We start from the raw sequence: 385,997 nt of genomic DNA, 5'->3' as shown, positions 1-385,997 counted from the left end.
GCCTATCTTCAAGCCCGTGGCGGGATTGGTGACGTCGATCGTCTCGCCGCCATCCGCTTGAACCCATTCGCCGTCAATCAGGTTGGCTTCGCGAAGGTAGGGACTCGCTTTCTGCAGCATGGGAATGTTCCTTTCGAAATGGCACGGCTGCACTTAGTGCAACGGCCGGCAGCCAACAACCACAAGCATTTGGATCAGCCGTAGATCATCTGCAGTGCGAAGAGCCATCCCGAGATCGAAATGATCGCGAAGCCTGTCGAGAAAGTCATGACATTCGAAGCCAACGCTTGGCCGGTCCCGAACTGCGTGGCGATGAGGTAGGAGTTGACGCCTGCCGGCAATGCGGCGCCCGCAACGATGACCTGCGCGGCAAGCGGTGACAGGCCCAGCCACAAAGAGGCTGCAAGCGCCACGCCGGGCATGACCACGAGCTTGACGGCTGTCGAAGCCAACGCAGGTCCGAGGTGCCCGGATATTCCATATTGCCGCAGACTGAGACCGACCGCGAACAGCGCCAATGGACTGGCGATCGAAGCGAGCGAGTCGATCAACCGCGTCGGAACGACTGGCATGGCGACACCCGTCGCGCGCCAGCAGAGCCCCAGCAAAATACCGACGATCAACGGATTGCGCGCCGTTCGAGTAAGAAACTGTCGGATGGCCTCGGCCGGCCTCAGCGTCCCGCCGCCGCCGAAGAGCTGAAACAGAATGATCGATGCCATTAGCATCGTCGGCAGATGGACCGCGAGCAGCAGGGAGAGTGTTTCGAAGCCCTTCTGGCCGAACACGCCCTGCGTGAAGGGAATGCCGATCAGAAGCAAATTCGAGAACGCGCTCGACACGCCGCCGACAACGCCTGCCGCACCATCCCGCCCGAAGATTCGCGTGACCAGCAGATGTCCCATCGTCCAGGCGACGATCACAGCTATGAAATAGGCACACCAGATGGCCCACGGCACGCCCTCGTGGAAATCCGCCGAGCCCATGGTCCGGAAAAGCAGCAGGGGTAACGCGACGCGCACGGCAAACTGCGCCAGCGCCTCTCCGACACTGATCGAAAGGTAGCCCGTGAGACCCGCGAGGTAGCCGAGCGCGATCAGGCCGAAGACGAAGAGCACCGTTTCGAGGAGAAGGCTCATATCTCCCGCTTAAAGTGCCCGCGGCGGAACGCGCAACGGTTTCAACTGGCTCAGTCCGGCTTATATACAGGCAGGGAGACCGAATGATCCGATACTTTTCAATCCTTGCCCTCGCGCTGATGCTGGCACAGCCCGTTCAGGCGACCGAAGCCGGTTGGGCGCTTCTGCGCGAAGGCGGTCATGCCGTTCTTCTTCGCAACGCCCGCACCGGCGGCGCTCCTGATCCCGCTAAAGTCGATCCCGAGGATTGCAGCACCCAGCGCGGCCTGAACGACCAGGGTCGGCAGCAGGCGCGCCGCATCGGCGCCCTGCTCGCCGCCCGCGCCGCACGCACAGACGAAGTGTTGTCGAGCCGCTACTGCCGCACGAGTGAAACCGCCGATCTTGCCTTCGAAGCCGAGCCCGAACCGTTCGCGGCACTCGATCCGCTGCCCACGAACCATACGCCGGAGCAGGCCGAAGCGCAGGCTCAGGCCATCGTCGCACGCATCGAAGCGTTTCAGGGCTCCGGCAACCTCGTGATGGTCTCGCACGCGGACGTCATCGCGGCCCTGACGGGCCAGTCGTCGCGCGAGGGTGAAGCACTGATCGTGCGGCCTGATGGCGCTACGCTTCACGTTTTGGGCCGAATCGTCTTCAATTAAAGGCAGTTGGACGCGACCAGCCGTTGGGACTTTCCCTGTTCGGCAAAACCGACTAGACACCCGCGCAACGCCGATTGGCCCTCGAAATCAAAGGATATCCTGTGTCGAGCACATTCGATAAGGTTGCCCAGATCATCGCCGACACCAGCGAGATCGACCGCGACAAGATCACGCCGGAAAGCCACACCATCGATGATCTGGGCATCGACAGCCTGGATTTCCTCGACATCGTATTTGCCATCGACAAAGAGTTCGGCATCAAGGTGCCGCTCGAGAAGTGGACGCAGGAAGTCAATGACGGCAAGGCTTCGACGGAAGAATACTTCGTCATGAAGAACCTCGTCGCCAAGATCGACGGTCTCGTGGCCGCCAAGGCGGCCGGTACGCCGGCCTGATCGTCGAAGAGCACCGTCATGAGCCCGCGCGACGTCGTCATCACAGGCATCGGCCTTCTTTCGACGCTGGGTGAAGGCACGGACGCGCACTGGAACGCGCTGGCGGCCGGGGTAACTGCTGCGACCGCCGACAGCACGCGCTTTGCGCCCTTCACCATCCATCCTGCTCCGGCGATCGAATGGGGCAATCAGATCCCCAAGCGCGGCGACCAGCGCCAGATGGAAACCTGGCAGCGCCTCGGCACCTATGCGGCCGGCCTTGCACTCGACGATGCTGGCTTTCAGGACCGCGAGACGTGGGGCGCGGATATGGATATGGTGATCGCGGCCGGTGGCGGCGAGCGTGATGTGGCCGTCGACGACACCATCCTCGACGCTGCGCGCACGCGCAACGACCGTGGCGTTCTGCTCAACGAAAAACTGACAACCGAGCTGCGCCCGACCCTCTTTCTCGCGCAACTGTCCAACCTGCTCGCCGGCAACATCTCCATCGTGCACAAAGTGACAGGCTCTTCGCGCACGTTCATGGGTGAGGAAGGTGCAGGAATTTCTGCCGTCGATACGGCTGCCGCACGCATCCGTTCAGGGCAATCGACTCGCGTGCTTGTCGGTGGGGCTTACAACGCCGAGCACCCTGATATGCTGATGGGGTACGAACTTGGTGGCTTCCTGCATCGCGGCGCGCTCAGGCCGCTCTGGCAGCGCGAGGGCGCGGAAGGTGGCGGCGTTGCCGTCGGCTCGGGTGCGGCCTTCCTCGTGCTCGAATCGCGCGACTCGGCGGAATCGCGGGGACGCACGCCCTATGCCATGCTCGGTCCCGTCGTCTCCGGCCGTGCCCGACGCTCACGCGGCGAACTTCCCTCCGCCCTTGCCGACCTCGCGGCCCGCACTGCTTCACCGGCAGAGGATTTGTTGGTCGTGTCCGGTGCATCTGGCGCGCATGAAGCGACCAAGGCCGAGAAAGACTTCTTGGGCAGCTTCCCTGGCAATGCCGTGCGCGGCTTCTCGGGAGTCACCGGACACCTCAAGGAAGCCCAGTTTCCCTTCGCGATCGGCTTGGCGGCGCTCGCCGTGAGCCGCAACGCCGCCTTTCCGCCGCTTGATGCCGAAAACGAACGCGAACTGACCGGCGTGCCATCGGCCGCCCTAGTGACCACGGTCGGCTATGCGCGTGGCGAAGGCATGGTGCTTGTCACCGAAGTCGATTGAGGCCTGACAATGCCTAACCTTCTCGATCACCTCGGCCGTCCTGTCGTCGCCGTCACCGGCATCGGCCTTGTCACCTCGCTCGGCAAGGGCAAGGAAGCAAACTGGGAGGCCCTGACCGCTGGCCGCTCGGGCATCCACGCGATCACGCGCTTTCCCGTCGATCACCTCGCCACGCGGATCTCGGGCATGGTCGATTTCCTGCCGTCCAGCGAACTCGGCGCAACGGCCCTGACCTATGAGCTGGCGGAGACCGCCGCCGGGGAAGCCATCACGGAGTCCGGTCTGCCGCTCGAAGACTTCGATGGTCCCCTTTTCCTTGCGGCCCCGCCCGTCGAACTCGACTGGTCGGCGCGTTTCTTTCTGAATACGCGCGGCGAAGGCGAGAAGGGCACGGAGCGTTTGCTCGATGCCGCCAACGCGACCGGTTCGGACGAACTCTTCGCGACCACCCAGTTCGGCACCGTGGCCGACCGCCTGTCCGACCGCTTCGGTGCCACCGGCCTGCCGATCACGCTCTCTACCGCCTGCGCATCGGGCGCCACCGCCATCCAACTCGGCGTCGAAGCTATCCGCCGTGGCGAAGCCAAGCGCGCGCTGGCGATTGGCGCAGACGGTTCGGCGACCGCCGAGGCCCTGATCCGCTTCTCCCTGCTTTCGGCGCTTTCCACCAACAACGACGTGCCGGAAAAGGCCTCCAAACCCTTTTCCAAAGACCGCGATGGCTTCGTGCTGGCTGAAGGCGGCGCTGCCCTCGTTCTCGAATCGCTCGAAAGCGCCTTAGAGCGCGGCGCGACGGTCATCGGCATCCTTCGCGGCTGCGGCGAAAAGGCCGACGATTTCCATCGCACCCGTTCCAAGCCCGACGGTTCGCCCGCCATCGCCGCCGTGCGCGCCGCCCTGCAGGATGCAGGCTTGGCGCCCCAGCAGATCAGCTACATCAACGCTCATGGCACCTCGACGCCCGAAAACGACAAGATGGAGCATCTCTCGCTCTCAACTGTCTTCGGCGAACATTTGCGCGGCATTCCGATTTCATCGAACAAGTCGATGATCGGCCACACGCTCTCTGCTGCCGGTGCCATCGAAGCCGCCGTGTCGCTTCTCACCATGCGCCACGGTGTCATCCCGCCGACGATCAACTACGATAATCCCGATCCGGCGATCGATCTGGACGTGGTTCCGAACAAGAGCCGCGAGGCAGAGGTGAAGACGGTACTCTCGAACTCGTTCGGCTTCGGTGGGCAGAACACCTGCCTCGTCATGGCGCGCGAACCAAGCTGACGGTTGATCGGCGGTTCCCCTCTCCACAAAAATCGTCTAAGCGCGCCGCTCTGAACGGAAAAGATTGATGCGCGCACTGCAACTGATCGAGGATCGGCGTCTCGAACTCGTGGACGTGGCTCCGCCTCCACCGCCAGGCGTGGGTGAAGTCACCGTCGCCATCTCCGCCGTGGCGCTCAATCACATCGACGTCTGGGGATGGCGCGGCATGGCTTTCGCCAAGCGCAAGATGCCGCTGACCATCGGCGCGGAAGCCTCCGGCACTGTGCAGGAGATCGGTCCCGGCGTCGTGAACCTCTTGCCCGGCCAGCTCGTGTCGATCTACGGTGCACGCACCTGCGGCCTGTGCCGCGCCTGCCGCGAGAAGCGCGATAATCTTTGCGAGAATGTCTCGGGCGTCCATGGCTTCCACTTGGACGGCTTCGCGCAGGAACGCGTCAACCTGCCTGCGCGCCTGCTCGTACCCACCCCTCCCGGCGTGACGGCTGTGGGTGCTGCCGTCTCCCCCGTCACATTCGGCACGGTCGAGCACATGCTGTTCGACAACGCCAAGCTCGAACCCGGCGAAACCATTCTGATCCAGGCCGGCGGCTCCGGCATCGGCACGGCGGCGATCCAGCTCGCCAAGAAAATCGGCTGCACGGTGATCACCACGGTCGGCTCGAACGACAAGATCGAGAAGGCCAAGGCGCTCGGTGCCGATCACGTCATCAATTACCGCGAAGACCGCTTCGAGGGTGCCGTGCGCAAAATCACCAAGAAGAAGGGCGTCGATGTGGTCTTCGAGCATGTCGGCGCCGACACCTGGGCAGGCTCGATGCTCTGTCTCAAGCGCGGCGGAAGGCTCGTCACCTGCGGCTCGACCTCCGGCGTTTCCACGCAGATGAACCTGATGCAGCTTTTCCAGCAGCAACTGCGGATCATCGGCTCTTTCGGCTGCCGCATGGAGAACATGGCGGATGCCATGCAGAAGATGGCACGCGGTATCGTCTCGCCGGTGATCGACACCGAGGTCGATTTTGACGGCATCGGCAAGGCGCTCGAGCGCATGGAAACCCGCGACGTGTTCGGCAAGATCGTTCTGCGCGTTTCCTGATGGCCCAAACGAAATCCGGCCGGCCGAGCGCTGGCCGCAAGCTCGCACTCAAGACCGGCCAACGGCTGGAAAAGACGCGCCATTGGCTGATCGGCCAAGCCGCGCGAGCAGCTCTCGTCACCTTGCGACGTTTGCCTGCCGACAAAGCTCTTGCTTTTGCCGACCGCACGGCGCGCCGCGTCGGACCATTGACCGGCCGCCACCGCGTCGCAGTCGAGAATCTGCGTCTTGCCTACCCGGAGAAGTCGAAGCCGGAGATCGAAGAAATCGCGCGCGGCATGTGGGGCCACATGGCCAGGCTGGCGGCAGAATACATCTTCCTCGACGAGCTGTTCGACTTCGACGCCAACCAGCCTGAAAAGCGAGGACGCATCGAGGTGGAGGGCGCGGAAACCTTCCTGCGTATCGCTGCCGAACAGCGGCCGCACATTATCTTCACCGCGCATCTGGGCAACTTCGAGATGCTGCCCGTGGCCGCGGCCTCGCTCGGCCTCGACGTGACTGCCCTCTTCCGTGCGCCGAACAATCCCTACATCGCCGATTATGTCTTCTCGACCCGCCGCGTGACGATGGGCGATCTTCTGGCTTCACGTGCCGGCGTATCCTTCGCCCTGTCTCGCATCCTCGACGAGGGCGGCAATATCGGCGTTCTGGTCGATCAGCGCTTCCGGGGCGGTGAGGAGACGACGTTCTTCGGCCGGCGCTGCCAGACCAATCCGCTCCTTGCCAAGCTCGCGAAATACCACGAGTGCGACGTTTATCCGGCGCGCTGCATCCGCCTGCCCGGCAATCGCTACCGGTTGCAGATCGAAGACCGGCTCGACCTGCCTCGCACCGAGAGCGGCACGGTCGATGTGAACGCGACGAGCCAGCTGCTGAACGACGTGGTGGAACGCTGGGTGCGCGAATATCCAGAGCAGTGGATGTGGTTCCACAAGCGCTGGGCCATCGCCAAGCGCCCCCGTCGCCGCAAGCTCAGCTGACCAGCCCTCGGGTAGGGTTCGCGACGTTTACGCTCGGCATGCACTGGCCGGCGCACGACACCTCGCAGCCTTGGTAGGCCTCAGAAGCGTTCGGTTACATGATGTATGCCTTGCGAGGAGCTGTGCGACCTTGCATCGGGAATTCGGCAAAAGGTGACAGGTAGGTCGGCCGACCGGCATGACGCAAAAAGGGTTTCCAAAATTGCGTTGAATGGAAAGACGGCAACCTTGCTCGAATGCGTAGCTGTGTGCTCAAACAACGCGCATTGTGCAGCGCGGCATAGCGGCTTGGAGGACACAGGATGCGGAAGTGGAAGCTCGGGCTCGGCGTCGCCATGCTTGCCCTTTCCGTGAGCATGCCCGCTTTCGCGGCACGCACCGATCTCGTTCTTGGCGTGATCCTCGAGCCACCGCACCTCGACCCCACGGCGGGCGCGGCAGCGGCAATCGACGAGATCGTTTACGCCAATGTCTTCGAAGGCCTGACCCGGATCGGCGAGAACGGAGACGTGCTCCCCGATCTTGCGGAAAGATGGACCATTTCGGATGACGGCAAAGTCTATACCTTCAAGCTCCGCACAGGCGTGAAATTCCACGACGGCACCAGTTTCGATGCCGATGACGTGAAGTTCAGCCTCGATCGCGCACGCGCACCGGACTCGACCAATGCTCAGAAAGGCCTGTTCGCGGAAATTGACACGGTGAATGTCGTCGACCCCGCTACCGTCAAAATCACGCTGAAAGAACCGCAGGGTGCATTTCTCTACAACCTCGGTTGGGGCGATGCGGTGATCGTGGCACCGGAGTCGGCAGCGACCAACAAGGAAAAGCCGATCGGCACTGGGCCTTTCCGTTTCGACAGCTGGGCGCGCGGCTCTTCCATCAAGCTCGTGAAATCGCCTGACTACTGGGGCGAGCCTGTCGCACTGGAGCGAGCCGAGTTCCGCATCGTGCCGGACGCCGCAGCTGCCGTTCCCGCCATCCTATCGGGTGACATTCAGGCCTATCCCTTTTTTCCCTCCGACGGTGTGAGCCAGATCGAAGGCGACTCGCGGTTCAAGGTTGTGGTGGGTTCAACGGAAGGCGAGACGATCCTCGCCATGAACAACAGGAAGCCCCCCTTCGATAAGCTGAAGGTGCGGCAGGCAATCGCCTACGCCATCGACCGGCAGTCTGTCATCGACGGCGCATCGTCTGGCTTGGGAACACCGATCGGCTCGCATTTCGCACCGCATAACCCCGCCTATCTCGACCTGACCGGCGTCTACCCGCACGATCCGGAAAAGGCGCGGGCGCTGATCAAGGAAGCCGGCGCGGAAGGGTTGAAGTTAACGATCAAGCTGCCGCCGACGCAATATGCCCGCCTCGGCGGCGAGATCATCGCGTCAGAGTTGCGCGAAGTCGGGTTGGACCCCGAATTGGTGCCAATCGAGTGGGCGGAATGGCTCTCACAGGTCTTCACCGACAAGAATTTCGACGCGACCATCGTTTCGCACACCGAACCGAACGACATCGATATCTACGCGCGCAAGGACTATTATTTCGGCTATGACAATCCGGCCTTCGACCAGATCATTGCCGATTTGAACACTGAAAACGACGAGGCGAAGCGCAAGGAACTTTACGGAGAGGCCCAGAAAATCCTCGCCCAGGACGTTCCGGCCGCCTACCTCTTCGAATTGCCGAAGGTCGGCGTCTGGGATGCGAAACTCGAAGGCCTGTGGCAGAACGCCCCGATCCAGGCCAACGATCTGACCAAGGTCCGCTGGACCGACTGAGCGCAACGGAGCAGGAGTGGGAGCCTTCCTCGCCAGACGCCTGCTCGTCGCCCTTCTCACGCTGCTTCTCGCTTCGCTCGTGGTCTTCGCGGTTCTGGAGGTCCTGCCGGGCGACCCCGCAAGGCTGATGCTCGGCATGAACGCGTCCCCGGAAGCACTTGCCGCGCTTCGCGAACAGATGGGTCTCGAGCAACCCCTGCTCACGCGTTATCTCGCTTGGACCAGCGGTTTGCTGAGCTTCGACCTTGGTCGCTCCTATACCTATTCCGTGCCGGTTTCAGCTCTCGTTCTCGAACGCCTTTCCGTCTCTCTGCCGTTGGCGCTCGCTTCGTTGACGCTTTCGACGCTGATCGCGATTCCGGTCGGGATCTTCGCGGCGTCGCGTCGGGGCGCAACCGGAGACACGTTGAGCATGGGACTGGCACAGGTCGGCGTCGCTATTCCGAACTTCTGGTTTGCCTTGCTGCTGGTCTATCTGTTCGCCGTCTGGCTGCGCTGGGTGCCTGCCGGCGGCTTCCCCGGCTGGGGCGCGGGTGTTTGGCCGGCAATGAAGGCACTCATCCTGCCGACGCTTGCGCTCGCCCTGCCTCAAGCCGCAATCCTTGCGCGCGTTACGCGGGCCGCGCTCATCGATGCGCTCGATCAGGACTACATCCGGACTGCTCGTGCCAAAGGCGTCTCTCGTTCCAGCGTGTTATGGCGCCATGCCTTGCGCAATGCGATGATCCCAGTCGCCACCATCATGGGCCTGCAGTTCGCGTTTCTTCTCGCCGGTACGGTAGTTGTAGAAAATGTCTTCTACCTGCCCGGTCTTGGGCGGCTCATCTTCCAGGCCATCACGCAACGCGACCTGATCGTTGTCGAAAGCGTCGTGATGCTGCTGGTGGCGAGCGTCATCCTCATCAACCTCTTGGTCGATCTTTCCTACGCACTGATCGACCCGCGACAGCGCGTGGCATGAGCGCTTCGGCCCTCGCTCGGCTAGAACTCAACCGCTCGCTCACGATCGGTTTCGCGATCACGTCGATCATGCTCGCGACCGCCCTGCTATCCTTCCTCTGGACACCCTACGACGTGACAAAGCTCGTCGTGGCCGACCGCACGCAAGCACCCTCTCTCGCCCACCTTTTCGGCACCGATCATCTCGGGCGTGATATCCTCTCCATGGTGATGGTCGGGGCACGCAACTCGATCGCGGTGGCGCTTGTCGCGGTCGGCATCGGTGCCGGGCTCGGCGTGCCGCTCGGCCTCTGGGCGGCTGCGAAAGGGGGATGGGTGGACGAGGTGATCGCGCGCGGAAGCGATCTCGTCTTCGCCTTTCCCGCTCTCCTTTCGGCCATCATGATCACGGCCATCTTAGGCCCCGGCGCGGTCAACGCCATCATCGCCATCGGCATCTTCAACATCCCCGTCTTCGCGCGTGTGGCGCGTGCCGGAGCTCTTTCGATCTGGCCGCGTGAGTTCATTCTCGCAGCACGCGCGGCGGGCAAAGGTTTGGCGCGCATCTCGCTTGAGCACGTGCTGCCCAACATCTTCAGCCTGATCCTCGTCCAGCTCTCGATCCAGTTCGCACTCGCGATCCTCGCCGAGGCAGCCCTTTCCTATCTGGGCCTCGGCGCGCAGCCGCCTTTGCCCTCATGGGGCCGGATGCTGTTCGACGCGCAAACGCGCATGGCGGTTGCGCCATGGATGGCGATCTTTCCCGGCACCGCCATCGCCCTCACGGTGCTTGGGCTCAATCTTCTCGGCGATGGTCTCAACGACGCGCTCGACCCGCGCCGGCGACGTGCATGAGTCTGCTCGCACTTCAGAACCTCTCGGTCACGATCGATGGCAAGCCGATCCTTCGCGGTATCGACCTGTCTGTTGAGTCCGGCCGGACGGTTGCGCTCGTCGGCGAGTCGGGCTCGGGCAAGTCGATGACCGCCCTTTCCGTGATGCGCCTCTTGCCGCGCAATGCCGCGGCAAGCGGCACGATCACGCTCAGCGGCATCGACCTGATGCATGCCACCGAGCGTCAGATGTGTACCTTGCGCGGCGGCAGGGTCGGCATGGTGTTTCAGGAGCCGATGACGGCGCTGAATCCGGTAAAGACGATTGGCGAGCAGATTGCCGAGGGCATTCGTATCCACCTTCGCAGTACCTTCCGCGAAGCACAGGACCGCGCCGCCGGAATGCTCGACCGCGTCGGTCTGCCCGGCATGCTTCACCGTTATCCGCACGAGCTTTCCGGTGGCCAACGCCAGCGCGTGGACATCGCTATCGCGTGCGCGGCCGAACCCGAGCTCCTGATCGCAGACGAGCCCACCAGCGCGCTCGATGTGGTGATCCAGAAGCAAATTCTCGATCTGCTGCAGAATTTGGCCTCGGAGCGCGGAATGGGCCTCCTCCTGATTTCCCATGACCTCGCCGTTGTCGCCGACCGTGCGGACGAAATCGTCGTCCTGAAAGACGGGGCCGTGGTCGAACATGGCAAAACGATCGACACGCTGAGAACACCGGCTCATCCCTACACGCTTGAACTCACACGAGCGTCGTCCCGCCTGCCAGCACGCCCCCGTCGGCATGAAGCCGCGCTCTCTCCGCTTCTCGAAACGCGAAATCTCACGCGCGATTACGTCGAACGGAGGACATCCTGGCTTACCCCGCGCCAGCCGTTTCGCGCGGTCGATTCGGCAAGCCTGTCCATCGAACCTGGCCAGTCCGTCGCGCTCGTCGGCCGCTCAGGCTGCGGCAAGTCCACGCTCGCGCGCATGATTCTCGGTCTCGACAGGCCGACAAGCGGCGAGATCCTCTTCGAGGGAAAACCTCTCCACCTTGAAGATAGGCAAGGTTTGAACGAAGCACGCCGGGCCATGCAGGTTGTGTTTCAGGACCCCTACGGCTCGTTCGACCCGCGCCAGACCGTCGAGAAGCTCGTTGCGGAGCCGCTCCACCTTCTTCCACAGCGACTTGGAAAAGCCGAACGTCACGAACGCGTCGCCGAGGCATTGGCGCAGGTCGGCTTGTCTGCCGAGAGCCTGTCGCGCTACCCGCACGAATTCTCCGGTGGCCAGCGCCAGCGATTGGCGATTGCACGTGCGATCATCCTGCGCCCCAAGCTGATCATCGCCGATGAGCCCGTATCAGCGCTCGATGTCTCGATTCGCGCCCGCATCCTCGAGCTCTTCGCCGACCTCAACGCACGGCTCGGCGTCGCCTATCTCTTCATCACACACGACCTGCAGGTCGCGCGTGCCGTCGCTGACGAGGTGCTCGTTATGGACAATGGCCACATCGTCGAGCGCGGCCCACCGAGCAATGTTTTCGACCGCCCGCAGACCGAACCGGCCAAGGCGCTTGTCGCGGCGACACCGGACTTGGGCAGGACTCTGGCGCAACACAGCGCGATATAGAAACCGGACCAGCACCCTCCGCTTGCGCTGCCGTCCAGAGCATGATGGAAGCCGGCTCGATCTCCGGAGCCTTCCATGTTCGATCCGTCCCTTGAGACAATCATCCTGCTTGCCATCGCCGCCCTTGGTGCGGGTTTCATCGATGCGGTGGCCGGCGGCGGGGGCTTGATCACGGTTCCCGCGCTGCTTGTCGCCGGTCTGCCGCCCGTCCAAGCGCTCGGCACCAACAAGCTCCAGGGCATCTTCGGCTCGGCCTCGGCCACTATCGCCTATGCCATGCGCGGTCAGGTGAAACCGCTCGAGCAATGGCCGTCCGCGCTTCTCGCCTGCGCCGGGAGCGTCGGTGGCGCGCTACTCGCAACGGTGCTTCCCGCTGATGTTCTGAAGGTCTTCCTGCCGGTCATGCTGGTCGCGATCGCCGTGTACTTCGTGCTCAAGCGCGATCTAAGTGACGTGGACCGCGTGCGCCGCCTTTCACCTGCGGCCTTCGCTCTGCTCATCGCAACCAGCATCGGCTTCTATGACGGCATGTTCGGCCCCGGCACCGGCTCCTTTTTCATGTTGGCCTTCGTTTCGCTCGCCGGCTTTGGCATGTTGAAGGCGACCGCACACACGAAGTTCCTCAACTTCGCATCGAATTTCGGCAGCCTCATCCTTTTCGCGGGCATGGGTCTGGTTTCCTGGAAAATCGGTCTGGCCATGGGCGTGGCACAATTTGTCGGTGCACAGCTCGGGGCTCATTTCGCTGTGCGCGGGGGTGCCAAGGTCATCCGTCCCCTGCTCGTCCTTGTCAGCCTCGCATTGGCAGCACGCACGCTGTTTGCGGCGGAGAGCCCGCTCTGGGAATGGATCGGCTCTTAAGCACCGAGCGACAAGAGCCTTACCTTGGGTAACCGAAAAATCTCGACTTTTATCTTTCGATAACCTCTCCGTAACCACGCGGTAAGGATAGCGCTGTAGAAGAAAACACAAGGCGGTCGTTCGCAGCCGCCTCTTGCTCCGGATCAGGTATTGCGTACCGGGGCCGTAATCTTCGCCGGTGGTTTCCCGCGTTGCGAAGGCCATGCGTATCAATGGCGAAAGCCGCTCTCGCACCACGTTGCGAGAGCGGCTCTTGCTGCGTGAAGTAAATTACTTCAGCAAATCTTGGGCGGCCTTGTCGAGCGCCGTCCTGATCATCTCCATCGCCGTATCGATCGTTTCGCGCGTCCAGATCAGCGGCGGAGACATGATCATCGTGTCACCCGTCGCACGCATCATCAGCCCGCTCACCACCGCATGGTCGCGCACGACGACCGCCGCGTGCCCCGAGGGTTCGAAACGCTGTCGCGATGCCTTATCGGCCACGATCTCGATGGCACCCATCAGGCCGAAGCTGCGTACTTCGCCGACCAGCGGGTGATCCCCCAGCGCCTCTTGCAGAACCTTTGCGAGATAAGGTCCGGTGTCCTCACGCACACGGTCGATCAGCCCTTCCTTCTCGATGATGTCGAGATTGGCGAGCGCCACAGCACAAGCCACGGGATGCCCTGAATAGGTGTAGCCATGATAGAATTCGCCACCCTTTTCGGTCAGCGTCTCGGCCACGCGGTCGCCGACCAGTAGCGCCGAAAGCGGCTGATAGCCTGAGGTCAGCGCCTTGGCGGTCGTGATCGTATCCGGCTCGATGCCATAGGCTTGGCTCGCGAACCACTCGCCGGTTCGGCCATAGCCGGTGATCACCTCGTCGATCATCAAGAGCACGTCATGCTTGCGACAGATGCGCTGGATTTCCGCCCAGTAGTTGCGAGGCGGGATCTTCACGCCGCCCGCCCCCATGATCGGCTCGCCGATAAAGGCGGCGACCTTGTCGGCCCCCGCTTCCAGGATGGCATCCTCGACGGCCTTTGCCGCGCGCAAGCCGAAGGCCTCCTCGCTTTCACCCGGTTCGGCATTCTCGAAGGCATAGGGCGCCATCACATGGACGATGTTGGGCACAGCACCGTGAAGCTGGTCGTGCATCCCGCTCATGCCGCCCAGCGATGTGCCGGCGATGGTCGAGCCGTGATAGGCCATCTTGCGCGAGATCACGCGATTCTTCTCGGGCTTACCTTCAAGCACCCAGAATTGGCGTATCAGGCGCAGGGCCGTATCATTGGCTTCAGAACCCGACGAGCCGTAGAAAACTTGGTTGACGCTTTTCGGCGCGATCTCGGCAAGCTTCTGCGCAAGCAGCACCGGCGTCGGCGTCGAGCAGCGGAAGAACGAATTGTAGTAAGGCAGCTCAAGCATCTGCTTGTAGGCGGCCTCGGCGAGTTCCTTGCGGCCATAGCCGACGTTCACGCACCACAAGCCAGCCATGGCGTCGAGAATGCGATGGCCCTCGCTGTCATAGACGTAAGGCCCATCGGCCCGCACGATCATGCGGGAGCCCGCGCCCCGAAGGTCCTTGTGGTCGGTAAAGGGATGTAGGTGATGCGCGGCATCGAGCGCCTGCAACTGCGCGAGCGAAAAATTCTGATAGGTCATGATGTTGAAAGGTCCTGTTGAATCGATCCGGCAGAATTGCGCCGGGGCGGATCAAAAGGGGTCTGGCGGCGAATAGCCGATACGGGCGCAAAGGCGCAGCATCTCCGCGTGCCGCGTCCGCCCGGATGGCGTCACGGCAAACGCGGAGTTGGCTGATGCTGCCTTTCTTCCCATCAGCAAAGCCTAGCCAGCCGATCGCAACGCCGCAAGCTGGGTTCAGCTTTCCGCTTTTCGCTGCAATGTACGGTAGGTCGCGAAGACGACGAGCGCTGCCGACAGCGTCGCGATCACAGCCGGCATGCCGTGTGGGCCGACCAGTTGGATCGCAAGTCCCGAACTTGGTGCGCCGACGATGCCGCCCAAACCCCACATCAGCGCGAAGGCGGCGTTGGCGGCCACCAGCATTGAGCCCGAGAAGCGTTCACCGAGTTCGACCAGCGCCATCGTATAAATGCCATAGCCGATGCCCCCGAGACTGACCAGCAGAACCCACACGAATGGCGTTTCGATGAAAACAGGCAGCAGGGCCGCGCTCGCTGCATTCACGCCTGCACAGGCGAGTAGCATCCGCCGCGCCCCGAAGCGCTCGGCAAGCAGCCCGAGCGGAATCTGCAGCAGCACATTGCCGATCGATAGCATCGCCACGAACCGCGCCAGCACCGTTTCACCGATGCCGAAGGCCGCGCCGTAAACGGGTAGAAGCGAATAAGCGCTCTGCTGGCAGGCCGCGGAAATGATAACGGCCAGGAGCAGTGCCGGGGCAAGCCGCCAGAACCGCCCGATGCCGCGCCCCTGTTCGACCGTTTCCTCTTCGAAGGCCGCGAGCTTTCCAGTCGTGAGAAACAGGATCAGCGCGCAAAGCACGAAGCCGGCAATACCCACGACAAAGGGTGGCCAGCCATCGCTGCCGACCATGGCGAGCGCCAGCGGGCCGGCGGCATACCCTGCCCCCGCGACCGCCGTGAAAATGCCCATGATCCGCCCACGCTGTGCCGCAGGCGCCAGCCCGAGCGCCCAGACCTCGCTCAAGATGTAGAGCGGATTGATTGCGAAGCCGACGAGGAAGCGTAAGCCGAACCATGCTAGCGGCGTCTGCAAGGCGCCAATGCCGATAAACAGAAGGGCGGCCATAAGTGCGCAGGCGACAGCCAAATTGCGCGCACCCAAAAGCCTTACGGCGGGCGGCACGAAGGCGGCCGAAACCACCAGCCCAAGCGGTGTCATTGCAGCTGACAGACCGATCAGCGCCGGCGGCATTCCCTGCTTCTGCATCAAAAGTGTGAAGAGCGGATAGCTTAGCCCCTGTGCCACGGCAAAAACCGAGATGCCGGCAGTCACGCCCGCCAGTCCCGAGAGATCGGCCTTGGGGCGGGCTGCTTCATGGGATGGGGACATGAGAATGGTGCTCGCCGGTTCGGTTCTGACGATCTGCAACAGGCTCGAAACGGAGGCGGTGAACAGGCGCAACATTTCTGCTACACTCGGCGCCGATATCGAGCCTGTCTCTGCAAACCATACGCCCCGCACGATGAGCGGCCGGCGTGAGGAGTTGAGTGATGAATCAGAGCGCGATGAACCCTGTTTCCCCTTCGATCGACAAGGTCCAGCCGGTGCTGGATTCTGGCCCAGCCCCAGCGTCAGCCCCAGCACCCGAGTCACGCGCGCTGTTGCGGCGGCTGGCGACGATCGCCTGGGCTTCCATCCTGGTCGGCATCGCCCTGCAGAGCCTGCTTCTCGTGACCAAGTTCGTCGGCGGGCTGGTGCCTTCTTCAGCCCAAGTGCTCGTCGACTTCGCCCAAGGCGTCACTTGGTCCTTTTTCGTTTGTGCGGGCATCGGCATCGGCACCGCGATCGGCAAGGCGCGCGAGGCGATCGGCGGTCTGATCGGCATGATCTCGGCCCCTCTGGCGCTTGGGCTCGCGCGAGGCGTGCAGAAAGCCGTAGCCGGTGCCGTCAGTGCGCCCGCGCAGACCGTGCTCGTATCGCTGACGGTCGTCGGCGCGGTGCGCGCCATCGAGTATGGCATTCTCGGCTGGCTGCTCGCCCGTCTCGCGGCGCGGTCCGAGAACCGTGCACGACGCTATCTCGGCAGCGGCGCGAGCGTCGGCATCCCGTTCGGCGCGGCCATGACCGGGGTCACATGGCTCATGGCGCAGCAGGCAGGCAAACCGGTGGCGGCCCCCGCCTTGGTCAGCACGGCGATGAATGAGATGTTCTTCCCCATCGCCTGTTCCTTCGTTGTCTATCTCGCGGCGCATATCGGCAGGCTCGTGACGGCTGTTCAAGAGCCAGCCAAGGCATGAACTGAGTGGCATCGCGCGATGTCGCTTACCTTGCCCTTCCAGTCGCCCAAGCCGCAATGAGACGGCTGCCCTGCGGTTCAAAATAGGCATTCAATCAAGAGTGCTGCGAGCCGCATGTCCGACCTTCTTCTCGATCAGCCGCCTGCGGGTGCTTCGGCCGAACGTTCCCGCCGCGGCGGGCGCGCGGGTAAGCGTGTTTCCGGCGGCGCGTCCTTCGACCAGCCGCCGTTTCGCCAACTGCATATTCCTTACGCCAACACGAGAATCGTGTCCGAAGACGAGCTCGAATCGATCCACCTCGCCTCGCTTCGCGTGCTCAACGAGATCGGCGTCGATGTACTGCACGACGAGGCGCGGCGCATCATGAAGGCACATGGCGCGGATGTGCAGGAAGGCTCGGAACGGGTTCGCTTCGACGGCGACATGTTGCTCGAACTCATTGCGCATGCGCCATCCGAGTTCACGGTCCATGCACGCAACCCGGCGCACAATCTGCGCTTCGGCGGCAACAACCTCATTTTCGCGCAAATGGGCTCGGCACCCAACTGCTCGGACCTCGATCGCGGGCGGCGCTCGGGCAATCAGCAGGACTTCCGCAACTTCGTGAAGCTCGCGCAGGTTCACAACATCATCCACGCGACCGGCGGCTATCCAGTGGAGCCAACGGACATCCATCCCTCGATCCGTCACCTCGAATGCATTCGCGATCTGGCGACGCTCACCGACAAGGTGTTCCATGCCTATTCGCTCGGGCGCGAGCGCAATGTGGATGCGATCGAGATCGCCCGCATCGCCCGCGGCATCTCGCGCGAGCAGCTGATGAACGAGCCATCGCTTTACTCGATCATCAACACCAATTCGCCACTCAAGCTCGATGTGCCGATGATGGAAGGCATCATCCAGATGTCGTCGATGGGTCAGGTGATCATCGTCACGCCGTTCACCTTGGCAGGCGCGATGGCACCGGTGACGATCGCCGGCGCAGTCGTCCAGCAAAATGCCGAAGCACTGGCCGGCATCGCCTTCACACAGATGGTTCGCAAGGGAGCGCCGGTGGGCTATGGCGGATTTACTTCGAACGTCGATATGAAAAGCGGCGCGCCTGCCTTTGGCACGCCGGAATATATAAAGGCGCAGCTGCTTGGCGGGCAACTGGCGCGTCGCTACAAGATCCCCTACCGCACCTCGAATGTCTGCGCCGCCAATCAGGTGGACGCGCAGGCGGCCTATGAAAGCGTCTTTTCGCTCTGGGGCGCGATCCAGGGCGGCGCGAACTTCATGCTGCATTCGGCCGGCTGGCTCGAAGGCGGTTTGCGCTGCTCCTATGAGAAGATGATGGTCGATATCGACCTTCTCCAGATGGTCGCCGAATTTCTCACTCCGATTGATTTAAGCGAAGACGCACTTGCCATCGATGCGATCCGTGATGTCGGCCCCGGCGGGCACTTCTTCGGCACACCACACACGCAGGCGCGCTACAAGACCGCGTTTTATTCGCCGATCATTTCGGACTGGCGCAACTTCGAGACTTGGGCCGAAGCCGGCTCGCCGACCGCTCTGGAGCGAGCGAACCGTCTTTGGAAAGAGCGCCTCGCGGCTTATGAGGAGCCGGCGATGGATCCTGCCATCCGCGAAGAACTCGACGCCTTCGTTGCCAAGCGCACTGCCGAAGGCGGCGCGCCGACAGACTTCTAATCTGTAGGTTCGACGTGACTCTTTTTCATAGCATCCGGAACTAATCGCATGAAATCCCACGCAAAAGCGGTCGTCATCGGAGGCGGTGTCGTTGGCTGCTCCGTTCTGTTCCACCTTGCCAAAGCGGGTTGGAAGGATGTGCTGCTGATCGAGCGCTCGGAGCTGACTTCGGGCTCGTCCTGGCATGCCGCAGGCGGCTTCCACACGCTCAACGGCGATCCGAACGTCGCCAAACTGCAAGCCTACACAGTCAGCCTCTACAAGGAGCTGGAGGAGCTTTCCGGTCAATCCTGCGGTCTGCATCTGACTGGCGGCGCGATGGTGGCAGATAGTCCCGAGCGGATGGATTTTCTCCGCCTTGCGCATGCCAAGGGTCGCTATCTCGGCATGGAAACAGAGCTGATCACGCCGTCCGAAGTGAAGGCGATGTTTCCGCTGATGGACGAGAAGAACTTCGTCGGGGCGATGTGGGATCCAGTGGAAGGTCACCTCGACCCTTCCGGCACCACGCATGCCTATGCAAAGGCCGCGCAGAAGCTTGGTGCGGAGATCGTGCTGCGCAACCGTGTGATCGAACTCACGCAGGAAACGGACGGCACGTGGAACGTCGTCACCGAGAAAGGCACGGTTAAGGCCGAGCACGTGGTGAATTGTGGCGGCCTCTGGGCGCGCGAGGTCGGGCGCATGGTCGGCGTCGAGCTGCCGCTGCTTGCGATGGAGCACATGTATCTGCTCACCGAGGACATTCCGGAGGTGATGGAATTCAATAAATCTACCGGCCGCGAAATGATCGGCGTGATGGATTTCAAGGGCGAGATCTACACTCGCCAAGAGCGCAACGGCGTTCTGCTCGGCACCTATGAAAAGGCTTGCAAGCCGTGGTCGCCGGTCAGTACGCCGTGGGATTTCGGCCACGAATTGCTGCAGCCAGATATCGACCGCATCGCGCCTTCCCTCGAAGTCGGCTTCCGCCACTTTCCCGGTATCGAGACCGCCGGCATCAAGCAGATCGTCAACGGTCCCTTTACCTTCGCGCCCGACGGCAACCCGCTGGTCGGCCCGGTTCAGGGCCTGACCAATTTCTGGGTCGCCTGTGCCGTGATGGCTGGATTCAGCCAAGGCGGCGGTGTTGGTCTCGCTTTGTCGCAATGGATGGTCAATGGCGATCCCGGTGCGGATGTCTGGGGCATGGATGTCGCGCGCTTTGGCGAATGGGCGACGCTTCGCTACACCAATGCGAAGGTGCGTGAGAACTACTCCCGCCGCTTCTCGATCCGTTTCCCGAATGAAGAGCTGCCCGCCGCACGCCCCGCGCAGACGACGCCGCTCTACGACTTGATGCTCAAGCAGAAAGCTGTGATGGGCGATAGCTGGGGTCTCGAAACGCCGCTCTGGTTCGCTCCGGAAGGCAGCGATCCGAAGGACGTCGTATCGTACCGGCGCTCCAACGATTTCGAGCATGTGGGCACGGAAGTTCGCGCGGTGCGTGAGCGGGTGGGCGTTACCGAGATCGCCAACTTCGCCAAATACGAGGTGACCGGCGCCGGTGCGGAAGACTTCCTTAACCGCCTGATGACCAACCGGATGCCCAAGACCGGCCGCATCGTGCTTTCGCCCATGCTGAACGAGTTCGGCAAGCTGATCGGTGATTTCACCATCGCCAAGGCCGGCGAAGACCGCTTCATGATCTGGGGCTCGTCGGCCGCGCAAAAGTATCACATGCGCTGGTTCGAGCAGCACCTGCCGAAGGACGGCTTTGTTCGCATCCATCGTTTCGACCAGACGCTGGTCGGACTGTCCATCGCCGGCCCCAGAGCACAGGCCTTGTTGCAGAAACTGGTGGATGTGGATGTTTCCACGTCCGCCTTCCGCTTCATGGATTTTCGCGAATTGGCCGTCGGCGGAGCGCCATGCATGGTCAACCGCGTGACCTATACGGGCGATCTCGGCTACGAAATCTGGATGGCTCCCGCTTATCAGCGGCTGGTCTACGATGCCATCAAGGAAGCAGGTGAGGAGTTCGGCATCGTCGTTTTCGGCATGCGCGCGCTTCTCTCCATGCGTTTGGAGAAAAATTTTCCAACTTGGTATCGCGAGCTCCGCCCGATCTATGGGCCTTTCGAAGGGGGCATGGACCGCTTCGTCAAACTCGAAAAGAATGACTTCATCGGTCGCGAAGCCGCCGCGCGCGAAAAGGCGGACGGTCCCAAGCTGCGCCGCGTCTCGATGGTCGTGGAAGCGACCGATGCCGATGTGATGGGTGACGAACCAATCTGGGCGCGGGTCAACGGCACGGCCTACGGCACCGTTTCCGAGCCTCATGGCTTCGGCGCACCGCGTTTCGATGGCACCGGCACCGAGATCCCCAAGGGTGGCACGTCGAATTCAGCGGAAACGAATGGCGATGCATCGGCCGTGCTGGGCATTCATGATGGTGAGTGGAGCGTGGTAGGCTGGGTCACCTCAGGCGGCTACGCGCACTATGTCGGCAAATCGCTCGCACAAGGCTATGTACCGGCAGCATTGGCCGATGACGAAACCGAGCACCTGTTCGAGATCGAAATTCTCGGCCAGCGCCGCCCGGCGCGCATCAATGTCGAGCCGCTGTTCGACCCGACGGGCGAGAGGATGCGCGGCTGAAACTAGGCCAAGCGTAAGGTCGATCGCGCGGCTGTGGTTCGGGCGACCGATGAGACCGCCTCGCGCACGGCCTGAATTGTCGCTTCTGGCAGATGGCGCGAGGCGATGAACGGCAGGCCTTTTCGCTTTGCCGTCCAGCCTACGACGGCCAATTCCTCCACCATGGGCTCGAAGCGCTCCGCAAGATCCCATGTGCGGCAGTCGACCGTGCAGATATCCGCGCGGCTTTCGGCCAGAGCGCGGATCGAGGCACGATGCGAGCCTGTCTCGATGCGCTCGGCGAACAGATCAGGGCCTTGCCCGAGCGACTGGAGGTCGCGCTCCAAGGCGATCAGGCCCGACATCGAGTCCAGCCCGTTGAAGGCGAAGCGTTTGCCACGCAGAGCGGGTATGAGGTCTTGGAGCTCAGATGTTTCCAGAGTGCGCACTTCCTCCCTTCGCATCATGATCGCGCTCGAATAGAATTGGCCCTCTCCGCCCTCGAATTGGGAATAGTCGGGCTGGCCGACCACGACGACCTCACGATCCAACCCCTGCTCCATCGGACCCCAGCAGGTTTGCGCGAAAAGCAGAGCCGGATGCCGCCACAGGGTCGGAAGGTCGAGGTCATCTCGCGGAAGCTCGGCCGGATCAGGCGCGATGAGACGGCCAGCCGTGTCATGGATGCCCTTCACGACAGCCGGCAGGTCGCCGTTGCAACGCACGAGTTCTTCTGGTGCATCGACGCCAAGTTCGCGGAGCACTTCGCGTAAGTTGGCCCAAAACGTGTCCGTTTCAGCACGAACTTCCGGCCAGTCATACATAGGAAGGGCGGCAATGAGCTCGGTCATGCCGCCCTTCTCTTCGCAAGCCCCCCGGCTTGCAATGAAAATCAGTCCTTTGGCGGTTGCGAGGGCACGACGATGGTACCGAGGCCATGCACGTTGTTGGCGCGCACGCGCGGCCGGAACACGCGTCCCGCTTCCGGCATACGGCGCAGGAAGGGATGCACCACCGGCTCCTTGGCCTTCAGCGCAAAGGTGCGGAAGAGCGACCAGTAATTCGGAAAGACATAGCCGTCATTCATCCTGATCCACTCAGCGCGCCGCTCACGAAAGAGCGTCGGCAAGCGATACCAAGCCACTGTCGGGTTCTTGTGATGCACGAGGTGCAGGTTGTTGTTGAGGAACAAGAAGGCAAAGGGCGAACGCTCCACGATCAGCGTGCGTCCATCCGGGCGTTCCGACCACTGGTGTTCCGCGAAGGTCCTCACCGAGATCAGCGATTGGCCGAGCCAGACTGGCCCGAGCACATAAAGCCATAGCGGCATTTCTGCGATCAGCGTCACGAAGGGCAGAACCACCAGAAGCCCGAACACATGGAGCGCCCAGGCTTTGCGCACGGCGCGATCACCCGAGCGAAGCAGGCGCCAGTCCTCGGAGATGAAGCCGGCCGTGCCGAGCCACGGCCCGATGATGAAGCGACCCAGCATCGTGTTGTTTGCGCGAAGAAGGGTCTGAAGCCAGCCGGGTAGTCTCTCATGCTGCCAGCGCGCCCGGTAATAGCTCTCGGGGTCCTCGAATGGATCGGTCAGCCGTTCGTCGGCATGATGGCGCAGGTGGAGTGTCTTGAAGCGTCGATAGGGATAGGCCAAGCCGATCGGCAGACCAACGAGCAATTCATTGAGCCAAGCCTTGCGGGTCGGGTGCCCATGCGACGCCTCGTGCATCAACGACGACTGCATTGCGAGCGTAACGCCAAGCACCAGCATCGCGATCACGGGGTAGCTCATCCACACCAGAAGCGTGCCGGCCCACAGTGCGTAGCATGACACGATAAGAAAGGCCGTTGGCCACTCGACCGCCTTGTGCGAAGCCCTTCGCGCTCCCATGAGTTACTTCCCGAATGCAAATCCGACTAACGATCGGAAAATTTCACGCTTTCATTGCAGAACCAACGAGAGAATGCGCACGAAGTGTTGACATTGGGCATCAATCAAATCACCTGATGACAACTCGCAACAATTGTTTCGTTTCAAGAACAGATTTTGATGGATAAGCGCGATCTATCGGGCACGTTTCGCGACCGGCTCAACGTTCTAGTGGCGCGCAGCGGCGGCAGTCGCTCAGCCTTCGCCCATGCAGTCGGGGTTGACCGCTCCGCGCTCTCTCAACTTCTTTCCGGCACAGTTACCCGGCTCCCACGCACGGAAACACTGGTTTCCATCGCCGAGGCGCACAAAGTTTCTCTCGATTGGCTTCTGGGACTCAGTCAGGACGAAGGTCTGACGGGCGAAATCAGGCCAAGCCTCGAACTCGAGCAGGCTCCCGACGAGGCGGACCGCGCGCTTCTCAGCAAATGGCACGCGGAAGCGGCTGGAACAAAAATTCGCTATGTGCCTGCCGGGATTCCCGACCTTCTCCGCAGTCCCGCACTCATCGATTACGAGTCCGCTATCTCATGTCGCAGTCCGACGGCGCAGAGCGACGATGCGCAAAGCAAGCTCTTGAGCTCGCGCCAGCCCGACACGGACATGGAAGTCTGCATGCCGCGCCACACGCTTGAAATTTTCGCGCGTGGCCTCGGCATCTGGACGGGCCTATCGCCGAGCGCCAGACGTGCCCAGCTCAATCATATGGCCGCGCTGCTCGATGAGCTTTATCCGTCGCTGCGCCTTTATCTGTATGATGGAAAGGCTCGCTTTTCTGCGCCCTACACGGTCTTCGGCTCGCAACGCGCGACACTTTACGTGGGCGACATGTACCTCGTGCTGAACGCAACGGAGAGTGTGCGGACCTTGACGCGCCATTTCGACAACCTCATCCGTGCAGCCGAGATCAATGCTCATGAAGTCGCCACCCATGCGAGGGGTCTGCGCATGCTGATCGCAGATTGACCACATATAAAGATTTGCTTATATCGTTATCAAAGCTATTGAGACAGGTGCCGCCATGGAAAATCCAATCGATGCGTTGATCGCCGAAAAGGGCGTGCTCCTTGCCGACGGCGCTACCGGCACGAATCTCTTCGCAGCAGGTCTCGAGGCTGGCGAGGCGCCGGAGCTGTGGAACGAAAGTGCGCCCGAGAAGATCACGGACCTCCATCAGAACTTCGTCGACGCAGGCGCCGATATCATCCTCACCAATTCATTCGGCGGCACGCGCCACCGCCTTAAGCTTCACCATGCGCAGGATCGCGTTTTCGAGCTGAATAAGCGCGCCGCTGAGATCGCGAGGGGCGTTGCCGACAAGGCGGATCGCAAGGTGATCGTCGCCGGCTCCGTTGGCCCCACTGGCGAGCTTTTGCAGCCGCTCGGCGCCCTCACCTATGATGAAGCCGTGGAAGCCTTTGCTGAACAGATCGAAGGCTTGAAGGCCGGCGGCGCGGAAGTCGCGTGGATCGAGACGATGTCCGCCCCCGAGGAAATCAAGGCAGCGGCCGAAGCTGCGATCAAGGTCGGCCTGCCCTACACCTATACCGGTTCCTTTGACACGGCCGGCCGCACCATGATGGGCCTTCTGCCGGCCGACATTCATGGCGTTGGTGAAAGCCTGTCGGAAAAACCGGTCGCTGTGGGTGCCAATTGCGGCGTCGGCGCCTCGGACATCCTCGCCTCTCTGCTCGATATGACAGCGGCCAGACCGGATGCCGCCGTGATCGTGAAGGGCAATTGCGGCATTCCCGAATTTCGCGGCACCGAAATCCATTATTCCGGGACGCCTGAACTGATGGCCGACTATGTGCGACTAGCGGTCGATGGCGGCGCCAAGATCGTCGGCGGATGCTGCGGCACGTCCTTTGTCCATCTGGCGGCCATGCGGCAGGCATTGGACGCACACCAGAAAGCCCAACGTCCGACCGTCGAGACGATCGTCGAACGCATCGGCCCGATGCGAAACAAGCTCGCTTCCAACGAGGAAGCATCTGAAGGTGGACGACGGGAACGCCGTCGCGCGCGCAGCTGACCATCCGTTCGCTGAGGGCATTCGTTCGCCTGAAAAGAAGTGGCCGGCAGGGAACCCCCGATCCCTGCCGGCCCACTTATTCGTCCCGATAGGCGCACCGCCTTGCCACCCCGCAAGCGGTTCGCCATTGCGCCACCAAGCATCTCCGTCTCTCGCGCCGGGACGTCGCGCCAAGAACGAGGAGCGGCCGGTTGAAAACCACAAACACCGGCGCTTGCTTTGTGACGTATTCGATGACTCCGATGGTTGGCTGAGTCGTGTAACCAGTTTGTGCCGAGCCCAGCAGCAGCGCTACTTCCGTTCGATCTAGACCATCCGGACGAACGGCGCTCTGGCCCTCCGACGTTCAGGTCTGACTAGTCGAAAGCAAAACGGCCTCCCCAAGGGGAGGCCGTTGAAGCGCGGAAGTGAATTTCGGCTTATTTGCCGTCTTCTTCTTCCTCGAACTGCTCAGCTGCCACATCGCCGTTCGCGGAAAGGCGCACCTTGTCGCCCTCAACGTCAGCCACCAAGCCCAGCGAGATGAAGTGGTGGTGACCCTCATGCGAACCTTCGCCGCTGTCTTTCTTCGTCAGCTTGATGCGGCCGTCCTGCACGCGGTCCACAGTACCAACGTGAACGCCGTCGGCGCCGATCACTTCCATATGTTCCTTGATTGCGCTGGCATCGGCCATGAGTCTTCTCCTTGTTGAATTCCGAAAGCCCGCCACAACGCGTGCAGGCCTGAATGGATGCACCTAAGCTGGCCCGCCGATGAGGCGGACTGTGGACAAATCTCGTGCGCCACGGAAGAAACGCAGGAGTGCCCCCTGAAAAAGCCCATCGTCGGGAGCGACGCTAGAAAAAAGCGTTAGGGACGAATGCAGCTTCAAGTCGTCCGGGCTGCCGAAAATATCATGCGCAGAGCGGCCCTGGTGCTGCAAAAGCGCCTCGACGGCCTCTCTATAGCGTGCGCCCAAGGTGCCATGTTCCAGATAAGCCGCCGCCTCACCCGTCGAGCGGATGGCGTATCGTCGTGACATCGGGCTTTGCCCGAGCCCGATGAATTGCGGAAAGATGAACCACATCCAGTGACTTCGCTTCTCACCTGCTCGCAGTTCTTCCATCACCTGCTCGAATACCTCGTCTTGAGCTGTGACGAAGCGATCGAGGTCAAAGATGTCGGGGCCGGTCATCCGCGTTTTCTCGCCTCCCTCAATTGACTGGACCGACGCCGCCTACGGGTTGAAGCTCGGAGGCAGTCGGAACGCCGGCTGCGCGATTGACCATCACCGTTACGATCCACAATACGACACCAATCGCCAGAAGCACGCCCGCGATCATGTACTGGACGGGGTCGCGGCCGGTCCACGGCCCTACCAGGAATGCGCAGGAAAGCGCGCCGACGACCGGTAGAAAGGTCGGCGTCTTGAAGTGTTGATGCTCGACCTTGTCGCGGCGAAGCACGAGCACGGCGATGTTGACGATCGTGAAGACGCAAAGCAGCAGCAAGGCGGTGGTGCCGCCGAGCGCCGGGACCGCGCCAACAAACGAGATCAAACCGAACGCAAGCAGGGTCGTGAAGATGATGGCGATGTATGGCGTGCGCCGGCTGGCATGAACCTGCCCGAGCACTCGCGGCAGCACGTGCTCGCGCGCCATGCCGTAAACCAGACGGCTCGCCATCAGCATGTTGATGAGCGCGCTGTTGGCGACGGCGAACATGGTGATGAAGGCAAAGATGCCGATCGGAAAGCCGGGCGCGCCGGCCTGCACCACTTTCAAAAGCGGCGTCTCGCCCTCCCCCAATTGATCGGGCGCCACCAGCGTCACAGCTGAAATCGAGACCAGCACATAGATGATGCCGGTAATGATCAGGCCGCCGAGTAGCACCTTCGGAAAAATGCGGGACGGCTCTTTGCACTCTTCGGCCATGTTCACCGAATCTTCGAAGCCGACCATGGCGAAAAAGGCGAGCGTGGTGGCTGCGATCACCGGCCAGAAGAAGCCACCGTCGCTCGTCGTTGGAAACTGCGTGATGCGCGACACATCGCCTTGTCCCGAACCGATCGCCCAGAAGCCGATGACGATGATGATGAGCAAACCCGTCAGCTCGACGCAGGTCAGCACGACATTCGCCTTCACGCTTTCGCCGACGCCTCGGAAGTTCACGATCGCGACGACAGCCATGAAGGCGAGGCCGAGCAGCGTGATGCCGATGCCGCCCTCCAGCCCAAGGCCGAATGCACTCGAGAAGTTCGCGGCGAAGGCACGGGATGCCGTCGAAGCGGACGTGATGCCGGAACTCATCACGGCGAAGGCCACGATAAAGGTGATGAAATGGATGCCGAAGGCTTTATGCGTATAGAGCGCGGCGCCCGCTGCACGCGGATATTTCGTGACGAGTTCGAGATAGCTGAACGCCGTGACCAGTGCGACGGCGAAGGCGACGAGGAAGGGTAACCAGACAACGCCGCCCACCTGCTTCGCCACCTGCCCTGTCAGTGCGTAGATGCCTGTGCCGAGGATGTCGCCCACGATGAAAAGTAGCAGCAACCAGGGGCCCATCACGCGATGCAGGCTTGGTTGCTCGGCCGGTCGCGCGGTTTGCGTTGCGATGTCGGCCATGAACTCAATCCTCCAATAATTCCCTCATCTAAAGATAGCTGCATGACGTGCAGCGGCAACATATGAGAGGGGCGGAGAACGAACGATGTTGTGCACTGTTCCCGCGCGCCTCAGCGCGCAAAGGCGGCCATCAGGAACGCCTGCATCGGGAGCGGATAGCGATATGCAAGGCCGTAAGGGCACGCGTTGCGGTCGAGGCACCCACCCCTCATGCAGTGATCGCTTGAGGACGAACGCAGGAAACCCAGACATTCATTATACCGGAATTTGGCTCCATCATGCGCGTGCACCGGGCAGGCCTTCCGACAGGGCTGCGTGACGCAGCTGTCGCACAGATGCTCAGTGGCCGGTGCTGCCGGAAGCCCGAGTGGATGGTCGAAAAGAAGCGCGCCACGATAAGCGTGCCATAATCCGAAATCGGGATGCATGAGAAGGCCGAGCGGCGAAGGCCGTAGCCCTTCAGCGCGCATCGCCCATTGCTGAAAGGGCAGAAAGGGCCGATCCGAAGGCGACACCGCGCGAACGCTGATCGCTTCCGCCACCGCACCGATCACCAGTCGCGACCACGTATCCAGTGGATCGGCAAGATTCGTGGGCTGTTCGGCTCGCCAAGCATCGAAATGCGGCCAAAACGCTCCGCCGCTGTTTCCGACCAGCAAGACCGCGCGGGCGGGTTTGCCTGAGAGAGCGGGAGGCGCGGTTTCGTGTCGATCGAAGTCGAAGCCGCCGCGCAGGAGCAGGCCCTGCACAGCGAGTTGGCGTTCGATCGCCGCCACGTCAGTCAACGCCCTCTGGATCTCCAAACCACCCGCCACGAACTATCGTACCGGCCTCCCCGGCGCCCTCCTAGCCTACCACCGGAATGTACGGTCAACGCGGCCCGGCGAAGGCAGTTCGCCAGACTTCCTTGTGGATGATGTCGGCCACTTTAGCCCGGCCTGAATCGGGCTCCTTTCAAGTGAAGGCGTCGGGCATCGACTCCTTTTTCTTGGCAATGAAGTCGTTGATGCCGTCTTCTATGCCCGGATCAAGTGGCGGTGCCTCATAGGTTTCAAGCCAGCGGCGGGCGAGCTCATTGGCGCGCTGGGGCGCGGTCTTGCGTCCCTCCGCTTCCCACTGCTCGAAGGAATTGTTGTCGGCAACGGTCGAGCGGTAGAAGGCGGTCTGGAAATTGGCCTGTGTGTGATCGCAGCCGAGGAAGTGACTTCCCGGTCCGACCTGCCGGATAGCGTCCATAGCCTGTCCGTTCTCGGACAGGTCCACGCCCTGCGCCAGCTTCTGCGCCATGCCGAGCTGGTCCACGTCCATCATGAATTTCTCGTAGCAGGACGCGAGACCACCTTCGAGCCAGCCCGCGGAATGCAGCACGAAGTTCGCGCCCGCGAGCAGCGTCGAGTTCAGCGTATTGGCGCTTTCATAGGCTGCCTGCGCGTCCGGTATCTTGGAAGCGCAAAGCGAACCACCCGTGCGGAACGGCAAGCCGAGACGCCGCGCGAGCTGGGCCGCGCCATAGGAAACGAGCGATGGTTCCGGCGTGCCAAAAGTGGGCGCGCCGGACTGCATGGAGATCGAGGAGGCGAATGTACCGAAAAGCACCGGCGCGCCTGGCCGCACGAGCTGAGTCAGTGCTGCTCCCGCGAGCACTTCGGCCAGAACCTGCGTCAGCGTACCGGCGACCGTCACCGGGCTCATGGCGCCTGCCAGAATGAACGGCGTGACGATGCAGGCCTGGTTGTTGCGCGCATAGACTTTCAGCGCACCGAGCATCGTGTCGTCGAAAACCATCGGCGAGTTGGCGTTGATCAGCGAAGTCAGCACCGTGTTGTTCTGGATGAACTCCTCACCGAAAAGGATTTTGCACATATCCACGGTGTCCTGCGCGCGTTCAGGCGCAGTCACCGAGCCCATGAAGGGCTTGTCGGAATACTTGATATGAGCATGCACCATGTCGAGGTGCCGCTTGTTCACTGGCACATCCACCGGCTCGCAGACCGTGCCGCCCGAATGGTGAATCGAAGGCGCCATATAGGCAAGCTTCACGAAATTGCGGAAATCCTCGATGGTCGCATAGCGCCGGTTGCCGTCGAGATCCCGCACGAAGGGCGGGCCGTAGACCGGCGCGAAAACGGTGGCGTTGCCGCCGATCTGCACCGAGCGCTCGGGGTTGCGCGCGTGTTGCATAAACTGGCTCGGCGCGGTCCTCAGAAGCGAGCGCGGCAAACCGCGCGGGAAGTGGACGCGGCTACCCTTTACATCGGCGCCAGCATTCTTCCAGAGTTCCAGGGCTTCCGGGTCGTCACGAAACTCGATGCCGACCTCTTCGAGAACGGTGTCGGCATTGTTCTCGATCAGCGCGAGGCCTTCCTCATCGAGAACCTCATAGACCTTGATCTGACGCTTGATGAATGTCTGTTGCGTTCCGGGTCCGCCTCCGGTGCGTGCAGCGCGGCGCGCCGCAGCGCCGCCGCCACGATCCGCACGTCCGCGACGGCCGCCACCGCTTGCCTCGCCTGCGATCGGTGCTGCATCATCCATGATACGTTTCCCTGCAACTGCTGCGCCTAGCCTGATCAATGGCCAAGCATCTCGAACGGACTCTAGTTCCGCTCTGAAACCGAAACGGCTTTGGAGCGCCAAGCCCTGTCGCAAAATCGACAAGCCAAGGACGCAACGTCCGGTCGCTTTCCTCGCGGGCCAAGTCGCAAATCGACTATGGATTTTTCGCTATGTCAGGGTAGGAAGGTGATCGTCAATCTGCACGGCGCCGAGACGTCCGTGCCCTATCGGAGCCGCACATCATGGCCGACGACGAGATCATCCTTTCCGAACTGCCGGATGACGAACTCGTGCAGCAGATGCACGACGACCTTTATGACGGTCTCAAGGAAGAGATCGAGGAAGGCACCAATATCCTGCTCGAGCGCGGCTGGGCCCCGTATGAGGTCCTGACCGAGGCTCTGGTGGAAGGCATGCGCATCGTAGGCGAGGATTTCCGCGACGGCATCCTGTTCGTGCCGGAAGTGCTTCTCTCTGCCAACGCGATGAAGGCTGGCATGTCGATCCTGCGCCCCCTCTTGGCCGCCACTGGCGCGCCCAAGCAGGGCAAGCTGGTGATCGGCACGGTCAAGGGCGACATCCACGACATCGGCAAGAACCTCGTCGGCATGATGATGGAAGGTGCCGGTTTCGACGTAGTCGATCTCGGCATCAACAACCCGGTCGAGAAATATCTCGATGCCATCGCCGAGCACGAGCCCGACATCATCGGCATGTCAGCCCTGCTGACGACGACGATGCCTTACATGAAGGTCGTGATCGACACGATGAAGGAAAAGGGCATCCGAGACGACTACGTCGTGCTGGTCGGCGGTGCGCCTTTGAACGAGGAGTTCGGCAAGGCGGTGGGCGCCGATGCCTATTGCCGCGACGCAGCGGTTGCCGTGGAAACGGCAAAGGATTTCATGAAGCGCAAACACAACAGCCGCGTCTCGGGTTGAGACGCGGCCGCTGACTGCTTAACTTCTGGCTCTGATTAGTTCGCGGCGGCGTTGCTCACGCGCTTGCCCGCGCCCTGCGTGGCGTTGACGGTGTTGGCCGTATCCTGGCCGACACCACGGATCGTGTTAGCGCAGCCGGTGGCGAGAATGGCCATCGCAACGACGGCAACCGGAGCAAGGACTTTGAGCTTCATAGACGGGGCTTCCCTCTCTTTGGAAAATTCCGTGCAAGGAACGGATGACGCTCGCACTCGTTCCATCAACTCCTCACTCGAACGTGATTTTCATGCGAAGGAGCGCCTGCTCGTCATCGCCTGCGGGATGATTGCCCGCGAAGTGCTCGCCGTGAAATCTCAGGCTGGGCTCGATCATCTCGACCTCACCTGTCTGCCCGCCGACTTTCATTTCCACCCCGATCGTATCGCGCCAGGGATAGAGGCCGCTGTCGCGAAGGCACGAGCGGACGGCTTCGAACGCATCCTCGTCGGTTATGGCGATTGTGGAACGGGCGGGGAATTGGATCGGGTCTGCGAGCGCCTCGGGGTCAGTCGCATACAGGGACCGCACTGCTTTGCCTTTTACCAGGGGCTCGGCCGTTTCGAAGCCTTGGGTGAGGACGATATGACGTCGTTCTATATGACCGACTTTCTGTGCCGACAGTTCGAAGCTTTCTTCATCAAGCCACTCGGTCTCGACCGCTATCCCGAACTGGCCAAGGACTATTTCGGCCATTACGAGAAGCTGGTCTATCTCGCTCAAACAGACGACCCAGCCTTAGACGCGGTAGCGGAACGGGCGGCGAAGCTGTTGAACTTGGCTTACGAACGCAGGGCGACGGGCTATGGCGATCTCACGAGCGCCTTGAAACATGCGGCAGATGAGGTGACGGCCCACGCATGATACGCAAGTTGGTCTGCGCTGCGCTGCTTTTGGTTGCGAGTGATCCTGCCTTCGCCGATGGCGTTGTTCAAAAACTCATCACGCCGCCCGATCAGGCGAGGCTCGGCAAATATGATGCGACACGCAGAACAGCCTTCGACGAGGTGCGGAAGACTGGCAATCCCGATCAACGTGCCCACCTCGACGCGCTTGCAACCCTGCCCAAGCGAAGCTTCGAAGGCTTCGACCTTTCCGGCAACTGGCAGTGCCGTGTCACCAAGGTTCCGAGCATCGCAGTGCTTGTCACCTATGACTGGTTCAGGTGCCGCGTCAGCGATGACGGCGCCGGCTGGAAGCTTGATAAGCTCAACGGCTCGCAGCGGGTGACGGGCCGTTTCTATGATGACGGCCCGATGCGCATGATCTTTCTCGGCAGCGGCTATATCGCTGGGGACAAGCCCAAGCCCTATGGCAGAGGCAGAGAAAGCGATCAGGTCGGATATGCCTTCCGCTCCGGGCCGCTGAGCTGGCGCATCGAGTTCCCTGCGCCTTTCTACGAATCGAAACTCGACATCATCGAATTTCGTCGCTGAACGAACTTCTTCCGTCATCAGGACTTAACTCGGTCCGATCACAATATTGCCGGGCTTGGGCTGCAAAGGGCTCACGGGTCTTGCGCAGCGAAGGGATCGGAATGCGAGGTGCTATGCCGGATAGTGAGGGTGGCGAGATCGGCGCTCCGCCGCGTCGGCGCGCACGCCGTCTGTCCGCGCTGTTCACGCAGATCGCCGAGAATGCGACCGGCAACGTGTCGGTCGCCACGATACGCGACGAATTAGGCGACCGATCTTTCGCAGCGCTGCTGGTGTTTTTCGCGGCCGTCAACATGCTGCCCTTGCCACCCGGCACCTCGGCGGTTCTTGGCCTGCCGCTGATGATCGTATCGGCTCAGATGCTTTGGGGCAGCAAGCGTCTCTGGTTGCCGCAGACGATCGCGAAGCGCGCGATCTCCGCGGACCAGTTCCGCACCATGATGGCAAAGGTCGTGCCATGGATGGAGCGCGTCGAGCGCCTCATCCGCCCGCGCTATTGGCCCTTCTGGCGCAAGCAGGGCGACCGCGTCATTGGCGCCGTTGCGCTCGTGATGGCGACGTCCGTTACGCTGCCCATCCCGCTCGGCAACTGGATGCCCGCTTTCTGCACCTTCCTGCTTGGCCTCGCCTTGTCTGAACGCGACGGAATTCTGTTGGCATTGGGTAGCGCCGTCGGCATCGCGGCGCTGTGCATCATCGCGGCAGTTGTCGGCACTGCGGGCTTCGTATCGCAGTTTTTCCTCGAATGGATGGGCTGGCTCGGCTAGCTCACGCTCTTTTGCCTTTTGCGACACGAACGGAGTCGTTTTTGAGAGCCCGCGCGTCGTGCCCCAACAAGCGGGCTACGCAGCGTTACGGCAATCCTCGTGCGCAACGAATGAGGAGCGAGGCATGGCCGATCTGGTCGTGGTGTACTGGCGGGATATCCCTGCACAGGTGATCGTGCGTAAGGGCCGACAGAACGCCAAACGCGAACTGCCGTTGCGCTTCACCGAAGCCATCGACATGGCCGCCATGCGCTCGGGCGCCGGCGACACCGACGCCTATCTCGCAGAATGGCGCAAGGCCGAACCGATCAGCGTCGGCGACGATCTCGAACAAGAAGCCGAAAAGGCCCTGACGGACATTGACGCAGCTTACAGCCGCGAGCGCCTGGTCGCGCTGGCAAAGGCTGGCGGGCGCGAAGCCGCGTGACACAAGAATCAAGGGGAATTTCAGTGAGCATTGCAGCCTCCATCGAAGTCGCGCCCAAACAGGCGATCGAATCCGCCGACCTGCCCGGTCTGTTCCCGTCCGGCACGCGCGTTTACATCACAGATATCGGGACCGACACGCTGGACGATTTGACGGCTGCGGCACGGCGCGTTTCCGACCTCGGCTATAAGCCCGTGCCGCACTTCGCTTCTCGTCGCCTGACGACGGCGGCGGTCCTTGAGGCCCGCGTGAAGCGCGCAACGCTGGAAGCCGGCGTCACGGACGTGTTGGTGATCGGCGGCGGGCTTGAGAAGCCGGCCGGTGACTTTGCGTCGACCATGGAAGTGCTTCAAACCGGCATCTTCGAGCGCCATGGCATCTCCCATATGGGTATCGCAGGCCATCCGGAGGGAAGCCCGGATTTCACGCCCCAGGTCGCAGTGGAAGCGCTCCGCGCCAAGCAGGAGTGGGCCAAGGCTTCCGGTGTGTCGCTTCGCATCGTCACTCAGTTCGGCTTCGACGCCGACAAGTTCATCGCATGGTCGGACGGGCTACGCGCCCAAGGCATCGAGCTTCCGGTTCATCTTGGCGTGGCAGGCCCTGCCAAGATCACGACGCTGATCAAATATGCGGCGCTCTGCGGCGTCGGCAATTCGATCCAGTTCCTCAAGAGGAACGCGCTGTCGCTGACAGCCTTGGCGACCAGCCACTCTCCGGAAGCAGTTGTCGGCCCGATCGAGACGCATGCGGCGCGCAACCCATCGAGCCCGATCGCGCAGATCCATGTCTTCCCGTTCGGCGGCCTCAAGAAATCTTCGGAGTGGCTTGTGGAACGCGGGACATGGGATATAAAGACATCTGCATATCCTTCTGCATTGCGCGCCTGATTCATCCCGTATCCGAGCACAGGGCCCGACCATTCCATGACCCGTACGATCGTCGCTTCCGCGACCAGAGAGATCATCATCGGCTTCGATCAACCCTTCTGCGTGATCGGCGAACGCATCAACCCGACAGGTCGCAAGAAGCTCGCAGCCGAAATGGTGGCAGGCAATTTCGAGACGGTGATCAAGGATGCGCTGGAACAAGCAGCGGCCGGTGCGACCATGCTTGATGTCAATGCGGGCGTGACTGCAGTCGATCCCAACGCGACAGAGCCCGCGCTTCTGGTGCAGACATTGGAGATTGTGCAGGGCCTCGTTGACCTGCCGCTTTCCATCGACTCGTCCGTGACGGCAGCCATTGAAGCCGCACTCAAGGTCGCCAAGGGCCGTCCCCTGGTGAATTCCGTAACGGGTGAGGAAGAAAAGCTCGAAGCCATTCTGCCGCTCGTCAAGAAATACGACGTGCCGGTGGTAGCGATCTCGAACGACGAGACCGGCATCTCGATGGATCCGGACGTGCGCTTCGCGGTGGCCAAGAAGATCGTGGAGCGCGCGGCCGACTACGGCATTCCGGCACATGACGTAGTGGTAGATCCGCTGGTCATGCCGATCGGAGCGCTGGGCGATGCCGGGCGTCAGGTCTTCGCGCTGCTGCGTCGCCTTCGTGAGGAGCTGAAGGTCAACACCACCTGCGGCCTGTCCAACATCTCCTTCGGCCTGCCGCACCGCCACGGCATCAACGCGGCCTTCATTCCGATGGTGATCGGCGCGGGCATGACCTCAGCCATCATGAATCCTTGCCGTCCGCAGGAGATGGAAGCCGTGCGCGGCGCCAACGTGCTTGCGGGAACCGACAAGGACTGCATGACCTGGATCAAGACCTACAAGGATTACAAGCCGGGCGAACATGCCGCGCCGGCACCGGTCGCTGTGACCGCGCCGGGTGCGGAAGGAGCGGCCCCGGCAGGGCGTCGCCGCGGTGGCCGCGAGGCACGGATGGCGCGCGGTTGAACTTCTCTTGCCCTTCTGATCTCAATTGATCAGAAGGGCCGCAGTCCCGGCAGAGTAGACTGAATTGAACGCGCCGATCAAAAATCCTGCCGACCCGCTGGTCCTCTTCATGCCATCGGGCAAGCGCGGCCGCTTTCCGGTTGGCACGCCGATCCTTGATGCGGCCCGCCAGCTCGGCGTTTATGTCGAATCCGTGTGCGGCGGGCGCGCCACTTGTGGACGCTGTCAGGTCGAGGTTCAGACCGGCCAGTTCGCTAAGCACGGCATCACGTCTACCCTCGACCACATCTCCCCGAAAGGCCCGAAGGAAGAGCGCTACGAGCGTGTGCGAGGCCTGCCCGAGGGCCGACGACTGTCTTGCTCGGCGACCGTGCAGGGCGATCTCGTGGTGGATGTGCCCCAGGATACGGTGATCAATGCGCAGGTCGTTCGCAAGGCGGCAACCGATCGTGTGATCGAGCGTAACAGTGCCGTCCAGCTCTGTTATGTCGAGGTGGACGAGCCCGACATGCACAAGCCGCTCGGTGATCTCGACAGGCTCAAGGTTGTCCTCGAAAAGGACTGGGGCTGGAAGGACTTGCTGGTCGCCCCTCACCTTGTCCCACAGGTCCAGTCGATCCTTCGCAAGGGCAATTGGGGCGTTACCGCCGCCATCCACCGCGACATGGATACCTCGCGGCCCTTCATTATCGCGCTCTACCCGGGGCTGAAGAACGAGGCTTACGGCATCGCCTGCGATATCGGCTCGACGACCATCGCCATGCATCTCGTCTCGTTGCTCTCAGGCCGCATCGTCGCCTCGTCAGGCACGTCGAACCCGCAGATCCGCTTCGGCGAGGATCTGATGAGCCGCGTCTCCTACGTGATGATGAATCCCGACGGGCGCGAGGCGATGACCAAGGCCGTGCGTGAAGCCGTGAATACGCTCATCGGCAAGGTTTGTGCGGAAGGCGAGGTCGCCCGCGAAGACATCTTCGACTGCGTCTTCGTAGGCAATCCGATCATGCACCACCTCTTTCTCGGCATCGATCCGACAGAGCTGGGCCAGGCACCCTTTGCGCTTGCCGTCTCAGGCGCCATGCAGTTCTGGGCGCATGAGATCGGCATCGAAGTCTCGAAAGGTGCGAGGCTTTACATGCTGCCTTGCATCGCAGGCCATGTCGGCGCGGATGCAGCCGGCGCGACGCTCTCGGAAGGCCCCTACAGGCAGGACCGCATGATGCTGCTGGTCGATGTCGGCACCAATGCAGAAATCGTCCTGGGCGACGCGAAACGCGTCGTTGCCGCGTCCTCACCCACGGGCCCGGCCTTCGAGGGCGCCGAGATCTCGTCGGGCCAGCGCGCCGCTCCTGGCGCCATCGAGCGCGTGCGCATCGACCCGGACACGCTGGAGCCCCGTTTTCGCGTAATCGGCGTGCAAAGCTGGTCGGACGAGCCGAACTTCGGCAAGGACGTGGAAGCAGTCGGCATCACCGGCATTTGCGGCTCGGCCATCATCGAGGTCGTCGCCGAGATGTACTTGGCCGGGATCATCTCGGAAGACGGCGTGGTTGACGGCACGCTTGCGACACGCAGTTCGCGCATCATCCCGAACGGACGCACTTTCTCCTATCTGCTGCATGACGGTGCCCCGCGGATCACCGTGACCCAGAACGATGTCCGCGCCATCCAGCTCGCCAAGGCGGCTCTCTATGCCGGTGTGAAGCTTTTGATGGAAAAGCAGGGCGTCGATCACGTGGATACTATCCGCTTCGCGGGTGCATTCGGCTCATTCATCGACCCGAAATATGCGATGGTGCTGGGGCTGATCCCGGATTGCGAATTGACTGAAGTGAAGGCCGTCGGCAATGCCGCCGGCACCGGCGCGCTGATGGCACTGCTCAATCGCGATCACCGTCGCGAGATCGAGCGCGAGGTTGGCCGCATCGAAAAAATCGAGACCGCACTCGAGCCCAACTTTCAGCAGCTTTTCGTTGATGCGATGGCGCTGCCCAACAAGGCCGATCCGTTTCCGAAACTCTCCGCCGAGGTCAACCTTCCGCCGCGCAAGGTTCTGGCCGAGGGCGGCGAAGGCGGTGGGCGCCGGCGAGGTCGCGAGGGTCGTCGCTCGCGGGAGTGATACCCCTTTGCGAAACGGCGCGCTTCGTGGAATAGGACCCGTCTTCGCATCAGGGAGATTGAAGCGTGAACGTCCTGTCCATCCAGTCCTGGGTTGCTTACGGTCATGTGGGCAACGCTTCCGCCGTGTTTCCGCTTCAACGCATGGGCGTCGAGGTGTGGGCGGTCAACACCGTGCAGTTCTCCAACCATACCGGCTACGGCCAGTGGCGCGGACAGGTCTACACCGGTGACAGTATTCGCGAACTGATCGGCGGCATCGACGAGCGTGGGGTATTGCCGACCTGTGACGGCGTTCTCTCGGGCTATATGGGCGACGCGGGTATAGGCGAGGCGATACTTGACGCTGTCGGACGCGTCCGCGCGGCCAACTCCAAAGCGATCTATTGCTGCGATCCCGTCATCGGCGATGTCGGCCGTGGTGTCTTCGTGCGCCCCGGCATTCCAGAATTCATGCGCGACCGCGCGGTGCCCGCCGCCAATGTGGTGACGCCCAATCTGTTCGAACTGCAATATCTCTCAGGCCGCGAGGTCAACAACCGCAGCGATCTGGCCGACGCCATCAACGCCGTCCACGCGCTAGGGCCGAAGATCGTGATGGTCACCAGCGTGCAGACGGACGAAACGCCGGGCGACAGCGCGGATGTCGTACTTTCGGACGGCGCGAACCTCCTGCGTATCCGCACCCCGCTTCTGCCCATCAACATCAATGGCGCAGGCGACGCTATCGCGGCGCTATTCCTTGGCAAGCTGTTGCAGGACGGCTCGCCGGAGGCGGCACTGGTCCATGCAGTGTCGGCGACATATGGCCTTCTCAAGCAGACCGCCGAGGCTGGCTCGCGTGAAATCCTGACGGTCGCCGCGCAGGACGAGTTCGTGCGGCCGACGAAATTGTTCACCGTCGAACACCTGAAGGCCTGGTGACGCCCGTTACACTCCCGTAACCGGGCAGTCGCTGACACGTCACCGGCTCGCAACGGAGTTCCTCTATTTCGCGGTTCAAGGCACGCCGCCATGAAGCTGTGCCGCAAGCCCGAGAGGAAACACCGATGTTCGATCAGTTGACCCGCATCGCGGCCGATTGGCGCCGTGCCCGCGCCCGTCGCCGTACGCGTCTCATTCTGTCACAGCTCCCGCCTGAACTGCAGCGCGATGTCGGCTATCCAGCGGACGACATCATGCCCACTTTGCGCGGCGCTCTGTAAAGGAGCCCGGGACGCGCCAGGCTCGGCTCGGATGAGCGAGTTTTAGCGACGATCGCGGGAAAGAGTGCGGTGGCTATATCGAGAACCGGTTTCCGTTTTCCGCGAACCCGGCAAAGGCCGCTCTGATATGGTCGGCCACCGCCCTCACCGGTGGGGGTGCATCAGGCGCGATCAGAAGCGCGAGCGAATAGGTGCCGATTTCCGGTAGTCCGTCTTTCGGCCCGAGCTCGACGAGATCGGCGCCCATAAAGGATTTCGGCAGCGGTGCGATAGCGAGATCCGATAGAATGGCGGCCCGCTGTCCGGCCGTGTGGGCGCTCATATAGGCGACCCGATAGTCCCGCCCCGCACGCCCCAGCGCGTCGAGCGCCCCGGCACGCCAGGCACAGCCTTCCTCCCACAGCGAAACCGGCAGCGGTTCACGCATATGCGCCGAGCCGCCGCGTGAGCCAGCCCAGACGATGGGATCGGTCAGCAAGATTTCTGCTCCTTCCGCCAAAGTCTTCGCACCGGCGGTGAGGATCGAGATGTCCAGCATCCGGTCATCCATGCGACGGCGCAGATTGCTGCTCTGGTCGATCGTGACATCGACCGCGATCGAGGGATGCGTCTGCGCGAAGCGCCTGAGTACCGGTGGAAGCACCTGCTCGCCGAAGTCGTCGGGCGAGCCGAGTCGAACGACGCCGACGATGTCGGGCATGATGAACTTCGCCACCGCCTCGCGATTGATCGCCAACAGCCGCCGCGCATAGCTGAGCAGCAGTTCGCCGTCACTGGTCAGCTTCACCGAACGCGCGTCGCGCAGGAAAACCGATCGGCCGAGTTGCTCTTCCAGCTTCTTGATCTGCATCGACACGGCGGACGGGGTCCGGAACACCATGTTGGCCGCTGTCGTGAAGCTGCCGGTCTCGGCGATGGCGACGAATGTGCGCAAAACGTCGAGTTCAAGCAGCGGCAAGGGATGATTGAGTGGCGCATTCATCGATCAGATTTCCTGAAAGCTAAGGCAAATGCATTTCATTTGATTGAACATGCCGCTGCGTTATTTGTCAAGCATGCGGGACAGAGGAGCCCGTCAATCGCTGGGAGAAGTGCCATGAGCCTCTATACCTCACTCCATACCATCGCATCCGAGTGGTGGGCTGCCCACCGGGCGTCGCGCACCGAGCGCTTGGTTGGCGGCCTTCCACTCGAAATCCAAAAGGATATCGGTTGGCCCGACAGCCTCGGTCGCACACGTTGGATTGTTAGCAAGCCGATCAGGCGCACTCATTGAGCGCCGATCATGATGTTGGAACATCGTCAATTTGGCCGGCCACGCCGCGTCACGCGGTGTGGTCGGCTGAGTGAGCGAAATAGGATGTCGCATCGCTGTCGCATTTCAGATGCCGGACTTCGCATTTCTGACTGAAAATCAGGCAATCGCCGCTTATATGAGCGCCATCAGAACGAGCTGCCCCACTCCGATTTGCGAAGGCACCCGTCCCGAGTTGATGGAGACCTTCAATGAACCTGTTCAATCGCCTGTTTAAGCGCAGTCGTCATTCCAACCTTTCCACCCGACTGGAACGCCAGCGGCTGAGCAAGACCATGCCTGGTCAGACCGGCGCGATCTCCGCTGCCCGCCTCGGCGGCTTGGTGATGTAAAGCACCCGAAATCGCTGCGGCGTCCAGCGCCGTCCGGCTTTGTCGGGCGGCGCTTTTTTGTTGGTTGACGAGACGGACGGCTTGATTGACTTGATGTCGCATCTATGCTGATCTTTGCCTGATCGCGACATAACGAGCAGCAAGGGGCTGCCACTTCCCGCGGGTGTTTGGAGGAGCACGTGGCGCCCAGCAGCAGGCAGTCCGTCAAGCGTTCGATCGTTTTTTTTCTTGTTCCCGAATTCACGATGGTCGCATTCGCGACAGCGCTCGACCCGTTGCGTATCGCGAACCGCATGTTGGGCTATGAGGCCTACAAATGGCGCCTCGCCAGCCATGACGGCAAGCCTGTGCATGCCTCGAATGGCGTCATCTGCGCCGTTGACGGTTCGCTCGACGAGGAGCGTCGCAAGATGGCCGGCCCTGAACGGCCCTCCATGGTCATCGTATGCTCCGGCGTGAACGTCGAAGCCTATTCCAGCAAGACGGCCTTCGCCTGGCTGCGCGAGGAATATAACCGCGGCGTCGCCATCGGTGGCCTTTGCACCGGCGCCTATGTGCTCGCCTCGGCCGGCCTGCTTTCCAACAAGCGTTGCGCCATCCATTGGGAGAACCTGCCCGGCTTCGCCGAGGCGTTCCCCAAGGCCAATGTCTTTGCCGACCTCTTCGAGGTCGATCAGAACATCTATACCTGCGCTGGCGGCACCGCCGCGCTCGACATGATGCTGAAGCTGATCGGCGACGACTTCGATGATGGCCTTGTCAATCGCATCTGCGAGCAGGTTCTGACGGATCGCGTGCGCAACCCGACTGACCGCCAGCGCCTGCCCTTGCGCGCGCGGCTCGGCGTGCAAAACTCGAAGGTGCTGACGATCATTGAGCTGATGGAAGCCAACCTCGCCGAGCCGCTGTCTTTAATCGAGATAGCCGATGACGTTGATCTTTCCCGTCGCCAGATCGAGCGCCTGTTCCGGCAGGAAATGGGCCGGTCTCCTGCCCGCTATTACCTCGAGATCAGGCTCGATCGCGCGCGGCATCTGCTGATCCAGTCATCCATGCCAGTGGTGGAAGTGGCCGTCGCTTGCGGGTTCGTGTCGGCCTCGCACTTCTCGAAATGCTATCGTGAACTCTATCAGCGTTCGCCGCAGCAGGAGCGGTCAGACCGCAAGCAATTGATCGCGGCCTAGGACCGGTTGGTCCTAGCGCATATCCGTTCCCCATCCGCGATTGCGCCACATCTTTTCCCCGATCATGCAGTCGGAGAGCGGCTCGGCGACCACGCGGACAATTGGCACCTCGGTTGGCTTTTCCGCCAATTCCAGCACCAGCTTGCGGCGGATCGCGTCGGGAAACTGCTCCCACTCATTGACCGGCACCATGAAGGCGCCTGGTCCGCCGATCACGCAATCCGAATAGTAGCGGTCGAGATTCTTCACATCGTAAAAGGACGAGTAGCCGCCACTCGTCATCAACGGCAGGCCGTTGATGGTGATGCCCTGCCCGATCAGCGTGTCACGTATCTCCTGAATCGGCGCGCCCTGATTGTTGGGCCCGTCGCCGGAAATATCCACGACCCGCTTCATGCCCTGAAAACTGCTTTCGGCGAAGAGATCATTGGCAAAGGACAGTGCGGCAGAGATCGAGGTGCGCCGTGCGCTGTTCGGAATGGCCGACGAAAGCTTCGCAGCGATGGCCTTGGCGTCTTCCGCAGTCGCCAGGATCGTCCATGGTACGACGACATGCTGGGACGATGTGCCCGCCCACTCGAAATAGGTGACGGCGATCCTGCCGTTTACGCCGTCCGCCACCGCTTTCAGCACCTGCGGGTCGGTAAGTGCCGCAGCATAGCCTTTGCGCTGGATCTCCAGTTCATCAGGCGACATGGACAGAGAAACATCGACCGCGAGCACAAGCTCGACATCCACCGGCTCGGCGGCGTTGGCCGAGGTGGTGATGAGACCCATAGCGAGTGCAGAGAGCAACGACGCGATCTGGTTCATCCGGCGAGAGTGACGCACTCCTTCCCTTATGGAAATCGCTGACTTTTCACCTTTGTGTCATTTTGCGGCGCCTCACGCGGCAACGTTCAATCCGGGTGGAGGACGCACGCTCTCGCTGTTCTCAAGTTGTCGGAGTTTTTCTTCCTCGTTCGCGATATAGTCGCGCGTCAGCGGAAGCGCATTTTTGGCATGCGCTAGCTGGAACTGGAACACCACGAGATCACCCCAGCGGAACGCAGCCTCGGAACCGGCAAGATAGAGGTTCCACATGCGAAAAAAGCGCTCATCAAGCAGCGCCACGACCTCTTCACGATGCGCGTTGAAGCGCTCGCGCCAAGCTTTTAACGTCTGCGCATAATGGAAGCGGAGGATTTCGACATCGGTGAGCACGAGTCCAGCGCGCTCTATGACCGGAAGCACTTCGGACATCGAGGGGATGTAGCCGCCAGGGAAAATATGCTTACGGATGAACGCGTCTGTCGCCGCCGGCGGTCCGGAGCGGCCGATCGTGTGCAGAAGCATCACACCGTCGTCCTTCAGGAGTTCCGCCACCTTCTCGAAGAAACTCGCGAAGTGGTTGATGCCAACATGCTCGAACATGCCGACCGACACGATGCGATCGAAGCGGGTGTCAAGAGAACGGTAATCGCGCAAGTCGAACCGCACGAGATCGTCGAGCCCCTCTCCCACTGCCCTCTCGCGCGCGACAGCCAACTGCTCGTCCGAAAGCGTGACGCCCTGAACGGATGCGCCTAGGTTGCGCGCGAGATAGAGCCCAAGGCCACCCCAGCCTGAGCCGATGTCCAACACACTCTGACCCGGCTGTACACGGAGCTTGGCCGCGATATGACGTTTTTTGGCGAGCTGTGCTTCATCCAGGCCTTGGCCGGGGTGCTCGAAATAGGCACATGAGTATTGCATGTCCGGGTCGAGGAAGAGCCGGTACATCTCGTTTGAGAGATCGTAGTGATGATGCACGTTGGCGCGCGAACGGCCAGCCGTGTTGATTTGCTGCAAACGGCGAAACAGGTAGGCGGCGCCCGATTTCAGCGCCGCGAGCGGCCCGGTGGCGTGTTCGTAATTGCCGTTGATGAATGCGAGTTGCAGAAGATCGAGAATGTCGCCTTCCTCGATCGATATCTCGCCGTTCATATAGTTTTCAGCGAAACCGAGTGAGGCGTCTGCCAACATTGTCCGCATTGCGTGAGCTGTTTCGATCCGCAGCACGACGCGCGGCCCGCTGCCATCGCCTAGTTCATATCGTGTGCCGTCCGGCAGTAGAACAACGAGATTACCCTTGGCCATGAAGCGCGAAAGCGCGCGTAGAAGCAGTCCACTCATCAATCAGCCCCGCCGTGTCGTTTCGGGAACCATCAAGTCAAACGGCGGGCATTATATGGGATGTGAAACGGGGCTCAAGGTGAGCCAGTTGGTCTGAAATCATTTATCCAAAGGCTGGCCGACAGAAATCAGCCAGCCGTCAGATCTTGATCAGGCGCGCAAGGCATTATTCTCTGGATCGAAGGGGCTTTCCGGAGTGACTGTCGCCTTGAACTTGTCTCCCAGGATTTTGATCTCAAGTTCCGTGCCTTCAGTCGCAAATTCCGGCTTGAGCATGGCCAGTGCCAAACTCTTGCCGACGCGCCAGCCATAACCACCGTTGGTTGCGCGTCCGACAAGTTCCCCGTTACTGTAGATCGCCTCGGATCCCCGTGCATCGACGTCCCTGACATCGTGCACTTCTAGCGTGACGAACGTCCACTTCGGTCCCTTCTCACGCAGCTCCACCAGCGCGTCGCGGCCGATGAAGTCGCCCTTGTTCGGATGCACGAACCGGTCAAGGCCGCTTTCCCAAGCCGAGTACTCGATCGAAAGCTCGCGCGGGATGAGACGATAGCTCTTCTCGATCGACATGGCGGACATCGCCCGGATGCCGAACGGCTTGATGCCGAACTCCGCACCAGCTTCCATGAGTTGATCGAAGATATAATTCTGCTGCTCGATCGGGTGGTGGAGTTCCCAGCCAAGCTCGCCGACGAAGTTGACGCGCAAGGCGTGGGCTGTGGCAGCACCCACCGAAATTTCCTTGCCGGACAGCCACGGGAAGTCGGCATTCTCCAAGCTCGTGCGTGTGAGCTTCTGCAGCACCTTGCGGCTGTTGGGGCCGGCCAGCACCAGAACGCCCCATTGCGTCGTGATCGGCTGGAAGCGCACCGAGCCGTCCGCCGGAAGCAGCTTGCGGAGATAGTCGTGATCATGCGCCTCGAAGGCACCGGCGGAGACAAGGTAGTAGCTCTGCGGTCCAGTCTTGTAGACGGTGAATTCAGAGCGCACGCCGCCATGCACGGTCAGAAGATGAGTCAGCGCGATGCGACCGATCCTCTTCGGGATACGGTTGGCAAGGATCGAATCCAGCCAAGCTTCCGCGCCCGGCCCGCTGACGATGGCCTTGGCGAAGGCCGACATATCCTGCAGGCCGACATTGGTCGTGACGTTCTTGATCTCGTTGCCCACATGCTCCCAATAATTGGAGCGGCGGAACGACCATTTCTCAACGATGCGCCCATCGTCCAGCGCCGGCGCGTGGTTCTCGGCGGTGAGCACATCCACTTCCATGCCGATTTCGGATTCCGGCAGCTCGTAGCCTTCCGGGGCAAACCAGTTCGGGCGTTCCCAGCCATAGACAGAGCCGAACACCGCGCCGAGCTTCTTCATGCGGTCGTAGCAGGGCGTGGTCTTGAGCGGACGCGCCGCCGCTCGCTCTTCGTCTGGATAGTGCATGGTGAAGACGTTGGCATAAGCCTCTTCGTTCTTCGCCACGAGATAGCCTTCGGTCGCGTAAGGGCCGAAGCGGCGCGGATCGACGCCCATCATGTCGATAGTCGGCTCGCCATCCACGATCCATTCCGCCAGCTGCCAGCCCGCACCGCCGGCTGCCGTGACGCCGAAGGAATGACCTTCGTTCAGCCAAAAATTCTTGAGCCCTGGCGCCGGGCCGATGATCGGCGAGCCGTCCGGCGTGTAGGCGATGGCACCGTTGTAGATTTTCTTGATCCCGACTTCGCCGAATGCCGGCACGCGCGCGATCGCAGTCTCCACATGCGGCATCAGGCGTTCGAGATCTTCCTGGAAAAGCTCGTATTCGCTGTCGTCCGAAGGCGCGTCGATGTAGCAAACGGGCGCACCTTTCTCGTAAGGGCCGAGCAGGAGCCCGCCATTCTCCTCGCGCATGTACCAAGCGCTGTCGCTTTCGCGCAGAACACCCATTTCGGGCAGGCCCTGCTTCTTTCGCTCAAGGATCGCCGGATGCGGCTCGGTCACGATATACTGGTGCTCGACCGGAATGACGGGCACGTTGAGCCCGACCATCGCCCCCGTCTTGCGCGCAAAATTACCCGAGGCCGAAATGACATGCTCGGCGCGGATATCGCCCTTGTCGGTCTTCACCAGCCACTCGCCGCCGTCGAGTTTCTCGATGCCGGTGACGGTCGTGTTGCGGTAGATGGTGGCCCCGCGATCCCGAGCGCCCTTGGCGAGCGCCTGGGTCAGATCGGCGGGCTGGATGTAACCGTCTTCCGGATGCTGAAGCGCGCCGATAATGCCGTCGGTTTCGCAAAGCGGCCAGACTTCCTTGAGCTCTTCCGGCGTCAGGAGCTTCACCGGCACGCCGATGGTCTCGGCGACGCCTGCATAATACATATACTCGTCCCAGCGGTCCTTGGTGCGCGCGAGACGGATATTGGTGACGTTGGAGAAGCCAGGGTTCAGACCCGTTTCCTTTTCCAGCTCGCGATAAAGGCGAACCGAGTATTTGTGGATCTGGCCGACCGAGTAGGACATGTTGAAGAGCGGAAGCAGGCCCGCAGCATGCCATGTCGAGCCCGAGGTCAGCTCCTTGCGCTCGATCAGAACGACATCCGACCAGCCCTTCTTGGCGAGGTGATAGAGCGTCGAAACGCCGACCACGCCGCCTCCGATGACGACGGCACGAGCCTCAGTCTTCATTCAAAAATTCTCCCACTCTCAAGGCTCGCCGGACCGGCTCGATTCTTCTGCGGTTCGAGCGTTCGGCACGGACAATATTCCGCGGAGCTGCGACGCTCGCCGCCTGTTTGCGACATACCCGCTCGCCCGCGCGACGCAACTTCGCCACAAGCGAAGGGGAAGTCCAGCGCCACGATTCTCAAACTTCACGGAGCCCGCTTGACCGACCTTGCCGCCTATCTCGGCCTGCTGCTTTCAGCCTTCACCTCGGCCACCATTCTGCCCGGCTCGTCCGAAATGGTGATGACCGGCCTGATCGTCAAAGGCGGATATTCGGTCGGGTTGTTGCTGCTCGTTGCCACCATCGGCAACCTGCTCGGTGCGCTTCTCAACTGGGTGATCGGCCGCAGCGTCGAGCGCTTCCGCGATCGCAAGTGGTTTCCAGTCTCGGGTGAAAAGCTGGAAACGGCCAAAGGATGGTACCACCGCTGGGGTCGCTGGTCGCTGCTGCTCAGCTGGATCCCGCTGTTCGGTGACGCGCTGACGGTGGCGGCCGGCGTGATGCGCGAGCCGCTCTGGAGTTTCCTGACGCTGGTCGGCATTGCCAAAGGCGCGCGTTATGCGCTCGTCGCAGCCGGCGCACTTGCGGTGGTGTAAGCGCTCTCGCGGTCGAAACGGGGCCGCAAAGCGACGAGAACGAGCACGAGCAGGCCTGACGTGAAGCCGAAATAGAATCGGTCGTCGGGTAACGGGAAGCTTGCGAATTTGCCGAGCGCGCCGATAGCAAGCGCGAAGATAAGCGCATTCGTTCGGAGACCCCTCCGATGCTTCGGCTTCGCCACGAGCGTCCAACCTGCAAGCGATAGGATGAGGAGCCAGGGCCAGTCGTTTTCGCTTAGCGAGAATAGAATCCCACGGGCGTAGCCGCGCAGGAACTGCGTTGTGGAGAAGGCAGGGTGGAAATCTGACATTGATGCTTGTGCCTCGACTGTCGAGAACACGAAGTGCGGCCACCAGCCCGGATGCCCGGAGAAACGGCCGATTAGCACGGCAGCAATAAGCGCAAGAACGAAGGTCGCCAAAATCGGTCGCCACCGCCAGCCATAAAGCACCGCTGCGATAAGGATAGCGAAAACGAGGATCACACTGTCGGGCCGAACGAAAGCCGAAAGCAGCAGAAACGCGCAGCCGAGCAAGTCGCGGCCCTTCCACAGGGCGTAGAGCGCAGCGATGGATACGAGGCTCACCAGCATATCGGGCGTCGAAGCGCTCACCATGCTGCGGAAGTCGGCGACCATGAGGGCGGGCGCGAGCACGAGGCCAGCTTGCAATGCGTCCGCCGCGCGGAGCCACCATAGGATAAGCGCGCCGAAAGCGAGCGCAGGCAGGATGCCCAAAAGTATAGCCGCATTGACGGCGCCGAACAGTGGCGTGAGCCAACGGATGAGTTCGACGTAGAGCACCTTCACCCGATACATGCCGAGCTGGGACTGAAATTTCTCGGGGCTTTGCCACTGAGCTAGCCGATAAGCATCGCCCTCGCGGAGCTCGCGAAGTTTATCCGGCGTGACCCTTACCCCGACGGCTTCGTATGTCGCGCGATGCAGGCTTGCGGGATCGGCGTGCTGCGGCTCGAGTGCCGCTGCGACATAGGCAACGAGGTCCCAGTTGTAGTCCGGCCTGAACCAGCCATAGGCCGACACGCCTAGTACGGTGAGCGCGAGCACCGCCGCGCCAAGCCGGTCGAGAAAGCGCTTCCCGGTTAAAGCATGGATGAGGTTCTCAACCGATGGCGTATCGAGCACTCGTCCAATCAGCGAAGCAGTCACGCGGTCAGCCCATCTGGCTTTTCACGAAATCCTTCACGATGGCGACGATGCCGCGTCCGAGAAGGTCATCGAGACTATCCACGAAATGGTCCACATGGACGCGCTCGGCGATTAGTGGCGGTTCGAGGCGGATGACGTTGCGGTTGTATTCCGTGAAGGCCACGAGCGTGTCGTAATCACGAAGAAGCAGCGCGCCAACAAAGCCGGACAGCGAGCCCTTGAGCTTGTCATCCAGTACGGAGACGACCGGGCGCAACACCATCGGCAAGGTCTGGCTGAAATCGTGGAATTCGAGCCCCACCATCAGCCCGAGCCCGCGCACATCCTTGATGATCTTCGGATATTTCGCCTGCAGCACCTTCAGCCGGTCGAGCAGGTAGGTGCCCATCTCGGCCGAGTTGTCGATCAGATGTTCATCGTAGAGCACGTTGACCGCTTCGATGGCCGTGACGGACGCCTCGCCGATGCCGCCGAAGGTCGCCATGGCGTGGATCATCGCAGTCTTCGGCGTGCCGTAAGCCTTCATATAGACATCGCGCTTGGCGATCATCGCACCGACCGCAGCTTTACCGCCGCCCAGCGACTTCGCGAGTGCGGTGATGTCGGGCACCACGCCGTAATGCTCGAAAGCATAGAAGCGCCCGGTGCGGCCAAAGCCGCACTGCACCTCGTCGGCAACCCACAACACGCCGTGGCGGTCACAAAGCGCACGGAGCTTCTGCCAATACTCGGCCGGGGCCTGTATGATGCCGCCGCCGCCCTGCACCGTTTCGAGCACGATGGCGCCGATGGAGGGGTCGGCACGGAACAGGCGATCGACCGCATCGATATCGCCGAATGGCACGCGCAGCGCGTTGTCCACCAGCTTGAACTCGCCGCGGTAGAGCTGGCCATCGGTGACCGAGAGCACGCCCTTGGTTTTGCCGTGGAACGAGTTTTCGGCATAGACGATCTTGGGCTTTCTCGGACCAGCCGCACGTTCGGCGAGCTTGATGGCCGATTCCATCGCTTCCGAGCCCGATGAGCCCAGAAACACCATGTCGAGTTCGCCCGGGGAGCATTGCGCAAGATTGTAGGCAAGTGCCGAGGCATATTGCGACATGAAGGCCATGCCGATCTCATGCCGCTTCTCGTCCTGGAAGCGCTGGCGCGCGGCCAAAATGCGCGGATGGTTGTGACCGAAAGCGAGCGAGCCGAAACCGCCAAAGAAGTCGAGGATTTTCCGGCCGTTCTGATCGATGTAATGCATACCCTCGGCACGCTCGATCTTCACCTTATGGAAGCCGAGCAGCTTCATGAAGTGGAACTGGCCGGGGTTGAGATGCGCCTTGAAAAGGTCGGTCAGGCGCGGAATGTCGAGGGCCTTGGCCTCTTCGACCGAGAGCAGTTGCGGCTTGGGCAGCGCATTGGCGCGCAGCACGGGCGCAACGATCGGTTCGGCAAGAATTTCGTCGGCACGGGTCATGGCGTTCATCGACTGGCTCATTCGGCGGCAATTGTTTTGGATGCAGTGAGAATGCCGGCCTTCTTCTCGCGATACTCGCTATAGGCAGCGATCAGCATGTCCTCGTCGCGATATTGCGGGACCCAGCCGAGCTGGTCGCGGCCCTTGGAGACGTCGAGCACGCATTCCTCGTCGGCGATCAGATACTGTTCGGGGTCCATCAGCGGCATGTTGAGCGCGTCGAGCAGGTCGAGCGTGCGCTTCACGGCCCAGCCGGGCGTCGGCAGCAGAATTGACTTCGAGCCGGCGTGGCGGATGAGATCGCCCAAAAGTTTGCGCACCGGCGGCGGGTTCAAAGAACCGAGATTGTAGGCCTCGTTCGGCACCCCCGCCTGAAACGCCGCGCGGGCGGCTTCCGCGCAGTCGAAGACGGAGATGAACTGATACGGATTCTTGCCCGATCCGATCATCGGCACCGGCAGGTTTGCATCGATCAGCTTGAAGAGTTTTTCCAGGATTCCAAGCCGACCTGGACCGATGATGAGACGCGGACGGAACAGCGTGATCCGCATCCCCTTCTCCCGCCAGCCGACCGCGAGTTCCTCCGTCTTGAGCTTGGACAGTCCATACTCGCCGAGCGGCGCCACGGGGTGCTCCTCGGTCATAGGGTAGGTGACCGTGTGGCCATAGATCATGTCGGTGGTGAAGTGCACGAGCCGCGAGGCGCCCACACGCTCCATGGCTTCCACGATGTTCTCGGTGCCGTGCACATTCACCGGCCAGAAAAAGTCGTGACGTTTGGCGCGGGTCTGGATCGGCGACAGCATCTTGGCCGACAGATTATAGACCATGTCTTCGGCCTTCAGCCCAAGGCTCGCGACCGACGCCTTGTTCGTCACATCGCAATAGGCATAACGCGCCCGACCGTAATGCGGCAGGGAGCTCTTCACCACATCGGCCACCACGACTTCATGACCATCGGCCAGAAGCTTGGGTGCGAGGTGGCGGCCAACGAAGCCGTCGCCGCCGAAAATCACATGTCTCATCGGGAAACGACCTCGTGGGTTGAAGAAGCGGAAGCCTCATGTGGCTCGCGTCCGCTCTGGGCGATCAGCACCGTGCCGACGCAGATGAAGGCGATGCCTGAGATGCGCCAGGCATTGAGGTCCTCGCGAAACACGAAATAAGCGAAGACCGCGACGGCAACGTAAGCCAAGCTGAGAAAGGGATAAGCAAAGGACAACTCGACCTTGGACAGCACGAACAGGTGTGAAGCCATGGAGATCACGAAAGTGCAGAGGCCGAGGAATATCCAAGGGCTGAACACGATCTGCAGCACTTTCACCAAAGGGTTCACGCCGGCGAAGGACAGCGGCCCCATCACCGTCATGCCCTGCTTGAGCATGAGCTGCGCGGCGGCATTGGTCAGAACTGTGAAAAGGATGAAGCCGATATATTTCATGGCCCTGCTCTTGCTTTCCCTTCCCTTACGCGAAGTCCGCTGCGGTTTGGTGCAGGCGATCGATCAAATGCGAGCAATCAGCCATTTCAGATCGAACCCAGCTGCATCGCAGTGCGTCGCCAGAAGCTCGACATGAAGGCGGGGTCGCGGATTGTCTCGAGTTCGCGCCAGTTCGGGAAAGAGGCAGCAAAGGTTTCAGGACTCATGCGTGCGTCCTTGTAGGGATTTACTGCCCCGCCCGCCGCAACCGTGATCCTGTCGAGCCGGTCGAGCAGCTTGCGTGTCATCTCACCCCGGTTCGGGAAATCGAGCGTCAGCGTGTAGCCAGCGCGCGGAAACGATATCAGACCCGGCGAACGCTGTGCGCCGAAGCGCTTGAGCACGGTGAGAAACGAGCCCTGCCCCGCCTCATGCGTGGCATCGAGAAGTTCCGGCAACGCCTCTCGCGCCGCTTCGAATGGAACGACGCCTTGATGCTGAAAAAGTCCACGCGGCCCATAAAGCCGGTTCCAGTCGCGCACCGCATCGAGCGGGAAGAAGAAGGATTGGCAGGGCGCCGTGCGCAGCGCTTTGCGCCCCCGCCCGGTTCGATAGGCGAAATTGAAAGCGCGAAGCGCCAGCCGGTTGAGAACGGTCAGCGGCGGTTGGAACGGCACTGCGAGCCGGCGTGACGGACGATGCGCAGCACGTGTTTCCGCGTGGTTGCCAGCCAGAAGCAGCCCACGGCCCTTCGCGCGACCCGTTGCCAGTTGGTCGAGCCATGCCACGGCATACTCGTTTGCGGCATCGGCCGCTTCGGCGCGGTCAAGATAGTGTTCGAGACTTGCGAACGGGGTCGCAGTCTCAGCGATATCCGGCGACGGCACGCGCATCAGCCGAAGTTTTGCCGAGAGAATTATGCCGGTCAGCCCCATCCCACCGATCGTGGCACGGAAGAACTCTGTGTTCTCGCTCATTGAGCAGCGCAGCGACTGGCCGTCCGAGCGGAGAAGCGTCAGCGCTTCGACATGGCATCCGAACGTCCCGCGCCGATGATGGTTCTTGCCATGAATGTCGTTGGCGATGGCCCCGCCGAGCGTCACGAACTGCGTGCCTGGCACGACCGGCGGAAACAAGCCATGCGGCGCTGCGTGCGCGATGACGTCTGAAAGAAGGATGCCCGCTTCGGCTTCGATCACACCGGTTGCGGGGTCGAGGCCGATAAGCTTCGAGCGGGCGCGCATATCAACCACGGCGCCCTCACCGTTCTGGCAGCTGTCACCGTAGGAACGGCCGTTGCCGTAGGCGATCAGACTGTTCGCCTTGGCTTGGCCTACACGAAAAGCGGGCTCCACCTCGTCGAGCACCGTCACACGAATGGCCGGCGGTGTGGCACGACCGAAAGAGGGGAAGCGTGCAGTCAAGGCAGGAAGGCCGCACCGAACAGGAGCAGCCCGCCGAAGGCAGCAACCACTTGGCTGCGCCAGTCGGTGATGATGAAGACCACCGGGTCGTCATGCATTTCGTCACGCCGGCCAAGGATCCAGACGCGCATGGTGAGGTAAAGCACGATGGGCGCAAGCGGCCAGATCATCCAGGGGTGAGCGTAGAGCTCGCGAACCTCGTCAGACTGGATATAGAGCGCCAGCACGAGCGCGGCTGAAAACGAGGCCGCCATGCCGGCCTGTGCGATGATCTCCTGATCCTCCGCGCGATAACCGCGTCCAGCGATGCGCTTGCCGACTTCGAGGCTCGACTGGCGCAACTCCACATATCGCTTCACCAGCGCGAGGCTGAGAAAGAAGAAGATCGCAAAGGCTAGCAGCCAGAATGAGACGCCGACACCGGTCGCGGTCGCACCTGCGAGAAGCCGCAACGTGTAGAGCCCGGCAAGAGCGAGCACGTCGAGCAGGAGCATCCGCTTGATGGCGAAGGAGTAGGCAGAGGTCGAAACGAGATAGGCCAAAAGCACCGCCTGAAACTGCCAGCCGAGCGGCAGCGCAATCGCCAGAGCCACCAGCAGCAGAGCGCCCATGGCCGCAAATCCAAAGGGTATGGAGAGCGTCCCGTTTGCAAAGGGGCGGTTGCGCTTGGTCGGATGCCTGCGGTCGAGTGCCAAGTCGAAGAAGTCGTTCAGGATGTAGATCGCGGAGGCGGCCGCACTGAAAGCAGCGAAGGCGAGAACGCATTGCACGAGCATCAGCGGATTGAAGTATTCGTGGCTCAGCACCATCGGCACGGCCACCAGCACGTTCTTCAACCACTGATGCGCGCGCAGCATCTTGCGCAACGTCTGAAGCGTCGGCCTCGGCGTTGCCACCAGCTGCGCCGTGTTGCGCCGCTGCCAGCGCGACGCCGCATGATCGGGCGCAACCACGATGGCTTGGCGTGCAGCGTCGAAAAGAACGAGGTCGTGGCGACTATTTCCGATGTAGTCGAAGCCCCCCTCGCCATAGGCCGCTTCCAGCGCGCGGCACTTGTTGCGCGAAGTCAGGTTCTCGCCATCACCGGTCGAGAGCACGGCGTCGAAGAGGCCGAGGTGTAGGGCGATAGCTTCGGCGAATTTCCGCGGTGTACCTGTGGCAAGGACGACCTGTCGCCCCTCTTCCCGCGCTGCGGCGATCAATGCGAGCACTTCCGGTCGATAAGGCAATGCCGAAGGATCGAGCTCGACGCGCTCGGCGATAGCCCGTTTGAGGCCTGCAGGTCCACCTTTGCCGAGCCAGACAGGCACGAGAATGAGATAAAGCGGGTTCACGCGCAGCAGCATGAGAAGCCCTTCCCAGAGCAGATCGGACGCGATCAGCGTGCCGTCGAGATCGACAGCAAGCGGGATCGTCCGATTGTCCGAGCGAGCATCCATGTTCCGCACCAGGTGATGGGACCCGTTCGATCCCACCATTCGCCTAGCGCCGGTGATATCTCTGTCTAGTTAAAGACGCGACGCCTTCTTGACGCAAGGTTAAGGGCAAGTGACCGCCCTCACTTGATACGCGCGGAACCGCCGGAGATTTCGAGAACTTCGCCACCCGACAGCGCCTCGCGGTCACCATTGGGGAGCGTGATGAAACACCCGTTCGTGCAGAACTCGACCGTTTCCCCGCCACGCAACGAGACCTCACTCGTCACGCCGCCTTCGGTCACGGTCAGCGAATGCGTTTCGCCATCCAGATTGACAGCGCTTGCGCCATGGCCCGGCGCCGTGATCGCGAGGATCGCTGCGATGCCGAGAAAGGTGCGCATCATGGTCTTGCCGGTGTTCCCCACCGCTCCCAAGAGAAGAGCGAGACAAGCTCCCGCTCTCACAAGCAAAACCTATAAAGAGATGCGGCTGAACGCCATCTGAATACAGCGTTTTCCAGACGTTTATGTGGCTCTAGCTGCGATACTTGCGGCGACGTGAGACCGGCTCTTCTATCGGCGTCGCTGCCACAGGGGCAGGCTCCGGCGCGGGTTCGGCAATCAGCGCTTCTTCCTCGGGATCCACCGTCCCCTTCTTTTCGACCACCGCACGTGGGTTCGATGCCATCTCCAGGCCCTCGCGATCGAAGGCCTCCATGATGGCGAAGCGCAGATCGTTCTGCACCGAATTCTGGTTCAGAACGTCCGCCAAAAACACGCGCATCTCCATCTCGAGGGCTGCCGCGCCGAAATTGAGGAAGACGACCTGTGGTTCGGGGTTTCGCAACACGAGCGGGTGTGCGCGGGCGATATTCATCATGACCACATGTGCGCGTCGCGCATCCATTCCGTAGGCGAGATTCACCTTGATATCGAGACGTCCGAGCTTGTTGCGGTGGGTCCAGTTCGCGACCGCACTGTTGATCAGCTCGGAATTCGGCATGATCACGGTTTGGCGCTGGAAGGTCTCGATCTCGGTCGCGCGAACGCTGACTTTCTTGACTGTTCCCTGAACCGCTCCGGCCACCACCCAGTCGCCGACCTTGAACGGTCGCTCGGCGAGCAGGATCAGGCCGGACACGAAGTTGTTGACGATGTTCTGGAGACCAAAACCGATACCGACGGAAAGCGCACCGGCGACGATCGCAAGGCTCGACAGATTGATGCCGGCGGCCGAGACCGCAATCAATGCCGCGAGCGCATAGCCGGCATAACCGACCATCATGCGGATCGAGTTGCGCACCCCGACATCGACCTTGCCCCGGGCCATTACCGTGCCGTCGAGCCATCCCTGGAACCAGCGCGTCACGAAATAGCCGAGCGCGAAGATCAGGAGCCCGATGGCGAGTCCGATCGGCGAGAAGCGGATCGAGCCGACCATGAAACCTTCGGCAAGCCTGCCGATGCCCATCCAGATATCGGCTGGCTGGAACCCCCACTGCAGTAGGATCAGCGGAATGCCCCCGAAGATCACGAGCAGGTAGATGGCCACGCTCATTGCCAACGAAAGCTGGTCAAGAGTGGTCTCGTCGAGGTTCAGGCGCCGCCGCAGTCCTCGTCCGAAGCGCGTGGCGACGAGCGCATTCTCTTCGGCGACCGCGCGTGCAGAAAGGAGACCGATGCCGAGCAGTGCCAATGTCGCGCCGGTGACCACGACCTGCCGCGAAACGAAGCGCGCAAAGCCGATATAACCCATCAGCGCAGGCACGATGATGAGCGCGCCGAGCAGGAAGATGATGGCCTTGGCCCAGCGCGGCCATGGACGAGGCTTGCCGTTCTCGTCGGCGAAGGGCCGGATGAAGCCGATCAGGACGACCAGCAATCCGGTCAGAATCGTCGATAAGAGGCTTTCGCCGACCGTCAGGCTGAGCGGCGAACTACGCAACTGATAGACGGACGACAAAAAGTAATCGAGCCCGGTGATGAGCGCCATCGTCGAAGAAAGCGCCACGAGAAGCGAGGCCGCGCGCGAAACGACCGGTATCAATCGCCATGACGGCAGGCGCGGCGAAAGTATCGCCAAGCCCAGTCGGTGCACGAAATAGACGATCGAGATCACCTGGAAGAGTGACCACATCATCTCGCCGATATCGCCGCGCAGCACCTGGAAATAGTCGAAGAAGAGCCACGTCACGCCGAGGAAGAGCGAAACCGTCGCGCTTTTCAGAAGCGTCGACCAGAACGCAACGGAAAGTTTGCCGAGCACCGTTGGATTGGTGATGGCGGCGTTGGGCTCATAGAGCCGTCCGAGCAGTCGCTGGCCGCCGATCAGGAGAACGGCTGCGGCCCCGAGCGCGAAGAAGCACGCGGCGAGCACCGACTCCAGCTTGTACTGCATCACGAATGTGAGCCAGGACGCCACCGTCCGCCAGACTGCCGCGCCTTCGGATTGAAACGCATCGGCAACTTCGCCGAAAAGCGCGTAATCGATCGTGTAGCGGCGCGTCAGCATATGAGCGAAGAGGTCACGCCGTAGTGTCGCGATCTCGTTCACCGCGTTGTTGACGCCAATCGAAAGCTGCTCAGCACGCCCGATCACGGCGTTGATCTCAGCCTTCTCGGCAGTCAACGCCTGCCTTTCCTTGGCGACCACCTCCGGCTCGGCCGGCTCACCTTCGGCCGGCGGGTTTCCAATCTGCGTCAGGCGGTCGTTGATCTGCGTAAGGCGCGGACGAAACGCAACGCCGCTGTCGATCACTGCGCGCGAGAGATTGTCGAGTTCTGATCGGACATCGACAAGCTTGGCATCGTCGTCGGACGCGTCCTTGACCCGCGCCTGCAGGGCCTGCAGCTGGTTGGTCAGCTTGTCGAGACTGGCGTTCTGCTGCTGGATGATGCTGGGAGGCTGGTTCGGCTGCTGGGTTTGATCCTGAGCAACCGTACCGCTCGCGAGCGAGAGCAGCAGGAAGAGGCTAGCAAGGCTTCGCCAGAGGGCCGAGCGAGCGGCGGAAAGGCTTCGGGATCGAATCAAGACAGGCGGTCCGCTATCGTCATGCGACCCGGAAAGCCAAAAGCCATGGCGCAAAGATGACCTTCGGCAGTTTTCCGACCTCTGTGACCGAATTGGTAGGTCGGGAGGCCCGGTCATACCGGAACGTCCGGGAACATCGCCGAGGGCTATCAATTGTTAGGCTGACTCATCTTCAAGGAGCCAGTTTCATGCCATTGGTCCAATCCTCGGGAAACACCGACCTTTTCTATAATGACTGGGGGTCCGGCAAGCCTGTGGTACTGATCCACGGCTGGCCGCTCGATGCGGATATGTGGGAGCACCAGTCGGTCTTTCTCGCCAGGAACGGCTATCGCGTGATCGCCTATGATCGCCGCGGTTTCGGCCGTTCGTCACAGCCTTGGAACGGCTACGACTACGACACCTTCGCCGACGATCTGAAGGCCGTCTTGGACGGCCTCGATATTCAGGGCGCAACACTGGTGGGCTTCTCGATGGGCGGCGGTGAAGTCGCACGCTACCTTTCGAAATATGGCAGCCAGCGCGTCTCGAAGGCTGTGTTGATCTCGGCAGTCACCCCATTCCTGCTGGAGACGGCAGATAACCCCGACGGCGTGCCAAAAAGCACGTTCGACCAGATGGTGGACGGGCTCGAAAAGGACCGACCGAACTTCCTGGCCACGTTCAACAAGCAGTTCTTCGGCGCGGGTCTTCTGAACTTCTCGGTCAGCAACGAGATCATGGAATGGTCGCGGCAGGTCGCCATGCTCGCTTCGCCCAAGGCGACGGTGGACTGCGTGCGCGCCTTCTCGGAAACCGACTTCCGGGCCGACCTGGCCAAGATCGACGTGCCGACACTCGTGATCCATGGTGACGACGACCAGACCGTGCCGATCGACAAATCAGGCGCGTTGGCTGCGAAGCTCATCCCGAACGCCGAGTACAAGGTTTACAAGGGCGAGCCGCATGGCCTGTTCCACACAGCCAAGGACCGGTTGAACGAGGATCTGAAGGCTTTCATCGGCTGATCGAACGAGTGGACTGCCTTCATTCAATCGAGGAAGGTGGTCCACTCCTCGACGGGCGCACGATCCGTCGCGAAATTGTTTTCCGGCTTGGCCGTGTCCTCGTAGCCGAGGGCCATGCCGCAGACGACCACTTCCTCGTCGCTCAAATTCAGGATCGGCCTGATCTGCCGGTGAAACGGGGCGAATGCTGCCTGTGTGCAGGTGTGCAAGCCGCGCGCTCGTGCAGCGATCATGATGTTCTGCAGGAACATGCCGAAATCGACCCAGGAACCTTTGTTCAAACGGCGGTCGATGGTGAAGATCATGCCCACCGGCGCGTCGAAGAACAGAAAGTTGCGGTCATGCTGCGCCTGTAACCGCGCAACCTCACGGCGACCGATGCCCAAGGCCGCGTAAAGTCCAAAGCCCACCGTGCGCCGGCGTGTGAGGTAAGGCTCGAAGAACTGGTCGGGATAATATTTGTAATCGTCCCATTCCATTTTCTCGGCACGTTGGCCGGAGTCGAGAATGGCGTTCGACACGGCCTGCTTTGTCCCGTTGGTCAGCACATAAGCTTTCCAAGGCTGCATGTTCGCGCCTGATGGCGCGCGCGATGCGATCTCGAGGATATCCCTGATGACAAGAGGCTCGACCTGATCGGGCAGAAACGCGCGCACGGAGCGGCGTGACAGGATCGCCTCCTCCACGCTCATCAGTTCTTCCATCTGAATGGGCTTCCGGTCGGGTGCCAGCATTGTCTTGAAGCCTGCCTCTCAGCTCGATTCTGCGGCGAGAATAGTTTCCAAAGCATGGCCTATTACGACAGCGCAAGAAAAAGCGCGCCGGCTCGCTGTCATAAAGAATTTCGGATCGTGTCATCGCGTGACTGAGGCAGCGACTTCGATGCGGATCGTCGGCGAGGCGAGTGCATGAAGAAGCGCTTTGGCGCTACCGTTCCGCCGAGCGGTCCGTTATGTGACTGGCGAGCCAGCAGCCGTTCGCCGATCCGAGTTTTCCTATGCCCAAGCCTTCCTCCCGCATCGCTTCCATCGTGTCTTCCGGCAAAGACGGATGGGAAGTCCATTCGGAGGCCATGGCTCGCCGTGATGCCGGCCAGCCGATCATCTTTCTTTCAATCGGTGATCACGACTTCGATACGCCGACCGAAAGCGTCGAGGCCTGCGTCCGTGCCCTGCGTGCTGGATATCACCACTACACCAACCTGCCCGGCATTCCCCGGCTCCGCCAAGCACTGGCGGCCGCGTCGACGCGGGCGTCCGGCATCGAAACAGCGCCGCAAGAGGTGATCGCCACGCCAGGCGGACAATCCGCACTGTTTGCCGCCGTGCAGGCCGCGCTCAATCCGGGCGACCACGCGGTGGTCGTCGCACCCTACTATGCCACCTACCCATATACGTTCCGGGGCGCGGAGGCCGAGTTCACGGTGGTCGAAAGCCGCGCCGAAGACGGTTTCCAGCCTCGAGCGGAAGCCATCGAGGCGGCCATCCGCCCGAACACCCGCGCGATCCTCGTCAACACGCCCAACAACCCGACAGGCGCCATCTACTCCCGCGCTTCGCTCGAAGGCATCGCTGACATCTGCCGGAAACACGATCTCTGGCTGATCTCCGACGAGGTGTACTGGACGCTCGTCGACCAGCATCTTTCACCCCGCTCCCTGCCCGGCATGGCAGAACGCACCATCGTGGTGAACAGCATGTCGAAAAGCCACGGGATGACCGGCTGGCGCATTGGCTGGATCACCGCTCCCGCTGAGCTGGTAACGCTTCTCACCGATCTCAATCTCGTCTCTACCTACGGCCTCAATGACTTCATCTCGCATGCCGCCGCCGAAGCGCTGGAAGAAGGCTACGGCGTCCGCGACATCGCCGAACGCTACTCCGCGCGGCGCCACGTGATGCTGGATGCGATGCGCGGTTTGAACCGTGTCACCATTCGCGGCTCGGAAGGCGGCATGTATGTAATGCTCGACGTGCGCGAGATCGAAACGGACGACGAAGCCTTCGCCTTCCGCCTGCTCGACAGCGAGAACATCGCCGTCATGCCGGGCTCGAGTTTCGGCGAAGCGGCAGCGGGCCACATCCGCATTAGTCTGTGCCAGCCCGACGAGGTGTTGCGCGAGGCGGCGCAACGCATTCGCCGCTTCTGCGAAAGCCAGCCGTGACTCGGCTTGCCGATCATCACCTGAGCGCATAGCGTCCGCCTCATGCAAAATCCCTCGCCTCCTAACCGGCCAAGCCCGCAAAAGCTCTGGTGGGGCGAATTCACGACCGCCGACTTCAAGACTATCGATCCCGAGCAAGTCATTGCGCTCGTTCCTCTCGCCGCCATCGAGCAGCACGGCCCGCATCTTCCGCTCTCGACGGATACGGTGATTATGCAAGGCATGATCGGCACGCTCGCCGGGCTCCTGCCTGGCGACATCGATCTCCGCATTCTGCCGGTTCAAGCTGTCGGCAAGTCGAACGAACACATCCGCTTTCCCGGGACGCTGACGCTTTCCGCAACGACGCTGATCGAAGCCTGGACCGAGCTTGGCGCATCCGTGGCCCGAACCGGCATCCGCAAGATCGTCTTTCTCACCAGTCATGGCGGCAACGAGGAGGTGATGGCAATCGTTTCCCGCGAACTGCGCGAGCGCTTCGACATGCTCGCCGTCAAATCCAGTTGGGGACGCTTCGGCCGACCGGACGGCCTGTTCAGCGAGAACGAAACCCGCACTGGCATTCATGGAGGTGATTACGAAACCTCTCTGATGCTCCACTTCCGACCCGACCTCGTCGATATGAGCCAAGCCCGCAACTTCACTTCGCAAGTGACACAAGCCGAACAGGACTTCGCCCTTCTGCGTCAAACGGGTCCGCATGCGTTTGCGTGGCTGGCCTCCGACCTACACGCCGAGGGCGTCGTTGGCGAAGCTCATCTCGCCACAGCGGAAAAGGGCAAGTTGGCAGCCGAGCATCAAACGCAGGGCTTCGTGGCATTGCTGCAGGATATCCGTAAATTGCGGCTCGCCGACTATCTTTCCGGTAATGGGCCGAACCGATGAAATCCCTTGCCTTCAATTGGCAGTTCTGGGCGCTTGCTTCGGCGGCCTTCGCCGCACTTACAGCCATCTTCGCAAAGGTTGGTGTAGCGAACATCAATTCCGACTTCGCAACACTGATCCGAACCGTCGTTATCCTGTGCGTCCTTCTCGCGCTGGTCACGGCGACGCGCCAGTGGCAACCGCTGGGTGAGGTGAACAACCGCAGCCTTGTCTTCCTCGTTCTGTCCGGCCTTGCCACCGGCGCATCATGGCTTTGCTACTTCCGCGCGCTCAAGCTGGGCGATGCGGCGCGCGTGGCACCTCTCGACAAGCTGAGCGTAGTCCTCGTTGCGGTGTTCGGTGTCGCTTTTCTCGGCGAGCGCCTGTCGCTGGTGAACTGGACCGGCATCGCCATGATCGCGGGCGGCGTCATCCTGCTGACACTGCGTACCTAGTTCTCACTTTTCCCAGGTTTGATCGCGGCCCAAAGCCCGCGCGCCGTGTTCTTTAGAACGCTTCCGGTTTCCGGCTCGCCCCCAGCCAGCGCCAGAGTGAAATGGCGCGCCTGTTCGAGCGTGATATGCGGCGGCAGCGGCGGCACGTTCGGATCGGTGAGGATATCGAGCACGTAGGGGCGATCGGCATTGAGCGCGTCTTCCCATGCTGGGCCGACATCTTCCGGACGCTCGACCCGCTTTCCCTTCAGCCCGATCAGCTTGGCGAATTCCGCATAGGGCACATCGGGCAATTGCTGGCTCGCTTCCCATTTGGGATCGCCCGACTGGATGCGCTCTTCCCAGCTGACATAAGCGAGATCGCGATTGTTCAGCACCATCACGACCAATCGCGGGTCCTTCCAGCGCTGCCAGTATTTGCTGATCGTGATCAGCTCAGCCATGCCCGTCATCTGCATCGCGCCGTCGCCGACCAGCGCGATGGCGGGACGCTCGGGATGGGCGAATTTGGCCGCGATGGCATAAGGCACCGCGCAACCCATGGTCGCCAGCGTGCCGGAAACCGAACCGAGATTGTTGGCGCGAAAGCGAAGGTTGCGTGCGTACCAGACCGATGTCGTCCCGCTGTCCGCCACGACCACGGCATTTTCCGGCAGGCGCTCGGAAAGCTCGTAGGCCACGCGCTGCGGGTTGATGGGGTCGGCCTCAGCCATGGCGAGGTTCTTGGCCTCGTCCCATGCCGCCTGCACATTCTCGCGGATCGTCTTGCGCCAGGCTTCGGCTGGCTTATGCCGCAGCAGCGGGCGCAGCGCAGCGAGTGTCGCTTTGGCATCACCCAGGAGATTGACCTCGTTGGGATAGCGCAAACCCAACATGCCCGCATCGCGGTCGATCTGCACGCCGCGCGCTTTGCCGACCTTGGGAAGGAACTCGGTATAAGGGAAACCCGTACCAACCATCAAAAGCGTGTCGCATTCCTGCATGAGGTCCCAGCTGGCCCTTGTGCCGAGCAGACCGATGGAACCCGTGCAAAAAGCGTAGCTATCGTCCAGTGCTGCCTTGCCGAGCAGTGCCTTGGCTACGCCCGCACCAAGCAATTCCGCCACTGCAGCGATCTCCTCGCTCGCCCCGATGGCACCAGCCCCGACCAGCATCGCGACGCGCTCACCGGCGTTCAGCACCGCCGCGGCCTTCTGCAGGCTCGACCCGTCCGGCACGACCGGTGCGAGTTCGATGCCGGTACCCGAATGGGTCATGCCATGCGCTTCGCTCGGCTGCTCCATCCTCTCCATCTGGAGATCGTTGGGCAGGATCACGCAGGTGACGCGGCGCTCAGCCTTGGCGATACGATAGGCGCGATCGATCAAATGGGGCACTTGGGCCGCCGTCGAGGCCGTCTCGATATAGGCACCCGCCACGTCCTTGAAGAGCGATTGCAGGTCCACATCCTGCTGGTAGTGCGAGCCGATGGCCGTCCGCGCCTGCTGGCCCACAAGCGCCATCGCCGGCTGGTGATCGCCTTTGGCATCATAAAGGCCGTTGAGCAGATGGATCGCGCCAGGCCCGGATGTCGCGATGCAGAAGCCGACTTCGCCGGTGAACTTAGCAGTGGCAGTCGCCATCAGGCCCGCCTGCTCTTCATTACGCACTTGAACGAAGTCGATCGCACCCTCGGTCCGCGCGAGCGCGCCGATCAATCCGCCGATGCCGTCGCCGGGATAACCGAACACGCGACGCACGCCCCATTCATGCAGACGCTTCCAGATGAAATCGGCAACGGTGTTCGACATCGGAGCGGGGTCCACTTCGGCTTTTCGGATCGCCCCGCTAACGGGTGCGCCAAACAGGTGTTCCCTGCAGGGAAGGGAGGCAGCGGGCCGGCGCTTGTCGCGATACAGTCGCATTTCCCGACTTTTCGAACTCCAAAATGAGCACGGGAGTTGGATGCCCGTTCTCGCCTCCGGCCTTTTGTTGCCCGTCCAGCCGCGCCGTTCGGTCGATTACTATCACAAATGGCGCTCTGGCATTTCGTTCAGCCCCTTGAACATCCCGCGAAACTAACATCTAGTTGCAAATGATTTGCATTTGCGTTTAGCAGAAAGCCCTCCTGTGCTCGACAGACCAAACACAAGCCTCTCCGACGACGGCTGGCGCAAAGAACGCGGCGAAGCCTCGCTTTCCGATGTGCACCGCTCAATTCGCGTTTCCCCGCATGCCTCGACCTTTCGCCGCGCGGCCGCTTTCCTCGGGCCTGGCTACCTCGTTGCCGTCGGCTACATGGACCCTGGCAACTGGGCGACATCGCTCGCGGGCGGCTCGCGCTTCGGCTATACGCTGCTGGTCGTCGCACTCGTTTCGAACATCATGGCGATCGTGTTGCAGTCGCTCTGCGCGCGCCTCGCCATCGCGTCCGGCCGCGATCTCGCGCAGGCCTGCCGCGACGCCTATCCCCGTCCCGTCGCCTTCGTGCTCTGGATGCTGGCGGAAACGGCGATCATCGCGACCGACATCGCCGAAGTGATCGGCACGGCCATCGGCCTCAATCTCATCTTCGGCCTGCCACTGGAAATCGGCGTGGTGCTCACCGCGCTCGACGTCTTTCTCATCCTGTATTTGCAGAAGCTGGGCTTTCGCTGGGTCGAAGCCTTCGTTGTCACCCTGCTCGGCGTGATCGCAGTCTGCTTCTTCGTTCAGATCATGATGGCCGATCCGAACTGGGGCGACGTGATCCGCGGCTTCGCGCCGACCACAGAAATCGTTTCGAACCCCGAAATGCTCTACCTTGCTCTGGGCATTCTGGGTGCGACGGTGATGCCTCACAATCTCTATCTGCATTCAGGGCTGGTGCAGACGCGCGACTACGGTCATACGCTGCCGGAAAAGCGTGAGGCGGTGAAATTCGCCACCATCGACTCGACCGTGGCGCTCTGCTTCGCGCTTCTCATCAACGCCTCGATCCTGATCCTTGCAGCCGCCACCTTCCATTCCAGCGGTCAGACCGGCGTTGCCGAACTCGGCGAGGCGCACTCCCTGCTCGCTCCGCTGCTCGGGCTGGCCATTGCGCCGACCCTGTTCGGTATCGCCCTCCTGTGCTGCGGCCTGAATTCGACGGTCACAGCCACCATCGCGGGGCAAATCGTGATGGAGGGCTTCCTGCACATCAAGCTCGCGCCCTGGCTGCGCCGCCTGATCACGCGCGCCATCGCCATCGTTCCGGCGGCCGGCGTGACGATCTGGTATGGCGATGCGGGCACGGCCGAGCTGTTGATCCTGACCCAGGTCGTGCTCAGCCTCCAGCTGTCCTTCGCCGTCTTTCCGCTGGTGCGATTCACGACGGACAGGACGAAAATGGGTGAGCTCGTCGCCCCACTCTGGTTGGGCGCGTTCGCGTGGGCGATCGCATTTCTGATCGCAGGGCTGAATGTGAAGCTGTTGTTTGATTTCGTGGGCGGGAGCTAAACGTCACGCTCACCCATTGGTTGGAGATGGTGCGTACCGATCGCGTCGCCTCCGACAGCAGTATCGCAAACAACCGTTCTAACGCTCTAGAACCCGCCAAAGGTCAGCTGAGGCGCTGGTTTCGGCGATCTCTTCCGCGGCGGCGCCTTCTCGCCCGCCGATGTCGCAGGCTTGCGGGAACGATCCGCTCGGATCCTCGCCACCGCCTTGTCACGGGCTTTCGCCTCCTCGGACAACGGATCGTCCGTCAGCCATTTGCCATGCTTGATGACCTCGTTGACCCGGCCTTGATTGACCCCGAGCTTGAAGGCGATTTCCTGCTGGGTCATCTTGGTCGTCTCGTGCATCTCGACCACGAGCCGTGCCAGGTCTGGCGTCATCTTCTTGCCGACGACACGCCGTGCGGGCGCGGTCTTGCGCTTGGCCTTGTCACGCTCGCGCAGCTTGTCGAGCACGGCGAGCGCCTGACGCATGCCCTGCTCGCGCAGGGCTTCCTCGAATTCCTTCAGGGTCGCCACTTCGACGCTCCTCCTCGTTGCGTTACGCTGAAAGGCAACGTTTCAGGAACAGAATGTGGACGAAACGAGCCGCAAGGCAAGCGCGAATGGCGCCACGCCTGCCTTAGGCGCTTAAAAAGTTCGGGAAAACGCTACCCCATGCTGGCTCTCAGTCAAAGAATCGGCGTGCCGCCCGTCACCGCGTACCGACCACCGCTCATATAGCTCGCTTGATCGGATGCCAGCAGCACGTAGATGCCTGCGAGTTCGCTCGGCTGGCCGGCACGTTTCATCGGCACCTGGTTGCCGAACGAGGCGACGTCTTCCGGTGGCATGGTCGATGGAATGAGCGGCGTCCAGATGGGGCCGGGCGCAACCGAATTCACGCGAATGCCCTTCTCGGCCACAAGCTGCGCAAGGCCCGCGGTGAAGTTCGCAATCGCGCCCTTGGTCGTTGCATAGGCCAGGAGGCCGGGGCTCGGCTTGTCGGAATTGATCGACGTCGTGTTGATGATCGAAGCTCCTTCCTTCAGATGCGGGATGGCCGCCTTGCAAAGGAAGAACATGGCCGAGATGTTGACCGCGAAAGTGTGGTTCCACTCCTCGTCCGAAATCTCGTCGATGCTGTCATGCTTCATCTGATAGGCGGCATTGTTCACGAGCACGTCGAGCTTGCCGAACTCCTTTACCGCGCGATCGATGATCGAACGACAGTGCTCGGCCTTGGCGATATCGCCGTCCACCAGTACGCATTTCCGCCCGGCCTCCTCCACCAGCTTGGCCGTGTCCTTGGCATCTTCATGTTCATCCAGATAGGAGATCAGCACATCGGCGCCCTCACGGGCATAGGCAATGGCCACTGCACGGCCGATGCCGCTATCGCCGCCCGTGATGATCGCGACCTTGCCCTCGAGCTTGCCGGAACCCTTGTAGCTTTTCTCGCCATGGTCGGGCAGCGGGTCCATCTTTCCCGTCACGCCGGGAGGGGTTTGTTGCTGGGGTGGCTGGTTAGGCATGGCTGTTCTCCTTCAGGGATCAGCCGGGCAAACTCTGCCTCACCGGGATCGTTCCGGGCATAGACGGCTGACTGCCCGCCGATCTTGCGGAATGGCAGCCATGAAGCGCTTGCCGAAGCCGCATCGATCATCGAAAAGGGGTAGCGACGCCGAGCAGGGAGGAATGGTTGGCAGCAGAGTTTTCCGGCAAGGTTGCCCTTGTCACGGGCACGACCGGCATAGCCTGCTCTACCGCCCTGCGATTGTCTTCGGCGGGCGCTCAGGTGGTGGCGCTCGGCATTGACGAGGCTGGCAACCGGGCATTGGCGGAGGCTGATCCAACCATCGTGGTGAGGCACGCCGACGTGTCCGCTTCACTCGAAGTCGAGGCCGCCCTTGCCGACCTCCGCTCGCGCTTCGGCCGGCTCGACGTGATCGTCAATTCCGCGGCGATCCACCCTTACGGCGACGCGGTCGGCACCGACCCCGATACATTCCTGCGCTGCCTCGCGGTCAATGTCGGCTCGATCCACCTGACGGCTCATTGGGGCGTACCGTTGATGCGGGCCTCGGGCAGCGGCGCCATCGTCAACGTGTCGAGCGTGCAGGGTCACGCCTGCCAGCCGGGCGTGGCCGCCTATGTCGCGTCCAAGGGTGCGATCCATGCTCTGACGCGTGCGATGGCGCTCGATTTTGCAGCCGACAAGATCCGCGTGGTCTCGGTCAGCCCCGGATCCGTGCGCACACCGATCCTGGCGCTCGCGGCGCGCACCTTCGACGGCGACGATGCCGACCTCGATGCCGTCTTCGCCCGCTTCGGCGCATCGCACCCCATCGGGCGTATCGGCGAACCTGAAGAGGTCGCCGATTTCATCGCCTATCTCGCCTCCGACAAGGCCGGCTTCATCACCGGCTCCGACCATATCATCGATGGCGGTCTCACCGCCGGCATCGGCGTTCGCTGAAAGGATCACTCGATGCTGCAAAGCTGGCGCTGGTTCGGACCGAACGACCCCGTGATGCTCGACCATGTGAAGCAGGCAGGCGCATCCGGCGTCGTCTCGGCGCTTCACCACATCTATGACGGCCGCGCCTGGACGCCTGAGGACATTGCCGAACGCAAGGCAATGATCGAGGCAACCGGTTTGCAATGGGCGGTCTGCGAGTCGATCCCCGTGCAGGATTCGATCAAGCTGCGCTCAGGGAGCTATCGCCAGTATATCGACAACTGGAAAACCAGCCTCGCCAATCTCGGCCGAGGCGGCGTGCCGATGGTCTGCTACAACTTCATGCCGGTGGTGGACTGGACGCGCACCGACCTGCTCTACCGAATGCCGACCACCGGCTACGCGCTGCGCTTCGATATGGCCGAATTCGTCGCCTACGACGTGCTGGTCTTGAAGCGGCCGAATGCCGAAAAGGACTATCCGGCAGAACTCCTCCACTCAGCCAAAGCGCGGCTCTCGGCGATGAGCGAAAGCGAGATTGCCACACTCGAAAAGAACATCATCGCAGGCCTGCCAGGCGGCGAGGATTCCTACGATCGCGCCGGCATCGCGCGACGTATCGCCGAATTCGATGAACTCGGCGCCGACGATATGCGCGCGAATTTGCAGGAGTTCATTCGCGAAATCGCGCCGGTCGCGGAAGATGTGAACGTTAAGCTCGGCATCCATCCCGACGATCCGCCCTTCTCCCTCTTCGGCCTGCCGCGCGTCGTCTCGACGGCCGATGACCTCCGCTCGGTGCTCGACGCCTACAAGGCGGATGCCAACGGCCTCACCTTCTGCACAGGCTCGCTCGGCTCGCGGCGCGACAACGCGGTGGTGGCGATAGCCGAGGAATTTGCCTCGCGTATCAACTTTGTCCACTTGCGCAACGTCAGTGTCGAGGACGACAAATCATTCAACGAAAGCGAGCATTTGGGCGGCGATGTGAACATGGTGGACGTGATCCACACGCTTCGAAAGGAAGAGCACCGCCGCGAAGCTGCGGGCCGCACGGATTCAACCATCCCCATGCGCCCCGACCATGGCCACCTGCTGGCCGACGACATCACCAAAAAGACCAATCCCGGCTATTCGCTGATCGGCCGCCTCAAGGGCCTGGCCGAATTACGCGGCATCATCACGGCCGTCGACCAGCTGGCGCCGAGCTGAAAGGACCAAGCATGACCACTTCGCAAAGCGCGCCCGCATGGATCGGCACGCTCGGACCGCGTTTCGTTGAGCGCCCCCACCACCGCCGCTGGCTCGTTTCCGAAGCACAGCGTCTGCTTGATTTCTACGCGGTCGAATTGATCAATCCGAAAGGAGGCTTCTTCTCGATCGGCGATGACGGCAAGCCCGTCCCCACGATTGCAGGACAGTCGAGCCCGGAACGTCCGATCCATGAAACGACGCGGCAGGTCCATTGCTACGCCGTCGCGCATCTGATGGGGGTGCCCGGTGCCGACCGGATCGTCGACCACGGCATGAGATTTCTGTGGGAACGCCACCGCGATCCGACCCATGGCGGCTACCATTGGGGCGTGGACGACCACAAGCCAACCAACCCCACCAAGCAAGCCTACGGCCATGCCTTCGTGCTTCTCGCGGCTTCCTCGGCCAAGATCGTCGGCCATCCGAATGCAGACCGGCTCCTCGCCGACATTTCCGAAGTTCTCCTGTCCCGCTTCTGGGAAAAAGAGCCCGGCGCCACCAGCGAGGAATACAATGCCGACTGGTCGCCGCTCGGCGATTATCGTGGCCAGAATTCAAACATGCACTTGACCGAAGCGCTGATGGCGGCCTTCGAGGCAACGGGCGACTCCAACTATCTTTCAATGGCCGAAAGCATCGCCTCGCTTATCATCGGCAAGCATGCTCGCTCGGAAGACTGGCGCGTTGCCGAGCATTTCAGGAGCGACTGGCAGGTGGACCGCGACTATGCGGGTGACCCGATGTTCCGCCCCGCCGGCACGACGCCCGGCCATGCGCTCGAATGGAGCAGGCTTCTCGTGCAGCTTTGGGAACTGGGCAGCCGTCGGCACGCATGGATGCTGGAAGCGGCCAAGGGCCTGTTCCTCAAAACCGTCTCGATCGGCTGGGACAACGCCACCGGCGGCTTCTATTACACGCTTGACTGGAACGACCGCCCCGACCGCGCCGACCGCTTCTGGTGGCCGTGCGCCGAGGGCATCGCGGCAGCGGCCGTGCTCGGTTCGGTCGATCCCGATCCGCGCTTCGAGGAATGGTATCGCCGCATCTGGGACTTCACCACGAACCACCTGATCGACCACGTGCGCGGCGGCTGGTTCCACGAGATCGGCCCGGACCTGAAGCCACTCAGCCGGGTCTTTGTCGGCAAGCCGGACCTTTATCACGCCCTTCAGGCTTCGCTGATTCCGCTTCTGCCATCCAACGGCAGCATCACGCGCGGTCTACGCGACGGCGGAATGCGGCTGTGACCTCAAGGTCATGGACTGAGAGCCGCAGGCTGCCCCTGCGGCTTTCGCAATGGATGGATTCCTAGAAGGAAAACGACGATTCCCGAGCTCCTCATCGGACGCGCGGCGCTTCGGTGCGGCTACAAAACCGCAACGGTCCTCCTCTCCGTTTGATGTGGCGACCGCGCAACAATAGTGGGTAATGGCCTAGGCGCGCAGTGCGGGCCATTGTATTTCTCATAAACTTGAGAAATGTAGTCACGTTTTTTGATCGCCACCAAGGCCACCCATGACTTCCTCTCCGACGAGCCGCTCCCCCGCGTTGACTGCTCGGGCCACCCTGCTCGGCTCCGCGGCCACCGTCCTTCTTATCGGCTTCTCCAGCGCCTACGCGCAGGAAACGATCGAGCTCGAAACAGTCACGGTGGAGGGCGAAGGCACCGCCGATGGTCAGGGCACGGGCGTCGGTCAGACCAATGAGCAGAAAGGCTTCGTCGCCAAGCGCTCGGGTGGCGCGACCAAAACCAACACGCCATTGATCGAGACGCCGCAATCGGTTTCGGTTGTTACGAGCGAGCAGATCAAGAAGCAGGAAGTCCAAACCATTCGCGCGGCGACCCGCTACACAGCGGGCGTGACGCCGGAAACGACAGGTGGCGCGGATACCCGCTGCGGAGGCTTCAACATTCGCGGCTTCGATTCCACAGCGAACTCGACTTTCGTGGACGGTCTTCGCCTCCCCTCGACATCCGTCATCAACTTCCTTTGCCTCGACGCATACGGTGCGGAGCGCGTTGAAATCCTGAAAGGACCTTCGTCGGTCCTTTACGGCCAGAACGGTCCCGGTGGGTTGATCAACTACGTCACCAAAAAGCCGACCGATGCGCCGTTCCGCGAAGTGGAAATCGTTGGTGGTAGCTTTGGCCATATCGAAGGGCGCTACGACCTTTCGGGACCACTCGGCGAGAACAGCCCGTTCGGCTTTCGTCTGACCGGCACCGCTCGCAGTTCGGAAAACCAAGTCGACTACGTCAAGGACGATCGCTTTTTCATCGCGCCTGTTCTGACCTGGGAGCCCGACGCACAAACGAACCTCACGATTTCGGGCAATTTCCAACGTGATCGCGCAGGCTGGGGTCTGCAGTTCCTGCCTGCGTCGGGGACGGTTTACAGCAATAACGGCCGACGCATCCCGAACAACCGTTTCCTCGGTGAGCCCGAATTCGACTATTATGACACCGATATGGGGACGGTCGGCTATCAGTTCAGCCACGAGTTCAACGACACGTTCACGTTCCGCCAAAACCTCCGCTACGCTGGACTCAGCCACGAGGAAGCCAGCATTTATGGCGGCGGTTACATCGACGAAGCCTCAGGCCTTCTCGCGCGCAACGGTGGTACGGGCGACGTGTCCTTGGGAACGTTCGCGGTCGACAACCAGGTTCAGGCCGATTTCGAGACTGGCATACTGAACCACACGGTTCTCGCTGGCATCGATTTCCGCCACACGCGTTACACGGATCTGATCACCTTGGCGGGTGCTGACCCGATCAACGTCTTCGACCCAGTCTATGGTAGCCCGATCACGGATTTTGGGACCTACTACGACAACAAGGTCACGCAGAGACAGACCGGCATTTATCTGCAGGATCAGATCAAGCTCGACAAACTTTCCCTTCTCCTGAGCGGCCGTTACGATTGGGCGACAACCGAACTGTCGCGTCCAGCCAGTCCATACCTGACCGCAGTCGATACAGAGAAAGACTCGGGCTCGTTCACGGGACGCGTCGGGTTGATTTACAACTTCGACAACGGAATCGCGCCTTATGTCTCCTATTCAGAGTCGTTCCTGCCGCCGTTGGATGTCGGCGCAAATGGTGGATTGTTCGAGCCCGAAGAAGGCCGGCAGTACGAGATTGGCGTGAAGTATGAACCTGTTGGCTGGAACACTGTTCTCACCGCTTCTTGGTTCGACATCACGCGCGACAACGTCATCCGCTACGATGCCGTTGGTGGCACGTTCCAGCCACGCCAGACGGGTCAGATACAATCGCAGGGCATTGAGCTGGAGGCGGTTTCGAGCCTCACGGAAAGCCTGAACCTGCGTCTCGCATACACCCATCTCGACGCGGAAATCACCGAAGACCCCGATGGTGGTAACGAAGGCCGGGTGCCGGTAACCGTTCCTGAGCACAGTGCCTCGGCCTGGATCGACTATACGATCCACAACGACTCGATCTTCGACGGCGTCGGCGCAGGGTTCGGAGTGCGCTACATCGGCGAAAGCTATGGCAACGACGCAAACACCTTCAAGGTGCCGAGCGCGACCGTATTCGACGCGTCGCTGAGCTACGAAAAGGACAACTACAAGCTCTCGGTCAACGCTTCGAACCTGTTCGACAAAGAGTATGTGGCATCCTGCGGCAACGACACCTTCTACTGTTTCTATGGCGAAGGTCGTCGCGTTACCGGCAAGGCTACCTTCAACTGGTGATCGTCATATTTACGGTGGCATATCCATCATGACTCTCGCCACCCTCTTTTCGGCCGCCCGTTTGATCCGGGCGGCTCGGTCGTCTTGGAAGCGATAGTTTGTCCGATCGTCCCTTGAACACGAAGCCGATGCAAAGGAATGGGCACGCCGTCCTGCCTCACCGCCGTGCGGTGCTCGGCGGGCTGCTTGCAGCGCCCTTCGTCATGCGTTCGGGGCCCGCACTGGCGCGGCCAAGCCGTATCGCCTCGCTCGATTATGCCCTGGCGCAACATATGCTCGTGCTCGGTTCACCGCCGATGGCGCTGGCCGATGCGCATGAGTGGGACAAATGGGTCGCCGAGCCGCCTTTGCCGGCAGATATCATCGATCTCGGCACCAGCCTTTCGCCTAACATCGAACTGCTTGCAGCCCTTCGCCCCGATCTGGTGCTGACGACCGACTTTGTCGGCATGGCCGAGCCTCAGATCAGCCGCATGGCGCCCGTCGAGCGACTGACGATCTACTCCGATGGCGGCACACCGCTCCCCAAGGCCTTCGAGACGGTGCGTCGGTTGGGCACCATTTTGGGGCTCGAAGAGCGTGCGGAGGCCTATCTCGCCGAGACCGAGAGTTTTTTCGCGGCCTGCGCGGAGCGCGCACGCCCCTTCCGCGAAAAGCCGATCCTGCTTCTATCGTTTCTCGATCCACGCCATGCCCGCGTCTATGCGAGGCCGGGCATGCAGCAGGACGTTCTGGACCGCCTGGGCCTCCAGAATGCCTGGACAGGCGAAGGTTTCTACTGGGGCTTTGCAACCGTCGGGCTCGAGGAACTGGCGAAGGCGGGCGACGCCGTCGCAATGGCCGACTATATGCCACCCGATATCAAGGCTACCTTGGAGCAGAGCCCGCTTTGGCTCTCGCTGCCGTTCCGGCGCAACCGCGGCCCCATCCCGGTTTTGCCGACGGTCGCAGCCTTCGGCGGCGTTCCGGCCGCGCGGCGTTGGGCAACCCTCATCCTGGATGCGCTGGAAAGGCAGGCGGCGTGACGTCCGTGGATGGAAGGCCGATGCCTCGCGGTGCGGGGCGGCTCGTGCTGGTGATGGGTCTTCTGGCCCTGGCGCTCGGCGCATACTTCTTGGCACCTCGACTGCCGCTTCTCATGCAGCCGCCCACGGAAGGTTATGACCCGGCCCGAATGGTGCTGGTTTATGCGACGCTGCCCCGCTTGGTGATGGCCGTCCTCTGCGGCGCGGCCTTGGGTGCTTCCGGGGCGCTCTTGCAACAGGCTTTACGCAACCCTCTCGCCTCTCCCACCACGCTGGGCATCGATGCCGGGGCTCGGTTGGCGCTCGGCGCTGTCACGCTGTTTTATCCGGCGCTCTTCGGCTGGGGGCGCGACGTGGTTGCATTGGCCGGCTCAGGCGTTGCTGCCGCCCTCGTCTTCGGATTGAGCCGCCGACAGGATTTTTCGCCTGTCGCTTTGATCCTGTCGGGTCTGCTCGTCAGCCTTTATTGCGGCGCGCTGGCAGCGGCTCTTACGCTCGTCGAAAGCCGTTATCTCGCGAGCTTGTTCGTCTGGGGTTCGGGCTCGCTCAGCCAGCAGAGCTGGACGCCCACATTTGATCTGGCGATACGCCTCGCCGTTCTTGTCGTGCCCATAGCGCTTCTCGCACGGCCCCTGAGCCTGCTCGACCTCGGTGAAGACGCCGCGCGTGGGCTCGGCCTCAATGTCGCCTATCTCCGGCTCGGGGCCGTAGCACTAGCCGTCCTTCTGGCGGCCTTCACCGCCAGTTCCGTCGGCGTGATCGGCTTTGTCGGCCTCGTTGCGCCGATCCTCGTGCGGCTTGCCGGCGCGCGCAGCTTCGGGCGAAGCTTGGCTGCCGCAACAGCCGTTGGCGCGCTGCTGCTGCTTCTGACCGATCTGCTTGTGCAGATGGCCGCCGGTCTCTCAGCCGATTTTCTGCCCACCGGTGCGGTGACCGCACTCCTCGGCTCACCGATCCTGCTTTGGCTTCTGCCACGCGTGACCGTGCGCCTGCGCAAGGAAGCGGCTGCCATGCCGGCCATGCGATCCTATGCACTTGCGATGCGACGAGGCGTGCTGCCAGTCTTCATCATTGGCGCTCTTCTGATTGTCTTGACGCTTATCGCTTTGGCCGTCGAACGCGCCCCGAACGCAGAGTGGCAGCTCCTTTCAGCAGCTGACGTGTCTCACATCCTACCCTTCCGCTGGCCACGCGTGCTGGCGGCAGTCGGCGCAGGACTGCTTCTCGGCTCAGCGGGCTTCCTGCTCCAGCGCCTGACCGGCAACGAGATGGCAAGCCCGGAAATTCTCGGCGTGAGTTCAGGTGCGACATTCGCGATGGCCGTAGCCCTGTTCGTCAGCGGCGTACCCTCGCTCGCCACCGTCACCGCATCGGCGGCGCTGGGCGCCGCGTTGGTGCTCGGGCTCATTCTTTTCCTGTCGCGCCGCTCCGGCTTTCAGCCCGAGCGCATGCTTCTGGCCGGTATCGCATTATCCGCACTGCTCGATGCGGTGATCGGCGTGCTCTCGGCTGCCGGAGATCCTCGCGCACTGCAGCTTCTGTCCTGGCTCACCGGCGCGGGCTTCGCGGCCGAACCCATGTCGACCCTCGTCTCGCTGGCACTCGTGGCCCTTGGCATAATCGCGGCACTCTGCCTCGTGCGCTGGCTCGACATCTTCCAGCTCGGCGCAGTGACGGCGCAGGAACTCGGCGTACCGCTCGGGCTCGCCCGCGTGCTCCTCTTGGCGCTCGTTGCGGGCACGACCGCGGTGGCGACGCCGCTGGTCGGCCCGCTCACCTTTGTCGGATTCATCGCACCGAACCTCGTACGGCTGCTCGGGCTTCGCCATTCTGGCACAGCGCTTCTTTCGAGTGCGCTGACAGGCGCGGCCATCCTCGTGACGGCTGACTGGGTCGCGCGCACGGTCGCGTTTCCGTTTCAGCTGCCGACCGGACTGGTCGCCTCGCTGGTGGGTGCACCACTTCTACTCTGGCTTCTGCAAAGGCGACCCGCATGACCGCTCAAGCAGCAACTCCCGACCGTGCTTCCGCCGAAAAAGGCTTCGTCCTCGAAGACGTGCGGTTCGCCGTGGACGGCGCGACCATCCTCCACCCGCTATCGGCACGCATCGGTGGCGGACAGGTTCTGGGTCTCGTCGGGGCGAACGGCTCGGGGAAATCGACGCTCCTGCGCATTCTCGCCCGCCAGACCGCCCCGAGCAGCGGACGCGTCAGCTTCGGAGGGCGGGCCTTGGCCGACTGGGGTGCGCGCGATCTGGCTCGTGAGATCGCCTATCTGCCACAATATCCGCAAACCGGCATCGGACTGACGGCGCGCGAGGTGGTGGCACTCGGCCGCTACCCCTGGCACGGCCCATTCGGCCGTTTCACCGCCAATGATGCCGCCCGCACCGACGAAGCGCTGCGGGTGACGGAAACCACCGACTTCGCGGACCGCACGCTCGACACGCTGTCAGGCGGCGAGCGACAGCGCGTGTGGCTCGCCATGTTGGTGGCACAGGATGCCGGATGCCTGCTGTTGGATGAGCCGACATCTGCGCTCGACATCAGTCACCAGATCGAGGTGCTTTCACTGATACGCCGCCTGGCACATGAGAGCGGTCGATGCATCGTGATCGTGCTGCACGACGTCAACATGGCCTCCCGCTTCTGCGACCGCGTGATGGGCCTGCGCGGCGGGCGGCTGGTGGTCAGCGAAGGGATTCACGACTTCATGACGCCGCAGAGCCTTCGCACGGTTTATGGGCTCGATATGCAGATCCTGCCTCACGCCACCCATCCGGCCGGCGTCGCAATTCCCAACTGACGAATGCAGTTCTTAGAGGAGACAGCGGAATGCTGAGAGCCCAGTGCGATCTGCCGATGCCCGAGCCTGAGAAGCTTCTGGCGCTGTTTTGCGAGCACTACATCGAGCATGGCTCCGTTCGCCGCCGCGATCGCGCAGGCCGGGTTGCCATGAGCTTCGGCTCATTTGCACTTCATGCCAACGGCGAGACTTTGTCGGTCAGAGCGAAGGCACCGAACGAGGATGGACTGACTTACGTCAAATGGGGGGTGGTCCATCACCTCAATGAGTTCATGAGCGAGGCGGCCCCTGCCGTGCGCTGGCAGGGCCATGCGAAGACCGGCGCGGTGCCCTCGTTCTGGCGCGAGATGCGCGTGGTGGATGCGTTCGACATCACGCCATGTATGCGACGGGTGATACTCAGTGGACGCAACCTTGCGGCGATGGCCGAGGGCGGCCTGCATGTGCGCTTGTTCTTCCCGCCAGCAGGACGCCCGCTCAAAGGACCTGTGCTGGGAGAGGATGGCTGTCCGATCTGGCCGGACGGTGAGGACAAGCTGACGACCCGCGTCTACACGATCCGCGAGGTCGATCTCGCACGCGGTCAGGTTTCCATCGATATTCTGCGGCATGACGGCGATACGACGCCCGGTTCGACCTTTGCCGTCGGTGCACGTCCCGGCGACGTGGTCGGCATGTCGGGCCCAGTGGGCGACGATGGTGCATCCACCAAGCGCCGCCTGTTCCTCTTTGGCGACGAGACCGCGATCCCCGCCATCGACCGCATCCTGCGTCGCCTGCCGCAAAATGCAGAAGCGCATGCGGTGATCGAGGTGGCAAACCGCGACGAGGAACAACCGCTTCGCTCCGCCGCCTCACTCAAGATCGAATGGCTTCATCGCGATGCAGGGGGAATGAGTTTGAGAGCGGCGGCGGAAGCCATCACGCCGGATGTTCTCGGCGCGGATGGCTATATCTGGGCCGGCTGTGAATTCGCCGACTTTCAGGGTATCCGCCGCCACTGCCGTGAAGTGCTCGGGCTCAAGCCCGACCGCCACCATGTCGTTGCCTACTGGCGCAAGGGCGTCGTGAGCGAGTAGCAGCCCATCGTATCGATGGATCAAGCAATCAGATCAGCGCCAGCGGTCTGACGCTGGACCACACACGCCGATCGCCGGCAAAGATGATCAGAAGCAGGTTAGAGACCGTCCTTGGCGCTCGGCATCCGGTTCCAGCCACAATGGCTGGAACCGATAAATCTTCGATTATCTTGGAAATTTTGGTGGGTGCGACAGGGATCGAACCTGTGACCCGCTGATTAAGAGTCAGCTGCTCTACCAACTGAGCTACGCACCCACTCGCGTTGCAGCGAGTGGCGCGGGATATAGCCAGCACTTGCCCGCCTGTCTAGGGCGCGAAGGGAGAAACTTGGGCTTTCAGAAAAACAAATTGCCTTCCGCAACGGCGACCGCGAAGCCGCCAATGAAGGCGCGGATAACGCGGCCATTTTCGACGACTATGCGTACGCGGATATCGGACGGACGACCCATCTCAACCCCCTGCGCGATTCGGAATGCGTGCTCGCCGGAGGTGAGTCCCTCGGCAGCTGCGATAGCTCCCGTGAACGCGGCGGCGGCTGAACCCGTGGCCGGGTCTTCCACGAGACCGAGATGCGCCGCAAACATACGTGCCTGGAAGTCGGCACCGCTTCGCCCGCGCGAATAGACATACGCGGCAGAGATGCGCTCGTTGTTCTGATCGTTGAAGAGACGCGTCCAGAGCTGCGGATCGAGCCTGGCACGCCCCAGCGCATTGAGGCTTGCAACAGGCACAGCGACGTAGCCGACGCCGGCGCTCCAGTGCGACAGCAGGTGATCGTCGAACGCGATGTCTTCCGGCTGCAGCCCAAGGGCTTGCGCAGCGTCCTCCGCCCTAAACTTCAGAGGCAGCGGCTCCGAAAGTCGTGTCAGCTCGAACTCCGCAAACCCAGCGCCATCCACCTCGGATACGGTGCACGCAACCGGTCCGATCTTCTCACCGAGAACAAACGGGCGCGGCTCGACCATGCCCTCGCCGTAGGCCAGAGCCACTGCGCTTCCCACGGTGGGATGCCCTGCAAACGGCATTTCGAAATGCGGCGTGAAGATGCGGATCGCCGCGTCGCTGCCATCCGCTACTCGCTCCGTCACGAACACCGTTTCGGACAGGTTGAACTCGTTGGCGATCTTCTGCATCGCCGCGGTGTCGAGGCCGTGGCTGTCGAGCACCACGGCCAGCGGATTGCCCGCGAGCTTTTCGTGCGTGAACACGTCGAGCACGACATAGGGACGTTTTGCCATCACAGAGTTCCACTATTCGCAAAGTGCCATTCCACCAGTGGTCGCATATGCGGCATGGTTCCGACAGGAAGATCGTCAGCCGAACGGATCACGACCGGCCCCTCGATCTCGGGTTCCAACTCTGCTGCCACAAAACGGCGGATACTTTCCGCCATGGCATCGGCAGTTTCGGTGAAGCGATAGCGCCGGAAGATCACGGTGCCACCCTCGCCGCTCCAGCAATGGAAGGCGGGCTCGGCCGCTGCCCGATCAAGCAACAGGCCAGTTTCCTCTCCGACTTCACGCGCCATATTGAAATGAGGATCAACGCGTCTGTCGCGGAAATCCTCCGGCTCGAACGAGCCGGCGGCGAAATAAACACGTCCCGCATTGGCCGTATGAGCGCCCATTCGCGCTGCGATCAGCGCGTTGTCGGCACCGACCGGTATTGCATGAGCGAAGCAATGCTCCGCGCTGGCGACAGGTCGAATGCGACGCCAGAGCATGAAGGTCGAGTACTTCACGACATGGCAGGTGCCGACCAGCCGCTCGTCGTGCCACGCAAGCGAGGCGAGCAACGCCATGTTGCCATCGAACAGCGATGGATTGTGCGAAACTTCTTCCTCCCAGTTTTCCCTGATCTCCTTCTCACGCCCCGCGGCGAAGGGGTGCGGACCATCTTCCAACCTCACATCGACCTCCCGAACGGGCAGGACGCGGTTACGCGGCAGGTCGAAGCTCATGCAGGCAGGTCCAAGGAAACGGCAACGGGACAGTGATCGGACGCTTTGGGCCGATCCCAGCCGATGCGCGGGAAGCGCTGCACCTCTTGCCCCGCCGGAAACGGCGTGCGCCAAGGTTGTCCGTTGCGGATGATCGCAGGAACTGCATCCGGGTTGGCCGCGGCGAGCGCGGGCGACGCTAGGATGTAATCAAGTTGGCACAGATGGCGCTCTCGTGGTCCGCGTGAATGGAACAGCGTCCAGCGGTCGAGCACAGGTCTTCGCTCGACAAGGTTCACCGCGAAACCGTCGGTCAGCAAAACATCGAGTGCGGAAGTCTCCTCGTGGACCGGCGTGAAGACATCGCCGCGTAACTCGTCGCCGGACACGACAAGTCGCTCCGTGTAGTCGTTGAAGTCGCCGCAAATAGCCCAGGCCGCGTGTGCGGCGCCGTCCCGACCGAACCGCGTCTCGATCAGGTGGCGCACGGCAAGAGCCTCTGCGCGCCTGAGCGGCATGGACGCCTCCCGGCCCGTCAACCCATTGCGGTTACCCGTCATGGATTTCAAATGCACGACGAAGAGCGTGAGCGGTTTTCCGCCGACGCGCAGGTCCACCTGAAAGCAGTCGCGGCGAAAAATGCGATCGCGAGGGTGGAAATTGAGATCTTCCAGTTCGCTTGTCAGCAGTCCTAATTCCTCGAATGTCACACGAGAAAAGCTTTCGCTCGAGACGAGTTCAATGATTTCGCCGGCCGCCGTCTGCTCACGCATCATCACCGCCACATCGATGCCGCGCATGTCGTTGCCCGTGCTCACGAATTTGTGTCGGTAGCCCTCGCCGATCATGCGAAAGAGGTAATTGCGCTCGAACGCCTGCAACGCTTCGAGATCGTCCACTTCCTGGAGGCAAACGATGTCGGCCCGCGTCGCAGCGATTGCGAGGGCTGTCAGCTGGCGGGTATCGTCCGTCGCCGCAATCGCGCGGGCCTGCTCCAGCTCTTGGAATTGCGCTTCGCTCTCGATCTGAAAGAGCGAGAGGACACGGTCCTCGTTGAACTCATTCTTGAAGCCGGAGAAATCGAAGCGCCGAAGAAGGTTTTCGACATTGAAAGTGGCAAGGCGGAAAGGCATCGAACGGGTTTGAGCGTGCTCCGAGCACTTTGACAAGTCCTTGATCAGAGGAACATTTTCATTCAGGGGCCGTTCATAGGCGAACCCCGATGCTCCGCCCTATCGTTCGGCGGTTCATGCGTCGGACACCACATAATCGGGAGTTACACGATGAAGAGCTTATTCGTCTCGGCTCGTAAGGCGGTGGTTGCCCTCGGATTGTCCGCAACCATGGCTTTGCCTGCTATCACCGTTCCAGCGGTTTCCGCACCACTGGCCCCCATCGCCCAGCCTGCTGCGCCTCAGGCTTCGGGTCAGGTCGTTGATGTGCAGTATCGCGACTGGCGTCGCGACCGCGGCTGGCGCGACCGTCGGGATTATCGCGACTGGCGCCGTGACCGCTGGCGCGATCGCGGTGATTATCGCCGCTGGGATCGCCGCCGTGACCGGAATACGGCCATCGCGTTGGGCCTCGGCATCGGCTTGCCGCTCGCAGCACTTGCTGTTCGCCCGGCATACGATCCCTATTACGCGCCGCGTCCGGTTTATCGCGAATACGCCCCGCGTCGGGTTTACCGTGGCGGTGGCTCGGCACATGTTGACTGGTGCTACAACCGTTATCGGTCGTATCGCGCCTATGACAACTCGTTCCAGCCGTATAATGGACCCCGTCAGCAGTGCTACTCGCCCTATAGCTGATCGGATCCAAAACGATGGAAAAAAGCCCGGGATCATCTTCCCGGGCTTTTTCTTATCAGCTCTTAGTTCTTGGCCTTGTCGACCAGCTTGTTCTTGGCAATCCAAGGCATCATGCCGCGCAGCTTCTCGCCGACCTGCTCGATCTGGTGGCTGTCGTTGACGCGACGGATACCCTTGAAGCGGGCTGCACCCGACCGGTACTCCTGCATCCAGTCCGAGGTGAATTTGCCGGTCTGGATGTCCTTCAGGACGCGCTTCATCTCGGCCTTGGTTTCATCCGTGATGATGCGCGGGCCGGTAACGTATTCGCCCCACTCGGCCGTGTTCGAGATCGAGTAGTTCATGTTGGCGATGCCGCCTTCGTAGATCAGGTCCACGATCAGCTTCACTTCGTGCAAGCACTCGAAATAGGCCATTTCAGGCGCATAGCCTGCTTCGACCAGCGTCTCGAAACCGGCGCGGATCAGCTCGACCAAGCCGCCGCAAAGCACGACCTGCTCGCCGAACAGGTCGGTTTCACACTCTTCCTTGAAATTCGTCTCGATGATGCCCGAGCGGCCGCCGCCGACGCCGCAGGCGTAGGAGAGCGCGAGATCGAGCGCATTGCCCGAAGCGTCCTGATGGACGGCCACGAGGCAAGGCACACCGCCGCCCTTCTGGTACTCACCGCGCACCGTGTGGCCCGGTCCCTTCGGCGCGATCATCACGACATCGACGGACTTCTTCGGCTCGATGAGGCCGAAATGCACGTTGAGGCCGTGCGCGAAGGCAATGGCCGCACCGTCACGGATATTCGGCGCGATCTCGTCACGATAGATGTCGGCCTGCAACTCGTCCGGGGTGGCCATCATCATCAGATCGGCCCACTTGGCGGCCTCGGCCACGGTGAGAACCTTGAGCCCATCGGTCTCGACCTTGGCGGCAGTGGCGGAACCCTGCTTGAGGCCGATCGCGATCTCGGCTGCGCCAGAATCCTTCAAGTTCAGCGCATGAGCGCGGCCCTGGCTACCATAGCCGATGATCGCGACTTTCTTGCCCTTGATCAGGTTCAGATCGGCATCCCGATCGTAATAAACGCGCATGATGTTTCCTCTGTTGGTTTATGTGTGGGTCCGGCATCACGCCGGGGTCTCGCCCGCGCGGTGAAGCGCGAGAAACTGTTGCGTAGCGCGCTGAGCGTCGCGCTGAATGTCGGCCTCGCTCAGCTTGAGCTTATCGCCGAGCAGAAGTCTGATCTGAACGTCGCGCCCGATGAGCCCAAAAAATGTACGGAAGGCGTTCTCCGCATCGTCGAACGCGATCAGTCCGGCTGCTGCCGCACTTTCGAGCAGCGGCTTGAGGCGCTCGCCCAGAGCGAACCGCCCGTTCTGAAGTACGATCGAACCAAGGTCGCTGTCCGCCGTGGCAGCGCTGCCGATGGCAATCCGGTTCAATGCGATGGACGTGTCGCTGGCGATCACGCGCAACCAGTTGGCGGCAAAGGTCTCGAGGCTGGCTTTCAGCGCGCCTACATCGAGATGCTGGCTGTCATACTCGCTCGCGCGAACCTGCGAGGCCTGCCATTGAACGGTGGCAGCCAGCAATCCGCTACGGTCGCCATACCATTTATAAAGCGTTTCCTTGGAGCAGCTCGCCCGGTTGGCGACGGCCGTCATCGTCAGGCCATCGGCACCCTTCTCGACCATGAGTGCGAGCACAGCGTCGAGCACGTCGCGCTGGCGCGCGGATGGCTCTCCCTGTGCTGCGACTGCTTGGCTCATCGTCAGTACCGTACGTTACGGTTCGGCATTTAGCCGATGAATGGCAAAGGCGCAAGGGGTCTCGATGAGCGGCCAATAGAGCAATGATCTGCGGAGTAGTCGAAGCGGGTGAGAAGACGGCCAAGACAAGCTGTGGAGCCCGAACGGCGAGAAGACCCAGAGAGCTTGCATAGGTGATGGAAATGAGAGCGGCCGGACGTTATCGGCCGCCCACGAGGAAAACGCCCTGCCCTCAGATTGCCACCTGCGTACCGATCTCCACGACGCGACCGGTCGGAATCTGGAAATACTCGGTGGCATCCGCCGCCGAGCGCGCGAGGCCGATGAAAAGCTTGTCCTGCCAGATCGGCATACCGGATGTGGACGACGCCTTGAATGAGCGGCGCGACAGGAAGAAAGAGGTCGTCATGATGTCGAATTTCCAGCCCTGCTTGCGGCAGATGGCAAGCGCGCGCGGAATGTTGGGCTGTTCCATATAGCCGAACTTCAACGTCACCCGCATGAAGAGTTCGTTGACCGGCTCCATTTTCACCCGCTCGCTTTCGGGCACTTTCGGCTCCTGCGCGGTGGTCACCGACAGGATGACGTTCTGCTGATGCAACACCTTATAGTGCTTCAGGCTGTGCATCAGCGCGGTGGGTGCGCTCGCGGGGTCCGAGGTCAGAAATACAGCCGTGCCCTGCACCAGATGCGGCGGTTTGCGCGACAGGTTTTCCACCAGCACATCGAACGGGATTTCGCTCTTCCGCGTCTTGTCGAACAGATAGCGCGTGCCTTTCACCCACGTCCACATGATGAGACCGACACCGCCGGCAACCAGGATGGACACCCAGCCTCCCTCGTGGATCTTGACCACGTTCGACAGAAGAAACCCGCCATCAAGGATGCCGAAAAGCACGCAGAGCGTGACGGCTATCCCGGCGCGCCATTTCCAGCCATGCACCATGACGATGCAAAGCAAGACGGTTGTCATCAGCATCACGCCGGTCACTGAGATACCGTAGGCAGAGGCCAGAGCGCTCGACTCGCCAAAGCCGACCACGAGCAGGATCACGCCCAAGGCCAGGAGCAGGTTGATCCGCGGCATGTAGATCTGCCCCGACACGCTTTCAGACGTATGCTGCACCTCGAAACGCGGCAGGATGTTGAGTTGCACGGCCTGTCGCGCCAGCGAATAGGCACCGGTGATCACCGCTTGGCTGGCAATCACGGTGGCCAGCATCGTAATCAGCACGCCCGGGATCAGGAACCATGACGGCATGATCTCGTAGAACGGATTGGTCGGCACGCCGTCATTGGCAAGCACGAAGGCGCCCTGCCCGAAATAGTTCAGAAGCAGTGCCGGGAAGACATAGAAGAGCCAGCTCGTGACGATCGGTTTGCGACCGAAATGGCCGAGATCCACGTAAAGCGCTTCGGCACCTGTCACAGCCAAAAACACGGCACCGATCGTGATGAACGACAATTCCGGCTGAGCGATGAGGTAGTGGATCGCATAATAGGGGTTCAGCGCGAGAAACACCTCCGGCGCATCCGCGATGTGATAAAGGCCGAGCCCACCGAGCATCAGGAACCACAGCGCCATCACTGGGCCGAACACCTTCGCCACCGATGCCGTACCGAGCCGCTGCACGGCAAACAGCACGGCAAGGATCACGAGCGCGATGATCTCGATATAGGGGTCGAAGGCAGGCGTCACGAGCTTGAGGCCTTCCACGGCCGAAAGCACGGAGATCGCCGGCGTGATGATGGCATCGCCGAAGAACAGCGCGGACGAAATGATGCCGACGATCAGGATGATGCCTGCGCCCTTCGGATAGTTCGCGCGTGCGAGCGCCATCAGCGAAAGCGATCCGCCCTCGCCATTGTTGTCGGCGCGCATGACGAAGACCACGTATTTGATCGTCACGATCAGCGTGAGCGCCCAGACGATCATCGACAGCACGCCGAGAATGTCGCCGCGCGTCACTGCACCATCGCTGCCCGCAGCATGGAGTGCCTCGCGGAAAGCATAGATGGGGCTCGTTCCGATATCGCCGAAGACGACGCCGAGGGCACCGAGCATCAAGGCCGGTGTCGAATGAGACGCGTGGGTAGATGTTTCGGAGTGCACCGGGCGAGCCGCGCCCTCTGTATCGGCCATTGCCATGGAGACTGGGGTCCCTTGAGAAGCGCGCGGTGTCTAGGCCTTCTCAAACGCGTTGGCAAATCCCGCGTTGCATCGGGTTGCCACAAAGAGGCCCAATTGGTGAATCCTGGGGACGGATTCAACCGGCACCCAACTTTCGCGTTTCAGCGCACGATCGTGAGCTTCTTCGCCGCTCGCGTGATCGCGGTATAAAGCCATCGGGCACGCGTATCCTTGAACGCCCAGCTTTCGTCGAAGAGCATCACATCGTCCCACTGGGAGCCCTGGGCCTTGTGGACGGTGAGCGCATAACCATAGTCGAAATCGTCGTAGCGCTTGCGGTTCGACCACGCGATCTCGGCGTCCGGATTGTCGAACAGTTCCTTGAGGAGCTTGATCTTGGCCACGCCGCGGTCTGGATCGTCTTCTTCCGGCGAAACCAGCAGGTTGATACCGGGCTTCACCGTTTCGCGCGAAGAGGTCATCACCTTCCACAGCGAGCCGTTGAGCAGACCCTTGGCCGGATCATTGCGCAGACAGACAAGCTTGTCGCCGGCTTGCGGAAAGGCGGCGGAAAAGCCTTTCAACTCGCGCAGGCGCGTATTGTAACGCCGGCGCGTGCGGTTGGTGCCGACCAGCACTTGGTCAGCGCCCAGGACCTTGTCGCGATCGACCTCATCCTTGCCGATCACCTGCGCTTCGCCATAGTCGCCGCGCATGAACTCGCGTCCCTCGCGAACATCGAGCGCGAGCCGGATGATCGCATTGTCGCGTGCCTGCCGGTGGATCTCGGTCAGGAGAAAATCAGGTTCGGCCTCAGTGAAGAAGCCGCCACCCGTCACGGGAGGCAGCTGGCCCGGGTCGCCCAGCACCAGAACCGGTGTGCCGAATGAAAGCAGGTCGCGGCCCAGAGCTTCATCCACCATCGAGCATTCATCAATCACCACGAGCGCAGCCTTGGCGATCGGGCTCTGCCGGTTCAGCGCGAAGGTCGGTGAAACTGAGGTCTTGCCGGTGGTCTCATCCTCGACACTCTCCTCCCCTCGGGGCCGATAGATCAGCGAATGGATCGTACGGGCATTGCTGGCGCCTTTGGAACGCAACACCTGCGCGGCCTTGCCGGTGAAGGCCGCGAACTGCACGCCGCCATCCACCCCTTCCGCGAAGTGCCGCGCCAGCGTCGTCTTGCCGGTGCCGGCATAGCCGAACAACCGGAAAACCTGCGGCCGGCCATTCTTCAGCCAGCGGCCGACCGCTTGCAACGCCTCGTCCTGTTGGGGAGAGAATTCCATCTCCTCCGTGGACAGGATTCGTGCAAAACCTGCAAGCAGAAGAACGCGCTGACGAATCGTTAATCTTTGGCGTGTGTTGCTCTATATGACGCGGCGTAATCGCCGCTCCGGACCCCTTGGAATGTCGTCGTTCCTTGAACTGCCAGTCACTGACGAAGTCGAGCAGCCATTGTTCGAAATTCTTCACGAGCTCGATCCGGAGAGGGACCTTGCGCTCGTGCGGGCACTCCTCGATGCGCTGAACATCGCCGATATCGGAATATGTCTTTGCGATGCGCGAGACCACGTCCGCTACGCCAATTCGCTCTGGCGCCAGACCTTCTTCCATCCTGAAGAGACAGGCCCCACCGATTTCATGGCCGCTATCGCGAGGGCAGTTGCAGCAGGGAGCGGCATCAAGCTCGAGACACTGAGCCTCGAGGAATTCGTACCTTTTTACCGCAAGCGGCGTCAGGAGGGACCTGACCGCAGGGGGTTCTACACCGATATGGCTGACGGTTCATGGTGGTGGGTTCGCGACCATCGCTTCGCCAACGGCTGGTTCCTTGTCCTGGCGTCCGATATTTCCAGCGTGAAACAGGAGGAAATGCGCCTGCGCGATGCGCACGCGCGTGCCTTGCGCGAGAGCCAGACCGACTTTCTCACCGGCCTGCCCAACCGGCGGCGCGGCATGGCGGATGCATCCGCTGCGCTCGAACAGTTCAGTCAGGACAATCTCCCGCTGACGCTCGGCTTGCTCGACCTCGATCTGTTCAAAAGCATCAACGACGCCTTCGGTCACGACACCGGTGACGCCGTGTTGGTCGATTTCGCGAACATGCTGACCCACCAGTTGAGCTCACGAAACCATGTGAGCCGCATCGGTGGCGAAGAATTCATGGTGGTGATGCCGGAAACGCCCATTGAACGCGCGCATAAGCGGGTCGAGCGTTTACTCCGGAACATGAAGCCATTGCCGCGCGGCGAAGAATTGCGACCGCTCTTCTATTCTTTCAGCGCCGGCCTTGCTCAAGCACGACCTGGCGAGCATCTGCGATCCGTCCTCACGCGTGCCGACGCGAACCTCTACAAGGCCAAGATCGGCGGGCGGCGTCGCGTCGAGATCAACCAGGGCGCGGCCTAGCGCAGCATCGGAACGAGGCTCGCCACGAGCAGCAGCCCCATGCTGATGTTGAACCATTTCAGCCGCAACGGATCGGCGAGAAACCCACGCAGCGCGATGCCGAATCCTGCCCAGGACGATACGCAGGGCAAGTTTACGATGGCAAAGGCCAAAGCGATCAGCCACACGGAAAGAAAAGGCGAGGCAGGATCGGTGTAAACGGCCATCGCAGACAGAGCCATCACCCATGCCTTCGGGTTCACCCACTGGAACGCAGCCGCCTCGATGAAGCGCATCGGTCGCGCCTTATCCTCCGCCCCCTTCCCCAAGGTCCGCGCGCTCGCAATACGCCAGGCAAGATAGAGCAGGTAAGCGCCACCCACGACCTTGAGCGCGTTATGCAGCACGGGAAAAGCCGAAAGCAGCGCGCCAAGGCCGAGGCCTACACCCAGCAGCAGCGAGAAGAAGCCCACGCCGATGCCCAGCATGTGCGGGATCGTCCGGGTGAACCCGAAATTCACACCGGACGCCAGCAGCATGAAGTTGTTCGGTCCCGGCGTGATGGACGTCACGAAGGCATAGGCGAGCAGCGCCAGAAACGTCTCATGGGACATGACAAATGATCCATGCTTCCGATCAGAACTTGCCCGGCCCCATGCCCTGTGCGCCGCGGTTCATCGCAGCCACGCCGGTCCGGCAAACTTCGACGAGCCCCAGCGGCCCCATAATGGCGATGAACTGCTCGATCTTGGAGACCGCACCGGTGATCTCGAAGATGAAGTGGCCGGTATTCGCATCGATCACCTTGGCGCGGAAGGCATCAGCCAGACGCAGCGCCTCGACCCGTTGATCGCCTTCGCCGGCTACTTTCACCAGCGCCAATTCGCGCGCTATGGGCTTGTCGTGACCGAGTTCCACGGCGCGAAGCGTCAGGTCGACGACCTCGTGAACCGGCACGATGCGCTCGAGCTGGTTCTTGATCTGCTCGATGATATGCGGTGTTCCACGTGTGACCACCGTGATCCGCGACAGATGCTTCTGGTGCTCGGTCTCCGAAACCGTCAGGCTCTCGATATTGTAGCCGCGCCCTGAAAAGAGCCCGATCACCCGCGCCAACACGCCCGGCTCATTGTCCACCAGCACCGACAAGGTACGCGGCTCGGGCAACTCCTTCTCGCTTGGAATGAAGTAGGCCGAACCGGTGGCTTGAAGCTGGGCGTTCATGGGAATGCTCGTTTCGAATTTGGAAGAAGAGGATCGGGGAAACAGGAATGGGCCGCCGAAGCGGCCCATCACATCAAATCAAACCAGCGCCCTACCCTTGGCATCGATGGCCGTCGCGACCGCTTCATCGGTCGCCTCATCGGGTAGGAGCATCTCATTATGCGCCTTGCCGGATGGGATCATCGGGAAGCAGTTGGCGAGGTTGGCGACGCGGCAGTCGAAAATGACCGGCTTCCTGACGTCGATCATCTCCTGGATGGCGTCGTCCAGATCGCCCGGCTTCTCGCAACGGATGCCATGGCCGCCATAGGCCTCGGCGAGCTTCACGAAATCCGGCATCGCTTCCGTATAGGAGTGCGACAGGCGATTGCCGTGAAGCAGCTGCTGCCATTGGCGCACCATGCCCATATACTGGTTGTTCAGCACGAAGATCTTGATCGGCGCCTCGTACTGAACGGCCGTCGACATTTCCTGCATCGTCATCTGCACGGATGCATCGCCGGCAATGTCGATGACGAGTGCGTCCGGATGCGCGATCTGCACACCGAGCGCTGCCGGCAGGCCGTAGCCCATGGTACCCAGACCACCGGAGGTCATCCAGCGGTTGGGCTTGTCGAAGCCGTAATATTGCGCTGCCCACATCTGGTGCTGACCGACCTCGGTCGTGATGTAGGTGTCACGGTTCTTGGTCAGCTCATAAAGCCGCTGGATCGCATATTGCGGCATGATCACATCGTCGCTCGGACGATAGTTGAGCGAACCGCGCTTGCGCCAGCGCTCGATCTCCTCCCACCACGGGTCGAGCTTCTTCGCGTCCTGCTTTGGCGCCGCGCGCCACAGGCGAACCATGTCTTCCAACACATGGCCGACATCACCCAGAACCGGCACATCGACGCGCACGTTCTTGTTGATCGAGGACGGATCGATGTCGATGTGGATCTTGCGCGAATGCGGCGAGAACGCGTTGAGACGGCCTGTGATACGGTCATCGAAGCGTGCGCCGACGCAGATCAGCACGTCGCAATCATGCATCACCATGTTGGCTTCGTAGGTGCCATGCATGCCGAGCATGCCGAGCCAGTTCTTGCCCGAAGCCGGATAGGCGCCGAGACCCATCAAGGTCGAGGTGATCGGGAAGTTCGTCAGCTGCACCAGTTCGCGCAATGCAGCGCTCGCTGCATCGCCCGAATTGATCACGCCGCCACCGGTGTAGAGCGCCGGACGTTTTGCGGTGAGCATCAGCTCGACCGCTTCCCTGATGCGTGCCGGATCGGCCTCGACGCGCGGGCGATAGGCGGTGCGTGGCGAGGTCTGCGGCGGCTCATAGATGCCGCGCGCGAACTGCACGTCCTTCGGGATATCGACAACGACGGGACCGGGACGACCGGTGGTCGCCACATGGAATGCCTCGTGCAAAACGGCGCTCAGCTCATTCACGTCGCGCACCAGCCAGTTGTGCTTGGTGCAGGGCCGCGTGATGCCGACCGTGTCGCATTCCTGGAAAGCGTCCGAGCCGATGAGTGAAGTCGGCACCTGACCCGTGATGCAGACCAGCGGGATCGAGTCCATCAATGCGTCCTGCAAGGGTGTCACCGCATTGGTGGCGCCAGGCCCCGACGTGACGAGCATCACGCCGCACTTGCCGGTCGAGCGCGCATAGCCTTCCGCCGCATGGCCTGCGCCCTGCTCGTGGCGGACGAGGATATGCTTGACGTCTTCCTGCTGGAAAAGCTCGTCATAGATTGGAAGCACCGCGCCGCCGGGATAGCCGAAGATGTGTTCGACGCCGTTGTCCTTGAACGCCTGGACCACCATCTCGGCGCCCGTCATTTCGCGCCGTCCACTCTCGCTGCCTGTCATGATCTCGTTCCGTCTGGCTGTCTTGGACTTGGGTCCCGATGCGGACCGCTTGGAGAATTGAAAATTCGCAACAAAAAAGGCCCCTTTCGGGACCTCGGACTTTCGCGCATGGGAGGCTATCGCCAGGCGGTCACACCGCCTTGCCCACGCGCGCTCCTACGATAAGAACTGCCTTGTACGTCATAGTGGAAGACTTATCCACGCGTCGGCAGCCTGTCAATCGGGCTCGGGCTTTTCCACGCAACATTCATTCTTCTGCAACCACGCAAGCAAAGCACGCTTTAATTTACGTCTCGTAGGTTGATCCGGAGAGTTCGTGGGGACGACTTCGGCATGTATGTCGATCCAAACTTGAATCGCGGCGAAAGCACGTCGCAGGAGCGGCGTGACGAGACGCAGCGGGACCGCCGTATTCTCGGTCACGTGGTGCAGTGCGACGGCGCGCGCGCGGTCATCAGCGCCATCGCCGACACGCGGGAAAATGGCGGCACGGACCATTGGACTGTCGGCCGAATGATCTCGATCAATCTCGGTGCCGCACGCACCGTGGGCCTCGTCTACGAGATCGCCCGCCCCGAACTCTCCTGGACCGAAGACCAGGAGAATATGATCGAGGTGAAGCTCGAACTGATCGGCGAAGTCCGCGACATCGGGACCGCCGCAGCCCCCGTCTTTGATCGAGGCATCACGATCTATCCCCATATCGGTGCCATCGCCCACCGCATCCGCGCGCGAGACCTTAAAGCCGTTTACGAGATCGGAGGCCGCCGTTCGATCAAGCTGGGCTCGCTGTCGCAGGACAACGACCTCGCCGCCAATATTGCGATCGACGATACGCTCGCACGGCATTTCGCAGTGGTCGGTACCACGGGCGTCGGCAAATCGACGGCTGTGTCGCTGTTTTTGCGAAAAGCGCTGGAAGCACGGCCCGAACTGCGTGTGCTGATCCTTGATCCGCACAACGAGTTCGCCGCCTCCCTTCCCGAGCATGCCTATCGCATCGGCACTCACAACCTCGACCTCCCCTTCTGGCTGTTTCGTCTGGAGGAGTTCTGCGAGGTTCTGTTCCGGGGCCGCGAGCCCGTTGCCGAAGAAGTGGACGTACTGCGAGACATTATCCCAGCCGCCCGCGCGCTTTACCGCGCCGGTTCGCAAGGGGTACAGCCGCGCCGTGGATCCGATGCGTTCACTGCAGACACACCTGTTCCCTACCGCATCGCAGACCTGCTGCGCTTGCTCGACGAGCGCATGGGTGCGCTCGATGGCAAGACCGACCGCCCACATTTGCGGGCTCTGCGTGGAAGGCTGTCTTCCGCCATATCAGATCCGAACTACCGCTTCATGTTCAACGCGCGGCTGATCGAGGATTCCATCCAAGAAACCATCGGCCAGATCTTCCGGATTCCGCATGATGGCCGCTCGATTACCTGTTTCGAGATGGCGGGCATGCCGTCCGAAGTGGTCAATTCGGTTTGCTCGGTGCTCGCTCGCCTCGCCTTCGACGTAGCGACATGGAGCGAAGGGCGGCTCAAGCTCCTGTTGCTGTGCGAAGAAGCACATCGCTACATGCCGGCGGATCCGCGCTTGGGCTTCGCGCCCACACGCCATGCCCTGTCGCGTATTGCCAAGGAGGGCCGCAAGTACGGGTGCTTCCTCGGTGTCGTGACACAGCGTCCGGGTGATCTCGACCCGACCGTGCTTTCGCAGTGCTCCACCGTCTTCGCCATGCGCCTCGCCAATGAAGCGGATCAGGCCATCATCCGCTCGGCCATCGCGGACTCCTCGGCTTCGAGCCTGTCCTTCCTCTCATCCATGGGCCAGCGCGAGGCCATCGCTTTCGGAGAAGGTGTCGCCGCAACCATGCGTCTACGCTTCGAAGAAGTGCCGATTTCACGCATTCCCGGCATGGCGCGAGCCGACTCGGCGCTGGATGTCGCCAGTGGTGAAATCGACCTCAGCCTTATCGTGGATCGCCTTCGCAACGTGGCACGCAGCATGGGAAGCGAAGCTCCGTCGGTGCCTTCTCAGGCGGGTGACACCTCCGCAAGGCCGACGGCGGGCTTAGCCGAACAACGCGCTTCGGTGCAGGTCTACGCTCCACCCGCTTATGCACCCACGGCACGATCCCGCGTCGATGACGATTACGGCGTTCTCAACCGCAGCGGCGGTTTCGGGGCTCGCACGAGAACCTGATGCCAGCTTGAACATGACGGAGCCCAGTTCTCAAGGCTCCGTTGAGCGCTCAGGCGCAAACCCGGTTACGACCCAGACGTTTGGCCTCGTAGAGCTGTTGATCGGCCCTGCGAACGAAGCTCTCGCCACCCTCCTGACCGTCCCAGACCGCGAGCCCCACACTCGTCGTCACGCGGAGACGGACATTGCCCGCACTGATGACAAGCCCTGCCACTGCACGGCGAATGCGGTCGGCGAGCTTCACCAAATGCTCCGCATCCATATTCGGCCCCAGCACCGCGAACTCCTCGCCGCCGAGCCGCGCTACGACATCGTGGTAGCGCGTCATATCCTTGAGACAGGCTGCGACAGCGCGCAACACTTCGTCTCCGACATCGTGGCCATGCGAGTCGTTGACCGATTTGAAGTGGTCGAGATCGAGCAGCATCAGTCCGACCGGCTTTTCGATCCGTCCGAACTCCTCGAGATATTGCTGCAAGGCGTCATCGAAGTAGCGGCGGTTGTGAACACCTGTCAGGCTGTCGGTCAGCGCTGCCTGCTCAAGGGTTTCAGACCGCGCCGAAAGCGAAGCCGTCATTTCGCGCAGCTTGGTTTCCTCGAGCGCCTGCGTACGGAGCAAGGGATAGATGAAGAAGACGCCGAACAGCACGGCGGCCGCAATCAGCACGCCCATGCCAAAAAGCAGCCGAGACAGATAGCTGGCGCGCTCTGCCCAGACCCCGATATCCGTCACATCCTTCGCGGACTCCACCACGCCATAGGCATGCAGCGTCACCATGCCGGCAGCCATGATGATGGAGACAAACACAAAGAATGCGAGTTCAGACTTGTGAAAGCTCATCCTTGTGCCGCCAATCAACTGTTTGGGTGCGTTATGGCAGATCGAACCTTACGGAGCGTAAACAACCTTAGGTTGCTTATTTCAATAACCACAGGTAGGCGATTTCCGTAGCACTTGGGTTGGCAGAATGGGCGGAGAGATAAGCCTAGAAAGCTTGCACACGCTGCCATTGGTCTCCGAACTGGGTACGGAACCACGTGGATTGCCGTTTGGCATATTGCCGTGTCGCCGCCTTGGCTTGCTCGACTGCTGTGCTCAACTCAAGCCGGCCCTGCTCCACCGCTATGAGTTCGCGCAGCCCGATCGCCTTCATCACCGGTAGTTTGGACGACAGGCTCATCGCTTGGATCGCACGCACCTCCTCCCGCGCGCCCTCGTCCATCATTCGGTCGAAACGCTCGTTGATTCGGGCATGCAGAACGGCACGCTCCGGCTCGATCACCAAGCAGCGTACGCTCGTCTGGTCGACAACGCCTGAAACCGGCTGACCCTGCCAATAGCGCAACGGCTTGCCAGTCGCTTCAAGAACCTCGAGAGCGCGGACGATGCGGTGGCCATCTGCAGCCCTGAGCGATGCCGCGCCCTCGGCATCCAACTCTGCGAGCCGGCGATGAAGGGGCAGGGCGCCACCGTCCAACAGTTCCTGACGCAGGTGTTCGCGGATTTCCGAAGGAATATCCGGCAGCACCGCAAGCCCCTGCAGCAGCGCTCGAAAATAGAGGCCAGTGCCGCCGACGAAGATAGGCATGCGATCCTCGAATGCGCCGTTCTGACTGAGCCTCTCCACATCCCGCAGCCACATGCCGACCGAGTAGGTTTCCGCAGGCGAAACATGGCCGTAGAGCTGGTGCGGCACACGTTCTATTTCGTCCAGCGAGGGTCGCGCCGTCAATACGCGAAGGACATCGTAGACCTGCATCGAATCTGCGTTGACGATGAGCCCATTTTCGACCTCGGCCAGACGAAAGGCCGCTGAAGACTTGCCGCTCGCGGTCGGCCCGGCTATCAGCACGGCATTCCTGATCAGCTTTGTCGTGCCTCCCATGCCGTTCGTCGCCACGCTCGTTTCTCATCCGGCCGGGCGCGGTATTGCCCCGGCCCTCGCCCGTAGCGCGCAACAGGCGCTTCGTGCAACCGAGCCGGATTGGCTCTCACCCGGCTTCGCCTGTGACCTCGCCCTGCCGGAAAGCATTGATGCAGCTGAGGCGACGGCACGCCTGCGCGAAACGCTCGCGGATGCAGAAGTCGATTGCGCCGTGCTCGACACCGCCAGCCGCCGCAAGCGCCTGCTGCTCGCCGATATGGACTCCACCATCATCGAGCAGGAGTGCATCGACGAACTCGCCGACGAAGTGGGCGTAAAGGATCGCGTCGCTTCGATCACCGAACGCGCCATGCGCGGCGAGATCGCCTTCGCACCCGCCCTGCGAGAGCGCGTAGCATTGCTGAAGGGCCTCGAAGTCGCCGTGATCGGTCGCGTTCTCGAAAGCCGCATCACGCTCGCTTCGGGCGCCAAAACCCTGATCGCTACCATGCGCAAGCATGGCGCATGGACCGCGCTCATCTCTGGCGGCTTCGAAGCCTTTACGGGCCCGATCGCCCAACGTGTCGGCTTCGACGAGCATCAGGCGAATCGGTTGATTGCCGATGGCGACCATCTCGCAGGTTTGGTCGAGGAGCCGATTCTCGGCCGTGAGGCCAAGGCGGATGCCTTGCAATCGATCTCGAAACGTATCGGGCTGGAATTGGCCGACACTCTTGCCGTGGGTGACGGCGCGAACGATCTCGGCATGATCGAGATCGCCGGCCTCGGCGTCGCGCTCCACGCCAAGCCGGCGGTGGCCGCAGCCGCACAAGTGAGAGTCGACCATGGCGACCTCACCGCCCTGCTCTTCCTGCAGGGTTATCGCCAAACCGAATTCGCTACCTGAAAGGCCAATCCGAACAAAATGCGTGGCGGGCTCTGGAGCCCGCCCGATGGGTCAATCGATCCGCACCGTGACGAAGCGCAACTCGCCGGTTTTCGAAGCCAGCATCAGGAGGGCGTTCTTGCGTCCCTGATTCTTCAGCGCCGTAATCCGGTCGTTGACCTGCTTGGGCGAGGTCACCGTTTCCTGGCCGATCTCGGTGATGACATCGCCCTTCTGGATACCGCGCTCGGCAGCGGGCGTGTCCGGCTTCACCTCGGTCACCACCACGCCGTTGACTTCCTTGGCGACGCCAAAGCTCTTGCGCGCTTCCTCGTTCAGTTCGCCGAGCGACATGCCGAGCACGCTGGACACTGCAGGTGACTGGGTCTTCGGCTCGGCGCCGTTGCTTTCATCATTTTCGGTATCGGTGTCATCGGCGGCCTGATCGTTATCCTCGAGCCGACCGAGCGTGACCTTCACGGTCTCTTCCTTGCCCTTGCGAACGATCAGCACATCGACGGCCTTGCCCACCGGGCTTTCCGCCACCACACGCGGCAGATCGCGCATGCTGGCGACATCCTTGCCGTCAAATTTCAGGATTACGTCGCCCGGCTGGATCGTGCCGTCATCGACCGGTCCGCCCTTGATGACACCAGCAACGAGCGCACCCTTGGTGCCCTTCATACCGAGGCTTTCGGAGATTTCCTCGGTAACCGGCTGGATGCGCACGCCAAGCCAGCCACGTCGCGTCTCGCCGAACTCGCGCAGCTGATCGACGACGCCCGATGCGAGCTTGGCGGGGATCGAAAAGCCGATGCCGATCGAGCCGCCGGATGGCGAGATGATCGCCGTGTTGATGCCGACGACTTCACCATACATGTTGAAGAGCGGCCCGCCCGAGTTACCGCGATTGATCGCGGCATCGGTCTGGATGAAATCGTCATAAGGTCCGGAATTGATGTCGCGGTTGCGCGCCGAGACGATACCGACCGTCACCGTCCCCCCCAGCCCGAACGGGTTGCCGATGGCCATCACCCAGTCGCCGATGCGCATCTTGTCAGAATCGCCGAACTGAACGGCTCTCAGCTGCTTTTGCTTCGGATCGACCTTGAGCACCGCGATGTCGGTCTTGGTGTCGGTACCGACCAGCTCGGCCTTCAGCGTGTCGCCGTCGGGGAAATTGACCTCAATCTCGTCGGCATCCGCGATGACGTGATTGTTGGTGACGATGGTGCCCTGCTCGGCATCGACCACGAAGCCCGAGCCCAGCGACTGCACCTTCTGGCCGCCCTGCCCGCCTTGGTTGCGATCCTTGAAAAAGTCGTCGAAAAAGTCCTGAAAGGGCGAGCCCTCGGGCAGCTGCGGCGGCGGCACGGCACCCTCGCCTTCCGTGCCCTCGGCTTTCTGCGTGGTCGAGATGTTGACCACCGAATCCTGCAAGCGCTCGGCCAAGTCGGCAACCGAAGCGGGCCCCGCAGCGGTCGGAGTCGGCACCTGTGGCGCTGACTGGGCCGGTGCGGCAGCTGGTGTCTGTGCGAGGGTCGGGCTTACGGCGGTTCCAGCGAGCAGCGCGGCGGTGAGCAGCGCGCTCAAACCTTTCGCGCCACGCGGGGACAGGAATAGCATCAAATCTTCCTCCGAAAGCTCGACGGCGCGCATCACATTCGGGGCGTCGTGGATCAGACGAGGATTTGCCCCAAACGAATCTGTCCAAAAACAATACGGCGCGCTTGCGACCTTCGCCACAAGCGCGCCGATAAATCCTCCGTCAATTGACGGAAGCGTTACGGGTTGGCACCCGCGCCTGCCGGCGCAGCCGGTGCTGTTGCAGTCGGTGCTGTTGCAGCGGGCGCGGCATTGGGTGCCTGAGCCGGTGGCGCTAGAGGCGCACCATTCGCCCCGTTCTGTGCGCCCTGGGGCGACAGGAAGTAGCGGAAGAATTGCGTCGTCGGGCTCAACACCATGGTCGTGCTGGAAGGCTTCAACGCTTCCGCATAGGCGGCCATCGAGCGATAGAACTCGAAGAAGCTCGGATCGCGCTGGAAGGCGTTGGCGAAGATGCCGTTGCGCTCGGCTTCACCCTGGCCCCGCAGGATCTCAGATTCACGCCGCGCGGCTGCAACGATCTCGACGACCTCGCGGTCTGCACGCGCCTGAATACGCTGTGCGGCTTCACGACCTCGCGCCCTTAGACGCTCCGCTTCCGCCAGACGCTCGGCACGCATGCGCTCATAAGTCTGCTGCGAGACTTCGGTGGTCAGGTCGGTGCGGCGAATGCGAACATCCTCGATCTCAAGGCCGAGCGAGGCGGCATCCGGCCTGATCTGATCGCGCACCTCGCGCATCATGGAACCGCGCTCTTCCGACAAGGCGGATTCAAAGCCGCGCAAACCATAGACCCGGCGTAACGCCGCATCGAGACGTGTTTGCAGGCGCTGTTCGGCCAGCTGGATCGAACCGGACACCGAAGCACGGAAGCGGCGGGGATCGGTAATGCGATAGGCCAAGAATGCGTCCACATCGTAGAAGCGGCCGCCCGACACCTGGACGCGAATATTGTCGAGGTCGAAGCGCAACACGCGGTCTTCGATCATCTGAACATTGTCCGCCTCGAAGAACGGGAACGGAAGCTTGAAGTAGACGCCGGGCTCGGTCTTCACATCCACGATCTCGCCGAAGCGCAGGACGATCGCCTGCTCGCGTTCGTTGACGATGAAAATGGAAGACCAGATCAGGAAGACGGCCACGAGGATGCCGATAACGGCAACGGCAAAGCGGTTGTCCAGCATCAGTTAGTCCCCTGCGAGCCGACGGTCGTGCCGGTGGTCGATCCTGGCGCATTGGTGATCGGCGCCGGTGTGCGGCCTTGCAGTTCGGGCAGCGGCAGATAGGGCACCACGCCCTGCGTACCGTTGCCTTCGGTGATCAGCTTATTGGAGTTACCCAGCACCTTCTCCATGGTTTCAAGATAAAGGCGTTCGCGCGTGACATCAGGCGCCTTCACATATTCGTCGTAGACCGAGATGAAGCGCTGGGCCTCACCCTGTGCTTCCTGAACAACGCGGTTCTTGAAGGCCGCAGCCTCTTCCTGGATCTGCGCCGCGTCACCACGTGCCTGACCGAGCTTCTGGTTGGAGTAGCGGTTGGCTTCCTCCACGAAGCGGTCTTCATCCTGTTCGGCGCGCTGCACTTCTTCGAAGGCGCTCGCCACATCGGCCGGTGGTGCCGCATCTTCGATCGAGATCGCGTTCACCTGAAGGCCGGCGCCGTATTCGTTGAGAGAGCTCTGCACGATCGTACGCACATTGTCCGCGATGCCCTGGCGATCGTCGCGGAAGATGTCCTGCGCAGGCCTGCGGCCTACCACCTCGCGCATGCCGCTTTCGGAAAGCTGGCGCACCATGCCGTCGGCATCGGACACGTTGAAGAGATAGGCGGTCGGATCATTGACCTGATAGGCCACCGAGAACTGCACATTGACGATGTTCTGGTCTCCCGAAAGCATCAGGCCCGAATTATCGCCCTGACGCCCGCGCGCGCCGATGCTGATCAGCTTTTCAGCGATGGATGTGCGTTCGACAGTCTCGATCGGCCACCAGTGAAAATGAAGGCCGGGCCCTGAAAGTTCGGTCTTGGGCTTGCCGAAGCGAAGCTCGACAGCTTGTTCGTCGGGCTGCACGGTGTAAACGGACTGAAACAGCCAGAAGGCGACCAGTGCCACGCCGGCCAGTCCCCAGAGCGCGCCACCACCCACGCCGGGACCACCTGAGCCGGCGCCACCGCCGCCGCCCGGCAGGGAACGCTTCAAGCGCTCCTGTCCGCGCCGAATGATGGATTCGAGATCAGGTGGATTGCCCTGAGGTCCGCCGGGGCCACGCGGCCCCTGTCCCCAGGGTCCGCCGTTATTGCCCCCGCCGCCATTATTTCCGCCGCCGCCCCATGGGCCGCCGCTCTGATTGTTCCAGGGCATGAATGTCCTTTTCGGCTATGCAGGAAACTGCCGGCGACCTTTCTCGCCGAAAAGCCGCCCTAGCCCTCTATAGGGATCGGCAGAGCGCCTTTCAACGAGGCGGCATTCCGTGAAAGATAGCGAAAAGGTCAACGACGTCGATAGATGGTAAACCGCGTGGCGAAATCATCCTTCTCGCCAGCTGGCACGTCCTCCGAACTGATCGCTTCCCAGACGGTTGGATCGATGGCGGGAAAGAACGTGTCGCCGTCGATCTCCGCCAGCACATGCGTGACATGCAGACGATCGGCACGCGGCAGAGCTTCATCGAAAATCTGACCGCCGCCGATCACACAGATCTCGCTTTCGCCCATGCAGCGCAAACGCGCCTCGCCGAAGGTCAGCGCGTCATCAAGGCTGTGGACGACCTCCGCGCCTTCCGCGCGCCACGCCTTGTCGCGCGTAATCACGATGTTGAGCCGCCCCGGTAGCGGCTTGCCCATGCTGTCGAACGTCTTGCGGCCCATAACGACCGGCTTGCCCAAGGTCTGCGCCTTGAAACGCTTGAGATCGGTCGAGAGCCGCCACGGCAAGCCACCCTCGCGGCCGATCACACCGTCCTCGGCCATCGCGACGTGGAGACTGATGATGGTCATCGTTCCTCTCAAACCGCGATCGGCGCGCGGATCGACGGATCGGCAACGTAATTCTCGAGCGTGAAATCCTCGAACCGGAACGCAAAGAGGTCTTTCACGTCCGGATTGAGCCGCATGGTCGGCAACGCCTTCGGCTCACGTGACAGTTGCTCGCGGGCCTGATCGAAATGGTTCGCGTAAAGATGCGCGTCACCGAGCGTGTGGACGAATTCACCCGGTTCCAGACCACTCACCTGTGCCACCATCATGGTCAGCAGCGCATAGGAAGCGATGTTGAAGGGCACGCCAAGAAAGATGTCGGCAGAGCGCTGATAGAGTTGGCAGGACAGCCTGCCGTCCGCGACATAAAACTGGAAAAGGCAGTGGCAGGGCGGCAGGGCCATCTCATCCACTTCCGCCGGGTTCCAGGCCGAAACGATGTGCCGGCGCGAGTTCGGCTTCGTGCGCAGGTCCCGCAAGAGGTTTGCGATCTGATCGATATGGCGGCCATCCGGCGTCGGCCATGAGCGCCACTGCGCGCCATAGACAGGTCCGAGATCGCCTTTCTCATCGGCCCATTCATCCCAGATCGTCACGCCATGCGCATGAAGATATCCGACATTGGTGTCGCCCGCGAGAAACCAGAGCAGCTCATGAATGATGGAGCGCAGATGCAGCTTCTTGGTGGTCGTCACCGGGAAGCCCTGCGACAGGTCGAACCGCATCTGATAGCCGAACACCGAGCGCGTGCCCGTTCCCGTGCGATCGCCACGGTCCGAGCCGTTTTCCAGCACATGTCGCAACAGGTCGAGATACTGTTTCACGGGCGGCGATCCGATCGGGTTGTGGGCCTCCAATGATGCCCGAGCAATGCTTGGCGCAGCATTAAACGGCCAGCTCAAACATCTGATCCGACTCCGTATTCAGCCTTCCAAGCTGAAGAGTCCAGTTCAAAGCGCGGCGTACGATTTTTGCCAACCGCTCTCTTCACGTGCGCGCTTCCATCACCTATATCAAACCCTGTCAGCTTGTCTGACTATGGCGATAAACGGCCGATGAAATAAGCCATTCGGACCCGGGGGCGGTACCCGGCGCCTCCACCATGAACCGCTCTTCGCGAGCGGCTCCTGATGGGGGCGAAATAGGATCGACGAGGGTGTAAAGATCGCGCTTTTGCCCGGCATTGTACCACCGTTATCGGGCTAAATCTGTAGTTGCCAACGACAACTATGCGGAAGCACGTCTCGCCGCTTAATGCGGTGCGATAGCTTCAAATCAAGCCCTAGAGGTTCGCACTTCTAGGCGGGGTTCGGAGGTACCTGGCAACAGAAACCTCCACTTCCCTCCTTCATGAAACCGACCTCTGCTCTGCCGTGGGTGGCTCGGCACGCTCTTCGAACTGCGGAAAGCAGGCATCGAAGCCTGCGGCTGCATTCATCCTGAACGAATCCGAGGTCATACAGTAGGCGCTTGCCGGTTGTGGGCGGGAACAAGCTCCTCTACAGAGAGGCGCAGGGACCAAATCCGGGAGAGCCGTGCCGTCATGGCCGACGATCATATCCGCTACGACATTCTCGCCCAGGAGGCTCTTCGCGGCGTCATGCGGAAGGTCCTCACAGAAGTGGCGCGCGCCGGCCTCCCCGGCAACCATCACTTCTTCATCACCTTCCTGACGGGTGCTCCCGGCGTGCGCATCTCGCCCCGCCTGCGCGAGCGCTACCCTGAGCAGATGACCATCGTGCTCCAGTTCCAGTATTGGGACCTGAAGGTGACCGATGCCGGCTTCGAGGTCGGCCTGTCCTTCTCGGACGTGCCCGAGCGGCTGGAAATCCCGTTCAACGCAGTGCGTGGTTTCTACGACCCTTCGGTGAACTTCGAGCTCGAATTCGACGTCAAACTCGACACGGATGAAGAGGGCGAGGAAGAAGAGGCCGAAATCGTTTCGCTCACGGCACCGCCTAAGCCCGCGCCGGCTGACGAAGCCCACAGCGACGCCGACGAGGCACCGAGCGAGCCCAAGCAGGGCGCGGCGGTCGTTTCGCTCGACGCCTTCCGCAAGAAATAAGCGGCATGACCGCCGAGGTCGTCAACCTGCGATCTCATCGCAAGCGCGTCGCGCGTGATGCGCGGGAAAAGGACGCCGAGGCCAGCCGCCTTTCTTTTGGCCGCACCAAAGCCGAGAAATCTCTCGCCAAGGCCGAAGCCCAATCGGCGATCCGCAAGCTCGATGCGCATAAGCGCGAGAAGCCTTGAGCACCGTCGAAAAGCACTCTGTTTCCATTCGCGGCCATCGCACGAGCTTCTCATTGGAAAAGCCGTTCATGGAGGAGTTGCGCTTGGTGGCCGAACGGCGGGGCATCGCGCTGGCCGCGTTGATTGCGGAGGTCGACGAAACGCGACCGAGAGATGCGAATTTGTCCTCGGCCTTGCGGCTATTTGTGTTGGGAAGCGTCAAGGGCAACGCTGACCATGCCGCCGCTACAAGCGACTGAAATTCTCAAAGCGGGTTCGTGAATTCCCGCAAATCTAGCGGTGGCAGGGCCGGTGTCGGCTGTGCCCTTGCTGGCGGCCTTGCCTCGCGCTGCTCTTGTGCGCGACGCTCGGCATCCTGCCTTTCGCGCTCCTCACGCTCCCGCTGCTCAGTCGCCTGTCGCTCCTTTTCGGCCTGCCCTTCGCGGGCCGCAGCCTCGATCGCCGCACGCTCCTCTGCTCGCAATCGCGCCGCTTCAGCCTCGCGTGCCTTCTCGGCCGCGGCGCGCTCGCGCTCCTGCTGTAGAGTCGTGTAGAGACGGACCTCACGACGCAGCCGCTGCTGTTCAAGAATGCCGGCCTGCATCGACTCGACCCGGGCCTGCTCACGCTCCAGCGCGCGTTGGGTAAGGAATTGCGCAAGTGGTCCCGCATCCCAGCGCAGGGTCGTGTCCGAAAGCGGACCACCGCGCGAGAAGTTGACTACGGGCTCGGAACCGACCAGCGCCTCATCGCCGGGGAGAAAAGCAAGCGTCCCATTGACCTGCATGTCGCCACGATTGAGATCGCCGCGCAGCTCGGCCGTCAGCGTGGCGCCCTGCCCATTGAGCGTCACGGTGGGGGCACGCAGGGTGCCGCCCGCGATCGTGAAGGCCAGATCGGCGCGAGGTGCGGTAAAGGTGCCGGCGCTCACCAGCTTGGGTGTGAATTGTGCGACGTTTTCAGCAGTCACGTCGCGCCCGATCTTGTCGGCAGCGGCGATCAGCGCGGGGAAGGCTGCCGGGTTGAAGCCGGCGATCTCGATATTCGCGACACTGGCCGTACCCGATCCGGAAAGGTTCGAAACCAAGCCACCAACCGTCTTGCCGCTTGAAGTGATAGAGGCTGAGGCATCTCCCTGTCCCGCGATGCCCGCATCGGGCAAGAGCAGTGAGGCGTCAGCGCCGGACACGCTCAGCTGCGCGGTCAGAAGCGCCGTTCCGCCATTGTTGCGCAGTTCCGCAGTTCCTTTCGCCGCCCCGCCCGCGACTTTGCCGGACAAGCCGTTCACCGCGGCATGCTCGCTGTTCAACTCAAGCGAGAAACTGGCATCCTCGACCTCTCCGAGTGCGCCGCCAGTCAGGCTTCCGACCGACATCTCAAGCGCCAACGAGAAAGGCAGCGCGGCACTCTGCGCGAAGGGGACCGAGGGAAGAAACTCGTTGCCCACATCGAACGCCGTGGGTCCAAGCATGAGGGCGGCCACACGCTGAAGCTCCAGAGCATCGAGTTCGAGCGCGCCCGAGATTTCCGGCACGCCGTCCTTCATCGCGACATTGACCTCTCCGCCCACGGCATTCTCATCGACGCTGCCGGATAATTCGGACAGGATCAGCAAACCCGAAGCAAAGTCGAGATTGGCGCCGATGCCGACCGGCGTGCCGAGCCCGAAGCCGGGCAGACCCATGCCGACCGTTTGTAGCCAGGGCTCGACATCCTCGGCGTCGACCCGCGCCGCACCTTTGAGGATCAAACCGGACTCCAGAGCCTCAGACGTACCTTCGAAGCTCGCCGAGAAGCCGTTGCCCGAAAGCGTCGCATCGGTCGCCAGCCCCTCGCGAGCGGTTCCTTTCAATGTGACAACCGCCTTCGTGTCGCCGAGCAGCCCGATGGGAAGGGCCGGAAGCCCTATCAGAGCCAAAACGCGCTCGCCGGAGCCATCGCGAAGATTGAGCGAGCCATCGAGCGGCGTGTCCAGAACTGATGAGAGCTCTCCGTTCGCCTTCCAGCTCGTGTTAACATCCGTGCCGCCGACATTGCCATTTGCCGAAAGCGAGGCGTTACCCCCCGCGCTCGCGTCAGAGCGTAGATCGAGCGCAAGCCGGCTGTCGGCCAGCAGACCGGGATAAGCTTTCGCCTGCTCGACCAATGTGGCGAGCGCGGGATGGGGAAAGCGGCTCGACAAGAACTCAGCGAGAGGCAGCAGATCACCAGCCTCGACATTGGCGGTGATCTGCCCGGTGGGACGCCCTGCCAACCCGGCGACCTCGCCTTTGAGCGCTATATCCGCATCCGCCAGACCTTGGACGTTCAGCCGCTCGATCGCGATGCGGTCACCACGCAGCTGGAGCGCGGCATCGACACGCTTCGCCTCGACGCTGGCAACCGCGACCGGCCCCGCCTTGATGCTGAGTGATAGGTCCCGGTCGGCGAAACGATTGCGACCCTCGCCGCTGAAAAAAATCGACGTGAAAGCGGCGGCTTGGTCAAGATCGAGAGCGCCGCCGTCGAGTGTCACGCTGGCCTGCGCGCGGCCATTGGCTGGTTGGAGGTTGGTGGCCGAGCCTTTGAATGTCGCGCCGCCAAGAACGAGTTCGAGATCCTGCAGGCGCTGCTCGTTGCGCGTGAGCGAAACTTTCGCATTGAAACCGCCGGACGGCAGACGGCGGATCGCCTCATCCACGTCGCGCGCGAGCCACGCGGCGAAACCGGAAGGTTGCCCGACTGCGAGCAGCAACTGTCCCTCGAAACCGAACTGCTCGCCTTCTCGCAACGTGCCCTGAGCTTCGAGCGTGGCACGCCCCGGCAGGGTCGCGGCAAGCGAACCGATGCGCCATCCCTGTTCCACCGGTTCAGCGGACAGGCGAACGTCACGTATCGTGGTATCACCAGCTACGATGGCGGGCAGATTGAGTTCGACTGTTCCGGGTATTGCCGATGTGGGGAGAGTATCGAGCCAGTCCTCAAATGCTGTCAGGCGCTGGTCTAGGGTGAGTGGCGCGGGTGGCGCCTCACCCTCCTCTGCCGGCTCATCGAGCCGCACCTGCGCACCGTCCGCTTCAACCTTAAAGCGTGGGTCGCGACCAAACATAATCTGCGCGGTGCCGTCCGCCGTGTAGGGCTGATCGAGCGGACCGGTCTCGAAGCGGAACTGATCGACGGCAAGCCTCTCATGATCGAGCGCGAACTGCCCGTTGAGCCTGAAGCTAGGTTGCGAAGGCGCGGCCTCGTCGTCAGGCTCGTCATCGCCGGCAACGGCCACGGCCACCGCGCGACCGAGACGAAATGTGCCTGAATATTCAGGCTTGCCTTCGGTAAGCTTGGCGTTTCCTTCCGCCGAGAGCGTCACGCCGAGCGGTGTCGGTGTGACGGACAGCTTCAAAGGCATCGCGCCCTCGCGCGCCGTACCGGTCGACAGCGTCAGTGCGGTCGGTATTCCATCGAGATCGAGTGTGCCATCGAACCGCCATGGTCCCGCCAGCGAACGCGCCGAGATTGCCGCATCGATGTCCGAGAGGCGGTGCGCCCGCCCGCCGCGCTGGTCGTGCAGCACGATTTCGCCATCCGTCACAGTCACCTTTTCGAGCTGCGTGCGCGCCGGATCGAAGGGCGACGAGGGGCGCAACGCCCAATCCAGCGTGCCATCCTCGGCCAGTTCGACATTGGCGCGTGGGCGCGAGATGCGCATATCGAAGATGCGGAATTCGCCGCTCATGAAGGGAGCAAGTTCGGCGTCCATGGAAAAACTGTCGACGGTCATCGCGGGCGCGCCATTCGTGCCGCCCGCCACGGATACGTCGGAAAACGTCACTGATGGAAACGGCAAAAGCCGCGCGGAGGCATCGCCCCGCACGGTCACTTGCCGGCCGAGAATGGCGGTCGCCTCGCGCTCGAAATCAGCGCGATAATTGTTCCAGGTGATGACGTGCGGCAGCACCAGCGCTGCAAGCAGCGCCAGGACGAAAAGTCCCCCAAAGAAAACGAACAAGCGCGCGAGCATCGGCTGCCGGGTTCAGAAAACGTTGCCGAGCTTCATCACAGGCTCAGCCTCATGTCGATCAAACCATTGATCAAAATGACGCTAAACGCCCCTAGGCAACAGGATTTTGCCCGGATTCATGATGTTGAGGGGATCGAGCGCGTGCTTCACCGCACGCATGACCGCCACGCCGTGGCCGAGTTCGGCTTCGAGAAACTTCATCTTGCCTTGTCCGATACCATGTTCACCGGTGCAGGTGCCGTCCATGCGTAGGGCACGTTCGTTGAGGCGCGCGACGAAGTTTTCCGCCTTGAGAATATCCGACGGATCGTCCGTATCGATGAGCACGAGCGTGTGAAAATTGCCGTCGCCCACATGACCTACGATCGGCGCGATCAATCCAGCCTGCTCGATATCCGCCTCGGTTTCCCTGATGCACTCGGCGAGCCTGGAAATCGGCACGCAGACATCTGTTGAAAGCCCCTTCGCACCTGGGCGCAAGGTGAGCGAAGCCCAGTAAGCGTCGTGCCGCGCCTTCCAGAGTTTGGCGCGCTCCTCCGCATCGACCGTCCAAAGAAAAGGTCCGCCGCCGAACTCTTCAGCAATCTCGCCGAAACGTTCGGCTTGCTCCGCGACGCTGGCGGGGCTGCCATGAAATTCCAGAAACAGGCAGGGCGTCTCAGGGTAATCGAGTTTCGAGTAGGTCTTGAGCGCTCGCATCTGAAGGGCATTGACCAATTCGATCCGTGCCACAGGGATGCCCGACTGGATCGTCAGGATCACCGCGTCACAAGCTGCTTCGACGCTTGGAAACGGACAGACGCCACCGGAGATGGCCTCGGGAATGCCCTGAAGTTTGAGGGTCAGGCCTGTGATGATGCCGAGCGTTCCCTCGGAGCCGATCAGGAGCCGCGTAAGGTCGTAGCCGGCAGAACTCTTGCGCGCGCGCTGCGCCGTCCGAACGACCTCGCCGTCCGCCATCACGGCTTCCAGCGCGATCACGTTCTCCCGCATCGTACCATAGCGCACGGCGTTGGTACCCGACGCGCGCGTTGCCGCCATGCCGCCCAGGCTCGCATTGGCGCCGGGGTCGATCGGAAAGAAGAGACCTGTATCACGCAGATAAGTGTTGAGCGCTTCGCGCGTGACACCGGGCTCGACCGTGCAGTCGAGATCCTGTGCATTCACAGCCAGCACGCGGTTCATGGAAGACGTATCGATGGAAATGCCGCCCGCCGGCGCGTTCACGTGCCCTTCAAGCGAGGAACCTGTACCGAAGGGTATGAGCGGCACGCGATGCGTCGCGCAAATGCGCACCGCTTCCTGCACGTCGGCAGTCGAACGGGCAAACAGGACGCCGTCGGGAATCTGGCTTGGAATATAAGTGGTCGTATGCGCATGCGTTTCGCGCATCGCGGCACTCGCGTGAAAGATATCGCCGAAGCGCTCTTTCAGGATCGGCAGGATGGCAGCGATCCCCGCTTCGTTGCGCGCAGCGCTGCCGAAATCACTGAGTGCCAAACCGACCTCCTCCTGGCCTTACGAACCCGCCTTGCAAGACGTTGCGAGCCGGTGTTCTGTGGCTGACCTAACCGACAGCGTCCCGAAATAGCGAGCTTTCATGAGCGATCCTTTGCCCCTCGTTTCACAACCCATCAAGGTGCAGAAGGACTGGATCGACTACAACGGCCACCTCAACATGGCCTATTACAACGTGATTTTCGATCGCGGCTCGGATCAGGCGCTGAACGATCTGGGCCTCGGTGCCGAATATGCGCGCACCAGGCAATTCACGATCTACACCGCCGAAATCCACGTCTGCTACGTGCGCGAGCTCCGTTTGGAAGACAGCGTGACGGTGAGCCTGCAGCTTCTCGATCATGACGCCAAGCGTCTGCACACCTATCAGGAAATCCGGCACACCGATGGCTGGCTCGCAGCCACCGCGGAGACGCTTTCACTGCATATCGATATGGCCGGGCCGAAGGTCGCGCCGTTTCCTGACGAGATCGCCGCTGAACTCCAGCGCATACAGGCTCTGCATTCGGCCCTGCCGAAACCCGACCGCGCGGGGCGCGCGATCGGGATCGTTCGCAAGAGCTAGCGCTCGATGTCGACGTTCTTGGTTTCGCTTCCAAGAAGCAAGGCGATCAGCGTCAGCACGGCCATGCCCGAGAGGTAGACGCCGACCCAGAACGGGCTGCCCGCGCCTTCCGACCAGAGCGCGACCGCAACGAAAGGCGCAAGCGCGGCGCCCAGGATCGACGACACGTTGTAGGACACGCCCGACCCCGTGTAGCGGACACTGGCCGGGAACAGTTCAGGCAACAGTGCGCCCATCGGGCCGAAGGTCATGCCCATCAGGCTGAAACCGAGGATGAGCCACGCCATAACGCCGATGAAGCCGGCCGAGAGCATCGGCACCCACAGGAAGCCGAACACGATGATGCCGAGCGTCACCGCGATCAGCGTCTTCCGACGGCCCCAGCGGTCGGCCCAGGGGCCGGACAGCATGGTGAAGATACCGAAGAACACGACGCCCACGATCATCATCAGAACGAAGCTCGTATAGCTGTAGCCGAGACCCGGCACGGGTGCGGTGGTCGCGGCACGACCGAAGGACAGCGAGAACGTCGTCATCAGGTAGAACAGCACATAGGTCGCGAGCATGTAGAAGGTGCCGAGCAGCAGTTCGCGCCAATGCGTGCGGAAGGCTGCAGCGAGCGGCATCTTTTCGACCAGACCACGGCTCTTGGTCTTCTCGAACGCCTTGCTCTCGACGAGGCTCAACCGAATCCAGAGCCCGATGATCACCATGACCGCAGAGAACAGGAACGGGATGCGCCAGCCCCAATCGAGGAAAGCGTCGGACGGGCGCGACGGATCCGTGGAAGGCAGAAGTGCCGCGATGATCAGGAACAGGCCGTTCGCGAGAATGAAGCCCAGCGGTGCGCCGAGCTGCGGAAATGTGCCAAACACCGCGCGCTTGCCGGGAGGGGCGTTTTCGGTTGCAACAAGCGCCGCGCCGCTCCATTCGCCACCGAGCGCGAAGCCCTGTGCCAGACGAAGAACCACGAGAAGTGCCGTCGCGAGCCAACCGACGGAATCATAGATCGGAAGGCAGCCGATCAGGAATGTTGCGATGCCCATCGTGAGCAGCGCTCCGACCAGCGTCGCCTTGCGGCCATGACGATCACCCAGATGGCCGAACACGATGGCACCGAGCGGACGCGCGAGCATCGCGGCACCGAAGGCGGCGAATGATCCGAGCAGTGCCGTAGTCTCGTCGCCCTTCGGGAAAAAGAGGTGCGGGAACACCAGCACGGCGGCAGTCGCGTAAACGTAGAAATCGTAGAACTCGATCGTCGTGCCGACGAGGCTTGCCAGCATCACACGCGTTCGAGAATTGGTTGGAACTGCGCCAGACGGCGCATCGGCGGTTGTCGTTGACACTTCAAGAGCTCCGGAAAGCAGCAGGTGCGGCAGGGGGCTGAAGCGAAGCGTCTTGAGAGGGGCGCGTCGGTGGCGAGCTACCGCGTCGAAAGTATCGCTTGGGCGTACCAAGCGTTACGGCAGGCCTTTGGACCCTTCTTCCGGGCAAGGTCAAGACTTAAATGCGATTGTCCTGCTTATCGCGGCGTCACCTCGAAATTGGCGCCATTGATCCAAAAGTCCGCCGCTCTCGCCTGTGAGGGGATCACTCTCCGGCAACGGCAACAGCGATAGTGCCTGTTCGACTTCATAGGGCTCCAGTTCGCCCGGTCTGACGATGTTGCCACTTTGACCGACTGGGTAGCCGCCGACGACCTGGAAACCATCATCGCCGCGAATGCGTTTGTGGCCTATACCAGCCGGGATCAAAGCAAGGTCGCCTGGTTTCATTTCGGCTTCGATGCCATCAGCGCGCTTCCAGCGACGCCGATCAGCACTTCGTGCCCCTTGGTATGAAAATGCCAGAATGGGTAGACGGTGTAGATCCAGGTGCTCACCCACCCATTCCGCTCAAGCAACGCCGTCGCTTCAGATCCGGTCGCTTCCACCGCCCCACGCACGAGAAGGAGCGGAAGCCAGCTATTGGGGATGCCATCGTACGGCTTGAGCTGAAAGCTTTCGACCTTTCTTGTAGCCTGAAGTTTCGCGCTCAAATACCTCTCCCGATTCTGCTTTCGCTCTGCTCAAGTGCGACTTGAAGTTTGGGTCACGTAAGCTTGGAACTAGTCACCTGCTTCCATCAGTCCATGGTATGACGGTTGCCACAGGCAAGCCGGCTGGCTAAAGCGAAACCATCCGACAAAGGCAGGCGATGACGGCTTTTCTCACAGACGCTGTCCTCAAAAGGGACGTGTTTTCCGAAACCCAGAAGGGACATCTGGCAGTCGATCCTGCAACGCCGGTGATCCGCCGCATCGTCACCGCGAGCCCCTGGTGGTCGCGCCCCTTGGCGTGGTGGCTTGCCAAGCGCGAGATCGGTGCGTTGCGCGCTTTGACCGGTCTAAAAGGCACGCCGCGCCTGATCGAAACGGACGCCAACGGCCTGCTGCGCACCTGGACCGAGGGCACACCGCTGCATCTCGCGCGGCCATCCGACCCCGCATGGTATCGTGACGCCCACCGCCTCCTGCGCTCCTTTCGCCGGCGCAACCTGACGCATAACGACCTTGCGAAGCCGCAGAACTGGCTGATGTCGCCCGATGGCCGGGCCTGCGTGATCGACTTCCAGCTGGCCTCGGTCCACTCGAAGCGAGGTTGGCTGTTCAAGGCCATGGCCTATGAGGACTTCCGGCACCTGCTCAAGCAGCGCCGCTCCTTTGCACCGCAATTGATGACGCCGACAGCCAAGCGCATCCTCAAGCGCCGCTCCCTGCCCTCACGCATCTGGATGAACACGGGCAAGAAGCTTTACAACCTCGTCACCCGCGGCATCTTCAACTGGTCGGACGGCGAAGGCACGGGCGACCGGATCGATCGCGAGGGCGCTGCGATCACCTCGGCATTGAAGGCCAGACCGTCCGTGCGCGACGTGGCTCTGGTGCCCTTTCCGCTGCCTTCGAAAGGAACCGGCATCTACGCATTCATCGAAGGCGATGGACCGGAAGCCGCACCCAAAGGCGCGGATCTCGTGCAAGTGGTGGCGCGGCTTCCCCGTCGCGCAGACGGCTCGGTGCGAAGCGATCTTCTCCAGCTCGTCGCCATGAACCAGATGACCGAACTCGACCGGGCCTTCGAAGGAGACCCTGAACTCGCGGCCTTGATGCGGCCGGTCATCGATGGGCGGCTGAACTTCACCGACCGCCGCATTTCCAGCCTGGAAGCCAAGGCGAGCTGACGCTCCACTCAGATTGCTTTCGCGAACGCCTTGGTGAACGTCGCCGTGCCGTTCTCACCAGCTTCCGCCATCAGCACCTCGAACCGAGTCGTCGACGCGCGCACCACCGCGAAGCCGCCCATGAAGGCCGCCTTGGGCTTGAAGACATCTAGGCCGCCTTGATTATAGATCATGGTCGAGGGATGTTCGTGACCGTGAAAGATGGCGAGCACGTTGGTGCCTTTGAGTGCCGCCAACACCGTGTCGCGCTGTGCTTGACTCCACCAGTGGTCATCGCCTGTGCCCTGCGGGTCGAAGGTGTTCTTCGCCGGATCCCAGCGCTCGATCGAGAAATCGTCCCAGCCATAATGCTGGAACACGACGACCGGCCGACCGTCACTCGCGTTTTCCTTCAGGTCTTCACGAAGCCAATCCAAAGCGCTGACAGCGCCCTTCGCCGTGTCGCCTGCAAAGCGTTGTGTCTGGACGAGATGTAGGTCGCCCCAATCCCATGAATAAGAGTCCGAATCCGGCTCGTAGCTCCTGGCGGGCACGGGCGGCTTGAAGAAGACGCCGGGGCGGTGGTTCATCTCGACATAATCGCGCAATTCGCGGCGATACCAGTCGACGTGATCGGGCGGACCGTCCTGGTCGAGATCGTGATTGCCCAGCCCGAGCCAGACCGGCATGTGCACGCGGTCCGGGCCTGTGCCTTCTGAATAGCGCTGACTGAACTGCAGCAGTTGCGTGCCTTCGCTCGGCAGCGCGATCTGCCCGCCGCCATCGTCCGTCAGGTCCCCGGCCACCACGAGGCCGAGCGGCTTGCCGATCACTTGCCCTGCCCGCTCGAACCCGCTCGGCGCGCTTGCCACCTCGACGGGCCATTCCATCGTCTCGACAGCGTTGATCGCTGCCACATGACGCAGCATGGAAGGGTCGGTCTTGCCTGCCGCAAGACAGCCGTCGCTCAGGCCTGAAACCGTGCGACAAGCGTGAACATCGTTGGTGACGAGGAAGACAACGGCATCGTCCGGCGCGACAGCCTGGGCCGGTGTCGCGAGGTTGAGAGCGGCAGCCCCGACCCCAGCTCCGGCGGCCAAGCGAAAGGTGTCACGGCGGGTGATGGAATGGTTCAATTCAGGCGCTCCCGGTCGTCTTTCGTACCATGTGGACGAACGACCGGCGCGGTCAACGCCCCGTGAGCCGGGCGCTGCTCATGTTTGTTCTGCTAGCGTTCTCCCCCCGAATCACTACATTGCCCCACTATGTCAGCCCCATCCGATAGTGCGCGCGGCTCCTTTTCGGGCCCGAACGGTCCTCGCCCCGGCGGCATTGCCGCCCGTGCGCTGGGCCGCGCAACCCCCGCCGAGAGCGCACCGTCCGATTATCTGCGCGGTCTGAACCCTGAACAGCGGCAAGCCGTGGAAACCACCGAGGGCCCCGTTCTGGTGCTGGCGGGTGCGGGCACGGGCAAGACGCGTGTGCTCACCACCCGCATCGCGCATATCCTCGCCACGGGCCGTGCCTTCCCGAGCCAGATCCTCGCCGTGACGTTCACCAACAAGGCCGCGCGCGAGATGAAGACGCGTATCGGCTCGCTCGTCGGCGAAGCGGTGGAAGGCATGCCATGGCTCGGCACATTCCACTCCATCGGCGTCAAGCTACTGCGCCGTCATGCCGAGCTCGCCGGCCTGCGCAGCGACTTCACGATCCTCGACACGGACGATGTGAACCGCCTGATCAAGCAGCTGATCCAAGCCGAAAATCTTGACGAGAAGCGTTGGCCGGCACGCCAGTTTTCCGGCATGATCGATGGCTGGAAGAACAAGGGCCAGGGGCCGAAGGACATCTCCGAAGGCGACGCACGCGCCTTTGCCAATGGCAAGGGCCGCCAGCTCTATACGGCCTATCAGGAACGCCTGAAGACGCTGAACGCCTGCGACTTCGGCGACCTGCTCCTCCACCCCATCCGCATCTTCCGCGAGCATCCCGACGTGCTGCGCGAGTATCACCGCAAGTTCAAATACATCCTGGTGGACGAATATCAGGACACCAACACCGCCCAATATATGTGGCTCCGCCTTCTGGCGCAGCGCCCTAAGGAACGGGACACATCAGACGCCAAAAATCTGACGGCGGAAGGCCGCAAGCCCGACCGGGCGTCGGCCGATCAGGCCGCCCCCGCGGAGGCCAGCGAGCAAAGCGAGCGCGCGGCCGTGAGCGCGAACCAACTGCAGCAAATCAATATTTGCTGCGTGGGTGACGACGATCAGTCGATCTATGGCTGGCGCGGCGCGGAGGTTGATAACATTCTGCGCTTTGAAAAGGATTTTCCTGGCGCGACCGTCATCAAGCTCGAGCGCAATTACCGCTCGACGGCGCATATTCTGGGTGCTGCCTCGCACCTCATCGCGCACAACGAGGATCGTCTTGGCAAGACGCTTTTCACCGAAGCGCCCGACCCGGAAGACCCGAAAGTCAACGTTCAGGCCGGCTGGGACTCGGAGGAAGAGGCGCGGATCGTCGGCGAGACCATCGAAACGCTGCAGCGGCGCGGTCACAAGCTCAACGACATCGCAATCCTCGTGCGAGCCTCGTTTCAGATGCGCGAATTCGAAGACCGCTTCGTCACGCTCGGCCTAAACTACCGCGTCATCGGCGGCCCGCGCTTTTATGAGCGGCTCGAAATCCGCGACGCGATGGCCTTCTTTCGCGTCGTCGCCTCGGCCAGCGACGATCTTGCTTTCGAACGCATCGTCAATGTGCCGAAGCGAGGCTTGGGCGAAGCGACGATCCGCCAGATCCACGATACGTCGCGCGCGATGGGTATCCCCATGCTGGAAGCCGCCGGCGAACTGGCGGAGTCGGACGAGATAAAGCCCAAACCCCGTGCGGCCTTACGCGAGGTCGTCGCCAATTTTAGCCGCTGGCAAAAGCTCTTGGAAACGCTTCCTCACACGGAACTTGCGGAGCAGATTCTGGAGGAAAGCGGCTATACGGCGATGTGGAAGAACGACCGCTCGGCGGAAGCACCAGGGCGGCTCGAAAACCTCAAGGAGCTGATCCGCTCGATGGAGGATTACGAGTCGCTGCGCTCCTTCCTTGAGCACGTCGCGCTGGTCATGGATGCTGAGCAGAACGAAGATCTGGATGCCGTCAGCCTGATGACGCTGCATTCGGCAAAGGGCCTTGAATTTGAAACCGTCTTCCTGCCCGGCTGGGAGGAAGGTCTTTTCCCCCACCAGCGCGCGCTCGATGAAGGCGGTCGCGCCGGCTTGGAGGAGGAAAGACGGCTGGCCTATGTTGGGCTCACCCGTGCCAAGAGAAATCTCTACCTCAATTTCGTGTCCAACCGCCGTATCCACGGCCTGTGGCAGACCACGATTCCCTCGCGCTTTCTCGATGAGCTCCCCGAAAAGCATGTGGAGGTAATTGAAAGCAGCAACTCCTATGGCGGTTATGGCAGCGGCGGCTTCAAGGGCCGACACAATCCTTACGGTGCTTCCCGCTTCGACAAGGCCGCTGCCTCGCAACCCTTTTCGAGTAGCTACGGCACGCCGGGCTGGCAGCGCGCGCAGGCCAACCGCACTGACGCCACACGCAACAATTGGGGCATGCGCTCGGGCCATGCGGTCGAGCGCATCGGCTACGGCGAAACCGATTCCGGCTTCGGTGCCGGTCGTGGTTCGATCAAGGCCCGCACCATCGAGGGCGAACTGGTCGCCAAGTCGGTTTCAAACGAGCCGGCAGCCTTCAAAGTCGGCGATCGCGTCTTCCACCAGAAGTTCGGCAACGGCTCCGTGGCAGCGGTTGAGGGCAACAAACTGACCATTGATTTCGATCGCGCCGGCCAAAAGCGCGTGCTCGACGGCTTCGTCTCCGCAGCCTGAATTTGATTAACAAATCTTGGAACTCTTCGAATCAATCGACCGTTGGTTTGCCTGAGTGGGTGGCAAATTCAGATGATCCACGAAGGGAGAAATTCCATGAATGGCAATCGAAACGACGACTACCGTAATCGCGACTGGGATCGTGACGACAACAGTTCGGACCGCTCCTACCGCTCCTCTGGCAGCGACTACAACCGCGATTTCCGCAACGAGGACCGCAGCTCCTACCGTGATTATGGTCGCAGCTCTGGCGGCTCCGGTTCTGGCGGAAGCTGGCGTGACGAGGATCGCTCCCATCGCGGCTCCTCCTCTGGTTCGGGCTCCTACGGCTCGAACGATGATTACCGCTCACGCGGCAGCTATGGCTCCGACCAGCGCTTGAGCGGCGGCGGCTTCGGCGGTGGATATGACGAATATTCGCGACGTGGTTCGCGATCGTTCGGCGACAACAATCGCAACTATGACCAGAACCGTTTTGGCTCCTCCTTCGATCGCGACCGTGGTGGTTTCGACCGCTCATATGGCAGCGGAGAGAATGATCGCTCGTTCGGATACCGCGACTACGATAGGACCGGTTTGGGCAGCCGCAGCGACTACGGCTATGGTAGCCAGTCGAGCTGGGACCGCGGCTCGTATGGGTCGTCTTATGGTGGCAGCGAACGCGGCCGGGCAGAGGACGGACGCCGCGGCTTCTGGGACAAGGCATCGGATGAGGTGTCGTCCTGGTTCGGCGACCGCGATGCCGAACGTCGGCGCGAGCAGGATCAATATCGCGGCCGGGGTCCTAAAAACTATGCCCGTTCGGATGACCGTATCCGCGATGACATCAACGACCGCCTGACCGATGATGGCTGGCTCGATGCCTCAAGCATCGAAGTGACCGTCAAGGATCGGGAGGTGACATTGAGCGGCACGGTCAACGACCGCAATGCAAAGCGACGGGCCGAGGACATCGCGGAAGACGTGTCGGGCGTAAGCCACGTACAGAACAATCTGCGCGTGAGAAGCCAGGTTTCGAATACCGACGTCAATGTCGATCGTTCAGCTTCGGCAACTGCCACCACTGACACGCTCGGCACTGGGACGACCGGCGCGACGATCGCCAAACCGGCTACGGGTGGTCAGCGCTAAGCGCACACCGACCGACAAACTTCGGGAAGGGCCCCCGTTCGAGGGGCCTTTTCTTTATCAGCGATGAGAAAACCGCGTGGCCGCATCATCCGGGATCGTCGGCCGAACCGGCTTCTGTTCCTCTTTGGGATAGCGGAAAACGCTGAGACGCCCGTTCGGCTCGAAGAAGGCACATTCGACCTCGCCGGTATCCCGAACCCCCTCGAGCCGCAGCAGCGCGAACAGTTCGCGCTCCGTCAGGGTGCCGGAGCCCAACCGATCTTTGAGTACGCGCCCCTTTTCCAGCACCTGCAGCGGCCGACCCTCGATCATGTCTTCGACTGAACGCCAACGCTGCACCAGCGCGCCCGTCGCGCGGTGCAGGATGATCACCATGGTGATGACGAGAATGCCCTGAGCCAGTCCGACTTCCGGATAGAACATCGGATCGCCCGCCGCCGAACCGACGGCGATCACCAGAACGAACTCGAACGGCCCGATCTGCCCGATGCCACCTTGCCCGACCATGCGTGTCAGAAACAGCGTGTAACCGTACATGACCACGGTGCGCAGCGCGATTTCGAGATAGAATAGCGTGCTTTGCGTGTCCTCCTCGCCAAACAGCACGCGAATGAGTTCCGTCCCCCATTCCAAGATCGCCATCTCCACAGTGTGATCGTGGGGAGTAAGACTACGCGACGGAAAATTAAGATTTCGGGGCGCTCAGGCCGCTTCCCACTTTTCGAGAAACGAAACGATCGACATCTGCTGCATATCGGGAATGGCGTCGGACAGCTTTTCGAGTGGCCAGTCCCACCACTGCAGCGCAAGGATGCGCGCCGCGACCTCGTCGGGAAAACGCGGTCGAAGCGGCCGCGCGGGCACCCCCGTCACGATGGTGAAAGGCGCGACGTCTCTTGTCACCACAGCATTCGCTCCGATCACCGCACCCGTTCCGACCGAGACCCTGGGCATGATGACCGCGCCGTGGCCGATCCAGACATCATGCCCGATCGTCACCGGCTTAGCCTTGCGCCGATCGCGAAACGCGCCATCGACGCCGTGATACAGGAAATACTCGTTGGGACGGTAGGAGACCTTGTGTGTCGTCAGCCTCTCGACCGGGTGTTCCAGCGCGTTGATCCGCACATTGCGGGCGATCGAGCAGAACTTGCCGACCGAGGCATAGATCGCCTCCACGTCCGGTTCGCAGTATGAAAAGTCGCCGAACGACACTTCGCGCAACGTAGCCCGCGCGCCGATGGCGGTGAATTGCCCGAGCCGGCACCCTTTCATCTCCGCGCTGGGATGAATCCGCGGCTCACCGCCCTTGAACCGCCAATTTTCGTGTTGCTGCATGAAGCGGGTTTAGGTGGGAGTGAAGTCCTAGGCAATCGGAGTCACAGGGGCGGCGAAGCGGACCCCACCTTACTGCGGCTTGCCCTCTGTCCAAGTCACCTGCTGCCCGAACAACGGCACCGTCGAGATCGCCATCTTCGCCGACCCGTCCTTCACCTGTCGCGAATGTGAGAGATAGATCAGCGTGTCGTTCTTCTTGTCATAGACGCGGTTCACTACCCGCTCCTTCCAGAACAGGCTGATTCCTTGGTCGAACACCTCCTCGCCCTCCTTGCCGAGGTCGATATCCCCGACCGTGATGGGTCCCGTCTGGCGGCACGCGATCGAGGAATCGGAGGGATCCTCGAACCAGTTGCCCTTGCGCAGACGGTCGATCACGCCGCGCTCGAAATAAGACACGTGGCAGGTGATGCCCTGCACCTTCGGATCCGTCACCGCGTCGATGATGATGTCGTTGCCCGTCCAATCCACGCCGACTTCGCCGACTTCCTCGGCATGAACCGGTAGAAGCCATGCACCGAGCAGTGCGGTTGCAGCCAGAAGCGTGTTGCGCAGCATGGGACGGTCCTTGCAATTCAATTGACGGCCCAGCAAATGGGACACCTGCGGCATTGCAACAAGGGCCCGGCCCTTATCACCGCGTGCCGAAAGCGCTATTTGCCTCTCATGCGAAGTGCCACACAGAATCGTGCGACGCTTGCCCAGCTCGGGCTGATGGCTCTGGCCCTCGGCATCACTGGTGGAATCGGCTTTGCGCTGTGGCTTGTGCAAGGCCCGGTGATGCTGCATGCGCTGGAAGAAGCGGTCGCGGCTTGGTGCTTCTGAACGTCCAGTGAGGTTGTTTCCCATGATCATGCGCATCGTCCTTGTGGGCATCTTCGCGCTGATGGGCGTGGTGTTCGGCGTTTGGGGCTACACCTATTTCACCGGCGGCGACCTGTCCTCCACCGCGAGCGCCAAGACTTACGGCGCACCGTTCACTCTGCTGGACCAGAAGAACCGGCCGATCACCGAAGCCGCGCTCCGCGGCCATCCAAGCGCAGTGTTCTTCGGCTTTACGCACTGCCCCGAAGTCTGCCCGACAACGCTGTTCGAAATGGATGGATGGCTGAAGGAACTGGGTGACGAGGGCAAGAACATCCGCGCCTATTTCGTATCGGTCGACCCCGAACGCGATACGCCGGAAGTGATGGACAACTATGTGAGCAACGTGTCCGACCGCATCACCGGGATCACGGGCAAGCCCGAAGATATTGCTGCCATGGCAAAGAGCTTCGGCATTTATTCCAAAAAGGTGCCTCTCGAAGGCGGGGACTACACCATGGACCACACGGCATCCGTTCTCCTGATCGGCCCGAGTGGCGATTTCGAGGGCACTATCGCTTATCAGGAAGACCGCAAGGCGGCGCTCGCCAAGCTCAAGCGTCTGGCGAGCGAAAGCTGATCTCCTATGGGTGCCCACCGCCTGACCATCATCCTCCCAAAGGAAACCGCCAAGCGCGCCTATGACGCGCTTGATTTCGCATTCGAAGACGAGGGCCTGCCCCTCTCCTATCGCGAGGTCGAAGAAGACGGCCCCCTGATCGAGCTTTCGGTCTATGTCGAGGATGAGTGGGAGCCGACGCGCGCGACGATAGAGGTCGTGCTGAGCGAACAAGGTCTCGAGGCGGAAGTCGAGCACGAGCAGTTGCCTGACATCGATTGGGTCACACGCTCACTCGAAGGCTTGAAACCGGTACGCGCTGGACGGTTTCTCGTTCATGGCGCACATGACCGCGACAAGCGTCGCGCGGGCGACATCGCCATCGAAATCGAAGCGGGTCTCGCCTTCGGCACCGGCCATCACGGCACCACGGCCGGCTGCCTCGAAATGCTTCATCGCGTGGCGCAGGCAGAACGCCCACGCAATGCACTCGATCTCGGCACGGGGAGTGCCGTGCTCGCCATTGCGCTCGCCCGCCTTAGCCATATTCCTGTGCTCGCCACCGACATCGACCCCATCGCCACCGGCGTTGCCGCCGAGAATGCCGAGCTGAACGGCGTCGCGAGCTTCGTCCACGCCGTGACGGCCGTTGGCTTCGAGCACACGGCTGTCGAACGCGGCGCGCCTTTCGATCTTATCATCGCCAACATCCTTGCCCGCCCTCTGATGAGGCTCGCACCCGATTTCGCGACGCATGTCGCGCCTGGCGGCTCGGTGATCCTGTCGGGCATTCTCGAACGTCAGCGCGCGGCCGTGATCGCGGCCTTTGTCGGCCAGCGCTTCCGCCACGTTCGCACACTATGGCGCGAAGGTTGGGTGACGATCCACCTCAAGCGCTGAGTTGATTTGCGCAGCTCGCTGGCGCATGTGCTCTGACTTGCAAGCATTCGCCGGGAGCCAAGCCATGTTCCAGACCTTCGACAACGAGAGCGATCCAACCTTGGGCGCTGCGCGCGTTGCCGCACTGCGGGAATGGCTGGCAGCAGAGGGCCTCGACGGATTTCTGGTGCCCCGCTCCGACGAGCATCAGGGCGAGTATGTCGCCCCGCATTCGGAACGGCTTCAATGGCTCACCGGCTTTTCGGGTTCTGCTGGCGCCGCGCTGATCCTGCGCGACCGCGCAATCCTGTTCGTCGACGGTCGCTATACGCTTCAGGCCAAACACCAGGTCGATCTCAACGTCTTCGCCATCGACAGCCTGATCGACAACCCACCATCCGCCTGGATCGCGCATAACCTCGGCAAGGGCGCTCGCATCGGTTTCGACCCCTGGCTGCACACAGTGGGTGAAGTAAAGCGCCTGCGTGAGGCGTCTGAAAAGGCAGGCGTTTCCTTTGTGCCGGTGCCCCAGAACCCCGTCAGCCATCTGTGGCAGGATAGCCCTGCCCTGCCATCCACAGCGGTCGTCATTCAGCCGAACGAACTCGCCGGCACGACTGCCAAAGACAAGCTGGCACAGCTTGTGCAGACCATCCGCGAGGCGGGCGCAACGCACTTCGTGCTGACCGACCCGTCATCGGTCGCTTGGACCTTCAACATCCGCGGCAATGACGTGCCCCACACGCCGCTCGCTTTGGCCTTTGCCGTGCTCGCGGCCGAAGGCCTCTCGACGCTCTTTATCGATGAAGCCAAGCTTTCCATCGAGCCGCGCGCTTATCTCACCCAACTTGCCGACCTCGAAAAGCCGGAGGCGCTCGAAGCCAAGCTGACGGAGCTCGCGAAGAGCGGCGCCCGCATCGGCCTCGACCCCGTTCTGGGTGCCGAGCGCTTTCGCCTGCTGATCGAGGAAGCCGAGGGAACGGTCGTTTCAATGCCCGACCCGGCCCGCCTGCCACGCGCCATCAAGAACGCGGGCGAGATCGCTGGCATGCGTGCCGCTCACCGCCGCGATGCCACCGCCGTCATCCGTTTCCTGTGCTGGCTCGACGCACAGGAGCCCGGCACGCTCGACGAGATCAAAGCCGTCACCCGGCTCGAGGAATTTCGTCGCGAGGCCGGCGAGGAAACCCAGATGCCGTTGCGCGATGTTTCCTTCGCGACCATCGCCGGTGCAGGCCCGAACGGTGCCATCATGCATTACCGCGTGTCGAACGGCACCAACCGCACTTCACAAGAGGGCGAGTTGTTTCTGGTCGATTCAGGCGCGCAGTATCAGGACGGCACCACCGATATCACCCGTACCGTGCCCATCGGCACGCCGACCGACGAGATGCGCGAGCGCTTCACGCTGGTGCTGAAAGGCATGATCGGCATCTCGACCCTGCGGTTTCCGCCTAACACGCGCGGCTCCGATATCGACCCGATCGCGCGCATGGCATTGTGGAAGCGCGGGCTCGATTTCGCGCATGGCACGGGTCATGGCGTCGGCACCTATCTCGCCGTGCATGAGGGCCCGCAGCGCATTGCGCGCACCGGCACGGAGCCCTTGCGCGCCGGCATGATCGTGTCGAACGAGCCCGGTTACTACAAGGAAGGCGCCTACGGCATCCGCATCGAGAACCTTATTCTCGTGAAGCCTGCGGAAGCCGTGCCCGGTGGTGATATCGCGATGCACGCGTTCGAAACGCTGACGCTCGTGCCTATCGACCGCCGCCTGATCGCCGTCGAGATGCTGACCGATGAAGAGCGCGAGTGGCTCAATGCCTATCACGCCCGCGTGTTGTTCGAGATCGGACAGACACTCGAAGGCGAAGCTCTGGGCTGGCTGGAAAAGGCGACGCAGCCGCTCTGAGCGTTTAACTCGCGCTGCGTCAGCCCATGACCTGACGCAGCGCGATCAGCACAGCGACCCCGCCGAGAAACATCGTCAGCAAGCCGAAACGCAGCGAGAGCAGCCCGGCCACCAACAGTGCAATCAGTTCAGCCGGCCCCGCGCTGAGCGTGGCGGGCGCGACGAGCGTCGTCAGAACCGCCGCCGGTACGGCATTCAGCGCCCGCTCGACACGCGGATGGATGCGGTCGAACCGCGACAGAACGAGATGACCGCCAGCGCGCGTCAGATAGGTGAGCACCGCGCCGGCAATGATGATGAGCCAGGTGTCGCTCATGCCGAAACCTTTCGCGGCGGCAGAAGTGCCGCGACGACCACCCCTGCGAGTGCGCCAAGCGAGACATGCCAGGGCGAGCCGACAAAGTGGTAGGCCGCCATGGACGCAACGGCGCTCGCAGCCACAACCGGCATGAACATCGCCCGTTTGCGAAAGGCCATCAGCAGGCCGAGAAAGTAGATGGGCAGCAGGAAATCGATGCCGGTGGAATGGGTGTCAGGCAGCAGTCGCCCGAAATACGCACCCGCAAAAGAGCCGATAACCCAAAAGCCCCAAAGCACGAAGCCGAGGCCCATATACCACGCGAAGCTGAGCGGCCGGCCTTTGTCATGCTCACGCTCGCTTTCCGCGAATTGGGGGTCGGTCAGCACGAAAAAGCCGATCGCCTTCTGCCAAGCCGTCCAATGCGGCACGAGCCGCCCGAACGCTGCGGAGTAGAGCACGTGGCGGAAGTTGACGGCGAGAATCGCGGATACGACCAGCCAAGGCGAGATGCGTTGGCCGAACAGTTCCAATCCTACCAGCTGGCTCGCGCCGCCATAGATCGAGGCGCTCATGATCGTGGCCTGCCATACCGAAAGGCCAGACTGCACTGCGACCGCGCCGAAAAGCAGCGCGAAGGGCAGCACGGCGATGATGATCGGCGCACAGACGCGCACCCCGGCGACGAATGCCTCGGTTGCGGTCGCGTATGCTTTGTTGACAGGCGCTTCAATGGTCATGGCGAGTGCAACCGCCATAACAGAGTCGCACAGGAAGTCAGGCGAATTCGCCTGATCCACCCATCAAGAATGCTCAGGCTCCGACGCGCTCGAACCAGGCATCCTCATCGATGACCTCGACACCCAGCGCACGCGCCGTGTCGAGCTTCGAGCCGGCACCTGGACCGGCCACAACGAGATCGGTCTTTTTGGAGACAGACCCCGAAACCTTGGCACCCAACCCTTCGGCCATCGCCTGCGCCTCGTCACGCGACATGCGCTCCAGGGAGCCCGTGAAGACGATGGTCTTGCCGGCGAAAGGCGAGGACCCGGACACTTTCGGCCGCGCATTCTCCGTGGAAACGCCTGCGTCGAGAAGCGCCTGCACGGCCTCGCGGTTGTGGTCTTCGTCAAAGAAGTGGATCAGCGAAAGCGTTGCTACCGTGCCGATATCGCTGTCGCGCGTGAGCCGAAGGAATGCCTCACCCGGCTGCCCCTCCCGCGCCCTCGCGACGGCCTCGGCGACGCCGGCCTCGTCGCCATAGCGGGCCTTGAGTGCCACGCGCTGATTGGCTTTGAGACCCTGCAGCGGCTTGTCATTCGCCTCGATCAGCTGGGCAAAGCTCTTTTCGCCGATACCCTCCAGCGCACTCAGCTCAGCCCAGGCCTCGGACGGTTGTTGTTTGGCCGCCGCCTCCACGCCAGCCATCAGGGCTGGCACATCGTCGAAATGACGCGACAGGGCCTTCGCAGTCGTCTCGCCGATGTCCGGAATGCCGAGCGCGAAAATGAAGCGGTCGAGCGCGATGGTGCGGCGCTGGTCGATGGCTTCCAGCAGGTTCTCGATCTGCTTTCCCGTCTCGGCCTTTTTTGCAGCCTTCTTCGGCAACTCCTCGCCATTGGCCTTGCGCCGCTCATCAGCCAGCATCTGGCGCCGCGCCTCGATGGCTTCGCGGAGCGGCTCGAACTTCAGTTTGAAGATATCGGCAGGCTGGCGGACCAGACCGGCGTCGAACAGCGCCTCGATGTAGGTCTCGCCGAATCCCACGATGTCGAAGGCGTGACGCGACACAAAATGCTTCATCGCCTCGCGCCCCTGCGCCGGACAGGTCAGGCCCGCCGTGCAGATGCGAACCGAATCGAGCCGGCCTGTGCGGGGGTTGAGCTCGCGCACGGCTTTGGAACCACAGACCGGGCAGTGGTCCGGAAACTGGTAGGGCACCGAACCCGCTGGCCGCCTTTCCAGCACCACGTCGAGCACCTGTGGGATCACATCGCCCGCGCGCTGGATCACCACGGTATCGCCGATGCGGATATCCTTCCCCCCGCGGATCGGATTGCCGTCGGCGTCGTGCCCGGCAATGTAGTCTTCGTTGTGGAGCGTCGCGTTCGACACCACCACGCCACCCACCGTCACAGGTGTCAACCGTGCGAGCGGCGCCAGCTTGCCCGTGCGGCCGACATTGATGTCGATGGCCTCCACCACCGTCGTCGCCTTCTCGGCCGAGAATTTGTGGGCGATCGCCCAGCGCGGCGAACGCGACACGAAGCCGAGTTGCTCCTGTTGTTCGAGATCGTCCACCTTGTAGACGACACCATCGATGTCGTAGCCGAGCGTCGCACGCATATCCTCGATCGCATGGTAGTGCGCGACCAGTTCGTCGACCGTCATGCAGCGCTTCATCAAGGGCGCCGAGCGTCCGTCGAGCGACTGGAGATTGGTGGTGAACCCCATGCGGCCGAAAGCTTCGACCACTTCCGTCTGCGTCTTGCCCGGCAATGACGAAGCCTCGCCCCAGGCATAGGCAAAAAACCGCAAAGGGCGGGAGCGTGTGATGCTCGGGTCCTTCTGGCGCAGCGAACCGGCCGCTGCGTTGCGCGGGTTGGCGAACTGCCGGGCAGCAGGCTTGTCGCCAGCCTCCTCCGCTTCCTCCAGTTCATCGGCGTGGTCACCCTCCTCTGGCGGCTCGGCCTTTGCCGTGCCTTGCGCCAGTCGGGCATTGAGCGCGCGGAAATCGGCGTGGGTCATGTAGACTTCGCCGCGCACCTCAAGCACCGGGATTCGCTTGCCATGCAGGCGATGCGGAATATCAGGGATGGTCAGCGCATTCGCCGTCACATCTTCGCCCACAGCGCCATCGCCGCGTGTCGCGGCTGAAACGAGCTTGCCGTCTTCATAGCGCAGGTTGAGCGAGAGACCGTCGATCTTGGGCTCTGCGGTGATGGCCAGCGGCGCGTCTTCGTCCAGCTTCAGCATACGCCTCACGCGGCGCGCGAAGTCACCCACGTCCTCGTCTGTGAACGCATTGTCGAGCGAGAGCATCGGCACGGCATGGCGCAGCTTGGCGAACTTGCCGGATGGTGCCGCACCCACCCGCCGCGAGGGAGAGTCCTCGCGGATAAGCTCAGGAAATCGTCCCTCTATCGCGCTGTTGCGACGACGAAGCGCGTCATACTCGGCATCGGAAACGGTCGGCTCGTCATCGTCGTAATAGCGCCGGTCATGCTCGGCCATCTCGAGCGCCAGCCGCTCAAGTTCCTGCGCAGCCTCGCTCTGGCTCAGATCGGCAACCGGCTTGTCTTCGATTCGCGTCATGGGCACACTCTACCCGCAAGGATTTACAGAGTGATATCCAGCGTCAGTGCGTGGTTTCAAACGCAAAGGTTAAAGCTAGCCTGTCGCGGCCATATGCTCGCTCAGCAACCGATCCGCCGCGGCGCGTGCTTCCTCGGTGATCCGCTCGCCCGCCAGCATCCGCGCAATTTCCTCACGCCGCTGCCCTTCATCCATGACAGCGACACGCGTCGAGGTGCTGCCATTCTTTGCGGACTTCGAGATCAGGAAATGGGTGTCCGCCCTTGCGGCCACCTGCGGCGCGTGCGTGACCGACAACACCTGTACACCACGCGCGAGACGCGAAAGACGACGGCCAATGGCATCGGCGACAGCACCGCCCACGCCCGAATCGATTTCATCGAACACCAGCGTGGGCGCGGAGCCACGATCTGCCAGCGCCACCTTCAGCGCAAGAAGGAAGCGCGAAAGCTCTCCGCCCGATGCGACCTTCATGATCGGACCGGCGCGTGTGCCCGGATTGGTGCGCACCCAGAACTCGACCGAGTCGATTCCGGCCTCCTGCCGCTCGTCAGGATCGGTTTCGATGTTCACGATGAACTCGGCGCGCTCCAACTTAAGCGCCGGCAGTTCAGCCATCACGGCCTTGGCAAGCTGGTTCGCGGACTTGCGTCGCGCGTCTGAAAGCTTCGCAGCGGCCTTATCGTAAGCGGCCTTTGCCTCGACGGCCTTTTCCGCCAACGCACCCAGGCGCTCCTCCCCCGCATCGAGATCGGCAAGGTCAGCTTCCATCTTGGCGCGCAGATTGGCCAGATCGTCCACGGGCACAGAATATTTCCGCGATGCGGCACGCAGACCGAAAAGGCGTTCCTCGGCACGCTCGAGCGCCTTCGGATCGAACTCCGTTGCCCGCAATGCAGCCTCGATGCCGGACTGCGCTGCATCGAGCGAGATCAGCGCCTCGTCGAGCAGCTTGACGACTTCCTCGAGCATCCCCGGCGCTTCCGCCGACTTGCGCTCAAGACGGCGCATGAGATTCGCCAGTTGCGGCAATGGAGAATCGGAGCCGGACAGCACATCGCGCGCATCCGCGATCTCGGTTGCCACCTTCTCCGAACGCATCATACCGGCGCGCAAGTCGGCCAGTTCAGTTTCCTCGCCGGGCTGCGGATCAAGCTTCGCAAGCTCGGACGCGGAGGCCCGCAGATACTCGGCTTCGCGTGCGGCCGCCTCGACACGCGCGCGGTGCCGCGACAGTTCGGTTTCGGCATCGCGCCAGCCGAGCCAAGCGGCGGCACAGCGGCGGGCATCGCCGCCGAGCCCGCCGAACGAATCGAGCAACTCGCGATGCGACGAGGCATCGACCAGCGCGCGCTCATCGTGCTGACCGTGAATCTCAACCAGCATATGGCCCAAATCGCGCATCAGCGTGACGCTGGCTGGCCGATCGTTGACGAAGACGCGCGTTCGCCCATCCGCGTTCTGCACGCGACGCAGGATCAGGTCGCCGTCATCCTCGATTTCATTCTCGGCCAGAAGCACCCGAACAGGGTGATCGCCTGCGATATCGAATACCGCCGTGACCTGCCCCTGCGTTGCCCCCGAGCGCACCAGAGACGCGTCGCCTCGCCCGCCGAGCGCAAGCGAAAGCGCATCGAGCAGGATGGATTTGCCTGCCCCGGTCTCACCGGTCAAAACGGAAAGCCCGCGCTCGAAATCGATCTCGAGCCGCTCAATCAAAACAATATCGCGGATCGTCAGATGCGCCAGCATGACGCCTCATTTAGATCAGTCATGCTCAAGATGGAATGACCGCGCGACACTTGGCGCGATCAAACTGATGAAGGCGGAACGGATATGTCCCGATCGCTTTCAAGCGAGCGATTACGAGCCCTTCAGATCACGGCTGTTCCGCTTGAGTGATGTTTTCTGGTCCGTCGAGAAGCCGAGGCTGCCAAGGTTCGACAGCCAACCGCCGCCATTGCGCGGCTCGAGCCCGTTGGTCTGAAGCAGCGTATAGCTGTCCTTATACCACTGGCTGTCCGGATAGTTCTGGCCGAGCACGGCAGCGGCCGTCTGGGCTTCGTTGGTCAGACCCATGGCATAATAGGCCTCGGTCAGACGCGCGAGAGCTTCTTCGACGTGACGGGTGTTCGAATAGGTTTCGACCACGGTGCGGAAACGTTTCACCGAGGCGAGATATTCGCGGCGCTCCAGATAGTAGCGCCCGACCTGCATTTCCTTACCGGCGAGCTGATCGCGCGCGAAGCGAATCTTTTCCTGCGCGTCGTCCACATATTCCGAGTCCGGCCAGCGAGTGACGACTTCCTGCATCGCCTCGATGGCGCGGCGCGAATCCTTCTGATCCTGCGTCACATCAGGGATCTGGCGGAAATAGCTCAGGCCGATGATGTACTGTGCGTAAGCCGCGTCTTCAGAGGTCGGATAGAGCTGAAGGTAGCGCTTCGCGCCAGACACGGCGTCTTCATAATTGCCTTGGCGGTAATTGGCGAAGGCACCCATCACCAAGGCCTTGCGTGACCATTCCGAATAGGGATGCTGGCGATCGACCGCCTCGAACTTCGCGGATGCCTCCTTGAGGCGGCCGGAGTTCAGATTGGCGAGGCCCTGATTGTAGAGCACGTCGGCCGGCTCGGTCTGCTCGACGTAAGTTGAGAGATCGAGGTCTTTTTCGGCAGTCGAACAGGCGGAAAGCGCGCCTGCGGCGATCACGACGGTGGAAAGCGCCAGCGCGCGGGTCGCGCCGCGCGTACGGCCGGAGAAATTCGGCAAGCTCATCAAACTGATTCCGCCCCTTCGGTTCTGTTCTCGGTTGGGGTCCCGTCTTCCGAGACCGCGCCGAATCCCCCGATCCGGCCCCACATTCTTCACGTGGGCAGCTTGCCCATACGCAAAGGCCCTTGCCCCCGCAATGTCGCAAATTTGTGGCAGCGAAGCGAGAGCGGTCCGAACCGTTCTCGCGCGTCGTGGAAATCAGATCACGCTGAGCTTGCTCGAAGCCGGTCTCAGAGGGTCCAGGGTGCGTAGACCGGCGCGTTTACCGCGATCATGTCGGCCACGCGGCCGCGCGTCGGGCGTGCGGTTTCGACGATCTCGAAAGCAGTCGGGTCGGACAGCAGCTGACGCAAGGCAACCGCATTCAAACGGTGACCACCGCGATAGGAGCGGAAGCAGCCGATGAAGCGTGCGCCGGCAAGGGCCAGATCGCCCATCGCGTCGAGCGTCTTGTGACGCACGAATTCATCGGCGAAGCGCAGACCTTCCATGTTGATGATGCGGTCGTCCTCGCCGATCACCACGGAATTCTCGAGCGAGGAGCCGAGCGCATAGCCGGCCGCCCACAGGCGCTCTACATCCTTCATGAAACCGAAGGTGCGGGCGCGCGCAATCTCGTTGCGGAACACGTCCGCGTCCATGTCGGAGGCGAAAAGCTGGCGGCCGATGGCCGGCGTCGCAAAGTCGATCTCGACCTCGAAGCGCGTGCCGCCATAAGGACGGAACTCGGCCCAAGACGAACCACTCTCGACGCGCACGGGCTTGAGCACGCGGATATAACGGCGCTTCGTTTCCTGGCGTTCAAGACCGGCCTGCTCGAAAGCGTCCACGAAACCCTCGGCGCTGCCATCGAGAATCGGCACTTCATCCGCATCGATCTCGATCACCAGATTGTCGATGCCGAGGCCGAACACGGCAGCCATCAAGTGCTCGACAGTGGCCACATGCCCGTTCGCCGGATCGCCCAGAACCGTGCAAAGATCCGTCGCACCGACTTCGGACGCCAGCGCGCGCAGCTCGCGGCCATTGGAAAGCTGGAAGATGATGCCTGTATCGACATCTGCGGGAAGGAACTGCACGGAAACCGGCTTGCCGCTGTGAACGCCAACGCCGCTGAGAACCGCCCGGGATTTCAAGGTTGTCTGGAAGTGATGCAAGGCAGTCCCCGTATTCTTCCGGCTCCGAGCGGTTCCCCCCTGAACCACCCGGAGCCGGATACGCCTGCGTCGGCCGGTGTCCCCCGGGGTCAAACGCAGCAAACTCGTGTGAGCGGGAAAATAGAGAGGCACCCCCCGCTTCTCAAATCACGCTTGGTTACTCCATGTTACGGTGGCAAGCCTGCCACATCACTTCATAACCGACTGTAAAGATTGGTGTTTCTCGCCACGAAAACGGGCGCTCGAAAGCGCCCGTTACACTCCGTTTCAATGAGCCGGCATCAGTTGGCCTGACGGCGCAGGAATGCCGGGATTTCCAGATGCTCTTCCTCCGCCTGCTGGCGGGTCTGAACCGGCTGGCGGCCGTGCTCGTCAAGCTGGCCACGGCGCGGCGCGTAGAGCGACGGGTCCTGGCTCGGCATGCGGCGGGCATCAGGCGTCGGTGCGCGCAGCTTGGGCTCGCGGGGCGCTGCAGGCTGCAGGCGAGCCGGCTCTTCCTCGCGACGCGACAGGCCGGTGGTCAGGCGCTTGAGCAGGCCCATCGCGCCACGCTCTTCGGCCGGCTCGGCATGAGCCTGCGGCTGGCGGGGCTGGGCATACTGAGCCTGAACCTGCGGCGGGAAATCTTCCACGCGGGGCATGCGCGGCTGCGGAGCCGGCATCGGCGGAAGCGGCTGCTGCGCAACCGGCGCCTGCTGCACCGGCTGCAGATGACCGGCAGGCGCTGCCTGCGGCGGAGCCTGGAAGATCTTGTTCTGCGGACGGAACTCGTCGGCCTGCGGCTCGGCGGCCTGCATCTCGGCCTGACGAAGCGCTTCCGTTACCGGATCCATGGCGCGCGGGTCCTGCATCGGCGCGGGCTTCAGCTGTGGGGTCGGCGCGGCTGCGGACGGCTTCTGGGCGGGCTGAGGCTGGCGGACGGAGACCGGAGCGGCTGCGATCTCGGCAGCGGTTTTGTCGATGCCGGTGGCAACCACCGACACGCGGATCACGCCTTCCAGTTCTTCATCGAAGGTCGCGCCCAGGATGATGTTCGCGTCCTGATCAACTTCCTCACGGATGCGGGTCGCGGCCTCGTCCACCTCGAAGAGGGTGAGGTCGCGGCCGCCGGTGATCGAGATGAGCAGGCCCTTGGCGCCCTTCATCGAGGTTTCGTCGAGCAGCGGATTAGCGATCGCGGCTTCGGCAGCAGCCATCGCGCGGCCTTCGCCCGAAGCTTCGCCGGTGCCCATCATGGCCTTGCCCATCTCGCGCATCACCGAACGCACGTCGGCGAAGTCGAGGTTGATCAGGCCTTCCTTGACCATCAGGTCCGTGATGCAGGCGACGCCCGAGTAGAGGACCTGGTCGGCCATCGCGAAGGCGTCGGCGAAGGTGGTCTTGTCGTTGGCCAGACGGAACAGGTTCTGGTTCGGAATGACGATCAGCGTGTCGACGCACTTCTGCAGCTCTTCGATGCCGAGATCCGCCGTGCGCATGCGGCGCTGACCTTCGAAGTGGAACGGCTTGGTCACGACGCCCACGGTCAGGATGCCCTTTTCGCGAGCCGCGCGAGCCACGACGGGTGCCGCACCCGTGCCCGTGCCGCCGCCCATGCCGGCGGTCACGAAGGCCATGTGAGTGTGCGACAGGTGATCCATGATCTCGTCGATGCACTCCTCAGCGGCGGCGCGACCGACCTCAGGCTGCGAACCAGCACCCAGACCTTCGGTGACATGCGCGCCGAGCTGGATGAGGCGCTCGGCCTTGGACATGGTCAGCGCCTGCGCGTCCGTGTTGGCGCAAACGAACTCAACGCCACGCAGACCGGCCGTGATCATATTGTTGACCGCGTTGCCGCCGCCACCGCCGACGCCGAACACGGTGATCCGGGGCTTCAGTTCAGTGATGTCGGGCTTGTTGAGATTGATGGTCATGGGTTGGTTTCCTTTGCCTCTCCTGCCGCTTCGCCGCCGCGGCCACTATTCAAGAAATTCAGAAGCTTTCTTTCAGCCACTGGCTGACGCGATTCATGCGTCCACCCGTGCCCGTCACGCGCATGGGGGTTAATTTGCCACGCGAGCGGTTCTCGAAGCTTGCGGTCTGTGGGTAGACCATCAATCCGACAGCGGCCGAGAAGGCCGGTCCCTTCGCCGCCTCAGGCAAGCCCGCGACACCCAGCGGACGGCCGATGCGCGCATTGCGGCCGAGAATCCGGCGCGCGGCTTCCGGCAGGCCCGCAAGCTGGCTCGCACCGCCCGTCAGCACCACACGTTTACCGACGGCCGAAGAGAAGCCCGACTTGTTCAAGCGGTCGCGCAGCATTTCCAGCGTCTCCTCGACGCGGGCGCGAATGATGCGCGACATCACCGAGCGCGGAATCTGCGCGGGCGGGTCGTTCTCGTCCGAGCCGATCGGCAGATAGGAAACGATGTCGCGCTCGTCCGAAAGGCCCGGCAGGATCGAGCCGTGCATGACCTTCAGCCGCTCGGCATCTTCGAGACGGGTCGAAAGGCCACGCGCGAGATCCATGGTCACGTGATTGCCGCCGATCGCAAGGGCATCGGCATAAACGAACTTACCTTCCGAGAAGACGGCGATCGTGGTCGTGCCGCCGCCCATGTCAATGCAAGCGGCACCCATTTCCAGCTCATCGTCGACAAGCGCCGCCAAGCCGCTGGCATAGGGGGTCGCCACCATGCGCTCGACCGAAAGATGCGCACGGTTGACCGAAAGCTCAAGGTTGCGCAGCGGCGCGGAATCTCCCGTCAGAACATGCATATCGACGCCCAGCGTCTCGCCCACCATGCCGCGCGGATCACGCACGCCACGCTCGCTGTCGAGGCTGAAGGCGACGGGCAGCGAATGCACGACCTGTCGCTCGGCCCGCAGCGCCTGCTTGGTGCCGGCAGCGCGGACGCGCTCGACGTCCGAAGCATCGACTTCGTGGCCGCCGAGCTTGACGGTAGCCTGAAACGTCTCGGACCGGAGCCGGCCCGCCGACACGTTCGCGAACAGCGAATCGACCGTGAGGCCGGCCGTGCGCTCCGCAGCGTCCACTGCCAGACGGATCGACTGTTCGGCACGGTCGAGATCGACCACCACGCCGGACTTCACGCCTTGGCTCTTTTGATGACCGATGCCGATGACCTGAATGTTGTGCGTGCGACCACGCAGCAGCTGCCCCTCGTCCGCCGGCCGCAGACGCGCCACGATGCAGCAGACCTTGCTCGACCCCACGTCGAGCACGGTGACGATGCCCTTGCGGCGCGCCGGCACGTCGTTCTTGCCTGCCAGCCAGCTCATGCGCGCGTCTCCCGCTTGCGCTTGCGCGCAGCCTTGTCTTCTTCTTCGATGGCCTTCTGGCGCGCGTCAGCCGCCTCGGGCGTCAGTTGAACCACCACGCGGTCGGCAAGCCGAAGATCGACCGACAGGATGTCGCGACCAAGCACACCGCTCTCGCTTTCCATCTGCGAAATCTTCGCGAGCGCGTCCTTGGCGTCATACTCGGGCAGCTTCACCACGACATTGTTGTCGAGATAGAGATTCCAGCGCCGATCACCGATGCGGACATAGCCGCGCACGCGGTTGGCGATATCGGGGAAATCGGCCGCGACCATCGAAACGAACTCAGCGGCGTGTTCGGGGGCGCCCTCGCCCACGATCAGTGGCAGCTTGGCCTTGGCGCGGCCCGTATATTCCGTGATCTGTTCGCCCGAGCGCTTCACCACTGTCAGCGTCGTGCCGTGCTGCCAGATGGCGAAAGGCTCACGCTCGATGACGTTCACTTCCACCGTCGAGGGGTAAATCTTGCGGACCGATGCCTTCTCGATCCAGGGCAGGCTCGCGATGCGTTCGCGGGCGCTGTCCACGTTGAAGCCGACCAGCGAAGTCCAGCCATCGAATTCGAGCTGGTCGAGAATGTCGATCTCGGACGTCTCGTGGTTGCCTGCGACGTGAACCTGATCGACGGCGAAGCCCGACCGCGAGGTCAAGGCCTTCACCACATCGGGACCGTGGCCGCCCTGGATCGTGCCGTAGAGCAGGCTCGAACCGATCAGCAGCGACGTGGCGATGGCATTGGCATAACGCGGCGGGTTGACCTCGCCCTTGACGAGACGGCCGGCGAAGCGCGCCGGGCGGCGCAGAAGCTTCGGCAGCACGAAACCCTGGCGCGAACCTTCGTCCACGCCGGCCCGTCGTCCGTTTCGAAATTGCGCCGACCTCAACGCAGGCAAGACGCGTCCTCCACCATCCAACTCAGGAGCTCGGCAAAGGAATGTCCCGCATGGAGCGCGATTTCCGGCACGAGCGAAGTCGGCGTCATCCCCGGCTGGGTGTTCACTTCGAGCCAGATCAGCTCGCCGTCTTCACCCCTTCGGTCGTCGTAGCGGAAGTCGGAACGGGACACGCCGCGACACCCGATTGCTTGATGAGCCTTGAGGGAGAGTGTTTGTATTTTTTGGTAAATATTCGGTTTAAGATTTGCCGGACATTCGTGTTTAGAGCCGCCGGTGGCGTACTTTGCGTCGAAGTCGTAGAACTTCGATCCGACCGGAATGATCTCGGTCACACCCAACACAACGTCACCCATCACGGCGCAGGTCAGCTCGCGACCGGCGATGTAGCGCTCGACCATCACAGTGTCGCCGTAGCGCCATTCATCCGAGCCGATCACCTGCGGCGGATGGCTCTGCCCCTCGTCCACGATGACGATGCCGAAGCTCGACCCCTCGCTGACGGGCTTCACGACATAAGGTGCGGGCATCGGGTGCTTGTTGCCGATGGCAAAGCGGCTCATGACCCTGGATTCGGCCACCGGAATACCGACAGCCTTGGCAACCCTCTTCGCCTGCTCCTTGTTCATCGCCAGCGCCGAGGCGAGCACGCCGGAATGCGTGTAAGGAATTTGCAGATATTCGAGCACGCCTTGGATCGTGCCGTCCTCGCCGAACGGCCCATGCAGGGCGTTGAAGGCGACGTCGGGCTTCAGTTCGGCCAGCACCGAACCGACATCCCGCTCGACATCGACGCGCGAGACCCGGTAGCCGGCTTCCTCGAGCGTGTCAGCACAGGCCTTGCCGGAAGAGAGCGAGACGGGGCGTTCGGACGAGAATCCCCCCATCAGCACCGCAACATGCTTGCTCATCCGCGCCCTTCCAATTCACTGAATGGAAAGGGCTTACGGAGCGAAGCTTGCGGGAGGATGATCTGGGAAGACTGTCCTAGATCAGCTGGCCCAGAAATTCCTGGACTTGCGCGTGCTGGCGGAACTCACCCAGGCGCTTGATCTCCCATTCGAGCTTGATGCCCGAATTCTCCAGCACGCGTGCCCGCACGGTCTCACCCAGCAATTCCAGATCATGGGCAGATGCCGAGCCGGTGTTGATCATGAAGTTGCAGTGCATCGGCGACATCTGCGCGGCCCCGATCATCAGCCCACGGCAGCCGGCCTTGTCGATCTCTTTCCAGGCGGACGTGCCCTCGGGGTTCTTGAAGGTCGAGCCACCCGTCTTCTCGCGCACCGGCTGCACCGACTCGCGATGCTCGCGCACGGCGTCCATGGAGGCACGAATGGTCTTCTGCTCCTCCGTGTAGCCTTCGAGAAGGGCTGACACGAAGATCAGGTCGGAGGGTGCCGAGGAATGGCGGTAGGAGTACCCCATTTCGGCATTCGAAAGCGTCCGGACCTCGCCATCGCGGTCGAGCGCGCGAACCTCGATCAGCCGCTCAGCCGTCTCGGTCCCGTTGGCACCTGCATTCATGCGCACCGCCCCGCCGATGCCGCCGGGAATACCGTGGAAGTAATGGAACCCGCCGATGCCGGCGTCGTAGGCCACGCCCGACACATGCTTGTCCGGCGTCGCCGCACCCGCCTCGATCCGTGTTTCGGAGATCGCCCGCGCGGTGCCGAAGCCTTTGGCGGACAGCCGCACCACGAAGCCGCGAATGCCGCCGTCGCGCACAAGCAGGTTCGAGCCGATGCCGACCACCGTGATCGGCACCGAACGCGGTACGATCTTGAGGAACGCCGAGAGATCGGCCTCGTCGGCCGGCTGGAACAGCGCATCGGCACGGCCGCCGGCACGGAACCACGTCACCTTTTCCATCTCCGCATCGGGCGTCACGCGCCCGCGAAGCATGGAAAGGCTATCACCGAACTGGGCGAGAAATTCCTGGCCGCGCGTGGTCATGCTGCCCTCGCTTCCGAGAGCTCCTTGGGCAGCGCATAGGCCCATTGCGTGATGTTGCCGGCACCGAGGAAGATCACGAAATCGCCCTCCCGCCCCAATTCGCGGATCACTGGTACGATAGCCTGCGGCCCTTCGATGAAGCGGGCATCGCGATGCCCACCGGCCCGGATGCGACCCACCAGCTCGTCCGAAGACACGCCCTCGATCGGCTCCTCGCCCGCCGCATAAACTGGCGCGACCATCACCGTATCGGCATCGTTGAAGCAGGCCGAGAAATCGTCGAACAGGTCACGCAGGCGCGTGTAGCGGTGGGGCTGGGCAATCGCGATCACACGCCCGCTCGTGGCATCGCGGGCGGCCTTGAGGACCGCCTTGATCTCCACAGGATGGTGCCCGTAGTCGTCGAACACTTGCACGCCGTTCCAGCTGCCGGTCGGTGTAAAGCGGCGCTTGACGCCGCCGAAGCCGGACAATCCGCGTTTGATCGCCTCCGCGTCGATGCCGAGTTCATGCGCGACAGCAATCGCAGCGGTCGCGTTGGACACATTGTGCCGGCCGGGCATGGGCAGGCGCAAGTCGGCGATGGTTTCTTCCCTGCCGGTCTTGCGGTCGCGGATGATCACGTCGAACAGCGATGTCGCGCCGTCCATGCGGTGACGTGCGAAGCGCACATCGGCCTGCGCATTCTCGCCATAGGTGATGACGCGGCGATCCTCGATGCGGCCCACCAGCGCCTGCACCTCCGGGTGGTCGGTACACATCACGCCGAAACCGTAGAAGGGCACGTTCTCGACGAACTGGCGGAACGCCTCACGCACGCGTTCGAAATTGCCATAATGATCGAGGTGCTCGGGGTCGATATTCGTGACGACCGCAATCTCGGCGGGCAGCTTCAAGAAGGTGCCGTCGCTCTCGTCGGCCTCGACCACCATCCACTCGCCCTCGCCCATGCGCGCATTGGTGCCGTAGGCATTGATGATGCCGCCATTGATCACGGTCGGGTCAAGCCCGCCGGCCTCGAGAAGCGTCGCGACCATCGAGGTCGTGGTCGTCTTGCCGTGCGTGCCGCCGATAGCGACCGCCTGGCGAAAGCGCATCAGCTCTGCCAGCATCTCCGCTCGGCGCACGATAGGCAGGATTTTCTCGCGCGCGGCAGCGAGTTCCGGATTGGTCTTTTTGATCGCGGTCGAAACGACGACAACCTCGGCGTCACCAAGGTTCTCGGCCTTGTGGCCAACGAAGCACTCGATGCCCTTTTCGCGCAGGCGCTGGATGTTGGCACCATCCGCCTGATCCGAGCCCTGCACGCGATAGCCGAGATTGTGCAGCACCTCTGCGATGCCGCTCATGCCGATGCCACCGATCCCGATGAAGTGGACCAGTCCGATCGTCTCAGGCATCTTCATGCGCGGTTACTTTCCTTGAATTCCGTTGGGCTGCGACCCGCCGCAATAGCCTCCGCGAGATCGGCAAGCAACCGCGCAGCATCAGGCCGCCCCGCCGAGCGCGCGCCTTGCGCCATGGCCGCCAGCCGCTCCGGGGCCTGCATCAGCTCGCTCAGAAGCTCGGCGATGCGCTCCGCCGACAATGTCGATTGCGGGTGCACTTCCGCGCCGCCGGCCGCTTGAAGTGCTGCCGCATTTGCCGCCTGATCGTGATCGAGCGCATGCGGATAAGGCACGAACAACGCAGGGCGCCCGATCACCGCGACCTCCGAAACGGTGGAGGCGCCCGAGCGTGAAATCACGAGATGCGCGTCGGCCATGCGCTTGGCCATGTCCGAGAAAAAGGGCGAGACCTCGGCCGGCACGCCGAGCGCATGATAGGCTGCGCGAACTTCGGCCTCGGCGTCGGCCCGCGCCTGCTGCGTGACCCGCAGGCGCTTGCGCAAATTTTCCGGCAGGAGCGCCACAGCATCCGGCAGGGCATCCGAAAAGAACTGCGCCCCTTGGCTGCCGCCGAAGACGAGCAGGTTGAAAGGCTGGTCGCCCGATGAAGGCTCGTAGGCTTTCCCGGCAGCCTCGATCACAGGCGGTCGCACCGGATTGCCCGTCACGACGATCTTCGAAGCCCATGGCCCGTCCGGCGACAGGAACCCGCCGGCAATCGCCTTGACGCGCGCGGCCAGCGCCTTGTTGGCACGACCCATCACCGCGTTCTGCTCATGCACCATGGAGGGGATGTTGCCTTGCGTCGCCGCCCACAATGGCGGCAACGTAGGATAGCCGCCGAAACCGATCACCGCCGCCGGCTTGAGCCGTGCGAACAGCTTTCGCGAGGCGCGCACGCCGCTCCATATCTTGAGCATCGCCTTCACCACCGCGACGGGGTTGCGCCCGCCGATGGTCGCCGAAGGCAGCGAATGGATGGCTTCTGCCGGAAAGCCGCTTGCAAAGCGCGAGGCGCGCTCGTCGGTGGCCAGATGCACCGTCCAGCCGCGCGCTTTCAGTTCATGAGCCAGTGCTTCCGCCGGAAACAGGTGGCCGCCTGTGCCGCCTGCGGAAAGAAGGATCGTCCGCGCCACCGATCAACCCACCGGAATGGCGTTGCGCGAAAAGGCGCCGAAGCCGGGCTTGTGCAGGCGCTCGGGCCGCGAACGCGTCAGAGCAAGGATCATGCCGGCCGTGATCGCAACCGCTACCAGCGACGAGCCGCCATAGGAGATCAGCGGCAGCGTCATGCCCTTGGCCGGCATCAGCTGCAGGTTCACGCACATGTTGATCATCGATTGCAGACCGAGCTGGATCACGAGACCGCCCACCGCGAAGCGCGTGAACTCGTCATGCTCGTCGAGCGCGATCTTGAGTCCGCGCATCACCACAAAGGCGAAGATCAGCATGAGGCCGATGCACAGGATGATGCCGAACTCTTCCGCTGCGACCGAGAACACGAAGTCGGTGTGGCTGTCCGGCAGGATACGCTTCACGGTGCCCTCGCCCGGCCCCTGGCCGAGCCAGCCGCCACGGATGATCGCCTCGCGTCCGAGATCGACCTGATAGGTATCACCCTCGCCCGTCATGAAGCGGTTGATGCGGCCCGCGACGTGCGGCAGCAATTCATAGGCTGCGAAGCCGCCGACGATGCCGATGCCGCCGAACAGGATGATCCAGAACCACGCCATGCCGGCCATGAAGAACATCGCGCCCCAGGTGGCGGTGACGAGAATGGTCTGGCCGAAATCGGGCTGCAGGATCAGAAGCGCGACCACCGCGCCGACCAACAGCATGGAGAAGATATTGCCCGGAATTTCCGGATGCCGCTTGTGCTCGGCGAAGAGCCAGGCGCAGACGATCACGAAGGCCGGCTTCAGGAATTCCGAGGGCTGGATCGAGACACCGGCCAGCGACACCCAGCGCCGCGAGCCCTTCACCTCGGCGCCGAACAGAAGTGCCACGACCATCATCGCCATGGCGAGCGCGAGGATGACGAACGCCACCCGCCGCACACCCTTCACATCGAGGAAGGAGACGCCGATCATCACCAAGAGGGCCGGCAGCATGAAGATGATCTGGCGCGTCACGAAGTGATAAGGTTCGAGACCGATGCGCTCGGCAACCGCCGGGCTCGCGGCGAAGGACAGAACGATGCCCAGCGTCATCAGCGCCAGGAAGGCGCCGAGGAACCAGCGATCGACGGTCCACCACCACGTGGCGACCGGGCTGCGGTCGAGACGGCTCAGCATCACTTCACCCCAACAGGCTCTGCGCCCAATGCGCGGACGGCTTCGCGGAACGCGTCGCCCCGCACCTCGAAATTCTTGAACTGGTCGAAGCTGGCGCAGGCCGGCGACAGGAGCACCACGGCTTCGTCGCCATTGTCGTCCTGCCCCGCATCGCGCGCGGCGCGCTCCACGGCTTGATCCAGCGTGCCCGCGATCTCGTAAGGTACAGCCTCTCCAAGCGCTGCGGCGAAAGACGGCGCCGCCTCACCGATCAGATAGGCTTTTGCCACACGACCGAAGAGCCCCCGCAGGGACTCGATGCCACCCTCCTTGGGGAGGCCGCCGGCAATCCAGTAGGAGCGCGGGAAACTCGACAATGCAGGGGCCGCTGCATCCGCATTGGTCGCCTTGGAATCGTTGACGAAGAGCACGCGGCCCAAGCGCCCCACCTGCTCCATGCGGTGAGCGAGACCCGGAAAGCTTTCGAGCCCGGCCTGTATCTCGCCGAGCGACAGGCCGACGCGCAGGCACGCCGCGACTGCGGCCAGAGCGTTCTGCGCATTGTGCGCCCCACGCAGCGAGCCGATGCCTTCGAGGAAGCCGATGCGCTCATAAGCGCCGTGAGTGGCTTCCATCAGGTCCGTGTTTTCCGCGAAGTATCCATCCGTCAGCGGCAGGCGCTTGGAGATACGCACCACGGCTTTGCCCGCCCGTTCCAATCGGTCGGCAATGGCAGCGCAATAAGAATCGTCCACGCCGATAACCGGCGTTTCCGCGCCCGCGACCAGCCGCTCCTTGATCTCGGCATAATGCTGCATGGTGCCGTGGCGGTCGAGGTGATCAGGCGTCAGGTTGAGCAGCACGCCAGCCGTTGGATTGAGCGACGGTGCGAGGTCGATCTGATAGGACGAGCACTCGACAATGTAGAAGCGATCCGACGACGGCGAATCGAGCGTCATCACGGCCCGCCCGATATTGCCGCCCATCTGCGCGTCACGACCCGAATGGCGGATGATATGTGCGGTCAGCGCCGTCGTCGTCGATTTGCCGTTGGTGCCGGTGATGGCGATCAGCGGCGCGTCGGGTGCAAGCCGCGCGCGTTCGCGCACGAACAGCTCGACGTCCCCGATCACCTCGACGCCCGCTGCCCGCGCCAGTTCCACAGTCCAGTGCGGCTTCGGATGGGTCAGGGGCACGCCGGGCGAAAGCACGAAAGAGGAAAAGCCCGTCCAGTCGGCCCCACGCAGATCACCCGTCGGAATGCCGGCGGCTTCTGCCCGAGCGACGCTGGCCGGATTGTCGTCCCATGCCAGCACGTCTGCCCCGCCGGCCTTCAGCGCATGCGCGGTGGCGAGGCCCGAGCCACCCAGCCCGAACAGTGCCACCTTCCTGTCGCGGAAGCTTTCGGCGGGGATCATGGTATCAACGCAGCTTGAGTGTGGAAAGGCCGACAAGGGCCAGGATCACGGCGACGATCCAGAAGCGGATCACGACCTGGCTCTCGGTCCAGCCGAGTTTTTCGAAGTGGTGATGGATCGGCGCCATGAGAAACACACGCTTGCCGGTCGCCTTGAACACGCCGACCTGGATGATCACCGACAGCGCTTCCACCACGAACAGGCCGCCGATGATGGCGAGCACGATCTCGTGCTTGGTGGCCACGGCGATGGAGCCGATGAGCCCACCCATGGCGAGGCTGCCCGTGTCGCCCATGAAGATGGCAGCCGGCGGTGCGTTGAACCAGAGAAAGCCGAGACCCGCCCCGATCACTGCACCCAGCACCACGGCCAGTTCGCCTGTGCCCGGAACGAAATGGATCTGGAGATAGTCGGCGAACACCGCATTGCCCGAGAGATAGGCGATCACGCCGAAAGACGAGGCCGCGATCATGATCGGCACGATGGCCAAGCCATCGAGCCCGTCCGTGAGATTTACGGCATTGCCGGCACCCACGATCACCACGCAGGAAAAGGGAATAAAGAACCAGCCGAGATTGATCAGGAACGTCTTGGCGAAGGGAAAGGTCAGCGACGATGAGAACGGCGCCTGCCCCGCGCGCATGATGAAATAGGCCGCAATCGCCGCGATCAGGAACTCGATGCCCAGACGCGCCTTACCCGAGAGACCGAGGTGGCTCTGCTTGGTGACCTTCAGATAGTCGTCATAGAAGCCGATCGCGCCGAAGCCGAGCGTGACCAGCAGCACCACCCAGACATAGATGCTCGTGATGTTGGCCCAGAGCAGCGACGAGCCGACGATGCCCGATAGGATCATCAGCCCGCCCATTGTCGGCGTGCCGGCCTTCTTGAAATGCGTCTGCGGGCCGTCCGCGCGGATCGGCTGTCCCTTGCCCTGGCGGAGGCGCAGCGAGTCGATGATGCGCGGGCCGAAGATGAAGACGATCAAGGCAGAGGTGATCAGCGCGCCGCCGGTGCGGAACGTGATGTAGCGGAAGACATTGAAGAGTGAGACGTCTTCGGCGAAGGCGGCAAGCAGGGTAAACATCAGGCCTTAAGCTCGTTTGGCCTGCGGTTCAGGCTCGGGATATTTCTGGATCAGCGCATCGACGAGGCGCGAAGATCCGATGCCGTTGGACGATTTCACCATCACCACATCGCCAGCCTTCACAAGGTCGAGGAGCAGCGGCTGGAGTTCGTCCACCGTATCGCGGTGCGTCACCGCGATACTTTTCGGCGCGGCATCCTTCAGCGCACGCATTTCCGGGCCGACCAGAAGCACGAGGTCCGGCTTGGTGGCGACGAGCGCTTCGCTCAAGCCCGCATGGAAGTTGGTTGAATGCGCGCCGAGTTCGAGCATGTCGCCCAGCACGGCGACGCGACGGCCGTCTTTGCCGGTCTTGGATGCCGCCAGCAGCGCCAGTGCCGCCTGCATCGAAGCCGGATTGGCATTATAGCTCTCGTCGATCAGCGTCGCGTTACCATCCGGAAGCCGCAGCACGTGGCGCTGGCCACGGCCACGCTCGGCCGACCAGTCGGCCAAGCCTTCCGCCGCGCGCAGCACATCGGCGCCCGCGAGGTGCGCCGCACCCAGAACGGCGAGCGCGTTCTGCAGGATGTGCCGCCCCGGCGCGCCAACGCGAAAGCCGATCTCGTCACCGTCGATCATGATGCTGGCCGTCGAGTGGTCGCCCTCGAGCGTATAGCCCATCAGGCGATAGTCGGCCTTGGCATGCTCGCCGAAGGAGCGGATATGCTTCACGCCTGCCACCGTTGCTGCGGTCGCAAGGCGCTCGTAGTGCGGATCGTCGCGGTTGAGCAATGCCGCGCCGTCCTCGCTGACACCTTCGAAAATTTCCGCCTTGGCATCCGCGATCTGTTCGAGATTGTCGAAGTGGCCGAGATGGGCCGGCGCGATCAGTGTGATGATGGCGATGTCGGGCTTTACCAGCTTGGTCAGCGGCCGGATCTCGCCGGCATGGTTCATGCCGATCTCGAACACGGCGTAGTCCGAATCCTCGGGCAGGCGCGAGAGCGTCAGCGGCACGCCCCAGTGGTTGTTGAACGACTTGTCGGCGGCATGAACCGTGCCGACCGTACCAAGCGCCCTTCGCAGAGCTTCCTTGGTGGTGGTCTTCCCGGCCGAACCCGTTACCGCGATGACTTTTGCCTTGGCGCGCGCACGTGCGGCCTCGCCAGCCTTTTCCAGCGCGCGCAATACGTCGGGCACCACCAGCATGGGTGTCGCGATGCGCCCCATCGCAGCAAGCCTGCCTTCGGCGACGACCAGAAGCGATGCGCCGGCAGCAGCTGCAGCGGTCAGAAAGTTGTGGCCGTCAGTGCGGTCACCCGTGATGGCAAAGAACGCGTCACCCGCCTTCAGGCTGCGCGTGTCGATTGAAATTCCATAGACATTCGCGGGCATCGAGCCCACCGGCCTGCCGCCCACGGCGGCTGCGAATTCTTCGCCGGTCCAAAGAGCGCTCATGCGGCTTCTCCTTTCGCTGCGACCTCATCGAGCGCTTTTCGCACCTCAACATGGTCCGAGAATGGATAGGTCTGGCTGCCGATCGTCTGACCTTCCTCATGCCCCTTGCCTGCGACGACAAGCGTATCGCCGGCTTTGAGGTTGGAAACGGCCAGTCTTATCGCTTCGCGACGGTCGCCGATCTCGGTCGCGCCGGGCGCGGTTTCGAGGATAGCGGCGCGTATGGCGGCAGGTTCCTCGGAACGCGGGTTGTCGTCGGTCACGATGACGATGTCCGCGAGACGCGAAGCGATCTCACCCATGATCGGCCTTTTGCCCCTGTCGCGGTCGCCGCCACAGCCGAAGACGACCACGACTCGTCCGGTCGTGAAAGGCCGCACGGCCTGCAACACGTTTTCCAAAGCCTCGGGCTTGTGGGCATAATCGACATAGACCGGCGCTCCGGTCTTGGTCGTGCCGATCAGTTCCAACCGCCCAGGCGCGCCCTTCAGGTTTTCCAACGCCTTCAGTGCATTCGAGGCTGGCGTGCCGGTGGCAATCGCCAAGCCTGCCGCGACCAGCGCATTGCTGATCTGAAAATCGCCGGCCAGCGAAAGGTCGATCTCATGGATGACCCCATCCGCCACGATCTCCGCCCGCTGGCGATGGCGCTCATGCTCGACGCGCGTCAGCCGCAAGAACTCGCCCGACCGACCCACTGTCAGCACGTCGAGACCAGCGCTGCGCGCTGCCTCGACTGTCGGCTGGGAAAACGGATCATCGGCGAAGATCACTGCCGGCGCACCCTTCGGCAGCAACTCGGTGAAAAGGCGCAGCTTGGCGCGATGATAGTCCTCGACCGTCGGGTGATAATCCATGTGGTCGCGACCGAGATTGGTGAAGCCGGCCGCTTTGAGCTTCACGCCATCGAGCCGGTGCTGGTCGAGCCCGTGGCTGGATGCTTCCATCGAGGCATGCGTCACGCCGCTACGGGTGAGTTCAGCGAGCAACTTGTGCAAGGCCACGGGATCGGGCGTGGTCAACGAACCGTAATCGTTGCGCCCCGGCGCCACCACGCCGGTCGTGCCGATGCTTGCAGCGGCCAAACCCTGTTGTTCCCAGATCTGTCGCGTGAAGGCCGCGACCGACGTCTTGCCGCTGGTGCCCGTCACCGCAACCATGGTTTCAGGCTGACCAGCGTAAAGACGCGCTGCGACATGCGACAAGGCCGAACGAGGCTCGGCGACACGCAATACCGGCAGGCCGATATCGCCGACAACTGCCGTCTCACCCACAACCACGGCTGCCGCGCCCCTGGCTGCGGCGTCGCCGGCAAAGCTTGCGCCATCCGCCTTGGTCCCGGGCACGGCAACGAAGATCGTGCCCGGCACGACGGCGCGCGAATCGGCTGTGACACCTGTCACGTCCTCGGCTCCGCCTGCATTTGCAGCGGAGGGCAGAATGTCGGCGAGTTCACTGAGTTTCATGGAAGCCCACATCAGCAGTCTATGGTTAATGCGGGATTAAGCTGTGGCCACTGATTTAGCCAGCCCTGCCCTTCGGTGACAAAGCTGGCTCCAGAAATCAGCGAGTTAGCGCAGCCAGCTATTTCTTTGCGGCAGCTCCTGCGCCAAAAGTGGCCCCTCTGCCGCCGCATTCTCGCGACGGCATCAATGCCTCAGTCCTCAGCCGGCAGCGACACCATCTGCGCCGCGTCACCCTCGTCGAAGCGTGGGGAAACGCCGAGGAAGTTCGCTGAGCGGCGGATGATGTTGGCGACGATAGGTGCTGCGTTGAGACCTGCGGTCGCGGGCATGCCCGGTTTTTCGGGCTGAGGCTCGTCGATGATCGACAGAACGATGTAAGTCGGATCGTCCATCGGGAAGGCTGCGAGAAACGCGTTGAACTTCTTGTTCTTGGAGTAGCGTCCGTTCTCGACCTTCTCTGCCGTGCCGGTCTTGCCGCCCACACGATAGCCCGCCACTTCCGCGCGCTTGCCGGAGCCCACTTCGGCGTTCAGGCGGTAAAGATAGCGCATGTCCTCGACGGTTTTCGCGCTCACGACCTGCTTCCCGATCGCGTCGGCCTCGGCTTGCGTGCGGGGCAAAAAGGTCGGCGGAATGAGTTTTCCGCCATTCATAAGCGCCGCCGCGCCCACTGCCGTTTGCAGCGGAGTCGTGGACATGCCGTGGCCGAAGGAGATCGTGATCGAGTGCACTTTCTTCCAGACGCGCGGCTCGGTCGGCTTGGCGATCTCGGGCAGTTCCGTCTGCAATTTGTCGAGCAGGCCCATGCGATGCATGAACTCGCGGTGCCCGTCGATACCGACCACGTCGGCTTCCTTCGCCGAGCCGATATTGGAAGAGTAGATGAAAACTTCCGGCACGGTGAGCACACGGTGCTTGCCGTGGAAGTCGCGGATGGTCTGGCGACCGATGGTGATGGGACGCGAGGCATCCACCGTGCTGTTCAGGTTCATACGTCCCGAATCCAAGGCCATCGCGGTAGTGAAGCTCTTGATGGTCGAGCCCATCTCGAACACGCCCGCCGTCATGCGATTGAAGCGGTCCTTGTCCAGCGCGTTGAAGGGGTTGTTCGGGTCGAAGTCCGGTACCGAGGCCAACGCCACCACTTCACCCGTCTTGGCGTTGAGCACCACGGCACCCGCCGCGATCGCATGATAGCGATTGACCGCCTGTACCAGCTCGTCACGCATGATGTGCTGCACGCGGTTGTCGATGGAGAGCTGCACCGGCTGCAGGTCGCGCGGGATCGCGAGGCCCGAGGCCTGAAGGTCCGCCAGACCCTGATCGTCCACGAACTTCTCGAGCCCGGCGATGCCCTTGTTGTCGACATTGGTCAGGCCGAGAATGTGCGAGGCCGTCTCGCCACCCGGATAGAAGCGACGCTTCTCCGAGCGGAAGCCGATGCCGGGCAGGCCCAGCGCCATGATGTCGGCCTGCTGCTTGGGCGTCAGCTGGCGCTTGAGCCAGACGAAACCCTGCTTGGTCTTGAGCTTGTTGTAGGTCTGCTCGTGCTTGAGCTCGGGCAATACGGTCGAGAGCTTCTCGACCACTTCGTCCACGTCGACGATGCGCTTGGGTTCGGCGAAAAGCGAAGCCGTCTTGATGTCGGTCGCGAGCACCTCGCCGTTGCGGTCTACGATGTCGGGGCGCGATGCGGTCACGCGCGAAGCGGGACCCGCCGATTCCTCCGGTGTCGCCAGACCATAGTAGACCAGACGTCCGCCGATCACGGCATAGACGCCGAAGAACACGGTCGCGATCAGGGCCACGCGCGTGCGTGTCTTGCCGCCCGAGCGACCCTCGCCCTGAATCACGATCTCCTGCGGCAGCGCGTCGTTGCTTTCGAGCTTGCGCTTCCAGAACTTCATCATTGGCCGATGTCTCCGGTTGCGATCGGGTCGAGCAGCAGAAGGTCTTTGATGGCATCCTTCGGCTTGGCGTCAGCTTCCTTCACTTCCACCGGGGCCGGTGGTGGCTTGAGCGGAATGGCTTCGAGGCCTGCGATCTGGCGCGGCTGAACGGATTCGAGCTTGAGCTGGTCCTGATAAGACTCGGCGAGCTTCTGCAGACGAACCGGCTGCGTGAGCAGGCTCCAATCGGCCTTCAGCAGGTCGATGGAGTCCTCTTCGTAACGGATCTGCCGCTCGAGCTTGCCGATATGGTTCAGCCGTTGTTCGGCATCATGCTTCGTCTTGTAGGTGAAGCCTGCCGCCGCAACCATCGCCGCGATCAGCACCACGTCGGTGGTACGGAACATGCGCGTCATTTGTCGCCTCCTGAAAGCGAGGGCAGCCTGGGCAGGCCGAAAAGGGAAAGATCGGATGTGCGCGGCGGCGCTTCCGTGCGAACAGCCGCGCGCAGCCGCGCCGAACGCGCGCGTGGATTGGCTTCGAGTTCGGCTTCGCCGGCCGTCACGGCAGAGCCTGCCTTATTGAATGTCGGTGCCAGCGCCACGGTTTGCGGCATGTGCCGAGAACCGGCCGGCGCGGACGAGCGTTCGGTGATGAAGCGCTTGACGATGCGATCTTCGAGCGAATGAAACGATACGACAACCAGCCGCCCGCCGGGCTTCAGCACACGCTCGGCAGCCTCAAGCGCGCGGGCCAGTTCGCCCAGCTCATCATTGACGAAGATGCGCAGCGCCTGAAACACGCGCGTCGCCGGATGGATTTTGTCCTTGGGGTTGCGCCCGACCGTCGCCTCGATGGTGTTGGCCAGATCAAGCGTGCGCTCAAAGGGTCTTTCGTCGCGACGCTTCTCGATGGCCCGCGCGATGCGCCCGGCATGGCGCTCTTCGCCGAGAAACCCGAAAATGCGCGCGAGGTCCCCACTCTTGAAGCGGTTCACAACATCAGCCGCGCTCGGCCCCGCCTGCCCCATCCGCATGTCGAGCGGCCCGTCGGCTCGAAAAGAGAAACCTCGATCGGCCTGATCGAGCTGCATGGAGGAGACGCCGATATCGAGCACGACGCCATCGACGCCATCGGCCACGAGGTCGAGTTCGGAAAACTGGCGATGGTGGAGCTCAAGCCTGCCATCCATTTCCGCGACCAGCGCCTGCCCGTCACGGATCGCATCCGGGTCGCGATCGAGCGCGATGACCTGCGCCCCCTGCTCCAAGATAGCGCGCGAATAGCCTCCCGCGCCGAACGTGCCGTCGATCACGGTATCACCGGGTGCAACTGCAAGTGCTTCCAGCACCTCGGCGAGCAACACGGGAATATGGCGCGCCTGCGCGTTTTCCGTCACGGCGGAGCCTCCAGACAAAATCGAACACGACCGCCGCCCATCGCCCCGGAAAGCCTGCGAACCAGCCCTGCCGAGCGCTCGCCGAGCCATTGGATCGGCTGACATGAAGCGCTTGAGCGTTCGGGTTTTGAAACCCCGCTGAATGACCGGTTCGGGTAGCATTGAGCCCTTGTGGGCAACGATGTGAACAGGAGGCCGAAGGCCGGTGCCTCGGCCCTAGACGAGCCTCCGCACTTTCTCCCAAAAGGCTTTATCGAAGCTTAAGGCTAATGGATCGTTAAGGGCCGTCACGCGGAACTGTCATCAAGCGGGCTCACCTGTTGTTGCGCCAGGGTCACATCGACCAAATCTCAACGAACTGCTTTCCGCACGCAAGTTTCGGACCCGCGTTCGGGGAGTAGATTGCCCTCGAATCACGGACGATCCTCCGCCATGCGCGTCGCAAAAACCGCAGCCCTTCTGCTTCTCTCACTCGGCGCATCCGCAGCGCATGCGGCAGACGTGCTGCCTGCAGCAGCGCCCACGCCGACCACCGGCTTCGGCAAAAATGCCGCGCGCTGGGAAGTGCGTCTGGGCGGCGGCAGCTACGACACGGGCCCCTTCACGCCCGATACCTTCACCGGCGGCACGGTCAACGGCGAAATCCTCGCGCCATCCTTCGACTTCCTGAGCTTCCTCGGCTCGCCGCGTCCCTATATCGGCACGGACATCGCGATCTCGGACGATCCGATCAACGCGTTCTATACCGGCTTCAACTGGGAATATTACCTCTCGGAAAAGTTCTCGCTCGGCTTCAGCGCCGGCGGCGCGATCATGTCCGACAAGGAAAAGCGCAACGACGAGGGCGAGTTGCGCGATCTCGGCTCCGAGGTGCTATTCCACCTCCAGGCCAGCGCCGGCTACGACTTCACGCCCAACCTCGGCGCGCAGGTCTATCTCAACCACTTCTCGAATGCGAACACGGCCGAGAGCAATGACGGTCTTGAATCGACCGGTGCCCGTCTCGTCTGGCGCTTCTGACCTCCCATGACCGACACGAATTCCAGCCGCACCGCGCGCCTCATCCATGCCCGCCGCGACGGGCTGAACAAGGGTGACCCCGTCGCCCTGCCGATCGTACCTTCCGCGACCTTTCACTTGCCCGGCGACCCGGCGGGTGTGGCGCAATATGGGCGCTCGCATAATCCGACATGGGAAGCCGTCGAGCATGCCTTGTCGTTGCTCGAAGATGCGCCTTGCCTCGCCTTCCCCTCCGGCATGGCCGCGATCACCGCGCCCTTCATGGCGCTCCTGAAGGCTGGCGACCGTATTCTCCTGCCGTCGGATGGCTATTACACGACGCGCCTGCTTGCCGACCGCATTCTCGCACGCCTCGGCGTCACGGCCGAAACGCGGCCGACCGCGCAATTTGCCGATGGCGGCTTCGACGGTTTTCGTATCGTCTACATCGAGACGCCATCCAATCCGGGCCTCGACATTCTCGACATCAAAGCGGTCAGCGATGCGGCACACGCCGCCGGTGCGCTGGTGATCGCCGACAACACGACGATGACGCCGCTCGGCCAGCGCCCGCTGGCGCTTGGCGCGGACATCGTGGTCGCAGCAGATACCAAGGCTGTGAACGGCCATTCCGATGTGCTCTACGGCCATGTCGCGAGCCGAGACGAGGCGGTCATGAGTGCCGTTTCCGAATGGCGCAAGCTGTCGGGCTCGATCCCCGGGCCGTTCGAATCCTGGCTCGTCCACCGCGGGCTCGAAACGCTGGAACTGCGCTTCGCACGCATGTGCGACAGTGCTGAGGCGGTGGCAAAGGCGCTGAAGGGTCACGCGGCACTCGAAACCCTCCGCTATCCCGGCCTCCCGGACCACCCGGCGCATCATCTCGCAGCCGCACAGATGGATCGTTTTGGTTTCCTTCTCGGACTCACGCTCCGCTCGGAAGCTGCAGCCGAGCACTTCATCGACAACTGCCCGCTGATCCAGCCCGCCACATCATTCGGCGGCATCCACACCTCGGCCGAGCGCCGCGCGCGCTGGGGCGATGCCGTGGCGCCGGGCTTCGTGCGCCTCGCGGTCGGTTGCGAACCGACTGAAGAACTTGTGTCAGCCCTGGTTCAAACGCTCGATAATCTGCCAGCCGGCCTGTAAGCCGGGTTCTGTATGGCCTCCGCTGCTCCTGCGAGCAGACGGAAACGTGGCGGCCATTCTTCTTGGGCGCATGTCGCCATGCGCCTCACGCAACCTACCCGGATAGCTGGCTGGAAAACGCCATCGACGGTTATAGCCGCCGTGCCATCCCTATTCGGTCTTGCTCCCGGTGGGGTTTACCATGCCGCCCCCGTTGCCGGCGGCGCGGTGGGCTCTTACCCCACCCTTTCACCCTTACCCGAGCTCAAAGCTCGGGCGGTCTGCTCTCTGTGGCACTTTCCCTGGGGTCGCCCCCGCCGGGCGTTACCCGGCACCGCTCTTCCATGGAGCCCGGACTTTCCTCAGCCACGACCTTTCGGTGCTTGTGACTGCGGCCGCCCAGCCGACTGGCGAGGCTGCTTAAACGGATTCGGGCGACGCTTTGCAACCGAAAAGCGCGGCTGACACATGTTGAAGGGTTTCGAGCGTACCAAGATCAGCGTCACCGTCCACGAGCGCGGGCCTGAACCGGCGCTGGAACGCCTCGACCACGATCTTCAGGGGGCCATCGAACTCGTCGCCGGGCTCGAGGCCGTAACCGATCCTTTTCAGCGCATCCCGCAAGACCGCGACAGGCTCGCCGCGATCACCCGTTCGCAACCCCTCGCCTTGCGCCATCGATGGCTCGACGTGAAAGGCCACGCCCGCATCCGCGAGCCGCTTCCACGGAAACTTCTCCCCCGGATCGACCTTCCGTCCCGGCGCGACGTCCGAATGGGCCAGCACGCGTTCGATCGGAATGCCATACCGGTCGATGATGCCACCACAAAGTTCGATCACGGCTGCGATCTGCTCATCCGGAAAATCGCGGTAACCGATATTGTGGCCTGGATTGACGATTTCGATCCCGACCGAGCGCGAGTTGATGTCGTCGTGTCCCTGCCACGAACTTCTCCCGGCATGCCACGCGCGACGGCTTTCCTGCACCATCTGCACGATACGGCCGTCCTCATGGACGATGTAGTGGCAGGAAACCTCGCTCACCGGATTGCAAAGCCAGCTCTCGGCGGCTTGGCCTGATTCCATGCCCGTATAGTGCAGAAGCAGGATGTTCGGTCTCGCTACGCCGCGCCGCTCACCGTGATTGAGCGAAGGGCGGACCGTAACGCCCGGCTGATCGGGCGCGAAACTCTCCTTCGTCACGCGGCGGCGCGCTCGATCGTTTCGAACGCGCTGTTGATGGCGGCCAGCCGGCTCGTGGCAATCGCGATGAACTCTTCGGGCAATCCCCGCGCAATCAGGCGATCAGGGTGATTGGCTGCCACAAGCTGACGGTAATGGCGCCGCACTTCCACGAAAGGCAGATCGCGCTCGACGCCGAGCACCCGCCAAGGATCGGTCGAGCCCATGTCGATATGGCGCGCCAGCAAGGCCTCATAACGCAACTCGGACACTTCGAAGATCTCGGCGACACGGCGCAGAAAGCCGTTCTCGCCATCATGGAACAGCCCATCGGCCTTGGCGATATGGAAGAGCCCGTCAAGCACGTCCTCGAGCAGTAGTCCGTCCGGATTATCCTCGCGACAAAGCCGCGCCATGCGCTGGGCATAGGCCTCGAAGCCTGCCACATCCTGCTTCGCGAGATCGTAGAGCCGCGCGACGTTGCGCGTTTCGGAAGCAGGGATGGCGAAAATCTGCTGGAAGGCGCGCACCTCGTCCTGCGTCACCACACCATCGGCTTTCGCCATCTTGGCCGAAAGCGCAATCATGGCGACGGAAAAAGCCACCTTGCGGCGCAAAGCGGGATCGCCTGCGAACAAAGTCCGCACGGCTTCTGCGAGCTCGCTCAGATGCGTGGCGCGCGAAACCCAGGCAGCGACCTCGCCCAATGTGTTCCAGATGGACATGACGGAATGCGTTATCAGGCAGATCGCGGTGCTGCCATAGGCGCTGACGCGCGCTGGCGCGGTTTCGTTCGGTCGGCAAAGTTCACGGCAAGCGGACATTCTCTATCCCCCTCGGACGACCCCCGTCGCCGAACAGTAAAAAGGCCGGATAATTCCGGCCTTTTTACGGTCTGGTTTAGTTTTTTACCAGCCCTTACTGAGCAGGCGTCGCGGGCGTGGTCGAGTTGCCCGGGGTGACCGCGTTGTTGTCTGTCGGCGCGGTGCTCTCGGTCATGCCGCCGGTGCCGCTCGAGGGCTTCGATGGCTGCATCTCGATGCTGTTGGTCGAGGTGTTGTCGGTGGTCGGCGCCACCGTTCCTGACGCGCCACTCGTTCCAGGAGAAACCGGCTCAGCCGCGGTTCCCGAAGTCGCAGGCGGTGTGGACTGCGTCGTCGAGGGCGTCGTGGTGCTCTGCGTCGTCGTGTTGTCGGTGCTGTCGCTGCAAGCCGCGAGCGAAAGCATGGCAGTGGCCGAAATCGCGGCGATGACAAGCTTCTTCATCTCTTATCTCCTTGATTTGGATCAGGTAAATGCTATCGGACCAAGCGAGGCCTCGTGATCATAATGGCGAACAACGGGGATGGTTGCCGATTTTATCATCACGTTTGGCGGCATCCCCAGACGCTCGGCAGCAATCGCGCGTCCTGAACGCAACCGAAAATAAACCATGATCCCCCATCAAGGGCGGAAGGGTTCCGGGTTGGGAGAGAGACTTGCGCCGCGTTTGTGCCGCCCTCATGCTTGCGCTGCTTGCCGGCTGCACAACGATCGATGACCTTGCCCCGTCCGCCTCATCCTCGGTTTCGGTCAAAGGGCCGCGCTTCGGCGACAGCGACCCGCACGAATGGGGAATGGTCAACCGTCCGACCAGCTACGCCGTTCACGGCACTGATGTATCGAAGTACCAGCGCGACGTTAACTGGGACACGGCACGTGCCGCCGGCATCTCCTTCGCCTTCATCAAGGCAACCGAAGGCGGTGATCGGGTGGATTCGCACTTCGAAAAACATTGGGGCGCGGCGAAGGCCGCCAACGTCCCGCGCGCGGCCTACCACTTCTATTACTTCTGCCGCACGGCTGAGGATCAGGCGCAGTGGTTCATCGACAATGTCCCGAAAGAGCGCGGCGCGCTTCCCCCCGTGCTCGACATGGAGTGGAACCCGGATTCGCCCACCTGCAAGAAGAGGCCTGATCCGTCCGTCGTGCGCAGCGAGATGAAGACCTTTCTCCAGGTCGTCGAGCGTCACTACGGCAAGAAGCCGATCATCTACACTTCGATCGATTTCTTCGAGGATAACGGCCTGTCCGGCTTCAAGGGCTACCCCTTCTGGCTGCGCTCGGTGGCTGGCCATCCGTCGTCGCGCTACGGCTCTCACCCTTGGACGTTCTGGCAATATACCGGCACCGGCATTGTGCCGGGCATCGACGGCAATGCCGATATCAACGTCTTCAACGGCAGCGTCGGCACTTGGGAAAAGTGGCTGAAGGCCAATAGCGGCTGAAAAACCTTTCAGCATAAAGTGTTGCGCAAAACAGCTGCGGTTGATTATTCCGTCTTTTGGCCCAGATGCTGCGCCACAAGCCGCGCTGGCTTTCGAACTCGGAGTGATTGAATGCGGATCGCGGCACGGCTGCTTCTTGTCGGCACGGCTTTGGCCACAACCTTCCCCTCATCGGCGCAAACCGCCGATCCTGCTCAGCCCCCTGCACAGCAACTGACCGAAGAGCAGATTGCTGCAAAAGCCGCCTGTGGCGGCGAATTCGCCGACTGGCTCCAGAAGATGCATGCCGAGGCCCAAGGTAAGGGCGTTGGTGCAACAGGTCTGGCTGCTCTCGATAATGCCCAACAGGACCCGAAAGTGCTCGCCCGCGATCGTGCCCAGGGCGTGTTCTCGCAGACGTTCACCCAATTCTCCGGGCGCATGATCTCGGATTACCGCCTCAAGCAGGGCGCGGCGAATCTCAAGAAATACGATGCAGTGTTCCAGCGCGCGCAGATGCAGTTCGGTGTACCGGGCGCAGTGATTGCTGCCTTCTGGGCTCTGGAAACGGATTTCGGCGCCGTGCAGGGTGATTTTCTCACGCTGAACGCGCTCGTCACCCTATCGCATGACTGCCGCCGCCCCGAACTCTTCCGCCCGCAGATCGTGCCACTTCTGACCCTCATGGACCGTGGCGACCTGCCTGCCGACACGAAAGGCGCATGGGCGGGCGAAGTCGGCCAGACCCAGATGCTGCCTTCGGACATCTTGAAGCTTGGGCAGGACGGCGATGGCGACGGCCATGTCGATGTCCGCAACGACGCGCCCGACGTCATCATGACGACGGCTGCCAAGATCCAGTCGCGCGGCTGGCGCCCGAACGAGCCGTGGATCGAAGAAGTGCGCGTGCCCGACAGCCTGCCCTGGGACCAAACCGGCCGCACCAACAAGCTGCCCATCAAGCAGTGGGTCGATTGGGGGGTGACTTATGCCGATGGCTCACCATTGCGCGATACCGGCTTGCAGGCGGGGCTCGTGCTCCCGCAGGGACACAAAGGCCCAGCCTTCATCACTTACGCGAACTATGACGTCTATCTCGAGTGGAATCAGTCGGCCGTTTACACGCTGACCGCCGCCAATCTTGCGGCCCGCCTTGCCGGCGCACCGAAATTCGATCCCCGCACGCCCGAGAATGGGCTCGATCTCGAAACCATGAAGACGCTACAGACCAAGCTCGAAGCGCGCGGCTATCATGTCGGAGGCGTTGACGGCATTCTAGGCACCGCCACACGCGAGGCGGTACGCCAAGAGCAGATCAGGCTCGGCATGATCGTCGATGGCTGGCCGACGCCGGAGCTTCTGGCCAAGCTCTAGAAGCTCAACACCATGATGCCAAAAACGAAGGCGGAAGAGAGAACGAAGGCTGTAGCGTAAAGCGTTTGCGTCATCATGACGACATCCTCCCAAGCTGCGCCAAAGAATGCCGGCAAAGCTTCGGCGTTCCCGCTTCGTTTACCCCTCACTGGACTGTGATGGCAGGGTGCTCGATCACCGCTTCTGCAGCACATCCTGCCAGTCGGGGTGGCGGGCGATCTGGGCCTTCGCAAATGGGCAAAGCGGCATGATGGCGTAGCCGCCGGCGCGTGCATCCTCAACGGCTTGCCGAACCATCCGCTCACCCATGCCTTTGCCACGCAAGGCATCGGGCACGCCTGTATGATCGATGATCAGCAGCCTATCGCCGACACGGCTATAGGTCATTTCTGCCTCAGTGCCGTCATGACGAATAACGTAGCGCCCTTTCGCGCCATTCGCTTCGTGTTCGACCGTGAGGTCAGTTTGCTCGACGGTCTTGGGTGCAACCGGCCTTTGCCTTACGGCACGCACCGCTCCCGGTTCACCGGGACGGCATTCGAGGCTCTGCCGGTCCCATTGAGCGAGCTCGGCTGCGGCTTCATAGGTGCCGACAAGGAACGCCATCAGAGCAGCATCCGGGTCCGGCGCATTCCGAACCGCGTCATAAGGCAATAGGAATTCGCCGAGCTGCTTGCTCCAGAATGCCTCATCCGGTGCAACAGTCGCGTCCTTGAAACCTTCGGGACCGGGATAGGCGTAGGAATAGAATGCGGGATAGTCGATCCCGCCACCGCCCGGCCAGAAGCCAGCCGAGCTCACCTCATGGTCGTATGCTTCTCGAGCGACCGAATCCGGTAGAGCGGGAATACCGCCCGGATGCAACGGTGCCGGGCGGCCGGAGAACCGTGTTACGGCCAGATCGAAACTTCCCCAGAACAGATGCACCGGGCTCGCCTTGCCGAGAAACGAGGTGCGAAAGGCTTTGAAGACACGATCGACCTGGACGGTGGCACGGAAGAAGCGCGTCACCGCGTCACGATCATAGGGCCGCTCGCGATGATCATCCGCAAACGGCACCGGGTTCGGCACCTCGTTGGGCGAGCCGTGGAATTTCGGATTGCCACCGAGCTTGAGGATCGCTGCTTTGAAGGCTTCATGGAAGGCGGCAACCGTGGTCGGTTCGAGCGCGATCGTCTCGACCCCACCCTCGCAATTCTGGGCCACCACGCGGTGCTCGATCAGGTCGAACATGACCTCGATGCCAGACCCATCGGGAACGACCGTTGTCGTCCAGCCACGCGGCGTGACGAGAAACGTGGCGTGCCAGGCATGGTTGACCCAAGGCGTCCGGGCCAACCGATATTTGCCGACGATCTGCAGATAAAGATGCAGCGCCGAACAGGTGTCGCGCCATCCGAGATAGTCGATCTCCGGCCAATTATTCGCCATCCTGTGTCTCCTTCCCGTCAATCCGCCATGGTTTCGAGGCTTGCAAAGCCTTGAGGCGCGTCACCCTCATCAAAGGGGGTCGAGACTTCCACGAAAGTGTCCGGATAGAAACCGTTGAAGCGGGTGCGCAGCGACAGCGAATAGGCACCGATATGGCCGATCTCGATCCAGTCGCCCGTGTCGATCGTCTCGGGCAGCCAGAAGGGTCGAGAAAGGATATCGACCGAATCGCAAGTTGCTCCGCACACCTTGAAGGGCGCGATCGTTTCCTCGTTGCCATTGCGCGAGCGGATGGCAGGGTCGGGAATGAAGCGTGCCGGCAAGGTGATCTTGCCTGTCCACGAATCCGACAGCGACGCCCAGATGCCGTCATTGATGTAGAGCCGTCGCCCTTTTCGCAACAGGACCCGCACGATCAGAGAGAAGGCGCGCGCGACGATCACGCGCCCGGGCTCCGCGACCAGCGGCACCTCGCTAAAGCCGTACTCGTTGATGTCGCCTCGCAACCGCGACATGATCTGGCCGAGCGAGGGCATGTCCAGCTTTTTCGCGCGTGGGTCGTGGCCGTACTCGGCAGGAAATCCGCCGCCGAGGTCCAGTCCGGCGAGCTCGAAGCCGATGCGATTGCGTACCCAGTCGGCCGACGCGAGGGCACGCTCATAAGTATCCGGGTCTTCGATCTGACTGCCAACATGGAAGCAGAGCCCGACCTTGTGGCCCATGCGGTGTAGACGCTGGCAAAGCTCGACTGCATTGGCCGGCCCCGCCCCGAATTTCTTGGAAAGCTCGTAGGCCGCGTGGCCTTTGGTCTGGATGCGTACGAACACGGTCAGCGTGCCGGGATCGATATCGAGTGCGCGCGTCACGCGGCTGAGCTTGGTGATCTCGTCCTCATGATCCACGACGATGACGCGGATGCCGTATTTCTCCAGCGCGAGCCTGATATCCGACTGTGACTTGATCGGATGCATATAGAGCATTTCGGCATCGCCGGAGACCGCGCGCACCGCCGCAAACTCGCCGGGCGAGGCCACATCGAAGGCCGAAACGCCGGCCTCGATCAGCGTGCGCAGCACGAGCTCCTCGCCATTGGTCTTCACCGCATAGGCGGTCTTGCCTGGAAATGAGGCCATGAAGTTCCGCGCATCGGCCTTGAGCACTTCGGGCCGAAAGCAGTACACTGGTTCGTCCGGTCGCAAGGCGAGTGCCGCTTCACGCGCATCCTTGAATTTCTGCATGGGGTCTCCGGTCCCGAGTCGCGCGGAAAGTAGCGGTTGGGCGAGCGAGGTCCAACCCCATGATCGTGTTGGAACTATCCTCGTGGAAAGGTCGAATTGTTCACAATCATGTCGCAATGCAGCATATTTTCTGCTTGTCTGCGCCCCAAATTTGCCTAACCTCCGTCATCAGTCTTAACGAACGAGGTGCGAATGGGACTGACACGCTCTTTGAACGTGGTGATGATCGGAGCCGCTTTCGCCTTTGTTGGCGCTTTAATCGTAGGTGTCCTGCCCTGAGGGCAAAACGCAGAAGCAGTTAAGCAGAATACGAAAAGGCCGCACTCCAGCCCCCAGTGCGGCCTTTTTGTTGCCCGGAATAGCGTGTGGTTTCAGGAGCGGCGTTGAAGGGACGGCAACGCGGCCCAAGCCCGGCCTAACGCCCCCTCAAGCCGCAACACTCTCCACAGTTCGCGTGCTTGCCTTTTCCCTGATCCCGATCAGATGACAGATGGCGTAAACCAGATCCGCGCGGTTCATCGTATAGAAGTGGAAGTCGCTTACGCCGCGCTCCACCAAGTCGAGCACCTGCTCGGCTGTAACCGCCGCTGCCACCAGCATATGCGTCTGTGGGTCGTTCTCCAGCCCATCGAACCGGTCGGCCAGCCATTGAGGCACATGCGCGCCGGCGCGTTTCGAAAAGCTCGAAACCTGCGCGAAGTTGTGCACCGGCAGAATGCCCGGCACGATCGGTATCAAAATGCCCGCGCGGCGGACACGCTCGACATAGCGCTCGAACAGGTCGTTATCGAAAAAGAACTGGGTGATCGCGCGCGAGGCACCCTGATCGACCTTGCGCTTCAGCATTTCGATATCGGTCGCGAAATCCGGGCTTTCGGGATGTTTCTCGGGATAGGCGGAAACAGACACGTCGAACTCACCCTGGCGCTTCAGCGCGCCCACCAGTTCCGCACCGTTCTCGTAGCCCCCGTCATGCGGCTGGTAGGCGGAGCCCACCCCCTCTTTCGGATCGCCGCGCAGTGCCACGAAGCGCCTTACGCCCATCGCAGCGAATTCGCCGATCACCTCGTCGACTTCCGCCTGGGTCGCGTCCACGCAGGTCAGGTGAGCGGCCGGTTTCAGCGCGGTCTCGTTGAGGATTCGCCGGACCGTGCGCACAGTGCGCTCGCGCGTCGAACCGCCTGCCCCATAGGTGACCGACACGAAATCCGGCGAAAGCGGTGCAAGCCGTTCAATCGTCTGCCAGAGTTTGGATTCCATCTCGTCGTTCTTGGGCGGAAAGAACTCGAACGAGACATGGATACGGCTGCCGATATCGGAGCGGCGCGAAAAAGGAAATTTAGTGTTCATGCGAGTTCCCTGCTGTTCTGGGACGCCGGTTCGGCAATCAACAAACGCGGGTCGCGTCCGATCCAAAGCTTGACGGTGAGTTTATCGCGGCCGCCTGCTTCGATGCGGCGCGGGCTCTCCGCCTCAAGCCCGGCCTTGGCGAACCAATCGGCCATCTGTGCATCCGTGAATCCAAGGCGCGCATGCGCGTGAGCCTCACGCAGGAATTCCAAGCCGTGGCTTTCGAAATCGACCACGACGAGACGGCCCGCAGGGCGGAGATACTTCGCCGCCTCTCGGATCGCGGCGGCCGGATCATCGAGGTAGTGCAACACCTGATGCATCGTCACGAGATCGAACGCGTCACGCTCGACAGGTGCTGCGAACAGGTCTCCCTGACGCACCTGCGCATGAGCCAGACCCGCCCGATCGAGATTGGCACGCGCCACACTCAGCATTTCGCGCGACAGGTCCAGCCCAACGCCGCGTCGATAGAGCGGTGCAAAAATTTCCAGCATCCGTCCCGTGCCGGTGCCGAGATCGAGCATGGCTTGGAACGGTCGCTTGCCAACCGCCTCGATGAGAGCACCTTCCACAGCCTCGTCAGGCGCATGGAGCGAACGAATGGCGTCCCAGCTCTCGGCGTTGCGGCTGAAATAGTCCGCCGCCCTCGCCTGCCGCCTTTGCTTCACGACGCCGAGCCGTTCATGGTCGCGCGAAAGCTGCACGTCTTCGGGCGCGATGCGGCCGACAAGGCTCGTCACGAATTCGCGTGTGGCATCCGTCAAACGGAAATAGGCCCACGAGCCCTCCTGATATCGGCTGATCAGCGATGCTTCGCTCAAGAGGCGCAGATGGCGCGACACGCGCGGCTGTGATTGGCCGAGGATTTCAGTGATATCGGAAACGGTCAGATCACCCTGCCCCAGCAGCGCCAGGATGCGCAGCCGGCTCGGCTCGGCGGCCGCTTTGAGACTGTCAACGAAACGATCGAGATCGGAGCTCAAAGCAACGCCTCCCTTCACACATAAAGATATGCTTATATGACGGTAGTGCTGCGTGCAAGCAAAGTTTTCGGATTCGGTGCTAAACCGATGCCATGCGAGCTCCTGCCACTCATCGCCAACGCGCTCTGGCCAAAGCCCTAACTGCCCTACTGCCGATGGCGCCCTACTCGGATATCGAGCAGATCCGGCTGGACTCCAGCGCGCCCCACCTGCGCGCCTTGCCGCCAACCATCGCGGTCTGGCTTGCAACGGTCGCACATGTCCGTCACCAGCACACGGACTACGACGCGCTGATGGATGATGGCTACGATCGCGACTCGGCCCGCTTCTTCGTGGTGGACGACATCAACCGTGTGCTGACCGGCTGGCGTGCGACGCGGCTGCTCGACCCCGACGTCGAAGACGAAAGCTGATCAGTAGATCCACTGCTCGGGAATACGCAGTTTCGCGGTTTCGCCCCTGCGGATCGTGCCGGGCCTCTCCACCCAGGCGACGAGACCACGCAACCGCTTGGCAACACGAGGAAACAGCAACTCGCCTTTTTGCGGGTCATCGATCCGGGCTCTCAAGGCGATCTGACGCCCGGCATCACGGCATGGTCCGTTCTGGGCGTCCACCTTCAGCGTCGCCCCGCTTTCGAAGAAGATCAGCGTGCCGGAAGGCAGCATGGAAAGATGTGGAATTCCGTCGAGCGAAAGGTTTGCGCCGAGCCACTCGGGCTCGACCGAGCGGATCGCCATGGCACTTGCCACCAGTGCCAGTTCGCTCGGCGCCACAAGCGTCAGCTGCCGCTCGTTGCGCATCTCGGTGCCGCGCTTGTACCAGGGTTCACGTGACCCGGAGCGGCGCGTCCACCCGGCATGAAGATCGCCTGCGATACCCTCGAAGCCGAGCACCAGCTCGTCGACGGCTTCGGTTTCGAAATGCGCGCCGCCAGCGCGATAAACGCCGGCTACCGTGCCTTCCAGTTTGCGGGCCGGAATGATCTTGCGGGCCGCATCCTCGAAAAGCACATGCTGCATCGGCATCTTTCAGATTATCGGAAGGCGAATGATGCCGGCAGAGACATGCGCCGGTAAAGCGCAAATGTTTGGTGTCGATGAAACCGGATTTCAGGCGCTCTTGTTCGAGACCGCCGAGCGCAGGCCGAGCGCCACATCATCCATGGTGTATGGCTTCTGCAGGATCGGCATGTCATGCAGATCCTCCGGCAGGCCTGCGCGGCCATAGCCGGTTGCGAAAACGATCGGGACGCCGTTTTCGGCCAACCGCCGCGCGAACGGGAAAACCATCTGTCCCGCGACATTGACGTCGAGGATGGCAACATCCGCGTCGATGCCGTCAGCCAGCATCTGCTCCGCGCGGTCGAGCCGCATCACCGGCCCGATGATTGTGCACCCGAGTTCAGCCAGCATGTCTTCGAGGTTCAGCGCCACAAGCGCTTCGTCTTCCACAACGAAAACCGAGAGACCCTTGGTCCCTTCATCGCTGGCACTGGCTGACATCGACTATCCTTGCATCCCTGCTCGCAGGGAGGTCGTCCTGCAAGAAAACTTCGCATGCCTCGTTGGCATCCGAACTGCCACATTTGCGGCCACCCGTTAACGCCAATCAAGGCGCACTTGGCCTTTTTCGTGGCTTGATCTCCACACAACCGAATAATGTGGCAAGCCCGGTGGCCCACGCGCCGGATAACAAGCTCCCGGTCGAAAAAACCGGGAGCTCGCAACGCGGCTAACGATCAGCGTGTGAGGCGCTTATAGGTCACACGCTTGGGGTTCACAGCTTCGGGTCCCAGACGGCGCACCTTGTCCTTCTCGTATTCTTCGAAGTTGCCTTCGAACCACTCCACATGGCTGTCGCCTTCGAAAGCGAGCATATGTGTCGCCATACGGTCGAGGAACATGCGGTCGTGGCTGATGATGACCGCGCAGCCGGCATAAGCCTCCAACGCATCCTCGAGCGCGCCCAGCGTCTCGGTGTCGAGATCGTTGGTCGGTTCGTCGAGCAGCAGCACGTTGCCGCCATTCTTCAGCATTTTCGCCAAGTGCACGCGGTTGCGCTGGCCGCCCGAAAGGTTGCCCACCTTCTGCTGCTGGTCGCCGCCACGGAAGTTGAACGACGAGCAGTAGGCGCGGCTGTTCACCTCGTGCTTGCCGAGCTTGATCACTTCGGCACCACCCGAAATCTCTTCCCAAACGGTCTTGTTCGGGTCGAGCGCATCGCGGCTCTGATCGACATAGCCGAGCTTCACCGTTTCGCCGACGCGGATCACGCCATCGTCCGGCGTTTCCTGGCCGGTGATCATCTTGAACAACGTGGTCTTGCCCGCACCGTTCGGCCCGATGATGCCCACAATGCCGCCGGGCGGCAGGCGGAACGACAGATCCTCGATCAGGAGGCGCTCGCCGAAGGCCTTGTCGAGATCGTTGACTTCGATCACCACATTGCCGAGCCGCTCGCCGGCCGGGATGACGATCTGCGTATCGGTCGGGCGGCGATTGTCGGCCGCTTCCACCAGATCCTCGTAGGCCTTGATACGGGCCTTCGACTTGGTTTGACGGGCCTTCGGGCTCGAGGCAATCCACTCGCGCTCGCGCCAGATCGCTTTCTGCCGCGCATCGTCCTCGCGGCCTTCCTGAATCAGGCGCTTGGCCTTGGCGTCCAGGTACTTGGTGTAATTGCCCTCATAAGGAATGCCGCGGCCGCGATCGAGTTCGAGGATCCAGCCAGTCACATTGTCGAGGAAGTAGCGATCGTGGGTGATGATCAGCACCGAGCCCGGATATTCGCGCAGATGCTTCTCGAGCCAAGCGGTGGTCTCGGCGTCCAGGTGGTTGGTCGGCTCGTCGAGAAGGAGAAGGTCGGGTTGCTGCAGAAGCAGGCGGCACAGCGCCACGCGACGGCGCTCGCCGCCCGAAAGCGAAGTCACGTCGGCATCGGCCGGGGGGCACTGAAGCGCTTCCATCGCCATCTCGACCTGCTGTTCGAGATCCCAGAGGTTCTGGCTGTCGATGACGTCCTGAAGCTTGGCGGCCTCATCGGCCGTCTCGTCCGAATAGTTCATCATCAACTCGTTGTAGCGGTCGATGATGGCCGTCTTCCTGGCCACGCCTTCCATGACGTTGCCCTTGACGTTGAGCGCCGGGTCGAGCTCAGGCTCCTGCGCGAGGTAGCCGACCGTCGCGCCTTCGGCCATCCAGGCCTCACCGGAATACTCCTTGTCGAGCCCGGCCATGATCTTGAGGATCGTCGACTTACCCGAGCCGTTCGGGCCCAGAATGCCGATCTTGGCGTCCGGGTAGAAGGAAAGATGGATGTTTTCGAGCACCTTCTTGGTGCCATAGGCCTTGTTCAGGCCCGACATATGATAAATGAACTGGCGTGCCACGCGCGCTGATCCTGCCTGCACTACTGTTTTGGAATGTGGCGCTCATTTAGGCGAAAGGCGGCCAATGAGCAATGCGGCGTGCGGAGGAGATCGATGGCGCTCGAAAGACTCATCCATCACGCGCCCAGCGGATCAACGCTGAACGTCCTTCTGAAAGAAGCCGAAACGCCTGTCCGCGCAGTGGTTCAGATCAACCACGGCCTCGCCGAACATGCCGCCCGCTACCAGCGCTTCATGGAGGCTCTGGCTACGCAGGGCATCGCCAGCATCGCGCACGATCATCGCGGCCACGGCACAACCCGGGCGCCAAACGCGCCGCTTGGGCGGTTTGCCAAGGAAGCGGGCGCCGACGTGGTGATCGACGACGTTCTCGCAGTTCATGATGTCATCGCCAATCGCTGGCCCAGTCGGCCAGTCATCATCTTCGGCCATTCCATGGGTGGGCTGATCGCGCTCGACTTCGTGCTTCGTCACCCAGACCGCGTCCAGGCCGCAGCCATCTGGAATGCCAATTTCTCTGCCGGCCTTCTCGGGCGCGTTGCACAAGCCATGCTCGCCTGGGAGCAATTCCGCCTCGGCTCCGACGTGCCCTCCCGGCTCCTGCCGCGCCTGACATTTCAGGCCTGGGGCGCGCAGGCGCCGAACGCACGAACGCCCTTCGACTGGCTTTCGCGTGACGACGTGGAGGTCGCGAAGTACATCGCCGATCCACTCTGCGGCTGGGATGCATCCGTCTCCATGTGGCAGGACGTATTCGACTTCGTCTTTCGTGGCGCGGACGACCGCAATTTTCTCAGACTGCCCCGCGAGCTGCCGTTCCATCTGGTCGGCGGTGCGGATGATCCTGCCACGGATCGCGGCAAGGCCGTGCAGAACCTCGATGCCCGCCTACAGGGGTTGGGCTTTTCGAATCTCGAAACAACGATCTACGCAGACACGCGGCACGAATCCTTGAACGAGTTGAATCGAAACATCATCACTGCCGACTTCGTCGGCTGGATCGACCGAATCTCCCTGCGCACCGCATGACAGAGCCAGGGAGGATTGCTACAGCCGGACCCATGTCCCGCCCCCCGCTCCATGGCATCCGCGTCATCGAACTTGCCCGCATCCTAGCCGGTCCATGGGCCGGGCAATGCCTCGCCGATCTCGGCGCCGATGTGATCAAGATCGAGAATCCGCAAGGTGGCGACGACACCCGCATATGGGGCCCACCCTTTGTGGAAGGTGCAAACGGGGAAGACCTGTCCGCCGCCTACTTCCACGCCTGTAATCGCGGCAAGCGTTCGGTCGCCATCGACTTCTCACGACCCGACGGCGCCGAGACGCTGCGCAAGCTGATCAGTCAGGCCAATGTATTGATCGAGAACTTCCGCGTCGGCGGGCTCGCGAAGTACGGCCTCGATTACCAATCACTACGCGCCATCAATCCGCGTCTGGTTTATTGCTCGATCACAGGCTTCGGGCAGACCGGCCCTTATGCCTCGCGCGCGGGCTACGATTTTATCATCCAGGGCATGTCGGGTCTGATGTCTGTCACTGGCCCGGCGGGCGGCGAGCCGCAAAAGGTCGGCGTCGCGGTGGCCGACATCTTTACGGGCCTTTATTCCGTGATCGCCATTCAGGCCGCCCTTCGCCATGCCGAGGCGACCGGTCAGGGCCAGCACATCGACATGAGCCTGTTCGACACACAGATCGCCGTTCTCGCCAACCAGAACATGAACTTCCTCGTTTCCGGCAAATCGCCCGTCGCGATGGGTAATGCCCACCCCAACATCGCGCCCTACGAGGTACTCCCGGTGGCGGATGGCCATTTCATTCTCGCGGTGGGCAATGACGGCCAATTCCGCCGTTTCTGCGAAGTTCTCGGTCTCGGCGCCTTCATGGACCCACGCTTCGCCACCAATGCTGCCCGCGTTGAGAACCGAACAGCTTTGCGCGAGTTCATCATGCCGGTCCTCGCGGAATGCAACCGCAGCGCTCTACTCGCACGCCTCGAAACTGCCGGCGTGCCCGCGAGCCCGATCAACACCATCGCAGAGATGTTCAGCGATCCGCAGGTTAAAGCGCGCGGCATACAGCTTGCGCTTTCGGACGATGCCGGCGCAACTCTTCCCTCCGTCCGCGCGCCTATCACGCTGTCGGAAACGCCGTTATCCTACGACCGCCCATCCCCGCGCCTCGGTCAGCACACCGAGGAAATCCTGGCCGAACTGGAGACCAAGCCATGACCCGCACCGGCGGCCAACTTATCGTGGACGCGCTCGAGGCCAACGGCGTCGAGCGGATCTTCTGCGTGCCGGGCGAATCCTATCTCGCGGTTCTGGATGCCCTTCACGACTCGCCGATCCGAACTGTCGTCTGTCGTCAGGAAGGCGGTGCGGCCATGATGGCGGATTGCGAAGGGCGGCTGACGGGCAAACCCGGCATCTGCTTCGTCACACGCGGCCCTGGTGCCACCAATGCTTCCGCCGGCATCCATATCGCCAGCCAAGATTCCACGCCGATGATCCTCTTCATCGGCCAGATCGCACGTGGCATCCGCGACCGCGAGGCCTTCCAGGAGGTCGACTACCGCGCCTTCTTCGGCCCGATCGCCAAATGGGTCACCGAAATCGACGATGCCCGCCGCATTCCAGAAATCGTCACACGCGCCTTTGCCGTCGCCACCTCGGGTCGCCCCGGTCCGGTGGTGATCGCGTTGCCTGAAGACATGCTGACCGACGAAGTCGAGACGGTTGCGCCGTTGGCTCATGTCCCGGTCGAAACCCGTCCCGGCCGCCCTGAGATGGAGGAGTTCTACCGCCTTCTCGCTGCTGCCGAGCGTCCCTTCATGATCCTCGGTGGCTCGCGCTGGACGGAAAAAGCCGTCAACGACATGCAGAAGGCGACCGAGGCCTGGGGCCTGCCGATCGGCTGCTCCTTCCGCCGGCAGGCTCTCTTCGACGCACTCCATCCCTGCTATGCCGGCGATGTCGGCATCGGCGTCAACCCCAGGCTCGCCGAGACGATAAAACAGGCCGACCTCCTGATCCTTGTCGGCGCGCGCATGGGCGAGATGCCCTCATCCGACTACACGCTGCTTAAAAGCCCCTATCCCGACCAGACGCTGGTCCATGTCTACCCGGATGCAGGCGAACTCGGCCGCGTTTACCGTCCCACGCTTCCCATTCATGCGAGCCCCGCGGCCTTTGCGGAGGCCTTCGCCGCGAATCTGCCCGAGATCCCGCCGCCCTTCGCCGATCAGACGCTGATCCTGCACGGCGACTATCGCAAATGGTCCACGCCACCCACCGAAGGCCCCGGCGCGGTGCAGATGGGCCCGATCATTGCCCACCTCGAAGAGGTTCTGCCCGACGACGCGGTCCTGACGAACGGTGCAGGCAACTATGCAACCTGGGTCCACCGCTTCCACCGCTTCCGACGCTTCCAGACCCAGGCCGCCCCCACATCGGGCTCCATGGGCTACGGCACGCCAGCCGCAGTTGCGGCCAAGATGATCTTCCCCGAGCGCACAGTGATCGCGTTCGCCGGCGACGGCTGCTTCCTCATGAATGGTCAGGAATTCGCCACCGCCGTCCAATATGGCGCAGCGATCATCGTGATCGTCGTCAACAACGGGTCCTACGGCACGATCCGCATGCATCAGGAACGCGAATATCCCGCCCGCGTCGAAGGAACCGATCTCAACAACCCTGATTTTGCCGCCCTCGCCCGCGCCTATGGCGGCCACGGCGAAGTGGTTGAGCGCACCGAAGAATTCGCAGCCGCCTTCGAGCGCGCGAAGGCCAGCGGCAAGCCGGCGCTGATCGAAATAAGGCTCGACGTGGAGGCCATCACGCCGACCCGGACCCTGACGCAGATCCGGGAGAAGCTCTGATCGACAGCATTTCGATGCAGATGACCAAAAGAGAAGGGGCGGTCGCCCGCCCCTCTTATTCAACGGTCTTGTTGACCTGCCTCACTGAACCGCTTTGTCCGTGATGGCGCTCGTCCAGGCGCCTTCCGGCTTCTTGATGATGATCTTCTGGTCGAGCAACGCCCTCTCGGTGCGGTCGTAGGCTTCCTGCACGAGCTTGCCGTCGCCGTTGTCGATCAGCTTCGCCACCTCCGTCATCATGCGCTTCTGGTGGTTCTCGTCCTGCCCGCCATTGTCCATGACGATCTCCGCCGCCTCGTCCGGGTTCTCGACGGCATATTTCCAGCCCTTCATCGAGGCGCGGACGAAGCGAACCATCTGGTCGGCAAACGCCGGATCCTTCAGCTTGTCTTCCATCGCATAGAGCCCGTCTTCGAGCAGGTCGTTGCCCATGGCCGAATAGTTGAAGACGGTGAGGTCCTCAGGCTTGTAGCCCGCATCCATCAGCTGCCAGTATTCGTTGTAGGTCATCACCGAGATGCAGTCGGCCTGCTTCTGGATCAGGGGCTGCACGTCGAAGCTCTGCTTGAGCACCGTCACGCCGTCAGCGCCGCCTTCGGTCGAGAGGCCGAGTTTGTTCATCCAGGCATAGAACGGGTACTCGTTGCCGAAGAACCAGACACCGAGCGTGCGGCCCTTGAAATCGGCCTCGGTCTTGATCGGCCCATCCTTGGGACAGACCAGTTCCATGCCGGCCTTCTTGAACGGCTGCGCGATGTTGACGAGGCCAACCCCCTTTTCGCGCGCGGCCAGCGCACCGCCCATCCAGTCCACGATCACGTCGGCGCCGCCACCGGCGATCACCTGCTCGGGCGCGATATCCGGGCCGCCCGGCTTGATCGTGACGTCGAGGTTTTCGTCTTCGTAGAAGCCCTTTTCCTTGGCGACATAATAGCCTGCGAACTGCGCCTGCGTGACCCATTTGAGCTGCAGAGTAAGTGAGTCAGCCGCATCAGCCTGTGCTGCCATCAGCGACAGCGCGCCGCCTGCCAACGAGACCATCAGTTTCTTCATTGTTGTTTTCCCTCTGAAGTTGCCCCTCTATCCACCACGGACAGAGGGATGCCAGAACGTGACCGCCCTTTCTGCGAGGGCTAGTCCGCCATAAAAGAGAGAGCCGACGAGCGCGGCAACCGCGATCTCGGCCCAGACCATGTCGATGTTCATGCGCCCGACTTCCGTGGAGATACGGAAGCCCATGCCGACCACCGGCGTGCCGAAGAACTCGGCCACGATTGCCCCGATCAAGGCCAGCGTGGAATTGATCTTGAGCGCATTGAAGATGAAGGGCATCGCGGCAGGCAGCCTGAGCTTGAGCAGCGTCTGCCAGTAATTCGATGCATAGGTGCGCATCAGGTCGCGCTCCATATGGCCCGACGCCGAAAGCCCGGCGATGGTGTTCACCAGCATCGGAAAGAAGGTCATCACGATTACGACCGCCGCCTTCGACTGCCAGTCGAAGCCGAGAAGGTTCACGAGGATGGGCGCCACCCCGATGATCGGTAGTGCCGACACCATGTTGCCGATCGGCAGAAGCCCGCGCCGCAAAAAGCCGTAGCGGTCGGCCAGCACCGCCGCTCCGAAGCCCAAGCCACAACCTGCCACATAACCGGCGATGACCGACTTGAAGATGGTCTGGTTCACATCGGCCCAAAGCGTCGGCACAGAACTCACGAGGCGCAACCCGATGGCGCTCGGCGGCGGCAGGAGAATGAACGGCACGCCCGCCCCACGCACGATGGCCTCCCAAAGGATCAGGACCCAGGCCCCAAACAAGGCCGGGACGAGGAGCCGGAGCAAGGTTCGCGCGCTGGCGGAGATCGGCGAAAGGTTCGATAGCACCGAGGCTGCGCGCCATGCGAGAAACCAGCTTGCTGCGAGCTTGAGAAAGAAGGGCGCAAGTGCCGAACCTTCGGCACCGCTGATGCCGGAGACCAGCATCCAGGCCGCCCCGAAGGACGCGACGAGCAGGATCAGTGCTTCGGCAGTCTTCGGAAGACGAACAAGCGACAAGATCGCCCCGGCCGCCAGCAAGAGCGAGATCAGAGTACTCGTCCCATCAAACGGCACTTGGACTGTTGCCGTCGGGTTGGCCTCAGCATCCAACGCGCCCATCGTCATCGAGGGAAAGAAGGACGCGAGGATCAGAAGCGCCAGCGCGAGAACCGGCTGCCAAGCGAACCGCAACCTCATGCCGGCCGCGCTCCCATGGCACGTTCGACCACGCGAGAGGCGATGCCGACCAGCGTCACGAGCAAGGCTGCAACCACTGACCCCGCGACAAGTGCAGCCCACATATCCACCGTCTGGCTGTAATAGGCGCCCGAGAGCAGCTTCGCTCCGATCCCAGCTACTGCTCCTGTCGGCAGCTCACCCACGATGGCACCCACAAGGCTTGCCGCGACCGCCACCTTCATGGACGCAAACAGGAACGGCACGGATGCCGGCAGGCGCAGCTTCCAGAAAGTCTGTGCCGGGCTGGCATTGTAGGTATGCATCAGGTCGAGATGGTTGGTCTCGGGGGAGCGTAAACCCTTCACCATGCCGACGGTGACCGGAAAGAAAGACAGGTAGGTCGAGATCAGCGCCTTGGGCAACAGGCCCGTAATGCCGACCGCCGCAAGCACAACGATGATCATCGGCGCGACGGCCAGGATCGGCACCGTCTGCGAGGCGATGATCCACGGCATCAGGCTGCGCTCCAGCGTCACCACATGCACGATGCCGACCGCGATCAGGATGCCAAGCGTCGTGCCGAGTACGAAGCCCAGCACTGTCGAAGAGAGCGTCACGCCAGCATGGTACACAAGGCTACGATTGCTGGTGACTTTGCGCAGGAACGTGTTCTCGAGCACATTCTGCGCCACCTGATGCGGGCTCGGCAGTGTCGGCTTCGCCTGGTTGAGCGTCCGTTCAACGAAGGCCAACGTGCCGCCCGGCGCGCTTTCGCCATCGAGCCGACGCTGAAACGGCGCGTTCAGTGAGAAAGCCGCGACATACCAAATGGCGATCAGCACCAAGAGAATAGACAGCACCGGCAGCGTGCGTCCTGAGCTGAGCCGCGCCCACAGCCCCAGCGGTTCCAAGCCCGTTCCTGCGCCCGGTGCCGCAATCGCGCTCATGCCGGCACCTGGACGTCAGTCATAGGAGTGCCCGGCGCGAAGCCCCTCTCGCACACGATGGGCAATCGCCAGAAACTCAGGCGTCTCGCGGATATCCAGCGGCCGTTCATGCGGCAAGGTGCTTTCGATCACGTCCGTCACCCGCCCCGGACGGGGGCTCATCACCACGATGCGCGTCGAAAGATAGACCGCCTCGGGGATCGAATGCGTCACGAAGCAGATCGTCTTGTTCGTTCGCGCCCAAAGCTGCAGCAACTGCTCGTTGAGGTGGTCGCGCACGATTTCGTCCAGTGCGCCGAAGGGCTCGTCCATCAAAAGCAGGTCCGCATCGAAGGCGAGCGCGCGCGCAATTGATGCGCGCTGCTGCATGCCGCCCGACAATTGCCAGGGAAATTTCTTCTCGAATCCCGACAGATTGACCAAGGCCAGCGTACGCTTGATCCGCTCCTCGCGCTCCGCTTTTCCAATGCCCATGATTTCCAACGGCAGTGCTACATTGTGCTCGATCGTGCGCCACGGATAAAGCGCTGCCGCCTGAAACACATATCCATAGGCCCGCGCCTCACGTGCCTGCTCGGGCGTCATGCCGTTCACATGGATCGTGCCTGCGGTCGGCCGTTCGAGATCGGCGATCACGCGCAGGAACGTGGTCTTGCCGCAACCCGACGGGCCGATAAACGAGACGAACTCACCTTTGCCGATCGACAGGTTCACGTCGGTCAAGGCCTGAACCGGCCCATCATTCGTCTTGAACGTCAGCCCAAGCCCACGGGCCTCGACAACGGAGGCGCCGGAGGGTCTGGGCACGACGTCGGCTGGCTTCAATGGGCTGGCTATCACGTTCATGGCTGCCGAGAATGACAGCAGTTTGAGAGACCTGTCCATAGGACAGGCAGCTTGCTCGCAGAGATTTTTGACCGAGTGGTCAAGGCGTTGAAAGGAGAATGGCTGCACACGATCATACGCGCGCACAGCTTTCGCAACATCATCGGCTTAAGCGCGAGTGTTCCTAAGCCATCTTAACAAGGGATCGTTCTATTCGACGATCTGAGCCGTCTCGACAACCGCATGGAACAGCACGTCGCACCCGGCACCCGCCCACTCCTTGCTGATCTCCTCCGCCTCGTTATGGCTCAAGCCATCCACGCAGGGGCAGAAGATCATCGCAGTCGGCGCCACGCGGTTGATCCAGCACGCGTCGTGCCCGGCCCCCGAAACGATATCGCGATGCGAGTAGCCCAGCCGTTCGGCGGCATCGCGCACGGCCTTCACACAATTCTCGTCGAAGGTCACCGGATCGAAATGGCCAACCTGCTCGATGGCGAACTGGATATCGAGCGCATCGCAGATCGTCTCGATCCCTTCGCGGATGCGCGCATCCATCGTGTCGAGCACCTCTTTTTCCGGCGAGCGGATATCGATGGTGAAGACGGTGCGCCCGGCAATGATGTTGCGCGAGTTCGGATAGACTTCCATGTGCCCGACCGCGCCAACGGCATCGGGCTGGTAGTCCATGGCGACCTCATGGACGAGCTCCGTTACGCGGGCCATGCCGAGCCCGGCATTGCGGCGCTTGAACATCGGCGTCGAGCCGGTATGCGCCTCCTTGCCCGTCAGCGTGACCTGCAGCCATTTCAGCCCTTGGCCGTGTGTGACCACGCCGATATCGTAGTCCTCGTCTTCGAGGATCGGCCCCTGCTCGATATGCAGCTCGAAGAAAGCGTGCATCTTGCGCTGCCCGACCGGCTCATCGCCCTTCCAGCCGATGCGTTCCAATTCCTGGCCGAAGACTTTCCCTTTGGCATCGGTGCGGGCATAGGCCCAGTCCTGCTCATGGACGCCCGCGAACACGCCCGACGCCAGCATGGCCGGCGCGAAACGCGCGCCCTCCTCGTTGGTCCAGTTGGTCACGACGATGGGGTGTTTGGTCTTGATGCCGAGATCATTGAGCGAGCGGATCACCTCGAGCCCGCCAAGCACGCCCAGCACGCCGTCGAACTTGCCGCCCGTCGGCTGCGTATCGAGATGGCTGCCCACATAGACCGGCAGCGCTTCGGGGTCCGTGCCCTCGCGCCGCGCGAACATGGTGCCCATCTGGTCGACGCCCATGATGAGCCCGGCTTCTTCGCACCACGTTTGGAACAGTCGGCGTCCCTCGCCGTCCTCGTCGGTCAGCGTCTGGCGGTTGTTGCCGCCCGCGATGCCCGGCCCGATCTGCGCCATTTCCATCAGCGAGTCCCAAAGCCGGTCGGCATTGATACGCATGTTCTCGCCGGGTGATGCCATCAGCCCTTCAACTCCACTTCCACGAAACTCATCGGGGCCGCGCCACCGTTGACCACATTGTGCTCGACGCCCTCCTCACGGCGATAGGCGACGCCGGCCTCCATTTCCACCCGCCGCTCGCCGCCACCCGGTTCCTCCAACAGAAACGAGCAGGGCGTGACGGTCGTCACCACATAATCCATGCCATGTCGATGCCAGCCCGTCTCGGCGCCCGGCACGAAGTCCCATCGCGTGACGCGCACTTTGGCGTCGTCGATCAGAACCGTGCCGGTCGCCTGCGGGCGGACCATGTCATTCGATCTCGTTGAGCACGTCGCGCAGCGTACCGAAGAGCTGGTCGATATGGCTCTTTTCGATGATCAGCGGCGGCGACAGCGCAATGATGTCGCCCGTCGTACGGATCAGGATGCCCTTTTCGAAAGCCTTGAGGAACGCCGAGAAGGCACGCTTGGTGGGTGAGCCAGCGATCGGCTGCAACTCGATCGCACCGATCAGGCCGATATTGCGGATATCGATCACGTTGCGCACGTCTTTCAAGGAATGCAGCGCATCTTCCCAATAAGAGGCGAGTTCGGCACCGCGCGTAAGCAGCCCCTCTTCCTTATAGGTCTCGATCGTCGCGATGCCGGCGGCCGAAGCGATCGGGTTGCCCGAATAGGTGTAGCCGTGGAAGAACTCGATCAGGTGCTCGGGCCCGTTCATGAAGGCGTCGTGAATGTCGCTGGTCACGAACACGCCGCCCATCGGGATCACGCCATTGGTGATGCCTTTGGCGGTGACCATGATGTCGGGTTTCACGCCGAAATAGTCAGCGGCGAAAGGCGTGCCCAGGCGACCGAAACCGGTGATGACCTCATCGAAAATCAGAAGAATGCCGTGCTTGGTGCAGATGTCGCGCAGACGCTGAAGGTAACCCTTTGGCGGTACCAGCACACCGGTCGAGCCCGACACCGGCTCGACGATCACGGCCGCCACCGTCGAGGCATCATGCAGCGTGACGATGCGCTCGAGCTCGTCGGCCAGATCCACGCCGTGCTCCGGCTCGCCGCGCGTGAATGCGTTCTTGCCCGGGAGATGGGTGTGCGGCAGATGATCGACGCCGGTCAGAAGAGTGCCGAACATCTTGCGGTTGGTGACGATGCCGCCCACCGAGATGCCGCCGAAATTGACGCCATGATAGCCGCGCTCCCGCCCGATCAGGCGGAAACGCGACCCCTCGCCTTTTACACGATGATAAGCCAGCGCGATCTTCAGCGCGGTCTCGACAGATTCCGAGCCGGAATTGGTGAAGAACACATGGTCGAGCCCGTCGGGCGCCACATCGACCACACGGTTCGCGAATTCGAAGGCGATCGGGTGCCCCATCTGGAAGGCCGGCGCATAATCGAGCTCGCCCGCCTGCTGCGCGATGGCCTCCGTGATCTTCGGCCGGCAGTGGCCGGCGTTGACGCACCACAGACCCGCCGTGCCATCGAGCACCTGGCGGCCGTCGGCCGTCGTGTAATGCATGTCCTTGGCAGCCACGAACATGCGTGGCGCCTGCTTGAATTGCCGGTTCGCCGTGAACGGCATCCAGAACGCATCGAGATTGTTCGGCGTCACCTTGTTCAGCATCGGGCTTTCCCTGTTTTCTCTTGTTCTCGCGGGATGCTTGGTGCTTCCAGTCCGCCCATGCTAGGCGGGTGTTTGACCAATTGGTCCAACTGTTAACACCGCTCCCCTTGCGGTCAAGGCGAACATAATCGGATGAAGCTCCCCGCTGTCGCACCACAGAAAAGCGGTCTCTATGCCAGCGATGTGGGACGGGAAGTCGCATGAATATAGCGGTCCGCCCCCGCACCCGAATCCAGAACGAAAAGCGGGAGGCGATCCTCGAAGCCGCGCTCGACGTGTTCTCCGCCGAAGGCTTTCGCGGTGCCACCATCGACCGCATCGCGGACGCGGCCGGCATGTCCAAACCCAACCTTCTCTATTATTTCCGCCGCAAGGAAGACATCCATGTCGAGCTGATCGGACGGATGCTCGAAAAGTGGCTCGACCCGTTGCGCGCTCTCTCAGCGCAGGGCGATCCGGTCTCCGAACTGCGTTCCTATATTCGCCGCAAGCTCGAAATGTCGCGCGATTTTCCCCGCGAAAGCCGCCTTTTCGCCAATGAAGTCCTGCAAGGCGCACCGCGCATCCTGCCGCTGTTGCAAGGCGAACTGCGCGAACTCGTTGACGAAAAATCCGCTGTCCTCCGCGACTGGATGCGCCAAGGCCGCATCCGGCGCACCGACCCTTGGCACCTCATCTTCGCCATCTGGGCGACGACGCAGCACTACGCCGACTTCGACGTCCAGGTGCGCGCCGTGCTCGGACCGGATCGCGGCGGCGAAGGCCGCTTCGAGGATGCTGCACGGTTTCTGGAGGAGTTGTTTGTAAGGGGCCTGCTACCGTCGTGACCTGCGATAGGCAATCTTCCATCGCGAGAGCAGAATACGTATATTCGGGTTGCGATCGCATGATCGCATAGGTTGCACCGGGGTAAAACGGATGGCTAATGCTACAGTCATATCCTCTGATTTCACCATATCGGTGCCAGAGGCAATTCGTCTAGAGCAAGGCTGGGAAGTAGGTCAGGAACTGGCCTATGTTCCAACCGAGACCGGCGTGAAATTGGTACCGGTCCCGAAGCTCGAAGACCTGTTAGGTATCCTGCCCAATGCCGATCCGACCAATTACCGGGATCGCGACGACCGATATTGAACCAGCGACCGTCGACACCTCAATATGGGTAGACTCGCTCAAAGGTGTTCTTCCGCCTGACGCACTTTCCGCATTTCCGACGCGCGAGCGCTGCATTGTGCCGACGCTCGTGCAGTTTGAACTTGCCAAATGGCTGGAGCGAGAAGCAGATTCAGCAACAGCTGAGGCCGTGATTGCCTATACGCAAAAGTGCGTGGTTGTGCCGCTTCATGCTTCACTCGCGCTTCGAGCAGCAACCATCAGTCGAAGGCATAAACTGGCCACCGCGGATGCCATAATCTACACCGTAGCATTGCACACCAATACGCCGCTTCTAACCTGCGACAAGCACTTCGAGGGCCTACCGAACGTCCGCTATTTCCCGAAACGAATAGACTAGCTGGTGAAATTCAGCTGGCGCCTTTGGCGCTTTAGGTCACGCTCATTACCATCAGCAACCCGCCCACCAGCGTGATGTTCACCAGCACCAGATAGATGTGGAGGTCGCGCTCGCCTTTCGGGAACATCAGAGGATTATGGTAGCAAGTCGTCGCGGCGATGAGGAACACGATCAGCGCCAGCGCAGCGGGCACGAGCCAGACGCCGAAGATCAGCGCCAGACCGCCCAGCACTTGGATCGCAAACCCTACCCCCATCACCATGGCCGGCAATCGCCAGCCATAGTTGGTCGGCCCAGCACGGCGCTCGCCGAAATGCGCGAAATTGCGGATGCCGGCGATCAAAAAGAACGCGCCGAAGATGACGCGCCCGACCAGCATCAGAAGCCCAGCTGAAATCATAAGGAAATCCCCCGATCGCTCAGGGGTTAAAGCATGTCGGCGAAGCGGGGAACTCGTTTCAGAGAGTTGTCCCCTTGTCTTGGCGCGTCCTTATTCCGCCGGTTCCGGAACCTGCACGGGCGCCTCGCGGTGCATCGGGTTGTTGGGATGCGTGGTCCAGTTGGCGTAGGTCGGCTCCACCACCTTGCCCGTGCGGCGATCGAGATCGCCTGGGGCCAGGCGCTCCATCGTGATGCAATCCTGTACGGGGCAGACATTCACGCAAAGATTGCAGCCCACGCACTCCTCTTCGATCACCTCGAAGTGGCGCACGCCGTCCAGCATATTGGTGATCGCCTGATGCGAAGTGTCCTCGCAGGCGATATGGCAGCGGCCGCATTTGATGCAGAGGTCCTGATCGATATGCGCTTTGGTGACGTAGTTGAGGTTGAGATACTGCCAGTCGGTGACATTCGGCGTCGCACGGCCGATGAAGTCCTCAAGCCGCTGATGGCCCTTTGAATCCATCCAGTTCGACAGGCCGGTGATCATTTCCTGCACGATCTTGAAGCCATAGGTCATGGCCGCTGTGCAGACCTGCACATTGCCCGCGCCCAGAGCCATGAACTCGGCAGCGTCGCGCCATGTGGTGACGCCGCCGATGCCCGAGATCGGAAGCCCACGCGTCTCAGGATCGCGCGCGATTTCGGCCACCATATTGAGCGCGATCGGCTTCACCGCCGGGCCACAATAGCCGCCATGGCTGCCTTTGCCGTCGATGGTCGGCTGCGGCGCAAAGTCGTCCAGATCCACCGAAACGATGGAGGAAATCGTGTTGATCAGCGAAACCGCGTCCGCCCCGCCGCGCTTCGCCGCGCGCGCCGGATAGCGGATATCGGTGATGTTGGGCGTAAGCTTCACGATCACCGGCATGCGGGTGTATTGCTTGCACCAGCGCGCCACCATCTCGATATATTCGGGCACCTGCCCCACGGCCGAACCCATGCCGCGCTCGCTCATGCCATGCGGGCAACCGAAGTTGAGCTCGATGCCATCGACCTCGGTTTCCTCGACAAGTGGCAGGATAGCCTTCCAGGCATGCTCTTCGCAGGGCACCATGATCGATGCGATAATGGCGCGGTCCGGCCAGTCGCGCTTGACCTGCTTCATCTCCTGCAGGTTCACCTGCAGCTGACGGTCGGTGATGAGCTCGATATTGTTGAGCCCGAGCAGGCGGCGGTCGGCACCCCAGATGGCACCGTAGCGTGGCCCGTTGACGTTGACGACGGGCGGTCCTTCCTCGCCCAGCGTCTTCCACACCACGCCGCCCCAGCCCGCCTGAAAGGCACGGACGACATTGTAAGCCTTGTCGGTGGGCGGCGCGGAAGCAAGCCAGAACGGGTTCGGCGATTTGATGCCCAGGAAGTCGCTGCGGATATCGGCCATGGGTTTCGTGCTCCTCAGCCTATCAGTGCTTTGTGAATGCTCATCGCGGCGTCACGCCCTTGGGCGACGGCCGAGACGGTGAGGTCTTCACCTACCCCCACGCAATCGCCGCCCGCCCAAACGCGCGGCATGGTCGTGCGACCCTCGCCGTCCACCGCAATGCGTCCGCCTTCGACCGCGATCTTCTCACCGCTGCCATTGAGCGGTGCTGCCACGAAATTTTGTCCGATCGCTTTGAAGACCTGATCGGCTTCGATCACCAGTGTTTGGCCGGTGCCGCTCAAACGTCCGTCTTCGAACGACGTATACTCGAGTTCGACGCCCGTCACCTCGCCACCTTCAGTCAGCACCCGACGCGGCTGAACCCAGTGCCTGATCTTCACGCCCTTCGAAGCCGCCAGGTCCTGCTCGAAAGCCGAAGCATTCATGCTTTCGCGACCGCGGCGGTAGGCGATCGTCACCTCTTCAGCGCCCAGCAACCGCGCCTGGACCGCCGCATCCACCGCCGTCATGCCACCGCCGACCACCACCACGCGACGACCGATCCTGATACCCGAAAGGTCCGAGGCCTGACGCAGGGTCGCGATGAAATCGACCGCGTTCTCGACGTTATGGGCCTCTTCTCCCTCGGCCCGCAACGCATTGACGCCGGCGAGTCCCATGCCGAGAAACACCGCATCATGCTCCTCAAGCAGGCCGGACACCGAGAAGTCGCGCCCGAGCGCCTTGTCGTTTTCGATGGTGATGCCGCCGATGCCGGTGATGTAATCGACCTCCGCCTGCGCGAAGCCGTTAGGCGTCTTGTAGGCAGCGATGCCATATTCGTTGAGCCCGCCCGGCTTGGGCCGCGCGTCGAGTACCGTCACTGCATGCCCGAGCATCGAAAGCCGGTGCGCGCAGGCGAGCCCCGCAGGCCCTGCTCCCACGATGGCCACCGATTTCCCTGTGTCTGCCGCGCGCTGGTAGAACTGCCGGCCCGCGCCCATCGCGACATCGGTGGCGAAGCGCTGGAGCCGCCCGATCTGCACCGGCTTGCCCTCGGCAGTCTCACGAACGCAAGCCTCCTCGCAGAGCGTCTCGGTCGGACACACGCGGGCGCACATGCCGCCGAGAATATTCTGGTCGAAGATCGTCTTGGCAGCCCCCAGCGGGTTGCCCGTCGAGATCTCGCGGATGAACAACGGGATGTCGATCGAGGTCGGGCATGCCTGCATGCAGGGCGCGTCGTAACAGAAATAACAGCGGTCGCTTTCGACCAGCGCCTCATGCTGGTCGAGCGGCGGATGCAGGTCTGAAAAGTTCGCGGAATAATCGGGCGGCGCGAGCCGGCCGGCGACGATGCCGTCCGTGAATTGGCCTTGGGCCATGCTGTGTTCCCCTTGTTATTGAGAGGATGCTAGCATGCCCAAAAATTTTATCAATCGGTCAAATTTCGAGATAAAGGACTGATTTAGCTTGATTAAAATCTGATAAGTTTGGTCCAGATTTCTGTTGGATCACAGCAACCGTAGCCCCCAAGCTGTCACCAGCAGGAGCGCGAAAAGGACAACCGAAGGAAGCATGTGCCCGTAGTCGCGATGGCGCAGCAGAACGATCCAGATGACCACGCAAAGCAGGACCCCGAGGATCAGCCCGAACACGCGCGTCGGATACCAAGCTATGAGCACCCCGATCAGCAGATCGCAGATCCCGTTCACGAACCGGAACCACGATGGAAATCCCCACCCCAGCAACTGCTCCTGCATAGGCTTGAAGCCGATCAGATTGAGCACCCCGCTAATGACGAAAAAGGCCGCGAGCAACCAAGCCAGCCATACGGCCCAGGAATAGTTCAGGATCAGCATTTCCACGTCCTGTGTGAATGGCGGCCTTCGTGTCGCCGACGATAAGTCGATGAGCTGAAAACACTTGTAAAGCGGGCGTTACCGATAGGGAAAAGGCGCAAGCGAAGTTATCGCCCGCGCCCTTTTGAATGATGCCTGGAGCCGATCGGCTCCGACCCGACGACGGTTCAAACTCTCAGAGCGAAACCTTCTTGTTCTCCACCACGTCGCTGCCCGAACCCTTGCCAAGCGTCGCCTTCACATAGCCGATCGCAGTGGCGAGCGCTGAAGAACTCGTGTCCCAGTACTCGCCTTCGCTCGGATTGACCTTGAGAAGCGCGATGTTCGGATTGTCCTTTCCGCCTTCGAACCACGCGGCAACATCCTCCGACCATTTCTCGTCGATCGTGGCTCGATCCGTGACGAGTGCAGCCGTGCCGGAAACCGAGACATAATCGTCGCCACCGGGGTCGGAATAGCCGAGGCTGACCTTGGAATTTTTCTGGATGGTCTGGGCAAGCGCGGAGGTCTTGTCGAGAAAGAACCAGAGATTGCCTTCCGCGTCCGACTCCTGATTGGCCATGGGTCGCGTGTGGAGTGAACCGTCCGGCTCGATCGTCGTCAGCATCGCGATCTTCACCTCGTCGATCAGCTTATAGAGCTTGTCGCGGGGGTTCTCGGTCTCGGCCATGGTCCATTCCTTCTCTGTTCGAATTGACGGCGGGGGAATGGTCAGCGCCGGATTCGGTTCCCGATTTGAAAGGGCCGGCAGTGCGCGCTGCCGGCCCTCTCGTCAAGTCAGAGCGAGCCTGCGCCCTGGTGAGCCGCCTTGGTCAGCTTGGCCGCGATCTCCATCATTTCCTCCGGTGCATAGTCCGGCGTGAAGGCCGATGGGATGCCGGTCAGCTGGTGGATCTTGCCACCTTCCGGGTTGCCTTCGACCACTTCGAGCTCGCCGGGCGGATCACCCGGCAGCGCCATCTCGCCATTGCCCCAGATGCCGGAGATGGTTTTGTAGTCCTCCGGGCTGAACGTGTAGAGGCGGCGATGCGAGCCCTCCTGCAGGTATTTCTGCGACTCGGGAATCTTGGCGAGCGGAATGTTCGGCGTCGGCAGCATCTTGTGGATGTCCACCCCCGTCAGGTTCTTCAGCGCCAGCGCATAAGCATGGGCATGCACCGAGCCGCGCACCAGCAGATAGCCGCAGACCTCGCGACCCGTCGGGTCGGACAATGTTTCATAGACGCGAAGCTTGTGAAGACGTGCACCACATTCCAGGTGGAAGTTGTGGAGCAGGTCGACGATCACGTTTCCGGTCGTCGTCACCATGTCGTTGTTCCAGGTGTGGCCGCCACTGTTGACGGGCGTGGCACCGCCGGCATTCTGGAAGAAGGCCTGGGCGAGACGGGCATCCGTCATATCGGCGAAAGGCGCACCGGAAATGTCGCCGCCGTCCTTTTCGTCGCCGTCATTGTCGGGGCCGTTGTTGAGCATGGCGACGCCGTTCGACACCAGCTCGACATGGCCGAGTTCTTCAGCCGTGATCGCGGCGACAAGGCTATAGAACGGCTTCAGCTTGTTCTTGGAGCGGAAGTTGAAGCTCTGGAACAGGTAGTTGCCCAGCGTGGACATTTCCCCGTACTTGCCGCCGAGCAACTCCTGCAGGGCTGCGGCAGCATTGGGGTCGGCCTTCTTCGGCGCGGGAAGCTCGGTTTGGAGCTTGTCGATGCGTAAGAACATGGCGGGGTTTCCTTGGTTAACCCCCGGCCAATCACCGCTTGAATGGTTGGTTCCGCTTTTTTGTTAAGACAGATGGATGACATCAGCTCCGGTTGGGCTCATTCCCGTCAACCTCGCTTTGTCGTGTTTTGCCCAGCCCCGGCGTGACTTCGCCACTCACCGCCTGGCGACCGTCACCGACCTCCGTTTGCAGCTTGTCAGGTGAGGAGTCTCCGGGATTGCCCGTGATTTCGCGAGAGCCGTGCGGCGGTGGCGGCGCACGCTCGATCCGCTCCATCTCGCTCTCAGCGTCGGCGTCACTCGTCTTGCCATGCGGCCGCTGCGGCGGTGCGCCCGCGAAACCCGGCCCGGTGCCTGCCCCTTCGCCGTGGGGCTCGTCGGTCGGCACAACGTCCGAAACCGGCACATTGACGCCACGGTCGAACGAGATCACCGGCTCCATGGCGGCGAGCTGCGCATCGTCGAGCCAGCACAGGCTGCGATGCCCCGCACCAAGATCCTTGAGAGGCGGCAGCTTGGTTTCGCAGAGGTTATCGGGCACCAGGCGCTTGTAGCGGCATCGGGTCTGGAACGGGCAACCCGGCGGCGGATTCATCGCTGAGGGAATGTCGCCCTCGAGCACGATGTGCTTCTTGACCACGCTCGTGTCCGCGATCGGGATCGCCGAGAGAAGTGCTTCCGTATAGGGATGATAGGGCGGCGCGAAGATCTGATCGGTCGAGCCCTGCTCCACGATATGGCCGAGATACATGACCACCACGCGGTCGGCAATGTAGCGCACCACCGACAGGTCGTGGCTGATGAAGAGCATCGTCGTCTTGTTCTTGCGCTGGATCTCCATCAACAGTTCGGTAACGGCCGCCTGCACGGACACATCGAGCGCCGAAACGGGCTCATCCGCGACCACGACCTTGGCCGCCCCCGCAAAGGCGCGGGCCACGCCGATGCGCTGCTTCTGTCCACCCGAAAGCTGGCGCGGCTTGCGCACGGCGAAGGCACGCGGCAGCTTCACCAGGTCGAGCAGCTCGAACATCCGCTTCTCGCGGTCGGCCACCGTCTTGCCGATGCCGAACTTCTCGAGTGTGCGAATGATCTGCGAGCCGATCGAGTGTGATGGGTTCAGCGTATCGAACGGGTTCTGGAACACCATCTGAATGGACGAGATCGTGTCCACCTCGCGCTTCTCGATGGCTGTCGACTGGATCGGCGTGTTGCCGAGCACGACATCGCCCGAGGATGCGGTCTCCAGGCCCAGCAGCACCTTGGCAAGGGTGGACTTGCCGCAGCCGGACTCGCCGACGATAGCGACTGTCTCGGATTCTCGCGCCTCGAACGAGATCGACTCGTTCGCCTTGACCACGCGGGCTTCCGCGCCCCCGAAGATCTCGTTCCCCGAAACCGTGTAGTATTTCTTGAGATTGTCGATCTTGAGCACCGGCGCGCCGGGCTTCACGGGCTCATGTTTCTTCTCTGCTCCTTTGGGAAGAGCGGCCCAGTCGATCTCGTTGAAGCGCACGCAGCGGCTGAAATGACCCTCGTGTCCTTCCACCTCGATCATCGGGATTTCGGCAGCGTTGCAGACGCCTTCCACGAAGTGATGGCAGCGCGGTCCGAAATTGCAGCCCTTGGGCCGCTCATGCGGTAGCGGCAGCTGACCCGGAATGGCGACCAGAGGGCGCTCGTTCTTGTCCGCTCCCGGCAAAGGGATCGAGCGGAAAAGCCCCTGCGTATAAGGGTGGCGCATCCGGTCGAACACATCCTCGATGCGGCCGGTTTCCACCGCCTCACCCGAATACATTACGGTGATCTTGTCACAGGTCTCGAGGATCAGGCCGAGATTGTGCGACACGAATAGCATCGAGGTGCCGAACTGCTTGCCCAGGCCCTTCACCAGTTCGACGATGCCCGCTTCCACCGTCACGTCGAGCGCCGTCGTCGGCTCGTCGAGCAGCAGAAGTGCGGGCTTGGAAAGCAGCGCCATCGCGATCACGATACGCTGCTGCTGGCCGCCGGAAAGCTGATGCGGAAACGAGCGCATCATGCGCTCGGGGTCGGGCAGTCGCACGGCGCGCACCATTTCGAGCGCGCGCTTGTAGGCCTCGTCCTTCGACACCTTGTCGTGGATCAGTGGCACTTCCATCAGCTGCTGGCCGACCTTCATTGCCGGATTCAGCGAGGCCATCGGCTCCTGATAGATCATGGCGATCTTGTTGCCACGAATCTGTCGGAGCTCCTCGTCCGACATGTCGCCCATGTCGCGGCCCTGGAACTTGATCCGCCCGCCGACGATCCTGCCGATATTGGACAGGTCGCGCATGACGCCGAGCGACACGGTGGACTTGCCGCAGCCGGACTCGCCCACGATACCCATCGCCTCGCCGGGCATCACGGTACAGGAGAAGTCCATCACCGCCGGAATCTCGCCCTTGCGGGTAAAGAACGAGATCGACAGATTCTCGATCTCGAGGATCGGTGCGGTGCCGGGGTTCTGGCTCGGGTCGGTCACTCGCTCGTTCATGGCGCTGCCTTCCTGGCTGGAGGTTGTTGGGGATCAGTCTTTCAACGATTGCTCGCGCAACGCATCGGCCAACAGGTTCAGGCCGAGCACGAAGGTCATCAGCGCGACGACCGGTGGCAGTGCCGGATGGATGAAGGAGCGCAAGAGGCGGCTCGCATCCTTGATCGCCGTCCCCCAGTCCGGGCTTTCCGGCGCAAGGCCCAGGCCGAAATAGCCGAGCGTGCCGAGCAGGATCGTGGTGTACCCGATACGCAGGCATGCATCGACGATCAGCGGCCCGCGCGCATTGGGCAGGATTTCCCACAGCATGATGTACCAGGGCGACTCGCCGCGCGTTTGCGCCGCCGCCACATAGTCGCGTGTCTTGATGTCCATGGTCAGTCCACGCACGATGCGGAAGACACCGGGCGAGGACGCGAACACCACCGCCACGAAGATGTTGAGCTGGTTCGGATCGATCGAAATGATGCCGAGCGGATCGGCGTCGAAGGCGAGCCCGAGATACACCCAGCCGCCGAGGATCACGATCAGCGCCATCTGCACGGCGAGAAGCTGCGGCCGGTTCTTGTATCGGGTGAAGAACAGCGTGCCGAAGAAGATGATCGGCACGATGAAGAACACACGCGCGATCCAGTGCGGCAGGCCCGTCTCGACGATGCCCGGCGTGACCAGCAGGTAGAAGAGCAGGATAACGGGGAAGGCCAGAACGAGGTTGGCGAGGAAGGACAGCAGCGCGTCGATCTTGCCGCCATAATAGCCGGCGGGAAGTCCCAGCGTCGTTCCCACCATCAGGGCGAAGGCGGTCGCGGCGGGCGCGATGATCAAGACGATGCGCGAGCCGAAGATCATGCGGGAGAACACGTCGCGCGCCAGCTTGTCGCCACCGAAATAATAGACGAGGCCCTGGTCGGGCACGACCGTACCGGGCATCGCATCCTTCATCACCGCCACCTGCGTCAACGGATCGAAGGGAGCGATCACATGCGCGAACATCGCGGTGAACAGCCAGAAGAAGCAGATGGTCACACCCGCCACACCGACGCCGGATTCGAAGAGCTGACCGTAAAGCCCGAGCCGTCCGCGAAAGGTGAAGCTGAGCGTCAGAACGATCGCCAGCGCGATCCAGACCGGCCAGAACCGGCCGATTACGCCGATAATGATGGCAAGTGCCCCGATGGTTTCAGTCGGCATCAGCTCGCCTCCCCTCGTTGGCTCGACGGTGCGTATGTTCGATCCATCACTGCACCCTGATGCGCGGGTTGAGGTAGGCGTAGCCGATATCCGAGATCAGCTGCGTGAAGAGCACGACGAAGACGGAGACGAGGCTGCAGCCCAGGAGAAGGTCGATATCGTTGTTGCCCGCGGCCTCCACCAGCGTGAAGCCGAAGCCTTGGTAGCGGAACATGGTCTCGACGATCACGACGCCCGTCAGCAGCCATGGGAATTGCAGCATGATCACCGTGAACGGTGCGATCAGAGCGTTGCGCAGAGCGTGTTTGACCACCACCGAGCCGAAGCTCAGCCCTTTCAGGCGCGCGGTGCGGATATATTGCTGCGTCATCACCTCGACCATCGAGGCCCGCGTCATGCGCGCGATATAGCCGATGCCGTAGATCGCCATGGTCATCACCGGCAGCGTGAAATTGTAGAAGGTGATACCCTGATTGGTGGCCGACGCCGCCGATCCGTTCAGCCATCCGAGCCAGGAGGCGAAGATCACGCTGAAGATCACGCCCGACACATATTCGGGCGTGGCCGTGGTCGTGATGGACGCCACCGACAGCGTACGATCCGTCCGCGAGCCTTCGCGCATTCCGGCCAGGATGCCGATCAGAAGCGAGATCGGCACCATGGTCGCCATCACCCAGAACATCAGGATGCCGGTCGAACCGAGGGCCGGGAAAAGCTTTTGCGCAACGGGCACCTTGAACTTGGTGGAACAGCCGAAGTCGCCCTGCAGGATGCCGCCATAGTGTGGCTCGGTCGGTTCGTTGCAGTAGCGGAAGCGCGGAACGGCATTGCCGGTCGCAGGATCGATCGCCGGCTGCTTCTGCACGACGCCGAGCCACTGGCCATAGCGCACGAAGAAGTTCTGCCGATAGCCGTTCTTCTCCAGCCAGCTCTCGAGTTGCTCGGCGGGCGTGCGCATGTCGAGCTGGCTGATGGCGAGCTTCTTCAGGTTCGGCTCGAGATTGATCATGTAGAACACGATCAAGGTGAGGCACAGCATGGTCAGAAGCATGGTGCTCAGGCGCCGGAAGATGAATGCGAGCATGGCGGCCGTTGTCCCCTGCCAGGTGGGTTGGGGTTGTCGCCGCGAAGGGTTCGCGGCGGCTGTGAAGCGAACGGGCCCGCGCGGCCCCGTTCAAGCGTTCACATCAAGCCTGATGCTCGTGGCTTCCCGTTGCCGAACAATCATTCGAGCCACGCTCGCCGCCAATCACCGCGCGGAGGCTGCCACTGCCGAAGGTCTTCATATCCAATGTCCCCATCTGCTTCTTCTTTTGTGCCATCATTCCGCATCCCGTTTTTATTGTCAAAGCGCGGAAGACGTTGTTCCCACATCGAATGTGCAATCTGCGAAGCGCTCGAAACGGCGCATGAGCGACATCCATGTCGTGAAAATGAAAGTGATTGGTGTCTTGCGGTTTTGCAGCGCTCGTTTCCTTTCCGACTGATGAGCGGGAGTGAACCGGGCGTCATCATGCCGAAACGGAAGCGGCGCTATCGCATCGCGCGCTTTCGGTGCCATAGTCGCCGCGAGTCGTGACACCGGCAGGGGATGGCCGGAGGAGGAGGCCTCATGCTCAGTTCGTTCGCTCGCAAGCTTGCCATGGCCGGTTTGGCCATCGGCCTTTCGCTCGCTCCGGCCGTCGCCCAGGAAAGTGCGCGCAAGATCGAGACCTCCGAGAACGGCGATTATTTCGGCTTCGACCTGCGCTCCGAGCAGAACAAGACGCTGGAACAGTGCCAGTCGATCTGCCTCGCCGACAGTGCGTGCCGCGCCTTCACCTATAATCGCAAGGCCAAGTGGTGCTTCCTCAAATCCGACTTCCACGACCTCAACCCCTTCCCCGGCGCGGTCGCCGGCAAGGTCGTCGCGGTTTCCGGCGGTGAAGACCTCGGCGCGCCCGCTGAACTTTCCTTCGTGCCGCAATCGGTCAAGGATGAGACCGAACGCTATCGTAAAAGTCTGCTCGAAACGGACTATCAGACCGAGAATGGCCTGACCGATCTGACGGAGGCCGGCAATACGGCCCTCGCCAACAACGACGCAGGTACCGCCCGCGACGATTTCGGCGCGGCGCTCCAGATTACCCCGGACGACGGCGCACTCTGGCTCGGCCACGCCAAGGCCAATCTCGCTTTCAGCTCCGATAATTCGCAGGAAGTCTCCGACGCCCAGGTCGCCGCCACCTCAGCCGCCCTCGAAGCCTACCGCCTGTCGCGCACAACGGAAGCGCGCGCCGAAGCGCTCAACACATTGGCCCGTGCGCTCGACCGGCGCGAACAGTCCCGCCCCGCCCTCGACGCCTATGAAGCCAGCCTCGCGCTCGTCAATGCCGCCGATACTCGCGCCGAATATGAGGACCTGAAGGCTCGAAAGGGCTTCCGCATCGTCGAGCACACGGTCGATGCCGACACCGCCTCTCCCCGAATCTGCGCGCAATTCTCGGAAGAGCTGAACAAGGCCGGCACCGATTATGCGCAATTCGTCACCGTCGATGGCCGCGCGCCGCAAAGTATCGAGGCGAAAGACAAGCAGGTCTGCGTCGGCGGGCTGGAGCATGGCCGAAACTACAAAGTGAATTTCCGCGCTGGCCTGCCTGCTGCTATCGGCGAAACGCTGATCGCGCCCGTCGCGCTCAATGTCTATGTCCGAGACCGCGCGCCCTCCGTGCGCTTCACCGGCGACGGTTTCGTGCTGCCCGCCACCGCGCGTCGCGGCGTGCCGCTGGTTTCCGTCAATATGGACGCGGCACGCGTGCAGCTCTTCCGCATCGGTGACCGCTCGCTGGCACAACTTCTGTCCGGCTACCAGTTCCTGCGCCAGCTCGACACCTATGAGGTCTCCAGCCTCGGCGATCTCGGCCAGCCCGTCTGGGAAGGCCGGATCGAGATCAAGGCCGAACCCAACAAGGACGTGACCACCTCCTTCCCGCTTGATGAAGCGCTGCCCAAGCGCCAGTCAGGCGTTTACGTGATGGTCGCGGGGCCTCTCGAAGACAAGCCGGACTCCTATGAAAGCAAGGCCACACAGTGGCTCGTGGTTTCCGATATCGGCCTTTCCACCTACACGGCGGAAGACGGTCTCAACGTCTTTGCCCGCTCGCTGGGCTCCGCCAAGCCCATCGCCGATGTCGAGCTGACGCTTCTCGCGCGCAACAATGAAGTGCTCGGCACCGGCAAGACCGATGCGCAGGGCCGTGCCACATTCAATCCCGGCCTCGTGCGCGGCGAAGGCGGGATGGTGCCCGCCGTGCTGATGGCCAAGGGCGCGGACGACGACTTCGTCTTCCTCGACATGACCAAGGCCGGCTTCGACCTGTCCGACCGTGGCGTCGCTGGCCGCGAAGCGCCCAAGGCGCTCGATCTCTATGCCTGGACCGAACGCGGCATTTATCGCGCGGGTGAAACCGTCCATGCCTCCGCACTCGCCCGCGACACGGCGTCGGTTGCCGCCGACGATCTGCCCCTCACCTTCATCTTCCGCCGCCCCGACGGGGTCGAGGACCGACGCGTTTCCTCCGATGGCAAGGCGGAAGGCGGCCACGCCGTCGAACTGCCGCTCCAGAACAACGCCATGCACGGCACGTGGTCGGTCAGCCTCTACACCGACCCCAAACAGCCCGCCCTCGCCAGCAGCAATTTCCTGGTCGAAGACTTCGTGCCCGACCGCATCGAATTCGACCTCAAGGCCGACCGCATCGAAACCGCGCTCCGCGACCCGGTCAACGTTTCGGTCGATGGCCGCTATCTTTACGGGGCACCCGCTGCGGGCCTCGAACTCGAAGGCGATGTGACGCTCAGCACTGTGCGCGACTGGGCGCGCTTTCCCGGCTACCAGTTCGGTCTGGCCGACGAGGAGCCAGGCGAAGCCACGCGCCTCGATCTCTCCGACCTGCCCGCAGCCGACGAAGAAGGCAAAGCCAGCTTCCCGCTTTCGGTCGATGAGGTGCCTTCCACCACGCGCCTCGTGAAGGCGGCCGTCGCCATCCGCATGCGCGAAACCGGCGGCCGCGCCGTCGAGCGCAATCTCGACATCGGCGTGCTGCCCGAAACCACCATGATCGGCATCAAGCCGAATTTCGCAGGCGATTCCGTTCCCCAGGGCGGCACCGCCACGTTCAATGTGCTGACTGCCTCCCCTACAGGCCAAAGCGTGGCGGCCCAAGGCCTCCGCTGGTCGCTGGTGAAGGTCGAGCGGAACTATCAGTGGTATCGCGCCAACAATTCCTGGTCATATGAGCCGGTGACGACCACCAGCGCCGTGTCGGACGGCACACTGGACGTCGCCGCCGACCAACCTGCGCAACTCAAGCTCCCCATCGATTGGGGCCGCTACCGGCTGGAAATCGAGACCGACGATCCGTCCGGGCCCGCGACCTCGGTCGAGTTCGACGCGGGCTGGTACGTGGCCCAGACCTCGACCGAAACGCCGGATGGCCTCGAAATCGCGCTCGACAAGCCGAGCTACAAGGCGGGCGAAACCGCCAGGCTGCAGGTGTCTCCGCGCTTCGCGGGCGAGCTTCTGGTTGCCGTCGGCGCCGATAAGCTCCTCGCCGTCCACACGGCGACGATCCCTGCGGGCGGCGGCACGGTCGATATCCCCGTTTCAGCTGATTGGGGCGCGGGTGCCTACGTCACCGCCACGCTTTTCCGTCCGGGCGACGCGGAAGCCAGTCGCATGCCTGCGCGTGCCATCGGCGTGAAATGGCTCGGCGTCGATCCCGCCGATCGCACCTTGAAGGTCTCGCTCAATCCCGAACCCAAAATGGAGCCACGCCAGACGCTCAGCGTGCCGATCAAGGTCGAAGGCGCGAAGAATGGCGAGGAAGCCTATGTGACGCTCGCCGCCGTCGATGTCGGCATCCTCAACCTGACGCGCTACGAAGCGCCGAACCCGGAAAGCTGGTTCTACGGCCAGCGCAAGCTCGGCATCGAACTGCGCGATCTCTATGGACGCCTGATCGACGGTTCGCTCGGTGTCACCGGTCGCCTGCGCACCGGCGGCGACGGCGGCGGCATGACCGCGCAAGGCAAGCCGCCCACGGAAAAGCTCGTCGCCTTCTATTCCGGCATCGTGAAGCTGGACGCGAACGGCGAAGCGACCGTCGGCTTCGATATCCCGCAGTTCAACGGCACCGTGCGGCTGATGGCCGTGGCCTGGACCAGGACCAGCCTCGGCCACGCGCAGACCGATGTGATCGTGCGCGATCCCGTCGTGCTGACCGCCGGCCTGCCCCGCTTCCTCGCCCCCGGCGACCGCGCCACCATGCGGCTCGACCTGACCAGCACCGATGCACCCGCCGGCGACTGGTCCTTTGCACTCGAAGCCGAAGGTGCCGTCGTGGCCGACGACGCCGAACTTCCGCAAAGCGTCAACCTCGAACCCAACAAGCGCCAGAGCCTGACGATCCCGCTGACCGCCATGGAATCTGGCACCGGCACCCTCACCGTCCGCCTCGCCAGTGCCAGCGGCGTCGAAGTGGAGCAGGTGCTGAACCTGCCCGTCCGCCCAGCTTCTCTGCCGATCACCACGCGCAGAATCGTGAGCCTGAAACCCAATGGCGGCAGTTTGCGGCTCGACCGAGGGCTTTTGGCCGACAGCGATCTCGACGGTGCCTCGATCAGCCTCGGCGTCACGCGCGATGCCAATTTCGACGTGCCCTCGCTGCTTTTGAGCCTCGACCGCTACCCTTACGGCTGCGCTGAGCAGACCACGAGCCGCGCACTGCCGCTGCTCTACGTCAACGCGCTGTCCGGCGCCGCCGGCCTCGAAAAGGACCCGGCACTCAAGGAACGCATTCAGGATGCCGTGGACCGCGTGCTCGGCTATCAGGCCTCGTCCGGCTCGTTCGGCCTCTGGGGTCCGGCCTCAGGCGATCTGTGGCTCGATTCCTACGTCACCGATTTCCTGTCCCGCGCCCGCGAGGAAGGCTATCGCGTGCCGCCCGAGGCGCTGGTGCAGGCGCTCAACAACCTGCAGAACGCAACCAGCTACGACCTCGATCTGGAGTCGCGCGGCAGCGCCATCGCCTATGCTTTCTATGTGCTCGCGCGCAACAAGAAGGCCTCGATCGGCGATCTGCGCTACTACTCCGACACCCAGCTCGAAGCGTTCCGCTCGCCGATGGCCATCGCCCACCTCGCGGCGAGCCTGGCGCTCTACGGCGACCGCGCCCGTTCCGAACAGGCCTTTCAAGCCGCGGTGACGCTCGCCAAGAGTCAGACGGAAGCCGATTTCCTGCGCGACGACTACGGCTCCCGCCTCCGCGACGAGGCCGGCATCCTCGCACTCGCGGCCGAAAGCAAGCCCGCACCGCCTGTGGTGCCGGAACTGGTTTCGATGGTCGGCAAGGAAGCGAAGGCCAAGCGCACCACCAGCACGCAGGAACAAGCGTGGATGCTCCTTGCCGGCCGCGCGCTGAAAGCCCAGGATGCCGAGATCACGCTCGACGTAAACGGCGAAACCCGCACCGGCGCGCTCAACGAGCGGCGCGAGGGTAGCCAGATCGACGCCGAACCGCTGGTTGTCATCAACAAGAGCAGCTTGCCCGCGCAGGCGGTGGTGACCGCCGTCGCCGCACCCGCGCAAGCTTTGCCCGCAGGCGGCGACGGCTTCACGATCGAGCGCACCACCTACCGCCTCGACGGAACAGAAGCCAATGTCACCGAGGCCAAGCAGAACGACCGCTTCGTGGTCGTCCTGCGCATGCAACAGCTCAACGATTGGCCATCCCGCGTCTTGGTCACGGACCTTTTGCCCGCCGGCTTCGAGATCGATAATCCCGGTCTGGTCAACAGCGCCAGCCTGTCGAGCTTCGAGTGGCTGCCTGAAACAGAAGCCGCGCATCTCGAATTTCGCGACGACCGTTTTGTGGCGGCCTTCAATCGCGACGCGGGCAGCGACCGCGAATGGACGCTGGCCTATGTGGTCCGCGCCGTGACGCCCGGCACCTATGCCTATCCGGCAGCGCAGGTCGAGGACATGTACCGCCCGCAATTCTCGGCGCGCACGGCGGCTGGCATGATGAAGGTGGAGTAAGGCACACGGCCATGCGGCTGTCGCGGCCTCTCCGCCTCGCTTCGCTGACCGCGCTCGCCGCGGTGGGCCTGAGCATCACTGGCTTGGCGGGCTTCCGCCTGGCCGATCAGGCCTACCCGCCACCTTTGCCCGAAACGCTGACCGTTTCGGCGGAGGTCGCCGACCGCGACGGCGCCCTTCTCCGTGCCTTCGCCACGCCCGATGGACGCTGGCGGCTTCCCACCAGCGAGGCCCAGGTCGATCAGAACTTCGTCTCCATGCTGATCGCCTACGAGGACAAGCGCTTCTACGAGCACAAGGGTGTTGACCTTCAAGCGCTTCTGCGCGCGGCCGGACAGCTCGTTGTGCACGGCCGGATCGTCTCGGGCGGCTCGACGCTTTCCATGCAGCTTGCCCGCCTGATCGAGCCGCGCCAAAACCGCTCCCTCTCAGCCAAGGCCAAGCAGATCTTCCGCGCGATCCAGATCGAGGAGCGCCTGAGCAAGAGGGAAATCCTCCAGCGCTATCTTACGCTCGCACCCTACGGTGGTAACCTCGAGGGCGTCCGCGCGGCCTCGCTCGCCTGGTTCGGCAAGGAGCCCAAGCGCCTTTCTCTGAGCGAATCCGCCCTCCTCGTTGCCCTGCCACAACTTCCCGAGAAGCGCCGCCCGGACCGCTTCACCGACAACGCCAGGGCCGCCCGCGACCGCGTGCTCCAGCGCATGGTCGAAGATGGGCAGCTGGGCGAAGACGAGGCCGCCCGCGCATCGGCCGAGCCTATCCCCACGCGTCGCCTCGCGCTGCCTTCATTCGCCCCCCATGTAACCGAAGCCGCCCTTCGCAACACGCCCGCGCCCTACACAGTGACCCTCCGCCGTTCGGTGCAGGCCGCGCTCGAGGCGGTCGCGCGCGACAGCGCCCGCAAGCTCGGCGACCGCCTGTCCGTTGCCCTGCTGCTGGCCGATGCCCGCACCGGCGACATTCTCGGCTCCGTCGGCTCGGCCGATTTCTTCGACCATTCCCGTTCGGGCGCCATCGACATGACACGCGCCGTCCGCTCTCCCGGCTCGACGCTGAAGCCCTTCATCTACGGCCTCGCCTTCGAGCAGGGTCTGGTCGCGCAGGAAACGCTGGTCGAGGATCGCCCCTCTGACTTTCACGGCTATCGTCCGCGCAATTTCGACATGGGCTATCAGGGCGATGTCAGCGTGCGCCAGGCCTTGCAGCTTTCGCTCAACGTTCCCGCCATTCGCCTCCTCGACACGGTCGGCCCCGCCCGCCTGATGGCCCGCTTCGCCCAGGCCGGCGTCACATTGCGCCTGCCGCCCGATGAAGCCCCCGGCCTTGCGATCGGCCTCGGCGGCGTCGGGATCACCTTGCGCGATCTCGTGCAGCTTTACACCGGCCTGTCCAATGGTGGCCCCGCCAAAGCGCTGCATGACGGCTCCGAGCGCGAGCTGCCCGTTCCCCTCGCCAGCGCCGACGTGTTGGATGAGCGCGCAGCATGGCAGATTGCCGACATTCTGTCCGGCGTCACCCCGCCCAAAGGCGCGGCCCCACGCGGCCTCGCTTACAAGACCGGCACCTCCTACGGCTACCGCGATGCCTGGTCCGTCGGCTTCGACGGTCGATATGTGCTGGGCGTCTGGGTCGGCCGCCCCGATGGCAGCGCGGTGCCGGGCCTGTCCGGCTACGAGTCCGCCGCGCCAATCCTGTTCGAGGCCTTCGCCAAATCCGGCCTGCCCGCCATCGCCCTTCCCCGCCCGCCCTCCGGCGCATTCCGACCGGCGCGCAACGAACTGCCCGTCACGCTCCAGCGCTTCGATGCCGACGACAACGGTCTCGTGTCCGTCGCCCGAACCGAACCTGCTCCGCGCATCGTCTTTCCACCCGAAGGCACGCATGTGGAGGCTGGCGGCGATGGCCCGCCACTCGTTCTCAAGCTGCAAGGCGGCAGGGCCCCGTTCCGTTGGCTCGCGAATGGCCAGCCCTTCGGTGAAACTGCCCGTCGACGCACCGCCACCTGGGCGCCCGATGGCACGGGCTTCGCCACTTTGACCGTCGTCGATGCCGCCGGCCGCGCGGCAAGTGTCAAGGTCTTCGTCGAGTGAGGGGCGAAAACTTGCACCGCGCAAATTGATTTCTTGAAACAGCCGCTAAATGGAATGCATTGGCGCTACACCTCTGTAGAACGCAATTCACGATGGCGTCTGTTGCGCGACCTCCCGCTTATTCTGGCTCATCGACCAAGGAGAGTACGATGGCTTCCTCAATCACAAAGCGACACCTGGGCAAAACATTTCTTGCCGGCCTCATCGCCGGTTCCGTGCAGTTGGGCACACTCGGCTTCGCCATGGCCGACACCAAGCTTCTGAACGTATCCTACGACCCGACCCGCGAATTCTACGCCGAGTACAGCAAGGCCTTCGCTGACCACTGGAAGAAGGAAACCAGCGAAACCGTCACCATCCAGAGCAGCCATGGCGGGTCCGGCAAGCAGGCCCGCGCGGTGATCGAGGGTTTGGAGGCGGACGTCGTCACGCTCGCGCTCGAAAGCGACATCAACGCGATCGTGGCGAATTCCGGCAAGATCAATCCGGACTGGCGCGGGCGCCTCGAGCACAACTCGGCACCCTACACCTCCACCATCGTTTTCCTGGTGCGCAAGGGCAATCCGAAGGGCATCAAGGATTGGGGTGACCTCACCAAGGAAGGCATCGAGATCATCACGCCGAACCCCAAGACCTCGGGTGGCGCACGCTGGAACTATCTCGCAGCCTGGGCCTGGGCGTCCAAGCAGTTCAACGGCGACGAGGCCAAGATCAAGGAATATGTCGGCAATCTCTACAAGAACGTCACGGTGCTCGACACCGGCGCGCGTGGCTCGACGGTGACCTTCGCCGAGCGAAAGCTGGGCGATGTGCTGCTCGCCTGGGAGAACGAAGCCTATCTCGCCAGTGACGAGTTCGGCGCCGACAACTTCGACATCGTGGTGCCTCCGCAGTCTATCCTGGCCGAACCGCCGGTCGCGGTCGTGGACAAGAACGTGGATGCCAAGGGCACACGCAAGCAGGCAGAAGCCTTCCTGCAATATCTCTACTCGCCTGAGGGCCAGACGCTCGCCGCCAAGCATCATTACCGTCCGGCAAAGCCCGAACTCGTCCCCGCCGACCAGCTTCAGAAGCTGCCCGACCTCAAGCTCGTTTCCATCGACGACCCGATCTTCGGCGGCTGGGCGAAGGCGCAGCCCTACCACTTCGGCGACGGCGGCGTGTTCGACCAGATCTATACCGCCCAGTGACGAAGTTTGGGCCGGTCTCCGAAAAGGGCTGGCCCAACCATTTTCCTCATAGCATTCTCCGAGGCTTCGCCACCCGCGAAGCCTTTTGCCTTCGGAAACGCCGCCATGCCGATCATCGCCAATCGCCGTCAGCTTCTTATGGGCAGCGCCATGCTGCTGGCTTCCACCGCCCTGCCGAACATCGCCCGCGCGCAGGAGCCGACCAAAGGCGGAAGGCTGGTCGTCGCCGCCGATTCAGAGCCGCGCAATCTGAACCCCGCCATCGTTGCCTCGAACGGTGTTTTCTTCATCTCGTCGAAGGTGATCGAGCCGCTGGCGGAATCGTCATATGAGGGCAAGGATGGACTGGAACCCCGGCTCGCCACGAGTTGGGAAGGCTCGGAAGACGGCAAGACCGTCAGCTTCAAGCTACGTGAAGGCGTGACATGGCACGATGGCAAGCCCTTCACTGCCAAGGACGTCGCCTTCTCGGCCCTTCAGGTCTGGAAGCCCCTGCAGAATCTCGGTCGTGTGGTCTTCAAGGATCTCGAGGCCGTGGATACGCCCGACGAGCACACCGCCATCTTCCGTTTTGCCAAGCCCACTCCGTTCCAGCTGATCCGCAACGCACTGCCCGCGCTCACCAGCGTCGTGCCCGCCCATCTCTATGAGGGCACGGACATCGAAGCGAACCCGGCCAACAACAAACCGGTCGGCACCGGTCCCTTCACCTTCGCCGAACACAAGCCGGGCGAATTTTATCGCCTCGCGCGCAACGAGAATTATTGGGACAAGAGCAAACCTCTGCTCGACGAAATCATCTACCGCGTGCTGCCCGACCGCGCGGCAGCGGCCGGTGCGCTCGAGGCCGAGGAAATTCAGCTCGCCGCCTTTTCCGCCGTTCCGCTCGCCGACCTCACCCGCATCGGGAAAGAGGATGGCATCACGGTGATCACCAAAGGCTACGAGGCGCTCACCTATCAGCTGGTGGTCGAGATCAACCATCGCCGCAAGGAACTGGCCGACCTGAAAGTCCGTCAGGCCATTGCGCACGCCATCGACAAGAAGTTCGTGGTCGACACGATCTTCCTCGGCTACGCCGCACCCGCGACCGGCCCGGTGCCGGCCAACGACAAGCAGTTCTATACGACCGACGTGCCAGCCTACGCCTTTGATACCGCGAAGGCCAACGCGCTGCTGGACGAGGCGGGCTACCCCAAGGGGGCGAACGGCACGCGCTTCGCGCTCAAGCTCCTGCCCGCACCCTATTTCAACGAAACCAAGCAGTTCGGCGACTATCTTCGCCAGGCGCTTGCGAAGATCGGCATCGATGCGCAGATCGTCAACAACGACGCGGCGGCCCACCAGAAGGCGGTCTATACCGACCACGATTTCGATCTCGCCGTCGCGCCACCCGTCTTCCGCGGCGACCCGGCGATCTCGACCACCATCCTCGTCCAGAGCGGCCTTCCCGATGGCGTTCCCTTCTCCAATCAGGGCGGGTACAAGAACGAGAGGCTGGATGCGCTGATCGCGGAAGCGGCCGGTACGCTGGACGAAGCCAAGCGCGTGGCGCTCTATCACGACTTCCAGAAACAGGTCGTGGAAGATCTTCCACTGATCAACGTCGCCGATTGGGGCTTCACCAGCGTCGCGCGCACCAGCGTCAAGAACCTGGCGAACAACCCGCGCTGGGCGGTGTCGGGTTGGGCGGACACGTGGTTAGAGCAGTAGAGACTGCTTAGATTCCAGACGAGAAGCGCGGTGCAGGTTGAGAGCCTACCCCCACCCTTTATCCCTCCCCACAAGGGGGAGGGAAGCCATCAGCGTTTCCATTCCTCGCCCAAACTAGACACCGAGCTTGAAAGAAGAGCACAGCGCTCGCGCCCTCCCTCTCCCTTGTGGGAAGGGATAAAGGGTGGGGGTAACGTCTCCACCAGCACCCATCCTCCAGCAAGCACTCCACCTTCTTCCCAGCTACCGTCGCCAAACGTGAAGCACCGTCACCCGGGCCTTCCCAACCCCTTCTCTCAGCCGACCGTAACCGCGCGGGCGATCCATGCTGCAATCAACCGAGTAGATCCGCCACAACCCGCCCCCCACCCTTTTTATCACCCCCTCCCATGCCCCGCGCCCTGCGCCTGATCCGCCGGCGGCTCCTGACCAGCATCCCCGTTCTGCTGATCGTCCTTATCGGCACCTTCCTCCTGCTCGAACTCGCCCCCGGCGATGCCGTGGACGCCTATCTCGTCTCATCCGGCGGCGATGCGGCCATGATCGAAGCACTGCGAACTCGCTGGAGCCTCGACGCCTCGCCCCTCGCCCGTCTCGGCGCCTACCTATGGGCCGTGCTCCGTCTCGATCTTGGCTGGTCCGTTTCCTTCTCCCGCCCAGTGCTCGATGTGGTGCTCGAACGCCTCCCCAACACGCTTCTCCTGATGGGCAGCGCGACATTCCTTTCCTTCAGCCTCGGCTCGCTTCTGGGCGTCGCGGCGGGTAGCCGGCCCGGTTCGTGGCGGGACCGGCTGCTCTCGATCGGCTCGCTCGCCCTTTACGCCGTGCCAGGCTTCTGGCTCGGCCTCGTGCTGGCCGTGATCTTCGCCGTGCGCCTGCGCTGGTTTCCGCTATCCGGCATCGAAACCATCGCATCGGGCAAGCAAGGCCTCGCCCGCGTGGCCGACATCGCGTGGCACCTGGCTCTGCCCGTCCTTTCCCTCGGCATTATCTACTGCGCACTCTACCTGCGCATGATGCGGGCGGGCATGGCCGAAGTCTGGCGGCAGGATTTCACGCTCGCGGCCCGCGCGCGCGGCATTTCGCGCCACCGCATCGTCTGGCGTCACGTCGCGCGCAACGCGCTTCTTCCGCTCGTCACCATGCTCGGCCTGCAGTCAGCCGCGATACTCGGCGGCAGCGTGGTGATCGAGAGTGTCTTCTCGGTACCCGGCCTCGGTCGGCTGGCTCAGGAGGCCGTGTCTTCGCGCGACACCCCGCTGCTTCTCGGCATCATTCTCGTCAGCGCGGTTCTCGTGATCCTCATCAATCTCGCCGTCGATTGTGCCTACGCCGGTCTCGACCCACGCGTTGGCGGGAGCGAAGCCGCATGAAGCGCCCGGTTCGCTCCCTTTCCGGGATGGTCGGTATTGCGATCCTCGCCGCTCTGGTGCTCGTTGCTGTCTTCGCCCCACTCATCTCACCCGGCGATCCCCTCGCCATCACCGCGCGCCCCCTTCTGCCGCCTCTTGCCGATTGGGCTCACCCTCTCGGCACAGATCGTCTGGGACGCGATCTCGTCGCAGGGCTGGTCCATGGCGCTCGAACCTCGCTCGCGGTCGGTCTCGCGGCAGCCGTCGCCTCACTTATGATCGGCTCGATCATCGGCACGCTGGCCGGCTTTCTCGGCGGCTGGACGGACGAGGCCCTGATGCGGGTGACCGACGCTTTCCAGACCGTCCCCGGCTTTCTCCTTGCGCTCGCCTTCGTGTCCGTCGCCGGGCCGTCGCTTCCGGTGATTGTCCTCGCCATCGCGCTCAGTGCCTGGACCGGCCCTGCGCGTGTCGCGCGTGCCGAAGTCCTGTCTCTGCGCGAACGCGATTTCGTCGCCTCTGCCCGCGTGATCGGCATGCATCCGCTCGAAATCGCATTTCGCGAAATCCTCCCCAACGCCCTGCCGCCGGTGCTGGCTCTCTCCTCCGTGATCGTCGCCGCAGCCATTCTCACCGAAGCTGCCCTCTCCTTCCTGGGCCTCGGCGATCCCAACCGCGTTACCTGGGGCGGCATGATCGCGGAAGGCCGCGCCGTTCTTCGCTCCGCCCCCTACCTCTCGATCATCCCCGGCATCGCGCTCGTGCTCGCCGTACTCGGCGTCTATCTCGCGGGCGAAGCCACCGTCGAACGCGCTGCCCGCCGTGTGGGCCACGCATGAGCCCGCCACTGCTTATCGTCGAGAACCTGACGGTGTCCTACCCCAGCGCGCAAACGCCGGCGCTTTCCGACCTGACGCTCAACCTACAGCGCGGCGAACGCTTGGGGCTCATCGGCGAAAGCGGATCGGGCAAAAGCACGCTCGCTCGCGCCGTTGCCGGGCTCCTGCCGCGCGGCACGAGCGTGGCAGGAAGAATCGAGTGGCCGGCCCTCAACCGCCCCGCTGAGCCCGGTCGAGACATCGGCTTCGTCTTCCAGGACGCCGGCGCGAGCCTCGATCCGGTGATGCGCGTCGGTGCTCAGATCGCCGAGGTCGTCCGCGCGGACCGGAATCTGTCATGGCACGAGGCAAACAAATCCGCGCTCGACCTCCTCGCGGCTGTCAGCCTGCCCGACCCGGCCACGCTCGCGCGCAGCTATCCGCATCAACTTTCCGGCGGCCAACGCCAGCGCGTGGCGATTGCCGCTGCCCTGGCCGGCGAGCCCGCTCTGCTCCTTGCCGACGAGGCCACCAGCGCGCTCGACACGATCGTTCAAGCCGAGATAGCAGCGCTCCTCGATCGCCTCGTGCGCGAACGCAACATGGCACTCATCTTCATCACGCACGACATCGCGCTGGCCTCCAACCTCGTGTCCCGCATCGCCGTGCTGCAAGACGGCAGGCTCGTGGAAGAAGGCGTGACGCATGACGTCATCACCCGTCCCAGCCGGCCCTACACGCGCGAACTTCTCGCGGCACATTGGGAACTGCCCGCGCCATGACCGCGCCGCTCCTCGAAGGGTCAGGCATTACCAAACGCTTCAAGCGCGGCGGCGAAAGCTTTGCCGCCGTTGACGACGCCAGCCTGACGCTCGGCCTCGGCGAAACCCTCGCGGTCGTCGGCCCCTCGGGCAGCGGCAAGTCCACGCTCGCCCGCCTCGTGTTGCGCCTCCTCGAACCCGATGCGGGCGCGATCCGGTTCGAGGGCGAGGATTGGCTGGCGCTGTCAGGTGGCACCTTGCGCCACAAGCGCGCCCGCATGCAGGCCGTGTTCCAGGACCCGCTCGCCGCCTTCAACCCGCGCGCGACCGTGGAAAGCGCCATCGCCGATCCCTTGCGCATTCATGCGGTCGCTCCACGGACCCAGCGCCGCGAACAGATCGCCGAACTCCTTCGGCGTGTAGGTCTCGATCCCGCGCTCTCGTCGCGCACCATCCATGAGATTTCCGGTGGCCAGCGCCAGCGCGTCGCCATCGCCCGCGCACTGGCCAGCCATCCGCGCCTCGTCGTGCTCGATGAAGCCACCTCCGCGCTCGATGTCTCCGTGCGCGGCCAAGTGCTCGACCTCCTCGCCCGCCTCCAAGCGGAGGAAAACCTTTCTTATCTCTTTATCAGCCACGACCTCGCCGTGGTCCATCGCTTCGCCCACCACGTCGCGGTCATGGACGGCGGCCGCATCGTGGAAACCGGGACGGTCGATGCCGTCATTTCCGACCCGCAATCGCGTATCGCCCGCACGCTTCTCGCTGCCGCGCCCCGTCTCAACCGAAAGGCCTGACGATGACCGACCGTGCCGAAATCCTCTCGCGTGAACTCGACAGCGCCTTCCGCAACCGTGCCGATCTCTACCGCCTGATGCTGGAAGAACTGACCAGCGAACTCGGCCCCGATGCCGCCGAGAGTGTGCTCGTCCGCGCCATCGAGAAGCGCGGCCAGGAAGTCGCCCATGCCGCTTTCGCCCGCTTCGGTCCCAACGATGCCCGTGCGCTCGGCGAGGCTTTCCTTGCGGTCAGCCCCGATGATGGGCGCATGTATCCGACCGATGTGGAACGCTCTGAGCACGCGATCACCTTCCGCGTCCGCCGCTGCCCGCTCAAGGATGCGTGGGTGCAGGCCGGCGTCGGCGACGAAAAACTCGCCACGCTTTGCCGCATTGCGGGCGCCTTCGACCGCGGCTTGTTCGAGACATCCGGCGTGCGCTTCGAGAACCGCACATGGGTGCCCGGTCATGGCGATGGCTGCTGTCACATTCATCTCGCCGACCGCGACGGCTGATCCTTCCAGCGCCACGCCGCGCTCCTATATGGTGCCGAACATTCGAAGCTCGAGAGGCATTCCGTGCAATCAAACGGCAAGCGCAAGCGCGCGCTGCTTCTGGTCAATCCCAAGGCGCGCCGCGGCGCCGAGTCGATCGATCAGGCCTGCGATCTCCTGATGTCCTCGGGCTTTACCCTCGTCCGCCGCAAACCCGGCGAAAACGAGAGCCTGGGCGACCTCATCCGTGAGTCTGCCGATGATTGCGATCTCGTCATCGTCGGCGGCGGTGACGGATCACTGAATGCCTCGGCCAAGGCGCTCATGGAAACGCAGCTGCCGCTCGCGGTCCTTCCGCTCGGCACCGCCAACGATTTCGCCCGCACGATCGGCCTGCCCCCAGATCCGGTGGAAGCCGCGCGTGTGATCACCCAGATCGAACCCCGCGCCATCGATCTCGGTGAGGTCAACGGGCACCTCTTCTTCAACGTCGCCTCTATCGGCTTCAGCGCGGAACTCGCCGCCCAGCTCTCGGCCGATGCCAAGAAGAAGTTCGGCGTTTTCGGCTACGGCCTCGTCGCCGCCCGCCTGCTCGCCAAGTCGCGCCTCTTCACCGCCCGGTTGGAGCACGATGGCACCACGGAAAAGATCAAGACGCTGCAGGTTTCGGTCGGCAATGGCCGCCACTATGGCGGCGGCATGACGGTGGAAGAAAATGCGACCGCCGATGACGGCAAACTCGATTTCTACTCTCTCGAAGTCGACCACTGGTGGCGCCTGATGCGCCTTCTGCCTTCCTTGCGAAAAGGAACGCAGGGCCAGTGGGATGATGTACGCGCGTTTCGCACGACGGAGGTGACGATCCGGACCTCCAGGCCGCGGCCGGTCAACACGGATGGCGAGCTGACCACGGAAACGCCGGCGCATTTCAAGATCAGGCCAAAGGCCATTCAGGTCTACGCACCCCGGGAAACGCCAGGAAAGCAGGCTGCGACATGAGCGAGAAAGACAAGGACGCGCACGACTTCGATGTCGTCGGCGTAGAGCCCGCGCAGAGCAAGAAGCGCATTGCAGTCACACTCACCGATGTGCGTGGTGGAAAGGTCACCCTGCATCTTGAGGAAGCGGAAGCGACCAAATTGCGGGACATCCTGGCGCGGGCGCTGGACTGAGGTTCATCGCGAAGCGGAGTCGCTACGACTCCGCCTTGCCGAGTCCTCGGTCTAGTTTTTCGACAGGAGCACCGGCACCGATTTACCCGCTGGCACGAAGCTTTCCTTGGCGTAGTGGCTCACCGGAATGAGCGGGTTCAACTCCGGAAAATATCCCGCGATCGACCCTTCCGGAATGGAATACGTCACGACCCGTAAGTCCGGTACCTCGCGCTTGTGCCCGTCGTCCTCCGCCGAACGAAGCGTGATCAGGTCGCCGTCCTTCAGCGATAATCGCCTCATGTCGCCCTCGTTCATCATGATGATCTGACGCGTGCCCTTGATGCCGCGAAACCGATCGTCGTAGCCGTAGACCGTGGTATTGAACTGGTCGTTCGAGCGCACGGTGACCAGCCGCAGCACGCCCTCGGCATCTTTCTCGCGCCCATCGGCGCTCACCACTTCGGGCACGAAGAAGTTCGCGCGCTTGGTCGGCGTCTTCCAAACGCGATTGCGGGCCGGCAAGGGTCGGGGAAAGCCACCCCTCTTCCAGAGCCGCGCGTTGAAGCTTTCGAACTGGTCCGGATAGACCTGTTCGATTACGTCACGCACCTTGGCGTAGTCGCTCGCCCATTCGTCCCACGGCATGGCTGGATTGGGGTCGAGCGCAGCCTTGGCGAACCCGGCCACGATCCGGGGCTCGGACAGAAGGTGCTCGGATGCCGGCTCCACCTGCCCCCATGAGCCGTGAATGCAGGTCGTGCTGTCTTCCATCGAAACAGCCTGCGCCACTCCATTCTGCCGGTCGATCTCGCTGCGTGCGATGCAAGGCAGCAGATAGGCGACCTTCCCGTTCACCAGATGGCTGCGATTGAGCTTGGTCGCGACCTGAACCGTGAGCGCCATGCGTGACCACGCGTCTTCCATCCGCACCGTGTCGGGGATGGCGCGCAGGAAGTTGCCGCCGAGCCCGATGAACCCGTCCACCTCGCCCTTGAGAATGGCTTCACATCCCTCGACCGTGTTGTGGCCTTTTTCCATGGGCGGTTCGAAGTGGAAGAGTTCACGTAGCTTGGCGTTCGGCACCAGTTCCGGCTTCTCGGTGATGCCGACGGTGCGCTGGCCCTGCACATTGGAGTGGCCACGCACCGGGCAGATGCCTGAACCGGGCCGACCGATATTGCCCCGCATCAGCATCAGGTTGACGATCATGTCCAGCGACTCCACGCCGTGGACGTGTTGCGTCAGTCCCATGCCGTAGAGAAAAATCGTTGCCTTGGCATTGGCATAGGTCTGCGCCGCACGTTCGAGAACGGGACGCTTGAGCCCGGAGCGGGTTTCGATGTCGCTCCATTCCATCTCCCGCGCGGCCTTCTCGAACGCTTCGAAGCCATGCGTGTGATCCTGGATGAACTCCCAATCGATCACCGACTCGTTGCCTGCCCTGCGCGCATCGTCTTCGAGGGCGAACAGCGCTTTCGCGATGCCGAAGCAGGCAGCGATGTCGCCGCCGGGGTGAACCTGATTGTATTGGGTGGAAATCTGCGTTTCCTCGCCGCCCACCATTTCCATGGGTGATTGCGGATTCTTGAAGCGCTCCCAGCCGCGCTCGCGCAAGGGATTGAACGTGATGATGCTGATGCCGCGCTTGCGCGCTTCCTGCAGGGGATGAAGCAGGCGCGGGCTGTTGGTGCCGACATTCTGGCCGAACGCGAAAATGAGATCGGTGGTCTCGAAATCTTCCAGAAGCACAGTCCCGACCGGCACGCCGATAGTGCGCGGCAATGCGACCGAAGTCGTCTCATGGCACATGTTCGAACTATCGGGCAGGTTATTGTTCCCGTAAGCTCGCGCCAGCAGCGAATACATGAAGCTCGTTTCGAGCGAGGCGCGACCCGAGGCATAGAAGATCGTCCGCTTCGGATCATGCGCCTTGATCTTGCGAAGCTCACGGCCGATCTCGGCGAAGGTTTCATCCCACTCGACCGGCACGTATTTGTCGGAGGCCGCGTCATAGCGCATCGGATGCGTCAGCCGACCGGTCATTTCGAGCGCGTAGTCGCTCCAGCCCTTGAGCTCGCTGACGGTGTGCTGGGCGAAGAAATCAGGTGTGCAACGGTCTGCGGTCAGCTCCCATGCGGTCGCCTTCGCACCGTTCTCGCAGAATTCGAACGTATGCGGCTTGGCGGGCTTCGCCCAGGCGCATGACACGCACATGAACCCTTCGGGCTTGTTCTGCTTCCACAGGACCGGCAGAGCCTTGGTCGAGCGTGTGCGTTCGAGGATTTGCGTCAGCCCCTTAGCCGAACCCCATCCGCCGGCGGCACCCTCGTAGTGCTCGATCTGCGGCTTCATCGTCGATTCGTCCATGCGAAACTCCCGGCACGAGATGTTCGAACTGAACGCTTGGAGCGGGGTGGGGTTCAGGCAGCTGTTGATTCACTTTGTCGCGAAGCGCCGAAGGCTGGCCGAACTGCCCTTTGCCGCCTAGTTTCACATGGATGTTCGATCGGACCTGTTCTGCGTGAGGATCGCCTTCTTCTCACCGCCCTTTCCAAGCCATCTGGCGGCGCATCATGCCTTGTCGGAAGCGTTGGAAGCGCGTGGGCACGAATGCGTGCTGATCCACCATCCGGCTCTCCGTTCGAACATGCCCCTCGCCCCCATCCGGGCGGAACTTTGTAGCTGGACGCCCCAACAGGTCGTGAGAGATTCGCGCCGCACGGGTTTTCCCTTCGGCGTCATGCGAACGATAAACAACATGGCGACGATGACGGAAAGCCTGTGTCGCGACGCGCCTGCCATCGTCCGACAGCTCGGCATCCAAGGGGTCGTCGCCGATCAAGCGGAAAGTGCCGGCGCGCTGGTCGCCGAGCATTGCGGCCTGCCCTTCGTCACGGTTGCAGCGGCACTGCCGAACAATCGCGAACCGGCGATCCCACTGCCGGTGCTCGATTGGGACTATGACCCGTCAGAGAAAGGCCTGAAACGCAATCGCGGTGGCGTGATGGTCGCCGGTTGGCTGACACGAAGCCTCGAACGCATGATCGCTCGCGAGGCGCAACGCCTCGGCTGCGCCCCCAAGGGCACGCAGTCGGACTGCCTGTCGCCCCTCGCCGATATCTCGCAGATCGTCGGAGGACTTGATTTCCCACGCGCTGAACTGCCTGCTCATTTCCACTATGTCGGACCGTTGCGCCGCACCACCGAACCGCAAGCCGCCACTCTTCCGCCGTTGGATCCCGCAAAGCCATTCGTGTTCTGCTCGCTCGGCACGCTTCAGGGCCATCGCATCGAGATTTTCCACCGCGTGGCGCGCGCCTGCCGCATGGTCGGCGCGCAACTCCTTGTCGCGCATTGCGGGGCGCTTTCTAATGAACAGGCCGCGACCATCGATGCCGATTGGGTGGTCGATCGCGTCGATCAGGATGAGGCGGTGCGCCGAGCCGACTGCGTGGTAAGCCATGCCGGGCTGAACACGGTTCTTGATTGCCTCAGCGCGGGCACCCCCATGCTCAACATGCCTCTTGCCTTCGATCAGCCGGCGATCGGCGCGCGGCTCAAGCGGCTCGGCATCGGCGAAATCCTGAAACCGAATGCAAGCCATGACGTCATCACGGCATCTCTTCGACGCTTGCTGTCCGATGAGCTTGCCAAGCGACGCGCGAAATCATTGCAAGCCGAGTTGGCCGTGTCGGGCGGTGCGAAAGAAGCGGCGCGCATCGCTGAGCAGGCACTGATAACGCGCCAACGCGTCCTGCATACGCATGCAGTCGCCGCCGAATGACCAAGCTCATCCTTCTGGGCGGCGGCCTCGCCAATGGATTGCTGGCGCTGGAACTGATGCGCTCGCGGCCCGATATCGATTTCACCCTGGTGGAAGCTGAAAGCGCCTTGGGCGGCAACCACACCTGGAGCTTTCATCACGATGACCTGACGGATGCCGGACACGCCCTCGTTCGGCCGCTCGTCAGTCATCGCTGGACGGGCCAGAGCGTGCGCTTTCCCAACATTCGGCGCGATCTTCCTGTCCCCTACTACTCGATTGCAGCGGAGCGCTTCGCCGCTCACCTGACTTCACTTCTCGGTCACCGCCTGCGCTTGAACAGCCGCGCGGCGCAAGTCGGACCGAAGCACGTCTTGCTGGACGGCGGCGAGCGGCTGGAAGCCGATGCAGTGATCCGCGCCGATGGTATTCCCCGGACCGAAGCAGTGGCGATCCGCTTCCAGACCTTTGTCGGCCAGGAGCTTCGCTTTGCCCGGCCGCACGGCCTGACGAACCCGATCATCATGGATGCTACAACGCCGCAGGAAGGCGGCTACCGCTTCACCTATGTGTTGCCCCTCTCGGCCGACACCGCCCTTGTCGAGGACACGGCCTATGAGGATGGCGGCTGGGTCGATCGCCCTGCCCTCGAGCGGCGCATCGCCGACTACTGTCGCGCCCAAGGCTGGGAGCCTGTTGAGACGTTGCGCGAAGAACATGGTGTGCTGCCCATCACGCTTGGCGGCGACATCGACCGCTTTTGGCGCGAGACCGGGGGCGTGCCGAGCATCGGACTCCGTGGCAATTTCTTCCATCCTGTTACCGGCTATTCGCTGCCGGATGCCGTTCGCGTCGCAGATTTCGTGGCGAAACAGCGGGACTTCTCTGCGCCTGCACTCCATGAGGCGATTGCGAGCTATTCCAAAGAGCTTTGGCGTGAGCGGTCCTTCCTTCGCGCGCTTAACCGCATGCTGTTTCTGGCCGGCCACGCCGACCGGCGCTGGCAGGTAATGGAACGCTTCTACCGCTTGCCCGGCGACTTGATCGCGCGCTTCTATGCCGCAGAGCTTATCGTCTCCGACAAGCTAAGGCTTCTGGCAGGCAAGCCGCCGGTTCCCATCTTGGGAGCCATGAAGGCTCTTCTTTCGGACGGACGCGCGTGACGGCAAACCCCAAGCAGGCTGTGGTGATCGGTGCCGGCTTCGGCGGGCTGGCACTCGCCATCCGTCTTCAGTCGGCCGGTATCCAGACCACTGTCTTTGAAAAGCGCGACAAGCCCGGCGGCCGCGCCTATGTCTACGAGGATCAGGGCTTCACCTTCGATGCCGGCCCGACCGTCATCACCGATCCCGACTGCCTGCGGGAACTCTGGTCCCTGTCCGGCCAGAAGATGGAACAGGATGTCGAACTCCTGCCGGTCTCGCCATTCTACCGTCTCGCCTGGGAAGACGGCTATTCCTTCGACTATGCCGACGACCAAGCGGCCCTCGATAAACAGATCGCAGCCAAGTCGCCCGCCGATCTCGAAGGCTATCGCCGTTTCCTCGCCTACTCGCGCGAAGTTTACCAGGAGGGCTACGTCAAGCTCGGCACCGTGCCATTCCTGAGCCTCCGCTCGATGATGGCCGCAGGGCCACAACTGGCACGTCTGCAGGCATGGCGCAGCGTTTACTCCATGGTCGCGAAGTTCATCCAGGACGAGCAGTTGCGCCAGGCTTTCTCATTTCATTCACTGCTGGTCGGCGGCAACCCATTCGCGACCTCCTCCATCTACACGCTGATCCACGCGCTGGAACGCACCGGGGGCGTATGGTTCCCGCGCGGTGGCACCGGTGCGCTGATCAAGGGCATGGTCGCGCTGTTCGAGCGGCTCGGCGGCAGGCTCTTCCTTTCGACACCGGTCGAAAACATCGCTTCGGAGGGTGATCGCATCACCGGCGTCCGCGCCAAAGGCGACTTCTTTCCAACCGACATGGTCGCCTCCAATGGCGATGTGGTTCATACCTATCGTGATCTGCTGAAGGGTCACGCGCGCGGAGCCAAGCAATCCAGGCGGTTGGCGGCCAAGCGGCATAGTATGTCACTCTTCGTGATTTATTTCGGCCTCAACCGCCTGCACACCGATCTGGCCCATCACACGGTCTGCTTCGGCCCGCGCTACAAGGAACTCATCGGCGAGATCTTCAAGGGACCCGAACTGGCGCAGGACTTTTCACTCTACCTCCATTCCCCCTGCATCACCGATCCCACCCTCGCGCCGCCCGGCCAAGGCGCCTATTACGTTCTGGCGCCGGTGCCGCATCTCGGCAGCGCCGATATCGACTGGGAGCACCAGGGCCCGCTCTACCGCGACCGGATCCTCGACTATCTCGAGGCCCGTTACATGCCGGGCCTGCGCAGCGAACTGGTGACGGTCCGCCATTTCGGCCCCAACGACTTCCGCGACGAATTGAACGCCCATCTGGGCTCCGCCTTCTCCCTCGAGCCGATACTGACGCAGAGTGCGTGGTTCCGCACGCACAACCGCGACGATGTGATCTCGAACCTTTACGTGGTCGGCGCCGGCACGCATCCGGGTGCCGGCGTGCCCGGCGTCGTGGGTTCGGCCAAGGCCACGGCAGGCTTGATGATCGAGCAAGCGCGCGCGGGATGAGCGACGCTTTGCAAGCCTATGCGGACGCGTCCATCGCCAAGGGCTCGCAAAGCTTCGCCGCCGCCTCGCGCCTGTTCGACGAAGAAACACGACGTGATGTCGCCAAGCTTTACGCCTGGTGCCGCCATTGCGACGATGTGGTGGACGGGCAGGAGCTCGGCCATGGCCGGATCGAACAGGCTGCGTCCCCGCTCGAACGCCTCGCCGGCCTCGAATTGCAAACGCATGCAGCACTCGGTGAAAACCGCGCTGTCCATCCGGCCTTCCAATGCCTCGCCGATGTCACGAAGCGCCACGGCATCGCTGTCGCGCGCGCCTTCGATCACCTTGCCGGCTTCCGCATGGATGTCGAGGATCGGCGCTTTCGAACGCTCGATGAACTGCTGCTCTACTGCTACGGCGTGGCTGGCGTTGTCGGCGTGATGATGGCTCAGGTCATGGGCGCGCGCGATCCTGCCACGCTCGACCGCGCCTGCGATCTGGGCCTCGCGTTCCAGTTGACCAACATCGCACGCGACATCGTGGACGATGCGCAGCTTGGCCGCATCTACCTGCCACTCGATTGGCTGGACGAGGCGGGCATCCCGATCGACGCCGTTGCCGACCCGATAAATCGCACGAAACTCGCATCGCTCGCCAAGCGCCTGGTCGAGGCCGCCGAGCCCTATTACGACTCCGCCGCCCGCGGCATCGCCGATCTGCCCCTGCGCGCCGCCTGGGCGATAGCCGCCGCCCGCGGCATCTATCGTGCGATCGGGCGAAAGGTCGTGGCGCGCGGCCCATCGGCCTGGGACAGCCGCGTCAGCACCAGCAGGAGCGAAAAACTCGGCGTCCTTTCGAGCGGTGGGCTGCTTGCCCTCCGCTCGCGAATGGCCGGCAGCGAGCTTCGCTCACCGGCCCTCTGGCGGCGTCCCGTTTAGCGCGCCAGGAAACTCGGCATCAGGGCCATGGCCGGGACCGGCTTCGCGCCGCGTGCCGGTTCAGCCTTCTTTTCCTCCGCGCCGAACAGGTGATCGGTCAACTCCGACAATCCTTTTGCGCGCACCGGCAGGCCGGCCAAGGCGGCGCGCGCGGCGGTGACATGCGAACGGATCAGTGCCGTCATGGCATCGCGATCAAGAGTCGAGGCGAGGCGCGCATCCACCCCATCCCGTCCCGTATCCTTTCCCATGGCAACGGCATCGCCGTCCACATCGAGCAGATCGTCGAAGAGCTGGAACGCGCGGCCGATCTCGCGGCCATAGGTCTGCAAATGCTGTTCGGCCAGCGGCGTGGTGCCGGCGAGCGTCGCCGCCATGTCGAGGCAGGTGCAGAAGAGCGAGCCGGTCTTCTGATCGTTGACGCTGGACGCCTCCGCCTGATCGAGCGGGGCCGCGCCATGAAGGTCGCGATACTGGCCGGCGACCAGGCCGTTGAGGCCGATCGCGTTGGACAGAACCGTCACCAGCCGCGCCGAGGTGGCGCCCGACACGTCCGGCAGACTGGCTGCCATGCCATAGGCATCGCTCAAAAGCGCGATGGCCGCGAGGATGGCAACATCCTCGCCGAAGCGCACATGAATCGCCGGCTTGCCGCGACGGGTCTGCGCGTCATCCATGCAAGGCAGATCATCGAGCAGAAGCGACGCGGTATGCACCAGCTCCACGGCGCAGCCCGCGCGCAAGGCAGCCGTCGAGCGGAAACCGAGATCACGCGCAGCCACCACGGTCAGAACGGGGCGCAGGCGCTTGGCGGGCGCGAGCACGCTTTCCCGCATGGCCAAGCCAACGGTTGCCGTCGCTTCCGCCTCGCCGAAATGGCGCAGAAGCTCGGCTTCCACCTCGGCGCGTATCTCGCTGAACGGCTGTTTGTCGCTCGCTGCCATCCACCCTTCCAAGGCTGTCGCTTGCTCTGTCGCGCTCTATCTGGAACACGCTGGCATGAACGGAAGTGCCGTGCAAATCATAAAGGTATGAGCAGTGGCGAACCGAAGGTCTTACACAGGTTGAGCGAGGAGAATGCCGAGCCGGCGCTACGGGCGCGCAAGGACCATCATCTCGATCTCGTTCTGGCGGGCGCAGGTGCAACGGCGGTGTCGAATGGATTCGATCGCATCCGCTTCGCGCACTGTGCCCTGCCCGAAATCGCCTTGGCAGACGTCGACCTTTCGCTTTCCTGGCTTGGCCGCAGGCTCAACGCGCCGCTCCTGATCAGTTCCATGACCGGCGGACCGGCACGGGCGGAAGCCATCAACCGAAGCCTCGCCGAAGCGGCACAGGCGCTCGGCATCGCTTTGGCCGTGGGCTCGCAGCGCGTGGCGCTGGAGGGCGCGGGCGGCGGAGGCCTCGGCTCGTCCTTGCGCCGCGCTGCGCCTGACGTGCCGATCCTCTCCAATCTGGGCGCCGTTCAGGTGCGGGACGATCCTGGCCTCGCCGCGCGCGCGGTCGAGGCGCTGGAAGCTGATGCCTTGATCATTCACCTCAACCCACTGCAGGAGGCGCTGCAGCCCGAGGGTGACACCGACTGGCGCGGCGTGCTCTCGGCCATCGAGGAAACATGCCGCACGCTTTCCGTGCCCGTCGTCGTCAAGGAGGTCGGTGCCGGCATCGACGGCAGAACCGCGCGGCGGCTGTGGGAAGCCGGTGTGCGCCACATCGACGTGGCCGGTGCGGGCGGCACGAGTTGGGCGGCCATCGAGGCCGGACGCGCGCGCACCCCACAACAGGCCGGCATCGCAGCGCCTTTCCGCGACTGGGGCATCCCGACTGCGACGGCTCTTCGACAGGTTCGCGCCGCCCTGCCCGACGCATTCGTCATCGCATCCGGTGGCATTCGCGATGGGCTCGACGTCGCGAAAGCCCTCCGGCTCGGGGCGAATCTCGTGGGCCAGGCGGCCGGCGTCCTTCATGCCGCAATGGTCGGGCCGGAGGCGGTGATCGCGCATTTCGAAACAGTTATCGCGCAGCTTCGGATTGCTGCCTTTGCGACAGGCTCAGCAAATCTTGATGCGTTGCGTGAGACGCCGCTTATCTCTGTTGATTGAAACATCGCACCCATTGCGGGAAACTGGCGGCTCTCTACTTCACATGAAGCGCCCCGCTGGCCCCGCTTCACCTGTTTCGAGTTGACCGATGGCCTATCTGGTTCCGATCCTGATCACCCTTGGCACCTTCCTTCTGATGGAATTCGGCGCCTATGCCGCCCATCGCTGGATCATGCACGGCTTCGGCTGGGGCTGGCACAAGTCCCATCACGAAGAGCACGACGACACATTCGAGAAAAACGATCTCTATGCTGTCTGCTTCGCCGTGATCTCGATCGCTCTCTTCGCGCTCGGCAGCACCTATGTCCCTGTGCTTTGGTGGGTCGCGCTCGGCATCCTGTTCTACGGCATCTTCTATTTCATCTTCCACGATGGGCTGGTGCACCATCGCTGGCTGTTCAAGGATCCGCCCCGGAACGGCTATCTCAAGCGCCTTTACCAGGCTCACCGGCTGCATCATGCCACCGATGGCAAGGATGGCGCCGTGTCCTTCGGCTTTCTCTATGCCCCGCCGATCCAGAAGCTGAAGCAGCAGCTGCGCGAGAACCGTAACGGATGAGTGCGGAAACCATCTCGGCACCGCTGACTTCCTGGAAGCCTGCGCCCAGAACCGATGCAGGTGCTCCACTCTGGGCCTGGGCGATCATCGGCCTGATGATGCTCGCCATGGTGTTCTGGCTCATCAGGCTCGATTGGCGCGCTGACTGGCCTGCCGCCCTTCTGGTTCTGGTGACCATGTTCACCGTGTCCTTCCCCACCGCAACGCGGTCGCGGCACCCGGTCTTGCTGCCCGTCCCGCTCGAACTCGGCATCGCGCTCTTCGTGTTCGGCGCGCTGTTCATGGGTGAGATCCTGCACTTCTACGACACTGTCTGGTGGTGGGACCTGATGCTGCACGGCATGTCGGGCGTGCTTCTCAGCGCCATCGGCCTGCTTGTCGCCTTCGGCCTCGGCGGGCGCGAGTTGAAGCCGCGCGTGGCGTTCCTCTTCGCGCCGATGCTGGCGATGAGCGTGGGCACCGTGTGGGAATTCTTCGAATACGGCATCGAGCAGATCTTCGGCGTGCATATGCAGACGCCGATCAGCGGTGGGACCGGGCTCGACGACACGATGTGGGACCTGATCGCGAACGCCGTGACGGCCGTGCTGGTCGCCACCTATGGCTGGGTGCAGACGCAGCCGCATCGCGAGTTCGGCATGCCGGCCTGGGTGCGTAACGTCCTGGACAGCCGCCGCAGGGCTTAGAGCGCGCGGACTTTCACTGGCCGGTCGCCGGCGAGCGTGAGCGGATTGCGGAGAGGCAAGCCGAACTCGGCTGCTTCGATCTCGAACACATCGCCGTCCCTCGCCTTCACGCCATCCGCGAAAGACAGCGTGGCTGTGCCGAACATATGCACGTGCAGGTCGCCGGGCCGACGGAAGACCTCATACTTGAAGTGATGATGTTCGAGATTGGCGATGGCGTGGCTCATATTCGCTTCGCCGGACAGGAACGGCTTTTCCCAGATCACCGCGCCCTCGCGCGAGATGCGTGAGGTGCCGCGAATGTCGGCAGGCAGATCACCCACCAGAAGTTCGGGGCCGAATGAGGCATTGCGAAGCTTGGAATGCGCCAGCCAGAGATAATTGACGCGCTCCGTCACATGGTCGGAGAATTCGTTGGATAGCGCGAAGCCGAGCCGCCAGGGCGTGCCGTCCTCGCCGATCAGATAGATGCCGGCGATCTCGGGTTCCTCGCCCGCATCCGCGGCGAAGGCAGGCGAGACGAGAGCCGCGCCGGGGGCGACCGCCATCGTTCCGTTGCCCTTGTAGAACCATTCCGGCTGCACGCCGATGGTACCCTCCGCCGGCTTTCCGCCTTCGAGCCCCATGCGGAACATCTTCATGGAATCGGTGAGCGTTTCGGCCTCGCCCTCGAGCTTCTTGTGCATGGCGTCGCGCGTGGCAGCCGAGCCCAGATGCGTCAGCCCGGTGCCGGTCAGGTGCAGATGCGCGGGATCTGGATGGGCAACGGGCGAAAGCAGGCGTCCTTCGCGATAACCGGCTGCGAGATCGACAGTGCGACCGAAGCCCTTGCGCTCGATCAGGGCGCGGAGACCGACGCCCTCGCGGATGGCCTCATGCGCGAGATCGAGGACGCTGTTCGCGCCCTCGACCAGTTTGGCCTCTTCGCCGCCGCGCTCGCGCGCGGCAACCAGTGTCTCGCCATTTTCAACGAGTTGCGAGACGAGCATGAATCAAAGCCTCAAGCCTTGTTCTTGTTGTAGAGGTCGAACACCACGGCGCCGAGCAGCACGAGGCCCTTGATGACCTGCTGCCAGTCGATGTTGACGCCCATGATCGACATGCCGTTGTTCATGACGCCCATGATGAAGGCGCCGATCACGGCACCCGCGACCTGGCCGACACCGCCCAGCGCGGACGCGCCGCCGATGAACACGGCCGCGATCACATCGAGCTCGAAGCCGAGGCCCGCCTTCGGCGTCGCGGTGTTGAGGCGCGCGGCAAAGATCAGGCCGGCGAGTGCGGCGAGCATCCCCATGATGATGAAGATGATGAAGGTCAGACGCTCGGTCTTCACGCCCGAGAGTGCTGCGGCCTTCACATTGCCGCCCATCGCATAGATGCGACGGCCGAAGGTCATGCGCTTGGTGATGAACACGAAGCCCGCGATCAGCACGCCCATGACGATCAAGACGTTGGGCAGGCCGCGATAGGAGGCGAGTTCGAAGATCAGGAAGCCTATAATGGCGGCCATCACGAGGTTCTTGACGATGAACAGGCCGAACGGCTCGGCCTCGTAGCCGTGGCTCTCACGGTTACGGCGGCTCTTGATGGCGGTCCAGAACATCAGGGCGATGATCGCGACGCCGATCAGGACCGTGGTCCCGTGCAGGCTGAGACCCGTATTCGGGATCGGCCCGCCTTGGTCGTTCAGCGTCGGGGCGACGAGCGTCAGGCGACCGATTACGTCGGGAATGAAGCCGGCCGAGAGAAGCTGGAATTCCTTGGGGAACGGACCGACGGAGGCACCGCCGAGCAGCCAGAGCGCCAAGCCCTTGAAGACCAGCATGCCGGCCAGCGTCACGATGAATGACGGGATGCGCATGTAAGCGATCCAGTAGCCCTGGCTGGCGCCGATCAGGCCGCCCAGCGCAATACAGGCAAGGCCTGCGAGGATCGGGTTCCAACCCTGCTGCACCATGAGCACGGCCGCGACCGCGCCGACGAAGCCTGCCACGGAGCCCACGGACAGATCGATATGCCCGGCTACGATGACCAGGAGCATGCCGAGCGCCATGATGATGATGTAGGAATTCTGCAAGATCAGGTTGGTCAGGTTGACCGGCTTGAACAGAACGCCGTTGGTGGTGAACTGGAAGAAGACCATGATGGCGATGAGGGCCAGGACGAGGCCGTATTCGCGCAGGTTCTCCTTAAGCGCGGCCTGAGCCGAGGCGCGCTGCGGATTGACGGCGGGTGCCGCCGTTTCGGTGCTCATGATACTGCCTCTTCTTTCTGGGCTTGTTCTCGCTGGGCCTCGTCCTGCGCCTCGCCGCGCACGATGGCCCGCATGATGCGCTCCTGGCTGGCTTCCGAGGAGGGCATTTCGCCGACAAGACGGCCTTCGTTCATGACATAGATGCGGTCGGTGATGCCGAGCAGTTCAGGCATCTCCGAAGAGATGACGAGGATCGCCTTGCCCTCCGCCACCAGCCGGTTGATGATCGTGTAGATCTCGTATTTCGCGCCGACATCGATGCCCCGTGTCGGCTCATCGAGGATCAAGACGTCCGGGTTCGAGAACAGCCACTTGGACAAGACGACCTTCTGCTGGTTGCCGCCCGACAGGTTGCCTGTGGTCTGGTAGACGCTCGACGAGCGGATATTGGTCTTCTTGCGATACTCGTTGGCGACCGTCAGTTCCTTGATGTCGTCGATCACGCCGCCGGAAGAGACCCCCTTGAGGTTCGCCGCCGTCACATTGTGCTTGATGTGATCGATGAGGTTGAGGCCGTAGACTTTCCGATCCTCGGTCGCATAGGCCAACCCTTGCGCAATCGCGCGGTCAACGGTCGAGACATCGGCCAGCTTGCCGTGGAGATAGACGTCACCGGAAATCTTCACGCCGTAGCTTTTGCCGAACACGCTCATCGCGAACTCGGTCCGGCCCGCGCCCATCAAGCCGGCGATACCCACGACCTCGCCTTTGCGCACATGCAGGTCGATGTTCTTGATGATCTGCCGGTCGGGGTGGACCGGATGATAGACCGACCAGTTCTTCACCTCGAACACGGTTTCGCCGATCTTGGGCTCGCGCGAGGGGTAGCGGTCTTCGAGCGAACGGCCGACCATCGAGGTGATGATGCGGTCTTCCGAGATCTGCTCGCGTTCCATGGTTTCGATGGTGCGGCCGTCGCGGATCACGGTGATGCGGTCGGCGACGCGGCCGACTTCGTTGAGCTTGTGCGAAATCAGGATGCAGGAAATGCCCTGTCGCTTGAATTCGAGCAAAAGATCGAGCAGCGCCTGGCTGTCCTTTTCGCTGAGCGAGGCGGTGGGCTCGTCGAGGATCAGGAGCTTCACGTTCTTGGCGAGCGCCTTGGCGATCTCGACCAGCTGCTGCTTGCCCGTGCCGATATTGGTGATCAGCGTATCCGGGTCCTCGTTGAGGCCGACCTTCTTGAGGAGTTCGGCGGCGCGCTTGCGCGACAGGTTCCAGTCTATGATGCCGCCTTTGGCCTGCTCGTTGCCCAGAAAGATGTTCTCGGCGATCGAGAGGAGCGGCACAAGCGCCAGTTCCTGGTGAATGATGACGATGCCCTTGTGCTCGCTGTCGCGGATCGAGGCGAAGCGGCATTCCTCGCCGAGGAAGCGGATTTCGCCCTCGTAGGAGCCGTAAGGGTAAACGCCCGAAAGGACCTTCATCAGCGTGGACTTGCCGGCGCCGTTCTCGCCGACAATGGCGAGGATCTCGCCTGCGCGCACGTTGAGATTGACGTCCGACAGCGCCTTGACGCCGGGAAACGTCTTGGTGATGCCGCGCATCTCCAGAATGGTATCTTGCATGAAATCAACCTCTGTGGGTTGTTGACGGAGCCGGTGAAGCCTGGCGCTTCTGCTCCATGGATTGCCTAAAAGGCAACCTCTCCCCCGCTCGCGCGGGGAAGAGGGATTTGTTCGATGCCCGAAGGCATCGTCTGCGTTTTCCGCTTACTTGAGGTCTTCGGCCTTGATGTAGCCGGATTCCACCACGGTCTTTTCGTAGTTCGACTTGTCGACCTCATAAGGGGTCAGGAGAACCGACGGAATGACCTTGACGCCGTTGTTGTAGCTCTTGGTGTCGTTGATCTGCGAAGGCTCCTTGCCCTGCAGGGTCTCGTCCACCAGATCGGCGGTGATCTTCGCCAGTTCGCGGGTGTCCTTGAATATGGTCGAGTACTGCTCGCCGGCGATGATCGCCTTCACCGAAGGAACTTCGGCGTCCTGGCCCGAAATGATCGGCCAAGGCTGGTCGGCAGAACCGTAACCCACGCCGCGGAGCGACGAGATGATGCCGCGCGACAGGCCGTCATAAGGTGCGAGCACCGCATCGACGCGCGAGCCGTCGGAGTAGTTGGCCGAGAGGATGTTGTCCATCCGGGCCTGCGCGACCGCACCGTCCCAACGCAGCGTGCCGACCTTGTCCATGCCGGTCTGGCCAGACTTCACGACGAGGTCGCCCTTGTCGATCAGCGGCTGCAGAACGCTCATGGCGCCGTCATAGAAGAAGAAGGCGTTGTTGTCGTCGGGCGAGCCGCCGAACAGCTCGATGTTGAACGGACCCTTCTTTTCCGGGTAGCCGAGGCCCTTGAGCAGCGATTCAGCCTGAAGCACGCCGACCTTGAAGTTGTCGAAGGTGACGTAATAATCGACATTCGCCGTGTCGCGGATCAGGCGATCATAGGCGATGACCTTGGCGCCGGCGTCATGGGCCTGCTGGAGCACGGCCGACAGGGTGGTGCCGTCGATGGAAGCGACGACGAGGGCCTTCTCGCCCTGGGTCACCATGTTCTCGACCTGCGCGAGCTGGTTCGGGATGTCGTCTTCCGCGTATTGGAGATCGACCTTGTAGCCCTTCTCCTCGAGCGCCTTCTTGAGTTCGTTGCCGTCCGAAATCCAGCGCAGCGAGGACTTGGTGGGCATGGCGATGCCGATGGTGCCCTTGTCCTGGGCCTGAGCAAAGCTCATGGCGGCAAGGCTGACCGCCGCGGCAGTCAGCATGGTCTTGATGATGTTCACTTCTCACTCCCTGGTTCAACCGGCCGCAAACTGCCCTCGCCTTCGGTTGGCGACGTGGCAGCGCGGGTGTCGCGGAACGCGACATGCGTTTTGAACTCTCCCGAGCGTCAAGGCTCTTCATCGGCTTCCGGTGAGCCCTCGCGGGTCTCCCGGATGCTCTGGCCAGGACGGCGGGACGTTGGATTTCTTTCGTCGCCCTGTCAAATCGATTTTTGCGTGAAATGGTTGAGAAACACGCTCCGCTGGGGAATGCGAGAGCCCTCAGGCTTTTGGCGGAAGGGGGAAGAGCGAGACAAAGCGCTCAGCCAACGCCCTGTCGCCTTCGACGCGAAGCGTGCCGTCCTTTTCGAGCGCTGCGAACGGCACACCGCCATAGATGGCTGCGGCAAGCGTGGCAGCGCTCCCGGTGAATACCGCATTGCCCGCCGCATGGTCCGTGCGATCATTCGAAAGAACGCCTTCTTCGACCGTCACCTGAAAGCTTTCAGCGCCGAAGGCCATGCCGATCACACCCCGGAAGCCTCTAGCCCGGCTAGGGTCGAACATCGTCCGCAAGGAAAGCATCAGTGAAACATTGCTGAGCGGCAAGCTGGGATCGTGATTGGGCGAACGCGCAGCCCAGCGGCCCAGCAGCTTGATGGGCTCCTCGGCCTCATAGCCCCAAGGCGTCAGCTCATAGACCTGGGAAGCAGCAGGCGGGGGCAATTTGCGCTTGGAAAGGATGCCGGCAGCCTCCAAGCTTTCCAGCCTTTGCGTCAGCACATTGGCGCTGATGCCCGGCAATCCGCCGCGCAGGTCGCTGAACCGTCGCGGCCCCAGCATAAGCTCGCGCACGACGAGCAGGGACCAGCGTTCGCCCACGAGGTCGAGCGCATGTGCCGTTCCGCAGGCATCATCATACAGATGGCGAAACGACGGTCCGTCCTTATTGGTTATTTTTTCTGACTTCATAGTTGATATTTATAACTCAATCGCGTATGCCAGACAAGCCACAAGGAAATGAGGAGTTCTTTCAATGGCGAAGCTGATTTTCGTGAATCTTCCCGTGAGCGATCTTTCCCGCTCGATTGCCTTTTACAAGGGCATTGGCGCCACGCAGGACATGCGTTTCTCGGACGATACGGCCGCCTGCATGGTCTTCTCCGACACGATCCATGTGATGCTTCTGACACATGAGAAGTTCTCTTCGTTTACGCCAAGAGGCATCGCGGATGCCCATGAAACGGCGCAGGTCCTGCTTTGCATCTCGGCCGACGATCGCGAAGGCGTGGATGCCATGGTGAGCGACGCCGCGAAATCCGGCGGAGTGGCCGACCATAGCCCGCAGCAGGACTACGGCTTCATGTATGGCCGCTCCTTCGAGGATCCGGACGGCCATGTCTGGGAAGTGATGTGGATGGATTTGGACGCTGCCATGAAAGCCTTCGGCGAACAGTCCGCCGCCTGATCCAAACCATTCAGAGAGGAGGAAAGACCATGAGCTTCATCGACGGCTTCGTTGCCCCTGTGCCGACCGCCAACAAGGAAACCTACCGCGAGCATGCCCGCAAGGCTTCCGAACTTTTCAAGGAGTTCGGCGCGCTGCGCGTGGTCGAATGCTGGGGCAATGACGTGCCCAAGGGCAAGACCACGGATTTCCAGGGCTCGGTCAAGCTGGAGGACGGCGAAACGGTGGTCTTCGCCTGGATCGAATGGCCATCCAAGGAGGTGCGCGATGCCGGGCACCAGAAGATGATGAGCGATCCGCGCATGGAAGCGTTCGGCGAGATGCCGTTCGACGGAAAGCGCATGATCTATGGCGGCTTCGACGCCATCCTCGATACGGGTGAAGCGTGATGGAGAAGATCGTCACATCGCTCTGGTTCGAGAAGGATGTCGAGGAGGCGGTGAATTTCTACGTCTCGCTGCTCCCTAATTCCCACGTCGATCTGATTGGCACACTCGCAGCCGAAACGCCGAGTGGACCGCCCGGCAGCGTCAAGATGATCAACTTCACTCTGATGGGACAGCCCTTCTTTGCCATGGAAGCGGGGAAACTCGACCCGTTCAACCACGCGATCTCGCTGACGGTGAACTGCGACACGCAAGAAGAGATCGACCGTCTCTGGGACGCGCTCGGCGAGGGCGGCACGGTCGAGCAATGCGGCTGGCTGAAGGACCGTTACGGGGTCTCCTGGCAGATCGTACCCTCGAAGATCATCGAGATGATGAGCGATGAGGATCAGACGCGCGCCAGACGCGTTGCCGAGGCCATGCTGCAAATGGTGAAGTTCGATATCGCCGCGTTGGAGCGCGCTTTTGGCGGGTGAGAAATCCCTGCCGAAGGGTCGGATTGCAGGATAATCCTGCGGCTTTGACTGCGCCGCAGGAATTTTTTCGCAGCGTCGAAAATAATATGGAACCTTTCCTCGGCCCAGCACTTCGCCACATGACCGGTCCGGCGGGGGTCGAATGGGTAAGCATTGATGCTTGCGTGAAATCCCGTGCTCGGACCTAGGGCGCGAGGTTGCAGTGCATTTACTTGATCGGACCGGCCAAGGCTTTGAAGTCGCCACGGCCGCTTCTTCATTCTTCCATACGAACTCCCCACTCCCTCATCGGCTCCAGCCCGACGACGAACGACCGCCGAAGCTGCTGTTCGTCACCTCCGAAATCGCCGACTTCGTGAAGGCCGGCGGCCTTGGCGAGGTCTCCGCCGCCCTGCCCCGTGCCCTGCGCCAGACACATGACATTCGCGTTCTCATCCCCGGCTATCGGCAGGTGACGAGTGGTCGCGTGGTCCATCCTGTCGCAAGCATCCCTGCCTTTGCGGGTCTGCCCGCCTGCGAGATCGGGCGCATCGACATGGCAGACGGTCTCGTCGTCTATGTCGTGCTCGCGCCCGAGCTCTACGAGCGCGATGGTACGCCCTATCTCGATGAGAATGGCGAGGACTGGAAGGATAACGACATCCGCTTCGCACGGCTCGGACTGGCTGCGGCCGAGATCGCGTCCGGAGTGGGGGATCTCGACTGGAAGCCCGAGCTTCTGCATGTGAACGATTGGCCTTCGGCCCTCGCGCCCGGCTATCTCGCATGGCGCGGCGAAACGATGCCGACGCTGATCACGGTGCACAACCTTGCCTATCAGGGCCTGTTCGAGCGCAGCCGCCTCTCGGCGCTGGGCATTCCCGACCACGCTTTCCGGATGGACGGCGTCGAATTTCACGGTCAACTCTCGTTCCTGAAGACCGGTCTTTTCTATGCGACGCATGTGACGACGGTCTCCAAGACCTATGCGCATGAGATCACGACCGCCGAACATGGTTGTGGGCTCGAGGGCCTGCTGCAGACCCGTGCCCGCGAGCACCGTCTGACGGGCATCGTCAATGGCATCGATGACAGTTGGGACCCCAAGCGCGACCCGCTGCTGGCGGGACGCTTCGACGAGAACGATGCAAAGGCACGGCGGGCCAATACCGTGGAATCGCGCGATCTCTTCAAGCTCGCAATCTCACGTGGACCACTCTTCGCCATCATTTCGCGGCTCGTGCACCAGAAGGGCATCGATCTCGTACTGGAAACCGCCGAGGACATCGTGGCTCAAGGCGGACAAATCGCGGTGACCGGGACCGGCGAAGGCCGTTTCGAGAGTGCCTTGACCGAACTCGCGGAGCGTCATCCGGGCCAGGTCGGCGTTCGCGTCGGCTTCGACGAGGCGGAGGCGCGCACCCTTTATGCCGGCAGCGACTTTCTGCTCATGCCCTCGCGCTTCGAGCCCTGCGGTTTGAGCCAGATGTACGCGCAGCGCTACGGTTCGCTGCCTGTCGCCTATCGCACCGGCGGGCTGGTCGATACGATCCAGGACGGTGAAACAGGCTTTCTCTTCTCGGAGCTTTCCAAGAACGGTTTGATGGACGGCGTGCGCCGTGCGTTCGATAGTTTCGGTTCCAAGAAGAAACTGGCCGAGATGCGGCGCAAGGCGATGAAGCGTCCACCGAACTGGTTGCAATCGGCCCGGCGGTATGGCGGCATCTATCAGAAGCTGATGGCGAAACAGCAGGCAATGACTGCCTGAAACGAAGAGCTGCAGCTGATGGTGTTTATGGGGCGTGGGGCTGGAGAAGCCCTGCGCCCTCTTCAATTGTGCATATGGGGTGGACAGAAACGGCTTCGAGCGTCAAAAAGAGCGCCGCCGAAGGGAAGCATTAACCAACCCGTTGGATGATGCCGGCTCCAAGTGTCGCGCGCTCCATCTGTTGCGCGACAGCAACAAGAGGCAGGCTCCGTTTTGTTCGCATCCGCTGTGGCGCACCACTCCTGGATAGGCCGGAAGCCTCTTTCGCTTCGCCTGCTCGCTCCGTTCCTCGCCGTTCTCGGCGCGCTGTTCATGACGGCGGAGGACGCCTCCGCGGAGACACGCTCGCTGAAGCTGCACTTCATCCATACGGGCGAGAAGGACGAGATCGTCTTCAAGCGCAATGGTCGATACGATGCGGCGGGCCTCAAAAGGATCAACAACATCCTGCGCGACTGGCGTCGCAACGAACCCACCAAGATGGACCCGCGCCTGCTCGATCTGGTGTGGGAAGCCTACCGGCAGACGGGTTCCAGCAACTACATCACGGTTGTTTCCGCCTACCGCTCGCCAGCCACCAACAACATGCTGCGCGGCCGCTCGCGCAAGACGGGCGTGGCGAAGAAGAGCCAGCATATGCTTGGCAAGGCGATGGATTTCTACATTCCCGGCGTCAAGCTGAAGACCCTGCGCGAGATCGGCCTCAAGATGCAGGGCGGCGGCGTCGGCTACTATCCCACCTCCGGCTCTCCCTTCGTGCATTTCGATGTGGGCAATGTGCGCCACTGGCCCAAGATGAAGCGTTCGGAACTGGTCGCGCTGTTCCCCAACGGCAAGACCCTCCACGTGCCGTCAGACGGCAAGCCGTTGCCGGGCTTCGAGCAGGCCCTGGCCTCCTACAAGAGCCGCGAAAGTGCAGGAGCCCTCGCCATTGCGAGCGCTTCATCGGGCGGCGACACGAAGAAGCGCCGTGGCCTTCTGGCCGCACTCTTCGGCGGTGGTGATGAGGGCGAAGCCGACGCGGACGATGCAGACAGCAGCAGCGCCCGCGAGACATCGCCACGCATGGCCGTGACGCCGCGCCGCGCGCCGGCCAAGCCCGTCGCCCAGCCTGAGCCTCAGCCTGCGCCTGTGGAGACTTTAGCCGAACCCGAGGCGGAGGTTGAGCCAGTACCGGCTCGCGCCCCGGCGCCCGCTCCCGCGCCGCGCGAGGAGGTTGCCGAGCCGGCTCTCGTCGCCGCAGCCCCGACACCCGAGCGCATGCCCTTCCAGGTGCTGTCGCCCGAGGAAGCCAACCGCGCGCCGATTCCGATGGTGCAGGACGAGGCACCTGTGGCCCAGACCCCGGCTTCGGTTCTTGCGTCTCTTTCCCCGCGAAGCATCCCGCTCCCGGCCTTCGCGGCCCGCGAGCCGAGCGAAACCACGCCGGCTGCCGAAATGACCGCGCTCCTCGCACAGAGCGAGCCGCAAGAGCAGTCATCCGGGTTCAACGGCGCCGCACCCCTACCCTCCTGGCGTCCGAACGAGCCTGTCGCCGAGAACGCCAGCGTTCTGACCGCGCTGGCCGAATCCGAGCAGACCCAGCAGAAGATGGCGGACATTCTCGCATCGCCGCTGCCTGCTTCGCGTCCCGCAGAAGAGATGCAGCCAGCGGCGCGGATCGCGGCAGCTGCGCCCGCTGCCATTGCCCCGGCTGTGATGCAGCCAAAACCCACCGAGGTTGCCGCGGTCTTCGCGCCGAAATCGACGGCGAAGTCGCACCGCCTGTCGCGCAAGGATGCGAGGCCTGAGGTCAAGGCGAAGGCGGTTGCCCTGGCTCCCGCTTCTTCACGCTGGGCGCTGAACGGCGAGAAGGGCGTGGCAACCAGTCAGGCTCGTGTGGCCTTCGACGCCTCCAACGCGCGGAAGTCGCCCGCCAGCGTCTATCTCGCGGGCTTCACCAAGGACCGCGCCATGCAGGCCGACGCCAATCGCTTCTCGGGCAAGGCCGTCAACTTCCTGCCTGCTGCGCGCTTCGAGTAATTAGGCGAGGCTTTTCGCTTTCCGCTTGAGGCGTTCCACCGCCATCAGCACACGCTCCGGGGTTGCCGGGGCGTCGAGGTCGGGGAAGATGCGGTGATCGGCAACGCTCGCCACCGCATCCGACAGCGCATGCAGCACCGAGATCGCGAGTGGGAATGGTGGCTCGCCAACGGCCTTCGAACGGTGGATCGAAGGCTCGGCATTTTCCGGCCATTCCGCCAGCTTCACGTTGAAAATCTTTGGCCGGTCCGAGGCGAGCGGGATCTTGTAGGTCGAAGGCGCATGGGTCCGCAAACGACCGCGCTCGTCCCACCAGAGTTCTTCCGTGGTCAGCCAGCCCATGCCCTGCACGAACCCGCCTTCGATCTGGCCGAGATCGATGGCGCGGTTGAGCGAGCGCCCGGCATCGTGCAGCACATCGACCCGCTCGACCACATATTCTCCGGTCAGCGTGTCGATCGAAACTTCCGAGCAGGCCGCGCCATAGGCGAAATAGTAGAACGGGCGGCCCTGCCCCTTGTCACGGTCCCAATGAATCTTGGGCGTCTTGTAGAAACCAGCCGCCGAAAGCTGGACGCGGGCCATATAGGCCTGGCGCACGAAGTCGGCGAAGGTGAACTCCTGATTTCCCACGCGCACCCGGTTGGGCAGGAAAACGACCTGATCCGCCGGCACCGAAAATTTCTCGGCCGCGAAATCGACCAGCCGCGCCTTGATCTGCTGCGCCGCGTTCTGCGCGGCCATGCCGTTGAGGTCCGAGCCCGACGAGGCGGCGGTGGCCGAGGTGTTCGGCACCTTGCCGGTCGAGGTCGCCGTGACCTTCACGTTGGAAAGGTCGATCTGGAACTCTTCGGCCACCACCTGGGCGACCTTGAGATAGAGCCCCTGCCCCATCTCCGTGCCGCCATGGTTCAGATGCACCGATCCGTCGGTATAGACATGCACGAGCGCGCCGGCCTGATTGTAATGCGTCGCCGTGAACGAGATGCCGAACTTGACCGGCGTCAGCGCCAAGCCCCGCTTGACCACGCGGCTGTTGGCGTTGAAGGCCTGGATCGTGCGGCGGCGGCGCCAGTATTCGGCGTCCGCTTCGAGTTCGGAGACCAGACGCTCGATGATGTTGTCTTCCACCGTCTGGTGATAGGGCGTCACATTGCGCGTGGTCGTACTGTAGAAATTCCGCTTGCGGATTTCGAGCGGGTCCTTGCCCAGCGCGAAGGCGACTTCCTCGATCACCCGCTCCGCACCCACCATGCCCTGCGGTCCGCCGAAGCCGCGAAATGCGGTGTTCGAAACGGTGTTGGTGTAGAGCGGCGCGGACTGCGCGCGCACCGCTGGCCAGAAATAAGTGTTGTCGCAGTGAAACAGCGCGCGGTCGGTGACCGGGCCTGAAAGGTCGGACGAGTAACCGCAACGGGCAGCAAAGGTGAAATCGACACCCTGCACGGCGCCGTCATCGTCGAAGCCGGCCTCGTATGAGATCAGGAAGTCATGCCGCTTGCCGGTGGCCTTCATGTCATCGTCACGGTCGGGCCTGATCTTCACCGCGCGACCGAGCTTCCTGGCCGCGATGGCTGCGAGTGCGGCGAACAGGTTCGACTGCGTTTCCTTGCCGCCGAATCCGCCGCCCATACGCCGCACTTCGACTGTGACCGCATGCGAGGGTACGCCCAGCGCATGGCTGACCATGTGCTGCACTTCGCTCGGGTGCTGGGTCGAGGAGTGGACGGCCACGTCGCCATCTTCGCCGGGGATGGCCATCGCGATATGGCCTTCGAGGTAGAAATGGTCCTGCCCGCCCACGCGCATCCGGCCCTTGATGCGGTGGGGTGATTGCCTGATCGCCTCTCCCGCCTCGCCGCGCTTCAGCGTCAGCGGTGGCGTGACGAGCTTGTCGTTGAGAGGATCGAGCGCACCGATATCGACGGTGAAGGACAGCTCCTCATAAGTCATCTCGGCCTTCAGCGTGGCCCGTCGCGCCTGGTCGCGGGTTTCGGCGATCACACAAAAGACGGGCTGGCCGAAGAACTGCACGAGCTCGTCGGTGAGGATCGGTTCGTCATGGCGGCCGGTGGGCGAGATGTCGTTCTCGCCGGGCACATCTGCAGCGGTGAGCACCGCGACAACGCCGGGCGCGGCACGAACCGCGGAAAGATCCATCGCACGGATGCGGCCATGGGCAACGGTGGACAGGCCCAGACAGCCATGCAGCGTGCCGGCGGGTTCAGGGATATCGTCGATATAGACTGCGGTGCCGGACACATGCTTGTGCGCGGATTCATGGCGCTGATCGGTGGCGACACCGCCGACGATCTTTTCGGGCTTGAGGTCGCTCGCATGCTTGTTCATTGCGCCCTCCTCACGCGGCCACGTCGCGGGCTATAGTGACGGGCGCCTTGCCGGACACGCTTTCGAGATAAACGCGCATCAGGAGATTGCGCGCGGCGAGCATGCGGTACTCGGCGGAGGCGCGCATGTCGGAAAGCGGCGTGAAATCGTCCGCGTAGCGCTCCATGGCGGCGAGCACGGCGTCTTCGCACCACCGCTGGCCGAGCAAAGCCTGTTCCACGCCGAGCGCCCGCTTCGGCGTGCCGGCCATGCCGCCACAGGCGATACGAATGGCGGCAACGCGGTTCTCAGTGTCGAGCCTGAAGGCGAAGGCGCCGAGTGTCGCGGTGATGTCCTCGTCACGACGCTTGGTGACCTTGTGGACGGCGAGCCGGGTGCCGGGCGCGGGCAGCGGCACATGAATCGCTTCCACGAACTCGCCGGGCTGGCGGTCCTGCTTGCCATAGGCGAGGAAGAAGTCCTCGAGCGGCAGTTCGCGGCGCTCGCTGCCCTTGCGGAGGAGCACACGCGCGTCGAGCGCGATCAAGGGCGGTGGCATGTCGCCGATGGGCGAGCCGTTCGCGATGTTGCCGCCCAGCGTTCCCATGTTGCGCACCTGCTCGCCGCCGATGCGGGCAATGAGCTTGCCGAGTTCGGGGATTTTCTCGCCGAGGATTTTTCGTGCGTCGGAATAGGTCACGCCGGCACCGATGCGCAGCACGCCATCATGCGTCTCGACCCGTTTCATCTCGTCCAGCGCGCCGATGAAGACGGCCGGTTCGATGGGCCGCATATATTTCGTGACCCAAAGGCCGACATCTGTCGAGCCGGCGACCAAAGTCGCCTTCGGGTTCTCCGCGAAGATCGCGGCGAGATCGTCCACGCTTGCCGGCACGATCAAGCGGCCGCCGCAATCGATGCGAGCGCCGTCGCGCCACACGCGCAAACGCTCTGTGATCGCGGCGCGCTCGACCACCAGCGGATCGTTTCCAGCCTCGCCATAGGAGGCGATGGCCTGCGCGGCGCGGATGATCGCCTCATAGCCGGTGCAGCGGCAGAGATTGCCCTGCAACGCTTCTTCGATGGCAGCCAGGCTCGGCCGCGCATGGCGCATCCAGAGCGCATAAAGCGACATCACGAAACCCGGCGTGCAGAACCCGCATTGCGAGCCATGGCAATCCACCATCGCCTGCTGAACCGGATGCAGCGCGCCGTTGGCGCCGCGCAGGTGCTCGACCGTCACGACATGGGTGGCATCGAGCGAACCCACGAAGCGGATACAGGCATTGACGCTTTCGTAAACGAGACCATCGCGACCCAGCCGTCCGACCAGCACGGTGCAGGCTCCGCAATCGCCTTCCGCGCAGCCTTCCTTGGTGCCCTTCAGCGAGCGCTTGATGCGAAGGAAATCGAGCAGCGTCGCATCGGGCGCGACGTCGGAAAGAGAGACGTCCTCGCCATTGAGGATGAAGCGGAGGTGCTGGCGGATCGCTGGCATGGGTCCGGCTTTCTTTAACTGCCGCGATAGGTGGAGTAGCCGAAGGGCGACAAAAGCAGCGGCACATGGAAATGGGCGTGGTCCGTGAGGCCGAAGCGGATCGGGATCACGTCGAGAAAGAGATCGGAGCCGAGTTCCGGCGCGTTGCTGCGAAGATAGTCTCCAGCCTTGAATTCGAGTTCATAGGTGCCGGTCTCGAACGCGTCGCCTGCCAGCATCGGCATATCGGTGCGGCCATCCGTATTGGTCACGGCCTCCGCGACCAGCAGGCGGTGTTCGCCTTCAAGCCGATAGAGCGTAATCGCAAGGCCACCGGCAGGGCGGCCCTTTGCGGTGTCGAGCACATGCGTGGTGAGGCGTCCGTGGCTTTCGCTCAAGCCGAGCTCCCTTCAAATCATCGACCAGGCAGTTAAGCGCTTTTGCAGGCGCTCGTGAAGCGGGACTATGGGCGCAGCAGTCCGGCTTCGCGCGCGGCTTGCGTAAAAGCCTCTTCTGCTTCGACGGTCGAGCGGTGGCCGTCGAGAACCTTCATGCATGTTCCGAGCGCGTCGCGATGGAGCGGGCCAGCGTCCGGCCAATCGGTGCTGGAAAGAAGTTCGGAGGCCTCCTGAACGGTCGCGACGGCTCGGCTCTCGCCTCCGATCTCCACCGTGATCGGCTTGCTGAACAGCTTCGGATCGCTCATCGCCATGCTCCCCAATGCGCCTGTTTGTCGGCTTCTTCGAACCACGTCACCAGAACCGCGCGCTCGTCGGGCGTGATGCTTGTGAGGTTGCCGGGCGGCATCGCGTGCGAGCGGCCGGCCTGCAGGTAGATCTCGCGCGCATGCTCGGCGATGTCGGCATCGGTGTCGAGATGGACGCCCCTGGGCGCGTGATAGACGCCTTCATAGGAAGGCTCGGCTGCGTGGCACATCGAGCAACGGCCCATCACCGTGTCGCGCGCTGCGGAAAAATGCTGCGCGCTTGCAAAGGTTTGCGCGCGAGCGCTCATCTTCGGCTCGCCCGTCAACGCCTGCGGCACGGTAGACAGCCAGATGATGACAAAGAAAAGCACGGTGGCCGCCGCCCAGGTCCAGTGCGGATTGCCTTTGCGCGCATGCTGCGTGTTGAAGAAGTGGCGGATCAGCACGCCGATGATGAAGACGAGTGCGGCGATCACCCAATTATACCGCGTGCCGAACGCCAGCGGGTAGTGGTTCGACAGCATCAGGAACAGCACGGGCAGCGTCAGGTAGTTGTTGTGCAGAGAGCGCTGCTTGGCGATGCGGCCATATTTCGGATTGCGCTTGCGCCCCGCGATAAGGTCGGCGACCACGATCTTCTGGTTGGGAATGATGATCATGAAGACGTTGGCCGACATGATCGTCGCCGTCACCGCGCCCAGATGCAGGAAGGCGGCACGGCCGGTGAAGAGATGCGTCAGGCCCCAGGCCATGAAGACGAGCACGCCGTAGAGCACGATCATCAGCCCGGTGTCGCTCTTGCCCAGCGGCGACTTGCAGAGCAGATCATAGACCGTCCAGCCGGAGGCCAACACCAGAAGCGAGATGACGATAGCCGTGCCGGCCGAAACGTCGAGCACGTTACGGTCGATCAGGAACAGGTCGGCGCCCGCATAGTAGACCACACAGAGCAGCGCGAAGCCCGACAGCCAGGTTGCATAGGATTCCCATTTGAACCAGGTCAGGTGGTCCGGCATCTCGGTGGGCGCGACCAGATATTTGCGGATATGGTAGAAGCCGCCCCCATGCACCTGCCATTCCTCGCCATGGGCACTGACAGGCAGACCGGGACGCTGGCGTAGACCCAGATCGAGCGCCACGAAATAGAAGGACGAGCCGATCCAGGCGATGGCGGTGATCACGTGCAGCCAGCGCACGGCGAAGGTCAGCCAGTCCCAGAAAATGACGAAATCGAGCATCGTTCAGTCCGCATCAGTCCCGGTGACAATACGGGCTCGCGCGCAAACGGGAAGAGGCCGGATCAGCGCGGCTGTGAATGGCCGAAAAGCGTTGCCGCAATCTCGGCCGCGGCAAGCGCTGCGATGACGGCCGGGCGCTTGTCCTGCACCTCCTTATTGCCGATGGGCGAAACGAGGCGCGCAAGCGTCGCCTCGCTGCCGCCTGCCGTGTTGAGATACCAGGAACGGAAGGTCGCGCGCTTGGTCTTCGACCCGATCATGCCGACATAAGCCGCGTCATCCCGCGCGAGCGCTTCGGCGACGATCAGGAAATCGAGCGCGTGATCGTGGGTCAGGATCGCGAAGGCGGAGCCGGAAGGTGCTTGGCGCACGACCTGTTCGGGAACGGAACTGAGCAGCCCGTGAACCCCTGACGGCAGGCCGACCAGTGCGTCCCCGCGCGTTTCGACCAGCGTGACTTTCACGGGCAGCAGCACCAGAGCCTGTGCCAGCGCATGGCCGACATGACCGCCTCCGAACAGATAGACCTGCGGCTGGCTCGCCTCGCTCGTGGCGATTTGGGCAAGGAGTTCGGCGCCGAGCGCTTCGTCGCCCTCGCGGATCGAAACATCCACGCGTCCGCCGCAGCATTGGCCGATCTCGGGGCCAAGCGGTATATCGAGATGCGTCGGGTCGGAATGATCGGCCAAGACCTCCCGCGCACGCGCCATCGTCAGGTATTCGAGCTGTCCGCCGCCGATCGTGCCCAGCGAGGCATCGGGTGCGACCACCATCCAGGCGCCGGTCTCGCGCGGCGTCGAACCGCGCGCGTCCGCGATCGTCACCAGCGCCCAGCGCTTCTGCGCTCGGAGAAACTCGGCCAGTCTTGCGGCGCTTGCGGTCATCCTTTTCCTTTGCATGCCGCCCGATGGCGATAGAAAGGTATTCAGACCTTTTCCGTCGAATCTGCAATCGCTCGGGATGCCGGATGAACACTGCGATACGCTATGTGCGCGACATGCGCGGCTACGGCCAGAACCCGCCTCACCCGCAATGGCCGGGCCATGCGTCGATCTGCGTGCAGTTCGTGGTCAACTATGAGGAAGGCGGAGAGAACGCCATCCTCCATGGCGACAAAGCCTCCGAGGCCTTTCTGTCGGAGATCGTCGGTGCGCAGCCTTGGGCCGGTATGCGGCACTGGAACATGGAGTCGATCTACGAATACGGCGCCCGGGCCGGTTTCTGGCGGCTTCATCGCTTGTTCACCGAGGCGCAGGTGCCCGTCACCGTTTATGGCGTCGCGACCGCGCTGGCCCGGTCGCCCGAGCAGGTCGCGGCGATGCAGGATGCGCATTGGGAGATCGCCTCGCACGGGCTGAAATGGATCGACTATCGCGACCACGCGTCCGACGACGAGGCGCGCGACATGGACGAGGCGATCCGGCTGCACGCGGAGGTGACGGGCGAGCGGCCGCGAGGCTGGTACACCGGCCGCACCTCGGCCAACACCGTGCGCCTCGCCGCCGCGCGCGGCCTCGACTACGTGTCGGACACCTATGACGACGATCTGCCCTACTGGCTCGATCACGACGGCCACGGCAACGCGATCGAGCCACAGCTGATCATCCCCTACACGCTCGACGCCAACGACATGCGCTTTGCGACACCGCAGGGTTTCCCGAGCGGCGACCAGTTCTTTTCCTACCTCAAGGATTCGTTCGACACCCTCTATGCCGAAGGCGAAGCCGGACGACCGGCGATGATGAGCATCGGCCTTCACTGCCGTCTCGTCGGGCGGCCCGGTCGTTTGGCCGCGCTCAAGCGCTTCGTGGACTATGTGAAAGGCCACGAACGCGTCTGGATCGCGCGGCGCATCGATATCGCAAAGCACTGGCGCGAAAACTGTCCTTATCGCGCGCCGAAACTTCGCCCCAGCCGCATGAGCCAGGAACGCTTCGTCGAGGCCTTCGGTGCGGTTTTCGAACATTCGCCCTGGATCGCAGAGCGCGCATGGGAACTGGAACTCGGGCCCGCGCATGACACAGCGGTCGGCACGCACAATCTGCTTTGCCGCATCTTCCGATCGGCATCCAGCGAGGAACGGCTCGGCGTGCTGCGGGCCCATCCCGATCTCGCCGGCAAGCTCGCGCAGGCCAGGCGCCTGACGCCCGAGAGCAGCGCCGAGCAGGCCTCTGCCGGGCTCGATGCCTTGACCGACGACGAGCGCGAGCGCTTCTCCGCGCTCAACCGCGCCTATACCGAGAAGTTCGGCTTTCCCTTCATCATTGCCGTGCGCGGGCGGACCAGGCACGAGATTCTCGAAAACTTCGTCGCGCGGGTGGAGAACAGCCGCGACGACGAATTGAAGACGGCCGCCGCCCAAGTCGAGCGCATCGCTCTGTTGCGGCTCAAAGATATGTTCGCAGAGCAGAATTGAGCATGGACGCCGAAAAAACCGCCTTCCCCTATCACGCGCCCGCCGGCGGCCTGCCGAGCCAGAGCGACCTGCATACCGGCCGTGCCGTCTTCACCGAGGCTTACGCCTTCATCCCCAAAGGCGTGATGCGCGACATCGTGACAAGCTATCTGCCCTTTTGGGAGAAGACCCGCGCCTGGGTGCTTTCGCGCCCGATGACAGGCTTTTCCGAGACCTTCTCGCAATATCTGATGGAAGTGCAGCCCGGCGGCGGCAGCGACCGACCCGAACTGGATGAGGGTGCGGAAGGTGTCTTGTTCGTGGTGGGCGGCGAGATCACGGTCACGCTCGACGGCGAAGCCCATGCCATGACGCCCGGCTGCTACGCCTTTCTGCCGCCCTCAGCCAAATGGACGCTGCGCTCAACAGGCACCGAGCCGGCGCGCTTCCACTGGATCCGCAAGGCCTACGAATTCGTGGACGGCCTCGACGTGCCGGAAGCCTTCTTCTGCGAGGAAGGCACACGAACCGTCCATGCCATGCCCGACACCGAAGGGCGCTGGGCCACGACCCGTTTTGTCGAACCCGACGACCTGCGCCACGACATGCATGTGAACATCGTCTCGCTCGACCCCGGCGCGGTCATCTCCTTCGAGGAAACCCATGTCATGGAGCACGGCCTGTTCGTGCTGCAAGGCAAGGCCGTCTACCGGCTCAACCGCGACTGGGTGGAAGTCGAAGCCGGCGACTTCATGTGGCTCCGCGCCTTCTGTCCCCAGGCCTGCTATGCCGGCGGCCCCGGCAAATTCCGCTACCTGCTCTACAAGGACGTGAACCGCCACGCCAAGTTGAGGCTGGGCCGGTAGGCTGCGACCGACTTGCAAGGTTTCTCACGAGAAGCGCAGCAGCCTCGAGGAAAGCCAACAAGCCCGCGTTAAAGCATTGTAATTATTGAGAAAATGGTGGGCCCGGAGGGACTCGAACCCCCAACCAAGCGGTTATGAGCCGCCGGCTCTAACCATTGAGCTACAGGCCCCACACGATTGCCTCGTTACCCTGACGGCCCTTCCCGCACAAGCGGGGAGCGCCGTCGTATTGCGCCCATAATGAGAGGCTAGCGGGGAAGGTGTTGCAACTCTTCCACTAGGAGCTTTTCATGAAGTCCATTCTGGGCCCCGGGCTGGCGCTTGCGCTGGCACTCTCGACAGCCGCTCCCGCATTCGCCCAGGATGCGCCCCAGCCGCCGCGTATCGTGGTCAATGGCGAGGGCGAAGCGACGCTGGCTCCCGACATCGCCGAGATCTCGCTGGCGGTGGTGCGTGAGGCGGAAAGCGCGCGTGAGGCGCTGACGCAGAACAGTGCGGCGATGGCGGAGGTCATCAAGGCGCTCAAGGAAATGGGAATCGAAGCGCGTGACCTGCAAACCTCGGGCGTGCAGGTGAGTGCCCGCTATGACTACATCTCCAAGCCCGACAACACGCAGGAAAGCCGCCTGCGCGGCTATGAGGTGACCAACACGCTTTCGATCCGCGTGCGCGATGTGGCGAAGACCGGCGAGGTGATCGACCGCGCTGTGTCTCTCGGCGTCAATCAGGGCGGCAGCATCACTTTCACCAATGAAAACCCGAAGCCGGCTCTGACCGAAGCGCGCAAGAAGGCGGTAGCAGATGCCGTTGAAAAGGCACGCACGCTGGCCGAGGCGGCGGGCGTCAAGCTCGGGCGGGTGACGGAGATTTCGGATACGGTGGTTTCGCAGCCGCCCCAGCCGATCCTCGCGAAAGCCTATGCCGCGCGCGACGCGGCGCCCGCCCCTGCGCCGGTGGAAGCGGGCGAGAACGCGTACCGGGTGCAAGTCAGCATGACGTTCGCGCTTGAGCCGTAAGAGTTCGAACAAAAAAGGCCCCGGCATCGTCGCCGGGGCCTTTTCCCTTGCACCGACTTGATTTCTACCAGTCGATCACCGGGCAATGCGGGGCTCGGGCGAACGTCACCGAGACCCGGTCGCCATACTGGCGGCCTGAGATGCGGATGGTCCGGTCGGTGACGCGGCGGATTTCGGCACGGCGGATGCCCATGCGCTCGGCCTTGTCGAGGGCGCGATCCGGCGAGCAGCGCGGCGGTCCGCGACGCTCCCAACGATCACGCTCCCAGCGATCGCGGCGCCAATCGCGGTCATTGCGATCGTCGCGATCCCAGCGACGCTCGTCGCGGACACGATCATATTGGGGATACCCCCGGGGGCCGTCATCGTCGGCGACGACACCGAATTCGGGTCCGCCCTGACCGATGGCGAAGTAGACGCTGTCGGCATGGGCGACAGCAGGAATGGCGGTGGCGCTGACGCCGAGCGTGGCAGCGATGGCAAGGGTCTTGAGGAAGCCGGACATGATCTCTCTCCAATCATCGGCTTGGCGAAAAGCGCCGAAGCGATGATGGAAGACTAGCGGTGATCAACTGAACGCGACGCGAACTGATCGTTCAGCCGAGGTTCATGCGGCCGGCATCTATCTGGCGCACCTCATGTCACGGTTCTTCATCGAGAACGTAGTCGAAGTAATCTTCGGGCTCTTCCATGTCGGTTTCGCTGGCGCGCACCACGTGGCGCACCGACGCGCCCGCCTCGTGCACGCTGTCGGCCCGGCCGGAAATCAGGGGATGCCAAGGGTAAAGGTCTTTGCCTTCCGCCAGCAGCTTGTACGCGCAGGTGCGCGGCAGCCATTTGAGCTCGCGCACGACCTTCGGCGTCAGGCCGACGCAATCGGGCACACGCGAAAGCCGGTTGGGATAGTCGTGGCAGCGACAGGTGCCGGCATCGAGCAGGCGGCAGCCGACGCTCGTCCAATAGATTTCGCCGGTATCCTCGTCCTCGAGCTTGGACAGGCAGCATTTGCCGCAGCCGTCGCAAAGCGACTCCCACTCGCTCGCGCTCATTTCCTCGAGCGACTTCGTTTTCCAGAAGGGTTCGGCCATGGCCGCGATGTGGCCGGTCGAGCGCCTGAAATCAAGCTTCAGCCGGGTGGAAGGGTCGCTTCGGCACGCCCTCGCCCAATCACGAAGATGGGAACCAAAGGAGCCAGAACCAGTTCTCGGCCCGGATGGGACCCAAAAATTGGAGAGTATCAGGATGAAACGCCAGCCTTGGATTCTGGCCGGGACAGCTTTGGGTCTGCTGATGTCCGGCCAGAGCTTTGCCGTGCCGATCGCCCCCCATGCATCGGCTTTCAACAGCGCCTCGCACTTGCCGCTGATCCGCATTCAGGACGAGCAGGCGCCCGCCGCCGAGGAGGCAGCGCCCGCGCCCGCGCCAGAGGCCGCGCCGGCCCAGGAGGCAGCACCGGAAGCCGAAGCGGAGCAGCCGCGCCGCAAGCGTCGTGAAAAGGCTCAGGAACAGCAGGCCGAGCCCGAGGCGCAACCTGCACAACAGGAAGAGGCTGCCCCTCAGGCCGAGCAACCGGCAGCCCAGGGCGAGGAACAGCCCACGCGCCGTCAGCGCCGCGAGCGCGCCCAGCAGCAGGAGGAGCAACAGTCTGCCCCTGCCGAGAACCAAGGCGAGCAGGCAGCCCCCGCTGCGGAAGGCGAACAGCAGCCCCAGTCGCGTCGCGAACGCGAGCGTCAGCGCCGCCAGCAGCAGGAACAAGAGCAGGCTACACCGGAAGCGGCACCCGCTCAGCCGGAAACGCCGCCTGCTTCGGAAACGGCTCCCGCTCCGAACGCCGAGCAACCACAGGCCGCGCCGGCACCTGAAGGCGAGCAGCAGCCCCAGTCGCGCCGCGAACGCGAGCGTCAGCGCCGCCAGCAGCAGGAACAGGATCAGACGGCTCCGAATGCAGCGCCCGCGCAGGCTGCACCGGGCACCGAAGCCGCTCCGGCTGCACCGACCGCGGAGCAACCGGCACCGGCACCCGCGCCCGATGCCTCTGCGCCGGCACAGCCTCCAGCGACGAGCGGTGAAGCCGCTCCCGCACAACCGGGTGCAGCGCCACAGCCAGGACAGCCAGCCCCGGCTTACGGCAATGCGGGCGCACAGCCGCCTGTCGCGTTGCCGCCCGGCGAAGCGCCTGCTTCGCAGGATGCCGTGCAGCGTCCCGCAGCTGGCGGGCAAGCCGCGCAGCCTGCCGCACCTGTCGCGCCCGTCGCACCGGCAGGTCCGCCGCCGCAGAACGATGCTGCCGCACAGCCCGAGGCCATCATTCAGCAGCAGATCGCGCCGGTCACCGAGGAGCGTGGAGAGCGTCGCCGTGAGGGCCGTTCGCCGTTCGACGATCCTCAGCGCCGCGAGCGTCCGCAAGGCGCCGATGTTCTGCGCCAGTTGGGTGACCGCACGATCATCCAGTTCAACAACCAGACCATCGTGGAAAGCAACGAGCAGCCGCGCCTGACGCGTGGTGCGCGCGACGTTTATTACGAGGATCTGCCGCGTGATCGGGTTCGCGAGACCGTGGTGCGTGAGGACGGAACACAGGTGGTCACGATCCGCAACCGCTACGGCGATGTGGTACGCCGTTCGCGCATCACGCCCGACGGACGCGAATACGTGCTGTCTTACGTCGAAGAGGACGATCGTGAGCGCGTGCGCGACTGGCGCGATCCCGGTCTCGACCTTCCCCCGCTCCAGCTGGCGATCCCGCAGGACGAGTACATTCTCGATGCGCGGCGCATCGGCAGCGGCGAGGACCCGGACCAGCAGTATTACGAGTTCCTCGACCAGCCGCCGGTCGAGCGCGTCGAGCGTCTCTATTCGGTGGACGAGGTGAAGCGCTCTTCGCGTATCCGCCAGAAGACGCGCCGCATCGATCTCGACACGATCAATTTCGAGTTCGGTTCGGCCTCTGTGCCCGAGAACCAGGTCAACAAGCTCGAAGGCGTGGCGAGCGCGATGGAGAAGCTGCTCCAGCGCAATCCGGCAGAGACCTTCCTCATCGAGGGTCACACGGACGCCGTGGGTTCGGATGTCGCGAACCTCGCGCTTTCCGATCGTCGTGCCGAGTCGGTCGCCGATGCGCTGACCAACGTGTTCGGCATCCCGCCGGAGAACCTCACCACGCAGGGCTATGGCGAGCAGTATCTCAAGGTGAACAGCCAAAAGCCCGAGGCGCAGAACCGCCGCGTTGCGATCCGCCGCATCACGGCGCTCGTCGCCCCTGCAACGGCCAGCGCGAAGTAAGCCTGGCACGCATCTACGAAGCCCGGCCGGCGCAAACCGGCCGGGCTTTTTCTCGCGCGGAGCAGATATGGCTCCCGTCATCGCGGATGTTCGGCTCTGGCAAATGCTGCCGGCATCTGAGAGAAACGCCGCTATCCGATCCGAGACAGCCCGACTGGATTCATGAAACGTATCGAACTTCTGATCGAAGCCATTATCCTGGCCTCTCGCTGGCTTCTGGTCGTCTTTTATCTCGGGCTGGCGATCGCGCTCGCCATTTATGCCTTCTCTTTCGGCGGCAAGCTTCTGGCCTTTGCGGGCAAGGTATCTACCCTGACCGACACGGACACGATCCTCCTGATGCTCGGCCTGATCGACGCTGCACTTATTGCGAGTCTCGTCGTGATGGTGATCATCTCGGGCTACGAGAATTTCGTCAGCCGCTTCGATGCCGGGGACAACGGCGTGCACTGGCTGGGCACGATCGACGCAGGGTCCCTCAAGGTGAAGGTCGCCTCCACCATCGTCGCGATTTCATCGATCCATCTGCTGCAGATCTTCCTGAACCTGGCGACATACACTCAGACCCAGCTGCTCTGGGCAACCGTGATCCACATCGCTTTCGTGGTTTCGGCCCTGCTCCTGGCCTATATCGACCATATGTCGGCCAAGGCGAAGAAGACCAAGGCGGAACCAGACACTCTCTGAGAGGCGCGGTTTCGCGCGCCGACCCGCCGAATGCTGCTGCGAAGATTGCGCTAGCCGAAAATCCGCTCGCCCTGTTCGTCGACGATCTGGCGCCCCTTGGCGAGTGCGATGTCCGATGCTTCGTCTAGGCTGGCGAAACGGTCGGCACGTATGAAGCGGTGCTCTTTCACCGCGCCGTTCACTTCCTTTGAGATGACCCCGCAGGTCTGAAACTGTCCGCCCTCCTTGAAGGGCGTGGCCTGGATCGTAAAACCCTTATGCTCGATCGAGCGCCCCGCCGCAGGGGACTCCGTCTCAGGCTTGGCCTCGCCACCGCCGAACAGCTTCTTGAAAAACGACATCGATTCCCGTCCTGTCAGTCCGTCATGCGGACCATAGACTGCACGGACATGGAAAACCAAGAGCACCGGTCCTCATGTGGAAAGGTGCAGGACGATCTCGCGGCGATGCGGACGTGTTCGATGTTCCCAGAGATATATGCCCTGCCATGTGCCGAGCACGAGCCGGCCATCCATCACCGGCACGGAGAGCGAAACGGCCGTCAGCGCCGCCTTGATGTGTGCCGGCATGTCATCCGGCCCCTCGTCGCGATGGACAAGATAATCCATGCTCGGATCGTTTGCGTCCGGCACGAGCCGCGCAAAGAACGCATCGAGGTCGCGCCGGACATCCGGGTCGGCGTTCTCCTGGATCAGGAGCGAGCATGAGGTATGGCGGACGAAGACGGTGAGAAGACCCGTTTTCGTGCCGGCCTCCTCGACGAAACGTCTGGCGTCACGCGTGAACTCGTAAAGCCCTTGCCCGCGCGTGGCGAGCGTCAGAATTTGCTGCTTCATAAGGAAGTTTGAAGCCCTAGGGCGGCGAGGTTCAAAGAGAGCGAGGGGACGCGTGCGGAAACCAGCGTCTCTGCCATGCCGGCCTCGAACACCTCGCGATAACCCTCGGCGCCGAGATAGCGATGCACGCGCGTGGTGAGCGTCTTCACATCGACGACCCAGACTTCCGCGATGCCGTAAGCCGCATAAAGACCGATCTTGCGCCCGCGATCATAGGACAGGCTTGAGTCCGCCACTTCGATGGCGAGCAGCACATCATAGCCACGGATCTCACCCGGCTTGAGTTCTCCCGGATAGACACAGAAATCCGGTTCGAGAAAACTCTTCTCATCGAGCTGTAGCGTCGTTTCCGGAATGACGGCGAACTCGTCCGGCACCGTGCGCTGGAAATGCTTGTTGAGTTCGTACTTCACAGTCTCATGTCGTGCGCCCTTGGGCGACATCGGCACTACCTCTCCCCCGATCAGTTCGAAGCGCTCATGCTCCGGAATGATGCCCGCCGCCACCATCGCCTCGATCTCGGCCACGGTCCAAGCCCGCCGCGGCATGCCATCGGCCGCCTGCGTGGTCGCTGGGAGAATAGGCTCGGACAGGACGAGACGCTCGTTCATGGGGCGACCTTAGCACCAAGCTCGGTCCATCGCAGCTCATTTGGCGAATGGATACTCTGAGCTTAAAAGAAAAAGGCGGACCGAAGCCCGCCTTTGTTCCGATCAGCTGTCCAGGAAGCTGCGCAGCTTGCGCGAGCGGCTGGGGTGCTTGAGCTTGCGAAGCGCCTTGGCCTCGATCTGGCGGATACGTTCGCGCGTCACCGAGAACTGTTGGCCGACTTCTTCCAGCGTGTGGTCGGTGTTCATGCCGATGCCGAAGCGCATGCGCAGCACGCGCTCCTCGCGCGGGGTGAGCGATGCGAGAACGCGCGTGGTGGTTTCGCGCAGGTTGGCCTGGATCGCCGCGTCGATGGGCAGAAGCGCGTTCTTGTCCTCGATGAAATCGCCGAGATGCGAATCCTCCTCGTCGCCTACGGGCGTTTCGAGAGAGATCGGCTCCTTGGCAATCTTGAGAACCTTGCGCACCTTCTCGAGCGGCATGGCCAGCTTTTCGGCCAGTTCTTCCGGGGTCGGCTCACGGCCGATCTCGTGAAGCATCTGTCGCGAGGTGCGCACGATCTTGTTGATCGTCTCGATCATGTGCACCGGAATGCGGATCGTGCGAGCCTGGTCGGCGATCGAACGCGTGATCGCCTGCCTGATCCACCATGTCGCATAGGTCGAGAACTTGTAGCCGCGCCGGTACTCGAACTTATCGACCGCCTTCATCAGGCCGATATTGCCTTCCTGAATGAGATCAAGGAATTGCAGGCCGCGGTTCGTGTACTTCTTGGCGATCGAGATCACCAGACGCAGGTTCGCCTCGACCATTTCCTTCTTGGCGATGGCCGCTTCGCGCTCGCCCTTCTGGACCTGGTTCACGATCTTGCGGAACTCGGCGATCGATATTGCGGTCTCGGTGGCGAGGTTCTGGATCTCGGCGCGCAGGTCGCGGATCGAGTCCTTCTCGTTCTTGGTGAACTCCTTCCAGCCGCGGCTGGACAGGTTTGCGATCGAGCGCGTCCAGTTCGGGTCGAGTTCCGAGCCCTGATACTCCTTCAGGAAGTCGTCGCGGCGCACGCCATAGCTTTCGGCCAAGCGCAGGAGCTTGCCTTCGTTCTGCACGAGACGCTTGTTGATGTCGTAGAGTTGCTCGACCAGCGCCTCGATGCGCGCCTGGTTGAGCGACAGCGACTTCACCGCCGTGATCAGCTCTTCCTTGAGCTTCTTGTACGAGCGCTCCTGGCTCTGCGACAGCGTGCCGGCGGCAGCGAGGCGATTTTCCACCTGCTGGTCCTGAAGCTTGCGCAGCTTCTTGTAGGTTTCGGCGATCACATCGAAGGTCGCCATCACCTGCGGGCGCAGTTCGCCTTCCATCGCGGCGAGCGACAGGCTTGCCTCGTCGTCTTCCTCGTCGTCGTCTTCGATACGGGACTCGCCACCGACATTGGTGATGTCGTCTTCGTCCGAGCGCGAACGGCCGCGCGACCGTTCTTCTTCACGCGGACGGCCGCCATTGGTCTCCTCGGGCGTGCGCTCGACGATCGGCGCCTGCTTGGCCTCAGGACCAGCATAGGTGGCTTCGAGATCGATGATCTCGCGCAGGAGAACCTTGGATTCGTTCAGCTCGTCGCGCCAGATGATGATGGCCTGGAAGGTCAGCGGGCTCTCGCAGAGCCCGGCGATCATCGTCTCGCGGCCAGCCTCGATGCGCTTGGCGATGGCGATTTCGCCTTCGCGCGACAGAAGCTCGACCGAGCCCATCTCGCGCAAGTACATGCGCACGGGATCGTCCGTACGGTCGGTCGGCTCTTTCTTGGTGGTCGTGGTGGCGACCGCCGTGCCGGTCTGCTCTGCGAGCTCGTTTGCATCTTCCTCGGAAGACTCGGCCTCGCCCTCTCGATCCTCACCCGCATCGTCGTCCTCGACGACATTGATGCCCATGTCGGACAACATCGCATGAATGTCTTCGATGCGATCGGGATCGGTCTCCTCGGACGGGAGCACCGCATTCAGTTCATCGAGAGTCACATAGCCGCGCTTCTTGGCGGCCTTGATCATCTTTTTGACGGCATCATCGGACAGGTCGAGCAGCGGGCCATCGGTTGTGCCCTCGCGCTCCGTCTCGACCTCTTCCTTTTCCTTCGTCGCCATGCTTATTCTTCTCCAAGCGGATAAAAGACCGCCAGACCGGAATCTGCTTCGTGAGACTGGCGACACACCGTGGTGTGGCCTGCCCTTCGTTTGAACCGCCACCATATGGAGCGGTCCGTTTCGCTTTCCAGTCGGCCGGTCTTCTTCCGTCCGCACGTCAGGCGCGAGCATTCGAGGCTCGCTTGATATTGCATTCTCGGCCTATACGGCCCCTAGCGCCACTTCCGGACACCCCTTCCGAAAAGCCGATTCGGGCTCGCATATGACTGATTCGCGAAAAGGATGCGAATCACCGATCGCGGCTTCGGCCCAAAACACGATCAATTTGAATCAATCTATCCATAGAGTTAAGACGAGCTTAGCGCCCGCTTAAGTTGGCTGTCAGTTGCGATCCACACGACCGGATGTGACGCCGAAACCCTCGATAAGGGCTTCCGTCGCCTGGGCGTCATGGAACTGTGCCTGAACCGCCAAGAGCTGCTGAAGGTGTTCGTCGCTCGGATCGCTCGCGAGCGCGGCTTCGGCCGCTCTCAGCTCCCTATGTAAGGTGCGTGCATTGCGGTGCAAGTGCAGCGCCTGGGCCAAAGCTTCGCGCGCATCTTCGACCGAGGCATCGCTCAAGGCGGGCCACTGGCGCGCGCGGCGAACAAGGCCTTCGGCCCGCTCCCAAAGTTCGGAAACGCCGGATTTGTCGATCTCGGCCATGCAGCAGTCGCGGTCGAAACCTTTCGCATTCTCGCAATGGGCGAGCGCGTCGATCAGAACGGCGTGGAGCTGACGCAAATCGGGATGCGACAGGTCGAGCCCATCGATCACGTCGAAGTTCTCATCGATCAGGCTCGGATGGTTGCCGAGCGCGACGACGATCACCGCCTCGCGCAGAGGCATGACGCCGCCGGCACGTTTGACGAGCGCCGAGCGCTGGAGGCTTTCCGACACGGTGAGACGTCCGGATGCAGCGCCGGGACGCCCTGCCCCGCCGCGCGAGGCTCGCCCATCGCGGTTGCCCTTGCCGCCGCGTCCACGCTCAGGCTGTGCCGTTCCGAAAAAGGTCTGGACGCGCTCGCGCATTTCCTGAGCGTAGTGAAAGCGCACCCCCTCGTCCTTCACGCGGCCCGTCACCTCGCGCAGCGTCTTGTCGAGTTCGGCGCGGCGCTCCGGCGTATCGAAAAGCCGTCCGCCCGTTTCACGCATCCAGATGAGATCGGCAAGCGAGCGGGTGTCGTTGAGCACTTCCGTAAAGGCGTCGCGGCCGCGCGCTTTTACGAGATCGTCCGGGTCCTGGCCTTCCGGCAAAAGCGCGAAGCGAACCGTACGCCCCGGCTCGACCATCGGCAGCGCCAGATCGGCAGCGCGGAAGGCAGCGCGCAGGCCGGCACTGTCGCCGTCGAAGCAGAGAAGCGGCTCGGGGGATATGCGCCAGAGAAGTTCGAGCTGGCGCTCGGTGAGTGCGGTGCCCAGCGGCGCCACGGCCTGGTCGAAGCCTGCCTGCGCCAGCGCGATCACGTCCATATACCCTTCGACCGCCACCAGAGCGCCATCCTTGGGCAAGCCTTTGCGGGCGCGGGCGAGGTTGTAGAGAACGTTGCCCTTGTGGAAGAGCTCAGTGTCGGGCGAGTTCAGATATTTCGCCGAAACCTCGCTCGACAGCGCCCTGCCGCCGAACGCGATCACGCGCTCGCGCGTGTCGTGGATCGGAAACATGATGCGATCGCGGAAGCGGTCGTAGGAGACGGGGATGTCGTCGCCGAACACCACGAGCCCGCAGGCCTCGATCAGGTCCTTGTGGATGTTTCTGGATGCCAGATGTTCCTTGAGCGCATTGCGGCTGTCGGGCGCATAGCCAAGGCGAAACGCGGCTTGTGTCGCCGGCGTCAGCCCGCGTTCACGCAGGTAAGCGCGGGCCTTTGCACCCTCCGATGCCTGAAGTTTCGTTTCGAAGAACTTCGTCGCAAGCTCCATGACCTCGTGAAGCGTGGCGCGCTGCTTTTCCTTTTCCTCGGCACGCGGGTCGCGCGCCGGCATCGGCACGCCTGCCATCTCGGCCACGCGCTCGACGGCCTCGGGAAAGTTCAGCCCCTCCTGTTCAGTGAGGAACCTGAAATGGTCGCCGGAGACGCCGCAGCCGAAGCAATGGTAGCGCCCCTTCTTGTCCTCGCAGTGGAAGGACGGCGACTTCTCGCCGTGAAAGGGACAGCAGGCCCAGTAGTCGCCACGCGACGCGTTGGTCTTGCGCTTGTCCCAGGAAACGCGCGCACCGATCAGCGACGAGATCGGCACGCGGTCGCGGATTTCATCCAGAAAGTGGGGCGGGAAGCGCATGGGTAACCTGATACGCGAAATTCCGGTGCAGCGTTATAGGATATAATGCCTAACAACGGGGAGCGCCAGCTTGGAACTCACTGCGGGACATATAGGCGTGCCGAATGGAGATTCCGTTTCGACGAACTCGCCGGCGCGCTTGAAACTATGCTCGAACCGTCACGTGACGTCGATCACTGACATATCCTCGCCCATGTCTTATATATTATCCGGCTAATGAGTTCGGCGCGTCCTTCCATGTTTCAACAGCACCCATCCGCCGGTTTTGCGGAGACCATGCGATGACCGGTTCATCCGTCCTGCTCCACCTTGCGGGTGCGGTGGCGTTGCTGCTTTGGGCCACGCGCATGGTGCGCACGGGCGTGGAGCGCGCCTATGGCGAGGTGCTGCGCAAGCGGCTGCGTGAGACCATGGGCAATCCGCTCTTGGCCCTGCTCGTCGGCACGAGCTTGGCGATTGCGTTGCAAAGCTCGACTGCCGTGACGCTCTTGATCGGGTCCTTCGCGGGCTCGGGCCTCGTCACCGGTGTCGCGGGCCTCCTTGCCGTGCGCGGGGCCGAACTGGGCTCGGCACTCGTCGTGAAGCTTCTTTCCTTCGACCTGACGCTGCTCGCACCCACCACCATCCTCGCCGGCACCGTGACGTTCATGGTGACCGAACGCCGCGAATGGCGGCAATTGGGGCGCATCATGGTCGGCGTCGGACTGCTTGTCTTGTCGCTCGACTTGCTCGCGCAGGCGACCGCGCCCTTGCGCGAAAGCCCGATGCTGGGCCTCATCGTACACTATCTCGCCGGCGATCCGGTCACCGCGTTTCTTCTTGCCGCCCTGCTCACCTGGGCCTTCCACTCCTCGATCGCCGCCGTGCTCTTCCTCGTGACCCTCGCGAGCCATGGCGTTCTGACGCCCGCGCTTGGGATCGTCATGGTGCTCGGCGTCAATCTCGGCAGTTCGGTGATTGCGCCGCTGTTGACCCGTGCCGCACCGGCGCCTGCGCGCGTGGTGCCGCTCGGCAATCTCCTGATGCGCGGAGCGGGCTCGGTCATGATGCTCGGCTTGTTCCTGTGCTTTACACCGCAACTCGGCTTTCTCGGCACCGATGGCGGCGACCGCATCGTCAATGCGCATATTCTGTTCAATGCGATCGTTCTCGTCGCCGGCCTCCCCCTCGCCTCGCTGATTGAACGCACCGCGACCACGCTCGCGAATCTTGGAACCAAACCGGATTCGCCAAACCTCATGATGCGCGAAATCAGCGCTCTGGACGAAGGCGTTCTCGAAGTACCGCAACTGGCACTCGCCAATGCCACGCGAGAACTCGTACCGGTCTGCGAAACGGTCGAGGTCATGCTGGAACGCGCGCACGAGCTTTACGGTAAACCCGACAAGGAAGGGATCGATGCGTTGCGCGCCTTGGACGACCGTGTCGATGCGCGGCAGGCCGCCATCAAACTCTATCTTGCCAAGGCCGCGGCCCAAAAGCTCAGCGAGAGCGAAGCGCAACGCTGCCGCGAGCTGATCGAGGGCTGCGTGAAGCTCGAACAAGTCGGCGACATCATCGTGAACAACCTGCTCGCGCATTTGCGCAAGCAGATGGCGCGCGGCCTTTCTTACACGAGCGCGGGCTTCGAAGAGCTATCGGAATTGCACACCGAGGTTCTGGCCAATGCGCGGCTCGCCTTCAACGTGCTGATCGCGCGAGACCTCGAAACCGCGCGCCTGCTGGTTTCCCGGAAAGAACGCTTGCGCAAGCTCGAACGCCAGTCGAGCCGCAGCCACTTCCTGCGCCTGAGCGAGGGCGCCAAGCGAAGCGTCGAAACGAGCGCCATCCATCTCGACACGATCCGCGACCTCAAGCAGATCAACTCGCTGCTGGCGTCGATCGCCTATCCCGTGCTCGAGGAACACGGGCTGTTACGCGACACGCGCCTGCGCGCCGCCGAATAGTCAGGCCGAAAGCAGCCGCTTCACCGTTCCGCTGGCCTTGCCGAAATCCATGCGCCCGCCGTGGCTCGCCTTCAGCACGGCCATCACAGCGCCCATGTCCTTGGGCGAGGAAGCACCGGCTTCCGCGATCGCCGCGCGAATGGCCGCCTCCGCTTCCACCTCGCTCATCGCGGCAGGCAGATAATCCTGGATCACGGCGATCTCGCCCTTTTCCTTTTCCGCCAGTTCAGGACGGCCGCCATCGGTGAAGGCACGCGCGGACTCCTCGCGCTGCTTGACCATCTTGGTCAGGATCGCGAGCGCCTCGTCCTCGCTGGTCGGCTCTTTGCCCGCACCGCGATTGAGGATGTCGCGCTCGGTGAAGGCGGCCTGCACGAGGCGCAGCGTGCCGACACGATTGCTGTCGCGCGCCTTGAGCGCGGTCTTCAGATCTTCCGCAATGCGTTCGCGCGTGCTCATTTTCGTGTGTCCTCATAGCCTCGGGATGCCTGCCGGCATTGACCGGCTTCTCCTCTGCCACTATTCGCCATCGGTTGAAAAGCCCGCCCCAATGCGCATATCGGTGGCGAACCACACTCAACTTTAGCCGAGGACCGCTCTCATGGACCAAGCCGCCAAGCCAACAGGCGCGACCGCTCCCTGGGGTGAAAACCGAGCCACCGCCCTCCTCGTCCTGGCGGACGGCACCGTGATCGAAGGCCAGGGCCTCGGCGCGGAAGGCACCGCTGTCGGCGAAGTCGTCTTCAATACGGCTCTCACCGGCTATCAGGAGATCATGACCGACCCTTCCTACAAGGGCCAGATCCTGACCTTCACTTTCCCCCATATCGGCAATGTCGGCGCGAACGACGAGGACGCCGAGGATCTGAACCCCGCCGCGCGCGCAGGCGCCGTCGGCGCCATCTTCCGCGCCGAAGTGACCGACCCATCCAACTACCGCTCCGAAGGCGGGCTCGACGCGTGGCTCAAGCGTCGTGGCATCGTGGCGTTGACGGGTGTCGACACCCGCGCGCTGACCGCCGCCATCCGCGATGGCGGCGCACCCAACGCGGTGATCGCCTATTCGCCGAATGGCGAATTCGATGTCGAAGCGCTCAAGGAAAAGGCCGGAAACTGGCCCGGCCTCGAAGGCATGGACCTCGCCCGCGACGTGACCTCGGGCCAGTCATCGGCTTGGAAGGAGGCACCCTGGAGTTGGAACCAGGGCTACAGCGAACTCGCCGAGCCCTCCATGCATATCGTCGCCATCGATTATGGCGTGAAGCGCAACATTCTGCGCCTGCTGACGGGCCTAGGCGCACGCGTGACCGTTGTGCCAGCCGAAACCAGTGCTGAAACCATCATGGCGATGAAGCCGGATGGCATCTTCCTTTCCAACGGCCCCGGCGATCCGGCTGCGACCGGCGAATATGCCGTGCCGGTGATCCGCGACCTGCTCGAAACCGACCTGCCCGTCTTCGGCATCTGCTTGGGGCATCAGATCCTGGCACTGGCGCTGGGTGCGAAGACCGAGAAGATGCATCAGGGCCATCACGGCGCGAACCATCCGGTCAAGGACCACACAACGGGCAAGGTCGAGATCGTTTCGATGAACCACGGTTTTTCGGTGGATCGCGGGTCTTTGCCCGAAGGCGTGGAAGAGACCCACGTCTCGCTGTTCGACGGCACGAATTGCGGCATCGCGCTGACGGGCCGTCCGGTCTTTTCGGTGCAGCACCACCCCGAAGCGTCGCCGGGCCCCCAGGACTCGCACTATTTGTTCAAGCGGTTCGCGAACTTGATCCGCGAGCGCCGAGGCGAGCCGGCGCTGGCCGAACGGTAAAAAGAAGCGGGCCTTTCGGCCCGCTTTTTCGTTGGTCGGATCTGTCCGTTGTCAGATCTGTCCGTTGAATGTGTCGCAGTCCTGGATACGGCCGCTGTCGAACCCGCGCTTGAACCAGCGCGAGCGCTGTTCGGACGTGCCATGATTGAAGCTCTCGGGCACCACATAGCCCTGGCTGCGCTTCTGCAGCGTATCGTCGCCGATCTGCGTCGCGGCATTCAACGCTTCTTCGAGATCACCCGCCTCCAGAATGCCCTTCTGCTGCGTGAAGTGGCCCCAGATACCGGCGAAGCAGTCGGCCTGAAGCTCGACCTTTACCGACATGGCGTTGGCCTCGGCCTGGTCCATGTTCTGCCGCGCCTCGTTGAAGCGAGGCAGCACGCCGATCAGGTTCTGCACATGGTGGCCGACCTCGTGCGCGATCACATAAGCCTGTGCAAAATCGCCGGCTGCACCGAACTTCTGGTCGAGTTCGTCGAAGAAGGACGTATCGAGGTAAACCTTGCGGTCGATCGGGCAGTAGAACGGGCCGGACGAGGCGGATGCGTTGCCGCAGGCCGACTGGACCTGACCGTTGAAGCGCACGAGCTTCGGTTCTTCGTAGGTCTCGCCTTCGGCCTGGAAGATGCCGTTCCACGTGTCTTCCGTTTCGGCCAGGACGGTTGCCACGAACTGGTCGCGCTCCGTGCGGTTGACCGGCGCGCCGGTGCTTTGCGGCAACTGCTGCTGTTGCGTGGTGGCCGGGCCGCCGCCTTCCATGCCCGCGAGGATCGCGAGCGGATCGATGCCGCAGGCGCGCAGGCCGAAAAACAGCACGACGAGGATGACGATGGTGGAAATGCTCAGCCCGCCACCGGCACCGGCCCCGATCGGGATGCGGATCGGTCCGCCGCCGCCGCGACCGAAACCGCCGCCCCGGCCGAAGCCGCCACCGCCGCCTCCCGCATCCTCGACATTGTTGCTTTGACGGCGTCCCTGCCAGCGCATGATATTTTCCCTCACTTCACGGCGGCGCGAGCGACGCGCCGGAACGTTCAGCAACGATCTCAAGGGGGTTTGGTTCGACGGCCATTGGAACCGGATTTCTTTTGAACGATTCCCAAGCCGTTCGACGCAAGGAGAGGCAGGCATGATCAAAGTCCATGCACTTCAGTACTCACGTGCCCACCGCATTCTGTGGCTGCTCGAAGAGCTCAGCCTCGACTACGAGGTCGTGACTTACACCCGCGACCCGCAGACGCTCGCGGCGGAGCCCGCTTTGCGTGCCGTCCATCCTCTCGGGAAGTCACCGATCATCGTGACGGACGGCACGGTGCTTGCCGAATCCGGTGCGATCATCGAGTTCCTGCTGGAACGCCACGACACCGGCACGCTGCGCCCTGCCCCGAAAACCGATGCCGGCACGCGCTTTCTATACTGGCTGCATTTCGCGGAAGGCTCTCTCATGCCGCCGCTTCTCATCAAGCTTTATCTCGGCCGTGTCGGCGAAGTGCCGGAACAGGTGGCGCAGCGTGTGGACGGTCAAGTTTTCAATGCACTCGAGTATGCCAATGACGAGCTCGCCAAGCGCGACTTCTTCGCAGGCCAATTCTCGGCCGCCGACATTCAGATGAGCTACCCGGTGCAGGCGGCCGCCATGCAGCCGGGCTTCGCTGACCGATTCCCCAACCTTCAGGCCTGGCTCGATCGCATCGCCGAGCGCCCCGCCTACAAGCGTGCGATCGAGCGCGGTGGCGAGCCGATGATCCCGCGTCGCTGAGGGCTGCAACAAAAGGTTTCCCACAGCGCGCACTTTCGGGGTTACGTGGCCCCAAAGCTTGGCCTATAAGGCCCGCCTAGCCTGACACAAAAACGCAGCGCAGCCGGACGGGGCACATTCCCGCTCGGCTTTTGGCGCAAGCCTCAGCCTGGACGGACCGCGACCCATGCCCAAACGTACCGATATCAAATCGATCCTGATCATCGGTGCCGGGCCCATCGTCATCGGCCAGGCCTGCGAGTTCGACTATTCGGGCACACAGGCCTGTAAGGCACTGCGCGCGGAGGGCTATCGCGTCATCCTCGTCAACTCCAACCCGGCCACGATCATGACCGATCCGGAACTGGCGGACGCGACCTATATCGAGCCGATCACTCCTGAAGTGGTCGCCAAGATCATCGCCAAGGAGCGGCCCGACGCGCTTCTCCCCACCATGGGCGGCCAGACGGCGCTCAACACCGCGCTCTCGCTGCGCCGCATGGGCGTGCTCGACCGCTACAATGTCGAGATGATCGGCGCCAATGCCGAGGCCATCGACAAGGCCGAGGATCGCGCCCTGTTCCGCGAGGCGATGCAGAAGATCGGCCTCGAAACGCCGCGCTCGATGCTGGCGAACGCCACCGACGTGAAGGACGCCGACCGCAAGCGCCACGAAGCCGCGCGCGCCGAACTGCGTGAAACGCTGTCGGGCGACGCACTCGACACCGCCCTCGACACGCTCGAAACCGAATGGAACCTCGGCGAAGGCGACCGCAAGCAGCGCTACGTCTCGCATGCGATGGGCATCGCGGCACAGGCGATGGACCAGATCGGTCTGCCCGCCATCATCCGCCCTTCCTTCACGCTGGGCGGCACGGGCGGCGGCATCGCCTATAACCGCGCCGAGTTCTTCGACATCATCGCGGGCGGCCTCGATGCGTCGCCCACCACCGAAGTGCTGATCGAGGAATCCGTTCTGGGCTGGAAAGAGTATGAGATGGAAGTCGTCCGCGACCGCGCGGACAACTGCATCATCATCTGCTCCATCGAGAACGTCGATCCGATGGGCGTGCATACGGGCGATTCCATCACGGTGGCGCCTGCGCTGACGCTGACCGACAAGGAATACCAGATCATGCGCAACGCCTCGATCGCGGTGCTGCGCGAGATCGGGGTGGAAACGGGCGGCTCCAATGTGCAGTTCGCCGTGAACCCCGAGAACGGCCGCCTGGTCGTGATCGAGATGAACCCACGCGTGTCGCGCTCCTCGGCACTGGCGTCCAAGGCGACCGGCTTCCCGATCGCCAAGATCGCGGCCAAGCTCGCGGTCGGCTACACTCTGGACGAACTGGAGAACGACATTACGGGCGGCGCGACCCCGGCCTCGTTCGAGCCGTCGATCGACTATGTCGTCACCAAGATCCCCCGCTTCGCGTTCGAAAAATTCCCCGGCGCAGAGCCGCTTCTGACCACGGCCATGAAGTCGGTCGGCGAAGTGATGGCCATCGGCCGCACCTTCGCGGAGTCGCTGCAAAAGGCCTTGCGTGGCCTGGAAACAGGCCTGACTGGTCTCGATGAGATCGAGATTCCTGGCTTCGTCGAGGGCGCGAGCTTTGGCGAGAACCGCAATGCGGTGCGCGCCGCGCTCGGCACGCCGACGCCGGATCGTCTGCGCTACGTCGCGCAGGCCATCCGCACAGGCACCAGCCTCGAAGAAGTGCACGACATGTGCCGCATCGATCCGTGGTTTCTCCATGAGATCGCGAAGATCATCGCCCTCGAAGCGCGTATTCGCGAGCACGGCCTGCCGACAGACGCCGTGAACCTGCGAATGCTGAAGGCCAACGGCTTCTCCGATGCCCGCCTCGCCTCGCTGACCAAGACTTCCGCGCGAGCCGTGCGGGATGCGCGTGACAAGCTTGACGTACACCCGGTCTTCAAGCGCATCGACACCTGCGCGGCCGAGTTCGCCTCGCCCACCGCCTACATGTACTCGACCTACGAGACGCCCTTCGCCGGCAAGCTCGCCGACGAGTCGCAGGTTTCAGAGGCCAAGAAGGTCGTCATCCTCGGCGGCGGCCCGAACCGCATCGGCCAGGGCATCGAGTTCGACTATTGCTGCTGCCACGCCGCCTTCGCGCTGCGCGAGGCAGGCTATGAAGCGATCATGGTCAACTGCAACCCGGAAACGGTTTCGACCGACTATGACACATCCGATCGTCTCTATTTCGAGCCGCTGACCGACGAGGACGTTCTCGAAATTCTGCGCGCCGAGAAGGTCAAGGGCACGCTGCACGGCGTGGTCGTGCAGCTTGGCGGCCAGACGCCGCTGAAGCTCGCGAATGCGTTGGAACGCGCCGGCATCCCGATCTTGGGCACCTCGCCCGATGCGATCGATCTCGCCGAAGACCGCGACCGTTTCCAGAAGCTCCTGCATAAGCTCGAGCTTTCGCAGCCGCGCAACGGCATCGCCTACTCGGTCGAGCAGGCACGGCTGGTGGCCGGCGAGCTCGGCTTCCCGCTCGTTGTGCGCCCGTCCTATGTGCTCGGTGGCCGCGCGATGCAGATCATCCATGACGACGCGATGCTCGCCAACTACCTGCTCGGCACCGTGCCGGAACTGGTGCCCGAAGACATCAAGCAGCGCTATCCGAACGACAAGACCGGCCAGATCAACACGCTGCTCGGCAAGAACCCGCTCCTTTTCGACACCTATCTGACCGAGGCCGTCGAAGTTGACGTGGACTGCCTGTGCGATGGCGAGAATGTCTATGTCGCGGGCGTCATGGAGCATATCGAAGAGGCAGGCATCCATTCGGGCGACTCCGCCTGCTCGCTGCCAGTTCATTCGCTCTCGACCGAGATTGTGGACGAACTGCATCGCCAGACCGCCGCACTCGCCAGGGCGCTCGGCGTCGGCGGGCTGATGAACGTGCAATATGCGGTCAAGGACGGCGAGATCTATGTGCTCGAAGTAAACCCCCGCGCCTCGCGCACGGTGCCTTTCGTGGCGAAGACCGTTGGCAGCCCCATCGCCAAGGTCGCGACCCGCATCATGGCGGGCGAGAAGCTGGACGAGGCGTTCGGCCACTACGGCAAGGGCAAGCCCGACCTGCGCGACCTCAAGCATATCGCAGTCAAGGAAGCGGTGTTTCCCTTCGCGCGCTTCCCCGGCGTCGATACGCTGCTCGGACCCGAAATGCGTTCGACCGGCGAAGTCATGGGTCTCGACCGCGACTACGCGCTGGCCTTTGCCAAGGCACAGCTGGGCGCGGGCGTTGATCTCCCCCGCTCCGGCACGCTGTTCGTTTCGGTGCGCGACGCGGACAAGAGCCGGGTGCTGCCCGCAGTGAAACGCCTGGCCGATCTGGGCTTCAAGGTTCTCGCCACCGGCGGCACGGCGCGCTTCCTGTCAGAACAGGGCATCGCGGTCGAGAAGATCAACAAGGTGCTCGAAGGACGTCCGCATATCGAGGATGCGATCCGCAACCGTCAGGTTCAGCTCGTCTTCAACTCGACGGACGGCCAAAAGGCCGTGTCCGACTCCAAGTCGCTCCGCCGCGCCACGCTGATGCAGAAGGTGCCCTACTACACGACGATGGCCGGCGCCGTCGCCGTGTCCGAAGCCATCGCTGCGCTCAAGGCGGGTAACCTCGAAGTGCGGCCGCTGCAGGATTATTTCTGAGCGCAGAACGTGGAAAGTCCCGGCCATCAGCAGAGCGCGGAGGGCCGGGTCGATTTCCCGTCAGACAATCGAGACTTGATTCTATTTTGAGGTGGGCGCCTTCGCGCACCATGTCGGGTGGCACAGACGAGCCCCATCGAGCTGCTGAAGCCGCTGCGCGCTTCGGCTGGCATAGTTCCAGCACGGTGATGAACGAAATCACGGCCAACTGCCGCGCAAACCCTTGCGCTTCCGGGCTCGCCGCTTTTCTTCATCCACCCCCTCCGCGCCTTCGCGTAGATTTCGCTTACCGCTTCATCGGGAGCCAGGTCGCGACGGCGCATCTGTGAAGCGGACGGTGCCGGACTGGTCGTGCCAACGTAGTGCGGCTGGGTGATGAGCCCCTAAGTCCGGGCCCCAAGTGAGGAGCGGTGGGTGACGCCCCGTTCTGTGGACCTAGGGCAAGAACACCGAAAGCGGCGCATGGCGCGGGTCATGCACTTCACGAAAGTCCAGAGGCCAGCGCCATGCGCCGTCTCCTGAACTCGAACCACACCATACCCCGGCTCGAAACCCGAGCGCGGCAGCGATCATGCATATCCAGAGGTCGTCGAGGCGAAATGACATCCACTTCAACGAGAGCCGAACAGACTCCAGGCAAATTTGGAAAAAGCTTAGCGAAGTTTGGAGGACGGGTCGAATCCGCCATGGCCCACACGACCACCCTTGCCGGTCGATGAAGGGTTCGCCTCGGCAGCAACAGGCGTTGCAGCAACCGTCTCGGGCGCCACAACCGCTTCGGCAACGGACTCCGTCGTCGTGTTGGCGACGGTCGCTTGAACCGGAGCGCTGCCGGCAGAGGTCGGGATCACATCGACCTTGGCCGGTGTCACCGGAATCTCGGTTTGATTAGCCAGCGCCGCAGTTGCGGTCGCGGCCGGTTCGGCTGTTTCCTCGGACTTCACGGCCGCGATGCCGGCATCCCAGCGCTCAGCCATGGCGCTTGTCTGGGGCATGGGGATGGCGGGCGTGGCAGGCTTGGGCTTGGCATCGAAGGCGGCCGAGGCCAGCACGATTTCAGGCTCCTGCGCCGGGCCCACCGGGTTCGGCATGCGCGAGCGCTTCAGGCCGGCGGCTTCCAGCATGCCCTTTCGCTTGGCGTCGAAATAGTAGCCGCGAGCATAGTTGCGGACGGCTTGATCGTGGTCACCGCCGGCGACCATGTAGGCGCCCTTCAGATATTTGACCGCGTATTTCAGATTGGTCTCGGCATCGAGCAGGCCGTTGCTCGGGCCGCTGAAGCCCATGGAGCGCGCGGTCGCCGGAAGGATCTGCATCAGACCCCAGTATGGGCCATTGCGGGCTTCTGGCCGGAAATTGCTTTCGCGCTTCACCACGCGGCGCACCAGCGACTCCGGCACTTCATAGCTCTGGGCATAGGAAGCAATCAGTTGATCGACTTGCGCATTGTTGCTTTGCTTGACCACTTCGACGCTGCCGGAGCGCACGAGATCAGGCGACGAAGCTGCGGGCGATGCGCCGGCATAGGCCATCTGCGTTGCCGCCACCGGAGCGGCTTGTGCCACCTCGCTCGAACGCACGCCCGGCAGGGGCGCTGCATCTGGCAGCATGGCGAATGTCTGGGGGGGCGTCGGTGTCAGCTTCGCGGATGAAGCGCTTTCGTTGGTCGTGCATCCTGCGGGGATGAGCAGTGGCAGGAGGCAAAGGCCAAAGCGGATCTTCATGCGACTGGCGCGGAGCGTCCCTGTTGGTCGCCCCGGCTGCCTAGGGGTCGAATTATGGGTCAAACAGCCGGAACGAGAATCGCATTAACACGCTTTAATAATCGAGGCGAGAACCCTCAGCGTCCAAATCTGAAGAAATCGTCTCCGATCGACATCCGCTCCTCGCATCGTTTGACTGGACACTTCTCCGTATCGGCCGTCGGCACGACTGTCGGCGCAGCATATTCGTGGCTTTGGCAATAGTTGTTGTTGCGTATGAAACGCTCATAGCGCGGCAGGTTGCGGACCCGGCGCGACTGCCATTGCAAGAGCACCGCTCCCTCTTCACGGATCACCGCGCGGGCTTGCTCGCAGGACATGCTGGTCGACTGATAGCGTTGAATTGCAAAGGCTTCTGCCGGCAGAACGGCGAGCACGGTTGCGAGAACAAGCTTTTTCATGGCTGGACGAGCCTCCTTGATCAGGGCGAACTAGCGTCGGCAAAAGGGGGCTCAAGCATTCTCGCGCAACGGTGAAGGCCTCCCTTGCAAGTGTGACTCCGCACCCCCATATCGGGCTGGTCGGTCACAAGCCGTTGCCCCGCTTGGTGCGGAATTCCCATCCACTTCCCCGAGCATGGTCCTCTTTCAAGAGGTAAGTTTCGTGAAAGCTTCGTGCTGCACGTTTCTTTCGGAGAGATGTTCTCTTGCAGAACTCTCGCTCCGGCAAGGCGGTTCGACCACTCCGACGAGCGCCCGCTGAGACGAAAAGCGGACCTGCATGGCTGAGCCACGGATGTACTGGCAAGCCATGCAGGAAAGCGCCTCTCGGTTGCCTTCCTGGATCGGTTCACGCCGAAGCAGCAGATTGCCTGCAGGCGTGATGCGATGATCCGGAGGGCCCGGTCGGGCCGACCCCTTCCCCTAGCTTTCCTGCGGAAGCCATTCGATCGGCACGTGACCGGCATCGGCCTTCACGCGATCGAGCCATGCCGACACCGCCGGAAACGCCTTGAGATCGAACCCGCCGAGTTCGGCGCGGTGCGTGTAGGCATAAAGCGCCAGATCGGCGAGCGTGACGGTGTCGCCGACGAGAAACGGCGTCTTTTCCAGCTGCACCTCCATGACGCCGAGCGCGGCATCGCCGTTCTTCAACGTCGAGGCGAGCCGTTCGGGCGTAGCGTCGCCGGCACGCTCCGGATAGCGCGTGATTGCGATGCGAACAGCGACATAGGGCTCATGGCTGTACTGTTCGAAGAAGAGCCATTGAAACATCTGCGCGCGCGCATATGCATCTTCGGGCACGAAGCGCGTTCCCTCGCCCAGGTAAACCAGGATGGCGTTCGACTCCGAAAGCAGCCGTCCGTCTTCCAGCTCGAGTAATGGAACGCGGCCATTCGGATTCTTGGCAAGGAAAGCAGGGCTGCGCGTGGAACCATCCACGCTGTTCGTCTCTGCATGGCGGAATGGCCTGCCGAGCTTTGCCATCAACAGACGCGGCTTGTAGCAGTTGCCACTGTCGGTCATTCCATAAAGCGTGAGCATGGCTGGCCTTTCCGTCTAGACAGCGATCCATGTCGCGAACCGTTCAGAAGAACCAGCGAATTATTCGCAGCGACCGATCAGTGCGATTGATCGGTCAGGACGCCGCGCGGCGCCCGAAAACGCGGCCCCGTCCAGCAGACCTTGCCGATATCGCGACGTGTTCGCTTTCCTGCCGCTCGGTGCGTGGGCTCGGGCTCGACATCAGCTGAACGGCGGGGCCCAACTGCGCCAGCCGGTCTGGCACGATCTCCGGCCGCGACAGGATGAAGCCCTGAACCATGGAAGCACCGGCTTGGGCTGAAAGATCGAGCTGCCAGCCCTCCTCGACACCTTCGAACACGGTCTCGATCCCGCGATCGCGGAAGTTGTTCACCATGGTGCGCAGAAGTGCCGCGCCCGGCCCCGAGCCCATGATGGGCGAAAGCCATTGCGCGTCGAATTTGACGATGTCGGGCTTGAGCGCATTCACCCGCTCGGCATCGGAGCTTTCAGCGCCATAGTCATCCACGGCGATGCGGAAGCCGTCCGCACGGAGCGCATCGATGAAGTAATGGAGTGTCGAGCCGCCGGACAGGCGTTGTTCAGTCACCTCGCACACGACGCGACGTGGATCGATCCCCGCTTCATGCAGCACCAGGCGCATCTCGCGCAGGCTCATTTCGACGATCGAACGCTCGATGAAGACGCTCGGATCGATGTTGAGAAAGATCAGCGCATCGTCCGGCAGAAAGGTGCCGGCATTCAACAAGTGCTGCGTCCGCAGAAGCGTTTCGAGGTGCAGCCGGTCTGGCGCGGGGACGAGGCCGAAGAAAGTGCCCGGCGAAAGCGGCCCATTCTCCTTGAACGGCCGGGCAAGACTTTCAAATGCCGCCGGCTCCAGCTTGCCCTTGCGAAACGCGAAGATAGCTTGGAATGCCGTCTTCAAGACATAAGGACCCCAGAGACCGGTGGCCGTCCGGTCCGGGTTTCGCATGATATGGGCGAGGCCGATGCTGCGCGCCACGACCGGCAGAACTCCTGAAACAAGTCCTGGGGCGAATATCACGGCATCGGTTGCCGCCTCCTTAACGTCAACCACCTTGCGATTCGGGTTCCGATGGGACATGGAAGCGCCGCCAGACTATCCCGGAGACGATCATGGCCTTCCTCGCCCAAGCCTTGTCACGCGTAAAGCCGTCCGCGACCATCGCTGTGACCCAGAAGGCGCGTGAACTGAAAGCGGCGGGCCGCGATGTGATCGGTTTAGGCGCCGGCGAGCCGGATTTCGACACGCCCGACAACGTCAAGAATGCTGCCATCGAGGCCATCAAGCGGGGCGAAACCAAGTATCCGCCGGTATCGGGCATCGCGCCGCTGCGCGAGGCAATCGCCGCCAAATTCAAGAGGGAAAACAATCTGGGCTACAAGCCGGCGCAGACCATCGTCGCGACCGGCGGCAAGCAGATCCTTTTCAACGCCTTCATGGCGACGCTCGACGCGGGCGACGAGGTGGTGATCCCCTCGCCCTATTGGGTGAGCTACCCGGAGATGGTCTTGCTCTGCAACGGCACGCCGGTATTTGCCGAGACCACCCAGGAGAACGGCTTCAAACTTTCCGCCGAAGCGCTCGACAAGGCCATCAGCCCGCGCACCAAGTGGCTGGTTCTGAACTCGCCGTCCAATCCCTCGGGCGCGGCCTATACCGAGGCCGAGCTGAAGGCGTTGGCCGAGGTGCTGCTCAAGCACCCGCATGTGTGGGTGCTGACCGACGACATGTACGAGCATCTCACCTATGGCGACTTCCAGTTCCGCACCATCGCAGAAGTGGAGCCGGCCCTTTACGAGCGCACGCTGACCATGAACGGCGTGTCCAAGGCCTATGCCATGACGGGCTGGCGCATCGGCTATGCGGCGGGCCCCATCGAATTGATCAAGGCGATGGACATGATTCAGGGCCAGCAGACCTCCGGCGCATGCACCATCGCGCAATGGGCATCCGTGGAAGCGCTGAACGGGCCGCAGGACTTCATCCACAAGAACAAGGCGATCTTCCAGAACCGGCGCGATCTGGTCGTAGGAATGCTCAACCAGGCGCGCGGCATCACCTGCCCCTCGCCCGAAGGTGCGTTCTACGTCTACCCGTCCTGCCAGGGCCTGATCGGAAAGACGGCACCGTCAGGCAAAGTGATCGCTGATGACGCCGCCTTCTGCGCCGAGTTGCTCGAAGCGGAAGGCGTCGCAGTGGTGCAGGGCTCGGCGTTCGGCCTCGGCCCCAATTTCCGCATCTCCTACGCAACCTCGGAAGCGCTTCTCGAAGAAGCCTGCAACCGCATCCAGCGCTTCGCGGGTTCTCTCAAGGACTGAGCGCTAGACGCACTCCCGGCATAACGAACGCGATCGGCACCGCCGATCGCGTTTTTCTTATACAAACCGCGTTCTCAGACACAAAAAAAGCCGGATCCAAAGGACCCGGCTGAGTTGTTGGAAGTGCCTGAAACAGGCGAAACCTCCAGAGGGGAACACTCGCAGGCGTCAATGGGAGGAGAAACGCCCGGGAGATGTTTGTAATATGAGCAGTGACTGCCTTTTCTTCAAGCACGTGTTTTGCAAATGAGCCATGCATTATGTGCTGGACTAAGCATGAGGCACGCACTGCACCTAAATTGTGCAGCGCAGCATGTCGTGCTTAGTATGCCCAGGCACGTGCCTTGGCGATCATGAAGTCGCGAAACGCGTGCAATTTCGCCTGGTTCTTCATCGCATCGGGGTAGCAGAAGTAAGTGTCGAAGGACGGCACCTCGGTTTCCGGCAGGATCTGCACCAGCTCCGAATCTTTCGGCACTACATAGTCGGGAAGCATGGCGATGCCCGCACCCCGCTTCACGGCGCGATTGATGGAAAGCAGGTCGTTGATCTGCAAGGTCGAGACACGACGGCGGTCGTCGTCGTCATAGTCGCCCAGCGTTTCGAGCCAGTTCAATTCGCTCAGATGGGTCGGCACCGGCTCGCCGAAGGTGATCAGGCGATGCGCCCGCAGCTCTTCCAGCGTTTCCGGCTTGCCATGCTTGGCGATATAGGACGGGCTTGCATAGAGGTGGAAATGCATGGTGAAAAGCCGGCGCTGGATCAGGTCCGGCTGCTGCGGCTGGCGCATGCGGATGGCGCAGTCGGCCTGACGCATGGTGAGATCGAGCTCTTCGTTCGCGAGAACGAGCTGGATCTGGATTTCCGGGAAAAGGTCGAGAAACTCCGGCAGCCGCTCGGTAAGCCAGCCGGCGCCGAGGCCCACGGTGGTGGTTACGCGGAGGATGCCTGAAGGCTTGTCCTTTGTTTCGGTCAGCCGCGAGCGGATCGATTCGAGCTTCGCCATCACGTCATGGGTCGTGCGGAACAGCATCTCGCCCTGTTCGGTCAGCACCAGCCCACGCGCGTGACGGTTGAAGAGCGGCACGCCGATATCGTGCTCCAGCGCGCTGACCTGACGCGAGATGGCCGACTGCGACAGGCGTAGCGTGTCCGCCGCATGCGTGAAGGAACCAGCGGAGGCGGCCGCGTGGAAAACGCGAAGCTTATCCCAATCGAGACCCATCTTTCAGGCTTCCCCCGCCACCGCTATTCCGCCGCCTCGCGATGCATTTCGAGGCTCGCCACATATTTCTCGGCTTCGAGCGCCGCCATGCAGCCCATGCCGGCGGCGGTAATCGCCTGGCGATAAACGTCGTCCGTCACGTCGCCGGCAGCGAAGACACCCGGCAGATCCGTCGCGGTGGAGTCCGGCGCGGTCCAGAGATAGCCGCCCGGCTTCATCTTGAGCTTGCCCTCGAACAGCGAGGTTGCCGGCGCATGGCCGATGGCGACGAACACCCCGTCCACCTTGAGCTCGGTGACAGTGCCCGTATGCACGCTCTTGACGCGCATGCCGTTAACCGAAGGCGGCATCGGCGCCTTCGGGGTGAGGCCCACCACTTCGTCAACCGCGTGGTCCCAGAGAACTGTGATGTTCTCCTTGGCGGCCAGACGCTCGCGCAGGATACGTTCGGCGCGGAACTCGTTGCGGCGGTGCACGACCGTGACGTGGCGGGCGATATGCGACAGGTAAAGGGCTTCCTCGACAGCCGAATTGCCGCCGCCGATCACCGCCACATCCTTGCCGCGATAGAAGAAGCCGTCGCAGGTGGCGCAAGCGGAAACGCCGAAGCCCATGAAGGTCTGCTCCGATGGCAGACCCAACCACTTGGCCTGCGCGCCGGTTGCGATGATGAGGGCATCAGCCGTGTATTCGGTGCCCGAATCGCCCTTGAGGCGGAAGGGGCGTCCGTCGAGATCGACCTCGGTGATCAGGTCGGACACGATTTCGGTGCCGACATGCTCGGCCTGCTTGTGCATCTCCCCCATCAGCCACGGACCCTGAATGGGGTCGGCGAAGCCCGGATAGTTCTCGACTTCGGTGGTGATCGTCAGCTGTCCGCCCTGCTGCAGACCGGCGATCAGCATCGGCTTCATCATCGCGCGCGCTGCATAGATGGCGGCCGTATAGCCGGCCGGGCCGGAACCGATGATGATGACGGGTGCATGCTTGGTCATGTCTGGTGCCTCGGCGCGCGGGTCGCGCGGTTCCCCTCGAAAGGAGCTTAAACGAAGATTATCCCCGTTTAACATTTAGGAAGTGTGATTGCCTTCCCGCAAGGCGAGAGCATGGCAGAAGCGCTTTCGGAGCGTCGCGGCTGGGGAAAAGCCATGCTTTGCAGGGCTGGCAAGCGCCTTTCGATCCGCTAGAGAAGGCTATGCTGAAGGCCGACCTCGACGCCATCGACTGGAAAATCCTGCGCGAGCTTCAGGACGAAGGGCGTATGACCAATGTCGAGCTCGCGAGCCGCGTCGGCATTTCGGCCCCGCCCTGTTTGCGCCGCGTGCGCCGGCTGGAGGAAGCGGGCGTCATTCGCGGCTATCGCGCCATGCTGAATGCCGGCGAGTTGGGCTTCGACGTAACGGCAATCTGTCTCGTCGGTCTCAAGCACCAGTCCGACAGCGAGTTGCGCGCCTTCTCGACGCTCGTGGAGGGCTGGGAGATCGTGCGCCGCGCTTGGCTGGTGTCAGGCGAGTCCGATTTCATGCTCTACTGCGTGGCGCGCGATCTGGGGACCTTCCAGCGCTTCGTGATCGAAAAGCTCACATCGGCGCCCAATGTCGACACGGTGCGCACCGCGCTCACCATCCGCCAGTTCAAGGACGAGGGCACGGTTCCGATCGATTAAGCCCGACGCATCCCGTGCCAATGAACGGCGATGCGATAAAGCGGCCGTTTGATTTCGCGCGCCAGTGTCTCGCCAAGGGTCCTGTTCTTGTTCTGCACGGTCGTGCCGCCCAACTCGCCGCTGATTTCGCGCACTGCAATCGGGCGCGCGGTAAGGACGCGCACCGGCAGCAGCCACGGCAATTGCAGCAGCGCATCGACCGGGCGGTCGAACGTCTCGGTCGCCGCGACGAGCTTGACCGCCGCGTCGCGGCCGACCCACTGCATGAACATGCGCCGCCCCGGCACGCGCGGCTCGATGATGGAGACATCGCCGGAGCGGACGAGCGCGGGGCCGCTTTCATCGCGCAGATATTGGGGAAAGCGCAGATAGTCGCCGGGCCTCAGAACACCATCCGCAGCCGAGAGGATTGCCTCAAGTACCGGTACATCGACTTCGACATCGTCCTCAAGGATGAGCCCGCCATCGAGTTCGCCTGCGGCAATCGTGCCCCACGCCTTTCGATGGGAAAGGAAGCAGGCGATCTCCGTCTGGCGAAGTGCGAAGGGGTAGCGCGGCTTGAGAAGGTTCGGGCGGTAGGCGGCCGCGAACTCGGCCTCCGTCATCCGCTTCGCGTCCACTGCGTCTAGCATCTCCCCAGGCATGGGCAGCGATGCGAGAAGCCGCTCGGCATTGGCGCGACGGCCGGTGGCGCGGGCGAGATGGATCACATAGGCGCGGGTCTTCACCGCGCGCCATCCCGGAACAGGCGCTCGTAAACGCGCGCCACGCCTGCCGCCTCGGAGTCGAGCGGAAAGCGTTCGCGCACCACGGCAAGGCCCGCTTGCCCGTGGCGCTCGCAAAGTTCCGGGTCGTTGAGATAGGGCCTGATCGCATCGATCAGTACCCTCTCCTCGCCCGCCGACACGACCGCTCCCGTTTCACCCGGCACCACCAGCTCGGCATAGGAGCCCGCATCGGTTGCCACCACGGCTGCGCCGGAAGCCATGGCTTCGAGCGGCGTGAGCCCGAAGCCCTCATTGCGCGAGGGCGCCACATAGAGGTGTACGCGACGATACCAGCTCGCGACTTCGGGCACCTCGCCCAGGAAACGGATGCGGTCGCTCAGGCCCGCCTTGGCGATACGCTGCTCGAGTTCGTTCTGGAAACTCTGGTGCTCGGCCGTCGCCCGACCGGTGATTAACGCGCTCCATTCCGGATGCGAAGGCAGGAGTGCTATCATCGCGTCCACGAAGAGGTCCGTTCCCTTGGAATGCCGCACGCGCCCGAAGCAGCCGACGAGATAGCGCCCCGGCAGATCGCTCACACCGCGCTCGCCCTCCGCTGGCGGATGAAACACAGCGAGATCGACGCCGTGCATTACCACGTCATGCGGCACTTCGAGATAGGAGCCCGAGCGCGCAGAGGTGGCGATCACCGCGTCCATGCGTCGGATCAGCCATTTCGTGAACGGCTTGTGCGCACGCTGGGCAGCGGAAGTGAAGACGAGCTTCAGCGGCGCCCGGAACAGATGCTTGAGCACGAGACCACCGACCATCTCGATATTGCGCCGCGCATGCCAGATGCGCGCGAGCCGCCGCCGAGGTTTGAGCAGAAGGGCCGGCACCTGCCACCATCGCATATGCGGCAGACTGTCAGGCAGGCCCGGCCCCAGGGTGACGATGCGATAATCGCGCGCCTGTACGGGCACGAGCTGAACGATGGTGCTGGTGACGCCGGAAAGGCGTTTTTTGAAGTTGGGCGCCACAACTTCGACGGCGCCCATGTCGGTGGTCTCGCTCAAGCTCAGCGAAACTCGACGCCGACGATCTCGTAGCCCCGCGCGCCGCCGGGTGCGTTGACCTCGATGGCATCGCCCACCGCCTTGCCGATCAAGGCACGCGCGATCGGCGAGGAGATCGAGATACGGCCGAGCTTCACGTCCGCTTCCTGATCGCCCACGATCTGGTAGGTCTTTTCTTCCTCGGTGTCCTCGTCGACCAGGATCACGGTCGCGCCGAACTTTACCTTGTCACCCGAAAGCTTGGCCACATCGATCACCTCGGCGCGGGTGATGACGTCCTCGAGCTCATTGATGCGACCCTCGTTCAGGCTCTGCGACTCCTTGGCCGCATGATACTCCGCATTCTCGGAAAGGTCGCCATGCGCGCGCGCTTCGGCGATCGCCTCGATGATGCGCGGACGCTCTTCCTGCTGGCGCCAGCGCAGCTCTTCCTTGAGCGAATTGAACCCCGGAGCGGTCATCGGGACTTTATTCATGGTCTGCCGTCCTTCGGATTGGATGCCCGCGCCGGGTCGAGATCTTCCGCTTTCAAACCTGCGCGAGCCAAAACGAAAGCGGTCCGCCGGCCGGTAAGCCGGCGGAACCGCTTGCATGTTCGGCACGCAATATAGCAAAGCCAACATCCGATTTCCACGCGCAAAAGTCAGTGGCCCATCATCAGTGCAACCGATGCACTTGATCATGCACTGACAGCTTTCTAGAGCTGCCAGAAATTCTTGACCTCCAGGCCATCGATGTCGCGTCTCGCCGCAAGTTTCATCCTTCTTCTTGTCGGCGCATTATGGGGCTTCGGCTTCGTGGCGCAGACCCGGGCCATGGAAGTGCTGGGGCCAAATACCGTCGTCGCCATCCGGTTTTGCCTGGCGAGCCTCGTGATCCTGCCATTCGCCCTGCACGAAGGACGACGTGCCCCGCTCAGCCTCGGCTCACGCGACTGGTTGGTATTCGCCTTGATCGGTTTCTTCCTGTTCGCCGGCTCGGCAGCGCAGCAGATCGGGCTCCTGACGACAACGGTGACCAATTCCGGCTTTCTGACCGGGCTCTATGTCGTGATGGTGCCTCTCTTCGCCGTGCTGCTTTTTCGGCAGTGGCCGAATCCGATCGTCTGGCCGGCGGTCGTCGTCGCGATGCTCGGGATATGGCTGTTGTCGGGTGGCCAGATCGGCGCGCTGGTGATCGGTGACGGGCTGACGGTGCTCGGTGCCGCGTTCTTTGCGCTTCAGCTCGTTTTCATCAGTCGCTTCGCCAACGGCACGGGGCGGCCGGTCACCCTTTCCATGGTGCAGTTCATCGTTTGCGCCACACTGGGTCTGATTGCGGCGCTTGCGACCGAGGAGGTCAGTTGGGCCGCGATGATCAGTGTGCTGCCGGCCCTGCTTTATGCAGGCGTCGTTTCGAGCGGCATCGCTTTCACGCTTCAGGCGGTGGCGCAGGCCCATGTCAGCGCGCCGACAGCCGCAATCCTGCTCGCGTCCGAATCGATCTTCGCCGCTCTCTTCGGCGCAATTTTCATGGGCGACCGTTTGAAGCCCATCGGCTTCCTTGGCTGTGCGCTCATCTTCGCGGCCATCCTCGCGGTGGAAACCTTGCCGGCCTGGGCCGCCAAGCGTCGTGCTGCCGCAGGATAAGCGAAGGGCAACTTGCCGAGTTCGGACCAAGCGCCATCTTGATCGTTTATGAAGATTGCCGCCCGCCTCGTCTCGCTTGCATTCGCCTCTCTGTTGCTTTTCCCAGCAGGAGGAGAGGCCTATGCGCAGAAGCGCACCGAGGGCAGCTTCCAGATTCCCCAGATCGAGAAAAAGAAGCAGACCCGCAAGCGTCATCGCACGCCGCGCGCCAAAGCAGCGGTTCAGGCGTCCCCCACCCCGGCCGTCGCTGCAACCCAGCCCGTTCGCCCTGGCGCCGACCCGGCAAATCCTGCGACACCCGCACAGGAAGAGCCGCAGCAACTGCCTCAGGGGCAGTCGGCACCGGTCCCAACGCCTGATCCGACGGAACCGGCAGCACCCGCGGCCGAGACATCGCCGGCGCCATCCATGGGCTCTCAACCAACCGCGCCCGAGCTGCCGAAGGAAGAGTTGCCTTCTGCGACAGAGGCTCCCGTTCCAACCGAAAAGCCGGCAACGGAGCCACAGGAACTGCCGGGTTCTCAGGAAGCCCCTCTTCCGTCACCCGATCCCACTGAGCCGGCACTGACACCAGCACCAGCAACCGAGCCCGCTCCTATTCCCACGCCCCCTGCCGAAGCCAAGCCGGAAGCAGCAACGAAGGCCCAGCCCGCCATCATGCCGGAAACGGAAAAAGCCTGCCGAGCACGGCTGAAGGGATTGGGCGCAGAATTCGAAGACCGCCCGGCCGAAGGCGACACCGAAGCAGGGTGTTCCATGCCTTTTCCGATTCTCCTCACTCGCCTGACAAAGGAAGTGAAGGTCGAACCCGGTGCGTTGCTCAATTGCGCCACGGCCGAAGCTGCCGCCACTTTCACCATTTCAACGCTTCAGCCGCTCAGCCGCGAAGTGATGACGAGCGATCTCGTCTCGCTCTCACAGGCCTCCGCCTATGTGTGCCGCCCCCGCCACGGCACCAACAAACTCTCCGAGCACGCATTCGGCAACGCGCTCGACATCGGCAGCTTCTCGTTTGCGGATAAGACGGAGCTCTCGGTCAGCCCCGTTCCTGGCGATAAGGGCGAAGAGTTCCTGCGCGAAGTGCGCAAGCGCGCCTGTGGCCCGTTCAAGACCGTGCTCGGGCCAGGCAGCGACGCGGATCACGCCACGCATCTTCATCTCGACCTGGCCGAACGCAAGAATGGCGGGACGTTCTGCCAGTAGGCATGTACAAACATGGGACGGTCGTGTGGTCAGGGCGATGCGCTTCGCCGGGTCGCGTCTGACTGAGAGAGCCTGTTAACCTTCTCGCCAGCCTTCGTTTACTCTTCACCGCTAACGTCCTCGCCAATCCAAGGCGATTGCGATGATCTTGAAACGAATGGAATTGCGGAAGCTCACGGCGCTTCTGGCGCTTTCGTCAGTCCTTTCCGCCTGTTCGACCGATGGCGTGCTCGACATGGACGGACCGCGCCCCACGGCCACCCTTGCGCCGATGTCTGCACCCGTATCGGCACCCATGTCAGCGCCGCTCGATCCGGCCGTGGACGACGAGGAAAGCGGCGGCTTCCAGCGGCTGGTTCCCTCCGATCCCTATCTGGTCGGCTATCCGCGCATGGACCCGCCGGCCTCGCCGATGATCCAGTTGAGTGCAGAGGAAGCCGATTGCCGCCGCCAGCTCGAAAAGCTCGACGTGGCATACACGCCGCTGGCGCCCATCGACGAGGGTGGTGCATGCCGCATCGACCAGCCGGTCAAGGTTTCCGCTATCGGCAGCGTCGAGATGAGGCCGGCCGCGACGCTTTCATGCCAGATGGCGCTTGCCTTCGCCGAATGGACGAAAAAGGAGCTCGTGCCGTCCGCCCGCTGGCGCTACTTCTCGGGCGTGCGCACCATTCATCAGGGGTCGAGCTACTCCTGCCGCAAGATCGCACGCACATCCGTGGCCTCCGAGCATTCCAAGGGCAATGCGCTCGACGTGATGGCGATCGAGCTCAACAATGGCGACAAGATCGATGTGAAGAAGCCGGGCTTTTTCTCCTTCCGACAGAAGGGCCTGCTCAACAATGTTCGCGCGGACGGCTGCTCGTATTTCACCACGGTTCTGGGGCCGGGCTACAATTACGACCACCGCAACCACTTCCACTTCGACATCAAGGACCGAAGAAACGGCTACCGCGCCTGCCGCTGATCTGCGATAGAGTGTTCCCTGTTGGAACCTGAGGGGCAGGCGCGAGCTTGTCCTACGGTTCGTCTCTATTCGGAATGGGAATGATTTACGTCGAGATTGGAATTGTTGTCGCGCTGGTGCTGGTAAACGGTCTCCTCGCGATGTCTGAACTCGCCGTGGTGTCTTCCCGCCCTGCCCGGCTCAAGGCCATGGCGGAGCGCAAGGTAAGCGGCGCAGAGACCGCCTTGAGGCTCGGCGCAGACCCCGGACGCTTCCTGTCATCGGTCCAGATCGGCATCACGCTGGTCGGTGTTCTTTCTGGTGCCTTCTCGGGCGCTACGCTTGGCGAGCGTCTGGCGAACACCCTCGCTGATGCCGGCATGAGCCAAGGCGCCGCCGATGCGCTCGGCGTGGGCATCGTGGTCGCCTTGATCACCTATGGCTCTCTCATCCTCGGCGAACTGGTGCCCAAGCAGGTTGCGCTCCGCGACCCCGAGGCGGTTGCCTCTCGCGTGGCGCCAGCGATGTCGGTCCTCGCCAAGGTCGCGCTTCCGCTCGTCTGGCTCCTCGATATTTCTGGACGAGGCGTTTTATGGCTTCTCGGCCAGCGCGGCGAGAGCGAGGAAAAGGTCACTGACGAAGAGATCAAGATGCTCGTCGCCGAAGCGGAAAGCGCCGGCGTTCTGGAATCGGATGAGCGCCGCATGATCGCCGGCGTGATGCGCTTGGGTGACCGCGCGGTGCGCGGCGTGATGACCCCGCGCACCGAGGTCGATTGGCTCAACCTCGAGGCCGATGAGGAAACGAGCAAGGCGCTGCTGCTCGCCAGCCCCCACTCGCGCCTGCCGGTGGGCGAAGGCTCGGTCGATTCGATGATCGGTGTGATCCACACCCGCGAAGTGCTGGCTTCGATGATCGCCAACGAACCGTTCGATCCGCGCAAGCACGTTCGCGAAGCCCCTATCGTGCTCGATCAGGCGGATGCGCTCGACGTGCTTTCGACGCTACGCGAATCGGATGTGCCGATGGCGCTCGTGCACGACGAGTATGGCCACTTCGAAGGCCTTGTGACACCTGCCGACATTCTGGAAGCCATCACCGGCGTGTTCCGCGCCGACCTCGACGAGGATGAGCCGTCCTTCGTTCAACGTGACGACGGATCCTGGCTGATCGCAGGCTTCATGCCCGCCGACGAGATGGCCGAACTGCTCAATATCGAGTTGCCCGAAAATCGCGACTATGAGACGGCGGCGGGCTTCATCCTGTCCGTGCTCCATCACCTTCCCAATGCCGGCGAGACGCTCAACGCTCAAGGCTGGCGCTTCGAGGTCGTCGATCTCGACGGCCGCCGTATCGACAAGCTGATCGCCAGTCGCATGCCGAGCCCACATCGCGAGGGGCTTCTGCAAAACTGACGATTGTCCATGTTGAGACTTGTCCATCTGCTTGCCGCAACCTCGCTTCTGGTCGGTTCGGCCTCGGCTGAAGAAGCGCTGATCGAGGCGCCTGCCATCACCAACAAGCGCGAGTGGATGGCGAGCGCGCAGCAGACCATCGCGCGCTACAAGCGACAAGGAACGGGCGCGGATGGGATCGGTGGCAGCGCCACCACACAGATCAAGCTGAATGTGCTGCCCGACGGGTCGATCACGCAGGTGGAGGTCGCTAAGCCGTCAGGCGTGCCGGCAATCGATGCGGAGGCAATCGATATGGTACGGCGCACTGGCCGGCTGCCGGCCTTTGCACCGGACATGAAGCAAGAGCCATTGACCGTCCAGGTCCCGGTCCGTTTTCAACTCGACGTGCCGTCCGGCCAGCGAATGAAGCTCTATGCCGACACGAATGCCGGCTATCGTCTCGAAGTGCCGCAGCCTTTCTCGATCGCAGCACCGAGAGGCAGTCTGCCACATGAGCTCGTGCTCGATGTCGTCGAACTGCCCGAGCAGCCCACACCCGAAACGCGTATGTCGGAAACGCCAACGCCGGCACCCGAAAAGATCTGCGCAGTCCGTTTCGAAGCCGCGAACAGCGCACAGGAGCCTGAACCCGATGCACCGAGCCGCCTGACCGCCATCATCGATCTGATGCGCACGGCATTCGGCCTCGAACCCGGCGAGATCGAAAAGACCGAGCTTTCGCCCTATCGTGACGGCACGGTCGTCGAACTGGTGATGAAACCGGAAGACGCAGCGAAAAGCATGGGCAGGCGCGCATTTCTTTCATCACTCTCGCGTCCCGGCGGCTCGATCATGATGGCCTGCCTGGTAAACGAAGGCGAAAACTTGGCGACGTTCCGAGGTATACGAGATGGCGCCGACATCACCCGGCACTGAGCGGTGCGGTTTGCCTTGAAGCAGGCCGATTAATGTCCCAGCCGGCTATCCACGCCTTCCGCAATCTGTCCCCGTCTCCGCGAAAGAACTCGGGCAGCGCCGCGCTTGCCGCAACCCGCTCCGTGCGAAAGTTTCGCAGCGCTTCCCGCAACTCACACCACGCGACGATGTTCGCCGTTTCCGAATAGTAGATCAGCGCAATGGGACGGATCGTCCGCTCCGTCTCGCTTCCCTTTTCGTCCCGATAGCGGATGAAAATCTTCTGCTCATCACGGATGGCCTGACGCACCAGCGCGAGCTCGATTCCTTCAGGCGACAGCGCCACCGATCCCCATGCATGGATCGCCTTGGCATCCAAGGCACGGCGCAGAGGTGGTGGGATCGTCGCTGCGATCTTGCTGGTCACCCGCTGCGCTGCCTGTTTCAGCGCTCCATCGCCGGTTCGTTGGAGAAGTGCGAGCGCCAGAACCACGGCCTCCTTTTCTTCCACCGTGAACATCAGCGGTGGCAGCGTGAAACCCGGCCGCAGGATGTAGCCGATCCCGCGCTCGCCCTCGATCGGCACGCGCATGGCCTGCAGCGCTGCGATATCGCGATAGATCGAACGCTGTGCCACCTCCATGCGGGCGGCCAAGGTCTGTGCCGTGACCGGCTTCTTGGCAAGTTGCAGGATCTGGATGATCTCGAAGAGGCGCGTAGCCTTGCGCATGGGCGGCTCCTCAACTGACACAGCGCTGGCCATAGCGGTATCTTAAAGCCCTCCTCGTCGAAACCCCGAGGACAGTCCATGACCTATACCGAAACTCTTTGGCTCTATGCGCTGCTCGTCTTCGGCATCGTGATCGTACCGGGCATGGATATGCTGTTCGTGCTCGCCAATGCGCTCACGGGAGGACGCCGAGCGGGACTTGCCGCCACGAGTGGCGTGATGCTGGGAGGCGCCGCCCATGCACTGTTCGGCGCGGTGGGTTTGGGCCTTGTGCTCCAATGGATGCCGGGGCTGGTGAAGCTGATGCTGATCGCAGGTGCCGGTTACATGGCATGGATCGGCTGGACGCTCGCCCGCAGCAGCATCACGGTGGATGGTGTCGACAAGGTGCAGAACCGTTCAGCCTTTATCGCCTTCCGCCAGGGCCTCGTCACCTGCCTTATCAACCCGAAAGCCTATCTCTTCGTGCTTTCGGTATTCCCGCAGTTCATACGGCCGGTCCACGGACCGCTCTGGCAGCAGGCGACTGCCCTGGGCATCATCACGGTATTCGCGCAGTTCGTGGTATATGGCGGCCTGGCATTTGCAGCCAGCGAGAGCCGCAACCTCCTTGTCGGTCGGCCCGACATCACGACCTGGATAGGCCGGAGCGCAGGCCTGCTTCTGATCCTCGTGGCCGGCCTCACCTTGTGGCAAGGCTGGCATGCGAGCGCGTGAGACTCAGCTCGGTCCGACCGTGCTGTCCTCCGGGGGCACCGGGGTCGGCCGCCCGTCACCGTCGAGTGCGACCATCACGAAATCCGCATAGGTCACCTTTTCCATCAGATGCGACAGGTAGCGCTGCGCCCAAGCCTCCACCTTGAGCGTGATGGATGTGTTTCCGACACGCGCCACGCGCGTGTAGATGCAGAGCGTGTCGCCGACCTTCATCGGCTTGGCGAAGGACATTTCCTTGACCGCGGCCGTCACCACGCGCCCTCTTGCGCGTTCTGCTGCGCGAATGCCGGATGCCAGATCCATCTGTGCCATGACCCAGCCGCCGAAAATATCACCCGCCGCATTGGCGTCGGCCGGCATGGCGAGCGTGCGCAAAGTGAGTTCGCCTTCGGGGCGGGCTTGATCGGTCAAGGGCTCGAGCTCCATTTCGGATCAGGGGTTACGGGGCAGCAAGGGATGCGTCAACGCAGTCGCTTTTCTCACAAGCGGTGACGGAAGAAGCGCAGCGGGAACACGCAGCCCCGCGCGACCAATTCCCCATGCAGATTTATGATTTCATCATCGTCGGTGCGGGTTCGGCGGGCTCCGTGGTGGCCGAACGCCTCTCCGCAAACGGGCGCTTCACCGTTTTGCTGATCGAGGCGGGCGGCAGCGACCGGCGCTTTTTCGTACAGATGCCGCTGGGCTACGGCAAAACCTTCATGGACCCGAAGGTCAACTGGAATTACAGCGCCGAGCCTGACCCCGGCTTGGCCGGCAATGCCGACCACTGGCCGCGCGGCAAGGTGCTCGGCGGGTCGAGTTCCATCAATGCCATGGTCTGGGTACGTGGCCACCCCGCCGACTTCGACGATTGGCGCGATCAAGGTAATCCCGGCTGGGGCTACGATGATCTCCTTCCCGTCTTCAAGGCGGTGGAAGACAACGAGGCCGGCGCTGATGAATGGCGCGGACAAGGCGGGCCGGTGCATGTCACCGACAACCGCCGGCACGTTCATCCGCTGACCGCTCGTTTCCTGCGCGCCGCGCATGAGGCCGGCCTAGCCCTCAACGAGGATTTCAACGGAGAGCATCAGGAGGGCGTGGGGATCTACCAGCTGACGACGCGCAATGGACGCCGCATGTCGGCCGCGCGTGCGTTCCTGCGCCCTGCCATGAGGCGACCGAACCTGCGCGTCGAAACCAGCGCGCTCGCCACGCGCATTTTGTTCGAAGGCAAACGGGCAGTCGGCATCGAATTCAGACAGCACGGGAAAAGCCTACGGGTCCACGCCGGCCGTGAAGTCATCCTGAGCGGCGGTTCCGTGAACTCGCCGCAACTGTTGCAGCTGTCCGGCATCGGACCCGCTGCGCTTCTCCGCGAACATGGCATGGAAGCGGTCCACGAAAGCCCACAGGTCGGTCAAAACCTGCAGGATCATCTGGGCATCAACTACACTTGGAAAGCGAAACTGCCGACGCTCAACCAACTGCTGCGGCCTTGGTGGGGAAAGGCTCTGGCAGGCTCGCAATACCTGCTCCTGCGGCGCGGGCCGCTGTCGATGAGCATGAATCAGGGTGGTGGTTTTTTCCGGACCCGGCCGGACCGTTCCCGCCCCAACATGCAACTCTATTTCCAGGCTTTCTCGACCGTCCTGCCGCGCGCGGGCGAGCGCCCGATCCTGTCCCCCGATCCATGGCCCGGCTTCTCCATCGGGCTATCCAACTGTCGTCCCACCAGCGTCGGGCATATAGCCATTCGTTCAGCGGACCCGCTTGCACCACCGCGCATCGTCGCGAATGCCTTCTCGACCGATCACGATGTTGGGGAGATGCTCGACGCGGTAAAGTTCCTTCGCCGCATCGCAGCGCAGGAGCCGATCCGCGCCATCACGGAAGAGGAGATGCTTCCTGGCGCGGCGTGCCAATCGGACGACGAACTGATCGCGGATTTCCGCTGCCGCTCCGGCACGGTCTACCACCCCGTCTCGACGTGCAGGATGGGTCCCGATGCACGAGAAGCAGTCGTGGATGCACGCTTGCGGGTTCACGGCATCGCCGGTCTTCGGGTGATCGATGCCTCGATTTTCCCGAACATCATCGCGGGCAACACCAACGCCGCTGCCATCGTGACCGGTGCGAAGGGCGCCGCTCTCGTTCTGGAAGACAATGCTTGAGCCGCCCGCGCAAGACGTCGCGGGCGGCACGGGATCGTGCCGACTTCAGCCGATCGTCAGGTTGATGGCTTTTGGGCCTTTGCCGCGCTTGTCCGGCTCAGTGTCGAAACTTACCTTCTGGCCGTCTTCGAGGCCCGGAAGCCCAGAGGCCTGTACGGCGGAGATGTGCACGAATACGTCCTTCTGGCCGTCATCGGGCGTGATGAAGCCGAAGCCCTTCGCGTGATTGAAGAATTTTACGGTGCCGGATTGCGGCATGGGAAGCTCCCTTGTTTCCCGTCGCACTTGTTCATGCCGGGGCGTTCCAGCCCCGAGCGGTCTCGGTCAACCGTCGGTGGAGAAGAAACAGCGGATCGCGGTGAGGCTGGGGCATCCACCCACGGCTCGGGATCCAGCCGGATTTCCATTGCGGATCGCAAGGGTCCTGCACAGTCCATTCCAGTCTCCGGGCCGCCAAATGCCCGAACTGGGATTTTGTGTGTCATTTTTTATAAGTGAGCAAGCAAAACTTGCACTGCGGATGTAAAGCTGACCTATGTTAAGTTTTCGCCGCGCATCGAGTGTTCGAAGCGCGGCGAGACCTCATGTTTAGCGAAGCAGATGAAGCAACCCGATTAACCTGCCTCTAGGTCACGTCGGATCTTACGACGCGCGCAGATTGACGGCCTTCGGGCCTTTCCCCATGCGGTCCGGCTCGACGTCGAACGTGACCTTCTGACCGTCGACCAGGGTGCGCAGGCCCGAGGCTTCGACTGCCGAAATGTGAACGAACACGTCCTTGGCGCCGCCTTCCGGCGTGATGAAGCCAAAGCCCTTGGTGGTGTTGAAGAACTTCACGGTGCCGGTCTGCGCCATGGAGTGTTCCCTTCCTGAGATTAACCCGCCAACTTCTCTGGGAAGGCGGGCCGAGGTTGTATCCGACCACGCCCGAAGGCATGGCCATGGGCTTCCCTCCGCACAGTGCGGCGGGACGTCAGAGATTCAAAGTGGTCGGGGAAAGGGTCGTCCAAAACGTTCCAGTCACCGGGTCAGAGAATGCCCGAACGTGCGGATGATGACATGGGAACTTCCCCTACGCAAGATGTCGCACAGGAGCTGTGGGAAGCATGCGGCCGGCATTGATTTAGCCCCATTCGCGCTCCAGTTTGCCACCTGCAAACCATGCGCGCGAAGGGACAGTGTGTGGTGGTTCGATGTCTGCATCAGGAGGAATGGATGCACCCCGCCAAAACACTCGCCAGCAAGCTCGGCACCGCCGGCCTGCTCTTCGTCCTGTCGGCCTGTACTGTTGTGGTGGACGAGCCCGGCCCTGTGATCGACCCCGGCCCACCACCTGGACCACGCTTCTGCACCCGGGAATATGCACCGGTTTGCGGCCGCCGCGGACCCGATCGCCAGACATTCGCCAATGGGTGCCTCGCCGACCGGGCGGGATATCGCATCATCGGCGATGGCGAATGCCGGTTCGGCCCGCCGCCTCGGCCACGCCCGCCCTACGGCGGCGGTGGTGACCGTTTCTGCACCCGCGAATATGCGCCCGTCTGTGGGCGTCGCGGGCCTGACGTGAGGACATTCGGCAATGAATGCGAGGCAGACAGCGCCGGCTATCGCGTCATCGACCGCGGCGAATGCTGAGCTGATCTGGTGAAAGGCATGGCGTGACCTGCGCCATGCCGATCGCCTATCGAACTCGCTGTGGGCCAGCCTCTTGCAAGCCTGCAGTGACACCGTCGAATATCGCACTAACCTGCTGTTTTAAAACCCTTTACATCTCGAAATTCGACAGCTGAAGCACCATATGCGGTGCATGCAAAACACCCGTTCCAGACTGTTCCGAAGCGCCGTCGATGGCCGCTTCGTGTCCTCCACCTTTGCCCGCCGCAATCCCGAAACAACCATGAGCGAACGCCGTGGCGGCGGCTCGACGCATGGCGCGCATCGCAGTTGCCGCACGGGTCGTTTCGTCTCGCGCGACTTCGCCCGTCGGCATCCGCGCGAGACGATCCGTGATCGTTGAAGCCTTGGCCTTTCGTTTGAGCTGAACTAGATAGCGCCCTCGCACACATTCGAAGGGAAGGCTCAGCCATGCCCGAGACCAATACTCCCGAAGCTCCGACGATCCCGAAGACCAAGCCGAAGCCGAAGGTCGAACGCCCGAAGCTGCACAAGGTCATGCTCGTCAATGACGACTTTACGCCGCGCGAATTCGTGGTGATGGTCTTGAAAGCAGAGTTCCGGATGAATGCCGATCAGGCCCAGCGCGTGATGATCACCGCGCACCAGAAAGGCGTCTGCGTGGTTGCCGTCTACACCAAGGACGTTGCTGAAACGAAGGCCACGCGGGCGACCGATGCCGGCCGCGCCGCAGGCTTTCCGTTGCTTTTTACGACGGAACCCGAGGAGTAAATCTCAGCGATCAGCACGCTTCTTGTTGTGCTCGCTTTCCTGGTGCATGCCGCGCAGGATTGAACGATCGTCAGGATCGGTGGTGCCCGCCTCATGATGGGTATCGAGGTCACGTCCCCGGTCGCGCGCGGCTTTCTCTTCAGCTGACATCTTCAGATCCGCCTCGGCATCGAAGTTTTCGTCCGCGTTCTTCGTATTCACGCGCTTTTCGATGATGGCTTGCTGCTGCTCGTGGGTCTTGTCGCCGGCCATGATATCCTCCTCACTTGTTGGTGCGACCCGTCTTGTTCGGGTCGATACGATTGGCACGTGACGCGTCGTTCTCCACGTCGCCTTCAAACGTATTCTCGCCGTCGAGGACATCATCGTCGCCCAGCTTGGCCGTGCCCTTGGAGGCCCCGATGCCTGGATTGTCGCGCAGATCCTTGTCGCTCGGCCGCGCCGTCTTGGGGTGTTCGTTTCCGCTCATGGTCGATTTCCTCCTGATGGGAGGCCAATCGCGACGGACTCTGCCGGTTCCTTCAAATCGGACGTGAGGAACGTGGCGCCATAAGGAAAAGGGGCCTGCAACAGCAGCCCCCCAACCCATCACTCATCCAGCGCCAGTCTTCTCGACCAAGGAGCCCGGCAAAAAGCCACTCAGCGCTCGGGCTTACGCCCCGTCTCACTCTTGCTGCTCCTGCCGGTCGTAGCGTCGTCGCCGCCGTCCTTATGCAAGGCCTCGCGTTCGGTCACCGAATGCTCGATATGCGAGTGCTCGCTCTGGTCGTCCTTCTTCTTGTTGGACGCCGGCACGACATCGACGGGCTTCTCGGTTGCGGTCATTCTCGCCTCCCTCAGTTTATTGCATTCGGCAAGTAAAACGGGAGGGATCGGGGCAGGTTCCGCTTACTGTCCCGGTCGTCCTGTCTTCGATTTCCGGCGCTTCTTCTGCTGCCGCACTTCGGCAGGATCCTCATAGGACCCCCGCCCCGCGCGCTCGCGCTTGACCGCCTTGGCCTCCAGCTCTTCCTGCTTCTCGCGCGTAATCTTCGCCGGCTTCGCCCCCTCTACCGGCTTTTCCGTGCGGCGCACGGTCATCTCGTCCAGCGAGTTTTTGCGGAAGAGCGAGGTGTCCTCGCCAACCGCAGGACGTTCGAGGTCGGTCCCCGGTCCCATGTCGTCGATGGAAGGCTTCGCGAAGAGCGAGCGGCGTGGCTCTTCTCCTTCGGTGCGATGACGGGCGCGGCCCTTGTTGTGTTTGCCCTTCTCGCGGCCTGAGACCGGGCTTTCGGTTTCCACCTCGCGCGCCATCGGATCGTCGGCGATCGCCAGCTCGGTTTCGCGCAGCCGCTTGATCTCGTCGCGGACACGCGCGGCCTTCTCGAAATCGAGATCGGCGGCCGCATCGCGCATTTCGCGTTCGAGGTGGTCGAGATGGGCCTTGAGATTGTTGCCCATCATCGCGCCCTGGTCGGCGAAGCCCGAGATGTCGGCACGGACGTGGTCGCGCTCGTAAACCGAGTCGAGAATGTCGGCGATGCGCGACTTCACCGATTCCGGCGTGATGCCGTGTTCGGCGTTGTAAGCCATCTGTTTTTCGCGGCGGCGCTGCGTTTCCGCCATCGCGCGCTCCATCGAGCCCGTGATCTTGTCGGCGTAGAGGATAACCTTGCCGTCCACGTTACGCGCCGCGCGGCCGATGGTCTGGATCAGCGAGGTTTCCGAGCGCAGGAAACCTTCCTTGTCCGCATCGAGGATCGCCACCAGACCGCATTCGGGGATGTCCAGACCCTCGCGCAGCAGGTTGATGCCCACCAGCACGTCGAAGGTGCCCAAACGCAGATCGCGGATGATCTCGATGCGCTCGAGCGTGTCGATGTCGGAATGCATGTAGCGCACGCGAACGCCCTGCTCGTGCAAGTATTCAGTTAGGTCTTCCGCCATTCGCTTGGTCAGCACGGTGCAGAGCGTGCGGTAGCCGCGCTTCGAGGTTGCACGGATCTCGTCCAGCACATCGTCCACCTGCGCACGCACCGGGCGCACCTCAACCGGCGGGTCGATCAGGCCGGTGGGACGGATCACTTGCTCGGCGAAGACGCCACCGGATTCGTTGAGCTCCCAACCGCCGGGCGTGGCCGACACCGCAACGGTGAGCGGGCGCATCGCGTCCCATTCCTCGAAGCGCAGCGGACGATTGTCCATGCAGGACGGCAGGCGGAAGCCGTATTCGGCCAGCGTCGCCTTACGCCTGAAGTCACCGCGATACATGCCGCCGATCTGCGGCACGGTAACATGGCTCTCGTCGATGAAGACCAGCGCGTTGTCGGGGATATACTCGAACAAGGTCGGCGGCGGATCGCCGGGCTGCCGTCCGGTCAGGTAGCGCGAATAGTTCTCGATGCCCTGACAGGAGCCGGTAGCTTCCAGCATTTCGAGATCGAAGCGCGTGCGCTGCTCCAGCCGCTGCGCTTCGAGCAGGCGCCCTGCCCGCTCGAGTTCGGCCAAGCGTCCGACCAGCTCTTCCTTGATCGACTTGATCGCCTGGTTGAGCGTCGGGCGCGGCGTCACATAGTGCGAATTGGCGTAGATCTTGACGGACTTCAGGTCCCCAGTCTTATGGCCGGTCAGCGGATCGAATTCCGAGATCGACTCGATCTCGTCGCCCCACATGGAAATGCGCCAGGCGCGGTCTTCCAAGTGGGCAGGGAAAATCTCGATCGTGTCACCGCGCACGCGAAACGAACCGCGCACGAAATCGGCCTCGCGGCGCTTGTACTGCTGGGCCACCAAGTCGGCGAGCAGCTGGCGCTGGTCGAGCCGATCGCCCACCTGCATGCCGAAGGTCATGGCCGTATAGGTCTCGACCGAACCGATACCGTAGATGCAGGAGACCGAAGCGACGATCACCACATCGTCGCGTTCGAGCAGCGAGCGGGTCGCCGAGTGGCGCATCCGGTCGATCTGCTCGTTGATGGTGGACTCCTTCTCGATATAGGTGTCCGTCCGCGGCACATAGGCCTCGGGCTGGTAGTAGTCGTAATAGGAAACGAAATACTCGACGGCGTTGTCGGGAAAGAACTGCCTGAACTCGCCGTAGAGCTGAGCGGCCAGCGTCTTGTTCGGCGCGAGGATCAGTGCCGGGCGCTGGGTTTCCTCGATCACCTTGGCCATCGTGAAGGTCTTGCCCGAACCCGTGACGCCGAGCAGCGTCTGCGTACGTTCCGCATTGCGGACGCCTCCGGCGAGTTCGCGGATCGCTGTCGGCTGGTCGCCAGCCGGCTTGTAATCCGACTTCATGACGAGCTCGATGCCGCCTTCCGACTTCTCCGGTCGCGCCGGCCGGTGCGGCGTCCAGATCTTGCCGTTCTTGTGCAGCGGATTGCCGCTCTCGATCAGCGCGGAAAGGGCTGCGACCGTGGCCGTCACCCCGGATGGCGACAGGGCCTCGGCCTCCTCGACCGTCACATCCATGCCGGCAACCGGCTTCAGCCCCGCCGCCGCGCGCTCGCGCGGGGATGCGGCCGCGCCGCCCATCGACGTGCCGCGCGCCGAACGGGTCGGCGCCTCGGAACGAGACGGCACGCGCTTGGCCTGCTTGGCGGGCTTCATCGCCTCGGCTTCCGCTTCGCGCTCGATAGCGGCGGCCCAATCGGACACCGGCCCGGTCAGAGGCGAGCCTGTGAACTCCGCCTGCGGGGCTTCACCGAACCCCGGACGCTCAAGCGGCTCGGACGCGTCTAGATAAGCGGTCACGGGGCCGGATCGACGATTATGCGCGGCTGGCTTCTTCGCTTTCGCGCCAGAGGTCTTGGTCGTGTCGGACATGGCCCGAATATGGGGTTTCAGCGGGCAAAGGAAAAGACCGGAAGGTGAACACGTTGCGTTGGGTGGTAGGAGCATACTGACAGCGGGGTGTCAGGAGATGAAAGGGTTCGGGCTCGGTGGTATTTATCGCTGAGGTCACCCACCACCCCATCACGGAAACAACGCCTCCCCCGCCATCTCCAGATGTAACCGCGTCCCTTCATAGGGATGCGCCTCACACACCGCCTCGTCCAGTTCCACCCCAAGCCCCGGCTCACTCGATGGGATGACCCATCCGTCCTCCCACTGGATCTTTCTCCGCAACAACGTCTCGTGAAATCCATCCCACTGCTTGAGCGATTCCAGGATCAGGAAATTCGGCAGCGTCGCTGCCAATTGAATGTTCGCAGCGCCCACGATCGGTCCGCAGTAGCAGTGCGGGGCGATCTGGATGTGGTAGGCCTCGGCCATCGCCGCGATCTTCTTGGTTTCGAGAATGCCGCCCGAGCGCCCAAGATCAGGCTGCAGGATCGTCGCGGCGCGGTTTTCGATCACCCGCGCGAATTCCCATTTCGTGGTCAATCGCTCGCCCGTCGCAATGGGGATGGACGTGCCGCGCGCGACCTGCGCCATCACCTCCGGCATGTCCGGCGGCACAGGCTCCTCGAACCAGAGAGGATCGTAGGGTTCGATGGCACGTGCCATGCGTAGAGCGCCGGATGCGGTGAACTGACCATGCGTGCCGAACAGGATGTCGGCCTCGGTGCCCACCGCCTCGCGGATGGCCCTCACCATGCGCGCGGAAAGGTCGATATCGACCAAGCGCGGCTGGTGGCCGTCGAAGGCCGTATAGGGCCCGGCCGGATCGAGTTTCACGGCATTGAAGCCCTGCTCGACATATTCTGCCGCGCATTGTGCCGCGAGATCGGGATCGTTGTAGACGTTGCGATCCGGGTTGTCGGCTTCGGCCGGCACGGCACTGCCGGTATGCGGATAAAGATAGGTGTACGAGCGCAGCCGCTGATGCACCTGTCCGCCGAGCAGCTTGTAGACCGGCTTGTTCGCTTCCTTGCCGATGATGTCCCAGCAGGCGATCTCGAGTGCGGAAACGCAACCCATCATCGAGATGTCCGGCCGCTGTGAGAACCCCGAGGAATAGGCGCGGCGGAAAAAGCTTTCGATGTCGTGCGGATCCTGACCGACGAGGTATCGCTCGGCGACGTCCTCGATCATTCTGGCCGTCAGATGCGGGCCGAAGGTGGCGCTATAGGCCTCGCCATAGCCATGGACGCCACCATCCGTGGTGAGCTTCACGAAGATGAAGTAGCGCCCGCCGATGCCGGGGGGTGGATTGCCCACCACCCAAGTCTTCACGTCGGTAATTTTCATGCGTCCCTCCATGCCGAGCCCTCAGGGCTAGCATGGAGGATGCTGCGTGGATTGCCAGAATGGCGACCTGCCCTGTCGGGCAAGAAAACCTCAGGCGAGGAACGGGTTGGTCAACCGCTCTTCCCCGAAGCGTCCGCCGGGGCCATGCCCGCAAATAAAGCCGACATCGTCGCCAAGCGGCAGGAGCTTTTCCTTGATCGAGCGGATGAGCGCCGCATGGTCGCCGCCATAGAGATCGGTCCGACCGATCGAGCCACGGAACAACACGTCGCCGACATGGGCGAAACGCATGGCGCGGTTGAAGAACAACACATGCCCCGGCGCGTGGCCGGGACAGTGCAGCACCTCGAAAACATGCGAGCCGATGCTGACCGTATCACCCTCGACCAGGAAGCGGTCCGGCTCGGCGTTGCGCACGGCCCCTTCGAGCCCGAACATCTTGGCCTGCTCAGCCAACCGTCCAAGCAGCGGCTTGTCCGCCTCGTGCGGGCCGATGATGTCCACGCCCAGCGCGTCCTTGAGGTCCATCGCGCCGCCGGCATGGTCGATATGGCCATGGGTCAACCAGATCGCCCTGACAACGAGCTTGTCGGCTTGAATCGCCGCGAGGATGTCCGGCACATCCCCACCCGGATCGACCACCACGGCCTCGCGCGTCTCGTCGTCGAACAGGATCGCGCAGTTCTGCCCGAATGGCGTGACCGGAACGATGCGCCCGTTGATCTGGCCCATTATTCGGCGGCGATCGCGTGGGCGGGGTGAACCTCGGCCGTGTAGTCGTCCATCAAGGTCTTGGTGATCTCACCGACCGTGAAGCGGTATGGCCCGATCTCGGCCACCGGCGTCACTTCGGCTGCCGTGCCCGTCAGGAAGCACTGCTCGAATCCTTCCATCTCCTCAGGCTTGATCGCGCGCTCGATCACGTCGATGCCGCGCCGTTTGGCCAAGTCGATCACCGTGCGCCGCGTGATGCCATCCAGGAAGTTGGTGGCATCCGGCGTGTGCAGCTTGCCGTCCTTCACGAAGAAGATGTTGGCGCCTGTGGCTTCGGCCACATCACCCTTCCAGTCGAGCATCAGGGCATCGGCATAGCCCTTGGCTTCCGCCGCATGCTTGGAAATGGTGCAGATCATGTAGAGGCCGGCCGCCTTGGACTTGGACGGCGCAGTCTTCGGATCGGGACGGCGATAGTCGGCGATGTCGAGCCGGATGCCCTTCAGCTTCTGCGCGGGGTCGAAATAGCTCGGCCACTGCCAGATCGCGATCGCGAGATTGATGCGATTGTTCTGCGCCGAGACGCCCATCTGTTCCGAACCACGCCACGCGACGGGGCGCACATAGGCGTCCGAGAAGCCCTGCTTGCGCAAGAGCGTGCGGCAGGCCTCGTCGATCTCCTCGACCGAATAGGGAATGGTGAAACCGAGTATCTTCGCCGACGCGTGCAGGCGCTCCGTGTGCTCCGTCAGCTTGAAGATCTCGCCGCCATAGGCACGTTCACCCTCGAATACCGAACTTGCATAGTGCAGGCCGTGCGTCAGCACGTGTACCTTCGCGTCCTGCCACGGCAGGAATTCGCCGTTCATCCAGATGAAGCCGTCGAGTTGGTCGAAAGGAACAGAAGCCATGGCGAAATCGCCTCCCGTGGGCGCAAGCCCTTGAGCTTTGCGCCTCGTCGTTTGAAAACTGGTTCGATCATGCTTGCCGTGAAAACGGCGCGAGCGAGGCGGCTCGAACGATCGGTGAAGGAAAACATCACCGCGCAGGCCAGTAAATTGCGTAATCGTTCGCGGATCGCCTAGACGCTTGTTGAAAATTACCCATCACTGGAATTATGTCAACACTACTGACGTAATTTGGAGCCACGCATTCGATGCCGAAGTCAGCAGCGGTCCCCTCTCCCATTCGCGAACCGCTCGACGGCGAGGCGCATCTGGACTTCGCGCTGATCGAACTGCTTTTCTTCGCCTATCGCGATTTCACCTCCGATCCCGACCAGATGCTCGACACCTACACCTTCGGTCGTGCGCATCACCGCGTGCTGCACTTCGTCAATCGCGTACCGGGTCTCACTGTTGCGGAATTGCTGGAAGTGCTCAAGATCACGAAACAGAGCCTTGCGCGCGTGTTGAAGCAGCTGATCGACACCGGCCATGTGGTACAGGTGCAGGGCCCGCGCGACCGACGACAGCGCGAACTCTATCCCACGCACAAGGGTCGGACGCTGGCGCTGACGCTGGCGCAGCCGCAGTCCGAGCGCATCGCCGCAGCGCTCGACGGGCTTGCACCGGGCGAACGCAAGGCGGTCGAGCATTTCCTGCGAAACATGGTAGATGAGCCCTGGCGCAGCCGCGTCGGTCTCTCGCCCGATGCGCTGCGCGGCGTTGCAGTAGCGGAGGATGGCCAGCATGGAAGCGAGTGAAGCAATCACGCGGCCCGGCGTGCCAAACGACGACGCGCCGCATCTTCTGGTGGTGGATGACGACACCCGTATCCGCACGCTTCTGAAGCAGTATCTCGGCGCGAACGGCTTTCGCGTGTCGGTGGCAGGCACGGCCGCCGAAGCGCGGCGCAAGCTCGAGGGCATCGATTTCGACCTGCTCGTGCTCGACGTGATGATGCCGGGAGAAACGGGTGTCGAACTCACCAAGTCGCTGCGCGCCACCAAGAACGTACCGATCCTGATGCTCACGGCCTTGTCTGAAACCGACAGCCGCATTTCGGGGCTCGAAGCGGGCGCGGACGATTACATGCCGAAGCCCTTCGACCCGCGCGAACTGATCCTGCGCATTTCCAACATCATTCGCCGCGGCGGCACACCCTCGACGCCCAAGGTCGAGCAGATCGTGTTCGGCCCCTACACGTTCCAGATCGCGCGGCGTGAGCTGAAAAAGAGCGGTGAGCCTTTGCGCCTGACCGACCGGGAGCAGGAGATCATGGCCATCTTCGCCGAACGCGCGGGCGAAACGATCCCGCGTCACGAGCTGGTCGGCGGCGACGGCGATGTCGGCGAGCGCACCATCGACGTGCAGATCAACCGCCTGCGCCGAAAGATCGAGCGCGACCCGGCGAACCCCGTCTGGCTTCAGACCGTGCGTGGGATAGGCTATCGCCTCAGCGTCGAGTAAACTGCCGGTCACGGAGCCTTCGTTTGAAACTGTGTCCTCGCAGGGTCACATGAGGGCCGACCATGGAAGCACTCCGATGACGGCATTCGAGGCCCCGGACGGCCAAGGCCTGTTGGCCAAGAGCCGAGATGGCTGGCGCCAGATCAAAACCAGCTGGAAGCGCTTCTGGCGGCTTGTGGCCTATTACCTGCCGAAGGGTCTCTACGGCCGTTCGCTTCTGATCGTCATCACGCCGATGATCGTCCTGCAATCGGTGGTCGCCTTCGTCTTCATGGAACGCCACTGGCAGCTTGTCACAGAACGGCTTTCGGCCGCGACCGCGCGGGACGTGTCGGCCGTGGTCGATCTCCTTGAAACATACCCGACGCCCGAGGGCTACGCGAACACCATCCGCATGGCGAACGAGCAGCTATCGCTGCGTGTCGATGTGGTAGGCAACGCGGCACTGCCCGCGCCGCAGACGCCCCCGCTTTTCTCGATCCTCGATCAGATGCTGTCTGACCAGCTTTCGGACAGGCTGAAGGATCATCAGTTCTGGCTGGACACGACCCGTAACGACGGCATGGTCGAGATCCGCGTGAAGCTCGGCGATGAGGCACTGCGCATCTTCACGCGACGCTCGCAGACATATGCCTCGAACAGTCACATTACGTTGGTCTGGATGGTGGGAACCGCGATCGTGCTATTGTCCATTGCCATCGCATTTCTGCGCAACCAGGTGAAGCCGATCTCGCAACTGGCAGCTGCGGCCGAAAGCTTCGGCAAGGGCCGTCCCACGCCCAACGATTTCCGCCCGCGTGGCGCGGCCGAGGTGCGGCGCGCGGGCTTCGCGTTCAACCAGATGCGCGAGCGCATCGAACGCCAGATGGAGCAACGAACGGCGATGCTGACGGGCGTCAGCCACGACCTGCGCACGATCCTGACCCGCTTCCGGCTTCAACTCGCCATGGGCCGCGACTTCGTGGATACCGATGCGCTGAACCGCGATGTGGACGACATGCAGTCCATGCTTCAGGGCTACATGGATTTCGCCAAGGGCGAGACGCGCGAGGCGCATGGCGAGTTCGACATGGAGGAATGGCTTGCGCGCATCGAGGACGAGGCCGAGCTACGTGAGCGCAAAGTCATGACGAGCTTGCGCGGCGACCCGATTGTCCATGTCCGCCCCAACGCCTTCGGCCGCCTCCTGAACAATGTCACCGGCAACGCCTTCCGCTATGCGAAGACCGTGAATGTCGAAGCGGCGCACACGGCGAATTTCCTGACCGTCACCGTGGACGATGACGGTCCCGGCGTGCCCTCCGACCGCCGTGAGGACGTGTTCAAACCCTTCGTGAGGTTGGACGAGGCACGCAATCAGGATTCGAGTGGGACGGGCCTCGGCCTCTCCATCGCCCGCGACATCGCGCGCAGCCACGGCGGCGACATAAGGCTGGAAGACAGCCCGCTCGGTGGCCTCCGGGCCATCATCCGCCTGCCGGCCTGACGAGCAAAATCAGGCGTTTAGGCGCGACACAGGATTCTCCGGTGAAAGGATAAATCCCTCAGAAAAGCCGACCGCCGTCCGGCACCTTGCGCTCGATCGCGCCGAGCACGACCGCGCCCTCGTCGTCCGGAAAACCGAGCGTCAGCACTTCGGACATGAATGGTCCGATCTGGCGCGGCGGGAAATTCACGACAGCGAACACCTGCCGCCCGATCAAGTCGTTCGGCTTGTAGTATTTCGTGATCTGCGCGGAGGATTTTTTAACGCCGATCGCAGGACCGAAATCGACCTTGATCTTGATCGCCGGCTTGCGTGCTTCGGGGAACGGCTCGGCCTCAATGATCGTGCCCGCGCGAATGTCCACGCGGTCGAAATCGGCAAACGTGATTTCCGGCTTCCGCTCGTCTCCACTCATGCTCAGGCGCTGCCGACGGTCTCGAACAGCACACCGGCCAGTGCTTCGCGCGCGCTCATCATCGAGGAGGCTACAAAACGGAAAGCCTGCACATAGCACTCGCAGGCGTCGAGCGCGGAGGACAGCAGCATCTCGACCTGGCGCGGCGTGGGCTCCGCACCGCCAGCGAGCAGAAGCGACTGGCGGAAAATGATCGAGCCTTCCTGGCTCCAGAGGTCGAAATGGCCGAACAGCATCTGCTCGTTCACATGCGCCATCAGGCGGATCACTTCGAGCGCGCGATGCTCGGGCACGTCGATGATGAAGGCGCAGGAGAGGTGCAGCGCCTCGAAATCTTCCATCCAGGAAAACGAGACGTGATAGTCAGACCAGCCGCCGGTGACGACGACCGACAACTCGTCGTCGCCGGTGCGCTCGAACGACCACGAGTTATGGCTGGCGACCCGCTCGATCATGTCGACCGGATGCTGCTCTCTCGCCCCTTCGATTGCCTCTAAATTCATTCTCTCATCCCGCCAACAGGTTGCAACCGGCAAGGGCTGCGAGTCGGGAGCAAAGCTCCGAACACCGCATCCCGCTTCGACACCCTGCCGAATCATGCAACGTTTTCAGTCTATTGATGGCGAGTCCGGAAGAAAGCCCCTTTTCAAAGTCGGCTTGGGAAAACGCCGACTTCGCTTGCCGAATTGATTCAGGCGATTCCGTTAAACGATTCAGCGCAAACGGAAATTCGCCCCGGTCGGCCTGTGGACAAGTGGAGGCCGATTCCTTCAACGATTCCCTAGATTTCTCCCTGAGTGTTCCCACCGAACGGAGAACCAGCGGAAGTGCCTGTGTCGCCGCCGAGCTTGGTCTCAAGAGCTGCGATCCGCGCCTTCAGGGTCTCGTTCTCGGCGCGCGCTTTGGCGGCCATGTCGCGCACCGCTTCGAACTCCTCGCGCTGCACGACATCCATGGAGTTGAGAAGCTTTTCGGCCTGCGCGCGGAAGGCCGTTTCGACCTCGCGGCGCACACCTTGCGCGGCCCCGGCCGCGTCGGTGAAGAGCTTGGCGAAATCGTCCAGAATGCGGTTCGAGCTGGCGGTCATGGGTGGTCCTCACTTGGATGCGTCGAGTGAGGACGTAGGAACTGCCCGCGCGCTTGGCAAGCAATTCCACGAGCGCCTTGCCTTGACCGCCCGGAAGCGCTTCGCCATGGTCCGCCGCGCTTCGCCCGAGGACCTTGCCTTTGCTTCTCCCACTTTCGCTGCCAGCGCTCGCGCTGCCTTTCCCGAACATCAGCCCGATCGCCTTCCAGATCGGACCGATCGCGGTGCACTGGTATGGGCTGGGCTATGTCGTCGGTATCCTGTTCGGCTGGTGGTACGGGCGCCGTCTCGTCACCAATCCCCGCCTGTGGAACGACGGCGTGCCGCCCATGAAGCCGGAGGATTTGGACGACTTCATCGTCTGGGCGGCGCTCGGCATCGTGCTGGGCGGCCGGCTCGGCTACGTCCTGTTCTACAATCTGCCGATGTATGCCGCGAACCCGCTCGAAGCCTTTGCGATCTGGGATGGCGGCATGTCGTTCCACGGCGGCATGCTGGGCGCCATCATCGCGATGGTCTGGTTCGCCCGCTCGCGCGACATCCTGCCCTGGTCGATGCTCGACGTGGTGTCCGCCGGCACCCCTATAGGCCTGGGCCTCGTACGATGCGCGAACTTCATCAATTCCGAACTATGGGGCCGCATCTCGGACGTGCCATGGGCGATGCAGTTTCCGACGGGCGGGCCGTTCACGCGTCATCCGAGCCAACTCTATGAGGCGCTTCTGGAAGGTCTCGTGCTGTTCTGCGTGCTGCGCTTTCTTTCCCACTCGCGACTGAAACTGAAGACCCCGCGCTATATCGGCGCGGTCTTCATCATGGGGTATGGTTTGAGCCGCATTCTCGTAGAGTTCTTCCGCGAGCCTGATGCGCAGCTCGGCTACCTCTTCGGCGGCTGGCTGACCATGGGCATGGTGCTGTCGGTCCCGATGGTGCTGATCGGCCTGTGGGGCGTCTGGTCTGCCAAGCCCGTGACCTTCACTCCGCGCCCCGCGCAGGAGCCGGCGTGAATGCGCTCGAAGCGCGCATTCGTGCGCGCATCTTCACCGATGGGCCGATGAGCATCGCCGAGTACATGGCGCTCTGCTTGCTCGATCCGGAGCACGGCTACTACACGACGCGTGAGCCCTTCGGCGCCGGCGGTGACTTCACGACCGCGCCGGAAGTCAGTCAGATGTTCGGCGAACTGATCGCCGTCTGGCTGCGCAACGCGCTGGAAGCCGCCGGCCATCACGAACCGCTTCCGCTGGTCGAGATCGGCCCCGGGCGCGGCACGCTGATGAAGGACATATTGCGCACGCTGCACCGCCTCGATCCGGCGCGGACACAACGAATGCCGGTCTTCCTGATCGAGGCCAGCCCTCGCCTGCGTGCGATCCAACGCGCGACGCTCGGCAACGCACGGATCACGTGGCTCGACGATCTGGCAGCGCTGCCCTCTGAGCCGCTTCTCGTCGTCGCCAACGAGTTTTTCGACGCGTTGCCCATCCGCCAATATGTGAAGACGGGCGGCAGGTGGCAGGAGCGGCTGGTCGGGATAGACAATCAGGACCGCCTCGCGTTTATCGCAGGCCCCGGCACGATTGACGCAGCCATTCTTCCGGCGGGCGCGGACGAGAAACCGGAAGGCACCATCTTCGAATTCGCGCCGGCCCGTGAGGCCGCGATGGATCGTCTCGCCGTTCATTTTGCCGAGCATCGCGGCATCGGGCTTTTCATCGACTACGGCCATATCGCGCCTGGATTTGGCGACACGCTCCAAGCTGTCCGCGCGCACCAGTTCGCCGATGTCTTCGCTGAGCCGGGGCAGGCCGATCTCACCAGCCATGTCGATTTCGCCGCTCTTGCCGCCGTCGCTCACGCACATGGACTCCAATCCTGGACCGCGACCCAAGGTGAGTTCCTGCTCAGCCTCGGCCTGCTCGAGCGGGCCGGGAGCCTCGGCGCTCAGGCGGACAAGGCCGGCCGAGAGCGCATTCGCTCGGAGGTCGAGCGGTTGGCGGCACCCGCTGAAATGGGCGATCTCTTCAAGGTGCTCGTCGTGGCCTCGCCAAGCCTCTTGCCATCCCGCCCCTCACCCGGCGGCAATTGACAAGACTTCACCCGCTGGCCCACTTTGCCGCCGCCGTGCCCGGTTCGGGATACGCAAGGGACAACAAGCGAAAGCCGCCTATGCCGACATCCGCGACACCGGAACCCATCCGGTCGCCCCTTCTCGATTCGCTGCCCGGTATCCGCCACGGCTATTTCACCCGCCAAGGCGGCGTGTCGGGTGGCATATACGAGAGCCTCAACATTGGCGTCGGCTCGGATGACGATAAAGCGAAGGTTTCCGAGAACCGTATTCGCGTCGCCACCAGCATGGGTGTGTCGCCCGAAAAGCTGCTGACGCCCTATCAGATCCATTCGCCTGACGTCGTCACGGTTTCCACGCCCTTCACCGGCGAGAAGCCGCGCGCCGACGCCATCGTGACGAACCGTCCGGGCCTTGCCATCGGCATCTCCACCGCCGATTGCGGCCCGATCCTTTTTGCCGATGCGACTGCCGGCGTGATCGGGGCCGCCCATGCCGGCTGGAAGGGTGCCACGGGCGGGGTGATCGAGAATACGATCGCAGCTATGGCGGAGCTTGGCGCGCGAAGAGATCGCATCGTAGCGGTGCTCGGTCCCTCGATCAGCCAGCGGAACTATGAGGTCGGGCCGGAATTCGCCGAGAGGCTTCTGGACTTGGATGCCGCCAATGCGCGCTATCTAGTCCCTTCCGAAAATGAGGGACACGCCATGTTCGATCTCAACAATTATACGGTCGATCGCCTCCAAGCCGCAGGCGTGGCGCAGGCCGAAATGCTCGACCGCTGCACTTATGCGGAAGGAGACCTCTTCTTCTCCTACCGCCGCACCACCCATCGCGGCGAACCCGATTACGGCAGGCAGGTCTCTGCCATCGTGCTGGAGGACAAATAATGGCGCTCCATTTCGACCGCGCGGAATTCGACGCAAGGCGCGACCGCCTGATGACGGTGATGAGCGAAAAGAAGCTCGACGCCATCCTGCTCTTCGCACAGGAAAGCATGTACTGGCTGACCGGCTACGACACGTTCGGCTTCTGCTTCTTCCAGTGCCTCGTGGTGAAGTCCGACGGCACCATGGTGCTGCTGACCCGTTCGGCAGACTTGCGGCAGGCCAAGCACACCTCGACCATCGACAACATCACGCTCTGGACCGATCGCGACAGCGCCAACCCGGCGCTCGACCTGCGCAACCTGCTCAACGACCTCGACCTGCTCGGCGCCCGCATCGGCGTGGAATACGACACGCACGGTTTGACCGCGTGGAACGGGAGGCGGCTCGACGAGCAGCTGCTGTCCTTCGGGGAGGTGTCGGACGCATCCGGCATCGTCGGCCGCCTGCGCCTCATCAAGAGCCCGGCGGAGATCGAGAAGGCACGGCGCGCGGCAGAACTCGCGGATGACGCGCTCGATGCCGCACTCCCTCTCATCAAGCCCGGCGGCGACGAAGGCGAAATCCTCGCCGCCATGCAGGGCGCGGTCTTTCGCGGCGGCGGAGACTATCCGGCCAATCCTTATATCATCGGCTCAGGCAGCGATGCGCTTCTTTGCCGGACCAAGGCCGGACGTCGTCAGTTGAGCGAGAACGACCAGCTCACGCTCGAATGGGCTGGCGTCTTCCATAACTACCATGCGGCCATGATGCGGACCGTCGTCATCGGCGAACCGCGCGACCGGCATCTGGAACTGTTCGAGGCAGCACAAGCCGCCCTCCTCGCGGTCGAGGAAGCCATGGTACCGGGCAGGACCTTCGGCGACGTCTTCGACGCCCATGCCAAGACCATGGAGGCCAAGGGCCTTACGCGCCACCGTCTCAACGCCTGCGGCTATTCGCAAGGCGCGCGCTTCGCGCCCTCCTGGATGGATATGCCGATGTTCTACAGCGGCAATCCCGAGCCCATCGCGCCGAACATGACCTTGTTCGCGCATATGATCATCATGGATTCGGAATCCGACACGGCGATGACCTTGGGCCGCACCTATCTGACCACGGACGGAGCGCCACAGTCGCTGTCACGGCATGGGCTGGATCTGATCATCCGGTAAGCGTTGAGGTGAGGGAAAGGTTGGTCCACGAACCGTGGCTCAACCACCTCACCCGCCTTTACCCTTTTTTCTCGAACCGCCGCTAACACGCGCTAAGCCCTTGCATTAGCCGGGCGCATGGTTAGAGCGTGCACGCGTTCGATTCCCCAGGCATTCCCAGGTCCCGTTTCGATGAAGCTTTTCGCCGGCAACTCCAATAGGGTCCTGGCCGAAGCGGTCGCCCGCTACCTTTCGATTCCGCTCGGGCGCGCATCCGTGCGCCGCTTCGCCGACCAGGAAATCTTCGTCGAGATCCAGGAGAACGTGCGCGGGCAGGACGTGTTCGTGCTGCAATCGACATCGTATCCGGCCAACGATCACCTGATGGAACTGCTCATCATGATCGATGCCTTCCGCCGCTCCTCGGCCAAGCGCATCACGGCGGTGGTTCCCTATTTCGGCTATGCCCGCCAGGACCGCCGCGCCTCGGGCCGCACGCCGATCTCGGCCAAGCTCGTCGCCAACCTCATCACCCAGGCGGGCGCCGACCGCGTCCTGACGCTCGACCTCCACGCCGGGCAGATCCAGGGCTTCTTCGATATTCCCACCGACAACCTCTTCGCCGTGCCGGTGATGTCGCGTGACGTCAAGGCGCGCAATGACACGTCCAACATCATGGTCGTCTCGCCAGATGTGGGCGGCGTGGTGCGCGCCCGTGCGCTCGCCAAGCGCATCGATGCCCAGCTCGCCATCGTCGACAAGCGGCGCGAGCGCCCGGGTGAATCCGAAGTCATGAACATCATCGGCGACGTATCGGGCAAGGACTGCCTGCTGTTCGACGACATCGTGGATTCGGGCGGCACGCTGGTGAACGCCGCCGATGCGCTTCTGAAGAACGGCGCCGCGAGCGTCACTGCCTATATCACCCATGGCGTGCTTTCCGGCACGGCCGTGTCGCGCATCACGGGCTCCAAGCTGAAGGAACTGGTGATCACCGACTCGATCCAGCCTGCCGCTGCCGTCGAGGCGGCGGCCAATATCCGCGTCGTGTCGATCGCCGACCTTATCGGCGAAGCCATCACGCGCACCGCAAGCGAAGAGTCGGTCTCGAGCCTCTTCGACTGAACCTCTGCCTATTTGCCTTGCGGAACAGCCACCTGTCCGCTATAGGCCCCTCACCTCTCGCAGACACCCTTGGAGGCAGCGAGAGGCACGAAGCCGCAGATCATGCGGCTTTCGTTGTTTCAGCCCCTTGGGCTGGAATCTCCAGCAACACGCGAAAGGAAATGCCATGAGCGAAACTTACGAGCTCAAGGCCGAGGCGCGCGATCGGGTCGGTAAGGGGTCCGCCCGTGCAATGCGCCGCAATGGCCAGGTGCCCGCCGTCATTTACGGCGAAAAGCAAGCCCCGATCTCGATCACCCTGCCTTACAAGGACATCTTCTACAAGATCCATGGCGGCGGCTTCATGACCACGGTCGCGACCATCGATGTCGGCGGCCAGAAGATCCGTGTCCTCCCCAAGGACTACCAGCTTGACCCCGTGAGCGACGCGCCGGTTCACGTCGACTTCCTGCGCATCGGCCGCAACTCGGAAGTGAACGTGCAGGTGCCCGTGCACTTCATCAACGAAGATGAGGCGCCCGGCATCAAGCGCGGCGGCGTTCTCAACATCGTGCGCCACGAAGTCGAACTGCACTGCCAGGCCGACAAGATCCCGGACAGCCTGACTTTCGACCTCACCGGTCTCGAGATCGGCGATTCGATCCACATCTCGGCCATCGCGCTGCCGGAAGGCACGCGTCCGGTCATCACCGACCGCGACTTCACCGTTGCCACCATTGCCGCTTCGTCGGCGATGAAGGCCGAGACGGCCGAAGAAACCGCGCCGGCTGAAGAGCGTGCCGAGGCTGAGGCCGAAGCAACTGCCGCCGAGGGCGAAGGCGAGACGGAAGAGAACAAGGAGTAATCCTTTTCTCAGGAGGCAGGAATGCTCGTCTGGGCAGGCCTCGGCAATCCTGGCCGGCAACATGCCGGCCAGCGCCACAATATCGGCTTCATGGCGGTGGACCGCATCGCGTCCCGCCATGGCTTCGCGCCGTGGAGCAAGAAATTCTCGGCCGAGATCGCCGAGGGCCGCATCGGCGGCCAGAAGATCCTTCTTCTCAAGCCGCAGAGCTTCATGAACCTGTCCGGCCAGCCGGTCGGCGAAGCCTTGCGCTTCTTCAAGCTCGAAACCTCAGCCCTGACCGTCTTCTACGACGAACTCGACCTCGCGCCCGGCAAGGTCCGCGTGAAGCGCGGCGGCGGGGCTGGCGGCCATAACGGGATTCGTTCGATCGACGGCCATTGCGGGCAGGACTACCGCCGCGTGCGCCTCGGCATCGGCCATCCGGGCTCCAAGCATCTGGTGACGCCGCATGTGCTGGGCGACTTCGCAAAGGCCGAAGCCGAATGGCTCGACCCGTTGCTGGACGCGCTGGCTGATGCAGCCCCATTGCTCGCATCCGGTGATGAAGCAGGCTTCATGAACAAGGTGAGCGTGCTGACGGGCCAAGGCGACAAACCTGCACCTGCGCCGAAGCCGGCAAAGGCGCAAAGCCACATCCGGCAGGCGCGACAGCAACCGGCGCCCAAGCTGCCGGAGACCGGGCCGATGGCGGCCATGCTGCGGAAGCTGATGGGCAAGGAGTGAAGCTGAGTGAGGTGAAAGCCTCTACTTCGGCGTGGAACCCAGCGGAGAGGCTACCCCCACCCCTTACCCCTCCCCACAAGGAGGATGGGAACGCGAACGTCGTCACCCACCTTCAAACCGGACACCAAGCATCGAGGGTGAATACGACGATGATGCCCTCCCTCCCCCTTGTGGGGAGGGATACAGGGTGGGGGGTGCGCCTCAGAACTTGTCGCCGATCAGTTCATCGTCCCTACGCTGAACTCCCACCAACACTTGACGACCCTCGACCCCATCCCCCATAGCCTCGCGCAAATCTCCTTTTCCGTTCAAGGTTTCCACTTATGGGTTTCAGATGTGGCATCGTCGGTTTGCCGAATGTCGGCAAATCGACGCTTTTCAACGCCCTGACGCGTACGGCCGCAGCGCAGGCCGCGAACTATCCGTTCTGCACCATCGAGCCGAACACCGGTGAGGTCGCCGTGCCCGACAAGCGGCTCGACCAGATCGCGGGCATCGCCAAGTCGAAGGAGATCGTGCCGACGCGCATTTCCTTCGTGGACATTGCCGGCCTCGTGCGCGGCGCATCCAAGGGTGAGGGTCTCGGCAACCAGTTCCTCGCCAATATCCGGGAGGTCGATGCCGTCGTCCACGTGCTGCGCTGCTTCGAGGATGACGACATCACCCATGTCGAAGGCCGCATCGATCCGGTGGCGGATGCAGAAACGGTCGAAACGGAATTGATGCTGTCCGACCTCGAAAGCCTCGAGCGCCGCCTTCTTCAGACGCGCAAGCGGGCCGCCTCGAAGGACAAGGAGTCGATGGCGGTACTTCCCGTCATGGAACAGGCGACCACCCTGTTGCAGGACGGCAAGCCTGTGCGCGTCATGCTGAAGGACATCGCACCCGAGGATCTGGTGATCCTCAAGGGTCTGAACCTGCTCACCTCGAAGCCCGTCCTCTATGTCTGCAACGTCGCCGAAGGCGATGCGGCGACCGGCAACGAGCATACCAAGGCCGTGGAGGCCATGGCCGCCGAGCAAGGTGCGCGGACGGTCGTCATCTCGGCCGCCATCGAGGCCGAAGTGGCGCAGCTGCCGGATGCCGATGCACGCGAGTTCCTGTCCGATCTCGGCCTCGAAGAGCCCGGCCTCGACCGCCTGATCCGCGAAGGCTACGGCCTCCTGAACCTCATCACTTATTTCACCGCGGGCCCCAAGGAGACGCGTGCCTGGACGGTGCGCAAGGGCGCCAAGGCGCCGGAAGCGGCGGGCGTCATCCATACGGATTTCGAGCGTGGCTTCATCCGCGCCCAGACCATCGCCTTCAAGGATTTCGTGGAACTCGGCGGCGAAGTGGCCGCGCGCGATGCCGGCAAGGCGCGCGACGAAGGCAAGGAATATGTGGTGCAGGACGGCGACGTGATGCTGTTCAAGTTCAACGTCTGAGGCCGGGCGATGGACAAGAGCTGGGCCTATGAGGACTTCACCGTCGGGAACGAGATTTCTCTCGGCACCCGGACGGTGAGCGCGGACGAGATCGTCGCCTTCGCGTCCGAGTTCGACGCCCAGCCCATGCATCTGAGCGAGGAAGCGGGCCGCGCGAGCTTGCTCGGTGGCCTTGCCGCCTCCGGCTGGCACACCTGCGCCATGTTCATGCGCATGATGTGCGACGCGTTCCTCATCGACTCCACCTCGCAAGGCGCGCCCGGCATCGATTTCGTGCGCTGGAAGCGGCCGGTGCTGGCGGGCGACGTTCTTTCCGGCAAGACCACCGTGCTCGACAAGCGGCTGTCCAAGTCGCGCCCCGGCTTGGGGCTGGTGACGCTGGCGCATGAGATCAGCAATGCACGCGGCGATGTCGTGGTCGAGCTTCAGAACACCGGCATGTTCGCCACGCGGGAGCGGCCATGACGCTCGATCAGTATCTCAGCCTCGGCGAAACGATCCCGCTCGGCACCCACACTTTCGACGTGGGCTCGATCAAGGAATTCGCCGCGAAGTGGGACCCGCAGCCCTTTCATCTCGATGAGGAACTGGCCCGCCACTCCGTCTTCGGGGCGCTCTGTGCGTCCGGCTGGCATACGGCCTCGGTCTGGATGAAGCTCAACCTCGCCCAGCAGGATAAGGCAACGGCGCAAGCTTGGGACGGCCCCGGCCCGCGTCCGGAATTCGGGCCCTCCCCCGGTTTCCAGAACCTGCGCTGGCCCAAGCCGGTCTTCGCAGGCGAGACGGTAAGCTATTCGCGAAAGGTCACCGCGCACCGGCGCATGGCTTCGCGGCCGGGCTGGCGGATCGTGACGACGCTGGCCGAGGCATATGACAGCACGGGCGACAAGGTGCTGGAATTCGAGAGCGCGGTGTTGCTGCGGGCCTAGCGGGTTGTCGCCAAGGGTTTGCTCTGTTCTCGTTGAAGGGGATTTCACTTTGCCTCGGCAACGTCCGGATGCGCGCCATCGTCGCCGCGCTCGGTGTGCCGAGGCGGATCGGGTTTGGGTTGATTTCAGGAGACGGCGCGTGACGCCCGGCCTGCGGAACTTCAAATGTTTGGGTGGCCTCCGCCACGCGCCGTTTCGGTGTTCTTGCCCTAGGTCCACAGAACGCGCGCTACCACGTTCCTCACTTGGGGCCCGGACTTAGGGGCTCATCACCCAGCTGCGCTACGTTGGCGCGACCAATCCGGCACCGTCCGCTCCTCAGGATCGCCGTCGCGACCTGGCTCCCGATGAAGCGGTAAGCGAAATCTACGCGAAGCGAAGAAGGCGTGGACGAAGAAAAGCGGTGAACCCCGGAGCGCAAGGGTTTGCGTGGCGAGGCCTGAGTTTTTATTCATCACCGTGCCGGTGCGATTTCGGCGATGGCGCGCAGCCGTCTTGCGGCCGGGAGCGCGGCGGCGGCCACGAAACCGAGGCTGTCCGAGCAAGGTGGAAGCCGGCTTGTCCCCACACCGCCGCAAACCGAGGAATCGAGGATCTGCCCGGTTTAAAAAGAACTGGACAGCCCCTAGTGGCCGTCAAACGCAATCAGCGTCCTGACATCCACCCCCAGCGCTTCCAACCGCTTTCGGCCGCCCAGATCCGGCAGATCGATCACGAAGCACGCCGCGACGATGTCGGCGCCCATCTGCTGCAGGAGCTTGGCGGCGGCCTCTGCCGTGCCGCCCGTCGCGATCAGATCGTCCACGAGGATCACCTTGTCGCCCGGCGCGATGGCATCCCTGTGCATTTCCATCTCGTCGATGCCGTATTCCAGGCTGTAGGCGATGCGCACCGTGTCGTGCGGGAGCTTGCCCTTCTTGCGGATCGGCACGAAGCCGGCGGAGAGCTGATGTGCGACCGCGCCGCCCAGAATGAAACCGCGCGCCTCGATGCCCGCGACCTTGTCCACCTTCGAGCCCGCATAAGGCTGTACCAGGGCGTCGACTGCACGGCGGAAGGCGCGGGCGTCGCCGAGCAGCGTGGTGATGTCGCGAAACAGGATGCCCGGCTTGGGATAATCCACGATGGTGCGGATGCTGGCCGCGAGAGTGCTTTCGTTGAAGGCGGACATGAGCGGAACTCTCGTGCTTTGGTCAGGTGAAGCCCAAATGGCCTCCCCAACAATGCAAAGGGCGCCCAAAAGGCGCCCTTCGGAATCGGACTGATCTGCTTCTTACCTCAGTGCGGCACGTCCGCCCAGATGCGGCGCTTGGTAGCCCAGACGAGGCCGGTCATCACGAGCAGGAACAGGATCACGCGGAAGCCCATGCGCTTGCGGTCATCCATATGCGGTTCGGCGGCCCACATTAGGAAGGCGGAAACGTCACGCGAATACTGGTCCACGGTGCCGGGCGAGCCGTCGTCGTAGGTCACCTGCCCGTCGCTCAGCGGCTTGGGCATGGCGAGCGACTTGCCCGCAATGAAATACGGATTGTAGTGCGTGCCTTCCGCGATCTCCATGCCTTGCGGCGGCGTCTGGTCGTAGCCGGTCAGAAGCGCATGGATATAGTCCGGGCCCATCTCGGCATATTGCGTGAAGATGTCGAACACGAAGTTCGGGAAGCCACGCTCAACCGCGCGCGCCTTGGCGATCAGCGAAAGATCGGGCGGAGCGGCACCGTTGTTGGACGCGGCCGCTGCTTCCGGGTTGGCATAGGGCGACGGGAAGTAGTCGGACGGAATCGCCTTGCGGGTGAACATGTCGCCATCCGCATTCGGCCCATCCTGCACCTCGTATTCGGCGGCGATGGTCTTCACCTGCCCTTCCGAATAGCCGAGCCCTTCCAGGGCGCGGAACGGGACATAGTTCATCGAGTGGCAGGCCGAGCAGACCTCGCGGTAAACCTTGAAGCCCCGCTGCAGCTGGGCCTTGTCATAGGTTCCGAAGGGGCCTGCGAAGCTCCAGCTTTCATATTCGGGCTTGTGGATCGGGAAATGCGTCGGCTCAGCCTCGCTGTGCTCGGCTTCCTGAGCGACGGCGCCGCTCAGCCCCATCGCCAATCCGACGACCGCCAGGCTGGCCATCATCTTGTTCATGCGCATTCCCCCAGACACCATGCGTCTTCCCAGCACTCCCACGGCTCAGCCCTTATGCTCGGGCGCGGCAGCGGCACCCTGCGGCAGGGCAGCGCCATGGCCACCATGCTTGGCGAGCACCGCTTCGGTGATCGAACCGGGCAGCTTGCGCGGCGTTTCGAACAGGCCGAGCAGCGGCATGATCACGAGAAAGAACGCGAAGTAGTAGAGCGTCGAAAGCTGCGACATGATCACGTAGGCGCCTTCAGCCGGACGCGAGCCGAGCCAGCCGAGGAAGATCGCGTTTATCGCGAAGAGCCAGAAGAACAGCTTGTACCAGGGACGGTAGGCCGCCGAGCGCACGCGCGACGTGTCGAGCCACGGCACGAAGAACAGCACCGCGATGGCACCGAACATCGCCAGCACGCCGCCCAGCTTGGAGTCGATCGGCCCGATATTGAAGGTGATGGCGCGCAGGATCGCATAGAACGGCAGGTAGTACCATTCGGGCACGATATGGGCCGGCGTCTTGAGCGGGTTAGCGATCGTATAGTTGTCGGGATGGCCGAGATAGTTCGGCAGGTAGAAGACGAAATAGGAGAACAGGATCAGGAACACGATCATGCCCAGCGCGTCCTTGACGGTCGCGTAAGGCGTGAAAGCGACCGTGTCGGTCTTCGACTTGACCTCGATACCGGTCGGGTTCGTCTGGCCCACCACATGCAGCGCCCAGATATGAAGCACGACGACGCCCGCGATCATGAAGGGCAAGAGGTAGTGCAGTGCGAAGAAGCGGTTGAGCGTCGGATTGTCCACGGCGAAGCCGCCGAGCAGCAGCTGCTGCACCCACTCGCCGACCAGCGGAATGGCGGTGAAAAAGCCGGTGATGACGGTGGCGCCCCAGAAGCTCATCTGGCCCCAAGGCAGCACGTAGCCCATGAAGCCGGTCGCCATCATCAGGAGGTAGATGATGCAGCCGAGGATCCAGAGCAGCTCACGCGGCTGCTTGTAGGAACCGTAATAAAGGCCGCGGGCGATGTGCAGGTAGACGGCGATGAAGAACATCGACGCGCCGTTGGCGTGCAGGTAGCGCAGCAGCCAGCCCGAATTCACGTCGCGCATGACCTTTTCGACCGACTGGAACGCGAAACGCGTATCCGCCGCGTAGTGCATGGCGAGCACCACGCCGGTCAGGATCTGCGCGCCGAGCATCAAGGCCAGGATGCCGCCGAAGGTGTAGGCGTAGTTCAGGTTGCGCGGCACCGGAAAGGACACGAACGAGTCGTGTACGAGGCGCGGCAGCGGCATGCGCGCATCGACCCAGCGGCCGATGCCCGTCTTGGGAGAATAGGTGGAATGGGCGCCCATGGAATCCTCCCTGTTTTAACCGATGCGGATCTTGGTATCGGAGATGAACGAGAACACCGGCACGGCGAGGTTCTGTGGTGCGGGGCCTTTGCGGATGCGGCCTGCCGTGTCGTAGTGCGAACCGTGGCACGGGCAGAACCAGCCGCCGAAATCACCGGACTGGCCGAGCGGCACGCAGCCGAGATGGGTGCAGGAGCCGACCATCACGATCCAGTTCTCCTTGCCCTCGCCCGCCGAACGGTCGATGTCGGTCGCCTGAGCGTCAGCCGGCACATTGGCGTTGCGCGCAACGGGGTCCTTGAGATCGCCGAGCTGCACGGCCTTGGCTTCTTCCACTTCCTTTTCCGTGCGGTTGCGGATGAAGATCGGCTTGCCGCGCCATTTGGCGGTCAGGCTCATGCCGGGCTCGAGGGTGGCGACATCGACCTCGACCGTCGCGAGCGCCAGCGTGGAGGCATCGGGCCGCATCTGGTCGATAAAAGGCCATGCGAGACCAGCCGCGCCGACCGCGCCGACTGCGCCGGTCGCCACATAAAGGAAGTCGCGCCGCGTGGGTTCTGAAACGTCGTGAGTGCTCACGTATTGTCCTCGTCTTGCGCATTCGGAGGTCCATGCCGCGTCTTGCTCCTCCAAGCAGGCATGGCCGAATGCATCAACCGTGGGGCTTTCCTATCGAGCGAGACGGACGTGTCGCGAACGGGTGGGCCCGGCGGTTTGCGGCTTTTTCTAGGCGGCAGAAAGTGCCTTGTCCATAGAGCACCGCGCCCGGCGGGCAGTTTGTCGCGGTGCTTGAAAAAGGTGTCAGACGGCGCCGAGCCGGGCCAGAACGGCGGAGGGAATACCGAGTTCGCGGATCACATCCTGATGCCGTCGAAATCCGCACAACTCACGCTGGATGAAGTAGGCGTAGACGGCCTTGGCCGCCTGTCGCAGAAGCTCGTCGCGCAGGGCCGGCTCCGTGTTCATGGCGAGCCGTGCCAGCGCTTCCTCGGCAAGCCGCCCTGCCCGCCCGAGCGAAGATGCCTTCTCGCCTTGAACCTCATGCTGAAGCGCATCGAACAGCGCATCCTGCGGGTTGGCGCCGGAATAGATCGACGGCGGACGAACACTCATGGCACTCACTCGGCGGCGAGGCTGTCGGCGAGAAAGCCGCCGGACTGGCGCTTCCACAGACCGGCATAGAGGCCGCCCTTGGCGACGAGTTCTTCGTGGCTGCCTTCTTCGACGATGCGACCGTGGTCGAGCACGATCAGGCGGTCGAGGGCGGCAATGGTCGAGAGCCGGTGCGCGACCGCGATCACCGTCTTGCCTTCCATCAGTTCGAACAGGTTCTCCTGGATCGCCGCCTCGACCTCCGAATCGAGTGCGGACGTCGCCTCGTCGAGGATCAGCACCGGCGCGTCCTTCAACATCATGCGGGCGATGGCGATACGCTGGCGCTGGCCGCCCGACAGCTTCACCCCTCGCTCGCCCACCTGCGCGTCATAGCCGGTGCGACCGCGCGGGTCGGACACGCCTTCGATGAAGTCGTGGGCGGCGGCGCGCATCGCGGCACGCTCGATCTCATCCTGTTCGGCTTCGGGGTTGCCGTAGCCGATATTGTCGCGGATCGAGCGGTGCATCAGCATGGCGTCCTGCGTGACCACGCCGAACTGCGCGCGCAAGGAAGCCTGCGTCATCGCGCGGATGTCTTGCCCGTCGAGCAGGATGCGGCCCTTCTCGATGTCGAACAGGCGCAAGAGCAGGTTGATGATCGTGGTCTTGCCTGCCCCCGACGGGCCAACGAGCGCCACGCGCTCGCCGGGGCGGATGGTGAAGGACAGGTTCTCGATCACGCCGCCCTCCTTGCCATAATGGAAGGACACGTTCTCGAAGCGGATTTCGCCCCGCGCCCGACTGATCTCCAGCGCATCCGGCCTGTCGCGCAAGGCCGGCTGAACCGAAACGGTGCGGATCGAGTCCTGAACCGTGCCATAGTTCCGCACGAGGCCGTTGATGTTGAACATCACCCAGCCCGACATCTGGTTGAGACGGAAAACGAGGCCCATGGCGGCGGCGATGGCACCGCTGGTGATGGCGCCGTCGACCCACTGGCTCACCGCCAGCGCACCGACGGCCGACATCATGAGGCCGTTGAGAACGGCGACCGCCGAGCGAACGGTGGTCACCGCACGGGTCAGCCGGATGATCGCGACGAGAAACTGGTCGAGGCTTTGGCGCACATAGTCGTGCTCGCGCCGTCCGCGGTCGAACAGCTTGACGGCCATGATGTTGGTGAAGACATCGACCATGCGGCCGGTGAAGATCGAGCGCTGGTCGGCCGTTTCGCGCCCTGCCGTCCGCATCTCGGGCAGCAGGTAGCGGATGACCGCGCAGTAACCGGCGAACCAGAGGCCGACGATCAGCCCCATCCACGGATCGAGCGAGACGAGGATCGTCACCGTCAGCACCACGAAGGTCAAAAACGACCACATGGTCTGAAGCAGGTTGACGACGAAATCGCCCACCGCCTCGCCACCCTGCATGATCTTGGTCGCAATACGGCCGGCAAAATCGTTCTGGAAGAAGCCATAGGGCTGGTCGATCACACGGCGGAACGATTGCCAGCGCACCATGGTGAAGAAGCCCGGCACGATGATCTGCTGTTCGACCACGGCAGAGCCGATCATCACCAGTGTGCGCACCACGAGCAACAGTGCGAGCAGGCCGACCAACTCCTGCCAGTGGTCGGCGAGCAGGCGCTGGGGCGAGGAAGCGTCGAGCAGGTCGATCAGCCAGCCCACCGACCAGTAGAGCGCCGCATCCACCGCGCCGGCGAGCCCGCCCATGACGAGGAGCAGCAGGAAAGGCCCCTTGGCCTGGGCGGCGAAGTAAAGAATGAAGCGCCACGCGGTCTTGGGCAGCACCTCGCGATCCGTGTCGTGAAACGGATCGATCAGGTCCTCGGCGCTCTTGAAGAAGCGGTTGCGCCAGCTCACTCGGCGGCCTCCGCTATCGTGTCGTGTGCGAGGAAACCGCCGGACTGCCGCTTCCACAGCCGCGCATAGAGGCCGTCGCGCCGCACGAGCTCATCATGGGTGCCCTCTTCCACGATGCGTCCGCCATCGAGCACCACGAGCCGGTCGAGGGCCGCGATGGTCGAAAGACGGTGGGCGATGGCGATCACCGTCTTGCCTTCCATCAGCTTGGACAGGTTCTCCTGGATGGCAGCTTCCACGTCCGAATCGAGCGCGGACGTCGCCTCGTCGAGAATCAGGATCGGGGCATCCTTGAGGAACACGCGCGCGATCGCCACGCGCTGGCGCTGTCCGCCCGACAGCTTCACCCCGCGCTCGCCGACAAAGGCATCGAGTCCGACGCGATCCTTGTCGTCACGCAGCGACGCGATGAAACCCTCGGCTTCGGCCTTGCGCGCCGCGGCCACGACCTCGGCCTCGGTCGCATCGGGCTTGCCGAGGCGGATATTGTCGGCGAGCGATCGATGGAACAGCGCGGTTTCCTGAGCCACCACGCCGATCTGCCCACGCAACGAATCCTGCGTGACCTGCGCGATATCCTGTCCATCGATCAGGATGCGGCCCTCTTCGGTATCGTAAAGGCGCAGGATGAGGTTCACGAGCGTGGTCTTGCCCGCGCCGCTCGGGCCGACCAGCCCGACCTTTTCGCCCGGCTTGATCGTAAGCGACACATGATCCAGCACACCTTCGCCTTTGCCGTAGTGGAACGACACATCGTCCACCTGCACCTCACCGCCTGTCACCTTCAGCACCGCAGCATCCGGCGCATCGGTCAGCGCCAGAGGTTGGGCGATCAGCGCCTTGGAATTTTCGAGGGTGCCGAGGTTCCGGAGGATGCCGTTGAGCTGCATCATCAGCCGCCCGAGCAGCATATTGAGGCGCAAGACGAGCGACAGGGTGAAGGCCACCGCGCCAACGGTGATCGCGCCCTCCACCCAAAGCGACACGGCGAAGGCGCCGATGGCCGTGATCATCACGCCCGACAGCGCGGTCAGCGCCACCCGCACACCCGTCAATCGCCGCGTGAAAGGTCGCAGCGCGCCGAGATAGCGGTCGAAGCCCTCGCGGATGTAGCGCGTGTCGCCATCGGCCGCGAAGAGCTTCAGCGTCTGGACGTTGGAATAGGAATCGACGATCCGGCCATTGATCATCGAGCCCGCCTCGGCGGTGGCTTCGGCACTCTTGCGGATTTTGGGCAAAAACAGCTTGGCGAGCCAGCCGAAGGCTGCGATCCAGACCACGACGAGTGCTGCCAGCCGCCAGTCGAGCCCCGCCACCAGCGCGAGCGTCGTGACAGTATAGACGATCATGAACCAGATGACCTCGACGAAGCTTTCCACGAGATCGCCCGTCGCCTGCCCCGACTGCCAGACCTTGGTCGCGATGCGCCCGGTGAAGTCGTTCTGGAAGAAACCGTAGGACTGGCGCGACACATGCCGGTGCGCCTGCCAGCGCACGAGATTGTAGAAGCCCGGCGTGATCGTTTGCTCGTCCACCATCGCTGACAGGCCGACCACCATGGTGCGGATCACCAGCACCACTGCCGCCATGAAGAGCAGCTCGGAGCCGGCCGCACTCCACAAGGCCGCCCAGCTTCGCTCGGCGGGTAGCGCGTCGAGGATATCGACCAGCCGCCCGACGAAGTAGAACAGCCCCGCTTCGACCAGCGGAGCGATTCCGCCGATCACCAGCATGGCGAAGAACGCACCCTTGGCCTGGCTCACATAATGCCAGAGAAAGCCGAACGTGGTCGCGGGCGGCCGCGCGGGCGCGCCTTCGCGGAAGGGATCGACCCAGCGCTCGAAAGCGCTGTAAAGGGGCGCGAGTATCGCCAAAGCCGCGTTCTACTCCGCCGCCTGCTGTTGCTGGTCCGGGGCGTCAGCGAGCAGGAAGCCGCCCGACTGACGTTGCCACAGGCTGGCATAAATCCCGCCGCGCGCCACCAGTTCCTCATGCGTGCCATCTTCCACGATGCGGCCCTGGTCCATCACCACCAATCGATCCATCGCCGCGATGGTCGAGAGGCGATGCGCGATCGCGATCACCGTCTTGCCTTCCATCAGGCGATAAAGGTTTTCCTGAATGGCCGCCTCCGCTTCCGAGTCGAGCGCGGAGGTCGCCTCGTCGAGGATCAGGATCGGCGCGTCCTTCAGCATCACCCGGGCAATCGCGATGCGCTGGCGCTGGCCGCCCGACAGCTTCACGCCGCGTTCGCCCACATGCGCCTCATAGCCGACACGGCCTTCGAGGTCGGAAAGCCCGCCGATGAAATCGTGCGCCTCCGCGCGGCGCACGGCTTCCTCCATCAGCCCCGCCCCCGCATCGGGACGGCCATAAAGGATGTTCTCGGCGACGGAGCGATGAAGCAGTGAGGTGTCCTGCGTCACCACGCCGATCCGCGCGCGCAAGCTCTCCTGCTGGATCGCGGCGATATCCTGTCCGTCCACGAGGATGCGGCCCTTTTCGAGATCGTAGAAACGCAGAAGCAGGTTGACGAGCGTGGACTTTCCCGCGCCCGAGCGGCCGACAATGCCGACTTTTTCACCCGGTGCGATGGTGAGCGACAGGTCCTCGATCACTCCGCCGCCCTTGCCGTAGTGGAAGCCGATGCGGTCGAACTCGATGGCCCCCTTGTCCACCACGATCGCGGGCGCGCCCGGCTTGTCCTCGACCGTATGCGGCATGGCGATCGACTGGATGCCATCCTGCACCGTGCCGACATTCTCGAACAGGCCGGACATTTCCCACATGATCCATTGCGACATGCCCCAAAGGCGCAGGACCACACCGATGGCCACGGCCACCGCGCCCACCGAGATCGCCTCGTTGAGCCAGAGCGTGATCGCAAAACCGCCCATCGAGAACAGAAGCAGGCAGTTGATGGAATAGAGCGTGGCGTAGAGCTTGGTCACCAGCCGCATCGACTTGTGCACCGTGCCGAGGAAGTTGCTCATGCCTTCCCTGGCGTAGCTCTCTTCACGCCGCGAATGCGAAAAGAGCTTCACCGTCTGGATGTTGGTATAGCTGTCCACCACACGTCCGGTCATCACCGAACGCGCATCGGCCTGTTCCTCGCCCACCCGGCCCAGGCGCGGGATGAAGTAGCGCAGGAGCGCGACATAGGCCAGGAACCAGACCCCGAGCGGGATCGCCAACCGCCAGTCGGACGAGCCGACGATGATCACCACGCCCGTGAAGTAGACGAGCACGTAGTTCAGCACATCGATCAGCTTGATCACGCATTCGCGCACGGCGAGCGCCGTCTGCATCAGCTTGGTGGCGACGCGGCCCGCGAACTCGTCCTGATAAAAGGCCATGGACTGCTTGAGCAGGTAGCGATGCACCAGCCAGCGGATGCGCATCGGATAGTTGCCCTGCAGCGTCTGATGCTGGAGCAGTGACTGGAACGTCACCATCAGAGGGAGTGCTATCAGCACCAGCAGCCCCATGCCGGCGAGTTTCCAGCCCTCGTTCTGCAGGAACGTTTCGCGGTTCTGAGCCGACAACCAGTCGACGATGCTGCCGAGAAAGCCGAACATCCAGACCTCGGCGATGGCGATCAGCGAGATCAGGATGCCCGTCACGATGATGAACGGCCAAGCGCCCGTGGTGTAATGCAGGCAGAAGGCGACGAGCGTCTTCGGCGGCTGCACCGGCTGTTGTGGCGGAAACGGATCGAGGCGGGTTTCGAACCAGCGGAACATCGGGTGGCCTTCGGGGCAAGAATGCACTGCCCGCGGATGGCTTTGCCTGTGGCTGGCAGAAAAAAGGGACGCGCAAGAAGGATGCGCAAGCGCGAGACTGAGATAAGGTCGCAGGGGTCGATTGAAAAGGGGCGTGAACGCGCTTACCGCCCTGCCTGCACGACGGCCTCATGGCGACGAATGAGCAAAATGAACTTAGGAACACCCCGTTCAAAGGATTTTCGCCTCACGTGAACACTCTGGCCTTCGATTTCCGTTTGGCGCTTTTTCAGCCGGACATTGCCGGCAACACGGGCACGATCCTGCGCCTTGCAGCCTGCCTGGGGGTCGCAGTCGATGTGATCGAGCCGGCCGGCTTCGACCTGTCGGACCGCAATCTGAAACGCGCCGGAATGGACTATCTGGCGATGGCAGCGCTCAGGCGGCATCTCGAATGGACGGCTTTCGAGGCATGGCGGAAGGCCGAGAACAGGCGGCTCGTGCTCTTCACCACCAAGGCGGACGTGGGCTATACCGACCTTGCCTTCGCACCCGACGACATCCTGCTTTTCGGCCGCGAATCCGCCGGCGTGCCTGATCATGTGCATGACGCAGCCGACATACGCGCGACGATCCCCATGCCCGGCGGCGGTCGCAGCCTGAACCTCGCGCTATCCGTCGCGATGGGCGCGGGCGAAGCGATGCGGCAGGTGGGGCGACAGCACGAAGCGGGCGCGCAGAAAGCCGACACGCAAAGTCCCTAGCGTCTCTACGCCTTGACCCTTCATCCATAAAATATAGGGATCATGGCTCACCGAAATGAGTGCCGCGTCCCATGCAACGTCCCGAAATCCCCGCCGGACTGCCCGCCGATATCGAGGACAAGAAGGCCCGAGCCAAAGACTGGTTCGAAGCCCTGCGCGACCGCATCTGCGCGGATTTCGAGGCTATCGAGGAACCGTTCGGCGGATCGCAATTCGAGCGCACCGCCTGGCAGCGCGACGAGGGGCGCGGCGGTGGCGGCGTGATGTCGGTCATGCATGGCGAAGTGTTCGAAAAGGTCGGCGTGCACACCTCGACCGTTTATGGCGAGTTCTCGCCCGAATTCCGCCAGCAGATGCCCGGCGCCTCGGAAGATCCGCGTTTCTGGGCCAGCGGCATTTCGCTGATCGCCCATCCGCGCAACCCGAACGTGCCGACCGTGCACATGAACACGCGCATGGTCGTCACCTCACGCTGGTGGTTCGGCGGCGGCGCGGATCTGACACCCGTTCTCAACGCGCGGCGCACGCCGGAAGACCCGGACACCGAGACCTTCCACAAGGCCATGCAGTTCGCCTGCCGCAAGCACGAGCCGATCGCCGATTACGACCGTCTCAAGGCATGGTGCGACGAGTACTTCTTCCTGCCCCACCGCAACGAACCGCGCGGCGTGGGCGGCATCTTCTTCGACTGGCAGCACTCACCCGACGAGACGGGCGGCTGGGACGCCGATTTCGCCTTCGCGCAGGATGTCGGCCGCGCCTTTGCGGTCGTCTACCCGCTGATCGTCAAGCGTAACATGGAGATCGAGTGGAGCGACGAGGAGCGCGCCGAACAGCTCGTGCGGCGTGGCCGCTATGTCGAGTTCAACCTGCTCTACGACCGCGGCACGATCTTCGGTTTAAAAACCGGCGGGCATGTGCCTGCCATTCTCTCGAGCCTGCCGCCGCTCGTGATGTTCCCTTAAGCGAACATTCGAACACACGCGCGCAACCAGCCATTCACCTTCCTGAGCGAAAGCCTTGCGGCATAAGGCTTTCTCTAACCATGCCGCGCCCACTCTCCCCTGATCGCGCCTCTGTCGCGCATTTGGGGTGTTTGGGGACATGTCGGGGATTCTTAAGCGGTTCTGGAAGGACCAGTCGGGCGCCTACGCCATCATGATGGGCATTGCCACGATCCCGCTGCTGCTTGGTGTGGGCACGGCGGTGGATTACGGGCGGCTGGTAAGGGCACGGAGCCATATTCAGCAGTTGGCGGATGGTACGGCGCTGGCGCTGGCGGCGTCACGAGAAACCAAAAAAAGCGAGTTGGATAAGCTGGCAGACAACTACGTCAAATCGAACACCGAAAAAGATATCCTGGACAAGATAACAGGCATTACGGTTGATCCGTCGGATGAGGAAATCAAGATCACTCTTGATAGTACTGTCTCCACCTACTTCATGTCACTCGCGAACATCCGAACGATGAATGTTACTGCTGGTGCCGTTGCAGACCGCGCCCTTCTTGGAAAACTCGAAGTCAGCCTTGTGCTCGACAATACCGACTCCATGACCGTCGACAACAAGATCGGCACATTGAAGAAAGCAGCAACAAATCTTGTTACTGCCTTGTTCAAAGAAAACGACAGTGGCGATGGCAAAGTACGAGTTTCCTTGGTGCCTTATGCCGAGCAGATCAATATCGGACTGAAAAACCGGAAAGCACCTTACCTGTCGGTTCCCGACGACTACTATGCGACTTCATCGAAGACAACGACAACGACGACTCCAGGCTATTGGAAGCAAGATACCAAGAAAACGAATGAGTGCCTTGCTTGGAACGAGGCTAAAACGACGACCACTACAACTGAGCGTGATGGCGTCATGTACACAACAACGACGACCACTCCGCGCAGCTGCAAGGAGTACCGGTATGAAAATGTCGGACAGCCTTACTGGGTCGAAGAGAAGACTGAAACCAAGACAACCACTACGACAACCCAATACAGCTGGTATGGCTGTATTGGTGCACGGGTGGATAGTTCAGCGAAGCAAATCCTGAATGACCAGAAACCGAGTTTCAAATATCCTGGATATCTTACGACGCCAAGTGTGAAGCAGCGCTGTCTGACGGAGGTTCTGCCGCTCAATGCCAGCCAATCCACAATCAAAGCTGCGATAAGCGGAATGATTACATCTCGCAGTGGATACACTCCGAACACGTTTATCCCCGGTGGCATGATGTGGGGTATCAATACATTGTCGCCCGAGGGCCCCTTTGGAACTGGCAGTGATGCGCCAGGTGCCTACGATCCAAAAAATCAAGAGCCGCGGAAGGCAATCGTGCTCATGACGGATGGACTGAACACCCAGAGGGTTCTCACCACAGGCATCCAGAACACGGAATATTTGAAAGGAACGAATTTTATAGGTTCGCCCACAGCAGCAACGGCGGGGGCTCAACGTGCAGCCGTAAATGCCGACTCGATAACCCTATGTGACTATGCAAAATCAAAGGGGATTGAGGTCTTCACTGTTGCTTTTGCGGTCCCAGAAGGCGACCCCAAGTCCATGTTGAAGAAATGTGCAACGGATGAATCGCATTATTACGACGCTACGGACGCTGATAAGCTTCTTGAAGCGTTCGAAGGAATTGCGAGATCGCTGCGTGTCGTGAGACTCGTAAAATAGACCAACACTCAATTCAGTTTACGGCCCGCAACCCGTTGCGGACCGTTGGCGTTCCAGCCTTACCGTGTTTCCATCACGGTTAACGATGAGGAGGATCGTCATGAAGGAATTTCAGTGCGGTTCACTTGTGCCGGGCTGCGATTGGCATGCGCGGCATGAAGACGAGGCGGAGGTTATCCGCAAGGCGGCCGAGCATCTTCGTCAGACCCATGGCAGCGAAGTGCATGAGAGCACGATCGAGGCCATTCGTTCACGGATCGAGCGTGTCGAAGAACAGGCTTAGTCTTCGACAGGCTTGGCACGGTCGAGCAGGGCCTCGACGCTGAGCGCAAAGCCTGACGCCATCCACTCTTCTTCCAGCCGGGCCAGCTCCTTGCCGAGTTTTGGCCCGGCTTCGTATCCGACGTGGGAAAGGTCCCTGCCGCCGATGGGAAAGCGCGGCAGGGGCCAGTCGCGCGCGATGGCTTCGAGGCGCGTGAGCGCCGCGAGATCTGGAAGCTTCGCCCCATCATTCTCGGCCTGCTGTCGCAAGCTTGCAATGGTGAGATGAAGCCGGTCGAGAATGCCCTGCCTGTCGCCACGATAAATGCGCTGGCGCAAGGAAAGATCGGCCAAGCTGGGGGAAACGGGCTCTGCCATCGCCCAATTGCGTAGTCGCGCGGTTTCTGCCTTCGAAAGCTTCAGACGCCCTGCGAGCCCTTCCATCCGTGCGGCATCGGGCGGCACGATGCTCTCAAGCCGCAGAAGCGCGTCCGGCGTCCATCCCAACGCCTGCTCGGCCGCGACCAGCCCGTGAATCGCGTCGATGCCCCATTTCGCGCTTTCGGGCAGCACGCGTGAAAGAACGCCGGATTGGCGCATCCAGAGCATGGCGCGCGAGGGGTCGGACGCGCCCAGCAATTTGCGCAACTCGCTCCAAACGCGCTCGGCGGAAAGCGTATCGACCAGCTCCTTCAGCCGCGCGCAGGCCTTCAGGCCTTCGGCGTCGGGCCGACCCTTGCCGTATGAGGCGAAGAAACGAAAGAAGCGCAGGATGCGCAGCGCATCCTCGCGGATGCGCGTTTCCGGATCGCCAATGAAGCGGATGGTGCGCGTTTCGATGTCGGCCAGCCCGCCGACAAGATCGAGCACCTCGCCCTCGGCATCGCAGTAGAGCGCGTTGATCGTAAGATCGCGCCGGTCGGCGTCCGTCTGCCAGTCGCGCCCGAAGTGCACCACCGCATGGCGCCCATCGGTTTCCACATCGGCCCGCAATGTCGTGACTTCGAACGGCCGGCCGTCCACCACCACCGTCACCGTGCCGTGGTCGAAGCCCGTCGGCACCGGCTTGAAGCCCGATGCCTTCGCGCGGCGCACCGTTTCCTCGGGTAGGTTGGTGGTGGCAATGTCGATATCGGAGATCGGCTCACCCAAAAGCGCGTTACGCACGGCGCCACCAGCCACGCGCGCCTCCTCGCCGTCGGCGCTCAAGACCGCAAGCAGCTTTTGCAGGCCCTCGTCCGCGAGCCACGGCGCGTGGGAAGGGTCGATCCTCGTCAAGCGTAAAGCCTTTCGTAGAGCATGCGCAGAATGCCGGCGGTGATGCCCCATATCCGCCGTTCCTCGAAATGCATCACATAGAAGAGACGCTCGCGCTCCTTCCAGATGCGGCTTTCGACCTTGTGATTTGCGGGGCTCATCAGAAACGAAAGCGGCACCTCGAAGGCGGCCTCCACTTCCGTCGGGTTGAGAACGAGTTCGACAGGCGGGCGCACGATGCCCAGCACGGGCGCGATGCGGTAACCCGATCCGGACACGTAATCCGGCAGGCGGCCGACCACTTCCACGCGCGATGGAGCCAAGCCCACTTCCTCCTGCGCCTCGCGCAACGCAGCCGCTTCCGGTGAACCGTCCCCCGGATCGATCCGTCCGCCCGGCAAGGCGATCTGTCCCGAGTGGTCGCGCAAGGTCTCGGTACGCTTGGTGAGGATCAGGCTCGACTGCGGCCCGCGATCGACAACCGCGATAAGAACGGCCGCCTCACGCAGATCGTCGGTCGGAAACAGGGCTTCGGCTCCGGGATTCCAGCGGTGATCGCCCCAATGGTTCGGCTCGTCGGTTTGGCTGATCACATGCGCACGTCCCCGCGCACGGAAATCGGCGGCCGAAAAGTTCTGCAAAACCGGGGCGTCCACTCAGGCGCTCAGCCGCGCGAGGTCCGAGGCGGGCATGATCGGGAAAACGACACCGTTCGAGCGCAGCGCGAACATGGCTTGCCCATCGATCTCGATGTCTTCGCCCACTTCGACCAACTGATACATCACCGCACGTGACAGAAGCGCTTCAAGCCGTCCGCGAACATGAAGGTAAGGCTTGAGCCCCCCGGTCTCGGGCTCGTCCACGAAGCGCAAGGGATGCTCCGGTCCGGCCTCCACCACATCGCCCACATTGGTGCGAAAGGTCAGCTTGCGGGTTTCGCCCTCCCCGCTCGCATCCATCTCGACCGCCAGAAACGGCGCGTCGGCGACGCAGATGCCGACCTTCTCGACAGGCGTCACCAGATAGGTCTTGCCGTCCTCGTCCTTGCGCAGAACCGAGGAAAACAGTTGCACGAGCGCAGGGCGGCCGATGGGCGTGCCGAGATAGAACCATGTGCCGTCGGCCTTGATCTCCATGTCGAGATCGCCGCAAAAGGGCGGGTTCCATTTCTCGACGGGGGCCGCGCCCTTGCCCGCGCGGCTGGCGCGCGCCACAAGGGCTTCGAGGCCACCCGTGTCGCGGGCTTCGGTCAAGCTTTGTTGAGAGGGCGGTGAGGTGTCCGGCATGGTCACGAAATAGTCACTGTCTGTGGGATTGTCAGCCTCATGGCCTCATTTACCCTCGGCTTCCATCGATCCTCCAACGCCTGGAGCTTCTTGCTGCTCCACTCCCGCCCCGGCCACAAGGCCCAAATTTCGAGGACGTTCCGCTCATGAGCATCGCAATCAAGGAAGCCTCGCTGTCGCCCGAAGAGATGGTGGCGCAGGCTGAAAAGGCGCTCGGCGACATCGGCAAGGTGCGCGAGGGCGTGGGCCGCGTGATCTTCGGGCAGGAAAGCGTGGTGGAACGGACGCTGGTCGCGGTGCTCGCAGGCGGCCACGCGCTTCTCGTCGGCGTGCCGGGTTTGGCGAAAACCAAACTGGTCGACACGCTCGGCACCGTTCTCGGCCTCAATGCGAGCCGTATCCAGTTCACGCCGGACCTGATGCCCTCCGACATCATCGGCTCGGAGGTGATGGAGCAGGACGAGACCGGCAAGCGCGGCTTCCGCTTCATTCCGGGCCCGATCTTCGCCCAGCTTCTGATGGCCGATGAGATCAACCGCGCCTCTCCCCGCACCCAGTCGGCACTTCTGCAATCCATGCAGGAATACCATGTCACGGTCGCCGGCCAGCGCCATGACCTTCCCGGCCCCTTCCACGTTCTCGCGACCCAGAACCCGCTCGAGCAGGAAGGCACCTATCCGCTGCCGGAAGCCCAGCTCGACCGCTTCCTGATGCAGATCGACATTCATTACCCGGAACTCGAAGCCGAGCGCCGCATCCTGATCGAAACGACCGGCACGCATGACGCGGTGGCCGGGAATGTGCTGAGCGGGGCGCGGCTCCAGGAAATCCAGCATCTGATCCGCCGCATGCCCGTACCGGAATCGGTGGTGGATGCAATCCTCAAACTTGTGCGCTCGGCCCGTCCCGGAAGCGGCGATGCGGAAACCGACCGGCACGTCGCCTGGGGCCCAGGGCCCCGCGCTTCGCAGGCCTTGACCCTCTGCGCCCGCGCCCGTGCTCTCTATGACGGACGCCTTGCTCCTTCGATCGACGATGTCCGCGCACTGGCCGAGCCCGTGCTCCAGCACCGCATGGCGCTCTCCTTCGCCGCGCGGGCCGAGGGCATGAGCGTGCGCGACGTGGTGGCGCGGCTGGCAAAGGCGATCTGATGCCGCAAATCGGCGAAGCGGTTGCCTCCACGCTTCCCTCGGATGCGCTGTCGCGCGCCCGCACCCGTGCGGCACTCGTGCCCGACCTCTTGGTCGAAGCGCGGCGCGTGGTCGCCACCGTCATCTCCGGCTGGCATGGACGCCGCCGGCGCGGCATCGGCGAGAATTTCTGGCAGTTCCGCCCCTTCGTGGAAGGCGATGCCACCACCCGCATCGATTGGCGGCGATCCGCGCGCGACGACCACACTTATGTGCGCGACCGCGAATGGGAAGCGGCGCATACTGTTTGGATCTGGGCGGACCCTTCGCCCTCGATGCTCTTCAAGTCGAAGGGCGCCACCGTTTCCAAGGAGTCGCGTGCTCTGGTGCTCGCCCTCGCCCTGGCCGAACTTCTGTCCCGCTCCGGCGAGCGCATCGCCTGGCCGGGCCTGACCGACCCGTCTTCGGCGCGCAACGGTGCGGAACGGCTGGCGGCGCGGCTGGCACATGCGCCAACGCTGCCTGCAAGGCCCGACTTCGGCAATGTCCGCCGCTTTTCCGATGTGATCGTGGTCAGCGACTTCCTCGACCCGGTCGAGGAGACGGTGGAATGGCTCGATGTGCTCGCGAAACGCGGCGCGCGCGCGCATCTGATCGAGGTCGCCGACCCCGCCGAGGAAAGCTTTCCCTATTCCGGCCGCACCGAGTTTCGCGATCCTGAAACGGGCGAGAAGCTGACGGCAGGCCGCGCCGAAGGCCTCGCCGATGAGTATCGCGCGCTTTACCGCGCCCGCCGCGAGGAACTTGTGCGGCACGCCAAGCGGCTGGGCTGGAGCTATACGGTCAACCACACCGACCGGCTCGCGTCCGAAGCGCTGGTGTCGGTTCATTTCGCGATGAGCGGCGGCGGAGGGCCCCGCACATGAGTTTCCTGCCGCTTTCCTTCGGCTTCACGCCGGTTCTGTTCGGGCTCTTGGCGCTTCCGGTGATCTGGTGGTTGCTGCGCCTGACGCCACCCAAGCCGCAGACGGAAGTGTTTCCGCCGTTGAAAGTGCTGGCTCGCGTCCTGAAGCGTGAGGAAACGCCGCAGCAGAGCCCATGGTGGCTGACACTTCTGCGTCTGCTTCTGGCCGCCCTCGTCATCATGGCGCTGGCCGAACCGGTCTGGAACCCGCGTGAGCGCGTGGCGGCGGGCGGCACGACACTGGCGCTCGTGATCGACAATGGCTGGGCGTCCGCTCCCGACTGGAACCGCCGCAAGGCCACCGCCGAACGCCTGATCCGCGACGCGAGCGACAGCGATACGCCGGTGATCCTCGCCTTCACTGCCGAAAAGCCGAACACCGAGATTGGCCCATTCGACCCGGAAGCCGCGCTCGAGCGCCTGAACGCCGCCGAACCGCGCCCCGTGCCGGTGGATCGTGCCGGCACTTATACGCGCGTCAATGAAGTCTTGCCGGCAGGTGGCGGTGCGTCGGTCGCACTTCTGACCGATGGCCTCGCGACACCCGCCGACCAGACCGCTTTCAACGCCCTCCTCGACGAAAAAGCTGGCCGCCTCGTCTGGGCAGCCCCCGACCGCTTCGCGCCGCTCGGCCTCACCGGCGCGCAAAACGAGGTGGACGGCCTGCATCTCACCGCGATCCGCGCGCCGGGCGACCCGGCCCCGCGCCGGTCGGTGGTCGGTGCCTTCGATGAGCGCGGCCGGCGGATCGGCGATGCGACGATTTCCTTTGCGGCCGGGGAAGCCAATGGCACCGGGGTGCTGCAGGTTCCGTTCGAACTGCGCAACGACTTCGCCTCGCTGCGCATCGATGGACAGGATCAGGCGGCCGGTGTGCGCGTGCTCGATGAAAACGACAAGCGCCGCCGTATCGGGCTGATCAGCCAGTCCGAGGCCGATCAGGCGCAGCCTCTGCTCTCGCCGCTCTACTATATCCGCCGCGCGCTGGAGCCGTTCGCCGATCTGGTGGAGCCGCAGACGACCGATCTGGCGCAGGCCATTCCGCAACTGCTCGAGCGCAAGCCTGCGATGATCGTGATGGCCGATGTCGGCACGATCCCCGAGCCCGCGCGCCAGCAACTGGTCGAATGGGTGCAGGGCGGCGGCACGCTGGTGCGTTTCGCGGGCTCGCGCCTTGCTGCCGCCGGCAATGACGAGGAGCTTCTGCCTGTGCGCCTGCGCGTCGGTGAACGCTCGCTCGGCGGCTCGCTATCCTGGACCGAACCACAAGCCATCGCGCCCTACCCTGCGACCGGCCCCTTCGCTGGCCTGCCGGCGCCGCGTGACGTGAACGTGTCGCGCCAGATCCTGGCCGAGCCGGGCACCGACATCGCCGAGCGCACCTGGGCAAGCCTCACGGACGGCACGCCGCTCGTCACCGGCGCGCAGCGCGGTCGCGGCACGGTGGCGCTGTTCCACATCACGCCGGAAGCCACATGGTCGAACCTGCCGATCTCCGGCTCCTTCGTGGAAATGCTTCGCCGCATCGTCCAGCTTTCGCGCAATCAGGGCACGGCGACCGCCGCGGCGGGTGAGCAGGCGCCGAGCCTTCGCCCTTTCCAGATGATCGCAGCCAACGGCGCCCTCGTGCCGCCGGGCCCGGACGCACGCCCGCTCGCGGCGGGCGCGACGGCCGTTTCAATCGAAAACCCGCCCGGCCTTTACGGCGGCGAGGAAGGCGTTGTCGCGCACAACCTTCTGCCGGCGGAAGCGAGCTTCGCGCCCATCGTGAAGCCGACGCCACCCGTGCCCACCAGCGAGATCGCCTACGAACTCGACGGATCGACCCCCTTGAAGGCTCCCTTCATGCTCGCAGCCCTCGTTCTTCTCGTGCTCGACACGCTGGTGATGTTCTGGATGGGCGGCGTGATGCGGCGCAGGCCCCGCGCGCGATTGGCCGGTGCAATTACCGCTGCACTTCTCGCCGCCTTCGTCGTGGCGGCACCGCATGACGCCCGCGCGCAGGATACGCGTCCCGGCGACGAGCAGGCCGTGGCGGCGATTTCCAGGACGCGGCTGGCCTATGTCGTCACCGGCGACAATCGCGTGGACGAGATCAGCCGTGCCGGGCTCGAGGGGCTCACGCAATTTCTGATCGAAAAGACCGCATTGGAGCCTGCAGAACCGGCAGCTGTCGATATCGCCAAGGACGAGTTGGCCTTCTACCCGATCCTCTACTGGCCGGTCGATGCGGGAGCGCCCATGCCGGATGCGGCGGCTATCGCCCGTGTGGACAGCTACATGCGCGAAGGCGGCACCGTGCTTTTCGACACGCGCGACCAGTTCGCGAGCGGCTTCGATGCCGGCGGCACGCCCTCCAACGAGCGCCTGCGCGACATCCTCGCCGAACTCAACGTGCCGGCGCTCGAGCCCGTGCCGGAAGACCACGTGCTGACCAAGTCCTTTTTCATCATGAACGACTTCCCCGGCCGCTACTCGGGCAGCCCGCTCTGGATCGAGGCCTCGGCCGAAGCGCAGAACAGCGACAACCGCCCGGTCCGCACGGGCGACGGCGTGTCTCCGATCATGATCACCGGCAACGACCTCGCCGGTGCCTGGGCGGTGGACTCATCGGGCGCGCCGATGCTGCCGACCGTGCCGGACGACCCGATGCAGCGCACTTATGCGCTTCGTGCGGGCGTCAACATCGTGATGTATATGCTGACAGGCAATTACAAATCCGATCAGGTCCACGTGCCGGCCCTTCTCGAACGGCTGGGGCAGTAGCATGAACTGGTCCGTCTCCTTCGAGCCGCTCCTGAGCTGGCCCTGGCTGATCGCTGCTTTCGTGCTGATGGCGGTTCTGGCAGTCGTCGGGCTCTTCTTCCGCACGCGTGGCGCGCTGATCCGCGCGGTCGCCTTCGTGGCGATTGCCGGCGCACTCCTCAACCCGGTTCTGCTCGACGAAGAGCGCGAAGCGCTGAAAAGCGTGGTCGCGGTCGTGGTGGATCGCAGCCAGAGCCAGGAGATCGGTCCACGCACCGCGCAGACCGACCAGACGCTCGCGCAGGTCCGCGAAAAGTTCGCCCGTTTCCCGCAATTCGACCTGCGCGTGGTCGAGACCGGCAAGGGCGATGCAGCCGATGAGCGCACCGAAACGCGCCTCTTCGGTGCGCTCGACGGCGCGCTGCGCGATGTGCCCGAAAGCCGTGTCGGCGGCGCGCTGATGATCACCGACGGCCAGGTGCATGACGTGCCGGCCAACCCCAGTATCGGCGCGCCGATCCATGCGCTGATCACCGGCGAGGAGAACGAGCGCGACCGCCGCATCCACTTCGAGGAAGCGCCGCGCTTCGGCATCGTCGGAAAGCCTCTCGACATGAGCTACCGCGTGGTGGCCGCCGGCGGTGAGCAGGGCACGGTCGATGTGCGCGTGTCGGTCAACGGCGATCAGGTCGCCGTCCAGAGCGCACCGATCGGCCAGCGCATGCCGCTGCAGATCACCGTCCCCAATGCGGGCCGCAACATCGTCGAGCTGTCAATTCCCGGCGGCGAAGGCGAATTGACCGACATGAACAACCGCGCCATCGCGCTGGTCGATGGCATCCGCGAGAACCTGCGCGTTCTGCTGGTCTCAGGCGAGCCGCATGCCGGCGAGCGCACATGGCGCAACCTGCTCAAATCCGATGCCTCGGTGGATCTCGTCCACTTCACCATCCTGCGCCCGCCCGAGAAGCAGGACGGCACACCGATCAACGAATTGTCGCTGATCGCCTTCCCCACGCGCGAACTGTTCGTGGAGAAGATCAACGATTTCGACCTGATCATCTTCGACCGCTACCAGCACCGCGACGTGCTGCCGATCCTCTACTATGACTACATCGCGCAATATGTGGAGAATGGCGGGGCGCTTCTGGTTGCGGCCGGCCCCGAATATGCGGGGGAGCAATCCATTGCGCAGACGCCGCTGATTGGCGCCCTGCCCGCCCTGCCCACCGGTGAAGTGCTGGACGAACCCTTTTTCCCGCGCCTGACCACGCTCGGCCAGCGCCATCCCGTCACGCGCGGGCTGGAAGGTGCCAACACCGAGCCGCCGCGCTGGGGCCGTTGGTTCCGCTCGATCGGGATCGACCGCCCCGAAGGCGAAACGGTGATGAAGGGACCGAACGACCGGCCCCTTCTCGTGCTCGACCGCAAGGGCGAAGGCCGCGTCGGCATGCTCTTGTCCGACCAGGGTTGGCTCTGGGCGCGCGGCTTCGAGGGCGGCGGACCGGACGTGCAGCTCTACCGCCGCATCGCGCACTGGCTGATGAAGGAGCCGGAACTCGAGGAAGAACGGCTGACCGCCGACGGGCGCGGCATGGTTCTGGAAATCAACCGCCAGACCATGGCCGATCAGGCGCAGCCGGCACAGGTCATCACACCGTCGGGCAAGGTGCTGACGGTGCCGCTCGCCGCCGATGGTCCCGGCATGTTCAGGGGCTCGGCACAGGTGCCCGAGATCGGCCTTTATCAGATCGGCAATGGCGATCTGCGCACGCTCGCGCATGTCGGCCCCATCAACGCGCCGGAATTCGGCGATGTTGTTTCGACGGCCGACATCGTTCGCCCGGCCGTCGAGAAAAGCGGCGGCATCGTCGAGCGTGTGTCGGCTGGCGTGCCCGACATCATGCCTCTGCGCGGAAACGCTTCGGCTGGCGGCGAGCGCATGGGCTTCCGCACGACAGGCGACAGCGTTCTGAAATCCGTCGACCGTGTCCCGCTCTTCGGCGGCTTCCTCGGCCTCGGCGTATTGCTGCTGGCGCTCGGTTCGATGTGGTATCGCGAGGGCCGCTGAACCCGCAAAGAAAAAGCGGCGCCCTTTCGGACGCCGCTTCTCCATTCATTCACGAAGCCGAGGCGCGTTATGCGGCCTGCGCTTCGATCTGCTTGGCCTCATTGCCGACCGCCGAGATCGCGATCTTGCGGGGCTTCATCTCTTCCGGGATGTTGCGCTTGAGATCGACGAAGAGCAGGCCGTTCTTGAGGCTCGCACCCGTTACCTCCACATGGTCGGCAAGCTGGAAGCGGCGCTCGAAGGCCCGCGCGGCGATGCCGCGATAAAGGGTCTCGGTCCCTTCCTCGCCCTTCTCTTCCTTGCGCTCGCCCTTGACCGTCAGCACGTTGCGATGGGCTTCCAGCGAGATGTCATTCTCGGAGAAGCCGGCGACAGCCATCGAGATGCGATAGGTGTCCTGCGCGGTGCGCTCGATATTGTAGGGCGGGTAGCTCTGGCCGGCATCGGGCTGGCCGAGGCTGTCGAGCATGGTGAAGAGCCGGTCGAAGCCGACGGTGGAACGGTAGAGGGGCGAAAAATCAACGTGACGCATGGTTTTGTTCTCCAACAGAGCAACAGGTTAAGCGTTTGACGCTTCTGGGAAGACCCGCTGGCGGCGTCTTCGGGGAAGGTCAGCGGCCCCGCTATGGGCGACCGCAAAGCCTATGTGGGATGGAGAAAAACCGCCTTCAAGAGGCTTTTTCAAACCAGGAATCCGACGCCGCAAATCCGCCCGAACCGTGAACGGCAGATGAACCGAGCCTTCGGAACCCGTTCAGTTCACGCAGGCTAAAACCGCGTCGATCTTAGGGAGGCTTCCCGTCCACCGGGAAGCTGTCTTAGGAGCAGACCGGGTGCCATGTCCCTTCCGCCCGGCTTTGCGGGGGTCGGCGCGCTTTTTCCGGAGCGTTGCCGGCCCCACTTTTTATTCAAGCCCGCCTCTTTGCGGTTTGTGTCCGGCCGGCTTATCTGACCTGTATCTGTTCGCGCCCCGAAGGAATCCCGTGCCCGCCCTGCCAGCCGATCCCTTGCCGGACGCCGCGCTCTACGCCACTCCAGCCAACCCTATCCCTGAAGGCACGCGCGTCGGTTTTCTTCTCGATCATGCTAAGCGCCGCGTGCGCACCGCCGTTTTCCCCCATGCGGCAAAGCCCGCGAAGGGCACGGTGCTCGTCCTCACGGGTCGCAACGAGGCCATCGAGAAGTATTTCGAGACCGCGCGCGACCTCAACCGTCGCGGCTTCGTGGCGATCGCGCTGGACTGGCGCGGCCAGGGTGGTTCGGACCGGCTCCTCAAGAACCCGCAGCGCGGGCATGTCGGCAGTTTCTCGGACTACATCGAGGACTTCGATCTCGTCTTCGAGACCATAGCCCTTCCCGATACGCCAGCACCCTATTACGTTCTGGCGCACTCGACCGGCGCGCTGGTCGCGCTTCTGGCGGCCCCGCGCTACACCAACCAGATCCGGCGCATGGTGCTCCTCTCGCCGCTTCTGGAAATCTCCGGTTTCTCGTTTGCCCATCGCGGCATTCACCGGCTGTCGCATGCAGTGGCCGGCATCGGACTCGGCCGCATCTATCTGGGTGGCGGTCCGCGCAAACCGGGGATGCCGCGCTTCGAACAGAATCCGCTGACGAGCGACCCCGCCCGCTTCGAGCGCAATGCGGAATTGCTGCAGACATTCCCACAACTGGCGCTCGGCGGTCCCACGGCATCCTGGGTGCGCGCCGCCTGCCGTGCGATCGACGCGGCCAACGAGCCGGCCTTCATGTCATCCGTGCGCATCCCGACCATGTTCGTCGCTGCCGGGGCAGACCGCATCGTCTCGACCGCCGCCACCGAGCGCTACGCGCCGCGCCTGCGTGCCGGCGCGCTCGTCACGATCGACGGGGCGCGGCATGAAATCCCGCAGGAAGCGGATCGCTACCGCGAACAGATGTGGGCTGCCTTCGACGCCTTCGTACCCGGCAGCGACAGCGGCTTTTAGAGACTGAGGACGCGCATCGCTTCGGCATGGAGTTCGGGCGTCGCGGCGGCCAGCACCCGCCCGCCTTTCTCCGCCGGTCCACCCTGCCAGTCCGTGATGACGCCACCGGCCTTTTCGATGATCGGGATTAGGGCCACGATGTCGTAAGGCTGCAAGCCGCTTTCGACGACCAGATCGACCTGACCGGCGGCAAGCATCGCATAGGCATAGCAGTCCGTGCCGTAGCGCGGCAGCCGCACCGCCTTTTCGAGCTCGTTATAGAGCGGGCGCTCTTCGGCTGTGAACAGCGACGGCGTGGTGGTGCAGAGGGTGGCATCGGCCAATTGTGTCGTCTTTCGCGTCACTAGTTCGCGTGGCCCACCCGGCCCTTCGTAGAGCGCCGTCATGCCATCCGTGAAGAACAGCTCACCCGTGAAGGGCTGCGCCATGAGCCCGGCCACCGCATCGCCATTCTCGAGCAGCCCGACCAGCGTGCCCCAAAGCGGAATGCCTGAGATGAACGAACGGGTGCCGTCGATCGGGTCGATCACCCACACATGGCGGCTGTCGAGCCGCTCGCCTCCCCATTCCTCGCCGAGAATGCCATGCTCCGGGAAAGTCTCGCGCAAGACGGCACGGATGGCCCGCTCGGCCTCGCGATCCGCTTCAGTCACCGGATCGAAGCCCGCCGCCAACTTGTTGGAAACGCTGCCGAACTGCCGAAAGCGTGGCAGAGTTTCGGCTGCGGCCACTTCCGCCAGTTTGCGCATCAGTTCGGGCGTGACGGCCATTCTCGAAACTCCGGGATTGCGGATGCCGCATTAGCGGGCAGCGCCCAACTTATCAACAATTCCTGAACAAGGGGGCGGAAGTGCTTGACACTTGTGCACCGCACAATAAAGTGGCTCTCGAACGGCTTCGGTCGTTCATGCCCTCCTTGGGCGTTTCCTCCCTAGACTTGGACCGCGTCGTGCGAACGATGCGGTCTTTTTTTTGCTGGGAAGAAGGGACGGCTATTCGGCGGCGAGCGGCAGGCCGAACAGGTAGTCGTCGGGAATGGAAACCAGTTCGCGCATGAAGTGGCTGAGATCGTCGGCCAGTGCGTCGAAGCCGCTGTTCTTCTTGAGTGTGCGCTCGTTCATGTAGAGGCCGCGATTGACCTCGATCTGGATGGCGTGAAGATTGTGCGCGGGCCGCCCGTAATGCTCGGTGATGAAGCCGCCTGCATAGGGCTTGTTATGCACCACATGGTAGCCCATCGAGGCGAGCAGCCGCATCGCGGTGTCGGTCAGCATCGGTGAGGCGGACGTGCCGAACCGGTCGCCGATGATGAAGTCGGGCCTCCGGTTCTCGCCCGACCTGACATTGGCCGGCATCGAATGGCAGTCCACCAGCACTGCGTGCCCGAAGGCGCGATGCGTGCGCATCAGGAGGTCTTTCAGCGCCTCATGATAGGGCTTGTAGAAATGCTCGATCCGGTCGAGCGCTTCGCCGACGGGCAGGCGCGCACGATAGATATCGAGCCCCTCGCCCACCAGCTTCGGCACCGTGCCCAAGCCGCCCGCCACACGGGGCGATCGGCTGTTGGCGAAAGCCGGCAGGGTCCCCGAAAACATGCGCGGGTCGAGCTCGAACGGCTCACGATTCACGTCCAGATAGGCGCGCGGAAAATTCGCCTTGAGAAGCGGCACGCCGAGCGAAGCCACGCCGGCGAAGAGTTCGTCCACATAGCAGTCCTCGGAGCGGCGGATCTGCGCGGCATCGAGCCGGGACATCGCGAGAAACCGAGGCGGATAGAAGCGCCCGCTATGGGGCGAGTTCAGCACGAAAGGCACGTGCTGCGCAGGGGCACTCATCTCGAATGGAAGCACCTCCGCGAAATCGTCCTCGGGCTTGTGCGGATGGGTCAAAGGCTGCGACGCTGAGAGGCGATTTGAAGCATGAGCAAACCGTGCCACCTCAGCCGGGCGCTGTCCAGCGCCGCGCGCGCGAGGAACCCACCGGATTCACTTGATATTTACCATCTTTCTTTTTTATAAGGCTCCACAGGTATGCCCGTTTCAGGGCAGCTTCGCGCCCTCTCGATTCCATTCTCGCATTCCCGCACAGGACCACGATGGCCCGCATCCTCCTCGCAGAAGACGACAACGATATGCGCCGCTTTCTCGTGAAGGCGCTTGAACGCGCCGGCTACGAGGTGAGCGATTTCGACAATGGCGCGAGCGCCTATGAGCGCCTGCGCGAAGAGCCCTTCTCGCTGCTGCTCACCGATATCGTGATGCCCGAGATGGACGGCATCGAACTGGCCCGCCGCGCCACCGAGATCGATCCCGATCTCAAGGTCATGTTCATTACGGGATTCGCCGCCGTGGCGCTCAACCCCGATTCCAAGGCCCCGCGCGACGCCAAGATCCTGTCCAAGCCCTTCCACCTACGCGATCTCGTCAACGAGGTCGAAAAGATGCTGCAGGCGGCCTGAGGGCTCCAAGTTCCCAAGCGTCATCACGGCGTCGCAAACATCAGCGCGCACGCCCTTGACGCCCCCATGCATCTATGATGTATGCGCCGCCATACCGGATGGGCGTGTAGCTCAGCGGGAGAGCACTACGTTGACATCGTAGGGGTCACAGGTTCAATCCCTGTCACGCCCACCATCCGGTCTCCCATCCTGAAATTGCTGTTCATCATTCGCCCTTGGGGCAAACGACTTGCATGCGTTCAGCGCGCTTGGCGGACAGTGACGCGCGCGTCTGCTGAGGCGGATCGCGAACTTCGGAGCACTACGATGTCAACGTAGCGCCCGCCTCTCATTCCTACCATCTTGCGTCGCCGAACAGCGCGTCTGCAAACGGTAAACCTGTCCCGGATTTTCATCCGGGACAGGCCTGCAGGGTTGTGACGGCAGGACTGGAAGACCTGCCGCCACGGGACCATCACATCACGCGAAGTTGCCGCGCGGTCTGTGATGCATGTCACAGAACTCACGCCCGACCCCTATGGACCTCCAACCCGTCCCGGTGCCATGGAAGGCCAGACATCAGGACGGCCTCATGACCAAGCTTGCCGAACTCAATCCGCTTGCGCTCGCGATCCCTGCCCCGCCCGTGCCCACGGTCGGCGCTTGGCGACGCAACTATGACGGACGGCGCGGACCGTTGATTGATCTGAGTCAGGCAGTTCCCGGCTACCCGCCCCACGCGCAGATGCTCGAATGGCTCGGTGAAGCGGCAGCGACGGCAGCCTATGCGGGCTATGGCGCGATCGAAGGCGATGACGAGTTGCGGGCCGTCTATGCCGTGCATCAGTCGGCGCTCTATGGCGCCGGGATCGACGCGAAAAACGTCCACATCACGGCCGGCTGTAACCAGGCCTTCGTGGCGGTGGTCATGGCGCTCGCGCAGGCCGGTGAAGGCGTGGCGCTCACCGTGCCCTTCTATTTCAATCACGAAAGCTCGCTCGGCATGCTCGGCGTCAAACCGGTGCTGATCGAGACCACGGCCGAAAACGGTTTCGTACCCGAGCTCCGCGCGATCGAAGCCGCGCTCGAAGCGGGCGTAAAGGTCGTTTCCCTGATTACGCCCAACAACCCGACCGGTGCGGTTTACCCGCCCGAGCTTATCGCGAGCGCCTTCGATGCCTGTCGCGAGCATGGCGCTTGGCTGATCCTCGACGAGACCTACCGCGATTTTCTCGCGCCGGAAGCGAGTGTGCCCCACCGGCTCTTCGAGCGCCAGGACTGGGAAAAGACGCTGATCAGCCTCTACAGCTTCTCCAAGAGCTTCTGCATTCCCGGTCATCGCATGGGCGCCGTGACGGCCGGCGAGCATGTTGTCCGCGCGCTGGCCGGCATCGTGGACAATCTCCAGATCTGCTCGCCGCGTCCGCCGCAGGCCGCGCTTGCCAAGGCCATCCCCGCGCTTGTCGACTGGCGCGAAGCGAATCGCGTCGAAATCGCACTTCGGGCGGAAGCGATGGCGCAAAGCTTCAGCGACCTCGAAGGCTGGCAGCTCGCCTCGCTCGGCGCTTACTTCGCCTTCGTGCGGCATCCGGTGGCGGGCAGGTCTTCCGTGGACGTCGCCGAAGCGCTCGCGCGCGACCGTGGGGTACTGGTGATTCCCGGCGAGTTCTTCGGCGCGGACCAGAAGGACTACCTCCGGTTCGCGTTCGCGAATGCGGGCATCGAAGGGATCAGGGCGCTTCGGGAAAGGCTTGAGGGTTTCTCGCTCTAGGCGCTCAAGCCCTTTCCCGCCGCAAGGCCTGCGCCATGCAGTGGATGCCGCCGCCCGTTTTCGAGATTTCACCCGTCTCCACCGCCGCCACTTCGAACCCCAGCGCGCGCAGTTTCTCGATCAGCGTCTGCGAACTCGTCGGCGCGATCACACGATCGCGGCCGAGCGACATGAAGTTGCATCCCAAGGCCATCGTATCCTGAAATGGCACGTCGATGATCTCGTGGCCTTTGGCCTTCAGCCAATCCACCAGCGCCGGCTCGGTGCAGGCGAGACAGACGGCGGTGAGCTTCGGCGCGATCGGCACCACCATCAGGTCGATATGCACATAATATTCGTCGATAAAGGCGAGGCGCGTTTCCCAGCCTTCCTTCTCGAACCATGACTGGACCTGCAGCGCGCCCTCTTCCTGCGTGCGTGCGCCGCCGCAGCCGATCAAGACGCAGCCTTCCTCGATGACGTTGAAGTCGCCGCCTTCGAAAGTACCGGCCGTCACCATGTCGTAGATCGGAATGCCGAGCTTTTCGTAGTTGCGGATGGCGGCATAATTTTCGCCGCGCCGCCACCAGTTGGCCATGGCGGTGATGATCGCGCCATAGGGCGTCATCACGGATGAATCCCGCGTATAGACCTGCATCGGCAGTTCCGGCTCGGGCTGCACGGTGTGCACCGTGACGCCGAAATGCTGGTAGGCGGAAACGAGCTCATTGTGCTGCGCCTGAGCGAGCTGGATGTTGGCAGGATTCTCGCGCAGGTGCTTTCGTGACAGCGAGCTGGTCGCCATGTGCCTGAGATAGGCCGGCGAGCCGAGCAGCACATCGGTCAGCGGATCGGTCTCGTTCTGAAAGCCCCAGAAGCTCAGCGGCTCCGTGCCGCCCTTCGGATTGCGGCGCTGGAGCGAAAAAGGCTCGGCGGAGGAAAGGCGCTCGTGTCGTGTCATGAAACCAGCTCTCGTCTTGGTTCGGGAAATGTCGGGATCCACCAGTCGGTGCCGCGTGGGGTCGTCACATATTCGGGCCAGCGGAAATGAGTGGGTGGCTCGTAGTCGCAAAGCGGCGCGATCCATTCCGTGCCGCCGATGCCGCCCCCCGTGCGCTGAACGAACTCGGCCTGGGCATGGTCTCGTGCCTTCTCGTCTTCGAGCAGGCGCAGAGCCGTCAGCGAAACGATCTTCGCGGCAGTCGTCACCATCGGATCAATGGTTTCGGGAATACCGCCCAGCGCGTTCATGACCCAGGCGGGATAGCTGAAACCATCAGGCGCGCGGAGCGCGGGCCGCGCCACATAGAAGCGGCAGAGAGGAGCGTGCCACGCCATGTCCGTATAGTCGTCGGAGGTGGAATGGGTCTGAGAAGGCGGCAGGTCGCGCCGGAGGACGGCTTCGGCTTCGCGGGGATCGATGAGGCGCGTACATTCTGGAATGAAAGGATCGTCCGTTGCTTCCCCACCCCCATTCACCTGGATCTCGCGCGCGATTGCCTTGGCGCTCTCGCTCCATCGCGGTGCGCCAACCTCCTGCATCGCCCTCCAGCACAGTTCCGCCATCGCATGATTGGCGAGGCCGGGACGCGACTTCGAGACCCAATGGCGCTCGAAACGGCAACCGGTCATCAGCGCCGCGGCTTCCGCGACGCGATCGAGCGTCGCTACCGCCTGTTCCGCCATATCGAGCGTCGGCACGCGGATCATGTACTGGATCTCGGCGAGCAGCGCGGGCTGATTGTCGGCGGTCGCCTGTCCGGAAGTCAGCACGGCTTCCGAGATCGACCAGCCCCCTTGATGCGAGAGCATCGAGTCGCGCACGGCGCGTGCGTTGATCTGCATCAGTGCAAGGGCCTCGCCCGCGCCCGGCGCGCGGATGGCCGAGTGCGATTGCGGGATCGGGGTTTCCCCCGTCGCCCCCCATTTCTCAGGCGCAACGCAGATGAAGCGGTAGATCATGCTGTAGGCCGCGCCGCAGTGGGTATCCCAGCGCACGGTGTTGCAGAGCGGCAGCATGTAGAAGGGATGAAACGAGATCACCCCGGCCAAGCCATCGTAATAGCCCTTGGCCGCATGGATGGACTTGGAGCCTCTGACCTTCTCCGCCGGCTCGCCGGTAAAACGCAGCGTGCCGGCAATGCCGTGGCGCTCCATTGCCGCCTTCGTCGCGAGAAGCCCGCCGAGCGAGCCGATACCGAGGCCGGAATGCGGGTCGGTGTGGCCGCCGGCGTGAACGCTCAGCCCGGGGCGCGGACGCTCCATGGTCGCCGCATCCTGGCAGTTGCCCGGAATGCCGTCATATTCGGCATACATGCCGATGGTGGGACCCTTGGCATTGCTGCCGGCGCGGTGGGTCCAGTGAGCACAGAAGGCTGTCGGCATGCCGCCGGAGCCTTCCTCGACAGAGAAGCCTTCCGCGCGCAACCGCTCCACATACCAGGCCGCCGAGCGATATTCGCGCCAGGCGGTTTCGCCGAAGTCGAAGATGGTGCGGGTCCACGTCGAAAGCTCGCGCGCCTGCGCCTCGACCATCCCCTTCGCTGTTTCCGCCGCTGCACCCATCGAGCCGCTCTCCTTGACAGAAAGCAAACCAGCGAATTCCATGCGCGAAAAGTGATAAGTTTTCCGCCATCCGGCAAACGCTCTTCACCACAAAGGCAAAGTCATGCGCATCCCGTCCACGCAGGCGCTCCGGTCGCTCGACAGTTTCGCGCGGCTCGGCAGTGTGTGGCGGGCGGCCGATGAACTCAATCTGACACGCAGCGCGGTCAGCCATCAATTGCGCCTGCTCGAACGCGAGCTCGGATTCTCCTTGTTCGAGCGCGCCGGAAAAGGCGTGGCGCTGACGGCCCGAGGCCGCCGCTATGCCGGCGACGTGCGCAAAGCGCTGACGGTTCTGGGAGACGCAGGCGCGCAAGGCTCGGAAACGGGCGTGAGCGGCGATCTGGTGATCAGCTGCACGCCGGGCTTCGCCTCGCTCTGGCTCTGCACGCATCTGGGCGAATTCCAGAGCCTCTACCCGGATGTGGCCCTTTCCGTCACCACGCCGCGCAAGCTGGACGACGTGTCGGCGAGTGATCCCGACATCTTCATCGCCTTCGGCGACGGCAACTGGCCTGACCGAGCGGTGGAGCTTCTCTGCGATATCGAGTTCACGCCGCTCTGCTCGCCGGTGCTCCTCAACAAGCTCGGCGGCTTGCCCGAGCCGCAGGACGTGTTGAAGGCGCCGCTTCTCCATCTCGGCAATTTCGAGGACTGGACCCGCTGGCTGGCGCTGGCGGATGTGCTCAACCCCGATCCCGAATGCGGCATCGTCTTTTCCGACATGAACCTCGTCTTCGCCGCGGCGAGCGCCGGGCAAGGCATCGCCATGGGCGACGAACTGACCTGCCGCACCGCCATGCGCGAGGGCCAGCTGGTGCGGCCCTTCGAGATCGCGTTCAAATCGCCGAAGTCCTACTTTCTCGTCATGGAACATTCCAAACGCGAGCAGCCGGCACTGGTGGCGTTCACCGCTTGGCTCAAATCGCGCCTCACCAAAGCGGAAGCCGTCGCGCGCAATGCCTATGATTGACCGCCCGATAAGGTTTGCGGTGAAGGATATTTGTCGGCAGAGGCAAAACAATTCGGTTGCCGCTTGGGCTTGGAGTGATAGCCTTCACCGGACTGGAGGCGCCCGAGGATGAACCAACGCAGCCACGCCGCCGAGATCAAGGCTTCGAGCGTCGGAAAGAGTTTCGGCAATTTCTGGGCGCTGAAGGATTTGAGCCTCGACATCGGACGCGGCGAATTCCTGACGCTGCTCGGCCCCTCGGGCTCGGGCAAGACCACTTTCCTGATGATCCTCGCAGGTTTCACCAAGCCGACCACCGGCCGCTTGATGCGCGACGGCCGCGACATCACGCCGATGCCGGCCGAAGACCGTGAGGCCGGCATGGTGTTCCAAGGCTACGCGCTGTTTCCGCATATGAGTGTCGAAGACAACATCGCCTTCCCGCTTCGCGTGCGCAAAGCATCGGGCGACGTGATCAGGCGCAAGGTCGGCGCGATGGTCGAGAGGGTCGGGCTCAGGGGCCACGAGAAGAAGCGGCCAGCCCAGTTGTCCGGCGGCCAGCAGCAGCGCGTGGCGCTCGCCCGCGCGCTCGTTTTCGAGCCGAGCATGCTGTTGCTCGACGAGCCTTTCTCCGCTCTCGACAAATCCCTGCGCGAACAGATGCAGGCCGAGGTCGCGCGACTTCATCGCGAAACAGGCACGACATTCGTTTTCGTCACGCATGACCAGACTGAAGCGCTGGCCCTCTCGTCACGTATCGCGATCTTCAACAGCGGCCAGCTCCTGCAGGTGGGCGACCCCCGTGAGGTCTATGAGCGGCCGAAGAACCGCTTCGTCGCGGAGTTCCTGGGCGAGATCAACATGCTGCCGCTCTCGGGCCTTTCTTTTGATGGCCAGGGCGCCAACGGTGCCTTCGAGGATCGGCGCATCTTCGTGGACGAAACCGGCGGCAACCTGTCGGGCAAGGACACGCTGCTTGGCGTGCGGCCCGAACATATGCGGCTCGTCCGCTCGCCCGAAGGCGCGGTCAATGCGCTGGCGGCGATGCCGACCGGCGCGACCTATGGCGGCTCCGCGACACGGCTGGAACTCGCGACACGCAGCGGCATCAAGCTTTCGCTTTCGGTTCCGACCGACGAGGCGAACGCTGCGCTCGCCTCCGAGGGGCCGGTCTGGCTGACTTGGGCACCGGAAAGGGGCTTTCTCATTCCGCCCAGTGCATGACTTCCGAATAAAAACAGGGGAACGACAATGACAAAACTTCTCGAACACGGCATCAGTCGCCGCCGCTTCGGTCAGCTCTTCGCGGGCGCCGCGGTCGGCGTCACGGCTCTTTCGCCCTCGCGGCTCTGGGCGCAGGCCAAGGAGCTGGTTCTGGTCAATTGGGGTGGCGACGCCATCCAGGCCTATGACGAGGCTTACGGCCAACCTTTCGAAAAGGAGAGCGGCATCACCGTCAAGGAGGACGGCTCGGGTCCGACGGAAGGCGCCATCTCGGCGCAGGCCAAGAGCGGCAAGCCGACCTGGGATCTGGTGGATGCAGACCCGTTCTCGGCCATCTCGCTCGGCAAGCAGGGCATGCTGGAGCCGATCGACTACACGGTGGTCGACAAGACGAAATTCCGCGAAGGCTTCGGCTGGGAGCACGCCGCCTCGACCTACTTCTTCTCCTATATCATCGCCTACGATTCCTCGAAGTTCGGCGACAAGGTGCCGACCGGCATGGCGGACTTCTTCGACACGGAGAAGTTCCCGGGCAAGCGCTCGCTCTACAAATGGGGCGTGGGCATGTGGGAAGCCGCGCTCATGGCCGACGGGGTCGCGCCCGACAAACTCTACCCGCTCGACCTCGAACGCGCCCACAAGAAGATCGCAGCCTTCAAGGACAATGTCGTCGCCTATTGGGGCGGTGGTGCCGAGAGCCAGTCGGTTCTGATCGATGGCGAGGCATCGATGGCGCTGATCTGGTCCACCCGCGCATCGCTGCTCGACAAGGATTCGGACGGCTCCATCAAGTTCATCTGGGATCAGGGCCTGATCTCGCCCGGCTCGCTCGCCGTTCTGAAGAACAATCCGGGCGGCAAGGAGAATGCGATGAGATTCATCGCCTCCATGTCGGACCCGCAAAAGCAGCTGGTGATGTTCGAGAAGCTCGGCCAAGGCCCGGCCAACCCGGCCACCGACGCACTGATCCCCGAGGACCGGAAACGCTTCAACCCGATGGAGCCCGCGAACGCCTCCAAGCAGATCCCGCTCGACATGGATTGGTACGCCGAGAATTACGGCAAGGCGCTGGACGAATATACCAAGATCATCTCGGCCTGACCGATCCGCGATGGGTCTCGGATCGAGCCAATGGAAAGCGGCGCTGTGGATGGCGCCGCTTCTCCTCTTCCTGTTCTTCGCTTACGCGGTGCCGTTCTTCGGCGTCGCGCGATGGAGCGTGACGCTGCCCGAACCGGGGGTCGGGCAGTACCAGGCGCTCGTTCTCGACCCGCTCGTGCAGTCGGTTTTCCTGCGCACCTTCCGGATCTGCCTGTTCGTCACGATCGCAGCCGTAGCCGCCGCCTATCTCATCGCCTTCGTGCTTGTGCGCGGCACGCCGCTGCAACGACTGGCCGTCGAGTTCTGCGTACTCGTGCCGTTCTGGATCTCCGTTCTCACCCGCGCCTTCGGCTGGGTGGCGCTCTTGTCCAATCGCGGCCTGCTCAACAGCTGGGGCCAGCAGCTCGGCATCCTGTCCGAACCGCTCGCGCTGGTCCGCAACGAGTTCGGCGTGGTGGTCGGCATGACGCACTTCCTGATCCCATTCGCCGTCTTCCCGCTCGCATCCGCCATGCGCAATCTCGATGAACGCGTTCTGCTTGCCGCCCAAGGCCTCGGTGCCTCGCGCTCGCGTATCTTCTGGTCGATCTTCGTGCCGATGACGCTGCCGGGCATCATCGGTGCCGCGCTCATCGTCTTCGTTTTCGCGCTCGGCTTCTTCGTGACCCCTGCGATCCTCGGCGGCGGGCGCAGCGTGATGGTGGCGGAGCTTGTTTATCTGCGCATCTTCCAGAGCCCCGACTGGGGCTTGGGCTCGGCCATCAGCGTCACGCTCGTGGTGCTGGTCGGTGTGCTGATGGCAGCGCTCTGGCGCTTCATCCGCCCGCGCGAACTGGCGGGCTGAGCCGATGACGCATTACCGACCCGGCCCCGTCATCCTCCTGCTCGCGGCACTCGTCGCGGTGTTCCTGCTTCTGCCGCTGCTGGCGGTCGTGCCGGTCTCGTTCACGCCGGCGCGCTTTCTCTCAATGCCCACGGGCAACTGGTCGCTGCGCCACTACGCAACGCTCGTCAGCGACCCGCGATGGCTGGACGCCATTCTGCTCAGCATCCGCATCGGCGTGGTTTCGAGCACGGTCTCGACGCTGCTCGCGCTGGGCTTCTGTCTCGGCCTCTGGATGTTCCAGCCGCGCTTCGCGGCCGTGCTCGTCGGCTTCGCCATCCTGCCCATGGTCGTGCCGCCGGTGGTTTCAGCCGTGACGCTTTATTTCCTTCTCACATCCCTTTCGAATGTGAGCGGCTCGATCGGCTATGACAGCTGGCTCGGCACCGCACTTGCCCATTCCGTGATGACGATGCCCTTTGCCGTCGTGCTGATCCTCGTCTCCCTGGCGCAGGTGGACCGGCGCATCGATCTCGCCGCGCGGGGTCTGGGTGCCACTGTCTGGCAGCGGGCCGCCCAAATCATCGTGCCGAACATCCGCTTCGGCATCCTGACCGCCTGGCTCTTGTCTTTCGTGCTGTCCTGGGAGGAGATCGGCGTCACGCTCTTCGTCACCAGCGTCAACGCCATCACGCTGCCCCGGCTGATGTGGATGGGCCTGCGCGACAACATCGATCCGGCGATTGCCGCCCTGTCCGTGGTGCTGATCGCGCTGACGGTTTTGGTTCTCGCGATCCGCGCGGTCTATCGCTGGCGGACCGCCTCGCCCGAGGCCTGATCCGCCACTGCCTGAACGCGCTCCATGCCCTCGCGGATCACTGTCCGCATAGCTTCCCGTGCGCCCTCGGCATCCCCTTTCGCGATGGCATCGACGATGTCGCGATGCCGCGCGACGTTCCCCGCATGGCGCTCGGGATCGGGGATCGGTGAGCTGACGGAAAAAGTCGTCGCCAAAGCCACTTCGATCAAAGTGCTGACCGAAAGCATGAATGGATTGCCCGACGCCTCCGCCACGGTCATGTGCAAGCCCAAATCGCTTTCCACGAACTCGCGCGAACTGGTGGCGTTCGCCATGCGCTCGATCCAGTCAGCGAGCAGCGCGCAGTGCTCTTCATTGCGCCGCTCCGCCGCGAGTGCCGCAGCTTCCGGTTCCAAAGCCAGGCGCATCTCTGCCAGGCTCAAGAGAAAGCTTTCATCGACGCCCGTTTCCGCGGTCCAGTAAAGGATGTCTGGATCGAACAGGTTCCAGAACTGCCGCTCGCGTACGCGCGTGCCGATGCGGGCGCGCGCCTGGATCAGGCCTTTGGCGGCAAGTGTCTTCAGCGCCTCGCGCAACACCGTGCGCGATACCCCGAACCGTTCCATCAATTCGCTGTCGCCCGGCAGCACCGAGTTCTCGGCAAAGCGCCCGCCGACGATATCGCGGCCGAGATCGCGCATGACATGGCCATGGTGCGTGCGAGGACGCGTCGTCGCGAGCAGGTCTTCCGGCGCGAGGGAAGGCAGCGAGGGATGCAAACGGTGCTCCTTCCATCGAGTGGAATTACGAGACCTCTTGCTTAAGCCCTTATGACGCCAGCGGAAAGTCTGCCTTGTCCGCTCATCACAGCCAAAAAAGAAGGCCGAGCTCTTCACTTCGCACAAGCAAAGGAAAAGCCCGGCCAAGCTCGGGAAAGTTTCCTGGAGTCTCCGCCTCGCAAAAGGTTTCGATTCCAATCGAGGCATCCACTATCATATAGTATGATTATTGGAAGAGCCTTCGCCTCTCTTGGTTGATGAACTCTGTGTTCAAAGCGGCGCCTCCGCTCAGTGACCTCAGTCGACCGCGACCATCACGTCGGACGCCTTCACCACCGCATAGGCTTTCTCGCCGACCTTGAGCCCAAGCTCGTCCACGGCTTCGTTGGTGATCGATGCGGTGACGACGACGCCATTGCCGATTTCGATCGCGACATGGGCCGTGGTTGCGCCCTTGGCCACCTTGGTGACCGTGCCGGGGATGGTGTTACGCGCGCTGAGCTTCATTGAAGTCTTCCTGCTCGTTTGAGATGCCGCGCACTATGCGCGCGCCCGACCCGCTGGCAAGCCCTGAGCGGATTGCTTCCGGGAAAAACGCAGATACACCATTTTCATCGGTGCAAGAACGTCTAGTTATATTCATCCGAATATATCGCTTTGGTCGAGACAGGGAGAGATCGATGACGAAAACGTGGGCGCGCATGCAGGTTCTGGCGGTGGGAACCGCAATACTGTTGGGGGCAGGCGCGGCGTCTGCGCAGGAGAGCCTGACGGTATTCGCGGCCGCATCGCTCAAGAACGCGCTCGATGAGATCAACACAGCCTGCGAGGCATCCGTCGGCAAGAAGGCGACGATCTCCTATGCCGCCTCGTCCGCTCTCGCCAAACAGATCGAACAGGGCGCGCCGGCCGACATCTTCTTCTCCGCCGACCGCGACTGGATGAAGTATCTCTCGGACAAGAACCTGACCAGGAAGGACACCGAGAACGAGTTGCTGGGCAACAGCATCGTGCTCGTGGCGCCTGCCGATTCCGCGACCAGTATCGACATCAAACAGGGCTTCGACCTGTCCGCAGCGGTTGGCGACGGCAAGCTGGCCATGGCCAATGTCGAGTCCGTCCCCGCCGGCAAATACGGCAAGGCTTCGCTGGAAAAGCTCGGCGCTTGGGAAGGGGTGTCGAAGAAGGTTGCGCAGGCCGAAAATGTGCGCGCGGCACTCGCCCTCGTTTCAACCGGCGAAGCCCCGCTCGGCATCGTCTACAAGACGGATGCGGCGGCCGATCCCAAGGTCAAGATCGTCGGCACCTTCCCCGAAGACAGCCACGCACCGATCGTTTATCCCGTGGCGCTGACGGCCGAGTCCAAGAATGCGGACGCGCCGAAATTGCTCGAATGCCTGAAAACACCGCAAGCCCGTGCGGCTTTCGAAAAACAGGGCTTCAACATCCTGCTGAAATAAAAGGCACGGCCGCGCTTCATGGATTGGCTTCAACTCAGCCCCGAAGAATGGAGCGCGGTTCGCCTTTCAATCAAGGTTTCGAGCTGGGCGACGCTCGCCAGCCTGCCCTTGGGCCTCGCCGTTGCGCTGCTGCTTGCGCGAGGGCGCTTTCCCGGCAAGTCGGTCCTCAACGGCATCGTCCATCTGCCGCTGATCCTGCCGCCCGTCGTCACCGGTTACCTGCTGCTCTTGAGCTTCGGCAGGCGTGGCGTGGTCGGCGGCTTTCTGGCCGAGCATTTCGGCATCGTCTTTTCGTTCCGCTGGACGGGTGCTGCGCTGGCCTGTGCCGTGATGGGCTTTCCGCTCATGGTGCGCGCCATGCGTTTGTCCATCGAAGCCGTGGACCGGAAACTGGAGCGCGCGGCCAACACGCTCGGTGCATCGCCTTTGGTCACGTTCCTCGTCGTTACCCTGCCCCTTTCGCTGCCGGGCGTCGTGGCCGGGGCCATTCTCTGCTTCGCCAAAGCCATGGGCGAGTTCGGTGCGACGATCACCTTTGTCTCGAATATTCCCGGCGAGACGCAAACCCTGCCCTCCGCCATCTACACTTTCACCCAGGTGCCGGGTGGCGAAACCGGCGCCCTGCGGCTGACAGCTGTTTCGATCGTCATCGCCATGGCAGCCCTTGTCGCGTCCGAAGCCTTTGCGCGGCGCATCGACCGGCGGTTCACTGTCGAATGAGCCTCGAGGTTTCGGTTCAGCGCGCCGTCAGCGGATTCACGCTCGACGCCACATTCGCTTCGGCCGGCCGACTGACCGCGCTGTTCGGGCCATCCGGCTCGGGCAAGACCATGCTGATCAACCTGATCAGCGGCCTGATGCGACCCGACCGGGGCCGGATTGCGATCGATAACACGGTGCTGGTCGATACGGACGCCCGCATCGCCGTGCCCATCTACAAACGCCGCATCGGCTATGTTTTTCAGGACGCGCGACTGTTTCCGCACCTCAGCGTCAGGCAGAACCTGCGCTTCGGCCGCTTCTTTGCCCCACGCACCGACCGCTGGGCCGATGAGGCCGCGATCATCGACCTGCTCGGCATCGGCCACCTGCTCGACCGCAGGCCGGGCATGCTGTCCGGCGGCGAAAAGAGCCGTGTCGCGATTGGCCGCGCGCTTCTCGCCTCCCCCCGTCTGCTCTTGATGGACGAACCGCTCGCCGCGCTGGATGACGCGCGCAAGCGAGAGATTCTGCCCTTCATCGAACGCCTGCGCGACGAATTGAAGGTGCCCATCGTCTATGTCAGCCATTCGGCACAAGAGGTGGCCCGGCTCGCCACGGATGTGGTGATGATGCGCGATGGCCGCGTGCTGGCCACAGGCCCCGCCGAGGCAGTGCTGCCCCGCCTCGATACGCTGGCTGAGGAAAGCGGCGAAAGCAGTTCGCTGATCACGCTGACGGTCGCAGAGCCCATGCCCGAATGGGGTCTCACCCGCCTGCGCTCATCCGGCGGCGAGTGGCGGCTGGCCCGCGTGCAGGCGGCCGCCGGCACCAAGCTCCGCGTCCGCATCCGTGCGCGGGACGTGATGCTCTCGCGCCTGCGCCCCGAACAGTCCAGCGCGCTCAACGTGCTCGAAGGCGCGGTCACAGCGATCGCACCGCTCGGTGAGGCGGAAGCGCTGGTCACGCTCGACTGCGGCGGCGATGCCATCACGGCGCGCGTCACGCGCCTTTCGGCCGACGCTCTCGAACTCTCGCCCGGCACGCCCGTCTTCGCCGTGGTCAAGTCCGTCAGCTTCGACCCCGCCAGCACCGCTGCCATTCGTGGCGTCCCATCGGCCGATCTGTTAGCCTGACGCACAAGGAGCACCACCATGGCCTCGCTCAGCCTGCGCATCGACCTCGACCCCGAAGGCCGCATCGGCCCGGGCAAGATCGAGCTTCTCGAACACATCGCCGACAGCGGCTCGATCTCGGCCGCCGCCCGCGCGATGGGAATGTCCTACAAGCGCGCCTGGGATCTGGTCGAGGAAATGAAGACCATCTTCGGCAAGCCCGTGATCGCGGCCCGCACAGGCGGCCGCCAGGGCGGCGGCGCGGAGTTGACGGCGCTCGGCCTGGCCCTCGTCGCACGCTTCCGCGCCATCGAACGTGCCGCCGCATCTGCCGCTGCTGCTCAGATGCAGGCGTTACAGGCCGAGATCGAAGCAGCCTGATCAGTGGAATAAATTTCCGACTTTTCGTCAATTATAAGCATAATCATCCATGTTATGCCTTGAATGGGGGCGTACGAACCCTGCCCTTCGGAGTGGGATGACTATGCTTGGCGCTCTGATCCCAGACGCGCCTTCGGAGCCATCATGAAAACCTTTCTCGCTGCGGGCCTCGGCCTCGCAGCTTTGCTCGCCGCATCCACATCGAGCTTCGCTGCCGAAAAGCTGCTGAACGCCTCATACGACATCGCGCGCGAGCTCTTCGTGGCCGTGAACAAAGCCTATGTGGACAAGCATCCGGGCGTTACGATCGACCAATCCCATGCAGGGTCGTCAAAACAGGCGCGCGCCATCGTCGAGGGCCTTGAAGCCGACGTCGTGACCTTCAATCAGGTGCCAGATGTCGATTTCCTCGCCAAAAACGGCTTGGTCTCCGAAAACTGGCAGAACGCGTTCGCCAACAAATCCTCGCCCTTCTACTCGCTGCCCTCATTCGTGGTGCGGGCCGGCAATCCGAAGAACATCAAGGATTGGGGCGATCTGGTGCGCGACGACGTGCAGGTGATCTTCCCCAACCCGAAGACCTCGGGGAACGCCCGCTACACCTATCTCGCGGCCTATGCTTACGCTCAGGAAGCGTTCAAGGGTGATGAGGCGAAGGTCAAGGAATACGTTACGGCGCTCTTCAATCACGTGCCCGTCTTCGACACCGGCGGCCGCGCGGCGACCACCACCTTCGTGGAGCGCGGCACGGGCGACGTGCTGATCACCTTCGAGGCCGAGACGCGCGGCATCGTCAAGCAATACGGCGCCGACAAATACGAGCTGGTGACGCCTTCCGTCAGCGTCCTGGGCGAGTTTCCCGTCGCCGTCGTCGACAAGGTCGCAGAAAAGCACGGCACGCGCGATCTCGCGAAGTCCTATCTCGACTTCCTCTACACGCCCGAAGGCCAGACGATTGCCGCCGAATTCGGCCATCGCGTGCACGAGCCGAGTGTCGAGGCCAAGTTCAGGGACCAGTTCCCGAAGGTCCGCCTCCTGACTGTGGAAGACACGTTCGGCGGCTGGGAAAAGGTCCAGAAGGAGCACTTCGCGTCCGGCGCGCTGCTTGACCAGCTTTATGGCCAGCGTTAACCCAGGCATCGAACGGTCGGCGGCCTTGTTCGAAGGCCGTCGGCGCATTGCCACCGACAACAGGGTTTCACGCTTGGCACGTCGCGTCCTGCCCGGGCTGCCGCTGGCCCTCGGCTTCACGCTCCTCTACCTCGCCTTGATCGTGCTGCTGCCTTTGGGCGCGCTGGTCTTCAAGGCTGCGAGCCTGGGGCCCGAGGATTATTGGCGCATCATCTCTTCTCCGCGCGCGGTGGCGAGCTACCGCGTCACGGTTTTTTGCGCCGCGGTCGCAACCGCCTTCAACCTCGTTTTCGGCCTCGCACTCGCCTGGGTGCTGACGCGCTATCGCTTCCCGGGCCGCCGCTTGCTGGATGCGCTGGTCGATTTGCCTTTCGCGCTGCCGACCGCTGTCGCCGGCATTTCGCTGACAGCCTTGTTCGGCCAGAATGGCTGGTTCGGCGGCGCGCTTGCTCCATTCGGCATCAAGGTCGCCTATACGCAGCTCGGCATCATGATCGCGATGGCCTTCACCTCGCTGCCTTTCATCGTGCGCACGGTGCAACCGGTGCTGGAGGATCTCGATCCGTCCATCGAGGAAGCCGCGCAATCGCTCGGTGGCTCCGACTGGACGATCATGCGCAAGGTGATCCTGCCGCTTCTGACGCCTGCCCTGCTCGCCGGCATCTCGCTATCCTTCGCCCGCTGCCTGGGGGAGTTCGGCGCCATCATCTTCATCGCCGGCAACCAGCCGATGCGCACGGAGATCACGGCTCTCCTCGCCTTCATCCGGCTCGAGGAATATGACCTGCCCGCAGCCGCAGCGATCGCGTCCGTGATGCTCATCGCGGCGTTCGTGATGCTTGCCGTGACCAACGCCATGCAGGCGCGCGCGCTGCGTTACACGAGGCGAGACTGACCATGGCGCGACGACAACCCGGCCAGCCCCGCCGTGTCGGCGACAGCCCCGCCTTCAAGTGGAGCCTCATCGTCTTTGTCGTGGTCACCTCGCTCATCGTGATCGTCTCGCCATTGGTGGTGATCGCGACCGAGGCTCTTGGACGCGGCCTGCCCGCTTATTTCGCGGCGATCGCCGAACCCGACATGGTGAGCGCGGTGACGCTGACCGTGGTGGTCGCGCTGATCGCGGTGCCGATCAACACGCTGTTCGGCATTGCCGCCGCATGGGCCGTCACCAAATTCGACTTCCCCGGCCGCCGGCTGCTGATCATCGTCATCGATATTCCGTTCTCGGTGTCCCCCATCGTCGCGGGCGTCTCATATCTGTTCGTCTACGGCCTGCAGGGCCTTTTCGGACCGACGCTGCAGTCAGCCGACATCAAGATTCTCTTCGCCCTGCCCGGTATCGTCATGGCCTCGATGTTCGTGACCGCGCCCTTTGTCGCGCGCGAGCTGATCCCGCTGATGCAGGCGCAGGGGCGCGACCTCGAAGAGGCCGCGACCTCGCTCGGCGCCTCGGGCTTCCGCACATTCATGAGCGTCACGCTGCCCAATGTCCGTTGGGCGATGCTCTACGGCATCATCCTGTGCAATGCCCGCGTGATGGGCGAGTTCGGCGCGGTGTCGGTCGTCTCGGGCAATATCCGCGGCGAGACCAACACGCTGCCGCTGCATGTCGAACTGCTCTACCACGACTACCAGACCGCAGCCTCTTTCGCGGCGGCCTCGATTCTCGCCTTTCTCGCCGTCCTGACCCTGATCGCCAAGGTCTGGCTCGAGCGACAGGGTGCCGGTCGCGCAGGCCGTCCCAGCCTTTCGGGCCCACCCGTCCCCGCCCCGGTCATGGAGAAGGCGTGATGAAGATCAAGCTCGAAGACGTCTCGAAGACGTTCCAGACCTTCCGCGCCGTGCGCGGCGTCTCACTTGAAATCGAAAGCGGCGAAATGGTCGCCCTGCTCGGCCCCTCGGGCTCGGGCAAGACCACGATCCTGCGCATGATTGCCGGCCTCGAATATCCCGATGGCGGCCATATCCTGTTCGGCGACACGGACGCCACACGCATTCCCGTGCGCGAACGCGGCGTGGGCTTCGTGTTCCAGAACTACGCCCTCTTCCCGCACATGACGGTGGCCGAGAATATCGGCTTCGGCATGAAGGTCTCGAAGACCAAGCGCTCGAAGGCGGAAATCGCCAGCCGGGTAAACGAACTTCTCGGCCTGATGCGGCTCGATGGCTTGGGCAACCGCTTTCCCAGTCAGATCTCGGGCGGCCAGCGCCAGCGTGTGGCGCTTGCCCGGGCTCTGGCGGTCGACCCGACGGTGCTCCTGCTCGACGAGCCCTTCGGCGCACTCGACGCCAATGTCCGCCGCGACCTGCGCCGCTGGCTTCGCGAAATCCACGAGGAACTCGGCATCACCTCGCTCTTCGTGACGCACGATCAGGAAGAAGCGCTCGACCTTGCCGATCGCGTGGTGATCCTGAACGAGGGCAACATCGTGCAGCAGGGTACGCCGGAAGAAGTGAGCCGCGCCCCGAATTCACGCTTCGTCACCACCTTCCTGGGCGACACGAACCGAATTCCCGCTTCCGTGCATGACGGCTCTGCGGTGGTAGGCGAAATCCGCCTCCCTGCCCCCAACGCCACCAATGGCGCCGCCGAAATCCTCGCCCGCCCCCGCGACCTCGACTGGCAGTCCCAAGGCCCCGGCATCGCCGCCCGCGTTTTGCGCGTGATCGATCGGCCGGATGGGCGACGGCTGGTGGTTTCGACGGATGCCGAGGCGCATCTGGAACTCGATGTGGCACCGGAAGTGGTGGCCAGCGTCGGTGCGACGGGGTTCGTCACGATCCGGCGTGGTCAGGTGTTCAACATCTGAAGCCGCCGGGGTCTTCGACCGGGTTCTGATGCGGAGCGCAGGGGGAGAGTTCACCCCCGCCACAGCCCATCCTCACCCCCACCGAAACGGAGCCCCTTCGAACGCTTCCGCCCCTCGTCCAATCCCCTCAATCGCGCGGACCATTCGCCCGTCACGTCCAAGCACCCCATCCGCAAGCCTGACCAGATACGGATTGGGCGTCGCCGAGGGCGAAAGCGCGCGGAGCTCGGCAGCCAATTCCTCCTCATGACGTTCCGGATGAAGCGCCGCCATCACAATGAATGCCGCGGCAGTCGAGCGGGATATTCCGGCATAGCAGTGTATCAGCAGCGGCCGCACCTGCGCCCACCCTGTCACGAAATCCAGCAGCGCCCGGACCTGCGCCGCGCTCGGCGAAATCAGCCCCGGCCGGTCTTCCGCAATGTCGTTCATCACGAGATGCAACTGGTCTTCCTGGGGAATGGCATCCGGCGAGAACAGCGCGGCATCCGGTGAGCGCAGCGAAATGAGCGCGGCCGGCTGGTATTCGGCAATCACTCGCTCGACCGCCGATCGCGGCGAAACGAGGATCATCGCGCAAGCGCCCGTTCGAGACGCGCGAACGCCTGATCGTCCGGCGGCAGCCCGAAGCGCAGCGCATCCGGCATCACGTCGAACCGGCGCAGATAGAGCCCTGCCCGGCCGCACGCCTCGAAGACCTCGGCAGAGCGCTCGGTTCGCACGAAACGAAACAGGCTCGTGCCGCCAGCGACCTTCAGCCCGTGCGAACCGAGCAGATGGTCGAGCCGATCCGCCGCAGCAGCGAGCCTCGCGCGTGTCGCAGACGCCCACCGGTCGTCCCCAAGCGCCACGCATCCCACCGCGACCGCCGGTCCGCTGACGGCCCACGGCCCGAGTTCGCTACGCAACCGCTCCACAATCCGCGTCGATGCAACCGCAAAACCTAGCCGCAAACCGGCAAGTCCGTAGAATTTGCCGAACGAGCGCAGAACGACGAGGTTGGCGTGCGTCTCGACCGCTCCAGCCACGCTCCAGCCATCCGCTTCCCGCACATCCATGAAGGCCTCGTCCACGACCAGCATGCCCTCACGCCGTTCGAGCTTTCGCGCGAGCGCGCAGAGTTCCTCGGCCGAAAGCAGCCGGCCATCCGGATTGTTCGGGTTGACCAGAACCGCGATGTCGGCGTCCGCTAGAGCGTCGATATTCGAGACCTCGATCACTTCATGCCCCGCGCGGACCAAGGCCCGCGCATGCTCGGCATAGGTCGGTGTCCACACCGCCGCGCGACCCGGTTTCACCATGGCGGCCACGCGTGGCAGCAATGCCTGCGTTCCGGGTGCCGCGACCAGATGCGCGGCCGAAGGCGCGCCATAGCGCCGGACCGCCGCCTCGCAAAGACACTCGATATCGGCGTCTTCCGGCAGTCTTTCCCACGCGCTGGCGGGAATGGGTGGAAGCTTGTAAGGGTGCGGATTGATCCCGGTCGAAAGGTCGATCCAGGGCGCTGGCGCATGGGGAAACAGCGCACGGGCCGTGGCAAGGCTGCCACCGTGATCGCGTATCGCGTCGGTTTCAGCCTCCATGTCCGCACTCCTCACACTTGTCGCGCTCGTCGTCGAACGCCTGATCGGCTACCCGGATCGCCTGTACCAGTGGATCGGCCACCCGGTCACCTGGATCGGCGCCCTGATCGATGGGCTCGATGCGCGCCTGAACAAAGGCAATTGGCGCAGGCTCAAGGGCGTCGTCGCGCTTGTCATCCTCGTGCTGGTGCCGACCACCCTTGCCCTGCTGATCCAGATCGCCCTCGGGCCGAGCCTTGTTGCACTGCTGATATGCGCCGTGCTTGCCAGCAGCCTCGTCGCACAGCGCAGTCTTGGCGCCCATGTGCGCGACGTCGCCGATGCGCTTGAGCATGAAGGTCTTGCAGGCGGTCGCCGCGCCGTCTCCATGATCGTCGGTCGCGATCCTGAAGCACTCGATGAAGCTGGCGTTTCCCGCGCGGCCATCGAGAGCCTGGCCGAGAACTTTTCCGACGGCATCACCGCGCCGGCCTTCTGGATGGCTGTCGGCGGATTGCCCGGCGCAGTCGCCTACAAGGCAGCCAACACCGCCGACAGCATGATCGGCCACCGTACTCCCCGCCACGAACAGTTCGGCTGGGCCGCCGCGCGCTTCGATGACCTGATCAACCTGCCCGCCTCGCGGCTCACGGCTTTGCTGATCGTGGCCGCGGCCTGGGCCACGCCCGGCACTTCGGCAGGAAGCGCGTGGGCCGCGCTGCGCCGCGACGCGCGCAAGCACCGCTCGCCCAATGCCGGTTGGCCCGAAGCCGCGATGGCCGGCGCGCTCGGCTTGGCGCTGGCGGGCCCCCGCGTCTATAATGGCGTGACGGTGGAAGACGCATTCATGGGCGAAGGCGGCCGACGCGAAGCCAACGCCACCGACATTCGCCGTGCCCTGCGCCTCTACTGGACGGCGGATGCGTTCGGCATCGCGCTGGTGGCGATCGCAGCACTGCTCGTCACCTGGCTTGGCTGAGCAGGCCATCGATGTCGCAATGCTGTTCGAGATGCGCGGCAAGGCGATCGAGCACCTCATCGACCCCGGCCTCGTAATCGAGCCGGCTCGGGCCTGCGCCCAGCCTCTGAAGCCAGGCCGAGCGCTGCCGGTCTTCGGCGAAGAGGCCGTGTACGTAGGTGCCGAACACACGGCCATCTGTCGATACCGCGCCATCGGCATGGCCTCCGACCGTCGCGAAAGGCCGCGCGCAGTCGGGTCCGCTGGTCTCGCCCATATGCATCTCGTAGCCGGTGAACGGGATGCCATCGCTTGTCTTCCCCACCACCGTTTCAAGCCGCTTGGTGTTCGAAAGCGTGGTGGAAACATCGAGCAGTCCCAGCCCCTCGACACTGCCCGCCGGCCCCTCGATGCCCTGCGGATCCTCGACCGTGCGGCCCAGCATCTGGTAGCCGCCGCAAAGTCCCAGCACCGCACCGCCGCGCCGGTGATGCGCGCGGATATCCACATCCCAGCCTTCGCGCTTCAGCGCATGCAGATCGGCGATGGTCGATTTCGAGCCCGGCAGGAGCACGAGATCACAATCACCCGGAAGAACGTCGCCCGGCTGCAATCTTATGAGGGAAACGGCTGGCTCGGCTTCCAGTGGGTCGAGATCGTCGAAGTTCGAGATGTGCGGCAGGATCGGCACCGCGATGCGAAGCGCACCGTCTCGCGCGTCCGATGTGCCTGCATGCGCAAGCGCCAGCGCGTCTTCTGCCGGCAATCGGCGTGCGTCGGGGAAGAACGGGATCAGCCCGAAATCCTGCCAGCCCGTCGCTTTTGCAATCACCTGCATTCCATCCGCGAACAGCGCCGGATCGCCGCGAAAACGGTTGACGAGAAAGCCCACGATCCGCGCGGCATCGTCTTGTGGCAGCACGTGCCGGGTGCCGACGAGGCTCGCGATCACGCCGCCCCGGTCGATATCGCCGACCAGAACGACGGGCACGCCCGCCGCCTCGGCAAATCCCATATTGGCGATGTCGTTGCGGCGCAGGTTGGTTTCCGAGGCACTCCCCGCGCCCTCCACGAGGACGAGGTCGGCTTCACGCTTCAAATGGTCGAAACTGTCGAGCACATGGGGCAGAAGCTGCGGCTTGATGCCTTGATACTCCGCCGCCCTGGCCTGGCCCCAGACCTTGCCCTGCACCACGATCTGCGCGCCCGTTTCGCTTTGCGGCTTGAGCAGCACCGGGTTCATGTGGACCGTCAGCGGCACCTTGCAGGCGCGCGCCTGAAGCGCCTGCGCCCGCCCGATTTCGCCGCCATCGGCTGTTACGGCCGCGTTGTTCGACATGTTCTGCGGCTTGAACGGCCGGACGCGGAGCCCGCGCAGGGTGAGCGCGCGACAGAGCCCGGCGACGACGAGCGATTTGCCGACGTCCGAGCCGGTGCCCTGAAACATGAGAGCTTTCGCGGTCATGAGGAAGGTTCTCGAACACGCATGGCAGCCGGCCGAGTTCTAGAACTCGATCCCTTCCTGTGCCTTCACGCCTGCCTTGAAGTGATGCTTCACCAGCGAGAACTCCGTCACCAGATCCGCCGCATCCACCATTTCCGGTTTCGCGTTGCGGCCCGTCACCACCACATGCAGGTCCGGCCGCCGCGCTTGAAGCACTGAAACCACATCGGCGATGGGCAGATAGTCGTAGCGCAGGGCGATGTTGATCTCGTCCAGAACGACCATGGCCACATTGGGGTCGGCCATGAGTTCCTTGGCCTTCCCCCAAGCGGCTTCGGCCGCTGCGATGTCGCGCTTGAGATCCTGCGTCTCCCAGGTGAAGCCCTCGCCCATCGCGTGCCAGCGAAGGCGGTCCCCGAAAAGGGCGAAGGCATCCTTTTCGCCGGTATGCCAGGCCCCCTTCACGAACTGTACGACGCCCACCGTCTTGCCATAGCCGAGCATCCGCAGCGCGAGCCCGAAGGCGGCGGTGGTCTTGCCCTTGCCGGCACCGGTATGGACGATCAGCAGACCTTTCTCGATGCGCTTTTCGGCGACCTCTGCGTCCTGCACCTCCTTGCGCTTCTGCATCTTCTGGCGATGCCGCGCTTCTTCGCTGCTGGTGATATCCGTCATTTCAACCTGATCGGCAGTCCTGCCGCGATGAAAATGGCATGGTCGGCGATCGCCGCCACGCGCTGGTTGAGCCGCCCTGCGGCATCGCGAAAACGCCGCGCGAGCGCGTTGTCGGGCACGATCCCCAGGCCCACTTCGTTGGAAACCACGATCCAGGGCCCGCGAGGCAGACGCAACACGTCTGCGAGTTCCACTGACACCGCATCGAGATCGTGTTCGGCGAGCAAGTGGTTCGAAAGCCAGAGCGTCAGGCAGTCGACCAGCACCGGCTGTCCATCCGGCGCGCTACGCAAGGCGCCCGCGAGATCGAGTGGCGCATCCACCGTCTGCCAGCGCTCGTCGCGCCGCTCCTGATGCAAGCGTATGCGCTCGTCCATTTCGCCGTCGAAGCTTTCCGCCGTGGCGATATAGGTCCACGGCGGCGGGAAGGCGGCGATCAAGCCCTCGGCATGCGTGCTCTTACCCGAGCGCGCACCACCGAGAACGAGCGTCAGCGATGGCGCTTCAGGCAAGCTGGCTTCGCAGGGCCGGTGTATCCTCGCGCAGGAAGCGCTGGCAGAGCACACCCGCCACCGCGCCCATCACAAGCCAGAAGACGAGGTTGGTCACGGTCACAGCCACCACGAAATCATGGTGCAGCCCTTCGGGGACCGCAGTCTCATAGCTCGGCGGCTGCGGTGCGCCGATGAGGTGCGGTGCCACGATCAGAGCCACGCCGAGCGCGGCGAAGACCGGCGCGGCGCGGAACGCGATCAGCGCGAGACCGATGGCGGTTGCGGCCACGGTGCCCGTCCACCAGACCTGCCGCGCCCAAAGATCGGCCGCCGGCATGGCCGGCAGTTCGGGCGGCAAGCCCAGGCCCGGCGCCAGCGTGAACACGGCGAACCCGGCAAAGCCCCAGATCAGCCCCTGACGCCAGGAACCGATGCCGCCCGCCAGTTCGCTTGCCGCGACGAGCAGGAGCGCGAAACCGACGCCCGAAACGACATTGGCGAGCAGGTTGAAGGCGAAGCGCTCGAACCCATCGGCCGGCGCCCAGCCTTCTTCATCATGCTCATGCACAGCGACGGTCGCGGCTGGTGCGCCGGTCTCGGCACGTGCCGCACCATGGTCATGCGTGTGCGCGGGCTCCGCACTCTCGAAGGTTTCCGCCTGCAGGATCAGCGGAACGGTGGAAAAGCTTTGCATCGCGGCCAGAACCAACCCGGCAACGAGCCCGGTCAGCGCCGCGACGAACACGACGTTTCGAAAGATCGACATCAGCGAAACCCCTCAGTGGCAGGGGAAAGCGAGCGAGTGGCGATAGTCGTGAGCGGCATTGTGCACGGCTTCGATGTGCGAGAAGCCGACAAAGCCGGTGATGAAGATGCCGAGCAGCCCGGCGAAAGCGAGCTGGATGCGCCGCGAGGACAGAGAGCTTGCGCTGCCGAGCGAAGCGGTTGCCGAATGTGCCATGAAATCAAAACCTCCGCCCTCCACCCGAGGGCCATGCCAGTTGCGTTTCGTCCTCGGCCAGGTCTCCTGGCTTGCGGCTCATGCGCGCTTCGTCCGCCTTCCCGGGGATACCCAGTGGCGTCATGGACGGAATGCTCGCCGCTCACAGTTGCGGGGGCAGCCGCGGCTTTCGAACCGCGTTCCCTCTTGCGCTCTCGCCTTTCGGAAAGAGAGCCGATGACGAACCGACCATAGGGAAGCCTGAGACACGAGGCAAACGGATTCGCGCCGCTCCATGTCGCGGTTGCGGCGAGAGGGGTCGTGCCCTCGCGTTGACAGGTTCGGGAGCCGGCGCCTAAATGACGGTCGCGACGGTCCCTTGCTCTTGCGGCAAGGGCGCAAGAGGGAACGCGGTTCGAAAGCCGCGGCTGTCCCCGCAACTGTAGGCGGTGAGCTGAAGGCCGAATTGCCACTGGGCTGGTCCCGGGAAGGCGGCCTGAAAGCCGAGACCCGCAAGCCAGGAGACCTGCCGGCGCGCGAACGTAATTTCCCGAAAGCCTGGCGGGTGTCCTGGGCGGGAGCGAGGATTTTTGGCTCAGTTCAAGCCCGATTCAGGCAGTGCCGGCGCGAGTGCGCAAGCAACGACCGTGATCGTCTGCACCTCATGCCGAGGCGCGGATGGCACTGACGCGCGCCCTCGCCCCGGCGAGAATCTGGCGGCTGCCGTGAAGGCGCTCGCGCCCGCAGGCGTCGCCGTCCATGGCGTCGAATGTCTCGGCAACTGCAAGCGCCGCCTGAGCGCCGCCGTGGTGTCGCCCGACAGCTGGACCTATGTGTTCGGCGAGCTTTCCGAAGACAGCGCCGCCGACCTGATCCTGGGCGCCGAACTTCTGCGTGACGCAGCTGACGGCGTCATGCCCTGGCGCGGGCGCCCCGACAGCCTCAAGCGCGGGCTCGTCGCCCGCATCCCGCCTCTCACCAAACCGGAACAAGCATGAGCCAGCAAGCCACCGTTTCCCGCGTCCCCTGCACCGTTGTCACCGGCTTCCTCGGTGCCGGCAAGACCACGCTCATCCGCAACATTCTGGAGAATGCCGGTGGCCGCAGGCTGGCCGTGATCGTCAACGAGTTCGGCGATGTCGGCATCGACGGCGACATCCTGAAGGGCTGCGGCGTCGAGGCCTGTCCCGAGGAGAACGTCGTGGAACTGGCCAATGGCTGCATCTGCTGCACGGTCGCCGACGATTTTGTGCCCGCGCTGGACCAGATCCTGTCGCGCGAGCCCAAGGTCGAGCACATCCTGATCGAGACTTCGGGCCTCGCTCTGCCCAAGCCCCTCGTGCAGGCCTTCGCCTGGCCCGCGATCAAGGGCCGCGTGACGGTGGATGGCGTGGTGGCCGTGGTGGACGGCCCCGCCCTCGCCGAAGGCCAGGTCGCCTCCGACATGGACGCCCTCGCCGCCCAGCGTGCGGCGGACGATTCGCTCGATCATGACGATCCGGTGGAAGAAGTCTTCGAGGATCAGGTCGCCTGCGCCGATCTCGTGATCCTGTCCAAAAGCGATCTGCTCGACGACGACGCCAAGGCTCGCGCCACCGCACAGGTCTCCGAGCATCTCGGCGAGGCAGTGAAGATCGTGCCCGTGTCGCATGGCAAGGTCGATCCCGCCGTGCTTCTCGGTCTCGGCATCGGCACAGAGAACGACATCGAAAACCGCAAGACGCATCACGACGACGAACTTGATCATGAGCATGACGACTTCGACAGCTTCGTGGTCGAACTGCCCGCGGTCGCGAACCCCGACGAGCTCGCTGCCCGCGTGGCACAGGCGGCGCGCGAGGCGGATGTGCTGCGCATGAAAGGCTTCGTGGCCGTCGAGGGCAAGCCGATGCGGCTCCTGGTGCAGGCGGTCGGCCCGCGCGTGACGCATGCTTATGACCGCGCCTGGAATGCGGGCGAGGAGAAGCGCACGCGTCTGGTCGCAATCGGTCTCAAGGGCCTCGACCGCGCCAAGGTCGAAAGCATCCTGCAGGGCGAAAAAGCCCAAGCCGCCTGATGCACATCCTCGCCACCAGCTCCGCCTCGCTCGATGACGTCATCGAGCCTGTCGATCTCGGCCAAGACCCGGCCGAGCTGGTGGCGCTGTCGTTTTCGCCGAGCGATCTGGCGGGACTGAACCGCGCGTGGACGGTTGGGGGAAATCTACCGACCTTGCGTCTCGCCGCCTTGGGTGATCTTCGCCACCCGATGTCGGTCGATCTCTGGATCGACCGGGTGGCCGCCCACGCCAAGGTCATCCTCGTGCGCATTCTCGGCGGCTACGACTGGTGGCGCTATGGCTGCGACCGGCTGGGGCAACTGGCGCGGGCGAAGAACATCAAGCTCGTGCTGCTGCCCGGTGAATGCCGCGACGAGGACAGCGCGCTCGACCGGCTTTCGACGCTGCCGGTGGAAGAGCTGCGCGCAATCATCGCCTACTTCCGCGAAGGCGGGCCTGAGAACATGGCGGCTCTGCTCGACCGCCTCGCAGACCATGCGGGTTATGAGCGCGTCGTGGACGCTGCGACGCCGCTGCCCCGCATGGGTTTCTATGACCCCGAACGCGGCGCCGTGACGCTCGAAGACTTCAAAGCGAACATCGAGCCCGACGCGACGACGGTCCCGATCCTCTTCTACCGCTCGATGCTTCTCGCCAGCGATGCCGCGCCCATCGATGCGCTTTGCGAAAGCCTCGCTGCTCATGGCCTGACGCCCGTTCCGCTTTACGTTTCGAGCCTGAAGGACGAGGCCGTTTGCCGCTTCGTGGAAGACGCCTGCGCGCTGCTGAAGCCCGCGCTCGTCATCACGACCACGGCCTTTGCGAGCGGTGGTGAAGGTCAGGGCCTGTTCGACCGCCTCGGCGCGCCTGTCTTGCAGGCGGTCGTCGCGACCACACGCCGCGAGGCATGGCAGAACAATGCACGAGGGCTCGCGCCTGCCGACCTCGCCATGCATGTGGTGCTGCCCGAGATCGACGGTCGCCTGCTGGCCGGGGCCTTGAGCTTCAAGAACGCGAGCGAGACCGACCCGCGGCTGGGCTTCGCGGGTGCCGTCAACCGGCCCGAACCCGACCGCATCGAAGCCGTCGCTGATCGTGCCGCGAAAATCGTGAGGCTCCAGCGCCTCGCCCCCGCCGAGCGCCGTGTGACGATCCTGCTCCCCGACTATCCTGGTTCCGCTGGTCGCACCGGCTACGCCGTCGGGCTCGACGTCTTCGCCAGCGCGCTCGCCATCCTCGAAGACTTGAAGGCTGCAGGCTATCGCGTTGAAGGGATTCCGGAATCATCCCGCGCCCTGCTTGAATCTCTCGTGGAAGTTGAAGCGCTTGATGGCGAGACCTACGGCGCCTGGCTCGCCACCCTGCCCGAGGAAGCCCGCACCAAGGTCGAGACTGCGTGGGGCACGCCGAGCACTGAGCGCTTCTCCTTCCGCCATGCACGCTTCGGCAATGTCACGGTCGCCCTTGCGCCGGATCGCGGCCGTTCCGCCGACCGCCGTGCCGATTACCACGACCCCAGCCTGCCACCGCGCCACGAGCTGATGGCCTTCGGCCTTTGGCTGCAACGAAACAGCGACGCGCTGGTCCATCTCGGCGCCCATGGCACGCTCGAATGGCTGCCGGGCAAGACCGTGGCGCTGTCGGGCGCCTGCTTCCCCGAACTGGTCACGGGGCATCTGCCAGTCGTCTATCCGTTCATCGTGTCGAACCCCGGTGAAGCCGCACAAGCGAAGCGGCGCATCGCGGCCGTCACGCTCGGCCACCTGCCCCCGCCGCTGGTGGAAGCCGGGCACGACCCCGCCCGCGCCGAGCTCGAGCGGCTGGTCGATGAATACGCACAGGCAGACGGCCTCGACCGCCGGCGCCGCGACCGGCTGGCGAGCCTGATCGTGGCGAAGGCCGGCGAGACCGGCCTCGCGCGCGAAGCGGGCGTCAGTGCGGCCGACGATCCCGACGCAGCACTCGTCCGGATCGATGCCTGGCTCTGCGACCTGAAGGACATGGCGATCAAGGACGGTCTTCATGTTTTCGGCCGCGCCGCGCCGGATGAAACCGACGCGCTCCGCACCCAAAGTGCCGCGATGGAACGTGACGCGCTTCTTGCGGCTCTTTCCGGCCGGCACGTCACCGCCGGCCCTTCCGGCGCGCCGATGCGCGGGCGCACCGACGTGCTGCCGACAGGCCGCAACCTTTACACCAGCGATCCGCGCCATTTGCCGACGCCCACCGCCTGGGAATTGGGCAAGCTCGCGGGCGAGGAAGTCCTGCGCCGGTATCTTCAAGACAATGGCGACTGGCCGCGCGGCGTGGTGATCGACCTTTGGGGCAGCGCGAGCTTGCGCACCGGCGGCGAAGAGATCGCGCAAGGCTTGCACCTGATGGGCTGCCGCCCGCAATGGGACCTCGCCACCGGCCGCGTGTCCGGCGTCGAGGTCGTGCCGCCGGCGGCTCTCGGCCGGCCGCGCATCGATGTCTCGTGGCGCATTTCGGGCCTGTTCCGTGACATGTTCCCGACCCAGATCGCGCTTCTCGACGCCGCAGCCCGCGCGATTGCCGCGCGCGACGAGGCCGAGGGCGACAACCCGCTGGCCGAGGCCGCGCGCGCTGCAAGCCAAGTCCCGCCGCGCATCTTCGGCTCGGCCCCCGGCACCTATGGCGCGGGCGTCGAGGACCTCCTGTCGAGCGGCGAATGGGACGAGCGCGACGCGATCGGCCAAGCCTTTCTCGAAGCGACCTCGCACAGCTACGGCGGTGCCTACGGCGATGGCACGGCCAATCCCGGCGCATTCGGCCGCGCGCTCGAAAGCAGCGATCTCTTGATCCACACCGGCGACGATCCCGGTCGCGACATCCTCGAAGGCTCGGCGGATGTCGCCTTCATCGGCGGCTTTTCGGCAGCCATGAAGGCGCTCGGGCGCAAGGCCGACGTGATCGCACTCGACACCACCGATCCGCGCCGCCCCCGCGCCCGCTCGCTGAGCGAAGCCGTTTCCCGCACCGTTCACGCTCGCGCGCTGTCGTCGCGCTTCGTGGAAGGCCAGATGCGGCATGGGCCGCGGGGGGCCGCCGAGTTCGCCGAAACCGTGGATCGCCTCGTCGGCTTTGCCGAAACCACCGACGCCGTCTCGCCCACATTGATCGAAGCCTTGCACGACCGCTATCTCGGCGACGCAAAGGTGCGGGCCTTCCTGCTCGATCAGAACCCCGAAGCCGCCGCTGCCATCGCCGCCCGCTTCCGTGACGCCATCCGGCGCGGGCTCTGGCACCCATTGCGCAACTCGACCGACCACGACCTCGAAACGCTCATCCTCGAAGCACGCGGCGCGGTACCGGCGGAGGCCGCGGAGTGACGGGAGCGCGCCGCAACGCCTGCCCCACTTTGTCCGCGCCCATGCGGACCGGCGACGGCCTGCTCGCGCGTCTGCAACCCGAAAATGGCGCCTACACGCCCGCTCAGATGATGGGCCTCGCTCAAGCCGCCGCTCGCCATGGCAACGGCATTCTCGAAATCACCGCGCGTGGCAGCCTTCAGATCAGGGGCCTGACGGAAACTTCCGCCGAAGCGCTTGCAACGGAAGTGGACGCGCTGGCACTCGTTCCAAGAACCGGCGTGCCTGTCGAAACCAATCCGCTGGCCGGTCTCGACCCGCAAGAGCTCGCCGATCCACGCTCTCTGGTCGAATCACTCCGAACCGCGACACGTGAGCGCGACCTGGCATCGCAGCTTGGACCGAAGGTTGCCGTCGTCGTCGATGGAGGGGGGCGCATCGGCTTGGGCGCGTTGTTGGGGGATCTGCGATTCGCGGCCGTTTCCTCCGGCTGGCAGGTCTCGGTAGGCGGCACGGCCGAGACCGACACGGTGATTACTATACTGCCGGAAGCCGATGCCCTTGAGTTGGGGCTGGGTATTCTCGAAGCTATCGCCGCACGTGGTCGCGATGCGCGCGGGCGTGATCTCGTTCGCGACGGCGCTCTGTCTGAAGAGAGCGGCAAGGCCCGGCAAATATCGCAGAACCTGCATCCGGCGATCGGCCGCTTTACGTTGAAGTCCGGCACCATCGCGCTGGGCCTTTCACCGATGCTCGGCGAGATCCATGCGGACACTCTCCTTCGCTTTACGCAGGAAGCCAAAGCGCTCGGCGTTGCCGAACTGCGCCCTGCACCGGGCTATGCGATGCTCGCGCTGCCGCTCGACATGACCTCGGCCGACGCCCTTGCGCTTTTCGCGGCTCGCCTTGGTCTCATCACCGATCCCCACGATCCGCGCCTTCGCGTCTCGGCCTGCGCCGGCGCGCCCGCCTGTGCCTCGGGCCATCTCGCCACGCGCCCCCTTGCGCGCGAAATCGCACACGCGCTCGCTTGCGGAACGGCGGAGGTCCACGTATCGGGCTGCGAGAAACGTTGCGCGGAGCCCCACGCTGCCGTGCGTGCGGTGGGGACGGCGAAGGGCGTTTCGGTCAATGGCGGGGCGCCTGTCGCAAAGACCCAAGCGCTCGCCGCAATCGAACTTGCGCTGCACCGCAACTCCCACGACAACGCGGCGTGAAGAGGATCCATGTCGGCATTCGATTACATTCATGACGGGCAGGCGATCTATCGCAAGTCCTTCAGCATCATCCGCGAGGAAGCCGACCTTTCGCGCTTCGGCCCCGACGAGGCAGAAGTGGCGATCCGCATGATCCACGCCTGCGGACAGGTCGAGGCCGCAGCCCATTTCGAGTTCTCCGAAGGCTTCGCACAAGCCGCGCGTCAGGCGCTCGAAGCCGGCGCACCGATCCTGTGCGACGCGGAGATGGTGGCCCACGGCGTGACCCATGCCCGCCTGCCCGCAAAGAACGAAGTGGTCTGCACGCTGCACGACCCGCGAACGCGTGAACGGGCCGAAGCCATCGGCAATACCCGCTCGGCCGCCGCCCTTGAGCTTTGGGGCGAGCGCATGGAAGGCGCCTTGGTCGCCATCGGCAACGCGCCCACCGCCCTGTTCCACCTTCTCGACATGCTGCGCGCCGGCGCGCCTCGCCCAGCTGCCATCATCGGCATGCCGGTGGGCTTCGTGGGTGCCGCCGAATCCAAGGATGCCTTGATCGCCGAGGGCAACGGCATTCCCTTTGCCACCGTGCGCGGCCGGATGGGCGGCAGCGCCATGACGGCCGCCGCCATCAACGCGGTCGCAAGGAGCGGGCTGTGAGCGGCAGGCTTTATGGCGTTGGCACCGGCCCCGGCGATCCCGACCTGATGACGGTGAAGGCGGTGCGGGCGCTGGAAAGCGCGGAGGTGGTCGCTTTCTTCGCCAAACAGGGCAATCCCGGCAACGCTCACCGCACGGCCTTTCGCCACTTTCGCACCGATGCGGTCGAACTGCCGCTGCTCTACCCAGTGACGACCGAAATCGAAAAGGATCACGACGACTACAAGGGCGCGATCCAGGGTTTCTACGAGCGCTCGGCGGAAAGCGTGGCAGCGCATCTTGAAGCAGGCCGCACAGTAGCCGTGCTGAGCGAAGGCGACCCGCTGTTCTACGGCTCCTACATGCATCTGCATGTGCGCCTTGCCCACCGTTTCCCGACCGAGGTGATCCCCGGCGTCACCGCCATGTCCGGCTGCTGGTCGCAGACCGGCCTGCCCATCACGCAGGGCGACGACGTGCTGACGGTTCTGCCCGGCACCATGGAGGAAGCCAAGCTCGCCAGGAAGCTCGGCGAAACGGAAGCGGCGGTGATCATGAAGGTGGGCCGCAACCTGCCCAAGATCCGGCGTGCGCTCGCAGCCTCCGGCCTTCTGTCACGCGCGGTTTATGTGGAGCGCGGCACCATGGCGAACACCTGCTCCATGCCGCTCAGCGAAAAAGCGGACGACACCGCGCCCTATTTCTCGCTGGTGCTGGTGCCCGGATGGGAAGCCCGCCCGTGAGCGGAAAGGTTCTGGTCATCGGGCTCGGGCCCGGCAGCGACGCGCAGGTGACGCCTGAAGCACTGGCGGCCGCCGGCGAGGCCAGCGATTTCCTCGGCTACAAGCCTTACATCGACCGTTTGTCGCTGCGCCCCGACCAGACGGCCCACGCCTCCGACAATCGCGAGGAACTGGCTCGCGCACGCCATGCGCTGGAATTGGCGGCGGAAGGCAAGACCGTCGCGGTGGTTTCGGGCGGCGATCCGGGCGTCTTCGCGATGGCGGCGGCAGTCTGCGAAGCCATCGAGCATGGGCCGGCCGCGTGGCGCGAACTGGAATTGCGCGTCGTGCCGGGCGTCACTGCCATGCTCGCGGTCGCCGCCCGCATTGGCGCGCCGCTCGGCCATGATTTCTGCGCCATTTCACTGTCCGATAACCTGAAGCCCTGGGAGCTGATCGAGCGCCGTTTGCGGCTCGCCGCGCAGGCTGGTTTCGTGATGGCCTTCTACAACCCGATCAGCCGCGCCCGTACCTGGCAGCTCGGCCGCGCCTTCGAGATATTGCGTGAAGAACTGCCGGCCTCCGTTCCGGTCGTCTTCGGCCGCGCCGCGGGCAGAGCCGACGAGCGCATGGCGGTAACCCCGCTGGGTGAAGCAAGAGCGGAACAGGCCGACATGGCGACCTGCGTGATCGTCGGCTCGCCCGAAACGCGCATTATCGAGCGTCCGGGCTTGGACGCCCTCGTTTATTCGCCCCGATTCGCGAGGCCGAGCGCATGATCGAGCAGCTGCACCGCCGTCGCGACGCTGCCCGCCGCCGCTCCATGGCTTGGCGGGCGGCGCACCATGAAAACGGGCAGCTTGAGCGCACGCGCGGCCGCGATCTTCGGATAGCTCGCAGCACCGCCGCTGTTCTTGCAGAGGATGGCAGAGATGCGGTGGCGCTGGAGAAGCGCAATCTCGGCGGCCTCATCGAAGGGGCCTCGGTCGAGAACGTATTCGACTTCGGCCAGATCGAGCGGCGGCTCGACGGGATCGACGCTGCGCACGAGATAAAAGTGCTGCGGTGCGGTTTCCAAGGGCCCAAGCTCCTGCCGACCGAGCGCGGCGAGAACACGGCGCGGCGTGGCACCGAGCAGCGCAACGGCCTCTTCCACGCTGCCGGCATCGATCCAGTGATCACCATCCTCGGACACCCATTCGGGACGTCGAAGCGAAATCAACGGCACGCCCGTAGACTCAGAAGCCACGGCCGCATTGGCGGAAATCCGCGCCGCGAAGGGATGCGTGGCATCGATCAGCACGTCGATGCTTTCCGTCCGCAGATATGCCGCCAGTCCCTCCGCGCCGCCGAAGCCGCCGACGCGCACCGGTACGGGCTGCGCGACCGGCGCGCGGGTGCGGCCGGCGAGCGACAGCGTGACGCTCAGATCGTTGCGTTCGGCCAGGATCGCGCCGAGTTCGCGCGCTTCGGTCGTGCCGCCGAGCAGAAGAATGCGTTTGGTTCGAGAGGCCATCATGCCTCTTAGTGAGACCGCACCGGCGCCTTCAACCGGAAAATGGCTGAGCGTGATCGGCATCGGCGAGGATGGGGTCGCGGGTCTCGGCGAGCGCGCAAAGCGTTTGATCGCCGAAGCCGGGACGGTGTTCGGTGGCGAGCGCCATCTCGAACTCGCCCACACCCTTACCAAAGGTGAGGTCGTGTCTTGGCCGAAACCCTTCGACGCGGGCATGGCGCTGGTGCGCGAACGGCGCGGGCGAAAGACCTGCGTGCTGGCTTCCGGTGATCCGTTCTGCCACGGCGTCGGCGTCACGCTGGCGCGGCATGTGCCGATCGAAGAGATGGACGTTATCCCCGCCCCCTCCGCTTTCAGCCTCGCTGCATCGCGGCTCGGCTGGGCATTGCACGACACGGAAACCATCTCGGTTCACGGCAAGCCGGTCAGTCTCTTGCGCCCCCATCTGCACCCCAATGCGCGCCTGCTGGTCCTCACCTCGGACGAGAACGGACCTGCGCAAGTGGCTCGCCTTCTTGGGCAAACTGGTTTTGCCCAGTCACGAGTCACCGTACTCGAAGCGCTCGGCGGCGAACGGGAGAAGATCACGCATCACATCGCGGAAAGCCTTGCTGGCTCCTTCGATGCGCTCAACCTCTTGGCCATCGAAGTGCTGGGCAAAGGCTCACCACTACCTTTCGCACCCGGCCTGCCGGATGATGCGTTCGCGCACGATCACCAGATCACCAAGCGTTCCATCCGCGCGCTGACGCTTTCCGCGCTTGCTCCCCGCCGTGGGGAGTTGCTGTGGGACGTCGGCGCGGGCTCGGGCTCGATCGGCATCGAATGGATGCTCTGCCACCCTTCGCTGAATACGATTGCAATCGAACCCCGCGCTGACCGAGCAGCCAATATCCGGCTCAATGCCGACACGCTCGGCGCGCCCGGCCTCAAACTGGTCGAAGGCCGCGCTCCCGACGCGCTTGCCGGGCTGCCGACGCCGGATGCCATCTTCATCGGTGGCGGCGGCAGCGAGAGCGGGGTGATGGAAGCTGCGATCGTGGCGCTCCGCTCAGGCGGCAGGCTTGTGGCCAATGCGGTGACGCTCGAAATGGAGGCGGTTCTCCTGCGCGAACACGCCACACGCGGCGGCGAGCTTCAGCGTATCCAGCTGGCGCGCGCCGAAGGCGTCGGCACCATGACAGGCTGGCGGCCCGCCATGCCGGTGACGCAATGGTCGTGGGTGAAGCCATGATCGTCGCGGGCATCGGCTGCAAGGGTGGCGCGAGCACGGATGCCGTGCTCGGTGCCATCTCCGCGGCCCTGAATTCGTATGCCGTGAACGCCGCGCAACTCGACGCGCTCGCAACCTCAAAGCGCAAGGCCGCGGAGCCGGGCATTCGGGGCGCAGCGCATACGCTTGCACTGGCCGTTCATGCGCTGGACGATGACGCCCTGCGTGCCACCCAGCACCTGACGCTGACCCATTCCTCATTCTCGATGGCCGTGGCCGGCGTCTCCTCTCTCTCCGAAGCCGCTGCCCTCGCCGCGTCCGGTCCCGGCAGTCGCCTGCTCGGGCCGCGCATCGCACGCAACGGTGTCACTTGTGCGCTGGCCACCGATGGGGTGATCCCATGACCGTACACTTCATCGGCGCCGGACCGGGTGCCGCCGACCTCATCACGCTACGCGGTCGCGACCTGATCGCAGCTTCACCCGTCTGCCTCTACGCTGGTTCGATCATTCCCGAAGCGCTTCTCAGGCATTGCCCGGCTGATGCGCGGATCGTGAACACGGCGCCCCTCTCGCTGGACGAGATCGAAGCCGAGTTCGTTCGCGCGCACGAAGCGGGAGAGGACATCGCCCGGCTGCATTCGGGCGACCTGTCGGTCTGGAGCGCGATGGGTGAGCAGTTGCGGCGGCTCGACCGGCTCGGCATTCCCTGGACGATCACGCCGGGCGTGCCATCCTTCGCCGCGGCAGCCGCAGCGCTGGGCCGTGAATTGACCGTGCCCACAGTGGCGCAAAGTCTCGTGCTGACACGTGTCTCTGGCCGCGCGTCGCCGATGCCGAACAAGGAAACGCTGGCGAATTTCGGCGCAACCGGCGCGACGCTCGCCATTCACCTCGCCATCCATGCCGTCGCCGAGGTCGTGCGCGAGCTGACGCCGCTTTACGGCACGGACTGCCCCGTTGCGGTCGTGGCTCATGCCACATGGCCTGAGGAGCGCGTCATCCGCGCCACGCTCGAAACGATAGAGGCGGCACTTGCCGCCGAACCCATCGAGCGCACCGCGATCATCTTCGTGGGCCACGGGCTGGCGGCGGAAGACTTTCAGGAAAGCTCACTCTACGACGCCTATTATCAGCGGCGCTTTCGGGGACGCGGCGCATGAGCCTCGCCGATGCCCTCGCCCGCCTGGCGCCCACTTTCCCGCCTTTCGAGCCCGGCCATGTGTGGCTGGCGGGTGCCGGGCCCGGGCGGTCGGGCAGCCTCACCCTCGACGTGGTGGCCGCGCTGAGTGAAGCCGACCACGTCGTTTATGACGCGCTGGTCGATCCGGCGGTGCTGCGCGCCGCCGGCCGTGCCGAGCTGCACCATATGGGCAAACGCGGCGGGCAGACTTCGGCGGCGCAGAGCGACATCACCGCGACACTGATCCGCCTCGCGCGAACCGGCGGCCGCGTGCTGCGCTTGAAGGGCGGCGATCCCTTCATCTTCGGGCGCGGCGGCGAAGAAGTCCTGGCACTCGCCGAGGCCGGCATTCCTTTCCGCGTGCTGCCCGGCGTGACGGCGGCACTGGGCGCCATGGCCAGCGCCCTCATCCCCACCACCATGCGCGGCTTCAACAAGGCGGTGATCCTCGCCACCGGCCATGCGGCCGACGAAGCCGACGATCTCGATTGGGCGGCACTCGCCCGAACCGGCCAGCCGGTCATCATCTATATGGGTCTCAAGAACTTGGGCGCGATCGTGCATCATTTGCGCGAAGGGGGTTTGAACGGCGACACGCCCGCCGGCATCATCATGTCGGGTGGCACCGATGCCGAACGGGTGCTGACCGCGACGCTCGACACGCTCGCGATGCATGCGAAAGCCGAAGGCTTCGCTTCGCCAGCCCTGATCATCGTCGGCTCGATCGTCTCGCTGCGCGACCAGCTTCTGGGAACGCCGAGATGACCGCGCGCGGCATCATCGTCGGCGCACCACGCTCGGGTTCGGGCAAGACCAGCGTCACCATCGGCATCCTGCGCGCGCTGAAGCGGCGCGGGGTGCGCGTCGCGGGCGCGAAATCGGGGCCGGACTACATCGACCCCGGTTTTCATCAGGCGGCAACCGGGCGACCCGGCGTTAATCTCGATTCCTGGGCGATGAGCCCGGCTCTGCTCGGCAGCCTTGCGGCAGGCGCGACCGAGGATGCCGAGATCGTCGTGATCGAAAGCGCCATGGGACTGTTCGATGGCATTCGCTCGGATGAAGGCCGGACGGGTGCCGCGGCCGACCTCGCGCGTCGCTTCGGCCTGCCGGTGCTCCTGGTGCTCGATGTCTCGGGGCAGAGCCGCACGGCCGCAGCTGTTGCTTTGGGTTTCCGCGCCTACGACCCGCAAGTCGAGATCGGCGGCGTGGTGCTCAACCGCGTCGGCAGCGAGCGACACCGGACGCAGTGCGCGGAGCCCATCGAAGCGCTCGGCTTGCCGGTGTTGGGTTCCATTCAGCGCGACCCGACCATGAGCCTGCCCGAACGCCATCTCGGCCTCGTGCAGGCGAGCGAGCACGATAATCTCGAAGCCTTCATCGAGCGCATGGCGGATGTGATGGAAGCCTCGCTCGATCTCGACCGCATCATGGAGCTGGCCAAGCCACTCGCTGGCGTGAGCGACGGCACGCTCGCCCTCTCCCCACCAGGCCAGCGCGTCGCGCTGGCGCAGGATGCAGCGTTCACCTTCGTTTATCCACACCTCGCGCGGCAATGGCGCGAGGCGGGTGCGGAACTGATCCCGTTTTCGCCGCTCGCCGACCAGGGGCCTGATCCGTCTTGCGACTGCTGCTGGTTGCCCGGCGGCTATCCCGAGCTTCACGCCGGTGCGCTTTCGGCGGCTCATGAGTTTCGAGCCACAACTGCTCGCTTCGCCGCAACCAGGCCCGTCCATGGCGAGTGCGGTGGCTTCATGGTTCTCGGGCAGCTGATCGAGGATGCCGATGGCATTGCCCATCCGATGCTCGGCCTGCTCGGCCACGCGACGAGCTATGCCAAGCGCAAGATGAACCTCGGCTACCGACAGGCGCGGCTCTTGGCCGACAGTCCGATCGGTCGTGCGGGCGAGACCGTGCGCGGGCATGAGTTTCACTATGCCAGCGTGACGGATCGCGGCGCGGACGACCCGCTGGCCGAGATCGCGGATGGCATAGGCCAACCGATTGGTCTGTCCGGCGCGCGACGGGGGCATGTGTCGGGCACCTTCTTCCATGCCATCGCCAAGGCGTGACGCGATGCGCAGCGCGGCATTGAGCGATATCCTCGCCGTGCTCGGCTTCTTCACACGCCTGCCGGTGCCTCATCGCCCGCATGAAGGACGGACATTCCGCGACGCGCTCTGGGCGACCCCGCTGGCTGGACTTGCCGTCGCACTGATCGGGGCGCTTGTCTTTTGGCTCGCCGACGCGCTCGACGTGCCGCATGGGCCAGCCGCGATGCTCGCGCTCGCGGCCACCATTCTCGCCACCGGCTGCTTCCATGAGGATGGGCTGGCGGACATTGCCGACGGCTTCGGCGGCGGACACACGGTCGAGCGCAAGCTCGAGATCATGAAGGACAGCCGCGTCGGCAGCTATGGGGCGATGGCGCTGATCCTGTCTGTCGGCCTGCGCTGGTCTGCTCTTTCGAAACTGGATGATGCGGGTGATGTGCTGGTCGCACTGGTGGCCGCGCATTGCGCCTCGCGGGCTCTGCTGCCGCTTTTCCTGCGTCTTGTGCGGCCCGCGCGTGATGCGGGACTGGCTGCGGGCCTCAATGCCATTCCGCCGAAGGCCGCCGGCGGTGCGTTGCTGCTCGGCATCATGTCCCTGATACCGCTCGGCTTCGGCGGCTTCGTTGTCGCCCTTGCGCTGCTCCTATCAGCCTTCCTCTTCATGCGCCGCCTCTCGATCCGCCAGATCGGCGGCCAGACCGGCGATGTCTGCGGCGCCCTCCAGCAGATCGCCGAAATCCTGCTCCTCCTGCTGGCTGCCGCCACATTTTCCTGAACCCTCGGAGTTCGCCCCATGTCCGTTTCTTCGCTCTCCGAACTGCGTGCTCTTTGCACCGATCTCCCTGCCGGCAGCGAAGCGGCGGAGCATGAGGCGAGAGCACGGCAGGATATGCTGACCAAGCCGCAGGGGAGCCTCGGCCGCCTTGAGGAACTGGCGATCTGGCTGTCGCGCTGGCAGGGAACGGCGCGGCCGGAACTGGACAAGGTGAGCGTCCTCGTCTTCGCCGGATCGCATGGCGTGACCGCGCGCGGCGTTTCGGCCTTTCCAGCCGAAGTCACGGCACAGATGGTGGCGAACTTCGCCAATGGGGGCGCGGCCATCAACCAACTGGCGCGCTCGGTCGGCGCGACGCTCAAGGTGGTGCCGCTCGACGTCGAACGCCCCACAGCCGATTTCACCCTCGCACCCGCGATGGACGAGCGCGAATTTCTCCAGGCCGTTTCAGCCGGCATGGATGCAGTCGAGCCGGATACGCAGGTTCTCTGCCTGGGTGAAATGGGCATCGGCAACACCACTGTTGCAGCGGCTGTCGCAGCAGCGCTTTTCGGCGGCGACGGCGCGTCATGGGTGGGACGCGGCACGGGCGTCGACGATGAAGGGCTGCAACGCAAGGCAGGCGCTGTTGATGATGGTCTTGCGCGTCATGCCGGCATTCTTGGCGACCCTTTAATGGTTCTGGCCAGTCTCGGCGGGCGCGAACTGGCGGCGATGTTCGGTGCATCGCTTCAGGCGCGGCGCAACAACATCCCCGTCTTGCTCGACGGGTTCGTCTCCACCGCCGCCTGCGCGCCGCTCGCCCAACTCGCGCCGAACGGTCTCGCCCACGCAAAGGCTGCTCACGCATCCGCCGAAGCCGGCCATCGCCGCCTGCTCGACGCGCTCGACCTCAAGCCGCTGCTCGACTTCCAGATGCGCTTGGGCGAGGCCTCTGGCGCGTGTCTCGCGGTCGGCCTGCTCCGAAGCGCGCTCGCCTGCCACGACGGCATGGCGAGCTTCGCGGAAGCCGGCGTTTCGGAGAAGTAGAACTAGCGGGATGATCGCTTCGGTGATGGCCCTCCGGCCAGGGCCTGGCGCTTCTCGATCGGAAACGGGATCAACACCCCGCCCCCATCACGACCGGGCGGCGCCTTCTTCTGTTTTTCAGCTGCTTCGGCCGCCTTCAGGCGGTTCCGTATGGCCTGCATCGCGACATCGAATCGCAGCATCTGCCCTCGCCTTTCCACTCCGGCCCGCAAGGCCGGTCTCCTCGTCCCCGAACGTGCCTTCCAATGGTCCGAATGGCCACCGGTTCCCTCGGTTCGACGAATGAATTTCCAACCGCTGAAAACGGTCAAACCATGGCAGCGAGCTGGCGGAAGAAGAAAAGATTGAGCTGGTCGACGCGTTCATTGTTCGGGTCGGCCTGCGACGAGAATTTGACGATCGTCACGGCCCGCGAGGGATCGACGAAAAGCCACTGACCATGAATGCCGATGGCCGCGAAGGCGCCGCTCTCCTCGCCTGACGCATACCACTTGTTGCGATAGCTGCCCTCCGCGAACAGATCGGCGAAGTCGCCATTCTTCCAGGCCTCCTTGTCGCCGTTCTCAAGCGTATCGCGCACGAAAGTTTCCGGCACGACCTGCCGCGAGCCCGCAGCACCACCCTGCCGCATCATCTCGCCGATGCGTGCCAGATCATGCGCCGTCGTCAGGATGCCGCCTGCCGTGCGCGGCGAGCCCTCGGCATCGACCGTCACATAGGCCTCCCCCGTGGCACCGATGGGCTGCCACAAGAGTTCGGCGGCAAGCTCGGAAAAACGGCGCCCGATGGCGCGCTCGATCACGATGCCGAGCAGATCGGAATTGGGCGAGCGATAGCGCAGCGGTCCGCCGTGCTCATCGTCGCCCTTTTTGATGGACATCAGGAAATCGTGCAGCGACTGAGGCTCCTCGCCGCCGAGCGGATTCCACAAGGTCGCACGGCGATAGCGGGCGAAGCCGCCGGAGGGATCGGTATAGGCCTCCTCGAAATCGAGGCTGAGGCGCATGTCGAGAAGCTGACGCAGCGTGGCGGTGCCATAGGCCGATCCCTCCGCTTCCGGCAGGATGGAAACGAGCGGCGCCTCGAAATCCAGCACGCCCTGGCTGTTCAGGATGCCGGCTATCAGCGCGGTAATGGATTTGGAGATCGAGAAGACCAGATGCGGGCGACCCGCATCGGCATGGGGTGCCTGCCAGCCGATGAGAGGTTTGCCTTCCTTCAAGACCAGCAGAATGTCCGTCTCGGCCGCCTGCAGGAAGCGCTCCATGCCGATCTCCATGCCGTTGAGATCGAATGTCGTCTCAGCGAGCGCACCGAGCGTCGGCAGTGTTTCGGTCGCGGACGAAGACGCGATACCCGCACTCGGGACCAGTTCGCGCACGTTCTGGAACGACCACTGGTTGAACGGCGCGAGCCGCCAGTTGGCGAGCGTCACATCGGAGCGCTTGAAGCCGAAGCGGGTTTCGAACGCGGTGGTCTCGGTCATCGAACTCTCCAAAATGCGAGGCGGCCGCGCTTTGGCACGACCGCCTGACGGAAAAGTGGCGAACCCGCTATTTCTGCACTTCGGTCCAGATGCGGGTGTAGAGTTCCTGCACCTCCTGCGGGCACGCAACGGAAAAGTCCGACTTCGCCATGACATCCGCCGGCACGTTGATTTCCGGCGCATCCTTCATGTCGGCCGGCATGAAGGCCTCCGAGCCGGCGATGCCGTTCGCATAGCGATGAAAGGCCGAGTTCATCGCGGCATTCTCTGGGTCCATCATGAAGTTCATGAAGAGCTTGGCGTTCTCGACATTCTTCGCGTCCTTGAGGAGCACGATGTTGTCGCTCCAGACCAGCACGCCCTCCTTGGGGTAGAAGTAATGGATGGCGGGATTTCGCAGCCGCTGCCGGAGGGCGGAGCCGTTCCAGTCGCTCGTTGCCTTGAAGTCGCCGGCGACCATCTTCTCGATCGTGCTGTATTCCATGGCGACCCAGTAGGGCTTTGCCTTCAGCAGCGTGTCGCGCACCTTGCGCAGAACGTCCTTGTCGCTCTCGCAGATCTTGCCGCCATGATATTTGGTCGCGGCATAGATCACGTCGTTCATCTCGGGCACGATATTGATCTTGCCCTTGAGTTCCTCCGGCGGATCGAACACTGCCGCCCAGCTGTCGGCAGGCCCCTTGTAAGCGTCCGTGTTGACGACCACGCCGACCGTGCCCAGCGCCCATGGCACGGAATATTTGCGACCCGGGTCGAAGGGCGGGTTCTTCCATTCCTCGGCGATATTCTTGCCGTTCTCCATCTGCGCGGCGTCGATCTCCTGAACCAATCCCTCCTCGATCCAGATCGGGATGTAGTTCTGCGACGGCATGGCGATGTCGAACCCATGGCCGCCCTGACGAATCTTGGCGAGCGCGGTGTCGTTGGAATCGTAGTCGGTGATCGAGACTTTGACCTTATAGGTGTCCTCGAACTTCTTGATCATCTCGGGGCTCGTATAGTTGCCCCAGTTGAAGATGTTGAGCACGCCTTCCGCATGAGCCATGCCGGTCGAGGCGGCGAGTGCCAGCCCGAGCGCGGCCAGCTTGCCTTTCCAGTTCATCATGTTCCCCTCTTCTTTTGATGTGAAAAGGGCCGCCCGGTTTCCCGCGCGGCCCTTGTCGGCTTACTTCTGGATCTCGGTCCATATCCTCGTATAGAGCGCCTGCGCCTCCGCCGGACAGGTCACATTGAACTTGCCGGCAGCCTTGAACTCGGCCGGCACGTTGATCTCGGGCGCGGTCTTCATGTCCTCGGGCAGATACTGCTCGGAGCCCTTGATGCCGTTGGCATAGCGCGCGAAGGCCGAGATCATGGCGGCGTTCTGCGGGTCCATGATGAAGTTCTGGAAGAGCTTGGCGTTTTCGACGTTCTTGGCGTCCTTCAGGACAGCCACATTGTCCATCCAGACCGGATAGCCTTCCTTTGGATAGCCGTAGACGATGTCCTTGTTGAGAAGACGCGCGCGGAAGGATGCGCCGTTGTAGTTGGTGCCCGCGGCGGCGTCGCCCTTGGCGTATTTCTCGACATTGCCGTAGTCGATCGAGGCCCATTTCGGCTTGGCCTCGACCAGCTTGTCGCGAACCTTGCGCAGCAGTTCCTTGTCGCTCGTGCACTGCTCGCCGCCGAAATACATGATGGCGAGCGGCATGATGTCGGTGAGTTCGGGCAGGACGTTGATCTTGCCGACGAGCTCGGCCGGCGGATCGAGGAAGATCGCCGAGGTGTTCGGATCGCCCTTGTAGACGCTGCTGTTCACGGTCATGCCGGTGGTGCCCCACTGCCAGGGCACGGTGTAGTGGCGGCCCGGATCGAAGGGCACATCGACCCATTGCGGGTCCATGTTCTTGAAGTTCTCCATCTGATCCGGCCGCGTTTCGAGCAGCAGGCCGTCATTGATCCAGGCCGGCAGGCTTGCGCCGGAGGGCACCACGATGTCGAAGCCGTGGCCGCCCTGGCGCACCTTGGCAAGTGCGGTGTCGTTCGAGTCGTAATCCGTGATGGTCACCTTGACCTTGTAGGTGTCCTCGAACTTCTTGATGAGTTCGGCGCTGGTGTAATTGCCCCAGTTGTAGATGTTGAGCTCACCCTCGGCATGCGCGAGCCCGGTGGAGCCAGCAAGGGCGAGGCCCAAGCCCAGAACTGTTTGTTTCCACTGCATGATGATTGAACCCCTTAGACGTCTCGTTTGCGGCTGATGAAGAAGAACACCGTGACGATCAGGATGGAGATCGCCAGAAACACGGTGGAGATCGCGTTCATCTCTGGTGTGACGACGCGGCGAAGCTGGCCGAGCATGTAGGTCGGCAAGGTATCCTGCCCGCCGGATTTCACGAATTCGGTGATGACCACGTCGTCGAGGCTGATGACGAAAGCGAGCATGAGCCCGGCGAGGATACCGGGCCAGAGCAGCGGCAGCGTCACCCGCCTGAAAGCCTGCCAGCGCGTGGCGTAGAGGTCGGCGGCAGCAGTTTCCAAGCTTAGATCCATGGCCTCCAGCCGGGCGCGGATCGGCAGATAGGCGAACGGAATGCAGAAGGCCGTGTGCGCCAGGATGAGGTAGCCGAGGCCCGAATAGCCTGTCGCGATCTTCACGCGCGAGAACACGATCAGAAGTGCGACAGCCGTCACGATTTCGGGCACCATCAAAGGCGCGTTGATGAAGGCATATTTCGCGGTCAAGCCGCGATAGGCGCGTGTGCGGGTTGTGGCGAGTGCTGCCATGGTCGCGCAGATGGTGGCGAGGATGGCTGCTGCGGTCGCGATCTGCACCGAGCGGATGGAAGCATCGATCACCTGACTGTTGTTCCAGGCCTGATGGAACCAGCGCAGCGAAAAGCCTTCCCAGATGGCAATGGAAGTGCCCGCGTTGAAGGCATAGACCACCAGTGTCGCGATCGGCAGGTAGAGCAGAAAGAAGCAGATCAGCGCAACCGTGGTGAAGCCGGGCTGGGCGCGAACGCTGAAGCTCCTAGCCATGTGTCGGCCCTCCCCGGCTGGCATTGCGCACGTAGAAGAGCAGCGCGATCATGACGATGGCCATCAGCGCGATGGAAAGCGCTGCGCCCAAGGGCCAGTTTCGTCCCTGCCCGAACTGCAATTCGATCAGATTGCCGAGCATCATGGACTTGCCGCCACCCAGCACGCGCGGCGTGACATAGGCGCCGAGCGACGGGATGAAAACGAGGATCGAGCCCGCGATGATGCCGGGCTTCACCAGCGGAACGATGATCCGCCGCAGCACACCGAAGCGGGACGCATAAAGGTCGTAGCCGGCTTCCACGATACGAAAATCGATGCGCTCCATGGAAGCATAGAGTGGCAGCACCATCAGCGGCAGGTAGACATAGGTCATGCCGAGCCCGATCGCGAAATCGGTGAAGAGCATCGGGATCGGCTGGGAGATCAGCCCGAGCTTGAGGAGCAGCGTGTTCAAGAGCCCTTCCTGCCGGATCACCTCCTGAAGGGCAAAGGTGCGGATGAGCAGATTGGTCCAGAACGGAATGGTGATCAGAAACAGCCAGATCTCGCGCGTTCGCTCGTCTCGCGTCGCGATGAAGTAGGCGGTGGGAAAGCCGAAGACGAGCGTCAGGAGCGTGGTGATGAAGGCGAGCTTCATCGAGCGCCAGAAGATCGACAAATGCGCCCAGGCGGGGGCGAGCGTATCGTCGAAGATGTCGCGTTCGAGAAAGACGTTGAACCACGCATCCGATGAAAACTGCCAGCGCACGTCGCCATAGGAGCCGGGCGCCAGGAAGGAGTAGAGCAGCACGACCAGGAGCGGGCCGACCGCAGCGACAAGGATGATCAGAAGTGCCGGCGTGGAAAGCAGCCAGCGGCGCCGCGTGTCCTCGCGCTCGAACCGGGTTTCGGCTTCAGACGCGGCGGACATCAGTCTTTCAACACCTGCGCACCGTCCGGCGCGATGGCGACACCGACCGCATCGCCGACCACGAAACCACAATCGCGGCTGCGGCTGTTCTGCTGGCGTACGGTGAAGAGGTTCCTGTCGTCCAGTCGCACATGAATGTGCGTGTCCGTTCCGAAATAAACGATGTTCTCGACCTGCCCCCGCAGATCCCCGCCTTCGCGAATGGCGCGCGCATGTTCGGGACGCACCACGATGGTTGCCGGGCCGTTCGGCACATAACCTTCGGCGAGCGTGGCGGGGAGCATGGCACCAGACGACAGTGTGACCGTGGTGCGACCGTTCTCGATGGCGCCCAACGTGCCGGGCAGAAAGTTGGTTTCGCCGATGAAATCCGCCACGAAGCGGTCTGCCGGGCGGTCGTAGATCTCCCACGGCGCACCGACCTGCAGGATCTTGCCCGCCGACATGACCGCGATGCGGTCGCTCATGGTCAGAGCTTCTTCCTGGTCGTGGGTCACGAAGATGAAGGTGATGCCCGTCTCGGTCTGCAGCCGCTTGAGTTCGCTCTGCATCTCCTTGCGCAGCTTGTAATCGAGCGCGGACAGTGGCTCATCGAGTAGAAGCACCTTGGGCGAAGGCGCCAGTGCACGGGCGAGCGCCACGCGCTGTTGCTGACCGCCCGAGATCTGGCTCGTGCGCCGGTCCTTGAGCGCCTCCATGCGGACGAGCCTGAGCATCTGGTCGACGCGCGCTTTCACTTCGGCCTTCGGCTTGCCCAGCATTTCGAGCCCGAAGCCGATATTCTGGCCGACCGTCATGTGCGGGAAAAGCGCGTAGGACTGGAACACGGTGTTGACCGGCCGCTTGAAAGGCGGCAGCGGCGCAATGTCCTGACCGTGGAGCATGATCTGCCCTTCGGTGGGGAAGTCGAAGCCCGCGATCAACCGCAGAAGCGTGGTCTTGCCGCAGCCCGAGGGTCCGAGAAGGGTGAAGAACTCGTTCTCCCGGATCGTCACCGAGACATTGTCGAGCGCCTTGAAAGCATTTTCACCGATGCCGAAGCGCTTGCTCACGCCACGAACTTCGATGGCATTCCGATCCGGTTTTTCCGGCACGATTACCCCGCTGAAGACGTCCCGCTCTTTCTGGCGGCTACGCTGATTGTCATCACAGCCCGCAGCACTTGGCAACGGGCATTCGGTTGCGTGGCAGCGTCATCCGCCGAAAGTGATACGCCCGCCGCAGATCGTCAGGCGCGGGCGCACCGAAGCGATGGCCTCCGGCTCCGCCGACTCAAGGTCGCCGTCGAGGATCACGAGATCGGCGAGGAATCCGCGCCTGATCTTTCCCATCCGATGCTCGGCGAATTCCGCATAGGCCCCGCCCGCCGTATAGAATTCAAGGGCTTCGGCGAGCGAGACCGACTGGTCCGGATCGCTCTCCTGCCACTTCCGGCGCGTGACGGCCGCCTGCACACCGGACAGTGGGTCGATCGGCGAAACCGGCCAGTCGGAGGCGAAGCAGAGCTTGGCGCCGGCATCGAGCAGCGTGCGCCAGGCATAGGCCAGCGGCCAGCGCTCGCGGCCGATGCGCGATACGGTCGGTTCGAGCGGCAAGCCCATGCTGCCCGGCGGATGCGGCGGCTGCATGGAGGCGATCACGCCGAGTTCCCTGAAGCGCGGCACGTCGTCCTTGAGCACAACTTCGATATGCTCGATGCGGTGACGGCTGTCGCGCGCGCCGTTCTTCTCCCGCGCCGCCTCGTAACCGTCGAGCACAGCGTGAACCGCACCGTCGCCGATGGCATGGACCGCGATCTGAAGCCCGCGCCGGTCGATCTCCACCGCCAGCGCCTTGAACTTTTCGGGCGAAAACAGTGGCTCTCCAACCCAGTCCGGACGGTCGGCGTAAGGTTCGGTCATCACGGCCGTCCATGAGTCGAGCACGCCATCGTAGAACACCTTGACGATGCCCGATTTCAACCACTCGCCCGCATAGCGGTCCTTCATGCGCGAGGCTTTTTCGAGCGCGTCGAGCTGCATGAAGTTCTTGAAATGGAACGGCACCTGCACACGAACCGTGAGATCGCCCGCCTCTTCGATCTCGCGGAGGAGTTCCAGCGTGTAGAGGTTGCCATCCATGTTCTGAAGCGATGTGATGCCGTGCTGCGCGCACCATTCGAGGCCACGCTTCAAGGTCTCACGGTCATGGGCGCGCTCGGTTTCGCTCGGTGCGGGATCGGGTTCGCCACCGGTGGACAGACCCAGCCGCGCCCGCGTCTCGCCCGCGAATTCAAGGATCGGGCCGAAGGCCTCACCCTCGCGCAACTCGCCCTCGGCCAGACCGTCAGCTCCCATGACGACTTCGTTGCCGGGCCCGACCTCGCGCCCATGCAGCAGCCCCGACGCTTCAAGTGCCGCCGTGTTGGCCCACATCGTATGATGATCCGGCGCGCTCATGGCGAAGGGGCGATCGGGGATGATGCGGTCGAGATGGTGGCGCGTGACGCGTTCATCGGCCGAAAGGATCGTGTAATCCGCCCCCTGCGCCTGCAGAAGCTTGGCGTCGGGCTTGGTGGCCGCATAGTCGCGCACGGCCTTCTGCAGCACCTCGAAGCCATGGACGCCCATCAGCTGCAATTGATCGAGCTCGGCCGCCCCGCTGAACAGGTGCATGTGCGCTTCGATGAAGCCGGGCAGCACGGTCGCGCCATGCGCGTCGATCACCCGCGTTTCCGGCCCGCGATGGGCGAGCACATCGGCATCGCCGCCGACCAGCGCGATCTGTCCATCCCGAATCGCGACCGCCTCGGCCCTTGGATTTTCCCCGTCCATCGTCAGTACGCGGGCGTTGTGGACGATCAGTTCGGCGTTGCGGGTCAGTGGCGCGTCGGGCAATTCGAGCTCCTGTGAGAGTCGGGCTGCACATTCACGCGAGCATTCGCTTGGTCCAAGGAGCCAGCCAGCTTGCAGCGATTGCGCCACCGCGGGTAGCTTCGCCATCTCGTGCAACAGGAAGATCGCATGAAGACGGTTTATTCGCCACGCCACAAGGGACACCGCAACCAGGTCGAGCTGAACTCGGGCGCCATCGTGCCGGGTTTCGAGCTGCCCGAACGCGCCGAGATCATCCGGCGTCGCGTCGAGGCGGTGGGCCTGGGGGAGATCACTGCGCCCGAAGAGTGGGATCTCGAAACAGCCGCCAAGGTTCACCGGCGCGATTATCTCGATTTCCTGCCCACCGTCTGGCAGCGCTGGACGGCCGAAGGCCGCTCGGGCTCGGCCCTGCCCTTCACATGGCCCACGCGGGGACTGCGCGGCGACGTTCCCCCCGAAACCATTGATGGGCTGCTCGGCTTCTACTCCTTCGATGCCGGCGCGTCCTTCGTGGAAGGTTCATGGGACGCGATCAAATCGTCCCACGATGTGGCGCTTTCGGCCGCTCAACTCGTGAAGAATGGCGAGCGAGCCGCGTTTGCGCTTTGCCGCCCACCCGGCCACCATGCGGGCTCGGGCTTTGCAGGCGGTTACTGCTACATCAACAATGCGGCCGTGGCAGCTCAGTGGTTTCTCGACCAGGGGGCAGCGCGCGTCGCCATTCTCGATGTCGATTACCACCACGGGAACGGCACGCAGGAGATCTTCTACGAGCGCGCGGATGTGGCCGTCTTCAACCTCCATGCCGACCCGCTGCAGGAATACCCTTTCTATCTCGGCCATGCCGACGAGCGCGGCACCGGCCAAGGCGAAGGTTTCAACACCAACTACCCGATGCGCTGGGGCACCGATTTCGCGCGCTGGGACGAGGCCCACGCCGATGCCTGCGCCAAGCTCAAGCAATATGCGCCGGACGTGGTGGTCGTATCGCTCGGCGTCGACACATTCGAGCGCGATCCGATCAGCCAGTTCAAGCTCGTAAGCGACGACTATCCCAGGATCGGCCGCCGCATCGAGGCACTGCAGCTACCGACGCTGTTCGTGATGGAGGGCGGCTATGCGGTGGAAGAGATCGGCATCAATGCGGTCGGCGTGTTGACCGGTTTCGAGGGAGCATGAGCGAGATCACCACGCTCGGCGTCGTGCAGTTCGCCTGCTCGGACGTTGTGGACGAGAACATCGCCAATGCGTCGCGTCTCGTGCGGGAAGCCGCGGCACAGGGTGCGAACATCGTGCTCGTGCAGGAACTCTTCGAAGGCCATTACTTCTGCCAGGAGGAAAAGGCGGAGCACTTCGCGCGGGCGCGTCCGCTCGCGGGACATCCCACGGTGGAAGCCATGGCAACGCTCGCCAGCGAATTGGGCGTGGTGATCCCAATCTCGTTCTTCGAGCGGCGCAATCAGGCCTATTACAATTCGGTCGCGATGGTGGACGATCGCGGCGAGGTTCTCGGTCTTTATCGCAAGACGCATATTCCCGATGGGCCGGGTTACGAGGAGAAGTTCTACTTCAACCCTGGCGATACCGGCTTCCGTGTCTGGCCGACCCGCTTCGGCACGGTCGGCATCGGCATCTGCTGGGACCAGTGGTTCCCCGAAACCGCCCGCGCCCTGGCACTGCAGGGCGCGGAATTCCTGCTTTATCCGACCGCCATCGGCTCGGAGCCCGGCCGTCCCGAGTTCGACTCGATGGAGCACTGGCGCATCACCATGCGGGGCCATGCGGGCGCCAACCTGATGCCGGTCGCGGCCGCCAATCGCATCGGCACGGAAGTGGTGGGAGGCAAGAGCCAGACCTATTACGGCTCGTCCTTCATCGCCGGCGCGCAGGGAGAGTTGCTGGCGGGTGCGGGGCGAGACGAGGAAACGGTGCTGGTGGCGAGCTTCGATCGCGCAGCCCTGCGCGCGCAACGCGCGGCCTGGGGATTGTTCCGGGATCGGCGTCCGGAGCTCTACAAGGCGCTGGCGACGAGTGACGGGACTGTGGGGCTGGCCGAAGGCGTTTAGCCTCGGCTGAATGATGGATGGGTAGCGCCAGGGCTTGAGAATTCGCCCCTACCCCAACCGCAGCGCCGCCATCCCGCCGACGATCAGCAGCGCGGCGGCGATGCGCCATGCCGTCATGCGCTCCTTGAGCCAAACGACCGAGATGCCCATCGCGAACAGGATCGACGTTTCGCGCAGGGCCGCAACGGACGCAACCGGTGCGTGGCGCATGGCCCAGACGGCGACGCCGTAGGAAACCGCGCCGAGGATCCCGGCAAATGCCGTGATCGACCATTCGCGGAGAGGAATGCGGAACACGGCGCGGCCCTTGAGGTAAAGGCAGAGACAGCCGGTCCAGATGCCGTCGAGCATGAACATCCAGACCAGATAGCCCAGCATATCGCCGGTTTGCCGCGCGCCGGCGCCGTCGGCCAGAGTGTAGCCTGCGATAAAGAAACTGGTGGCGAGCGCGAAGAGGACCGCACGGCGCTCGACCTGGCCCACGCCGCCGCGCAGGGACATTGCGAATGTGCCGAGGCAGAGGAGCAGGATGCCGGCCGCCGCCAGCGGGCTCGGCACCTCGCCGAGCGCTAGGACGCCGATCAAGGCGACGAGCAGCGGAGCGGTGCCGCGCGCGAGCGCATAGGTCTGCGCGAGATCGCCCGCCTCGTAGGCTTTCGACAGGAAGAGCCGGTAGCCGTTCTGCATGATGATCGAGACGAGAATGAACGGCCAGACATGCCGTTCGGGGATCGCCACGAACGGCGTGAGCAGCACCGAGCCCGCACCCATGCCGAGCGTCATGAAGGAGATGGCGAGAAAGCGGTCGAGCCGCACCTTGATGAGGGCGTTCCAGGTGGCGTGCATGGCCGCGGCACCCAGCACGGCAAGAAAAACGGAGAGGCTCACGCGGCAATCCCGAGTTTGGCCCGAATGGCGGCGCCCACGCGCTCGCGCGCATCGCCGTGATGGAGAAAGCCGCTCTGCGTGAATGGCAGCGCGTAAAGTCCCTCTCCCCATGGCAGACCATCGGCGCGCGGGCTCAGGCCCCAATATTTCGCCGAGCGCATGCAGACGACGATGCGGGCCCCCTCATAGGCTTGAGGGAAAAGCACGTCCTGCGCCCAGTCGAGCGAAGCGCGGCTCGACGGCAGGGCGGCAAGCATCGGCCAATCGTGAAAGCTCTTCGAGCGATAGGCCGAGATGTTGAGGAAGGCGACACGCTCAGGGGCATCCGCAGGATCGACGCCGAACTGTGCCACACGGCGGGACCACCATCGGAACCAGGGCTTGTACTCATCCCCGCTCGGCAAAGGCGCTTCACCACTCCATTGGTGCTTGAAGAACGTTTCGTAAGCCGGGTCCTTCCCTCGCGCCTCGTCGAAATCGTCCAGACCGGGCGAGAGGTAAAGGAGCACGACGGGTGCGGTTCGCAGCGGTCCGAAGAAAGGATTGGGCGGAGCGGAATGCGGAAACCGGTGCGGCACGCGCTCCAGCACGAAGCGGTCGCGCGGATGCCGGAAGCTGCCCGCAGGCGCTTCCGCCCAGAAGCGAAACAGGCTGTCGGGCACGGTCATGAAAGCCGCGCTACACCATCAGCCGGCAAACGAGAAACAGGAAGTTCGAACAGCAGGATCGGAGTGATTGATCCAGCCGAGCGGATCAGTCAGCCAGCACCAGCACGTCGCGCGGCGAGAAGCCGATGCGTGCCGGCGTGCCGGCGACGGGCGGCGGCGAGGCGGGGTCGTTGAACGTGTCGAGCATGACCGCATTGCGGCCCACCCCCACCTTCACGCGGATGACCGAGCCCAAGAAATGCACGTCGCCGATCGTGCCGGACAGCCCCTGCTCACGACCGTTCGTTTCGCCGAGCGACACGGCTTCCGGGCGCAAAGCCAGCGTGATGGGCTTCCCGGCTTCGGCCTCGATGGGACGGCCGAGTTCGATCGTTTGCCCGTCCACCTCGACCGCACCGCGATCGCTGCTCGCGACACGGCCTTCGAGCAGGTTCAGCGTGCCGACGAAGCTCGCCACGAAGCGCGTCGCGGGACGGTTGTAGATCTCGAACGGCGTGCCGGTCTGTTCCGCCTTGCCGCCATACATCACGACAATGCGGTCGGACATGGACAGCGCTTCTTCCTGATCGTGCGTCACGAAAATGGTCGTGATGCCGAGCCGCTTCTGGATGGCACGGATTTCATCGCGCAGCGAAATGCGGACCTTGGCGTCGAGCGCGGATAGCGGCTCGTCGAGAAGCAGAAGCTTGGGCGACGGGGCAAGCGCACGGGCAAGCGCCACGCGCTGCTGCTGGCCGCCCGAAAGCTGATAAGGATAGCGGCTGCCGAAGTCGGGCAGCTTGATGATGGACAGCATCTCCTTCACCCGTGCTTCCTGCTCGGCGCGCGACACGCCGGCCACACGCAAGCCGAAGGCGATGTTCTGCGCGACCGTCAGGTTCGGGAACAGCGCATAGGCCTGAAACACCATGCCGATATCGCGCTTGTTGGGCTTGAGGTTGGTCACATCCACCCCGCCGATCATGATGCGGCCCGCCGACGGCTCCTCGAAGCCCGCCACCATGCGCAGCATCGTCGTCTTGCCGCAGCCAGAGGGTCCGAGAAAGGAAACGAACTCACCGCGCTCGACATCGAGGTTGAAGTCGTTGACGACCGTGGTCGCGCCGAAATCCTTGCGGACATTCTGGATCGAGAGAAAAGTGTCGGCCATGGGAACTCAGCGCGGCTGGTTGGCGGATTTGGGCGCGAAGCGCGACAGGATCTGGATCACCGACATACAGGCCCAGGTGATCGCGAAGGCGAGCACGGCGAGCGCTGCCGGCTCATAGGCGCGGTTGGCGCCGATGTTCTGGAGGTAGGGCCCGAAGGCTGGACGGTTCAGCAGGCTCGCCATGGTGAACTCGCCGATCACGATGGCAAAGGACAGGAATGCGCCCGAAAGCACGGCGATCAGCACATTGGGCAGGATCACGCGGGAAATGATGGTCGTCCACCCTGCCCCCAGGATCTGGGCGGCTTCCGTGAGCGTCCGGACGTCGATGGTGCGCAGGCCCGTATCGACGGCGCGATACATATAAGGCAACGCGAGCGTCGCATAGCCGATGATCAGCAGCGCATCCGTGCCGCGCGCGGTCGCAAGGAACGGCAGCGGCGAGGACGAGCCGTACATGCGGATATAGCCGAACACGATCACGATGGCCGGGATGATCAAAGGCAACAGCGTGATGAACTCGACCACGGGCCGCAGGTGCGGCATGCGCAGCCGAATCCAGTAGGCGGTGGGCACGACGACGAGCACGCCGAGCAGGATTGTGAGGATCGCCACCACGACCGAATAGGTGAAGGTCGCCTGGAAGCGGTCGTCGCCGAAGACCACGCGATAGGCGTCGAAGGAATACTCGCCCCGGCGCATGCGCAGGGAGAATTCGAGCGTGGCGATGAGCGGCACGAAGAAATAGAGCGCGCCGACGGTGAAAGTGGCCCATGCCCAGAAGCGGGAGGATTTCATGCGAAGGCCCTCCGATTGCGGGAAAGGTTGAACAACCGCTTCACCATCACCGCAGCCACTTCTCGGAGCGCGACCGGAACCAGATGTAGAACACATTGGCCAGGCCGGTGATCACGATCATTCCGAAGGCCAGCGCATAGCCCAGATGCGGGTTGTGGAGCACGTCGCCGCGGATTTGCGCGTAGAGCAGGATCGGCACGATGTTGAGCGATGAGCCGGTAAGAGCATAAGCGGTCGCAATCGCCCCGAACGCGTTGGCGAAAAGCAGGATCACGGTGCCGAGGAAGGATGGCCAGAGCACCGGAATGGCGACCATGCGCCAGTACTGCCACTGCGTGGCCCCCAGCGTTGCAGCCGCTTCCCCCCATTCGCGCTTCAACCCGTCGATGGCCGGCGTGATGATGACCACCATCAAGGGAATCTGGAAATAAAGGTAGGTGAGGGTCAGGCCCCAGAAGGACAGGATGTTGAAGCCCGTCGCATAGAGGTTGAACCCGAACAGGTCGCGCAAGAGCACGGTGACGAGGCCGAGACGGCCCAGCGTCGCCAGAAAGGCGAAAGCCAGCGGCACGCCGGCGAAGTTCGAGGCGACGCCTGAAAAGGTCATGGTCGCCGAGCGCACCCATGACGGCAACCCGCCGCGCACGATGGCAATCGCGATCGCCAAGCCCACCAGCGCACCGAGCAGCGCGGAGGCGAGGCTCACGCGGATCGAAATCCAGTAGGCGGCGATGATGGAAGGCTGAAACAGCAGCCCGATATTCTCGAAGGTCCACTCGCCCGCCGTGTTCTGGAACGCGCCGAGCACGAGATAACCGGTGGGCAGGATCAGAAAGAGCAGCGCGAAGAGAAAGAACGGCGCCACGCCGAGCCATTGCAGAGGCAGGCGCACAGGGCGCGAGCCGGAAGGCGGCGCTGCCGGCTTGACGACAGCGCCGGGCTCGATCGTTGCGATGTTGGTCATGAATGTGTGCGCCGGAGCAGACATGCGAGGCGGACGGTCCGGAGACCGCCCGCCATCACATCGTTACTTCACGTTGGCGCCGACCACGCTGTCCCACTGCTTGGTGATGGCTTCCTTGGAGGAAGCCTGATCTTCGAGCGTGGGGAACACGGCCTTCTCATAGGCAGCAGCCGGGGGCAGCTTGTCCATCAGGGCCTGCGGGATGACCTTGTTCGCCGCCAGGTCGTTGTAGCGGATCGGGTGGCAATAGCCGGCGAGCCAGCCGAGCTGGCCTTCGTCCGAATAAAGATACTCCATCCAGAGCTTGGCTGCATTCGGATGCGGCGCGAATGCGCTGATCGCCTGCACATAGACGCCTGCGACCACGCCGGACGCCGGCACCACGACTTCCACCGGCGGGTTGCCGTTGAGCGTATCGCGGCCGGTGAGCGCGTTATAGTCCCAGGTAACCAGGATCGGCGTCTGGCCCTGTGCCAGTGTCGCGGCCTTGCCGATCACGGGCACGAAGTTGCCGTTGGCATTCAGCTCCTTGAAGAAGTCGAGACCAGCCTTGCCGGCAGCCTCGCCAGCCGCGCCGCCCTTGGACAGGCCGGCAGCGTAAACGCCGAGGATCGCCTGGTTCGACGCGCGCGGATCACCGGCGAGCGCCACCGAGTTGGCGAATTCCGGCTTGAGCAGGTCGGCCCAGTCCTTGGGCGCATCGCCCGTGACGATGTCCTTGTTCACCTGGAACGAGAGAACGCCGTAATAGTCACCATACCAGTAACCCTCCGGGTCCTTGGCGTTATCCGGGATCGAGTCCCAAGTCGAAACCTTGTAAGGCTGGATCAGGCCTTCCTGCTTGGCCTGCGGGCCGTAGGACAGGCCGACATCGATCACGTCGGGGGCCTGCGGGCCCTTGTTGTCCTTGTTGGCTTTGATGGCTTCGAGTTCGTCCGAAGAACCGGCATCCGGGTTCAATTCGTTGATCGTGATCTCGGGATACTTCGCCTTGAAGCCCTCGATCACCTTGCCGTAGCCGCACCAGTCATGCGGCAGCGCGATGGTGGTCAGCTGGCCTTCCTTCTTGGCGGCCGCGACCAGTTCTTCCAGATTGCTTTGTGCCGATGCGATGGCCGTCGTCGCCATCAGCATCGCGGCTCCGACCGCCAGAGCCTGCCCCACCTTACCCATTGGTATTCTCCCGTTATGAGACGCCGAATGGCGCCCGCGCCGCCTCTATTCTTGTCCTGTGACAGCTCTGTGAATGCCGGACTGAGCCGGCAAAAAAGCTGCGAGGAAAATGACCCGGCGGCAACGGGCCCCTCTGAAACGCAACTAAGCGCGTTTCCGCGCCGCCTGCAATCGGCAGAAGGAAGTCAGATGAGGATAATTAAGCCGGATAAGTTTTTGGAGATATCAGACATTGCCGATCAGGGCGTCTTCCAGCAATTCGAGCACATCTTCTTCCGTCAGGGGAATCGGGTTGCCGCCGGCCGTGGGATCAACCACCGCCATGGCGGCAATGGTTGCCTTGCGTCCATCATCCATCTCGACGCCCTTCAGGAATTCGCCCAGCGTATGCGGCACGTTGAGATTGCGTCGCAGACCGATCACGGCCTGAAAGAAACCGTCGAAGCCGCCATTGATGCCGCAATAGCGCGCGAGCCGCTCGATCTTCTCCTCGATGGCCGAACGGTTGAAGTTCAGAACGTAAGGCATGAACACGGCATTGGTCATGCCGTGATGGGTGTCGTAAAGCGCCCCGATCGGGTGCGACAGCGAGTGAATGGCGCCAAGGCCCTTCTGGAACGCAGCGGCACCCATGGCGGCGGCAGACATCATATGCGCGCGAGCCGTCAGGTCCTGGCCATTCGTGAAAGCCTTGGGCAGATTTTCGAGCACGAGCCGGATGCCTTCGACGGCGATCCCATCGGCCATCGGGTGGTAGCCCGGCGCGGCATACGCTTCGAGACAATGTGCCAGCGCGTCCATACCCGTGCCGGCCGTGATGAAGGGCGGCATGCCGGCTGAAAGGGCCGGGTCGGCGATCACGATGGCCGGCAGGAGCTTGGGGTGGAAGATCACCTTCTTGGTGTGGGTTTCCTCGTTGGTGATCACGCCCGCGCGGCCCACTTCCGAGCCGGTGCCGGCAGTGGTCGGCACGGCGATGATCGGTGCGATGGCGTCATGATTGGCGCGGGTCCACCAGTCGCCGATATCCTCGAAATCCCAGACGGGCCGCGTCTGACCCTGCTGGAAGGCGACGAGCTTGCCAAGATCGAGCGCGGAGCCGCCACCGAAGGCGATCACCCCGTCATGCCCGCCCGCGCGATAGGCTTCGACACCCGCCACGAGGTTGGCATGAACCGGGTTCGGCTTCACATCCGAGAAGACGCCGTAGGACACGCCGGCTCTGTCGAGAACAGCCAGCGCGTCAGCTACGATCGGCAAGTTGGCGAGGCCCGGATCGGTGACGAAAAGCGGCTTCCTGATGCCCGCCGCTTCCAGCACTTCGGGCAATTCCGCGATGCGGCCAGCGCCGAAGCGGACGGTGGTGGGGTAGTTCCACTTGGAAACCAGCTGGGACATGCGAAACTCGAAACGTTGATCTGATGGGGTCGATAAGGCGAAGCGATCAGATCGCTTCGCGCAGGTGGAAGCTTTTGGGGCGCGTGAGGTTGTCGAAGCCGATGGCCGAAAGTGCCGCGCCCTTGCCGGTGTCCTTCACGCCCGTCCAGACCAGTGCGGGGTCGAGATAATCGCACCGGTTCATGAACACCGTGCCCGTCTCGATGCGATCGCCGAGCGCCGCCGCATGCTCCACATCCGAGGTCCAGACCGAGGCGGTCAAGCCGTACGGACTGTCGTTCATCAGCGCCAGCGCGTCCTCGTCGCCGCGCACCTTCATGATGCCGACGATGGGACCGAAGCTTTCCTCGCGCATCACGCTCATCTGGTGATCGACATGGGTGAGCACTTCCGGCGCCAGATAGGGCGAGCCTTCGCGGTCGTTCTCGACCTGCATTCCGACATGCGCCACGGCCCCTTTGCGCAGGGCCTCGGCCTTCTGCTCGCGGATGGCATCGGCGAAGCGCGCCTGCGCCATCGGCCCCATGGTGGTCGCCTGCTCGAGCGGGTTGCCGACCACATAGTTCTTGGTCTCGGCAACGAAGCCCTCGACGAACTCGTCATAGACCTTTTCATGCACGTAGATGCGCTCGATGCCGCAACAGCACTGGCCGGAATTATAGAAGGCGCCGTCCACGAGATTGGCGACCGCATGGTCGAGCTTGGCATCGGGCAGCACATAGGCTGGATCCTTGCCGCCGAGTTCGAGGCCGAGCGTCATGAAGGTGCCGGCCGCGGCCCTCTCGACCGCGCGTCCGCCCGCGACTGAGCCGGTGAAGTTCACATGGTCGATCTTGCCGGAGCCCAACAGCTTCTCGGTCTGCGCGTGGTTCAGCACGACGTTCTGGAAAACGCCCTTGGGGAAATCCGCGGCCTGGAACGCCTTGGCGAAGCGCTCGCCGACGAGGATCGTCTGCGCCGCATGCTTCAGGATCACCGCATTGCCGGCGATCAGTGCCGGCACGATGGTGTTGACTGCGGTGAGATAAGGATAGTTCCACGGCGCGATGACCATCACGACGCCGAGCGGCACCTTCTTCACATAGCGGCGGAAACCATCCTTGGGGTTCGATGCCGTCACGGGTGCCAGCGCGCTTTCGGCAATGCCCACCATATATTCGGTGCGCTCCTTCACGCCGCCGAACTCGCCGCCATAGCGAACGGGACGGCCCATCTGCCAGGCGAGTTCAGGCACGATCTCCTCGCCCATCGCCGTCAGCGCTTCGAGAAAGCGCAGCGCATAGTCCGTGCGCTCCTTGACGGGGCGCAAGGCCCATTCGGCCTGCGCCGCCTTGGCGCGCTCGACGACGGCGCTGATCTCGCTATCGGAGGCCACGGGGCGCTCGGCATAGACCGAGCCGTCGATGGGGGAGATGAGCTTGATGGTTTCCATGAACGGAACTCCGAACTGAACTTTCGCACGGCGCGGCGACATTATCGCGAGAAGCGCCTTTTATCGCCGAGACCGGCGCGCCGCCACTGGCAGGCGCGCTGAAATCAAGAGGTTTCGGAACGGGGCCGTCAGTACCGCTCGAACCCGCGATGACGCTCCCAATCCGTGACGCGGCGGTCATATTCGAGCTGTTCCCAGCGCGCGGTGTGGAGATAGTGCTCGACCACCTCTTCGCCGAATGCTTCCTTGAGCAGAGCCGAGGCTTCCAGCGTGTCGATCGCTTCACGCAGGGTCTTCGGAATTTCCGTCAGGCTCTCGGCGAAATAGGCATCGCCCTCGAAGGGCTGGGACAGTTCGAGCTTCTCGTCGATGCCCTTGAGACCCGCGGCGATCAGCGCGGCGAAGGCGAGATAGGGGTTGAGGTCGGCGCCGCCGACACGGCATTCGATGCGCAGGCCTTTGGTGCCCTCCCCGCACAGGCGGAAGCCGGCCGTGCGATTGTCGCGGCTCCATGTGATCTTGGTGGGCGCGAACGTGCCGGCCTGGAAGCGCTTATAGGAGTTGATGTAGGGGCACAGGAACCACGTATAGTCCCGCGCATATTTGAGCTGGCCCGCCACCCACGAGCGCATCAGCGGCGTCATGGAATATTCGGCGTTTTGATCGAAGAAGAGCGGCGTCTTGCCATCCGCGCTCCACAGCGAATTATGGATGTGCGAGGAATTGCCGGCGAGCGCATAGTCGTATTTCGCCATGAAGGTGATCGCCTTGCCGTGGTTCTCGGCGATCTCCTTGCAGCCATTCTTCATGATGACGTGCCGGTCGGCCATTTCGAGCGCATCGGCATAGCGCACATTGATCTCTTCCTGGCCCGGCCCCCACTCGCCCTTGGAGTTCTCGATCTCGATGCCTGCACCCGCCAAGCCGTTTCGAATGGCGCGCATCACACCTTCTTCCTTGGTGGTGATGCCGATCAGATAGTCGCCGATATAAGGGGACGCGGTTTCGAGCCCGCTCCAGTGCTTTTCGCGCGCTGCCTTGTAGGTTTCATCGAAGAGGTAGAATTCGAGCTCGGACGCAAAATAAGCGAGATAGCCGCGCTCCTTCAGGCGCTCGACTTGACGCTTCAGAATGCCGCGCGGCGAGTGCGGCAGGTCGTCATGGGTGTGATGGTCCTGCAGGTCGCAAAGCACCAGCGCGGTCTTTTCGAGCCATGGCACACGGCGCAGCGTGGACAGGTCCGGCTTCATGACGAAATCGCCATAGCCCTTGGTCCAGCTTGCCGCCTTGTAGCCGGGCACCGGCTCCATATCGATATCGTTGGCGAGCAGGTAGTTGCAGCCGTGGGTTTCGTCATGGGCGGATCGTGCGAAGAACCCTGCCTCGAAGCGCTTGCCGATCAGGCGGCCCTGCATGTCGACAGCGGCGGTCAGCACCGTGTCGATCTCGCCAGAGGAAATTTCCTTTTTCAGGTCTTCGAACGAAAGATTACCGGCCATGATGGCTCCGAAAATGTGGGCGTCTGGATAGGCTTAAACGAGAGCGTGGCCGGTGATCAGCCGGCCACGACTTCACGAGCGATTGGCTCAGCGGCCGGATTCGCCCACGGCACGTTCCGCTGCTGCGATCTCGGCCTGACGGCGCGCGACTTCATCACCGATGGGTGGTCCGCGGAAGCGGCGGTTCTCGAACACGAACCAGATGATACCGGTGAGGACCAGGAACCCGACCGTGATGTAGAGCGCCCATTCATTCGGCGGCTGGATGCCGAGAACGAAGATCAGGATCATGGCGAGGATGGAAAGCACGGCAAAGAGCTTGAACACGCCCTCGCCCAGGTTCCAAGGCCCCTGCTTCTGCCACTTCGACGTGCCCCAGGCGAAAAGCCCGAGCGTGATCGGAATGGCGAAGGAGAAGAACAGGAAGATGACGGTACAGGACACCACGATCGTATAGACCGGCGTGTCACCGATCGTCACGAGCGACGACCCCCAGACGAAAAGCACCGACAGGATCGAGCCCGTCCAGATGGCGGCGACCGGTGTGCGGTGGACGGGACTGACCTTCGACAAGGCGCGGGACGCGGGAAGCCCGCGATCGCGTGCGAAGGCGAAGATCATGCGCGACACGGAAGTGACGGTCGCCAGGCCGCAGAGCCACTGACAGACCAGAATTGCCAGATAGAGAATGTCCTTCACGACAGGGTGCACCTGTGTGTCCATGGCCCAGAAGAACACGTTCCAGCCCTGCGCGGCCGCTTCATCCATCGAGGGCAGCATGAGCACGAAGGCACAGAGCATGATGTAGCCGAACACGGCCGACCAGATCACCGACCAGACCATGGCGCGCGGCACGGAATGCGCGGCCTTGAGCGTCTCTTCGGAAGTGTGCGCCGACGCGTCATAGCCGGTGATCGTATAGATCGGCAGCAGGAGGCCCAGCAGGAATACCCATGCGCCCGAATTCTGCGGCCACACATTGCCGCCCGCCTCGCCGGAATAGTTGGCGAATGTGAAGAGACGGCCGAACTCATAGGAGTCTGCTGCCCCCAAACAGACCAGCGCCAGCGCAATGGCCGAAACGAAGATCAGATAGCCCGAGAAGTCGGTGAGCTTGGCGGTGAGACCGATGCCCATATGGTTCACCAGCGCCTGTGCACCGGTGATGACGGCAAGAAACAGGATGCGCGTCACGGTCGTGTCGGTCAGCCCGAAATAGGGCGTGCCGAACGATCCCATGAAGAAATAGTAGGTGCCGACATTGATGGCGCCGAGCACGGTGACGAGGCCGAGCAGATTGAACCAGGCGGTCAGCCAGCCGGTGAACCGGTTTCCGAGGATCGAGCCCCAGTGATAGAGGCCGCCCGCCGTCGGATAGGCGGAGCTGATCTGCGCCATGGCCACCGCAAAGACCAGGGACACGAAGCAGCCCACCGGCCAACCGATGCCGATCGCAGCCCCGCCCGCGCCAGATGTCGCCTGCGCCAAGCTGTTGATGCCGCCCGACAGGATGCAGATGATCGAGAATGAAACGGCAAAGTTCGAGAACTGGCTCATGCGCCGTTCGAGTTCCTGGGCATAGCCCATGGAATGGAGGATCTGAACGTCCTCGGATCTTTCGATGTCACTGTGGTCGCGCGCGGTCATGATCCCCTCATCGCTGGCGCGCCCGCGTCTCCACTCGCGGGCCAAATCGCGGCATCCAGCTTGGTTGGATCAGCTCGATTGCCGCGCCGGCCATGAGACTCCCGCCGCAGCGAGTTGTCAAAGGTCACAACGCAGTCCGGCATGGTGCCAGCGCACAAAGCGGGGGAAAACCGAAACGGTCAATCGAACCGCCGTGTCTCACCTTTCCGATTTTTAATGTGCGCGAGCGCACCGCTTGGCCCATATGAGGAGTGGAATCCCTTGCAGCGAGGCACTTCGCCCTTATCTCGCCGCGAGAAACCAGCATTCATATCGCTTGTCTTTCGACCAGCCGCATTTTCATCCGGAGTCCGCATGGCCGCTTGGAAGCAGATCGTCATTGCCGTGATCGTGCTTTTGCTCGGCGCCGTGGCATGGCTGCGCTTCGTGCCGGGTGCGGCCGACACGCTGGCAGGCTGGGGCCTCGACAATGGCGTGGTGGCAGCGATTGCGCCGGCCAAGACGACCGCATCTGAAAGAGAGCAGGCGCAAGCCGGCGGCAATGGCGAGCGCGGCGGTGGCCGGCGTGGCGGAAACGGCGGGCAACGCGGCGTCGTGATCGCGCAGGCCGTGCGGCAGGGCACGATCAACG

Annotated in this window: 355 protein-coding genes, 3 tRNA genes, 2 other RNA genes, 1 pseudogene and 2 riboswitches (1 of these 363 cut by a window edge); of the genes and pseudogenes, 169 read left to right on the top strand and 192 right to left on the bottom strand. The window is 63.1% G+C overall.

Features of this window, described 5'->3' with window-relative positions; genetic code table 11:
• Positions 1-194 precede the first annotated feature (194 nt).
• The gene (locus NGM99_RS09975; RefSeq protein WP_252818435.1) at positions 195-1,139 is read right to left on the bottom strand and encodes an AEC family transporter; all 945 of its coding nucleotides are present in this window, start codon (positions 1,137-1,139) and stop codon (positions 195-197) included.
• An 83-nt stretch (positions 1,140-1,222) separates the two neighbouring features.
• Between NGM99_RS09975 and NGM99_RS09970 the strand changes: the two genes are divergently transcribed.
• From NGM99_RS09970 to NGM99_RS09920, 11 genes are all read left to right on the top strand, one after another.
• Entirely contained in the window at positions 1,223-1,783 is a 561-nt protein-coding gene (locus tag NGM99_RS09970; RefSeq protein ID WP_252818434.1) for a histidine phosphatase family protein, read from the top strand.
• 101 nt (positions 1,784-1,884) lie between these two features.
• The gene (locus NGM99_RS09965; protein ID WP_252818432.1) at positions 1,885-2,178 is read left to right on the top strand and encodes an acyl carrier protein; all 294 of its coding nucleotides are present in this window, start codon (positions 1,885-1,887) and stop codon (positions 2,176-2,178) included.
• 18 nt (positions 2,179-2,196) lie between these two features.
• Complete coding sequence (locus NGM99_RS09960) at positions 2,197-3,387, top strand: beta-ketoacyl-ACP synthase (RefSeq protein ID WP_252818431.1); 1,191 nt, start codon at positions 2,197-2,199, stop codon at positions 3,385-3,387.
• Between the two features lie 9 nt (positions 3,388-3,396).
• Complete coding sequence (locus NGM99_RS09955) at positions 3,397-4,668, top strand: beta-ketoacyl-ACP synthase (RefSeq protein WP_252818429.1); 1,272 nt, start codon at positions 3,397-3,399, stop codon at positions 4,666-4,668.
• A gap of 67 nt (positions 4,669-4,735) precedes the next feature.
• Complete coding sequence (locus tag NGM99_RS09950) at positions 4,736-5,764, top strand: zinc-binding dehydrogenase (RefSeq protein ID WP_252818428.1); 1,029 nt, start codon at positions 4,736-4,738, stop codon at positions 5,762-5,764.
• Positions 5,764-6,747, top strand: a complete 984-nt coding sequence (locus NGM99_RS09945) for a lipid A biosynthesis lauroyl acyltransferase (RefSeq protein ID WP_252818426.1) — start codon at positions 5,764-5,766, stop codon at positions 6,745-6,747. The genes NGM99_RS09950 and NGM99_RS09945 overlap by 1 nt, the downstream gene beginning before the upstream one ends.
• A gap of 302 nt (positions 6,748-7,049) precedes the next feature.
• Entirely contained in the window at positions 7,050-8,525 is a 1,476-nt protein-coding gene (locus tag NGM99_RS09940) for an ABC transporter substrate-binding protein (protein ID WP_252818424.1), read from the top strand.
• 16 nt (positions 8,526-8,541) lie between these two features.
• The gene (locus tag NGM99_RS09935; RefSeq protein WP_252818423.1) at positions 8,542-9,486 is read left to right on the top strand and encodes an ABC transporter permease; all 945 of its coding nucleotides are present in this window, start codon (positions 8,542-8,544) and stop codon (positions 9,484-9,486) included.
• Complete coding sequence (locus tag NGM99_RS09930; RefSeq protein ID WP_252818421.1) at positions 9,483-10,319, top strand: ABC transporter permease; 837 nt, start codon at positions 9,483-9,485, stop codon at positions 10,317-10,319. The genes NGM99_RS09935 and NGM99_RS09930 overlap by 4 nt, the downstream gene beginning before the upstream one ends.
• On the top strand, positions 10,316-11,920 hold the full coding sequence (locus tag NGM99_RS09925; RefSeq protein ID WP_252818420.1) for an ABC transporter ATP-binding protein: 1,605 nt from the start codon (positions 10,316-10,318) through the stop codon (positions 11,918-11,920). Before NGM99_RS09930 ends, NGM99_RS09925 begins: the two co-directional genes overlap by 4 nt.
• Positions 11,921-11,995: 75 nt before the next feature.
• A complete protein-coding gene (locus NGM99_RS09920) occupies positions 11,996-12,781 on the top strand; it encodes a TSUP family transporter (RefSeq protein WP_252818418.1) in 786 nt (261 codons plus the stop codon).
• A 270-nt stretch (positions 12,782-13,051) separates the two neighbouring features.
• On the opposite strand, the gene NGM99_RS09915 is transcribed toward NGM99_RS09920, so the two are convergent.
• Positions 13,052-14,428, bottom strand: coding sequence for an aspartate aminotransferase family protein (locus NGM99_RS09915; RefSeq protein WP_252818414.1), 1,377 nt, complete (start codon positions 14,426-14,428; stop codon positions 13,052-13,054).
• 216 nt (positions 14,429-14,644) lie between these two features.
• Positions 14,645-15,898 carry an MFS transporter gene (locus tag NGM99_RS09910; protein ID WP_353937398.1) on the bottom strand — a complete coding sequence of 418 codons (1,254 nt, stop codon included), beginning with the start codon at positions 15,896-15,898 and terminating at the stop codon, positions 14,645-14,647.
• A gap of 86 nt (positions 15,899-15,984) precedes the next feature.
• On the opposite strand from NGM99_RS09910, the gene NGM99_RS09905 reads away from it, so the two are divergent.
• The 3 genes from NGM99_RS09905 (at position 15,985) to NGM99_RS09895 (ending at position 21,066) form a co-directional block, all read left to right on the top strand.
• Complete coding sequence (locus NGM99_RS09905) at positions 15,985-16,731, top strand: hypothetical protein (RefSeq protein WP_252818412.1); 747 nt, start codon at positions 15,985-15,987, stop codon at positions 16,729-16,731.
• 114 nt (positions 16,732-16,845) lie between these two features.
• Complete coding sequence (locus NGM99_RS09900; RefSeq protein WP_252818410.1) at positions 16,846-18,426, top strand: trimethylamine methyltransferase family protein; 1,581 nt, start codon at positions 16,846-16,848, stop codon at positions 18,424-18,426.
• Positions 18,427-18,474: 48 nt separating this feature from the next.
• Complete coding sequence (locus NGM99_RS09895) at positions 18,475-21,066, top strand: GcvT family protein (protein WP_252818409.1); 2,592 nt, start codon at positions 18,475-18,477, stop codon at positions 21,064-21,066.
• 2 nt (positions 21,067-21,068) lie between these two features.
• Here the strand turns inward: NGM99_RS09895 and NGM99_RS09890 are convergent, their stop codons facing one another.
• Together NGM99_RS09890 and NGM99_RS09885 are read right to left on the bottom strand one after the other, a co-directional pair.
• Complete coding sequence (locus NGM99_RS09890) at positions 21,069-21,896, bottom strand: phosphate/phosphite/phosphonate ABC transporter substrate-binding protein (protein WP_252818407.1); 828 nt, start codon at positions 21,894-21,896, stop codon at positions 21,069-21,071.
• 41 nt (positions 21,897-21,937) lie between these two features.
• Positions 21,938-22,936: a fatty acid desaturase gene (locus tag NGM99_RS09885; RefSeq protein WP_252818405.1), complete on the bottom strand. Its 999-nt coding sequence runs from the start codon at positions 22,934-22,936 to the stop codon at positions 21,938-21,940.
• 159 nt (positions 22,937-23,095) lie between these two features.
• Here NGM99_RS09885 and NGM99_RS09880 point away from each other — a divergent pair, with 159 nt between their 5' ends.
• Positions 23,096-23,941, top strand: coding sequence for a helix-turn-helix domain-containing protein (locus tag NGM99_RS09880; protein WP_252818403.1), 846 nt, complete (start codon positions 23,096-23,098; stop codon positions 23,939-23,941).
• Positions 23,942-23,996: 55 nt separating this feature from the next.
• Positions 23,997-25,010, top strand: coding sequence for a betaine--homocysteine S-methyltransferase (gene bmt / locus NGM99_RS09875; protein ID WP_252818402.1), 1,014 nt, complete (start codon positions 23,997-23,999; stop codon positions 25,008-25,010).
• A 419-nt stretch (positions 25,011-25,429) separates the two neighbouring features.
• On the opposite strand, the gene NGM99_RS09870 is transcribed toward bmt, so the two are convergent.
• The 5 genes from NGM99_RS09870 to NGM99_RS09850 form a co-directional block, all read right to left on the bottom strand.
• A complete protein-coding gene (locus NGM99_RS09870) occupies positions 25,430-25,684 on the bottom strand; it encodes a DUF2171 domain-containing protein (protein ID WP_252818400.1) in 255 nt (84 codons plus the stop codon).
• 63 nt (positions 25,685-25,747) lie between these two features.
• The gene (locus NGM99_RS09865; protein WP_252818398.1) at positions 25,748-26,185 is read right to left on the bottom strand and encodes a DUF1810 domain-containing protein; all 438 of its coding nucleotides are present in this window, start codon (positions 26,183-26,185) and stop codon (positions 25,748-25,750) included.
• 19 nt (positions 26,186-26,204) lie between these two features.
• Positions 26,205-27,617: an APC family permease gene (locus NGM99_RS09860; RefSeq protein ID WP_252818396.1), complete on the bottom strand. Its 1,413-nt coding sequence runs from the start codon at positions 27,615-27,617 to the stop codon at positions 26,205-26,207.
• Between the two features lie 110 nt (positions 27,618-27,727).
• Positions 27,728-28,393, bottom strand: a complete 666-nt coding sequence (locus NGM99_RS09855; protein ID WP_252818394.1) for a hypothetical protein — start codon at positions 28,391-28,393, stop codon at positions 27,728-27,730.
• A 178-nt stretch (positions 28,394-28,571) separates the two neighbouring features.
• Positions 28,572-30,152, bottom strand: a complete 1,581-nt coding sequence (locus NGM99_RS09850; RefSeq protein ID WP_252818391.1) for a trimethylamine methyltransferase family protein — start codon at positions 30,150-30,152, stop codon at positions 28,572-28,574.
• Between the two features lie 263 nt (positions 30,153-30,415).
• On the opposite strand from NGM99_RS09850, the gene NGM99_RS09845 reads away from it, so the two are divergent.
• On the top strand, positions 30,416-31,114 hold the full coding sequence (locus NGM99_RS09845) for a corrinoid protein (RefSeq protein ID WP_252818390.1): 699 nt from the start codon (positions 30,416-30,418) through the stop codon (positions 31,112-31,114).
• A 35-nt stretch (positions 31,115-31,149) separates the two neighbouring features.
• Here the strand turns inward: NGM99_RS09845 and NGM99_RS09840 are convergent, their stop codons facing one another.
• Positions 31,150-31,308 carry an entericidin domain-containing protein gene (locus NGM99_RS09840; RefSeq protein ID WP_252818388.1) on the bottom strand — a complete coding sequence of 53 codons (159 nt, stop codon included), beginning with the start codon at positions 31,306-31,308 and terminating at the stop codon, positions 31,150-31,152.
• Positions 31,309-31,372: 64 nt separating this feature from the next.
• On the opposite strand from NGM99_RS09840, the gene NGM99_RS09835 reads away from it, so the two are divergent.
• The 9 genes from NGM99_RS09835 to NGM99_RS09795 all read left to right on the top strand — a co-directional run bounded on the left by NGM99_RS09835 (position 31,373) and on the right by NGM99_RS09795 (position 38,998).
• Positions 31,373-32,014 carry a DUF1638 domain-containing protein gene (locus tag NGM99_RS09835; protein WP_252818487.1) on the top strand — a complete coding sequence of 214 codons (642 nt, stop codon included), beginning with the start codon at positions 31,373-31,375 and terminating at the stop codon, positions 32,012-32,014.
• A complete protein-coding gene (locus NGM99_RS09830; RefSeq protein ID WP_252818387.1) occupies positions 32,011-32,586 on the top strand; it encodes a DUF4893 domain-containing protein in 576 nt (191 codons plus the stop codon). The genes NGM99_RS09835 and NGM99_RS09830 overlap by 4 nt, the downstream gene beginning before the upstream one ends.
• Before the next feature lie 113 nt (positions 32,587-32,699).
• Positions 32,700-33,353, top strand: coding sequence for an exopolysaccharide biosynthesis protein (locus NGM99_RS09825; protein WP_252818385.1), 654 nt, complete (start codon positions 32,700-32,702; stop codon positions 33,351-33,353).
• A gap of 124 nt (positions 33,354-33,477) precedes the next feature.
• Positions 33,478-33,780 (top strand): virulence factor, encoded by a 303-nt coding sequence (locus NGM99_RS09820; RefSeq protein ID WP_252818383.1) that lies wholly within the window; start codon positions 33,478-33,480, stop codon positions 33,778-33,780.
• A 23-nt stretch (positions 33,781-33,803) separates the two neighbouring features.
• Positions 33,804-34,667 carry a methylenetetrahydrofolate reductase gene (locus tag NGM99_RS09815; RefSeq protein WP_353937397.1) on the top strand — a complete coding sequence of 288 codons (864 nt, stop codon included), beginning with the start codon at positions 33,804-33,806 and terminating at the stop codon, positions 34,665-34,667.
• A gap of 36 nt (positions 34,668-34,703) precedes the next feature.
• Positions 34,704-35,675 carry a methyltetrahydrofolate cobalamin methyltransferase gene (locus NGM99_RS09810; protein WP_252818380.1) on the top strand — a complete coding sequence of 324 codons (972 nt, stop codon included), beginning with the start codon at positions 34,704-34,706 and terminating at the stop codon, positions 35,673-35,675.
• 109 nt (positions 35,676-35,784) lie between these two features.
• Positions 35,785-37,794, top strand: coding sequence for an ASKHA domain-containing protein (locus NGM99_RS09805; RefSeq protein WP_252818480.1), 2,010 nt, complete (start codon positions 35,785-35,787; stop codon positions 37,792-37,794).
• Between the two features lie 65 nt (positions 37,795-37,859).
• Positions 37,860-38,717 carry a pyridoxal kinase PdxY gene (pdxY, locus tag NGM99_RS09800; protein WP_252818378.1) on the top strand — a complete coding sequence of 286 codons (858 nt, stop codon included), beginning with the start codon at positions 37,860-37,862 and terminating at the stop codon, positions 38,715-38,717.
• A 125-nt stretch (positions 38,718-38,842) separates the two neighbouring features.
• Positions 38,843-38,998, top strand: coding sequence for a YjiS-like domain-containing protein (locus NGM99_RS09795; RefSeq protein WP_252818376.1), 156 nt, complete (start codon positions 38,843-38,845; stop codon positions 38,996-38,998).
• 73 nt (positions 38,999-39,071) lie between these two features.
• Here NGM99_RS09795 and NGM99_RS09790 read toward each other — a convergent pair whose 3' ends face one another.
• A complete protein-coding gene (locus tag NGM99_RS09790) occupies positions 39,072-39,980 on the bottom strand; it encodes a LysR substrate-binding domain-containing protein (RefSeq protein ID WP_252818374.1) in 909 nt (302 codons plus the stop codon).
• 524 nt (positions 39,981-40,504) lie between these two features.
• On the opposite strand from NGM99_RS09790, the gene NGM99_RS09785 reads away from it, so the two are divergent.
• Both NGM99_RS09785 and NGM99_RS09780 read left to right on the top strand, forming a co-directional pair.
• Positions 40,505-40,645 carry a hypothetical protein gene (locus NGM99_RS09785; protein WP_252818373.1) on the top strand — a complete coding sequence of 47 codons (141 nt, stop codon included), beginning with the start codon at positions 40,505-40,507 and terminating at the stop codon, positions 40,643-40,645.
• Between the two features lie 245 nt (positions 40,646-40,890).
• Positions 40,891-41,829 (top strand): GlxA family transcriptional regulator, encoded by a 939-nt coding sequence (locus NGM99_RS09780; RefSeq protein ID WP_252818479.1) that lies wholly within the window; start codon positions 40,891-40,893, stop codon positions 41,827-41,829.
• Between the two features lie 12 nt (positions 41,830-41,841).
• Here NGM99_RS09780 and NGM99_RS09775 read toward each other — a convergent pair whose 3' ends face one another.
• From NGM99_RS09775 to NGM99_RS09765, 3 genes are all read right to left on the bottom strand, one after another.
• On the bottom strand, positions 41,842-42,606 hold the full coding sequence (locus tag NGM99_RS09775; protein WP_435371417.1) for a DUF1194 domain-containing protein: 765 nt from the start codon (positions 42,604-42,606) through the stop codon (positions 41,842-41,844).
• 108 nt (positions 42,607-42,714) lie between these two features.
• On the bottom strand, positions 42,715-43,983 hold the full coding sequence (locus NGM99_RS09770; RefSeq protein ID WP_252818369.1) for a cyclopropane fatty acid synthase: 1,269 nt from the start codon (positions 43,981-43,983) through the stop codon (positions 42,715-42,717).
• 150 nt (positions 43,984-44,133) lie between these two features.
• Positions 44,134-46,647 carry a GcvT family protein gene (locus tag NGM99_RS09765; RefSeq protein WP_252818368.1) on the bottom strand — a complete coding sequence of 838 codons (2,514 nt, stop codon included), beginning with the start codon at positions 46,645-46,647 and terminating at the stop codon, positions 44,134-44,136.
• A 198-nt stretch (positions 46,648-46,845) separates the two neighbouring features.
• Between NGM99_RS09765 and NGM99_RS09760 the strand changes: the two genes are divergently transcribed.
• Positions 46,846-47,283, top strand: a complete 438-nt coding sequence (locus NGM99_RS09760; RefSeq protein ID WP_252818366.1) for a YqaA family protein — start codon at positions 46,846-46,848, stop codon at positions 47,281-47,283.
• On the opposite strand, the gene NGM99_RS09755 is transcribed toward NGM99_RS09760, so the two are convergent.
• From NGM99_RS09755 to NGM99_RS09720, 8 genes are all read right to left on the bottom strand, one after another.
• Positions 47,244-48,455: a hypothetical protein gene (locus NGM99_RS09755; RefSeq protein WP_252818365.1), complete on the bottom strand. Its 1,212-nt coding sequence runs from the start codon at positions 48,453-48,455 to the stop codon at positions 47,244-47,246. The genes NGM99_RS09760 and NGM99_RS09755 overlap by 40 nt on opposite strands.
• Positions 48,456-48,459: 4 nt before the next feature.
• Positions 48,460-49,920: an aspartate aminotransferase family protein gene (locus NGM99_RS09750; protein ID WP_435371416.1), complete on the bottom strand. Its 1,461-nt coding sequence runs from the start codon at positions 49,918-49,920 to the stop codon at positions 48,460-48,462.
• A 17-nt stretch (positions 49,921-49,937) separates the two neighbouring features.
• The gene (locus tag NGM99_RS09745) at positions 49,938-50,945 is read right to left on the bottom strand and encodes an NAD-dependent epimerase/dehydratase family protein (protein ID WP_252818362.1); all 1,008 of its coding nucleotides are present in this window, start codon (positions 50,943-50,945) and stop codon (positions 49,938-49,940) included.
• Positions 50,942-51,361 (bottom strand): DMT family transporter, encoded by a 420-nt coding sequence (locus NGM99_RS09740; RefSeq protein ID WP_252818360.1) that lies wholly within the window; start codon positions 51,359-51,361, stop codon positions 50,942-50,944. The genes NGM99_RS09745 and NGM99_RS09740 overlap by 4 nt, the downstream gene beginning before the upstream one ends.
• A gap of 86 nt (positions 51,362-51,447) precedes the next feature.
• Positions 51,448-52,764 carry an FAD-binding oxidoreductase gene (locus NGM99_RS09735; RefSeq protein WP_252818358.1) on the bottom strand — a complete coding sequence of 439 codons (1,317 nt, stop codon included), beginning with the start codon at positions 52,762-52,764 and terminating at the stop codon, positions 51,448-51,450.
• Complete coding sequence (locus NGM99_RS09730; RefSeq protein ID WP_252818357.1) at positions 52,761-54,203, bottom strand: UbiA family prenyltransferase; 1,443 nt, start codon at positions 54,201-54,203, stop codon at positions 52,761-52,763. Before NGM99_RS09730 ends, NGM99_RS09735 begins: the two co-directional genes overlap by 4 nt.
• A gap of 119 nt (positions 54,204-54,322) precedes the next feature.
• Positions 54,323-54,586, bottom strand: coding sequence for a hypothetical protein (locus NGM99_RS09725; protein ID WP_252818477.1), 264 nt, complete (start codon positions 54,584-54,586; stop codon positions 54,323-54,325).
• 130 nt (positions 54,587-54,716) lie between these two features.
• Complete coding sequence (locus NGM99_RS09720; protein ID WP_252818355.1) at positions 54,717-57,212, bottom strand: mechanosensitive ion channel family protein; 2,496 nt, start codon at positions 57,210-57,212, stop codon at positions 54,717-54,719.
• A gap of 188 nt (positions 57,213-57,400) precedes the next feature.
• Here NGM99_RS09720 and NGM99_RS09715 point away from each other — a divergent pair, with 188 nt between their 5' ends.
• Positions 57,401-58,219 (top strand): alpha/beta fold hydrolase, encoded by an 819-nt coding sequence (locus NGM99_RS09715; RefSeq protein WP_252818354.1) that lies wholly within the window; start codon positions 57,401-57,403, stop codon positions 58,217-58,219.
• A 23-nt stretch (positions 58,220-58,242) separates the two neighbouring features.
• Here the strand turns inward: NGM99_RS09715 and NGM99_RS09710 are convergent, their stop codons facing one another.
• A complete protein-coding gene (locus NGM99_RS09710; protein WP_252818352.1) occupies positions 58,243-58,953 on the bottom strand; it encodes a nitroreductase in 711 nt (236 codons plus the stop codon).
• A 263-nt stretch (positions 58,954-59,216) separates the two neighbouring features.
• On the opposite strand from NGM99_RS09710, the gene NGM99_RS09705 reads away from it, so the two are divergent.
• Genes NGM99_RS09705 through NGM99_RS09695 form a run of 3 tightly spaced genes read left to right on the top strand, consistent with a single transcriptional unit; the run spans position 59,217 to position 61,702 of the window.
• Positions 59,217-60,383, top strand: a complete 1,167-nt coding sequence (locus tag NGM99_RS09705) for a pyridoxal phosphate-dependent aminotransferase (protein WP_252818350.1) — start codon at positions 59,217-59,219, stop codon at positions 60,381-60,383.
• A 42-nt stretch (positions 60,384-60,425) separates the two neighbouring features.
• Positions 60,426-61,268, top strand: coding sequence for a creatininase family protein (locus tag NGM99_RS09700; RefSeq protein ID WP_252818348.1), 843 nt, complete (start codon positions 60,426-60,428; stop codon positions 61,266-61,268).
• On the top strand, positions 61,265-61,702 hold the full coding sequence (locus tag NGM99_RS09695) for an EamA family transporter (protein WP_252818347.1): 438 nt from the start codon (positions 61,265-61,267) through the stop codon (positions 61,700-61,702). Before NGM99_RS09700 ends, NGM99_RS09695 begins: the two co-directional genes overlap by 4 nt.
• Here the strand turns inward: NGM99_RS09695 and NGM99_RS09690 are convergent.
• Positions 61,699-63,492 (bottom strand): thiamine pyrophosphate-requiring protein, encoded by a 1,794-nt coding sequence (locus tag NGM99_RS09690; protein ID WP_252818345.1) that lies wholly within the window; start codon positions 63,490-63,492, stop codon positions 61,699-61,701. The genes NGM99_RS09695 and NGM99_RS09690 overlap by 4 nt on opposite strands.
• 319 nt (positions 63,493-63,811) lie before the next feature.
• On the opposite strand from NGM99_RS09690, the gene NGM99_RS09685 reads away from it, so the two are divergent.
• A complete protein-coding gene (locus tag NGM99_RS09685; RefSeq protein ID WP_252818343.1) occupies positions 63,812-65,161 on the top strand; it encodes an Nramp family divalent metal transporter in 1,350 nt (449 codons plus the stop codon).
• Positions 65,162-65,247: 86 nt separating this feature from the next.
• Here the strand turns inward: NGM99_RS09685 and NGM99_RS09680 are convergent, their stop codons facing one another.
• Together NGM99_RS09680 and NGM99_RS09675 are read right to left on the bottom strand one after the other, a co-directional pair.
• Complete coding sequence (locus NGM99_RS09680; protein ID WP_252818342.1) at positions 65,248-65,679, bottom strand: RNA polymerase subunit sigma-70; 432 nt, start codon at positions 65,677-65,679, stop codon at positions 65,248-65,250.
• Between the two features lie 152 nt (positions 65,680-65,831).
• A complete protein-coding gene (locus tag NGM99_RS09675) occupies positions 65,832-66,674 on the bottom strand; it encodes an SDR family oxidoreductase (RefSeq protein WP_252818340.1) in 843 nt (280 codons plus the stop codon).
• 167 nt (positions 66,675-66,841) lie between these two features.
• Here NGM99_RS09675 and NGM99_RS09670 point away from each other — a divergent pair, with 167 nt between their 5' ends.
• From NGM99_RS09670 to NGM99_RS09635, 8 genes are all read left to right on the top strand, one after another.
• Positions 66,842-67,618 (top strand): SDR family NAD(P)-dependent oxidoreductase, encoded by a 777-nt coding sequence (locus tag NGM99_RS09670; RefSeq protein WP_252818337.1) that lies wholly within the window; start codon positions 66,842-66,844, stop codon positions 67,616-67,618.
• Positions 67,619-67,630: 12 nt separating this feature from the next.
• Positions 67,631-68,812: a mannonate dehydratase gene (gene uxuA, locus NGM99_RS09665; RefSeq protein ID WP_252818335.1), complete on the top strand. Its 1,182-nt coding sequence runs from the start codon at positions 67,631-67,633 to the stop codon at positions 68,810-68,812.
• A gap of 11 nt (positions 68,813-68,823) precedes the next feature.
• Positions 68,824-70,101: an AGE family epimerase/isomerase gene (locus NGM99_RS09660; RefSeq protein WP_252818334.1), complete on the top strand. Its 1,278-nt coding sequence runs from the start codon at positions 68,824-68,826 to the stop codon at positions 70,099-70,101.
• A 514-nt stretch (positions 70,102-70,615) separates the two neighbouring features.
• On the top strand, positions 70,616-72,574 hold the full coding sequence (locus NGM99_RS09655; RefSeq protein ID WP_252818332.1) for a TonB-dependent siderophore receptor: 1,959 nt from the start codon (positions 70,616-70,618) through the stop codon (positions 72,572-72,574).
• Between the two features lie 98 nt (positions 72,575-72,672).
• Positions 72,673-73,599 carry an ABC transporter substrate-binding protein gene (locus tag NGM99_RS09650; protein WP_252818331.1) on the top strand — a complete coding sequence of 309 codons (927 nt, stop codon included), beginning with the start codon at positions 72,673-72,675 and terminating at the stop codon, positions 73,597-73,599.
• Between the two features lie 20 nt (positions 73,600-73,619).
• On the top strand, positions 73,620-75,596 hold the full coding sequence (gene fhuB / locus NGM99_RS09645; protein WP_252818329.1) for a Fe(3+)-hydroxamate ABC transporter permease FhuB: 1,977 nt from the start codon (positions 73,620-73,622) through the stop codon (positions 75,594-75,596).
• On the top strand, positions 75,593-76,405 hold the full coding sequence (locus NGM99_RS09640) for an ABC transporter ATP-binding protein (protein WP_252818328.1): 813 nt from the start codon (positions 75,593-75,595) through the stop codon (positions 76,403-76,405). The genes fhuB and NGM99_RS09640 overlap by 4 nt, the downstream gene beginning before the upstream one ends.
• A gap of 29 nt (positions 76,406-76,434) precedes the next feature.
• On the top strand, positions 76,435-77,484 hold the full coding sequence (locus tag NGM99_RS09635) for a siderophore-interacting protein (protein ID WP_252818326.1): 1,050 nt from the start codon (positions 76,435-76,437) through the stop codon (positions 77,482-77,484).
• 180 nt (positions 77,485-77,664) lie between these two features.
• Here the strand turns inward: NGM99_RS09635 and NGM99_RS09630 are convergent.
• The 4 genes from NGM99_RS09630 to NGM99_RS09615 all read right to left on the bottom strand — a co-directional run bounded on the left by NGM99_RS09630 (position 77,665) and on the right by NGM99_RS09615 (position 80,557).
• Positions 77,665-77,740 (bottom strand) — tRNA-Lys (locus NGM99_RS09630).
• 80 nt (positions 77,741-77,820) lie between these two features.
• Positions 77,821-78,702, bottom strand: coding sequence for a PhzF family phenazine biosynthesis protein (locus NGM99_RS09625; RefSeq protein ID WP_353937396.1), 882 nt, complete (start codon positions 78,700-78,702; stop codon positions 77,821-77,823).
• Positions 78,703-78,722: 20 nt separating this feature from the next.
• The gene (locus NGM99_RS09620) at positions 78,723-79,445 is read right to left on the bottom strand and encodes a hypothetical protein (RefSeq protein WP_252818323.1); all 723 of its coding nucleotides are present in this window, start codon (positions 79,443-79,445) and stop codon (positions 78,723-78,725) included.
• Complete coding sequence (locus NGM99_RS09615) at positions 79,442-80,557, bottom strand: endonuclease/exonuclease/phosphatase family protein (protein ID WP_252818322.1); 1,116 nt, start codon at positions 80,555-80,557, stop codon at positions 79,442-79,444. The genes NGM99_RS09620 and NGM99_RS09615 overlap by 4 nt, the downstream gene beginning before the upstream one ends.
• A gap of 150 nt (positions 80,558-80,707) precedes the next feature.
• Between NGM99_RS09615 and NGM99_RS09610 the strand changes: the two genes are divergently transcribed.
• Positions 80,708-81,235 carry a BA14K family protein gene (locus NGM99_RS09610; protein ID WP_252818320.1) on the top strand — a complete coding sequence of 176 codons (528 nt, stop codon included), beginning with the start codon at positions 80,708-80,710 and terminating at the stop codon, positions 81,233-81,235.
• A gap of 62 nt (positions 81,236-81,297) precedes the next feature.
• Here the strand turns inward: NGM99_RS09610 and ilvC are convergent, their stop codons facing one another.
• The 4 genes from ilvC to NGM99_RS09590 all read right to left on the bottom strand — a co-directional run bounded on the left by ilvC (position 81,298) and on the right by NGM99_RS09590 (position 86,415).
• Entirely contained in the window at positions 81,298-82,317 is a 1,020-nt protein-coding gene (gene ilvC, locus NGM99_RS09605) for a ketol-acid reductoisomerase (protein WP_252818318.1), read from the bottom strand.
• A gap of 36 nt (positions 82,318-82,353) precedes the next feature.
• Positions 82,354-82,995: a TetR/AcrR family transcriptional regulator C-terminal domain-containing protein gene (locus NGM99_RS09600; protein WP_252818317.1), complete on the bottom strand. Its 642-nt coding sequence runs from the start codon at positions 82,993-82,995 to the stop codon at positions 82,354-82,356.
• Positions 82,996-83,227: 232 nt separating this feature from the next.
• Entirely contained in the window at positions 83,228-85,144 is a 1,917-nt protein-coding gene (locus NGM99_RS09595; protein WP_252818315.1) for a potassium transporter Kup, read from the bottom strand.
• 143 nt (positions 85,145-85,287) lie between these two features.
• On the bottom strand, positions 85,288-86,415 hold the full coding sequence (locus NGM99_RS09590; RefSeq protein ID WP_252818312.1) for an ATP-dependent DNA helicase: 1,128 nt from the start codon (positions 86,413-86,415) through the stop codon (positions 85,288-85,290).
• 121 nt (positions 86,416-86,536) lie between these two features.
• Here NGM99_RS09590 and NGM99_RS09585 point away from each other — a divergent pair, with 121 nt between their 5' ends.
• On the top strand, positions 86,537-87,538 hold the full coding sequence (locus NGM99_RS09585; RefSeq protein ID WP_252818310.1) for a GGDEF domain-containing protein: 1,002 nt from the start codon (positions 86,537-86,539) through the stop codon (positions 87,536-87,538).
• Here the strand turns inward: NGM99_RS09585 and NGM99_RS09580 are convergent.
• From NGM99_RS09580 to NGM99_RS09570, 3 genes are all read right to left on the bottom strand, one after another.
• Entirely contained in the window at positions 87,535-88,131 is a 597-nt protein-coding gene (locus NGM99_RS09580; RefSeq protein WP_252818309.1) for a LysE family translocator, read from the bottom strand. The two genes, NGM99_RS09585 and NGM99_RS09580, sit on opposite strands and share 4 nt — an antisense overlap.
• Positions 88,132-88,153: 22 nt before the next feature.
• Complete coding sequence (gene ilvN, locus NGM99_RS09575) at positions 88,154-88,741, bottom strand: acetolactate synthase small subunit (RefSeq protein ID WP_252818307.1); 588 nt, start codon at positions 88,739-88,741, stop codon at positions 88,154-88,156.
• Between the two features lie 78 nt (positions 88,742-88,819).
• Positions 88,820-90,601, bottom strand: a complete 1,782-nt coding sequence (locus NGM99_RS09570) for an acetolactate synthase 3 large subunit (RefSeq protein ID WP_289852415.1) — start codon at positions 90,599-90,601, stop codon at positions 88,820-88,822.
• A 333-nt stretch (positions 90,602-90,934) separates the two neighbouring features.
• Here NGM99_RS09570 and NGM99_RS09565 point away from each other — a divergent pair, with 333 nt between their 5' ends.
• Positions 90,935-92,794: an ATP-binding protein gene (locus NGM99_RS09565; RefSeq protein WP_252818305.1), complete on the top strand. Its 1,860-nt coding sequence runs from the start codon at positions 90,935-90,937 to the stop codon at positions 92,792-92,794.
• Between the two features lie 49 nt (positions 92,795-92,843).
• Here NGM99_RS09565 and NGM99_RS09560 read toward each other — a convergent pair whose 3' ends face one another.
• Both NGM99_RS09560 and miaA read right to left on the bottom strand, forming a co-directional pair.
• A complete protein-coding gene (locus tag NGM99_RS09560) occupies positions 92,844-93,635 on the bottom strand; it encodes a GGDEF domain-containing protein (protein ID WP_252818304.1) in 792 nt (263 codons plus the stop codon).
• A 145-nt stretch (positions 93,636-93,780) separates the two neighbouring features.
• Complete coding sequence (miaA, locus tag NGM99_RS09555) at positions 93,781-94,695, bottom strand: tRNA (adenosine(37)-N6)-dimethylallyltransferase MiaA (protein ID WP_252818303.1); 915 nt, start codon at positions 94,693-94,695, stop codon at positions 93,781-93,783.
• On the opposite strand from miaA, the gene serB reads away from it, so the two are divergent.
• Positions 94,679-95,566 carry a phosphoserine phosphatase SerB gene (gene serB, locus NGM99_RS09550; RefSeq protein WP_252818301.1) on the top strand — a complete coding sequence of 296 codons (888 nt, stop codon included), beginning with the start codon at positions 94,679-94,681 and terminating at the stop codon, positions 95,564-95,566. The two genes, miaA and serB, sit on opposite strands and share 17 nt — an antisense overlap.
• Positions 95,567-95,617: 51 nt before the next feature.
• Here serB and NGM99_RS09545 read toward each other — a convergent pair whose 3' ends face one another.
• The 5 genes from NGM99_RS09545 to NGM99_RS09525 form a co-directional block, all read right to left on the bottom strand.
• Positions 95,618-97,171, bottom strand: coding sequence for a DegQ family serine endoprotease (locus NGM99_RS09545; RefSeq protein ID WP_252818299.1), 1,554 nt, complete (start codon positions 97,169-97,171; stop codon positions 95,618-95,620).
• 158 nt (positions 97,172-97,329) lie between these two features.
• Positions 97,330-98,334, bottom strand: a complete 1,005-nt coding sequence (gene hflC, locus NGM99_RS09540; RefSeq protein WP_252818298.1) for a protease modulator HflC — start codon at positions 98,332-98,334, stop codon at positions 97,330-97,332.
• The gene (hflK, locus tag NGM99_RS09535; RefSeq protein ID WP_252818296.1) at positions 98,334-99,515 is read right to left on the bottom strand and encodes an FtsH protease activity modulator HflK; all 1,182 of its coding nucleotides are present in this window, start codon (positions 99,513-99,515) and stop codon (positions 98,334-98,336) included. Before hflK ends, hflC begins: the two co-directional genes overlap by 1 nt.
• 128 nt (positions 99,516-99,643) lie before the next feature.
• Complete coding sequence (locus NGM99_RS09530; protein WP_252818295.1) at positions 99,644-100,150, bottom strand: dihydrofolate reductase; 507 nt, start codon at positions 100,148-100,150, stop codon at positions 99,644-99,646.
• An 8-nt stretch (positions 100,151-100,158) separates the two neighbouring features.
• Positions 100,159-100,953: a thymidylate synthase gene (locus NGM99_RS09525; RefSeq protein ID WP_252818293.1), complete on the bottom strand. Its 795-nt coding sequence runs from the start codon at positions 100,951-100,953 to the stop codon at positions 100,159-100,161.
• A gap of 158 nt (positions 100,954-101,111) precedes the next feature.
• Here NGM99_RS09525 and ssrA point away from each other — a divergent pair.
• The 4 genes from ssrA to NGM99_RS09505 all read left to right on the top strand — a co-directional run bounded on the left by ssrA (position 101,112) and on the right by NGM99_RS09505 (position 102,621).
• Positions 101,112-101,469, top strand: a transfer-messenger RNA (tmRNA) gene (gene ssrA / locus NGM99_RS09520).
• 203 nt (positions 101,470-101,672) lie between these two features.
• Positions 101,673-102,194 (top strand): SspB family protein, encoded by a 522-nt coding sequence (locus tag NGM99_RS09515; RefSeq protein WP_252818291.1) that lies wholly within the window; start codon positions 101,673-101,675, stop codon positions 102,192-102,194.
• A gap of 5 nt (positions 102,195-102,199) precedes the next feature.
• A complete protein-coding gene (locus NGM99_RS09510; RefSeq protein ID WP_252818288.1) occupies positions 102,200-102,382 on the top strand; it encodes a DUF4169 family protein in 183 nt (60 codons plus the stop codon).
• Positions 102,379-102,621 (top strand): ribbon-helix-helix domain-containing protein, encoded by a 243-nt coding sequence (locus NGM99_RS09505; RefSeq protein WP_252818286.1) that lies wholly within the window; start codon positions 102,379-102,381, stop codon positions 102,619-102,621. Before NGM99_RS09510 ends, NGM99_RS09505 begins: the two co-directional genes overlap by 4 nt.
• A 5-nt stretch (positions 102,622-102,626) precedes the next feature.
• On the opposite strand, the gene NGM99_RS09500 is transcribed toward NGM99_RS09505, so the two are convergent.
• Together NGM99_RS09500 and NGM99_RS09495 are read right to left on the bottom strand one after the other, a co-directional pair.
• Positions 102,627-106,358: an AsmA family protein gene (locus tag NGM99_RS09500; protein ID WP_252818285.1), complete on the bottom strand. Its 3,732-nt coding sequence runs from the start codon at positions 106,356-106,358 to the stop codon at positions 102,627-102,629.
• Between the two features lie 81 nt (positions 106,359-106,439).
• Entirely contained in the window at positions 106,440-107,858 is a 1,419-nt protein-coding gene (locus NGM99_RS09495) for an FAD-binding oxidoreductase (protein WP_252818283.1), read from the bottom strand.
• 100 nt (positions 107,859-107,958) lie between these two features.
• Here NGM99_RS09495 and NGM99_RS09490 point away from each other — a divergent pair, with 100 nt between their 5' ends.
• Positions 107,959-108,441: a thioesterase family protein gene (locus NGM99_RS09490; protein ID WP_252818282.1), complete on the top strand. Its 483-nt coding sequence runs from the start codon at positions 107,959-107,961 to the stop codon at positions 108,439-108,441.
• Here NGM99_RS09490 and NGM99_RS09485 read toward each other — a convergent pair.
• The 3 genes from NGM99_RS09485 to NGM99_RS09475 all read right to left on the bottom strand — a co-directional run bounded on the left by NGM99_RS09485 (position 108,438) and on the right by NGM99_RS09475 (position 110,482).
• Positions 108,438-109,727 carry an MFS transporter gene (locus NGM99_RS09485; RefSeq protein ID WP_252818280.1) on the bottom strand — a complete coding sequence of 430 codons (1,290 nt, stop codon included), beginning with the start codon at positions 109,725-109,727 and terminating at the stop codon, positions 108,438-108,440. The two genes, NGM99_RS09490 and NGM99_RS09485, sit on opposite strands and share 4 nt — an antisense overlap.
• A 213-nt stretch (positions 109,728-109,940) precedes the next feature.
• Complete coding sequence (locus NGM99_RS09480; protein ID WP_252818278.1) at positions 109,941-110,219, bottom strand: cupin domain-containing protein; 279 nt, start codon at positions 110,217-110,219, stop codon at positions 109,941-109,943.
• Positions 110,216-110,482, bottom strand: coding sequence for a cupin domain-containing protein (locus tag NGM99_RS09475; protein WP_252818276.1), 267 nt, complete (start codon positions 110,480-110,482; stop codon positions 110,216-110,218). The genes NGM99_RS09480 and NGM99_RS09475 overlap by 4 nt, the downstream gene beginning before the upstream one ends.
• Before the next feature lie 158 nt (positions 110,483-110,640).
• Between NGM99_RS09475 and NGM99_RS09470 the strand changes: the two genes are divergently transcribed.
• Positions 110,641-111,663, top strand: coding sequence for a serine/threonine protein kinase (locus NGM99_RS09470; protein ID WP_252818275.1), 1,023 nt, complete (start codon positions 110,641-110,643; stop codon positions 111,661-111,663).
• 8 nt (positions 111,664-111,671) lie between these two features.
• Here the strand turns inward: NGM99_RS09470 and NGM99_RS09465 are convergent, their stop codons facing one another.
• Positions 111,672-112,778, bottom strand: a complete 1,107-nt coding sequence (locus tag NGM99_RS09465; protein WP_252818271.1) for a metallophosphoesterase — start codon at positions 112,776-112,778, stop codon at positions 111,672-111,674.
• A gap of 129 nt (positions 112,779-112,907) precedes the next feature.
• Here NGM99_RS09465 and NGM99_RS09460 point away from each other — a divergent pair, with 129 nt between their 5' ends.
• Positions 112,908-115,532: an ATP-dependent helicase gene (locus tag NGM99_RS09460; protein WP_252818269.1), complete on the top strand. Its 2,625-nt coding sequence runs from the start codon at positions 112,908-112,910 to the stop codon at positions 115,530-115,532.
• 96 nt (positions 115,533-115,628) lie between these two features.
• Positions 115,629-116,663, top strand: a complete 1,035-nt coding sequence (locus NGM99_RS21920) for a BON domain-containing protein (protein ID WP_435371412.1) — start codon at positions 115,629-115,631, stop codon at positions 116,661-116,663.
• Between the two features lie 57 nt (positions 116,664-116,720).
• Here the strand turns inward: NGM99_RS21920 and NGM99_RS09450 are convergent, their stop codons facing one another.
• From NGM99_RS09450 to NGM99_RS09440, 3 genes are all read right to left on the bottom strand, one after another.
• Positions 116,721-117,296 (bottom strand): DUF421 domain-containing protein, encoded by a 576-nt coding sequence (locus NGM99_RS09450; RefSeq protein WP_252818267.1) that lies wholly within the window; start codon positions 117,294-117,296, stop codon positions 116,721-116,723.
• A 69-nt stretch (positions 117,297-117,365) separates the two neighbouring features.
• Entirely contained in the window at positions 117,366-118,001 is a 636-nt protein-coding gene (locus tag NGM99_RS09445) for a DapH/DapD/GlmU-related protein (protein ID WP_252818266.1), read from the bottom strand.
• A 69-nt stretch (positions 118,002-118,070) separates the two neighbouring features.
• Positions 118,071-118,559: a CreA family protein gene (locus tag NGM99_RS09440; protein WP_252818264.1), complete on the bottom strand. Its 489-nt coding sequence runs from the start codon at positions 118,557-118,559 to the stop codon at positions 118,071-118,073.
• A 36-nt stretch (positions 118,560-118,595) separates the two neighbouring features.
• Here NGM99_RS09440 and NGM99_RS09435 point away from each other — a divergent pair, with 36 nt between their 5' ends.
• From NGM99_RS09435 to NGM99_RS09420, 4 genes are all read left to right on the top strand, one after another.
• A complete protein-coding gene (locus NGM99_RS09435) occupies positions 118,596-118,826 on the top strand; it encodes a hypothetical protein (RefSeq protein WP_252818262.1) in 231 nt (76 codons plus the stop codon).
• Positions 118,827-118,848: 22 nt separating this feature from the next.
• Positions 118,849-119,445, top strand: a complete 597-nt coding sequence (locus NGM99_RS09430) for an SCO family protein (protein ID WP_435371411.1) — start codon at positions 118,849-118,851, stop codon at positions 119,443-119,445.
• Between the two features lie 6 nt (positions 119,446-119,451).
• The gene (locus NGM99_RS09425) at positions 119,452-120,324 is read left to right on the top strand and encodes a 50S ribosomal protein L11 methyltransferase (protein WP_252818261.1); all 873 of its coding nucleotides are present in this window, start codon (positions 119,452-119,454) and stop codon (positions 120,322-120,324) included.
• 64 nt (positions 120,325-120,388) lie between these two features.
• A complete protein-coding gene (locus NGM99_RS09420; protein ID WP_252818259.1) occupies positions 120,389-122,215 on the top strand; it encodes an aminopeptidase P family protein in 1,827 nt (608 codons plus the stop codon).
• 19 nt (positions 122,216-122,234) lie between these two features.
• On the opposite strand, the gene NGM99_RS09415 is transcribed toward NGM99_RS09420, so the two are convergent.
• From NGM99_RS09415 to rsmH, 21 genes are all read right to left on the bottom strand, one after another.
• Complete coding sequence (locus NGM99_RS09415; protein WP_252818257.1) at positions 122,235-122,531, bottom strand: AzlD family protein; 297 nt, start codon at positions 122,529-122,531, stop codon at positions 122,235-122,237.
• On the bottom strand, positions 122,528-123,253 hold the full coding sequence (locus tag NGM99_RS09410; RefSeq protein WP_252818255.1) for an AzlC family ABC transporter permease: 726 nt from the start codon (positions 123,251-123,253) through the stop codon (positions 122,528-122,530). The genes NGM99_RS09415 and NGM99_RS09410 overlap by 4 nt, the downstream gene beginning before the upstream one ends.
• 73 nt (positions 123,254-123,326) lie before the next feature.
• Positions 123,327-125,828 (bottom strand): NAD-dependent DNA ligase LigA, encoded by a 2,502-nt coding sequence (gene ligA, locus NGM99_RS09405; RefSeq protein ID WP_252818252.1) that lies wholly within the window; start codon positions 125,826-125,828, stop codon positions 123,327-123,329.
• Between the two features lie 75 nt (positions 125,829-125,903).
• A complete protein-coding gene (recN, locus tag NGM99_RS09400; protein WP_252818250.1) occupies positions 125,904-127,580 on the bottom strand; it encodes a DNA repair protein RecN in 1,677 nt (558 codons plus the stop codon).
• 111 nt (positions 127,581-127,691) lie between these two features.
• The gene (locus tag NGM99_RS09395) at positions 127,692-128,606 is read right to left on the bottom strand and encodes an outer membrane protein assembly factor BamD (protein ID WP_252818248.1); all 915 of its coding nucleotides are present in this window, start codon (positions 128,604-128,606) and stop codon (positions 127,692-127,694) included.
• 227 nt (positions 128,607-128,833) lie between these two features.
• Positions 128,834-129,760, bottom strand: coding sequence for a UDP-3-O-acyl-N-acetylglucosamine deacetylase (gene lpxC, locus NGM99_RS09390; protein ID WP_252818247.1), 927 nt, complete (start codon positions 129,758-129,760; stop codon positions 128,834-128,836).
• Positions 129,761-130,041: 281 nt separating this feature from the next.
• Positions 130,042-131,676: a cell division protein FtsZ gene (ftsZ, locus tag NGM99_RS09385; protein WP_252818245.1), complete on the bottom strand. Its 1,635-nt coding sequence runs from the start codon at positions 131,674-131,676 to the stop codon at positions 130,042-130,044.
• 58 nt (positions 131,677-131,734) lie between these two features.
• Positions 131,735-133,045 carry a cell division protein FtsA gene (gene ftsA / locus NGM99_RS09380; protein WP_252818244.1) on the bottom strand — a complete coding sequence of 437 codons (1,311 nt, stop codon included), beginning with the start codon at positions 133,043-133,045 and terminating at the stop codon, positions 131,735-131,737.
• Positions 133,042-133,929 carry a cell division protein FtsQ/DivIB gene (locus tag NGM99_RS09375; protein WP_252818242.1) on the bottom strand — a complete coding sequence of 296 codons (888 nt, stop codon included), beginning with the start codon at positions 133,927-133,929 and terminating at the stop codon, positions 133,042-133,044. The genes ftsA and NGM99_RS09375 overlap by 4 nt, the downstream gene beginning before the upstream one ends.
• 35 nt (positions 133,930-133,964) lie before the next feature.
• Positions 133,965-134,888, bottom strand: a complete 924-nt coding sequence (locus NGM99_RS09370; RefSeq protein ID WP_252818240.1) for a D-alanine--D-alanine ligase — start codon at positions 134,886-134,888, stop codon at positions 133,965-133,967.
• A gap of 76 nt (positions 134,889-134,964) precedes the next feature.
• Positions 134,965-135,933 carry a UDP-N-acetylmuramate dehydrogenase gene (gene murB, locus NGM99_RS09365; RefSeq protein WP_252818239.1) on the bottom strand — a complete coding sequence of 323 codons (969 nt, stop codon included), beginning with the start codon at positions 135,931-135,933 and terminating at the stop codon, positions 134,965-134,967.
• Positions 135,930-137,339, bottom strand: coding sequence for a UDP-N-acetylmuramate--L-alanine ligase (gene murC, locus NGM99_RS09360; RefSeq protein WP_252818237.1), 1,410 nt, complete (start codon positions 137,337-137,339; stop codon positions 135,930-135,932). The genes murB and murC overlap by 4 nt, the downstream gene beginning before the upstream one ends.
• Positions 137,336-138,457: an undecaprenyldiphospho-muramoylpentapeptide beta-N-acetylglucosaminyltransferase gene (murG, locus tag NGM99_RS09355; RefSeq protein ID WP_252818236.1), complete on the bottom strand. Its 1,122-nt coding sequence runs from the start codon at positions 138,455-138,457 to the stop codon at positions 137,336-137,338. Before murG ends, murC begins: the two co-directional genes overlap by 4 nt.
• A gap of 3 nt (positions 138,458-138,460) precedes the next feature.
• Complete coding sequence (gene ftsW, locus NGM99_RS09350; protein ID WP_252818234.1) at positions 138,461-139,615, bottom strand: putative lipid II flippase FtsW; 1,155 nt, start codon at positions 139,613-139,615, stop codon at positions 138,461-138,463.
• Positions 139,615-141,012 carry a UDP-N-acetylmuramoyl-L-alanine--D-glutamate ligase gene (gene murD, locus NGM99_RS09345; protein ID WP_252818232.1) on the bottom strand — a complete coding sequence of 466 codons (1,398 nt, stop codon included), beginning with the start codon at positions 141,010-141,012 and terminating at the stop codon, positions 139,615-139,617. Before murD ends, ftsW begins: the two co-directional genes overlap by 1 nt.
• Before the next feature lie 4 nt (positions 141,013-141,016).
• The gene (mraY, locus tag NGM99_RS09340) at positions 141,017-142,099 is read right to left on the bottom strand and encodes a phospho-N-acetylmuramoyl-pentapeptide-transferase (protein ID WP_252818230.1); all 1,083 of its coding nucleotides are present in this window, start codon (positions 142,097-142,099) and stop codon (positions 141,017-141,019) included.
• Between the two features lie 6 nt (positions 142,100-142,105).
• Complete coding sequence (locus NGM99_RS09335) at positions 142,106-143,539, bottom strand: UDP-N-acetylmuramoylalanyl-D-glutamyl-2,6-diaminopimelate--D-alanyl-D-alanine ligase (protein ID WP_252818228.1); 1,434 nt, start codon at positions 143,537-143,539, stop codon at positions 142,106-142,108.
• A complete protein-coding gene (locus tag NGM99_RS09330) occupies positions 143,536-145,005 on the bottom strand; it encodes a UDP-N-acetylmuramoyl-L-alanyl-D-glutamate--2,6-diaminopimelate ligase (RefSeq protein ID WP_252818227.1) in 1,470 nt (489 codons plus the stop codon). The genes NGM99_RS09335 and NGM99_RS09330 overlap by 4 nt, the downstream gene beginning before the upstream one ends.
• Positions 145,006-145,196: 191 nt before the next feature.
• The gene (locus tag NGM99_RS09325) at positions 145,197-146,915 is read right to left on the bottom strand and encodes a peptidoglycan D,D-transpeptidase FtsI family protein (RefSeq protein ID WP_252818224.1); all 1,719 of its coding nucleotides are present in this window, start codon (positions 146,913-146,915) and stop codon (positions 145,197-145,199) included.
• Positions 146,912-147,301 (bottom strand): cell division protein FtsL, encoded by a 390-nt coding sequence (ftsL, locus tag NGM99_RS09320; protein ID WP_252818473.1) that lies wholly within the window; start codon positions 147,299-147,301, stop codon positions 146,912-146,914. The genes NGM99_RS09325 and ftsL overlap by 4 nt, the downstream gene beginning before the upstream one ends.
• A gap of 5 nt (positions 147,302-147,306) precedes the next feature.
• On the bottom strand, positions 147,307-148,293 hold the full coding sequence (gene rsmH / locus NGM99_RS09315) for a 16S rRNA (cytosine(1402)-N(4))-methyltransferase RsmH (RefSeq protein WP_252818223.1): 987 nt from the start codon (positions 148,291-148,293) through the stop codon (positions 147,307-147,309).
• A 432-nt stretch (positions 148,294-148,725) separates the two neighbouring features.
• Here rsmH and NGM99_RS09310 point away from each other — a divergent pair, with 432 nt between their 5' ends.
• Together NGM99_RS09310 and NGM99_RS09305 are read left to right on the top strand one after the other, a co-directional pair.
• On the top strand, positions 148,726-149,313 hold the full coding sequence (locus NGM99_RS09310) for an acyloxyacyl hydrolase (RefSeq protein ID WP_252818221.1): 588 nt from the start codon (positions 148,726-148,728) through the stop codon (positions 149,311-149,313).
• 6 nt (positions 149,314-149,319) lie between these two features.
• A pseudogene (locus tag NGM99_RS09305) lies at positions 149,320-150,426 on the top strand (cystathionine gamma-lyase); the annotation flags it as partial.
• Here NGM99_RS09305 and rnpB read toward each other — a convergent pair.
• The 3 genes from rnpB to NGM99_RS09290 form a co-directional block, all read right to left on the bottom strand.
• Positions 150,423-150,831: RNase P RNA component class A (gene rnpB / locus NGM99_RS09300), an RNA gene on the bottom strand. The pseudogene NGM99_RS09305 and the gene rnpB sit on opposite strands and share 4 nt — an antisense overlap.
• Positions 150,832-150,840: 9 nt before the next feature.
• Positions 150,841-151,623: an N-acetylmuramoyl-L-alanine amidase gene (locus NGM99_RS09295; protein WP_252818219.1), complete on the bottom strand. Its 783-nt coding sequence runs from the start codon at positions 151,621-151,623 to the stop codon at positions 150,841-150,843.
• The gene (locus NGM99_RS09290) at positions 151,620-152,327 is read right to left on the bottom strand and encodes a J domain-containing protein (RefSeq protein ID WP_252818218.1); all 708 of its coding nucleotides are present in this window, start codon (positions 152,325-152,327) and stop codon (positions 151,620-151,622) included. Before NGM99_RS09290 ends, NGM99_RS09295 begins: the two co-directional genes overlap by 4 nt.
• Positions 152,328-152,542: 215 nt before the next feature.
• On the opposite strand from NGM99_RS09290, the gene NGM99_RS09285 reads away from it, so the two are divergent.
• From NGM99_RS09285 to NGM99_RS09275, 3 genes are all read left to right on the top strand, one after another.
• Positions 152,543-152,926: a hypothetical protein gene (locus tag NGM99_RS09285; protein ID WP_252818216.1), complete on the top strand. Its 384-nt coding sequence runs from the start codon at positions 152,543-152,545 to the stop codon at positions 152,924-152,926.
• Positions 152,927-153,080: 154 nt separating this feature from the next.
• On the top strand, positions 153,081-153,869 hold the full coding sequence (locus NGM99_RS09280) for a glycoside hydrolase family 25 protein (protein WP_252818215.1): 789 nt from the start codon (positions 153,081-153,083) through the stop codon (positions 153,867-153,869).
• 111 nt (positions 153,870-153,980) lie between these two features.
• A complete protein-coding gene (locus tag NGM99_RS09275) occupies positions 153,981-155,222 on the top strand; it encodes a lytic murein transglycosylase (RefSeq protein ID WP_252818213.1) in 1,242 nt (413 codons plus the stop codon).
• A 174-nt stretch (positions 155,223-155,396) separates the two neighbouring features.
• Here the strand turns inward: NGM99_RS09275 and NGM99_RS09270 are convergent, their stop codons facing one another.
• From NGM99_RS09270 to NGM99_RS09255, 4 genes are all read right to left on the bottom strand, one after another.
• Positions 155,397-156,653, bottom strand: coding sequence for a DUF5996 family protein (locus NGM99_RS09270; protein WP_252818212.1), 1,257 nt, complete (start codon positions 156,651-156,653; stop codon positions 155,397-155,399).
• A gap of 17 nt (positions 156,654-156,670) precedes the next feature.
• A complete protein-coding gene (locus NGM99_RS09265) occupies positions 156,671-157,891 on the bottom strand; it encodes an alanine racemase (RefSeq protein ID WP_252818211.1) in 1,221 nt (406 codons plus the stop codon).
• Positions 157,892-158,317: 426 nt separating this feature from the next.
• Complete coding sequence (gene metF / locus NGM99_RS09260) at positions 158,318-159,241, bottom strand: methylenetetrahydrofolate reductase [NAD(P)H] (protein WP_252818210.1); 924 nt, start codon at positions 159,239-159,241, stop codon at positions 158,318-158,320.
• A complete protein-coding gene (locus tag NGM99_RS09255; protein ID WP_252818209.1) occupies positions 159,238-160,227 on the bottom strand; it encodes an ArsR/SmtB family transcription factor in 990 nt (329 codons plus the stop codon). The genes metF and NGM99_RS09255 overlap by 4 nt, the downstream gene beginning before the upstream one ends.
• Positions 160,228-160,319: 92 nt before the next feature.
• On the opposite strand from NGM99_RS09255, the gene NGM99_RS09250 reads away from it, so the two are divergent.
• Entirely contained in the window at positions 160,320-160,640 is a 321-nt protein-coding gene (locus NGM99_RS09250) for a DUF2293 domain-containing protein (RefSeq protein WP_252818208.1), read from the top strand.
• On the opposite strand, the gene NGM99_RS09245 is transcribed toward NGM99_RS09250, so the two are convergent.
• The 3 genes from NGM99_RS09245 to ettA form a co-directional block, all read right to left on the bottom strand.
• Positions 160,641-161,249, bottom strand: a complete 609-nt coding sequence (locus NGM99_RS09245) for an MOSC domain-containing protein (RefSeq protein ID WP_435371410.1) — start codon at positions 161,247-161,249, stop codon at positions 160,641-160,643.
• Between the two features lie 90 nt (positions 161,250-161,339).
• Positions 161,340-161,732, bottom strand: a complete 393-nt coding sequence (locus NGM99_RS09240; RefSeq protein WP_252818205.1) for a response regulator — start codon at positions 161,730-161,732, stop codon at positions 161,340-161,342.
• 236 nt (positions 161,733-161,968) lie between these two features.
• A complete protein-coding gene (gene ettA, locus NGM99_RS09235; protein ID WP_252818204.1) occupies positions 161,969-163,618 on the bottom strand; it encodes an energy-dependent translational throttle protein EttA in 1,650 nt (549 codons plus the stop codon).
• Between the two features lie 93 nt (positions 163,619-163,711).
• Here ettA and NGM99_RS09230 point away from each other — a divergent pair, with 93 nt between their 5' ends.
• From NGM99_RS09230 to NGM99_RS09220, 3 genes are read left to right on the top strand one after another with little or no spacing between them, the layout of a single operon-like run.
• On the top strand, positions 163,712-164,647 hold the full coding sequence (locus NGM99_RS09230) for an alpha/beta fold hydrolase (protein ID WP_252818202.1): 936 nt from the start codon (positions 163,712-163,714) through the stop codon (positions 164,645-164,647).
• Positions 164,648-164,679: 32 nt separating this feature from the next.
• Positions 164,680-165,849, top strand: coding sequence for a CaiB/BaiF CoA transferase family protein (locus NGM99_RS09225; RefSeq protein ID WP_252818197.1), 1,170 nt, complete (start codon positions 164,680-164,682; stop codon positions 165,847-165,849).
• The gene (locus NGM99_RS09220) at positions 165,846-167,498 is read left to right on the top strand and encodes a thiamine pyrophosphate-binding protein (protein WP_252818195.1); all 1,653 of its coding nucleotides are present in this window, start codon (positions 165,846-165,848) and stop codon (positions 167,496-167,498) included. The genes NGM99_RS09225 and NGM99_RS09220 overlap by 4 nt, the downstream gene beginning before the upstream one ends.
• 81 nt (positions 167,499-167,579) lie before the next feature.
• Here NGM99_RS09220 and NGM99_RS09215 read toward each other — a convergent pair whose 3' ends face one another.
• From NGM99_RS09215 to aptA, 7 genes are all read right to left on the bottom strand, one after another.
• Positions 167,580-168,551, bottom strand: coding sequence for an ABC transporter substrate-binding protein (locus tag NGM99_RS09215; RefSeq protein WP_252818193.1), 972 nt, complete (start codon positions 168,549-168,551; stop codon positions 167,580-167,582).
• Between the two features lie 27 nt (positions 168,552-168,578).
• Positions 168,579-169,730 (bottom strand): ABC transporter permease, encoded by a 1,152-nt coding sequence (locus NGM99_RS09210; protein WP_252818192.1) that lies wholly within the window; start codon positions 169,728-169,730, stop codon positions 168,579-168,581.
• Complete coding sequence (locus NGM99_RS09205) at positions 169,727-170,659, bottom strand: ABC transporter permease (protein WP_252818190.1); 933 nt, start codon at positions 170,657-170,659, stop codon at positions 169,727-169,729. Before NGM99_RS09205 ends, NGM99_RS09210 begins: the two co-directional genes overlap by 4 nt.
• Positions 170,660-170,674: 15 nt before the next feature.
• On the bottom strand, positions 170,675-171,505 hold the full coding sequence (locus NGM99_RS09200) for an ABC transporter ATP-binding protein (RefSeq protein WP_252818188.1): 831 nt from the start codon (positions 171,503-171,505) through the stop codon (positions 170,675-170,677).
• A 189-nt stretch (positions 171,506-171,694) separates the two neighbouring features.
• Positions 171,695-172,945: a Zn-dependent hydrolase gene (locus NGM99_RS09195; RefSeq protein WP_252818186.1), complete on the bottom strand. Its 1,251-nt coding sequence runs from the start codon at positions 172,943-172,945 to the stop codon at positions 171,695-171,697.
• Positions 172,945-173,235 carry a cupin domain-containing protein gene (locus NGM99_RS09190; RefSeq protein ID WP_252818185.1) on the bottom strand — a complete coding sequence of 97 codons (291 nt, stop codon included), beginning with the start codon at positions 173,233-173,235 and terminating at the stop codon, positions 172,945-172,947. Before NGM99_RS09190 ends, NGM99_RS09195 begins: the two co-directional genes overlap by 1 nt.
• Position 173,236: 1 nt before the next feature.
• Positions 173,237-174,559: an omega-aminotransferase AptA gene (gene aptA / locus NGM99_RS09185; protein ID WP_252818183.1), complete on the bottom strand. Its 1,323-nt coding sequence runs from the start codon at positions 174,557-174,559 to the stop codon at positions 173,237-173,239.
• Between the two features lie 200 nt (positions 174,560-174,759).
• Here aptA and NGM99_RS09180 point away from each other — a divergent pair, with 200 nt between their 5' ends.
• Positions 174,760-175,386, top strand: a complete 627-nt coding sequence (locus NGM99_RS09180) for a TetR family transcriptional regulator C-terminal domain-containing protein (protein ID WP_252818181.1) — start codon at positions 174,760-174,762, stop codon at positions 175,384-175,386.
• 260 nt (positions 175,387-175,646) lie between these two features.
• Entirely contained in the window at positions 175,647-176,069 is a 423-nt protein-coding gene (locus tag NGM99_RS09175; RefSeq protein WP_252818179.1) for a type II toxin-antitoxin system VapC family toxin, read from the top strand.
• Positions 176,070-176,100: 31 nt separating this feature from the next.
• On the opposite strand, the gene NGM99_RS09170 is transcribed toward NGM99_RS09175, so the two are convergent.
• The 10 genes from NGM99_RS09170 to NGM99_RS21585 all read right to left on the bottom strand — a co-directional run bounded on the left by NGM99_RS09170 (position 176,101) and on the right by NGM99_RS21585 (position 186,488).
• On the bottom strand, positions 176,101-176,469 hold the full coding sequence (locus tag NGM99_RS09170; protein WP_252818178.1) for a DoxX family protein: 369 nt from the start codon (positions 176,467-176,469) through the stop codon (positions 176,101-176,103).
• 90 nt (positions 176,470-176,559) lie between these two features.
• On the bottom strand, positions 176,560-177,894 hold the full coding sequence (gene preA / locus NGM99_RS09165) for an NAD-dependent dihydropyrimidine dehydrogenase subunit PreA (RefSeq protein ID WP_252818176.1): 1,335 nt from the start codon (positions 177,892-177,894) through the stop codon (positions 176,560-176,562).
• A 14-nt stretch (positions 177,895-177,908) separates the two neighbouring features.
• Positions 177,909-179,261, bottom strand: coding sequence for an NAD(P)-dependent oxidoreductase (locus NGM99_RS09160; RefSeq protein ID WP_252818174.1), 1,353 nt, complete (start codon positions 179,259-179,261; stop codon positions 177,909-177,911).
• Between the two features lie 129 nt (positions 179,262-179,390).
• A complete protein-coding gene (locus NGM99_RS09155; RefSeq protein WP_252818173.1) occupies positions 179,391-179,738 on the bottom strand; it encodes a DoxX family protein in 348 nt (115 codons plus the stop codon).
• 175 nt (positions 179,739-179,913) lie between these two features.
• On the bottom strand, positions 179,914-180,408 hold the full coding sequence (locus NGM99_RS09150; RefSeq protein ID WP_252818171.1) for a pyridoxamine 5'-phosphate oxidase family protein: 495 nt from the start codon (positions 180,406-180,408) through the stop codon (positions 179,914-179,916).
• A gap of 107 nt (positions 180,409-180,515) precedes the next feature.
• Positions 180,516-181,457 carry a manganese catalase family protein gene (locus NGM99_RS09145; protein WP_252818169.1) on the bottom strand — a complete coding sequence of 314 codons (942 nt, stop codon included), beginning with the start codon at positions 181,455-181,457 and terminating at the stop codon, positions 180,516-180,518.
• Positions 181,458-181,539: 82 nt separating this feature from the next.
• Positions 181,540-183,975 (bottom strand): dipeptide ABC transporter ATP-binding protein, encoded by a 2,436-nt coding sequence (locus tag NGM99_RS09140; protein ID WP_252818168.1) that lies wholly within the window; start codon positions 183,973-183,975, stop codon positions 181,540-181,542.
• Between the two features lie 33 nt (positions 183,976-184,008).
• Positions 184,009-185,166, bottom strand: a complete 1,158-nt coding sequence (locus tag NGM99_RS09135; RefSeq protein ID WP_252818166.1) for an ABC transporter permease — start codon at positions 185,164-185,166, stop codon at positions 184,009-184,011.
• 46 nt (positions 185,167-185,212) lie between these two features.
• Positions 185,213-186,250 carry an ABC transporter permease gene (locus NGM99_RS09130; RefSeq protein WP_252818164.1) on the bottom strand — a complete coding sequence of 346 codons (1,038 nt, stop codon included), beginning with the start codon at positions 186,248-186,250 and terminating at the stop codon, positions 185,213-185,215.
• A 103-nt stretch (positions 186,251-186,353) separates the two neighbouring features.
• Entirely contained in the window at positions 186,354-186,488 is a 135-nt protein-coding gene (locus NGM99_RS21585) for a hypothetical protein (RefSeq protein ID WP_289852413.1), read from the bottom strand.
• Positions 186,489-186,808: 320 nt separating this feature from the next.
• Between NGM99_RS21585 and NGM99_RS09125 the strand changes: the two genes are divergently transcribed.
• From NGM99_RS09125 to NGM99_RS09075, 11 genes are all read left to right on the top strand, one after another.
• Complete coding sequence (locus NGM99_RS09125; protein WP_252818471.1) at positions 186,809-192,244, top strand: alpha-2-macroglobulin family protein; 5,436 nt, start codon at positions 186,809-186,811, stop codon at positions 192,242-192,244.
• A gap of 11 nt (positions 192,245-192,255) precedes the next feature.
• On the top strand, positions 192,256-194,334 hold the full coding sequence (gene pbpC / locus NGM99_RS09120; protein WP_252818163.1) for a penicillin-binding protein 1C: 2,079 nt from the start codon (positions 192,256-192,258) through the stop codon (positions 194,332-194,334).
• A gap of 161 nt (positions 194,335-194,495) precedes the next feature.
• Positions 194,496-195,524, top strand: coding sequence for a sulfate ABC transporter substrate-binding protein (locus NGM99_RS09115; RefSeq protein WP_252818470.1), 1,029 nt, complete (start codon positions 194,496-194,498; stop codon positions 195,522-195,524).
• Positions 195,525-195,629: 105 nt separating this feature from the next.
• On the top strand, positions 195,630-197,237 hold the full coding sequence (locus tag NGM99_RS09110) for an ABC transporter substrate-binding protein (RefSeq protein ID WP_252818161.1): 1,608 nt from the start codon (positions 195,630-195,632) through the stop codon (positions 197,235-197,237).
• A 389-nt stretch (positions 197,238-197,626) separates the two neighbouring features.
• A complete protein-coding gene (locus tag NGM99_RS09105; protein ID WP_252818160.1) occupies positions 197,627-198,610 on the top strand; it encodes an ABC transporter permease in 984 nt (327 codons plus the stop codon).
• Positions 198,607-199,428 (top strand): ABC transporter permease, encoded by an 822-nt coding sequence (locus tag NGM99_RS09100; protein ID WP_252818158.1) that lies wholly within the window; start codon positions 198,607-198,609, stop codon positions 199,426-199,428. Before NGM99_RS09105 ends, NGM99_RS09100 begins: the two co-directional genes overlap by 4 nt.
• Positions 199,425-200,189: an ABC transporter ATP-binding protein gene (locus NGM99_RS09095; RefSeq protein WP_252818156.1), complete on the top strand. Its 765-nt coding sequence runs from the start codon at positions 199,425-199,427 to the stop codon at positions 200,187-200,189. Before NGM99_RS09100 ends, NGM99_RS09095 begins: the two co-directional genes overlap by 4 nt.
• Positions 200,186-200,965 (top strand): ABC transporter ATP-binding protein, encoded by a 780-nt coding sequence (locus tag NGM99_RS09090; RefSeq protein WP_252818155.1) that lies wholly within the window; start codon positions 200,186-200,188, stop codon positions 200,963-200,965. The genes NGM99_RS09095 and NGM99_RS09090 overlap by 4 nt, the downstream gene beginning before the upstream one ends.
• Before the next feature lie 2 nt (positions 200,966-200,967).
• A complete protein-coding gene (locus NGM99_RS09085; protein WP_252818153.1) occupies positions 200,968-201,462 on the top strand; it encodes an L-2-amino-thiazoline-4-carboxylic acid hydrolase in 495 nt (164 codons plus the stop codon).
• Positions 201,463-201,525: 63 nt separating this feature from the next.
• Entirely contained in the window at positions 201,526-202,440 is a 915-nt protein-coding gene (locus NGM99_RS09080) for a lipid kinase (RefSeq protein ID WP_252818152.1), read from the top strand.
• A complete protein-coding gene (locus tag NGM99_RS09075) occupies positions 202,437-202,613 on the top strand; it encodes a hypothetical protein (protein ID WP_252818150.1) in 177 nt (58 codons plus the stop codon). Before NGM99_RS09080 ends, NGM99_RS09075 begins: the two co-directional genes overlap by 4 nt.
• A gap of 51 nt (positions 202,614-202,664) precedes the next feature.
• Here NGM99_RS09075 and NGM99_RS09070 read toward each other — a convergent pair whose 3' ends face one another.
• Entirely contained in the window at positions 202,665-204,962 is a 2,298-nt protein-coding gene (locus NGM99_RS09070; RefSeq protein ID WP_252818149.1) for an FdhF/YdeP family oxidoreductase, read from the bottom strand.
• A 391-nt stretch (positions 204,963-205,353) separates the two neighbouring features.
• Here NGM99_RS09070 and NGM99_RS09065 point away from each other — a divergent pair, with 391 nt between their 5' ends.
• Genes NGM99_RS09065 through NGM99_RS09050 form a run of 4 tightly spaced genes read left to right on the top strand, consistent with a single transcriptional unit; the run spans position 205,354 to position 209,931 of the window.
• On the top strand, positions 205,354-206,379 hold the full coding sequence (locus NGM99_RS09065; RefSeq protein ID WP_252818147.1) for a glycosyltransferase: 1,026 nt from the start codon (positions 205,354-205,356) through the stop codon (positions 206,377-206,379).
• Positions 206,376-207,521, top strand: coding sequence for a lycopene beta-cyclase CrtY (gene crtY / locus NGM99_RS09060; RefSeq protein WP_252818145.1), 1,146 nt, complete (start codon positions 206,376-206,378; stop codon positions 207,519-207,521). Before NGM99_RS09065 ends, crtY begins: the two co-directional genes overlap by 4 nt.
• Positions 207,518-209,011, top strand: a complete 1,494-nt coding sequence (locus NGM99_RS09055; protein ID WP_252818143.1) for a phytoene desaturase — start codon at positions 207,518-207,520, stop codon at positions 209,009-209,011. The genes crtY and NGM99_RS09055 overlap by 4 nt, the downstream gene beginning before the upstream one ends.
• Entirely contained in the window at positions 209,008-209,931 is a 924-nt protein-coding gene (locus NGM99_RS09050) for a phytoene/squalene synthase family protein (protein WP_252818141.1), read from the top strand. Before NGM99_RS09055 ends, NGM99_RS09050 begins: the two co-directional genes overlap by 4 nt.
• Here the strand turns inward: NGM99_RS09050 and NGM99_RS09045 are convergent.
• On the bottom strand, positions 209,928-210,875 hold the full coding sequence (locus tag NGM99_RS09045; protein ID WP_252818140.1) for a polyprenyl synthetase family protein: 948 nt from the start codon (positions 210,873-210,875) through the stop codon (positions 209,928-209,930). The genes NGM99_RS09050 and NGM99_RS09045 overlap by 4 nt on opposite strands.
• A gap of 120 nt (positions 210,876-210,995) precedes the next feature.
• Between NGM99_RS09045 and fni the strand changes: the two genes are divergently transcribed.
• The 3 genes from fni to NGM99_RS09030 all read left to right on the top strand — a co-directional run bounded on the left by fni (position 210,996) and on the right by NGM99_RS09030 (position 213,278).
• Positions 210,996-212,033 carry a type 2 isopentenyl-diphosphate Delta-isomerase gene (gene fni / locus NGM99_RS09040; RefSeq protein WP_252818138.1) on the top strand — a complete coding sequence of 346 codons (1,038 nt, stop codon included), beginning with the start codon at positions 210,996-210,998 and terminating at the stop codon, positions 212,031-212,033.
• An 88-nt stretch (positions 212,034-212,121) separates the two neighbouring features.
• Positions 212,122-212,592, top strand: a complete 471-nt coding sequence (locus NGM99_RS09035) for a sterol desaturase family protein (protein WP_252818136.1) — start codon at positions 212,122-212,124, stop codon at positions 212,590-212,592.
• On the top strand, positions 212,589-213,278 hold the full coding sequence (locus tag NGM99_RS09030; protein ID WP_252818135.1) for a DUF2238 domain-containing protein: 690 nt from the start codon (positions 212,589-212,591) through the stop codon (positions 213,276-213,278). The genes NGM99_RS09035 and NGM99_RS09030 overlap by 4 nt, the downstream gene beginning before the upstream one ends.
• Here the strand turns inward: NGM99_RS09030 and araD1 are convergent.
• The 5 genes from araD1 to NGM99_RS09005 form a co-directional block, all read right to left on the bottom strand.
• Positions 213,275-214,267, bottom strand: coding sequence for an AraD1 family protein (araD1, locus tag NGM99_RS09025; RefSeq protein ID WP_252818133.1), 993 nt, complete (start codon positions 214,265-214,267; stop codon positions 213,275-213,277). The genes NGM99_RS09030 and araD1 overlap by 4 nt on opposite strands.
• Positions 214,268-214,278: 11 nt before the next feature.
• Positions 214,279-215,535 carry a multiple monosaccharide ABC transporter permease gene (gene mmsB, locus NGM99_RS09020; protein ID WP_252818131.1) on the bottom strand — a complete coding sequence of 419 codons (1,257 nt, stop codon included), beginning with the start codon at positions 215,533-215,535 and terminating at the stop codon, positions 214,279-214,281.
• Positions 215,532-217,103 (bottom strand): multiple monosaccharide ABC transporter ATP-binding protein, encoded by a 1,572-nt coding sequence (gene mmsA / locus NGM99_RS09015; RefSeq protein ID WP_252818130.1) that lies wholly within the window; start codon positions 217,101-217,103, stop codon positions 215,532-215,534. The genes mmsB and mmsA overlap by 4 nt, the downstream gene beginning before the upstream one ends.
• A 144-nt stretch (positions 217,104-217,247) precedes the next feature.
• The gene (chvE, locus tag NGM99_RS09010) at positions 217,248-218,315 is read right to left on the bottom strand and encodes a multiple monosaccharide ABC transporter substrate-binding protein (protein ID WP_353937395.1); all 1,068 of its coding nucleotides are present in this window, start codon (positions 218,313-218,315) and stop codon (positions 217,248-217,250) included.
• 261 nt (positions 218,316-218,576) lie between these two features.
• Positions 218,577-219,266: a winged helix-turn-helix transcriptional regulator gene (locus tag NGM99_RS09005; RefSeq protein ID WP_252818129.1), complete on the bottom strand. Its 690-nt coding sequence runs from the start codon at positions 219,264-219,266 to the stop codon at positions 218,577-218,579.
• Between the two features lie 64 nt (positions 219,267-219,330).
• On the opposite strand from NGM99_RS09005, the gene NGM99_RS09000 reads away from it, so the two are divergent.
• The 5 genes from NGM99_RS09000 to NGM99_RS08980 all read left to right on the top strand — a co-directional run bounded on the left by NGM99_RS09000 (position 219,331) and on the right by NGM99_RS08980 (position 224,393).
• The gene (locus tag NGM99_RS09000) at positions 219,331-219,762 is read left to right on the top strand and encodes a VOC family protein (RefSeq protein ID WP_252818128.1); all 432 of its coding nucleotides are present in this window, start codon (positions 219,331-219,333) and stop codon (positions 219,760-219,762) included.
• Positions 219,763-219,791: 29 nt separating this feature from the next.
• Positions 219,792-220,151, top strand: coding sequence for a DUF1428 domain-containing protein (locus tag NGM99_RS08995; RefSeq protein WP_252818126.1), 360 nt, complete (start codon positions 219,792-219,794; stop codon positions 220,149-220,151).
• Positions 220,151-220,624 carry a VOC family protein gene (locus NGM99_RS08990; protein WP_252818125.1) on the top strand — a complete coding sequence of 158 codons (474 nt, stop codon included), beginning with the start codon at positions 220,151-220,153 and terminating at the stop codon, positions 220,622-220,624. The genes NGM99_RS08995 and NGM99_RS08990 overlap by 1 nt, the downstream gene beginning before the upstream one ends.
• A 202-nt stretch (positions 220,625-220,826) precedes the next feature.
• Entirely contained in the window at positions 220,827-222,371 is a 1,545-nt protein-coding gene (gene glgA, locus NGM99_RS08985) for a glycogen synthase GlgA (RefSeq protein ID WP_353937394.1), read from the top strand.
• Between the two features lie 312 nt (positions 222,372-222,683).
• A complete protein-coding gene (locus NGM99_RS08980) occupies positions 222,684-224,393 on the top strand; it encodes a peptidoglycan L,D-endopeptidase MepK (RefSeq protein WP_435371415.1) in 1,710 nt (569 codons plus the stop codon).
• On the opposite strand, the gene xdhB is transcribed toward NGM99_RS08980, so the two are convergent.
• The 6 genes from xdhB to xdhC all read right to left on the bottom strand — a co-directional run bounded on the left by xdhB (position 224,394) and on the right by xdhC (position 231,026).
• A complete protein-coding gene (gene xdhB, locus NGM99_RS08975; RefSeq protein ID WP_252818122.1) occupies positions 224,394-226,742 on the bottom strand; it encodes a xanthine dehydrogenase molybdopterin binding subunit in 2,349 nt (782 codons plus the stop codon).
• 10 nt (positions 226,743-226,752) lie between these two features.
• Positions 226,753-228,219, bottom strand: a complete 1,467-nt coding sequence (gene xdhA / locus NGM99_RS08970) for a xanthine dehydrogenase small subunit (RefSeq protein ID WP_252818120.1) — start codon at positions 228,217-228,219, stop codon at positions 226,753-226,755.
• A 14-nt stretch (positions 228,220-228,233) separates the two neighbouring features.
• Positions 228,234-228,596 carry a hydroxyisourate hydrolase gene (gene uraH, locus NGM99_RS08965; RefSeq protein WP_252818118.1) on the bottom strand — a complete coding sequence of 121 codons (363 nt, stop codon included), beginning with the start codon at positions 228,594-228,596 and terminating at the stop codon, positions 228,234-228,236.
• A 65-nt stretch (positions 228,597-228,661) separates the two neighbouring features.
• A complete protein-coding gene (locus NGM99_RS08960) occupies positions 228,662-228,904 on the bottom strand; it encodes a DUF982 domain-containing protein (protein WP_252818116.1) in 243 nt (80 codons plus the stop codon).
• Positions 228,901-230,142 carry a urate hydroxylase PuuD gene (locus NGM99_RS08955; protein ID WP_252818115.1) on the bottom strand — a complete coding sequence of 414 codons (1,242 nt, stop codon included), beginning with the start codon at positions 230,140-230,142 and terminating at the stop codon, positions 228,901-228,903. The genes NGM99_RS08960 and NGM99_RS08955 overlap by 4 nt, the downstream gene beginning before the upstream one ends.
• A gap of 62 nt (positions 230,143-230,204) precedes the next feature.
• Positions 230,205-231,026, bottom strand: coding sequence for a xanthine dehydrogenase accessory protein XdhC (xdhC, locus tag NGM99_RS08950; RefSeq protein ID WP_252818113.1), 822 nt, complete (start codon positions 231,024-231,026; stop codon positions 230,205-230,207).
• Between the two features lie 95 nt (positions 231,027-231,121).
• Here xdhC and puuE point away from each other — a divergent pair, with 95 nt between their 5' ends.
• Both puuE and NGM99_RS08940 read left to right on the top strand, forming a co-directional pair.
• Positions 231,122-232,558, top strand: coding sequence for an allantoinase PuuE (gene puuE / locus NGM99_RS08945; protein WP_252818465.1), 1,437 nt, complete (start codon positions 231,122-231,124; stop codon positions 232,556-232,558).
• Positions 232,559-232,560: 2 nt separating this feature from the next.
• Positions 232,561-233,403 carry a bifunctional allantoicase/(S)-ureidoglycine aminohydrolase gene (locus NGM99_RS08940; RefSeq protein WP_252818111.1) on the top strand — a complete coding sequence of 281 codons (843 nt, stop codon included), beginning with the start codon at positions 232,561-232,563 and terminating at the stop codon, positions 233,401-233,403.
• 94 nt (positions 233,404-233,497) lie between these two features.
• On the opposite strand, the gene NGM99_RS08935 is transcribed toward NGM99_RS08940, so the two are convergent.
• Positions 233,498-233,573 (bottom strand) — tRNA-Ile (locus NGM99_RS08935).
• 120 nt (positions 233,574-233,693) lie between these two features.
• Here NGM99_RS08935 and NGM99_RS08930 point away from each other — a divergent pair.
• Positions 233,694-234,419: an SIMPL domain-containing protein gene (locus NGM99_RS08930; RefSeq protein ID WP_252818110.1), complete on the top strand. Its 726-nt coding sequence runs from the start codon at positions 233,694-233,696 to the stop codon at positions 234,417-234,419.
• Positions 234,420-234,483: 64 nt separating this feature from the next.
• Here NGM99_RS08930 and NGM99_RS08925 read toward each other — a convergent pair whose 3' ends face one another.
• Complete coding sequence (locus NGM99_RS08925) at positions 234,484-234,924, bottom strand: hypothetical protein (protein WP_252818108.1); 441 nt, start codon at positions 234,922-234,924, stop codon at positions 234,484-234,486.
• A 136-nt stretch (positions 234,925-235,060) separates the two neighbouring features.
• Positions 235,061-235,507, bottom strand: a complete 447-nt coding sequence (locus NGM99_RS08920; protein WP_252818107.1) for a YcgN family cysteine cluster protein — start codon at positions 235,505-235,507, stop codon at positions 235,061-235,063.
• 154 nt (positions 235,508-235,661) lie between these two features.
• On the opposite strand from NGM99_RS08920, the gene NGM99_RS08915 reads away from it, so the two are divergent.
• Both NGM99_RS08915 and NGM99_RS08910 read left to right on the top strand, forming a co-directional pair.
• Positions 235,662-237,701 (top strand): OmpA family protein, encoded by a 2,040-nt coding sequence (locus tag NGM99_RS08915; protein WP_252818105.1) that lies wholly within the window; start codon positions 235,662-235,664, stop codon positions 237,699-237,701.
• A 162-nt stretch (positions 237,702-237,863) separates the two neighbouring features.
• Positions 237,864-238,388, top strand: coding sequence for a TIGR00645 family protein (locus NGM99_RS08910; RefSeq protein ID WP_252818104.1), 525 nt, complete (start codon positions 237,864-237,866; stop codon positions 238,386-238,388).
• Between the two features lie 50 nt (positions 238,389-238,438).
• On the opposite strand, the gene NGM99_RS08905 is transcribed toward NGM99_RS08910, so the two are convergent.
• From NGM99_RS08905 to dnaG, 5 genes are all read right to left on the bottom strand, one after another.
• Positions 238,439-238,729, bottom strand: a complete 291-nt coding sequence (locus NGM99_RS08905; protein WP_252818102.1) for an HlyU family transcriptional regulator — start codon at positions 238,727-238,729, stop codon at positions 238,439-238,441.
• Between the two features lie 72 nt (positions 238,730-238,801).
• Entirely contained in the window at positions 238,802-239,224 is a 423-nt protein-coding gene (locus NGM99_RS08900; protein WP_252818100.1) for a secondary thiamine-phosphate synthase enzyme YjbQ, read from the bottom strand.
• Complete coding sequence (locus NGM99_RS08895; RefSeq protein ID WP_252818099.1) at positions 239,221-239,835, bottom strand: Uma2 family endonuclease; 615 nt, start codon at positions 239,833-239,835, stop codon at positions 239,221-239,223. The genes NGM99_RS08900 and NGM99_RS08895 overlap by 4 nt, the downstream gene beginning before the upstream one ends.
• Before the next feature lie 102 nt (positions 239,836-239,937).
• On the bottom strand, positions 239,938-241,968 hold the full coding sequence (gene rpoD, locus NGM99_RS08890) for an RNA polymerase sigma factor RpoD (RefSeq protein WP_252818097.1): 2,031 nt from the start codon (positions 241,966-241,968) through the stop codon (positions 239,938-239,940).
• 381 nt (positions 241,969-242,349) lie between these two features.
• Entirely contained in the window at positions 242,350-244,290 is a 1,941-nt protein-coding gene (gene dnaG, locus NGM99_RS08885) for a DNA primase (RefSeq protein WP_252818096.1), read from the bottom strand.
• A gap of 281 nt (positions 244,291-244,571) precedes the next feature.
• On the opposite strand from dnaG, the gene NGM99_RS08880 reads away from it, so the two are divergent.
• A complete protein-coding gene (locus NGM99_RS08880) occupies positions 244,572-246,236 on the top strand; it encodes a Na/Pi cotransporter family protein (RefSeq protein ID WP_252818095.1) in 1,665 nt (554 codons plus the stop codon).
• Here the strand turns inward: NGM99_RS08880 and NGM99_RS08875 are convergent, their stop codons facing one another.
• Entirely contained in the window at positions 246,237-246,695 is a 459-nt protein-coding gene (locus NGM99_RS08875; protein ID WP_252818093.1) for a GatB/YqeY domain-containing protein, read from the bottom strand.
• 142 nt (positions 246,696-246,837) lie between these two features.
• Here NGM99_RS08875 and carA point away from each other — a divergent pair, with 142 nt between their 5' ends.
• Positions 246,838-248,058, top strand: coding sequence for a glutamine-hydrolyzing carbamoyl-phosphate synthase small subunit (carA, locus tag NGM99_RS08870; RefSeq protein ID WP_252818091.1), 1,221 nt, complete (start codon positions 246,838-246,840; stop codon positions 248,056-248,058).
• Between the two features lie 51 nt (positions 248,059-248,109).
• Here carA and ypfJ read toward each other — a convergent pair whose 3' ends face one another.
• A complete protein-coding gene (ypfJ, locus tag NGM99_RS08865; protein WP_252818090.1) occupies positions 248,110-249,045 on the bottom strand; it encodes a KPN_02809 family neutral zinc metallopeptidase in 936 nt (311 codons plus the stop codon).
• 142 nt (positions 249,046-249,187) lie between these two features.
• On the opposite strand from ypfJ, the gene NGM99_RS08860 reads away from it, so the two are divergent.
• Together NGM99_RS08860 and carB are read left to right on the top strand one after the other, a co-directional pair.
• Positions 249,188-249,817, top strand: a complete 630-nt coding sequence (locus NGM99_RS08860) for a glutathione S-transferase family protein (protein WP_252818088.1) — start codon at positions 249,188-249,190, stop codon at positions 249,815-249,817.
• A 166-nt stretch (positions 249,818-249,983) separates the two neighbouring features.
• The gene (gene carB / locus NGM99_RS08855; protein WP_252818087.1) at positions 249,984-253,481 is read left to right on the top strand and encodes a carbamoyl-phosphate synthase large subunit; all 3,498 of its coding nucleotides are present in this window, start codon (positions 249,984-249,986) and stop codon (positions 253,479-253,481) included.
• 653 nt (positions 253,482-254,134) lie between these two features.
• On the opposite strand, the gene NGM99_RS21915 is transcribed toward carB, so the two are convergent.
• From NGM99_RS21915 to NGM99_RS08835, 4 genes are all read right to left on the bottom strand, one after another.
• The gene (locus NGM99_RS21915; RefSeq protein ID WP_435371409.1) at positions 254,135-255,205 is read right to left on the bottom strand and encodes a transglycosylase SLT domain-containing protein; all 1,071 of its coding nucleotides are present in this window, start codon (positions 255,203-255,205) and stop codon (positions 254,135-254,137) included.
• 116 nt (positions 255,206-255,321) lie between these two features.
• Complete coding sequence (locus NGM99_RS08845) at positions 255,322-255,645, bottom strand: hypothetical protein (protein ID WP_252818085.1); 324 nt, start codon at positions 255,643-255,645, stop codon at positions 255,322-255,324.
• A 462-nt stretch (positions 255,646-256,107) separates the two neighbouring features.
• Positions 256,108-256,728, bottom strand: a complete 621-nt coding sequence (locus tag NGM99_RS08840; RefSeq protein ID WP_252818084.1) for a glutathione S-transferase family protein — start codon at positions 256,726-256,728, stop codon at positions 256,108-256,110.
• A gap of 94 nt (positions 256,729-256,822) precedes the next feature.
• On the bottom strand, positions 256,823-257,731 hold the full coding sequence (locus tag NGM99_RS08835; RefSeq protein WP_252818082.1) for an EAL domain-containing protein: 909 nt from the start codon (positions 257,729-257,731) through the stop codon (positions 256,823-256,825).
• A gap of 134 nt (positions 257,732-257,865) precedes the next feature.
• Here NGM99_RS08835 and NGM99_RS08830 point away from each other — a divergent pair, with 134 nt between their 5' ends.
• Positions 257,866-259,071, top strand: a complete 1,206-nt coding sequence (locus NGM99_RS08830) for a pyridoxal phosphate-dependent aminotransferase (protein WP_252818080.1) — start codon at positions 257,866-257,868, stop codon at positions 259,069-259,071.
• 322 nt (positions 259,072-259,393) lie between these two features.
• Here the strand turns inward: NGM99_RS08830 and NGM99_RS08825 are convergent, their stop codons facing one another.
• Both NGM99_RS08825 and trxB read right to left on the bottom strand, forming a co-directional pair.
• Complete coding sequence (locus tag NGM99_RS08825; protein WP_252818079.1) at positions 259,394-260,296, bottom strand: LysR family transcriptional regulator; 903 nt, start codon at positions 260,294-260,296, stop codon at positions 259,394-259,396.
• A 23-nt stretch (positions 260,297-260,319) separates the two neighbouring features.
• Positions 260,320-261,291, bottom strand: coding sequence for a thioredoxin-disulfide reductase (trxB, locus tag NGM99_RS08820; RefSeq protein ID WP_252818077.1), 972 nt, complete (start codon positions 261,289-261,291; stop codon positions 260,320-260,322).
• 200 nt (positions 261,292-261,491) lie between these two features.
• Here trxB and NGM99_RS08815 point away from each other — a divergent pair, with 200 nt between their 5' ends.
• Entirely contained in the window at positions 261,492-261,962 is a 471-nt protein-coding gene (locus tag NGM99_RS08815) for an Lrp/AsnC family transcriptional regulator (protein ID WP_252818076.1), read from the top strand.
• Here the strand turns inward: NGM99_RS08815 and NGM99_RS08810 are convergent.
• Genes NGM99_RS08810 through greA form a run of 3 tightly spaced genes read right to left on the bottom strand, consistent with a single transcriptional unit; the run spans position 261,959 to position 264,221 of the window.
• Positions 261,959-262,690 (bottom strand): glycosyltransferase family 25 protein, encoded by a 732-nt coding sequence (locus NGM99_RS08810; RefSeq protein ID WP_252818075.1) that lies wholly within the window; start codon positions 262,688-262,690, stop codon positions 261,959-261,961. The genes NGM99_RS08815 and NGM99_RS08810 overlap by 4 nt on opposite strands.
• The gene (locus tag NGM99_RS08805) at positions 262,687-263,751 is read right to left on the bottom strand and encodes a glycosyltransferase family 4 protein (protein ID WP_435371414.1); all 1,065 of its coding nucleotides are present in this window, start codon (positions 263,749-263,751) and stop codon (positions 262,687-262,689) included. The genes NGM99_RS08810 and NGM99_RS08805 overlap by 4 nt, the downstream gene beginning before the upstream one ends.
• Complete coding sequence (gene greA / locus NGM99_RS08800) at positions 263,748-264,221, bottom strand: transcription elongation factor GreA (RefSeq protein WP_252818073.1); 474 nt, start codon at positions 264,219-264,221, stop codon at positions 263,748-263,750. The genes NGM99_RS08805 and greA overlap by 4 nt, the downstream gene beginning before the upstream one ends.
• A 258-nt stretch (positions 264,222-264,479) precedes the next feature.
• On the opposite strand from greA, the gene NGM99_RS08795 reads away from it, so the two are divergent.
• From NGM99_RS08795 to NGM99_RS08770, 5 genes are all read left to right on the top strand, one after another.
• Positions 264,480-265,373, top strand: a complete 894-nt coding sequence (locus tag NGM99_RS08795) for a DMT family transporter (RefSeq protein WP_252818072.1) — start codon at positions 264,480-264,482, stop codon at positions 265,371-265,373.
• 48 nt (positions 265,374-265,421) lie between these two features.
• Complete coding sequence (locus NGM99_RS21580; RefSeq protein WP_289852409.1) at positions 265,422-266,576, top strand: extensin-like domain-containing protein; 1,155 nt, start codon at positions 265,422-265,424, stop codon at positions 266,574-266,576.
• 142 nt (positions 266,577-266,718) lie between these two features.
• Positions 266,719-267,543, top strand: coding sequence for an extensin-like domain-containing protein (locus NGM99_RS08780; protein ID WP_252818070.1), 825 nt, complete (start codon positions 266,719-266,721; stop codon positions 267,541-267,543).
• Between the two features lie 80 nt (positions 267,544-267,623).
• Complete coding sequence (locus NGM99_RS08775) at positions 267,624-268,937, top strand: hemolysin family protein (RefSeq protein WP_252818068.1); 1,314 nt, start codon at positions 267,624-267,626, stop codon at positions 268,935-268,937.
• 9 nt (positions 268,938-268,946) lie between these two features.
• Complete coding sequence (locus tag NGM99_RS08770) at positions 268,947-269,855, top strand: energy transducer TonB family protein (protein WP_252818067.1); 909 nt, start codon at positions 268,947-268,949, stop codon at positions 269,853-269,855.
• Here NGM99_RS08770 and NGM99_RS08765 read toward each other — a convergent pair.
• Positions 269,842-270,564, bottom strand: coding sequence for a helix-turn-helix transcriptional regulator (locus tag NGM99_RS08765; protein WP_252818065.1), 723 nt, complete (start codon positions 270,562-270,564; stop codon positions 269,842-269,844). The genes NGM99_RS08770 and NGM99_RS08765 overlap by 14 nt on opposite strands.
• A 78-nt stretch (positions 270,565-270,642) precedes the next feature.
• Between NGM99_RS08765 and NGM99_RS08760 the strand changes: the two genes are divergently transcribed.
• The gene (locus NGM99_RS08760) at positions 270,643-271,281 is read left to right on the top strand and encodes a LysE family translocator (protein ID WP_252818063.1); all 639 of its coding nucleotides are present in this window, start codon (positions 270,643-270,645) and stop codon (positions 271,279-271,281) included.
• Positions 271,282-271,284: 3 nt separating this feature from the next.
• Here the strand turns inward: NGM99_RS08760 and NGM99_RS08755 are convergent, their stop codons facing one another.
• Positions 271,285-271,641 (bottom strand): acyl-CoA thioesterase, encoded by a 357-nt coding sequence (locus NGM99_RS08755; RefSeq protein ID WP_252818460.1) that lies wholly within the window; start codon positions 271,639-271,641, stop codon positions 271,285-271,287.
• Positions 271,642-271,820: 179 nt separating this feature from the next.
• Here NGM99_RS08755 and NGM99_RS08750 point away from each other — a divergent pair, with 179 nt between their 5' ends.
• Complete coding sequence (locus tag NGM99_RS08750; protein WP_252818061.1) at positions 271,821-273,437, top strand: GMC family oxidoreductase; 1,617 nt, start codon at positions 271,821-271,823, stop codon at positions 273,435-273,437.
• A gap of 45 nt (positions 273,438-273,482) precedes the next feature.
• Here NGM99_RS08750 and NGM99_RS08745 read toward each other — a convergent pair whose 3' ends face one another.
• Both NGM99_RS08745 and NGM99_RS08740 read right to left on the bottom strand, forming a co-directional pair.
• On the bottom strand, positions 273,483-273,695 hold the full coding sequence (locus tag NGM99_RS08745) for a cold-shock protein (protein ID WP_252818060.1): 213 nt from the start codon (positions 273,693-273,695) through the stop codon (positions 273,483-273,485).
• 384 nt (positions 273,696-274,079) lie between these two features.
• On the bottom strand, positions 274,080-274,292 hold the full coding sequence (locus NGM99_RS08740) for a cold-shock protein (protein ID WP_252818058.1): 213 nt from the start codon (positions 274,290-274,292) through the stop codon (positions 274,080-274,082).
• Between the two features lie 360 nt (positions 274,293-274,652).
• Here NGM99_RS08740 and NGM99_RS08735 point away from each other — a divergent pair, with 360 nt between their 5' ends.
• From NGM99_RS08735 to clpS, 3 genes are all read left to right on the top strand, one after another.
• A complete protein-coding gene (locus NGM99_RS08735; protein WP_252818057.1) occupies positions 274,653-275,072 on the top strand; it encodes a Kazal-type serine protease inhibitor domain-containing protein in 420 nt (139 codons plus the stop codon).
• Between the two features lie 172 nt (positions 275,073-275,244).
• Positions 275,245-275,454, top strand: coding sequence for a hypothetical protein (locus NGM99_RS08730; protein WP_252818055.1), 210 nt, complete (start codon positions 275,245-275,247; stop codon positions 275,452-275,454).
• 68 nt (positions 275,455-275,522) lie between these two features.
• Positions 275,523-275,843, top strand: a complete 321-nt coding sequence (gene clpS, locus NGM99_RS08725; protein ID WP_252818053.1) for an ATP-dependent Clp protease adapter ClpS — start codon at positions 275,523-275,525, stop codon at positions 275,841-275,843.
• A gap of 3 nt (positions 275,844-275,846) precedes the next feature.
• Here clpS and NGM99_RS08720 read toward each other — a convergent pair whose 3' ends face one another.
• The 7 genes from NGM99_RS08720 to NGM99_RS08690 form a co-directional block, all read right to left on the bottom strand.
• The gene (locus NGM99_RS08720) at positions 275,847-276,095 is read right to left on the bottom strand and encodes a hypothetical protein (RefSeq protein ID WP_252818051.1); all 249 of its coding nucleotides are present in this window, start codon (positions 276,093-276,095) and stop codon (positions 275,847-275,849) included.
• A gap of 10 nt (positions 276,096-276,105) precedes the next feature.
• Positions 276,106-276,312: a hypothetical protein gene (locus tag NGM99_RS08715; protein WP_252818049.1), complete on the bottom strand. Its 207-nt coding sequence runs from the start codon at positions 276,310-276,312 to the stop codon at positions 276,106-276,108.
• Between the two features lie 170 nt (positions 276,313-276,482).
• Entirely contained in the window at positions 276,483-276,668 is a 186-nt protein-coding gene (locus NGM99_RS08710) for a hypothetical protein (RefSeq protein ID WP_252818048.1), read from the bottom strand.
• 63 nt (positions 276,669-276,731) lie between these two features.
• A complete protein-coding gene (gene uvrB / locus NGM99_RS08705) occupies positions 276,732-279,650 on the bottom strand; it encodes an excinuclease ABC subunit UvrB (RefSeq protein ID WP_289852408.1) in 2,919 nt (972 codons plus the stop codon).
• 150 nt (positions 279,651-279,800) lie between these two features.
• On the bottom strand, positions 279,801-281,018 hold the full coding sequence (locus NGM99_RS08700) for a mandelate racemase/muconate lactonizing enzyme family protein (protein ID WP_252818046.1): 1,218 nt from the start codon (positions 281,016-281,018) through the stop codon (positions 279,801-279,803).
• Positions 281,019-281,108: 90 nt separating this feature from the next.
• Entirely contained in the window at positions 281,109-281,750 is a 642-nt protein-coding gene (locus tag NGM99_RS08695; RefSeq protein WP_252818044.1) for an MBL fold metallo-hydrolase, read from the bottom strand.
• Entirely contained in the window at positions 281,750-282,643 is an 894-nt protein-coding gene (locus NGM99_RS08690) for a branched-chain amino acid aminotransferase (RefSeq protein WP_252818042.1), read from the bottom strand. Before NGM99_RS08690 ends, NGM99_RS08695 begins: the two co-directional genes overlap by 1 nt.
• Before the next feature lie 245 nt (positions 282,644-282,888).
• On the opposite strand from NGM99_RS08690, the gene NGM99_RS08685 reads away from it, so the two are divergent.
• The 3 genes from NGM99_RS08685 (at position 282,889) to NGM99_RS08675 (ending at position 285,629) form a co-directional block, all read left to right on the top strand.
• Positions 282,889-283,437 carry a MarR family winged helix-turn-helix transcriptional regulator gene (locus NGM99_RS08685; RefSeq protein WP_252818041.1) on the top strand — a complete coding sequence of 183 codons (549 nt, stop codon included), beginning with the start codon at positions 282,889-282,891 and terminating at the stop codon, positions 283,435-283,437.
• Entirely contained in the window at positions 283,424-284,143 is a 720-nt protein-coding gene (locus NGM99_RS08680) for a response regulator (protein ID WP_252818039.1), read from the top strand. The genes NGM99_RS08685 and NGM99_RS08680 overlap by 14 nt, the downstream gene beginning before the upstream one ends.
• A 76-nt stretch (positions 284,144-284,219) precedes the next feature.
• Entirely contained in the window at positions 284,220-285,629 is a 1,410-nt protein-coding gene (locus NGM99_RS08675; protein WP_289852407.1) for an ATP-binding protein, read from the top strand.
• A gap of 58 nt (positions 285,630-285,687) precedes the next feature.
• Here NGM99_RS08675 and NGM99_RS08670 read toward each other — a convergent pair whose 3' ends face one another.
• From NGM99_RS08670 to NGM99_RS08660, 3 genes are all read right to left on the bottom strand, one after another.
• Positions 285,688-286,050, bottom strand: a complete 363-nt coding sequence (locus NGM99_RS08670) for a tRNA-binding protein (RefSeq protein WP_252818454.1) — start codon at positions 286,048-286,050, stop codon at positions 285,688-285,690.
• Complete coding sequence (locus NGM99_RS08665) at positions 286,047-286,547, bottom strand: type III secretion system chaperone family protein (protein ID WP_252818037.1); 501 nt, start codon at positions 286,545-286,547, stop codon at positions 286,047-286,049. Before NGM99_RS08665 ends, NGM99_RS08670 begins: the two co-directional genes overlap by 4 nt.
• Before the next feature lie 278 nt (positions 286,548-286,825).
• Positions 286,826-287,131 (bottom strand): accessory factor UbiK family protein, encoded by a 306-nt coding sequence (locus tag NGM99_RS08660; RefSeq protein ID WP_252818035.1) that lies wholly within the window; start codon positions 287,129-287,131, stop codon positions 286,826-286,828.
• A gap of 140 nt (positions 287,132-287,271) precedes the next feature.
• Here NGM99_RS08660 and lgt point away from each other — a divergent pair, with 140 nt between their 5' ends.
• The 10 genes from lgt to NGM99_RS08610 all read left to right on the top strand — a co-directional run bounded on the left by lgt (position 287,272) and on the right by NGM99_RS08610 (position 296,273).
• Positions 287,272-288,138: a prolipoprotein diacylglyceryl transferase gene (gene lgt, locus NGM99_RS08655; RefSeq protein WP_252818034.1), complete on the top strand. Its 867-nt coding sequence runs from the start codon at positions 287,272-287,274 to the stop codon at positions 288,136-288,138.
• The gene (locus NGM99_RS08650) at positions 288,135-289,220 is read left to right on the top strand and encodes a class I SAM-dependent methyltransferase (RefSeq protein WP_252818032.1); all 1,086 of its coding nucleotides are present in this window, start codon (positions 288,135-288,137) and stop codon (positions 289,218-289,220) included. The genes lgt and NGM99_RS08650 overlap by 4 nt, the downstream gene beginning before the upstream one ends.
• An 80-nt stretch (positions 289,221-289,300) precedes the next feature.
• On the top strand, positions 289,301-290,092 hold the full coding sequence (gene pgeF, locus NGM99_RS08645; RefSeq protein WP_252818031.1) for a peptidoglycan editing factor PgeF: 792 nt from the start codon (positions 289,301-289,303) through the stop codon (positions 290,090-290,092).
• Entirely contained in the window at positions 290,092-291,243 is a 1,152-nt protein-coding gene (locus NGM99_RS08640) for a M24 family metallopeptidase (RefSeq protein ID WP_252818029.1), read from the top strand. The genes pgeF and NGM99_RS08640 overlap by 1 nt, the downstream gene beginning before the upstream one ends.
• 171 nt (positions 291,244-291,414) lie before the next feature.
• The gene (locus NGM99_RS08635) at positions 291,415-292,347 is read left to right on the top strand and encodes a ribose-phosphate pyrophosphokinase (RefSeq protein WP_252818027.1); all 933 of its coding nucleotides are present in this window, start codon (positions 291,415-291,417) and stop codon (positions 292,345-292,347) included.
• Positions 292,348-292,513: 166 nt separating this feature from the next.
• Entirely contained in the window at positions 292,514-293,191 is a 678-nt protein-coding gene (locus NGM99_RS08630) for a 50S ribosomal protein L25/general stress protein Ctc (RefSeq protein WP_252818026.1), read from the top strand.
• A gap of 21 nt (positions 293,192-293,212) precedes the next feature.
• Positions 293,213-293,917 (top strand): aminoacyl-tRNA hydrolase, encoded by a 705-nt coding sequence (gene pth, locus NGM99_RS08625; RefSeq protein ID WP_252818024.1) that lies wholly within the window; start codon positions 293,213-293,215, stop codon positions 293,915-293,917.
• Between the two features lie 323 nt (positions 293,918-294,240).
• Positions 294,241-295,344 carry a redox-regulated ATPase YchF gene (gene ychF / locus NGM99_RS08620; protein ID WP_252818023.1) on the top strand — a complete coding sequence of 368 codons (1,104 nt, stop codon included), beginning with the start codon at positions 294,241-294,243 and terminating at the stop codon, positions 295,342-295,344.
• 9 nt (positions 295,345-295,353) lie between these two features.
• Positions 295,354-295,809, top strand: a complete 456-nt coding sequence (locus tag NGM99_RS08615; RefSeq protein ID WP_252818021.1) for a MaoC family dehydratase — start codon at positions 295,354-295,356, stop codon at positions 295,807-295,809.
• Positions 295,806-296,273, top strand: coding sequence for a MaoC family dehydratase (locus NGM99_RS08610; RefSeq protein WP_252818020.1), 468 nt, complete (start codon positions 295,806-295,808; stop codon positions 296,271-296,273). Before NGM99_RS08615 ends, NGM99_RS08610 begins: the two co-directional genes overlap by 4 nt.
• Positions 296,274-296,898: 625 nt before the next feature.
• Here NGM99_RS08610 and NGM99_RS08605 read toward each other — a convergent pair.
• From NGM99_RS08605 to NGM99_RS08570, 8 genes are all read right to left on the bottom strand, one after another.
• Positions 296,899-297,444: an adenine phosphoribosyltransferase gene (locus tag NGM99_RS08605; RefSeq protein WP_252818018.1), complete on the bottom strand. Its 546-nt coding sequence runs from the start codon at positions 297,442-297,444 to the stop codon at positions 296,899-296,901.
• Positions 297,445-297,551: 107 nt separating this feature from the next.
• The gene (locus NGM99_RS08600; protein ID WP_252818017.1) at positions 297,552-298,409 is read right to left on the bottom strand and encodes a cytochrome c1; all 858 of its coding nucleotides are present in this window, start codon (positions 298,407-298,409) and stop codon (positions 297,552-297,554) included.
• 45 nt (positions 298,410-298,454) lie between these two features.
• Complete coding sequence (locus NGM99_RS08595) at positions 298,455-299,756, bottom strand: cytochrome b (RefSeq protein WP_252818015.1); 1,302 nt, start codon at positions 299,754-299,756, stop codon at positions 298,455-298,457.
• 15 nt (positions 299,757-299,771) lie between these two features.
• Complete coding sequence (gene petA, locus NGM99_RS08590) at positions 299,772-300,335, bottom strand: ubiquinol-cytochrome c reductase iron-sulfur subunit (RefSeq protein ID WP_252818012.1); 564 nt, start codon at positions 300,333-300,335, stop codon at positions 299,772-299,774.
• 222 nt (positions 300,336-300,557) lie between these two features.
• The gene (locus NGM99_RS08585) at positions 300,558-300,869 is read right to left on the bottom strand and encodes a DUF6665 family protein (RefSeq protein ID WP_252818011.1); all 312 of its coding nucleotides are present in this window, start codon (positions 300,867-300,869) and stop codon (positions 300,558-300,560) included.
• A gap of 5 nt (positions 300,870-300,874) precedes the next feature.
• Positions 300,875-302,734 (bottom strand): ABC transporter ATP-binding protein, encoded by a 1,860-nt coding sequence (locus NGM99_RS08580; RefSeq protein WP_252818009.1) that lies wholly within the window; start codon positions 302,732-302,734, stop codon positions 300,875-300,877.
• Entirely contained in the window at positions 302,731-304,602 is a 1,872-nt protein-coding gene (locus tag NGM99_RS08575) for an ABC transporter ATP-binding protein (protein WP_252818452.1), read from the bottom strand. The genes NGM99_RS08580 and NGM99_RS08575 overlap by 4 nt, the downstream gene beginning before the upstream one ends.
• Positions 304,603-304,617: 15 nt before the next feature.
• Positions 304,618-306,477, bottom strand: a complete 1,860-nt coding sequence (locus NGM99_RS08570; protein ID WP_252818008.1) for an ABC transporter ATP-binding protein — start codon at positions 306,475-306,477, stop codon at positions 304,618-304,620.
• A 239-nt stretch (positions 306,478-306,716) separates the two neighbouring features.
• Between NGM99_RS08570 and NGM99_RS08565 the strand changes: the two genes are divergently transcribed.
• The 4 genes from NGM99_RS08565 to NGM99_RS08550 all read left to right on the top strand — a co-directional run bounded on the left by NGM99_RS08565 (position 306,717) and on the right by NGM99_RS08550 (position 310,176).
• Positions 306,717-307,220, top strand: a complete 504-nt coding sequence (locus NGM99_RS08565) for a tRNA (cytidine(34)-2'-O)-methyltransferase (protein ID WP_252818450.1) — start codon at positions 306,717-306,719, stop codon at positions 307,218-307,220.
• Between the two features lie 71 nt (positions 307,221-307,291).
• On the top strand, positions 307,292-308,185 hold the full coding sequence (gene hemF / locus NGM99_RS08560) for an oxygen-dependent coproporphyrinogen oxidase (protein WP_252818006.1): 894 nt from the start codon (positions 307,292-307,294) through the stop codon (positions 308,183-308,185).
• Positions 308,186-308,324: 139 nt separating this feature from the next.
• Positions 308,325-309,893: a TadE/TadG family type IV pilus assembly protein gene (locus NGM99_RS08555; protein ID WP_252818004.1), complete on the top strand. Its 1,569-nt coding sequence runs from the start codon at positions 308,325-308,327 to the stop codon at positions 309,891-309,893.
• Positions 309,894-309,993: 100 nt separating this feature from the next.
• A complete protein-coding gene (locus NGM99_RS08550) occupies positions 309,994-310,176 on the top strand; it encodes a DUF1059 domain-containing protein (protein WP_252818003.1) in 183 nt (60 codons plus the stop codon).
• Here NGM99_RS08550 and NGM99_RS08545 read toward each other — a convergent pair.
• From NGM99_RS08545 to NGM99_RS08535, 3 genes are read right to left on the bottom strand one after another with little or no spacing between them, the layout of a single operon-like run.
• Positions 310,173-311,432, bottom strand: a complete 1,260-nt coding sequence (locus tag NGM99_RS08545; RefSeq protein ID WP_252818001.1) for a CCA tRNA nucleotidyltransferase — start codon at positions 311,430-311,432, stop codon at positions 310,173-310,175. The genes NGM99_RS08550 and NGM99_RS08545 overlap by 4 nt on opposite strands.
• Complete coding sequence (locus NGM99_RS08540; protein ID WP_252817999.1) at positions 311,429-312,067, bottom strand: CoA pyrophosphatase; 639 nt, start codon at positions 312,065-312,067, stop codon at positions 311,429-311,431. The genes NGM99_RS08545 and NGM99_RS08540 overlap by 4 nt, the downstream gene beginning before the upstream one ends.
• Positions 312,068-312,697 (bottom strand): DUF1285 domain-containing protein, encoded by a 630-nt coding sequence (locus NGM99_RS08535; RefSeq protein ID WP_252817998.1) that lies wholly within the window; start codon positions 312,695-312,697, stop codon positions 312,068-312,070.
• A gap of 146 nt (positions 312,698-312,843) precedes the next feature.
• Between NGM99_RS08535 and NGM99_RS08530 the strand changes: the two genes are divergently transcribed.
• The 4 genes from NGM99_RS08530 to NGM99_RS08515 are packed head-to-tail and all read left to right on the top strand — an operon-like array spanning position 312,844 to position 319,607.
• Positions 312,844-313,848: an AAA family ATPase gene (locus NGM99_RS08530; protein WP_252817996.1), complete on the top strand. Its 1,005-nt coding sequence runs from the start codon at positions 312,844-312,846 to the stop codon at positions 313,846-313,848.
• Positions 313,848-314,753 (top strand): DUF58 domain-containing protein, encoded by a 906-nt coding sequence (locus NGM99_RS08525; protein ID WP_252817995.1) that lies wholly within the window; start codon positions 313,848-313,850, stop codon positions 314,751-314,753. Before NGM99_RS08530 ends, NGM99_RS08525 begins: the two co-directional genes overlap by 1 nt.
• Entirely contained in the window at positions 314,750-317,557 is a 2,808-nt protein-coding gene (locus tag NGM99_RS08520; RefSeq protein WP_252817993.1) for a DUF4159 domain-containing protein, read from the top strand. Before NGM99_RS08525 ends, NGM99_RS08520 begins: the two co-directional genes overlap by 4 nt.
• Before the next feature lies 1 nt (position 317,558).
• Complete coding sequence (locus NGM99_RS08515; RefSeq protein ID WP_252817992.1) at positions 317,559-319,607, top strand: hypothetical protein; 2,049 nt, start codon at positions 317,559-317,561, stop codon at positions 319,605-319,607.
• Positions 319,608-319,674: 67 nt separating this feature from the next.
• On the opposite strand, the gene NGM99_RS08510 is transcribed toward NGM99_RS08515, so the two are convergent.
• Positions 319,675-320,139, bottom strand: coding sequence for an Hsp20 family protein (locus NGM99_RS08510; RefSeq protein ID WP_252817990.1), 465 nt, complete (start codon positions 320,137-320,139; stop codon positions 319,675-319,677).
• Positions 320,140-320,590: 451 nt separating this feature from the next.
• On the opposite strand from NGM99_RS08510, the gene NGM99_RS08505 reads away from it, so the two are divergent.
• Entirely contained in the window at positions 320,591-321,574 is a 984-nt protein-coding gene (locus tag NGM99_RS08505; RefSeq protein WP_252817987.1) for an alpha/beta fold hydrolase, read from the top strand.
• Here the strand turns inward: NGM99_RS08505 and hisN are convergent.
• The gene (hisN, locus tag NGM99_RS08500) at positions 321,571-322,344 is read right to left on the bottom strand and encodes a histidinol-phosphatase (RefSeq protein WP_252817986.1); all 774 of its coding nucleotides are present in this window, start codon (positions 322,342-322,344) and stop codon (positions 321,571-321,573) included. The genes NGM99_RS08505 and hisN overlap by 4 nt on opposite strands.
• Positions 322,345-322,566: 222 nt before the next feature.
• Entirely contained in the window at positions 322,567-323,409 is an 843-nt protein-coding gene (locus NGM99_RS08495; protein WP_252817985.1) for an N-formylglutamate amidohydrolase, read from the bottom strand.
• A 260-nt stretch (positions 323,410-323,669) separates the two neighbouring features.
• Here NGM99_RS08495 and cpdR point away from each other — a divergent pair, with 260 nt between their 5' ends.
• From cpdR to NGM99_RS08480, 3 genes are all read left to right on the top strand, one after another.
• Entirely contained in the window at positions 323,670-324,032 is a 363-nt protein-coding gene (gene cpdR, locus NGM99_RS08490) for a cell cycle two-component system response regulator CpdR (RefSeq protein WP_252817983.1), read from the top strand.
• Positions 324,033-324,132: 100 nt separating this feature from the next.
• Positions 324,133-324,207: transfer RNA gene (locus NGM99_RS08485), tRNA-Val, on the top strand.
• A gap of 396 nt (positions 324,208-324,603) precedes the next feature.
• The gene (locus tag NGM99_RS08480) at positions 324,604-325,782 is read left to right on the top strand and encodes an aminotransferase (protein WP_252817982.1); all 1,179 of its coding nucleotides are present in this window, start codon (positions 324,604-324,606) and stop codon (positions 325,780-325,782) included.
• A 4-nt stretch (positions 325,783-325,786) separates the two neighbouring features.
• On the opposite strand, the gene NGM99_RS08475 is transcribed toward NGM99_RS08480, so the two are convergent.
• Both NGM99_RS08475 and NGM99_RS08470 read right to left on the bottom strand, forming a co-directional pair.
• Positions 325,787-326,722 carry a dimethylarginine dimethylaminohydrolase family protein gene (locus NGM99_RS08475; RefSeq protein WP_252817980.1) on the bottom strand — a complete coding sequence of 312 codons (936 nt, stop codon included), beginning with the start codon at positions 326,720-326,722 and terminating at the stop codon, positions 325,787-325,789.
• On the bottom strand, positions 326,719-328,326 hold the full coding sequence (locus NGM99_RS08470; protein WP_252817979.1) for a zinc-binding metallopeptidase family protein: 1,608 nt from the start codon (positions 328,324-328,326) through the stop codon (positions 326,719-326,721). Before NGM99_RS08470 ends, NGM99_RS08475 begins: the two co-directional genes overlap by 4 nt.
• A gap of 103 nt (positions 328,327-328,429) precedes the next feature.
• On the opposite strand from NGM99_RS08470, the gene NGM99_RS08465 reads away from it, so the two are divergent.
• From NGM99_RS08465 to NGM99_RS08445, 5 genes are all read left to right on the top strand, one after another.
• A complete protein-coding gene (locus NGM99_RS08465; RefSeq protein ID WP_252817977.1) occupies positions 328,430-329,338 on the top strand; it encodes a LysR substrate-binding domain-containing protein in 909 nt (302 codons plus the stop codon).
• A gap of 108 nt (positions 329,339-329,446) precedes the next feature.
• Entirely contained in the window at positions 329,447-330,541 is a 1,095-nt protein-coding gene (locus NGM99_RS08460; RefSeq protein WP_252817976.1) for an ABC transporter ATP-binding protein, read from the top strand.
• A 27-nt stretch (positions 330,542-330,568) separates the two neighbouring features.
• Positions 330,569-331,642 carry an ABC transporter substrate-binding protein gene (locus tag NGM99_RS08455; RefSeq protein ID WP_252817974.1) on the top strand — a complete coding sequence of 358 codons (1,074 nt, stop codon included), beginning with the start codon at positions 330,569-330,571 and terminating at the stop codon, positions 331,640-331,642.
• 49 nt (positions 331,643-331,691) lie between these two features.
• On the top strand, positions 331,692-332,486 hold the full coding sequence (locus NGM99_RS08450; RefSeq protein ID WP_252817972.1) for an ABC transporter permease: 795 nt from the start codon (positions 331,692-331,694) through the stop codon (positions 332,484-332,486).
• Between the two features lie 4 nt (positions 332,487-332,490).
• Positions 332,491-333,303 carry an ABC transporter permease gene (locus NGM99_RS08445; RefSeq protein WP_252817971.1) on the top strand — a complete coding sequence of 271 codons (813 nt, stop codon included), beginning with the start codon at positions 332,491-332,493 and terminating at the stop codon, positions 333,301-333,303.
• Here the strand turns inward: NGM99_RS08445 and NGM99_RS08440 are convergent.
• Both NGM99_RS08440 and NGM99_RS08435 read right to left on the bottom strand, forming a co-directional pair.
• Positions 333,270-334,043 carry a FadR/GntR family transcriptional regulator gene (locus NGM99_RS08440; RefSeq protein ID WP_353937393.1) on the bottom strand — a complete coding sequence of 258 codons (774 nt, stop codon included), beginning with the start codon at positions 334,041-334,043 and terminating at the stop codon, positions 333,270-333,272. The two genes, NGM99_RS08445 and NGM99_RS08440, sit on opposite strands and share 34 nt — an antisense overlap.
• Before the next feature lie 297 nt (positions 334,044-334,340).
• Complete coding sequence (locus NGM99_RS08435; RefSeq protein WP_252817969.1) at positions 334,341-334,550, bottom strand: TOBE domain-containing protein; 210 nt, start codon at positions 334,548-334,550, stop codon at positions 334,341-334,343.
• A gap of 173 nt (positions 334,551-334,723) precedes the next feature.
• Between NGM99_RS08435 and modA the strand changes: the two genes are divergently transcribed.
• The 8 genes from modA (at position 334,724) to NGM99_RS08395 (ending at position 341,642) form a co-directional block, all read left to right on the top strand.
• Positions 334,724-335,503, top strand: coding sequence for a molybdate ABC transporter substrate-binding protein (gene modA / locus NGM99_RS08430; protein ID WP_252817968.1), 780 nt, complete (start codon positions 334,724-334,726; stop codon positions 335,501-335,503).
• Positions 335,504-335,521: 18 nt separating this feature from the next.
• Positions 335,522-336,223, top strand: a complete 702-nt coding sequence (gene modB, locus NGM99_RS08425; protein ID WP_252817966.1) for a molybdate ABC transporter permease subunit — start codon at positions 335,522-335,524, stop codon at positions 336,221-336,223.
• Positions 336,220-337,338: a molybdenum ABC transporter ATP-binding protein gene (gene modC / locus NGM99_RS08420; protein WP_252817964.1), complete on the top strand. Its 1,119-nt coding sequence runs from the start codon at positions 336,220-336,222 to the stop codon at positions 337,336-337,338. The genes modB and modC overlap by 4 nt, the downstream gene beginning before the upstream one ends.
• 18 nt (positions 337,339-337,356) lie before the next feature.
• Positions 337,357-337,698, top strand: coding sequence for a winged helix-turn-helix domain-containing protein (locus tag NGM99_RS08415; protein ID WP_252817963.1), 342 nt, complete (start codon positions 337,357-337,359; stop codon positions 337,696-337,698).
• A 144-nt stretch (positions 337,699-337,842) separates the two neighbouring features.
• Complete coding sequence (locus tag NGM99_RS08410) at positions 337,843-338,829, top strand: sulfate ABC transporter substrate-binding protein (protein ID WP_252817961.1); 987 nt, start codon at positions 337,843-337,845, stop codon at positions 338,827-338,829.
• 73 nt (positions 338,830-338,902) lie between these two features.
• The gene (gene cysT / locus NGM99_RS08405) at positions 338,903-339,724 is read left to right on the top strand and encodes a sulfate ABC transporter permease subunit CysT (protein ID WP_252817960.1); all 822 of its coding nucleotides are present in this window, start codon (positions 338,903-338,905) and stop codon (positions 339,722-339,724) included.
• Between the two features lie 2 nt (positions 339,725-339,726).
• The gene (gene cysW, locus NGM99_RS08400) at positions 339,727-340,623 is read left to right on the top strand and encodes a sulfate ABC transporter permease subunit CysW (RefSeq protein WP_252817958.1); all 897 of its coding nucleotides are present in this window, start codon (positions 339,727-339,729) and stop codon (positions 340,621-340,623) included.
• Positions 340,623-341,642: a sulfate/molybdate ABC transporter ATP-binding protein gene (locus NGM99_RS08395; RefSeq protein ID WP_252817956.1), complete on the top strand. Its 1,020-nt coding sequence runs from the start codon at positions 340,623-340,625 to the stop codon at positions 341,640-341,642. The genes cysW and NGM99_RS08395 overlap by 1 nt, the downstream gene beginning before the upstream one ends.
• 72 nt (positions 341,643-341,714) lie before the next feature.
• Here NGM99_RS08395 and NGM99_RS08390 read toward each other — a convergent pair whose 3' ends face one another.
• Together NGM99_RS08390 and cobD are read right to left on the bottom strand one after the other, a co-directional pair.
• Positions 341,715-342,215, bottom strand: coding sequence for a tyrosine phosphatase family protein (locus NGM99_RS08390; RefSeq protein WP_252817952.1), 501 nt, complete (start codon positions 342,213-342,215; stop codon positions 341,715-341,717).
• Positions 342,212-343,225, bottom strand: coding sequence for a threonine-phosphate decarboxylase CobD (gene cobD / locus NGM99_RS08385; RefSeq protein ID WP_252817950.1), 1,014 nt, complete (start codon positions 343,223-343,225; stop codon positions 342,212-342,214). The genes NGM99_RS08390 and cobD overlap by 4 nt, the downstream gene beginning before the upstream one ends.
• Here cobD and cbiB point away from each other — a divergent pair.
• On the top strand, positions 343,224-344,183 hold the full coding sequence (gene cbiB, locus NGM99_RS08380) for an adenosylcobinamide-phosphate synthase CbiB (RefSeq protein ID WP_252817948.1): 960 nt from the start codon (positions 343,224-343,226) through the stop codon (positions 344,181-344,183). The two genes, cobD and cbiB, sit on opposite strands and share 2 nt — an antisense overlap.
• Here the strand turns inward: cbiB and NGM99_RS08375 are convergent.
• Genes NGM99_RS08375 through NGM99_RS08355 form a run of 5 tightly spaced genes read right to left on the bottom strand, consistent with a single transcriptional unit; the run spans position 344,167 to position 347,736 of the window.
• Positions 344,167-345,627: a cobyric acid synthase gene (locus tag NGM99_RS08375; protein WP_252817946.1), complete on the bottom strand. Its 1,461-nt coding sequence runs from the start codon at positions 345,625-345,627 to the stop codon at positions 344,167-344,169. The two genes, cbiB and NGM99_RS08375, sit on opposite strands and share 17 nt — an antisense overlap.
• Before the next feature lie 39 nt (positions 345,628-345,666).
• A complete protein-coding gene (gene cobO, locus NGM99_RS08370; RefSeq protein WP_252817945.1) occupies positions 345,667-346,281 on the bottom strand; it encodes a cob(I)yrinic acid a,c-diamide adenosyltransferase in 615 nt (204 codons plus the stop codon).
• Positions 346,278-346,793 carry a bifunctional adenosylcobinamide kinase/adenosylcobinamide-phosphate guanylyltransferase gene (gene cobU, locus NGM99_RS08365; protein WP_252817943.1) on the bottom strand — a complete coding sequence of 172 codons (516 nt, stop codon included), beginning with the start codon at positions 346,791-346,793 and terminating at the stop codon, positions 346,278-346,280. The genes cobO and cobU overlap by 4 nt, the downstream gene beginning before the upstream one ends.
• On the bottom strand, positions 346,786-347,541 hold the full coding sequence (locus NGM99_RS08360; protein ID WP_252817942.1) for a CbtA family protein: 756 nt from the start codon (positions 347,539-347,541) through the stop codon (positions 346,786-346,788). Before NGM99_RS08360 ends, cobU begins: the two co-directional genes overlap by 8 nt.
• Positions 347,542-347,553: 12 nt before the next feature.
• Positions 347,554-347,736, bottom strand: a complete 183-nt coding sequence (locus NGM99_RS08355) for a CbtB domain-containing protein (protein WP_252817940.1) — start codon at positions 347,734-347,736, stop codon at positions 347,554-347,556.
• 39 nt (positions 347,737-347,775) lie between these two features.
• Positions 347,776-347,968: riboswitch (cobalamin riboswitch) on the bottom strand.
• A 102-nt stretch (positions 347,969-348,070) separates the two neighbouring features.
• Positions 348,071-348,263: riboswitch (cobalamin riboswitch) on the top strand.
• A 42-nt stretch (positions 348,264-348,305) separates the two neighbouring features.
• Between NGM99_RS08355 and NGM99_RS08350 the strand changes: the two genes are divergently transcribed.
• From NGM99_RS08350 to NGM99_RS08320, 7 genes are read left to right on the top strand one after another with little or no spacing between them, the layout of a single operon-like run.
• Positions 348,306-348,713 carry a DUF1636 family protein gene (locus tag NGM99_RS08350; protein ID WP_252817938.1) on the top strand — a complete coding sequence of 136 codons (408 nt, stop codon included), beginning with the start codon at positions 348,306-348,308 and terminating at the stop codon, positions 348,711-348,713.
• Complete coding sequence (cobW, locus tag NGM99_RS08345) at positions 348,710-349,771, top strand: cobalamin biosynthesis protein CobW (RefSeq protein ID WP_252817936.1); 1,062 nt, start codon at positions 348,710-348,712, stop codon at positions 349,769-349,771. Before NGM99_RS08350 ends, cobW begins: the two co-directional genes overlap by 4 nt.
• The gene (gene cobN / locus NGM99_RS08340; protein WP_252817934.1) at positions 349,771-353,103 is read left to right on the top strand and encodes a cobaltochelatase subunit CobN; all 3,333 of its coding nucleotides are present in this window, start codon (positions 349,771-349,773) and stop codon (positions 353,101-353,103) included. The genes cobW and cobN overlap by 1 nt, the downstream gene beginning before the upstream one ends.
• Positions 353,100-354,299, top strand: coding sequence for a precorrin-3B synthase (gene cobG / locus NGM99_RS08335; RefSeq protein WP_252817933.1), 1,200 nt, complete (start codon positions 353,100-353,102; stop codon positions 354,297-354,299). The genes cobN and cobG overlap by 4 nt, the downstream gene beginning before the upstream one ends.
• Before the next feature lie 9 nt (positions 354,300-354,308).
• Complete coding sequence (locus NGM99_RS08330) at positions 354,309-354,941, top strand: precorrin-8X methylmutase (RefSeq protein WP_252817931.1); 633 nt, start codon at positions 354,309-354,311, stop codon at positions 354,939-354,941.
• Complete coding sequence (locus NGM99_RS08325; protein WP_353937392.1) at positions 354,938-355,663, top strand: precorrin-2 C(20)-methyltransferase; 726 nt, start codon at positions 354,938-354,940, stop codon at positions 355,661-355,663. Before NGM99_RS08330 ends, NGM99_RS08325 begins: the two co-directional genes overlap by 4 nt.
• Complete coding sequence (locus tag NGM99_RS08320; RefSeq protein WP_289852404.1) at positions 355,645-356,421, top strand: precorrin-3B C(17)-methyltransferase; 777 nt, start codon at positions 355,645-355,647, stop codon at positions 356,419-356,421. Before NGM99_RS08325 ends, NGM99_RS08320 begins: the two co-directional genes overlap by 19 nt.
• Here the strand turns inward: NGM99_RS08320 and NGM99_RS08315 are convergent.
• Positions 356,388-357,158 (bottom strand): cobalt-precorrin-6A reductase, encoded by a 771-nt coding sequence (locus NGM99_RS08315; protein ID WP_252817928.1) that lies wholly within the window; start codon positions 357,156-357,158, stop codon positions 356,388-356,390. The genes NGM99_RS08320 and NGM99_RS08315 overlap by 34 nt on opposite strands.
• A 1-nt stretch (position 357,159) precedes the next feature.
• Between NGM99_RS08315 and cbiE the strand changes: the two genes are divergently transcribed.
• From cbiE to cobT, 7 genes are read left to right on the top strand one after another with little or no spacing between them, the layout of a single operon-like run.
• On the top strand, positions 357,160-358,392 hold the full coding sequence (gene cbiE, locus NGM99_RS08310) for a precorrin-6y C5,15-methyltransferase (decarboxylating) subunit CbiE (RefSeq protein WP_252817926.1): 1,233 nt from the start codon (positions 357,160-357,162) through the stop codon (positions 358,390-358,392).
• Positions 358,371-358,775, top strand: a complete 405-nt coding sequence (locus NGM99_RS08305) for a cobalamin biosynthesis protein (RefSeq protein WP_252817925.1) — start codon at positions 358,371-358,373, stop codon at positions 358,773-358,775. Before cbiE ends, NGM99_RS08305 begins: the two co-directional genes overlap by 22 nt.
• Complete coding sequence (gene cobM / locus NGM99_RS08300; protein ID WP_252817924.1) at positions 358,772-359,533, top strand: precorrin-4 C(11)-methyltransferase; 762 nt, start codon at positions 358,772-358,774, stop codon at positions 359,531-359,533. The genes NGM99_RS08305 and cobM overlap by 4 nt, the downstream gene beginning before the upstream one ends.
• The gene (cobA, locus tag NGM99_RS08295) at positions 359,530-360,318 is read left to right on the top strand and encodes a uroporphyrinogen-III C-methyltransferase (RefSeq protein ID WP_252817922.1); all 789 of its coding nucleotides are present in this window, start codon (positions 359,530-359,532) and stop codon (positions 360,316-360,318) included. Before cobM ends, cobA begins: the two co-directional genes overlap by 4 nt.
• Positions 360,315-361,625 carry a cobyrinic acid a,c-diamide synthase CobB gene (locus tag NGM99_RS08290; protein WP_252817920.1) on the top strand — a complete coding sequence of 437 codons (1,311 nt, stop codon included), beginning with the start codon at positions 360,315-360,317 and terminating at the stop codon, positions 361,623-361,625. Before cobA ends, NGM99_RS08290 begins: the two co-directional genes overlap by 4 nt.
• A gap of 4 nt (positions 361,626-361,629) precedes the next feature.
• On the top strand, positions 361,630-362,382 hold the full coding sequence (gene cobS / locus NGM99_RS08285) for an adenosylcobinamide-GDP ribazoletransferase (protein WP_252817918.1): 753 nt from the start codon (positions 361,630-361,632) through the stop codon (positions 362,380-362,382).
• Between the two features lie 18 nt (positions 362,383-362,400).
• Positions 362,401-363,411, top strand: a complete 1,011-nt coding sequence (cobT, locus tag NGM99_RS08280) for a nicotinate-nucleotide--dimethylbenzimidazole phosphoribosyltransferase (RefSeq protein ID WP_252817917.1) — start codon at positions 362,401-362,403, stop codon at positions 363,409-363,411.
• Positions 363,412-363,413: 2 nt separating this feature from the next.
• On the opposite strand, the gene NGM99_RS08275 is transcribed toward cobT, so the two are convergent.
• The 8 genes from NGM99_RS08275 to NGM99_RS08240 form a co-directional block, all read right to left on the bottom strand.
• Complete coding sequence (locus NGM99_RS08275) at positions 363,414-363,593, bottom strand: hypothetical protein (protein WP_252817916.1); 180 nt, start codon at positions 363,591-363,593, stop codon at positions 363,414-363,416.
• 125 nt (positions 363,594-363,718) lie between these two features.
• Positions 363,719-364,897 carry a serine hydrolase domain-containing protein gene (locus NGM99_RS08270; protein WP_252817914.1) on the bottom strand — a complete coding sequence of 393 codons (1,179 nt, stop codon included), beginning with the start codon at positions 364,895-364,897 and terminating at the stop codon, positions 363,719-363,721.
• 67 nt (positions 364,898-364,964) lie between these two features.
• Positions 364,965-365,999 (bottom strand): ABC transporter substrate-binding protein, encoded by a 1,035-nt coding sequence (locus NGM99_RS08265; RefSeq protein ID WP_252818445.1) that lies wholly within the window; start codon positions 365,997-365,999, stop codon positions 364,965-364,967.
• Positions 366,000-366,062: 63 nt separating this feature from the next.
• Complete coding sequence (locus NGM99_RS08260; RefSeq protein WP_252817913.1) at positions 366,063-367,097, bottom strand: extracellular solute-binding protein; 1,035 nt, start codon at positions 367,095-367,097, stop codon at positions 366,063-366,065.
• 14 nt (positions 367,098-367,111) lie between these two features.
• A complete protein-coding gene (locus NGM99_RS08255; RefSeq protein WP_252817911.1) occupies positions 367,112-367,915 on the bottom strand; it encodes an ABC transporter permease in 804 nt (267 codons plus the stop codon).
• Complete coding sequence (locus NGM99_RS08250; protein ID WP_252817909.1) at positions 367,908-368,828, bottom strand: ABC transporter permease; 921 nt, start codon at positions 368,826-368,828, stop codon at positions 367,908-367,910. The genes NGM99_RS08255 and NGM99_RS08250 overlap by 8 nt, the downstream gene beginning before the upstream one ends.
• Entirely contained in the window at positions 368,828-369,922 is a 1,095-nt protein-coding gene (locus tag NGM99_RS08245) for an ABC transporter ATP-binding protein (RefSeq protein ID WP_252817908.1), read from the bottom strand. Before NGM99_RS08245 ends, NGM99_RS08250 begins: the two co-directional genes overlap by 1 nt.
• A gap of 99 nt (positions 369,923-370,021) precedes the next feature.
• Complete coding sequence (locus NGM99_RS08240; RefSeq protein WP_252818443.1) at positions 370,022-371,641, bottom strand: amidohydrolase; 1,620 nt, start codon at positions 371,639-371,641, stop codon at positions 370,022-370,024.
• Positions 371,642-371,830: 189 nt separating this feature from the next.
• On the opposite strand from NGM99_RS08240, the gene NGM99_RS08235 reads away from it, so the two are divergent.
• Together NGM99_RS08235 and aguB are read left to right on the top strand one after the other, a co-directional pair.
• Entirely contained in the window at positions 371,831-372,862 is a 1,032-nt protein-coding gene (locus tag NGM99_RS08235; protein ID WP_252817906.1) for a histone deacetylase family protein, read from the top strand.
• Positions 372,859-373,749, top strand: coding sequence for an N-carbamoylputrescine amidase (gene aguB, locus NGM99_RS08230; protein ID WP_252817905.1), 891 nt, complete (start codon positions 372,859-372,861; stop codon positions 373,747-373,749). The genes NGM99_RS08235 and aguB overlap by 4 nt, the downstream gene beginning before the upstream one ends.
• 48 nt (positions 373,750-373,797) lie before the next feature.
• On the opposite strand, the gene NGM99_RS08225 is transcribed toward aguB, so the two are convergent.
• The 10 genes from NGM99_RS08225 to NGM99_RS08180 all read right to left on the bottom strand — a co-directional run bounded on the left by NGM99_RS08225 (position 373,798) and on the right by NGM99_RS08180 (position 385,366).
• Positions 373,798-374,637, bottom strand: a complete 840-nt coding sequence (locus NGM99_RS08225; RefSeq protein ID WP_252817903.1) for an EamA family transporter — start codon at positions 374,635-374,637, stop codon at positions 373,798-373,800.
• Positions 374,634-375,305 carry a hypothetical protein gene (locus NGM99_RS08220; RefSeq protein WP_252817902.1) on the bottom strand — a complete coding sequence of 224 codons (672 nt, stop codon included), beginning with the start codon at positions 375,303-375,305 and terminating at the stop codon, positions 374,634-374,636. The genes NGM99_RS08225 and NGM99_RS08220 overlap by 4 nt, the downstream gene beginning before the upstream one ends.
• A gap of 85 nt (positions 375,306-375,390) precedes the next feature.
• Entirely contained in the window at positions 375,391-376,455 is a 1,065-nt protein-coding gene (locus NGM99_RS08215; protein ID WP_252817900.1) for an ABC transporter ATP-binding protein, read from the bottom strand.
• 6 nt (positions 376,456-376,461) lie between these two features.
• Positions 376,462-377,253, bottom strand: a complete 792-nt coding sequence (locus NGM99_RS08210; protein WP_252817899.1) for an ABC transporter permease — start codon at positions 377,251-377,253, stop codon at positions 376,462-376,464.
• A 46-nt stretch (positions 377,254-377,299) separates the two neighbouring features.
• Positions 377,300-378,217: an ABC transporter permease gene (locus NGM99_RS08205; RefSeq protein ID WP_252817897.1), complete on the bottom strand. Its 918-nt coding sequence runs from the start codon at positions 378,215-378,217 to the stop codon at positions 377,300-377,302.
• A 63-nt stretch (positions 378,218-378,280) separates the two neighbouring features.
• A complete protein-coding gene (locus tag NGM99_RS08200; RefSeq protein WP_252817896.1) occupies positions 378,281-379,390 on the bottom strand; it encodes an ABC transporter substrate-binding protein in 1,110 nt (369 codons plus the stop codon).
• 225 nt (positions 379,391-379,615) lie between these two features.
• Positions 379,616-380,788 carry an iron-containing alcohol dehydrogenase gene (locus tag NGM99_RS08195; protein ID WP_252817894.1) on the bottom strand — a complete coding sequence of 391 codons (1,173 nt, stop codon included), beginning with the start codon at positions 380,786-380,788 and terminating at the stop codon, positions 379,616-379,618.
• A gap of 46 nt (positions 380,789-380,834) precedes the next feature.
• On the bottom strand, positions 380,835-382,220 hold the full coding sequence (locus tag NGM99_RS08190; RefSeq protein WP_252817892.1) for an aldehyde dehydrogenase family protein: 1,386 nt from the start codon (positions 382,218-382,220) through the stop codon (positions 380,835-380,837).
• A 128-nt stretch (positions 382,221-382,348) separates the two neighbouring features.
• Positions 382,349-383,719, bottom strand: coding sequence for a glutamine synthetase family protein (locus NGM99_RS08185; protein ID WP_252817891.1), 1,371 nt, complete (start codon positions 383,717-383,719; stop codon positions 382,349-382,351).
• Positions 383,720-383,806: 87 nt separating this feature from the next.
• Entirely contained in the window at positions 383,807-385,366 is a 1,560-nt protein-coding gene (locus NGM99_RS08180; RefSeq protein ID WP_252817889.1) for an amino acid permease, read from the bottom strand.
• Positions 385,367-385,720: 354 nt separating this feature from the next.
• Here NGM99_RS08180 and NGM99_RS08175 point away from each other — a divergent pair, with 354 nt between their 5' ends.
• Positions 385,721-385,997: the beginning of an efflux RND transporter periplasmic adaptor subunit gene (locus tag NGM99_RS08175; protein ID WP_252817887.1), read on the top strand. The gene runs 959 nt beyond the window's last position; only the first 277 of its 1,236 coding nucleotides appear in the window; its start codon is at positions 385,721-385,723; its stop codon lies beyond the right edge, outside the window.

Source organism: Mesorhizobium liriopis, from assembly GCF_024053505.1.
Lineage (GTDB): Bacteria > Pseudomonadota > Alphaproteobacteria > Rhizobiales > Rhizobiaceae > Mesorhizobium_B > Mesorhizobium_B liriopis.
Note: the sequence above shows the minus strand (reverse complement) of the source record. Positions and strands in the feature narration are given on the sequence as shown.

Coding starts and splice junctions, on each gene's coding strand:
- NGM99_RS09975 (WP_252818435.1), bottom strand. CDS start 1,139: ATGAGCCTTCTCCTCGAAACGGTGCTCTTCGTCTTCGGCCTGATCGCG.
- NGM99_RS09970 (WP_252818434.1), top strand. CDS start 1,223: ATGATCCGATACTTTTCAATCCTTGCCCTCGCGCTGATGCTGGCACAG.
- NGM99_RS09960 (WP_252818431.1), top strand. CDS start 2,197: ATGAGCCCGCGCGACGTCGTCATCACAGGCATCGGCCTTCTTTCGACG.
- NGM99_RS09955 (WP_252818429.1), top strand. CDS start 3,397: ATGCCTAACCTTCTCGATCACCTCGGCCGTCCTGTCGTCGCCGTCACC.
- NGM99_RS09950 (WP_252818428.1), top strand. CDS start 4,736: ATGCGCGCACTGCAACTGATCGAGGATCGGCGTCTCGAACTCGTGGAC.
- NGM99_RS09945 (WP_252818426.1), top strand. CDS start 5,764: ATGGCCCAAACGAAATCCGGCCGGCCGAGCGCTGGCCGCAAGCTCGCA.
- NGM99_RS09940 (WP_252818424.1), top strand. CDS start 7,050: ATGCGGAAGTGGAAGCTCGGGCTCGGCGTCGCCATGCTTGCCCTTTCC.
- NGM99_RS09930 (WP_252818421.1), top strand. CDS start 9,483: ATGAGCGCTTCGGCCCTCGCTCGGCTAGAACTCAACCGCTCGCTCACG.
- NGM99_RS09925 (WP_252818420.1), top strand. CDS start 10,316: ATGAGTCTGCTCGCACTTCAGAACCTCTCGGTCACGATCGATGGCAAG.
- NGM99_RS09920 (WP_252818418.1), top strand. CDS start 11,996: ATGTTCGATCCGTCCCTTGAGACAATCATCCTGCTTGCCATCGCCGCC.
- NGM99_RS09915 (WP_252818414.1), bottom strand. CDS start 14,428: ATGACCTATCAGAATTTTTCGCTCGCGCAGTTGCAGGCGCTCGATGCC.
- NGM99_RS09910 (WP_353937398.1), bottom strand. CDS start 15,898: ATGTTGCGCCTGTTCACCGCCTCCGTTTCGAGCCTGTTGCAGATCGTC.
- NGM99_RS09905 (WP_252818412.1), top strand. CDS start 15,985: ATGAATCAGAGCGCGATGAACCCTGTTTCCCCTTCGATCGACAAGGTC.
- NGM99_RS09900 (WP_252818410.1), top strand. CDS start 16,846: ATGTCCGACCTTCTTCTCGATCAGCCGCCTGCGGGTGCTTCGGCCGAA.
- NGM99_RS09895 (WP_252818409.1), top strand. CDS start 18,475: ATGAAATCCCACGCAAAAGCGGTCGTCATCGGAGGCGGTGTCGTTGGC.
- NGM99_RS09890 (WP_252818407.1), bottom strand. CDS start 21,896: ATGACCGAGCTCATTGCCGCCCTTCCTATGTATGACTGGCCGGAAGTT.
- NGM99_RS09885 (WP_252818405.1), bottom strand. CDS start 22,936: ATGGGAGCGCGAAGGGCTTCGCACAAGGCGGTCGAGTGGCCAACGGCC.
- NGM99_RS09880 (WP_252818403.1), top strand. CDS start 23,096: ATGGATAAGCGCGATCTATCGGGCACGTTTCGCGACCGGCTCAACGTT.
- bmt (WP_252818402.1), top strand. CDS start 23,997: ATGGAAAATCCAATCGATGCGTTGATCGCCGAAAAGGGCGTGCTCCTT.
- NGM99_RS09870 (WP_252818400.1), bottom strand. CDS start 25,684: ATGGCCGATGCCAGCGCAATCAAGGAACATATGGAAGTGATCGGCGCC.
- NGM99_RS09865 (WP_252818398.1), bottom strand. CDS start 26,185: ATGACCGGCCCCGACATCTTTGACCTCGATCGCTTCGTCACAGCTCAA.
- NGM99_RS09860 (WP_252818396.1), bottom strand. CDS start 27,617: ATGGCCGACATCGCAACGCAAACCGCGCGACCGGCCGAGCAACCAAGC.
- NGM99_RS09850 (WP_252818391.1), bottom strand. CDS start 30,152: ATGGATGATGCAGCACCGATCGCAGGCGAGGCAAGCGGTGGCGGCCGT.
- NGM99_RS09845 (WP_252818390.1), top strand. CDS start 30,416: ATGGCCGACGACGAGATCATCCTTTCCGAACTGCCGGATGACGAACTC.
- NGM99_RS09840 (WP_252818388.1), bottom strand. CDS start 31,308: ATGAAGCTCAAAGTCCTTGCTCCGGTTGCCGTCGTTGCGATGGCCATT.
- NGM99_RS09830 (WP_252818387.1), top strand. CDS start 32,011: ATGATACGCAAGTTGGTCTGCGCTGCGCTGCTTTTGGTTGCGAGTGAT.
- NGM99_RS09825 (WP_252818385.1), top strand. CDS start 32,700: ATGCCGGATAGTGAGGGTGGCGAGATCGGCGCTCCGCCGCGTCGGCGC.
- NGM99_RS09820 (WP_252818383.1), top strand. CDS start 33,478: ATGGCCGATCTGGTCGTGGTGTACTGGCGGGATATCCCTGCACAGGTG.
- NGM99_RS09810 (WP_252818380.1), top strand. CDS start 34,704: ATGACCCGTACGATCGTCGCTTCCGCGACCAGAGAGATCATCATCGGC.
- NGM99_RS09805 (WP_252818480.1), top strand. CDS start 35,785: ATGCCATCGGGCAAGCGCGGCCGCTTTCCGGTTGGCACGCCGATCCTT.
- NGM99_RS09795 (WP_252818376.1), top strand. CDS start 38,843: ATGTTCGATCAGTTGACCCGCATCGCGGCCGATTGGCGCCGTGCCCGC.
- NGM99_RS09790 (WP_252818374.1), bottom strand. CDS start 39,980: ATGAATGCGCCACTCAATCATCCCTTGCCGCTGCTTGAACTCGACGTT.
- NGM99_RS09785 (WP_252818373.1), top strand. CDS start 40,505: ATGAACCTGTTCAATCGCCTGTTTAAGCGCAGTCGTCATTCCAACCTT.
- NGM99_RS09780 (WP_252818479.1), top strand. CDS start 40,891: ATGGTCGCATTCGCGACAGCGCTCGACCCGTTGCGTATCGCGAACCGC.
- NGM99_RS09775 (WP_435371417.1), bottom strand. CDS start 42,606: ATGGGTCTCATCACCACCTCGGCCAACGCCGCCGAGCCGGTGGATGTC.
- NGM99_RS09770 (WP_252818369.1), bottom strand. CDS start 43,983: ATGAGTGGACTGCTTCTACGCGCGCTTTCGCGCTTCATGGCCAAGGGT.
- NGM99_RS09765 (WP_252818368.1), bottom strand. CDS start 46,647: ATGAAGACTGAGGCTCGTGCCGTCGTCATCGGAGGCGGCGTGGTCGGC.
- NGM99_RS09750 (WP_435371416.1), bottom strand. CDS start 49,920: ATGACCCGTGCCGACGAAATTCTTGCCGAACCGATCGTTGCGCCCGTG.
- NGM99_RS09745 (WP_252818362.1), bottom strand. CDS start 50,945: ATGAGACATGTGATTTTCGGCGGCGACGGCTTCGTTGGCCGCCACCTC.
- NGM99_RS09740 (WP_252818360.1), bottom strand. CDS start 51,361: ATGAAATATATCGGCTTCATCCTTTTCACAGTTCTGACCAATGCCGCC.
- NGM99_RS09730 (WP_252818357.1), bottom strand. CDS start 54,203: ATGGATGCTCGCTCGGACAATCGGACGATCCCGCTTGCTGTCGATCTC.
- NGM99_RS09725 (WP_252818477.1), bottom strand. CDS start 54,586: ATGATGCGCACCTTTCTCGGCATCGCAGCGATCCTCGCGATCACGGCG.
- NGM99_RS09715 (WP_252818354.1), top strand. CDS start 57,401: ATGCCATTGGTCCAATCCTCGGGAAACACCGACCTTTTCTATAATGAC.
- NGM99_RS09710 (WP_252818352.1), bottom strand. CDS start 58,953: ATGCTGGCACCCGACCGGAAGCCCATTCAGATGGAAGAACTGATGAGC.
- NGM99_RS09705 (WP_252818350.1), top strand. CDS start 59,217: ATGCCCAAGCCTTCCTCCCGCATCGCTTCCATCGTGTCTTCCGGCAAA.
- NGM99_RS09700 (WP_252818348.1), top strand. CDS start 60,426: ATGCAAAATCCCTCGCCTCCTAACCGGCCAAGCCCGCAAAAGCTCTGG.
- NGM99_RS09695 (WP_252818347.1), top strand. CDS start 61,265: ATGAAATCCCTTGCCTTCAATTGGCAGTTCTGGGCGCTTGCTTCGGCG.
- NGM99_RS09690 (WP_252818345.1), bottom strand. CDS start 63,492: ATGTCGAACACCGTTGCCGATTTCATCTGGAAGCGTCTGCATGAATGG.
- NGM99_RS09675 (WP_252818340.1), bottom strand. CDS start 66,674: ATGCCTAACCAGCCACCCCAGCAACAAACCCCTCCCGGCGTGACGGGA.
- uxuA (WP_252818335.1), top strand. CDS start 67,631: ATGCTGCAAAGCTGGCGCTGGTTCGGACCGAACGACCCCGTGATGCTC.
- NGM99_RS09660 (WP_252818334.1), top strand. CDS start 68,824: ATGACCACTTCGCAAAGCGCGCCCGCATGGATCGGCACGCTCGGACCG.
- fhuB (WP_252818329.1), top strand. CDS start 73,620: ATGCCTCGCGGTGCGGGGCGGCTCGTGCTGGTGATGGGTCTTCTGGCC.
- NGM99_RS09640 (WP_252818328.1), top strand. CDS start 75,593: ATGACCGCTCAAGCAGCAACTCCCGACCGTGCTTCCGCCGAAAAAGGC.
- NGM99_RS09635 (WP_252818326.1), top strand. CDS start 76,435: ATGCTGAGAGCCCAGTGCGATCTGCCGATGCCCGAGCCTGAGAAGCTT.
- NGM99_RS09620 (WP_252818323.1), bottom strand. CDS start 79,445: ATGAGCTTCGACCTGCCGCGTAACCGCGTCCTGCCCGTTCGGGAGGTC.
- NGM99_RS09615 (WP_252818322.1), bottom strand. CDS start 80,557: ATGCCTTTCCGCCTTGCCACTTTCAATGTCGAAAACCTTCTTCGGCGC.
- NGM99_RS09610 (WP_252818320.1), top strand. CDS start 80,708: ATGAAGAGCTTATTCGTCTCGGCTCGTAAGGCGGTGGTTGCCCTCGGA.
- ilvC (WP_252818318.1), bottom strand. CDS start 82,317: ATGCGCGTTTATTACGATCGGGATGCCGATCTGAACCTGATCAAGGGC.
- NGM99_RS09600 (WP_252818317.1), bottom strand. CDS start 82,995: ATGAGCCAAGCAGTCGCAGCACAGGGAGAGCCATCCGCGCGCCAGCGC.
- NGM99_RS09595 (WP_252818315.1), bottom strand. CDS start 85,144: ATGGCAATGGCCGATACAGAGGGCGCGGCTCGCCCGGTGCACTCCGAA.
- NGM99_RS09590 (WP_252818312.1), bottom strand. CDS start 86,415: ATGGAATTCTCTCCCCAACAGGACGAGGCGTTGCAAGCGGTCGGCCGC.
- NGM99_RS09585 (WP_252818310.1), top strand. CDS start 86,537: ATGTCGTCGTTCCTTGAACTGCCAGTCACTGACGAAGTCGAGCAGCCA.
- NGM99_RS09580 (WP_252818309.1), bottom strand. CDS start 88,131: ATGTCCCATGAGACGTTTCTGGCGCTGCTCGCCTATGCCTTCGTGACG.
- ilvN (WP_252818307.1), bottom strand. CDS start 88,741: ATGAACGCCCAGCTTCAAGCCACCGGTTCGGCCTACTTCATTCCAAGC.
- NGM99_RS09570 (WP_289852415.1), bottom strand. CDS start 90,601: ATGACAGGCAGCGAGAGTGGACGGCGCGAAATGACGGGCGCCGAGATG.
- NGM99_RS09565 (WP_252818305.1), top strand. CDS start 90,935: ATGTATGTCGATCCAAACTTGAATCGCGGCGAAAGCACGTCGCAGGAG.
- NGM99_RS09560 (WP_252818304.1), bottom strand. CDS start 93,635: ATGAGCTTTCACAAGTCTGAACTCGCATTCTTTGTGTTTGTCTCCATC.
- serB (WP_252818301.1), top strand. CDS start 94,679: ATGCCGTTCGTCGCCACGCTCGTTTCTCATCCGGCCGGGCGCGGTATT.
- NGM99_RS09545 (WP_252818299.1), bottom strand. CDS start 97,171: ATGCTATTCCTGTCCCCGCGTGGCGCGAAAGGTTTGAGCGCGCTGCTC.
- hflC (WP_252818298.1), bottom strand. CDS start 98,334: ATGCTGGACAACCGCTTTGCCGTTGCCGTTATCGGCATCCTCGTGGCC.
- hflK (WP_252818296.1), bottom strand. CDS start 99,515: ATGCCCTGGAACAATCAGAGCGGCGGCCCATGGGGCGGCGGCGGAAAT.
- NGM99_RS09530 (WP_252818295.1), bottom strand. CDS start 100,150: ATGACCATCATCAGTCTCCACGTCGCGATGGCCGAGGACGGTGTGATC.
- NGM99_RS09515 (WP_252818291.1), top strand. CDS start 101,673: ATGGCCGACGATCATATCCGCTACGACATTCTCGCCCAGGAGGCTCTT.
- NGM99_RS09510 (WP_252818288.1), top strand. CDS start 102,200: ATGACCGCCGAGGTCGTCAACCTGCGATCTCATCGCAAGCGCGTCGCG.
- NGM99_RS09500 (WP_252818285.1), bottom strand. CDS start 106,358: ATGCTCGCGCGCTTGTTCGTTTTCTTTGGGGGACTTTTCGTCCTGGCG.
- NGM99_RS09490 (WP_252818282.1), top strand. CDS start 107,959: ATGAGCGATCCTTTGCCCCTCGTTTCACAACCCATCAAGGTGCAGAAG.
- NGM99_RS09485 (WP_252818280.1), bottom strand. CDS start 109,727: ATGCTGGCAAGCCTCGTCGGCACGACGATCGAGTTCTACGATTTCTAC.
- NGM99_RS09480 (WP_252818278.1), bottom strand. CDS start 110,219: ATGAAACCAGGCGACCTTGCTTTGATCCCGGCTGGTATAGGCCACAAA.
- NGM99_RS09470 (WP_252818275.1), top strand. CDS start 110,641: ATGACGGCTTTTCTCACAGACGCTGTCCTCAAAAGGGACGTGTTTTCC.
- NGM99_RS09460 (WP_252818269.1), top strand. CDS start 112,908: ATGTCAGCCCCATCCGATAGTGCGCGCGGCTCCTTTTCGGGCCCGAAC.
- NGM99_RS21920 (WP_435371412.1), top strand. CDS start 115,629: ATGAATGGCAATCGAAACGACGACTACCGTAATCGCGACTGGGATCGT.
- NGM99_RS09445 (WP_252818266.1), bottom strand. CDS start 118,001: ATGCAGCAACACGAAAATTGGCGGTTCAAGGGCGGTGAGCCGCGGATT.
- NGM99_RS09440 (WP_252818264.1), bottom strand. CDS start 118,559: ATGCTGCGCAACACGCTTCTGGCTGCAACCGCACTGCTCGGTGCATGG.
- NGM99_RS09435 (WP_252818262.1), top strand. CDS start 118,596: ATGGGACACCTGCGGCATTGCAACAAGGGCCCGGCCCTTATCACCGCG.
- NGM99_RS09430 (WP_435371411.1), top strand. CDS start 118,849: ATGATCATGCGCATCGTCCTTGTGGGCATCTTCGCGCTGATGGGCGTG.
- NGM99_RS09425 (WP_252818261.1), top strand. CDS start 119,452: ATGGGTGCCCACCGCCTGACCATCATCCTCCCAAAGGAAACCGCCAAG.
- NGM99_RS09420 (WP_252818259.1), top strand. CDS start 120,389: ATGTTCCAGACCTTCGACAACGAGAGCGATCCAACCTTGGGCGCTGCG.
- NGM99_RS09415 (WP_252818257.1), bottom strand. CDS start 122,531: ATGAGCGACACCTGGCTCATCATCATTGCCGGCGCGGTGCTCACCTAT.
- NGM99_RS09410 (WP_252818255.1), bottom strand. CDS start 123,253: ATGACCATTGAAGCGCCTGTCAACAAAGCATACGCGACCGCAACCGAG.
- ligA (WP_252818252.1), bottom strand. CDS start 125,828: ATGACGCGAATCGAAGACAAGCCGGTTGCCGATCTGAGCCAGAGCGAG.
- recN (WP_252818250.1), bottom strand. CDS start 127,580: ATGCTGGCGCATCTGACGATCCGCGATATTGTTTTGATTGAGCGGCTC.
- NGM99_RS09395 (WP_252818248.1), bottom strand. CDS start 128,606: ATGAGCTTGCCGAATTTCTCCGGCCGTACGCGCGGCGCGACCCGCGCG.
- ftsZ (WP_252818245.1), bottom strand. CDS start 131,676: ATGACCATCAATCTCAACAAGCCCGACATCACTGAACTGAAGCCCCGG.
- ftsA (WP_252818244.1), bottom strand. CDS start 133,045: ATGAGCTGGCTGGCAGGCAAGAACGACGTGCCGGCGCGCCGCAAGGGC.
- NGM99_RS09370 (WP_252818240.1), bottom strand. CDS start 134,888: ATGAGCAAGCATGTTGCGGTGCTGATGGGGGGATTCTCGTCCGAACGC.
- murB (WP_252818239.1), bottom strand. CDS start 135,933: ATGACCACGCGCGGCCAGGAATTTCTCGCCCAGTTCGGTGATAGCCTT.
- murC (WP_252818237.1), bottom strand. CDS start 137,339: ATGAAGATGCCTGAGACGATCGGACTGGTCCACTTCATCGGGATCGGT.
- ftsW (WP_252818234.1), bottom strand. CDS start 139,615: ATGCTGAGCCGTCTCGACCGCAGCCCGGTCGCCACGTGGTGGTGGACC.
- murD (WP_252818232.1), bottom strand. CDS start 141,012: ATGATCCCCGCCGAAAGCTTCCGCGACAGGAAGGTGGCACTGTTCGGG.
- mraY (WP_252818230.1), bottom strand. CDS start 142,099: ATGTTTACCCTGCTTGCCGCCTTCGCCGAAGACGTCTCACTCTTCAAT.
- NGM99_RS09335 (WP_252818228.1), bottom strand. CDS start 143,539: ATGAGCGCTCTTTGGACCGGCGAAGAATTCGCAGCCGCCGTGGGCGGC.
- NGM99_RS09330 (WP_252818227.1), bottom strand. CDS start 145,005: ATGAAACTCAGTGAACTCGCCGACATTCTGCCCTCCGCTGCAAATGCA.
- NGM99_RS09325 (WP_252818224.1), bottom strand. CDS start 146,915: ATGATGAAGTTCTGGAAGCGCAAGCTCGAAAGCAACGACGCGCTGCCG.
- ftsL (WP_252818473.1), bottom strand. CDS start 147,301: ATGTTCCGTACCACCGACGTGGTGCTGATCGCGGCGATGGTTGCGGCG.
- NGM99_RS09310 (WP_252818221.1), top strand. CDS start 148,726: ATGCGCGTCGCAAAAACCGCAGCCCTTCTGCTTCTCTCACTCGGCGCA.
- NGM99_RS09290 (WP_252818218.1), bottom strand. CDS start 152,327: ATGTCCATCTGGAACACATTGGGCGAGGTCGCTGCCTGGGTTTCGCGC.
- NGM99_RS09275 (WP_252818213.1), top strand. CDS start 153,981: ATGCGGATCGCGGCACGGCTGCTTCTTGTCGGCACGGCTTTGGCCACA.
- NGM99_RS09270 (WP_252818212.1), bottom strand. CDS start 156,653: ATGGCGAATAATTGGCCGGAGATCGACTATCTCGGATGGCGCGACACC.
- NGM99_RS09265 (WP_252818211.1), bottom strand. CDS start 157,891: ATGCAGAAATTCAAGGATGCGCGTGAAGCGGCACTCGCCTTGCGACCG.
- metF (WP_252818210.1), bottom strand. CDS start 159,241: ATGAACACTAAATTTCCTTTTTCGCGCCGCTCCGATATCGGCAGCCGT.
- NGM99_RS09250 (WP_252818208.1), top strand. CDS start 160,320: ATGCGAGCTCCTGCCACTCATCGCCAACGCGCTCTGGCCAAAGCCCTA.
- NGM99_RS09245 (WP_435371410.1), bottom strand. CDS start 161,249: ATGCAGCATGTGCTTTTCGAGGATGCGGCCCGCAAGATCATTCCGGCC.
- NGM99_RS09240 (WP_252818205.1), bottom strand. CDS start 161,732: ATGTCAGCCAGTGCCAGCGATGAAGGGACCAAGGGTCTCTCGGTTTTC.
- NGM99_RS09230 (WP_252818202.1), top strand. CDS start 163,712: ATGGCGCTCGAAAGACTCATCCATCACGCGCCCAGCGGATCAACGCTG.
- NGM99_RS09225 (WP_252818197.1), top strand. CDS start 164,680: ATGTCCCGCCCCCCGCTCCATGGCATCCGCGTCATCGAACTTGCCCGC.
- NGM99_RS09220 (WP_252818195.1), top strand. CDS start 165,846: ATGACCCGCACCGGCGGCCAACTTATCGTGGACGCGCTCGAGGCCAAC.
- NGM99_RS09215 (WP_252818193.1), bottom strand. CDS start 168,551: ATGAAGAAACTGATGGTCTCGTTGGCAGGCGGCGCGCTGTCGCTGATG.
- NGM99_RS09210 (WP_252818192.1), bottom strand. CDS start 169,730: ATGAGGTTGCGGTTCGCTTGGCAGCCGGTTCTCGCGCTGGCGCTTCTG.
- NGM99_RS09205 (WP_252818190.1), bottom strand. CDS start 170,659: ATGAGCGCGATTGCGGCACCGGGCGCAGGAACGGGCTTGGAACCGCTG.
- NGM99_RS09200 (WP_252818188.1), bottom strand. CDS start 171,505: ATGAACGTGATAGCCAGCCCATTGAAGCCAGCCGACGTCGTGCCCAGA.
- NGM99_RS09195 (WP_252818186.1), bottom strand. CDS start 172,945: ATGGCATCACCCGGCGAGAACATGCGTATCAATGCCGACCGGCTTTGG.
- NGM99_RS09190 (WP_252818185.1), bottom strand. CDS start 173,235: ATGGTCCGCCCGCAGGCGACCGGCACGGTTCTGATCGACGACGCCAAA.
- aptA (WP_252818183.1), bottom strand. CDS start 174,559: ATGCTGAACAAGGTGACGCCGAACAATCTCGATGCGTTCTGGATGCCG.
- NGM99_RS09180 (WP_252818181.1), top strand. CDS start 174,760: ATGAATATAGCGGTCCGCCCCCGCACCCGAATCCAGAACGAAAAGCGG.
- NGM99_RS09175 (WP_252818179.1), top strand. CDS start 175,647: ATGCCGATCCGACCAATTACCGGGATCGCGACGACCGATATTGAACCA.
- NGM99_RS09170 (WP_252818178.1), bottom strand. CDS start 176,469: ATGATTTCAGCTGGGCTTCTGATGCTGGTCGGGCGCGTCATCTTCGGC.
- preA (WP_252818176.1), bottom strand. CDS start 177,894: ATGGCCGATATCCGCAGCGACTTCCTGGGCATCAAATCGCCGAACCCG.
- NGM99_RS09160 (WP_252818174.1), bottom strand. CDS start 179,261: ATGGCCCAAGGCCAATTCACGGACGGCATCGTCGCCGGCCGGCTCGCG.
- NGM99_RS09155 (WP_252818173.1), bottom strand. CDS start 179,738: ATGCTGATCCTGAACTATTCCTGGGCCGTATGGCTGGCTTGGTTGCTC.
- NGM99_RS09150 (WP_252818171.1), bottom strand. CDS start 180,408: ATGGCCGAGACCGAGAACCCCCGCGACAAGCTCTATAAGCTGATCGAC.
- NGM99_RS09145 (WP_252818169.1), bottom strand. CDS start 181,457: ATGTTCTTACGCATCGACAAGCTCCAAACCGAGCTTCCCGCGCCGAAG.
- NGM99_RS09140 (WP_252818168.1), bottom strand. CDS start 183,975: ATGAACGAGCGAGTGACCGACCCGAGCCAGAACCCCGGCACCGCACCG.
- NGM99_RS09135 (WP_252818166.1), bottom strand. CDS start 185,166: ATGCCGACTGAAACCATCGGGGCACTTGCCATCATTATCGGCGTAATC.
- NGM99_RS09130 (WP_252818164.1), bottom strand. CDS start 186,250: ATGCTCGCATTCATCTTCCGGCGCCTGAGCACCATGCTTCTGACCATG.
- NGM99_RS21585 (WP_289852413.1), bottom strand. CDS start 186,488: ATGGCACAAAAGAAGAAGCAGATGGGGACATTGGATATGAAGACCTTC.
- NGM99_RS09125 (WP_252818471.1), top strand. CDS start 186,809: ATGGCCGGTTTGGCCATCGGCCTTTCGCTCGCTCCGGCCGTCGCCCAG.
- pbpC (WP_252818163.1), top strand. CDS start 192,256: ATGCGGCTGTCGCGGCCTCTCCGCCTCGCTTCGCTGACCGCGCTCGCC.
- NGM99_RS09110 (WP_252818161.1), top strand. CDS start 195,630: ATGCCGATCATCGCCAATCGCCGTCAGCTTCTTATGGGCAGCGCCATG.
- NGM99_RS09105 (WP_252818160.1), top strand. CDS start 197,627: ATGCCCCGCGCCCTGCGCCTGATCCGCCGGCGGCTCCTGACCAGCATC.
- NGM99_RS09100 (WP_252818158.1), top strand. CDS start 198,607: ATGAAGCGCCCGGTTCGCTCCCTTTCCGGGATGGTCGGTATTGCGATC.
- NGM99_RS09095 (WP_252818156.1), top strand. CDS start 199,425: ATGAGCCCGCCACTGCTTATCGTCGAGAACCTGACGGTGTCCTACCCC.
- NGM99_RS09090 (WP_252818155.1), top strand. CDS start 200,186: ATGACCGCGCCGCTCCTCGAAGGGTCAGGCATTACCAAACGCTTCAAG.
- NGM99_RS09085 (WP_252818153.1), top strand. CDS start 200,968: ATGACCGACCGTGCCGAAATCCTCTCGCGTGAACTCGACAGCGCCTTC.
- NGM99_RS09075 (WP_252818150.1), top strand. CDS start 202,437: ATGAGCGAGAAAGACAAGGACGCGCACGACTTCGATGTCGTCGGCGTA.
- NGM99_RS09070 (WP_252818149.1), bottom strand. CDS start 204,962: ATGGACGAATCGACGATGAAGCCGCAGATCGAGCACTACGAGGGTGCC.
- NGM99_RS09065 (WP_252818147.1), top strand. CDS start 205,354: ATGGCGACGATGACGGAAAGCCTGTGTCGCGACGCGCCTGCCATCGTC.
- crtY (WP_252818145.1), top strand. CDS start 206,376: ATGACCAAGCTCATCCTTCTGGGCGGCGGCCTCGCCAATGGATTGCTG.
- NGM99_RS09050 (WP_252818141.1), top strand. CDS start 209,008: ATGAGCGACGCTTTGCAAGCCTATGCGGACGCGTCCATCGCCAAGGGC.
- NGM99_RS09045 (WP_252818140.1), bottom strand. CDS start 210,875: ATGGCAGCGAGCGACAAACAGCCGTTCAGCGAGATACGCGCCGAGGTG.
- NGM99_RS09035 (WP_252818136.1), top strand. CDS start 212,122: ATGGCCTATCTGGTTCCGATCCTGATCACCCTTGGCACCTTCCTTCTG.
- NGM99_RS09030 (WP_252818135.1), top strand. CDS start 212,589: ATGAGTGCGGAAACCATCTCGGCACCGCTGACTTCCTGGAAGCCTGCG.
- araD1 (WP_252818133.1), bottom strand. CDS start 214,267: ATGCTCGTCTCGCAACTCGTTGAAAATGGCGAGACACTGGTTGCCGCG.
- mmsB (WP_252818131.1), bottom strand. CDS start 215,535: ATGAGCACCGAAACGGCGGCACCCGCCGTCAATCCGCAGCGCGCCTCG.
- mmsA (WP_252818130.1), bottom strand. CDS start 217,103: ATGCAAGATACCATTCTGGAGATGCGCGGCATCACCAAGACGTTTCCC.
- NGM99_RS09005 (WP_252818129.1), bottom strand. CDS start 219,266: ATGAAGTCAGAAAAAATAACCAATAAGGACGGACCGTCGTTTCGCCAT.
- NGM99_RS09000 (WP_252818128.1), top strand. CDS start 219,331: ATGGCGAAGCTGATTTTCGTGAATCTTCCCGTGAGCGATCTTTCCCGC.
- NGM99_RS08995 (WP_252818126.1), top strand. CDS start 219,792: ATGAGCTTCATCGACGGCTTCGTTGCCCCTGTGCCGACCGCCAACAAG.
- NGM99_RS08990 (WP_252818125.1), top strand. CDS start 220,151: ATGGAGAAGATCGTCACATCGCTCTGGTTCGAGAAGGATGTCGAGGAG.
- NGM99_RS08980 (WP_435371415.1), top strand. CDS start 222,684: ATGACGGCGGAGGACGCCTCCGCGGAGACACGCTCGCTGAAGCTGCAC.
- xdhB (WP_252818122.1), bottom strand. CDS start 226,742: ATGAACAAGCATGCGAGCGACCTCAAGCCCGAAAAGATCGTCGGCGGT.
- xdhA (WP_252818120.1), bottom strand. CDS start 228,219: ATGCCAGCGATCCGCCAGCACCTCCGCTTCATCCTCAATGGCGAGGAC.
- NGM99_RS08960 (WP_252818116.1), bottom strand. CDS start 228,904: ATGAGCGATCCGAAGCTGTTCAGCAAGCCGATCACGGTGGAGATCGGA.
- NGM99_RS08955 (WP_252818115.1), bottom strand. CDS start 230,142: ATGCTCGATTTCGTCATTTTCTGGGACTGGCTGACCTTCGCCGTGCGC.
- xdhC (WP_252818113.1), bottom strand. CDS start 231,026: ATGACCGCAAGCGCCGCAAGACTGGCCGAGTTTCTCCGAGCGCAGAAG.
- NGM99_RS08940 (WP_252818111.1), top strand. CDS start 232,561: ATGGACGCCGAAAAAACCGCCTTCCCCTATCACGCGCCCGCCGGCGGC.
- NGM99_RS08930 (WP_252818110.1), top strand. CDS start 233,694: ATGAAGTCCATTCTGGGCCCCGGGCTGGCGCTTGCGCTGGCACTCTCG.
- NGM99_RS08925 (WP_252818108.1), bottom strand. CDS start 234,924: ATGTCCGGCTTCCTCAAGACCCTTGCCATCGCTGCCACGCTCGGCGTC.
- NGM99_RS08920 (WP_252818107.1), bottom strand. CDS start 235,507: ATGGCCGAACCCTTCTGGAAAACGAAGTCGCTCGAGGAAATGAGCGCG.
- NGM99_RS08915 (WP_252818105.1), top strand. CDS start 235,662: ATGAAACGCCAGCCTTGGATTCTGGCCGGGACAGCTTTGGGTCTGCTG.
- NGM99_RS08910 (WP_252818104.1), top strand. CDS start 237,864: ATGAAACGTATCGAACTTCTGATCGAAGCCATTATCCTGGCCTCTCGC.
- NGM99_RS08905 (WP_252818102.1), bottom strand. CDS start 238,729: ATGTCGTTTTTCAAGAAGCTGTTCGGCGGTGGCGAGGCCAAGCCTGAG.
- NGM99_RS08900 (WP_252818100.1), bottom strand. CDS start 239,224: ATGAAGCAGCAAATTCTGACGCTCGCCACGCGCGGGCAAGGGCTTTAC.
- NGM99_RS08895 (WP_252818099.1), bottom strand. CDS start 239,835: ATGAACGAGCGTCTCGTCCTGTCCGAGCCTATTCTCCCAGCGACCACG.
- rpoD (WP_252818097.1), bottom strand. CDS start 241,968: ATGGCGACGAAGGAAAAGGAAGAGGTCGAGACGGAGCGCGAGGGCACA.
- dnaG (WP_252818096.1), bottom strand. CDS start 244,290: ATGCGCTTCCCGCCCCACTTTCTGGATGAAATCCGCGACCGCGTGCCG.
- NGM99_RS08880 (WP_252818095.1), top strand. CDS start 244,572: ATGACCGGTTCATCCGTCCTGCTCCACCTTGCGGGTGCGGTGGCGTTG.
- NGM99_RS08875 (WP_252818093.1), bottom strand. CDS start 246,695: ATGAGCACGCGCGAACGCATTGCGGAAGATCTGAAGACCGCGCTCAAG.
- carA (WP_252818091.1), top strand. CDS start 246,838: ATGGACCAAGCCGCCAAGCCAACAGGCGCGACCGCTCCCTGGGGTGAA.
- ypfJ (WP_252818090.1), bottom strand. CDS start 249,045: ATGCGCTGGCAGGGACGCCGTCAAAGCAACAATGTCGAGGATGCGGGA.
- NGM99_RS08860 (WP_252818088.1), top strand. CDS start 249,188: ATGATCAAAGTCCATGCACTTCAGTACTCACGTGCCCACCGCATTCTG.
- carB (WP_252818087.1), top strand. CDS start 249,984: ATGCCCAAACGTACCGATATCAAATCGATCCTGATCATCGGTGCCGGG.
- NGM99_RS21915 (WP_435371409.1), bottom strand. CDS start 255,205: ATGAAGATCCGCTTTGGCCTTTGCCTCCTGCCACTGCTCATCCCCGCA.
- NGM99_RS08845 (WP_252818085.1), bottom strand. CDS start 255,645: ATGAAAAAGCTTGTTCTCGCAACCGTGCTCGCCGTTCTGCCGGCAGAA.
- NGM99_RS08840 (WP_252818084.1), bottom strand. CDS start 256,728: ATGCTCACGCTTTATGGAATGACCGACAGTGGCAACTGCTACAAGCCG.
- NGM99_RS08830 (WP_252818080.1), top strand. CDS start 257,866: ATGGCCTTCCTCGCCCAAGCCTTGTCACGCGTAAAGCCGTCCGCGACC.
- NGM99_RS08825 (WP_252818079.1), bottom strand. CDS start 260,296: ATGGGTCTCGATTGGGATAAGCTTCGCGTTTTCCACGCGGCCGCCTCC.
- trxB (WP_252818077.1), bottom strand. CDS start 261,291: ATGACCAAGCATGCACCCGTCATCATCATCGGTTCCGGCCCGGCCGGC.
- NGM99_RS08815 (WP_252818076.1), top strand. CDS start 261,492: ATGCTGAAGGCCGACCTCGACGCCATCGACTGGAAAATCCTGCGCGAG.
- greA (WP_252818073.1), bottom strand. CDS start 264,221: ATGAATAAAGTCCCGATGACCGCTCCGGGGTTCAATTCGCTCAAGGAA.
- NGM99_RS08795 (WP_252818072.1), top strand. CDS start 264,480: ATGTCGCGTCTCGCCGCAAGTTTCATCCTTCTTCTTGTCGGCGCATTA.
- NGM99_RS21580 (WP_289852409.1), top strand. CDS start 265,422: ATGAAGATTGCCGCCCGCCTCGTCTCGCTTGCATTCGCCTCTCTGTTG.
- NGM99_RS08780 (WP_252818070.1), top strand. CDS start 266,719: ATGATCTTGAAACGAATGGAATTGCGGAAGCTCACGGCGCTTCTGGCG.
- NGM99_RS08775 (WP_252818068.1), top strand. CDS start 267,624: ATGATTTACGTCGAGATTGGAATTGTTGTCGCGCTGGTGCTGGTAAAC.
- NGM99_RS08770 (WP_252818067.1), top strand. CDS start 268,947: ATGTTGAGACTTGTCCATCTGCTTGCCGCAACCTCGCTTCTGGTCGGT.
- NGM99_RS08765 (WP_252818065.1), bottom strand. CDS start 270,564: ATGCGCAAGGCTACGCGCCTCTTCGAGATCATCCAGATCCTGCAACTT.
- NGM99_RS08760 (WP_252818063.1), top strand. CDS start 270,643: ATGACCTATACCGAAACTCTTTGGCTCTATGCGCTGCTCGTCTTCGGC.
- NGM99_RS08755 (WP_252818460.1), bottom strand. CDS start 271,641: ATGCCGGCCGACGCCAATGCGGCGGGTGATATTTTCGGCGGCTGGGTC.
- NGM99_RS08750 (WP_252818061.1), top strand. CDS start 271,821: ATGCAGATTTATGATTTCATCATCGTCGGTGCGGGTTCGGCGGGCTCC.
- NGM99_RS08745 (WP_252818060.1), bottom strand. CDS start 273,695: ATGCCGCAATCCGGCACCGTAAAATTCTTCAATCACGCGAAGGGCTTC.
- NGM99_RS08740 (WP_252818058.1), bottom strand. CDS start 274,292: ATGGCGCAGACCGGCACCGTGAAGTTCTTCAACACCACCAAGGGCTTT.
- NGM99_RS08735 (WP_252818057.1), top strand. CDS start 274,653: ATGCACCCCGCCAAAACACTCGCCAGCAAGCTCGGCACCGCCGGCCTG.
- NGM99_RS08730 (WP_252818055.1), top strand. CDS start 275,245: ATGCAAAACACCCGTTCCAGACTGTTCCGAAGCGCCGTCGATGGCCGC.
- clpS (WP_252818053.1), top strand. CDS start 275,523: ATGCCCGAGACCAATACTCCCGAAGCTCCGACGATCCCGAAGACCAAG.
- NGM99_RS08720 (WP_252818051.1), bottom strand. CDS start 276,095: ATGGCCGGCGACAAGACCCACGAGCAGCAGCAAGCCATCATCGAAAAG.
- NGM99_RS08715 (WP_252818049.1), bottom strand. CDS start 276,312: ATGAGCGGAAACGAACACCCCAAGACGGCGCGGCCGAGCGACAAGGAT.
- NGM99_RS08710 (WP_252818048.1), bottom strand. CDS start 276,668: ATGACCGCAACCGAGAAGCCCGTCGATGTCGTGCCGGCGTCCAACAAG.
- uvrB (WP_289852408.1), bottom strand. CDS start 279,650: ATGTCCGACACGACCAAGACCTCTGGCGCGAAAGCGAAGAAGCCAGCC.
- NGM99_RS08700 (WP_252818046.1), bottom strand. CDS start 281,018: ATGAAAATTACCGACGTGAAGACTTGGGTGGTGGGCAATCCACCCCCC.
- NGM99_RS08695 (WP_252818044.1), bottom strand. CDS start 281,750: ATGGGCCAGATCAACGGGCGCATCGTTCCGGTCACGCCATTCGGGCAG.
- NGM99_RS08690 (WP_252818042.1), bottom strand. CDS start 282,643: ATGGCTTCTGTTCCTTTCGACCAACTCGACGGCTTCATCTGGATGAAC.
- NGM99_RS08685 (WP_252818041.1), top strand. CDS start 282,889: ATGCCGAAGTCAGCAGCGGTCCCCTCTCCCATTCGCGAACCGCTCGAC.
- NGM99_RS08680 (WP_252818039.1), top strand. CDS start 283,424: ATGGAAGCGAGTGAAGCAATCACGCGGCCCGGCGTGCCAAACGACGAC.
- NGM99_RS08675 (WP_289852407.1), top strand. CDS start 284,220: ATGACGGCATTCGAGGCCCCGGACGGCCAAGGCCTGTTGGCCAAGAGC.
- NGM99_RS08665 (WP_252818037.1), bottom strand. CDS start 286,547: ATGAATTTAGAGGCAATCGAAGGGGCGAGAGAGCAGCATCCGGTCGAC.
- NGM99_RS08660 (WP_252818035.1), bottom strand. CDS start 287,131: ATGACCGCCAGCTCGAACCGCATTCTGGACGATTTCGCCAAGCTCTTC.
- pgeF (WP_252818031.1), top strand. CDS start 289,301: ATGCCGACATCCGCGACACCGGAACCCATCCGGTCGCCCCTTCTCGAT.
- NGM99_RS08640 (WP_252818029.1), top strand. CDS start 290,092: ATGGCGCTCCATTTCGACCGCGCGGAATTCGACGCAAGGCGCGACCGC.
- NGM99_RS08635 (WP_252818027.1), top strand. CDS start 291,415: ATGAAGCTTTTCGCCGGCAACTCCAATAGGGTCCTGGCCGAAGCGGTC.
- NGM99_RS08630 (WP_252818026.1), top strand. CDS start 292,514: ATGAGCGAAACTTACGAGCTCAAGGCCGAGGCGCGCGATCGGGTCGGT.
- pth (WP_252818024.1), top strand. CDS start 293,213: ATGCTCGTCTGGGCAGGCCTCGGCAATCCTGGCCGGCAACATGCCGGC.
- ychF (WP_252818023.1), top strand. CDS start 294,241: ATGGGTTTCAGATGTGGCATCGTCGGTTTGCCGAATGTCGGCAAATCG.
- NGM99_RS08615 (WP_252818021.1), top strand. CDS start 295,354: ATGGACAAGAGCTGGGCCTATGAGGACTTCACCGTCGGGAACGAGATT.
- NGM99_RS08610 (WP_252818020.1), top strand. CDS start 295,806: ATGACGCTCGATCAGTATCTCAGCCTCGGCGAAACGATCCCGCTCGGC.
- NGM99_RS08605 (WP_252818018.1), bottom strand. CDS start 297,444: ATGTCCGCCTTCAACGAAAGCACTCTCGCGGCCAGCATCCGCACCATC.
- NGM99_RS08600 (WP_252818017.1), bottom strand. CDS start 298,409: ATGAACAAGATGATGGCCAGCCTGGCGGTCGTCGGATTGGCGATGGGG.
- NGM99_RS08595 (WP_252818015.1), bottom strand. CDS start 299,756: ATGGGCGCCCATTCCACCTATTCTCCCAAGACGGGCATCGGCCGCTGG.
- NGM99_RS08585 (WP_252818011.1), bottom strand. CDS start 300,869: ATGAGTGTTCGTCCGCCGTCGATCTATTCCGGCGCCAACCCGCAGGAT.
- NGM99_RS08570 (WP_252818008.1), bottom strand. CDS start 306,477: ATGTTCCGCTGGTTCGAAACCCGCCTCGATCCGTTTCCGCCACAACAG.
- hemF (WP_252818006.1), top strand. CDS start 307,292: ATGCAACGTCCCGAAATCCCCGCCGGACTGCCCGCCGATATCGAGGAC.
- NGM99_RS08555 (WP_252818004.1), top strand. CDS start 308,325: ATGTCGGGGATTCTTAAGCGGTTCTGGAAGGACCAGTCGGGCGCCTAC.
- NGM99_RS08550 (WP_252818003.1), top strand. CDS start 309,994: ATGAAGGAATTTCAGTGCGGTTCACTTGTGCCGGGCTGCGATTGGCAT.
- NGM99_RS08535 (WP_252817998.1), bottom strand. CDS start 312,697: ATGCCGGACACCTCACCGCCCTCTCAACAAAGCTTGACCGAAGCCCGC.
- NGM99_RS08530 (WP_252817996.1), top strand. CDS start 312,844: ATGAGCATCGCAATCAAGGAAGCCTCGCTGTCGCCCGAAGAGATGGTG.
- NGM99_RS08525 (WP_252817995.1), top strand. CDS start 313,848: ATGCCGCAAATCGGCGAAGCGGTTGCCTCCACGCTTCCCTCGGATGCG.
- NGM99_RS08520 (WP_252817993.1), top strand. CDS start 314,750: ATGAGTTTCCTGCCGCTTTCCTTCGGCTTCACGCCGGTTCTGTTCGGG.
- NGM99_RS08515 (WP_252817992.1), top strand. CDS start 317,559: ATGAACTGGTCCGTCTCCTTCGAGCCGCTCCTGAGCTGGCCCTGGCTG.
- NGM99_RS08510 (WP_252817990.1), bottom strand. CDS start 320,139: ATGCGTCACGTTGATTTTTCGCCCCTCTACCGTTCCACCGTCGGCTTC.
- hisN (WP_252817986.1), bottom strand. CDS start 322,344: ATGGCCGTCACGCCCGAACTGATGCGCAAACTGGCGGAAGTGGCCGCA.
- NGM99_RS08495 (WP_252817985.1), bottom strand. CDS start 323,409: ATGAGTGCCCCTGCGCAGCACGTGCCTTTCGTGCTGAACTCGCCCCAT.
- cpdR (WP_252817983.1), top strand. CDS start 323,670: ATGGCCCGCATCCTCCTCGCAGAAGACGACAACGATATGCGCCGCTTT.
- NGM99_RS08480 (WP_252817982.1), top strand. CDS start 324,604: ATGACCAAGCTTGCCGAACTCAATCCGCTTGCGCTCGCGATCCCTGCC.
- NGM99_RS08475 (WP_252817980.1), bottom strand. CDS start 326,722: ATGACACGACACGAGCGCCTTTCCTCCGCCGAGCCTTTTTCGCTCCAG.
- NGM99_RS08470 (WP_252817979.1), bottom strand. CDS start 328,326: ATGGGTGCAGCGGCGGAAACAGCGAAGGGGATGGTCGAGGCGCAGGCG.
- NGM99_RS08465 (WP_252817977.1), top strand. CDS start 328,430: ATGCGCATCCCGTCCACGCAGGCGCTCCGGTCGCTCGACAGTTTCGCG.
- NGM99_RS08460 (WP_252817976.1), top strand. CDS start 329,447: ATGAACCAACGCAGCCACGCCGCCGAGATCAAGGCTTCGAGCGTCGGA.
- NGM99_RS08455 (WP_252817974.1), top strand. CDS start 330,569: ATGACAAAACTTCTCGAACACGGCATCAGTCGCCGCCGCTTCGGTCAG.
- NGM99_RS08450 (WP_252817972.1), top strand. CDS start 331,692: ATGGCGCCGCTTCTCCTCTTCCTGTTCTTCGCTTACGCGGTGCCGTTC.
- NGM99_RS08445 (WP_252817971.1), top strand. CDS start 332,491: ATGACGCATTACCGACCCGGCCCCGTCATCCTCCTGCTCGCGGCACTC.
- NGM99_RS08435 (WP_252817969.1), bottom strand. CDS start 334,550: ATGAAGCTCAGCGCGCGTAACACCATCCCCGGCACGGTCACCAAGGTG.
- modA (WP_252817968.1), top strand. CDS start 334,724: ATGACGAAAACGTGGGCGCGCATGCAGGTTCTGGCGGTGGGAACCGCA.
- modB (WP_252817966.1), top strand. CDS start 335,522: ATGGATTGGCTTCAACTCAGCCCCGAAGAATGGAGCGCGGTTCGCCTT.
- modC (WP_252817964.1), top strand. CDS start 336,220: ATGAGCCTCGAGGTTTCGGTTCAGCGCGCCGTCAGCGGATTCACGCTC.
- NGM99_RS08415 (WP_252817963.1), top strand. CDS start 337,357: ATGGCCTCGCTCAGCCTGCGCATCGACCTCGACCCCGAAGGCCGCATC.
- NGM99_RS08410 (WP_252817961.1), top strand. CDS start 337,843: ATGAAAACCTTTCTCGCTGCGGGCCTCGGCCTCGCAGCTTTGCTCGCC.
- cysW (WP_252817958.1), top strand. CDS start 339,727: ATGGCGCGACGACAACCCGGCCAGCCCCGCCGTGTCGGCGACAGCCCC.
- NGM99_RS08395 (WP_252817956.1), top strand. CDS start 340,623: ATGAAGATCAAGCTCGAAGACGTCTCGAAGACGTTCCAGACCTTCCGC.
- NGM99_RS08390 (WP_252817952.1), bottom strand. CDS start 342,215: ATGATCCTCGTTTCGCCGCGATCGGCGGTCGAGCGAGTGATTGCCGAA.
- cbiB (WP_252817948.1), top strand. CDS start 343,224: ATGTCCGCACTCCTCACACTTGTCGCGCTCGTCGTCGAACGCCTGATC.
- cobD (WP_252817950.1), bottom strand. CDS start 343,225: ATGGAGGCTGAAACCGACGCGATACGCGATCACGGTGGCAGCCTTGCC.
- NGM99_RS08375 (WP_252817946.1), bottom strand. CDS start 345,627: ATGACCGCGAAAGCTCTCATGTTTCAGGGCACCGGCTCGGACGTCGGC.
- cobO (WP_252817945.1), bottom strand. CDS start 346,281: ATGACGGATATCACCAGCAGCGAAGAAGCGCGGCATCGCCAGAAGATG.
- NGM99_RS08360 (WP_252817942.1), bottom strand. CDS start 347,541: ATGTCGATCTTTCGAAACGTCGTGTTCGTCGCGGCGCTGACCGGGCTC.
- NGM99_RS08355 (WP_252817940.1), bottom strand. CDS start 347,736: ATGGCACATTCGGCAACCGCTTCGCTCGGCAGCGCAAGCTCTCTGTCC.
- cobW (WP_252817936.1), top strand. CDS start 348,710: ATGAGCCAGCAAGCCACCGTTTCCCGCGTCCCCTGCACCGTTGTCACC.
- cobN (WP_252817934.1), top strand. CDS start 349,771: ATGCACATCCTCGCCACCAGCTCCGCCTCGCTCGATGACGTCATCGAG.
- NGM99_RS08330 (WP_252817931.1), top strand. CDS start 354,309: ATGTCGGCATTCGATTACATTCATGACGGGCAGGCGATCTATCGCAAG.
- NGM99_RS08320 (WP_289852404.1), top strand. CDS start 355,645: ATGGGAAGCCCGCCCGTGAGCGGAAAGGTTCTGGTCATCGGGCTCGGG.
- NGM99_RS08315 (WP_252817928.1), bottom strand. CDS start 357,158: ATGGCCTCTCGAACCAAACGCATTCTTCTGCTCGGCGGCACGACCGAA.
- cbiE (WP_252817926.1), top strand. CDS start 357,160: ATGCCTCTTAGTGAGACCGCACCGGCGCCTTCAACCGGAAAATGGCTG.
- NGM99_RS08305 (WP_252817925.1), top strand. CDS start 358,371: ATGGTCGTGGGTGAAGCCATGATCGTCGCGGGCATCGGCTGCAAGGGT.
- cobM (WP_252817924.1), top strand. CDS start 358,772: ATGACCGTACACTTCATCGGCGCCGGACCGGGTGCCGCCGACCTCATC.
- cobA (WP_252817922.1), top strand. CDS start 359,530: ATGAGCCTCGCCGATGCCCTCGCCCGCCTGGCGCCCACTTTCCCGCCT.
- NGM99_RS08290 (WP_252817920.1), top strand. CDS start 360,315: ATGACCGCGCGCGGCATCATCGTCGGCGCACCACGCTCGGGTTCGGGC.
- cobS (WP_252817918.1), top strand. CDS start 361,630: ATGCGCAGCGCGGCATTGAGCGATATCCTCGCCGTGCTCGGCTTCTTC.
- cobT (WP_252817917.1), top strand. CDS start 362,401: ATGTCCGTTTCTTCGCTCTCCGAACTGCGTGCTCTTTGCACCGATCTC.
- NGM99_RS08275 (WP_252817916.1), bottom strand. CDS start 363,593: ATGCTGCGATTCGATGTCGCGATGCAGGCCATACGGAACCGCCTGAAG.
- NGM99_RS08270 (WP_252817914.1), bottom strand. CDS start 364,897: ATGACCGAGACCACCGCGTTCGAAACCCGCTTCGGCTTCAAGCGCTCC.
- NGM99_RS08265 (WP_252818445.1), bottom strand. CDS start 365,999: ATGAACTGGAAAGGCAAGCTGGCCGCGCTCGGGCTGGCACTCGCCGCC.
- NGM99_RS08260 (WP_252817913.1), bottom strand. CDS start 367,097: ATGCAGTGGAAACAAACAGTTCTGGGCTTGGGCCTCGCCCTTGCTGGC.
- NGM99_RS08255 (WP_252817911.1), bottom strand. CDS start 367,915: ATGGCTAGGAGCTTCAGCGTTCGCGCCCAGCCCGGCTTCACCACGGTT.
- NGM99_RS08250 (WP_252817909.1), bottom strand. CDS start 368,828: ATGTCCGCCGCGTCTGAAGCCGAAACCCGGTTCGAGCGCGAGGACACG.
- NGM99_RS08240 (WP_252818443.1), bottom strand. CDS start 371,641: ATGGACGGGGAAAATCCAAGGGCCGAGGCGGTCGCGATTCGGGATGGA.
- NGM99_RS08235 (WP_252817906.1), top strand. CDS start 371,831: ATGAAGACGGTTTATTCGCCACGCCACAAGGGACACCGCAACCAGGTC.
- aguB (WP_252817905.1), top strand. CDS start 372,859: ATGAGCGAGATCACCACGCTCGGCGTCGTGCAGTTCGCCTGCTCGGAC.
- NGM99_RS08220 (WP_252817902.1), bottom strand. CDS start 375,305: ATGACCGTGCCCGACAGCCTGTTTCGCTTCTGGGCGGAAGCGCCTGCG.
- NGM99_RS08215 (WP_252817900.1), bottom strand. CDS start 376,455: ATGGCCGACACTTTTCTCTCGATCCAGAATGTCCGCAAGGATTTCGGC.
- NGM99_RS08210 (WP_252817899.1), bottom strand. CDS start 377,253: ATGAAATCCTCCCGCTTCTGGGCATGGGCCACTTTCACCGTCGGCGCG.
- NGM99_RS08205 (WP_252817897.1), bottom strand. CDS start 378,217: ATGACCAACATCGCAACGATCGAGCCCGGCGCTGTCGTCAAGCCGGCA.
- NGM99_RS08200 (WP_252817896.1), bottom strand. CDS start 379,390: ATGGGTAAGGTGGGGCAGGCTCTGGCGGTCGGAGCCGCGATGCTGATG.
- NGM99_RS08195 (WP_252817894.1), bottom strand. CDS start 380,788: ATGTCCCAGCTGGTTTCCAAGTGGAACTACCCCACCACCGTCCGCTTC.
- NGM99_RS08190 (WP_252817892.1), bottom strand. CDS start 382,220: ATGGAAACCATCAAGCTCATCTCCCCCATCGACGGCTCGGTCTATGCC.
- NGM99_RS08185 (WP_252817891.1), bottom strand. CDS start 383,719: ATGGCCGGTAATCTTTCGTTCGAAGACCTGAAAAAGGAAATTTCCTCT.
- NGM99_RS08180 (WP_252817889.1), bottom strand. CDS start 385,366: ATGACCGCGCGCGACCACAGTGACATCGAAAGATCCGAGGACGTTCAG.